The following is a 461,373-nucleotide window of genomic DNA, read 5'->3' as shown; positions in this document are numbered from 1 at the left end:
ACCAATGTTTATATCTACGTTTTGTGCCATATCATTCCCTCTTTTACTTTCCTTCACTTTCTTGTGGGTAAGGAATTGCTAAGCTATCAAATAGTTCTTTCATTAGCCAATACTGACTTGCTCGATAGTAGGATTCCTCCTCAACATTAACCGCACAAAGTTTGTCTTCTTCCATAAAATAAAGCCATTGTGCGAATTCTTCTTCCGTTTGTACTGCATTTGTGTCGAAAACTGCAATGGAAAGAACATTTTCTCCGACCTCTTCTTCTAAAATGGATCTTCTTTCGCGATTTCTGAGTTTTTTCAAGGTAAACTCAGTCTCATCAGATAGAGGTTCTCGTTGAACAATTGGTAGTGAGTCGAACAAATCTTTCAACACAAGGCGTTTATCCATCACCTTTATCTGATAATAGGTTTGATTTTCTACCTCGGTAAGCACAATTAGTTCATCTGGTTCACTTTCACTAAAAGCAATCATTAAATTATTTAGCTGAACATATTTTTTAGAAGTTGCATATTCTTGTAGAGCTTTTATAACAAAGAATCCGCCCTCAGAAATGTGACCTTCTTCATCTAAAATACCTTTTTCTTGAATAGCTTCTATGGCTGTTTCTAAATACTGTGGATCAGTAATAGCATAGACACTTTTGTCAGGTAAGCCAAAAATCACTTCATTTTCCGTGGCTTCAGCCATTAAATATAATTCGTATAAATGAAAAACATCATTTCGTGTTACTTTTGTTTCGGTCATCATAAGCTCTTCACCTTCGATACTTCACCATGACTTTCGTAACCAGAAATTCCTGTAGGAATTGTTTTTAGAGCTTTCGTTTGTTTCTTACTAGCTTTGTGCATATCTGAATGATATTTTTGAACAATACTTAGGTAGGCTATAAAGGAATCTTTCGCTTCACCATCCCATTTAGAGCCCTGTACTTTACTTAGTAAGCTTTTTGCTTTCGCGTTTGAGTCGCCTAGTAGGCGTGTTAAAGTTGTGGCAGAGCTAATTGCCGTATTGACTTCACTTTCAGTGATATCTAATTTGGATAATCCCATCTTTTAAGCACGCTCCCTTTCTTTTCTAGCCTTGTCAGCTTTTTCTTTTGCTTCTCGTCGTTGTGCTTCTTTTGCTTGACGTTCTTGTTCGATCTCTTGATTTACTTTGTTGATATAATAGTTTTTTCTAGTTTCAGCTTGATTTTTTGCAGAAGTAATACTAACGCTTTTTGCTTCTTCTTGACTAATGTACGTACTTAACTTTTCTGTTAATTCTTCTCGCTTTGGGTCAAAATGATTGGATGGAATCTTAGAATTTGAAAAGTTTGACACAGTTCCTTTATAAGTTGAAAAAATTTCTTTTGCGTTGTTCATGTGTTTATCATGGTCACGAATGCGTTTGTCCAATTTATTACACAAGTGTTCATATTGATTTGCTTTTCTTTCGCTTTCTCTGGTTACAAAAAAGTACATATAGTTTCTCCTTGTATATTATATTTAAGGTTTTAATCTTCCGATTTTAGTGGATAACCTTATGAACCATTGTTATTTTTCATTAGGTATTAACTCAATAAATTTGAGATAATATAATTACTGGATTGAGAGGCTATGTCGTTTTCTCCTTGAGTCTATGAGCTCGTCATCGAAAGACTGACACCTCTCTCTGTTTAGCTGTTTACGAATGAGTTAGATGTTGAAAGCCTTCTGGCTTTACTCCGTATCTAGAACAAGGTAGTAACGCTTTTCAGTTGAGTGGATTTCAATCCAAATCCTTATGAAGGCGGTATAATTATGTTCTACATTGGAATTGATATTGGGAAACGTTCCCATGTTGCTTCAATCATGAATGATGAAGGAAAGGTTGTTCTTAAAGGATTTTCTTTTCCGAATACCATTGAAGGTGGAGAAAAATTACTTGGAAAAATTCATGATTTTTCTTCTTCATCAGATGATTTTACTGTAGGTATGGAAGCTACCGGTCATTATTGGTTAACGGTTTTTTCATACTTACATGAAAAAGAGTTTTTAATTCATGTTCTTAACCCCCTCCAAACGGATGGGTGGCGTAAAGGGACAGAAATTCGTAAACGTAAGAATGATATTATTGATTCAGTTTTAATTGCAGATCTGATTCGCTTCGGTTCCTTTGTTGAAACGACACTCTCTGATGAAAATATTTTTTCTCTTAAACAGCTTTCCCGTTATCGTACTTACCTAGTTGGGACAGCGAGTGACTTTAAACGTAAAATCATTGCCGTATTAGACCAAGTTTTCCCTGAGTATGACTCAGTATTCGGTAAATCAGGTGTTTTTGGTAAAGCATCAAAAGAAATTTTACTTGAATTTAGTTCTCCTGAAACACTCCATGATATCTCTGCGAATACTCTTGCGAAACTACTTAAAGAAGCGAGTCACAATCGTTTAGGGATAGATAAAGCCAATGCCTTAAAAAGTGCTGCGAGTCGATCTTTTGGTATTACTTTTGCTCAAGAGACCTTTACTTTCCAATTACGATCAATGATTGAACAACTTAAATTTCTGGAAGCCCAAATTAAAGATACTGAAACTGAAATCAAAAAAATCATGGTTACTCTGCATTCTGTCATTGAAACGATCCCAGGGATCGGACCAATCAATGGCGCTACTATTCTTGGGGAAATTGGAGACATTAGTAAATTTTCCAATCCTACAAAATTAGTCGCATACGCTGGTCTAGACGCGACTGTTTCTCAGTCTGGTCAATATCAAGCAACACATAACGTTATGAGTAAACGTGGTTCCCCTTATCTTAGAAAAGCCTTATTTTCAGCTGCTTTAATTGCAGTACAACATGATCCTGTTCTTAAAGCCTTCTACGAAAAGAAACGTTCTGAAGGGAAACACCACCTCACAGCTCTTGGAGCAGTTTCCAGAAAGTTATGTTACATCGTTCATGCGATTCTCAAAAAGAACGAACCTTACGAAATACGAATGTAACTCAAAAAAATACCTTTGCTTTCTCTTATTTGTTATGCACTTTTTTGTTATTAAATTTTGGACTAATTCTTTTATTCTTTACTTGACTTCTTATAGTTAGTCTTTCAGATTTCTATCTTCCCAATGATATTTTTACTTTCTCAGCAAAATCATTTTCTACGAAGTATCCTTCTGTATCATCAAGTTGAGGCTCACGATAACCTAAGTTTGAGGCTTTTAATTGGTTTTGATCTGCTACTTTTCCTAAAACAATTCCTTTGTTGATAGTCTTCAATAGCTTGCTTGCATCGTCGTAGCCAGTAATTCCATTGAACAATGAACCGAATAGAAGATATATACCCATTTTTGGTCCATTTTGTAGTATTTTTACAAAAGCTAACTCCATTTCCCTTGGCATTTCGGTTAATATATACGGGATATTTGGCATTACTAAGATAAATGGTTTGATTTTTGTTAAATACTCTTTCATATTTGCAACTTCGCCATCTTCTTTCATATCTTCAAAATCATCTTCACGATCTTCCATAAGTTCCACTAATTTTTGGAAAATTTCTGGATATTCCGAGTGGTTTGAAGTATAGTGAGTGGCTCCACCACGATATTTAGCAAAATTTTCTTCTTGATCATCTAAAATTGCATATTGATAGTGACCAGAATCAACAATGAAATTTTGAATACTTGTTAAGCAATAAAGTAATCGTTCTGGTTTTGGTGCAAAAACAGCTAATTGGTTTAAGCTTGCAATGGATCTTGCAACAGGTTCAACAGCTTCAAATTCTAACCCAATTGGAATTTGTTGTTGTTCCAATAATTCTTGCACTTGTTTTTTCTGTTTAAATTCTTCAAAGTACAATATTTCAGGAACCATAGGAATCGGTTCAGGTCTTTCACCAGTCCAATGTTCATCCATTTGGCTAACTTCTTCTTGAATCGATTCAATGATCTGCAACGTATCTTCACCATCAGCTGGAAGGGCAGTTTGGAACAATTCAGGTTCTTCCAACTTGATCAACCCGCGACCAGGTAAGTCATCAATCGTTAATGTCGTCCGTCCAACGATTGCTCTAGGTTCTGAATCATCAATCATCTTCAACACAATTTGTGTCTTGATATTACTTGAAAGCGTCATGCGCATTGAATTCTGACGTCCCGCAGAAAGTAATAGGTGAAGTCCAATCCCAGCACCTTCACGAGCTACTTGCGTAATAACTTTTTAAAGGATCTCCTCAAACTTGGCACCTTTCATTCCTTCAAAACCATCTAGAAGAATAAGGATAATCGGTTCTTCTTTGCCACTAGCACGTTCATACATATCCAAACTAGCCACAGAAAACTCACTCAACAACTTCTTACGGCGTTTCAACTCATCATTTATTCTACGAGCAAATTTCTCGATTTTCTCTTCTTCATCAATACTCATGGTATCTGCGACATGCGGTAATTTCTTCAACGGAAGTAAACCATTCGTCCCAAAATCAAGCAAGTAAACATTCAACCGCTCAGGACTATGCACTCTCGCCAAATCCATCACAACCGTCTGCATAAACGTACTCTTACCATACCCAGGACTACTAAACACGGTCATATGACCTTCTTGCGTCATATTCAAACGCAACGTATTCTGTGCCTGCATACTCGGCACATCCACCACACCAAGCACAGGTTCAAGCGGCTGTTTCTCCGTTAACCATTCTTCTCTAAAGTCCACAGGATGAAGGGTAGAAGAAGCAATTCGTTCTTCCAACGGTGGTAACCAAGGTCTCGGTAGTGGTGTGATATTTTCACGTTCTGCCACTTCATGAATCCCATCAATAATGGCATCGAGTTCTGTCGGAATCTGTTTCACATCATCCGCATTTTCCAAGCCACTTAAATCTTCACTTAAAATCTCATACTGACCAAGATCGTTAACCAAGTAAATCGTATGATCCTCAATCTGTTGGTCATCTTTCTCAGGCTGATAATCCGCACCACTCCACGCACTTTGGAACAATTCATAAATTTCATTATTTCCCACTTGCAAGTAAGCACGCCCAGCTTGGGTGATTTCCGCCGCATCTGGTGTTTTCAACATTTCCATCGAATCGGCTTTATCCGCCACTTTCAACGCTAATTTAAATTTCGAGTTACTCCAAATTTGATCGTTTACCACACCACTTGGTTTTTGCGTCGCAAGAATCAAGTGAATCCCCAATGAACGCCCAATACGAGCAGTGGAAACGAGCTCCTTCATAAACTCAGGCTGTTCTGATTTCAATTCCGCAAACTCATCTGAAATTAAGAAGAGGTGAGGCATGGGCTCTTCAACATCGCCATTTTTATATAATTTTTGATACTGATTGATATGATTCACATTATTCTCCGAGAAAAGGCGCTGACGGCGTTTTAGCTCGGCGTTGATGGAGATTAAGGCACGCATACTTTGAGCGCCATCTAGGTTGGTAATACTCCCTAATAAGTGAGGTAAGTTACGGAACAAGTTCGCCATTCCGCCACCTTTGTAGTCAATCAGTAGGAAAGCCACATCATAAGGATGGAAATTCACCGCTAAACTCAAAATATAACTCTGCACGATCTCCGATTTACCAGAACCTGTCGTCCCAGCGACTAAACCATGAGGTCCGTGGGCTTTTTCATGTAAGTTCAAGTACACGATATCGTCTTTTCCACGTAAACCAAGCGGTACAGCCAAGGTTTTATGTGGCGAATGTTCGGCCCAACGTTGGGGCACATTAAATTCCTCAAATTTCTCGATACCGTACATTTCTAAGAACGTCACGGCTTCAGGAATACTTGATTTCAAGTTTTGTAAGTGATTCAATGGCGCCAATAATCGTGGTAATTGTTCTTTATTAAACGCAGTAGGGAAGTGATCCAATTGGAACGGCGTATTTTTCAATTTCCCTTCTTCCAACAAAAGCACCCCAGTATTGCGATCACGGATATCGATAACCGTTTTGATATTATCCGATAAGCTACTCATAACATCTTCCACGAAAATCACGCTACAACCAAGCTCACTCGGATCTTCATTAAAGAATTCCATAATGACATGATCCAAAATCAACTTCTCATCGGTGATCATTACCACATAATGAGGGGAGAAGATGGTACTATCCCGACTATTGCGGTTTTCTTCCATGGAATTTTTACGGTTTTTCAAAATTTGATTCAAACTATTCAACACTTGGTCACGGCTCCGTTGGTTATAGACAAACCCGCGCACATTCACATCTTGCATCGTTGCATGAGGCAACCAACGCATCCATTCCCACAGGTCTTTTTCAGCTTCTGGAAAAATTGAGATAAATTGTAGATCATGGTAGCTATGGAATACAGATAACTGATTGACTAATAAATGAAGCTGTTCCAACACTAAGTTTCTAGCGCCAATATACCCAACAGGTCCATTCACTAAGTTGGCAACAATCGGCATATCCTCTAGCTCTAAACTCTTCGTATAAAGCTCATACCCACTTTTTTCTAAATCATCCGTTTCTTTGCCACGTTCTTTGTTAGAATAGGTAATTTCACTTGATGAACCAAGCGTTCCCAATCCTAAACGGTAGAAGAGAAAGTCAAAATGCAACGGTGTTTTTTCATAAATTCTTGGGCTATACGTTTTTGTCATCTCCAACAATTCTGAAACCGTTGGATAATGATACAATTGCCCTTGTTTTTGTTCTTGATTTAATTGGTGCAATTCTACCGATTTATCCACTAAATATTTCTTATAGCTGACTTCACGGTCGATCAAGCTTTGTTTGTGCTCTTTTTTCCCTTTAAAGTAATTCGTGATCGAGAAAATAATCGTAATCAAGGTCGTTGCCGCACTGGCTAAGACGAATAAGCCATTCGGTCTGAAAAAGGCCATCGCAACTGTCACCATCAACATCACGATCGGTGGTAAAATCGTTTTGATCAGTTGGTCTTGTTGTTTACTGTTTGGTTCACTTGGGGCATTGATAATCATTTTTTCTTCTGGCTCACGGTAAATGATCCGCGGTGAACGGTGAAAATCTGGGTAATCTTCATACACGTCATAACGAGACGTATAGATTTCGCATAAATCAGATTTGATGATCGTGCCTTCTGTTGCATGGATTTCATGGGTAAAGACCTTCAATGTGTGGTGCAAGAAAGACAGTTCGTCTCCTTTACCAAGTAAATACTCTGTGCCGGTAAATAGCTGATTATTGAGCATCAACTCACTAGAAAGGACTGTCAACAACCATTGATCGTCTTGTTTTTTCAAAATAGCGGAAAGAGGCTCGGCTAAATGATCATTCGGTAATTCAAGGGTTGCGCCTTTATCCGTACTTAAAATGATTTCTTTCTTATCTAATAGATCAAACACATGTAGCTTGGTCACAGGTGTTAAAATAACTGTTGCTTGTTGATCGTCTGATAATGAAAGAGTGAGGGGAGAGCCAAGGGATAAAACATGTTCTTGACCTTGGTGTGTGATTACCCACTCGTCTTGCTTTTCAATCGTCAATTCATCTGCTTCTGTCAATAATGGCAAGTGAAGAGAGGCTTGATTATCCGATCCGATTCGTTGCGTCTTTTCTGCATCAAGGATTAGTTGATAGCGATAGCCTTGAAGGTAGATGATGGCTTGTGTCTGGGTCATCTAATTTCCCTCCTGAGCAGTCGATCCTTGTGTTTGTTCCGCTTCTGCTGCAGCATTCACACTTTCGTCACGTTTTTCTTTGTATTTTTTGTAGTCCGCTTCTAATTTGCCGATCGTTTCTTCTTTTTCAGTACCAGTCATTTTCGTGTCTTTTCTAACTTGTTCGATTTTTTGTGTGATTCCATATAAAATCAAATCAGAATCTTCTAAGTTTTTCGCTACATCTAGCGCTTCATCAAGATTTCCACGACCGTTTTCGATCCAGTAATCTAGGTAATTTTCATCAGAACGTAACGTTACGTTGTTTAAGATGACTTTTTTCTGTTGTTCTTGCAATGCTTCCCCTTGAATGAAACTAAAGGCTAATTCATATTTTTGCGTGAAAGGAATACTTGCTGTTTTTACTGGTTCTAACGTTGTGATCACGGCTTCATAGTCATTTTTCAAGAAAGCTGTGTCCGTATTTTGTATTCGATCTAAGAATGGTAAACGGAAAAACAGTAAATAAACGAGTGGAACCACTAAAATAGCAGATAGGACTGTCATCCAAATCGATAACTGTTTCATCACTTGGAATTTAGTTTTACTGACTTTTTTGATTGTTTTTGCCGCATGTTCTACGGTTTGATCGTACATTTGAACCAAGTATTGTCTGATATCTTCAAAGCTTTCTTGTTTCAGAATCGTTTGGATAAATTCAGAGCCTTTTTTGATTTCTAATTGGCCTTCATAGAGTTTAGTAAAGTCATCTTTTTTCTCGAATAAGGCGATGATCAAGCTTTTGTATTGTCTTAGTAGTAAGTCGTTATTTGTCACTTTCGGCGGCATTTTTCCGTCTAGTCCGCGATAAGCGATTTTTGGCTGTAAGTTATAATCAAACAGCAAGTTTTCTGGATGGATAAAGAAGGTAAGAGGTAAGTCTAATAGTTGTTCAACTGCGGCCATATTTGCCATGGCACGAAGTTTATCTTCTTTTGTTCCAGCTTTTAATTCGGTAAAGGTAATGCGTTCTTTTGGTAATTCATAGGTGAACGTCACCGCATCTTCTTCCCAGTGGATGCTTGTTTCCATCAATAGTGGATGAGCAACTTTTAGTAAAGCCAAATCCTTTTCTTCGTTGACTTGAACTTCTGATTTTCTTAAGGCAAGTTGCCAATTTTCCAGTGTTTTCTTAAATTCATACGTATGTTTTTCAATTAGTATAGCTACAGTTGTTTCCTTCATATTTTCCATCATTATTCTCCCAACACTTCAATTATATCTCCGTCAGTAATCGGAAAATCTTTTAGTTTTTGTTCTTCATCTAAAAGAAGTCCTTTATTCAAAACTTTGATTTGGTATTTTTTTACATCTTTTTCTTTTCCAAAAATTTGGTTCAATTCTCGAATAAACCGAAAAACAGTAATGTTATTTGGGATTCTTAAATCGACCATTTTTTCTTTATTTTTCTGATACAACAACGTTACGTTGATATGCTCTGTATTATCTGCCATGATTCTGTCCTCTTTTTCTGTTGTGATACAAAAGTAAGGTGACAACGGTCACCAACGCTAAGCCTAAAATTAATGGAAATAACGCAGGAGGAGAAGAAACCGTTGATTCAGTTTCTTCTCTTTTTACTGCTGCTTTGTTATTTTCACTTGCTGTAAATAGCTGAGTAGGGTCTAATTCTTTTACTTTTGCTCCTTTTGTTAGGAAGAGCTTAGACATGTCTTCTTGTTTTTGTTTTTCTTCCAATGCTTTTGCATCGGTCGTTTTTTTGATCATTTCAGTTTCAAATAAGCGTTCTTCTGCTACAAAGCTTTTGGTTTTCCCATCGTCCACTTGCTCTTTATTTAAACGATCTGTTTGTAATTCTAAGTTGTTATCAAGTAACGTTTCTTCAGCGTTGGTTACGTCAGAAAAGGAAAGGATACTGATTCCTAGTAAACTTAAGAATAGTAGCTTTTTCATTTCGACATCACTTCCTTCGCTTTCCGTTTGGGTTTCCAGATGAAAATATTGAATACGATCAAGGCTGCAATTGCTAATAGATAAAGAATGATCTGAACAATATTTAAGGCATTATTTGCTAGAATATCTGCTAAGTTATTTTCCCCTATCGATAGTGGATTGATCGAGCGAATAAGGTCGACCATCGGATTGTTTCCTTTGGTTTTACCAATTGCATTAGTGACAAAGACATAACTAATAAATAGGAAGAGACTCAGAGCAAAACCTGCGATATGGAATTGTTTCATGGCATAGTGATTTAATAATGAGAAAATCAGCATAAACAATACGACCATCATGCCCCAAACGATTTGGGATTCTTTGACGATACTTAATTCACTGATACTTAACATACTTAAGATCAAACCAATGCCGATAGCACTTAAGCTGAGCAGTAATGTTTCTAGCATGTTGTCTTTTAGCCATAGTTTTTCTTTTTTGAATTTGTTTTTGACTTTTCTGGCAACGGGTTGTGTTGCAAACAGGTAAGCGACAAACAAACTTAAGGTATACATGATCAAGATCCAAGTGAATGGTTCATTGACTTCCGTTGTTTTGATCGTGGCTTCTGACTTTCCGTTGACAGGATTTGCGATAAATTGTAGCAATGTATTATTTGGTACGCCGTCTTTGTGTGCATTGTTCAATACTTTGATAAATGCTGAGACGAAATCATTGTTGTTAGCGAGTTCTTTGTTTAAATTGTCCATGATGACATCCGCATTAGCAGATAGGTCTTCACCATTTTTTTGTGCGGTTTGTACGTCTTTATCGAATGAGGTAAAGACAGATTTAACACTTTCTGCTTCTTTGACATTCATATCAGATGCTTCTTTAAGCATTTCTGCTTGTTTTTTGATTGAGTCTAGCATGGAATCGATCGCGGATATTTCTGTATCTGTTGCAGTATTGTCTGAAGCAACTTTTGTTTCAGAAGTTGTCGCTTCGGTCATCGTTTTTTGCCAATCAGCAATTTGTGCTAAGTGGGATTTAACGTTTTCGTTCAGGTTCATGGTGTTGCCTTGGATATCTTGCAGTTTTTCTCCGATTCGTTCGGATTGGCGATCGATATCGTCTGCTTGTCGGCGTAAAGCTTCAAGTTTTTCATGTTGGTCTTTGTAATGACCTGTAGCAAACGTTCCGTTAAGAACTTGTTTGAACATTTCTGTCATGTTCATGTCTAGTAAGTTGTTGAAGACATCGAATGGGTATTTGTTGAAGTTTTTTAGTTCTGCGTTGACTGTTTGATATAATTCGATATTTCTACCTAATTGTTCCGCATATTGTCGGTTTGCTTCTAGGTAACTTTCTGATAGAAAGGCTGAAACATCTGCTTTTTGTGTCCATGTGGCGATGTATTCTCCATTACTAGCTCGAGTATTATAGTTTTCAACCTGTGGTGCTTCTTCCACTTGGGAATTTGTTTCAATTTGTGTGTCGGTCGTTTGACCTTCTTCAGTATCAGAAGTTTTTGTTTCTTCTGTTGTTGCTTCTTCTATTTTCGGTGTAACTTTGAATGAAGGTGTTGTTTTTGTAATAGGCGCACTTTCTCCAACAACAGAAGGAACTACAACTTTTGCAGTAATACTGAATTCAGGAACAGGTTGTGTTTCATCAAAATCTGATGTGAAAGTATAATTAAAAGTAATTTTGCTATTACGTTCGATTTGGATAGGAGTTTCAGGTTCAACTATAATCCCTTGATAACCATAAGTAACGCTCTCGATTCCGGTTGGAAATTCTCCAAATGTAATAGATCCAATATCTTTATAATTTGTTGTTTCAATAGTAAAGGACTTAGAGGCAGCATGTGCAAAGTTTCTTCGATTCACTAGCCCGTCATAAGCAGTTCTTAAATCTTTATGGTAGATACTCTCTCTCAGTGTTTCACTATCCACTTTCCACACCAGTTCATCTATTGGTGTATTTTCAGGATACTTTTCATTTGTATCACGAATTTGTTGATTGATTTCCTCTATATATTCAAGTATCCCGCCACTTTTATACATACTAGTTCTGATTTTATCTATGGCTGGATTTTTTATATATGGAGAATAGTCATACATAAAGAGTTCATTAAATTCGTTGATATCCCGAGTATCTTGTTTGAAAGGCAGGCTATCTAAACGTTTTTGCATGTTGTCTAAATAGTTTTTGTTAAAAGTTGAGACAGTTGAGAGTTGCCCAGAGTCATAATCCATTTTTGTAAGGACATCTTTAAACGTAACTTCATCTGGATTGGTTACTCTAAATTGTTTGAAAAATTCTTTACTATAAGTATCAAAATACTTATCTTCAATTCCTTCTAATTCATCAATCTGTTTTTCAACATCGGCTTTAGAAGCAACCAATTGTTCATTTAAGGCATTCATCTGCTCGATATAACGACCGTTACCGTCATCTGAGGCGATAAAATCATCTTGCAATGACTGGTTTAAACTTTCAAGTGTGCTGTACAATTTACTTGTCTCTGAACTTAGCACACTGTCATCCATCGACGTTAAGATTTTTACAAATTCCTCATACGATAGTTTGCCATCTGCACGTTGTTTTAATAACTGTTCCAGTAATGTAGAAAAGTCTTGGTGACTGCTGACAAGTGACTCTGGATTTTTGATAAAATCGACTAAGGTGTTTGTCAGTAGGTCATTTGCTTGCAATGCGCTTTGAGATTGTGAGGTGATACCTGGTAAATAATCTTTAAAGTTAATCGTTGGCTGATAAAGAATATCTTGAAATTTACCAACTGAATCTGTCTGGTTAGTATAAACTTTTTCAATATTTTGTTGTGCAGTATATAAATTATCAACGATACTGACCACATATAAATCCACGAGCTGCTGGTTCAAATCGTTGACGATTCTTCGCCCAACACTCCTAGATTCATTTTCTAAGGTAGCATTCCCATTCGCATTGATTTTATAATTGACTTGCACTTTTTCTGGTGCTTCACTATCTAGCTCTAAAAGTTTGCTTGAAAAATTGCTTGGGATTGTAACAAGTAAATTATAAGTGCCATTTTTTAAACCATTTTCAGCAATCCCTCTACTCACTGTAAACCAGTTGTATGTTGCATCTTTTTCAATTTTCTTTACGTAATCTGAGCCTAGGTTATAGTCTATGTTATTTTTATTGATCCCGTTATCTTCATTTAATAATGCAATATTTAACCGCATATCTTGTTCTTCTTTTGCTTTATTTGCAGAGATATCGGTAAAATCTCGGTTCATAAATATCAACATAATAAGTAATATTACAACCATCCAAACAGACTTCAACATATAATATAGTTTTTTACTGTTCATTTATCATTCTCCTAAAAAAAGAGGAACAGTGAGGAGCAAGTGCCCTCTCTATTCCTCAGATATGTGTTTCTTATAGACCTCTTCCGATTGCTGAAGAGATATTTTGGTCTGTTTCTTCTACAATGTTTGCAACTTCGTTCAATTGTTTGTTGATTTGCTCTAATAATTCAGCAAACTCAGATACTTTTGGTTTTAAAGCAGTGAATTGATCGTTAAAGCTATCAAAACCGCTACCTTCCCAGTTGCCTTGGATTGTATCTTGTTCAGATTGTAACTTCTGTAAGATATCGTTTACTTGGTTTGAACCATCCGTATATTTTGTTGCAGAAGTTCTTAGTTCTTGTGGGGATAATTTAATTCTATCGCCTGCCATTTTTCATTCCTCCAATTGTTTTTTTAGTAAGCATTTATTAATGCCCGCTACTTATATAAACGTTACCATAAAAAAGAGGTATAGAATCACTTAATGTAATAAGTTGCGATTTTTAAGTAAAAAATAACAATAAAAATAGGTTTTATGCTTTCCATTTAGAGTGTTTTTTATCTTAATGAGGTTTTTATAGTTATCTATAAGTTTGAAAAATAAAAAAATCTGTAAGAAAAAACAGATTTTTTATAAAAAATTAGATTTTTTTATGTTTATATTTTATATAAGGATGAAATATAAAATCAAACTTTAATCATGATCTCCTTATTTTAGAATCGCTGTATTTGTTTTTTTGCTTCATCTTTAAAAGTTCTGCTCATAGGCAAAGAAGTTAGCTTCTCTTGTTGTATGTCGTGTTCAAAATACTTAACAAAGACTTCATTTTTAATGATCTTAACAATATAATTTACGTTCACCACATAACTACCATGTATTCTAGTAAATAGATCTTTATCCAACTTATCTAAAATTTCAGCCATTGTTAGATACGTTTTGTAAACTTTTCCTGTTGTGTGGATATAGGCGATGCGTCCACTTTTAGCGACATAGACGATTTCATCCATTGTAAGCACAATAAGTTTTCGGTTAAAAGAAAACTCGAAGTAGGCATGAATAGCAGTAAAATAATTTTTTGCTCGGTCCATTATTTCTAGTAAACAGTCATCAGAAATCGGCTTAACCAAGTAATCGAACGCTTGGACTTTGAATACTTCAGGCATTCGCTGAACATTGTCAGATACAAAAATAATCAATGCTTCTAAATCAAAGGCTCGTATTTTTCGAGCTAATGCAATACCATCCATTTCATTTAGTTCAATAGAAATGAAGTATATAGCGTAATGTACATCTATTTCGTTTAGGTGCCGTACTAATTTTTCTCCGTTACTAAAAAAATCAAATTCGTATTTTTGAGAAGTGTGTAGAGTTATAGATTTTTCAATTTTTCCCATTTCTCTCTGGTTGTTATCACACAATGCAATCTTCAATGGCTCATCTCCCTTGAGTTTAAGATTCAAAATGTAAATATATAGTGTGTTTATCACTTTTATTCTGTTTATTTTTATCAATTCTAATCATATCATATTTTTATTACAGAAATCCTCAAAAATTTTACTCAAATCACTCTTTTTAGAAAATTTGTTACACTCTTTTTGAAATACTAATTATTTTAATGAAAATGCATGAATGCTATATGTATAATTAGCTGCCTTTTTTTGATACACTAAAGATAGTAAATGGGGGGAAGCGAAGTGAAAAAAGGTCAACAATACAATTCATACAACCAACCAATCGGCTATCCAGTAACTAACTGGTCTACAAGAGCATATCCAACAAAATCAACACTAGAAGGAACCAACTGCCGATTAGAAAAAGTAGACCCAAACAAACATTTAGAAGATCTATATCAAGTATACGGACCGCAAAGTAATCCTAAAAATTGGACATATATACCTTTAATGTCATTTAAAAATAAAATAGAATTCTCAGAGTATCTCACAGCAATGAGCCACTCACAAGATCCATTTCACTACGCCATTATTGATAAAACAAGTGGAAAAGCATTAGGAACAGTAGCTTTGATGCGGATAAATCCCGAACATGGAACAATCGAAGTTGGTTTTGTGATTTATTCTGATCAGCTGAAAAAAACGCGAATAGCCACAGAAGCACAATATCTTTTAGCTTGTTATGCGCTAGATGAGTTAGGGTATCGACGCTATGAATGGAAGTGTGATGCGTTAAATGAACCTTCTAAAAACGCAGCACTGCGGTTAGGTTTTGTTTTTGAAGGGATTTTTCGTAACGCTGTAGTTTACAAAGAACGCAACCGGGATACTGCCTGGTTTTCTATCCTTGAAAGTGAATGGCCAAAACAAAAGGCCCGGATGGAATCATGGTTGTCTGACTCCAATTTTACTGCTGATGGAGAGCAAAGAAAGCGTCTGAATGAGTTTTAAAGTGTAAAAATAGCATACTTGAAAGGAAATCGATGAAATGAAAAAGCCAGAAATCCAATTAACAAAAGTTTCTAAGCCAATGATTTTTAACGATGTAGCCCCAACTTTTTTAACAGATGAAACGATGGGTGAAAGAAAGCAAAAAGTATTAGACAATATGAAATCAGAAGGTTTTGACGCACTAGTAATCTATGCAGATAAAGAGCATGGTGGTAATTTTGAATATTTAACGGGTTTTATTCCTCGTTTTGAAGAAGGACTACTTGTTTTAGAGGTTACAGGTGAATGTACGTTGATTCTTGGAAATGAAAACTTGAAAATGGCAAAGGTCGCCCGGATCGAAAACCGATTGATCCACTCGCCATTATTTTCTTTACCAAACCAGCCGATGGATAACGAAGCAAGGTTGGAAGTGATTTTTGAAAATATCGGTTTATCTGAAAAGAGTAAGATAGGTGTTGTTGGCTGGAAGATGTTTACGACAGCTGATTCAGAGAATGATGCTTATTTTGATCTTCCGTATTTTATTATTCAAGCACTTTTGACAAGTAAAAACGAACAAGCGGAGCTAAAAAATGCGGCACATTTATTTATTCGAGGAGACAAAGGCGCCCGTACAACCAATAACGCAAATGAGATCGCGCACTATGAATATGGAGCAAATCTATCTTCCAGTTGTATTTTAAATGCGATGGATGCAGTACAAGTTGGCGTGACTGAAGCCGAATTAGGCAATGAATTGACTGCTGAAGGACAAACCAATACGGTGGTGACCATTGCCGCAACAGGTCAGCGTTTTGAATATGGGAATGTTTACCCAACACACAAACAAGTAAAATTAGGTGATCCATTATCTTTAACAACTGCATTTAAAGGTGGTTTGTCTAGCAGAACTGGTTTTGTGATAGAAAACGCGTCCCAACTTCCAGCAAATCAGCAAGATTATTTAGAGCGAGTGGCTAAGCCTTACTATCAAGCAGTTACTACTTGGTTGGAAACGATAAAAATTGGAATGCCAGGGAATGAGCTCTATCAAACGATCGAAACTGTTTTTCCTCAAGGGGATTATCATTGGCACTTGAATCCTGGCCATTTAGTATCAGACGAAGAATGGATGTCATCTCCGATTTATGCTGGATCTAAGGAAAGATTGAAGAGTGGAATGATTTTACAAATCGATATTATTCCATCTGTGGCAGGGTACACTGGAGTGAGCGCCGAAGAATGTGTTGCACTGGCTGATGAAAATTTACAAAAACAAATCAGAGAAGATTATCCAGAATTATGGCAACGGATAATCACAAGGAAAAGCTATCTCAAAGAAATATTGGCTATCGATTTAAGCGAAGATGTCATCCCATTATCTAATACAGTAGGGTATTTACGACCATTTTACTTGGCAAAAGATCAAGCATTTCGCTGGGTTAAGTAGGTTAATAAGGTAACGAGAATAAGGATCCATAACTCATTTTGAAGTTTGGGTTCTTATTTTATTTTGGAAGCCCATTGTTACACGTGAAACATTTGTTCAATTTCCTTTAAAACAATGTTATTTTTCAAAGTCTCAATATTTTCGATGGATACATATTTAAGAGTATTATTTTTTAGAGACGTTAAAATATCACTACACTCGAAGGGTTGGTAATTTATGAGTAAAAATAAAGTAGTTAGTTTAAGAAGCTCTTCGATTCTTTTTATTTGTATCTGAAACAAGGAGAAAATTTTTGCGTATATAATAGAAAGAAACATTTCATTACAACTGCCATAAATCTCGCTAAAAACATTGCAAGAAATTGCTATTTGCGTTAAAGTAAGAAAAGACAACTGTGAAACATTTTTCTGTTTCACGCAAGGAAGGAAACATATGATACCAGAAGAATTTAAACAACTATTAAGCCAAAAAGAGATTCATTTATCGGATCATCAAATGGAACAATTTGCTCGTTATTTTGAATTACTCGTTGAGTGGAATGAAAAAATGAATCTAACAGCGATTACAGAAGAAAAAGACGTTTATTTAAAACATTTCTACGATTCTATTTCGCTAGCGTTTTTTGAAGATTTTTCAACAAATAAATCAATTTGTGATGTAGGGGCTGGAGCAGGGTTTCCTAGCATTCCGTTGAAAATTGTTTTTCCAACGCTGCAAGTAACGATTGTCGATTCATTAAATAAAAGAATCACATTTTTAACTGAATTGGTAAATGAGTTGAAGTTAGAAGAGGTCTCTTTGTATCATGACCGTGCAGAGACGTTTGGTCAAAAGGAGGAATTCCGTGGCGCTTTTGATTATGTAACAGCTCGTGCAGTTGCCCGTTTAAATGTATTAAGTGAACTGTGCCTACCGTTAGTCAAAAAGGATGGTTTTTTCTTAGCCTTAAAAGCGGCTAAAAGTGAAGAAGAAATTATTGAAGCCAAGCCTGCCATTGCCATTTTAGGTGGTAAATTTCAAAAAGAAGTATCATTTGAATTACCAATCACCGAAGATGAGCGACATATCGTTGTGATCCAAAAGAAAAAAGAAACACCCAAAAAATACCCAAGAAAACCAGGTTTACCAAATAAACAACCAATCAAATAAGATGGAGGGACACAAATGGCACGAATAATTTCTGTAGCGAATCAAAAAGGCGGCGTTGGTAAGACAACGACCACTGTGAATCTAGGTGCTTGCCTTGCTTATTATGGCAAGAAAGTGTTGCTGATCGATATTGATGCTCAAGGAAACGCAACTAGTGGTATCGGTGTACGTAAACCCGATGTTGCAACGGATGTTTATGATGTATTAGTGAATGAAGAACCAATCAAAAATGTGATTCAACAAACCTCTCGTGAAAATTTAGATATCGTTCCCGCAACGATTCAGCTTGCTGGAGCTGAAATTGAATTGACGTCAATGATGGCTAGAGAATCTCGTTTAAAAGCTGCTATAGAGGAAATAAATGATATCTATGACTTTGTTTTGATTGATTGTCCGCCGTCTTTAGGACATTTGACGATTAATGCTTTTACAGCGAGTGATTCGATTTTGATTCCTGTACAATGTGAATACTATGCATTAGAAGGATTGAGCCAGTTGCTAAACACGATTCGTCTCGTTCAAAAACATTTTAATCCAGATTTACGTATTGAAGGTGTATTACTTACGATGTATGATGCACGAACAAATTTAGGCGCTGAGGTTGTGGAAGAAGTTCGCAAATACTTCCGTGAAAAAGTGTACGATACAATTATTCCTAGAAATGTCCGTCTGTCTGAAGCACCTAGTCATGGTTTGTCGATTATTGATTATGATCCCCGTTCACGTGGTGCCGAAGTGTACCAAGCACTAGCAAAGGAAGTGTTGGATAATGAGTAAAGGAAAAGGTTTAGGTAGAGGTATCGATGCATTGTTTCAAGATTTTGCTAGTTTGGAAGATGTAGATGTTCAAAAAGAAGAGGTACTTGAAATTCCTTTAAATGAACTTCGTCCGAATCCTTATCAGCCAAGAAAAACATTTGATGAAGCATCCCTTCAGGAATTGGCAAACTCAATTCAGCAATCAGGTGTTTTTCAACCGATCATTGTTAGAAAATCAGCCGTTAAAGGATACGAAATCATTGCTGGTGAAAGACGTTTTCGCGCATCAAAATTAGCAGATAAAGAAACGATTCCAGCAATCGTTCGCGAATTCGATGAAGAAGCCATGATGCAAGTCGCTGTTTTAGAAAACTTGCAGCGTGAAGATTTAAATCCGCTAGAAGAAGCAGAAGCGTACGATATGCTGATGAAAAATTTGAAATTAACACAAGTAGAAGTCGCAGAACGTCTAGGAAAAAGTCGTCCATATATTGCAAACTACTTACGTCTATTAACATTGCCAACACAAGTCAAAGAGATGGTTCAAGGCGAAACCTTATCAATGGGTCAAGCTAGAACATTACTTGGCTTAAAGGACAAAGACTTGATTTTAACATTGGCAAAACGAGTAGTAGAAGAAAACTTAACGGTTCGTCAGTTAGAACAAATCGTCAACGACTTAAATGAGAACCAAGGCAAAAAAACACCTAAAAAAGAAAAGAAAAATACCAAAGATAAACCGTATTACATTCGTGAAAGCGAAGATCGCTTAATGGATAAATTTGGCACAACTGTTGCAATTCAAGAAAAAGAAGGCAAGGGAAAAATTGAGATAGAGTACCTTTCACAGTCTGATTTAGCTAGAATTTTGGATATTTTAGAAATTCATTTTGACGAAGCTTGATTAACTAGATAAATAAATCAATAAAAGCGTAAAGCGAAACTAAAAATAGTTTTGCTTTACGCTTTTTTGTATGAGAATTTTTAAATCACGAGAATAAACACAACGTACTAAGTGAAAAAGCAGTGATATTGTTGTTTTCTTATTAATTTATATATTTGTATCGCTTAGATATCTATAAAAATACTTATATTCAAAAATAACATATTTTTTCTTGTTTTTATATAAAATAAGAAAAATCTATAATTGTTTAAATTAAACCACATGAATGTTGTTAAATAGATACCTTGGTTAATTAGCCTATACCACGAGTATACAATAAAGAATTTGGACATGTCAATGAGGAATAAAAAAATAACAATATATTTAATTTATGTATATTATAGCTTATAAAGAAGACAAAATCATCATTTATCGATAAAACATTGATAAGTAGCTACATTATTCTATAAAAATTAGGGTAGGCTACTCCTATATTTCTGAAGTTCATAAAAAATAGTAGGGCGTAGTATTTTTACTTATTTTTTTACGCCGTCAAATGAACCGTCAAATATATTATTTTAGACTAACAGTATTTGTTGGTGTAGTTGGATAAAAATAGTTTCCCTCAGTATTAATATACGCAATAAAATAAATAATCACAGAAAAAATAAGAGTGTTACTTAAATGAATAAATTGATTAAAATTGTGACTGGAACAATAAATAGTTGTAAATCACTGTAATTTTCCTTTCTTTTTTTCAAATTCCTTAAAAAAAGTAAACTTCCATTAAAAGTCTGAAAAGAAAATGGCCCAGTGTAATTGTATTTTAAGTGAGACTGAATGAAAATGAATAAAAAGAACCGTTATTATTATTCTTTTTAAATTTATAAAACAATGTAGATTCATTTATTTTTATAAAATCATTATTTTCAAGATATTTTCTTCGATTTTTTTAAAATAGACCGTCGTCCAACCGTCAAAGAGAGGATAGAAATATTTGTATACCAACTTAAAAAGTTGTTTTTTCTTATTTTATATAAGAATAGGAAATTCCTATTATCTAATAGTTACAGTTTTATGTATTACAGTATTTAAAATTATGAGTCACTTTTATCTGTCTAGGGAATTTTTATCAAATAATAAATGGTTGGAATTTACTATATATAAAAATTAAGAGGAGGATTTTCTTTTATGAGGAAAAAAATTATTATATTAACTGACACACTAAGTGCAAACGGGTTATTGCAAAATAGTTTGTTGAATATGGATTATGAAATAATGGTTTCAAAAGATATATTAACTCAACCAAAAGATAAAGAGTTCTATTTTCTGCAAAATTTTGATCTTATTATTTATCAACAATCCATGTATAGCGGGCTAAAAGAGTCATTTTTAGATAACTTGGCATTATTGAACAAACCAATTGTTGTTTTAACATTTGAATCAGAACAGGCTAGCAAATCTAAGTATCTGAATAATGCTAATGTGAGTTTTGTTCGTTATCCAATATCTGTCACGGATCTAGCGAGCAAATTGGCGGCTATTTTTGAAGAGAGTGCCAACCGTACAGGTAAAAATAGTCAAGAAAGAGTAGTAGATTCTTCTATGAATAATGGAGAGGCTTCGCGAATGACATCATCATCTTCAACTTTAGTTAAGGTGAAAAAACAGTATTCTTTCCAATTAAAGGATCGGACATTGATTATTGATAGCTGGCTGATTCCATTGACTAAAAAGGAACATCAGGTATTAGAACATTTTATTGAATCTGATCAAAGAGTTTTTTCAAGTCAGGCACTATGTGAAGCGATTTGGACAAATGCTAAACAAAAAAATAAACAAGCATTGTTGAGCAATCTGATTAATCGTATCAAACAAAAAATAATGGAAAAAACATCGATTTTTGAACCATTCATTTTAAATAAGAAAGGAATAGGCTATTACTTAAATCAGGAGTTTGTCGAACTAGATGAACAAAATGATGAAAAAATAAGAGAACTACTGGTAGGTAGTGTTTAACTTAAAATAGGATATGTAAGAAGGGGAGCGGGAGAATTGGCGATATTTAATAAAAAAAGCAAAAAAAAAAAGAATGATGATGAGTACGAAGAATACTACGATGAGTATGACGAATACGACGAGTATGATGATTACGATGAGTACGACGACGATGACGATGATGAATATGAAGAAGAATCGTATGAGCCTCCTAAAAAGAGTCGTCCGGAAACTTCAACTAAGAGAGAGCGTTTGGAAAACACTATGAGAAAACAAGAGCAAGAAGTACAAGAAGAACAAGCAGCAGTAATTGAACATTTAAACAACGAAAATCAACAATTTCAAAAAGAAATGCAACGTCAAAAAACAATGGCTGAGCGTTTGAAAGCTGAAGTCGAAAATAAACAGCAAGAAATCGATCAATTAACAATGCGTCTGACAACTTCATCTAAGTCTAAAGAAAGAATTCTTTCGCTCGAAGAACAAGTAAGGCAATCTGAAGAGTTGAGAGTCCAATTAGACGAACAATTGCTAGAAGAGCGCAACAGAAGTGTAGAGACCGAAAAACAACTTCGTCAACAAGATCAGATGAAAAACCAAATTGCAGAAGTTTTGATGGAAGCGAAAGAAAAAGCTCAACAAATCATTGAACGTGCAACTATTGAAGCTGATCGAACAGTAGAAGCAGCAAGACATGAAACTAAAAAAGCCGTGTCAGAAGCTTCAATTGAGTTGAAAATGATTAATCAGGAAGCAGCAAATTATCATACGCGAATTCTTCGTTTGCAAAGTGAAACAAGTGTGTTGATGGAGGATTTGTTAAGCAAATCCAGCCGACTAGCTGATCAATCACTAGATTAAGGGAAGGGGATTAAGAAGTGGTTTATCAAAATATTATGGTTGACATTTATCAAGCCGCTTCCCCAGCAGTAGGTGAGCGTCTGTTTGATGACGATATGTTACGGGATATCTATTATATTTGCGAAGAGATCTTTCAAAAGAAAAATAAAAGAATCCCCTATCCTCAAAAAGAAGTAGAAGAATATTTTGAAGAATTTCATACCATAATTTCTTTTTTTAAACATGTAGAAATTACTTTAGATTTTGTAGATCTTGACTGGTCTGCGTTGTTGGATGAGCTGATTCATACCTTTCCTCAAATTGCTTGGATCGGCGGTTCTAAAGAAAAAGAAGATAATCGTATTGTTTACTTTATTGATTTTGTGCCCATTGCTTATCGAGAGACTGGATTTCCTTTCATGGTCAATTTACTGCAGTCGTTAGATCAGCAGCTATTTGATGACAGTGACGATGTGCTAGAATCGTTTGTCTGCGAAATCGAAAGACTTGTAGCTATGTTTATAAAACCTCTTAAAGCATCTAATTCTAGTCCTGCACAAGATGCAGAGGTTGTAGAATACAGTGAAGACGATGATAACGCGAACTATTTGATTAAAATGGAAGAAGCTGTCAGTAGAGAACGATATGCTAAAGAAAGAATGCGGCTTGCAAATAAGAAATTGGAAGTCGTAATCGATCAGATGGAGCGGCAGAATCTCTCTAGAGCGATGAAAGAATTAAGTCAATCAAATAGTGATGAAAATGAAAATTGGGATCACATATTAAAAGTGGACTTACGAGAATATTCCCAACTACTGCAAAAAGCCAAGTTTTTAGAGCAGTCTTGGATGATGAATAAAGAATTAATTACAAAATCAGAAAAAATGACGATTTCGGATAATCAATTGACCTATGAAAGAGAACAGGTAAGAAGTTTCAAAGATTCTGTTTCTACGAATGAAATTTACTTGGTTTTAGATGAGTGTAAGTTAATTGAGTCTAGAGTAAAAATAAAGAAAAAATCTTGGTTTCGTCCGCCACATGTCCGGATTATGAAGATGGATTATGACAGTATACTGAATAAAGCGGCTTATTTTGATCTTATACAGGGAGAAAACTACTTACTTGAACAGATTGTGATAAACGAGGAGTCAATCGTGGACGACTAAAATTGTTTTTCTCTTGAATTTTTAGAGAAGTAACACGATTTTGTTTGAAAAAGCAAAAGGATTGGGAATCGTCGGCTTTTCCCGTCCACCACTACATAAAGCATTTAAATATCTACTTAGGGAAAAATAATGTAAAAAAGAATATCGCTAAAACAGCAGAATTATCAAGGATATAAGAAAGAGGCTTACCGGTACATTAAAAAGAAAATCAATTGAAATATTAGGAGAAAGTAATATTTTTTCGCTACGGTTCATTTGATTTTCACACCTGTTATGTTTTTTTCTTTTTTCAAATCTGTACATATGATTTTACGATGCAGGGAGCTTAAAATTCAATGATTAATAAACGAAAAATACTTCGCCTGATTGTTGTAATGATAGGAGTTTTTCTTTTATCGCTAACATTAATGATTACGAAAGCTCAAGTTGGGCTGGCGGTTTCGGTAAAGCCGATTTTACCAAAAAATCAACATAATTCAGACGCAACCTATTATGATCTTAGAATGAAGCCAGGTCAAAAACAGGACGTGCAGATGGAGTTGACCAATAGTTCTGATAAAGAAGAACAAGTCACTCTAGAAATCAACGATGCTACAACAAATGATGCAGGAGATATAGATTATTCTGATCGATCAAAAATCGTTCCAAGAGACAAAAGCCTAGGCGTTTCTTTTAAGGACATTGCGACTGCTGAGGCAGAACTGACGATTCCAGCTAAAAAAACGATTACAACAACGGTACGTTTAGACATGCCTGAAAAACAATTTGATGGAATGATTTTAGGTGGTATCAAAGTTGTTTCATCAGAAAAAGATATTGAAAATTCTGATTCGAACAATAAGGAAAAACAAGCTAAAAAAACATATATCGTAGCAGTTAAACTAACTGAAACAGATACACCAGTTGTAGCAAAATTGAATTTATTAGACGTCGTTTTTTCAAAAGAAGCAAATAAAAATATTATAAAAGCAACTATTCAAAATGATCAAGCAGTGAACTTAGAAGATATTGACTTTAAAGCAGATGTATATAAAAAAAACTCAGATAAAATTTTTGCTCAGACGAAAGTAACAGGCTATCGAATGGCACCTAATTCAAGTTTCATTTTCGCAATTGATGGTGAGAAACAAGGATTTCAGGCTGGGGAATACCAAATCGATTTAACGGCTAAATCTAAAGCAACTAATCAAGAATGGAAATGGAATAAAGAGCTGGAAATCACAAAATCTGAAAACAAAAAAGTAGAGAACACTGCGATTGATTCAGAGAAGGATAAGATCATGTTTTACACCATTATTTGCGTGATCACATTCGTTTTATTCCTGTTACTCTTATTGTTATTGCTGATTTTAAGAAAGCGAAAAGAGAAACGCTATGAAGAAGCCTTATCTTACAAGAAGAAAAAGCGTGACCGAAATAATAAAAATTCGCAACGAAAGAAAAAACCAAAAGCAAGCAAGGTTGATGGTGGTAGAAAAAAACGTCCTGCAGAATCTAAACGATTAAAAAGATAGAGTTGTAACGCATAAAAAGTAGGGGTCATCATATCGGCCTGAATAAATTTAGGTGCAAAGATTTTAGGAGTTGGAGGATATGAACGTAGTTGAACAAAATACCCAAAAGCAGGGAAAGAAAATAATAAAAAAATATATTCTCCATCGAAAAGTTAATCGAAGACTTTTAGGAGTGGAACTTTTTAACAATCACTTAGTTACGCCGCATGAAGCTTATCTATCCTGTAAATTGATCTTTAAAAAAGATGTTCACTCTTTGATGGAACTTGAGCAGATTTCAAAAAAAATATATAAAACTTGGGCTGAAAAAAATGATGAATTGCTCATAAAAAAAATCAACGTTTTTACATCAACTGCATATATCGTATTGACGTTTACTATAGGTTTTTATGAGGAAACACAAGTAAAGTATCTGCGAGTGTTAAAAGAATTTGCCAAAGAACTCATTGAAACTCATGACAGCATACTCAAGCAGGAAAAAGAACTTGAATATAAGAGAAAAGAAGAAGAAATCTCTGGCGTTTTAGAAAAGTTCAGCCAGCTAACTAAAAAAATAGAGAGCGTAGAAGATCGGCTCGCGAAAAGTGAATCAATCGTTTTAGATTCAGGCGAGTTGCTAAAAACGGAGCTTACTAAAGTAAGTCAAACAATTAAAGCGCAAATGAGTCAAGTAGAGCATAACGTGAAAGATAGCCAAAGTTATTCTGAAAACAAAGAACAAGTAGTGAAGGAAACAAAATCAAATCTCGAAAGTACAAGTTACATAACAAAAAAGGTCGTAAGCAAAAAAAAAGATCGAGTACGTAAGTATAGACTTGATCGGTCCAAACAACATCCAGTAACTTTAAAAGTAAAGAATTGGGCATCAGATTGGTCGCCAAAAAAAAAGATAATTAAAGCAAATCAAAGGCTAAATAAAAAAAATGCTTTAAAAGGCTGTATGTCAAAAATTGAGATGGACGTTTTAACGTGTTTTACCAAAAATGAAGAATTGAATAAAAAACGAATGGTACCAAAAAAACAATTTTTAACTTTAAAAGCGAAAGTAGAATTTATTGATTATTTATGGATGTTGTTGGAGTTGGAAGGAAAAGAAGAAATTATTATTGCGGATAAACTAAGTTGTAGAGAGCTGATTGAAGATTTAGGTCAGTTTATGGAACGTGTAGAAAAAGTTTCTGTTGGCCCGACAATTTTTAATTACTGGGTATACTGTTCGCAAGAAATGCTGGTAAAACTAGAAGGATATGCCGCCTTAAAAGAATTTTTGAGTAGTTCTTTGAGGTTAAGCAACAATACTCTAGTAAATGAAGCATGATGGTTAGGTTGATTTGGAGAAAAAGGGGTGGTGTACAAGAAACTAGAACAGTTTCAGATGTATATGCCTCTTTCTTTTTCTTTGAATATTATATAAATATTATTTGTATAACAAATAAATTTGACATTATACTTCCAAATTTTTTCTTTTTTAGGAAAATATTTGAAACGAATCGAAAAAAATTATAATGCATACTTAGTTAAGAAAACTGAACGTATTGTAAAGTCTCGTGCGGGAGTATATGAAAATTGGAATTAAATAGATTAATTTCAAGTGAATGATTTTATGTTTGATAAAAATAACATAAAAATAATTAAAGGTTGCAGTGATTGCATTTTTTAAAATTAAATTTTAGAAAGGATCTTAATTATGGCAAGAAGAGGAGAAAACATCTATAAAAGAAAAGATGGTCGCTGGGAAGGCCGATACATAAAAGGTAGACAACAAAATGGGAAGATTCATTATGGTTATATCTATGGCTATAAATACTCAGAGGTCAAGCACCAACTTATTTTGATGAAATATGAAAAACAGACAAGCAATAGTAAAAATCTGTTACCTTATGAAGGAAAGTTACTAGACTGGACAAATTACTGGTTGAAGACATTTGTTCGACCGAAAGTAAAAAGTAGTACTTATGCTAGCTATAAAAATAAAATGGAAGTTCATGTATTATCAAGAATTGGTTCAGTTAAGCTGCAAAAACTGAAGCAATCAGATATTGATTCTTTACTAAAAGAGATGGATCAAACGTTGAAAGCAAGTTCTATCAGGTCAATATTTTCAGTATTAAAAAATTGTTTGGGTAAGGCAATATCTTTAAACTTACTTGTAGAAAATCCATGTATGGGATTGGAACTTCCGAAAACAAGAAGAAAAACAGTGCGGGCTTTATCCATTAAAGACCAAGCCAAGTTAGTCAAAGAAATCAATACAAATCAGAAATTCTTTTCTATTATGCTCGCTTTACAGACCGGACTTCGAATTGGAGAAATTTGTGGACTAAAATGGGAAGATATTGATTTTGAAAACAATACATTGGGTGTTAATAGAACAGTGCTTAGAATTCAGTCGCAAGACAAAGCTGGAAGAAAAACAGAAATTGTGGAAGTCACACCTAAAAGCGATAACTCCCAAAGGAAAATTCCTATTACTAAGTCTTTAAAGAAAAATTTGCTAGAACTTCAAAAAGTATCAACTAGTGATTACGTTATTTCAAACAAACAAAAGGCTTTAGAACCTCGCACGATAGCGTATCGTTTTCAAATAATTCGTAAAAAGATTGGGTTGGAAAAATTTTCTTTCCATTCTTTAAGACATACTTTTGCCACTCGCTGTCTAGAGGCTGGCGGAAATATTGCAACAATAAGTTCATTATTAGGACATTCATCAACAAAAATGACGCTAGATTGTTATACAAATTCATTTTTCACAGAAGAACGTCAGCTGGTAGAAAAACTTGAATTTATTTAACACAAAAATTTTAGTTGTTAGGAGTAAGACCTACTCTTATACAGCAGGTCTTTCAGAGAGCGTTGTCAAGAAGAATAAATCTTATATAGTAACTGATCAAGATCTGAGAAGTCCTTTTTTTCATTGTAGTTAGTCAAAAAGAAAAAATATTTTCCTCTTTTCTTTAAGTAAGAACAATCTACGTTACTAATAACCAGGTCATAAAATTGGTTTGGAGCAAGGGGTTCTGCTTCTGCAAAAGTGTTTAATCCAATATATTTGATCCACTGATCTGTAAATTTTTTTTTGCACAGTAAATCACCTTCAATAAATATTCCAACAGAAATTTTAATTTTGACACACTCTTCATAAAAGCTTAAAGCATGAGCGTATTTTGTGATAAGAACAGTGTCATGGTTGGTGTCTACAAAAATTTCTGGGTATTTTTCTTTTAAGTAATTAACAAAATGTTGAATCGACTCAGAGTGTATCGTCTTTTCCTGGTTTGTATAATTTAGTTCCCAATAATAATCAATACATCCTTTAAATATCAAATGGCGGTAGCTAATAGAATTTAGATAATATTGAAGGGTTGATCGGTGAGAATTGTTTAAGCAAGTGTTTGGATAGCAGGTTTTCATAAAATCAAAAAATTCGTTATTCAGAGTTTGTATAAAAAATCTACTGTATCTTTCAATTAGATCAAGTTCTTTTAAGCAATGTGAATTAGCAGGAATGATATCTTCGCCGAGCATGAAGAGAAGCAATAAAATAGTTTCATTAGGAGGCATTTTAAAAGAGTAATAAACTAAAAATGATCCAAGTGTTTCATTGATTTTTTTGAATAAGCGAGAATTTTTAAGTGCATTTATGAACCTTTTTTGACTACAAATATCGGATTTGTTATTGAAAAAGGGTTCCAGTTCACTGAAGTCCTGTATGGTTTTTTGTGCATTTCTTCTTTTTAATAGACTCAAATAAATGACAAGTTTTTTTCGAGCTAAAACTGACATTGGGCTGCCTAATATCTGCTGAATGTGATTGGCTGTTTCGTAAATTCTAGGATCGACATTTGGAACTTTTAATTGGTGTTTAGGATCTGTGACGCTGTAAAGAGATACATAAAAAAAACGAATTTGCAATTCAGAACCGAGTAGAGAACCATTTTGGATAGTCAAATCAAATTCATCTAATAAAATGTTCAATTCGTTGATTTTCCTGAAGTATGTGGAATGGCTGATGCCAATTTTTTCACATAAGCGATTGACATCGATGGTTCCACAAAGCAGTAATTCTTCTAAAATTGTATATTTGGGTGCATGGATGATCAGTTCATTGTACAAAGTATGAAGAGAATAGTCAGGTTTGGTTTGAAATATAATTGTGTGTTTATTTACTTCAATGGAAAAACAGTCATTTGATTTTTTTGCTGAGGTCATCAATTCTTCGAGTAGCTTTGATAAAAAATATTTGCCTATATCTAGATGCCGTAAAAGCTCTTTTTTTGTTGCAGTACCGCCAACATCGCTCAGATATATTAATATGTCAATTTGATAAACTTCCAATTTTTCTAGCAAGTCAAATTTTCTCATAGTAGAACTCCTTTAAATATAAGTATAAGAATAGTGGTTAGGATATAATGTGGTGAGTCATATCAGGATAAACGTTGGGATACTAAGGTATCTCGTTTCAATATCATTCTTGGTGCCAACTTCTGAAATAACTAGTAAGATTTTCAATATTATCCAACATAAATCGAGTAAATACAATTTTATTTAAATTATTTTATTTTCATTATTTTGAGAAATAATATTATTTATTTTTGTGGGTCCTTATTTAATGTATAAAAAAAGTGAATTAATAAAATAGCTTTGCTTGATTGTCCAAAAAATGGTATTGTATCTTTGTATGTTTATGTCTGATTTCATGAATATGGATGACTATTTTTAGAAGGGATATGTCTGTTATGTATGAACTTGGTGATATTGTAGAAATGAAAAAGCCCCATGCTTGTCAGGCAAATCGTTGGGAAATTATCCGAATGGGTGCCGATATTAAAATAAAATGTACGAACTGCGGTCATATCGTTATGATGACACGCCGTGATTTTGAAAAAAAGATGAAGAAAATTTTGGAAAAAAAACTGATAAAGGATAGTGAATAATCAATGGCATTAACAGCTGGAATCGTAGGTTTACCTAACGTAGGGAAATCTACCCTTTTTAACGCAATTACAAAAGCAGGAGCAGAGGCGGCGAATTATCCGTTTGCAACAATTGATCCTAATGTGGGTATGGTTGAAGTACCAGATGAGCGCTTGCTGCGTTTAACAGAGTTAGTGAAACCTAAAAAAACAGTACCTACTACTTTTGAGTTTACAGATATCGCCGGAATTGTAAAAGGCGCAAGCAAAGGTGAAGGTTTAGGGAATCAATTTTTAAGCCATATTCGCCAAGTAGATGCTATTTGTCATGTGGTACGTTGTTTTGATGATGATAATATTACTCACGTTGAAGGACGTGTAGATCCGTTAGCAGATATTGATACGATCAACTTAGAATTAGTATTAGCAGATCTCGACTCTATTACGAAACGCTATGCTCGTGTGGCTAAAATAGCTAAAACAAAAGATAAAGATGCAGTAGCAGAGCTTGCAGTATTAGATAAGCTTAAACCAGTTTTAGAAGAAGGTTTGTCTGCTCGGACAATCGAATTTACTGAAGATGAGCAAAAAATTGTTAAAAGCTTATTCTTATTAACAGCAAAACCTATTTTATATGTAGCAAATGTTTCAGAAGATGAAGTAGCAGATTCTGACAACAATCCATATGTTCAGCAAGTTCGTACTTTTGCTGCAAATGAACAAGCAGAGGTAATTGTTGTTTGCGCACGTGCAGAAGAAGAAATTGCGGAATTAGATGACGAAGATAAAGCTGACTTTTTAGAAGCACTAGGCATCGAAGAATCTGGCTTAGATCAATTGATTCGTGCAGCGTATGATTTATTGGGACTAGCGACATACTTTACTGCTGGAGAACAAGAAGTTCGTGCCTGGACTTTCCGTAAGGGGATCAAAGCACCTCAAGCAGCAGGAATCATTCATACTGATTTTGAACGTGGATTTATTCGCGCAGAGACGGTTTCATTTGATGATTTGAATACGTACGGCAATATGCAGGCAGCCAAAGAAGCGGGCAAAGTTCGTTTAGAAGGAAAAGAATATATTGTTCAAGATGGCGATGTTATGCTTTTCCGTTTCAATGTATAGGAAAAAAATTGCTAAAAACTGTTTTTCTCCCTAAAAAATGTGTTAGAATACTTTTTAGGTAAAGACTGCCCCGTTGGCCACGGGCGAGGAGGACGCAAAAAATGGAATCAGAAACACTTCGAGACATTGTTTCAGAAAATCGTGAACTTGAACAAAAATTGACAAAAAGAAATGAACAATACATCTTTGACTTAAAAAAATCATTAGTTGCTGCTAACCTTTCAGAAGAAGCACAAACACTTGCTTTGCATGAAATTCTACCTCATTTAGTAGAAGGTCAAAAAAGCGGGAAGACTGCGCGTCAGCTTTTCGGAACAGTGGCTGAACGTACGGAGTCTATTTTAAATAAGCCGGAAGAACTGCCAGAGTCAACCCCAACCTTGATGTGGTTGGATAATACATTGTTATTATTTGGGGTAATGTCAATTATGTTTTCTATCACTATGATGTGGTCGAAAGGTAAATCACAACCATTAGGCTTAGTAACACTTATTCTTGCCTCAATGGTTGGTGGGTACGTATTTTATCTAATGTTTAAGTATGTTTGGCAATATGATCGCCCAGGAGTAGACAAAGCAAAACGTCCTAGCTGGATTAGAATTGGTCTGATCTTAGTTAGCGCAATGTTTTTGTGGATTGTGGTGTTTGCAGGATCTGCAATGTTGCCGCCTGTTGTCAATCCTATCTTAGATCCAATTATTGTCATTATTATTGGTGGGATTGACTTAGGAGTCCGTTACCTACTAAAGAAAAAATACAATATGCGCAGCAGTTTGGTGCGCTAAAGAATGCAAGTAGAAGAGTTTTGACCAAAGCTAACGATAGTTTCGGTCAAGGCTCTTTTTTTAACTAATGAATTAAGTAAAAGTTTCACTACCATAAAATCATTAAATATCGATAAATAAATTCAAACTAAAAAGGCTCATGTTTGAAAGAAAAGCCTCAGCACGATACCATAGAAACTAAGAATGAAATTTACAATTAATTTTCATTATGAAGAGGTGGATCAATGAAAACATGGGTCAAACAACATAGTCATTTCCTGATTTTTTTAAGTTTTTTTATATTAAGTGTCTTATCTTTATATATTGTTTATCTTCGAAATGGGCATATCATGATTGGTGACGATTACCATTTTCATCAAAATCGGATCGAAGGTTTGGCTTTATCTTTGCAGCATGGCATATTGTTGCCGAAAGTAAGCTACTTTTTTATTGGAGGATATGGGTATGCATCTAGTTTATTTTATCCAGATTTTTATCTGTATTTTCCAGCAATTATACGTATGGCAGGCTTTTCACTCGCAACTAGTTTTGTCATTTTTTCTATTGGGATCAACTTGGCTACATTTGTTTTAACCTATGTATCTGGAAGATATATGGAATTAACGAAAATTAAAAGCTACTTATTTTCATTATTGTATACTTTATCAATTTACCGGTTACAAGACTTTTTTAATCGCCAGGCTATTGGAGAGCTGTTGGCAATGGGCTTTTTTCCATTAGTTCTAGCAAGTTTATATCTATTGAAAAATGGAAAAGAGAAGAAATGGTTATTGTTAACAGTAGCTATGACAGGAATTGGTTTAGCTCATTTTATTTCATTGGAAATCGTTAGCATTTTTATAGGGATGTATATTCTTTTAAATCTGAAGTACTTTTTGAAAAAAGAGGTCATTGTTGCGATATTAAAGGCCGCAGGAGTTACTAATTTACTGCTAGCTTTCTATTTAGTGCCCGTTTTTGAACAGATGAGTCACGTTACGTTTCAAGTAACGTCTAATCCTTTGACGTTGATTTCAGATAGAAGCTACTCTTTGAGTGAACTAATAACTAACAGCTTTAAAAATAGCGTATTTCATGCTTCTTCAGCGAATATAGGCGTTATCCTGTTATTTGGTTTGGTGATCTACACAGTAATGCTTTTTAAGCGAAATTCACCCAATCGTGAGTTGGTCATTCTTGCTTTGCTATTTATGTTTATGACAACGGATCTTTTTCCTTGGCAGTTCTTTGACAATACGCCACTTAATACGATTCAGTTTCCTTGGCGCTTTTTATCGATCGTGACGTTGTTGCTAGCATTTCTTATTGCAAATGATGATATTGGATTATTTAAAAAATTTCCAAGTAGTCAGATAATCTTGATAATGGTTATTTTAATTGGCGTTGGGTTGTATGAAAAAGAAAGTATTGATACTGAAGGAAAGCGTATTTTATCGCACTACTCATACGATCAAACAAATAGCTATTATATCGGTGCTGGACACGAATATTTACCAAAAGAAGTTGATTATTCTACTATTAAAAAGAATAAAAAGCGAAAAGTCGTTTATGATGATTCTAAAATAGAAATAACAAACGTTAAAATGAACTTTGATTCGGTGGCTTTTGACTATCGCACAAATGATACAAAGAAAACAACTGTTACTGTCCCATTCATCTATTATTATGGTTATCAAGCTAAAATAGTAAGCGACGGCAACGAAAAAATAATTCCAGCCTCATTAAATAAACAAAACGGATTAGTTGATATTGAATTATCTAAAAAAGGCCGTGTTTCTATTTCTTACCAGACAACGTTGGCTCAAAAAATTTCTTTGAGTATTTCTGTTTTGACTCTTTTGACTTGTGTAACATGGAAGGTTGCAACAATGCATTCTACTAAGATGAAAACAAAGAAATAACTATAGTTATCCTTTTATTTCGATAACAAAAAAATGAGAAAACACTCATGTTTCGAGAAACGAAAAGAAAATCTCTGTAAACAGAGAAATGCGGTTGACTTACCTTTTATTATCTGTTATTTTCTTATATAAAATTAAATAGAGGAGTGGTCTAGAAAATGTCTAACTGGGAAACAAAATTCGCGAAAAAAGGTCTTACATTTGATGATGTTTTACTGATTCCAGCAGAAAGTCACGTATTGCCTAACGAAGTGGATATGAGTATCCAACTAGCTAAAAATATTAAGTTGAATATCCCTCTGATCAGTGCAAGTATGGACACCGTAACAGATAGTAAAATGGCCATTTCAATGGCTCGTCAAGGTGGTCTAGGTGTTATTCATAAAAATATGAGCATCGCGCAACAAGCAGATGAAGTTCGTAAAGTAAAACGTTCTGAAAGTGGCGTAATCATTGACCCATTTTTCTTAACACCAACGAATTTAGTAGCAGATGCAGAAAATCTGATGAGTAAATACCGTATCAGTGGAGTGCCGATCGTAGAAACGATGGACAACCGTAAATTGGTTGGTATTATTACGAACCGTGATATGCGATTTGTCACGGATTATCAAATGAAGATCGACGAAGTAATGACGAAAGACAACCTAGTTACAGCCCCAGTTGGTACTTCTCTAAAAGACGCTGAAAAGATTTTACAGAAACATAAAATCGAAAAATTACCGATTGTTGATGAAAACAACCGTTTAAGCGGCTTGATCACGATCAAAGATATTGAAAAAGTAATCGAATTTCCAAATGCAGCAAAAGATGAGCATGGACGTTTACTGGTCGCTGCGGCAGTTGGTGTTACAAGTGATACTTTTGAACGTGCGGAAGCTTTATTAGATGCAGGAGTAGATGCGATCATTATCGATACAGCTCATGGTCATAGTGCTGGCGTGATTCGTAAGATCAAAGAAATTCGTGATACATTCCCGGAAGCGACATTGATTGCTGGAAATATTGCAACAGCGGAAGGTGCTAAAGCACTTTATGATGTAGGTGTGGATGTTGTTAAGGTTGGGATCGGACCTGGTTCTATTTGTACAACGCGTGTCGTTGCAGGTGTAGGTGTTCCTCAATTGACAGCTATCTATGATGCGGCTTCTGTTGCACGTAAATATGGTAAAGCAATTATCGCTGATGGCGGGATCAAGTATTCAGGAGATATCGTAAAGGCTTTAGCTGCTGGCGGACATGCAGTTATGTTAGGTAGTATGCTAGCTGGAACAGATGAATCACCAGGTGAATTTGAAATTTATCAAGGTCGTCGTTTTAAAACATATCGCGGAATGGGTTCACTGGGCGCAATGGAAAAAGGCTCAAGTGATCGTTATTTCCAAGGCGGTGTCAACGAAGCCAATAAATTAGTTCCAGAAGGTATCGAAGGCCGTGTTGCTTATAAAGGCAGTGTGTCGGATCTTGTGTTCCAATTGATTGGTGGATTAAAATCAGGTATGGGTTATGTCGGTGCGGCAAACTTAAAACAACTACGTGAAGAAGCACAGTTTATTCAAATGAGTGGAAATGGGTTGAAAGAATCTCATCCTCATGATGTGCAAATTACAAAAGAAGCCCCTAATTACTCGGTAGAACAATAAATCGAGATAACGATAAAAAAATTCCGATGTCGCATATGACATCGGAATTTTTTTATGTTTATTGAACAGGTCGTTCATCTTTAGAGCCATAATACATATGGAGTGGTTTGGCTTTTTTTCCTAATAATTCTTTAGAAGGTAAAATTTCATAGCCTGCCCCACGTAAGTGATCGATCACAGTTGATACAGCGTCCACTGTTTCTGGATGAATGTCATGCATCAATACAATCGTATCATTATAAGCTGTATCGTCAATACGTTTAATGATCGCCTGAGCATTATGGCTTTGCCAATCTTGTGAATCGACAGACCATTGAATGATTGGTTTACCAATGATAGTTGCCACATCTTTGTTTACAGCACCATAAGGCGGTCTAAAATCAGTTGGAAGTTTGCCAATTGCACGATAGATAGCTTTGTCTGTATTTTGGACTTCATCTTTCACCGTTTGTGCATCAACTCCAGTTAATTGTGGATGTGAATAGGAGTGGCTAGCTACTTCATGGCCTTCTTCAGCCACTCGTTTTACAACGGATTCGTGTTTTACAACATTTTGCCCTAACATAAAGAATGTTGCTTTGACTCCCTTTTCTTTTAGAATATCTAGAAGTCTAGGGGTAGTCTCAGGATTAGGACCATCATCAAATGTTAGTGAAATGTATTTCTTGTCTGGATCTAAAGGTTTAGGTAATGCATCTTTGATAGAAGATACATCAATAAACTCTGGATTTACATAACCAGCAATTTCTTTATAGGACAATGTGATTTCTTTTTTACCCGTAGGATTTTCTGGTAAGCCTAAGCTGATTTTATCGGAATAATAAGTAAAGGCGGTTCCATCTAGAGAAATAATTGGCATGTTGAGTATATCATCAATAATGGCATTGCCATCGGGACTTTCAGAAAGCAATTTTTGTTGAACAACTTGCTGAACGGCTAAGACATTTGCTTCGCTCATGAAAATATCCTGCAAGCTAAGCGGCTGTTTTGTTTTTTGATTGACGAAGGCTGTATTTTTACCTTGTTCCGTTTTTTCAGACCAGTCTTCTTTCTCTTGATCCCAAGTATAGGTTTCAACGACAGGTTGATAGCTGATTACTTGTTCATTGATTTTTACCCTTTTCACATAACCGATGAGCTTGATTGCGGTCTCTTTGGGACTGTTCTTTTGAGTAACGTCGATCAAACCTGTCAATTCAGTTTTGATTGTTGGTAATTGAGGAATAGAGTCAACTGCAACAGGTTCATAAATAAGTGTCTGGATGCTGCCGTCTGTTTTTTCTTGCTCGGTAGTTTTAAATTCTTCTTGGTTTTGATCTTTCCGAATTTTTTCTAACAAGGCGGCTTCTTTTTGCTCATATTGATCATCTTCTTCAAGTTTGCTTGCTTCTTTTGGCTTATGCTGCATGGCATAGGTTGCATAAACAGCACCGCAGACTAAAATGAATGAAATCGCAAAAACGGATAGAAAAGCTATTTTTGTTGAAAAACTGTACTTATTTTTTTTGTGCCGACTATTTCGTGTTCCTGGTGGGTGATTATTTCTGTCCATAACGTTTGATCCCTCTAATTTATAAATTTGATTGTTTACAGTAACATAAATGTATCACGCTTGTTTTGGACTTTCAACAATGACTTTGTTATATGAATGATTCTTTTGATTTATTTAATTAGTTTTAAATTACCCATATATGGGATCAAAACTTCTGGAATGGTTACTGTTCCGTCTTCATTTTGATAATTTTCTAAGATAGCTGCGACTGTCCGGCCAACTGCCAAACCAGATCCATTTAGTGTGTGTGCATATTGAACTTTATCATTTTCATCACGGTAGCGGATCATCGCACGACGAGCTTGGAAATCCTCACAGTTTGAACAAGAACTGATTTCACGATAAGCATTTTGAGCTGGGATCCAGACTTCTAAGTCATATGTTTTCGCAGCTGAGAATCCCATATCACCGGTAGCTAATGACATGACGCGATAAGGTAGATTTAATTTTTGTAAAATATCTTCTGCATTTGCCGTCATTTTCTCTAATTCTTCATAAGAATGTTCTGCATCGCTAAATTTCACCATTTCTACTTTGTTGAATTGATGAAGACGAATCAAGCCTCGTGTATCACGGCCGGCACTTCCAGCTTCAGAACGGAAAGAAGGACTTAGAGCTGTGAAATAGATTGGTAAATCTTTACCGTCTAAAATTTCATTATTATAATAATTTGTTAAAGGAACCTCAGCTGTTGGGATCAATGTCATATCAGTCCCTTCTAATTGAAAAACGTCTTCTTTGAATTTAGGAAATTGACCAGTACCAAACATAGAATTGCTGTTTACAATGTAAGGGGTCATCATTTCAGTATAGCCATGGTCATAAACATGCATATCCAGCATAAAGTTGTACAATGCGCGCTCTAATCTAGCACCTAACCCTTTATAGTAGACAAAGCGACTTCCAGAAACTTTTGCTCCGCGCTCAAAATCAAGAATATCTAATTTTTCTGCTACATCCCAATGTGGTTTCGGTTCAAAAGCAAAATTTCTAGGCTCACTCCAACGGCGTACTTCAACATTATCGTCTTCATCTGCGCCTACGGGTACTGAATCATGAGGAAGATTAGGTAATGTTGTAGATATTTCATGAAGCTTAGCATCGATCGCTTCGATTTCAGTGTCCATTGCTTTGATATTACCGCCAACTTCTTTCATTTCAGCAATTTTGGCTGCGGCATCTTCTTTATTTCGTTTTAATTGTGCGATTTCTGCTGAAACATCATTCCGATATTTTTTTAATTCTTCTGATTTCACTAATAAATTACGACGACTTTCATCTAAGCGCAAGAATTCTATTAATATCTCTTCTTTTACACCACGGTTTTTCAATTTTGCTTGAACATCATCAAAATTTTGACGAATCATTTTTACATCTAACATAATTACTCCTCCTTAAATTTAAAAGCGCAATGGGTTAACCCACGTAGCTAGATAACATTGTAGTAAAATAAAAAGCCACTCCATCCCTAGAAAAAAATTCTTGGGACGAAATGACTTGAATTTCGCGGTACCACCCAAGTTCAGCTGTAACGCTGCCCTTGTAATGCAGATAACGGCTGCAGCCGGTCTGACTTATTTCGTCAAACGCATGTAATAGAGACGGACTTCTTTATAGTAGAATATTTGCTCTCACCACCGCAAACTCTCTTTGATTCAGCACTATAAATACTTTTTCTCTTTGCTTGTCATTAGGATACAAAACTTTTGTTTAGATGTCAACCTTAGCAAATCAATTTCGCTTTAAAGGTAAGTGAATAATGAAAGATGTCCAGTGATTATCGGACGTTGCATAGATATAGCCGCCATGCAAAGCTATAATACTTTGTGCGATAGCCAAACCAAGACCTGTTCCACCTGTTTCTTGGGAACGAGATTCTTCTACGCGATAGAAGCGATCGAATAATTGATCTAAGGATTTTTTAGGAATTGGCGGACCATCATTTCTAACAGCGATTACAGCTTCTGTTCCAACTTTCTCTACATCAATGACGATATTTTTACCGCCCTTACCGTATTTTAGTGCATTTGATAGTAGATTATTGAAGACACGAACTAGTTTCTCAGTATCGCCATCCATTTTTATTGATGCCGGATCAGCATTGACTTGAATCGTCATGTCATTTTTATCTGCTTCCAACTCAAAGTCAGCAGCAAGTTGTTCGATCAATTGTGCCATATCAAAACTAATCGTATTGATCGGGACGGAAGGCTGACGAACTTTTGTATATTCAAAAAGATCATCAACAAGCAGTTTCATTTGTTTCGCTTTTACATAAGCTGTATGTGTGTACTTCAGCAAATCTTCTTCATTATGAAATTGTCGATCCTCAATCAAACCTAAATATCCTATAATAGAAGTTAAAGGTGTTCTAATGTCATGACTAACGTTTGTAATCAGTTCATCTTTTGATTTTTCTATTTTACGTTCATCCTCAATGGCTGCAACAGTGCTATCAACTAGTCCGTTGATACTAGTGACAACTTTTGCTAAATCACCACTTAGCTCAAAAGGAATCCGATGATCGTAATTCCCATCAGCGATATAATGTAGTTCACTGATAATGTGACGTAATTGCATTTGGCGATAACGACGAATCAAACGCCAGTATAGTACAGCAACGTCCACTATAAAAAATATTGGTATAACAAATTTACTCAAACTCCAAAATAAATCTGTATTTAGCTCTGTTGCAAAAGCACCTTTCGTGGCCCAGATGATTCCTTGTAGTGTTTGGTTGCCACTAAGAATAACAGTAATCGAGACATTTAATAGAAGCAACAGGATAATCGTGACGATTCCTTCAGCAAGTAATTCGCTGATTTCCTTTGATGTTAAGGTAATTCGCTTTTGTTTTTCGATTTTCTTTTGTCTAACGAGCATCGATTTTATATCCAACTCCCCAAACTGTTTGAATGACTTTTTCTCCACCAGTTGCTTCTTCTATCTTATCTCTCAAGTGACTTACATGAACCATGACTGTTTTTGCAGAAACAATGCTTTCTTGCTGCCAAACTCGTTCAAAAATTTCATCAGCACTGAAGACACGATTAGGATGACTAGCTAATAGATACAAAATCCCAAATTCCAACGCCGTTAATTGAATTTCTTTTCCTTCAACTGTTTTTACCTCATGGGAATCTTTATTGATGATTAATGATCCTATTTCTAGTACATCAGGTTCATCCGCTTTAAGTTGCATTTGACTCCGTCTTAAAATAGATTTAACACGAGCCATAACTTCTAATGGATTGAATGGTTTTGTAACATAATCATCAGCACCGGCTACCAACCCTTTGATTTTATCCATATCAGTTGTTTTAGCAGTCAACATAATAATCGGAATTTGAGATTCCTTTCGTAATTCCTTAACTACTTGCATACCATCCATAATTGGCATCATGATATCTAAGATAAGTAAATCAATATCTGAAATTGTTCGAATCTTAGATAAGGCTTCTTTCCCATCATAAGCTTTAACGACTTCGTACCCTTCGTTGTGAATATAAATGCTCAGTAGTTCTACAATCTCTTTATCGTCATCAGCAACTAAAATTTTCATATCATTCATTTCCTCCATATATATAGTAGAATCCTTCTTCCTTATTCTAACAAAAAAATAGAAAAATTGACAAAAACAAAGAGAAGTTACGGGAAATTTAGAATATGTTACTAAAAATTAAGAAATAGGTCGAAAATCGCCTTTTTATTAGTTAAAAACGAACAATAAAGAACAAAAGTAATAAAACAATCGGTAACGAAAAAAACTTTAAAAAAAGTACAAATTTTAGTTGACCTAAGCCCATAATCTTGGTATATTATATCTTGTCGCAAGGCACTGATGTAACACGCCGAACGATAAGAATAATATAACAGTCTAAGTTTGAAAAAAACTTTGACAATCAGCGAAATAGTTGTTGACAAATAACAACAGTCCTGATAAACTAGTGAAGTTGTCATCGAAAACAATGACGATTAACTAAAATAGAATAACAATTCAGGTTTGAAAAAACTTGAAAAATCAGTAAGAAAGTTGTTGACAAACAGCGAGTAACCTGATAAACTAATGAAGTTGTCGCGAAATATTCGATAACATCAAGCAGAAAAAAACTTTGAAACTTTTTAAAAAAAGTGTTGACATCAAATCGAAGATTTGATATGATATAAAAGTTGCTGCGAGGTAACACAGTAGACCTTTGAAAACTGAACAAAGTAAGACGAACCAAATGTGTAGGTTGTTTTTACAACGGTAAAAACAAACAACAATTTTTAACAAAAGCGAAGCAATATGCTAGCAACCAAATGAGCTTAACAATCTTCGGATTGTGTTCAACTTTTATTATGAGAGTTTGATCCTGGCTCAGGACGAACGCTGGCGGCGTGCCTAATACATGCAAGTCGAACGCTTCTTTTCTACCGAGTGCTTGCACTCAATTGAAAAGAGGAGTGGCGGACGGGTGAGTAACACGTGGGTAACCTACCCATCAGAGGGGGATAACACTTGGAAACAGGTGCTAATACCGCATAATAGTCGACACCGCATGGTGTTGATTTGAAAGACGCTTTCGGGTGTCACTGATGGATGGACCCGCGGTGCATTAGCTAGTTGGTGAGGTAACGGCTCACCAAGGCCATGATGCATAGCCGACCTGAGAGGGTGATCGGCCACACTGGGACTGAGACACGGCCCAGACTCCTACGGGAGGCAGCAGTAGGGAATCTTCGGCAATGGACGAAAGTCTGACCGAGCAACGCCGCGTGAGTGAAGAAGGTTTTCGGATCGTAAAACTCTGTTGTTAGAGAAGAACAAGTAGGAGAGTAACTGCTCTTACCTTGACGGTATCTAACCAGAAAGCCACGGCTAACTACGTGCCAGCAGCCGCGGTAATACGTAGGTGGCAAGCGTTGTCCGGATTTATTGGGCGTAAAGCGAGCGCAGGCGGTTTCTTAAGTCTGATGTGAAAGCCCCCGGCTCAACCGGGGAGGGTCATTGGAAACTGGGAGACTTGAGTGCAGAAGAGGAGAGTGGAATTCCATGTGTAGCGGTGAAATGCGTAGATATATGGAGGAACACCAGTGGCGAAGGCGACTCTCTGGTCTGTAACTGACGCTGAGGCTCGAAAGCGTGGGGAGCAAACAGGATTAGATACCCTGGTAGTCCACGCCGTAAACGATGAGTGCTAAGTGTTGGAGGGTTTCCGCCCTTCAGTGCTGCAGCTAACGCATTAAGCACTCCGCCTGGGGAGTACGACCGCAAGGTTGAAACTCAAAGGAATTGACGGGGGCCCGCACAAGCGGTGGAGCATGTGGTTTAATTCGAAGCAACGCGAAGAACCTTACCAGGTCTTGACATCCTTTGACCACTCGAGAGATTGAGCTTTCCCTTCGGGGACAAAGTGACAGGTGGTGCATGGTTGTCGTCAGCTCGTGTCGTGAGATGTTGGGTTAAGTCCCGCAACGAGCGCAACCCCTATTGTTAGTTGCCATCATTTAGTTGGGCACTCTAGCGAGACTGCCGGTGACAAACCGGAGGAAGGTGGGGATGACGTCAAATCATCATGCCCCTTATGACCTGGGCTACACACGTGCTACAATGGGAAGTACAACGAGTCGCTAGGCCGCGAGGTCATGCAAATCTCTTAAAGCTTCTCTCAGTTCGGATTGTAGGCTGCAACTCGCCTACATGAAGCCGGAATCGCTAGTAATCGCGGATCAGCACGCCGCGGTGAATACGTTCCCGGGCCTTGTACACACCGCCCGTCACACCACGAAAGTTTGTAACACCCGAAGTCGGTGAGGTAACCCTTGTGGAGCCAGCCGCCTAAGGTGGGATAGATGATTGGGGTGAAGTCGTAACAAGGTAGCCGTATCGGAAGGTGCGGCTGGATCACCTCCTTTCTAAGGAATATTACGGAAACTTACACATTCGTCGATACTTTGTTCAGTTTTGAGAGGTTTACTCTTATAAATAGAAGTTAATCATCGGATTATCTTTCTTCTTATATGATACTCTCAAACGAATTGTTCATTGAAAACTGGATATTGAAGTAAAAAAGTAATCAAAACAAACCGAGAACACCGCGTTGGATAGTAAATTTATTTATTGTTCGAAGCTTATTTTATTGGTAACGTCTCTATCGCTAGAGAAACGAACCAAACAATTGACCGTAAGGTCATAAGGTTAAGTGAATAAGGGCGCACGGTGGATGCCTTGGCATTAGGAGCCGATGAAGGACGGGACTAACACCGATATGCTTTGGGGAGCTGTAAGTGAGCTATGATCCAGAGATTTCCGAATGGGGAAACCCAACATCTTTTATAGGATGTTACTTTCCAGTGAATACATAGCTGGTTAGAGGTAGACGCAGAGAACTGAAACATCTAAGTACCTGCAGGAAGAGAAAGAAAATTCGATTCCCTGAGTAGCGGCGAGCGAAACGGGAAGAGCCCAAACCAACAAGCTTGCTTGTTGGGGTTGTAGGACTCCGATGTGGTAGTCTGTCAAGATAGTCGAAGAACCTGGAAAGGTTCGCCAAAGTGGGTAATAGCCCCGTAGACGAAATGTTGGCAACACCTAGGAGTATCCTGAGTACGGCGGAACACGAGAAATTCCGTCGGAATCCGCGGGGACCATCCCGCAAGGCTAAATACTCCCTAATGACCGATAGTGAACCAGTACCGTGAGGGAAAGGTGAAAAGCACCCCGGAAGGGGAGTGAAATAGATCCTGAAACCGTGTGCCTACAACAAGTCAAAGCCCGTTAATGGGTGATGGCGTGCCTTTTGTAGAATGAACCGGCGAGTTACGATTGCATGCGAGGTTAAGGTGAAGAGCCGGAGCCGCAGCGAAAGCGAGTCTGAATAGGGCGAATGAGTATGTAGTCGTAGACCCGAAACCATGTGATCTACCCATGGCCAGGTTGAAGGTGTGGTAAAACGCACTGGAGGACCGAACCCACGTACGTTGAAAAGTGCGGGGATGAGCTGTGGGTAGCGGAGAAATTCCAAACGAACTTGGAGATAGCTGGTTCTCTCCGAAATAGCTTTAGGGCTAGCCTCGGAATTAAGAATGATGGAGGTAGAGCACTGTTTGGACTAGGGGCCCATCTCGGGTTACCGAATTCAGATAAACTCCGAATGCCATTCATTTATATCCGGGAGTCAGACTGCGAGTGATAAGATCCGTAGTCGAAAGGGAAACAGCCCAGACCACCAGCTAAGGTCCCAAAATATATGTTAAGTGGAAAAGGATGTGGGGTTGCACAGACAACTAGGATGTTGGCTCAGAAGCAGCCACCATTTAAAGAGTGCGTAATAGCTCACTAGTCGAGTGACCCTGCGCCGAAAATGTACCGGGGCTAAACATATTACCGAAGCTGTGGATTACACCTCTGGTGTAATGGTAGGAGAGCGTTCTAAGGGCGTTGAAGGTCGATCGTGAGGACGGCTGGAGCGCTTAGAAGTGAGAATGCCGGTATGAGTAGCGAAAGACGGGTGAGAATCCCGTCCACCGTATGACTAAGGTTTCCTGGGGAAGGCTCGTCCGCCCAGGGTTAGTCGGGACCTAAGCCGAGGCCGAAAGGCGTAGGCGATGGACAACAGGTTGATATTCCTGTACCAGTTGTTTTTGTTTGAGCAATGGAGGGACGCAGGAGGCTAAGAAATGCATGCGACTGGAAGTGCATGTCCAAGCAGTAAGTCTTGAGTAGAGTCAAATGCTTTACTCTATACGGACAAGCTGTGATGGGGAGGGAAATAATAGTACCGAAGTTTCTGATGTCACACTGTCAAGAAAAGCTTCTAGTGAGAAAACAACTGCCCGTACCGTAAACCGACACAGGTAGTCGAGGAGAGTATCCTAAGGTGTGCGAGTGAACTCTCGTTAAGGAACTCGGCAAAATGACCCCGTAACTTCGGGAGAAGGGGTGCTGACTTCGGTCAGCCGCAGTGAATAGGCCCAAGCGACTGTTTATCAAAAACACAGGTCTCTGCAAAATCGAAAGATGAAGTATAGGGGCTGACGCCTGCCCGGTGCTGGAAGGTTAAGAGGATGGGTTAGCTTCGGCGAAGCTCAGAATTGAAGCCCCAGTAAACGGCGGCCGTAACTATAACGGTCCTAAGGTAGCGAAATTCCTTGTCGGGTAAGTTCCGACCCGCACGAAAGGCGTAACGATTTGGGCACTGTCTCAACGAGAGACTCGGTGAAATTTTAGTACCTGTGAAGATGCAGGTTACCCGCGACAGGACGGAAAGACCCCATGGAGCTTTACTGTAGCTTGATATTGAGTGTTTGTACCACATGTACAGGATAGGTAGGAGCCGATGAACCCGGAACGCTAGTTTCGGTGGAGGCGCTGGTGGGATACTACCCTTGTGTTATGAACCCTCTAACCCGCACCACTTATCGTGGTGGGAGACAGTGTCAGGTGGGCAGTTTGACTGGGGCGGTCGCCTCCTAAAGAGTAACGGAGGCGCCCAAAGGTTCCCTCAGAATGGTTGGAAATCATTCGCAGAGTGTAAAGGCAGAAGGGAGCTTGACTGCGAGACTTACAAGTCGAGCAGGGACGAAAGTCGGGCTTAGTGATCCGGTGGTTCCGCATGGAAGGGCCATCGCTCAACGGATAAAAGCTACCCTGGGGATAACAGGCTTATCTCCCCCAAGAGTCCACATCGACGGGGAGGTTTGGCACCTCGATGTCGGCTCGTCGCATCCTGGGGCTGTAGTCGGTCCCAAGGGTTGGGCTGTTCGCCCATTAAAGCGGCACGCGAGCTGGGTTCAGAACGTCGTGAGACAGTTCGGTCCCTATCCGTCGCGGGCGTTGGAAATTTGAGAGGAGCTGTCCTTAGTACGAGAGGACCGGGATGGACTTACCGCTGGTGTACCAGTTGTTCTGCCAAGGGCATTGCTGGGTAGCTATGTAGGGAAGGGATAAACGCTGAAAGCATCTAAGTGTGAAGCCCACCTCAAGATGAGATTTCCCATTTCTTTAAGAAAGTAAGACCCCTGAGAGATGATCAGGTAGATAGGTTGGAAGTGGAAGTGCAGTGATGTACGGAGCGGACCAATACTAATCGGTCGAGGACTTAACCTAAGAAACGAATAAAAAAGTGTTTAACCACGTTTTGATTACGTACTTCAATCCAGTTTTGAGTGAATAATCACTCAACTTAATAGCAACAACACCCAGTGTGGTGGCGATAGCGAGAAGGATACACCTGTTCCCATGCCGAACACAGAAGTTAAGCTTCTTAGCGCCGATTGTAGTGAAGGGTTTCCCTTTGTGAGAGTAGGACGTCGCCACGCTAAAGTGTTGTCTTGGAGGTTTAGCTCAGCTGGGAGAGCACCTGCCTTACAAGCAGGGGGTCGGCGGTTCGATCCCGTCAACCTCCATTTTTTGAGCCGTTAGCTCAGTTGGTAGAGCATCTGACTTTTAATCAGAGGGTCGCAGGTTCGAGCCCTGCACGGCTCATAGGAATATTTTGCGGGTGTGGCGGAATTGGCAGACGCACTAGATTTAGGATCTAGCGCCTTACGGCGTGGGGGTTCAAGTCCCTTCACCCGCATTTTTAGTCTCGTTTTATTACTAGGCGATTATAACGCCGGCTTAGCTCAGTTGGTAGAGCATCTGATTTGTAATCAGAGGGTCGAGGGTTCAAATCCTTTAGCCGGCATCCAGACTGCGGAAATAGCTCAGTGGTAGAGCACCACCTTGCCAAGGTGGGGGTCGCGGGTTCGAACCCCGTTTTCCGCTTAGCCTTTTCAAAACGCCGGGGTGGCGGAACTGGCAGACGCACAGGACTTAAAATCCTGCGGTGAGTGATCACCGTACCGGTTCGATTCCGGTCCTCGGCATTGCTTTGAAACACTATGAATGGCAATTGTAAAATTGACAGAATAGATGTTGAAAGGTACAAAGCAGATGAATATATCTGACTTTGATCCTTGTTTTAGCACCCATAGCTCAACTGGATAGAGTGCTTGACTACGAATCAAGAGGTTAGGGGTTCGACTCCCTTTGGGTGCATAGTTAAAGTGTTTGACTGAGGATTAGAAGGTTCAGAGAATTTAGTTCCTTTTAAGCGTTTAGTCTTTTTTTATTATTATAGCTACGGGAAGTAGCTCAGCTTGGTAGAGCACTTGGTTTGGGACCAAGGGGTCGCAGGTTCGAATCCTGTCTTCCCGATTTAAAGAACAGAGTAATTACTCTGTTCTTTTTTGTTCGATTGAGTAACTAACTATTTCAATATATTTATCTTTTCTTATCAATTTGGGCATTCTTCTTTATTAAACAGTTGAAGTTATGTATAATTAAGGTCAGTATTAGTCAAGGGAAAAGGATGAGTGTGATGAGTAATCAAAATACTTCTGATTTAATAGAAGCATATTTAAAAAAGATTCTTGAAGAAAGCAGTAAAATTGAGATTCGTAGAGCTGAAATGGCTCATTTATTCAATTGTGTTCCCTCCCAGATTAATTATGTTATCAACACACGTTTTACGATTCAACGTGGCTATTCTGTTGAGAGTAAACGTGGCGGCGGTGGTTATATTAGGATCGCCAAAGTTCAAATTTCTGATAGTGATCAATTACTAAAACAAATGGCTCAGTTTACGGGTAATGAGCTTTCAGAAAAAGATGCGCTGATTTTTGTACAAAAATTGTATGAAGAAGACGTAATCACCAAAAGAGAAGGAAATCTGATGTTGTCAGTTCTTGGCAAATCAGTTTTAGGCAAAGCAGGATCGAATGAAGATTATTTACGTGCTCAATTGATGCATTCATTTTTAGAACGTTTGAGTTACGAGGAGGAATGATAGTATGGATGAATTATTTACAGAAAGTGCCAAGGCGGTATTAGCTATTGCACAAGAAGAAGCAAAATATTTTAGGCATCAATCTGTGGGCTCAGAACATTTATTGTTAGCATTAGTTTTAGAGCCAAATGGAATTGCTGGGAAATCACTACGTCAGTTGAATGCAGATAAAAATGATATTCGTGAAGAAATCGAGCATTTAACTGGCTATGGAACGGTTAAAGGATATCCTAAAGGGGCCTATTTACCTTATTCTCCTCGTGCAAAACAAATTTTTGCTTACGCAGGCGACGAAGCGAAACGTTTAGGCGCACCGAATATCGGAACAGAGCATATTTTACTAGGTTTATTAAGAGATGAAGATATTTTGGCTTCACGTATTTTATTGAATTTAGGTTTGAGTTTATCTAAGATGCGTCAGTTGCTAATGAAGAAAATAGGCATTACTGACCCGCAAATGAGTGGGAATGTAGGGCGTCGTCGCAATAATCAGGCTCAAAAAGCTGCACCTAAAGGAACGCCAACGTTGGATTCATTAGCACGTGATTTAACGAAATTAGCGCGCGAAAATGATTTAGATCCTGTTGTCGGACGTTCACAAGAGGTTAGACGATTGATCCAAATTCTAAGTCGTCGTACAAAGAACAATCCAGTATTAGTTGGTGAACCTGGTGTGGGTAAGACAGCGATCGCTGAAGGTTTGGCCCAAAAAATTGTGAACGGTGAAGTTCCTGATGATATGCTGGAAAAACGATTGATGATGTTGGATATGGGCGCTTTAGTTGCCGGTACCAAGTATCGTGGTGAATTTGAAGATCGACTAAAAAAAGTAATTGATGAAATTTATCAAGACGGAGAAGTAATTTTGTTTATTGACGAATTGCATACCTTGATCGGTGCAGGTGGTGCTGAGGGTGCGATTGATGCATCAAATATTTTAAAACCAGCACTTGCAAGAGGCGAATTACAAACAATTGGTGCAACAACATTAGATGAATACCAAAAATATATTGAAAAAGATTCTGCTTTAGAACGTCGTTTTGCTCGTGTGCAAGTTGATGAACCAACGCCAGAAGAAGCAGAAGAAATTTTGAAAGGTTTGCGTTCTCGCTATGAAGAACATCATGGTGTAGAAATCACAGATGAAGCGCTACATGCGGCAGTTCAATTGTCAGTACGTTATATTAACTCTCGTCAGTTACCAGATAAAGCAATCGATTTGATGGACGAGTCTTCAGCTAAAGTTCGTTTAGATTTAGCGGATGAGCCTTCTGAAATCAATAGTTTACGCATAGAGATCGCTCATTTAGTGCAAGAAAAAGAAGAAGCGATTCAATCACAATCTTTTGAAAGTGCAGCAAGACTACGCCAAAAAGAGAAAAAACTAGCCCGCAAATTAGAGAATATCCTACTATTAGAACAAAAAGAAGCTTCTGGATATGCTAACCGTGTGACGGAGCAAGATGTTGCAAATGTTGTTTCACAATGGACAGGCGTACCATTGCAACAGTTAGAGAAAAAAGAAAGCGAACGTTTACTTGAATTAGAAAGCATTCTACATCATCGAGTAGTAGGTCAAAATGAAGCTGTGCAAGCTGTGTCACGTGCGATTCGTAGAGCCCGCAGTGGGTTGAAAGATCCAGACAGACCAATTGGATCGTTTATGTTTTTAGGCCCGACAGGTGTTGGTAAAACGGAATTAGCGAAAGCATTAGCTGAAACAATGTTTGGTAGTGAAGACGCACTTGTTCGAGTGGATATGTCTGAGTTTATGGAGAAATATAGTACTAGCCGTTTGATTGGTTCACCTCCAGGTTATGTTGGATATGAAGAAGGCGGACAGTTAACTGAAAAAATCCGTCAAAAACCATATTCTGTTATTTTGCTAGACGAAGTAGAAAAGGCGCATCCAGATGTATTTAATATTTTATTACAAGTATTGGACGACGGTCATTTAACCGATTCTAAAGGACGTAAGGTGGACTTTAGAAATACGATTTTGATCATGACGTCAAACATAGGTGCAACAGCGATTCGTGAAGAAAAAAATGTCGGGTTTAATGTAAAAGACCTAACAAAAGACTACGATGCAATGCAAAAACGAATCATGGAAGAATTGAAAAAAGCATTCCGTCCAGAGTTTTTGAATCGTGTAGATGAAACAGTTGTCTTCCGTTCATTAGATCAAGCGGAAATCCATGAAATCGTGAAAATTATGAGTAAATCTATTGTTCAGCGTCTGAAAGAGCAAGATGTCAATGTGAAAATCACAGCAGCAGCGATCGAAGTAATCGGGAAAGTCGGGTTTGATCCAGAATATGGCGCACGGCCAATTCGTCGAGCGTTACAAAAAGAGGTGGAAGATCGTTTAAGTGAAGCATTACTTTCTGGTCAAATTCATCTAGGTGATAAAGTAACGATTGGTGCAAGTAAAGGGAAAATAACATTAAATGTTAAGTCACCTAAGCCTGACCAAGTATTACAAACAATTTAATATTTAATTCGAACTTAGGACGTAAGCCTCTAAGAAAAATCCAGATACCAGTCAAATTGATTGGCATCTGGATTTTTTTGCAAAAAAAGATCACTATTGATAGAAAAAATGATATCATATTCGCTATTAATCTATTAATTGAGAGTATTCTTTAGGAACAATTTATTTCGTTTCACTTTCAAATGGATCTTTTTCTTATCACTTGCAAATGATAAGAAAGATGATTTTTTTACTTACATAATCTGTGTTTTCTAGCAGAGAATTGAAGCATCTATGATAGTATCAATGTTGATATCTTAGTGAACGTAACTTTTATAGAGTACTTATTTCAGTTCCGAAGCCAATTAGTCAGAGAACAATTAATAGATGACAAAATTCGTGAAGGGATAAAACTCTTTGAGTGCTAATATCATTGAAAATCTGAATAAACGGTGTAAAAAGTCAATTTCTTCACCAATTTCGTAAACGATTTGTGCTACAACCTCATTTATCGAAAAAAGCATGGGTATGATAATTTTCAAAAAGTTGAGTCTATAGTTAAAAAAAGAACAAAAAAAAAGAACTATGTTGTGTTAACCTTGAAATAGAGTTACCGCTTTCGTAGCATAAAAATACACAAGGGATGGAAATTAATGAATTCGAAAAGAATTGAGGTGGAGTAATCTTAGCTTTAGGATTAAGTCTTTTCATCGGATAATATGGCGATGCTGCTTCAGTATTCACTGGAAATATTAATTTTAAAAGGATAAGATACGACGACACAAAAATGCAAAGGTTCATTCAATTGATATTAAAAAACACTAGAATTAGGAAAGATAGAACTTCACAGAATGAAGGAGGACAAAAAAATGATGAAAAAAAATATCCTGCTGGTAATTAGTTTGCTCGCTCTAACACAGATACTACCAATTGAAACTTTGGCGAACAATGATATTCAATCTAGTGATTCAAATGAAATACTAGAAAAAACTACAAAAACGTTGGAAGATATGCAGTTAAAAAATATTCTTCCAGGAAATTTGGACTATTCTGCAAATAGTACTGAATTTTCTACAGGAGATCAGTATAGGGGCACTCTTCATCTAGTTAATACAGATGGAAACACTATTTCTGCATCAACTAAAATAATCGTAGCTATTCCAGCCGCCGCCGTAGACTATAGCACATGGGATTTTACTGACCCGACCTTATCAAATTTATTTGATGTAGTTATTTCTGCAGATCAAGGAATTATTACTTTTATTCTAAAATCAGATATTATAGGTGTGGCAGATATTAGTGTACCCTTTAGTACAATTATTATTGGCCCTGAAAATACAAGTTACCCTGTTAGCGTTTCTGCACAGAATACCGATGGTAGTTTTACTGATGTAGTGGTAAATAATAATCAAATAATAATTCCTAAAGCTGATATTCCCAATCCTAGTTATGGTATTTTAAATATGTATTGGGGTGTAAAGGATAGCAATCTGTCTAATACATTTTTAGGAAAAAACCCAATAGCAATTGATAATATTAGTACTGGAGTTTTTTCTAGAACAACAAATAATATCCAGAATTTTATTGAAATTAACCCTGAACAAAAAAATATATTGAGTAATGATGAACACTATGAAGTCAACTATGAAATACATTCTACTAGAAACGTAGGGGATATTTATTTAGATGAAATAGAAGTGGTAGATGCAACTGCGAATAAAATTGTCCCAGAGAGTGAATATGAAAGCCTATTCATAAGTGATAGTTCTATTTATATTATAATTAACAGCCCTGAGCAATCAGGAACGCATGAAGATGGCAGTAAAATAATACAAACAAATCACAAATATATTGTTAATTTAACATCATTAGCAACAAATGATGGTGACGTTTATAATTCCAATTCTTCCTTACAAATTAAAAATGACAGCTCAGTAATCAATGAAGAATCCTTTGGTTTAAATAATATTTTTACCACTCAAGGATTCAGTGTTATATTTCCCAATATTACTGCAGATAATAAAATATATGAAGTAGGTGAGTTAACTGTTGCAAATATTTCAGGAAAAGTAACAGCAGGAATTTTTGCAACAGATACAATTGATGGAAATTTAACAGATAATATTAAAACAGATTATAAAGATCTTTTATCTAAAAAAGACACGATAGGTGTTTATCCTGAACAAGTGAGCTATTCTGTAACAAATTCTTTAGGGTACACTTCTATCAAAAATATCATTGTTACTATCACTGATAAACAAAGAGGAAAAGATGTTACCATTAAATACGTTGATACTGACGAAAATACAATCTCTGATGATATAGTAAAGTCAGGTAATGTTGGTGAAGATTATACAACAGAACAAAAAAATATTGATGGCTATACGTTCAAAGAGGTTCAAGGTAATGCAACAGGTCAATTTACAGATCAAGCCCAAACAGTTATTTATGTTTATACAAAGAATAAAGTTGAATCAGAAAAACCGAATAACCATTCAAATCATAAAGTTGATCCTGTAAATTCAGAAAAACCAGATAATAATTCAAATCATAAAGAAAAGAGAAACAATGACAAAGATTTACTATATTTAAATCAGCAGAAATTGCCTAAAACAGGTGAAAATAAAAGAATCTCCTTGGTGGGTATTTTCTTAGGAATTATTCTTTTATTTTCTACTTTAGGCACCTCAATTCATCGATTTATAAAACTTGAAAAATAGTTTTGATAAAAAGTTATAAAGTGCGTGTTTTTTTACTTAATATTGGTAAAGAGAATCAGTAAAATAAAGTTAGGAGCTTGAGGCATAAGTCTCAAGACAAATGAAAAAGAAGCCCGAAAATCTTAAAAAAGGATTTTCAGGCTTCTATTTTTTTTGATTATCCAAATAACCAACCTTGTTTGCTAGCTTATTTAGCTCATATTTCCTTTATCGATGACATCGTCAGTTAGAAACTGAGTGATTAGGTCTATTAGAGAAGACAAATTGGGATTGTGAAGAAAACGTGTATCTACATATTTTGTTGCTTTTACTTTTTTATCGGAAAATATACGAGGATTTAAAGCTGTATGTATAATTAAATCAATGGGTTGAGTTACGTTGTTTACCCCTGAAAAAAATTCGACATTTATAATGTCAGAGAAATAGTCTGTTAAAATACGCAACAATTTGGTTTCAATAGTGGGTTCTAAATCGGTACAAAAGCTAATGATGATTTTTTTTGAAAAAGTAGAAGGTGGATAAATTGTCGATAAAATAGTGCTGTAACGATATGTCAAAAAGGATTTGACTTCTTGATTCAAGGGTACCTCTTCTTCAATTAAATCTATAATATTATTAATGACTGGCACCATATTCTTGTGGTTAGAAAACAGTAATTGTTTATTGTTGATAATATAGTTGTTATTAAATAGAAGCAAGTGCATATGAGTACAAATTAAATAATTGGACACGATACGCGTATTCTCTTTTGACAATGAACCAAGTGTTTCTGTAATGAAGGCTAAAATTCGAATATTTAGTTGTACGTAAGTGTTCATTGCATCAGAACATAGCTTGGTAGTGTTAAAATCTGTGTCAAAATAGGAGTAGTATTTAGATTTAGTCGCTAGCCAAAAGTAAAAATAGTAGAACTCTCCTTCTGTTGGAAACAATGATTTATTTTGTTGCATATGTGTTATGAAAAGGTTCAAAAAAGAACGGTAGCTTGAATCATATTGATTGACTTCAAAGAGTTCTCCACACTTGACTCGTACTTCTTGAATAGCCAAGGAATAGTTGATTCTTCGCTGGTCAATCAATGAGAATGCTCGCGTAGCATTTTGTAATAGTTGTGTCGTTTTGTCCAGGATTGCTTGTTCTTCAACTGTTTTAAAAGGCCAAGAACTTCCTTTGAAAAATTCCCAGAAGAATTCTTCCGACAGGCGCCGAATATTGGCTTCATTGCCTTCTAAGTAGTACATGCTATTGCTAATTTTTAGGGAAATAGAAAAATATGCTAAGACTTGTTTAAAATCTTTGATTTTATTCTTTAAAACCGAATCACTAATAAAAAATTCGATAGGAAAAAAAGCTTTGTTTACTTTATTATGTAAAATTAATTGGTTTAAAAATTGAACAGGCCACATATTAAAGAGGATATCGCGATAATATTGACCGAATTCAAAGGCATTTTTTATTTCTAATAAGTAGCCTAGCTTTTTTTCCGATTTTAAAAAATAGCAATTGTTTTTTGGGGATTCTTTTTCGATTTGATTTAAATATTTTCTTAACGTAGCTCGTGTATACCCTAATGATAAATGCAATTCTTCGAGTGTCATCCATCCATTTTTATACTCTAAGGTCTTCATTACAGCAAGTTTCTTCTTGGTTTCTGGTTCATAAAGAAAGTTTAAAAGTTTCTCTAAGGTAGTAGCCATTTATAAGCTCCTTTCTGCGGAAAGACTTTTTTTTTATTGAAATCGAAAAAAAAAATATCCCTTAAAAGTAAAAAAAAATAATATGATTAGTATACAAAAAAAATATTCTATTATTATTATAATTTAAAAATGGTGAAAATAAAATTTTTTTGATCGAACCTTATAAAAAACTTCTTTCTATAAACTAAGTATCTGCACCGAAATATCATTAAACAAAACAAAATTAAAAATGACGTGAGGAAAACAATGAAAAAATTTTTTATACCATACGATTATAATAGTGGCTTTGCTCAGTAGTGTAGAAAAAAATACTACCGTGTTTGCAAAAGATTATAGTTGATGTGTCAGCATTTTTTATTTTTTTATATTTTTTAATTAAAAAATATAAAAGTATCATTTTTCGAATTATTATAAAATTAAATAGTTGTTTGGTAGTTGTTACAGTTTAACAAATGTGCTTACACAAAATATTTTTTATAGACTGGTATAAAAAAGTTTATCAATCTGGTTTATGTTTTTAACGAAGTCAAGAAAAACCAAGTATTAAGGAATATATTCTATTAGTGAACGTGATGTATGAGTTGTAATTTAATCTAATTGTCTTCATATGTTAAAAAAGGGGGAGCGGCCAATGAATAGGAATATGTTAGTGTCTAAAATACTAAATCAACTATATTCTGTACAATTTACAACAGATTGCCGAACTTTTAATAGAAATTGCATTGTTCCTATGTCGTATGGAATAGATTCGTTGAAATCATATACAGAAAAAGCTACAGGTATTGACAGGGATGCAGTTCGTGTCATTACAAGGGAACAGGTTATTGTTTTTTATGACTTTATTGACCAGAGGCTGCTAATTGATAATGGATTTATAGACACTTATTGGATTGACGTTGCTATATATTTAATAGAAATTCTAGATGAGAACACCATTAGTTACTCTCTTGTAGTGGCTGGGATAGAGAGTGAAGAAGTGATTAAAGCTATATTCCAAAACTGTTATCAGGATGCTGAAATTAATATAATTGATTATGAAAATGGTTGGTTAAAAAGAGCAGAAAAAAGTCGATTATTATGAAAGATGAACTTATTGCCTACACATAACATACTGTTAAAGCTCAAAAAATTAAGAGAAAACAGTATGTTATATGTAGGTGGAAAGTTCCATAAGTTAGTTGAAGGCCAGTCAACTAAGCAATTTTAATAAGGAAGGAGAGAAATATGAGTAAACTTGTAAAAGCTACCATAGGCTTTATGTTTGTTTGTTTGGCGTTTTCGGTATCTTCGAATACGTACGCATTAGAACAAGAATACGAGTCAAACGGGGAAACAAGTTTTTACGGTAAGTATGAGTATAATACCGAAGAAGATAAAGAAGAAAATAAAGACAGCAGTAGTATCAATGTAGGGAAGAATACTGGGGATGCAAGTAATCATGGGACAGAAAACACTGGATCCAATAATTATTCGGCGACTGGTCAAAATATATTGCCGAATACAGGCGATTTTATAAATCCACTTTATTCAATTATGGGGATTTCTACGTTTTTAGGAATGGTAATCTTAATCTATATGTTTAAAAGAAAAGAGGAATTTTAAATAATGAAAAAAGCGATTATGTTAATGTCAACAGCAATACTATTAAGTGTTACAGCAAACGCAACTTCAGCAATGGCAGAAGAAGCATCTAAAGAATATAATACGGATGCAACAATTACCTTTGAAGCAGGCGATGATGAAGTAACACCTCCAGTTGATCCAGAGAATCCGGATCCAGAAATACCAGTTGATCCAATTGATCCTCCAGGACCTGGTACAGGTGGTGCCTTGTCTATTGATTATGGCTCAAAATTTAAGTTTGGTACACAAAAGATTTCAACGACAGATAAAATCTATTATGCTGCCCCAGATGAAATGAGTGATGGATCAAAAAAACCAACATATGTTCAAGTAACAGATAAAAGAGGAACACTAGAAGGTTGGAAATTAAGCCTTTCACAACCAGAACAATTTAAAACATCGACAGGTGAAGAATTAGTAGGGGCACAATTGAAATTTACTAAAGGTGAAGCTGCATCTATTATTGACGAGAAATATGCACCAACAAATGTGTCATCAGAAATTATCATGACACCTGGAGAGAGCAATCTTCTAGCTGTCAATGCTGAAAAAGGTACAGGTGTGGGAACATGGGTTTACCGATTCGGCTCAAATGTAGACGAAAACGCGGATGCTGTTCAACTGTCTGTTCCTGGTAAATCAGTTAAGCTGGCTCAACAATACTCAGCTAAATTAGTCTGGTCATTAGAAAATACACCGGGAAACGAATCAGAAAAAAAATAAATATAAATGAAAGAAGTGTTTTATAAAATGAAGAAAAAACAATTAATCACAATGTTAGCAATTGGCACAGTCGTATTACCTTTTGGAGCTCTTAAAGTAGAAGCGGAAGAAACTAAAGAATATGAGTCGAATGGGGCTGTCGAATTTATTCCAAACCTAGACCCAACAGATCCAGTAGATCCTGAAAACCCAGATCCTGAAAAGCCAGTTGCTCCGATTGATCCAACAGATCCAGAAGGACCAAATCCTGGAACACAAGGACCGCTATCAATTGACTTTGCATCAAGTTTAGATTTTGGTAAAAACCGTATTTCAAATAAAGACCAAACGTATTTTGCAAGAGCGCAAAAATATCAAGGCGAGCAAAAAGATACACCTAATTTTGTTCAAATTTCAGATAATCGCGGAACAAACGGTGGCTGGACACTGACAGTCAAACAAGAGGCACAATTAACAGCAACAACTCAAACTTTGAATGACGTATTAACGGGAGCACAAATAAAATTATCTGCGCCATCCGTTAACAGTAATGCACAAAACGTTGAAAAGCCAGTAGCAGTCGATGAAATTGCATTAACCCCAGGAGTAGAATCAGTTGTTACAACTGCTGCTATAGGAGCTGGATCTGGTACATGGGCGACATATTGGGGAGCGGTAGAAGAAGTAGAAGAACGTGATGAAGAAGGTACTGTTCAAAATGTAAATGTAACAAAAGATGTGCAATTGTCAGTACCTGGAGCAACGCCCAAGGATGCTGTTAAATATCAGACAAAATTAGTGTGGACATTAACAGACGTTCCAGGGGAATAATTGATGGGAGTGAAGAGATATGCACAAAAATAAGTTGTTAGGAGTTGCAGTAATTGCACTAGTAACATTAAGTATCTCTCCTATTATTCACTTTTATAGTATGCCTACCCCTATTAGCGCACAGGAGAATACATCGTCTTCGAGTAGCTTGGATAGTAATCTAAAGTCGTCTACTGATGAGTGGTTGGAGATGCTTCCGAATGACCTAGATACTGTGGAAAGTAGTGAATCAGAGGAGACTATTACACAAAGTTCTTTAGGCAATGAAAATAGCACAGTTACAGACGATGTTATATTGGATGATAATGAAATATCAGAAAATGGAACAAGGTTAGAAGTAACGGTAAGAGATTGGACATCATTCGTCAATGCTGTTAGAAATGAATCTGTAACTAAAATAACGTTATCTAATAGCTTTGAGAATCCCAAAAATACGGATACTTCGTTATCAAATTATTCAAGGATTAATAGTTTAGAAATAGATGGACGAAATAATATGATCAATTTCAAAAGTTCATCAATCCAATTGGGTAAACCGAGTGCAGGCATTGGAACTTTTCATATGCATGACATTATCCTTGATCAAAATTATGGTGGAGCAAACAGTGAAGATATTGTTGGGGCGCGGTTAAACACCGTTAATGGTAAGCGGTGGAAATATCGTTTTGGTAATATAATTACTCAACCAGGTGTCCAACGCTTAGCAAGAGCCTCTCATGCAGAGGTAACGATATATGGGTACATGTATATTGATACTCGTGCTGAAAACTTTTATTTAGGAAGTTTAATAATGGAAGACGAGACTGTTTACACTGGTAATGTTAACTTTTACAATTTTTCTATTTTCTGGTATAACGTTAAAGCAGATGCTGATTCAACAGGTGCGTCGAAAGAATTTACAATCGGAAAGAACTGTACAGTTAATTTATCTCAAAGTCAGACATCGGGCACTACCTATCCAGCTATCTATTCATACTATAATACTCTTACTGTTGGAGAAAATAGCAAATTCAATGTAAACATGCCAGGAAACGCAGTTCGATTTGATTTAAAAGGCTCAGGGATGATAGTTCAAAAGGGCGCTGTAGTTAATTTAACTAGTAAACAAAAATCTGGTGCTGTAATTGCTTATAGCGAAGATGATACCTATCTTATAGTAAATCCAGGCGCATATTTTTATGTTATTGGGGTTAGTACACAACCATTGATAAATTTATCTTCTAATGGAACTGGAACTAATAGTACGAGACGTCAAAATACTTCATTGATATTAAATCAACCTGCTCAATACGACATAAGAAATCTTTCGGATGGAGCTACAGCTGTACAAGTAGCTATGAATAATAATAGTGACAACTTTTTTTCAATAAACAATTCTGACATTGACTTGTGGCGAAAAGAAGTCAACGCTTTAGGACCATCTAGTGAGACATATACAAAAGTTTCTAATTTTTCCGTTCAGGGGAATGGTACTTCTGAAAGGATATCTTCAACAACTACGGGATTGAATTTTTTCTCTCAGAAAAATTACAGAAGAATTTCCGGAATGAATCAGAATCCAGAGATTGAATGGATTCCAGTTACTGACGCGGATAAAACAGCTAAACTGAGAGTCATAGTAGGGTATGTTCCAGATAATAATGGATCTAACTCTTCTGGAGAAGTCAATTATATTCCTGTATATGCTTCGAAAAATCAAGCAAGTGTTACCGTAAGAGATACTTTAGGTAATACTCAAGCTAACTTATCTACAGATGCTAACGGATATGTTTATTATAAGTCAGATGAATTCAATATTGCAGGAAAAGATATGGAAGCAGAGGCAACTAGGGGCCCATGGGTCAATGAAGATGTATTTAGATATACTGTTATTGATGTAACACCCCCAGAACCAGCGATAATTAATGGAGGTAATACTCAATCACCAAGTATAAAAAGTCTTTCTGGGACTGGTGAACCAGGTAGTAGTGTAACTATAACCCTAAATGGTGAAAATCAATCAGATGTTAAAGCAGAAGTAAATGATGCTGGATCTTTTACCATACCATTAGAGACGCTTACTCTTTATAAAGATGATGTCATCCAAATCTTTTTACAAGATAAAAGTGGAAAAGTTACACAGATAACAGATCCACCCAAAACAAATAATTCTGTTGGGAATATTGAACCAGAAAGTGAGTATGCTTATCGAGATGCTATATTTAAAGCCGCCACTAAGGTTTTGATTGCAGGCACATTAGATCTTTCGTCAGTTCCACAAATTTTTGATTTTGGTTTGCATCAGGTCAGCAATGTCACACAAGAATACTTTCCACAGACCACTGGAAGTTTACAAATATCTGATACAAGAGGACCAGATAAAGACTACTGGAGAGTTACGTTACAAGAATTGTCACCAATTTCAGGAGAAAATAACAGTCTATCGGGATTATTTTACTATACTAACTCAAGTGGCACTATAAGCATAGGTGCAGAAAAAGTAATAGTAGAACAAAGAAAGCTAGATGACGCAGAGAAAGTAGATATTTCAAATGAATGGAATGAACAAATGGGGCCAAAACTTGTAGTTCCAGTAGAAAAACAAATTATAGGTAATTATCAGGGAAAACTTGCCTGGACATTAGAAGATGTTCCAAGCAATTAAAATAATTTAATTTGAGGAGAAAACAACATGAAAAAACTATCAACACTATTATTATCTACTGTATTATTAAGCACATTAGCAGGTTCAACTCAAGCTTTTGCAGAAGATGGAGGTGTCTACACATCAAATGGAGTAGTAGAATTCACACCAAGTGAAGATCCAACCGATCCAGTAGACCCAACCGATCCAACAAACCCGGTAGATCCAATTGATCCAACCGATCCAGAAGGACCAAATCCTGGAACAAACGGACCGTTATCAATTGATTATGCATCAAGCTTAGATTTTGGCGTTCAAAAAATTACTTCTAAAAACGAAACTTACTATGCAGCAACACAAAAATACAAAACTTTTGACGAACAAGGTAATGCAACTGAAGAAGTTAAAGAAGGACCTAATTATGTTCAGATTACGGATAACAGAGGAACTGAGGCAGGTTGGACATTAAAAGTCAATCAAGAAAAACAATTTACATCTGTATCAGGAAAAGAATTAACAGGTGCTCAAATTACATTCAATAATGGTAACGTAGTATCTGCATCAGCATCTGAAAAACCTACTGGACAGGAAAAAATCATTCTTAACGCTGATGGGTCTCAATCAGAAGTGATGAGTGCTAAAGCTGGACAAGGAGCTGGGACTTACTTACTTGATTGGGGAACAGATGCTGAAACAGCAGCAGAAAGTATTGAATTAAGCGTTCCAGGTTCAACAACTAAATACGCAGAAAAATATTCAACTAAATTAGTTTGGACTTTAACAGATGTTCCAGGAAATAATGAATAGAGATTCCCAGAGATATAGAGAAATAAAATAAAAAAATAAGAGGGCGAGAGTCCTCTTATTTATAAGATGAATATTAATATAAATAGGAAAAGGAGTCTTGAGATGAAAAGGTTAGTTATTTACATTTATTTGATAGGGCTATTAGCGGTTTGTATACATACATCTCAAGTTTTTGCTGATGAAGTACGTTTTGATGATATAAACATAAATGAAATGAGCAATTTAGAAGAAGGAACTGCTTCATCTCAAGATTTTGCTGACGAAGTACATTTTGACGATATAAACATAAATGAAATGAGCAATTTAGAAGAAGAAACTGCTTCATTTAAGAATTTAGAGAAGTATGTGTCAGAAAAAAAAGCAGAGACTGAAAGCAGAGCGACTGTGAACATAACTGCGTATCCAAAATATAAGTATACGACTTCTCCTAGTGATATTAATTGGCCGAATGACTGGGTTAAGCCAATGGCTACAAAAAAATCGCAAATTAAAGTAAATGGACAAGTAGTTAGCATATATGATCTTTCAAAAGCACCTATTGGAACAGAAATCATATTTACTAAGATGGGATATTTAGATGAGGAAATGGAAAAAGCGTTTTCTGTAAAATGGACTATTAAAAAAAATAACAATCCAACAGACGCTATCATTGTTTCTTTTGATTCCAATAGATCAGTGCAGGTAAACTATAAAGGTAGTGCAGCAGAAGAATTAGAGGTTATCGAAGAAATAATAGATGAAGAAAGTGAAGAAAGTCTAACTCAAAATGTATTAAATAATATAGAAATAAGCAATGGAGAAAACCCAAAATACGGTAGTGCCATTTATTATGATGAATCTGACGTTACTAGTATTGTTCAGACCTCGGGCGGGCAGATAATGTATGAGATGTTAGATAATGATAAGAGAGTAAGATTTGAAAATGTATCTAGTGTTCGAAGTTCAAGTTTAGAGGTATTAAATAAACCTAAGTCTGTTTTAAGTTTTCGAACAGCTTCGCCTGTCAATAGTCAAACATTACTTTATAAAACTGTGACAAGTATAGAAACAGAATATCCAAAACCATATGTAACTGGGTATAAAGAAGATGAGAAATATGTAGCCCAGTATAATGTTAAGCAAGTGCTACCACTACAACCAGCTGCTAAGTATTCGGATTTAGAAATTAAAATGGATATTAACCCAATCTTAGAATTGAATAGTCAAACATTAAATAAAATTAAAATAACTAATCTCGATGACGAAACCGTTACCGCTGCTAAAACGATTAAGGATAATTTATTAACTATAAGAATACTTTCTAGCACATTACAGAAACTACGCCAGAATAAGCTGAATATTGAATTGGAATTTAATGTTGATCTAGCAAATCCTAATTTGAAAGATTATATTGAAGGTTCATACTTAGTAGTGCCATTAACTGCATACAATAATAAAGCAGAAGGAAACTCTACTGATAATGCTTATATAAACATATCAAATACTATATCAGGTGTTCCTATTCCCCAAGAAGTAATTTTAGGTACAAATACTTCAGACTTGGAACTATCTGACCTAGTTGAGGAGCTGAGCAGTCAATTTGAAAATGATGAAGTGTTTGTAGATAGATTTGAAGAAGAAAAAGTTTTTGATTCCATAGGAGATACAACTATCGTAGTAGTTATAAAAAGTAAATTAACTGGTATTGAAAGGGAAATAATAGTCCCAATACATGTTATTTTGGGCGAAGTAAAGTTAGAATCGGTTCCCGATAAACTAGATTTCGGAGTCAATAAAATTAAAAATTATACTCAAACTCTTTTTCCGAAAATAGAAGAAGAACTTATTATTTCAGATAATCGTGGAAATAATAAAAACTATTGGAGGCTAACTTTAAGGGAGAAAGCCCCTTTATCCTCTAATACAAATAATTTATCAGGTTTGATGTACTATACAAATGCAAAAGAAACCGTAAATATTGGGAATAATACAACAGTTGTAGAAGAACGGAAATTAACTGAAAGTGAGACGGTTAATATATCTAGTGAATGGCAAGAAAACAAAGGTATTAGTTTAAAAATACCTGTGGAAAAACAAATTTTTGGAGAATATAATGGCACTTTGTCATGGTCTTTAGAAGATGTGCCCGAATAATAGTGATATTTTTTGAAAATACCCAAAATGAATAAGATAAAGAATAACAGATATTCTATAAAATAAGAAGCCAAAAAACAAGATTAGGAGAAAGAACAGTCTCATAATCTATACATATTATTGAGGAGCGATTCAATTGAAATTGATAAAAAAATTACTAATAATGATTACGTGTGCAGTTAGCTTGCTTGTTCTAAATACAAGTATAGTTGAGGCAAGTGAATTTAATTTTGCCGTTACACCGACTACACCGAAAAGCCAGATTGATAAAGAAAAAACATATTTTGACTTAAAGCTAGAGCCTAATCAAGAAGAAATATTAAATGTCACCTTGAGAAATGATACAGATAAAGAAGTAAAAGTAGAGATTTCTGTAAATAGCGCCACAACTAATTCCAATGTTGTTGTTGAGTACGGAAAGAATGATATAGAAAAAGACGAGAGTTTAGATATTGATGTAGAGGAGTATGTAGATTACCCAGAGACAGTTACTTTAAAGCCCGAAAGTGAACAAGTTGTCCCATTTAAGGTGAAGATGCCTAACGAAAAATTTATTGGGGTACTTGCTGGTGGAATTACGTTTAAAGAAGTTACAGAAGATACTTCACCAGCTAAGGATAACGAAAAAGGTTTATCTATAGAGAACGAGTATTCCTATGTTGTAGCACTTCTTATGCGTCAAAATCTAAACGAAATAGATCCTAACTTACTATTGAAAGATGTAGGACCTGGTCAGATCAATGCTAGAAATGTTATTTTGGCAGGCTTACAAAACGATCAAAAAACTTATATTAATCAAGTTGCGATCAAAGCTGAAATTACAAAAAAAGGTAGTTCTAAAGTTCTTTATTCTGAAGATAAAGACGGCATGCAGATAGCACCAAATTCAAGCTTTACCTTTCCAGTTTCTTTGAATGGCTCACGATTAGAAGCCGGAGAGTACCACCTATCAATGACTGTATTTGGCAATAAAAGTGAAGATGGTCAGTTTATTCAACAAAAAGGAGCGACAACCATCAATTTTAAAAATCAATGGAAACTAGAAAAAGATTTTAAAATAGACGGAAATACAGCGAAAACATTAAATGCTAAAGATGTAACGATCAAAAAAGATAATACATGGATCTATCTATTGATTGGCATTCTACTGATTTTATTAGTGCTGATTTTAATTATTTGGTTGGTTTGGAGAAAAAAGAAAAATGATGAAGAAGAAAAAAAAGCTGAAGAAAGAAAAAATAAATCTAAAAACAAAAAAAGAAAACGAGACAAAAAAAAGGTTTAAGCTAATGCTTATCTTGTTTTTGATTATTGGAACGCTCTTGATTTGTTTTCCAATATTCAAAAATACAATAACAATTATAAAGATTAAAAATACAAAAATTACCCAAGTTGAAAATATGCCAGAACCAAAGCCAAATGAACGAATTGATTTTCCAACAGTTGAAGATTACCTAACAGCATCAACTGATAATCTTGAAGATGCTGTCGGTCAATTGATGATAGAATCTGTTGGGATTTCAGTTCCGATATTTTTGGGCGTACATTACCAAGAGATGCTATTTGGAGTAGGATTTATGCACCCAGACAGACACTTTGAAAAGGACAATATTGTTCTTTTAGGGCACCACTTAGGGATTGAAAATTTATTATTAGGTAAAATAGCTAAAATCGAGGTCAATGATCTTATTAAGGTACAATTTTTAGATAAAATCTATCAATACAAGATAGTAAACAAAAAAATAGTGTTGGAGGATCAACTTGAGGTATTAGATAACACAGCTACCCCTCAACTGACTATCATTACTTGTGATAAACCCTATTTAACTGATAAAAGAATTATTGTTACAGCTGAACCAGTAAAAGAAAAAAGAACTGAAGCTGTTAAAAATGAAGAAAAAAATGAGTTTTACCAAAATATGAAAGCAATCAGAAAGAGTTTTGTAAAATATAGTGTAGTGCCGATAGTAATAAGTTTAATAGCTTTGATACTTAGCGGTTATTGTATATGGAAGTATGTTTGATGGTGAGTAAAGAAGTCCAATCAGAGTTTCAATAGAATCAGTACTCATATTAAAAAATAGAAATAACGGTAAATAATAAAAAGTAGGATGTGAACAAGTTTGAATAAGATAGGTGTAATTAATTTAGACTCTGAAATAAGCAACTCAAGGATAGAGACGCTAGAAGGGTTTAATGAACATATTTTATTGAGGACTACAGAAGAATTATTTGATGAGCTGTATTGCTTAGATGGACTAATTATAGTAGAAAGACAACCTAAATTGAGTACGGTATGCGAATTGATCTTAGAGATTAAAAAATATTCTGATTGCTATATTTGGATAGATTCTTTAAGTAAAAAAGAAACAGAGAAAATAATTTATTTACAATTGGGCGCAGACTACGTCTTTAATGAAAATATTACTAATATTGAAAAAAAACTCATTGTTAGGAATGCTTCACAAAGAGTGCAGGAAGTTATAGATAGGCATCATTCGATTCAGGAACTAAGGTCAGAGCAAACAGAGAATATCCGTTTAATGGCAGATAATATGAGTATTATAATAAACGATACCGTAGAAGTGTTGTTGACTAAATCGGAATTTATAATAATTGAATTATTAGCACAAAACCCTCAAAGAGCTGTCAGTTACCAAAAAATACAAAAACATGTTTATGGGGAAGATCATAACGAAAACTTTCAATATCGACTCGCTAATATCATGCATCATATAAGAAAAAAAATAAATAGTTGTACAGGTGATAAAAGAGAATATATCAAAACGGTTAGATCTAAAGGATATATGTTGGATATGAAAAAAAAGTAGCTATTTTCTAGGTTATCGGAGATAGATGATTATATTTGTTATTGAATGTTCCGGTATTTTTACACACCTAAGAAAGAGTATCAATCTTTTGTAATTTCTTTCTTAGGTGCAATATAATTTGCTAGAAAAAAACTGTTTTCACTTCTCAACATAAGAATAAAAAAACACTTATTGAAAATGATAGAGAGGAATATTGTTAAGATAGCTAGATTCCTAATTTATAGATAATAGGTAGTTTATATTATTTTTTCAGTATTATTTTGTGACAAAAATGAATAAGAATAAGCAGATTGTTTTGTGGAGTAGTATGGTACTTTCAGTTTTACAATTTAATAGTTTAGTATTTGCAGAGGAAGTAAAGATTTATGATCCTACTAACCCTAATCAGCAAGTTAAACCAATTGAAAATACGCATGTGCCTGATTCAACTGATTACAATGAAGAAAGTGAAGTTAAAAAAGTACCTGAAAAACCAGTTAAAACAAAGAATGAAAAAGAAGAAATAAAAAAAAATTTGAATAATAATTATTCTTCAAAAAGAGATAAAGAAAAAATTTATCTTACAGAAGACTTATTTAATGAAAACATAAGTTTAAATTCTCAGAATGAGGTTGGCGGAGATGACTCAGAAGAAGATTCTTTCTATTTAGAATTGATCAATGAATTTGTAGGTACTGTTATATATGGAAGAAAGAGCTGATTGATGGTGAATCATGAATTTTTACTAAATAAGGATGATCGAAGATGTTACAAATTATTGAGATATTTAGAAACTCGAAATGATTTAGTTGAGAAAGTGATAATAATACAAGAAGATTTATCTTTTTCATCTTTTGTACTGAAAAAAACACTAGATAAATTGATAATAGATATTGATAACTGGAAATTAACTAAGCACTTCAAAATCACTATGTTTGGTTCAGAAATATCTCTAGAAATAGACGGAAGTTACTCAAGTAAATTTATTTTTTCAAAATATATGCAGCAATCTATTTCTTTTCATTTGTTACTAGCCTATTTAAAAAAAGAATACAAAACTTTGGAATCTTTCTCAGAGAAATTCCATATTAGTTATTCATCAGTGTATAGCTTATTAACAGATATAAAAAAACACTTGAGAAAGTATCAAATTTATTTTGATAAGAAAAATATCTATGGAAATCAAAAATATATTCTGAGCTTCTTTTACCAGTTATTTTTAGTATCTGATACTCCTTTTAATAAGGTCTGTAAAAAGAGGATTTTAGAAGAAAGTCGTCAGGTAGTAAGGATTTTAGAACATAAATACCATATATCTATATATGAAAAAAAAAAGTTGACTTATTTTTTAATACTTGTTCTTACCATAGAAGATTACCAAACACTAACAATGGAAGCGAATACTCGTTTCTTTTTTAGTGACTATGGATTTAAAGAGTTGAGATCCTTATTACCAGATAATAGTGAAAATTTAATATACAGTGTGATGATATGGTTATATTTAGAGGGAAATATAAATTCGTTGTTTAATTATGATTATTCGGATACTAGTATTGTTCAATTAAATGACTCGTTTATTCACACTTTTGAAGAAAATTTTAAATTATTGAATAAAAAAATTAAAGGCAATATCTATGAAGAACTTACTCGGATACACTTCAATATCCTTTATTATCCAATCAATCGATTTGAAGAATTAGAATTGAATATATACTTTTTCAAAAAAACATATCCTGATTACTATAGCTATCTATTGGAGTATGTCAAAAATATACCTAAGAAATATACTCAGATACCATCAGAAAAAAATACGTTATTTTTCTATTATTTGATGTTACTGATTAATCATGTCCCAATTCAAATTATTTCAGAACCTGTATCTATCTTGCTCGATTTCTCTTACGGATTTTCTTACAATCAATTTATAAAAAAAAACTTAGGTTTGTATGTCAACTTAAATGTGAACATAATAGATACATCTGAGCCATATAACCCAGATGTTATTTTAACTAACGTTAATGATGTGTATAGACAAGCAAATGCACATGTTGTTGTTTGGTTAGATCCGCCAAGAGTAATAGATTGGGGGAATTTAACACGTATTTTACTTGATGTACAAAAAAACAAAAGTGTGAAATAGTGTTAAATATCAATATATAAGTTGACTACTTTATCAGCATAAATGTAATAAAAAAACTTTAGTTCCATAAATTCGAAAGCGTAAAAATGATCAGATGAGTAAAATTTAATAAGCAAGCTATTTACCAAAAGGATGTGAAGAATAGTTTAATGAAAATTTTTGTAAGAATAATAAAACTATCCTTACTAACTTTTGTCATTCAATATAGTTGTGAAAATTGGATTAATACAAATTGGGCTCCTAAAATCGTGTATTGGTCTTTTTGGGGACAGCTGTTATTACTGTTTCTGTACGCCTTTTTCTTAATCTTATATTTAATAGTTTTAAATAAAATTAACAAAAAAAGGAAATTAAGAAGATGAAAGTTTTGGAAATGTATCAGGAAATATCCTGTTTTATAGGAGCAAAAGGTAATCAAGCTAAGGAGGAAATGATGCCAAACATTGATGAACAAAAATCGATTTTGGAAGAGCTGAACAAAATCTATAAACAAAATGAAGATTTTTTGAGTAATGATCGAATCAGCACTTATTTGGAGAAAGATATGATCCAAAAGGTCTCGATACAGAGAAAAAAAGATCCAGTTTACCTGAATTTTACGACCTATTTCCCAATAATAAAAATCAAAGGTAATGCTGAAATCATTGTGTTATTTCCAAGTGAAACTATTAGAAGGAATAAACCACTTCGACAAGCTTTTTTTGATGCAGCATGTATATGTAAGAATGTCAATCGATTGATAGAGTTAAGAAAATAACAATTTGACAATAAAGTATCCTAGTTTTGGTTCACTCACTGTATATTTACTAAATGAAATTTTTTAGTTATGTTCATTTAGTAGAAAATTATCGAGTAGCGAGGATTTGTTATAGAAAAAAGTCAGTTAACTATAACAGAAAAGTAAGCATAACAAAACTAAATTTAAATATAGATTATTACAAATATTAATAGTTTCGGCAGTATCTATATATAGAGTAATGATATATTAGGAAACGGTATTCAAAATCCACTAACAGTATGGGGAGACTTAAGCAAATGGACTTTAGCTGTTACTTTTCAAAAGTCTTTGACCAGTGTTGAAGCTCCAAGTAAACAGCTACCTTCCGTTTTGAAATATAAGGTGAACAATACAGATACAGTAGATTTGCTTGAAGGGATTTCACAACCAATTGAAGAAAGATATCTCTCTGAAAAAGGAGTATTCAACATTAGTGATACATGGGAAAAGAATCAAACAGGTATAGTACTAGAGACAACTAGATTTAATGTGATTAAATCAGGAAAGTATGAAGCAACAATTTTGTGGCAAGTAGAACAAGCACCTTAACTTAGAACATATTGCTTTTCATTTTCGGCACAAAAAAATTATTAGGGGTATTAATTTAAATCGTTGTATAAAAGATTAGCTCCAAAAAAATCCAAGTAGTTTTGGTTTTTACAAGCAATAGTATAAAAAAATTAATTATGATAATTAGGAAGCATAGATGTAGAAACTTCTATGCTTTTTCACTGCATTCAAAACGTATAGCTTTTTCATTCTCTATCTCAATTATTCTATAGTCTTCATAAATTTTAGAGCCTAGTTATGCTGTTTAATTATGATAAAAGCGATATAGACCTGTTATTTATTTGGATACTAGGAATCGATAATCGTTTATCGTGATAGCATCCATAATTGTATTTAAGGCACATTTACTCAATATTACTTTTCTTGAAGTTTATGTTCCTAATATAAATATTTATAGAGTTTTATCTAATAGTTATTTTTCTTTTTTTTGTATAGGTGTTAAAAAAAAAAAAAAGAAGTTGTGAATACTTTATTATACACTTGGTTTATAAATGCAACATAACTGATTGTTATATTTTACTAAATATAGAACCAAGTAATATTGAATCAGATGTACTAGTGGCACCATAACCTAAGTTAGTTTCAAGGTATAACGTTGTCTTATATTAAAGATGCTAAGATACAACTCGTATCAGTATTGTTGGTAAAAAAATATTAAACAAGACTTGAAGGTGAAATTTAAATGAAGGGGATTTTTGAAAAAAACGATTACGAAAAAATCAGGATACTAGCGTTTATGGAAAAATATGGAAATAATTTGATTTCTGTAAGTAAAATTGTAGAAGGACTTTCTCTTAGTTACTTTAAAGTCGTTACGCGATTGGATGAATTAATGAATGATTTAAAGAATGTATATAATGAAGTTATTTGTATAAAAAAGGTAAATGAGAAATACCTATATATAAAAAATGGTACTGATTCCATTGATTTTTTAATTTGTCTTTATGCTAGTAATTCTCCAAGATTTTTGTACGTTGATTATTTTCTTAAAAATGAAAATAAATCAATCGAAGATTTTTCATTTGATCATCATATGAGCTTGTCTAAAGCATATCGCGTTAGTAGGGAAGTAAACAGAATCTTAGATATGTACGGAATAAATTTTTTTGAATCCAATAACTATTCCGAAGAAAAGTTACGCTTTTTCCTTTCAGACCTTTACTTTAATGCTTTTCAAGAATATGAAATGCCATTTGATAGATCTGTAACATATAGAGTAGATCAATTACTTTATTTGTTAGAGAACAAAATGATCATTATCAATAAAAACAAGATAGACAGACTAAAATTGAAATTTTATCTTTGCATTACTTGTTTTAGAAATGAAACTAATTTTTATATTGGAAATGATTCGGAAAAAATTGTTATTTTAAAAGAAAAAGAAAGTGAAGAATTGAAAAAATATATTACTGCTTTTTTAGCTAACATAGATGATTTATCAGGTGCAACAAATTCAATTATTAATTACTTATATGTAAACGATTTTTTTTCAGACAATACAGTTAAAGATGTACTATATAATGTTGAGATGTCTATATTGCAAGAGATTCTTTCTGTTATTATTACAAAAAAAACACTTAATGACTGGGGGAGTTTTTTTAAAGTAGCTTTTGAAACGACCTTTGCTAAGTTGTTGTATTTTGGATCTGTAATATTAGATAGCTACTGTTACAGAGATTTTTCTTTTTTAAAAAAAAATTATTATGAACTTTATACAATTTGTTTAGAAATCTTCATTGAAAATAAAAAAACGTTGGAAAGAATTTTTGGTAAAAACAATTACGATAAATATTTAGCGCTATTTGTAATTAAATTTATAAGTATAGCTCCTACTGAAAAGTTGCAGCCCTGTGTAAAGATAGCAGTAGATTTTTCATTAGGAGAGGGATATAACGCATTTATAGGAACCATGATAAAAAAAATTCCTAGTGTGAATGTTATTATTACTGAAAATTTTTCCCAATATGCAGATATATACTTAACAGATTCACCTGATAGAAGATCGGATGCAAAAGTGATTGTTTGTAGCACTATTCCAACAAATAAAGATTGGGAAGTTTTAGAAAATTTTATTTTTTCATATAACATCAGCTCATTTTAATTATATAAAATACCGAATATTTAAAGTGATTATTTATTCCTTTTTAAACTTGGAAACTTAGGTTTTGTATAGTTCGTTATTTAAGATCACGATTGATTAATACAGAAGATGAAGTAAAATACTTGGTTTATAAGTATATCCAAATGAAAAACTTAAATAAATTGAAAGGCGCAAAAATAAAAAAAGAAAGGAAATGATCATATGAAAATGAATAAAAAAATAATTTTAGCGAGTTTTGCAACACTTGCAATAAGTTCACAAGTTGCTTTAGCTAATCCGAGTATTGTAGGAGCAACTGAAACTAGTAAAGGTTTATTGTCAGAAAGTCTTGTTACAGAAGATAGTGTTGAGGTTAGCACATTTGGAGAGTTTCAACAAGCATTGATGACTCCAGAAGTAAGTCATATTATTCTTACTCAAAGCTTTTCAATGGAGAAAAACATTACTAAAATTCCTCAAAGAAACTTATTAATTGATGGAAACTCTGACAAAGGTGTCGTTTTAAGTTCTGAAATGTACGCATTATATGGTGAAAATAAGTTAAATGAAAATGTTATTTTAGAATTGAACAATATAAATATTCAAGGAGCACAAAAAGATGGTTCTAGATTTTTAGAGCAGGTGTCAGATGGATGGGATGTTAATGTTACAGATACAACATACACTGGTGCTAGATTTTTACTTCTAAGTAATGGTAAAGTGACATTTAGAGGGAATAATAAAATTGACACTATTCATGAAAATGCTTGGGTTCACGAAGTCGTTTTTGCTAAGAATAGTGTATACAATTCAACAGCTGCTAATGGAGCACAAAGATCTGCATTTTATTTTAATGGTAAATTAAATAATGGTAAAGCAGATGGCAAAGTTATCGTTGAAGAGAACGCGGAGGTAAATATAAAAATATCTTCTGAAAATGAGAAGTATTATTATTATCCAGCTTTTTATGACAAAGTGAGTCAAGTAGATGTCAAAGAAAATGCCTCTCTTAATATTGATTCTGCTGGTATAGCAATTCAGTTTATCCCAAGAGCAGACTTTGATGTGGATCCATCATTAAATATTGAATCAGGAGCTGTAGTTAATCTAAATGGACGTGGTGGGGGAAACTATCCAACAGTTCGTTTTGGACAAAAAAATAGTACGATTAATGCCAAACCAGGTTCAACTCTAAACATTACTGGAAATAACTCTAAAGAAGTCATTGAAACTGCTAAAAATGCACAAATTATCTTGAATAATCCAAAAGCTTATGATCTAAAAAATACGAATCCTAAGCAACCAATTTTTGATTCCAAAGATACTAGTTTATCAATTAGTAACGCCAATGTAAATGTATGGGAAAAAATCGGTGGGGACTATGAAACTGATCCTTTATACTCATGGTCATCAGTAGAATCACTAACAACTATTATTAATAAAGATACGTCTTCGGAAACAGTATCTACTAACGCTGACTTACAAGAAAAATTCCAAACTGCAGATTATGGACGCATTTCAGGTGCTGGAGAAACGGAAAAAATAATCGATCCAACTTTTAATCCTGTGACTGATAAAGATGATCAGCTTACAGGTACAGGTCAACCAGGAGCGTTAATTGTTGCTTACGTTGGAGATCAAAAACTAGGGGAAACAGTTGTCGGTGCAGACGGACGATGGACTATTGCTCCAATTGAAAAACAAACGGAAGGTACGGTCATTCATATTATTCAAAACTATGAAGGTCAAAACTCTGATAAAGTTGAACAAACTGTCGTTCATTTAGGTGAAGAAACGATTAATTATTTTAAATTAGGTTACTGGCAAGAATACGGGATGATTTTAGAAGGCTCCGTAGATAATATTGACTGGCCTCTAGAAGATAGCTCTAAAGTAAGAAAAACAGTTAACTTAATTGACACGAATAGTCAACAAGTAAAAGCAGAAATTCCTGTAGCTAATACAGATTGGTATCAAGCTGGTCAATATAATGGTTATCAAGCTATATTAGATAATGAACTATTATCTAGTTTAGAACCTGGCGAGTATAAACTACAAATTGGTGTAACTATAGAAGGTACAGAAATCAATGAGACTAATGATTTAAATGTGAAAAATACCATGAAAAAATCGTTAGAAAATTATCCTGGACCGTATCATCAAGATTATGAAAAAATTGAATCTAGAGTATATGAAGGAAAAGTAGTATATACATTTAAATACGATAATCTTGCACATATCAAAGTGGAAACTAAATAAGGATTAATAGTGAGTGTAAAAAAGTTTATCTATAGAATTGCCAGTATATATGGTGATTCAGTAGTAATCTTATTTCGAGTTGTATTACGATGGTTAAATATAGTGTTCAAATAGGTTGTTTATAAATTCTTATTGTCTTTTTTTGGAAAATGGAAATGGATTCACTATATTAAATATTAACGCTTAGAAAGTGTATCTTCTATGATTCGAGATGCACTTTCTAAATTGATAAGGAGAAAAAATGTTTATTTTGCCAGAGTATTTATTTCTACCAATCCAATTGATTGCACAATTTTTGGTATTCATTGTGTTCACGAATCTAATTTATTTTACGAGCTTAGCTATTTTTGGTTTGAAAAGGCCCAAATGTGATTATAAAATAGTTCCGAATCAAAAGCGCTTTGTATTTATTGTTCCAGCGCATAATGAAGAGGACGTGATAGGACCTACAATCGAGAGTTTGATTAATCAAAACTACAATCCTAACTTGTTCGACATAGTAGTTATTGCAGACAACTGTAAAGATGATACAATGAAAATTATTAATTCTTATGATCGTACAATTGCATTTGAAAATAAGTCTTCCCCAGACGAGCCAAGAGGAAAGCCTCATGCAATTGCTAAATATATTGAAACAAACCACTGGCGTAAATATGATTACGTTGCATTTATTGACGCTGATAATATTGTAGATAAAAACTATTTAACTCAAATGAATTCCCAAGTAGTTGAACATCCAGATTTAACTGTCGTTCAGGGATATTTAGGTATGAAAAATGTACGTTCTTCGATTACTGCTTCAGGATACTCGGCAGTCTATTTTATAACGAATCGAGCGGTTCAAGCTGCGAATTACTTTTTAGGATGGAATGCTGCTATTGGAGGGACTGGATTTATTTTAGATACAGAGTACTTAGCAAAATACGGTTGGAATCCTCGGAGTTATACGGAAGACTTTGAGCTTCAAGTAGAACTATCCATTGAGGGAAAACGTAGTGGTTGGAATCATTTTGCAATTATCCATGATGAGAAGCCTGATTCGTTAGTTGCTAGTCATAACCAACGAACAAGATGGTCTCAAGGACACTGGTTTGTTGCGTTTAGCACAACTAAAAGACAAATCATTTCACTTTTTAAATCCAATTCATTGACAGAATTTTTTAGTAAGATAGAAACGTTGTTTTACTCGTATTCAATGGTTCGACCAGTTGCTATGTTAATCATTTTATTTCTTTGTCTAATAGATATCCGAATTTTAAAGTATTTACCGAATCTTTTTTCTTTAGCAAAATTTTGGCTAGTCATTCAAGTGTTAAATTTTTTAGTTTTACCAACTGTTTATTTCAATCAAGAAGCTAAAATTTATTTTAAAGATGAGCCAAATATCACACGAAAAATACTTTTTTTTCTTCGGTTAGTAGTCGCTTTTATTTACAATTCATTAACATACATGCTTGCGCAAATCGTTGGATTTTTTACTTGGTTTAAGCCGCAAAACAAATGGAACAAAACTGTTCATAAAGCTTCATTTGATAGAGAATAATCAACTAAGGAAGGTTTGAAATGAAAAAAACACTATATAATTTACAATTTATTGCAGTAGTATTAATATTTTTACTCTTTTTTTTATATACATTATAGGAGGATCTATTGATGATTAAAGTGATGACTGTTTTTGGGACCCGACCAGAAGCTATTAAGATGCTACCTATCGTGAAAGAACTGAAAAGAAGGTCATCGAATTTTAAAGATATTACAGTTGTTACGGGTCAGCACAGAGAAATTCTAGATCAAGTACTAGGTATTTTTGATGTTACCCCAGATTATGATTTGGATATTATGGTACCTAACCAAACAATAACAGAAATCACTGTAAATATTTTAATTGAGCTATCTGAAATTATTAATATTGAAAAACCGGACATTGTTTTAGTTCATGGAGATACCACGACAACATTCTCGGCAAGTGTAGCAGCTTTTTATAATAAAATACCTGTAGGGCATGTAGAAGCAGGTTTGCGTACATGGGACAAATATAGTCCATTTCCTGAAGAATTAAATAGACAATTGACAGATGTTTTAAGTGATTTATATTTTGCACCGACTGAGGAAAATAAAGCTAACTTATTAAAAGAAAATCATAAAGAAGAAAATATCTTTGTGACAGGTAATACGGTGATTGATGCTTTAAAGTATTCTATAGATGAAAATTTTTCACATCCGGTTTTGAGACAAATAAATACTGGTAGTCAAATTATTTTATTGACGATGCATCGCAGAGAAAATCAAGGCACCCCTATGATAAATGTTTTTAAAGCTATAGTTGATATTGTTAAAAAAAATCGAAATGTTGAAGTCATTTTTCCCGTACATCCAAGTCCTAATGTTCGCTTATTGGCGAACCAGTATCTTTCAGGTATTTCACGTATTCACCTAATAGATCCTTTAGGCATGCTTGAGTTTCATAATATTGCTGCGAAAAGCTATTTGATTTTATCAGACTCGGGTGGTGTACAAGAAGAAGCAGCAGCTTTAAATAAACCCGTATTAGTTTTACGAAAAGAGACAGAACGGTCTGAAGGGGTGACAGCTGGCGTTCTAAAATTGGTAGGCACAGATACTCATGATGTAATACAGGATACTGAATTACTATTAAATAACAAAGAGGAGTATAGAAAAATGGAGCAAGCAGAAAATCCTTATGGAGATGGTCATTCATCTGCAAGAATTTTGAATATTATTGAGCAACATATCGATTGATTTTAAGAAGTTATTGTATTAAATTTTCTCATAAGGTTTTATTTTTACTAAAGCTATTTGATTTAAGAAACAGTATAAAAAACAATTGTCCACAACTGTAAAAAATTTTGATTATGCAATAAACTCTAACATATGAAGGCTCTTTGTCAACTAATGTTGGTAAAGAATCAGAAAAATCCAGATACCAGTCAAATTGATTGGCCTCTGGATTATTTTTTTATAACCATAAGACTACTTTTGATAGGGCTTGAAAAAAGTTTTGAGTTCTGGAAAATAAATCTGAAGGGCTGTGTGTAAATACTTTATAATCTGTTTTAAGAATATGCAGCTCACTATCGAGTAGTTTTTTTGCTTAAAAGAGGTTTAATAAAAAATAAGATAAGTGGTTGTTTTGCAAAAGGTTTTGATAACTACTGAATAGACGCTGATTGTCTCAACAATAATATCTACAACAACAAAATTAAAAATTCTGTGTTTATTATCGTTTTCGTGAACGCTCTTTTATTGATGCAAAACACAATAAGGTAGGAGTTGATATTGACAGTATTTATTTTGTGAAAAATACGCGTTAAAATAAAGAGAGGCTATTGGAAAGTTTGTGAACCTATGCTACTATAAAACAGTTGTTACAAGATTAAGGAGGATACAAAATGATTGAGCTTATTGCGACTGCTGAGTCTATTGAACAAGCAGAGGCGTTATTAGCAGTAGGAGTTGACACTTTATATATCGGAGAAGAAATGTTTGGGCTACGTTTGCCAACGTCATTTTCTCGTGAAGAACAGCGCATAATTACTAAAATAGCTCATAAAGCTGGCAAAAAAGTGATTGTTGCATTGAACGGAATCATGCATCCTGAAAAAATGAAAAAGGTGCCTGAATATTTGCAGTTTCTACAAGAAATCAACGTAGATCAGGTCGCTGTAGGCGATCCTGGGGTTGTATTTGTGATGCAGCGTGACGCAATTGATATTCCTTATATTTATGACGGAGAGACGTTAGTAACCAGCTCTCGACAAATCAACTTTTGGGCAAAACGCGGCACAGTCGGTGCCGTATTGGCGCGCGAAGTTCCTTTTGAAGAAATGAAAGCGATGAAAGATAATTTAATGGTTCCAGCAGAAGTCCTTGTGTATGGTGCTACATGTATCCATCAATCGAAGCGCCCGTTGCTGCAAAATTACTACAATTTCACTAAAAATGATGAGTCAGCTCGCAAAGAACGTGGCTTGTTTATATCAGAACCTAAAAAAGAAGAGACGCACTATTCAATTTATGAAGACAGCCATGGCACGCATATTTTTGCAGATAATGATGTGAATTTAATTGGTGAATTGGACAAGCTTCATGAACATAATTACACAAAGTGGAAACTTGATGGAATCTATTCGCCAGGAGAAAACTTTGTAGAAGTAGCAAAACTATTCGTAGACGCAAAAGAAAAAATCGAGACAGGTCTTTGGTCGAGTGAACAAGCTCAAAAAGCAATTGATCAAATCGAAGCTTTACATCCAGAAAACCGTGGGTTAGATATCGGATTCTTTGATTTAGATCCAGACGAGATAAAATAAGGAGAAAAAACACATGACAAACGAACGAACACTGAAGCGTCCTGAGGTCTTAGCACCAGCAGGGACGCTAGAAAAACTAAAAACAGCCATTCATTATGGAGCAGACGCGGTATACATTGGCGGAAATGCTTATGGTTTACGTAGCCGTGCAGGTAATTTCACAAAAGAGGATATGATCGAAGGCGTAGCATTTGCCAAAGAACATGGAGCGAAAGTATATGTAGCAGCAAATATGGTTACCCATGAAGGAAATCAAGAAGGAGCAGGAGACTTTTTCAGAGAAATTCGCGATGTTGGTATTTCCGCAGTAATCGTTTCTGATCCGGCCTTGATTGAAATTTGTGCAGCAGAAGCACCTGGCTTGCCGATCCATTTGTCTACACAAGCTTCAGCCACTAATTATGAAACATTGGAATTTTGGAAAAACGAAGGCTTGGAACGTGTTGTTTTAGCACGTGAAGTATCAATGGAAGAAGTAGCAGAAATTCGCAAAAATACGGATGTTGAGATCGAAGCATTCATCCATGGCGCAATGTGTATTTCTTATTCGGGTAGATGTACGTTGTCTAATCATATGTCAATGCGGGATGCTAACCGTGGCGGTTGTTCACAATCTTGCCGCTGGAAATATGAGCTTTATGATATGCCTTTTGGCGCTGAACGTACAAGCTTAACAGACAAAGGTGAAGTTGAAGAAGAATTTTCAATGAGCGCGGTTGATATGGCGATGATCCAGCATATTCCTGAATTGATCCAAAATGGTGTTGATAGTTTTAAAATTGAAGGAAGAATGAAATCCATTCACTATGTTTCTACAGTAGCAAATGTTTATAAAAAAGCAGTTGATACGCATATGGAAGATCCTGAAAATTATGAATGTAAACAAGAATGGATCGATGAACTTTGGAAAGTAGCGCAAAGAGAGCTTTCAACTGGTTTTTATTACCATGTACCAACCGATGAGGAACAACTATTTGGAGAACGTCGTAAAATCCCTCAATATAAGTTTATTGGTGAAGTCATGGCATATGATCCTGAAACAAAAATCGCAACAATCCGTCAAAGAAATCATTTTAGTGTAGGGGATGAAATTGAATTTTATGGTCCTGGGTTCAATCACTTCCATCAAACAGTAGAAGTTATGTATAATGAAGATGGCGAGTCGATCGATCGGGCACCAAATCCAATGATGATTCTAACGATGCCGGTTGAAAAACCTGTGGCAGTTGGCGATATGATTCGTAAGAAGAAATAAGTAATACAAATGAGGGATTGGCTGTCGTAGCCTATCCCTTTCATTACAGGTGGAAGTTCGTTAGCATTTCGGACATAAATTCCTATTATCAGTCTTTAAAATAAGGAGGACAAATAACTATGTCAAAACAATATGATTACATCGTGATCGGCGGTGGTAGTGGCGGGATTGCTTCTGCTAATCGTGCAGGTATGCATGGGGCTAAGGTTTTACTGATTGAAGCTGCAGATATTGGCGGAACGTGTGTCAATGTTGGCTGTGTACCAAAAAAAGTGATGTGGCAAGCTAGTTCAATGATGGAAATGATGAATCGTGATACTGAAGGATATGGATTTGATGTAGATGTAAAAGCATTTAGCTTTAAAAAACTTGTTCAAAATCGTGAAGCCTATATCAATAATTTACATGCAGCTTATCATCGCGGATTAGATAGTAACAAAGTAGAAGTTTTATCTGAATATGCAACATTTGTTGATGATCATACAGTTGAAGCAGGTGGTGAAATCTATACTGCACCTCATATTTTGATTGCTACTGGTGGACGCCCCAAAAAATTAGGGATTCCTGGTGAAGAATATGCGATAGATTCCAATGGTTTCTTTGCTTTAGAAGAATTACCAAAACGAGTAGTATTTATTGGTGCAGGCTATATAGCTGCTGAACTTGCAGGAACAATCCATGGATTAGGTGCTGAAACGCATTGGGCTTTTAGAAAAGAGCGCCCGTTACGAGAATTTGATGAAATGCTTTCTGAAAAAGTAGTTGAGCATTATATTGAAGACGGTATGCATATTTATCCTCATTCAACTCCCCGTTCTATCGAGAAGTTTGAATCTGGAGAATTGATGATCACTTTTGAAAATGGGACTAAGATTACAGCAGATAGTATTGTATTCGGAACGGGTCGTCAACCAAATACGGATACCTTGGGATTAGAAAATACTCATATTGAGCTAACAGATAAAGGCTATTTAAAAGTCGATAAATTTCAAAATACAACGCAGTCTGGTGTGTACGCCGTTGGGGATGTGATCGGTAAAATTGACTTAACACCTGTTGCTATTGCAGCGGGGAGAAGACTTTCAGAACGCTTATTTAATGGGAAAGAAAATGAATATTTAGACTATGAAACGATTCCTACTGTTGTTTTTACTCATCCACCAATTGCTACAGTTGGCTTGACTGAAATAGAAGCAGAAGAAAAATATGGCGATGAGAACATCAAAATTTATCAATCGACGTTTACTCCAATGTATTTTGCGCTAGGAGAATATCGTCAAAAATGCGATATGAAATTGGTGTGTGTTGGCGAAGAGGAAAAAATCGTTGGACTACATGGTATTGGTCTGGGTGTAGATGAGATGCTGCAAGGTTTTGCAGTTGCCATAAAAATGGGAGCTACGAAAAAGGATTTCGATAATACAGTAGCGATTCACCCGACAGGTTCAGAAGAATTTGTGACGATGAGATAAAAAACCAGGATAAAACGGCTAACGTTTTATCCTGGTTTTTAATTTGTTCGTGCAAGAATCGCTTGTGTGATTGTTAACAATTCATTTTTAGCATTAGTGGATGTTTCAGGTAATTTACTAATCCCCTTTAATGCTTGTTGTGTATATTTTTCTGCAAGTTTCTGCGCTTTAGCGACACCGCCAAAAGAATGAACGAGTTCATAGATTTTATTTGTCTCAGTTTCAGTTAATGTTTCACCTTTTTCAAGATAAGGAAGTAAGGTTTCACAACCTTCTTCTAAAGCATATAAGAGCGGTAGTGAATAAACTCCTTGACGAACATCTTCTAGAACGGGTTTGCCGATTTGTTCAGGGCTTTGTGTATAGTCTAAAACGTCATCGATAATTTGAAAAGCAATCCCGATATTTTCCCCGATCTTCCCACAATTTTTAGCAAATCGCTCTGATGTTCCACTTTCATAGGCACCAACAAAACAGCTTAATGAAAAAAGCTCGGCTGTTTTACCAGAAATATTCTCAAGGTATTGATCGATCGTCATGTCAAGATTATAGCGATTATCCATTTGGCCCAATTCGCCGCTCAATATTTTTTCCATACTTCTGGAATTCAATTGGATACTCTTTAAAGAAGAAGAGTAATCAGCTAATAGTTTAAAACAACTGACAAATAAATAATCACCAGCATAAACGGCTGTGCTATTGCCGAATTGAGAACGTATAGTTGGTAAGCCGCGTCTGATATCTGCATCATCTACGATATCATCGTGGATCAGGGTTGCGGTGTGTAGTAACTCGATAGCCGCCGCCAAGGCAACAGCTTTTTTTCCTTCTCTTTTTTCACCAAATTGTGAAAATAAAAGTTGATAGGCTGGTCGCAACAATTTACCACCAGAATGGATCATAGATATGACCGCATTTTCGACCTCTTTGTTTTTTAAATTAACACTATTTTCCATTAGCTTTAGTGTGCTGTTTAAATCTTTTGCTAGTTCAGGATATTTTTTCCACATTGGGTGAATGTTCATAAAATGACTCCTTTGATTGTACTCGATCAGACTAAGATGTTACTGGAAATATTGACTCCATTTATGCTTGGTTATTGATTCATAGTTTAACTGGAATTGCCGTAAGGTTTGAACATGGCGCAACAAGTAGTTTGCTGCAATTCCTATCGCAATCCCGGATAATAAGCCGATAAACGAAAGGAACGGTAGATAAAGCATAGGAGCCCACGATTGAGCAAAGAAACAAGTGGTCAATAGTTGCCCAACATTATGCAAAAAGCCGCCTGCTGCACTGATTCCGATAATACTGACACGTTTTGGTCCTAACTGCATGATAATGAGCATCCCTAAATAACTAAGTAACGCACCACTGGCACTGTAAAAGAAGGTAGAGATCGTTCCTCCAAGTAAAGTCGTTAAAATCAAACGCATACAGACTAAAAAGAAACTGTCTCTTTTTCGCATGGTAAAAATGGCAATGATCGTAATTAAGTTAGCCAATCCTAATTTTGCCCCTGGAGCGAAAGCAAAGGGATAAGGGATCATATTTTCAATCAAACCAATAATCACGCCTTGGGCAACTAACATGGAAATATAGATGTTTTTTTGTAATTTGCTCATAATATACTGGCAACGTTTAGTAAATCAAACTGCCATCCTCACTCCCGTCAGAAGCTTCAACTGTGATGAATAAATTATGTGGTAAACAAGCAATCGGTGTTTCTCCTGATTTTGATATCCATCCTCGTTGTACGCAAATTTGATCTCCGCAGTTTGTTTCAACCATGCGGATTCTGTCTCCGCTGACTTCGATCAAGTTGTAATCACCATCAGCTGCTTCATATTTGTATGTATAAGTAGGGCCGTCTTCTTTTAGCTCGAAAACTTTGATGACTTCACCATCTACTTTCAAGACGGCTTGTTTTGCGGCATCGTCTTGGGCGGTATTTTGTATGCCAAAAACAACAAGGGGCAAGAAAGAACTGATCGTTAAAAGTAAAATAATAACAATATCCCATGGACGTAGATAACTTTTTTGAATAAATTCTTTAAAATCCAACTCTTTCCTCTCCTTTGTAGTTTTTAGTTTAATATATTTTATCATAATGAGAAAAGAAAGTTCTAGGAGTAAACCTAGAACTCTCTTAGATTTTTACTATAAAAAGTAATTATTTACTGCCGTATCTAGATTTAGGTGTACCATACCACCATTTACCTAATGTACGTTGTACCCAAGGGATAACCCAGCGGTCTAAACCAAGTGAGCGTCCAGAACCATTCATCAAAGCGAAGGCTACGAAGATAAACCAAATGTTTACCCAGTAGAACATGCCTGATAGACAGAATGCGATTGTTAAACCAATTGTAGCGGCACTACTTAACCAAGTAAATAATCCAGCGATCAACGCTAAAGCAATCAGCACTTCAACGATTGTCATGAATTTTTGCATAAACAACGCAACTTCTTGGTTTGGCATCATGAATTTCATCACACTTTCAAACCATTTAGGCATATGATCGAACACTTGCATTGGTTCTTCACCGTATGCATAGCTTAAACCAAATTGAGCGGCTTTAGCTGTTGTTTCAGTTGCTTCGGCTCCACCACCTGCAGCAGAAGCCCCAGTTGTTACTTGTTCTTGTAACCATGGGAATGGGAACGCAACTTTATCCGTAAACCATGAACCGTCACCAAACCAAGTGCTTGGTTTTAGGTAATCACCAGTTCCGACAATTTTCTTCATTGCTTCTACTAACCAAACTGTTCCGTAGAATACACGTAAAGGTACACTCCATAAAACATTACCATAACGAGAAGAATGTCCGCGTGTTACATTGCGGTCGTCTTTAATATGGAAGAACTCGTGCATAATATATTGGAACATGTAATAACCAGAACGGATATCAAAGAAATATTTCAAGTTAACGATGTGTTTCATGATGATTGCTAAGAAACCGCTAAGGTGAATTTTATCAAATAAGTTCGCAACACCCCATTTAGCGCCGACAGAAACCATGAATCCTTGATAATTTCCTTTGAATTTGTGTTTTTCGCTACCTTTGATGTCAGCCACGATATTTGCCGCAGCAGTGTGACCAGTTTGTTCAGCAGCTTGAACGATTTGTGGTGTTGGTGTTTCAGGGAACTCTTCGTAGTATACTAAGTCACCAACGATATAAATGTTTTTGTCTTCGTAGCCTTTTGCTTGCATATACTCGTTTGCAATCAAACGATTACCGCGAGCTGATTCTAAACCAAAGTCAGCAGCATCAGAAGTTGCTTTAACACCAGCAGTCCAGATCAATGTGTGTGTTGGAACTGTAGAACCATCTTTTAATTTGATGTGATCTGCAGCTACTTCAACGATTGGTGCGTTAAGCAACAATTTCACATTTTTCTTCTCTAAATAACGTTCAGCTTTGGCTGCGTCATTACGAGATAACATGTTTAAGATTGTCGGCATTGCTTCAACGACCATTAATGTAAATTCATTAGGATCAAGTTTGAAGTCTTTAGCTAGACGATCTTTCCAGTCGATCAGTTCGCCGACCATTTCGATACCAGTAAATCCTGAACCACAGACAACAAATGTCAGCATTGCTTTACGAACTTCTGGATCTGGTTCGATAGCTGCTTTTTCAACTGTTTCCAAGATATGTTCACGAATTTTCAGAGAGTTTTCGAAAGACCATAAAGTAAATCCATGTTCTTTAACTCCAGGGGTACCAAAATCATTTGGCTCGCCGCCCATACCGATGATCAATTGGTCAAATTCATAAGAACCTAACTTTGTTTGAACGACTTTTTTGTCTTTATCGATACCAGTTACAGTGTCTGTTACAAGAGTGACATTCTTTTTACGTGAGAATAAACGTTGTAAATCATATTGGATCGCAGAAGGTTCAACGCGTCCTCCAGCTACTTCATGCAACTCAGTCATCATGGTGTGGTAAGAATGACGATCAATTAAAGTAATCTCAACGTCAGAATCTTTTTTCAATTTTTTGGCTAAAAATTTAGTAGCTGAAACTCCAGCATAACCAGCTCCCACAACGACAATTTTTTGCTTTGTCATTGATAATCCGCTCCTTAAAAAAATAAAATAGAAAATGATAATAATTACACAATCGAATTCATTATATAGCGATAATCAGGTTTTGTCTAATAACAATTCTAAATATAGGAAATAAATTTTTATTATTAAAAAAGTGTGAAAAACGGGTAAAATTTTGTCTTTCTTTTATAACTTTAATTGACATAATTGAAATTTTCTATAGAATGTAAATTATATCACAAACTTAATTTGTGAACGTTTAAGAAAAGGAAAAGGTGAACAAAAATGAAAATGAACAAAATTGTAAAGGGCTTCACAGCTATCGCACTTTCATCTCTTTTATTAGCAGCATGTGGATCAGATCAAAAGAAAGATACAGCAAAATCATCTGACTCAAGCACTGCAACATCAAAAACAGCTGAATCTTCTAAAACAACAGAAAAAGAAGCTGGTGCAGATTTACAAGATGGTACGTATAAATTAGAAGAAAAGAACGAATCTAATGGTTATCGTGCAACATTTGAAATGACTGTTAAAGACGGCAAAATCACTGAATCTAAATATGACAATATCAACGCTGATGGTAAATCAAAAGCGGATGATAAAGACTACGAAAAAAATATGAAAGACAAATCAGGCGTAGGCCCAGCTGAATACATCAAAGAATTAAACGAATCTTTTGTAAAAGCACAAAGCGCTGATGGTGTAGAAGTAGTAACTGGTGCGACTCACTCTAGTGAATCATTCCAAAACTATGCACAACAATTGATCCAAGCTGCTCAAGCAGGAGATACTAAAACAATCGAAATCGACAATGGTGCTGATCTTAAAGACGGTACGTATTCATTGAAAGAAAAAAATAATTCAAATGGCTACCACACAGAATTTTCAATCGTTGTTAAAGATGGCAAAGTAACTGAATCTAACTACGATAATGTTAATGATGAAGGCAAATCTAAAAAAGATGACGCTGACTACAACAAAAACATGAAAGACAAATCAGGTGTAGGTCCAGCTGAATACATCAAAACTTTAAACGAAGAATTAGTAAAAACAATGGGTGAAGAAGGTAAATCAGCTGCAGACGTAGAAGTAGTAACTGGTGCAACTCACAGCTCTCACTCATTTGTAACGTACGCAGAACAATTAATCAATGCTGCTGAAAAAGGCGACACTAACGAAATCGTTGTAGACAACATCGTAATGAAAAAATAATTTTTTACACAAGTGAGCCAAAAAATATATATGTGGCAGAATTCAGGTATTACTCTGAATTCTGCTTTTATTTTTATCAAAATACATAAATGGCAGATAGAAAATCCTTCCCATTCACGAAAAAAAGCGCTACTATAAATAAGACAATTTTCTATTTAGAAAGAGGGATACGATGAAGAACAAAAAAACATTAATCACTATAGCAATGGCATTATTTTTAGTTGTTTTAGCAGGATGTAACTCGAAAGATGCGCAGTCAAAAATCAATAAAGAACCTTATTCAGATCAGCAATCATTGTTAGGAACATATGTCCAAGTAAGAATCTATGATGATGGAAAAGAAGATGTTTTGAAAAAAGCATTTGACCGAGTAAAAGAACTCGGTGATAAAATCACTGTAAATGAAAAAGGCTCCGAAATAGATGCAATCAATGAACAAGCTGGTATCAAACCGGTTAAAGTTTCGGATGATATTTATCCATTGTTGAAACGAGCGTATGAATATAGTGAAGATTCTTCAGGCGGTTTTGATATGGCAATTGGTCCGATCACGCAATTATGGCATATTGGCTTCGATGATGCGCGTAAACCTTCACAAGAAGAGATCGATCAAGCGTTAAAATTAGTTGATTACCATAAAGTGAAATTAAATGATGAAGATAAGACAGTCTACCTTGAAGAAAAAGGTATGCAGCTCGATTTAGGTGCAATCGCAAAAGGATTTATTACAGATGAAGTTGTGAAAGTCTTAAAAGACAATGGCGTAACAACTGCGATAGTGGATTTAGGCGGAAATGTTTATGTATTGGGCCATAGTCCTCGCGGTAAGGATATGGATTGGAATGTTGGTATTCAAGATCCTAACAAAGCACGTAATACCGTGATCGGAACAGTTCAAGAAAGCAATAAAACGTTAGTAACTTCTGGTATTTATGAGCGCTTTTTAGAAGTAGATGGTAAAAATTATCATCATTTATTTGATCCTAAAACGGGTTATCCGTTTGATAATGATATTGCTGGTGTGACAGTGATTACAAATGAATCGATCGATGGTGACGGATTATCAACTGCGGTATTTTCTATGGGTGTCAAAAAAGGCTTGGAGTATGCTGAAGGGTTGAAAGATGTCGATGTGATTTTTGTTACAAAAGAAGATAAAGTCTTTGTAAGTAAGGATATTGAAAAAGATTTTGAGTTAGGAAAAGATTCAGGTTATACAATGGGTGATCGTAAAGACCTGAAATAAGGAGAATGGATATGTCGTTGAAAGTATTTTTGCAAGTAGTGGAAATCCAGACGAAATTAGCAAGTCTATTTCCCTTTGCAGTTGGGGTACTATTTTCTATTGCTTATTTTAATCAGTTTCAATTAGGGTATACAGTTCTGTTTTTCATTGGGATGGTCGTCTTTGATATGGCGACGACTGCAATCAATAATTATATGGACTTTAAGAAAGCAAAGTCTGAAGTATACAAATATGAAGAGAATATTATTGGCAGTTCGGGAATTGCCCCGGTTCTTGTGCGAAATATGATCTTTGGAATGATTGCTTTTTCAGCGGTCATTGGGCTCTTTTTGACAGTCCAAACAGGTTGGTTATTCTTGGTGATGGGCGGTGTGTGCTGTTTTATTGGTATTTTTTACACATTTGGTCCGATCCCGCTTTCTCGAATGCCTTTAGGTGAGGTATTTAGCGGATTTACTATGGGTCTTGGTATTTTTGCGATGACGATTTATTTGAATGTTCAGGAGAGCCGACCGTTTTATCTGCTGCTTGATTGGAGCTTGGGAACATTCGCTTTGACTGGTAATCTGTGGGCAGTATTTGCAATTATTTGGGCGTCGTTACCGATGGTCTTTACGATTGCGAATATTATGCTGGCCAATAATTTGAGGGATTTAGATACGGATATTGAGAATCATCGGTATACATTGGTTTATTATATTGGTCGGAAGCAGGGTGTGATTTTATTTCAATTGTTGATGTTGGCTTGTTACGTGGTTGTTTTGATTGGATTGCCATTTGGCGTGTATCGTTGGCCGATTTTGACTGTATTTTTATCGTTACCGGTTGTTTGGAAAAATCTTCAGCTATTCAAAAAAGAATTACCGCATCCTAAAAGCTTTGGTTATTCGATAAAAAATTTGATGGCATTTAACGGAAGTTATTTAGTAGGTTTATTGTTGACGATTGTTTTAGAAAAAATATAAATAAAAAAGAAGGAAGCAGGAACGACTCAGCTTTCTTCTTTTTTTATTCATATTTTAGCAACTCTTTTTCAAAACTACTCTTTATTTTTTTTACTCTTAATGAATAGAAATAGTATAGCTAGTAAAATAATGGCAATACCGGCAATTGAAAAGTAAACAGTTTTCTTTTCCCCTGTATTTGGAAATAGACCTTTTTTCTTTTCTTCTTTTTTCTCAGAAGAGGACTGTGTACTTTCCGCAGGGGTAGATGTGTCTGTAGTTGCAGATGCACCAGCGAAGGTTTTATCGTTCAATGTGTAGACAGGTGAATAGTCGTTAGTTTCACTGTTGAAAGCAAAGAAACTGTAATTGTCTTGGTAAGAAAGTGTAAAGTAACCTTCGGTATCTGTTGAAACAGGATTATTTAGATCAACAAATGGATAAAATCCTGTTATGTTTGCAGGTGCTGAATCATAGTTAGCAGTATTGTCTCCGTATATATGAACGTTACTTGCTGCTACGCCATCTACTGATGATACTTTTCCTTTAACGTGTTTGTTATCAGAATCGTAAGAGATAAACTGTATATTGTAAGTTGGGGCAGTTTTTACTACTGTATACGCCATATTTAGGATAACTTCTTGTTTTTTTCCTTGATCCTCTTCCCAAGGATAAAGCATGAAGCTAACTTTGACTAGATTTTTTCCTAGTTTATCTGTTGGAGCTTCGTCTAAAAGTTTAAGATCTCTAAATGCAGCACCATGAAAACCTCCATCTTGGTAGAGCATTTCAGCCGTCACTTTTTCTCCTTGAAAGACAACGAGTGTTGTGGAGATAAGATCACCGTACAGATTTTCAATAGTGTTGGATGTTTCGGAGGAACTTGAATCTACTGTGGAAGAAGAACTGCTCTCCACAATTTTCTCATCATTTTTTTCTGTGTCTTGTGTTGAGGCTGAAGAGCTTTCAACTTTTGAATCCTCAGTGGTAGATAATGTTTCCTCTGCAAAACTTGTGATTGGAAGAGCAAGCGATAATGCAACCAAACAAAAAACTATTTTTTTCATAATCATTCTCCCTTTGTAATATTCGTATCATTCGCAATACAAATGTAACATAAGTGAAATATATAGCAAATGGTTGTAAGAAAATACTTGCGTTTCTTAAGGTATTCTTAATAGTTTTGTTTGGTGTAAAGCTTAAAGTGTTGGGTTTATACTACTTAGGCTAATTTCTCCAGAAGAAAGCACTTTTTCTGTTTTATCTTGGAGTTTTACAACTAATTCACCATGATCGTTGATTGCTGTGGCAATTCCTTCATAGTCAACTCCTGCTTGTGTAAAGGAAACAGTTTTACCAATGACAAAGGATTTTTGGCGATATTCTTCTAGAAAAGCTTGTTCAGGTAGTTGAGTCAATATGCGATAAAATTGATTCCAGATCGCTCCAATCAGTTGGTTACGTGTAATCGTCGGTTCTGTTTCTGGAAATAAAGAGGTTGCTTTTTCTCTTAGATCTTCTGGAAATTCATTTTGCTTTAAAGAAAAATTGATCCCCATACCGATAATGACATTTGAAATTTGTCCGGATTCTACATCGCTCATGGCTTCTGATAAAATACCGCAGACTTTTTTTCCATTAATATAAATATCATTGACCCATTTTATTTCAGTTTGTACTTGGGTCAGATCATCCATTGCACGAGCGATCGCTACCGCCATGATCACGGTATATTGCGCCATTTCTTCAAAGTTTTGGTTAGGTCTTAATAGCATACTCATATAGATACCGCTACCTGCTTTTGAGAAGAAAGGTCGGCCAAATCGTCCTTTGGGTGCTTCTTGGATATCTGCTACGATCAATGTATTAGCAGGCTCTCCGTTGATTGCGGCTAATTTAGCATCTTTCATTGTAGACTCTGAGGCGTTTAAAACTGTGATTGAAAGTTTAGGTGTTTCTGAATCTAGTGATAAACGAATCCCTTCTGCAGATAGAACATCAGAGTTATCATAACGGTAGCCTTTATTTCGACTGCTGGAAATAAGATGTCCTTCTTTTTTTAATTCATTGATTGCTTTCCAAATCGCCGTTCGAGATAAGGAAAGTTGTTGCGCCATTTCTTCACCTGAGATAAATGCGGGTGCTTGTTTCATTAATAAAGTTAACACCTGACTTTTCGTAGACATAGACATCGCTCCTTTATAGTAGTTTTATTGTATCTGATAGGAGGAAGGCGGGTCAACCGCAATACGCCTGAAAGCGGAGAGAAAAATCCATCTAAGGATGTATGATTTCTCGTTGAAAGCTTGCTATACTTATTAGGTAGGAACGAAAAACAATGTATAGAATTATAGAGGTGGAGTGGGGAAGAATGGAAAAGCAACAGTATATTTGTGATAAGTGTGGAAATGAGCATTATGTTTCGGATCAGTTTCAAGCAACAGGAGGAAACTTTGCGAAAATATTTGATGTACAAAACAAAAAATTTATCACAGTCAGTTGTACAAGATGTGGCTTTACGGAATTATACCGTGGACAAACATCAGACGGCTGGAATGTTTTAGACTTTTTAATGGGTGGTTAATAACTGCCATAGTAACACAAAAAATGCACCCAATTGCATTATGCGATTGGGTGCATTTTTCTATTTAAACTAATAATAATTGATCGTCTTTTAATTCAGTGCCGCTATTTTTATGGAACATTTCCATTAGTTCGTTAACCGTTAAATCTTTTTTCTGCTCGGTAGGTACATCTACCACGACTTGTCCTTGGTGCAGCATAATTAGACGATTGCCATAACGAATGGCGTCTTCCATATCGTGTGTCACCATAAATGCCGTTAAATTTTGCTCTTGGATCAACTTTTCAGTCAGTTCCATGACGGTGATCGACGTTTTAGGATCAAGTGCTGCAGTATGTTCGTCTAGCAAAATCAATTCTGGGCGAATCAAGGTAGCCATCAGTAAAGTAATCGCTTGACGCTGTCCGCCAGATAATAAACCAATTTCTGCGCTTAAACGATTTTCTAGCCCTAGATTCAAGCTGGCTAATTGTTCTTTGAAGAAATTGCGGTCATTTTTGCGAACACCATTTCCCAAACCGCGTTTTTTCCCACGTTTCATAGCAAGTGCCATATTTTCTTCTACCGTTAAACGAACAGCGGTCCCCATCTTAGGATCTTGGAAAACACGGCTGATTTGTTTTGAGCGAGCAACGACACGTTGTTTTGTAATGTCTTTGCCGTTTAAAGCTAACTGACCTTCTTCAATCGGTAGCGTTCCAGCAATGCTGTTTAATAGAGTAGATTTACCAGCGCCGTTTCCGCCGATAATTGTAATAAATTCGCCTTGATTGATAGTCAAGTCAATTCCTTTTAGTACGTGGTTTTCATTAACTGTTCCACGTTCAAAATATTGGTGTAAGTTTTTAATTGTTAATACAGGCTGCATTAATTTGTGCCTCCTTTGCGTTGTCCAAGTTTAGAAAAACCTAATTTTTTTTGAATCAAAGGTGAAGAGAGACAGATGACCAGAATGATCGCTGAGAATAATTTCAAATCAGCAGGGTCAACACGGAGCTCTAAAACACAAGCTAAGATAAATCGGTACAAAATAGCACCAATCACAATCGTGATCAAACGCAAACCTAATGATTTGTTTTTAAAGAGTACTTCAGCAATGATGATCGACGCAAGTCCGATAACGATTGTTCCAATACCGGAATTCAAATCAGCAAAGTTATTATTTTGTACGAGTAAAGCACCTGCTAAAGCGATACAACCATTTGAAAGCATATAGCCGATGATTTTCATATTATCTGTTTTGATTCCGTTGGCTTCGCTCATGTCGATGTTGTCACCAGTTGCTCTAGTGGCCAAGCCGATTTCAGTTTTAAAGAATAGAACAAGTAAAATAATGACCAAAAGTACAATGATCGAGCCAACAACTATTGCACTGTTGACTTTAGTGAAACCTAATGACTGAGCATGAGAGAAAATGGAATCTGTTCCAATCAATGAAATATTTGGAGCACCCATAATGCGTGAGTTGATACTGTAAAGTCCAGTCATTGTGATGATTCCTGCTAACAAAGCCGGGATTTTTAATTTTGTATGGAGAAGTCCTGAAACAAGACCAGCTAACATACCAGCGATAAAGGCAAAAAGTAATGCGAAAACCGGCGCTATCATATAATGAATATCAAATAAGGACTGGATCGGCTCCGGCCAAGTAGTAGAATCTTTTGCTAAAATAACTGCGGCTACAGCGCCACCTAAAGGAAAACTTCCTTCTGTTGTTAAATCAGCAATATCTAAAATACGGTAAGTTAGAAAGACTCCAATGGCGAGTAAAGACCAAAGAAGACCTTGAGAGGTTGAGGAAAGTAGTATGTCTAACAATAAAATCAGCTTCTTTCAATAGTATTTATGTATTCCCCGCAGCTCTTAATTGTAATGCGGGGAAAATTCAATTACGGTGCTTTGATAGTTTCTGGATCGATGTCTAAGGCTTTTGCCATATCTTTGTTTACGAAAAGTTCTAAGTCTTTCGCTTTTTCAACAGGCATGTCAGCAGGTTTTGCTTCACCTTTTAGAATTTTCGCTGCCATAACACCTGTTTGTTTGCCGAGTGATTTATAATCGATTCCCACAGTTGCCAAACCACCTTCTTCTACTTGCTCGATCGAGCCTGCAATAACAGGAATCTTGTGTTCTTTGGCTACTTCACCGATAACAGCAGCGGCTGAAGCGAAGGTGTTGTCAGTTGGGATATAAATTGCATCAACATCTTTTGCTAAGCTTGTGGTTACTTGTTGTACGTCATTGGTTGAATTTGCCGTTAAAACTTTGACCTTGATTCCCGAATCTTTTAGAGCTTTTTCCGCCATATCAGCTTGGATTTTAGAGTTAGCTTCCCCTGCATTGTACATAATTCCGACAGTTTTAGCGTCAGGCACAATAGACAATAATAAGGCGATTTGTTTGTCGATCGGAACGATATCGGTAGTTCCAGTAACATTCCCGCCAGGTTTTTCATCTGATTTGACTAATTTTGCGCTGACTAAGTCAGTAACCGCTGTGACTAGAATCGGGATATCTGTTGTTTCGTTCAATAATGATTGTGCGGCAGGTGTTGCAATTCCTAAAAGTAGGTCTGGTTTTCCTTTGACTAATTTTTCACTCATGCTTTTTAATTGAGCCTGATCGTTTTGGGCATTGCTGTATTCGATCGTTAGATTTTCACCATCTTTAAATCCGTTATCAGCTAAACCTTCTTTGAATCCTTCAAACGCAGCATCAAGTGAGCCGTGTTCAACAGGTTGTAAAACACCGATTTTTTTATTGTCACTATTTGTTCCGTTACCTGCTTTTTTGCCATCGCCGCATGCACCAAGAGCTAATAATGCTACTGCTGATACGATGCTTAGTCCTACTAGTTTCTTTTTCATCTTGATTCCTCCAATTATAGTTGATAAAACAAAAAATCCATTCAGACAATATGCCTAAATGGATTGATAAAAGTCGTAGGTAAACACTTCTTCTTTCGCCACTTAGGAATGTCTAGGTGGCTGTTTGTTCAGTACAAAGCGCTCTAGCCATCATAGATACAAAAACAGGTTTTTGCTGTTTGTACCCACGATTACATGAATACAAAACTATCTAAAGTAGCTAAAGTAAGCTTTATTCAGTTGTGCGTTGATTGAGTATGTCATAAAAAATCCCTCCGCAAATTGAATTGTGTTTAGTATAAAGGAAAAGTAGGTATGCTGTCAACATATTAGTTGAAATTTTCTGAACATTCACGTAATGATCAGAAATAGAAAAAAGAAGATAAAACTAAATAAAAGAAACTTGTGAAGTTTTTAAATTAATCGTAATAAATCAAATGAAAATGGATATCTTTGTGAATTTAAACGATTTCATGCTACTATTTAACTGAATAAATAGTAAAAAATTAGGAGGATGTATATGATTTCAAAAAAATTAATCACATTAGGAACATTAGCAGCAACAGTATTGGTATTGGGTGCATGTAACAGTGACAACAAAGATTCTAAAGATAGTTCTTCTGATAGCAAAACTGAAACATCAATGAGCTCAAGTGTAGATGCAGTGAGTGGTGCTTCAATCAGTGACAAACCAGAAGTAATCGAAAAAGCTTTAGGCAAAGATGGTAACTGGATCGTTGCAGCAACAGCAGATCTTACTTTTGATAAAGATGTGACTGTTTCAGGAGAATTCCACGATAAAGGCGAAAAAACAGGCGATATTTATAGAAAATTAGCGTTATACGCACAAGATTCAGATAAAAAAGTTACGGCTGAATATACAGTAACGGTTCCTCAATTAATTGTTGAAACAGAAAACTTCAACATCGTTAACGGAACAATCAAAGGGGATATCTTGGTTAAAGCGAATGGCTTTGTTTTAAACGGCACAAAAGTTGACGGTAAAGTGACGTTTGAAAAAGAAGAATATAAAACTTCTGCAACTCTAGATAAAGAAGGCGCTGAAGTAACTGGTGATGTGACTGTTCAGTAAACTAGTTTCATAGAAAAAAAGAAGGCACTCGATTGTTTATCGAGTGTCTTTTTTTGAAGAGTTTGGGTCCTTTTGAGCTTTCGAAAACCCTTGACTTTTACTATAGAAGGAAGTACAATGTATAGATGCAAAAACTATCTGAAAAATGACAAAGCAGGAGCGAAATATTGTCCGCTCCGGTTTTTAATAGGGAAACAAAAGTAGAAACGCACGAGAATTTTTTAAGAGCACATTCTATTTTTGGTTTTTTTTTGCCTGAAAACTGCAAAAAATGCTCAATATTACAGAGATTTAATATTTGTAATATTCATGAAATGTTTTCGGTTAGTGTTTTGATAGACTTTTAATTAGAGGAGTGAAGAGCTTGGCTGGACACGTAGTAAAATACGGAAAACACCGCGAACGTAGAAGTTTCGCCCGGATCAGTGAAGTGTTGGAATTACCCAACTTGATCGAGATTCAAACAGACTCTTACCAATGGTTTTTAGATGAAGGACTAAGAGAAATGTTTGAGGACATTTTACCGATCGATGATTTTCAAGGTAATTTATCTTTGGAATTTGTGGATTATGAATTAAAAGAACCTAAGTATACGGTGGAAGAAGCGCGCGCACACGATGCAAACTACTCTGCACCGTTACATGTTACTCTACGATTGACAAACCGTGAATCTGGAGAAATCAAATCACAAGAAGTATTCTTCGGTGATTTCCCTCTAATGACTGAAATGGGAACATTTATCATCAATGGAGCAGAACGTGTTATCGTTTCTCAATTAGTACGTTCACCAGGTGTTTATTTCCATGGAAAAGTAGATAAAAATGGTAAAGAAGGCTTTGGCTCAACAGTAATCCCTAACCGTGGCGCATGGTTAGAGATGGAAACTGATGCTAAAGACATTTCTTACGTACGTATCGACCGTACACGTAAAATTCCTTTGACTGTATTAGTTCGTGCTTTAGGTTTTGGCTCTGATGATACGATTTTTGAAATTTTCGGTGAAACATTAAGCTTACGTAATACGATCGAAAAAGATTTGCACAAAAATGCGAGCGATTCTCGTACTGAAGAAGGCTTGAAAGACATCTATGAGCGTCTTCGACCTGGCGAACCGAAAACAGCAGACAGTTCTCGTAACTTACTGAATGCTCGTTTCTTCGATCCGAAACGTTATGATTTAGCTAACGTTGGTCGTTACAAAGTCAACAAAAAATTAGATTTAAAAACACGTCTATTGAACCTAACTTTAGGTGAAACATTGATCGATGCTGAAACTGGCGAAATCATTGTTGAAAAAGGGACAGTATTGACTCACCAAGTAATGGAAACATTAGGTGAACATATCGATAACGGCTTAAACAGCGTAACCTATTATCCAAGTGAAGATGGTGTGGTTACTGAACCAATGACTGTTCAAGTAATCAAAGTTCTTTCTCCAAAAGATCCAGAACGCATCGTTAACGTAATTGGTAATGGTTATCCTGATACAAGTGTGAAAACTGTTCGTCCAGCAGATATCGTAGCTTCAATGAGTTATTTCTTTAACTTACAAGAAGACATCGGTAATGTAGATGATATCGATCACTTAGGTAATCGTCGTATTCGTTCAGTTGGTGAATTACTGCAAAACCAATTCCGTATTGGTTTAGCTCGTATGGAGCGTGTGGTTCGTGAAAGAATGTCGATTCAAGATACTGAAACATTAACGCCACAACAATTGATCAATATTCGTCCAGTTGTTGCAAGTATCAAAGAATTCTTTGGTTCTTCTCAGTTATCACAATTCATGGATCAAACAAATCCTCTAGGTGAGTTGACACACAAACGTCGTCTGTCTGCCTTAGGACCTGGTGGTTTGACTCGTGATCGTGCCGGCTATGAAGTTCGAGACGTTCACTATTCCCATTATGGCCGTATGTGTCCGATCGAAACACCTGAGGGACCAAATATCGGGTTGATCAATAGCTTGTCAAGTTATGCCAAAGTCAATAAATTTGGTTTTATCGAAACACCATATCGTCGTGTTGATCGTGCAACAGGAAAAGTAACCGATCAAGTGGATTACTTAACTGCTGACACAGAGGATCACTACATTGTAGCGCAAGCAAACTCACGCTTAAATGAAGATGGAACATTCGCTGAAGAATTAGTAATGGCCCGTCTGCAAAGTGAAAACCTTGAAGTAACGATCGATAGAGTCGATTACATGGATGTTTCACCTAAACAGGTAGTAGCAGTTGCGACAGCATGTATTCCTTTCTTGGAAAACGATGACTCCAACCGTGCCTTGATGGGTGCCAACATGCAACGTCAAGCAGTGCCTTTGATCCAACCTCGTTCACCACTTGTGGGAACTGGTATGGAATACAAATCAGCACATGACTCAGGTGCCGCTTTACTATGTAAACATGATGGTGTCGTTGAATATGTGGATGCATCAGAAGTACGCGTTCGCCGTGATAATGGCGCATTAGATAAATATATGGTAACAAAATTCCGTCGTTCAAACTCAGGAACAAGTTACAACCAACGTCCAATCGTTCTTTTAGGCGAAAAAGTTGAAAAAGGCGATACATTAGCTGATGGACCTTCTATGGAAGAAGGCGAAATGGCTTTAGGACAAAATGTCCTTGTCGGATTCATGACTTGGGAAGGGTACAACTACGAGGATGCGATCATCATGAGCCGTCGTTTGGTGAAAGATGATGTCTATACTTCTATTCATATTGAAGAATACGAATCAGAAGCTCGCGATACAAAATTAGGACCTGAAGAAATCACGCGTGAAATTCCAAACGTCGGGGAAGATGCTTTGAAAGATCTTGACGAAATGGGAATTATCCGTATCGGTGCCGAAGTCAAAGATGGTGACCTATTAGTAGGTAAAGTAACGCCTAAAGGGGTAACAGAGTTATCTGCTGAAGAACGTTTACTACATGCAATCTTTGGTGAAAAAGCCCGTGAAGTTCGTGATACATCTCTACGTGTGCCTCACGGTGGCGGCGGGATCGTTCATGATGTGAAAATCTTTACTCGTGAAGCCGGAGACGAATTATCTCCAGGCGTAAACATGTTAGTTCGTGTGTATATCGTTCAAAAACGTAAAATCAACGAAGGCGATAAAATGGCCGGACGTCACGGTAATAAAGGGGTTGTATCCCGCATTATGCCGGAAGAAGATATGCCATTCTTACCAGACGGCACACCAATCGATGTCATGTTGAACCCACTAGGGGTACCATCACGTATGAATATCGGACAAGTACTAGAATTGCACTTGGGTATGGCTGCTCGTCAGTTAGGTATCCACATTGCAACACCAGTATTTGATGGCGCCAATGATGATGACGTTTGGGAAACTGTTCGTGAAGCGGGTATGGCTCGTGATGCGAAAACAGTTCTTTATGACGGACGTACTGGTGAACCATTTGATAACCGTATCTCTGTTGGTGTGATGTACATGATTAAATTGGCCCACATGGTCGATGATAAATTACATGCCCGTTCTATTGGACCATACTCACTTGTTACCCAACAACCACTTGGAGGTAAAGCTCAATTTGGTGGACAACGTTTTGGGGAAATGGAAGTATGGGCTCTTGAAGCATATGGTGCAGCTTACACATTACAAGAAATCTTAACGTACAAATCTGATGACGTAGTTGGTCGTGTGAAAACATACGAAGCAATCGTTAAGGGTGAACCAATTCCAAAACCAGGCGTACCAGAATCATTCCGCGTATTGGTAAAAGAATTACAATCACTTGGATTAGATATGCGCGTATTGGACATTGAAGAACAAGAAATCGAATTACGTGATATGGATGACGATGATGATGACTTGATCACAGTTGATGCCCTAACAAAATTTGCCGAACAACAATCAGCGAAACAATTAGAAAAAGAAGCAGCTGAAGCAAAAGAAGCTGCTGATGCAGTTCTTGAACAAGAAATTGAAACTGCTGAAGATACAAAAGACTAATTGTTAAAAGTCTTATTAAAATTGTCAAGTTAGTTGTGTTTTGCTATCTCATTTTAAAGAGATAACAGATACAGTTGTTGGAAGAAAATAAGTACTTTAAGAAAAAGTGCAGTATTTTTCTTCCAGCTCTAACTTTTCCTATCAAGAAATGGAGGGAATCCCTTTTGATCGATGTAAATAAATTCGAAAGTATGCAAATAGGTTTAGCTTCTCCAGAAAAGATCAGAAGCTGGTCTTACGGTGAAGTAAAGAAACCCGAAACGATTAACTACCGTACGTTAAAACCTGAACGTGAAGGTTTGTTCTGTGAACGCATTTTCGGCCCAACTAAAGACTGGGAATGTGCATGTGGAAAATATAAACGTATTCGTTATAAAGGTATCGTTTGTGATCGTTGTGGTGTAGAAGTAACTCGTTCTAAAGTTCGTCGTGAACGTATGGGACACATCGAGTTAGCAGCACCTGTTTCACATATCTGGTATTTCAAAGGTATTCCATCTCGTATGGGTCTTGTATTAGACATGAGTCCTCGTGCCTTAGAAGAAATCATTTACTTTGCATCTTATGTGGTAATTGATGCTGGAGATACATCTTTAGAGAAAAAACAATTATTAACAGAGCGCGAATATCGCGATAAACGTGATCAATATGGTCAAGGTTTTACTGCAGCAATGGGTGCAGAAGCTGTTAAACAATTATTGGATAACGTTGATTTAGATGGCGAAGTTGCTGGTTTGAAAGAAGATTTGAAAACAGCACAAGGTCAAAAAAGAACACGTGCGATCCGTCGTTTAGATATTTTAGAAGCATTCCGTGCTTCTGGAAACTTACCAAGCTGGATGGTTATGGATGTTATTCCTGTAATTCCACCAGATTTGCGCCCAATGGTTCAATTAGAAGGTGGACGTTTTGCGACAAGTGATTTGAATGACTTATACCGTCGTGTAATCAACCGTAACAACCGTTTGAAACGTTTATTAGATTTAAATGCGCCAAACATCATTGTTCAAAATGAAAAACGTATGCTGCAAGAAGCGGTCGATGCGTTGATCGATAATGGTCGTCGTGGCCGTCCTGTTACAGGACCAGGTAACCGTCCATTAAAATCTCTATCTCATATGTTGAAAGGGAAACAAGGTCGTTTCCGTCAAAACTTATTGGGTAAACGTGTAGATTACTCTGGTCGTTCAGTTATCGTCGTAGGACCTAACCTTAAAATGTACCAATGTGGTTTACCAAAAGAAATGGCGATTGAATTATTCAAACCATTTGTAATGCGTGAATTAGTTCAACGCGAAATCGCAACAAACATCAAAAACGCAAAACGTAAAATCGAACGCGGAGAAGATGAAGTTTGGGATATCTTAGAAGAAGTTATTCAAGAGCATCCAGTATTGCTTAACCGAGCACCTACGCTACACAGACTTGGTATCCAAGCCTTTGAACCAGTATTAGTTGAAGGTCGTGCAATCCGTCTTCACCCATTAGTCTGTGAAGCTTATAATGCCGATTTTGATGGAGACCAAATGGCCGTTCACGTTCCGTTGAATGAAGAAGCACAAGCAGAAGCACGTATGCTGATGTTAGCTGCTCAAAACATTTTGAATCCAAAAGATGGTAAACCAGTTGTAACACCTTCTCAAGATATGGTCTTAGGTAACTATTACCTAACGATGGAAGAAGATGGACGTGAAGGGGAAGGCATGATCTTCCGCGACATGAACGAAGCTGTTTTAGCATGGCGTAATGGATATGTGCATTTACACTCACGTATCGGTGTTCAAACAACTTTACTTGGCGACAAACCGTTTACGGATTGGCAAAAAGAACGTATTTTGATCACAACTGTAGGTAAGATCATCTTTAATGAAATCATGCCTATAGAATTCCCTTACTTGAATGAGCCGACAGATTACAACTTAACTGTGCAAACACCTGACAAGTATTTTGTAGAAGCTGGTACAGACATTCCTGCTCACATTAAAGAACAAGAATTAGTCTTACCGTTCAAGAAGAAAAACTTAGGGAACATCATCGCTGAAGTCTTCAAGAGATTCCATATCACTGAAACTTCTAAGATGCTTGATAGAATGAAAGACTTAGGTTATAAACATTCTACTCATGCTGGTATGACCGTTGGTATCGCTGATATCATGGTATTGCATGAGAAACAAGAAATCATTGATGATGCGCACAAACAAGTAGAAAATATTACGAAACAATTCCGTCGTGGTCTGATTACAGATGACGAACGTTATGAACGTGTTATTGCTGTTTGGAACAAAGCCAAAGATGAGATCCAACAAAAACTGATTGAAAGTATGGATGCTAAAAATCCAATCTTCATGATGTCAGATTCAGGAGCCCGTGGTAACATCTCCAACTTTACTCAGCTTGCTGGTATGCGTGGACTTATGGCCGCACCGAATGGACGTATCATGGAACTGCCGATCATCTCTAACTTCCGTGAAGGACTTTCTGTTTTGGAAATGTTTATCTCTACCCATGGAGCTCGTAAAGGGATGACCGATACAGCCTTGAAGACAGCCGATTCAGGTTACTTGACTCGTCGTTTAGTTGACGTTGCCCAAGATGTTATCATTCGTGAAGACGATTGTGGTACAGACCGTGGTCTAGTTATCCAATCTATTCGTGAAGGTAATGAAATCATTGAACCTTTAGAAGAACGTTTACTAGGACGTTACACTCGTAAATCAGTGATGCATCCTGAAACTGGCAAAATGATTATCGGCGAAGATCAACTGATTTCAGAAGATCTTGCAAGAGAAATCGTAGATGCTGGTGTTGAAACAGTAACGATCCGTTCCGTATTTACATGTAACACGAAACATGGTGTATGTAAACACTGTTACGGCCGTAACTTAGCAACTGGTTCTGGTGTTGAAGTTGGTGAAGCCGTTGGTACAATTGCTGCTCAATCAATCGGTGAACCTGGTACTCAGTTAACAATGCGTACGTTTCATACAGGTGGGGTTGCCGGAGATGATATTACACAAGGTCTACCTCGTGTCCAAGAAATCTTTGAAGCACGTAATCCTAAAGGACAAGCAGTCATCACAGAAGTTACCGGTGAAGTTATCGATATTTCTGAAGATCCTGCAACACGCCAAAAAGAAGTAACGATCAAAGGGAAAACTGATACACGTACGTATACAGTTCCTTATACAGCTCGTATGAAAGTCGCTGAAGGCGATACGATCCGTCGTGGTGAGCCATTGACAGAAGGTTCGATCGATCCTAAACAATTGCTACAAGTTCGTGATGTTTTATCAGTTGAAAACTACCTATTGCGTGAAGTACAACGTGTTTACCGTATGCAAGGCGTAGAAATTGGTGATAAACATATTGAGGTAATGGTTCGTCAAATGCTTCGTAAAGTTCGTGTCATGGATCCAGGTGATACTGAAATCTTACCAGGTACATTACTAGATATCGCTGAATTTAAAGATCGTAACTATGACACATTAGTAGCTGGTGGCGTTCCTGCAACAAGCCGTCCAGTCTTACTAGGAATCACAAAAGCATCATTGGAAACGAATAGTTTCTTATCTGCTGCGTCATTCCAAGAAACGACTCGTGTGTTAACAGATGCTGCGATTCGCGGTAAAAAAGACCCATTACTTGGTTTGAAAGAAAATGTTATCATCGGTAAGATCATCCCAGCTGGTACTGGTATGGCCCGTTACCGTAACATGGAACCAAAAGAAGTTGGCGTAGCGAGCGAAAATGTCTACAGTATCTCTGATATTGAAGCGCAAATGGCTGCTGAAGATGCTTTGAATGAGTTGAATAAATAGTTAAATAGAAAAAGGCTTGAAATCGATTGATTTCAAGCCTTTTTTTAATTAGTAAAGCTCTGATGCAGCGTCTTGATCTAAAACAATTGTTAAGTTAGGATGGGTTTGTAATAAGGAAGCTGGGACTTCGTTTGTAATTGGACCAAAGAATGCACGCTGTATGATTGCCGCTTTTTTCTTACCCGTAGCAAATAACACAATTTCTTTTGCCTGCATCACGCTTTTTGGTCCCATCGTCACATAAAAGTTTGGACGTTCATGCTCATCTCCGCCGACTTCACTTAATAAGATATCTTTCATGTTTTCAGTAGCATCTTCTCTTACATGAGAGGTTAAATCTTCAAATTTGGTTGTTCCTGGAAGATTTCCACAATAATGTCCATCTGATCCAATACCTAATAAAATCAAATCTAATCCGCCATCTTGTTCAATTCTTTTATCTTGAGTTTTGTAGTTATTTTCGTCTAAAGGATGGATTTGGCTTTCAGGAATTTCTGCTGGTTTAAAGAAGAGATTATTGAGGTTTGTCATGGTTACGCCATATCCTCTTCTCTGTTTAAACGGGATCTCATCGAAGTTGTAATAATGAACATTGTCAAAATAGGCTTTATTCTTTGTGTCAGTAACCAAGTATTCATACATTTTGACAGGTGTTGAACCAGCAGTTATCGCTAAGTTAACTCGTTTTTGTTGACGCATTTTACCAATTAGAATGTTTGCAGTGACTCGACTCATTTTTTCGTAGTTTTCTTCAATGATGATTTTCATTTTTTTTACAGCTCCTTCTTTTTGTTTAACTTATCATATGGGAACCATCCCAGGTCAATGATTTTTTTTGCTACAGGCAAATCAATATCATTATTTTTTTATTCAGCTTATGATAAGGAAAAAGAAGAGGTGAAGTAATCATGGAACACAATTACGAAAAAGCAATTTTTGCTGGCGGCTGTTTCTGGTGCATGGTCAAACCTTTTGATACTCAGCCAGGGATCATTTCAGTTGTCGCTGGATATACGGGAGGTCATGTTGAAAATCCAACATATGAACAAGTTACGACTGGTTTGACGGGACACACAGAAGCCGTTGAAATTACTTATGACCCAACGATTATCCCATATGAAAAACTGGTGGAAACTTATTGGCAACAAACAGACCCAACTGATGCGCTAGGACAATTTGCTGATCGGGGCGATTCCTATCGTCCAGTCATTTTTTATGCAGATGAGACTCAAAAAGAAATCGCAGAAAAATCGAAAGCTGCATTACAGGCAAGCGGCCGATTTACACAACCGATCGTGACCAAAATAGAGCCAGCCCAAAGGTTTTATCCTGCAGAAGACTATCATCAAGATTATTATAAGAAACATAGCATACACTATAACCTGTATAAAGAAGGCTCCGGACGTGCTGGATTTATTCGGAAAAATTGGAAAGATTAATAACTTATAAAACGAGACAGAAGCAGATGTTACTTTTGTCTCGTTATTTATTTACATAAAAACACAAAAAATAGTCCGATAGTTAAAAAAGGTACAAATGGAAGTTGTCGTATTTTTTTCTTTAAAATATATCGGGAAACTAAAAGAAAAAGTAAGCCACTACTGCTGGCAATGAACAATAAAAAGATAAGGGATTCACTGCCTAAAAGTGCTCCCCAGACCGTTAACAGGAGAATATCTCCGCCTCCCATGGAATCAGGCAGGATATAGTTTAAAGCATGCAAGCTAAAGAAAATAATAATGCTTGTGAAAGGAAAAATCGGTAAAGCTAAATAAATGTGTCCGAGACATAATAAAATGGATAACGGATAGAAAATTTTAGGCTCAACGATTAAATAGAAAATGTCTGTTAAAGATAACGTAACTGCTGTAAATAAAAAGCAAAGAGAATACAACGGAGAAATAGATTTAAAAGCTACAAAAAAACAAAGCAATCCGCAAATTATTTCGCTGTAAAAATAAATTGATGATAATTTGAACCCGCAATAGCGACAACGAAAACGTAGAAAAATAATAGAAATAATCGGAATTAATTCAAGAACTGCTAACCTAGTCTGGCAATGAGAACAATGAGAAGCAGGATATAAGATAGATTTTCTGATGGGAATTCGCTCGGCTACTAGACAAAGAAACGAACCAATAACACTACCAAAAATAAAATAAATGATCAACATAAAAATCTCCTTTCATAAACAAATACGCAATTAAACGCTTTTTTAACTAGACAATTCTTTTTTTATTAGGAATAATGAAAGTGAGAAATGAGGCGAGAAGATGGAAAAAATAGCAATTGGTGTGGATATTGGCACAACGCAGACAAAGGCTGTCGCTTTTAGTGAGGATGGAAAGGTTCAGACATCGGCATACGTTCGGTATTCACTCATTCAGGAAACAGAAGGTATGGCAGAACAAGATGTGGAGCAGATTTTTCAAGCAGTTATTACGTGTATCAAGCAAGTGGTAAGTGCAGTGCATCCGCTTGAAATTTCGCTGATATCTTTTTCTACGGCGATGCATGGGTTGATTGTCATGGATAAAAATAATCAACCACTGACTCGGGTTATCACTTGGGCGGATAACCGTGCAGAAAAATATGCGGAAGAGTTAAAGGATACAGCTTTAGGAAAAACGATGTATCAAAATACAGGATTACCGATGCATCCTATGACGCCTTTTCATAAGATTCGTTGGCTAAAAGAAGAATTTCCGGAAATTTACAAGCAAGCAGAGAAATTCATTGGGATGAAAGAGTATGTATATTATCGATTATTCGACCAATATATCACGGATATCAGCACAGCTTCTGGGACTGGATTTTTAAATATTCATGATCTTATTTGGGATCAGCAGGCTTTATCGGAGATGGGGATCACAACTGAACAGTTGCCATTGTTGGTTAAACCGACTCACCAATTAATAGGTTTAAGAGCTGAATGGTTAGAGCAATTGGGCTTGTCTACAAAAACAGTTTTTGTGTTGGGCGGAGCAGATGGGCCATTATCCAATTTAGGATTGGGTGCAATGGCAAAAGGAACGGCTACACTGACTGTTGGAACAAGTGGAGCTTTACGTTATATTGTTGATCGGCCTTGTACTCATCCACAAGCAGAAACCTTCTGCTGTGTTCTAGATGAAAATCATTGGGTTATTGGGGGCGCGACAAGTAATGGAGCTGGAATTTTTGATTGGGCTTGTGAAAATTTATTGAAAGAAGTTCAAAACGAAGCACGTAAAGCTGGGGAAAATCCTTATGATAAGGTAATGGAGCTAGTAAAAGGAACGCCAGCTGGAGCTAAGGGGTTGCTGTTTCATCCGTATTTACTTGGAGAGCGCGCACCATTGTGGAATGCAGAAGCAGCAGGTAGCTTCATTGGTTTAAAGAGAAATCATGATGACAAAATAATGATGCGTGCTGTGGTTGAAGGAATTTGTTTGAACATGAAGCGCATTTTAACAGAATTAGAAGAGTTAGGCGGAACAGTGAAAGAAATTCGAGCGACAGGCGGTTTTGCTGATTCAGAGGTTTTTAAAAAAGTGATGGCGGATGTTTTTGGTTATAAGCTTTCGTTAACTGAAAGTATTGAGGCTTCAGCTTTAGGGGCTGTCTTATTAGGCTGGCAAAGTCTAGGGATAATTTCAGACTTGAAAACAGCTTGTGAACAAGTTGAGATTTATGAAATAGTAGAACCTAATAATGAGAACTATGAAGTTTATCAACAGATTTATCCACTATTTATAACAACTCAGCAGCAAATATCTGCCAGTTATCACCAGCTAGCGAAATTAAGAGCAGATTTAGAATAAATTTTTTTGACAAATAAGGCTGAACTTGCTTTACTAGTAGTAAGAGAACGGAGGAAAGGAAATGAAGAAGTCATGGATCATCTCTTTGCTTTTAGCGGGAATTTTTCTGACAAGTTGTGGATCTAAAGGGATCTCAGCAGAAGATGCTGGAATGTTGTTCGTTGATCGTTTAGTTTATCAAAAAGAAGAGAGTAAGTTTGCCAAAGAGTTTCGTGATGGTAAACGAGTTGGAAAAGAACTAGATGAAAATAGTAAAACTTTTGAAGAAAATTTTGCCAAAGGATTATCCTCTACAGGAGCAAAGGTTCCGGAAAAAGAAGCAGATCAGTTAACAAACGAACTTTTACAGCAAGCAAGAGAAAAAGCAACCTATAAAATCGTTCAAATAGATGAAACAAAAACTGGTGCAACAATTTCTTATTATGTAACTGGATTGGACTTAGTGAGTGCGATGCAGGAGATGACAAGGCAGCTGGTAAAAGAGACCTTAGCTGAACCTGAAATAGCCAAGGATGAGCAAAAAACATTGGATGCGACGTTTTCTATTTTAGAAGAGCGGGTCAAATCGATTAAAATCAAAACAGATCCAGTTGAAATGAAATTACATTTAGAGAAAGAAAAAGGAAAGTGGTTTGTGCCGGATAATCAAAAAACTGCTGTATCTAATTTGTTTATGGCGTTCATTTCTGGTTCAAAAGATACAGATACGATGAATAAAGAATTGCAAGAAGCATTAAATGAAGTTGCTAAAGAGATTATCGATTCATTGGACACGGTATCAATACCTAATAGTAATTAATGATCTAGTTTATAATTATTATTAAATGAGAAATGTTTTAAAAATGAAGATTTTAGTGTACTTTTTTACCGTTTCGTACTACAATTAAGTGTAGATAAAAATTTAGGAGGATGATGTATAATGAAATTTGAACAAACTAAAGAAGTATTAAACCAACTAGTTGCGGATCTAAGCCAGTTTTCAGTGGTGATCCACCAAACACACTGGTATATGCGTGGCGCAGAATTCTTGACATTGCACCCTAAAATGGACGAATATATGGACCAAATCAATGACCAATTAGACGTTATTTCTGAACGTTTGATTACGCTAGATGGCGCACCTTACTCAACATTACAAGAATTTGCTGACCATACTGGTATTGAAGATGAAATCGGCACATATGAACGTACAATTCCTGAACGTATGGAAAAATTAGTAGAAGGCTACCGCTATTTAGCAGATTTATATCAAAAAGGAATTGAAGTGTCTGGTGAAGAAGGCGACGATTCTACACAAGATATCTTTATTGCAAACAAAACAGATATCGAGAAAAATATTTGGATGTTGCAAGCAAAATTAGGTAAAGCACCTGGTATTGATGCAGATTCACGTGCAAAAACTCGTTAACCAACAGAATTTGAAAGCTTATGGAAGATAGTTTACTATCTTCCATAAGCTTTTTTTAGTTTTCTTTGCTTTCTAGTTTTAGTTTACTACGCTCAATTGCTGCTTTCACTTGATCAAATCCGGTCCCACCATACGAATGTCGCCGTTCGATTGCTGTTTTTGAGGCTAGGGTTTGATAGATGTCTGCTTCGATCAACGGTGTAATAGCTTGGTAGTCTTCTAATGGGACATCTTGCAAATAAATCCCTTGTTTCGTACATTGTAATACTAATTTTCCAACAATTTCGTGCGCTTGTCTGAAGGGCATTCCCTTGCTTGCAAGGTAGTCTGCTAGCTCCGTTGCATTTGAAAAATCTTTTTCTGTTGATTTTTCCATGATTTCTTGATTTAGTGTCATTGTTTCAATCATACCTGCCATGATCTCTAAACTAGTTAATATCGTATGAGAAGTATCAAACATGCCCTCTTTGTCTTCTTGCAGGTCTTTGTTATAAGCTAACGGTAAACCTTTTAAAACGGTTAAGAGGCTGAATAAATTGCCATATACGCGACCAGACTTCCCACGAATCAATTCTGCCATATCCGGGTTCTTTTTTTGAGGCATGATTGAGCTGCCGGTAGAAAAAGTATCGGTCAATTCAATAAATTGAAATTCGTGGCTGCACCATAAGATGATTTCTTCACAAAAACGAGAAAGATGCATCATTAAAATAGAACTATTGCTAAGGAATTCTAGAATGAAGTCTCGATCACTCACACCGTCTAGACTATTTTCATAGATTGAAGAAAAGCCTAGCAGCTCAGCTGAATAGGCACGATCTATTGGAAAAGTAGTGCCAGCAAGGGCCGCACAGCCTAATGGGGAAATATCGATTCGCTTCAAACTTTCTGAAAATCGTTCTTGATCCCGTGTCAGCATACCGTAATAAGCCATCATATGATGAGCAAAGGAAATAGGTTGCGCATGTTGTAAGTGAGTGTAGCCAGGCATAATAGTCTCAATATTTTCTTCAGCTTTATGAACTAAGACTTGGCGAAATAAGTGGATCTTTTCGATAACTTCTTGAACGATTTCCTTTAAGTAGAGATGCATGTCTGTAGCAACTTGATCATTTCTACTACGGCCTGTATGCAATTTTCCAGCAACTGGGCCAATTTCATCATGTAGGTGTTTTTCAATATTTAGATGGATATCTTCATTTTCTATACTAAATTCAAGCTCACCAGCGATTAACTTTTTCTGAATGGTATTAAGCCCGATAGTGATTTTATCAGCTTCTTTTTCCGTTAAAATTCCTGTCTTAGCTAACATTTTTACATGAGCTAAGCTTCCAATAATATCTTGTTTGGCTAACTTTTGATCGAAGAGAATCGAAGCCCCAAAGGCATCTATCCATGCTTCGGTTTTCCCTTCAAAACGTCCGCCCCATAATTTTTCCATTATGCACACCTCATTTATGTATTATTATTCATTGTGATAAGAAAGAGGTCATCTACTTCTCGATGTAGATAACCTGTTTACTTATCAGTTGTTTATGGGAGATAGCTATAGCTGACAAGGATTAATTTTTAGTGAAAATTCTTGCTCTCCGTCGTAACGAGCATAGCTATCAGATGAACACCTATCGATTTCTTTATTTCGATCCATAGCTCGAAAAGAAGTTCTCTTAGGATAGGTCGATTGGAATAGCTGAATTGGATAACCTTATTTACAACAAAAGTAAAAGTTACCTCGCTTTAAAATTCAGCCTAGATAAAAATAAAATCAATACTAACTACTTTTTGTTTAATGTAGCTTGAACTTCTGCATTGACTTTGGTAGGAAGTCCCCAGAGTTTGATGAAACCTACGGCTGCATCTTGATCAAAAGTATCAGCAGACGTGTAAGTCGCTAAGTTTTCGTTATATAGACTATTCGCTGATTTACGTCCTTCAACAATGGCATGACCTTTAAAGAGTTTTACCCGAACCACACCATTTACATATTTTTGCGTAGATTTTAAGAAAGCAATCAACGCGTCAGTTAACGGATTGAACCATAGGCCATCATAAATAATTTGAGATAGTTGATTTTCGATGATTGGTTTGAAGTGTGCTACTTCCCGAACGAAAGTTAAATCCTCTAGTTCTTTATGAGCGGTCATCAACGTGATTGCTGCTGGACATTCATAAACTTCTCGCGACTTGATCCCCACTAAACGGTTTTCTACATGATCGATTCGACCAATACCATGTTTACCAGCTAAATCATTCAAATCCAAAATTAAATCAGATAACAGCGTTTCTTTGCCATTGATGGCTGTAGGTACACCCTCAACGAAAGTCAACTCAATAGTATCTGCTTCATCAGGTGCGTTCTCTAAGCTAGCTGTTAATTCATAAGCACCTTCTGGTGGAGTTGCCCAAGGATCTTCTAAAATGCCGCATTCATTGGCACGTCCCCAAAGATTTTGGTCGACAGAATAAGGATTATCTAAATCGGCAGGGACTGGTACGCCTTTTTCTTTTGCATAATTGATTTCTTCTTCACGTGACCATTTCCATTCACGAACTGGAGCAATCACGCTGAGCTCGGGTGCAAGGGCATTGATCGCTACTTCAAAACGTACTTGATCATTCCCTTTTCCTGTACACCCGTGGGCAATCGTTGTCGCTCCAGTCTCGTGTGCTAATTCTACTAATTTTTTAGCAATCAGAGGGCGAGATAAAGCGGAAACTAACGGATAAGATTGTTCATAGAAGGTATGGCCTTGTAAAGCAATCAAGGCAAATTCTTGTGCAAATTCCTCTTTAGCATCAATGGTATATGAAGCAGAGGCTCCAACTTCTAATGCTTTATTTTTGATGAAATCTAAATCTTTCTTTTCACCGACATCTAAGCAGCAAGCAATCACATCATATCCTTCGTCAACTAACCATTTAACAGCAACGGAGGTATCCAATCCTCCAGAGTAGGCTAAAACAACTTTTTCTTTCATGAGTAACACTCCTTATTTTCTAATTGTCTTTTTTGATTGTTCTCATCATATCACTTGAAAATACAAAAATCAACACTTTTTGTAAATAAATATACATAAAAATAAATATTTTGGGAATAATATACATTTTTAGTTTTTGGAATCACGTAATATACATTACGCATATTTTGGTCTTTTCCATTTTTATAGTAGAAGTTATTTTTTTGAATCAGAAAAAATAAGAAGAAAAATAGCGGAAAACCTCAGAAATCCATTGACTTTACTAGCGATAGAAGGTATCATGTTAAATGGTATTGTTTGCCCCACAATGAGCCCCGGAAACTCAAGTGAATGTCAAACATCGAATAGAAAATTGGAGGAAAGAATCGTGCGTACAACATATATGGCCAAATCTGGCGAAGTAGAACGTAAATGGTATGTAGTAGATGCAACAGATATCCCAATGGGACGTCTATCAACTGTAGTTGCTTCTATCTTACGTGGAAAAAATAAACCAACATTCACACCACATGTGGATACTGGAGATTTCGTAATTGTAATTAATGCTGATAAAATCAAATTAACTGGTAACAAAGCAAGTGATAAAATTTACTACCGTCACAGCCAATACCCAGGTGGGTTGAAATCTGTTACTGCTGGTGAATTACGCGATAAAAACTCTCGTCGTTTAATCGAAACTTCTGTAAAAGGTATGCTTCCTAAAAACACTTTAGGCCGTAAACAATTTACTAAGTTGAACGTATACGGTGGAGCTGAGCATCCACATGCTGCACAACAACCAGAAGTATTAGATATTACTAACCTAATTTAAGGAGGGAAATTCATTGGCTCAAGTACAATATATCGGCACTGGCCGTCGTAAAAATGCAGTTGCCCGCGTACGTTTAGTACCTGGTACTGGTAAAATTACTGTAAATAAAAAAGATGTTGAAGAATATATTCCACACGCTGACTTGCGTGAAGTTATCAACCAACCATTTGGTGTAACTGAAACTAAAGGCGCTTATGATGTAATGGTAAACGTTAATGGTGGAGGCTACTCTGGTCAATCAGGTGCGATCCGTCACGGAATCGCTCGTGCATTATTAGAAGTAGATCCTGATTTCCGTGCTGCTTTAAAACGCGCTGGACTTCTTACTCGTGATGCCCGTATGGTTGAACGTAAAAAACCAGGTCTTAAAAAAGCCCGTAAAGCTTCACAATTCTCTAAGCGTTAATATTCGCTTTATATCAACAATCAAGACGTTTCGCAACTTAGTTTGTGAAGCGTCTTTTTTCATTGTTGGCACCACTATTGACACCATTCAGGACACTACCGTTTTGGGCTAGTTTGCGATAAACAATCTCACCAACGGGCATTTTTATGACGTTAGGTGTGTTTACGTAAGTTTTTGTAATTGTGGTATCGCTATGGGTGAGTGCCTCTGAAATCTGTTCTAAAGAAGTACCAGACTGCCTAGCTAAAGTTGCTCCAGTATGCCTCAATTTGTGAGGTGTTGCATGAGCTAAATGTTTATGTCTGCGTTCAATAGATTTCATTCGATAGTTTAGATAGTCTGTATGAAGCGGTTGATTGATATTGCCTTTACGATCAGTATATGTGAAAACAAGCTGTTCATTTGTTTGCTCGATATCAAATTGAGTTAGTTCGGATTGCTGTTGATTTTTCCATTCAAGTAATAATTCTTTCAGCTCAACAGGGATATGGAAAATTGTTGTCTTATTTCCTTTTGTGTTTTTCTCATTACCGAATTTATCTAATGCTTTGCCAATAGAGATTTGTGATTTTGGAAAATCAATATGCTTCCATTTCAAGGCATAAGTTTCAGATTTGCGATCAGATAAGAAAAAGGTTGTCTGGAAAAGAATGTAGTCTTGAAAGGATAGAAGTTCGTTCTGCCAATCTTCATGAACAGTGATAAGCCACTCCTGTAACTGTTCAAATGACAAATATAAATCTTCCTCGTTCCTAGCTTGCTTTAATTGGTTCTTTTTAGTCGCTTTAATGCGCTTTAAGGACTTTTCAAGCTTGTTCCGCTCAATGTATTCTAGTTCCTCAGCCCAATCAAAAATCGAGTTTACATAGCTTCTTAACGTTTTGAAGTTAGCGTATTCGAAAGCCTTTTTTGTCATTAGTTGCAAAACTAACGCTTTATTTTGGTTGAGGTAATTCAGTGTGTATTTACCGAACATTGGTAGTATGTGAAGTCTAAACACATCTTTTGTATTGCTAACTGTTACAATTGTTGGCGGATTCGTAGTTGTTGAAGTAAGCCCTGACGTATAAGCATCTAGCCAAATATCTTTATAAAAATCTTTGAATAGTGCTTCTCCACCTAATTCAAAAGCATTCTTGTCTTTATTCTCACGTACTTCTTTGATTTTGGCATAGAAATCAATCTGTGCTTCATTTGCCTCTTTTTTTGTTTTGAACGTTTTTGAGTAAAGCTTTTCTACCCCCAGTAATTCTTGAATATCTTGAGGGTAATAAAGTCTTAATCTATAAGTATTATTTGCAGTTTTTGAAATTGCCATAGTATTTACCTCCGAGTTATGCGAGCCGAAACCAAATACTATAATTTGATTATACAAACTCTAGGATGATTTTTCTAGATGATTTAGCCATTTATCAATGGCGATTCTATCGAAACGAATGGAGCCGTTGATTTTTATAACAGGTAAACCCTGTTTTATCCACGAATCTAGCGTATTGTTGGATATTTGTAGATATTGAGAGGCTTGCTTTTTATTCATGTATCTGTAATTAAGATTGACTTGTTTTCTTGTGTTTTCAATTTCAGTGAGAATCAATGTGGAAAGCTGATGCTTAATGTTGAGTAACTGATTTTCGCTTAGTAGAATTTTAAGTTCGTTCATTAGATATCCTTCTTTCTGGTTAGATGTAATAAAAAGTAGCAGGTATGAATCCGCTACTTTTTAACTTTTTTTCTGTTCTTGTTTTTCTGTTTTTGAGGGGAAGGGTGTACCTTGTGCAAGGTAGTCATTTTTGTTTTTCTTTAGCCAAATATTTACATCATCATTTGGCTTATATAATGTGTAGCATTTATCTAGAAAAATCCAAAAATCTTTCAAACCGTCAATTCCCCAAATATCTTGTATCTTATATAAGGTAGGAAACAAGCCAGAACCTTTAATTATATGGTTGATAGAACTAAATAAGCTATTGTTTCTGGGAGAAGGAGTATTGAATTCAAAGGATTTCGCAGATAATGCAGATATCATTTCAGTGGAATAAAAGGTTAATTCATTTGTTTTTGCATTTAAAAATCTATATCTATCAGTGATAGCAGATAAGATCAATGTTTTAAAGTCTTGCTCGTTTTCGATTTTCATAATAGCTTTTGTTAACTCGTGACTATACTTCCCTTTTACGACCATTTCAAATCTAATCCATGATTCTGAATTGATAGCTATTTCGTGATATATTCCCCAATTTTGAATTTGCTCTAAGCGCTTATCGTATATTCTTAAAAGTGATTTTACATTTCTACCTCTGCTACCGATGTAGATGGTTGAAGCTGTGTTATCAACGACGATAGCACCTATTTTAGAATTGTTTTTTCTCTCTTTAGAATTTTTGATGATGACTTTTTCTGTTGTTAATGTTTTATAAACTTCATTTGCATCGAGATCATAGTTAATGAAATCCACAGTCAAATCAATTCTAGATAATCTGGTTTCGTATAGGTTCGACTGGATGGAACTCAAAAACAGGTAAACATCTGTTTCGTCATTAAGATTTTCGTTATACCATAATCTATAGTATCTCCAAGAAGTAGCAGAAAATTTAACTGCTATCCCCATTCTAGGATGGGCGGAATGAAAGGATATTGAAAAGTAGAAGTTGTTCTCTCCATACTCATAGGAGGTATCATATCCTGAAATTCTGTTGTAGGATTCTTTGCGGTCACCAAAAAGAAATGGGATTCTAGAAAGAGTTTCAAATTCGGCAATAATTTTGTTAGCTTCTTTAGTCCAAATCTGTCCGATATCGGATTCGTTAAGTATTAATATAAGTGTGAACTCATCAACATCTACTAAAAATTGTTTTCTTTTCATGTTGTGCCTCCATTTACAAAAGTGGAACTGGCGTATTACAATACGCCAGTCCATATATATTTAGGAGATTAGACGGCTCTCTGTCTTCGACAGCGCCGTCTAATCTCCTATTTTTTAATTTTTTTAGCTGTAGATTGATATTTTCGTCTTTTTTTTCGTGTAATATCACTAAATAAGAAGTTTTCGTCTAATTCATTTAATTCAGCTCTTATGTTGGGGAAATTGTCTTTAATCAACTTTATGCTTTCATTATTAAACGGTAATTTTGAGATCATGGTTGCCGTGTCATTTTTGAAATTGATTACGAGAGTATTAATAGAGCGATTTGTTTTACGAATAGTTTTATCTTTTCTGTTTTTTGAGTTTTGTGATTGATAGCTTTCATTTTCATCAATATAGGCAAATTTTCGAATTAAATAAGTTGCTTCATAAGATTTGTAGATATTTTTTACTGAATCATGAATGATTATCCTAAAGATGATTTCCATTGTAATGAAAAGAATAGTTAATAAAATAAACAACAAATCAAATTTCAAAATGAAATATAAAATTTTTGTGTTTAAAATATTATTTGCTGGGTTTTCAGTAAGGTATACGATCATTAATTGCAGTAAAAATAATATACTGCAAATAGCAATTAAAAAAAGTAAGAGTTTATAAATGTTGAATTTGTTTATCATGAGCGTGAGTCCGCCTTTCTATATGTCGGTGTCAGTAGCGGCATAATCTGATTATTATGTTTTCCGTCGTTAAACTTGATAATTCCTGTTCCGATTCCACTAGGAACTACGATATTATCAATGTGTGCATTTGGAAGTAAGAATTGTGTGGTATTTGTATTGATTTCTCCCAGTATAATAGAGCAATTGATTTGTTCCCGAACCGCAGTATTTCCACCAAAGGCAATGGCATCAAATCTCTGGGAAACGAGGACTAGTGAGACGTTAGTAGCACGACCTAATAATGCGATTGTTCCTAAGAGTTGAGCAAAAGTATCTCGAGCTTGTTTTGAACTTCCTTGAACAAGAGCAAGTAGTTCATCTATTACGACATAGCATCTTTCAAAGTTCATTGTTGGGGTAGCTAGTAAGACTTGTTGTCGCTTGTATATCTTATCTATCACTTGCCCCAAGACCTCGTTAACTTCAGTAATAAAGCTATTCAAATTTGAACCGTGATAAGGAGAATGAACCTCTAAATTAAGTTCTTTGCCTAGAACATAAATATCTGCCATTTTAGGATCAATCAAAATAACATCGTTTGTAAAAGAATGAATAGTTCTGATAAGGTACTCGACAAAAACAGACTTGCCCGAACCGCTGGAACCACTAACCGCTAAATGAACGACATCATCCATATTAAGAGAAACATTATTTTTCATGATAGGAATATTTTGTTGTTTTACATTTTCTTGGATAAATTGCTCAATGTTATCAATAACCAATCGTGTCGGTATACCATCTAGCCACGGAAAAAACAAAGCACGAGCAGTATTAGGATCATCGGTATTAAATGGTACAAAGTAAGCGTTGTTTTGTAGTAATAGCGTTTTGTAAGGATACAAGATACCAGAAGCAATGGAAGCAACTTGAAAGTACAAGTTGCTATCCAATGGATAGGAGACTGGGAGGTTTGGAATAAAGAAAAAACCTAAATCATCTTTTGCTAGGCGGATTAAAAACGAATTTGTATAGCTCGTTTCGCCATTGATATCTAAAGAGTTGTTTAGGTTCTGTAGTAAAAACTTGTCCAGTTGAACTGGACAAGTTAGATTTGTGTGACTATTCATTTTTTTTACTTCGCTTTCTTAATTTTTTTTGCACGGAAGTAAATATTTCCGTTCACGTCAATTGCTTCCAATTTCTCAAAATCTACAATATCACCAATATGAAATTCTTCTAGTGACGGTTTATCTTCAGCGGAAAACTTTACTTTAAATGGATTGTTTGTGTCAGTGGCACACCATATTTGATAGCCTGTGATCTCATCAGTGGGGCTATTGTCCACATATTTCCGTTGAGCAGTTAGGTCACGTCCGACAATATAGATTTTTTGACCGTCAATTGCTTCATTTGCTAGTGATTAGTTATAATTAGATTTTTTCATTTTAAACATAGTAGATTCCAACTTTCGTTTTTTTTTTTGAGTTTCCGTAAAATTTTTTGAAGTGTAACATTGCCTAGAGCATAAAGCATCATCCTTTCTTTACCTCTAAAAGGTTTATCTTGTAAAGTGAAATCTTGTGATTTTCTAAAAAAAGTGTAAATAACTTGACAAACCACCTGAATTTCACTAAAATAAGCCCGAAGAGGCGTAATTGGTTGAAGTTGAATAAAGATTATTATTCATGAATGAGATGGGGTTCGGGGCATCCCCGATTGGTCTTTTTGCGTATGCAAAAAGGGCGGAGTGTAGATATTTATGAATTACTGTACATATAAATAAAAAACTGGCTTGCCAAATTTTGGCAAGCCAGTTTTTTTAATCTTTTAATATGTTTGTATAGAGCTGTTTATCTTGATACTAGCTATTTTTCTTCTTTAGTGTATTCCAATCCTTCACCTATTCCTCCAAGAACATCTGAAGATTTAATAATAAAAGATTTTTTATCATCAGATAATTCAGCGCTTAAGTTATACTCACCTAGTTTTATTTCAAGTTGATTATCCGAAATCGTATAGGTACCATCATTAGTAATCTCACCATTTTGTTTCTCTGTAACAGTATTTCCTTTAAAAACCATTGTATTTGTTGTCTTTGTAAATATCAAATTTACTTCTGTCGTATAATCACCATTCAAAGTATTTGAACTACATGCTGAAAATACAATCAACCCTAGTATACTAATTATCCCAATAGTTATTCTCTTATGCATTTCTCTCTCCCTATTTCCATACATCATTTGTATTTTTATCAACAAACAATGTTTTGTTATATTTTAGAGCCGTTCTCCATGTTTTAATTCCACTGTATGGCGCTATAAAGGCAATCCAAATGAGAATAATAACATTTTGTACAATAATTTTCCAAATTAAGCTCCAAATAGAGCCAAAATAGATAATGCTTTTTGAAAAATTGTCTATAATGCCACCTTGATAACTCCAAAATGCATAATGCCAAAAAACAAAAGCAATAACGGAATAAATTAATGGTATGACACTATTGATACTGATTAGGTTATCGTTGTAGGTTGATTGGGAATATCGAAGAATTATGAACAACAACATGCAACTGATAGATCGCCGTACATTGTATTGCTTGCGATACTCGGGCTTTAAATGCTCTCGAATAGATGTATAAATATTCTTTACCTTTACAATATGGATATTTTCTTTACTCCCCGTACTCTCAGTCGTTTCTTTCTTTTCCATTGTTTTCTTCTCCTATTTTTATAATTGTTAGTTTAAATAATACTTTATATAGATAATACTAACATAAATTCCTATTTTTATCAATATTACATGTATTTAATACAGTTAATACTGTTATATATTTTTGATATCCTTAGTTGAGAAGGTGAAAATTTATGACTCTAGATTTTTTTGGCGAAAAATTAAAAGCGATTCGCAAATCAAAACGCCTTACGCAATTAGATCTATCGAAAAGGTTAAATGTCAGTAAAGGCACTGTATCGGCATATGAGCAAGGACTATCCTATCCTTCAATTGAGACTCTTGTGAAAATTTGCGAGATATTAGATACATCTTCAGACTATTTGCTTGGAATATCTGATGATTTACCATTTAAATTAGGTGGCTTGACAGATGAACAGATGGAAAGTGTTTTGCAATTTGTTTCGTTGATTGAACGAGCAAATGGTATTTTAGATAAGCAATAAAAAAGGGAGAATTTTCCCTTTTTTATATTTATTATCAATCATGAAGTTGTTAACAAGTGACTGTAAAAAACCATGAAACGTATTGCGATTTGCAATGCATTTTTCATTTGCAAAATGAATTACAATTAATTAGGTCAGGAGGTAATGCTAATTGAGTGATTTCAAAATTAAACCTAACCGAAAAGAAACAGAAAATAAGACGATTAGATTTCCTGTACCACTTATCGAAAAAATTGAAGAAGTTATTGTAGAAAATGATGCAACATTTTCGAGTTTTGTTATTCAAGCATGTGAATATGCTTTAGAGAATATGGAGACAAATAAAACAAAGTCTCAATAAAATAATTCATTAAGTTAGACTATTAAAATGGGAATGTAGAGGCGAAACGTAAATGGCTATATTATTAGATATTTTGAGATCAACAGATTATAGTTTAGATCAGTTTTCAGATGCTGATGTTCTTGATTTAGAACAGCGTATTTTTATAAAAAATGTTCGTGGAAAGGATCAATATTTTGTAACATGTCTAATTCGTAATAAAGATATTCAATTAAAACCTGAAGAAGTAGTCCGTCAGTTATATATAAAACAATTGTTAGACCAATATAGATATTCTTCAGATAGAATACATGTTGAATATATTGTTAATTTTGGTCGTCAAAAAAAACGTGCTGATATAGTAGTTATGGATAGCCAAAAACTAACGGCTCCATATATAATCATCGAGGTTAAGAAACCCAAGTTAAAAGATGGGAAGGAACAATTAAAATCTTATTGTAATGCAACTGGTGCTCCACTAGGAGTATGGACAAATGGTGGAAGTATATCTTTTTACAATAGAAAAGATCCTAATTACTTTGAAGATATACCGGAGTTACCGAAGGCTACACAAAGTTTATCAGAAATATTAACAGAAAGATGGACGATCGATGATTTAATCTTAAAAGATAAACTGTTAACTGAAAGAAAATCTTTAAAAGACCTTATTTTGGAAATGGAAGATGAGGTTCTAGCTAACGCCGGTGTTGATGTTTTTGAAGAAGTTTTTAAACTTATATTTGCAAAACTGTTTGATGAAATGGAAAGTGGACGTAACAAGACAAGAAATTTAGAATTTCGTAATTATGGCTATAGTGATACTGAACTAAAAGGGAAAATTCAAGACCTATTTAATAGTGCTAAGAAAAAATGGGAAGGAGTATTTAGCGATGATGCTAAGATCGGTTTAACTCCTTCCCATTTAGCAATATGTGTTTCTAGTCTACAAGATGTTAAATTGTTTAACTCAAATTTAGATGTTGTAGATGATGCATTTGAATACTTGATGAATAAAAGTCAAAAAGGAGAAAAAGGTCAATATTTTACTCCACGATATGTTATTGATATGTGCGTGAAGATGCTTAATCCTAATCAAGAAGAAAATATGATTGATACAGCCGCTGGTAGTTGTGGATTTCCTGTTCATACTATTTTTTATGTTTGGGAAAAAATCTTGCGACAAAAAGGATTAGATAGGTCTCATTTATTTACTTCCGAGGTTAAGCCTCCCGAATGTACAGATTATGTAAATGATCATGTCTTTGCTATCGATTTTGATGAAAAGGCAGTTCGAGTAGCTAGAACTTTGAATTTAATTGCTGGCGATGGTCAAACCAATGTTTTACATTTGAATACACTGGATTATGATGGTTGGGATGAAAATGAAGAAGATGAAGATTGGAGAGATACTTACTACCTAGGGTGGAAAAGGCTGAAACGTTTAAGAAAAACAAGAGGATCAAATAGAGATTTCAATTTTGATGTATTAATGGCTAATCCTCCGTTTGCTGGAGATATTAAGGAAAGTAGACTTATTAGTAAATATGAACTTGGAACTAAAGAAAACGGCAAAGCAGAGTCAAAAGTAAGTAGAGACATATTATTTATTGAACGTAACTTAGATTTTCTTAAACCTGGGGGAAGAATGGCAGTAGTATTGCCTCAAGGTCGATTTAATAATGCTAATGATAAAAGAATAAGAGATTATATTGCTGAAAGATGTAGAATCCTTGGTGTTGTTGGTTTGCATGGCAATGTATTTAAGCCACACACCGGTACTAAAACAAGTGTTTTATTAGTACAAAAATGGGATGAAAAACTGTGTCCAAGAGTAGCAGACTATCCAATATTTTTTGCTACTATGCAAAAACCAAGTAAAGACAGTTCAGGTGATAAGATATATCTTAAGAATGATGATGGTACTGCTGTTCTTGATGAACACAATCATTTAATAGTTGATCATGATCTATATAATCATAATGGATATACTAGCGATGGGATTGCAGAAGCTTTTTCGGAGTTTGCAAAGAAGGAAAAACTAAGTTTTTTCTAGACAGCCCTTTTAATAAAAGAAAATATGAAACTTTATTAAAAGGGTTAGAGATAAGCGAGGTAAAATTATCTTATTGCAAAAAATTTATCGACTTTAGAATAGATTCAAATACCTATAAAAAACTATTTCTAGATATGGAAAAAATGCTAGATCAGAAAGATGCAATAAAGTTAGAAAAGTATTCAAAATCAATCAAAAATTTTGGTGCATATTCTTTAACAAGCAAAATAAATTTTATTGAAGAGGGTTTGCCATTTCTTAGAGCGCAGAATGTCAAAGATAATTATATTGATTGGAGTAACTTAGTTTATATAGATGAATCGAGTCACGAAATACTTGATAAATCATATATTCAAAGGGGCCAAGTTTTACTGACAATGGCTGGAGAATATTTAGGTAAATCTGCAGTTTATGATAATAATCAGATTATTAGCTCTAATCAAGCAATTGCAAAAATAACTCTAAATGATGGAGCGCCGAATCCATATTACATTTCTACTTTTCTCAATTCATATTTTGGTCAAGTGCAAATTAATAGGTTAAAAACTATTACTGGACAACCTAATATAAATATGATGCAAATTAGAGAAATACGTTTTCCAGAGATGAGTGTAGATTTTCAAAATCAAATTGCAAGAATAGTAAGTCGAGCTCATGAATTAAGAAAAAGAAGCAGAGAACTTAATAATGCAGCTGAGGAAAAAATATTAAAAAAATTGAATATCTATAATTTTGTCAAAGAAATAGATAGTTTTTCTTCAGTTAATATTAAAAATTATTCTGAGACTCAATTAGCTAGTAGGCTCGATGCAGAATATTACCAACCAAAGTATGAAAAATTATTAGAAAAGATTATATCTTATAAAGGTAGTTGGGCGAGAGTAAGAGATCATTTTGATCTGGTTGTCGATAAGAGCAGTAAGATGAATGAAGAGTACAACTATGTGGAGATTAGCGATGTTGATGTATCAACAGGTATGTACACATATAAAACACTTAGTTCTAGCGACTTACCCACAAATGCAAAGATAGAACCTAAATCGGGAGACATACTCATATCTAAAGTTCGACCTAATCGTGGAGCTATCACAATTATTGATGATGATATTTTTAATTTAATTGTAAGTGGAGCTTTTACAGTTTTAAGATCAAAGTCAAGCTACTCTACAGAATTATTAAAAATGCTATTCAGAAGTAAAATATATCGGGAGTTACTATTAAAAAACAACGTTGGTACATCATATCCTGTAATAAAGGATATAGATGTATTAAACATTCCGATTCCATTATTTGACAAACAAACGGAGGAGGAAATATTAATTATAGCATTAGATGCGCAAGATATGCTAAATGAATCAAATTATTTCTTGTCTCTTGCTAAAATTATAGTAGAAAAGGCAGTAGAAAAGGGAGAAGAGATAGCATTAAACTATATGGATGATGTTAATAGTTTTACAACAATATGATAAATTATTCTATTTGACAGATATACTATGATGAAAGCTTATATGTATTTTTATTTTTTGCTTAGTGATATAGTATTTTTTCGGCTCGCATATTATTATTTAAAAGTTGACACCATTGATTTCAAATCATTTGAAATTCAATAAAATTTTTTGAATATGAGTTACGCTCTATCTATTGCTATTAAAGGCTTTTGAACCTTATTCAAAAACTAAGCAATCGAACCAGGTCTTAAGAAAGCCCGTAAAGCATCACAATTCTCAAAACGTTAATCTTTGTTATATCAAGGATTTCAAGACACTTTCCAGTTTTAGGAAGGTGTCTTTTTTCGATTTGGTTACGAGTTTGGTTACGACTTTTTCATACCTCGTAACTAATTACTCTTGATTCGCTTGTCTATATTCTTCCAAACGTTTAATTGTTTCAATTTTTGTTTGTTCATTTGTGTGTCCATAAACGTCTCGAATCATATTAGAAGTTTCTGCATGACCGACAAGAGATGTAATAATTAAACCGTCTACTCCTTGATTGAGTAAATCTGAAACAAAGGTGTGTCTTAAACCATGAGGGATGATATGATGTGGTTGGCAGTCGCTAAGTATTTCATAGATAATGGAACGTATGGAAAAAAAGTAGGACACTTAGTCTATACTGCAATGTTGGGGATGCCTAATTTATATGCTGGACGATATAAAAATGAATTTATTGAACAGAGTGAAAGCTTTAATCAATTAGAAATCATGTATTATATTTATGCAGAAGTTGAAAAAAACAGATTACATGTCATTCCTTTTTCATTGAATGAGAAGAATAGCAAGTTATTTTTTGAATTTCCAATGTATCTTGAAAACGAGGGAGAACATCAAGTGTTTACAGAAAATTTTAGTGAAATAGGATTAACTTTGGAAGGTTCTTCTATCATTTATTATGGAATAGATAAGGAAAAAGGTATGAAAGATATTCGATCATTTCAGTATAAAAATGAAGGAAATAATTATGTGTTAAAGGAAATGGATGATTCTGTTTGTTTAGAAATGTTCATAGATGAGCTTGAAAAGGAAATTGTAAAGTTATAAAAGTAGTATTGTCAATATAAATACTTATTGATAGATTATTATAAAGAAAAAGGTCAAAGAGAAAATTCTGTGACCTTTTTCTTTATTTTTAACATCTGAATAGTATGGTTTCTAAAACATATTGACGATTGATACTATTGAGTGTTAACATAAATATAATGATTTTATCATTCTATTTTAATAGTTAACGGAAGGATGGAACAATGTGCGAGAAATTCTAGATGAATTAAAAAAAATAAAACTCAATCCTGATATTCAACAAGTATTATTCGAAGTGCTCGATATTTCCACTGAAATCACGAAACTGGATGCAGCTTTAGTGATTGGATCAATTGCAAAAAATCTTTATATAGACGGAATCTCTGATATAGATATATTACTTCTTACGTCTGGATTAGAAAAAGAAATTATTGATACCTATAAGGAAAGAGGCATTAATTTTATTAAAAACGATGATATTTATACTTGTGAAAAAGTTTCATCTTTGAATATTTGTGTAAGAAACACAAATGATTTTATAGGACATATCAGTAGCATAATACTAGGTGAATATATAGAAAGTATACAAAAAGATTGGGCTATAGGTGGTGCGAATGAAGAAGTCTTATTGTGTGATTTATCTCAAGCATTAGTCTGTATGGATAAAAGTGGTCAAGTTAAAAATCTAATTAAAAATTTAAATGGTAGCTATTTTATCAAATATAAAAAAAATGTATTAGACAAACTAAAAAAAGGATTTAATCAAAAAAGAGAATTAACTATGATGAATTATCAAAATCAAATATTATTTCTACAAGGTTTTTTAGAATGTATAGTGTTATTATCAAGGATAGATTGTTTAGAATCTAACAACTATAATCCTGGATTTAAACATTTAGTTAGAGATGATAGTTCATTTCTTGAAAAGTACAATATTGAAGAATGCAATAAGACAAAATGGGATAATGAATTTTTAATAGATAGGTTAAAAAAAATTACTGTGTAACTTATTAAGGAGTGGGAAAATTTGTGTAAAAAAGAGAAAATAAAAATAGCTAATAATAAACCTGTTTGTGAAATTATTGGTGATAAGACAGGCCGTAAGTTTGAATTAACGAAGTACATGTATGGTTGCTTGGATCCTAACCCTGATGCTAAGCTTTCTTCTGTAAGCATAACAGGAAATTCTATGAGTATAGACATATGGACTGGTTGTGCCTTTCAATGTGCTTATTGTCATGTACAAGGAGTGTTTGAGGATTTAAATTCTACTGATCAAAAAATGCGTTATATTCCAATTAGAAGAACAAAATTTTCTATAGACGAAATATTGAATGAGTTAGCCTTGCATCCTTTATTTGAAGCAAATACAGGAATTATCAGTATTGGTACTTCTAGTACTGAGCCTTTTGTTCAAGGGGAGGTATTAGAATCAACATTACAGATCATGGAGTGGTTTGTTAACCGAGGCTTAAAAAATCCGTTTTGGATAGTTACGAAGGCTGGAATTCCTAAAGGAGCAGTTGAGAGATTAAAAAATATTTCATTGACAAATCCAATAATTATATCTTTATGTTGGGCAAATAATGAGCAAGAAGTTGAGCCTATGAAAAATAACAGATTTAAAAATATAGAGTTATTTCGAAAGTGTCCTAATATTCATTTTAATTGGTACCTAAGACCGCTAGTGCGAGATTGGAGTAATGATTTTAAAGATTTGGAATCTATGTTTAAGAAAGTATCGTCTGAATATTCTGATGATATAACTTCTATTATTCCTGGAGGGTTAAGGTGGACAGAGGGAATAGAGTATGGGATGACAGAAGTAAGAGATATGACCCTGCCTAACAATGTTTCAAGTGCTTCTAGGCACACAAAGACTTTAACCGAAACTGATTTTCAATATATAGAAAAATTATCCGAAAAATACTTTGGAAGAAATATGCCTGTTTATAAACATTCTGCCTGTGCAATAAGTAATTTGCTAGAGATAAACAATATAGCATTGACAAATTTTTTTAAGAGGAAAGATCGTGAATGTTCAATTTGTCCAAAAGAGCAAAGGACTAGATGTGTTAAATCAAATAAATTGGATTTGGCAAAAATCAATAAAATACTGGTTGATAAAGGAATCGGTATTCAGATTCTTGAGTTTAGTCCCGAAAATGGGCAGGAACCTATAGTTACTCAACCTGATTATAAAAAATTTGCACCAGCTATTAAGCAGCAATTAATAAGTATTATTTCGAGAAACCTTTATGGAGAGGGAGTATAAATGAAATGGCAGAACTTTGCTTGGGAACATGGGAACTGGATTTTATATCAAAAAAGCAACAATTGGAATTTTTTTATACAGCCAACAAGATTGGAGTATATAATATCGATACAGCACTAGCTTATGAAAATGGAAAGATACATCAATTTTTGAAAAAAAATTTTGAGAAAGGGAATATTTTTAGTAAAATTCCTTTGAAAAAGTATCCATTAGAACAGGAAAAACTGTCAATGAATTATACAAGAGAATATATTGAGCAATCTTATGAGACGATAAAAAACGATCTTAATGATAGTTTAAGTGTTGTAATGTTACACTATTGGATTTTTGAATGGAATACTAGTGAAGGTGAAGAGCTTTTAAAAAACTTAAAAAAGAAATCACAAAATGATAATGTAAAAATGGGTGTTTCTATGTCTAAAGATGTTTGTGAGAATGCTGAACTAAATAATTTTATGTGGTTATTTGAGAAGATTGATTTTATTGAGTTGCCTTATATGAATAACTACAAATTATTTATAGAGTTGGGCATGTTGGCTAAAAAATACAATGTAGAAATAGCCATTCGTAGCATATTTAGAAATAATAGCTTTTCTGAAACTAGTTATACAGAAAAGCTAGAAAGAGTATTTTCAGAACTATTTTTAGTAGTTAATTACATGATAATTGGAACTAGTGATGTTGAGCATCTATTAGAGCTCAACAGGATGTTTGACTTGGAGAAGAGAAGTTTAAAAAGGATGTTTGATTGTCTCGGTAAAGTATTTCAAGAAAGCTATTTAGAAGAACTTAAAGGTAATTATTTTAGGTATAAAGATGTAGATTTTTTGGAATTAGATATTGATTCTTTAGACTATATGAATTTAGTCGTTCAGCTAGAAGATTATGGTATAAATGATTTAGACAAAGTAAATAATATGACTGAGCTAAAAGGATATTTCAGAGGTGAGATTTTTGAACAAGATGTTAGAAGATTTCTATAATGACAATTATACATTTATTGAGAAAGTGCTAGAGCCTTCTCCAGTAGCTAGAAAATATTTAGACTATCAAGATTCAAATTTATTTTATGTACCTATATTGGAAAAAATTCCTACAGAATATTCTGAAGAAGATATCAATTCCTATATGTGTAATCTTTACTCAAATAATTCATTGTTAAGATGTAAATATATTAATGATGAATTTTGTATGTATAATGTAAAAAATGTAGAGTTTATGGAGATTGCAGTACCATCAAATGAGACCCAAACTTCATTTTTTAGTAGAATTATAAACTCAATAGACTTTAAAGACATGATGGGAAAGGGATTTTTACACTTTTTTATTATCGTTCATGGCAATGACGGGAAATATTTATTTGGAATGCTCCACCATGCTATTTATGATGGAGATTACCAATTTTTTTCTAAAAAAAATGAAGAAATAGCTAATACAGACATAAACGACTATTTGGACATTAGCAAAAAGTACTTTGTTGACTATTCTAATTATAAACCTTCTCAAGTTAATTTTAAAGATTACGAGAAAAATAAATTTATTTTAATAAATAAGTATAAAGATATTGAAAATGGTTTTATTCAAGTAAAAAAATACTACTCATTTGATTTTAAAACTATTGACATGTCTTTAGAACTTTTCTGGACTATTAAGATATACAAAGTTTTATCTGAATTTTTTTCAGAAGACTTGATTGAAGAAATTCCCATTAGTTTGATTGCTGGTAGATCAGCTATAGAGTCAAAACGTTATAAAGGAATTGCAGATTTTCATGATGAATATATATATTCTTTTAAAAGAGGATTAGATAAAGCAGCAATAAGAGATATCTATGAACATGAAAAAGAAATTCCCTATTTAAATAGTTTAAGATATAACAACAATAAGGATAGTAAGTCTAGAAAACAAGAAATTGAGCCGATAATATTATTAATTATTTTTAATAATGAGGAAAATGATAACCATCAAGAATTAAAAAAAGCAATTCTTCCTAACAAAAAAAATTATGTTCTGACATTTAAAATAGGAATATCAAGAGATTTAAAAACAATAGATATCACTTATAGATACTCAAATAAATTGATGAATAGAATAGATTCTTTATTTGAACTTATGACAAGTAAATATATTGTGGAGAAGGAGTGATTATTTGGAAATTCTAGTAAGTGATTTTTTTATTATGATGGAGAATTCGAAATTTGTTTCCGAAATTAAAAAAAATATTTCAAAAGGGGATGTACTCATAGTTCCAACCTCAGATGATGAAACTCTAACAAAGTACTATACAAAAAATATAGTAAGTAGCTTTAATAAAAATGATATAGTGTTTGATAATATTAAAATTTATCAATCTGATTTTAAGTTAATAAAATCTGAGAATGTTTCATTAGTTTTTTTAATGGGAGGATCATTTGTTTATCAAAATTCTCTCATATGGTCAGATTTAGAATTTGTGGAATTTTTAAAAGAATTTACTGGACTTATGATAGGTTACAGCGCAGGTGCATTAAATTTGGGAACAGAGGTCTACTTAAACCCCATACATGGAGAAAAAATAGAGGCAAGAGCTCAGGGATTAGGGAGGTACACCTTTTATTTAGATGTTCATAGTACACCAGAAGTGTTAGAAAAGACTAACTATCTGTTATTAGAGAATGATATATACCTACTTGATGATAATTCAGCAATAATATGTTCTAGAGATGAGTATATCTTTATAGGGAATGTGAAATATATAAATAATTTAAACACCCATGACAAAAAACAGGAGTTTTGAGTATGAGAACTATAATTTTTTTAACCACTGAAATATATTTATTAGAAGAATTTGAACAAAGCGCACTAAAAAGGGGAAATAAATTAATTGTCTTCTATATTGGGAAGTTTCATGATGTAAACCTAAACCTTTTTAATTGTCATTTTGAGATGTTTAACCGGTTAAATATAAAAGAAATTGTTGAATGTTTGAAAAATAAGTATAGTTTTGCCGATATTATATTTACTAATGATGAAAAGTTAATTGATAAAGTGTATGAGATAAGCGAACTATCCAATATAAAAACATATAATTTCTTTGAGAATAACTATAGCAGAAGTAAGTATAATACAAAAAAAGTGCAAAATGGGAAAAATGTTCCTAAAATTTCATACTTAGAGGAGTTTTTGAGTGGAGAATCAAATTTAGAATATCCATTAGTTATAAAGCCAAACTGTGGTTATGGCAGTAGTGGTGTTTATTTACTAAAAAATGAATTGGAGCTTGAAACTAGTATAAGAAAAGTGACAAAAGCTATTAGAATAATGAAGTTATGGGCAAATGGATATAACTTTGATTCCAAAATAGTATTGGAAGAATATATTGAAGGTAAAGAATATGCGATTGATATGTTGTGGTACAAGGGAGAAGTTGTTTTTTCAGGGATTTGCGAGCGTTTGCACGGATTAGAAGGACATCATTTCGAAGATTTTGTTTACTATTCTAAAAAATTAGAGCTTGAGATTGAACAAAAAATTAGTAAAGCAGCACAAGATTTTTGTAGAGCGTTCAATTTTGAAACTGGAGCAACTCATACAGAAATGAAGATAACTAGAGAAGGGAAAGTATATATACTGGACAATGCGTTAAGACCTGGTGGTGGAGGGTGTTTCTATTATATTTATTCATTAAAATATGGTAGGAATTTTTTTTAAAATTTATTATGACATAATGACAGATCAATTTGTGAGAAGCGAATTATTAACAAAAGCGCCTAATGAAGGCTTATATTTTCTTTATTGTAACCTTCTGGAAAACGGAGGGAAAATTAAAAACATTTTTTTCAATAGTTCAGAAATTCCAAGGACATTAGTTAATACGCGGACAGATATCTTTTTTAAAAAGGGAGATATTATTCCTGATTTGCAATTCGGAAATACGTACAATATTTTTATTTTTGGAAAATTGAAAGATAATTTTCCAGAGGTTCAAGGATTAAACGATATTGTAAAATTGAATAAATGTTGTCATATTGAATTTGAAAATTCTTAAAGGGGGGAAGCCAGTTGGGAAAAAATAGAATTGTTTATTTAAGTTCTTCTGCTTTAGCGATAATATCAAATATTTTATTAGTATTTGTATTTAATTATAATATTGTGAAAGTTGAAGGAAATTCATTATTGTTAGGGAAAATTAGTTCAATTATTTTTGGCATTACATTACTAGTTAATATACCAGCAGGAGTAGTGCTAGATAAACTGAACAAAAAAAAAATTTTAATGGGTATTAATTTTTTTAGTTTTTTAGTATGTTTTATTGGATTAGTTTTGATAGAAAAAGACAATCGAAACTATCTTTATGCTATTTTAATATTATTGCGGATTTTATATGCTTTTTTTGCGTTAAGCGATAAAGCTGTTATTCCTCAAGCTTTTTTTAAAGAAAATATTAAGCAAATAAATGGAGAACAAACTTTTATAAAAAAGATCATAGAAATTTCTATTCCAATTTTTACTTCAGTATTCCCTTTGCTATTTGAAATGAGCGTTTCCTTATTGGTTTGTTCCATTTTTTACTTTATTTCTAGTGTGTTATTGTTTATGTTGAAAGAAATAAACGTTGATGGTCAGATTAATGAGAAAGAAAAATTTTTATCTGTGTTCAAAGAAATGTATAAAGATAAAAAATTACGTGCCATTCTGTTGATTTCAATGGTAAGCAACTTTTTCTTGCTAGGAGTGGAGATTTGTTTACCTAATATACTAGTGAATTTTTTGGATGGAAACGCTTATAGTATTGTGAATTTTTTCCAAGTTGTAGGGAGTTTAAGCGCCCCTATATTTTTTAAATATAAAAAGACTAAGAATTTATTTAAGAGTTTGATTGCTTACACAATGTTGTTACCTCTAATTTTACTTATGGCTATTCCGAATCTTTTTGTTTTGAGTATTATAATGTTTTCTTTCTCATTCTGTTTAGTATTATATAATATACAGTTATATACATATATACAGATGGAAACAAATCTTTTTAATATAGGGAAGACACTTAGCATACTTTTTGTTGTTTCAAATATATTAAATCCTATTAGCAGTTTAGTCTTTGGATATTTATCTATATATTGGAAAGGATATGCACTAGTTGTTATAGGAGCAATATATTCTCTTTCAGTACTTGTGCTTTTTGTTGGTAATAAAAAGCTTAGGAAGGATATGTGAATGCAATGAAAAAATTAAAAAGAGGTCTTTTCATTGTTATAGAAGGAGTGGATGGAGTGGGTAAAACCTCCGTCTGTAACGACTTGAAAAAAGTAATTGAGAAAAAAACAGACAAAAAGGTAATGATAACTAAAGAAACCGCATATAATTATCTGTCGTCTAAGATAGTTGATTTAATTTTGAATAAAAAAATGGATAAAGTAACAGAGTTATTTCTTTTTTTATCATGTAGAAGACAGCACTATCTTGATGTTATAGCACCTGAGCTATTTAAAGGTACAATTCTTATCTGTGATAGGTTTACACTGAGCACCTATGTTTATCAAGGAGGAATTATTGAGGAAAATGTTATTACAGATTTGAATAGTCTTGCGATTGAAAATTTTATCCCAGATATTACTTTTTTTCTTGATGCGTCAACATATAATTTGAAAAAAAGAATTTCTAAGAAACAAAAAGATAGGTTTGAACGTAAGATAGATGTTCAGCTTTACGTCAAAGAATACAAAAGATTACTAAAGAAATATGATGATAATACGATTGTTATTGACTCTAACAAATCACTTAATGAAGTGGTCGATAGTTGTTGGGCATATATGCAGATGAGTTATCCTGAAAATTTTAGTGAAACATAGTATAGTAATTTAGGAGGTAGCGTGATGCGATATTCAAATATGTTTAAAATGCTGGGAGTAAGTTTTAAAAGATTTGGGGAAAATATTGCTATTACAGATGGAATTACAAGTTTAACATATTCTCAATTAAAACGGAAATCGGATAGATACAGTGCTTTTTTAATAAATGAAGGGATATCCAAAAATGAAGTTGTTGGTATTCAAATGGAAAGAAGTATAGAGGCAATAGCAGCAATGATAGGGGTAATAAGCTCTGGTGCAACATATACAGTAATAAATCCTGATTATCCGCGAAATCGAAAAGAGTTATTGATGAGTGAGTTGAATATAAAGATAGTCCTTGATGCTTTTTGCATACTACCTGAAGAGTATAACGATTTAATTTATCAAGATAAAATACGAAGCGCTAATACCTTGAGCTATATTGCATTTACTTCTGGTACAACTGGAATTCCTAAAGCTGTTGGGATTTCTGATAAAGCAATATTACGCTTGATAAAGGAGCCCAGACTATCATTTGAAGAAGGTAAAATAATGTCGCATATAAGTCCTTTGGAGTTCGATGCTTCACTCATAGAGATTTGGTGCCCTTTGTTAAAAGGTATGACCATTTCAATATTAAGTAAAAAGGAAGTACTAAATATATTTAAAGTAGAAGAAAGAATACGTCAAGGAATTAATATCATGTGGATAACATCTTCGCTATTCAATTTTTGGATAGATAAAAATCCTGAACTGCTTGTTAATGTAGATTGTGTAATCGTTGGTGGAGAACAATTAAGTTTAGAACATGTACAAATTGCTTTAAATTACACTACTGTAATAAACGGATATGGACCAACTGAAGGTACAGTATTTACTACCTTAGATGTTATAGGGAAATTGACCAATATCAATGAGATATCCATCGAAACCCCTGTCTATGGAACAAGTGTATATATTATTGGGGAAAACGGAAAAGAAGCACAACAAGGGGAACTTTATATAGCAGGTGATGGGCTTTCAATAGGATATATTAATTCTAAAGCTGAGACTAAAAAAAAATTTATTTATTGGAATGATCAAAAAGTATATAAAACGGGGGACATGGTCAAAAAGAAAAAAAATGGGAAAATTATTTATCTTGGTAGGATAGATAGAACAGTAAAAATAAAAGGTTTTAGAGTAGATTTAGGGGAGATTGAATACAATGTTAACCGATTGAATAAAGTAAATTGCCACGCATTTGTGTATAAGAAAAAAATTATAGTTGTTGTTTCGAAAAATGCTAAAGAAGTAAAACAAACATTAATAGATAATTTACCAGAATTTATGAGACCTTCGCAAATCATTGAATTATCGACTTTTCCGTTGAAAAAAAATGGAAAAGTTGATACTCAACTTTTAGAAGAAAAAAGTATTGGTTTGTTAGACTGTCAGTAGTTTTGAGAGTATTTTTCTTAGTGTGTAAAAATAGTAAGCAAGCCTGCTTATAATTTATGGTTATAAAAAAGTAGCCTTATTCTGATTTATGTGTGTTTTTGGATAAAATTATTGTGTTAAGTATGAATATATACTCTGACGTGCAAGCTATTTTGTTTGGTTACGAATTTTAGTTACGAGTAATTGAAATTTATTCAAATATAGTGACACTTTCTTTAGCTGATTTTAATAGAAACTGTTGATATTACTATATTTTGAAGCTGAATGTTATCTGAGTTTAGCCAACCAGGTCTTAAGAAAGCTCGTAAAGCTTCACAGTTCTCAAAACGTTAATCAACTCCTTGTTTTATCAGCATTTACAAGAGTTTTTTGGTTCAAATTAGCAATTCGACAAAGAATTTAAAAGACTTTAAGCATCAGCATCTTGCGGGTGCTTTTTTGCTAACATCAATTCAATATAGATAGAAGTGAAACATGACTACGGCAGAATTAATGAAATATTGTGCTGAGAACATTTAATTTTTGTAGCCCAGTCCATACCTCATTAATTTATCGCTCTTTTTTTATTTATAGGAGAGTATATATTCAGATGTACGATAAACATATTAACAATGACTACCTTATTTAAACAAAAAAGTGTATTATATCGATATAGTAAAGTAAAAGAAATGTCTTTATCGGTTTTTAAACGATATGTACGTATAAAAAGAGAGGGGTTTCAGATGAAGCGAATTTTATTTGTGGATGATGATCAGGATTATTGCCTGTTTATGGAAGAACTATTATCACTTAAAGGCTACCATGTGACGAGTGCGAATAATGCAATTTTAGGTTTAAAGTTTTTCAAAGAAAAAATTTTTGACTTAGTAATCAGTGATTTGCAGATGGTCTCAGTAGATGGACTACAATTTCTTTCATTACTACGTGAGATTAGTCCAGATATAAAGGTCATTATTTTAACCAATTCAGACAATGAAGATGATGAATATCGTGGGTTAGACTTAAATGTCAATGAATACATAAAAAAAACAGTCTCTGTCAAAATCATTTCTAAACGGATTGAAAAAGTTTTAGAAGAAGATTTTGTACCAGTGACAGAAGAGCTATTCAGTAAAAACGAATATATTCGAGTTAATGTGAAGACCAGAAAAATTTATAAGAATAATGAGTTGGTGGAAGTAACGCTAAAAGAATTTGATTTGTTAGTACTATTATTAAAAAATAAAAATAAGGTTTTATCTAGGGAAAAAATCATCAAAGATATATGGAGAGAAGATTTTCAGATTGCAGATACAAGAGTGATTGATACACACATTAAGAATTTACGTTCGAAACTATATTTAACAAGTGTTTACTCAATTAGGGGTATTGGTTATGAATGGGCAGAATAAAAAAAGACTGAATAACTCTAAATTTTCGGTGTTAGCAGTAACATATATTATAGTGATGCTGTTTTTGGGCATGGTAGTATTTTTTTTGCCAGAAATCTATAACAAAATCGATGAAAAAAGAATAAATACTATTACCATAGATATCAAGGAAAGTGTCGAAGTAACGGACTCTGCTACCAGAACAAAGCGCTTAAAAGAAATTTCTGAAATGAACCAAATAGATGTTGTTGTTCTGAGTCAATCAGGTTATGTTTTCCAGACTCTTCCTAGTATTGAGTTCAAAGAACTAGATAAAATAGTAAAAAAGGTTCCTTTGAGTTATCATGCCAGTTACGTAATCACTGTGGAAGGGACGGATTATCAAGTTTGGTTAGCCATTTATACGGTTAACCCACAAAAATTCTTTGAAGTAACATTAATCGGCTTGGTAATTTTAATCTTGATTCTATTTACAGTGATCATGTTGCTCTTATTAAAAATGTTTTATGATACAGTGAGACCGTTAAAAAGATTGAAAAATACTATCATAAAAATGAAAAAGTTTGATTTAGCTGGTGTGTCAAGTTCAGAAAATCTATCAAAGTACGATGGACTTTTGGAAGATTTAACTGAATTCACTGGAGATTTGCAAGGGAAAATGGATAACTTTGGGATGAGGTATACAGAGTTAGAAAAGGAATTACAAGCCAAAAGAGAAGCTATGATCTACAAGGATCAATTAGTAGCATCGGTCATTCATGATTTGAAGACACCTCTAACAATGCAGTCCATGCAGTTCGAAAATTTAATAGAACAACATCAAGATGATTTAGAACTTATAGCAGTTTTGAAAAGAATGCAAGAAAAGAATCATAAAACGTTAAAAGAAATTCAAAGTGCAATTTACTTAGTCCATAAAAATGATGTGAAAGTAGAACCTGTTAAAGTGGATATTATTAAAGTTATTCAAGAAACGCTTCAGCGATTTAAACCAATACTACAATCTAGAAAAATTTATGCGGAATTGGACTTTCCGAAAAGAGCGATGATTAAAATCGACGAGATAGAAGCTAAACAACTAATCCATAATATTCTGTCGAATGTAGCTCAATATACAAAAGAAAATGGGATGTTTGAATTAAAAATCGAGGAAAGGTCAAATGAAATGATCATTTCTGCATATAATGAAAGTGATGACGCTGAAATGATTGATTTTGATCATGTATTTGAATTGTTTTATCATACAGCTTTAGAAGTTAATCAATATAGCACAGGAATCGGGATGTATACTGTTCGAGTAATGGTTGAGAAGTATGGTGGGAAATACTATTTCGAACCAAAGAATGAGGGTGTTTTATTAAAAATTATCCTTCCAAAAGAGGTGGATAATGCATAAAAAATTGAAATTATTTGTTTCTTTTTTCTTTCTTTTTATGAGTCTGATTTCCACCGCTACTGCAACGGCTACGACAACAGACGAACAAAGTTTAAAAAAATTAGAGAATGTGAAAGAGCCTGGGAGTTACCCTGTTAAAGTTTATTATGAAGAAGAAGGTAAAAAACTGGAAAAAAACGTCTATATGCTTGTAACAGGAACATATACTACTATTGGCGATAATGGAATTGCAATTGATGCTAGTCCTTTATCGGTGACAATTCAAGATGTATTACAGTTTGATCAAGCTGATTGGATACGAGCAGGAAAAGCGAAGGCATGGAATACTAAGTATGGCGCAATAGAACAAATAGTTGCGGTTAATACAAATCGAATACAAGCGACTGTCGGAAGTTATTCTATAACCTACACAACAATTGGAGGCGTCCAAACGAGCGTTGGAGTAAAGGTGAAAGGTGAACGTAAGGACATTGAAATCATGTTTTTGAAGAATCAACAACAGGAGCTTATGGGCAGAAATACTACAAAAGATACTTTAAGAGGGCTTAATTTTAACTGGATTCAAAAAATTAGTTTAACTATGATGTTTTTATTTTTAATATTGATACCAGTAATCATCTTAATTACCCAGTATCAATACGCGATGAAACTAATCAAAGAGGTTTTAGAAATACTTCGAATAAAATAGGAGCTTGGGACATAAGTCCCAACGAAAAATCCAGATACCAGTCAACTTGATTGGCGTCTGGATTATTTTTTTGTACAAAAATAAGAACACCTTTGCTAAAATAAAAGTACTACACAAATAAACTAGCGAGGTGTTCTTATGTTTAAAAATTATACCACAAATCAAGTTGTTCTTCCTCTAGATTTTAGCTTTCAGTTAGAAAAAAATGATATCGCGTTCGCGATTGATCAATTAGTTGAAAGTATTCCTGATGAACGTTTTCTTCCTTTCAACCATCAAATGGGGCCTTCTTCTTATCATCCAAAAATGATGATGAAGATGATTTTATGTGCCTACACGCAATCTGTATTTTCTGGTCGCAAGATTGAAGCGTTAACGAAAGACAGTATTCGCATGATGTGGCTCACTCAAAGTTATCAACCTAGCTATCGAACCATTAATCGTTTTCGAGTGAATCCTTTAGTGAATGCACTCCTTCGGGAGTGCTTCGTCCAGTTCCGTAGCCAATTAGTCAAGGAACAATTGATTGAAGAAGAAGCGATTTTTATTGATGGCACAAAGCTTGAAGCCAATGCCAATAAATATACTTTTGTCTGGAAAAAATCCGTTGACAACTTTGATAAAAAGCTCACTGAAAAATCAAATTTTCTCTACGATGAATTGCTAAAAAATAAAATTATCCCTGAAATTGAACGAGAGTCCTCAAAAGAATTATCTGTCACTGAATTAGGCAAGATTGAAGAAAATCTCGCGCATGTTGTAGAAAAGTTTACAGAAAAAATCGAACAAGCAGAGGATGGAATTACGCGCAAATCAATCCGTTCTAAACGAAAAGTTCCTAAAAAATTAAGGAAACTTTTCAAGGACTTTAAAGAGCGAAAACTCGCTTATCAAAAACATAGACAGATTCTAGAACAATGCAACAGCTATTCTAGAACTGATCTAGATGCCACTTTTATGCGCATGAAAGACGATCACATGAAAAATGGTCAGTTGAAAGCAGGCTATAATCTCCAAATTGCCACAAACAGTCAGTATATTTTAGGTTACGACCTTTTCTCAAATCCAACAGATACACGGACATTGCGCCCTTTTTTAAGCACTTTAAAAGAGCGTTTCTTTGAACTGCCAACCTATATTGTCGCAGATGCTGGCTACGGAGGAGAAGAAAACTATCAAGCGGTTTTAGAGGATCATGAGCGAACACCACTCATCACTTACGCCATGTATCATAAAGAACAAAAGAAAAAATTCAAACAAAACCCGTTCCTTCCCGCAAACTGGTCGTATCAGGAATTAGATGATACGTTTCTTTGTCCCGATGGACGGAAAATGAATTTTCGAAATTATTCTATTCGTACAGATAAGTATGGGTTTAAACGGTATTTAAAACGATATGAATGTGAAGACTGCTCGGATTGTCCTGTTCGAAGCCAATGTACAAAAGCGAAGAGTGGTAAGAATCGCGAGATTCAAAAGAACATGAACTGGGAATACTTTAAAGCAAGGGTTCAACAACTGCTTTCAGAAAAAGAAACAGGTAAAATCTATCGCCAACGAAAAATTGACGTTGAGCCAGCTTTCGGACATCTGAAGGCTTGTTTAGGCTTCACTCGTTTCTCTGTTCGTGGGAAACAGCAGACACACAATGAAATTGAATTCGCGCTAATGGCGGTAAATTTAAGGAAATATAGGCTAAGTAAGCTAGAAAACAAGGAGGATTCTCCCAATAATCTAAAAAATAGAAGACTGAAAATCATTTTTTACGATTTTCGGTCTTCTATTTTAGGGTTCTTGGGACTTACGTCCCAAGCTCTTGTTTTTTTTATTAAAATATGGTTATAAAAACAAATAAAAATCAAATATTTTATTGAATTTTTTCACAAATGATAGTATTATGATATTTCTTCGATATAAATAGGATTACTTTATAAGAAAAAACACAAAAAAAACACAAAAGTACATCGTTTCAACTTTGAAACGTACCTATATACATTGTAAATTATAAAGTAGAGAGTGAATATATTTTAAAGTACAGGAGTGAAGTAGGATAGAGAGAAACAAATGGACAATTTTTGGAAAACGATTTAGTAAAACTACGTTATGTTGCATAGTTGCCGTTATCTTGGGGACAGGATTTATTATAATTAGTGGGTTAGTTCAAAAATCAGAAGTTGATTTTGAGCAAGTACATATGGGAGCCGATTCGGATAAAGTAATCGATTTACTAGGACAGCCAAGTGAAAAAATTCACAGCAAAATCGAAATCGATAAATTATTTAATGAGGATTTGAAAGAATTTAATGAAGATTTGAATGTGAAAAAACTAGATAAATATTTAGAGTTTTATGGCACTACTAATCAAACTGAAATGATTCATCAGCTTCAATTAATTGATAATCCAACAAAAAAATTGAGTGTATATCAGTATAATTTAGAAGATAAACAAAAGAAAATAATTTCAAAAAATATTTACTTTTTTGATGATAAAGTATTTTTCCAAGTGTTAAATTAAAATCTATGAAGCGAGGAAATAGGATGAAGTTTAAAAATAGAGTAACTATTTGTATGGCGGTACTGATGTTAATGTCTCAAACGACAGTTCCAGGAATTGTATCAGCGGAGGGAATCCGTGAAACATACACAACAGATTCGACAGTCGAATCAAACGAGACACTAGAGAGCAGTGGAGAACAAGGATCACTGAAACAAAACACAGATATCGTGCCTAAGGTACGCTCAATTACAACTGAGAGTTCGAATAAGGAGCATCAACCAGAGAATAAAGGAGTAGAACAACGCTTTTCTTTAGCATTAGAGGAGCAATCGACACCAATTACTATGGAATCTGATTTTAACTTAAAGATCAAAGGAACAATCAGTACGGGTGTCCTTGAATTGCCAGAAGGGATTTCATTTAACACTGAGAAGAATAAAAATGCTGATGGAGGCTTGAATCAGAATTTAGCTTACAATCAAGAAAAACGTGAATTAACGATAAAAAATATTTCTGAAGCCCAAGATTTCAAATTAAACTTAATAGCAGATCAAGTAGGGACGTATAAGTTAATATTACAAGACATTGATAAAACAGTTAAAAGTAATGAATTGGAAGTGGCTGTTAGTGAAAAAGCACCTTCAACAAATCAAGAAGCTTCTAAAAAGACAAATGAGCGTTCAGAAATAAATCCAAACGAAACAGTTGTGGCACCAACGCTTACAGCTACAACTAGTAAAGAAGAAACAAGTGATGTTGATGAGCGTCTTCAATTTTCTGGAAGTTTGACTTATACAGATGCAACAACAAATTTAAATAATACAACAATAACGGTCGAAGTTGAGAATGGTACGATTCAAACGTATACAAAAATAGCAGATAGTACTTGGTTTAAAACGGTTAAGTATGATCGTGATGCAAATACAGTGACGTATACTTTGAAAAATGGATATACATCGGGTAATTTCGTTAATATGGCTGTAACAGTATTGCCAAAAGTAGGAATTGGCTTAGACGAAAATATTAAAACGAGCTATACAATTAATGGTACAAATAGTAATGGTGATCCATTTGAAACTGTTGTGAATAGCGCAAGTACTAAGTTTACGGGAGATCCTTTTGCTTTAGTAACACCGAATAGTAAGAGTTGGGATTTTAGTGGCGTTGGCGTTAATGTGACGGCCTATCAAGGTGAGACGCAAGAAATATATCCAAGATTGACACGAAGCAAGACTCTGAAAGAATCGTTTAAAAATGCTCGAATTATCTTAACAGTGAGTGATCCAGAATTTAAAGATATGCTCACTTTCAAGGAAGGTCGAGGCACTACTTACGATAATAACGGAACTATACAGAATGCTTCTAAAAAACTTACCGAATTAAGTGATACCCAGACAGAGATGGCATTTGGTGAAATAAATGCTAATCAAGTAAGTGTCTTTTATTGGGGCGGCGGTTTACGAATCAGTAACGATGCTGAAATCGATAAAACTTATAGCTATAGTTATGAGATTTATGACGGAGACGAATTGATTTATTCGACAGCACCTAGCACGGTTAAGATAGTACCAGCAGGAAACCAAGTTAAATTTACTCAAGCATCACCAAAGGAATCTCAAATTACTTCAGAATTCAACTACGCATTAGGTTATACTAGCCAAGGTTCAGGTGAAGTGTCGAATTTTGAAACAGTTTATCAAATACCAGATGGAGTTGATGTTACACGTGTTTCATCAGGTCGAATAGATCTTACTCAAAACGCTATTCAAAAAGTAGAATATCTTCTTGGAAATCAATGGATTGAAGTGACTGAGAAGTCAGATGAAGCAACGTATAGCTTTGAAAATATTTCTGGAGAGATAAAAAAAGTCAAGATTACTCAAGCCAATAATGCAACTGCTAGAAATATTCAACCTGATCGAATATATATGAAAAATCGTGATAATAAAATTGGTGATACAATTCAATTAAAAGTTGAAAGCATAAGTTTCACAGATGCATTATCAGAAAATATTTCATTAGACACAGCAAATTATACAGCAAATTATACTATCATTGGAAATGATGAGCAATTAACTGGCGGAGCTTTATTTGAACAAGCGACTACTGCCGCTTTTGATGCGATCACAGTTTTAAATGGTGATATATTTAAATACAATTATCGTCTTGGTTTAAGCCAAGGAAAGTTAGAACAACCGTATATTTTTGTTAAAGTTCCTAAAGGAATGTCTGTAAAAAATACGGATAATACTATTCAGATTCCAAACGGAGGTAGTGTAACTTATCGTCAAGCACCTGTCTCTGGAACAACGGTTCAACCTATCTCCCAAGCTGAAAATACTGGAAGTTTTGAAACTTCAGATAAAAAAAGCGTGATCTATTATTATAAAGCGGACAATACAACGCTTAGATATTTTGATAAAACAGAGATGCTATTTATCGCAAATCAGTATAAAGCTGAGAATTTAAGTTCTGGATTATATGAAGTAGAAGTTGGGATGGGTTCATTAACACAAGAGATAGACACGATGAATGTGAACGGTACAGGTTATGGCAAAAAAACATTGTCAGCAGAATTAAAACAAGGTTTAGGTGTTAATATCTCTTCGTACTACTCAAAGACAACAGCTTTTACAGTTGGTGAAGTAGATAAAATCGAAACAGACGTCAAAGTCAAAGGCAGCGCAGATGCCGATTATGTGAATGCGACAAAAGGCGAGATCGCTAATGTCGTTCCAGGACAAAAAATTGACTATGATATCACTTTGACAAACAAAGGAACAAATGAATATAAGAACTTTGAGGTTGTCAATATCTTGCCCTACGTAGGTGATACATTGGTTGGTTCAAATGTTCCAAGAGGTTCACAGTTCCAAGTGAATCCAGATGCTTCGGGAATCCACGTTTTTTATAATGGAGAACAAACGAATGATACGACGTTACTGACATCAACATCGTCCACTCCTGAAAGATTTTCTGTTCCATCAGGTAGTTATGTGAGCGGGGACCCTTTCCAAAGTTCTAATGAAATTACGAGAGTTCGTTCATTAAACTTAACTTTGCCGGGAATTACGGTTAAACCAGGTGATACAGTTCAGTTGAAATATACAACGAATGTACCGTTAGATGCAAAACGTCCACCTAAAGGTAGTTCAGAAGTGATTTCTGCTAACAATAGTTTAGCGTATAAAGTAACAAAGACAACTCAAGCTGGAGATGTCACACTTGCTGGTGAACCAGTGGTTGCAGTCGCTAAAACTACTCCAGCAGCAGAAGATGGTATACTTTCTGGTCAAATATATTTAGATTTAAATAAAGATGGTTCATTATCAGCGAGTGAACCAGAGTTAAATAAAGTTCAATTAGAATTATTTAAAAAAGAAGGAACAGATTTTATTTCTACAGGAGCTAAAAGTGAGTCAGCTGCTGATGGAACAGGTAAAGCAGGAACATTTGGCTTTGTTGATTTAGCACACAATACGTATAAAATCAAAGTGAGTTTGCCAGATGTTGAAGGCGCAGAATTTATTACTACAGGAGATAATGGTTTAGAAAAGATTGATGATAAAACGGCGTGGTTGAAGCAAAGTGGTCAAACGGAGTTAATTATCAGTCCAACGACTAATATCATAACGGATTTGAAGGTGGCACTTTATATACCAACTCCTTTATCAGGAAAAATTATTTTTACTGATAAAAATGATGTTATTAAAACAACTGAGTATGGCTCAGGATATACAGTGGCATTAAGAGATGCCACAGCAAAAGTTATTGAAACAACAATTGCAGGTGCTGAAGGTTCTTATTCATTTGAAGGTTTAGATATAAGTAAACCTGGAGATTATACCTTGGAATTTACTGCACCGAGTGGTAAAAAGTTTGTATTCAATGAAAAGATGAATGGTCAAGCTGGTGGAACATTAGCCATCAATTTGACACCAGGAATTGGGAAAGATGCTACGGATATTTCAGATATCTATATCACAGATGCAGATACGCCAATAGGTTCTGTTGATTTAGAAGGTGCTATTGGGACAAAAGGGAATGTTAATCCCAGTGGTGCGAAGATTACAGCAACAGATGATACAACAGAGGCAACGTTTGTTTGGACAATTTTAGATCGTCTTGGAAAAGTAAGCTATTCAGGAAGTTCTATGGGTGAATTAGATAGAGCAATTGGTCTTCTAATTTCAGATGGAAACTATGGAAAATATACCATTGACTTGGTTGTTACAGATGATGCGGGAAATGGAAATGCCTCACCAATTAAAACGGATTTTATCGTAGCAAGCAAACCAACAATTGCTATTACAAATCCAACAATTACATTCACAACAATAGACACAGTTGATGAAGCTACAGTTTTAGCGAAAGCTGTTGCAACTACAACAACATATCCAGCGGGATTAACTACAACACTGACAAGTAATACGGCTACGGTTATTCCAGATAGCAAAGTTCAGGGAAGCTATGCGGTCATGGTTACCGCAACGGATGAACTTGGTTTAGTCTCGTTTCCGAGCGTAATCACAGTGGAAATTGAAGATGCAAAAGTTAATGTTTCTTATATGGTTGAAGGAACAGAGCGTTCAAAATCAGAAGTTGTTTACAATAAAACTATTACCAAACCAAAAGATCCTGTGAAAAATGGGTATAAATTTACAGGTTGGGCTAAAGAAGACAATAGCATCTGGAATTTTGCCACAGATGTAGCACCAGCCACAGATTTTACGTTAACAGCTCAATTTAAGGCTGAAGATCAAACTATCAGCTTTGATATGGATGGCGGTTCTCCAAAACAAGAAGATATTGTAGCTGCCACGGATAGTGTAGTTGATCTAGATGGACTAGCTAAGCCAACAAAAGCAGGATATCAATTTATTGGTTGGTTTAATGGTGAGACACAAGTGTCAGGAACAATTGCAATGCCAGTAGGCGGTCTATCATTGGTTGCGAAATGGACAGGTGAAGATCAAGTGATTATATTTGATTCAGATAAAGGTACTGGAGTGGACTCAATCGTATTACCAACAGGTGCCGAATTAGACCTAAATGACGCAGTCACAACACGTGTAGGATATACATTTAAAGGTTGGTATGTGGGGAATGAAAAATACGAAGGTATAATAACTGTCCCAGCCAGCGGTCTATCATTGGTTGCAAAATGGTCTGCTGAAAATCAAGTGATTACATTTGATTCAAGCAAAGGTACAGCATTAGAGCCGATTGTATTGCCGACAGATAGCGAATTAAATCTAAATGACGCAGTCACAACACGTGCAGGCTATACCTTTGAAGGGTGGTATGTAGGCAATAAACAATACGAAGGTACAATAACTGTTCCAGCTGGCGGTCTATCATTAGTTGCAAAATGGACGGCAGAAGACCAAGAAATTACATTTGATTCAGGCAAAGGTACAGCATTAGAGCCGATTGTATTGCCAACAGATAGCGAAGTAAATCTGAATGACGCAGTTTCAACACGTGAAGGCTATACATTTGCAGGCTGGTATGTAGGCGATAAACAATACGAAGGCACAATAACAATGCCAGCCGGTGGTCTATCATTAGTCGCAAAATGGACAGGTGAAGATCAAGAAATTACATTTGATTCAGGTGAAGGGACACCTGTAGAGCCAATTGTATTGCCAGCTGGTGCTGAATTAAATATGAGTGAAGTAATCACAACACGTGCAGGGTATGCATTTGCAGGTTGGTATGCAAACGATAAAAAATATGAAGGTGTAATAACTGTGCCAGTAGGCGGTCTATCATTAGTTGCGGAATGGGCGGTCGAAGATCAAACGATTCGTTTTGATGTTAATGGCGGAGATCCAGAGACAAAACCAACCGATATCATTCAACCAACGGATAGTCAAGTTACCTTAAAAGGAATTACGACTCCTGTTCGCGAGGCATTTGCATTTGCTGGTTGGCTAGATGAGAATGGTAAAGTTATGGAAGAATCATTCATAATGCCAGCTTGTGGTATGGTGCTAAAAGCTCAGTGGATTGATTTGATTGCAGATGGAACTTGGAAATTAGAAGCAGACAATTTTAAGATTGCTTTATCGGATTTGAAAAAATTAGATACAGCGAACAAATTAAATACGGCAATTTTAGCGGCCTCTAAAGCTCAAGTTGTTAATGCAAATAAAGAAGTTGTTGTAGCTGGGAAGGATCTATTAGTGGATACTTCAGCTGTTAAAGCAAATGTTGGTGGGGAACAAAAAGTAACTATCAGCTATGCACCAAAAACTTACGAAGAAACGGAAGCATCCCTAAGTACGAAGGCAACTTCCGCTCAAACAACAAGCGATGAAGTGCCTGAAGCCTCTACGGTGACTAAAACAATTGTAATGTCTGTGGATGACGACGTTACAAAATCGAACGATGACGAAAATCAAGACGGAACTAATATAGATGAAAATAGTAAAGATAACAACAAAAAAAGCGATGTTATTTCCAATGATAAAAAATCAACAAAGAGAAGTGATAAACAAAGTAAATTACCAAAAGCTGGTGAGACAAAGTCGTTCCTAACTTGGTTAGTCGGTTTAACTATGGTTATGAGTGGATCCGTTTTACTATGGTTTAGAAAAAGAAATATTCAAGACTAGAGTATAATCTGAAATAAAAGCCTTAAACGTTAGAATAATGAACGTTTAAGGCTTTTTTATTATAGAAGACCTAAAAGACAAACAAATAGATTTTAATATCTCCATCTTACTGTTAAAGACTCATTTCATAAAATTCTCTCAAAATCTCTCGAACTTCATCCGTCGATTTCGTTCCCATCAATTTAACTCGCAAATCACTCGCTCCAGGAAATCCCTTAACATAAATCTTAAAAAAACGATGCAGACCAACAATCGAGCGTGGCACCATTTCAGCATAATGATCTTGTAAATCAAGTTGCATCTCCAATAATCCAAGCAACTCTTTTGGAGAATGTTCTCTGGGTTCTTTTTCAAACGCATAAGGATTTTTAAAAATCCCTCGACCGATCATGATTCCATCTACACCATATTGTTCCGCAAGTTCCATTCCTTTTTGTCGATCAGGAATATCGCCATTGATCGTAATCAGTGTTTGAGGTGCAACACGATCACGAATTTCCATAATTTGAGGAATCAAATCCCAATGGGCGTCAACTTTACTCATTTCATTTCGCGTCCTTAAATGAACAGAAAGATTGGCAATATCTTGTTTCAGTAGGTGTGTGATCCAGTTTCCTAACTCAGCGGTTTCTGCATACCCGATCCGTGTTTTAACACTAACAGGTAAACCACCAGCTTTAGCCGCTTCAATCAATTCGGCGGCCACTTCCGGCCGTAAAATAAGACCGCTTCCTTTTCCGCGCCCTGCTACATTGGGAACGGGACACCCCATATTGATATCTACGCCTTTAAAGCCCATTTCTGCTAATCCAAGACTCATCTCTCTGAAGAATTCAGGTTTGTCGCCCCAAATATGCGCGACCACTGGCTGTTCATCCTCGGTAAATACTAAACGTCCTCGTACACTTTCTTTCCCATCTGGATGGCAATAACTATCTGAATTCGTAAATTCAGTAAAGAAAACATCAGGTGCGCCTGCTTTTTTGACAACATGGCGGAAGACAACGTCCGTCACATCTTCCATCGGTGCTAAAATAAAAAAAGGCTTTGGTAATTCTGCCCAAAAATTATTCATCATTCTATAGTCTCCACTCTATTACTTTCGATTATGTTCTGAAAAACATTATCATTATACTAATAATACTTGGAAGAATCAAAGAGAAGATTTAACTAGTGAAATGATCTTCAAGATAAATCGATGATTATTAGTAACAGCGAGTAGCTGCAGTTTGCTTATTTTTAGTAAGTATATTATACTAGCTTCATCAGTTTAGTTCTAAACTAAAGAGGAGGTTTAATCAATGGAAAAATTATCACTTTCAGAAAAAGTAAAATTAAGTTGTTGGATGTCTATTTTGCAGTTTGTTCAAAAAAGCAATATTCAGTCCAATGAATTTTTAAAACAATATGACTTGAACGTTTCAAAATTTGATATGCTTCATCGGATTCATGAAAATCAGCCAATCACACAAAAGGAACTTGGGGAGAAATTACTTCTTTCCAAAGGTGGCGTTTCGCAAATGATTAAGCAATTTGAAGCAGATGGTTGGATTACTCGCCAGCAAGAATGGAAGGAAAAATACATCTCTTTGACGGATGTTGGGCAAGAACAACTAGATACTTGCTTCTTTAAACAAAGTAAACAGCAGGCCTCTGCTTTTGATACTTTAACGAAACAAGAAGTGCTTCAACTCGCTAAAATCAGTAAAAAATTGATGCAGTAAGACCTATGTAATAGATTACGAGAAAGAGGTGCAGAGAAATGAACAAAAAAATGAATGAAAAATTCGGCATTGATCCATCAAAAGGCATGGAAATTGGCTTATATTCTTTAGGAGATCACATTAAAAATCCAATGACAGGAAATATAATCAGCGAACAACAACGAATCAATGACATTATCGAAGCGGCAAAATTTGCCGATGAAGCAGGAATCGATGTTTTCGGTGTAGGTGAAAGCCACCAAAGTCATTTTATCGGACAAGCTAACCAAGTGATTCTATCTGCAATTGCAGCACAAACAAAAGATATCAAAATTTCCAGCTCAGTCACAGTTCTAAGTACCAATGATCCAGTTCGAGTTTATGAAGAGTACGCCACCTTAGATTTAATTTCAAATGGTCGTGCAGAAATCGTTGCAGGTCGAGGTTCTCGTGTCGGTGTTTATGAACTACTTGGGTTTGATTTAAAAGATTATGAAGAATTGTTCGAAGAAAAAATACATTTGTTAAAACTATTGAATGAAGCAACACCAAATGAACGAATGAATTGGAAAGGTGCCTTTCGTGCGCCATTGCAAAATGCAGAAATCTTACCACAACCAGTGCGTGGATATTTACCTATTTGGCGAGCAGTAGGCGGACCAGCAGATAGTGCAATCAAAGCTGGATTAGATGGGATTCCAATGATGCTAACGACTTTAGCAGGACCAGCCCCTATTTTCAAACGTGCTGTGGATGCGTATCGTTTATCTTTAACAGAAGCAGGTTATGATGAGAAAGAATTCCCGCTTGCCACGACGAGTTTGTTTTATGTTGCAGAAACGGGTAGTCAAGCACGTAAAGAAATGTATCCATTTTTAAATGCTGGTTGGTCAGCGATTCGTGGCGGAACGTATCCTAAACAACATTTTGCTCAATCGCAAGATACACGAGATACGCTAATGGTCGGAGGCGTCAATGAAATTATCGAGAAGATGCTTTACCAATACGAATTATATGGACACCAACGTTTTATGGCTCAAATCGATTTTGGGGGTGTGCCGCTGAATCTGGTGAAGAAAAACATTGAACTAATTGCGACAAAAGTGATGCCGGAAGTTAAAAAATACACCAAAGAATAGGCGGAATGTTTATGAAAATCGTAGCAATAATCGGCTCAGCTTTTGGCAGTAAATCAAGAGTAGCCGTAAATTATACAATCAATAAAATAAAAGAAGTAAAAGAAGGCGCCGAAGTAGAGATTATTGATTTTGCCGAAATACAATTTCCATTTGTAGATGGGCGAGAATATCTTCAGCATGAAGGTGAAGTTGGCACAGCATTGAAAAAAATTATGGATGCAGACGGCTTGATTATTGGAACGCCGATTTTTCAAGCATCGATGCCAGGGACCTTGAAGAATTTATTTGATATGTTACCAGTCAATGCTTTTCGGAATAAAGTAGCAGGAATGATCGTTACGGCCGGATCAGAAAAACACTTTTTGATCCCTGAACAACAAATCCGTCCTGTTTTGAGTTATATGAAGGCTAATTTAGTGCCGAACTATGTGTTTATTACGGATCAGGATATTATTCGGCAAGAAATCAAGAACCCAGATATCGAATTCCGATTGGATCGATTCGTGGATGACTTTTTCTTATTGCTGGATACGTATCAAACGATTATTCAACAAAAAGAAGCGGAATATGATTTTTAAAAGTTACTGATTGAGCTTGTACACTCTTCTTTTTGAGAAGAGTGTACTTTTTATACCGTAAAAAGTAAAGGCTAATGTTTAATTAAAGTGATATCATAAGAGTAACTTTTAAAATAATGATAAATCATAGATTAAGGAGACTCGAGATATGGAAACGTTCGATCAGAATAGTTTGAAAAATGTAGTAAAAAAATTTCTTGTTGAGCAAAATTGCCTAAAAACGTATGATCACTGTATTTCAGTAGGAGACTATGCTTATGAGTTAGGTAAGGATTATTTGGATGAACCTGAGAAAGCTCGAATTGCAGGTTATTTGCATGATATTTCAGCAATTTATCCAAATGATCAAAGAATCGATGCAGCTAAGAGGATGGGAATCGAGTTATATAAAGAAGAAATGGCGCTCCCGATGATCATTCACCAAAAAATATCAAAGGCGATAGCATTAAATGAATTCAAGGTGACTGATCCAGTGATTCTGTCTGCTATAGAATGTCATACCACTTTAAAAGGGGACTATTCGGATTTGGATTTAGTTGTATTTATCGCAGATAAAATAAAGTGGGATCAAGAAGGAGAACCACCTTATATTGCAGGTCTTATGACGGCATTGGAGAATTCGTTAGAAGAAGCTGCTTATTATTATATTGAGTATTTATTAAATCATGATATCCAGGTGATTCATCCGTGGTTGAATGAAGCACATGTGAAATTGAAAAAACAGTTAACCTCTGTTTAGCTTTTATTTTTAGAAAGATATAATGAAAACCTACTTGGTTCTTTTATTAAAAGAACCAAGTAGGTTTTTGTATATTATGATAGTTTCAATTTGCTTTACAATAAATCAGCATCTTTCAAAATATCTCCAATATAGGTATCTTTTGTTTTCTCAACAAATTTCTCAACGATTTTACGTTCTACAAAAGGTAATTCCATTTCAGTCAGTTTTTTCTTATCTGATAAGTAGTAAACGGAATTCGCCAATGTCCGCAAATCATAAGCTGAAGCAAATACTTCTGGTACACCGCGTTCAACATCAAGTAATTGATAAACAGCTTCCATCGCAGTTCTAACTGAGTATTCAGTAGTGAACACTGTATCTCGTTCTGTTTCTGCAAAGTTACCAATAAAGGCCAAGTTTTTAGAACCTTCTGGAATGACCAATGGACGATCACCAGGTTCACGCAGCATAAAGTAAGAGGTGATAAACGGCATATAAACGGGAATTGCTGTACATGAATTTTGCGCAAATTTAATGATGTCTTCTTCAGGAACGCCTAAGTGATACATCAATTCTTGGGCAATTTCTTCACCAGAACATTGTTCGATCGGTTTTTTAATATAATTTCCTGGAGTATTTGACAACAAGCCGTAGACCCAAGTGATTGATTGTTGCTCATTTTGTTCTTTGAAATGGGGTTGGCGGTGCATTGCAAAACTCATCAACCAGTTAGAATCCTTGATGGTAATGATTCCACCCGTTACGATTTTTCCTGTTCTCATTTTACGATGTGTCAATCTAGAAATATAAGGTTCGATATCGAAATTTTCCCAGGTTACAGTAGCGGAAACAAACCAACTTTCAGCTGGTAAGTTCTCACAAAAGACATCGGGGTTTCCGAACTCTGGTGATTGTTTCGCTAAATTTTTCCAAAGGTTCCAGCTACCGCCTAAATCATGTGTGATCGGTGCAGGTGTATGATGATCGCCTTCTGTCGAACTTTCAGTGATCGAGCCATTTGTGACAAAGACTAAATCATTTTCTGTTAAGTGAATTTCTTCTGTTTTTCCAGCTCTTGTTAGTAAGATGCTTTTAGCGATTTTTGCGTCTTCGGTGATATCGACTTTGATATCATTGATTTTTGTTTCATATTGGAAGTCTACGCCATTGTCTTTTAAAAAGCTCAACAATGGTTTAACTAAAGATTCAAATTGATTGTAGCGTGTAAATTTAAGTGCAGTAAAATCTGGTAATCCTTTGATATGATGGATAAAACGCATTACATAGCGTCTCATTTCAATAGCTGAGTGCCATTTTTCAAAAGCGAACATCGTACACCAATATAACCAGAAATTAGATTCAAAGAATTCTTCAGTGAACACATCTTCGATCTTTTTCCCGATAAGCTTATCCTCTGATGTCATAAATAAATCGACTAATTCTTTTTGGGCTTTTTTAGATAAAGTAAATTCACCGTCATCAGCTGCACGTTCGCCGCGATTGTAAATGATTCGGCAATTTGAAGAGTTAGGGTCATCATGATCCAGCCAGTAAAATTCGTCTAAGACTGAGGCATCGTCTACTTCTAATGAAGGAACAGAACGGAAAAGATCCCATAAACATTCAAAGTGATTTTCCATTTCACGACCGCCACGCGTAACAAAACCATCATGGGGTATGAATTTTCCATCCAAAGAGCCTCCAGATAAGGATAGTTCTTCAAAAATATGGATATGTTCACCTTTCATGTGTCCGTCTCGAATCAAAAAGACTGCTGCTGCTAAACCGGCTAAGCCTGCGCCCACGATATAGGCATTTTTATCATCCACGCCTTCTGGTTTTCTGCTTCTTGCAAATGCTTCATAGTTTCCACTTACGTACTTCATAAATATCCCTCCTGATTTTTGATTTGTTACACCGTCATTGTAACAAGAATCATTTTTACTAACAAAGGATAGCTGTAGTGTTTTAGACAATTAATAGAGAGTGTCTGGATTTTTATTTTAATGAGATAAATTCACCATCGACAGCAGTTGATAAAGATCTTTACGAAGGGAGAAAAAGCTATTTTTGGAATACTTAAATGTTTAGCAGGGAAGCTGTTCAGATAGTTAGCCCAAAAAAAATTATCTTTTTTCAAAATGAAAAAAATTAAGATAAAAAACATGTTGATGTAAGTGGTAGAGCTAGTTCTCAAAATGGAGTGGTTTACAAGTTTGATTGAACGATTAATTAATCAAACTATGTATTGCTAGTTTTTATTTGAAAAACAATTTAATAGCATCTTTTAGAGAAAGAATCCATCTTAAAGGGAGATATTTTTCTTTGTAATCGATAAATATATTTTTTCTTTGGCTTGTATTATATGGTAAATTTCGTTTATTTTGATTTATATAACGATGTAATATTTATCTTTTTTTATGATATATTTGCATTATCATTTATCTTCTTCTATTCAAAAAAAAATGAGAAAAAAACAAGAAAATCCGTGTTATATTGAGTGCTGTCTTGAAACTAAAAAAGACTAAATAAATTAAAGAAGGAGATTAAAGTTAATGAACATGACTAAAAAAACTATTGGGTATTTATTTTTTGTGATGATCGCATTTTTATTGGTATTTACAGGAGGACAAAAAGCTTTTGCTGCGCCAGTTTTGACGGTGGATACTGACTTGAAAGGCTACGATGCAACTATTACAACAAAAGCAGATGGGACAAATGTTTTGACAACTAAAAAAGGTGAATATTTGTTAGACGAGACGGCAACTCTATATAGCTCACGAACAATCACAATCAACTTGAATAACACGAAACCAGTAAATATGGGTGCAATTAATGTGAAAAGTACCCTTGAATTTAGAGGGAATGGCGAGTTGAACGTAACTACTACTGAAGATACAGGTATTTCTGTTGGCATGCATTTACGTGCATTCAAGATGTCAAAATATGGTAAAGGACATGTAACAGCAACAGCTGCTGGGACAGGTTTGTTCGTTCATAATGAGATCCAAATGGATGGCGGTACGGTAGAAGGTTTTGGTGCAAATTACGGAATTTATAGTGAAAATGATATTAAACCGTATCATGACGCTGTTTTAAAAGGTACGAGTAGTGAAGGGACAGGGATCTACGCTTATCGCGATATTTATGCATGGAAAGGTGCCACTGTTATAGGCGAAGGGAAAATTGCTGGAGCTCGTTCAATCATTGCGCATATCCAAGCCGAAGACGCAGGTAGCTCAATTACTGGTATCTCTACAGATATCAACAGTCCATATTCAGCGCTTCATGCAGATAAACAAATGTTACGTGCTTACTCAGGTGCTGTAGTTCGTGAAGAGTATAAAAAACCAACATTTGAAATTACAGATGATGTACCTGTATTTGTAACAGACTTTACAAGTGTTGCCCGTAATATGAAAGATATGAAAAATTATACGTGGGTTTCAGAACCTGATAACGTCTTTTTAGATGCGCAAGGTGGTTTACTAGGAGACCTTTCTAAAGGAACACCTAAAGAACTTAAAATCATCGGTTCGCGTCAAGAAAATAAACTGTGCTTTAACAAAAATGAAGTGAGTCAATTAAAAACGAATGGCAAACATGAAGTGATTTTTTCGGAAACACCAACTAGATTTGTTGTACCGGTAACGGTTAAACATTGGATTTATGATACTAATATAAAAGAGTATGTAGTTTATCAAGAGTCTGTTCACGATATAGAAATTGGAAGTGAGTTCAAAGTAAATGACTATATTTTTGACTTCTCAAGTGTAGGTGGCGAAGGTCAACTTGAAAAAATCGATCATAGTGATTTTATCGTTGAAAAAACTGGTAAAGATTTAGTAGTAAATTATTATTATGATGTTGAATTTTAGTTATAATAATGAAATACACTTCAACGGCTAGATAAAGATAAAAGCGTGGTATTCTCCGAAATGGATGAATACTACGCTTTTTATTATTCTATTTGTAAGGCTAGCTTTCTTTTCTTAATCAACGACTGTCCACTCATTCAGAGTCTTCCCGTTAGCATCGATTAATTCCAACCAGCTATTTGTTCCTCCAAAGTATAAAAATAAGCCGACCTCATTGACACTTTTTAAAATGATATCTTCAGTTGTGACAAAATTTTTTACTTTATCTTTATGATCTTCTCTGATTCTTTGCCCCATTTTGGCAGAAAATCCTAGTGACCCATCTTTGTTAAGTGACGGTTCAGGCATCATTGTAGCACCAGCTTTTAGGAGCATTTCGTTTCGTTTGTGCCAAAGAGCAGTGGCTCTGCATCCTCTTGCATCTATAAAAAATTCTATTTGGCTGACTTCTTTTGTCCATTTATGACGTGCTTTGGCCGGTTTTGCTTTTTTAGGTTCCTCATGGTGTTTTAAATGGTAGCCAAATTTTTCAAGAACGAATAGAACTTCATTGTTATAAGATGTGACTGTTTTTTTATAGCTTGCTGGAATCTTTGTTTTTATCTCAGGTATATTAGCAAGTTTGATGTCGTTTTCAACAGCTTCTGTGATAAACTGTTGGACTAAATAGTCCAGTTCGATGTCCCAAGATGGAGCAACTGTGATTATTTTGTTAAAATCTAGTTCATTTTGGAAAGTCCCTGCTTCTGATTTTCCTATTGAAATTATTGTATGGTCTTTGAGTAAAATATAGACTGCTGGTTGATCTAGGGTGATTTCTTTTGCCGCGTCAAGTATGTTGATGACTCCTTGGTGGTCGTTAAATTCAATCGTTGTTTTGGTTTCTGAGATATGGACAGATAGTTTGATTTCCATGTTAAGCTCCTTTAGAAAATGAATGTATGTTTAGTGTCTATTCTTTGAATTGAGGTACTACGCATCCTTGATTTTATCATGAAAGTAAAAATAAATCTTTTAATATAAGTCTATCTGTTGACATTTCCAAGTAATCGCAGTAAAATTTAAATGTAACTTAGATTGTTACTAAGAGTTGGAGTGATAGACATGGCCATGTCGACGAAATTAAGTGTCGCGATCCACATCCTCAGTTTGATCGAAATCGGGCCGCCCGATCGTGTTAATTCTGAATTGATCGCATCAAGTGTAAATACCAATCCAGTTGTTGTTAGAAGACTGATGAGCAAGTTGAAAAAAGCTGGACTCATTCATACAAGTAGAGGCGCGACTCAGACCTATTTACTGAAAAAACCAGAAGATATTTCTCTTTATGATATTTATGAGGCAGTTGAATTAGATCACGAAGTATTCAATATTCACCAAAATCCTAATCCAAACTGTCTAGTAGGAGCAAATATCCAAACGGCTTTAGAAGAACAATATACGAAGGTTAAGCAAAGTATGGAAACAGAATTAAAAGAGATTGCTTTATCTGATGTAATCCATCAAATCAAGCAGCAAGAGACTTGAACAGGTCTCTTCTCTTTTTAGATTTAAATGTAACAGAAAAAGTTTCATTAAAAGAAAGGAAGATAAATATGAAAGTAGCAATTTTAGGAGCAAACGGTAAAGCAGGTTCAGCCATTTTGAAAGAAGCAAAAAAACGAGGACTAGATGTAACAGCAATCGTTCGTGATGCAGCCAAAATCACAGATGGCACACCTGTGATCGAAAAAGATGTATACAGCTTAACAACCGACGATGTAAAAGACTTTGATGTTTTGGTTAGTGCGTTAGGTTTCTGGGGTGATGTGAGTGAATTTACTGGTTCAACGCAACATTTAATCGATATTTTGACAAATACAAAAACACGTTTGCTAGTAGTCGGTGGCGCTGGAAGTTTATTTGTAAACCCAGAACACACTGTACGCTTAAGTGAAACACCAGATTTTCCTGAAGCTTTTAAACCATTAGCAACTGCAATGGGTAAAGGTTTGGACTTGTTAGAAGCCGCTAAAGGTCTTGATTGGACATATATTAGTCCAGCAGCAGATTTTGATGCAGAAGGTCCAGCAACAGGCAGTTATGTTGCAGCTGGCGAAGAATTAGAAGTAGATAAAGATGGCAAGAGCTATATCTCATACGCTGATTATGCAATTGCGATGGTCGATGAGATTAAGAAAAATGCGCATCCGAACCAACGTTTTAGTGTGCATCAATAGAAAAATATTTGAGGCGTTAAAACAAAGCTGTGAAACGTTTTGTTTTAACGCCTTGTTTATTTTGAACCGAAATTCTTTGCATTACAAAATTGATAGGCTCTTGCAAGATGATTATAAGGCAAAAAATCAGTCTTTATTTTATAATACGTTAGGTTAATAAGTGAGGAGCAGATCATAATGGATAATTTAACAACGAGTAGGTTTAAGGGGCTTACGACATTTGATTTAAAAACAATTGGGATCGTTTTAATGTTTATTGATCATATTCACCAAATGTTTGTTCCGATGGGGGCACCGAATTGGTTGGATTGGTTTGGGCGACCTGTTGCGACACTTTTTTTCTTTGTCAGTGTGGTTGGGTTTAGTCATACAAGAAGCAAAGAAAAGTATATGATGCGTTTGTATTTAGGCATGGTTATCATTACATTAGGCAGTTTTGTTTTACAGAAGGTTGTCGGGTATGAAGAAGTTCAGTTGATGAATAATATTTTTCGTGATCTTTTAGTAGGAACATTAATGATGTACGGAATCGATAAGATTTCTGAAGGCCGCTCAAGTAAAAAAGTCGGGAAAATTTTATTAGGGATTGCTATTATACTATTTCCAATTATCTCTTCTGCAATTTTGGTTTCACTTATGTCAAATCCAAGCACGATCATGGTAACCGTTTGGGGTGTTAATTTTATTCCAGCATTACTGTTTACGGAAAATAGTGTGATGGTCTTGTTGATTCCGTTGATGTATTTAGCAAGAAATCAGCGTTGGTTGCAATGTGTGCTGATTGCTTTAGTAGCAGTGCTGTTCTTTTTCCAAGGTTCGACACAGTGGATGATGATTTTTGCTGTGATTCCTATTATGTTGTTTAATGGCGAAAAGGGACGAGGAATGAAGAATTTCTTTTATTTCTTCTATCCATTGCATATTTGGATTTTGTATTTGATTTCAGCGTATATGTTTATGCATTGATTTATTGGTGAAAAAATGAGGTTGGGACAGAAGTGTTTAACTCCGGGAAATAAGAAGGAATTGCTTCTTATTTCCCGGAGTTTATTCGGATTCCTTGAGGCTGAGATGTGACTCGTAAAGTTATGTCTCAGCCTCATTTTTTCTATATATTAGTACTAATAGCATTTAGAGCAAGGTGTTAGACCTCTGGCTTGAGCCTCTTCTAGTGTTGCTGGAGTGTAGGTTCCGTTGCCGCACTTGCGATTATGATATTTGGATCCAGTTGCTGTAACTAAGACTGTTTGTCCAGTTCCCTGTGTATCTGGTGCAGGAGTTTCTGGTGTTTGAGCTGCGAGTGTTTGTTTTACACCATTTGCTCGGTTTGTTAATTCAGTATTGCCATTTGGTAGTTCTTTGATTCTAGCAATTGCTTGGTTGTAATGATCATCTGTTGGTTCCTGTTCGGCTTTTTCTACGGCTTCACGAGCTGAGGCGATTTGCTTTTCTGTCTTTTCTTTTTCAGTAATTTTTTGCTGAACAGTTGTTAAACGCTTTAGTAAAGAGTCTTTATTTAGAGTTGCTTTTGCTACTAAAGCAGTTGCTGAATCGACCTGTTCTTTTGTTTGTTTTGTTTCCGCCAGTTCAACAGCTTCGTAAATCGGTACATTCTCTTTTACGATCTCTAAACGTTTTGTAAAGTCGTCTTTTTCCTTTGTTAATGAAGTAATACGAGTTGCGGCTTCATCATAATTTTTTTTCGTGGGTTTATTTTCGGCTAAAACTAGGGCAGTTTCGGCTTTTTTCAGTGTATCTTGATCTTGTTTTTCTTCATTTAAAAAAGCAACGAAGGCTTTTGATGGTTTAACTTCGATTGTTTCCGCTTTGTCGTTGTCACCGATTGAAGCGACGAAAGTCAGTTTTTGCGGCTGATCATCTTTTAACGTAACTTTGTAAGAAAATTCTCCGTTGTTTGTTTTGATTTTCTCCCCATCAAGTGTGATTTTACTTTGGTCATTCGTTTTTCCTTCTATTATTGCGGTTCCTTGATCGTTTGTTTCTATTGATTTGTCCGCAATGTCAATGCGTGGTGATGTGGGTGTTAAGGCTAGTGCACCAATCATTACGACAAAACTAGCTCCGGTAAAAATTAAAGCCTTCTTTTTCGGTTGTTTTTTGAAAATAGTCTTTAATGAGAGAAAACCTCCAACTCCTATCCCTAAAAAACTTAATAATCCAATAATTGCTGTCATTTTTATGCTGTTCCTCCTTTTAACTCAATATACAAATTGTATCATATTATTATATAAATGATACTAATATCACTGTTTTAAATTATAAAGTAGACAAAGCCGTTTGATAGTAATAAAAAAATTTCCTGTGATAAAATGAAATAAGAATCGTTTACGTATCTTATTAGAGAAGGGGAGAAAAATGAAAGCAGAGATCATTGCAGTTGGTACAGAGTTGTTATTAGGGCAAGTCGTCAATACAAATGCGACTTTTCTATCAGAAGAATTAGCAGATTTAGGAATCGAGGTGTATTATCATACCGTTGTAGGAGACAATCCGCAGCGTTTAGAACAATTGCTGATTGAAGCTGAGGGACGTAGTGATCTAATCGTTTTATGCGGCGGCTTAGGGCCGACAGATGATGATTTAACCAAAGATACTGTAGCTGAACATATCGATCGTTCTTTAGTCCAAGATAAGCAGGCGCTTACTCGTCTTCATGAATTTTTCAAGTTTTCAAAAAATAAAATGACTGAAAATAATTTAAGACAGACCTTGATGATCGATGGGGGAATTGCTGTTCAAAATCCTACAGGGTTAGCAGTAGGAACCTTGATCACCGAAAATGAGACGACTTATTTATTATTACCAGGACCTCCCAATGAGTTAAAACCGATGTTTCAACAAAATGCTCGTCCATTATTAGAAGAACTTTTCCCGCAAGCAGAGCAGCTGATCTCTAGAGTTTTGAGATTTTATGGGATTGGAGAATCGCAATTAGTGACAGAATTAAAAGAATTGATCGACACTCAGACCAATCCAACAATCGCCCCATATGCTAAGCCGAATGAAGTAACATTACGCTTAACAGCTAAGATCGCTGATGAAATAGCAGGTCAGCAGTTGTTAGATAGTCTGGAAGCGAAAGTCATGAATAAAGTCGGTGAGTATTTCTATGGATATGGTGACGAGAATAGTTTAGTAAAAGTCACAGTAGAGGCACTAAAAAAATACGGAAAAACCGTAACAGCCGCAGAAAGTCTGACAGCAGGTCTTTTTCAAAGTACCTTAGGAGATATCTCAGGTGTTTCAGAAGTATTTAAGGGTGGTTTTGTTACCTATTCTGCTGAGACAAAAGAACTTTTTTTAGGGATCGATCCGGCATTGCTTGAAAAAGAAGGAACAGTCAGCGAAGCTTGTGCAATCGCAATGGCAGAACAAGCAAGAAAATTAGCAGATGCAGACTTTGCAGTATCGTTTACAGGTGTAGCGGGCCCAGATGAATTAGAGGGTCAGCCAGCAGGAACTGTCTGGATCGGTTTAGCGCAAAAAGGTCAGCCGACTATAGCTATACTCCAACATTTTAATCGTGATCGAAAGTACATTCGTCAAAGCGCTGTAATGAAAGGCTTAGACCTGATTCGAAGAGCGTTATATAAGAAAAAATAAAAAGGCGAATGTTTGTTCGTTTTTCTCTTGCTTTTTTTAAATAAACCAGTTATGATATATTTATTGAAAAGGAATTTAAATCGTTTATATATAAGGAGGATTATCGATTGGCAGATGATCGTAAAGTGGCCTTAGATGCCGCATTAAAAAAAATTGAAAAGAACTTTGGTAAAGGTTCAGTAATGAAATTAGGGGAAAAGATCGATCAACAAATTTCGACTATTCCCAGTGGTTCACTAGCATTGGATGTGGCATTAGGTGTAGGCGGTTATCCTCGTGGACGAATCGTTGAAGTTTATGGACCAGAAAGTTCTGGTAAAACGACTGTTGCATTGCATGCGATCGCATCTGTACAACAACAAGGCGGAACTGCTGCATTTATTGATGCAGAACATGCCTTAGATCCTCAATATGCACAAGCATTAGGTGTAAATATCGATGAACTACTTCTTTCACAACCAGATACTGGTGAACAAGGATTAGAAATCGCAGATGCATTAGTTTCCAGTGGTGCAATCGACATCGTTGTTATTGACTCTGTAGCAGCCCTAGTACCTCGTGCAGAGATCGATGGGGAAATGGGTGCAAGTCACGTTGGTTTGCAAGCGCGTTTGATGTCACAGGCATTACGCAAGCTTTCAGGTTCGATCAATAAGACGAAGACAATTGCGATCTTTATTAACCAAATTCGTGAGAAAGTCGGCGTTATGTTCGGTAATCCTGAAACGACACCTGGTGGTCGTGCCTTGAAATTCTACGCAACTGTTCGTTTAGAAGTAAGACGTGCAGAACAATTGAAGCAAGGAACGGACATTATCGGTAACCGTACAAAAATCAAAGTTGTTAAAAACAAAGTAGCGCCACCATTTAAAGTCGCTGAAGTAGATATCATGTATGGCCAAGGGATCTCTCAAGAAGGAGAATTACTTGATATGGCTGTAGAAAAAGATATTGTTGATAAGAGCGGAGCATGGTATAGCTATAAAGAAGAACGAATCGGTCAAGGACGTGAAAATGTTAAAGTTTACATGACTGAACATCCAGAAATGGTCGAAGAAGTTTCTAAACGTGTTCGTGATGCATTCGGTATTGGTGATGGAACAGCTATCGTTGAAGAAGAACAAGCGCAAGAAGAACTTCCTCTTGACGAAGAATAATACAGATGGAGAGGCAAACCAATAAGAGCTTTCAAAAGCTTTTTGTTGGTTTGTTTTTTTGTGTAGTGGAAATTCTTTTCACCACCAGAGCTCTTTCGTCGGGAAAGGGCTTTTTTAAGTTGACACACTGGTGTACAAACATTAGAATAAAGTTGTATACAAATATTAGTATATAACTTTTACGTGTATGCAAGTAGACATATTGATAATTGATTATAGTTTATCAGAAAACTACATGAATATTGAAAATTTGAAGATAGTACGGAGGTGGAAACAATGGGTTTAGAAATTCTCCTCGCTATCATCGGTGTAATTGTCGGTCTTGGTTTAGGGTTAGTCGTTGCAAAATCACGTCATGAAAAGGCTATAGATGGTGCAAAGTCCTCTGCAGAAGGCATAATTGAAAGTGCTAAGAAAGAAGCAGAGACTCTGAAAAAAGAAGCTTTATTAAAAGCTATGGAAGAAAACCAGAAGTATCGGTCAGAAATTGAAAGTGAGTTGAAAGAAAGCAAAGTAGAACTTAAATCTCAAGAAAATCGTTTATTACAAAGAGAACAAACGTTAGATCGTAAGGATGATTCTCTTGAAAAACGCGAAAACTCACTGGAAGAAAAAGAAGAGAAACTTGGTGCTAGACAGCAATTAATTGATGAGCGAGAAAAAGATGTAGAAGAACTAGTTGAAAAGCAACACCAAGAAATAGAACGTATTGCTTCACTATCTAAAGACGAAGCAAAAGATATCATTATGAAATCAACAGAAGAAGAATTAAGTCACGAGTTGACAGTAATGGTTAAAGAATCTGAGCAACGTGCCAAAGAAGAATCAGATCGTAAAGCCAAAAACTTACTTTCTCTAGCGATTCAACGATGTGCAGCTGATTCAGTTTCTGAAACGACTGTCTCTGTTGTTAGTTTACCAAATGATGAGATGAAAGGAAGAATCATCGGCCGTGAGGGACGTAACATTCGTACATTAGAGACCTTAACAGGAATCGATTTGATTATTGATGATACGCCGGAAGCTGTTGTACTTTCTGGATTTGATCCAATTCGTAGAGAAATCGCTCGTATGACACTTGAAAAATTGATTCAAGATGGTCGGATTCACCCAGCTCGTATTGAAGAAATGGTTGAAAAGTCGCGTAAAGAAATGGATGAACGTATTCGTGAATACGGTGAACAAGCTGCCTTTGAAGTTGGTGCTCACACATTACATCCAGATTTGATCAAGATTTTAGGTCGTTTACGTTTCCGTACAAGTTATGGTCAAAACGTATTGAACCACTCAATCGAAGTTGCGAAATTGACAGGTGTCTTAGCCGCAGAAATTGGCGAAGATATTCAATTAGCAAAACGTGCAGGTTTATTGCATGATATTGGTAAAGCGCTAGATCATGAAATCGAAGGTTCTCACGTTGAGATCGGTGCTGAATTAGCTGCTAAATACAAAGAAAATTCAACAGTCATCAACGCAATTGCATCCCATCATGGCGATGTAGAAGCAACCTCTGTTATTTCTGTATTAGTTGCTGCAGCAGATGCTTTATCAGCTGCTAGACCAGGTGCACGTAGCGAATCAATGGAAAATTATATTCGACGCTTAGAAAACTTAGAAAATATTTCTAATGGTTTTGAAGGAGTTGAATCTAGTTTTGCTGTACAAGCTGGACGTGAAGTCCGCGTTATGGTCAAACCAGATGAAATCACAGATTTAGAAGCGGTTCGTTTAGTTAGAGATATTCGTAAGAAAATCGAAGACGACCTAGATTATCCAGGACACATCAAAGTGACCGTTATCCGGGAAACGCGTGCAGTAGATTACGCTAAATAAGTAAAGTCAAAAGAAGCAACGCCCTTGGGTAAGTTGCTTCTTTTTTTATCGTTTAAATTAGAAAAAATTCAGAATATTTTTACTAAACCCGTTGTAGTGTTTTAATTGTGATAAGCTTAGAACTTTGTTATATTCTTTATAGCTTTTATTAAAATTGGGGGTTTTTTATATGAAATTAAAGAAAAGTGCCTTACTAGGTTTAATTACAGTATCAAGCATTGCCCTAGTTGCATGTGGTGGAAACGCTAAAAATGCCGATGGCGGTTCAGGCAGCGATGGAAAAGTATTTAGATTTATTGAAAGACAAGAAATGCCAAGTGCAGACCCTTCACTTGCAACGGATGAAGTAAGTTTTGTTGCGTTGAACAATGTTTATGAAGGAATTTACCGCTTAGATAAAGATAGTAAACCTCAACCATCTGGAGCCGCAGAAATGGCTGAAGTCAGTGAAGATGGTTTAACGTATAAAATCAAATTAAGAGAAGATGCAAAATGGACAGATGATAAACCGGTAACGGCAGCAGACTATGTTTATGGCTGGCAGAGAACGGTTGATCCAGCAACTGGGTCAGAATATGCTTACATGTTCAATTCTGTAAAAAATGCTGAAAAGATTTCTAAAGGTGAAATGAAAAAAGAAGAACTAGGCATAAAAGCAATTAGCGATTATGAGTTAGAAATCAATTTAGAAAAAGCAACACCGTACTTTGATTACCTATTAGCATTCCCTTCATTTTTACCACAAAGACAAGATATAGCTGAAAAATATGGTAAAGACTATACAACAGCTAGTGATAAAGCTGTTTATAATGGTCCATTTACATTAACTGATTTTGATGGACCTGGAACAGATACAAGCTGGTCTTACACAAAAAATGATAAATATTGGGATAAAGATACAGTGAAATTGGATAAAGTTGCAATCGATGTTGTAAAAGAAGCACCAACTTCTTTGAACCTATTCCAAGACGGTCAAGCAGATGAAGTGCCACTATCTGGTGAACTAGCACAACAAATGAAAAATGAACCAGATTACATCGTCTTAAAAGGCGCGTCAACTTTCTATCTTGAACCAAATCAAAGAGAAGAAAACTCGCCTTACCGCAATGTGAATTTACGTAAAGCAATCTCATATGCAATTGACCGCAAAGCGTTAGTTGACCAAATCTTAGCCAATGGTTCTGCAGTTCCAACAGGTCTTGTTCCAGAAGGCTTAGCGACTGATCCAAAAACAGATGAAGACTTCGCTAAAGAGTCAGGCGACGAAGTTGTTTATGATGTTGATAAAGCAAAAGAATCATGGAAGAAAGCAAAAGATGAATTAGGTGTTTCTACATTATCAGTTGATTTATTGATCGATGATACTGACAATGCGAAGAAAATGGCTGAATATCTTCAAGGTTCATTATCTGATACACTAGATGGACTAAAAGTATCGGTTAGTCCAGTACCATTCTCTGTTCGTTTAGATCGCTCAAATAAAGGTGATTTCCAAATCGCAGTTAGCGCTTGGGGTGCAGATTATGCTGATCCAAGTAGTTTCTTAGATCTATTTACAACAAATAATTCTTATAACAGAGGTCACTATTCAAATCCAGAATATGACAAATTAGTAGAAGCTGCGGCAACAACTAACGCAAATAATCCAGAGGCACGCTGGAAAGATATGCTAGATGCAGAAAAAGTGATAATGGGTGACATGGGTGTTATTCCGTTGTATCAAAAAGCTGAAGCGCATCTTCGCTCTGACAAAGTCAAAGATGTTGTTTACCACTCAACTGGTGCAAAATATGACTTTAAATGGACATACATTGAAGATTAATTAGCATCATTAGTTAAAAACAAACTAAATTTTAACAGATTTAAAAGAGAAGAAAACAACTGGATAAGTTTTTTATCTTCTTTTTTTGTTATTTATATCCTTGAAAAACACTTGGAAAATTGATAGAATTAGAAGTAAGGTTACCTATCCCAAAAAACAAAAAGGTAGAACAAAACGAATAAAAGTTTTGTTCTACCTTTTGTTTCTTATTCAAAAAAACGTAAAAATTTCCAAAAAACATCTGGAAACAAATAATATTGTAATTTAAATGAGTTAAAATGGATGCTAAAGGTAAAGAATCAATCTCAAAAAAAAAAATATTTGCGATATTTTCTAAAAAAATTCTTTATTGTTTGACAATATAGAATAGAGTATAAATAGAAAACCCATTTTCTATTACAGTTACAATTTTAATGTTAAAACGTATGTAAGTCAATGGGTGGATAAATTTATTATTTTCATGTTTTTTAAAATGAAGTAAAAAATTAGAGAATTATTAATTATTATTTTTGTGATTTGTATGGGAATTCATTGATATGACAGGCTTTAAAGAGGGTTATGAGAATAAGCTGTCAAAAATACCGTCAAAAAATCTGGAGGAAATCATTATGTCTAAAAAAGGAGAAAATATTTATAAACGAAAAGACGGACGTTGGGAAGGGCGTTATGTTAAAAATCGCACTCCTGACGGAAAAATTAAATACGGTTATGTGTATGGAAAAAAATATGCTGAAGTCAAAGAACGTTTGATTATATTAAAGGCGAAATATGCAGGGAAACAAAATTTTCAAAATATTTATTATGGGGATTTTCCAGATTAGGTATTATTTTGGAGAGAAAAATATTTAAAAAAAATGGTTAAACCGACGACCTTTTCTGTTTATTCTGGTGTTATTAATAATTATTTATTATTTTATTTTAATAAAAAAAGATTAAATAAAATCAATTCTGCTGACATTCAAGAATTTATTGAATATCTCGAAAACTTACAATTATCTTCCGGGTATATAAGAAACATTTTCCATATTTTGAAAATTTGCTTTCGTGAAGCTGAGAAAAAAGGATATATTAATCAAAATCCATGCATAGGAGTTACGTTACCAAAAACAAAAATAAAACCTGTTCGATCATTAACGATTAAAGAGCAACGTAAATTGGAACTAGTCGCATTTCAATCGAAAAGCTGTTCACCAATAATTTTAGCATTGTATTCTGGAATGAGAATCGGTGAAATCAGTGGACTAAAGTGGGATGATATTGATTTTGACAAAGAAATTATCCACGTTGAGCGAACAGTCTATAGAATAAGTAAAACGACTGATGAAAAAAAGAAAACCCAACTTATTGAAGGATCACCAAAAACCGAGAGTTCTCGGAGAATCATCCCATTATCACAAAATCTAAAAAAATATTTATTAGCTAAGAAAAAAGAAAGAAGTTGTGACTATGTTGTTGCCGAAAAAGGGAAGGTTACGGAACCGAGGCTGATTAACTATCGTTTTAAGCGATTGCTTCGCATCGCTGGACTGGAGAATGTACATTTTCATTCGTTGAGGCATACATTTGCTACACGTTGCTTAGAGAATGGCGCTGATATCGCAAGCTTAAGTCACTTACTTGGACATACATCCGTAAAAATGAAGTTGGATACATATACAGATTCTATGTTGGAAAATAGAAGAGCGGCTATTTCAGCTGTTGATTATTTGCTCTCTTCTTCTTCTCAACAATTCATTGAAATAGAAAAAATAGAAAAAAACGCGGGATGATTCCCGCGTTTTTTTTGGTTTCATGAGCCGTCAATAAAGTCGTCAAAAAGCATATATAATCAGTGTTTTCAAGCTTATTTAGCCTTGTTCTTTATTGTCAAACAATAAAGATAAAGAAAATAGATTTAAGAATTATACAATATGAAGATATTGTCTTCATATGAAGAAATGAGTCACAAAGTAAATGCCAACTAAATACACAGTAAAAGCATGAGCAAGGCAGCAGAGGAGGAAGAAATATGTACCACATAGGCTATGTAAAATTGTCAGAAATTAATGAAGAAGAGTACGTACATTCAATCAAAAAAGAGTGTTCCGTAGAAGAAATCAATCAAAACATAAGTTCACAGCAGTTAAAAACAAAAGATGGCATCATTATTTTTAGTAAAAATGATGAAATGATTTGCGCTGCTAGTGAAGTAATCTTAAAGATAAGGGAACAATCTAATGCATTTATTTGGATCATTGCTCCACAAATGAATAACATAAGCAAAGTTGTGTTTCTCCAATTAGGTGCAGATGGAACTTTTGATGATGAGCAATCATTAGATATCTTGCGGCTAACAATAATAAATGCATTGAAAAGAAGAATGGTAGAGCAACAGGAGAAACCAGAAAGATCAAATGAAGAACCTCCTTCGTTCATCTTAGATAACCGAAACCAAGCAATGAAAATTGAAGGAAAGCCAACAGCGCCGTTAACCAATTTAGAATATAGAACCTTACAGCTTCTTGCAGATAATTTGGGTAACACTGTAACATATGAAGAAATTTACGAGGCTATCTGGCATCAAAAATATACAGACGAAAAATACAAGATTGCCAATGTTATGTTTCATATTAGAGGGAAAATAGAGGAAGACACTTCAAATCCTGTCTACATAAAAACTGTGAGGTCAAAAGGCTATTTACTTTGTGAAGTGTAAAAAGAAATGTCTGACTTCATTTTTGAAAGGGGACAACTAAAAAAATGAAAAAAAGAAGAAGCATAGCAATTATTTGGTTAGCGGCATTTCTTTCAATAATGAGTATTCTATTCATGGTGAAATCATTCTCTCCAATCAAAGCAGCTGATGAACCAGGGAATCAAATCAAAATCGATGTACGCAATGAAACTGATATTTATCAAACAACAGTTGTTTTAACCATCGAAAATACTGAAAAACAAGAATTGATGATACAAACGGAAGGTATCAAGGAAATAGATAATAAAATAATAAACAATGGAATTGACTCAACATTTGACGGAAAAGTTGTAGTAGAGGAAACAGAAAATCCGAATCGCAAAAAGGTATTCATTGAAAATGGCACGAAACCACTTGTCTTGTCTTTTTCTGTAGAAAAAGAAGGAACAGCGAAACTAGGAAAAATCAACTTATTGGGAAATCATCAAAAAAGCTTAATTGAAAAAAGTATTGATTTCGAAGAGGTTTCCACAGAGACACAATCGGTAGATTCTGAAACGCATGATACAGAACTGTCAAAGCAGTCCAGAGCATTAACAAGGGATGCGACAACACCGCCAGTCAATGATAGCTTACCATTGCTAGATGTTTTTCGAACGCCGATTGGAACGGGGCCAGAATTGATCAATGATGGAAAAGTCTTAAGAGTTACGCAAAATAGGGGGAGTCAAATTGGAGCAATTTGGTCCAAACGAAAACTAAATTTGAAAAAAGATTTTCATCTGAAATCTTTTTTGTATTTAGGAGATCGAGGAGCAAGTGCAGGTGACGGTATGACGTTTACTTTGCAGAATGATCCTAGAATGGCAACATCACCTGAATTGGTTATTGGTTCTGCTGGCATGGGATTAGGCGCTTATTATAGCGGTCGTTCTGGAAATCCTTATATCCAAAGAGGGCTATCAATCGAGTTTGATACGTATTTTAATAATGGATCGGGCGATCGTATGGATCGGGAAGTTGGTCAAAATGGTAGAAGAGGGCACGTTGCCTTCGTTACGCCTAGTTTACAAAATAATAACTATACTGGTCAGCATCACAGCTGGATCTTAGCACAAGAATATTTATCTAATGGCAAGTGGAGGACCCTCGACGTTTTATGGGATTCTGTTACCCAAACATTGTCTTATACTCTTTCTGGTGTAGGGACGGATTCTTATCGAATTACAGATTTGAATGCAAAATTTGGTGGAACGGATGTCTATTGGGGATTTACTGGATCGACAGGTGGATCTTATGAAGAAAATGCAATAGCAATCACTCAATTACCTGGAGACATTGAACAAACGGCACAAATAGAAAACCTTACACAAAACATCGCACCACAAGAAACCGTACAGGCTAGAAAAAATGATACGTTAAAACTAAAAGATACGATCAAGTTTGATGGAAATAGCATTATGAGTACAGATGGCACAAAAATGAGAGTTAATTTAGCGGAAGGTTTGACCTATAAAACAGATACTTTGGCGTTAAACGGTGAGAAAATACCAGAATCATCGATTCAAAAGAATAATAATCAACTAATTATTTCTAATTTATCCTTTTCCCGTGCCGATTTCCCTTATGATCTGAGCTTAGAAGCAGCTGTCACAGGGAATGAAAATGATGTCCAACTGAAATCTTCGTTTGACTATCTTTCTTCTGTGGATGCGGTCGTCTCAACATCTAACGCCGTGTTTGTAAAAATTCCATTAGTAAAAGGAACAGTAACGATTCATTATGTCGATGAAAATAAAGTGGATTTAGCGTCATCTAAAACGTTAAATCAAAAAGTTGGAACAACATATAATGAAACGCCTATTTCTGTCACTGATTATCTCTATGATCGAACGGAAGGAAATGCATCAGGCATAGTTCAGGAAACCCCGCAAGATGTGTACTTCTATTATAAAAAAGCAAAGGCCGATTTGACTGTTCAATTTGTAGATGAATCTGGTGGGAAACTTCATGAAGCGGTTGTAAAAGAAAAAACGATCGGTGAAAAAGTCGATTTAACAAAAGAAAAAGAAGTAAAAGATGCAATTGCAGAAGTTCTTACAAAACGATATTTACTAGAAAATTCAGGACATCCTACAAATGAAAAAGCTGTTTTGATCAACGCAAATGGAACGAAAGTAACATACACGTTTCAAGGGACATTATCGATTTATTCAGGACCGAAAGAAATCAATTTTGGTAGCCATGAGGTCAGTTGGAAAGGGACAAAAGATGCCAATCCTTCTTATGATCAGCCATTGATCATTTGGGATAATCGTAAAACCTTAGACAATTGGAAACTTTCGGTCAAGCTAGAGGATGAATTAAGTATTCCAGATAGCCCTGATCATGTGCTGAACGGCGTTTTGAGTTATCAAACAGCAACAGATAAAAAAACACTATCTGTTGATGCCCAAGAAGTATTACGTACAAAACATGAAGCATCTGGTCAATACAATGTTTCAAATAAAACTTGGGGACCAGACAAACAAGGGCTTCGTTTGGATGTACCTCCTGGCGCAGTAAAATTGATTGGTGATTATGAAACAACACTGATCTGGCGTGTGGAAGAAGCGTATTAAATAATGGAAGGAAAATCAATGAAGAAAAAAAGCATAAATTGTTTCCTATTGACCTTTGTTGTCTGCTTCGGTCTTGGTTTAAGTAGTTTTTTGACGGTGGATGCTGAAGAAATAGGGCAGGTACAGACAAGTGCGGGTGTTGGCTTTTATGAGGACAGTACACAAAGCAGCAGCTCAATAGAGCCTACAGCGACAACTTCTCAATCAGATGTTTCTGAAAAACCTAAAGGTAGATACCCATCTACAGGAGAATTAGTGAAAAAAAGTTTAGCTCTTAGCAGTATTATCCTTATTCTTTTTGTTGTGTTATTTATTTTATGGAAACGTAAAAAGAATAACCAAACGAAAAATGGAAAGGAAGAGTGATCAGATCATGTTGAGAACAAACCGCGTAAACCTTCAAGTAACAGCTATGATTGTGATTTTTTTCTTTGCACAGCCGATGCGTTAACGCTGAGCCCATTGTTCATTCAGATGATGGCGCAATCAAATTTAATGGTGAGTATCCCAAAGGCGTTGTAGATCCGGAACATCCAGATAAAGGTGTTAATGCAGGTCCGAGTCCTTCAACAGATGGTGCATTAAGATTCGATTTTGTTCCTCAGTTGAATTTTTGGAACAACGTAATTTCAGAAAAGGATCAAGTATACCATGCAAATGCACAACTATTTTTAGACGGAACAGGTGCAAGAGGAAATTTTGTGCAACTTTCTGATTATCGGGAAAAAGGCAGCGGATGGAATTTACAAGTTCGTCAAGAAACACAATTGACTAAAGAGGCTACACAAAACAAAGAATTGAAAGGTGCCGTGATTTCATTTGATCAATCCTGGACGAATTCAATCAATAGTACCGCATATGCTCCAAGTGTCTCCAAAGAAGTGATTCATATCAATAACATTGGTGAGACATATGATTTAGCACAAGCAAAGCCAGGGACAGGTGAAGGGACATGGTCGATCATCTTCGGTGCTTCAATCGATAATGGTCAGGGGAAAAAAGATACTTTAAGTCCCAGGATCGATCAATACGGTCAGCCATTTTTAGATTCGAACTTTAACAATCAGCCAATCTATCAAAATAGTGCCGTTTCTTTATTCATACCAGGGAAAACTAAAAAGGACCCAGTCCACTATCAAACGATGTTAACTTGGATATTATCTGAGTTGCCATAAATAAAAAACATTTTGGGAGGAAACAAAAATGAAATTGACACACAAATTATGCGGGGCAGCGTTATTAACAGCAGTCGGAATTGGACTTGCTTTACCATCAGCAACAAAAGCGGACGGAGGAGATGAAAAAGTTCACTCTTCAACGGGCAAAATAAAATTTACCCAAGAAGGTACGGAAACAGATACAATCACACCGCCAGAAACAGATGGTCCTGAAATCACTGAACCAACTGGTAACACCGATAATGGTCCATTGAAAGTAATCGCTATTTCACCACTTGATTTTGGAACAAATGAAATCACTTCAGCAACTGCAGGTGGTTGGGAGTACTTTGCAAAAACGTTTAAAACAACTGAAAAAGACAATGAATCAAATGAAGTTGAAATGCCGAACTTCGTTACATTCAAGGACGAGCGTGCAGATGATAAAGCAAATAAATACACATTGACTGCCAAAGCAACAACATTTACGAATACAGCTGGTAAAGAATTGAAAGCTGCCACAATCACATATGATAACATTCGTCTAACAACAACAGGCGATGCTGGTCAAATCAATTCAGCAGCGGCACCAACAACAAAAGTTTTAGCGACAGATGGAACAACACCGTCAGAATTTGTCAATCAAGATGCGGATGATAAAGGATTTGGTCGTTTTGATTTAGTCTTCGGTAAAATTGCGGATGACAATGCTGATAAATCTATAAAACTTTGGATTCCAGCTGCCAATAATAAATTATCAACAGCAAGTGAATATACTTCAACAATTACTTGGACGATTGTAGATACACGCGCCTCTGAGAGTCCTGAAGAAGGCGAATAATTTAAACAATAGAAAATAAACGTAGGTTTGGAACAGACTCATCAGGTTTATCTCTATGATGAGTCATGTTCTCTTTGAAAGAAGGCAAGTAAATGAAGAAAAAAGCAATTATTTGGTTAACAAGCATCATGTACATAGCGATAGCACTTTTTGTAATGCCTAACAATGTATCAGCAGATAAAGAAAGTGACAAAGCTACGGCTGGCGGATTTACCTATAAAGTAATCTATCCAGAGAATCAACATAAAGAAGTGAGCTATTTTGATTTGAGAATGAAACCAGGTCAAAAACAAACCACCGTTATACAAATGAGCAATAATTCGGATCAAGAAATTACGGTCGATGTCAGCTTGAACAGCACAAAAACAAACAGTAATGGTGTCTTAGAAAATGGACCTTCAAGTTTAGAGAAAGATCCTTCTTTAAAATACGACTTCGCTGAAATCGTAAAAGGTAAAGAATCAGTTGTGATCCCAGCAAAGCAAACGGTCGATTATTCGATTGATATCACAATGCCTGAAACTACATTTGACGGTGTTATTTCTGGTGGTATTTATATGATTCAAAGAGATCAAGAATCTGAAAAACAAGCAGGCATGATCAAAAATAAATATGCTTATTTAGTGGGCATGTTATTGACAGAAACAGATAAGAAAATTAAACCTGACTTAGAATTAAACAAAGTATATGCGGATCTAAAAAATTACCGCAATACAATCATCGTTGATTTTTCAAATACACAGTCGGCCTATCTGGATAATATGGCGGTAGATGTTCAAGTGATGAGTGAAAAATCTGATGAAGTCCTTTATGAAACGAAGCAGACAAAAATGCGTATGGCACCTAACTCTAAAATTAATTTTCCAATATCGATGAATGGCGAAAAAATGGTACCAGGAAATTATCGCGCCCATATTTTAGTGAGTGCCAAGACAGGTGAAAAATGGGAATGGGAAGAGAAATTTACCATTACAAATGAAGAAGCCGATAAATTTAACCAAGAAGACGTTAGTTTACTTCAGGAAAATCGGATCAATTGGCAATTGATCATCATGATTATTTTAGGTGTTCTAGTAGTGATCGTGATTATATTTGTTATTGTTCGACTTATAAATAAAAAGAAAAAAAAGAAGAAAAGAAAAGTTGCGGGACGTAAAAAGCGTTGATGTTGAAAAGTATAAGATGAAGTGTAGCAGGACGTGGGTACTATATGTTATCTAGCTCCTCGGAAAAAAGTCAAATGATGAATGAGGTAAAAAATACCACAGTCATCATTTCCTATTTTTCACTCGGAGCTAAGCGATCCCGCTACACTTTTATATTAGGAGGATAGAAGTATGTCATTACTGGATTGGGTATTTATCGGAACATTATCAAGTGCTATCCTCTTTGCGCTATTTTCTTTACTAAGCATTATTTTCCTTTTCAGCACTCGAAAGCAAGTCCGGCAATTTGCAAGAATCAGGACAAAAAACGCGCGAAAGCGCAAAAAAATCAAACGAGCATTGAAAAAAGCCAAAGCAAAACATAAGAAACAAGGTTGGAATCTGGTGATATGTATTATGTTTGCCTGCATTATGAGTGGGACGGCATTTTATGCACGTTACTACCAAGCGACGAATCTGGGAGAACGAGATTCAGAAGGAATTGTTCAAGGGTATTATTTACTCAATGAAACAAAGAATCAAATCAATACCTTGAGTGAGAGCGATAATCCAGAGAAAGCTGGGAATAATTTACGTGAATTAGCAGCGAAACTATCAAGCTTTGGGATGCGGGGACCCGATGGCCGATTAACAGCAGAAGGTCAAAGATCATTGACTCGTTATTATAATCAAGTCAAAGAGTTAGGATTAAATTTAAATAATCAAAGTGCTGAGATGATGGAGAATGCCCAAACGCGTGAAACGTACATCAACGATCTGCAAAAAGCGCAAAAAATCCAAGCAAAGATCATTACCTATTTTAAAATCAATGAAAATGCATTGAAACAAAAAAAATAAGCAGATGAAAATAATGAATGAAAAACAAAAGGGAAATCCCCGTAACAACACGAAGAAAAAACGTCCAAAAGCCCAAATAAACAAGGCACAACAAAACAGAAAACGAGTAAACAACACTTCTTTCAAAAAGAAAAAAAAGCTACGGAAACGAAGAAAACAAATAAAATCGACGAGAGAGCTTTGGAAAGAAATAGGAGTGACTATTTTTATCGTGCTCTTTCTTTTTATTATCATGGCGGCAACCATCTTTGCTTTGCCCAAAAGTGAAGGATATGGCATGGCGCCAATAGTCAACGATGGTGAGCGAGTTTTTGTGAACCGTTTTGGGACCGTTAGACGATTTGATTTGATCTATTTTAAAATACCAGATAGTGAAGAAAAATCGATTCGTCGCGTGATTGGGCTGCCAGGTGAGAGTGTTCAATACAAAAATGATCAACTTTTTATCAATCAACAAGAGACGATTGAGCGTTTTTTACAAAGCCAACTAAAACGAGCAGAACAAAATGAAGAGTTGTTGACAGATGATTTTCGTTTATCGCAAATTCCTAATACCAAATTAGATCGAATACCAAAAGGTAAATACTTAGTATTGGGAGATAATCGACCTTATTCGACAGACTCACGCTACTATGGATTAGTGGATGAAAAAGAGATCATTGGAACAGTCGAAATGAGAATTTGGCCCATACATAAGCTGACAAGCTACTAAAAATCAGAGGATAAACAGATGGATAAGAAAATAAAACATAAAAATCAACGAGCTAAAAAGAAGCGTAAACATAAACAATTATTAAATTTAGTATCAAATAGCGTATTTTTCCTTTGTGTCTGCCTATGCGTATTATTCTTATTCAAAGTGAAACCACATATTGTGGAAGGTTCCTCGATGTTTCCAACTTTAGAAAATGGCGATCGGATTTTTGTAAACAAAGGAGAAGTACCAAAACGATATTCGATCATAACACTCGACCCTCTGAAAAAGAAGAAAGAATCATATGTAAAGCGTGTAATCGGTTTGCCAGGTGATTCTATTTGGCTGGAGGGAACGAATTTATTTTTAAATCAGGAGAGGTCTAGTTTTGATTCGAAAAATAACAAGTCTACTCAACTTCCAGATGGCACGATCAAGATTACGGTAAATAAAGCTGTTGCACAAGAAATGAAAGGGATGAAACAGATTCCTAAAGATAATTACTTTGTGTTAGGGGACAATCGCAATCATTCAAATGACAGCCGCTCTTTTGGATTCGTTTCAACAAAACAAATTGAAGGAGTTGCAATGTATCGTTATTATCCATTAGATCGTTTAGGAAGACTTCACTAAAAATCGAATAGCAATAGAAAGGAATCTTATGAAAAAACAACTAGCACTATTTTTTTCAGGAAGAGTCAGATATGCCGCAGCAAGCTTTGTATTGCCTGTGCTGATAGTAGTCAGTATCTATCTTTCCATCGGTATTTATCCAGGAAGTAAAACGAGTATATTGGCTAGTGATGGATTTGGTCAGTATGTAAACTTTTTTGCTAGTTTTAACAATATGATGAAAAGTGATCAGAGTATTTTTTATACCTGGTCAGGTTCATTGGGGTTAAATTATCTGTCACTGGTTAGTTATTATTTAGGCGGGATTTTTACACCGCTCGTTTATTTTTTTGATAATCAGAATATGCCTGATTTTATTTATTATTTAACAGTGATGAAAATTGGTTTGATGAGTCTAGCCTTTTGGTTTTTTTCAACAAAGACGTTTCACCTACCTAAGTGGGGCGATTTGTTATTGGGTGTCAGCTATGCATTGATGGGATTTACGATTGCAAATTCGGAAATGGTCATGTGGTTGGATGGATTGATTTATTTCCCGTTAGTAATTCTAGGGATAAATCTTATCATGGACAAGCGCAGTCCAGGACTTTTATTTATCAGTTATTTTCTTTTGTTTATTTCCAATTTTTATATTGGTTTTATGATCGGTGTGTATTCGGTTCTTTATTTTATTGTCCGTTTATTTACGGATCAAAAGCGTTACGTAAAATGTTTGCCAAGTTATTTGTTTACCTCGCTACTAGCAGGAGGGGCTTCAATGATTTTACTTTTGCCGACGTTGATCGATTTACATACAAATGGAGAAGTGTTGACTGCAGTAAAAAGTTGGAAAACGGCTGCTACAGGACCTTGGGATTTGATCATAAAAAATATGGTTGGGGTTTATGATACAACGCGTTATAGTTCGATTCCGTTTATATATGTGGGCTTGTTGCCGCTCGTTTTTTGTGTATTTTTCTTTCTGAGTAAAAAAATAATCATACGCGATAAAATCTGTTATGGGATTTTACTGATCATATTGATCGTCAGCTTTTATGTGGAACCATTGAATTTATTTTGGCACGGATTACATGCACCGAATATGTTTCTTTTTAGGTTTAGTTTCTTATTTTCTTTCACAATTTTACTGTTGGCTGGACATGGTTGGTCGGTGTACAAAAAAGAAAATTTTGAGCAGCTAGTCAATATTTTTATTGGATTGATGGTGCTGTTTACAGTTGTTCGTATAGTTACAGCCAAAAGTCGTGATTACGAGTACTTGACCTATACGTCATTTATTCTAACCTTGGTTTTTCTAGCGGCATATTTGATTTTCTTCTTTTTCATCTATAAAGGCAGAGGGCAAACGAAGATGTTTATTTGTCTGTTTATGGGCATTTATTTCTTAGAATTAGGGATGAATACGCAATTGTTAGTGAAAGGGATCGAAAACGACTGGGGCTATGCACAGCGTTCAAATTATGACGAAGATTATCAAGATATTCAAAAGTTAGTAAAACAAACAAAAGATGAAAACAAGGACTTTTATCGTATGGAAAATATCACGGATAGTTCGCCTAATGAAAGTTTTCGTTATGGGTATAGCGGTATCGGAATGTTTTCCTCAATCAGAAATAGGCATTCTTCTTTTTATATGAATACACTAGGTTTTCGCTCGTATGATACAAATCTCTCTATTCGTTATCAAAATAATACCCTTTTGATGGATGCACTGATGGGTGTCAGATACAATCTGTCAAAAGCTGATATATCTAAAGCTGGTTTTGAGAAGATTAACACGAGCGGGGCGTATCAACTGTATAAAAACCAATATGCATTGCCAATGGGAATATTGACGGATGAGGCGATTTATGATGAAGATATCGCTAATGATCCGGCCAGTCTATTGTCTGAACTTGCTGGCGTCAAAGAAGCGCTTTATACAACAGCTTTTCCAGAAATAATTGAAACTGAAAATACGACGTTAAGCGAAGGGGTTAAATATGATCGTAACACATTGATTTTAAAGGCCGAGGATAAGGATAAACCAATGAAAATCAAGTGGAAAGTCAATGTAAATCCTCATTCCCAACTATATCTAGATTTATTTCCAGCCAATTTTGCGGGTCAGGATCGGACAAAAGTAGAGGTACGATCAGCTAAACAGAAAACAAATACTCAATTAGCAAAGACAGGGCAATTTTATTCCTTAGGCGACTATGAAAAAGCACAGGAAATCACAGTGGAAACAACATTTTCTTATACGGAGCAGCTAGAATTGTTTGAACCGACTGTGATGTTGTTGAATACCGTCAAATTTGAAGAGGCAATGCAAAAAGCTAAAGAGAAAGGAGTCGATTTTCAAGTTAGCGGACGTAGGGCAACGGCTGAGATTACAACTGAAAAAGAGCGCGTTCTATTCACAACGATTCCAGCTGATAAAGGCTGGCAAGTGAAAATAGATGGGAAACTAGTGCCAATCCGTACAATCAATGATGGACTGCTGAGTATTTCGGTCCCAGCAGGTAAACATCAAGTGGGATTTATCTATTTACCGCAAGGCGTATTAACGGGAACTGTTTTGTTTATCTTTTGCGTGACCGCTTTTAGTGTGTATCAATACTATCTGATTCGCCACGGAAAAGATCCATTTTACGAATAAAGGGCGGTGTAAAATAGATGAAAAAAGCAAGAATTTTAATTTTTTGTTGCTGTTTACTTCTTGTAGGCTGTACAAATGGAATCGAAAAAAATAATTCTGAACAGAAGAATGATGGAGCGAACTGGTCAAAAAAACGGACCAATTTATTTAGTTCGATGGACTATCCAGAACTTTCTAAAAAGGATGCTGGAAAGTTGATGGAAGACAAGTTCGATTTGATGATACCACCCTTTTTTGAACAGTCATTAGCATTAATGCAAAAAATATTGATGACAGAGGATGAGTCGGAGTTTACGATAAAAAGTGATGCAGAAATTCTGACGATCCAAGGAAAGCTTAAAGCGGGAAAAGAGAATACTTCTCCCAACTATGCTGTATCAGCCGAAGCTCAGTTTCAAGTAAATCAGCAAAAGCAACAAGTTTATTTGACGAAGCAGTGGATACTGATTCAAAATAGTTCTGCAGACAGTGAGCTGCCGGGAGAATCTGTTTTGTTGTTATTGAGGAAACTAGGTAAAGTGATGGAATTGCCGGATTTAGATCAGGTAATCAAAAATGCTGAGAAAAAAATCGCAGAAGTGAACGACAAGAATTCCAATCAGCTGATTGAAATATACAATGACAGTCAAATGGAACAACAGCATACTAGTCGTATCCTGACTATATCCTATGATAAGAAGAATTGTTTTAAAGAAATATATGGATTGATTTCTATTGAGTAATCATTAAAATAAAGCGAGACGATGATACAAAGCAAAATGTTGTATCATCGTCTCGCTTTTTGTGCGGATTAAGTTACTTTGTCTAATATAGAGAAAACGGTGAGGTATAGATGTCAGATGATTTCAAATAAGTTAGATGGAAAAAACGAGTTAATATAAAATAAAGATAGTTATAATGTGTTTTTCATTAAATTTTCTTACGGTAATTAAGTTTTTGATAAGTAAACCGAAATAAAATGTATTTATTTTTCTTTTATTATGTGAAAGTATGTTTTATAAAGAGGAGCTTAATCATGAAAAAAATGATCGTTAGCATATTTATTTTAATAACGGCATTATTCTTATTGCCACTATCAAGCGAAGCAGCACAACTCAATTTTTATGATATCGACACGCTTAGTCCCAAAGAACAAGCTGAACTTATTAAAGATAAGCCTTCAATAAGTTCAGAGCATGAACAATACAATCTCGTTTATCAAAAGTCTTTGGATGGTGTTGGAACGGATAGTCCTACTGATTCAGAATCTCAACTGGGTCAGAATAATGCTGGAACAACGTCAAAACCAATGAATCAATCTAGTTTACCAAAAGCTGGAGAGCTGGATCATGCTAGTTTACTATTATGCGGCAGTGGGTTTATTGTCATTAGTCTATTTGTCTTATATAAACGAAAAAAATATAGTAAATTGTTATTGAGCATTATTGTTCCAGCAGCGATAGGAACGACTTCGATGACGGCTCTAGCAGTAGGAGTGCCGCTGATTCCCGCAGAGAATATCTCGATTTCTGAGGGTGAAGTGAAAAGTATTAAGCCTACTGTAATTGAAGGATATACTTACGTAGGTTACTACCCAGTTTCACAAACGAATCCGCCAAAAGTTGAGTCAACGATTCTAGTCCGTTATGTTGATGGCAATAACAATGAGCTCCATGATTCGCAAACCATTACTGGCACAATTGGTGAGAACTATGACGTATCTACAGAACAATATAAATTACCGATTCAAGGTTATATTTTGAATGAAGCCAAGTTACCAGGGAATGCTAGGGGTATGTTTGAAGAAAAAGAACAAACAGTTGTTTATGAATATGAAAAAGAGATTGATAATTTAAGTACTGTGACCGTTCAATATTTAGATCAAAATGGCACTGAAATTATGGATTCTGATATTTTGAAAGGTGAAATAGGTCAGGCATTTCATGTAGAAAAAAAAAATATCGCAAATTTTTTGTTTGAACATACAGAAGATGATCTTGACGGAGTATTTTCGGCAAATAAAAAGGTAATTAAATTATATTACACAGATGAAGTGAAGATAAACATTCACTATGTTGATAAATATACAAAAGCGCCACTTACGTTGAATTCTCTTACCCCGTATATAGAGTACTTACGTCCTGATGTAAGCGATATTGATGGCTATTATTACACGAGCTCGTACAATGGGAAAGCATATACGCTAAATAGTATTGTAGATCCGGATCAATTGACTGTAAAAGTTGGGACGGATTATGAATTTCCGAAAGAAATGAAGTTTTTAATAACGAAACCAGACGGACAAGTAATGAATCAGTTTTACTTTCCCAAATTTATTGAAATGCCTAACGGTTCGCTGATCGCCGCTGTGGCCAGTTATTCAAACTTCCCATATTTCAGTGAAAAACCAGAATATATACCAATAAATTATAAAGGAACTGCAGATCAACTTGAGATTGATGTTACCTATGAAATAAGCTTTATATCAACTCAGATTCCAGAACCGTAATTTTTTACTAAATACAAATAAGCATGAGATGAACTTTTCAAAGTTTTTATCTCATGCTTATTTTTTTGATTTGATAATCATTTATTTGTTATGAACGGGTCGAACCAAATAGAAAAATTCCAGAAAGTTTGCCTAACAATTCTCCATATTGAGTTGTTTGATTACTTCCAGGTGGCTCGACTGCCATTGGATACTTAACATTGAGCATTTTTGAAGGAAGAGGGATCGTTTTTTTTCGGTAAACAAACACAATTTCTTGGGGCTCATCTGTAAATTTCCCCTCTTGAAGAGCAGACTCATTTACTAATTCCCAGAATTGACGTTCTTCTTCTTTTGCATAATACACAATTGTTGCGGGTTGGCTAATGAGCAAAATAATCAGAAAGGTTGTTAACAAACAAACACTAAAAAACATGATTCTTTTCATTTTCGACCTCCCTTAATTCAATCACTAGGTCAGCGAATTTAGCCCAATCAGACGAAGTAGGCGGTTGTTTCCAAATAATTTGACGACAACTCGCTTCATGTAGGCGATAATCAGATAAAAAGACATGGGTTTCGTTATTAAATTTTTCTTGAATCCTGACATTTAAATCACGAAAACGCCGTAAACTCTGACAGATATATTCTGTATATGCTATGCCATGTGAAAAATCGATATAAATATTGATTGGTTGTCCTAATTGTGAAGGCTCTAAGAGAGACAACACGGAAAACATTATGTCGTAGTAAAGTTTTGCTTGATCATTTTTGGAAAGTTCTAAAGATAATAGAAAATGATTTTTTCGGATGAATCGCAATATTAATTTATGTATTGGATAATAAACCTCAGCAAAATAGCTGTATGCGGCGGTTTCTACAAATGTAGTATAACCTTGTTTAAAAATGGATAGACTGAGTAGTTTTTTTAAGAATGAATTATACAACTGTTCTTTTTGCCTGTCCGTGACTTGAAATTGACTTGCTAAACGCTCAGTTAGTTCCTGTGCGGCATTTTGGTTTTGTATAAATAATTCTTGGTTAAACGTTAATTCGGTTGTAAACATATCTGAAACAAATAGAAAGGCTAATAAGTAGTTACTTTCCTTGAAATTTTCAGGTCTAGCTTCCTTTGTTGAATAAAGGGCTTGCTCAATCATAATCATTTGCTGTTCCATTGATTGTTGCATCTTTTCATTGATAGAACAAAGGTTTTCTCTCAATTCATGGTATTTTTTTATTCTCACGTATATGATGTGAATAAATAAGGCTAACTTCTTTTTCTGAAAAAAAGTTAAGTCTAAACGGAAATGGGTAGTCAACAGCTGTAATAGTTGTTGAACAGCTTGATCACTTTCTTTAGAAAAAGGATACTCTTCTCCAAAAAAGAAATAAGAAACAAGATCAAAAATGATCGATCGGACTTTCATCTCATCGCCAGTCAGTCTATTTTTTTGAACAGCGATCCGTTCTTTCTTTAAATAAGATAAAACTTTGTTGCGTATTTGATAAAGAGTTGTTTTGGCTATATGCTGTTCCTCTTGAAATTTTTTTATCGTTTTTTCTTCCACTAACACCTCAATAAAAAAGCGGAACTTTAAGGAACGCTGCGCATAATCATGTTGGACTTTTTGGATTATATCATTTGAGATGGGTGGATAGAACAATTCATCGTAAATTTCTTCAGAAATGCTTAACTCTGGGCATTCCACATTTAATTCTGTTATATATTTTTCCAATAAAAACTTTGATAAACCTGTCAATTCTATTAATCTTTTTTGTGTTAAATATTGGTCATTATAGAGTTGTAAGGTCATAAGCAATTTTAATTTATCGTGGTCTTCGTCATCTAAAAAATCTAGGTATTCCATTACTTTCTCCCTGATCTTGGTGTAAAAGTGCTCTAACAATCGCTGTGTGTCAGTCCCACAACGATTGCTGGAGCAGAGGTTTCACCATCGTTTATTTTAATTTCTTTGCAGTTACTGTATAAGATTCCCCAATTTTTCCTGTTATTGTATTTGGCGCGGCTAATTCATTTCCCTGTTCATCTACAAATTTTATAGTCACTGATCCTGTACCTCGGCCATTTCCCTGTTTTTTCTTCGGCAGTTCTTCAGAGACAGCCTTTTTTTCAGAGAATGAAAATGTTTTTGGAAGTAAACTGGGGATCAACGATTGTTCGTTCGTTTTTTTGGAATTCTCAGACTGAGTTGTAAGTGGTTGAGTAAGTCTCCTATTACTAGAGGTAGTTCCAAGGTTAAGATATTCTATTGGTGAAACAAGTCGTAGACGAGAAGCTTCACCTGCCAAAGGGATTAACGGCCTCTCATTTTTTTTATAAATATAGCGTATGGTTTGCGGGTGACTAGTAAAGAATCCCTTGTTATTTTCGGGCATTTCGTCAAGTTGCCAACTAGGTATTTGTTTATTTGTTGACTCAAAAGGCGTATCAAGCTTTCCACTCAGTACCTCTGTTTCTGCAAGTTTATTGTTATCTGTATCTAGATATTGAACTGTTACAGGTGCACCAAGTGCCTTTTCATAGATAAACCTGATTTCCTGTGTGTTTGGTGTAAAAGATCCGCTGGAATTCTCCGATGTAGTCTTTAGAACCCAGCTACTGATTTCTTTTGGCACAGCATTGAAAGGCGCGTCGATTTTTCCATTTAAAACAGTTGGTTCATCTATATCATGTAATGTCTCGTCCAGATAGCGGACTGTTACGGGCGCACCAAGTTTTTTTTCATAGATAAAAATAAATTCTTGCGGGTTCTGTGTAAAGGTTCCTTCTGTATTCTCCGGTGTAGATTTCACTATCCAATTGTCGAGTTCTTTTGGTAAAACACTAAAAGCTGCATCGATTTTTCCGTTTAAAACAGTAGGCTCACTAATTGGGTTCCCAGCGTCATCCAGATAGCTGACAGTCACAGGCGCACCATCTTGAGGTTCGTCGGTCACATTGAATTGTTGTAGATAAGTGCCAGCGGAAATGGAATAAAAACCATAATTTTCTGGTTGTACATAACTTCCTGCTGGATTATTCATTCGGGTGTTGTATGTAAAACTAGTTAGAGCGTCAAATTCCTCTTCCGTAATAGCTAAAACGGTGACTCCTTGATCTGTGATTTGCAATTGCTCCTCTGGTAATTGTGAGCCATTAAATCCAAGCTTCGTTTCATTAGCAGAAGTCGATGTTGTAAAAGGAGGTACATAACCATCAAAATTCGTTAGTCGATTAGGCATTACCGAAAATGGGATAAAAACTGTTTGTTGCGCACGATCATAGGTCAATGCGGTTCGACTGATTGTTGCAGGCATGTTTGTTCGCCCAATATTTTGTCCAAATGCTGCTAAGTCGTTAAGCGCTGGAAAGTCATTAATAACTGTAAAATCTACGATGCCACAAAACTGAACAGAGATCGAACGCAATTTCGGTAGTTCTTTCAATGGTTCAAGCGTTGTGATATTGATATTTGAATCTAAATAGAGTCGTTCAAGATTCATCAAGTGGGCAAACATAGGCAATATATCATCACTTAATCGTCTGGAATTCACAGAGATATGGGTAATTCCAGTACTTTTGCTTAAATCTGGGAAATTAGCTGATGTTAAATAGTTGCCATCTATATTTATATAAGTAAGAGATGATAGTTGTTCTAAAGGACTAAAATCAGTCACATTATTTGTATTTAGAAAGAGAGAACTTAAATTCGTTGCATATTCTAATCCTGATAAACTGCTGATTTGTGTAGAAAATTCGTTCGATAGTGTTAAGGAAGTTATCGATTCCATATCTTGATTTGTAAGTTCGCTGTTGGCAGGTTTTCCTAATTTCGACAAAAGAGCTTCCTTTAGGGCTTTATCAGGAACGGGTACTATCATTAAATCAGTTTTCTTAGGAGTCAGATCAGGATTGGAAGATTGAATAGAAGAATTATACGTAGAGAAGTCGGAAGAATTCATGTGTTCAATTGCTGTCATACCCTGTTTGTTGATTGCGATCGCTTCAATGGACATGCTTGCTGAAGCATAAACTCCAAAGCAGAGCACCGAAGATAAAAGTACTTTTTTTAAATTGTTCAATGTTATTACACCTCAGTAAATATAGTAGTGAAATAAAAATCAGTTTATTTATATATATGTAATTTAAGTGTTTTTACACATTTGTTGAATAGGAATTTAAAAAAATATATAAAATGATAAACCGTTCTTTTGAAATCACTTTTTTTATATTGAAAAGATTGCTTTTAAGAAAAAAGAAATCCACTAATATAGTACACTTTTTCACTAGTAACATCTATAAGGAATGTTGCTTTTTTTCTTTATTTTTTGGTGATTTCGTAAAAAACATGAACTTTCTAAAATAAACTGAAAAAAATTTTATTTAGAGTGATTGTATTTTAGTTGGAACTGAAAGAATATTAAGTAAGAGAAATACAAATAATTATGATTTGTTTTTGATATTATTTTTATGAAAAATGAATAGGAGAGAAATACTATGATGGTTGGGATACTTAACAAAAATAGCAGTGAGAGCTTTATGGACCGTCAAACCTCTGCTTATTTACCAGAAAGTAAAAAAGTGGTTGATGAGAGTGACTTAAAAGATATAGATGCATTGCTTATTTTTAAAAATCAGACATTTAGTATCGTTGAGATTTGTGAATGGGTTATCAAAACCAAAACGTATCGATCCATTCCAATATGGATAGCGACTTCTGAGAAAAAGCTAGAAGAGAAAAGTATTTATTTACAATTAGGTGTTTGTGGGATATTTGAAGAAAGCTACACGATTGAAGAGATAGATCTGTCGATCCGTAATAGTTTAAATACAATGAAATCCAATCAGCAGATGAGAACCAAAGAAGAGTTGGGCTTTCAATTAGATCCTTTAAAATTATGTTTATCTTTAGAAAATACAAGTGTTTCACTGACAAAGCTCGAATTTTTTCTAGTCTCTCTTCTTTATGAAAACAAGGAGGAAGTTTGCACGTATGAAATGCTTACAGAATCTCTTTTGGGAGAAAAGTTTGAATTATTTGGTGAAATCGGACAAAGCAGAGTCGCCAACATTGTTTGTAAAATCCGAGCAAAAATAGCACAAGCAACGGATGGGAAATCAGAGCTGATCAAAACGATACGATCAAGAGGCTATATGCTGACTTTATCTGCATAAGACAAGGTATTTTATAGTAGAGAGGGGGTGAGTGAGGTAGTCTGTCGATCAAATAAAAAAGGCAAATCTCCCTACAAATAGAGTGGCTGCTGGGGAACAAAAGAGTATCGTAAAAAAAGATCGTTCATTTAAAACAGAGGGGAGGCAACTATGAAAAAATTAATCCAATCTAGTATTTGTTTACTGCTCTTATTCGTCCCGTTTACCGGAACAATTGCAGAAGCCTCTGGGAAAACGCAATCTGATATTACTTTTATTCAAGGTGATCAGCCAAAAAAGCCAATTATTGATACTATTTTTTCTGGGAATAAAAAAGGAATACTCCCACATACTGGGGAGCAACTAAGCTTATATTTACTTATCATTGGAATTTGTCTTTTGATCTTCATTTACTTAGGGTTTCATTTTAAAAATAAAAACACACGAAAGAAGGAACAAGAATGAAAAAGAAATTTGTTGCAAGTTTATTATTAAGCGGGTTGGTATTAAGTTACTCAACGACAGGAGTTTATGCAGAAGAAACAACAGCTTCAGGGAAAACGAAAGCTGAAACAGAATTTACAGCCGGAGATCGTCCAGATCCATCAAAACCAGAAGAAGGACCAAAAGACCCTAATCCATTAGATCCTGATCCAGACCCGACAGATCCAACGAAACCTAAACCATTACCAGAAGCAAATAATGTTTATGTAACGCACCTACCAGACATCTCATTTGGATCGAATAAAACAGAGTTGAAGACAACGGAATACGAAGCATTAACGGAAAAAAGAACGAAGGGGCAAGGTACAGAAACATTTTATATGCCTCACTCAGTTCAAGTAGCTGATTTATCTGGGAATAGTGAAACAAAATGGAAATTAAGCGTCCAACAAGATGACGTATTCCAAACAAGTGATAGCACTCCGAAAAAATTAGACAATTCTCGTATCCGCATTTATGGTAATACGTTAACAAGTACAGCGTATGCAGCAGCAGATTTAGCAGATAAAGTTTCTGGCGTCGCGTTAGATAAAACAGATGAGTTTGGCGCATTTTCTACGATTCCAGTCAAAAGTGACACGCCAGACGAATTAGTAGTGTTAGAAAACAAAACAGCTGGTTTTACCTTGAATTCTTATACTTCTTCTGTTTTTAGAAATAGCTATGTAGAAGAAGATTATGATGCAACTAAATCACCTGCTGCGAATCGATATGAAGGGGTCAAATTAAATGTACCAGCAAGTGACCAATCACAAGCTAAAGCCTATTCGACTAATTTGACATGGACACTGACAGTAGAACCATAAAAATTGGAAACTTTAAGTAGAAAAAAGTAGCAAAGACAAGGAGCGAAAAAATGAATACAACAATAAAAAGAATTTTAGGATTAAGTTTAGTAACAATGGGGACATTAAGCTTAGCGACACCTGCTTTTGCCGAAACAGGAGCAGTAAAAACAGACGGGAAAGCGTCATTTGTCCCTCAAACTGGTGATATCAACACAATTAAACCAGGTACAGATGAGAAAATAGACATCGTGGATGGAAACAATGAACGTGTAAACGTAGAAAATATTCAATTGATGCATGTACCAGATTTTGATTTTGGCAGCAACGAAACCAGTGTCGATACTAAAAATTATGATGCTATTTATGAACATTATCAAAAATCAGGTGACACAACAAAATATGCAATTCCACACTTTGTACAAGTAGGGGATGTTTCCGGTGTCCAAGGAACGGCTTGGGCTGTGATGGTTGAGCAAGATGCTTTATTTAAAGAAACAGGTGGGCACTCATTAAAAGCCTCTAGGGTCAATTTTTATAACCAAACATTGACAAACAATGTTCAAACTGGAAATGTGGCGGATGTCATCACAGGATTGACGATTCCAAGTGATAGTTCTGTTCAAGTTCCTGTAAAAGGTGTTGATACAACAGGAAGTGTTGCTGTACTAACATCTAAAGTTGGAAAAACAGACCAAACAACAACAAACGGAACGATCAGTTCTGTTGTTTTCCAAAAAGATTATGATGAAGCGAATTATGGAAAAGCAGGCTCACCAGCGTTAACAGATAAAAATACAGATGTAAAACTAAACGTTCCACAAAGCGATGGGGTACAAGCCAAAGCTTACGGAGCTAAATTAAATTGGACCTTAACAGTTGGACCATAAAGTCTAAGATTTTATTGGTAGAAAGTTCCATTTCTAGGAACTTTTTACCAATTTTGTTAGAAAGGAAAAATGTATGAGTGTACTAAAACGAGCAATAGCTTGGAAATGGCAACTACTTTTCTTCTTGAGTGTACTGATAGTGGGGCCGTTTTCTACAGCATATGGGGAAAAAATCCCTATATCAGTTAAAGCCATTTTACCAGACAACCAAGTCACAAAAGACGCCGGTTATTATGATTTGAAAGTCAATCCGGGAGAAAAACAGGAACTCTCTTTTCAGCTTTATAATCAAGGAGATAAAGACGCAACAGTCAATATAAACATCAATCCAGCTTACACAGGCGATGGCGGTTCATTTGTTTATACAGAAGACGAAACCAACAAAGATTCTTCTTTAAAATTTCCCTTATCAAGTATTGCGACATCAGAACAAACGGTCAGTATCCCAGCTAAAGGAACAACTGTGACGAAAGTAACACTAGATATTCCAAGCGAGCCTTTTGAAGGCCTGATTTTGGGCGCTATTCGTGTTACAAGTGCAGATGCAGGGGAAAAGAAAAAGGAAGAGACGAAAAAAGGCTTTAATATTTCGAATAATTTTGCCTATTCAGTCGCGATTCGTTTAAGAGAATCAGATGATCTACCCAAATCAGATTTAGCACTCAAAAAAGTCTTCGCCTCACAAGTTGCAGGGCGCAATACCGTAAAAGTGAATCTGCAAAATCCAACAGCGACAATCATCGACACTGTTTCCTATGATGCTGCAGTCAGTAAAAAAGGAGAAAATGCACCTTTACATGAGACAAAAGTAAAGGGCTACCGAGTGGCGCCAAATACCAATTACAATGTCCCAATCAGTTGGGAAAACCAACCTTTTACAGCTGGTACCTATGTTGCCAAAGTCAAAGCCAAATCAGAAGATACAGGACAAGAATGGACATTTGATCAAGAGTTTGTAATCAGTGCCAAAGAAGCAAAAGAGCTAAACGAACAAGCAGTAGATCTTGAAAAAGACTATATGACCTATGTTCTGATCGGTGCAGGGATCTTTGCTATACTAGTCATTTTTCTAATTATTTTATTGATTGTTTTATCCAAAAGGAAGAAAAAACGAAAAGAACAAGCAAGACGAGCGCGCCAAAAAAAGCAAAAAAAAGGAAAAGAACATGACAAACGAAAACAACGACCAACTGATAAGCGAACTTCCCCAAGTTCAGGAAAAAATAGACGAAGATAAACAAAAATCACTTTCTTTTTACATTACGTTATCATTACTTGTATTTGTTCTAATAAGCGGCGGGATTGCTGGATATATCTGTTATCCATTTGTTGTGAAATTAAATGGAAATTGGTTATCGACTGATAACACGATTCATTTAAAAAGCCATGGCAAAAACTGGGAATTGGCAATTGCTGATTACCAAAAAACAAAAGGTTTTACGCTCGTCTATACAGGAACGTGGAAAGCCGCGGGAGTCAATAAGTACGATGGGAAACAAGTGAAATTATTAGCCAAAATAGAAAAAGGAGTCTTTTCTGAAGAAAATATCAGTACTTTAGAAAAAAAGTCAGACTTGTATACGATTCTTGATCAGAATGAAGAAGAACTGACGTTGCAGTACACAAAAAAAGGAATCCAACAAATTCAATCAGGTTCTAATTTGAATACAGTCGTACATATGACGCTAGAAAATATTCATTGGAATAAGCAAAAAGAAAAACTATATCTAAATAGTCGTTACTTTTCTAATGAACGGATTGAATTTACGCATAAAAATGAAAAATAAACATAGGGTGTTGTTGAACATTGGACGAAACGAGAGGAGTGAACAGTTGAAATAGTTCTCTATTTCACAGCTTATGAAAAGAAAAAAGTATATTCTCTCTTTGATTATTTTAGGAATTAGTTTAGTGATAGGAATATTCATTGCCACTTCTTTAAGCTCTAAAAACAAGCTCCAGGCACAAGAAGTACAGCCGACCAGAGTGATAACAGATAATATTTTTCAAGAAGTGAAAATCATAGTGCCTGGTGAAAAAAGCCGGGTATTAGAGCAAGAAGATTATCTTAAAAATGATTCAGAAGTTAAAGCCACAATTACGTTTAAATTCACGAATAAAAATTATAAAATTGGTGATACATTTGAAACAACGTTGCCGGAAGGTTTCACCTATTCACAGGTTATTGAAGGCCAATTAAGCGACACAGCGGCTTATCGCATTGATCCAGCAACAAGAAAATTAGCCTTAACGATGATAAAAGATGTCCAATCAGCAGAATATAAGTTGAATTTAGTGACACGAATCAAGTTTGATAGCACATTGAATTCTAAACAAACAATGCCTTTTGAAACACAAACTCCAACGAATTATATCTTTCACTTATATGAGAAAACCAACCCTCAATATCTGTATGGAAAGACTTTTGATAAGGATAAAAACGAAACAAAATTAATGCCTGCAAGTGGCGGTGAATATGACGCAATGGACGTCAATTACGCCCATGTAGATTTATCAAAAAATAATTTGGAAGTTGGGTTCTCCAAACAAGTGATGCCCAGTGATTGGAGCGACGGTTATGTTAAGACAATACAAGATCTTGCATCCTTTAAATTCTATACCTATGAAACAATGATTGATGGAACACGCATAGGCGAGAAAAAAGAATTAAAGGTCAACGAAGATTTTGTCGTGATTGAGAAATCAGATTGGCAGAGCCAAATTAAATTTAAAGAGAAATTTCATGAAGCTTTAGAAATTTCAGGCGGCGAAGTAACTTTTGACTATACAGGTTTTAATCCTATTTCAAATGGAAAAAGAGGGTCGATCACATCTGCAATGACATTTATTGTTTATCCTGGAACAACTTCTGATAGCTTTATCAGTTATAGTAGATTTTCTGTTAACTTCTTTGTTATCGAACTCGGCTACTTAGGCTTAGGGACAATAATCGCCGATACGAATGTAAAAGAAAGTGAAATGATCGTTAAAACACCGATTTATATCAATGGAACTAATCAGCAACTAAAAACAGGTGACACTTTTACCCTGACGAATGATAAAGATCCCGCCTTGGTGGCAATCGATACAAAGTTGGCTCAAGAATATAACGTTACATTCAATGCCAACGGCTCAATTGTTGAAGGGGCTAAAAAAGCAATCAGTAACTGGAAAATCACGAGTGATGCATTCGGCGAGATAACGCTAACTTACTCAGGTGAAGATACAACGGACACATTTGGTTTGGATATCTATACTGGAATAGATGAGACGGTTACAACACCGTATAATAGTAAATATGTTCTTTCAGGAAATGGTTACGAAACAAACGGAAAAACAACAGTCAAAGGTCAAGTCAACAACGTGAAAAGTGGGACATTCAACACGGAGAAAAATATCATCACTTGGACGGCGACAATCAATTCTCTTTATCAAAAAGTTATGAAAATAACGGATACTTTTGGTGATGGTGTCAAAGCTGGAACCTTAAAAAATGTGAAAATCAGTTCTGTGGAATTCGGAAGATATGGTGTGAAAAAAGAATTAGTCGAAGGAACCGATTATGAAGTGTTTGATTCATCTAATCATTTTGAAATCAAGTTCTTAAAAGAAGTCAAAGAAAAGCTCACGATTACTTACGAAACGGGTGTTGATCTTCAGACAGTCGACCAAAAATACTCACGGGCTACAAATACAATTACGCCTAAACTAGCCTTTTCTTCTAAAACTGAAAAAGAATTTCCAACGATAGGATATGCTTATGTTCCGAGTTATATCTTTACTAACTCGCCGTTTTTTCTTGGCAAAAATGGGACATATGACCAAACTGAAAAAATCAAAGAACAACCTGTAAACCAAGTGAAATTATTGATAAATCCATCTGGAGCCGACCTGAATAACAATGAGATCGTTATAAACTACAAAAGCTTGGATGTGTCGATTTTAGACAAAAAGTTTACAGTAAATAAGGTTCAACAGTTTTCTACAACGGTCTATTCAAGCCTACTTCCGGGTGAAGAAATTACTTCAAGTAGTGAAGAGTATCCGGAAATAAGTGTTGAAGAGAATCAAATACGTGTGAAAAGTAAAAAATTGACGCAATCGATTATCGTCAGTTTTACTTTAGCTAAAAATAACTATTATAATGCTGCTGGTGATTATGCAAAAATCAGTCAGATAAATGATGATTTTGAACCGGTCAATTCAACATCACAATCTCTTTATTTTAACAATGTATTGGCAAAAGATTTTACATTAAAGACTAGCGAAACCTATACAAACATTGCTGAAGGAACCTTGGTAGTCGACAAAAATAACGGTTTTCCATTAATCAAAGGAACAAAAATTAATCTTGCCAGCATTGTGCCGGCAAATGATTCTAGCGAACTTTCAAGCTTAAGAGAAATTACAGATAGAGAAGGAAATCCTTTACCAACCTCAACGATTTCAGTGAGTGGCGGTGGTTTTTCAGTTTGGGCTATCACTATTAATGATGATCAGCTGAAAAATGGTTTAATTGTAAAATTAAAATGGAACTTTGCTACGAGTGGCTCAAAAAGTTATTCAGGGGGCGGTTCAAGTCATCCATTTACAAATTATGGAGGCAACATCGCAACACAAGGCTATTCAAGTAGTTATTGGTCAGGGAAATTTGATATCGACAACTCTGGTGCGGGTGGCGGAGGAAATCTGATTTTAAAAGATATGATGATCAATATGATCGATTCTGTTACGAATAAACCATTAGCTGGAGCAACCTACGAGATCATCGACAAAGATGGCAAAGTAAAGGATACCTTAACGTCAAATGCAAATGGTCAGATATTATTGAAAGAATACGTCGTTACAAACTATACGTTAAAAGAAATAAAAGCACCCGATGGTTATCTATCTAATGAAGAATACAATAATTCAGGAAAAGAGATCACCCTAACGCCGACTGGCGAAAATAAACTCACGATTCCTTATATCAAAGAAGGAAAAATCGTCATTCATTTTGCCTACCAAGACGGAACAGATATCGAAAACATCGAGCCAATAACGATCAAAGGTGGAAACGGCTCAACCGTTAATTTAAAAGAACAAAAAGCTGTGTCAGATCAATTGGATCAAATGAACGCAGTGAATTCAGATTATCGGTTTGTAAAATTTGATCCAGGAAAAATGCAAGGGTCAGATGAAGCATTAGTTTTTCCATATGAAAGTGAAACGGTCTACTACAAATATGAAGGCTTACTTTCATTAAAAGTACCGGAACGGTTAACTTTTGAAACTGGCTTTGTGACACCATTTGAGCAAGTGCTTTCATATAATAATACAGATGATTTTGAAGTTGCATTGAGAGATAACCGTCAAATCACCACGTCAACCACAACAAAACATGGTAAAACACGAGGCAACATTCGATTAAATGCCAACTTGTCAAAAGAATTCACAACACAAGGAAACAAAGTGTTGAAAGATGCACGATTGATTTATCGGAATGGTACCACAGACATTGTCTTGAATGGAACTGGTGGAGAATTGGTGAACAATAAACAAGATGCTGATGACAAAGCGAAAAAAGATTTTAATTTTATTTTAGACACAGCAGAAAGTAAAAACCAAGGCTTTAAACTGGAAGTTCCAGCTAAAGGGACATTGGCAGATGAATATACAGGAGAAGTTACCTGGGAGATTATTCAAGAGCCGTAAATTTTTTGAATCAATATAATGAAAAACAGACTAAAATCGTAGTTTACGATTTTAGTCTGTTTTTTGTCGTTTTTGAAATAGCCGACTCTTAGATAATAGAAAAAGTAACTCATCTTTCAGACACCTTGTATTGTGCATCATCGAATCATATTGTTCTTCGTGCTTCACAGCAATTTCCAACAATGTTTTTTCTTAGATCCTAAAGGCCTAAGAAAAAATGTCACTGACTTCTTTATTCAGTGAATTGGCGATATTTAATGCTAAAGAATCGGAAGGCTTGTATTTTCCTTTTTCTATACTTTGGATTGTTTGGATAGAAACATTTACTTTCTCTGCAAGTTCTTCTTGAGTGAGGTTATTGCTACTGCGAGTTTCTTGTAACGTGTTGTTGCTCTTTTTTTTCATATAGATGATATCCTCTTTCTTTTATTATTTATACTAGTAAGAAAATAGGTAATTAAGTATTTACTAGCAATTTCAATCAAAAAACACATACTAAATTGGCTTTTATATTTTATACGTTACCGATTAAAAGAAAATTCTTCCTCTATAAAAATCAATTAGTATTGTTTAATGTATTAAAAGTATTTCTTTTCTTTGTTAAAAGTTTTTATAATTACCAAAGTATCAAAAATATATTATCTTTACTCATAATAATACCAAATATTAAGAAAATTATAAACCCATTATTAAATGAATTTTTAAAAAATGCATAACTTAATAGTAGTCAGATGAATAATAATTATGTTCATGTGAATAATTATTGTAAGGAAATCCTGTTTGGACAAGTTAAATTAGCAGGGATGTGTTGAGGAATATGTTGCTGGAGAAGATTTTTCAATCAATCTTAGGATATGCAAAATCATTACAATAGTAATAAAATCGACAACCCTTCCCTTCCACCCCAAAAACCTCTATAATAAATAAAGAAATCAAAAGAGAAGAGGAAGTTTTTTGCGTATATTATTTATAGGAGACGTAGTTGGATCACTAGGTCGCGATACAATAACTACTTATTTACCAAAGCTGAAGAAAAAATACCGTCCCCAAGTCACGATTCTTAATGGTGAAAATGCTGCAGCTGGTCGAGGAATCACTGGTAAGATTTACAAGAAGTTTTTACAAGACGGTGTAGATGTGGTCACATTAGGGAATCACACTTGGGATAATAAAGAAATCTTCGAATTTATCGACGATGCTAAAAAAATGATCCGACCGGCTAATTTTCCAGAAGGCACCCCTGGACAAGGGATGGTTTTTGTCAAAGTCAATCAACTTGAACTTGCCGTTATTAACATGCAAGCACGTGTTTTTATGGCGGATATCGATGATCCGTTTCGTAAAGCAGAAGAATTGATCACAGAAGCACGCAAGCGTACACCGTTGATTTTTGTCGATTTTCATGGTGAAACAACTAGCGAAAAGCAAGCAATGGGCTGGTTTTTAGATGGACACGTTAGCGCAGTTGTCGGCACGCACACGCATGTGCAAACCAACGACGCTCGGATTTTACCAGCTGGGACAGCATTTCTTAGTGATGTCGGCATGACAGGTCCTTACGATGGTATCTTAGGCATGAAACGCGGACCCATTATTGAGAAATTCAGGACAGCGTTACCAAAACGTTTTGAAGTCGTAGACGAAGGTCGGAGCTTATTATCAGCTTGTGTGATTGATATCGATGATCAGACTGGACAAGCGAAAAAAATCGAGCCAATTCAAATCAGTGAAGATCGTCCGTTTGAGGAATAACTAAGTTTAACTTAACCAAATACAAAATAAAAAAGGGACAGAAGTATCCAACTCCAAGCAACATGAGAAGGAGCATCTGATGCTTTTTTATTTTGCCAAAAAAGATGGTTGAGCATTTGTGAACAAGTGAACTGAAATTTGTTCTATAATAGGAAAAGAATCAGAGTACAGTGACTAAAAGTAACTAAATTAGGAGGCGTCTATGCGAAATTCTTTTATGGGAAAAAAAGAGCGGATGAAGTTTGAATTATTTAAATCGATCATTTTCTCAAAAAACGGGTTAAGCTTTAATGAATTGATGCAAAAGCATGATCTTACGAAAAGTACATTAAGCAGATATATCAATGATTTGGCGCAAGAAGTGGGAGAGACATTTGATGAGAAGGTCCATTTAGCACAGAATGCTCAGACAGGGACCTATCAAATCCAAACGGAAGAAGCATACGGCATAGGGTATTTGATCGATTATAGTCATTTGTTTTACGTAAAGCAAAGTGGGATTTTTTTCATTTTAGATGCACTACTAAAAAATCATTATAGTTCGATCGAGGCGATGGCACTTGATTTACATATGAGCAGTTCGTCTGTTTACAAACAACTGCGAGCACTAAAAGAAATGTTAGTTCCATTTGGAGGAAAAATTTCATTTGAACAACTTGCTAGCCCTTTGACTGGGAATGAGCTTGGTATTCGTCTTTTTGCTTTTTATTCTTACTGGTCAGTTTTTAAGTCAACGGAATATGGTAATAGACATTATCCAGAAGAATGGTGGAACATAAAAGAAATCGAGGAATACTTTGATCATACGACCTCATTGTCAGAATCACAACGGGCAAAATTACGGTTTATCCAGTTGATTACCCTAAAAAGAGTCCTTTGGCAAAAAAATTATCTAGAACTTTCCGAAGAGTTTTTAGCAGATGTTGCCTACTTTGATACCAAAGAGACAGAGTTATTACCGTTACTTAAACAACGATTGGCAAAGGACGTCTATCATAAAGAGCGAGCGTTATTGGTGTATGCAACTAGAGGGCTGATTTACAATCTAGACTCACTGGAAACGAAAAAGAATATCGTTCGACATTATCAGCAATCGTCACTAGAAATTGCAGCGTACACGACCAAATTGATGGAAGAAATTCAACAAGAATTTGATTTAGATTATACGGAGGAAGGGTATGTAAATTTTTATTTTAATCTGATTATTTTACTGATCTATATCAAGCATATCAACATTGATATTTCTGGCTATTATAAAAATGAGCTATCGTTTCATTCGATGATCGATTACGATGAAGGAAATGTAGAGATTTTTCAAAAAATCAACAAGATTATTGAGCAACAGGAATTTTATTCTATAATCAATAAAAAATCGTTGAAAGGCGTCATGTCGATTCTCTCATTAACGATTTACTCAGGCATTTATCTGAATAAAAAAGCGGGAAGCATGTCGATCTGTGTCATTTTCAATAATAATTTGATTTTGGCAGACGGCATCAAAAAGATTATTCTAGATGTTTATAATCGGGATCGAATCGTTTTTACGAATGATGTATTGACAGCAGATTTGGTTATTTCAGATTCTTATGAAGTAGCAAACCCGCATACGGAATATTTCTACTTTGATGAGCAGCTGAACCCGGAACAATGGGGAAAAATGATCGAAGCAATTAATCAAATTTTTTATAAAACTGTTTTTTTAGGAATGTAGTGAAGAAGAATCGAATTTGTCAAAAGTTTAAAAATATCTATTTTATCACTAAATTATCTCTGAAACTCATCTGAAAAAAGGTTGAGACAAAACAATTATTTGTTTTGTTTCAGCCTTTTTTCGCTTGTTAATAGTGGGTTTTCATAAAATGAACTGTTGTTTTTTAATTTTTGGAACAAATCGTTTCAGAAATATATAAATTTTTTCTGAAAAAAATTGTATTATTTCATTGTAATAAAAAAAGCGACTTGGGTTAGATTTACCAAATGAAGTAAGCAGATAGGAGAAATCGATGAAAAAGAATGTGTTTCGTTTACTCGTTTTATTTTTCTGTCTTTTACATATCGTTGATTCGTCAGACACAGTTTTTGCTGAATCGGTTTTACCACCTGGAAACTATCCACTGGGGGTTTCTACAAAAACGAATTTAACAGCTGGCGGCACACTTTATTTTAATACCGATCAATTGCAAGACAAACAGCTGGTAGGGCAATTTTTAGCAAAAAATATAACGTCTAATGGTTCTTCTGGATTATCCAAAGGCGGGTTTCAAAATTATCAAAATACAACTCGTCAGTGGGAGTTGGATCAAATCGATCCAGCAGTTGTTTCTGAAACAATTACGGGCAGTGACATCATTCGTTTATATGCAAATGCGATGAGCTTCAAGTATGTGAATGGTGAAGATCTACATTATTATTTAGGAACAGCACCAACAGAAAAAGAAATGAACGATGCATTGCAATATTATCCTAAATTACGTGAAAATTTCTCTAATAGAAAATATAATGATTCACTCGAATCATTTCCTTCATTTGTCGATAATGGTATTTCTGATTTTTCTCAAGTGACAGGCAATATTCAAAACGTCAGTGATTACTACGCATCATTGACCGATAGCGAGCAGTCAGTCGTCTATAATTCAGCGGTTCAATCGGCAGAAGTAAATACAGAGAAAAAAGTAGTGAATCCAAACGACTGGGGCGGACAATCGTCGATCCAAATTAATATTGCATTAAAAAAAGGGACGACGGAACAAGCAGTCGCAGTCGTCAATGTTGATGGTCAGATGGATCATTTCAAAAATGTGCAGGATATTTCGATCAATTATACAAATTATGATCCAGATACAATGTTGCCACCCTACCTGTTCATTAACTATAAACACTTTCCAACATTTAATTTCAGTGGTAGTACATTCTTCCATGCGACCGCTTATCCGAGCTTGCCAGGCGATGAAGAATACAAATTCGAAGGAAACAACGGTATTTTTTTTGAAGGGAAATATGCGGATAAAGCAGTACCGTTAATAAAATCGGATAGTCATACAATCTCTGACGAGTTAAAAGATAAAACCTATAAGATGGCGACGCATCTAGTTCATAATTTTAATGATGAAGACCAAGAGATCCAATTTAGAAGTAATGCGTCATTATTTATAGGAAGTGTTTTGGCGCCAAGGGCATCTGTCATACTTGATGATACGCAAGGTCGAGTGTTAGGAAGTGTCTATTCTGGTTATGATATTCATACGAACATGCCGATCAGTCCTGAAGAAAGCACCGCTATGTTTGATTATGACGACTTCCCAGGATTAGGTAATATTGTTGGTGGGGAAGAACTTGAAGCACCAATCAAAGTTGGAGAACAGTTTACATACACTGGAAATGAGAACAGGCGATTATATACAATCACCCAAAAAATCCCAGCGTATTCTTCACGATTTCCGATCCAAACAGTAAAAATCACAGATCCATTGGCAGATTCATTAGCGATTTCGGCAGAAGATGTCGTGATCAAAGATGAGACTGGAGGGAATGCTACTGATTATTTTACACGCAACAAAAATGCAGAGAATGAATTATTGATCGAAGCAAAGCCGGAAAGCTTAGCCGATGAATCATTTTATGGAAAGACCTATACGATCGAATTGAATGGCAGTTTACAACTGAGCCAAGAAGAATTAACCGATCCCGAACTCAATCAAATCACGATTCCTAACACAGCCGTTACAACTGTAAATGAGGAATCAAAAGCCAGCAATGAAGCTGAGCTTAAAGCCGAGTTTGTTCAAGGAAAGTCAGTTGTTGTAAATTATCTAAACGAAGATGGACAAGAAATTGCCCCAACGGAAATTTTAGATGGTAAGGTCAGCCAACCTTATCAGGCAAAAGCCAAAGAAATTCCAGGTTACACGTTAACGACAGTACTAGAAAATGAGTCAGGAACTTTTTCAAATGAAACACAAACTGTGATCTATAAGTACCAAGGACACTTGAGTTTTTCAGCTGTACCAACACAAATCAGCTTTGGAACGCATGCATTATCTAGCAAGGATGAAGAATATAAGATCGAAGCAAAAGATCGAGACATTGTTGTAAAAGATACACGCACGTTAGGGTCAAATTGGCAGTTAAGAGCAACATTGAGTAAGCCTTTGACTGGAAACAAAACGCAGCATGTACTATCCGATGCACTATTTTATGTAAAGGATGGTCAGTCAGTTCCAATTCCTGCACATTCATCAGCGATCATTGAATCAGCAGTGTCAACGACCCACGATGATTACAATATAACCCATGATTGGGCAACTTCTGATGACGGGCTGAAAGTCGCTGTAAAATCAGGTGATGCGTTAGCGGATCAATACTCTGGCGAAATCAGCTGGGAATTATACGATGTTGTAGCCAATGATTGAAAGGTGGCGAGCGGTGAAAAATAAAAAAAGAAAATGGCTTCAATTGCTACTAGTTTCCAGTTATTTTATCTATTTGATTGGAATGAATGAAAGCCACGCCGCAGAAAACAATAAAGTAACAGTCGGTTTTTACGAAGAAAAGCAAAAGGCCTCACATAAAACGCACAAATTACCACAAACGGGTGAGGATTCACCTAGTCATGTTTTACAAATAAGTGGAATATCCATTCTGTTAGTTATAACTGGAATGATATCATATAGAATTTTAAATAATGAGGAGAGAATTTAAATGAAAACAAGTAAAATTTTAGTAGTATTAGCAGTAGTAACAATGAGTTTAAGCACAAGTATGGTCGTAAATGCAGAGGAAATCGCAGATCAAGCGTCAAAAAGTGATATTGGGTTTACAGCCCCAACAGAAGGCGCTTTGACATTATTGAATGTAGCTGATTTTGATTTCGGTTCTAATCCAATTTCTGCTAATGATGAAGTATATAAAAGCAAAACTGAAACAGCGACAACCGTTCAAGATATCCGCGGAACAGAAGCTGGTTGGACTGTCCAAGTTGCTCAAAATGGACAATTTAAAGCAGATAAAAAGGAATTAACAAGCGCTCAAATCACATTGAAAACACCAACTATTTCAGAAAAATCAACAGGTTCAGCTACTGCCAAAACGGAAGTTGTCCTAAATACAGATGGTTCAAGCGAAACGATTTTAGATGCTGAAGCCGGACTAGGTAATGGTGTAACAATTGAAAGTTTCGGTAAAGATGCTGCTGTTTTATCAGTACCAGGTGAAACTGTCAAAGTAGCAAAACAATACGAAACAACATTGACATGGACATTGTTGGACCAACCAGCAAATAGCTAGTATAAAAAAGGGAATGGCATGGGACTAAATCTACTTTTATCCCGTGCCGCTAACATACATAGTAAATTAAAAAATGGAGGAATTCACATGTTAAAACGTACGTTTAAAGTTTTAGTACCGCTGATCGCTGTTATATTCGGGTGTCTGGTAGGAACACTGAATGTTTGGGCTCAAGAGGCAGATTATGAAGTAAAAGCAATTCCTTCAACCAAGCAAGTTGACACAACTAAAACCTATTTTGATTTACGACTTACCCCAGAAGAAACGCAAGCAATCACGGTTAAAGTAACCAATAAATCTGATCAAGAACAAACCATAGATACAAAAGTCAAAACAGCTACGACCAATACTAACGGCATAGTCGAATATATGAATAGTGACAAGAACAAATCGATCGATTTACCATATGATATAAGCAAACTCGTTAAAACCAACACACCTAAAATTACACTAGCACCTCATGAATCAAAAGAGGTCGACTACGCAATTACGATGCCTAAAAAAGAGTTTTCTGGCATTTTATCAGGTGGTATTATTTTTACAAGTGAAAATACAGATGAAAAGTCAACAGATTCTACAGCGGATGTTGCAATTAAAAACCAATTTGGGTATGTGATTGCCCTTGTTTTACATGGGGAAAAGGAAGTCTCACCTGATTTAAAACTAGCCAAAGTAAGCTTAGGACAAGTCAACAATCGGAACACAGTTTTTGCCCATTTAGAAAATCCTAAAGCAGCTTATCTCAACAAATTGAACGTAAATGTTAAAATCAGAAAGAAAAATTCAGATAACATTCTTTACGAAACAAAAAAAACTGATTTGCAAATGGCACCGAATTCTGTCTTTAACTATCCAGTAAGCCTGCAAGAAACAGAATTTAAACCAGGAAAATATCTTTTAGCTGTTCACGCAGAATCAAAAGGGAAAACATGGGATTTTGAAGAAGAGTTTGAAATCAAAGCAAATGAAGCAGATAAATTAAATGATCAAGCGTATATTCATCATGATAAAAATAACTATCTGCTTTATATAATCCTATTCTTAGTTCTGTTATTGTTGATTCTTTTATTTATTCTATATAGAAAAAGACAACAAAAAATCAAAGCGTTAGAAGAACAAGTAGCGGAATTGACGAAAAAGTAAATGTATAGAAACATGCTAAACAGAGTAACCTTATCAAAAGGCTGCTCTGTTTTTTTGACTGCTGTTTCTAATGTTGCACAATAAACTTCAAAATATTCGCTACTGTTTTTCCCGACAAACTGTTGATTCTGCTGGAATTATGTTAAAATAAGTAGACCTGTTTTACAACAAAATCTTACCCAGAATAAAGGTGTGAAATCATGGAGCCATCCATTACAGATAAAAAAGTCAACGAAGAATTAACGAAATTATTGACCTTGCTTGGTGAGGATGAATTGATTCAGCGTTATAAAGAACTAGAAGAAAAAGTTCAAAACAACGAGAAACTCACCGATTTAGTCGAACAAATCAAAGCAGCCCAAAAAGATGCCGTTCAATTTGCACATTACGACAAACCAGAAGCAGAAAAAGCGGCAATCAAGCATGCGGACGAACTAACCAAAGAATTCGATGAACATCCTTTAGTTGTGGCATATAGAGAACAACTGATGGAAGCCAATGACCTCTTGCAGCACGTCACAGATATGATCCAATATAGAATCAACGAAGAATTAGAGAAGGAAGGGTAACAATGCCGCAAAAAACAAAACACACACCCATGATGGAACAATACTTAGCAATCAAAGACCAATACCAAGATGCTTTTCTATTTTATAGACTAGGTGACTTTTATGAAATGTTTTATGAAGATGCCATCAATGCGTCACAGGTGCTGGAATTAACGTTAACGAGTCGTAACCGCAATGCAGATGACCCGATTCCGATGTGCGGAATTCCTCATCACGCAGCCCAAGGCTATATCGATACATTGATCGAAAAAGGCTATAAAGTCGCAATTTGTGAACAAGTAGAAGATCCTAAGACAACGAAAGGCATGGTCAAGCGGGAAGTGGTTCAGCTGATTACGCCTGGAACGGTCATGACCAGTAAAGGCCTAGATGCTAAAGACAATAACTATTTAACGGCGATTGTTGAAGCGAACGGCATGTTTGGATTAGCCTATGTTGATTTAAGCACAGGGGAACTAAAAACAGCCGTTTTAAGTGACGAAGATGCGGTGATCAATGAAGCATCAGCACTGCAAACCAAAGAAATCGTATTAGGTAGTGCATTATCAGAAACGTTGCAGCGAACCTTAAAAGATCGTTTAAACATCATTTTCTCTGAACAAAACCAAGCAGAAGAAAATGCTGAATTTAGCTTTTTGACAAGTGAACTGACAGATCCGCTAGAAGTCGAAGTTACAGGTAAGCTTTTAACCTATTTAAGTGTGACACAAAAGCGTGGCTTATCTCATATTCAAAAAGCAGTAGAATATCAACCAAATCACTTTTTAAAAATGGATCACTATTCTAAATTTAACTTAGAACTGACTCAATCGATTCGAACTGGCTTGAAAAAAGGCACCTTATTATGGTTACTAGACGAAACAAAAACCGCAATGGGTGGTCGCTTACTAAAACAATGGCTCGATCGTCCGTTGATCCAAGAAAAACAAATCCAAACCAGGCAAGAAATGGTTCAATCATTATTGAATGCCTATTTTGAACGTGTCGACTTACAATCTACTTTGACGAAAGTCTATGATTTAGAACGTTTAGCTGGTCGCGTTGCTTTCGGGAACGTGAACGGACGTGACTTGATTCAATTGAAGACGTCGTTAGAACAAGTGCCGTTGGTTCGTGAGTTGATCGTTGGTATCAATCAAGGTGAGTGGAATGACTTATTATTAGATTTAAATCCAGCTGAAGATATCGTTGAACTAATCAATACAGCTATCAACGAAGAAGCGCCGCTTGCAATCACAGAAGGAAATATCATCAAAGACAATTACAATGAAAAATTAGATGAATACCGCGATGCGATGCGTCACGGCAAACAATGGTTAGCGGAATTAGAGGCAAAAGAACGCCAAGAAACAGGCATTAAGACCTTAAAAGTCGGGTTTAATCGAGTATTTGGTTACTATATTGAAGTGACGAAATCCAACTTAGCCAACCTAGAAGAAGGCAAATATGAACGCAAACAAACCCTAGCAAACGCGGAACGTTTTATCACCCCTGAACTAAAAGAAATGGAAACCTTGATTTTAGAAGCAGAAGAAAAATCAGTAGATCTAGAATATCAATTATTCCTAGAAGTTCGCGAACAAGTCAAAGCCAATATCGAACGACTACAAAAACTAGCGAAAACAATCAGCGCAGTGGATGTTTTACAAGCTTTTGCAACGGTTAGCGAAAGATACCAATACGTTCGACCAACCTTAAAAAGCAACAGTAAAGAACTGCATATTGTTGAAGGTCGTCACCCTGTAGTGGAAAAAGTTTTAGGTCATCAAGAATATATTCCAAACAGTGTCCATATGAGCAAAGACAATATCATTTTGCTAATCACAGGACCAAATATGTCCGGTAAAAGCACCTACATGCGCCAATTAGCGTTAACAGTCGTGATGGCTCAAATCGGTTGTTTTGTTCCAGCTGAATCTGCGGAACTACCGATTTTTGACCAAATTTTCACAAGAATCGGTGCATCAGATGATTTGATTGCAGGGCAAAGTACCTTCATGGTGGAAATGATGGAAGCCAATCAAGCTTTGCGTCATGCTACGCCGAATAGTTTGATTTTATTCGATGAACTTGGCCGAGGAACTGCAACGTATGATGGAATGGCATTAGCGCAAGCAATCATTGAATATATCCACCGAGAAGTCAAAGCAAAAACACTATTCTCGACCCATTATCATGAATTGACGGTCTTAGATGAAAACTTGACTGGCCTGAAAAATATTCATGTCGGTGCAGTAGAAAAAAATGGCGAAGTTGTCTTCTTGCATAAAATGATGGATGGACCAGCTGATAAAAGTTATGGGATCCATGTAGCTAAAATTGCTGGTTTGCCAAGTGCGTTATTAGAACGTGCCGCTACGATTCTGACTGCTTTAGAATCAGATGAACAACCCCTTAAGGCCGTTGAATATAAAGACGAGATCAAAGAAGATACAGAACAATTATCACTATTTAAAGAAGTATCGACAGATGAGTTAGGCGTGATCGATACCTTGAAGAAAATCAATTTATTGGAAATAACGCCAATGGATGCCTTAAATAAATTGCACGAACTGCAAAAAAGAATTTAGCTGAAAAAACTGAGCAAGGAAAGGATCGTATAGATGGGGAAAATACAAGAATTATCAGAACAGCTTGCCAATCAGATCGCTGCTGGTGAAGTAGTAGAACGTCCTGCATCAGTTGTCAAAGAACTTGTGGAAAATGCGATCGATGCAGGAAGCACGCAAATCGATATTTTTATTGAAGAAGCAGGACTTAAAACGATCCAAGTGATCGATAATGGAGAAGGAATCGCAAAAGAAGATATTCTTAGTGCATTCAAACGCCATGCGACCAGTAAAATCCATACAAGAGACGATTTATTCCGCATCCGTAGTCTAGGATTCCGTGGAGAAGCCCTGCCCAGTATCGCATCCGTTTCAGAAATCGTTGTAGAAACAGCTGTCACTGAAGAAGAGGAAGGCAGTTATGTTCAAATGAAAGGTGGCAAGGTGGAAGAACATCGCCCAGCTGCCTTAAGAAAAGGAACGAAAATCACTGTTTCAAACCTGTTTTTCAACACACCAGCTCGTCTAAAATATGTTAAAACGATTCAAACTGAATTAGCCAATGTCGGTGATATCGTCAATCGGTTGGCGTTAAGCCATCCTAAAATTGCTTTTCGCTTGGTTCATGATGGCAATAAAATGATGAACACAGCTGGCAATGGTGATTTGAAACAAACAATCGCTGGCATTTACGGTATTGGTACGGCGAAAAAAATGCTGAAGATCGAAGCCGAAGATCTAGACTTTAAATTAACAGGCTATGTTTCGCTACCGGAAGTGACTAGAGCAAGTCGAAATTATTTGTCCACGATCATCAATGGCCGCTATATCAAAAACTTTGCGCTGAATAAAGCCATCGTAGATGGATACGGTTCGAAACTTATGGTTGGTCGTTTTCCGCTCGCGGTATTAGAGATCGAGATTGATCCCTTGCTCGTTGACGTTAACGTTCATCCGACAAAACAAGAAGTTCGTTTAAGTAAAGAAAAAGAATTGATGGCCTTGATAAGTGAAGCAATTCGTGAAGTATTAAGTCATGAGCAGCTGATCCCAAATGCGGCAGATAATCTGCGTTTTAAAAAGAAAGTCGAACAACAGCCCAAAGTTGAACAAATGGAAATTCCTTTGACTGAACAAGAAGAAGTAGCAAAACCGATTCGTAAACCGGGAAGTCTAGGCTACGATTCAACGAGCGGTAATTTCTTTGTCAAAGAAACGACAGCAGGATTTTCACCCAAACCGCCTACAAACAATGAGGCAAAAGAATCGGAACCTCAGAGTAAAGAGGAGCTTGAAAAAGAAGCATTGATGGCTCATGCGTTTAGTTCACCAACTGAAAATGAGGAACAACAAGCACCTGATAACAGCCAAATAGTAGAACCAACAGAAGTAGAGGAAATCCCTCAGCAAAATGAAGCAGCAACAGTAGATGAACAGGTTTATGAAGAAGAATTAAGTCATCATCCGGAATTTGATTTTTCAGCAACAGGTGCTCAAAATGATTTAAATAAGGTGTTGAACAAGCTATCTGACGAACGACCGAAAGAACGTTTCCCAGAATTAGAATATTTTGGTCAGATGCACGGCACTTATCTGTTTGCTCAAAGCAAAGACGGCTTATATATCATCGATCAACATGCAGCGCAAGAACGAATCAAATATGAGTACTTTAGAGATAAAATCGGAGAAGTAACGAATGACCTACAAGAGTTATTAGTACCGATCGTGATCGATTACCCAAACAGTGATGCGTTAAAAATCAAAGAACAAAAAGAAACCTTAGCGGAAGTAGGCATTCATTTAGAAGACTTCGGTCAAAACAGTTTCATTGTTCGGGCGCACCCAACTTGGTATCCAGCCGGTGAAGAAGAAACAATTATCCGTGAGATGATCGATATGTTTTTGACAACAGGTGCTGTCAGTGTGAAAAAATTCCGAGAAGCAACAGCAATCATGATGAGTTGTAAACGTTCGATCAAAGCCAATCATTATTTAAATGAACAGCAAGCTCGAGTGTTATTGAAGGATCTCGAAACCTGTGAGAATCCCTTTAATTGCCCCCATGGTCGACCTGTTTTGATTCATTTTACAAATTCAGACATGGAAAAAATGTTTAAACGAATCCAAGATCCGCACTAAAAAATAGAGGAAGAAGGTTTTATCCTAATGGCAGTTATCCTAGCCTCCCAATCACCTCGCAGACGTGAGCTGTTGAGCCGAATCATTTCTGATTTTGACGTTGTGCCAGCTGATATCAATGAAGAAGTCAAAGGTTATTTTACTCCGATGGACTATGTCTTGACGATGGCAGCCCAAAAAGCAGCACATATTGCAAAAAAATATCCAAATGATTTAGTGATCGGTTCCGATACAATTGTAACGATCGATAATGAAATATTAGGAAAACCCACTTCCAGAGACGATGCTTTTCGGATGTTACGGCAACTAAGCGGCAGAACACATAAAGTCTACACTAGTGTTGTCATAATGAAAGACGATCAGGAATCTTCGGCCACTGTTCCGGCCACAGTAGAATTTTACGATTTGACAGATGAAGAAATCAATCGCTACTTAGATACAAAAGAGTACGAAGACAAAGCTGGAGCATATGGCATTCAAGAGCAAGGTGCTTTGTTGGTAAAAAGTATTCAAGGTGATTACTATTCGATCATGGGCTTACCCATTGCGACATTGTACCGAATGTTGCCATCATTTGATTAGTAACTGAACGATGAAAGAAGGAAACAATGAATGAAATGTTCACAAACAAGAGCCATCCAAACACATATGATCACGTATCCTCATTTAAATTTTCATAAGACGTTATTTGGTGGCCAACTAATGGCGTGGCTGGATGAAACGGCTGGTATTTCAGCTGTTCGCGTTTCAAGAGCGGCAATTGTCACAGCCTCAGTCGATCATTTAGATTTTTTAGCACCTTTAAAAGCGGATCATTCAGTTTGTATCGATGCCTATGTATCAGGTGTGGGCACACGCTCGATGGAAATATTCGCCAAAGTGATCGGTGAAGATTTATTTACAGGCGAACGTTATCTAGCTGGTACTTGTTTTATGACCTTTGTCGTACCTAAAGGAGCAAGTCTGCCAAAAACAATCGAGCCTGAAACAAAAGAAGAACGCTTTATCTGTGAAGGCTATGAAGCGAGAAAACAGTTTAGACAAGCTAAGCGTCAAGAAAGTATTGATCTAGCTAGAAATGTCGACTTAGATATTCCTTGGAACTAGTAATAGACGTGAACACTCATTTTCTAAACAGAAAGTGAGTGTTTTTTTCACAATGATGCTATGATAAGACTAATAAAAAAGTAAGGGTGTGATTTGTCATGGAAAAACCATCAAAAGAAGAGTTGAAAGAAAAGCTATCCGATATTGAATATGCTGTAACACAGGAAAATGCGACGGAACGACCTTTTACTGGTAAATATGATGACTTTTACCAAGAGGGAATTTATGTGGATGTGGTGAGTGGCGAACCACTTTTTAGCTCAAAAGATAAATATGATGCAGGCTGTGGCTGGCCAGCTTTTACTAAACCTATTGAAAAGCAAGGCGTTAAAGAAAATTCAGATTTTTCTTTAGGAATGCGCCGAGTTGAGGTTCGCAGTAAAGAAGCGGATTCTCATTTAGGACATGTTTTTACGGATGGACCACAAGATCAAGGTGGTTTACGTTATTGTATCAATGCGGCAGCGTTACGGTTTATTCCAGTGGAAGAGCTAGAAAAAGAAGGATACGGAGAATACAAAAGCTTATTTGAGTAATATAAAAGCTGATCTAGACAGTTAAAATCTGTTTAGATGGGCTTTTTTTATTTACGTATAAAAATGATTGCTATTTACTTTAATTTTTAGTATTATAAGAATATTCAGAAAATTAAAATTACGTAAGAAAATAATTGTTTATCGAGGAGAAAAAAATGAAAAAAACAAACATAACGAAATTAATCAGTGTGATGATGCTATCTACACTAGTGTTAGCAGCCTGCGGCGGTGGCGGCAAGACTGATTCTACAGATAGTAGCAATGACAGTAAAAAAGCGAGTGGGGAACAGCTTTTTAAACTAGTCGTTCAACAAGAAATGCCAAGTGCAGATTTATCAGTAGCAACAAATACGATCAGCTTTTCAGCATTGAACAATATCTATGAAGGGTTATATCGTTTGGATGATAAGAGTAAACCACAGCCTGCCGGTGCAGTAGAATTGGCAAAGAAAAGCGATGACGGGTTGACATACACATTTAAACTTAGAGAAGATGCTAAATGGTCAAATGGCGATCCTGTAGTGGCGTCAGATTATGTCTATGGCTGGCAACGTACAGCAGATCCTAAAACAGCAGCAGAGTATGCGTATATGTTTGAATTAGTTAAAAACGGCGCAGATGTTTCTGCAGAAAAAAAAGGACTGGATGAATTAGGGATCAAAGCAATCAACGATTATGAATTAGAAGTAACCTTAGAACAAGAAACGCCGTACTTTGATTACTTGTTGGCTTTCCCATCATTTTTCCCGCAAAATAAAAAAATAGTCGAAGAAAAAGGCAAAGACTATGCAACAACGAGTGATGCATCAGTTTATAACGGACCATTTACATTGACTGATTTTGACGGACCTGGAACAGATACCGAATGGTCTTACACAAAAAATGATCAATATTGGGATAAAGACGCAGTTCAATTAGATAAAATCGAAGTGAAAGTTGTTAAAGAAGCACCGACATCATTGAATCTTTTCCAAGATGGACAAGCAGATGATGTGATCTTAAGCGGTGAATTAGCCAAACAAATGGCCGATGATCCAGAACTTGTAATCGAAAAAGATGCGCGTACTTCTTATCTTGAATTCAATCAAAGGGATGAAAAATCGCCATACCACAATGCGAATCTACGTAAAGCAATCTCTTATTCAATCGACCGTGATGCATTAGTTGACCGAATCTTAGGAGACGGCTCGGTTGCGTCTACTGGTCTCGTGCCAGCAGGAATGTCATTTTCACCAGAAGGCAATAAAGACTTTGCTGACGAAAATAAAAATGTACTGACACATGATACCAAAAAAGCCAAAGAATACTGGGCAAAAGCGAAACAAGAATTAGGAATCGATTCATTTAAATTTGATATCGTAGGCGATGATACTGATTCTACAAAAAAAGTACTAGAATATATCCAAGGCGCAGTGAAAGAGACCCTTGATGGTGTGGATGTTACCGTCACAAATGTACCGTTTACTGTTCGTTTAGACCGTGGTAAGAATGGTGACTTTGAAGTGATCATGGGCGGCTGGGGTGCTGATTATGCAGATCCAAGTAGTTTCACTGATCTATTCCTAACTGGCGGATCTTACAATAGAGGTCGCTACTCAAATGAAAAATATGACCAATTAGTCAAAGATTCTGGCAGTAAAAATGCGTCAAATCCAGAAAAACGCTGGACAGACATGGTAGATGCTGAAAAACTATTGATGGACGATATGGGTGTTGCACCAGTTTATCAAAAAGCAGAAGCCCACATGCGTAGTAAAAAAGTCAAAGGTGTAGTAGCTCACGGAGCAGGCGCACGATATGACTATAAATGGACATACATTTCTGAATAAAAAAATAAGCCAATACGAATTGAATCCTAATTCGTATTGGCTTTCTTTCATATCAAGCTACTGATTTTCTTGGATTTGTGCTAAAATAGAAACGTATGTGCGTGTAAAGCATAAGCGACGGTATCAAGAAAGGTGAAATTATGTACGAGTATATCATTGGTAAAGTGACATTTATCAGTCCTTATTATATTGTAATAGAAACAAATGGCATTGGCTTTCAGATTTCTGTGGGGAATCCCTACCGTTATTCTGGAAAAACCGACCAGCAAATCAAAATCTATGTCCATCAAGTCATTCGTGAAGATGCCCATTCTTTATACGGATTTGGTGATTTAGATGAAAAACAACTTTTCTTAAAACTGATCAGCGTTTCAGGAATCGGACCTAAAAGTGGTTTAGCAATCATGGCTTCAGAAGATCACGGTGGGTTGATTAATGCAATCGAAAGTGAAGATGCGGCGTATCTAACGAAATTCCCTGGTGTAGGCAAAAAAACGGCACAACAAATGGTACTTGACCTCAAAGGGAAACTAGGCGAACTGGAAACATCAGAAGCAGCTGTTGAAGCAATGGCCAAAACACCGAGTACCCAATCAACAAATCAGTCTCTAACAGAAGCATTAGAAGCTCTAAGCGCATTAGGTTATAGTGAAAAAGAAATCAAACGAATTACGCCAAAACTAGAAGAATTAGGGACACAAGCCACAGACGAATACTTGCGCAATGCATTGAAATTCATGATGAAACGCTAAGGAGGAATCGCTATGACAGAAGATGAAAGACTACTCTCCGCTCAAACAAGCGAAGGGGAAGAGTCAATTGAAAAGTCGCTACGTCCGCAATTTCTCGCACAATATATCGGTCAAGACAAAGTCAAACAAGAACTTACGATCTACATTGAAGCGGCCCGTAATCGGGAAGAAGCGTTAGACCATACACTTTTATATGGCCCGCCAGGATTAGGTAAGACAACGATGGCGATGGTGATCGCCAATGAAATGCATGTTAATATCCGCACGACCAGCGGACCTGCGATCGAACGAGCTGGAGATTTAGTCGCAATTTTAAATGAGCTTGAACCAGGCGATGTTTTATTTATCGATGAAATCCATCGCTTGCCTCGAATTGTGGAAGAAATGCTGTATTCGGCAATGGAAGATTTTTATGTGGATATCATGGTAGGACAGGGAACCACTGCTAATCCCGTTCATTTTCCCTTACCACCATTTACCTTGATTGGTGCGACGACCAGAGCTGGAATGCTGTCTGCACCGCTTCGAGATCGTTTCGGGATCATTTCTCATATGGAATATTATGAAACACAAGATTTAAAAGAGATCGTTCTGCGTTCGGCTGATATTTTTCAAACAGAAATCGTAGAAGAAGGCGCCTTTGAAATTGCACGTCGTTCTCGCGGCACCCCTCGAATCGCCAATCGTTTACTAAAACGTGTGCGTGACTTTGCCCAAGTACAGTCAAATGGTACGATCGATCGCAGTATCGCTGATCAGGCGCTGACATTGTTACAAGTCGATCACCAAGGATTAGATTATGTCGATCAAAAATTATTGAAAACAATGATTGAATTATACGGCGGTGGTCCTGTAGGTTTAAGCACATTAGCGGTAAATATCAGTGAAGAAACTGAAACGGTTGAAGATATGTACGAACCTTATTTGATTCAAAAAGGGTTTATCAAGCGGACGCCAAGAGGACGAATTGCGACAGCTTTAGCTTATGAACATTTTGGCTATGAAACTTATTATCAAGAATAATGCCTAGGAATTTTATCAAGTTAATAGGAAAAGGATGAGACAAAACTACATTTAGTTTATCTCATCCTTTTTATTATTTTCTGTAAATCTGGTTAGTCTATATCCAAAGGCGCAATCTCTTTACATATAGATATTATTAAGTGAGTATTCGATTAGAGAAAAAATCGTATCATTTGCACTAAATATTATCTCCTTTTATAGTTGATAATGTACCAATTAATAAAAATAACGGACGAAAGGATGAAAATTATGGAAAAGAATACGAGAAAAAAAGGATTTGTATCGTACTTAACAACGCAAGACGAAGCAGGGGTAAATATCTCTTGGGGGGCAATTATAGCGGGATTAGTTTCCTTCTTTGCCATTTTCTTTACCTTAAGTTTGATTGGATCTGCAATTGGTTTTGGTATAGTCAAACCAACGTCGGACAATCCTTTAGATGGTATAGGCACAGGACTTATTATTTGGACAGTTGTAACATTTGTCCTTTCATTATTTTGTAGTGGATTTATCGCAGGGGTAGCAGCGCGCAGAGTGGGCTTAGTTCATGGTTTTCTAACATGGGCAACAAGTGTTTTGGTATTATTGGCTATCCTTTCTTATACAGCAATCGGTGCATTTTCAGCAATTGGCTCTTTATTTGGCAATATTGCGTCAGCAACTGGTAGCAGTGTGGAAACTGTAGCTTCGGGCACATCTGATGCAATCAGTAAAGGGTTTGATAAAGTGACGGACAATGTTCAATCAGTAGATACAACAGAACTACAAGGACAAGTCAAAAAAGTTTTATCTGATACTGATGTCAAAGAGTTACAACCTGATTATTTAAAAGATCAAATGAAAGAAGCAACCGATGAAATCACAGAGGCTGGAAAAGAAATCCTAAAAAATCCAGACAACTCAGATGAAATTTTCAAAGACACAGCAGATTCTTTAGCAGCGAAAGCGAAAAAAATCGGTGATTCAATTGATCGTCCAGCAATCGCAAACGCAGTAGCAAAGAATACGGATTTATCACAAGAAGAAGCACAACAAGCGACAGATAATATCTACAACGAATTACAAACAGCATCGAAAGAAACACAAACACAAATCGAAAACGCAAAATCAAGTCTTGAAGATGCGAAAAAAGAATTAGATAAAGACATCAAAGAAGCCAGACAAAAAGCAGAAGATGCTTCAAACACAGTAGCTAAAGCATCTATTTGGGGCTTTATCGCAATGATTCTCGGCATGATCATTACCTCTTTAGCAGGTTTATGGGGTGCTAATTTAGTGAAAAATCCTGTGACTGAAAGTAAATTATAAGAAAACGTAACTGAAAATGCCGCAATGGATTCGAATACAAAAAAAGGTGTAGCTTCGGCTATACCTTTTTTATGCTCTATAAAGCCAATAACAAAAATAATATTTTTTGAACTTTTCCCTACTATTATAGTCCTTAAAATAGCACGCATTTACGTAAGTAAAATCACGCAATAAATAAATTATTTCATTGACGAACAAACATTTTTAAATTAGAATATAAGAAATAGAACGAAAATAAAAAGGCACTCTGCAAGAAGATTGGACGTCCTCTCACAGAGCCTTATACAATCAGCCACACTGACTGTACAAGTTGCCCTTAGTCAATTTTCATTGACTGTTTTTATTTTACTCAATTTGTTAGAAAATAGCTAGTCTTTTTTCTAATTTCTTAGAGTTTAATAGCGACAGATCGATGCTTCTTAATTGTACTTAGCGCGGTATTGGCAGGTGTCCGATACCGTTTTTTTTCGTTCTATTTTTCTCACTGTTTCAAAAAATCTGCTGTAAACGTCTGTCTGTGTTTAATTTTGCGAATGTTTGACGAGGTAAGCCATTTATGTTGTGGCAGAGGAATACAGTAGTGAGAATAGCAGGGGATCAGCCACACCTCGTAAGAAAGAGCGGCCACTCGACTTATGTAGCCAAGGATGATCAGCACGGAGCCTCAAATTAAGTTGCCTAAGTCAATATTGATCATATAATGGGATGCTATCTACCAGAACAACATAGCATTCAAGTGAAGAAGATGATCCAAGGCGGCTGGGTCTCTGTTATTATTTTAGTGAGTTATTTATGAAAGGTCAAGTTATATTTAAGCGATTAAAAGTAATTTTTTTATTTTTTGTCAATGTTAATTAAGCTATGATACATTAATAGTGCGAACGAAATAAGTTTTTCCATTGCAAACACGAAGATACTCTATCGTTAGTAGGATGTTTTCCTTTTCAACGATTGGAATAAATGACCAACGGGAAAGTTATCTTCACGTGCCAACCATTAACAATCCCTAAAAATCTCTCAAAACCTTATATTTCCTCCCAATTTTTTGGTATGATGTACCTAACTAAAAAAAGCGAGGCAAAAACCATGAGCGAATCACAAATAACCAAAAAAGCCATCTCATCCGCATTAATCGAATTATGCGATCGAAAGCTTTTCAATAAAATCAGCGTCCAAGATATCACAAAAGAAGTTGGCTTAAATCGCCAAACCTTCTACTATCACTTTACCGACAAACAAGATCTCTTACGCTGGATCTACTCCCATGATGCATTGATTTACCTGGACTCACCAGATGTCAGCATCGATAATTGGGAAGAACAAGCCCTAAAAATGCTAAAAGCGATCCAAGCCAAAAGTGATTTCTACTATAATACAGTCACTTCAGATTCAGACATCTTAAGGAAATGTTTTTCAGCGATCACCAATAAACTCTTCATCAATCTATTCGATCAAATGGACAAAGAAAACCAACTACTTCCAGAAGATAAAGTATTTTATGCACGTTTTTTTTCATACGGATGCAGTGGTGTCTTGATTGATTGGATTCTCGGAGGCTATAAAGAATCACCATTAGAAATCGCCACACAGCTATTTCGTCTGGCTAAAGACACTGAATTTTTCTCGTATCGGCTATATACAAAAGAAAATGAACTATTGTGACAAATTGTCCATAGTGTCTAAAAAGAAGACGGAATAATAATGCTATCACAAGACTTTTACATGAAATCATTGTACGCTAGGTTCATAAATTGAATCGGGGGGATTTTCATGAAAAAAAGACATATCGGATTAGCCGCAGCAGGAGCATTAGGTGCAGCGTACCTTGCTAAAAAAGTATCTGCTGAAAAGAAAGTAGAAAAAGTTGCTGAAATAGAAGAAGAAATCAACAGCCGATATTATGGAGACAAACAGGTCTACCTGATCGGCGGAGGTATTGCAACTATGGCAGCAGCAGCATACTTGATTCGTGATGCAAATTTCAGTGGTAAAAATATCCATGTGATCGAAGGTATGAAAATTCTCGGTGGAAGCAATGACGGAATCGGTACAAATGAAAAAGGCTTTGTCGCACGTGGCGGCCGAATGCTAAATGAAGAAACCTATGAAAATTTCTGGGAACTATTTGATAGCATCCCTTCTCTTGAATGGCCGAATCACAGCGTAACAGAAGAAATTCTGAATTTTGATCATTTACATCCTACGCATGCGCAAGCACGTTTAGTCACAAAAGACCAAGAAATCCTTGATGCACATACAATGGGCTTTGATAATGAAGACCGTCTAGCGATGACAAAATTATTAGCCGCTTCTGAAGAAAGCTTGGATGATGTAACGATCGAAGAATGGTTTGGTCCGCATTTCTTTGAAACAAACTTCTGGTACATGTGGCAAACAACCTTTGCTTTCCAAAAATGGAGTAGCGTGTTTGAATTACGCCGTTACATGAACCGAATGATTCTAGAATTTTCTCGCATCGACACCTTAGAAGGGGTAACACGAACAGCCTTGAATCAGTACGATAGTGTGATTCTACCGTTGAAATCATTCTTAGAAAAACATGGAGTAGATTTCACTTTAAATGAGGATGTCGTCGATTTAGATTTCAAATCAGGATCTGAAATCACTGTAACGGCATTGAAACTTGGCAATGGTGAAACAATCGAGTTGAGTGAAGAAGATATCGTGATCATGACCAATGGAACGATGACCGACAGCTCTACAGAAGGTGACTGGAGCACTCCTGCACCGGCGGTTACAGAAGAATCACGTTCTGCTAGACTTTGGCGTAATATTGCAAAGAAAAAAGTTGGACTAGGGAATCCCGAACCATTCTTTGGCAATGAAACGCAAACCAATTGGGAAAGTTTCACAGTAACGTGCCACGGCGATAAATTGTTAAAACGAATCGAAGAATTTTCAGGTAATATTCCAGGTTCAGGTGCGTTGATGACCTTAAAAGATTCAAGCTGGCTGATGAGTACTGTTGTTGCAGCACAACCTCATTTTAAAAATCAAGATCCGGATACCACTATTTTCTGGGGCTACGGTATTTATACAGATAAAGTCGGTGATTATGTGAAAAAACCAATGCGTGATTGTACAGGTGAAGAAATTTTATATGAATGGATCTGTCAGATGGGATGGCAAGCGGATTGGGATGAAATAATTAAAGATGTTGTGAATGTGATCCCTGCTTATATGCCTTATATCGATGCTCAGTTCCAACCGCGTAAAATGACGGATCGTCCTCAAGTTGTTCCTGAAAACAGTACTAATTTTGCGATGGTCAGCCAATTTGTGGAAATACCTAAAGATATGGTTTTTACAGAAGAGTACTCTGTACGTGCCGCTAGAATTGCTGTTTATAAACTATTCGACATTAATAAAGAAATTGCTCCTGTGACACCATATAATCGTGATCCAAAAGTTTTAGCAAAAGCTGCGCAAACCATGTTTAGGTAAGAATTATTGTCATAGGAAAGCTAAGAAAAGTTAATAGAAAAACAAGACCCTCGGGGATTTCATAAAAACCGCACAATACGTATTGTGCGGTTTTTAGTTTTTTCAAAATAGTTCTTATAATAAGTAAAAAATGGTGTTAGAGTGTCTATGTTATTGAAAAAATTACTATATAATTAAAATAGATTGTATGCATACAAATGCAAAAAATATATTGATTACAGTAAATAAAAATTGAAATGGGAGTATTATGATATGAAGAATAAAATAAGAATAATTTTTACTGGATGTATAATTTTATCAGGATTTTTATATACATACTCACAAAGTACTGCTATAAAAGCTAAAGAAAAAATAAATCAAGATGTCAGCGTAAAAGAGATACCAAAAGAGACGAATTCTACAACAAAAAAAGTGCAAGGACCTAAAAATAAAGCAAGCTCAAGTTATAGAAGAGATGTATTTACTGAACAATTAGACAGTCTTGATTGGGTAGGAAGGTCTAAAAAAGATATAGTACGTAGTATTTCCGACAAAGCGATCTTAACTGGTGGATATGGAAGAGTAGCAGAACAGTTGGACAGGTTCCATACAGCAAACTCAGCTCCCGACAAACCATATTACGCAACATATCGCAGTTATAAGCCTTATGTGAGTCTGATAATGAGTAAAGTCGGAATTGGCTTTAATAAAAATCCTCAAGGTCCCTTATACAGAGGGGTTGAACAGAATGAAGGTCCGGAATGGCAAAGAGATGACTTTGAAACAATGTCGCCGCTCATTATTTCTCAGACATCTGAGTCAGGCACTAAAGTAATTGATGTTCTTAACATGTATGGGCTAGGAGGGGAAAAAGATCCTGAAACGCCACCATCACTTATAGAACCGGGTGCAAGCTGGTATGGCATAATGGCTCCAAATGAAATTCCTGTTAGATTTCTTTGGTCAAAAATCGTATACAATGTAAGAAATAATCCTGATGCGCATTCTGAAAATGCATTTGATTACTATTTGAGAGTAGAATATCTAATAGGAATGGACTCAAACACTGCTGGTAGCGTAATCACTGGAATTCGAGTAACGAATATCGGAGAAGAGACATTGACTGGATTTTCTATAGGTGGTCGATATAGTATTGCTTTTAAAAATATTCCTGAAAGTATGTACCCAACGAACAAGCGCCCTGTAAAATATATTGGTGGGAATAGAGGGCTAATTTTTTATAGTCAAAATCAGGATCCAGACTCGGATGTCGCAACACGATTTTCTTTTGACTCACCATCTAGGCCTGATAACTGGTCGGCAGGACAAATTACTGAATTGGGACACCCAGAACAATTTTTCGCTCCCAAATATACCAGCTTCAGTGGTCCCAATTCTAGTGGACAAGAAAAAAATAATGCTGCGTACGGAGAAATAGCCTATTCAGAAGACAGTTATAAAGAAAACGGATTTACTAAGCCATATACCACGGGTTTATATGTTAAAAATACACCAAAAGACTTAGCACCAAACGAATCCACTGTATATAGTTTCAATCTAGGACCTTCTGGGGTGATATCACTTAGACCAGAAATAATGTTGGATGAAAACGAAGTTTCTTATGAAGGAGGCCCTCATACTGTTACAGGGCATGTCTTGCAATATAGTGAAAATAGTAAAGAATTTAGCCTCCAGTATTCGTTTAAAGAATCAGGTCCCTATACTGATGCTACGAAGGTTTTAAATAAACCGGGGGAAGAAGTCCCATGGTCATTCGAAATACCTGAAGATAAACTTCAGCAAGGCGTTACGCAGGATATCTATGTTAGAGCAAGAGATACGGGTACTGATGCTATTTCAGTACCGCTACGTCAAACGTTGATCTACAATTTGAAACCAGTAATCACAGTTGAAAAGCCTAGTTGGTTCTTTACGGGTTCAGGATATACAATAAATGGGACTTGGAAGGAATCAGAAGGTGAGACCGTCTCCCTGTACTATTCACTTGATAACGGACCTCGAAAACTAATCGGGAAGGATTTAGCGAATACGCCAGTAAATACAGAGATAAACTTTAGTAAAGAAATTCCTGCAACGGAGCTAGGAAGTGCCAGTCATGAACTAGCAGTTTGGGCAGAAGATGTGCGTGGTGGATTATCTAAAGAGGAGATTTGGTCTATAGGTCCCCATAATAAACCAGTTATATCAGCTGACTTAACCATTGATAAACCAGAAATTGATGAAGGAGGAACCGTTTTATTTACCTCCACATTCAAGAATAATTCAACACATTCATTATGGGATAAGGTTATTTATGAGACAACAAATGCATTTCCAGAGAATGTGTCAGTAGATACTAGTTCAGTGAAGCTAGTCGCTGATGGTGTTGCTGTTATACCTGATAAGGTTGAGTTTGGCGTAGACAGGAAGCTTAAAATAGAATTGGGAACGGTGAAAGAACAAACTGAAATGAAACTAACGTATAATGTTGTTTCAGAAAATGGGACACCACCAATCAAAACACCAGTAAATGTGGACCAATCCTATAAATTAAGTGGGCAAACTGCGGATACAATTCTAGTAGAAAGTAAGTCAAATCTTCAGTCATTTACAATTAAACCAAGAATTGCTTCTGTAGAAATTCTCTTTTTGGAGGCTGGAACAGAACTACCGCTAAGAGAAAAAGTGACACTTCCATTGGGATTAATTGGGGATTTAACACCAGATGTTTCAATTGAAGTAATCGAAGGTTACGAGCTGACTCAACTTTACTTTGATTCTGTTCAGCAGACACCTCTTCCGACAAAACCATTCCAAGTGGAGTATGGCAAGGTGGAACAAGTAAAATTCTACTATAATGGAAGATTAAGTTTCAAGACAGTTCCGACTTCATTTGACTTTGGTATTCAAGACGCCGGAGTAGAAAGGAAACGTTTCAAACCAGAAATCAAAGGTTCTAATTTAGTAGTTTCTGATATGCGTAATGAAAAATCTGGATGGTCTTTGAAGGTTAAAGTCACCAATCCCTTGAAAAATGCCGATGGGATAATTGTACCTGATGTTATCAAATATAATAATGGCAGCGATGAATTAGTTTTAAATGAAATGGATACAATGATCTTCCAACGTAAAGATAACACCAAAAATGAGTATGATCTGACAAAGGAAAAATGGAATAAAAACGAAGAAGGATTTATGCTTGATTTTCCTTCAGGTTCTTTAAAAGCCTTAGGAAAATATCATGGAGAATTAGAGTTTACACTGGAAGATGCTAAGTAAATATAAAAATCATTTTTTCGGTCGAACTCCAAGTGACTAGTATATGACTATTTGAGTCGTGTATTAGTTACTTTTTTTTTTTAAAATTAAAGTAATTTGATTTGTCAAATTAAGCTAGACAATTGTCTTTCATTTATGTAACTCAAAAATACTTCTAATGGTGTTCGATAATTTAAAGATTTCCTTGGTATGTGATTTCTTTTAGAGGCGACAGCCGCAACAAAAGCTTGGTCAACTTGATTAAAATCCATTGTTTTAGGCAGCCCATCTTTACGTAATAACCCATTCGAATGCTCATTTAATCCGCGTTGTGAGGGGGTTCCAGGGTCTGCAAAATAGATAGAACTATCATTGACATTACTCATGTTTTTCCAATTTGAAAATTCTTTTCCACAATCAAAGGTCACGGATTTGAACAAATTTCTGGGAATCTTTTGTAGCCAATCAGTTGTCGCTTTTTCAATATCCAATGCTTTCCGACCATTTGGTTTTAATGTAATAATCACTTTTGAAAGGCGTTCAACTAGAGTGATGATGGCACTTTTATGATAAACGCCAACAATTGTGTCCCCTTCTAAATGCCCAAATTCCTGTTGGAAATCAGGGTAGTCAGTGGATCGTTCTGAAATATTGCGTTTAAATGCTTGCTTTCCGCGACGTTCTTTATGCCCGTTGGGCTTTCGTTTCCCTTTCATTGGTAGTTTTGAGCAATCAAATTGATTTGCTTTAAACTGACGATAAAGTGTTCTAACAGAGCATGAAATAGGAAACTCAGCTCGACCAATAATCACATCAGGTGTCCACCCTTGAGCCACCATAGTTTGAAGGTAATCATGCTGTTCTGTAGGCAAACTAATGGGTTGTCGACCACAACGCGTTTTATTTTCTTTATATTGTTGGTAATAGTCACAGATAGATTTTCCTTGTTTTAGGAAGTTGTAAACATTGTAGATTGTCTGTCTAGAACGATTTAAAGTCTTAGAAACCATCGTAACAGGTTGGCTCATATTGAAATAAGCTTCTATCATCACGAGTTCATTTGATGTAAGATGAGTATAGGTCATTTGTCTTCACTCCTTATAATTCTTTGGTCGGAACTATTTTGAGTGTAGCACAAATGACTTATTTAGTTGTCTAGCTTAATTTTACTATCGGCGAAATAAAAACTCTACAATAGAAAAGTAGAGAACAACGACAAAGAGAAAAAATCTATTAGATAAGTCAAAAGAGATTGGGGAAATGAATCATGAAGCGTTTATATAAATCAGTAGTATTTGAGATGAGTTTGTATTATGGGTTATTGGCAATCGTTCTGCCATTGATTTATGCTGTTACTTATCATCTATCTTTTATGTCTGTATTTAGTGTTGAATGGTTCGCTGTGACATTGTTCATGTATCCAATCGTATTGATTTTATCAATGATTCGTTATGGTTATCATAGGATGAGAAAAACGAGTCATTTATAAATGACTCGTTTAGAAAAAGCTGACACACAAATGAAAAATTTTGTGCGTCAGCTTTTTTATTTTACAACGTCAACTGTTCCATCTGGAATGCATCCGTCATTGCTTGTGTGGCATCTTTCATCGGTGTCACAGATTCTAGTTCTCCTTGAACCGCAATCCGAGTCGTAGCATACATATCCCCACAAGTGATCAATGTAATCATCTTCTTACCGGGGACATCATCGATCAACTCCACACGAGAAGGATCGATTTTTTCAACATAAGTGATTTTATATGTATAAACATTATTTAAATCAGTTGTATAGATTAATTCTCCAGGTTTGGAATATTCCAATGGTGAAAATAAAGAAATCATATCCTGTACACGGTGACTTGCTAGAGCGTAATTGCCTTTACCCATTTCTTGGTCAGGTTTCATCGTTCCAGCGCCCGTTAGTAACACAACATTATCCAATCCTCTAAAAATTGGTAAGTTGATTTTTACATCAGGAAGTGCAACTGCCCCAATAACAGGCAAATTTTTATTTGCAAGTTGGGCTTTGAGAACAGCTTCTGTACTAAGAGATTCAACTGCAGCGAAGTCAAAAGAAGTATCTGTCTGATTATTCTTTTCAACGATTTCAGGCGTTAATTTGTCTACCGCATAGGCTTTACCATTTTGCTGGATCAGCATATTTCTAATTTGTGTATTGAAGATTAAAGCTAAACCAACAATAAGTAATAAGAATAGGAAGATATTGATCAGCCAATTTCTTTTTCTTGATTTTTTCTTTTTAGGGCGTTCTTTTCTTGAGGCCATAAGCTTCCTCCTTTTTTCTTTAAGTGTATCATAAATCATTTTGAAACCCTAGTTTAAAATATTTATTTTTTTATAAATATGACTATTTAAAAGGAACCTTAAAGATACGAAAACTGCCTATTATTTTTTAGTGGATATTTGCTATCTTATATAGGATGTGTCTCCTTTTTAACTCTTTGTAACTGAATCTTAAAATAAAAGACACAAGCTTTTCTTACAGAAATATTGTAGAATGTAATAGAAGACATATGAGAGGGGTGATGGAACAAATGTTGGACTTGATTTATGTACATATTGATATGACAAGTAATGCAGTATTATCAAAAGGAATTACACATACAGACTTTACGCGCTCCATTGTTCATCACCCTAAAAATCTGTTGTTACTGAATCCTTCTACTGAAGAAGGAGAGTATGATATGCACAGCGGACTGAAGATTATTCGCGGACAAGAGAATGTAGACCAATATTTTTCTACAGCTCATCGCCGAAAAATGAACGAAGAAATTAAATGGATCGATTTCTCAGATGTTACGATGCTCAAAGAATTAACGCCTTTGGAGATTTCAGAGTTGCTTTATTTTGGACATATGAAAACCAGTCTGCATTCACCGTTCTTTTATAAATTACAGAATGATTTTGTTTTTTTTGAATTCGTTGATCATATGACTAGGGTTTATTATCGTTATATTGATGAGTTTTATCGAATTCTAGCAGATAAAATCACTCGAGTGATCTTGGAGAAAGTCAATGATCGGAAAACGTTTTTTAAACGTGGCGTTTCAGTTGAGAAACTGGATGTAGAATTGTTGAAAGAAATGAAGTCGATTTTACAAGAAGGTGTCGTTTTCTGTTTTGATCAGATGGATATCAAAGGCAAAGAATATCATATTCCCATTCATGTAGTGGAAGATTCTTTATGGAAAACAAAAAACTTCGCTTATCGTAACGAACCAGTAATAGCAATATTGATTTACAATACAGCAAAGCGCACGTGGCGTTTAATGCAAGAAGATGAATTTGGATTTACTGAATTGCCAAGACAGGCATGATATATAATAGAAGAAAACAAGCAGAAGAAAGTGCAACCCTTTTTCCTGCTTGTTTTTTTATGTTAAATATTTTTTTGTAATCTTAGTCGTTTTGCAATTTTTTCAATTAGAAAAAGTGCTGGTAGCTGAGAGGTTAGTTCGATCGTTTTATCATGATTATCACTGGTTTTATAAATGGTTTCCCGATTGATCGTATAAGGAATATTCAAATCAGACATGCGGCTGATCGTGGAACTGTCACTATTCGTGATGGAAATGATCGGGCATTTTTTTGTATTCAGGCGTTTGATATAGTGAATGATTTCTTTGGTTTCACCAGTGACGGACAACGCAATCACACAGGTACGCGCCAGTATGTCATCTGGAAACCATTCGATTGGATAATTAGAAGGATCTTCGATCCGTAAGGCGGTTTGAGATAAGTTTGTAAAATAAAGTGAACCGTAAGCAGCAATTGGTTCAGAAGAACCGGATCCGAGAAAAAGGACCAAACCTTTATCCGCTAAAAGAGTAACTGCTTGCTCGATTTTGATATCAAGAAAAGGCTCGTTGACACGTTCTAAAAAATGGATGTGCTGAGTCTCGTCGACATCGGCAATTTGGGCTTGGTTGATGGATTCATAATATAACTGAAGTTTCACCTTGAATTCAGAAAAACCGTTGCATTCAAATTTGTGACAAAAGCGTAAAATACTAGCAGTACTTGTGTGTGTTTCATCTGCTAAATCCCTTATCCGCATATAAGTGACGATTTTTAAATGATTCGCGATGTAGTGATAAATTTCATATTCTAAAGGGTTTAAATCAGGAATATAATCTAAAAAAAGCATAGCGTCCTCCTTGTGGTTACAAACTGTGACAAAATTGTGATAAATGACAAAAGCTGATACTTATCACAAAGGAATGAGAGCGCATAACCAAACATTATAATCAATGCTATACTCCAATTATAGAGTGTGAAAGCGCAATCTGCAAGAGAATTAAAATTGTTTGATACACGAGTTTAGTTTAAAAATTGGAGGAATAAATAATGAAAGTAGAATTTCCAAAAACGTTTTTCTGGGGAGCGGCATCAAGTGCGACGCAAGCGGAAGGACGTGTCGTAGGAGACGGAAAAGGGGAGAATATCTGGGACTATGCGTCAAAAGAATATAATCATCGTTTTTATGAGGGTGTCACGACAGAAAATACTTCTTTATTTTATCGCGACCATCAACAAGATATTCAAAAAATGCAGGATATTGCATTTAATTCATTTCGTACATCGATTTCATGGTCTCGTTTGATACCGAATGGTACAGGGGAAGTCAATCCAGAAGCGGTGACTTTTTACAATAATGTGATCGATGAATTGATCGCTAATAAAGTGGAACCATTTATTAACTTATACCATTTTGATATGCCGATGGCGCTTCAAGAAAAAGGGGGATTTGAAAATAAAGCAGTGATCGAAGCGTATAAGCAGTATGCTAAAACGTGTTTTGAGTTATTTGGTGATAGGGTGAAGTATTGGTTTACCTTTAATGAACCGATGATTCCAGCAGAAGCAGGCTATCTGCATGATCGTCATTATCCTAATGTTGTTGAGTTTAAACGAGCGGCAACTGTTTTACACACTATTATTTTAGCCCATTGCGAAGCGGTCAAGGTGTACCGTGAAATGGAATTGACAGGTAAGATTGGGATCATCATGGACGTGATTCCCGTTTATCCACGTAGTCAAAATCCAGCCGATCTATATGCTGCTGAAATGGCAGATTTATTTTATACGAAAAGCGTCAATGATGCGATTTTAAAAGGGAAGTATCCAGAAAGGCTAAAAGAAGTTTTAGAAGAATACGATCAACTACCAGAAGTGACGGAAGCGGATATTCAGTTAATCGCATCCACGAGTATTGATTTGTTAGGGATTAATTACTACCGTCCCAGAAGAGTGAAGGCAAAAGAGTGTGTGCCGAATCCTCAAGGTGTTTTTTCGCCAGAATGGTTCTTTGATGACTATGTGATGCCAGGCAGACGAATGAACACGTCGCGTGGGATCGAGATTTATCCAAAAGGGATTTATGACATAGCTAAAAAAATTCAGACAGAGTATGGAAACATTGATTGGTTTGTTTCTGAAAATGGAATCGGGATAGAAGGCGAAGAAGCGTTTATTAATGAAGGGATCGTCCAAGATGATTACCGTATCGATTTTTTGAAAGAACACTTGACGTACTTAAATCAAGCGATGGAGGAAGGCAGCAATTGTTTAGGGTATCATATGTGGACGTTTGTAGACTGCTGGTCTTGGGGGAATGCGTATAAAAATCGTTATGGTTTTTATCGGTTGGATCTAGAGACTGGCGCAAAAACAGTGAAAAAATCTGGTTTATGGTTTAAAGAGATGGTTGAAAACAACGGGTTTGATTAAAGAAAGGAAGGTAGATTGTTATGATGAAAACTCTTGATAATTTAGCGATGAAACTGCTGCCAATCGCAAATGCGATCGGTAATCAGCGGCATTTACAAGCAATTAGAAATGGCTTGATATCGATCTTGCCGTTAACAATTGTGGGTTCGTTTTTTACGATTTTATTGAACTTGCCGATTCCTGGCTATTCTGAAATGATTGCGCCGTATTTAGCAGCGTTAGATGTTCCGTTTCGTTTTACTGTTGGTTTGATGTCTTTATATGCGGCTTTTACGATTGGCTCATATCTAGGGAATACGTATAAATTAGATAAAATCACCAGCGGCTTTCTTTCGATGCTAGCAACGCTTTTGATGGTTATGCCGGTCAATCTTCAAGAAGGTGTGGATATCGCTGGGAATGCGGTCGCAGGCGGTCGATACATCCCGATTACACCACTCGGCTCACAAGGATTATTTGGAGCAATCGTGGCAGCATTGATTTCTGTTGAAATTTATCGTTTTACAAAGGAGAAAAAGCTAGAGATCAAGATGCCTGAGGGTGTTCCGCCAGTGGTAGGAGAATCATTTGCAGCACTATTACCGACTTTGTTAGTCATTTTAGTTTTCTGGATTCCACGTCACTTTTTTAATTTCAATTTAAATGATTTATTGAGTGTGGCGATTTCACCTTTGAAAGTCTTTTTGACGGGTAATAATCTTTTTGGCGGTATTATTACACAATTTATGATTTGTTTGTTTTGGGCTTTAGGGATTCATGGACACGCTGTGTTAGGACCGATCATTCGTCCGTTTTGGGATCAAGCGATTATTGAAAATGCGGAGTTGTTTCAAAATGGGACCAGTGCTTTCCAATTGCCGAATATTTTTACGGAGCAATTTTATCAATGGTATGCGCAAATGGGCGAAACTGGAGCAACGTTAGCATTTGTTTTCTTATTCTTATTCTCTAAATCAAAGTATTTGAAGCAATTAGGGAAATTATCGATTTTACCAGGGATTTTTAATATTAATGAACCAGTGATTTTTGGGACACCGATCGTGATGAACCCGCTGCTTGCGATTCCTTTTATCCTCGTTCCAATCGTCAATACGATTTTGGTTTATATTGTGACTGCACTAGGTTGGATGCCGAAAATGATGGTTAAACCACCGTTTTCGATCCCTGCACCTTTGGGGGCGTTGATTACTTCTAATTGGAACTGGGTGGCTTGTGTGATGGTTTTTGTTTGTTTTGCGGTTTCGTTAGCAATTTACTATCCATTCTTTAAAATGTTTGAAAAAATCCAAGTGGAGCAAGAGCAACAAGTTGAGCAAGATGAATCTGTTACGGCAAGCGAAGGGATGTAACATAATTTTAGGAGGGCGAAGAGATGGTTTACTTTATTAGCGGATGTATTATATTCGGCACGCATTATTTATTGAAAGAAAATCAGTGGTTGTTTGGGAAAAAGTTGTGGCAATTGATTTTGGGCGCTATTCTTTTTGTGGGGGTTACGGCTATAATAAGCACGTGGATTGGGTCGTTGTTTCCAGTTATTGGTGTAACGTTAGTTTGTGCTACGATGCTTCAAATCAAGTATACACATCAATTGGCTACTCAACGATTAGGATAGAAAAAAGACGAGCTGAATCGTGATCAGTTCGTCTTTTTTTCTGCTGTCTCGTTTTCTTTATCTTTCAAGGCATCTTCAATTTCTTTATGCAAGAAGTAAGAGATCACCGTTCTGATCACGACTAAAATGGCTAATTTTAAAATATCTTGAAAGGTTGGTTTGATGATTGATTCAATGATGTCAGCAGCAATCAATATTTCTAAACTAAGTAGAATGTAGCTACCTAGAAAACTTTTAATAAAATTATTTTGTCGAGCCATGACGATCCGATTCCGATCGTTTTTTTCACTTTTTAGAAAATCGATCCCAGCCATGATTACACCCCAAATCAAGACAATGATTGAAAAAATATTCAATGCTAAAATGAATAAATCAAAAAATGGAATTAAGTTGTCCATGATATTTTGAGCTAAATCGTGCATTCGATATTCCTCCTTTTTCTAGATTTTAATAAGACTATCGAAATGATTTAGTCTCGTTGAGAAATTTTTTTAGCAGAAACTAGCAACATCATAGGCCTACGTAGTTCATTACGCATTTCTGCGCTTGCTTCAAGCATTTCAGGTGCAGGCATAGGTTCAACTAAACGAGTAATTTGGAAACCATTTGTTAGTAGTCCATCTAAATAGGTAGTCAAGGTTTTGTGGTATTTCATTACAGTTTCCCCTAAAAAGGTTGTTTCGCGAATACTTTCATCAAAATAGCGGTCAACCGGCCAATAAATCGGTTGTCCATTCTGATCGTAGATCCAATCTTCTGTTCCTTGTGCTGTGAAAATCGGATGTTCCGCAGAAAAGATAAAGTCCCCGCCAGTTTTTAAACAGTGATGGACCTTCTTTGCGATCTCGTCAAATGACGGCACGTAATGAAGTGCTAATGAGCTGATGATAATATCAAAGGTTTCGTTTAATCCATCAATTTCTTCCATACCCATTAAATGATAATTGATTTTTGGAGAATCCGTCATTTCATTTGCTTTTTCGATCATCCGTTCAGATAGATCAATGCCAATGACTTTTTCAGCCCCATTTTCAACGGCATACCGGCAATGCCAGCCGTAACCGCACCCAAGATCCAAAACATTTTTTCCAGTAAAGTCAGGTAGTAGTTTTTTTAACTCATGCCATTCACCGGCACCTTCCAGCCCTTTTTTTGAGCGATCCATTTGGCTGTAAGCCTCGAAAAAGTTGGGATTGTCATATTCATTTTTCATTGTATATCTCCTTTATACGAGTGTAGATTCTGTCTTTTTTATTGTATCAGATTGCTAGGAGAATACCCATAAAAGAGAATGGACTAATACATTTTTAAATCATTGAAAAGTATGACCGCAATCACGTAATACATGAATGGTTTTATCTTTATCTTTGTTTTTGATTAAAAGGTAATCCGTATTATAAGTAGATAAAGCAAAAATAGAAATCTGGTTTTCGGCTAATGGATTCGCCAATTGAGTCAAAATACCGACTAAGGAAAAATCCAATTCACCAACGATCTGAATAATAAACCAATCATTATCGACAGAAAGTGCTTGGTCGGTCTCAAGTGTATCAGAAGGGACAATAATAGAACATTCATCTTCTGTATAGGTAATACTTTTGAATGCGTTTATCTTATGAAATGAAGTAGGAATTTCGGTATAAATAGGAAATTTCATGATGGTGTAGTTTAGTTTATCTAGTAGTTTTAACTGCATCGGGTTTCCTCCAGGTCTCTTTCTTAAATAGGGATCTCTAAACGTGCTTGTGAACCGTAAACATTAGGAGGCTGCTGACTGATATCTTTGAAGCCTGCCTCCAAACATAATGCTTGAGTGAAAGTTTTATCTTCATTGACGATGATTGTAAGTTGATCGATGTCTGAAAAATATTGGTGAATGAATATTGGTAGTAATTGAACAGCTTGTTTGACATAGCCATTTCTTAAATGCCGAAAGTCAGTTGAAAGGTCTTGCACTAATAGACTGTTTTCGTTATCAGAGTAAGCACTGCTGCCTTTTGCTTCGAAAAGGGTGAAAAAGGCTACCAAATGCTCATTTTCAAAAGCGAGGACAGCATGACGCTGTGGGTCTTTTTTCGTTAAAGCGATAGCGATTTTTGGTTCGCGGACATAGCGTAGCTTTATTTCTGATAAGCAGTAATTATCGATGAGTGTTTGATGTGTATCATCATACATTTTTAGGTACATGATTTTTCCCCCAGTCTCTTTTAATCTACTTATTTATCCAATCAGTAAGAACTATTGTTTTATATGTATAGTATAACTTGTTTAGAAGTTCTTGTGCAGTACTTTGTCGAAAAAAAGAAACAGTCAGAGGGTGAAACATGATCGTTTCGCTCTAACTGTTTTGCTTATTTTTTTGAAATAAAAGGATTCTTACTCTTGAGTAGTATCATATTTAGTCCTTTCTGTATTCTTTTTTCAAAAAATAAAAAAATTATAAAATTCAAATTGCAAATATTTTTTTTATATGTGAATCAATATAAGCTCTATATTCGGCGGTTTGAAGGGATAGACAGATAATAGTCTTTTTTTTTTACAAAAATATACAGTAATAAAATAATGAATATCAAATAAATAATGCATAATAAATTCAAGGGAAATATATTTATAGTGGAAAAATATAGTTTAAACATATGTATATCATACAATTAAGTTATAAAGTTGTTCAACTATTTTGCCTAAAAAATTAATGGAGGGGAAATTGTATGACAAATAGATTAGGTGTGATCGAAATCAACAATTATGATGAAAAGAAGTCGTTTGTCAATGAAATTGTTGAGAATTACGAACATGAATTAGTAACAATTAAAAATGAAAATCAATTAGAGGAAATTGATGGATTGATCATTTCTACAAATAAAATGGAGGACTACATTGAAGTTTGTCACTGGTTGGTAGTACTGCGCGATAGAAAACCATTATTCGTTTGGATTATTTCCAAAGAATATGACGATGATATGAAAAAACTTTACTCTAAATTAGCGACAAATTCAATTGTTGAAGTTGTTAAATCTGACATTGATAATCAATACCTACTGATTCAAATAAAAAAAGCAATTGATTTTCAAACAAAAATACTAACTTATAAAAGAGACAAACCTCAAGGAAATATTTTTAGTTTGGATAGTCAAAACTTGAAATGTGTTGTTGGTGACAATGAAATACATCTAACAAGAACGGAATTCAAACTGTTTACTATTTTATACGACAATATAGGTGATGCTGTCAGCTATAAAAGATTAATAGAGATTATTTGGCCTGATGCTGATGAAATGAATTATAAATATAGACTTGCAAATATAGTTTTTCAACTAAGAAAAAAACTAAGCAGACAAACATATTTAGAGCTTCAAATTGTTAGAACAAGAGGCTACCTATTGAGCTACAAATAGTTTGATTAAATTAATCTGAAAACTAACTACATGAAGGAATGGATGGTACATCAAGTGAACTTTATCAAAGAGAAATTCAGAAAAAATAAATTCTATTTTTTGAATCTATTATTTATAACAATTGCATGGTCAGCATATTTTCTTCTGTTTTCTAATTTTTACAAAGAAGCCGCTTTTTACACAGACAAAAATGCAAATATTATCCTACAAGTACTTTTTCTAACTACCTATCATTTAGATGAAATATTGTTGTATCTTGCGCTAGCATTTGTACTGTTAACAATTCATCAATTGATCGTGTTGTACTTTTTTATAAAAGAACAGAAAAATCTAGACGTGAAAAATAAAAACCAACTAATTATAGTGGGCTATTTACTCCTATTAGTTAGTTGTGTGATTGGACTATTATACAACCTATTGTGGCCATTGTTTTTGCTTGTGGTTATTTTTTCCGGCACAGCTGTTTATACAATACATGCAATAACGAAATATCTGTATGAAGATGATCAAAATATGTATTTACACAACGAAAATATAAAAATGGAAGGTCCGTTTGCAACAGAAGAAGAAGTACAGAACTTTATAAATGAATTTAATAAATACTGGGAAAGTTATTTTTATAAAAAAGGATTCGAAATACATAGTAAAGTTGAGCTGGATGACAGTAATGGCTATTTTGTTTATTTATATGCAATCAGTAAACAAAATTAACAAAATATGGACAAGGAGATAGATTATTGGAAAAGAAAATTAGACTATTATTTATAACAATCGCTTGTTTTATCACTACCCTCATTGGATGTGAGACAGCATTGGCTGTACCAGAAGACAATAATCTAGGTTATGTCGTACAATTAGTCCAACCTAAAAGTCAAATTGACCCGAATCAAAGTTATTTTTATGTTCAAACTGAACCTGGAGTAGAACAAGAATTAGAAGTAAGAATTAAAAGTACAAAGAAAGAAAGTGTCAAAATTAAAATAAGTGCAGCAGATGCATTTACTGGAGACAATGGAACAATTGAATACACAGCTGATAAAAAAAAGTTAGATGAATCGCTAAAAAATCCTATTAGTTCATTAATTAAAATCGATACTCCTGAGATTACCATAGGTAATTATGAAGAAAAAAAAGTGACGGTTCGTTTGAATCCATCTGAAGAACATTATAAAGGGATAAAAATGGGTGCTTTAGTTTTCAAATTAGATTTGGGCGAGCAAAGCTCTGGAGTTGCGACAGAATTTTCTTATAGAACTGGTTTTCTTATGTCAGAATCTGGAGATGAATTCACTGATGGACAAACCTTAGAAATGACCTCAGTGAAAGCTTCAATAAAACGCGGGAAAAAAATGGTACTAGCAAGCTTGAGAAATCCAGAACCGAAAGTATTAGAAGATATGGATATCACTGCAACAATGGTGAAACAAGGCACAGATGATGTGGTGAAACAAAAAACGGTTCAGAATTATTCAATGGCGCCAAATAGTCATTTTGATTTTGAAATGGATTGGGGAATTGATAGTCTTCCATCTGGTACTTATACACTGAAATTAGATGCGAAAAATGCAAATAAAGAATGGCATTTAAGTGAAAATTTTACTATCACGAATAAAGAAGCAAAAGAAATGAACGAACAGAGTGCGTTCAAAATCGTTACACCAACATGGATCAAGGTAATGAGTATTACCATGGCTATTTTGACTGTGATGCTAGCGATTATCATAATAGTTAGACGTAAAAAATGGGAAAAACTTTGGAAAAAAATGCGCTTAAAAAAGAAAAAGAAAAAGAAAAAGAAAAAAATATAGTTTGCTAAATGAGGAGAATTATATATGGGAAAAAAAAGTGTATTTTTAGTTAAGATAATCATGATTCAAGTATTACTGTTTCTTATTTTGTGCTCTAATAGTCTGTTTGTTCAAGCAGAAAAAACAGATGCAGGTATCGGTTTTGAAGAATCAAAAGTTGTGGACCCTGTAACACCACCTGCGGAGATAAAACCTGTTGGTCCCGACCGAGACAAGCAATTGCCTCATTTAGGTCAGATGGTCACGTCCATTATTCTATTGTTGATAGGTTTAGGAATGTTAGTAATATTTATTGGGGTTCTTTCGTTGAAAAAATTATGCTACACGACTCTAAAGGAGGTATAAACAGTGAGAGATTATTTCTGGGTATTCGTATTGTCTGGAATATCAGTTACAGCACTACTATTTTTTATTACGACGTTGTCTAGAGATGCATTCTTAAGCAGACGTCTTAAATTAAACAAAAGTTACTTAATCTTAAATTTTAGTTTCATCATAATCTCACTAGGAAGTTTATCATTGATTATCTATTTGTTTATTCTATTAAAAGAACAAATCGGATTAATTGCATGATCGTTGATTTAGTGAACGGTTTAAATCAGTAATTGTCTCCATTCTAGTTGACAGCTTGAGAAGGAGATAAAATTTTGAAAAAACTAATTTTAACAACACTTTTAGCATCATCAGCTTTGATGGTTTTCGCTAAACCAGCAAATGCTGAGGAAGTAAGTAAAGATAGTACAGACGTAGGAATTCGTTTTGATACTGATGGACCTGTTAAACCTGGACCTGGACCGTATAAAGACAACTTAGCGCTAATTTGGACACCATCTAGATTTGATTTTGGTAAACAAAAAGCGACAGCAAACATTGCAACTTTCAGTAATAAAGTTGTAGGAGACCAATATCTTGTAGTCAATGATGATAGAGCATCAGAAGCTGAAAAAACAACAAGTGCTTGGAAATTATCTGCGACGATGTCTGAATTAGTATCTAAAGATTCAACTAAAGCTGAATTACCAGCTAAATTGACATTTTCTCTAGGCGATATTGAATCGTACGATATTGGTGATGTGGATGAAGAAACAAATGATTACTATCCTAACCCAATTGAAGGTAACCTAGGTAAATTACCAGAAGGTAGTGATACTAAGCTAAACAAAGCCGTTTCTTTAGAAGCTGGAAACACAACTGCTGTTGAGCTTATGGGGAAAACAAAAGCTAACGCTGTCGTAGATGGTTTTGCCACAAAATTATCTGATACAAAATTAGTCGTTACAACTGGTACTGGCGCTGAGGGTAAAAACTTCAGTGGTCAAGTTAACTGGAGCTTAGATAACACATACTAAAATTAAAGTATCTAAATTAAAAATTAAAAGATAAAGTTGTTTCTGGATGGGAATGACAGTTACTGATTTAAGCTGTTCACTAAAAATAAGTAAAAAAACAAGAAAAGAGGCATACCATTGAAAGGACTAAAATTAGCTTGTTTAAGTATTATTCTACTCCTTTTTTTTCCTCTTAAAACGTATGCACAAGAGGAAAATAATCAGTTAATGAGCGGTTTTTCCTATGAAGTGGTGCAGCCGGCTAATCAGCTGAATAAGAATGTAGGATACTATGATCTGTTAATGCAAAAAGGACAAAAGCAAAAAGTGGAACTAATTTTGCATAATACAAATCAAAAAGCACTCGATGTATCCATAAAATTGAACAGTGCTAAAACCAATGGCAATGGTGTTATAGATTACGGACCAAACGATTTAAAAGAAGATGTGTCACTAAAACATAAGTTTACAGATATTGTTAAAGCACCTGAAAGAGTCACTGTTCCAGCAAGAAGTGATAAGAAAGTTGTAATTGAGATAGCAATGCCTGAAGATACGGTTGAAGGTCTAATTGCAGGTGGTATACAACTGCAGATCATAGATGAAAAAGATGAAAAAAAAGCAACAGAAAAAGAAGTCGTACAAAATAAATTCGCTTATCTGATAGGCTTTTTATTGAGTGAGTCAGATACCCAAACGATTAAACCAGAGCTCAAATTTAATAGAGCGTATGCAAAAGTCTATGATGGACAGTATACACTTTTTTTAAACTATTCTAATACCCGCCCGATTTATGTGGAAAATATGGGGGTAGAAATCAAAGTATTTAAAAAAAATTCAAACAAAGAATTGTTTCAAATGAAAAAAAACGATTTAAGAATGGCCCCCAATTCAATGATCGATTTCCCTATCTCTTTGGCAGATAAAAACTTTGTTAAAGGGGAATATACATTAAAAGCGGATGTCAAACTAGCGACTGGTGAAAATTGGAAGTGGGAGAAAAATTTCAAAGTAACACAAGATGATTTATCGACACTGGCTGTCCAGAAAAAACAAATGAGACCTGAAAGTTCAAATTCATGGTACAAGTGGCTGTTTAGTGGTATTTTTATCGTATTTTTAATTACAACTCCAGTAGCATTTTTTATAATAAAACGGAGAAAGTAGCGTTATTTAAATTTTGTAAATACGAAAATAATAATTTTATAAGGGGTGGCAACTTGAAGAATATACGACAAACACGTAATAAGTCTATAATGGCTATTGTAGCATTACTATTTACCGTTTTAGCATTTTATGCGATCAAGGCACCAACAAAAATAAAAGCGGATGAAGAAACAAGGGTTTCTTCAACGAGTGCTGAAACTCAAGATAGTGCTATTCATGCTTTAACTACAGAAACAGAGCGGAAAAAAACAGAAGTTGAGACTAGCGAAACTGTTAATTCTGCTGAAGTGCCAAAGGACACATCAATTAAGAGCAATGACGCTAGCCAATTTTCTTTTTATACTGCTAACGTTGACTCAGACCAGCCATTTGGTGCCACTGCAATTCCTCAGGTAATTCGCGTTGGGGAGACCTTTACAAAAAAACCAGAAGAATTATTAAAAAATATCCTGTTGCCGGAAGGGCATACAGCTTCGTATTCATATGTTGGGGGGCAGCTACCATACATAGATACTACTGGTCCAAATTCGTTAATTCTTAAAATCAATATGGTGGATAATAACGAACCAGAGAATAAATTAGTGATTAAAGTACCATTAGCAATACTAGAAACAAATCAGTCGCTAAACAGTTACATAATTGCACAAGAGCCAGACCATATAATTAGGATTGATTACGCCGATTATAGTGCTAAAGTTTCTAATACAAAGGAGATGAATGAGTATATACTTGAAAAATCAGGATTGGTTGTTTTTAATGGACAAACTGGTAAGTCAGGAAAAATGACCGCCGGATATCAACCCGGCATATTACCAAGTGAAAATCCAACTATGGGCGTTACGTACGAATTGAATTATTATTATAGTTCTAGTGGTCCTAACATATATGGTAATGTTAAAATATCTTTTAGAAATGAGGTAAACCCAATTGAGGAAAAAATAGAAAAGGAGTTCTCTTCAGGATATACTGATATTCCTTACGGTAGTAAATCAGCTTTATTGACAAATAATCAGAACGGATCAAAAATTGGGATGATACATCGTGGTATTCATTTTAATCTTGCTAATCCTCAAGGTGGGGAAATTGGCTATAATTCAAGAGATAAAAATGGTAGAAGTATGTTTGAGCTGTATGGAGTAACTGCTTATTTCCCTTATATAGATGGTAAGAAGCAAACTGAGATCACTAAAATATATAATTCGGAATTTGCTAATGTCAGGTTTTTGAAAAAAGATAATAGGTTACGTCAGATAGTAATTGACCAAAACAAGCAGGTTGTATATGTACTAGATGCCTATATAGAAAAAAATGGTTCTTTCATAGAAGAGGCTTCCATATATAATACGTCGGCTAATAAACGAACACTTGGGTTAGTATCAGCAAATGAGATGGATTACTTAACTTATGGCAGCACTACCTATTTATATAGTAACAGTTCTGGCTTTTATATGCTTGAAAATAACACGGGGAAAGATCGCAAACGTTTTTACATGAAAGTTAAAAATAGTCGTGGTCAATTTTTAGGAGACCAATCTATGTGGGTTGTCGGCAAGCGAGGTCAAGGGGATCTCAATTTAACGCCACCCAAATTTGGAGATATGCTAAAAAGGTATAACTTTTTTTATGATGATTTTTCTAGATCTGGTTTTGAAAATAAATTCTATGCTAACGGTACTAAAGTCATGGCTTGGTCGATTCTTCCTTCGGTGGATGAAAATCAACAATATCAGGTAGGTGTCAAACACAGACCGATAGAGTCAGGTGAGAAACTCAGATATAAAGTAGAATATGGGTTAGGTGAAGTACCTCCTTACATTTTAATAGACACGGATCCAAAAGAATACAATGTTTATAGTGATTATGATAAAGATTCTGACTTTAGCTACGAGTTAAGTCAAATTCCGGAAGTTGGCAATACTGGAACGGTTACGTTTACTTTTCCTGATGAGACAACAAAACAAGTATCTTATAAAGCGGATAAAGATAAAAAAAGCAAAGGAGACTTCACGGTTCCTAGAAAGACATTACCTAACGTATTGAATGACTCTCCTGGGACAATAAAAAGTTATTACACGGATATCTTTGCTGAAAATGATTCTCTGGGTATTACGTCGGAGGAAAATACAGCGGCGATCAATGTCTATCGTGTAGGTGCAAAGCCCATCCCACAAATTATTCAAAAAGGCAAACCATTTACTAAAAAACCGCAAGAAATAATCAGGGATCCGATTATTTTGCCAGGAAATACAGCTGTGTATGAATACGAAGGCGAACTGCCGGATACATCCACCTTGGGGCTAAAAAGCGTCCTCGTCCGTATGACAGACAAAGAAAGACCGGATGAAACAGCACTCATCAAAGTACCCGTCCAAGTTGTGGAAGGCCCGCCACCAACCAGCGGACTATTTTTAGCAGCAAATGATTATTCGAGTCCAGTACAAGAACTACAAGGGATTACAGAAGATCAAGTAAATGAACTTATATTAAAGAATTCAGAAGCTATTGCGTGGGACGTCGGCACAGGATCAACAGAAGACATCCAAATGTCCGTGACAGATACAACATTGAAACCAAATGCCCAAGTTGGCACATACAAAGCAAGCATAAAAGCGGTCAAAGGAACACTCACTGCTAAAAAGGATATTACGATTAACATAATAGATAAACAAACAGTTAAGGTAGAATTTTTAGATGAAGCAGGTGAGCCGATGCATGAACCTGTGTCATTGCTGAGAACGGTTGGAACAAAAATTGATCTGACGAAAGAAGAAGAAGTTCAAGCGGCAATCAACGAGATTCAAAAGGAACGCTACCAAATTTATGAAAGACCTGAAAACGAGACTGCATTGGTCGTTCCGAATCAGGATACAACGGTTACCTATCGATTTGAAGGGACATTATTTGTCAGCTCCTATCCGAACTATATGAATTTTGGTGTGAAAATACTACAAGCTAGTACGCCGTTCATCAGAGTAGAAAAGGCAAGATATGACAGACCACTAAAAATTTGGGATAACCGTAAAGGGACGAAACCTTGGACACTGATGGCAACGTTAGAAAAACCGTTGACGAGTCAAGAGGATGAAAGTAAAAATCTCCCAGAAGCTATTCGCTATAAGAAAAATAACTCGACGACTGTAGTTTTGAGGACAGGAACTGCGGAAACGATTGAAACGAAAAAAATAAAAGAACCTGGTGATGTAAACATCAGTGAAGAATGGGACTCTGGAAAGTCAGGATTACAATTGGAAGTCCCTGTAGGCAAGGTTGTTCAGGTCGGAAAATATCAGGCAACTATTTTATGGCAACTAGCAGAAACACCTTAACATCAGTTATATTGATGAAAATAAAAGAAGTAGCGGCACTAAGGCTTTAGGGTGATCACCAAGTACTATCACTTAAAGCAACAAAGCAAGTTGTTGAATTAGCTAAATTTACACCATTTAACTTATTCTAATACTTTTTATTTTAAAATGAACTAACCATTTTTTCTGAATTACCTCCAAAAATCCAACTTTTTTAAGTGGTAATTCAGAAAATTATACATAGTTAAATCAACATCAATAGGTTACATAACTAAGCATCTAGAAATTGGGAACGATGAAGAGAGGCTAAGGAGGTAAATCAATTGAAAACATACACAATAAAAGAAGTCTCAGAGATAATGGGGATTTCACCTTATACATTACGTTTTTATGATAAAAAGGGATTATTTCCTTTTATAAAAAGAAATAGCCAAAATATTAGAGAATTTAGTGAGGATGATTTAGAGCTGGTCTACATACTAATGTGTTTAAGAGCGACAGGGTTATCTGTTAGTAAAATGCAGTATTACATAGAATTATTTTGTCAAGGGGATAATACCTTAAAAAAACGCTTAGATTTATTGATAGAGCAACGGCATACAATAAAAAAACAGTTAGTAGAACTTAATCAAAAAAGTGAAATGTTAGAGTATACGATTGCAGTATATCAAGGGATAATCGAGAGGAAAGAGGATAGTTTGCACAGTCCAATTTCTGAAAAAATATAAAGAAATCAGAAAGTGATGCGCTTTAATTTTTTATCATGCAAGCAATTTTGATTTTTAAGACCTGAATAAGAAGTGAAAGTAATTGATACTGCTTATTTTCTTGAGTTTCAATGAGTAAAAATTATTTAAAGAGAATAAATCAGAAGACGTATACTTGCTTTATAAGTATATTTATAAATTTGATGAACTAAAAAAATAATTAGGAGGTAACTATGAAATTTCAAAGCCAAAGGAGTCGAGAAATAAAAGAACTATTAGAAAAAAAAATTGTCAAACACAATGACAAATTTGTTTCTAAAGAAACGAAGAATGCACCTACAGGTGAAGTTTGCTATGTGAAAAAAGAGGCTTTATACTTTCTGATGTTGGTGAAATTCACCGACATCTTTTTTAATGCAAATAGTAGAAAAGACACCCTGATATCCTTTAGAATTAAGTCGACGAAAACCAATCAAAAGGGGAAATCAAGATGTCCTATACAAATCTTATCAAAAATACCTTAGATATTCTAGACTTAAACATTACTTTTAATGAAAATTCTTAAAAAAAAGAACGCATCAAAGGACGGATCTGCCAAGTATTTTCTGGTACATTGGATTATTCAGCTCACTCTTGTCCTCATTGTGATACCAAAAAAGACGGATCGATTATTCGTTGGGACTTTACAACCTGTCTGATTTTACTGAATGATGTTTCTGAATACCAAACTTATTTACGCTTGAAGAAACGTCGTTTCTTCTGCCATTCTTGTGATAGAACTTTTGTCGCTGAAACAAGTCTTATCGAAAAGTGTTGCTCGATCTCAACTAAAGTGAAGCTTTCTATTGCCGATCGTTTAAGGAAAATCATGTTTATGAGCGAATTTCCCCGTCAAAAGAAGGTCTCTGTTTCGTCTGTTTATCGCGTATTAAAACAGTTTTATGAACCCAAAAAAGTCAATCGACTCACCCTGCTTGAAGTCCTCTGCTTCGATGAATTCAAATCAGTTAAGCAAGTCGCGGCTTCTATGAGTTTCATCATGATGGACGGTCAAACAAAGCAGTTAATTGATGTCGTTGAAAACCGTCAGCTTCCTTTTCTAGAGCGGTATTTTCCATGATTTTCTTTGTCCGTTCGTAAAACAGTAAAATATATTGTTTGCGATATGTATGCGCCTTATTTCTCTTTAGTCAAAAAGCTGTTCCAACAGCTCAGATTGTTCTTGATCGCTTTCATATTGTGCAACACATTGGGCGAACGTTCTTAAAACACCGCATTCAACGAATGAATACCTTTCTCCATCCAGGATTTGTAGAGGCAAAAAAATACCGTCACTTGAAGAAATACTGGAAGCTACTTCAAAAGAATCAATCGAAGCTCAATTTTGAAAAACGCCAATGGCGCCCTTCTTTCCGTGCCTATTTAATAGAAACAGAACTCGTGGATCGGTTACTTGCCTATGATGAAGAATTGACAGCTGGCTATGCCTGTTATCAGGATTTTCTCTATGCCATACAAACAAGAGATTACACACGGTTTCACGCGTTATTAGAACAAGATTATTCTAGTCTTCCGTAACTTCTATAATTTTAAATTGAGAATTACTTTATGTTTTGGCATGGTTCTTTTTCAACCAACTAAAAAATCCTAGAGAAAAAGACCTCTAGGACTCATAATACATGATTTAATTCTTTGGATTTTCTTCACCAACATTAGTTGACAAAGAGCCCTTATTTGATGAGTCGTTTGTCATTTTTAGACAAGGTACTCACTTTCTTTATATGTTCAACCGTAATCATCCGGATTTGTTGACTGTCTTCTTGTAATCGTAACATGATCGAATCACCAATATTTTTAGAAACGATCCAACCAGAAACTGTTTCGAATTTTTGAGAAGTCGGCACCTCTTTTAATTGTAAAACAACCAAACTTTTCTGAGCAGAAGCAACTTGTAATTTCTTAAGAATTTCCTCACGCTCTTTATTCTTGCTCTGTTTATCTTTAGAGTCGTCTAAAAACGCCGAAAAGAAACTTTGGGAAGATTGGCTGATCAATTTTGAAATGCTTTTCATTGTTGATTTGTGGTTATTGTCCATTCTTCTACCTCCTTTACGAATTTACTGCTAGTATCAGACTCTGAGGAATCAGATACTACCATTCTACCTAAAAAAGTCAAATAGTTCAAGAAAATATGTTCGTAATAATTTTATAGCCGATTATTCCTACTTGCTTTTTTCGATATATTCAGTAATATTAGAAGTACTGATTACAATTTATGTAATTCGTTTGAAGGTGAGGATTAGCTTAAAGCTTTCAACTTAAAAGAGGGAGATACTAATGAAACAAAAACAGACAGCGAAATCAAAAGTTTATATCATAGCATTACTAGTAGTGACTATATTTGCAGGAGCGATTTTAGCAAAAGTTGCACCAATGGAAGAAGGACACGGCTTTTCGGCGCTATTTAATGATGGGAAAGCTAATGAGATAAAAACGACTGAGACAAGTGAAACGAAAAAAGAACCAGAAAAAGTTAAAAAACTGACCTATACCGAACAAATCAATCAGGATCTGAGTGAAGGGAAATTTGCTAATCGAATACCAATCAATTTATTATTACAGACGGATGATAAATGGAAGGCAACACCATATGGTACAGGCAACCCTGATGGAAACACCTTAGAAATCAATGGTTGCGCGATTCTTTCGTTAGCAATGGTCTCTTCTTATTTGGATAACAAAGCGTATACGCCCCAAGATATTCTGAACTGGTCACAAAATAATTATTTTGTAGAAGGTGAAGGCACGGCTTGGTCGGTTTTCTCTGATTTTGCCATGGTAAAAGGTTATCAGTTTGAAGATCTTGAAACGGATATTACTTCTGTAGAAGAGCATTTAAAACAAAAACATCCTGTGATTATCTCAGTAAAACCAGGTTTATTTACAGAAACAGGTCATATCATGGTGCTTAGCGGCACAAATAACGGGAAATTCTGGGTGAACGATCCCAATGATTCTGAAACAAAAGGACATTCGAAAAAAGAATTTACAGCGGATGAATTGCTGAACGAAGCGTTGAATTTTTGGGCGGTTTATAAGTAGGAGTGAATTCTTATTGTCTTGCTTGTTCGATTTAGAGTGCAGAGCAAAACTATTTTTTTAGTTTTGCTCTGCACTCTTTTTAGTTTGGAAGAAAACGCTTTATTATTTTCCAGAAAACTATTGACATGGGATGGTTCCCACATTATACAATTAAAGTATAAAAAGGAAACGGAGTGAACCAAATGGAGATCATTATTGAGAAAGATTTTGAAGCAATGAGTGAAACAACTAAAAACATTTTATTCGGCCATATGAGCGAGGATAAACGTGTCAACTTATCAATCACAGCAGGTAACACTCCTGTTAATGTCTATAAAAAAATGGTGGAGATTGTAAAAAATTCACCAGATTATGCCAATGTTCACTATTATAACTTTGATGAAATTCCTGTAGCAGGTCAGACAGAAGGCGTAACAATCACTGATTTACGAAAACTATATTTGACACCTGCCAATATCAGCGAAGCAAATATTCACCCGCTAACTCTTGAAAATTATGCGGAGCAAGATAAACGCTTGGCAATGGACGGCGGATTAGATGCGATGTTGATCGGATTAGGCGGAGATGGACATTTTTGTGGCAATATGCCGACAACGACAAGTTTTGAAAATTTGACTTACAAGATCAAGGTAACTGGGGAAGAACCGTGGTTTGTGCCAGATATGATGGAAAAAGGCTTGGAATTCGTTACGATGGGGCCTGTTAGCGTAATGCGGGTAAAACATTTGATTTTGATCGTGAATGGCGAGAAAAAAGCTGAAATGGTAAAAAATGTGTTGCAAGGTCCTGTAACAGAGGAATTTCCAGCTTCTGTTTTACAACTACATCCGAATCTTACCGTTATTTTAGATGAAGAGGCAGCAAGTAAACTTGATAAATAGTTTAAAAAGATTAAGGTAGTAAATTGCCTTGATCTTTTTTAAAACTTGATTTACAAACGTATGTTCTCGTGGTATTCTTAGGTAAACGAAACAAGAATGGAGCTAGCTATGGAAAAGATTAGATGTGATTGGGCGCAGGGAAATGAATTAGAAGAGAAGTACCATGATGAAGAGTGGGGTACAGCAGAATATGAAGATCAAAAGCTTTTTGAAATGCTGATCTTGGAAAGCATGCAGGCTGGATTAAGTTGGTCGACGATCCTAAAAAAGAGAGAGACTCTAACGAGTGCGTATGATCAGTTTGACTATGTAAAAATCGCTGAGTATACCCAAGAGAAGATTGATTCTTTACTAGAAGATCCAGGAATCATTAGAAATAAGTTGAAAATCAATGCAACGATCAATAATGCAAAGGTCTTTATGAAGATTCAAGAGGAATATGGCAGTTTTGATCAATTTATATGGGCTTATGTGGATGGAAAGCCGATAAAAAATGGTTGGAAAGATGTCAAAGAAGTCCCCGCATCAACGGAATTGTCGGACAAACTCAGCAAAGATTTGAAGAAAAAAGGATTTAAGTTCTTAGGAACGACGACAGTCTATGCTTTTATGCAGGCGACTGGTATGGTAGATGACCATTTGGCGCATTGTTTTAAAAGTCATGAAGAAGCAAAATAGCCAGCTTTAAAGTTACAGCACTAAACGAGTGTGAAACAAAACTAAAAATCAGTTTTGTTTCACACTCTAAATCCGAATAAACGGCGAGAAAAAAGCAGCTATTACACTACACTTCGTTTCGATCACATTCACTTCTACCCATGAAATATGCTAAAGCCAAAGGCCTTCGTTTCGATCACATCAAATTCTAAGTGCTAAAGCACTAAGATTTGAAGGCTTCGGAAATAAGTTGAAATTGTTGTGAAACACAGTGAATGTAATGAGCTGATGTTGCACAATACCTACTTGGTCAAAACATTTGAAGAGCAGCAATTAGGAATCATTCAACATCGAAATTAAAAATTTCGTGTTTCTTGTCATCTCCGTGAATTCCCTCTTATTTCTAATTTGCAGAAACATGAAGTATTTCATAAAGAACGGCTTCGCCTTGTAGCGGTTTTTCAGTATAAAATCCAAAAATGACAGCTTTCCATTTGTCTGGATTATAGACGATAAGTTTTCCTACATTATGTTTGGGTAAGGTTTCTTGAATTTTCAATAGCTCGTTTGGTAGGTCGGTCAACGATTGCGGTTCAGGTATCGCAATTGTTTGTTCTAGTAAGTAAGTTGCATTTGAAAAGTTGTCTTTTAAGTCTACTGTTAAAGGAACGCCGATTTGAACGGTTTGCCAACCAAAATCGTGAATAATATTGTCATAAAATCCTCCAAAAATAAATTGATTCATCCCATCAGTATTTTCCCAGACATATAAAGGAGAGTATGAATTAGAAATTGCCCCTTGTACTTTTTCTGAAATAAGATAAGCTTTAAAGAGTAGACCTTGTAAATGGTCTGTTTTAGCCCCGTTTTCTTCAACTCGTTTTCTAATCAGTGACATGTCGTAATCATCTGGCAAAATTATTTTATATTGCATAGCATTCATCTAAATCAGCTCCTATTCTTGATAAATTCATTATAATGTTTTTAAAAAGTATTGCATAATACGGAAAAATGATATACGGTATCAGTATGAGTGATAGCAAGGAATGGTGGGAAGATGGAACTGAATGATTTAAGAATCTTTCAATGTGTAGCAGCTGCTGGTTCAATGTCAGAAGCCGCCAGAATAATGGGCTATGCGCAATCCAATATAACGGAGCGTGTTAGACTGTTGGAGCAAGAAGTGACAGTGAAGCTCTTTGAGCGGACGAACCGAGGTGTTAAACTACTTCCAGAAGGCGAAAAATTACTAGCATATGCAACTATAATTTTAGCCCAAATCGATGAAATTGACATACACTATAAGAAATTGCCAATAAAAATCGGTTGCACACAAACAATCGCATCTAATTACTTTGAAATGACAGCTGTCATCAATTACCAGCCCGCAATCGAGTTGTTTGTTGATACAACTGATCGATTAGAAGCAATGTATAGAAAACAAGAATTGGATGTATTGATTACAAACAAAATGACTTACTTTAAAAACAACGTTTTGCTTAGAGAAATGGTTGGCTGGCTATCTGCAACAGGTGCGCAAGATATTTACCTGATGAGCCGAGATAAGGAATGTCCATATAGAAAGATGATGCTGTCTTTAATCAATCCGCAGACATGTAAAATTGTCGAAGTTGACTCTATTTACTTGATGATCGACCTAATAAAAAAAGGAGCAGGCCGATCGATTTTACCAAAGCGTTTCTACCAAGAGAAACAAAATCAAACGTTGTGCTTTACTAAAATAGAGCAACAAGTTCCTATCTATATCGTTGGAAATGAAAGGAACAGCCACCATGTTCGTTTGTTTTTAGAGCATAACAACGGTTTGAGATAGAGAGGATTTGATTTGTGTGAGTGATATTTATAAAGATATCAATTCAAACTATGAGAGATTGTCAGAAACTGAGAGGGAAGTTGTCAATTTTATTTTAAAATTTGAAGATATCGAAGAATTAAAATTAAGATATATCAAAGATGCATTGTATATATCCAATGCTACGGTTATCAGAGCGTGCAAAAAGTTGAATTACGATACGTTTAGTGAATTGAAAGCAGCATTCATTCAATCAAGAGAAGAAAAACAAAGTATGTATCCAGTAGAATCAAATTTTTCACATGAATTAGACTGTATAAAAAAAGATACTTTGACAACTTTAGAATTAGTAGATGAAAAAGATATCGACCAAATATGTAATTGCCTGATCAATGCAAGAAGAATTTTTTGTGTTGGAACGGGTTCGAGTTCCAAAGTCGCATCTGAATTTAATTATAAGCTAAAATCAATCAATCTTTGGACGAATGATTTTTCAGATAGACTGTTGATTGAACGCATTCCTCAAATCAGCACAGTTCAAGATGTGATTGTTATTTTTTCGTTGAGTGGTGAAGCAGAAGAAATCGATGAGATCATGATCAAAGCAAAAAGCAATAGAACAAAAATTATTACCGTTACTAATATGGCAGCAATCAAACTAAAGTCAATCAGCACACACTGCTTAGTGACGAGTAACCCTAGTGATCAGAAAAAATTTTGTTCAAGATTGATGCTGTATATGATGAGCACTCTGATTTATGAAAAGTTGATAACGAAAGTACCTAGTTTTGAGTGAAAATTACTCAACTAAGTTTTTTCTAACGAAGGACGAGCCAAAACTAATTTCCAGTTTTGGCTCGTCCCGTTTTTATTATGTAACTGTAATGAATAAAATATAGAAATAAACGCCTAATTCTTATCAAAATAATCTTCATAAACCAGCATCAATTTATCAAAACTCTTAGCATCAGGAATCAAAGGGATGACAATGATTGGAATAGTATTGATATAGATTTCAGGGATATTGGTGATGATGCAGTCATATGCTGAAGCCTCTTTTTCAAGTTCATCTAATGATGTGACCTTTAGAGGTGTACAAGAGAACCGACCGCGTAAATAGTAGTTGATTCGTTCAGATAGCATGTTCATATAGTCCAATCCAGAGTTAAATAAAAGACAGGCTTTCATTGTGGGCGTTGAATACTCTAAACGATCTAGTAAGTTTGGCCAATTAGTGAATAAAATCGAAATAGCTTCGTATACCATGTATTCTTTATAAGGATTTGAATAGAAAATGGCTTGCAGCGAGTGGATCAACTCCATTGGGAAATGACCATATAAGTTTTTGATACTTGTAAGAAATTCTTTGTTTTTGTTGTGCAAAATATATGCTCGTCCGTGAATCTGATAATCTAGGTTATAGAGACGCATAAAAATATCATCAAAATTGTCACATTTGCAGTCCATCTTCTTTTCGATTTCTTGTAGAAGATTGTCGATTTTTTGATACTTTAAGAGAGCATTACGATCGACTTTTATCAGCTCACGTAGAGTAGCTAACGAATCAATATATTGATCACTAAATATTAGATAGAAAAAAATATTTAAATTAGTAGGAGACAAAGGTAGATGAAATTGGCTGTAGAATTCATCGCAAGCATAAGAATCAGTAAGAATTGCAAACTTTTTTTCTGGTAGATCGTGAAGTTGATTTTCACTATTATGTTTTAGAAGATTAATGACGGTATAGGTGTAAAAACGTAGACGATTCAATAAAGAAAAATCTAAGTTCTGTGATGATTCGTTTGGTATGGCTTGTTTAATGATCTGAAGTCCAACTTGGTCTAAAATAACTAATTGAGCAGGAGTCAACAAGCTTTCAGCTACGCCATATTTTTCATAAAAATAATGCTGCATAAAATTACAAATACTATGTGGATCGCCGACAAGCTGCATTTTTTTTAAGTTAATCGTAAAACCTTCTATTTGAAGCAGTTGGTTTACTCGGAGAACGATTCGTTTGATTGTCGAGACGCTGGTATAAAGATCGTCAGCTAAATCAACGATAGTAGAGAAATTATGTAAGAAAATTTTTTCGATTAGCTGAAATTCAACGCTACTTTTTATAAATTTTTGATAAATACTTGTTTTACAGAAGCCAAAACTTGTTGCAAAGCGAATGCCATATTTTTTTGAAGACTCGATTGTGGCAGGTGCAAGTAATGCTTCTAATTCAATAATATCCGATTTCAGCGTTTTAACAGGAACATTTAAAGATTCTGATGCTGCAGTGAAGGGGACCCAGTCGTTATCAACTAAAAGTTCCACTAGCTCTAATTGACGTTTTGATCGTGAGGAGAGGATTTCTTTCATCGTATCAACACTTTCTATTCTTTATGTTATTTTTTAAATTTGTTCAGCTTATAATGAAATAAATTTCAAGACTTTTCTTATTTTAACTTGAAACTATCTGTTTTGTCTATATAACAGTAGGGAAACTTATATTTTTTTTATAATAATTAAAAATATAAAGCTCATATTTTTCTTTTTAATAGAAAAATTTGACCTTTAAGAACACTATTTTTGAATAACGTTTGTAATATTTATTGATTTTTGTTTTGAATTTCTTTTTATATCCGTATAAGAGTGAAATTTAATCAAGTATTCCTTTTTTATGCCGATAAATGACCTCTTTTTTTCTTACAAAACGTTTAAACTGATGTTAAGCCAGTTGAAGGCGAAACAATAGATGGGGGACAAATATGAATAAAAAATTTTTAGGATTAGCATTAATGTCAACAATTATTTTAAGTGGAGCAGGTCTGTTAAATGCAGATGAAGCAAATGCCCATGGATATGTAGAAAAACCAGCAGCTCGTGGTTACCAAGGTTCATTAGATAAAAATACTATGGGCTGGACAGCAGCGATGGAGAAATATGGAAATGTTATTACAAATCCACAATCTTTAGAAGCGCCAAAAGGATTTCCACAAGCGGGTCCAGCAGATGGCCGTATTGCTTCTGCAAATGGTGGATTAGGACAAATTTCTGACTTCGTTTTAGATAATACTGGCGCTGACCGTTGGGTGAAGCAAGATGTTCAGACTGGTGAGAATACATTCTCTTGGCATTACACAGCACCTCACAGCACAACGAAATGGCACTACTATATTACTAAAAATGGTTGGAACCCAGAAAAACCAATCGCTAGAAAAGATTTACAATTGATTGGTGAAGTAAAACATGATGGATCAGCTGCATCAAATAATAAATCGCATCAAGTGACTATTCCAGCAGATCACTCTGGCTACCATGTTGTTTTAGCTGTTTGGGATGTAGAGGATACGCCAAATGCTTTTTATAACGTAATTGATGTAAATGTAAAAGGAAATGGAGAAATCACTCCTCCAGTTGAAGAAGCTCCCGCAACACCGACAAACGTTAAAACATCCGAAGTAACGACTTCTTCACTTAAATTAACATGGAACACTGTTTCAAATGCTAAAGAATACAACGTATACCGTGATGGCAAAAAAGTTGCCACAGTTGGCGGAACTCAATTTAACGATGCAAACTTAGCAGAAAACACAACATACTCTTACCAAGTAGAAGCAGTGGGAACAAACGATAAAATCTCTGAAAAGAGTGCAGCAGTAAAAGCAACAACACAATCATCAGAAGTAGAAGATAATCAAAAACCAACAGCTCCAACGAACGTTCACTCTATGGGAACAACTGAGAATACAGTTGACTTAATGTGGACAAAATCAACACATTTCTTAGGCGTTAAAAACTATGAAGTTTACCGTGATGGCAAAAAAGTTGCAACGACAGAAAAAACAAGCTTTAAAGATACTGGCTTAAAAGCTGATACAACATACAAATACACAGTTAAAGCAATCAGTGTCGGTGGAAACGTATCAGAGAATAGTGCTGTATTTTCTGTGAAAACAAAAGAAGCACCAAGTGGCAACACAACATGGGAAGCTGACAAAATTTATAATACTGGCGATAAAGTGATCTTTGATGATTTAGAGTATGAAGCAAAATGGTGGGTTAAAGGCGATCGTCCAGACCAATCAGATGCTTGGAAACTTCTTTCTGACAAAGTAATGAACTGGGAAACAAGTAAAGCATACAATGGTGGCGATAAAGTAACATTCCAAGGCCAAACATACAAAGCGAAATGGTGGACACAAGGCAATCAGCCAGGAACTGAATCAGTTTGGGAATTAATTTAATTAGTTAATACCTTTATGACATAGTACTAAACAAACAATCTCCACGACATAGCACTGAAAAAGAAACACTAGATAGGATGCCTCGCATCTTATCTAGTGTTTCTTTTTTCATAAATTTTGAATATGTGTATGGTTGAATGCACCAGGATATTTAAGACCATAGCCTAATGTTCGATCCATAAAAATATGTGCGCACCACACGATCGCAATCGGTAGCAAAAAAGACATATGTGTGAACAGATAAATAAAAATCAGCACGACTGGAAAAACTAAAGTATGCCCTAAGTTGTAGATTCCAGCACCAAGGGCTGGACTTCTTAAATAACCGATCATCATCATATCCGGTAATAAAAGGAAAATAAAAAAGTAAAAAAATGGATATCCAAAGTAAACGAAAAGAGTGAATGCTAAAAGAAAAAGTATACCATTTTCTAATTTTAAAATTTTTTATTTGTCATGTTCATCCCTCCTGTAATTCGTATTCGGATAATTGATTAATCAAAGCGAATAATTCACCTTGATTTTCTGCGTATTTATTGTCTGTAATCGTCGTTTTTAGTTTGAGCAAAAGTTCATACGCTACTTCATATGCGCGGAGCATCAGCTAGACAGAAGATCATTTGACCATCGAGAAATTTATCTCTCTGACCCTAGAAAAGTAGTGCCTGAAAAGATGAAGACGGTGTTGCGTTATTTTGTTGAATAGAATGTAAACAGAAGAGGAGACAAAAGTACTATTTACTTTTATCTCCTCCATTTTTATATTTACTTAAACAATTATTTTACGGTAAATATGCGCCTCAAAATCGGAAAGGCTCATTTGTTGTTTTAATGGTTGAGCTTGTGCGGTTGTTATTATCTCTTCCCAGTTAGAACAATCCAAAGAATCTGAGAAGGAAACGGTCGTTTGTTTTCGATCTAACTGAACTAAAATCAACCAGTGTTCTGTTTCAGTCGTGTGTGTATAACAAAAGACAGTTGGATGTTCAGACAAAAGTAACTCGAATCTCCCATAAATAAGCGCATCTGTCTGTTTTCTTAAGCGAATCAAGGCTTGATAATGGTGAAAAATACTGCTGCTTTCAAGATCTTTTTGCGCTGCATTGATCATTCGATAATTCTCGTTGACATTCAGCCAAGGCTCGGTTGTTGAAAAACCGCCATGTAGGGCATCTTCCCATTGGAAAGGCGTCCTACTATGATCTCTGGACCAATTCACTGCAATCGCTAAAGCTTCTGTAGTCATCCTTCCTTGTTCCAGTAGTGTTTGATAAAAATGAATCGTATCCGCCGCGTTGATTTCTTCGATTGAGCTAAAGGGATAATTGGTCATGCCGACTTCTTGTCCTTGGTAAATGAATGGTGTTCCTTTCAATAACAAAAGAACCGTCGCTAATGCTTTCGCGGCTTCTGGAGAATCATCACCATACACAGATACACTGCGATGTGTATCGTGATTCTCTAAATACAACGCATTCCAGCCGTTATCGGCTAAACTTGTTTGCCATTGAGTTAAGGAATATTTTAAGTGTGGAATGGAGCCCTTTTGTTGGCCGATTTCACCGATTCGTTCACAATGTTCTAACTCAAAAATCATATTAAAATACCCGTGATCACCAGTCCATGATGCCGCTTCTTGATGTGGCACACCGCTTGCTTCTCCTACAGTCATAACATTGTATTCATTAAAAATAGCTTTTAGTTCTTTTAAATAAGTTTCGATGCCAGCGACATTCATAAACGGAGCCCATTGATTATCGGTGATCTTAAAATCCCAAGGTTCTTTTTGAATATGGCTGATTGCATCTATACGGAAACCATCAATCCCAAGATCCAACCACCAACGAATCATCTGATAAAGTTCATGGCGAACCTTTGGATTTTTCCAATTAAGATCGGGTTGTTCTTTGGCGAAAACATGGAAATAAGATTGCTTTGTTGTTTCATCGTACGTCCAAGTGGAACCGCCGAAAAAAGATTGCCAGTCGTTAGGTGGAAGATTTTTTGTAGTGTCAGCCCAATGATAATAATCGCGATATGGATTATCCAATGATTTTTTAGATTCTAGAAACCAAGGATGTTGATCGCTTGTATGGTTGACGACTAAATCCATAATGACTTTTAAATCCAGCGCATGTGCTTCTTTAAGCAAAGCTTGGAAATCGTCCATTGTACCGAAATCTTCATGAATAGCTTGGTAATCCGAAATATCATAGCCGTTATCGACATTTGGTGAAGCGTAGATTGGATTTATCCAAATAAAATCAATCCCCAGTTCTTTTAAATAAGGTAATTTTTGTCGAATCCCGTTAAGATCACCGATGCCGTCGTGGTTGCTATCTTTAAAGCTGCGTGGATAAATTTGATACCCTATAGCATTTTTCCACCAACTTCTTTTTTCTGTTTGGCTTATTTCTTGTGCTTGGATTGCTAGATTAGACATGTTTATTTCCTCCAAGAGTTGAATTGGTATAACTGTGCCGATAGACAAATAGTAGTTAGTCCGTGAAACTCGATAATTTGACTACAAAAGCTTCATAAGGCCCTAGTGCTTTGTCGGAAAGTTGGTTATACGTTTTTTCGGTATTTGCGATGATTGTTTCTGTTGCTGTTTTATCCAATGAAAATCGTTGCGCTCGATCTGAAAAATTACATACGATCAACCAGCTTTCTCCTTGGTAATGGCGATAATAAGCAAACACGTCTATTGCGGTATCTTCTATTAATTCAAAACTGCCCCAAACGATCAATGGATAGGTTTTACGAAGTTCAATCAGTTTTTGGTACGTGTAAAAGATCGAGTTTTTATCTGTCAAAGCTTGAGTAACGTTGATTTCATGATAGTTTTCATTAACGGCAAGCCAAGGTTCTCCTGTTGTAAAACCGGCATTTTCGGTATTATCCCACTGCATAGGGGTGCGGGCGTTATCTCGTCCTTTGACGTTGATCGATGCAAGGATTTCTGGTTTTGGATAGCCTTTTTCGAGTCGATCAGCGTACATATTCTTACTTTCAATATCTTCAACTTCTGCGATGTCGTGGATTGTCCGATTGGTCATCCCGATTTCTTCTCCTTGATAAATATAAGGAGTTCCTTTTAGCATATGCAGCAAAATTGCCAGCATTTTGGCACTTTCTACACGGTATTGGCTGTCGTTGCCCCATCTAGAAACGATGCGAGGCAGGTCATGATTGTTCCAGAACAGTGAATTCCAACCTTGATCGCCAAGCTCTGTCTGCCATTTTGAAAAGACTTTTTTTAGTTCCGTTATCTGTAAAGGGCGCAGATCCCATTTGCTTTTTCCAGGTTGCTCATCTAAGCCGACATGCTCGAATTGAAAGACCATTGATAGTTCGTTTCGTTTTGGATCAGAATATAATTTGGCGATTTCTGGTGTGGCGCCCCAAGTTTCGCCAACTGTTAGTAAGTCTTTACCACCGAAGGTTTGCGTATTCATTTCTTTTAAATAGTCATGTAATTTTGGGCCATTACCAGTGATTTTTTGATCTGGAATTTTGCCGACAAGATCGATCACATCCATTCGGAAACCGCCGATGCCTTTATCGATCCAGAAATTCATCATGTCGTAGATTGCATTTCGTACAGCTGGATTTTCCCAATTTAAATCTGGTTGTTTTTGACTAAATAAATGCAGATAATATTCACCGGTCGATTCATCCAATTGCCAAGCAGATCCTAAAAAGGTTGATTCTAAGCCATTTGGTGGACCGTCATTGATGCCTTTACGCCAAACATAAAAGTCACGATAAGGATTGTCTTTAGAAGAGCGGGATTCGATAAACCAAGGATGTTCGTCGCTAGTATGGTTGACCACAAGATCCATAATGATTTTTATCTCTCGTAGCTTGGCTTCTTGGATCAGTTGCTCCATATCATCCATAGTGCCGAATTCCGCCATGATTTGTTCGTAATCACTGATATCATAGCCATTATCGTCGTTTGGTGAACGGTAAACGGGACTTAGCCAGATGGCGTTGATGCCTAGCTCCTGCAGATAATCTAAACGCTGGATAATACCAGCTAAATCACCGATCCCGTCGCCGTTGCTATCTTGAAAACTCCGTGGATAAACTTGATAAACGACGGCTTCCTGCCACCAATGGTTGTTCGTTTCGTGTTGAGTCATTCTTTTCAATCCTTTCTGTTGAGTCTACTGATACAGCAAATCCGTATGGTGCAAGTTCAATGATATTTTTATCTAATGCCTGCATTTGAGTTGAGAATAAAACATGTTCTTTTTCAATATAAACAGGAGACTGACCTGTATTGAAAATACTGCGGATCATTTTTCCTTCATGTTCGTAAGCGAAGTCGATGATTCCTGTTTGTTCATCAATTTCGTTCCAACGTAGTTTGCCCTCTGATAGAAGTGGTTGGTGTTCTTTTCTAAACGCAATCAATGCTTTAGTGAACTCGTACATGTCTAAATCTTGTTTTTCGGGTTCCCAAATCATACATTTTCGGCAATCTGGATCGCCTGCACCGTCCATTGCATATTCATCTCCATAATAAAGGCAAGGTACACCTTTTTGTAAGTAGGTAAAGGCTAAAACTTGTTTCATCAGCTCTTTGTTATTTTGAGCAATCGTTAATAAGCGTGGTGTATCGTGGGAATCGAGCACATTGAACATGATTTGATTGGTTTGTTCACGATAAAGCATCAATTGATGATTTAGTTCAGAAACTAGCTTGCTTAATGAAATCGTTTGATAGACAAAATAAGAAAGAATGGCATCTGTAAAAGCATAATTCATGACTCCGTGAAATTCATCTCCTTGTAGCCACGCTTGAGAAGAATGCCAAATTTCACCTAGAATATAAATATCTGGTTTGGCTTCTGTACAAACATCGTGAAATTTACGCCAAAAACGATGGTCTACTTCATTCGCTACGTCTAAACGCCACGCATCGATATCAAATTCTGTGATCCAGTAACGGGCAATTTCTAATAAAAAGTCCTGTACTTCTTTGTTGGCCGTGTTCAATTTAGGCATGTGTGGAGTGAATGCAAAAGTATCGTACGTAATATTATCTGAGAATTCAAAGTCGGCTGTCGGAGTGTAGTCAACTGGAAATTTATGGATGTGGAACCATTTTGCATAAGGTGAAGTTTCACCATTTTTGACGACGTCCTGCCACTGAGGTGAAAAGTCACCCATATGATTGAAAACGGCGTCCAACATAACACGGATCCCTCGTTTATGACATTCGTCTACGACCTTCTTAAAGAGCTTTTTATCTCCGAAAGCAGAATCAATCTCAAAATAATCAATTGTGTCATATTTGTGATTGCTAGCGGCTTGGAAAATCGGACAGAAATAAATTCCGTTGATCCCAAGGTCTACGAAGTGGTCTAAATGATCTAAAACACCTTGCAAATCCCCGCCAAAAAAGTCTTTTCGTCCAGGATGTTCTTTGCTGCCCCAAGGTAAAGTGCTTTCTGGATCGTTTGAGATATCGCCGTTGGCAAAACGTTCGGGGAAAATTTGATACCAAATGGTTTCCTTCGCCCGTTGAGGTGCTTTGAAACGGTCTGCTTCGTGAAAATAAGGTAGTTTAAAATAATTGCTAGCTGATTTTAATGTAGAATCTTGATAAGGAAAGAAGCCGTGATCACCGTAAAATAACACTGTTCCATCCATGCCTTCTATTTTGAAAGCGTAACTTAGACGTCTAAACGGTGCAGAAGTTTCGATTATCCAATAGTCATGTGTTGTAGTAGATAGGTATTTTTCCATAGGAATCGTTAATTTGAACCACTCGCTGTGTTCGAATTGATACGGATCGCCATTTAATAGTTCGACGCTTTTGATATCTCCTCTACCTGTTTTTAGCCGGATGTGCATTTTATCTGATGTGTATAAATAAGCATATTCGCTTTCTGGTTGATGGTGGATCGCTGCAGTATTCATCTAATTTCTCCCCCTGTAATCGACTCGGTATCTTTTATTGTCATACTTTTCTAAAAACCACCCATATTATGACACATAAGAAAAACGTTTTCAATGTATTTTTTCGCAATCGATTGCATTTTGTTTTATCTGCTGGATGATTTACTTGATAAATAAAGTAAATCACTTTTAAAAATCACTATTTAGGCTATATATAAATATTATCTTTGTTTAATCAGTGTTGTTCTATTTGAATAGTATGATTTCTAAAGGCTTTTTTATTGATATAAAGGAAAAAAAATAAATTTATTTATATTTCTCTTGACAATTTACGCAAACGATTGCACAATATAAGAGAACAGAACAGTAAAAAATTCCTAGGAGGAACAAAAGATGAGAAGAAACACAAAAAAGCTTTTGACATTAGGGGTAACAATGACAGCGGCAGCGTTTTTACTTGCAGCTTGTGGCGGAGGATCATCAGAAGAAAAAACTTCTGCCAAAAATGAAAACGCTTCTATAAAATTATGGGTAGACGTAGCATTTGTTGATACGTATAAACCATTAGTAGAAGAATTTGAAAAAGAACATAAAGATTGGAAAGTAACCATCAAGCCAAGTGAATCTGCAACAGCACAAGAAAATCTGAAAAAAGATCCTAGTGCCGCAGCCGATGTTTTCATGATGCCTCATGATCAATTAGGTCAAATGGTGGATGCTGGAATTATTTATGCTAATACAAAATATGAAGATAGTGTGAAAGAAAATAGTACTGAAAGTGCAGTAGAAGCTGTAACATATGATGGTAAATTATACGGCTATCCATATGGTGTTGAATCTCAATTTGTATACTATAACAAAGAAAAACTAACTGAAGAAGATGTGAAGAGCTGGGAAAGTTTAACTGCTAAAGGCAAATTGGGTGCAAACTTTGGAGAAGCAGGTGCCAACTATATCTTCACGCCGTTATTTATGTCGAATGGCGATGAATTATATGGCAAAAATGGTGAAGATATCAACGGAACGAACTTTAATAATGATAAAGGAGTCCAAGTTTTAAAATGGATTCACTCGCAAAAAGATAATTCTGGTGTTGTTCAATCAAATGCTGACGCTCTTTCTAATCTAAGTAATGGTAAAATCGATGCCTTCTTATCGGGTCCGTGGTCTAAGTTAGATGTGGAAAAAGCATTAGGGGATAAATTAGCAGTAGCACCATATCCTACAGTTGATTTGGGCAATGGGCCTGTTCAACAAAAAGCATTTTTAGGCGTGAAATTATTCGGCGTTAATGCATCTACCAAAAGTCCAGTTGCGGCAATGGCTTTAGCAGACTTCTTAACAAACAAAGAAAATCAATTAACTGTTTTTGAGAAAAATGGTACAGTACCTGCAAACAAAGACGCACAAGCAGACAGCAAAGTGACGTCTGACAAAGTAGCTGAAGCTGTAATGAAGATGAGTGATGCAGATCATTCCGTTGTGATGCCGAAACTTCCAGAAATGGTTTCTTTCTGGGGACCAGCTGATGCGGTGATCAATGATACGTATAATGGCAAAATATCAGAAGATCAATATTTACCGAAATTGGATAAATTAGTGAAAGATACAAGTAAATCAGAAAAATAATTCTTCACCATTTTCAAGGTGACCTTGAGGCTGGAACGAAACTCTATGAGCTTTGTCTCAGCCTTATTTTTTATTTTAAGAACAGGAAGTGAAATGCAATGAAACAAAAGGCAAAAGCCGATGGACCAATTTCTTTTAGAGAGCTATTTAAAAAAGGGGATAAATCAATCAAGCTTTCTTATCTATTTATGGGAACAGCGAATATCATGAACGGGCAAATCGTCAAAGGTTTAGCATTTTTAGCGCTGCAAGTTGGGTTTGTAGCGTGGTTGGTGGTTAATGGATTTCATGCATTATCAATGCTGCAAACCTTGGGAACGAAATCTCAAGGTTGGATCATGGATGAGTCACTAGGAATCGAGGTTCAGCAGCCAGGGGATAACTCGATGTTGCTATTATTGTTTGGGATTGCTGCAATTATTCTTATTTTTCTTTTTATTTTTCTATACATCGTAAATCTAAGAAGTGCGCGTAAAATTTTTATATTGAAACAAGCTGACCAATCTTTACCGACGTTAAAAGAAGACTTAAATAGTTTGTTGAATGAAAAATTTTATATAACGTTGATGAGCATTCCCTTGCTCGGAGTTTTGGCATTTACGATTTTGCCACTGCTTTATATGATTTCTATTGCATTTACGAACTATGATCATAATCATTTGCCGCCGAAAAATTTATTCCATTGGGTTGGTTTTTCTAATTTTGGGAATGTGCTGACGGGAGATATTGCTGGAACCTTCTTCCCTGTACTTACTTGGACCTTGATTTGGGCAGTTTTAGCAACAGCTACGACATTTTTCTTTGGGATTTTGTTAGCGTTGTTGATCAATGCTAAAGGAGTGAAAGGGAAAAAAGTTTGGCGGACGATTTTTGTAATCACGATGGCGGTGCCGCAGTTTGTCAGCTTGTTATTGATGGCGAATTTGTTTAACGGTTCAGGGCCCGTCAATGCGATGCTACAAAATTGGGGATTGATCGATCAGCCGATTCCTTTTTTGACAGATGCATTACTCGCAAAGGTCACGGTTATCTTCGTGAATATGTGGGTTGGGATTCCAGTGACGATGTTAGTTGCGACAGGGATCATTACGAATTTACCGACAGATCAAATCGAAGCAGCTGAAATCGATGGTGCAAATAAATTTCAAGTTTTTAGAAATATTACGTTTCCACAGATTTTGTTTGTTATGGCGCCTAGTTTGATCCAACAGTTTATTGGAAACATCAACAACTTCAATGTGATTTTCTTGTTGACTGGCGGACAACCGGCGAATAGTAATTTTCACTCTGCCGGTGAGACGGATTTGCTCGTTACGTGGTTGTATAAACTGACAGTGACAGCGGCTGATTATAATCTCGCATCCGTAATCGGGATCATTATCTTTGTTCTTTCAGCAGTCTTCTCATTATTTGCTTATACAAGAAGTAGTTCATTCAAAACGGAAGGGGCGTAAGCGGACTTATGAAATCGAAAAAAAGAAAAAATCTATTCTTGCACTATACGTTATTGACGATTTTGTCGATCGTTTGGATCTTTCCGATTGTTTGGATTGTGTTGACTAGCTTTAGAAGTGAAGGTGGCGCTTTTGTAACGTACTTTATTCCTAAGCAGTTTACTTTTGAAAATTATAAGATGTTACTGACGAGTTCGACGTATCCTTTTGTGCAATGGTTTTTGAATACGCTGTTTGTGGCGATTTGTAGTTGTATTTTATCGACGTTGATCACGATTGCGATGGCATACTCTTTGAGTCGTTTACGTTTTAGAGCACGTAAACCGTTCTTGAAATTAGCATTGGTGTTGAACATGTTTCCAGGATTTATGAGTATGATCGCTGTGTATTATATTTTAAAAGCGATGAACTTGACGGGGAGTTTATTGGCGTTGATTTTAGTTTATTCATCTGGTGCAGCGTTAGGTTTTTATATTGCGAAGGGATTCTTCGATACGATTCCGATGGCCTTGGATGAATCTGCGATGATTGATGGAGCGAGTAAGTTTGAGATTTTTACGAAAATCACGTTGCCATTGAGTAAACCGATTATTGTTTATACAGCATTGATGGCATTTATGGCACCGTGGATGGATTTCATTTTTGCGAAAATCATTTTAGGGGATAACGTGAACAAATATACGGTTGCGATTGGGTTATTTACGATGCAGACAAAAGATAAAATCGATCAGTATTTCATGGCGTTTACCGCAGGCTGCGTGCTGATTGCGGTTCCGATCACGTTGTTGTTTATCTTTATGCAGAAATATTATGTAGAAGGAATTACGAGTGGTTCGGTGAAAGGATAACGTTTAAAAAAGCATTTCCGTATTGGAGATGCTTTTTTTATGTTCGTCTGTGGGTGTAGGGAGAAGTTTTTCCTTCGATCACGTTGGCGATTTCTACTGCTAAATGTTCTCTTGAAATAGGATCATATCCTGTGGTCAATTTGTTGAATCCAGGTATTTTTTTTAATAAGTTGATGAAAAACGCGCTGATAACAGACGAAAAACGCTTTTTATCTACAACTAAACTAGGGTAAATAATCACACTTTTAATCGCTTGCTCTTTAATCAACTGTTCAGCCTGAAGTTTGGCATTCATATACTTTCTTAAAGGGAAAGGTGCGTTGTTGGCTGATAGAAACAAAAGTTTAGATTGAGTTTCCTGTGTGTTTAAATATGCTAAAATGATTCGGACAGGTTCTAGAATAAAACGCTCATAAGTGATATTTTTAGAAGAATTTTCTTTAAGAATCCCGATTGCATCAATGACCCAATCTGCTTTCTGAACGGCTGGATGCCAATGATCATCTGCTAAAACGTCAGAACGAAGCCAGTGAACTTTTTGTGACCAAGCAGTTGTTAAATCGCTTGGTTTTCCGCTACGGGAAATGGACGTCACATTATGACCTCGGTGGATTAGTTCTTCTGAAAGTCTTTGTCCGATAAAGCCACTACCGCCGAAAATAGTTATCTGCATCTTCTCTTCCTACTTTCCTGAAATTATCATGATACATCTGTCTTATAGCTAGTTTAGCATTATCTGGCGAAAAAAAGGTTAAGGGATGCTTGAGGGGGAGAATTAATATTTATTGTATTTAGCGTTTTTATGTTCTTAGCAGCCTTTTCTTTGAATGATGAATTTTGTCTTTTGATTGTGATTGTTGGCATAGTTTTATTGACTTCAAAAAAATGAGTTGTTGAATTGATAATTTTTAGAATTCTCAAAAAAGACGGTTTTTGTAAGTTGTTAAATGCTTCATACTATTTTAATGACAAAAAAGAGATAAAGGAAGTTCCTGTAACGTTGCTGGGAGATATTATAGGCTAAGTGATTTTAGCCTATAGATGAAACTAGTTTGAGTCAATGAGTTAGATAGTGATGGGAGTTATCGTGGCAATTGAGCATTTAGGGTAGGGAGCAATTCTACCCTTTTTGCCTATCCCAAAAACATTCTTTCTTGAGACGAACAAAAAACACCTACGAATTATAGGTGTTTTTGTCTATTTTTAATTATTGTACAATTAACATTAAACTTGTCCTTAATTCACGTAAATCCTATTAAAAAAAGTTAGAAAAGTCAATAAAATTAAAATACTCAAATGATGAAAGTGTCTACTTCCTCTTTAACAATTTTATATAAAGGATCATCATTTAAAAGTTTTAATATTTTCAATCCATCATTAATTTTTCCTTTTTGATTAGACAGAAGTCCATACCTTATTAATGATATGGAAATATAATCAATTCTTTTACTCTGGAAGGATCTATCTAGTGCTTTTTCAGAAAAAAACAGAGCAGATTTTTTATCGTTTTGTAGTGAAAAAAGGAGTGTTAAATTTAGATATATAGATGTTTCTAACAATATAATATTAGAAAAATTCTTGTACTTATCTAACGATTTAATTAGTTGTTTGCTTATAAGGGGATAGGTATTTGGATCAAAAAAGTGTAGACAGCAATTAATTATTTTTATATCTAAAATAGTCCAAGAATCAACTTTAGATAGTTCATCCCAAACATCTGCAGCGTATAGTTTAGATTGACAATTTAATTTACTGTTGGTTGAATCTGCAATGTGTTTTAACATATACAATGTACTACGGATACACTTAATTGACTTACTGAAATTGTCATCTAGGTAGTTATCACAAAGTGTAATTAAGTTATCAAGATATTTTAAGTCGCTATTAGAGAAAATCTTATTAAATAAATATATAATTTGTTCTTTATCCTTATAAGAGTATCCGTTTTCAATAAAATTAAACTCTTCAAATGAAACATCAATAGAATTAAGTAAATAATTAAAATGAGCCATAGACAACATTATTTTATTATTTTCAAACTTTGATAAAGTTGTCCTAGAGATTTTTTGTTTACAAATATCTTTTTGTGTTATATTTCTTGACTGTCTAATATTTTTAAATGAACTTCCCTCGTTAATCATAATATAGCCTCCTTTTAAATATAAGATGTGATTATAGTTTACATCATAAGTTATGATATTCACAATAGGGTATTCTTTGTAAGAAGGAGGATAAAAAATCATGAGAAAATTATTTAGAATTGTTTTATTTGCATCAATTTTTTGGATAGTTGGTGGTTAGTTTATCCTCTAAAAAAATAATGGAGGTTTTTCTATGAAAAAGAAAAAAGAATTTAAAAAGATTCGTTTTGCTAATGTTGCTGCTTGGGGTAAACATTAATTTTTAGCAAAAGGAAAGATGAGAAATTTAAATTTTCATCTTTCTTTTTTTAAAGGAGGAATAAAAATGAGGAAATATTATTATAAACCTATATTAGTAGATGTATGTGTGACTAATAGGTGTAATTTAAATTGTGATTATTGTTCAGCCGAATCTGGCCCATTTGCTAGTAAAAAAGGAGAATTAACAATACAAAAATTGTCTGAGTTATTTCAAGAAATGGATAAAATTAAAGTTCCGAGGGTTGCTTTAACAGGTGGAGAACCATTTATAAGAGAAGATATTATTGAAATTTTGTATGAATTCGATAAATACAATTTCACAAAAGTTTTGAACACTAACGGAAATTTAATTAGAGATAAACAGGCATTAGCGTTATCAAAGTTAAATCTGGATAGAATTTGTGTTACATTAGATGGAAGCAATCCCGAAGTACATGATAGCTCTAGAGGTAAAGGTTCATTTAAAAAAGCAATTGAAGGTATAAGACAATTACAAAAATACAATCTACCAGTATCAACGCTATTTACCCTAGGTAAACATAATGTTAATGATTTAATTAATACCATAAAATTAAATGATAAACTAAATATAAATTTTATGTCTGTCATGGTTATTTGTCCAACTGGTAGGGCTAATGATGGAAGTGTGTTAGCAGACAAAGAAAATTGGTATCCTGTATTTTTAGAATTATCAGAAAGAATAAAAAATAAAGAATTTAAAGTTAATTTTAAAATAGTACCTCCGAATGAAAGTGATATATTTTGGACGCATTATTTTCCTTTGGAATACTATAATCGATTAGATTTATTGCAAGTTTGGGGTGTGGAACTAGAGTCATACAAAAATAGAGTAGATAGAGATATTTCTTGTCAAGCTGGAATCAAAGCATGCTCCATTTCTCATAAAGGAGATGTTTATGGATGTGATTTGATGAATGGTATTGATGAATTAGTTGCAGGAAATATAAATGAAAGCAATTTAATGGAGATATGGAATAACTCATCTGTATTTAGAAAATTTAGAGAAATGAATTTTAAGGATTTATCTGGTAAATGTTCTATCTGTCCTCATACATGGTGTGGTGGTGGTTGCAGATGTAGTGCATTAGAGTTAGATGGTTCTTTATTAGGGTCTGACTTATCATGCTTTTATGAGCCGATGGAGGAAATGAAATGTTAGTTAAAAACTTTTATATTGATGGTAAGAAAAAACTGTATTTTGAAAAAGATGAAGAAATGAATTTCTTAACTTTTGATCCAATAAGATTGTCCTATTTTGAAGTTAGCAATATTGGTGCAGAAATATTATATTGTATTTCTAAAAAAATGAAATTAGAACATATAGTAGAGTTAATAACAGAGGAATATGAAATTAGTAAAGAGGGGTGCATTTCGGAAGTGATAGAATTTTTAAATTATATACCTATTCAAGATATAATTTATACTAATTTAATTCAATCAGATGTGTATTTATATTTAGAACCTTTTAATAAGGAAGTTAGATAACATGAGAAAAAGAATTTTTATAGATATTAATAAATTCTCATTACCATTAATATTTTCACAACTAATAACGACTACTATAGGGCAGAAAGCGTTCTCTATAGCTGCGAGATTAGGAACTGATAATTTAATTGCTATGAATACAATTGATAACTTAATTTATTCTGTAACAGGAGTTTTAGGGGTCATTAGTGTAGCATTTAGTATGCTAAGTTCAAAATCTTTAGGAGAAAAAGATACAGATAAGTTCAAAAAATTAGTTAGTTCTGTAATGCATGCAAATGCAATCATAGGTTCGTTATTTTTTTTCATAATTCTATTTTTTTCAAAAATCTTTATTAGTGCAATATATAAATTTTCTGATGAACTACTGAGTGTGGCAACTACATATCTATATTCAATGAGTTTCTATGTTTTATTAACATTAATCACATTTACTCTTACGAATTTATTAAAAGTCGAAAAGAAAACGAATTATATATTAACGATATCTATAATATCTTCACTGATTCAAGTGCTTTTGAGTTATATATTTATTAATGGCATAGGAAATTTTTCGGGTTTAGGTGTGTTTGGTGCAGGGATAGCATTAAATATTACATTACTAATAACAATCTTGTGCTATCTGATAATTGTAAGAACTACCTTTTTTTCATGTTTAAAGTTAAAGCCAATATATATAAAAGATATATTGATAAGGAGTATTCCTTTAGGGATTCAAGAATTACTAGAAGGAATAATATTTTTGATTTTTTTTGATGCAATGATTGCAAGATTAGATACAATGTCTTTGAGTGTGTATTCTATTATCAGTCAAGCATTAGTATATTTAAAATTACCAATGTTTATGTATGGTAATGCAGTTACAATATTTGCAAGTGAATACTTTGGAGAGAAGAATAAAAATAAAATCATAGTGGTAAAAAGGATATCAACATACATGTCTATCTTTTTTTATGTGTTAATAGGAATAGGTATATACTTAATGATAGTTCCGTTTTCTAATTTATTCACTTTTGATGATAAGCTGATAAACGAAACAACTAAAATAATACTACCGCTATTTTTTTTAGTTAGCCCAATAATACTATATGAAATAAATAAGTATATATTACAGGTTATAGAAAATGGGAAATTTGTTGTGAAATGGACTCTTATAATAAATATAATTAGTATGGGGATTATATTTATGTTGTATCTTTATAAAATATTAGATCTGTATTTTATATATGCAGTATACTTTGGGAATTATCTGATTTTGTCTGCATTATTTGAATTTAAATTTAAAAAAGTTTGTATTAAATAATGGTTATTAGTTATTTAAATCCTTAGTTAACATAATCCTGATATAAAAAAGTGCCTACCGTTCCATTTATTGGTAGGTATTTGTTGTGAAATGTAATTGGTCTATTTTTACCCCTAGGGAACTCATTCACTTTTAAACTTAATAAATTTGTTGAAAATAAAAAAGTAACCTTTGGAAAAGTTATTATATTTGATTCTGTTACAAAGTTTGATTTAAACGCATTCCACCTCTCATGAATTTAGTCAGGAAAGGTGGAAAAAATGAGCTGTCATTATAAAGGGAACAAATTGATTTTACGTATAACAAAAGCATTGGTTTTTGGTGAAGGAAAGAATGATGCTTTTGTATCAAATTAGTGAGTAGTTAAAAGTGATCTTGCGCAGATGCAGCGAGATCACTTTTTTTATTGTAAATTATACGATAAATAATTAGGCTCTGGCATAAGCACGTTGAGTTATCTTTGGCGTACATTTTTATTTTATTGGATAATAGCTGACACGCCGAAATGATCGCTGATTACCGGTGTACTTTTCCCATCAAAAACGATTTGGTAGCTGGAAACAGATATTTTTTTTGAAGTGAAAATATAGTCGATTCTCAATTTCTCTTGATTTTCTCCCCAACCATCAATGGCTTTTTCAACGGTATGTTCACCGATTTTTTCACAAGCTATCAAAAAACTATCTTGCAATTGTAACGGGCTATCAAGAACAAGAGCATGCCCCGTTTTAGCTGAAGCTGGGTTATTGAAGTCGCCCATCATCAGTAAAGGGGAAATGTGTTCTTGTAAGGCAATCTCAGTTTGCTGCCATTCATATGAAAATCCGCCAGTTTCAGACCACCAAGAATAATGACAGCTTAAAGCGGTGATGCAGTGGTCTCCTAGTTTTGTCTGCCCTATAAGTAAAACTCTTCTGCGATAGTCACGGGGGTCTTTTTCGGCAGAAACTACAACAGCTTGTGGCTGGATCGGTTGTTTTGAAAGGAGTGCAACGCCCTCGTGATAGATCGAGTACCCAATGTGATTGTATGCCCAACTCCAATGGTAGTTATAGCCTTGCTCTTTTAGAAGCTGAACTAAAAGATATGCGAAATTGTCTTCATGGATTGGCAGCTGGTCTTCCGTGGGATGGAAGTTATGAGTAGTAATGGCTGGTAAGCTGTCAATCCGTTGATTGACTTCTTGTAGGGCAATCAGTGCATAATCCTCTTTAATGATTTGATCTGCTAGTTGTTGTAATTTTTCTAACGGCTGATTCTCTAACCAACTGTGGGTGTTCAATGTTAAAACCTTCATGTTGTTCCTCCTTGTTTAAAAGCGTAGCGTAGTGGCTAGCTCGTGAAGCTATATAATGATAGGTAGAAAACAGGGTCAGGATAAAACTCTGTGAGCTTTAAGCCAACCCTGTTTAAACGTGTTTTTAATTATGATCAGATCTCTAAACATCCAATAGCTGTTCCAGGATCTTGTTTACCAGTTTTCTCTAAATGAAAAGCATTGATCTTCTCGCCGTTTGTAAAGACAACGATCATGGTTGTTTGTTTACCTGCAGATTTGATTTTATCTAAATCGGCTGTTGCAATTATTTCACCTGCGGTAATCTTTTGTCCTTCGACCACATGAATCGTAAAGGCAGATTCTTTCATTTCAATCGTATCAAGTCCCATATGGATCAAGACTTCGATTCCCTCAGTAGTTGTAATACCTAACGCATGTTTAGAGGGGAAAATACTGGTGATCGTTCCGTCGATCGGCGCGTAAATCGTCGTGTCGGTTGGAATGACTGCGAATCCATCGCCCATCATTTTTTGTGAGAAGACAGGGTCATCAACTTGATCGATGGCGATCACTTCGCCATTTGCGACAGGCACAATCGTTTTTGTGACGCCTAGATAATCTGGCGTATCAATCGTTGTATCAGCTGTGGTTGCCCGTGATGAGTCTGGAATAGCAACGCCAGAGTCCAATAAATCTTGAATATCTGATTTTAGCACATCCGCTTTTGGACCGTAAACAGCCTGAACCCCGTTGTCTTTAACAATCAAGCCCATCGCGCCAGCTTTTTTCCAAGCCTCTACTGTTCCGACCTTGTTTTTATCTGAAACGCTAACGCGTAAGCGAGTCATGCAGGCGTCTACATCAACGATGTTTTCTTTTCCGCCTAACAAATGAACGATTGCGATGATTTGAGGGTCAATACCGTCAGCGTTCTGAGCATTTGCTTGCGTTGAATCGGTTTGTGTTTCGTTATTATCGTAATTTCCGTTCCTACCAGGTGTAGCAAAATTGAATTTTTTGATCATAAAGTTGGCGATAAAATAAGTGAGAACACCGAATACGATGACGAAAAGAACGAAATTCAGTAAATCGCCACCTAAGCCAGCTTTTATTGCTAATGGTGTCCGAGTCAAAAGTTCAATGTTACCAAAAGAATGAACTCTTAAATTGACGATATCCGCCATAGCAAATGCAGCGCCTTGGATGATGGCGTACACAACATACAATGGGACAGCTGCAAACATAAACATGAACTCCAACGGTTCAGTAACCCCTGTGAGAAATACCGCTAACGCTGCTGAAAGATACATTGATTTGTAGCTTGCACGTTTATCGGGATCAACATTGCGGTACATTGCAAGTGTCATTCCCATCAAAATACCAGATGCACCAATCATCTGTCCGACTTTAAAACGAGCTGGTGTCCAGTTTGCAAGAACATAATTGTATTGAGAGGTATCACCGGCGCCTTTTAAATTAACCAAATCAGTAGCCCAAGCTAACCACAATGGATCTTGCCCGAAAACCTGAGTTCCTGCCTGTGCACCAGATAAAATCTCATAGGTTCCTCCTAGTTGCGTATAGTTGATAGGAATCGTCAACATATGGTGCAAACCAAACGGCAATAGTAAGCGTTCTAATGCTCCGTATAAAAAGGGGGCTAAAATCGGCGCAGTATCTTGAGATTGAGCGATCCAAAGGCCGAAATTATTAATACCAGCTTGAACATAAGGCCAAATAATGGCTAAAAGAATCGAAACGATCGTCGACCAAAGAATGACAACGAATGGGACGAAACGTTTGCCATTGAAAAAAGAAAGTGCATCGGGCAATTTCCGATAATTATAATATTTATTGAAAGCCATCGCACCGACAAAACCAGCAATGATACCAACAAAAACCCCCATATTTAAAGCTGGAGCTTCTAAAACACTAGTGAAAAATCCTTTGACCATGATTTTTGTGCCGAATAATGTGTGAGTAAATGCTTTGTCATCAGCTAACATTTCACTCGTCACACCGAAGATCGAACCTGTGATCCGATTGATCAAAATGAAAGAAAGTCCTGCAGCGAAAGCTCCGCCTGCTCGTTCTTTCGCCCAACTTCCGCCAATCGCAAGTGCAAATAAAATATGCAAGTTGCTAATGACACCCCAACCGATGTTTTCAATTACACCGCCTGTTGTAGCGAGTGCTGTCCAATCTGGATTGATCAAAGGAATTGTTTTACCGATACTGATCATTAATCCTGCTGCAGGCATCACGGCAATCACGACCATCAATGCTTTACCGAACTTTTGCCAAAACTCAAAACTGAATAACTTTTTCATCTTTTTTCTCTCCTTTGCAATAATAGCGCAATCGTTTTCGTTGATTGTAGTATAAAATAGTTTTTTATTTTTGTAAACCCTTAAATAAAATCATTTCTCTATCATTGTCTATAAAACGATAGTATCATTATAGATGAAGTTTTTTCAAATAATAAGCAGTTCCAAATAAATAAATGTTTGACAATGCAATCGGTTGCGTTTATTATGATGTTAAGAAGCAAACCATTTACAGGAGGAGAGAGAATGAATCACTTATTTGAAATAGACCCGTGGAAGATTGCTACACATCAGTTAGAGCGGAATAAACGTCGTTTACAAGAATCGTTGACTTCAATGGGAAACGGTTATATGGGTATGAGAGGGAATTTTGAAGAACAATATACAGGAGATCATCATCAAGGTACCTATTTAGCAGGTGTTTGGTATCCTGATAAGACAAGAGTTGGCTGGTGGAAAAACGGGTACCCTGAGTATTTCGGGAAAGTCATCAATGCGATTGATTTCATCGCGATGGATATTTTTGTGAATGGGGAAGCACTTGATTTAGGTATTCAAGATCCGAAAGACTTTTATTTAGAACTAGATATGCGTAATGGTTTGTTGACACGTACATTCACATTTGAACAAGGAGAGACAAGTGTTAAATTCAGTTTTGAACGTTTCTTGAGTATTGTGCAACAAGAATTAGCGGTGATTCGTGTAACGGTAGAAGTTCTTAAAGGAATAGCCGCTATTGAAATCGTCTCAAAAATAGATGGTGATGTGCGTAATGAAGATAGTAATTATGATGAAATGTTCTGGGAAGCACAGCAATCAGGCTTTGAAGAAGCAATCGGCTTTTTAACGACGCGTACAATTCCCAACCCATTCGGGATCGAACAGTTTACTGTAACAGCGGCAATGAAACATGTGACAGATGCTAAAGCAGGTATCGCTGAAACAGAACCGTTAAAAGTACAACAAGCATTTCAAGCAACGCTACAACCGAACGAGATTATGTCACTAGGAAAGCAAGTAATTATTTTGACTAGCCGTGATCTTCCAGAGACAGAACAACAAGAAAAATCTGTTCAATTATTGAAAGAGAATACTAAGACGTTTGATGAATTACTAAAGGAACAAAACGAAGCCTGGGCTGCGCGTTGGGCACTTGCAGATGTTGTGATCGAAGGAGACGATGCGGCGCAACAAGGGATTCGATTTAATTTATTCCAATTATTTACCACGTATTATGGTGAAGATGAACGCTTGAATATCGGACCTAAAGGCTTTACGGGTGAAAAATATGGAGGTGCCACTTATTGGGATACAGAAGCGTACGCTGTCCCTCTTTATCTAGCTTTGGCCAAACCAGAAGTGACCAAAAATCTATTGAAATATCGTTACAACCAATTGGAACAAGCAAAATATAATGCCCGTCAGCAAGGTCTAGCCGGTGCTTTATATCCGATGGTTACGTTTACCGGTATTGAGTGCCATAATGAGTGGGAAATCACATTTGAAGAAATTCATCGGAATGGTGCGATAGCCTACGCCATCTACAATTACGTGAATTACACAGGTGACAATGACTATTTGAAAAATGAAGGCTTACAAGTCTTAACTGAAATCGCACGTTTTTGGGCAGATCGAGTTCATTTTTCTAAGCGAGCTCAAAAATATATGATCCATGGTGTCACAGGACCAAATGAGTATGAAAATAATAGCAACAATAACTGGTACACGAATACGATTGCTACATGGGTGCTACAATATACCTTAGATAATTATCGTAAATATCAAGAGGAAACACCCGTCGAGATTACGAAAGAAGAACAAGCGCATTGGCAAGAAATCGTTGAAAATATGTATTATCCATTTGATGAAGAGTTAGGTGTTTTTGTTCAGCATGATACCTTTTTAGATAAAGACTTGATGCCAAGAACCGCTTTGACACCAGCGGATTTACCTTTAAATCAGCATTGGTCTTGGGATCGTATTTTACGCTCTTGCTTCATTAAACAAGCGGATGTGTTGCAAGGGATTTATTTCTTTGGCGAACGTTTTTCACGAGCAGAGAAAGAGCGGAATTTCTTGTTTTATGAGCCAATGACCGTTCATGAATCCTCTTTATCGCCAAGTGTTCATGCGATTTTAGCGGCTGAACTCGGGATGGAAGAAAAAGCGGTAGAAATGTATCAACGGACAGCTCGTTTAGATTTAGATAACTACAATAATGATACAGAAGATGGTCTGCATATCACGTCTATGACTGGTAGCTGGCTTGCGATCGTTCAAGGGTTTGCTCAAATGAAGACGGCTGATGAAAAATTAAGCTTTGCGCCGTTTTTACCTAGTACGTGGACAAGTTATGCCTTTCATGTAAATTACCGAGGTCGTTTGTTGTATGTAACAGTGGATAAAGAGAATGTTCGCATACAGCTTGTGTCAGGATCGGAGTTACCTCTTACTTTATACGGAAACAAAATGGTTTTGGTAGATGAATTAGTGTGTGCGATGGAAAAGGTGAATGAACATGTTTAAAGGTGTTTTATTTGATTTAGATGGTGTGTTAACCGATACGGCGGAGTATCATTATCAAGCATGGCAGCGTTTAGGAAAAGAAATCGAAATCACGATCGATCGTGCATTCAATGAAGAATTAAAAGGGGTTAGCCGCGAAGATTCGTTGAAATTATTACTGGCTCACGGAGGTCGTACACAAGATTTCGACTCAAAACAGTTTGCTGAACTGGCGCAACGGAAAAATGAGTATTACGTAGAGATGATTCAAGAAGTCAGCCCAGCTGATGTGTACCCAGGTATTTTAGATTTGTTAAAGCATTTAAAAAAACATGGAATCAAAATTTCGTTGGCTTCTGCTAGTAAAAATGGTCCGTTTTTACTTGAAAAGATGTCTTTACTGCCCTATTTTGATGGTATTGTTGATCCAGCGGACGTGGCAAAGGGGAAACCAGACCCAGAAATTTTCCAATTAGCAGCCGAAAAAGTTGGCTTGACAGCTGTAGACTGTATTGGAATCGAAGATGCTAAGGCGGGGATTCAAGCGATTTTAGCAAGTGGTGCACTACCAATTGGTGTCGGACGTCCAGAAGATCTGGGAACAGATATCGTTTTAGTTTCTTCCACGGAAGAATTAACAGTCGATTTTTTAACTTCTGCATGGCAAACAGCAAGAAATAATGTTTGATTTAAAGGTTATTTTCCTCGAATCAAAATGACGATAGCAACAAGGCATCAATCTATGGTATTATTTTCTACGATAGAATAATTTTTGACAGATTTATAATAAACCGTGAAAGGAGTGGAAACGATGACGATTACAGTGAAAGATGTTGCTAAGAAGGCTGGAGTTGCGACTTCTACCGTTTCCAGAGTGATCAACGATCATTCCAGCATTTCGGACGCTACGAAGAAAAAAGTCTATAAAGTAATGGAAGAAATGGGGTATGTCCCCAACATTGCTGCCCGAAATCTTGGGAAACGTTCTTCAGGAGCTGTTGGTGTAATATTGCCACCGCTAGATTCTCGCGAGCGGATGGGGAATCCGTTTTATTTAGAAATCATTGAGTCGATCAATGACGAAGCGCGTAAACATAGTATGACAACGGCGATTGCTACGGCACAAACCTTTGAGACTTTGCTGGAAAACGTACAACTAATGCATCGACAAAAACAAGTTGACGGATTTATCCTGCTGTATTCTGATAAAGAGGATCCAGTCATCGATTACTTATTCGAAAATCAAGTTCCCTTCTCATTGATCGGTCAACCTTATACAAATGAGGATAAAGTTATTTATGTGGATAATGACAATCAGTTGCTAGGAAAACATGCAACAGATTATTTGATTGAAAATGGGCACAAAACTATTTTATTTATCACAAATACAACGCATGAAAATGTTTATTATGAGCGTTATTTTGGCTATCAAAAAGCGATGATGTTAGCGAATTTAACGGTGCTTCCTTCTGTTGATATGGAAAAACCAGAAGATTATGTAGCATTTGAAGAGCTTTTAAAAGCAACAAAAGCAACAGCGGCTGTCGTGATCGATGATATCTTTGCGATGCGAATGATTCAGTTAGCGCAAATGTATGGCTATCGGGTGCCAGATGATTTTTCGGTGATTAGTTTTAATAATTCGATTTATGCGACGTTAGTCCATCCTTATCTGACAAGTATCGATATTGATATTGCAGAACTTGGTAGAATGGGCATGCAAAAACTGATTGAGTCACTGCAGGAAAAAGAAGCAACAGGGGTTCGGATGGTGATTCCTCATAAGTTGATTAAGCGGGAGACGGTACTTTCTTTGAAGGGATAGATTACGGCATCTAAAACATACTAATATTAGAGTAGTATGGGACTACAGTCAAAAAAATCTGATTAATTGTCCCGCATTTTTTAAATTTAGGGTACACAAAAAGTACGCAAACCTGTAAGATTAAAGGGCTCTATACTTTCTGATGCCGGTGATTTTCACCAACATCAGAAAGTATAGAGCCTTACTTTATTCACAGTCAATCATGCAAACGAAATCCTTATAACAATGCAGTAATGGAATCTTGTTACAAATCTATAAAATGACAGGATCTTCAACTAAAACATTATCAAACTATGGATCAATTCCGATTAGAATCAACGGATTATTTAGGTAATTATTATAAGCACAAACGCATTAGTTCAAATTTACACTATCAGACACCTGTATATTTTGAAATAAATCACTAATTTTCTTAATTTAAAATGTCTTACTTTTCTATAGACACTCCAGTCTAAAGCTGCTTTGATTAATCTACGCTAATGGAGTACAGTGTAATGTTTGATGGGAAACCTGGTTTTAATAAATTCGTAGAAATTACTAACGGTTATTAAAGAAATCTTCATAAAAGATCAATAATTTATCAAAACTCTTAGCATCCGGAATTAGTGGAATAACAATTATTGGAACAGTATCAATAGAAATTTGAGGAATATTTGTAATAATACAATCATAAGCAGAAGCTTCTCTTTCAAGTTCTTCTAATGTTCTAACCTTTATAGGTGTACAGGAGAAGCGACCACGCAAATAGTAGTCGATTCGTTCAGAAAGCATATTCATGTAGTCAAAGCTAGAGTTAAATAAAAGACAGGCTTTCAATTTAGGCGTTGAATATTCTAAACAGTCAAGTATTTGTGGCCAATGCATAAACAAAATAGAAAGAGCTTCGTAGACTATGTATTCTTTATAAGGATTTGCATAGAAAATTGCCTGTAAAGAATGGATTAGGTCTATTTGAAGCGTCCCGTATAATTTTTCGATATTTTTAAAAAATTCCTTTTCTTTATTATACAAAATAAATGTTCTTCCATGGATCTGATAATCTAAGTTATAAAGGCGAATAAAAATATTATCAAAATCGTTATCGCTACAATGACAATCCATTTGTTTTTCGATTTTTTGTATAAGAATTTCGATTTTTTGATATTTTAAAAGAGCATTGCGATCTAATCTTGTCAATTTGCGTATCGTTTCAATCGAATTAACCGACTGTTCACTAAAAATTAAATAGAAAAAAATATTTAAATTTTTTGAAGACAAAGATAGCGTAAATTGGCTATAAAATTCATCGCGAGCATGGGAATCATTGATAATGTCAAACTCTCTTTTTGGGAGACCATTAAGTTGATTTTCACTGTTATATTTTAACAAATTTATAATGGTATAAGTGTAAATCCGTAGACGATTTAATAAAAAAAAATCTATATCTTGGAATTCTTCTTTTGGCATGAATTGACTGATAATCTGTTGATTAACTAAATCTAAAATAGCTAACTGATTGGAACTCAACAAGCTTTCAGATATTCCATATCTCTCTTGGAAATAAAGTTGCATAAAATTACAGATACTGTAAGGGTCACCGACGAGTTGTATTTTTTTTAAGTCGATAATAAAGCCTTCTGTTTGAAGGTATTTATTAACTCTATAAGCGATTCTTTTTACAGTTGAGGTGCTGATATAAATATAGTTAGCTAAATCAGGGAGGGTGGAAAAAGTATTATTAAAAATTGTTTCGATTAGTTGGAATTCGACACTGTTTTCTATGAAATATTTATAAATAGTGCTTTTGCATATTGAAATATCTGGTGCAATACGTATTCCATATATTTTTGAAGATTCAACTGTTACAGGTGAAATTATTGTTTCTAGTTCTATAATATCTGATTTTAGTGTTTTTACTGAAATATTTAGAAATTCGGTTGCTTTAGCAAAAGAGACCCAATCGTTGTCAAGTAATAGTTCTACTAACTCCAATTTTCGCTTTGTTCGTGAGCAAAGAATTTTTTTCATTAGGATCACCACTTTCTTTATTTTTTACAGTTTGTTCAAACATGAAACGGGAAATATTAACCATTTATCAACTATGATAACACACGTGTTAATAATTTTATTTTAAAACAAAGTGCAGTCGAGTATTTACAATGGAAATAGTTGAGCTTTAGTTGTTATATTTATTGAAACTATTGGAACACATATGTATTTCTTTGTTTAATGTAATCATAATTTTCGTTTACAGAACGCAAAAAGATTTTTTTTTGTCTTTAAAATATTTACACTGGAGTTAACCCAACAGGAGGTGAAATAAATGGACTTGACAATCATGAGGAAAAATTTAGTCAGATGTATGAGCATAATTGTTTTAGGCAGAACTGAGTAACATTTCTTGTTTACTAAGTAAGTTATGTGAAGGTTTGACAATCAAAAGTTAGAGGTATTCAGTTTAAAGTTAGTATAATTAAAAAAATTTAGGAGGAACAGTTATGAAAATCAAATTATTAGGAGTTATTGCTTTATCTATGCTATGCACTGCATCTTTAGGGAATCAGGTTTTAGCTGATGAGGTAGCCGATTCACAATTAAATATAAAAATTGATCCAGTTGAGGAAAAGAAAACACCATCACTGAAGTCCATTGATGCAATTGATTTTGGTAATATTAAGCCAACTATTGAAGAGCAAACAGTCACGTCTATCGGAAATCCTCAAATTGTAATTGGCGATGCCCATTCTGCAGTAGGATTTAAAGTTGTAGTTAAAATGAGTCATGAGCTAGTTCCTGGAAGTGTATTAAAGATGGGACAGGAGACATCAAGCCACGATGGAATTTTGACAAATGAAATCGATGTGAACGAAGATTACCAGACGTTTCTTTTAGGTCGATCGGAAATAGAGGGTGATCGTACATTCTCAATTAATCCAAGGCTTGTATTGCCTCCAAATGTAGCTAGTGGAAATTATGAAGGAACACTAAATTGGAATATAGTAATTGCTGTTTAATCGGATAAAAGTTTAAGCCCGGATGTTTTCAATTTTTTCGTGGAATAGGAGATGACTTACTAACAATTGAAAAAAAAAATAGCTGTCGTATTTCTATTTTGTGTCCTGTTTTTTTCCTCTTTGTTTTTTTCAAGGGCACTAGCGTATGAGAAGAATAAATTTGAGGAAAAAATAATATTAACCCCAGTGCTTCCAGAGAATCAAATAGGACCTGATTTGGGATATTACAATCTACGTGTGAAGCCCAATTTAAATCAAGTAATAGAGCTTAAAATAAAGAACAAGTCTTCTGAAAATACTGAAGTCAAAGTTAAAGTAAATGGAGCAGGTACTAATTCTAATGGTTTAATTGATTATCAACTTTTTACAGAGGAACAGGGCATACGAGATTTCAATAATGTAATGAAAGTAACTGATTCTGTTGTAATTCTAAAACCTGGTGAGGAAAAATTGGTAAAATTCGAAATATCATTACCTTACAAAGAATTTGATGGAATACTTTTAGGAGCTATTCTAATAGATCTTGGTGGGACAGATAAGAAAAAAAATTCGATAAAAAACAAGATTAGCTACACAATAGGAGTAGTTTTGTCAGAAAATGATAATTATACAGAACCCATTTTAGATTTCTTATCAGTAAATGTAAAAGAAAGATCTAACAGAACCTATGTAGAAACTAAAATTGGCAATGCAACTCCAACAATTATAGAAAATGTACACATCAATAGTGTATTACGCAAAGAGAGCAAAGTAATAGTATCAAAAGATTTGGGTGCTGTACGTATTGCTCCTAAATCAACTTTTAATTACAGAATAGAGATACCGAGAAATGAAAATTTGCAACCAGGGTTATACGAGCTAGATATGGTTGCAACATCGGATGATCACACTTGGAAGTGGACGGAGTCTTTTTCTATAAGTGAAAAACAAATAGAAAGGCTCCGACCTGTTTCAATTAAAAAATTTCAAGTACAACCCAAACAAGTTGTTCTGATTTCAGCTTTAAGTTTAATTATAGGTGTATTTATTACAAAAGTTTTTTTGAGATGGAGATATCGTAATGGCAGCTGAAGAAATAGATACAAATATTCAGATTAAAGTAATTGAATCCTATTCTATAGATAAGAACAACGAGCATATAAATTTACCAAAGAATAATGAAGTCGGTTCCAACTTTTTTGTAGGTTTGGGATTTGTGGTCATAATTTTCTTCGTGTTCATGTTCTCTGTTAAAATAATTCCCGACGAACATAAAAATCTTTAATTTGGGAATACTTCAAAAGTTATTTTAGAATAGAAAATGCACAAGTCAACTTAACAGTTATATTTTTGATTGCTATTAAATTACTCAGCAATATCGTTGAGTAATTTAATAGCAATCAAAAATATAATTTTCTCAAGAAAGCTGCAGTATCTAGAGACATTAATGACAGACTATTGGGGGGAAGTTAGACATATTTTTTTGTGCTATTATACTAAACGCTGTGTATTAATAAGATATTAAAACAGTTAGAACAGAAGATTTTATGTAATTAAAACTCAAATTAAAGCAATTAGAGAATCAAGAAAAATATTATAGAGATATGCTAGAAAAAAGGAAGATCTACGCAGAGTCATTAGAAATCATTATTCCATCTGAATGATTGAAGCGATACAAAGGTACTAATGCAGATAGTTTGATAAAAAAGTGGTCCGGCACATAAAACTTGTGCTGTTTGTCTTACGAACGGAAAGTACTTAACATTGTGTTATTGATGGAGAAATAGAACTTACTAATCAAGAAGAAGCAACGTATATTTATATTAATGACATACCCTAATAAGGAGTGCTGTATATGAGAGAAACAAAAATCAAATTTACGTCGGTCGTGTCACTAATCGTTGGAATGTTATTTACAATGTTTACTTTAGGAGCTAGCTCAGCTTCGGCATTCTTTTACAGTAGTGATGGATGGAACACGAATGACTTGAATTCTACTATAATTCAAGGTGATAAAAACATCACAGATAGAACGTACGAAGTATATCCATTCAGCGAAATTGAAGTATCTGGTTCACTTCAAGTATCAGTGTCTAGCGATTACTCAAATGATATTCAGGTTAAGACTGATGATAATATCCAAGATCATATCATAGTAAAAGTAGAAAGTGGTATATTGAAACTAAAAATAAAAGGAAGTATTGCACCAACACAACCAGTGCAAATTAAAGTGCCTTACTATTTTGGATTGTTATCAAAGGTTAATGCAAATAGTTCTTCAAGAGTGTCATTTGAAACAGATGTAGAAGCAGAAAACTTCTATGCTATATGTTCATCGAGCTCCACAATTACCTTCAATAGCATAAAGGTGAATAATGATGTGCTACTTTATGCAGCATCTTATGGCTCAATCATTATGAATAATCTGGATGCTCTCAATACAATTAAGGCCACTTGTAATTCTTTAGGTGTACTTCACGTATTGAATCCAGGGCAAGCAGATTCTGCAATATTGAAAGCCAGTTCAAATGGAAAAATAAAAATGGATGTTATCGATTTTAATACAGTAAATGCAGAGGGCTCAAGCTCTTCTTATATTTCATTTACAGCTAATAAAGTGATAACTATAAAATCAATATCTTTCGCAGAAATTGAGTATAAAGGCGAAAGTAAACAAAATGATATAACAAAATATTCTTTTGGAAAAGTTAGGAAGATAGGTTGAGTTTATAAAGTTTTTGAGGGGAAAACGGGGTAAAGATACTAGGCTAATCAATATTATGAAGTTGGAATAGGTTAGCTAAGGTTGAAATTCACTCTAATTAAATAGACTATAATCAAGATAAGGCAGATATTAAGGAGTGATAAGCATGACTTTTTTGTAAACTCACCGTTCTTTGGATAAATGTCAATAAAGTAGACACAAAAAGAGCAGATACTTAGTGAAAATAAAAGTAGTTATCCTCCATTTCATTTGGTGAAAGCATATCTAAGGTTCCGTTAGAGCGCTGCGAGTTGTAGAATCCCTCGATATACTCAAAGCAAGCAAGTTGGACTTTTTGAAAAGAAAAAAATTTCTTATGGTGATTTTTTCTTTCTTAATATACTTGAAGAAAGCTTCTGTTACAGCGTTGTCACAAGGATAACCAGATTTCGATAAGGATTGAACAATAGAATGATTTTCTAAAAACTTTCTGAATTCAAATGAAGTATATTGAGACCCTTGATCAGTGTGAAAAAGAACAGAAGCCTTAGGCTTTCTGACTTGGATGGACCTTTCTATTGTTGAGATAGCCAAAGAAGTATCAATTTTTTACTGCCAGTCCAAGCAATGACTTTTTTAGGAAATAAATCTAAAATCACACTAAGATAAACAAATTATTTTTTCCCAACAGGAATACAAGAAAAACACTCGTCCATACTTGGTTGGGTGCAGCAGTGTTAAACGCTTGCTTTAAATGATTTGGGCGCTTCAAAGAAATCTGACCTGTGGTCGGTTTAAAAATAGGTTTTACTGTAGACATTCTAGGTAAATTCATGGTGCTCATTAGACGATAAACTCGGCCGATACTAATAGAAATGCCATAGTCACGTAGAAGCATACGTCGTACTTTTGCAGGTCCTACTCGTTTTTTAGAGGTTGTATAGATTTCTAAAATAGTTTTTCTCAATTGTTGATTTTCTACAGTCCGAGGAGCTATTTTCCCGGAAAAGCGTTTGTAGTAAGTCGAACGATTGACCTTAAGAACCCTGTAAAGTGTAACAACAGAATGTTCAGGTCGTAAAATACGAATCGCATTTAGTCGTACGTTGAGTGTGACGTGAATATGGCAATCGCTTTTTTTAAGATTAAATTTTCTTCTTCCAATTGGAGATTTCTTTTCTAAAGTTGTTTAATCTGACGAGCCGTAAGGATCGTATCGTCATCGATTTTACCTTCAGAATATTGTGTCACCCATCGAGCGACAGAAGACAGGGCGATACCATATTCGTTGGCTAATGCGTTTTTTGATTTTCCACTTTCATAAAGTTTTACGATTGATTTTTTAAATTCTTCGTCAAGCTTTCGCTTTGTTTTCGTTTGTCTACCATAATCAAAAGTCTTTTCTTAAATAGTGTCTAATTTATTAATAGTATAGCAAAACAGTTCTACTTTATTAGCATACATGCAAGTATGGATGACACCAACGAAAAGAGAAGTGGGGTCCATACTTGATTCCACGAAATTAGAAAGTGAAGTAACTATTTTATTTAAAAATGTGGAGGGAATTCCGAATGTACAATATAGGATATATAGATTTATCTGGAACTAACTCAGATCAGTACATAAACGTTTTGTCTAGAGAATGTAAGTTGACACGTTATGATTCATCAGTATTTGAAGAATTCCCTGTAGACTTAGATGGTTTTCTAATAGTAGATAAAAATTGTGAATCATTATTTCAAGTTAGTGATTATGTTTTAAAAATTAGAAAACAATCTAATACTTTTATTTGGATTGTTTCGCGGCAGTTAGATAGTATTGCAAAAGTTGTTTTTTTAAAAATGGGAGCGGACGACAATTTTTGTAGTGAACAAACTATTGAAGAAGTAAAACTGAAAATCCTTCATTCATTAAAGAGAAAACAAGAAATAATAAAAGAAAGCAGGATTGATTTAGAGACATATCTCCAAAAAAAAAGAAACACACAAGACCAATTATACTTAGATGATCAAAAGCTTATATTGATGTTCAATGATCATGAAATCGAATTTACCAATATCGAATTTAAAGTTATAAAGATTCTATTCGACAAACAAGAACAAGTAGTGACCTATGAACAATTGCATGAGGCAATTTGGAAAGCACCATATGAAAAAGAAAATTATAGAATAGCTACCGTTATTTTTCATATTAGAGAAAAAATAGGAAAAGTTGAATTGAATGCGATTCTTATAAAAACGATACGATCAAAAGGGTATCTTCTAACGCTTAAAACTAATTGATTTGACAGGATTCAACGATTTAATTCAAATTTACTTTAAATCGCATTCTTCAATTATACAAAAGTAAAAATACTTTTTCTAAAAGGTTATTTCTAAAGAATAACTATGCTTAAGGAGGTGAGAGAGAAACATGCAAGAAAAAAAGGCTCTATACTTTCTGATGTTGGTGAAAAATCACCGACATCTTTTTTAATGCAAAATACTAGAAAAGACACCCTGATATCCTTTGGAATTAAGTCGACGAAAACCAATCAAAAGGGGAAATCAAGATGTCCTATACAAATCTTATCAAAAATACCTTAGATATTCTAGACTTAAACATTACTTTTAATGAATATTCTTTAAAAAAGGAACGCATCAAAGGACGGATCTGCCAAGTATTTTCTGGTACATTGGATTATTCAGCTCACTCTTGTCCTCATTGTGATGCCAAAGAAGACGGATCGATTATTCGTTGGGGCTTTACAACCTGTCTGATTTTACTGAATGATGTTTCTGAATACCAAACTTATTTACGCTTATAGAAACAACCTTTCTTCCGCCATTCTTGTGATAGAACTTTTGTCGCTGAAACAAGTCTTATCGAAAAGTGTTGCTCGATCTCGAAGAAAGTCAAGCTTTCGATTGCCGAGCGTTTAAGAAACACCACCTCTATGAGTGGAATTGCCCGTCAAAAGAAGGTCTCTGTTTCCTCTATTTATCGCGTATTGAGACAGTTTTACGAACCAAAAAAAAATCAATCGGCTCACCTTGCCAGAAGTTCTGTGTTTTGATGAATTTAAATCAGTGAAACAAGTCGCAGCCTCTATGAATTTCATTATGATGGATGGACAAACAAAGCAATTACTCGATGTCGTTGAAAACCGCCAGTTGCCCTTTTTAGAACGCTATTTCTCACGATTTTCTTTATCTGTTCGTGAAGGGGTAAAATACATTGTTTGCGATATGTATGCGCCTTATTTTTCTTTAATGATGAAACTATTTCCCAAGGCTCAGATTGTTCTTGATCGCTTTCATATTGTGCAACACATTGGGCGAACGTTCTTAAAACAACGCATTCAACGAATGAATACCTTTCTCCATCAAGGATCTGTAGAGGCAAAAAAATACCGTCACTTGAATAAATACTGGAAACTACTTCAAAAAAATCAATCGAAGCTCAATTTTGAAAAATGCCAATGGCGCCCTTCTTTCCGTGCCTATTTAACAGAAACAGAACTCGTGAATCGGTTACTTGCCTATGACGAAGAATTGAAAGCTGGCTATATCTGTTATCAGGATTTTCTCTATACCATACAAACAAGAGATTACACACAGTTTCACGCGTTATTAGAACAAGATTATTCTAGGCTTCCAGCTTATTATCAAACAACAATTACTACCTTTAAAAAAGTTAAAACGGGCATTAAAAATGCGTTGGATTTGCCGTATTCCAACGGACTGTTAAAATGCTTGAATAACCATATCAAAGTATTAAAGAGAAATGCCTACGACTTCCGTAACTTCTATAATTTTAAATTGAGAATCACTTTATGTTTTGGATCTGTTCTTTTTCAACCACATAGAAAAACCTAGAGGAATTTCCCTCTAGGCTTCATCATTGATTTAATTCTTTGGATTTTCTTCACCAACATTAGTTGACAAAGAGCTTAGTAAAACACCCCTTAATTCGGATATTAGTCCAGATTATGAGGTGCACTACATAACCTAGACTAACTTTTGGTGGACGACTCGAACAACACAATTAAGAAAAACTGACACAATTTTTGTGTGAACTCTATTATTGTTCAATTTATAATCGTAATATTTGATAGCCTACTGTCCTGATTATTAATGCTCAATTTCATTAGATCAACACAACCCAATGCATCTACCAATTTTTTATACTTTAGTATTACTCATCCAATTCCAATTGAATGAAATTTACCATAAGTTTTCCATCTAATTCTAATATCATTATGTCTTCTATATTAAGAGTACCATTGTCTGCCAATATTTTAGTTAGCTCATTCTCTGTCAGTTTCAATCTATTAGTCTCTTCTTCATTTACTTTACCATCAGAAATGATCAAGTAGTTTTTTTCTGTAGATTCTTTCAAAATAACTGATAAGCTCCCATTTTTCTCAATTGTTCCTATTTCAACTTGTGTTATAGATCCTACTCCTTGGGTTCTCAACATTGAATATAATTGATCGATTGTTAAGCTGGCTTCTGTTAAAGAGTCTTTAACGATTGAACCCTTTTCCAAAACACGAATGGTTCTGCCATCGAGTAATTCTGAAATTTTCGGAAATTCTTTTCTTACATAATAAAATGAAATAGATATTAGTGCCCATATAAGCATTACTACGACAAACATTCCAATTGTAATATCTTGAGAATAGATAGTACCTCCTATTATCCCTCCCAAAATATAGTTTTGAATTTGATCGATAGGTGATTGGGGTGCTAATGTAGTTTTGCCAGTTACTTTTATAATAGCTGTAGCCATCAATAAACCTAATAATAATTTTATAAATGTTTCTAGATAGAACATGATACTTCTCCTCTATATTGTATTATAAGAAGTGTGGGACAAAACTGATAATCAATTTTATCCCACACTCTAAATCCGAATGAACTAAATACTTTTTGTCTCGGTCTCTTAAATTGATAGTTTATTGAACTCTGGACTCTGTTGCATCTTTTGCTTTGGATACACCATTACTTGCCATTTTTTTTGCTTTTTCTGTTTGTTCACTTGTAAAGTTGCTTACTGATTCTGTTGCATCACTTAAACGGTCTTGAACTGTCATTGAATCTTCTTCATATTGTTCTTTTGATTTTACGTCGGTTACAGTTACATTAACTTCCACTACTTTAAGAGAAGTCATTTTTTCAACTTCTTTAGAAATAACTTCTTTAATTTTTTCATACAACGCTGCGATATCCCTACCATATTCAGTCACAACATCTAAATCAACTGCAACTTGTTCTTTCCCTACTTCAACATCGATTCCAGTAGTCACATCTTCTCTATTAACAAGCTTATTAGCAACGTTTGAGAAAAAACCGCCTTCCACTGTTAGTAATCCATCGACTGATTCTAACGCAATTCCGATAATTTTTTGGATCACTTTATCATCATAAGTAAGTTCCCCCTTAATTCCATTTACATTTGCTTCTTCTTTTTTAGATACATTCTTGTTGTCCATATCTTCAAATCCCTTCTTTTAGTTAATTATTTATAGTTTTACTTTCTTTTATTAGAAAGAAAGATATCTATCCATCCATGCGCAGTAGCATACCATCCAATAAAACCGCCGATAATAACAAACACGATAATTAGAACAGTTTTAAAAAAACCTAAGGTCAACATCAACAGTGCAATAAACAAACCTGCTAGTGCACCAATAATAGGCCCTCGATATGTTTCCCATATTTCATTCATACGTTTCCTCCTATGTCACACGGTTATTATTTTCTGGTCGAGGCTTTTCGAATTTAATTTTGATTGAAATTTTTACATCTGGTCCAATCAACTCGTGTAGTTGAGTTTCTAAAGTTTTGCTCCATTGGTCAGTTTTGCCAAATAAATCTGAAACTATTTGATAATCACCTTTGACTTTTATCTTTATCTTTCTTTGACTCATTGTTGCTTTCACATTTGGATTTTTCATTAATTTCTCTGCTATCAATGACTCAGCAACAAATCCTTCGACCGCTTTTTTGCTAATTCGTAAAACGCCATCTGTTTCTCTGAATTTAAATTGGCTCAATTTCTTTGGATAAAATATCGTAAACAGCATTAGAATAAATAAAACAATGAAGACACTTCCTGCAAGATAGAATGTGATTGCAGGGAGCCATTCCCCAACTAATGGGTACTCATTCAGATTTAAAAAATAAAATGGTATAGATACATAAGCTTGATTAGATACTATCGCTGAAAAACACAGATACATAAATAACAAAAGAAAAATAGCAACAATTGTTTTTTTTAATTTACTCAAAGTGAACCTCCTATCAGTTATTGTCTTAATTTACATCTATCTACTAAAATAACAATGAGTTGCTATTTCTGTCAAAAGGTATGCTCAGGAGTAACTAGTTAATTAATGAACACAATAAACAAAAATAGAGCTCAATAACAGAAAGTATAAAAAAATATTTTCTAACTTCAAAATTATATTTATATATATAAAACAACTGCTTTTGGGGAAAGTACGTTTAAGAGAATCTAACTCAATCCATTTGTGTCGGACTCTGGCATTTATTAACTTAAAAATTCTTAAAGAACAAAATAAGATAGAGAGTTGTTTTGTTCTGACTATTTATTTTCTTGAAGAGAATCCCCAGAATAAATCTCTATACATTCCCTCTTTGTACTCAATAAACGGAATACGTCCGTGACCAGTTGATACATATTTAGGCATTAATTCATCCATAATCTTAGCACTATCAATCGCCATGTCCATATCCTCTGTATATCTTAATGCTGGTGGTAATAAAATAGTCTCCGTATTAGAAATCATATCCCCTGCCAACAATACACAATCTTTTTCGTGGTAATATACTGTGTTTCCTTTACTGTGTCCAGGTACGCGGATTGCTTTTAATCCCGCTTTTTCTAACATCGCTTTATTTAATGGCTCATAATAATCTGCCATCTTTTCGTCAACCGATGGATAAGGGGGTACCCCTGCTTTCAATGCTTTAATTTCCTCACTATCAATGAATGCCGGAATATCCCAAATTTCTTTATACACTTTCACTCCTAGTACGTGATCTAGATGTCCATGTGTTGCAAAAACAGCTTTGGGCGAACCTAGAGCTTCTATATACTTCACAACATCCTCTGCTAACTCATTAAACCCAGTATCTACAATAAAAACTTCTTTATTGTTATTTACAACTGCCCAAAAGTTAATCGGCACAACTGTTCCTGGAACATCTGCATTTACATCGCCTTCTGGGTTTGAAAATATATATACTGATTCCGTTACTTGAATAATATCCATAAATTTTCTTGCCATAAATATCTCTCCTTAATTAGAATATCTGAAGTATACAGGATTAGAGTTACTATCAAGCAATAGTTTTTTAGATAGAATCTATTTGGTTAGATAAGCAAAACCTCTTGAAGAATAAAGTTTGGTAGGTTATGATATTATTCATAATTCTTAAATATGAAATTATCTAAAGCGTTAGGAAATTAATTTTTAAAATTTTCGCCAAATTGTTTCGTGTTTTTTTAGAAAATAAGATCGTTCAGTATAATAAATCAAGGGTTGCACTATCTACATTTGATAAATATAGTGATAAAGTATGCTACGTATATGAAGAAAATTCTGAATAAAATGCAGGCATATTTATTGAGTGCTACATGGGTATTATGTACATTAATTTCCTTTGGGTAGATGAACATTTGCGCGGGAAAAAACAGGAGAAGCTTTTCTTTATTTTACTGAGAAGTTTGTTTTAGAAAATGATTGCGTTTTGATCGATCTTGAGGCTTTTACTTTTCACCCCCCCTGAATTTTATCAAAAGTATGGCTTTAAAGAATTTGAAAAACTTGAAAATATTCCGGATGAAAACGCACATCTGTATTTTATGAAAAAATTTTGAAAGGATGACTAATTGCGTGGAAATTGTTGAATACGAAAAAAAATATAACAAAGATTTTACGGAGATGAACTTTAATTGGATAGAAAAATTTTTTTCAATTGAAGCTGAAGATTTATAAACTATAAAAAATATTGAATCTCTTATTGAAGAAGGAGCCATGGTTCTTTTCGCTGTGAAAAACAACCTAGTTTTATCAACATGCATGATTCGCCCTTTAAAAGAAGGCACTTGGGAAATCGGAAAGCTTTCCACAAATGAAAATTATCTTGGTAATGGTGCAGGTAGCAAAGTATTTGAAGCTTGTATTAGTTACGCTAAAGAACACGGTGCAAAAAAAATAGTACTTTTTTCCCATACATCTTTACAGCCAGCGATTCATATATATGAAAAATTTAACTTTAAAGAAGTTCTGGTCACTAATACAGAATATTCACGTTGTAATTATCAAGCAGAATTATTACTTTGACAAATTATTGTAGTTTTATTCAACTAATTTTTCTATCAAAAGTTTTTTCATCTACACCTTTTTGTAATAACGCTCATCCGTAAAACGAATGTTTTTAGGGTATCTATAAATTATCAAATGGTTAGTTATTTTTTGTTTAATGTCGGAAATTGTATCAGTGTTGGTTTAAGTCTTTATTTCGTTTCTTCATACTTTACATAGTAATCTTCTAATTGCAATTTGTTGACTTTTATACAAGTAAATATTTCTTTCAAAAAGACCGCATACTTTATTTCTAAATTAAAAATAAAAACTGAGTCTCGTGGATTTTCTTTTAAACAAGAGGCAAGTAAATTTTCCTCATTAGTGAAAAATAGCACCGAATAGTTATTCAGATTGCGACAGAGCTCACAAAAAGCTTGAACCTTTATAAATCTCATCACATTTATTGACATGACAACGACTAGTTCATTGCAGGTATTTTCTTTTTTTCTTCTGTTTGACATAGTAACCTCTCCTTCCACTATCCATTCTAATCAAGAGTGGCATTACCAAAATCAACAATACGTCAGACAATTGAAGCGAGCAAAGTTATACCAGAGTATGTCACGAAAAGGAAAGTGTTTGGACAATGCATAAATTGAAAATTTCTTTGGACTAATGAAACAAGAAATGTATTATGGTCGTCATTTTCTAGCTTTGAGGAATTAAAACAAGCCGATACAGATTACATTGATTATTACAATCATCATTGAATAAAAGCAAAATTGACTGGTATGAATCAGGTTCAATACCGAATCCATACCAGTCAAATGATAGATTCATCTACGTACAACTTTTAGGTCGCACATCATTTTTAAATACTCAACCCCGATTCGCAAACGTTCATTCTCACGCTCTAATTCTTTTTCACGAGATAGTTTACTTGTTTCATGTTGTTTTTTTTGGTTTATTCATTCTTTTTTTGTCTCCCTTTTTGATTAGACAGAGCAGTTTGACCACCAGCGATGTATTTCTTTTGCTAACAAGAAATCATCGACCCTTTAGGCAGCTCGAATTGTCTTACTGCTTCACCGAAAGAAGCACCTGTCGTTTCTATAAAGTGTAATACATCTCGCTTAAATTCACTAGTATATTTTGTCAGTGAACGGTGCCTTTTGAGCCCTTCTTTCCAAAAAAATTATAAGAGTGTTTCCAATTTTAAATTAAGGCATTTGACGGGAGTCCGTATTTTTTAGCCAGGGTACGTCTACCCAGTGGCCCTTGTAAATACTCTTTTAATAGCTTTAAATTTGAATTCCATCTCGTAATAACTCATAAAAAATAACCTCCAAAAATTGTATTTTTCACGTACAACTTTTTGGGGGCACATCATTTTGTCCCATACCCGTTATTTTGATTATACTTATCATAAAAAAAATATTTATCTTAATAAGTAGAGCATCCTCTTAAAAAAAAGAAATATAATTATAAAAGCTTGACTGATACATACTCTAATACTTTATTATAAAATTATATAGTGTTAAATGTATTAAATTTTTCAATGTATTTAGTTTGATAATGCCTTAAAATTATAGTATTCGCTATAAAGCGGAGAAGTGCTTTGAAATTAAACATTAAAGGAGTAAAGTAGATGCGAAGAAAGAATATTTTTTTAGTTTCAATGTTACTAGTAGGAATACATTACTGTACTATTAATGTAGAAGTCTGTGCTCAGGAAACGCTAGGAGAAAAGATTGTAAAAAATAAGGAAGAAGAGTTATTGGAACTTATACCTGAAAATGATGGAGAAGCAATTAAAGATTGTTTGCAAGACGATGAACAATTTTCAGAAGAAAGTAATAATAATCCAAATCATGAAGAAATGAATGTCGAAGTAATTTCTCCTATATATAGAGTTCATAATCAGGCATATGGACGGTTTGTAGAGAACGCTTTCCCCTATAGTAGCGACATGGGATTAGATGTACCAATCTATGACTATGGCCAGTCAGCTCAATATTTACCTAGAGTATATATCATTATACCAGATGGGACGAAACTTAGTGGAGGGTTAGATAGTTTGCAAATAGAACTGGATAAATATCTAATTGTAAACAAAAGTATAATGGGAGGGCAATTGATTGCTTCTCGATTAGCTAATGCTCAAAATGGGAGAGAAGTTTATCAAATTACACCAACAGAAGGTACCTATATAGGTGGAGAGTTACAAGATAGAAATTTACATTTAAAAGTCGAAGCACCCGGAAAAAAATCTGATATTGATAAAATAAGCATCAACGCAAATAAGACTGGTGAAGTAGCAGATTTCAATATTTTGTTCTTTGGTTATGATAAAAAAAATCTTAGTAATATCAATGGGTTAAATCCAATTTTAAATGCTGCTTCATGTGGGATTGTGGGAAGTGACGAGGAAGTTGCAACTAGCGTTTCAGCTAACTATCGCCAAGAAGTTTCTTTTTACATTCAAAAAATTAAAGATAGTTATAGTTTATGGAATCGAATAACTGGAAATTTCATTGCAGAAAAATCGATAGATGGTGATTTTGGAGACGTCTATAATAGAGATGGGTTTATCAATAGTATGGAGTTATGGGGACTGCAACCTAATGAATACGCACAAGAGACTTTAGCTATGGAAGTAGGAGATATTAATGGATTAGCAGTATTTTCTACTGAAGCTAGAAATCCCAAAGAAATAGTTGAAGGAAATAACTATTCTTTATTAGTAAATAAATATGCAGGAGATATTGAAATAAGATTCGTGGATCTTGAAGGTGAAAACATCGTGCCGAAGGAATTTATAAAAGGTTTTGTTGGTCAAGAATATGCAACACAAGCAAAAGAAGTTCCAGGATGGCTTTTAGAAACAGAATTACCTGAAAATCAGCATGGGGTATTTAGTGATGAAAGTGTGATTGTTACGTATAAATATGATCGTAAAAATGGGGAAGCAGTTACAGTTAGATATCTTGACGAAGAGAATAATGATTTAATAAATGAGGAAGTATTGCATGGGAAAGTTGGATTGGACTATATCACGAAGGCAAAGTCGATAGAAGGGTGGGAAATAAAGCAATCCCCTTTAAATGCTATTGGAAAATTTATGGAAGTTTCACAAGAGGTGATCTATGTATATACTGCTAAAACAACCTCACCACACAAAGAAAATAAAGAGAAGAATTCTGTAACAAAAGATACAAATCTAAATAAAGCAAAGCCTTCAGAAAAAAATAATGGGATATTGCCAAGGACAGGTGAACAGAATGCCAATCAATCCAAATTAATAGGTGTAAGCTTGATTTTTATTCTGGTATCAAGTATCTGTTTTTTCAAGAAATTAAAAGTAAGATAAAAAGAATATGCAAAAATAGGTTGGAACAGAAATAGTTGATAGAGTCCTCTTATTAGTAAACAGATTTTGGACTTTTTAAGAAAAAGTAAGAATTATTTGCCTAGAAAGGCATAGAGATAGACAACTTAAAACAAGGGGGGCGTATTATAATAGGTTTCTATATAGAAACCATGCTTTTTGCATTTAATCAATTGATGTTAAATTGGCTCTTTGTAAACTGATGATGGTGAAAAATCCAAAGAATTAAATTAATTCTTTGGATTCCTAGAAGAAATTTTCTCTGGTCTATTAGAGTAAGGCAATTCTAGCGAATTTTTAATTTCATTTTGGTTTTTCTTAAAAGTACCGACTGATGTGTTGCACGTTATGAAAGCGGTCAAGAATAATCTGAGCCATCGGAAATAACTTTTTGACGAGAGAAAAATGAGGCGCATACCTATCGCAAACAGTATACTTCACTGTTTTACGAATAGACAAAGAAAATTGTGGAAAATATAACACTCTAGAAAAAAGAAGCTGAAAGTTTTCAAAGACTTCAATTAACTGCTTTGCTTGACTGATTTTAATTTATTGAAACAAAGAACTTAAGATAAGGTGAGCCGATCGACAATGGAGAGCCTCACTTTAGTTGAAATCGAACAACATTTATCAGAAAGTATGGAACCAGAAGTTCGACAGAGCAGCACAAAAGCTCTCTTACAGCGAATAGGAGGACTTTTCGTAGATTACAGGATACAGAGCGACCAGCGCGTGGGTTATTAGGCAACTACTTTTAATTCTCATCTCAATTAGATAAGCAATAATCAACTAGTGTTGTCGCTAAAGCCGCAAAAAGTAGTTAGATAATCAATATAAGAATTTCATAAACTAGAGCAGTCATACCCTTTTTTGCAGTTGTCACATGTAATTTTAATATTATATCTCATTAAGAATTAGACTTAATAGTTAAAACGAATAACAGACATCTAAGGTGGCTAGAGAGAATTGTGAATAACACTGATCCGTATATACCTGTTTTTAGTATACTCAAAATAGACCAAACTTTTTTTAAAAAAGATGCTGGTGGACTATATTTAAAGTTAATAGTTATTTTTATAGGTTACTTTTATGACCAAGGATGTTCGAAATTTTTGAAATAGCAAGTCATGAGCAATAGACACCAAGATGAAATAAAATTATAGATGTTATTTTTTATTTCTGTAATAAAAAAGCATACAATTTGAACTACTAAAATCTCTTTGGTATTATGTGAATAGAAGGAGGTGTTTAAATGGACAATATCAAAAAAATAGTCACACCTAAACGTGTGATAGCCCTAATTGTTGTTATACTTATTATGTTGTTTGCGTTTCAGAATTTTCAAAACGTTGAACTATCACTTATATTTATTTCTGTAGAAATACCCTTGCTTATTTTGATTCTGAGTCTTTATATATTAGGTATCATCACTGGTTGGGCAATTAAAAGAAATGACGTTAAAAAGATTGTCAATGATGTATAAAAAGAAACAACCGAAGAGATATCTGATTTACAAAATCAACTTAAAAGTAAGTGATTGAATCTTAATTAATAAAATTGGAGGAATTAACATGTCAGATAAAGGAACGATGGATCAAGTTAAAGGGAAAACGAAAGAAGTAGCTGGAGATGTTTCTGGAGACAACAAACAAAAAGCAGAGGGTTTTTTAGATCAAACAGTTGGTAAAGTAAAAGAAGTAGCCAGTGATGCGAAAGAAAAAATGGACTCTACTGTTAAAGACATTAAAGACAAGTTAGATAACTAGGCTTAATAATTTAGAAGAATTGAATAAAAAAAGTACAAAAGAGTCTGGGGTAGGATACGCCCCGGACTCTTTTTTAGGAGCCATTTTTCTAATCTAATTTTTAATCTTGTATTGGACATTAAAAAGAGGGCCCCTTTTTACAAGGAAACCCATTTCTTAACTTCTGGAATGCAATAATAGATACGATAGACATAAATAGCTAGTTTTCAACTAAATTCTTTTACATAAGAAAAATCCTTTTAACTATGTGGAATCGGCCAGTTTATTTTTAATAGATGACGTTGAATCGCCTTTCCAAGCTCTTCCCAATTAGTTTTGGAATTAATATCAGTGAAAAAGAAGAGCTCTTTATCTGTTACATCTGCTGAGATAACATTGGTAATGATTAAGTCCGATTCTTGTGGATTATCTGTAAATAGGAGCACTTCGTTGCTATAACTGTGCTTTAAGATATTTTCGATAAACACTCGAATACTAGAATATTCTAATAAGTCGACATGTATTTTAAGCGGAATTAGCAAATTTAAATATGAATAAGTTAATTCTGAAAGCTCATCAATATATTGATCAGTAGATAAAGGAGGCAAAATACCTTTTAACTGAACCATGCTAATTGCCGAAATCTGATCAATGAATTTATTTTTGCTTCTCTTTATTTCAATAATATTTTTATACTTCCAGCATTTAAAATAGCGATAGACGATAAATCGTGCATAGTATTCCCACATCAATAAATACATAGTGTCTTTTGAACAGCCAAACTCTTTTTTGAGTGATTGAATAAACGATTTAAAAAGAGTGGCCGTCCCAGAATCGTTTTGCCATAATTCTTCACCAATTTTTTTTTTCTCATCAGTTGTAATAATATCAGGAGCAACATAAACCAGCCATAACAACATACAAGAAGATTCGTTATTGTCAAATGAAGACAGTGCGTAAGTGGGGCATATTCGCTTAATTAGACTGACGAAATCTGATTCTTCTTGACGAAGTTCAGCTACATACATTAATTGTTGTTGTCTCAATATGAAAATTTTTTCTACTATAGTAATAAGTTGATTTGTTGTAGGAGCATACTTGCTACTATTAACAAAACTGATGGATGGGTGTGCAGCAGTTAGTTTGAGTTTAGAACTCATCGTATTAAAAACTAAAGAAAAAATGTAATAGGCAATACAACGAATCTCTGATTCATCACCGATAAGCGAAACTTTATAAGCTTGAATGTCTATCTGAACATCAACAGCCCAACTTTTTAATAGCATAGATAGATTTTTTATTAATTTATAAAGATAGGATTGACTAACACCGAGTTTTTCCACTAGATCATATACAGAGATAGATTTAGATTTATATAATAAGATAAATAGTTGGAAAGAGATAGAATTTTCGTAATAAGTGAGTTGCAACGTTTTGTATACTTTCAAATAAACTTTAGATTTAAAGTTGTTTCCAAATTTTAGTGTATTTCCAATGAGAGAAATATCTAAAGAACGATCTACACTAGTAATGTCTTCAAGTAATTCTATCACTAAATTTCTTGCAGTCCTTTGAGAGGTGTTATATAAGTCAATTAGATCATCTAAGTTGACAGATCCGTTTTCCAATAAATAATTCAATAAATGAAGTTTCGTAACCTCTTTTTTTGTAATAAAAGGATTCTTACTCTTGAGTAGTATCATATTTACTCCTTTCTGTATTCTTTTTTCAAAAAATAAAAAATTATAAAATTCAAATTGCAAATATTTTTTTTATATGTGAATCAATATAAGCTCTATATTCGGCGGTTTGAAGGGATAGACAGATAATAGTCTTTTTTTTTTACAAAAATATACAGTAATAAAATAATGAATATCAAATAAATAATGCATAATAAATTCAAGGGAACTATATTTATAGTGGGAAAATATAGTTTAAACATATGTATATCATACAATTAAGTTATAAAGTTGTTCAACTATTTTGCCTAAAAAATTAATGGAGGGGAAATTGTATGACAAATAGATTAGGTGTGATCGAAATCAACAATTATGATGAAAAGAAGTCGTTTGTCAATGAAATTGTTGAGAATTACGAACATGAATTAGTAACAATTAAAAATGAAAATCAATTAGAGGAAATTGATGGATTGATCATTTCTACAAATAAAATGGAGGACTACATTGAAGTTTGTCACTGGTTGGTAGTACTGCGCGATAGAAAACCATTATTCGTTTGGATTATTTCCAAAGAATATGACGATGATATGAAAAAACTTTACTCTAAATTAGCGACAAATTCAATTGTTGAAGTTGTTAAATCTGACATTGATAATCAATACCTACTGATTCAAATAAAAAAAGCAATTGATTTTCAAACAAAAATACTAACTTATAAAAGAGACAAACCTCAAGAAAATATTTTTAGTTTGGATAGTCAAAACTTGAAATGTGTTGTTGGTGACAATGAGATACATCTAACAAGAACGGAATTCAAACTGTTTACTATTTTATACGACAATATAGGTGATGCTGTCAGCTATAAAAGATTAATAGAGATTATTTGGCCTGATGCTGATGAAATGAATTATAAATATAGACTTGCAAATGTAGTTTTTCAACTAAGAAAAAAACTAAGCAGACAAACATATTTAGAGCTTCAAATCGTTAGAACAAGAGGCTACCTATTGAGCTACAAATAGTTTGATTAAATTAATCTGAAAACTAACTACATGAAGGAATGGATGGTACATCAAGTGAACTTTATCAAAGAGAAATTCAGAAAAAATAAATTCTATTTTTTGAATCTATTATTTATAACAATTGCATGGTCAGCATATTTTCTTCTGTTTTCTAATTTTTACAAAGAAGCCGCTTTTTACACAGACAAAAATGCAAATATTATCCTACAAGTACTTTTTCTAACTACCTATCATTTAGATGAAATATTGTTGTATCTTGCGCTAGCATTTGTACTGTTAACAATTCATCAATTGATCGTGTTGTACTTTTTTATAAAAGAACAGAAAAATCTAGACGTGAAAAATAAAAACCAACTAATTATAGTGGGCTATTTACTCCTATTAGTTAGTTGTGTGATTGGACTATTATACAACCTATTGTGGCCATTGTTTTTGCTTGTGGTTATTTTTTCCGGCACAGCTGTTTATACAATACATGCAATAACGAAATATCTGTATGAAGATGATCAAAATATGTATTTACACAACGAAAATATAAAAATGGAAGGTCCGTTTGCAACAGAAGAAGAAGTACAGAACTTTATAAATGAATTTAATAAATACTGGGAAAGTTATTTTTATAAAAAAGGATTCGAAATACATAGTAAAGTTGAGCTGGATGACAGTAATGGCTATTTTGTTTATTTATATGCAATCAGTAAACAAAATTAACAAAATATGGACAAGGAGATAGATTATTGGAAAAGAAAATTAGACTATTATTTATAACAATCGCTTGTTTTATCACTACCCTCATTGGATGTGAGACAGCATTGGCTGTACCAGAAGACAATAATCTAGGTTATGTCGTACAATTAGTCCAACCTAAAAGTCAAATTGACCCGAATCAAAGTTATTTTTATGTTCAAACTGAACCTGGAGTAGAACAAGAATTAGAAGTAAGAATTAAAAGTACAAAGAAAGAAAGTGTCAAAATTAAAATAAGTGCAGCAGATGCATTTACTGGAGACAATGGAACAATTGAATACACAGCTGATAAAAAAAAGTTAGATGAATCGCTAAAAAATCCTATTAGTTCATTAATTAAAATCGATACTCCTGAGATTACCATAGGTAATTATGAAGAAAAAAAAGTGACGGTTCGTTTGAATCCATCTGAAGAACATTATAAAGGGATAAAAATGGGTGCTTTAGTTTTCAAATTAGATCTGGGCGAGCAAAGCTCTGGAGTTGCGACAGAATTTTCTTATAGAACTGGTTTTCTTATGTCAGAATCTGGAGATGAATTCACTGATGGACAAACCTTAGAAATGACCTCAGTGAAAGCTTCAATAAAACGCGGGAAAAAAATGGTACTAGCAAGCTTGAGAAATCCAGAACCGAAAGTATTAGAAGATATGGATATCACTGCAACAATGGTGAAACAAGGCACAGATGATGTGGTGAAACAAAAAACGGTTCAGAATTATTCAATGGCGCCAAATAGTCATTTTGATTTTGAAATGGATTGGGGAATTGATAGTCTTCCATCTGGTACTTATACACTGAAATTAGATGCGAAAAATGCAAATAAAGAATGGCATTTAAGTGAAAATTTTACTATCACGAATAAAGAAGCAAAAGAAATGAACGAACAGAGTGCGTTCAAAATCGTTACACCAACATGGATCAAGGTAATGAGTATTACCATGGCTATTTTGACTGTGATGCTAGCGATTATCATAATAGTTAGACGTAAAAAATGGGAAAAACTTTGGAAAAAAATGCGCTTAAAAAAGAAAAAGAAAAAGAAAAAGAAAAAAATATAGTTTGCTAAATGAGGAGAATTATATATGGGAAAAAAAAGTGTATTTTTAGTTAAGATAATCATGATTCAAGTATTACTGTTTCTTATTTTGTGCTCTAATAGTCTGTTTGTTCAAGCAGAAAAAACAGATGCAGGTATCGGTTTTGAAGAATCAAAAGTTGTGGACCCTGTAACACCACCTGCGGAGATAAAACCTGTTGGTCCCGACCGAGACAAGCAATTGCCTCATTTAGGTCAGATGGTCACGTCCATTATTCTATTGTTGATAGGTTTAGGAATGTTAGTAATATTTATTGGGGTTCTTTCGTTGAAAAAATTATGCTACACGACTCTAAAGGAGGTATAAACAGTGAGAGATTATTTCTGGGTATTCGTATTGTCTGGAATATCAGTTACAGCACTACTATTTTTTATTACGACGTTGTCTAGAGATGCATTCTTAAGCAGACGTCTTAAATTAAACAAAAGTTACTTAATCTTAAATTTTAGTTTCATCATAATCTCACTAGGAAGTTTATCATTGATTATCTATTTGTTTATTCTATTAAAAGAACAAATCGGATTAATTGCATGATCGTTGATTTAGTGAACGGTTTAAATCAGTAATTGTCTCCATTCTAGTTGACAGCTTGAGAAGGAGATAAAATTTTGAAAAAACTAATTTTAACAACACTTTTAGCATCATCAGCTTTGATGGTTTTCGCTAAACCAGCAAATGCTGAGGAAGTAAGTAAAGATAGTACAGACGTAGGAATTCGTTTTGATACTGATGGACCTGTTAAACCTGGACCTGGACCGTATAAAGACAACTTAGCGCTAATTTGGACACCATCTAGATTTGATTTTGGTAAACAAAAAGCGACAGCAAACATTGCAACTTTCAGTAATAAAGTTGTAGGAGACCAATATCTTGTAGTCAATGATGATAGAGCATCAGAAGCTGAAAAAACAACAAGTGCTTGGAAATTATCTGCGACGATGTCTGAATTAGTATCTAAAGATTCAACTAAAGCTGAATTACCAGCTAAATTGACATTTTCTCTAGGCGATATTGAATCGTACGATATTGGTGATGTGGATGAAGAAACAAATGATTACTATCCTAACCCAATTGAAGGTAACCTAGGTAAATTACCAGAAGGTAGTGATACTAAGCTAAACAAAGCCGTTTCTTTAGAAGCTGGAAATACAACTGCTGTTGAGCTTATGGGGAAAACAAAAGCTAACGCTGTCGTAGATGGTTTTGCCACAAAATTATCTGATACAAAATTAGTCGTTACAACTGGTACTGGCGCTGAGGGTAAAAACTTCAGTGGTCAAGTTAACTGGAGCTTAGATAACACATACTAAAATTAAAGTATCTAAATTAAAAATTAAAAGATAAAGTTGTTTCTGGATGGGAATGACAGTTACTGATTTAAGCTGTTCACTAAAAATAAGTAAAAAAACAAGAAAAGAGGCATACCATTGAAAGGACTAAAATTAGCTTGTTTAAGTATTATTCTACTCCTTTTTTTTCCTCTTAAAACGTATGCACAAGAGGAAAATAATCAGTTAATGAGCGGTTTTTCCTATGAAGTGGTGCAGCCGGCTAATCAGCTGAATAAGAATGTAGGATACTATGATCTGTTAATGCAAAAAGGACAAAAGCAAAAAGTGGAACTAATTTTGCATAATACAAATCAAAAAGCACTCGATGTATCCATAAAATTGAACAGTGCTAAAACCAATGGCAATGGTGTTATAGATTACGGACCAAACGATTTAAAAGAAGATGTGTCACTAAAACATAAGTTTACAGATATTGTTAAAGCACCTGAAAGAGTCACTGTTCCAGCAAGAAGTGATAAGAAAGTTGTAATTGAGATAGCAATGCCTGAAGATACGGTTGAAGGTCTAATTGCAGGTGGTATACAACTGCAGATCATAGATGAAAAAGATGAAAAAAAAGCAACAGAAAAAGAAGTCGTACAAAATAAATTCGCTTATCTGATAGGCTTTTTATTGAGTGAGTCAGATACCCAAACGATTAAACCAGAGCTCAAATTTAATAGAGCGTATGCAAAAGTCTATGATGGACAGTATACACTTTTTTTAAACTATTCTAATACCCGCCCGATTTATGTGGAAAATATGGGGGTAGAAATCAAAGTATTTAAAAAAAATTCAAACAAAGAATTGTTTCAAATGAAAAAAAACGATTTAAGAATGGCCCCCAATTCAATGATCGATTTCCCTATCTCTTTGGCAGATAAAAACTTTGTTAAAGGGGAATATACATTAAAAGCGGATGTCAAACTAGCGACTGGTGAAAATTGGAAGTGGGAGAAAAATTTCAAAGTAACACAAGATGATTTATCGACACTGGCTGTCCAGAAAAAACAAATGAGACCTGAAAGTTCGAATTCATGGTATAAGTGGGTGTTTAGTGGTATTTTTATCTTATTTTTAATTACAACTCCAGTAGCATTTTTTATAATAAAACGGAGAAAGTAGCGTTATTTAAATTTTGTAAATACGAAAATAATAATTTTATAAGGGGTGGCAACTTGAAGAATATACGACAAACACGTAATAAGTCTATAATGGCTATTGTAGCATTACTATTTACCGTTTTAGCATTTTATGCGATCAAGGCACCAACAAAAATAAAAGCGGATGAAGAAACTAAAGATAGTGCTATTCATGCTTTAACTAAAGAAACAGAGCGGAAAAAAACAAAAGTTGAGACTAGCGAAACTGTTAATTCTGCTGAAGTGCCAAAGGACACATCAATTAAGGGCAATGACGCTAGCCAATTTTCTTTTTATACGGCTAACGTTGACTCAGACCAGCCATTTGGTGCCACTGCAATTCCTCAGGTAATTCGCGTTGGGGAGACCTTTACAAAAAAACCAGAAGAATTATTAAAAGATATCCTGTTGCCGGGAGGGCATACAGCTTCGTATTCATATGTTGGGGGGCAGCTACCATACATAGATACTACTGGTCCAAATTCGTTAATTCTTAAAATCAATATGGTGGATAATAACGAACCAGAGAATAAATTAGTCATTAAAGTACCATTAATAATACTAAACTCATATGAGAATCCAAACAGTAGCATGACTGCACAAGAGCCAGACCATATAATTAGGATTGATTACTCCGATTATAGTGCTAAAGTTTCTAATACAAAGGAGTTGAAAGCGTATATACTTGAAAAATCAGGATTGGTTGCTTGGAATGGACAAAATGGTAAGTCACTAGAAATGGACTTGAACGCACCTGTTCCCGCCATATTACCAAGTGAAAATCCAACTATGGGTGTTACGTACACATTGGATTTTTCTCTTAGTGGGAGTCCTAATATCTTGAATAGACCTGTTAGAATATCTTTTAGAGATGAGGTAAACCCAATTGAGGAAAAACTAGAAAAGGAGTTCTCTTCAGGATATACTGATATTCCTTACGGTAGTAACTCAGCTTTTTTGGTGACTGGTCAGAACGGTTCAAAAATTGGGATGCTATATCGTGGTTGGAGTCCTAAGTGGGGTAATCCTAAAGGTGGGGAAATTGGCTATAGTTCTAGAGATAAATCTAATGATGTTTTATTTGATCTAGAGGGAGTAACTTCTTATACCCCTTATATAGATGGGAAGAAACAAACTGAGCTCACTAAAATAGGTAATTCGGAATTTGCTAATGTCAGGTTTTTGAAAAAAGATAATAGGTTACGTCAGATAGTAATTGACCAAAAAAAACAGGTTATATATGTACTAGATGCCTATGTGCAAAAAAATGGTTCTTTCATAGAAGAGTTTTCCATATATAATACGTCGGCTAATAAACAAACATTTGGTTTATTATCAGCAAATGACCCTTATTACATAAATGGTGGCTCCTTCACCTATTTATACGGTAACAGTTCTGGTTTTTATATGCTTATACGTTCTCAGAATCAGAATCCTGATCGTCGTTTTTACCTGAAAGTTAAAAATAGTCGTGGCCAATTTTTAGGAGACCAATCTATGTGGGTTGTCGGCAAGGAGCTTGAAGGGAATCTCAATTTATCGCCACCCAAATTTGGAGGTATTTTCAGAGACATTAACTTTTTTAATGATGATTTTTCTAGACCTGGTTTTGAAAATAAATTCTATGCTGACGGCACTGAAGTCATGCATTGGGGTGGTGGAAATACGGGTGATATAAGACAAAAATATCAGGTAGGTGTCAAACACAGACCGATAGAGTCAGGTGAGAAACTCAGATATAAAGTAGAATATGGGTTAGGTGAAATCCCCCCTTACATTTTAATAGACACGGATCCAAAAGAATACAATGTTTATAATGATTATGATAAAGATTCTGACTTTAGCTACGAGTTAAGTCAAATTCCGGAAGTTGGTAATACTGGAACGGTTACGTTTACTTTTCCTGATGAGACAACAAAACAAGTGACTTATAAAGCGGATAAAGATAAAAAAAGCAAAGGAGACTTCACGGTTCCTAGAAAGACATTACCTAACGTATTGAATGACTCTCCTGGGACAATAAAAAGTTATTACACGGATATCTATGCAGAAAATGATACTCTGGGTATTACGTCGGAGGAAAATACAGCGGCGATCAATGTCTATCGTGTAGGTGCAAAGCCCATCCCACAAATTATTCAAAAAGGCAAACCATTTACTAAAAAACCGCAAGAAATAATCAGGGATCCGATTATTTTGCCAGGAAATACAGCTGTGTATGAATACGAAGGCGAACTGCCGGATACATCCACCTTGGGGCTAAAAAGCGTCCTCGTCCGTATGACAGACAAAGAAAGACCGGATGAAACAGCACTCATCAAAGTACCCGTCCAAGTTGTGGAAGGCCCGCCACCAACCAGCGGACTATTTTTAATAGCAAATGATTATTCGAGTCCAGTACAAGAACTACAAGGGATTACAGAAGATCAAGTAAATGAACTTATATTAAAGAATTCAGAAGCTATTGCGTGGGACGTTGGCACAGGATCAACAGAAGACATCCAAATGTCCGTGACAGATACAACATTGAAACCAAATGCCCAAGTTGGCACATACAAAGCAAGCATAAAAGCGGTCAAAGGAACACTCACTGCTAAAAAGGATATTACGATTAACATAATAGATAAACAAACAGTTAAGGTAGAATTTTTAGATGAAGCAGGTGAGCCGATGCATGAACCTGTGTCATTGCTGAGAACGGTTGGAACAAAAATTGATCTGACGAAAGAAGAAGAAGTTCAAGCGGCAATCAACGAGATTCAAAAGGAACGCTACCAAATTTATGAAAGACCTGAAAACGAGACTGCATTGGTCGTTCCGAATCAGGATACAACGGTTACCTATCGATTTGAAGGGACATTATTTGTCAGCTCCTATCCGAACTATATGAATTTTGGTGTGAAAATACTACAAGCTAGTACGCCGTTCATCAGAGTAGAAAAGGCAAGATATGACAGACCACTAAAAATTTGGGATAACCGTAAAGGGACGAAACCTTGGACACTGATGGCAACGTTAGAAAAACCGTTGACGAGTCAAGAGGATGAAAGTAAAAATCTCCCAGAAGCTATTCGCTATAAGAAAAATAACTCGACGACTGTAGTTTTGAGGACAGGAACTGCGGAAACGATTGAAACGAAAAAAATAAAAGAACCTGGTGATGTAAACATCAGTGAAGAATGGGACTCTGGAAAGTCAGGATTACAATTGGAAGTCCCCGTAGGCAAGGTTGTTCAGGTCGGAAAATATCAGGCAACTATTTTATGGCAACTAGCAGAAACACCTTAACATCAGTTATATTGATGAAAATAAAAGAAGTAGCGGCACTAAGGCTTTAGGGTGATCACCAAGTACTATCACTTAAAGCAACAAAGCAAGTTGTTGAATTAGCTAAATTTACACCATTTAACTTATTCTAATACTTTTTATTTTAAAATGAACTAACCATTTTTTCTGAATTACCTCCAAAAATCCAACTTTTTTAAGTGGTAATTCAGAAAATTATACATAGTTAAATCCACATCAATAGGTTACATAACTAAGCATCTAGAAATTGGAAACGATGAAGAGAGGCTAAGGAGGTAAATCAATTGAAAACATACACAATAAAAGAAGTCTCAGAGATAATGGGGATTTCACCTTATACATTACGTTTTTATGATAAAAAGGGATTATTTCCTTTTATAAAAAGAAATAGCCAAAATATTAGAGAATTTAGTGAGGATGATTTAGAGCTGGTATACATAATAATGTGTTTAAGAGCGACAGGGTTATCTGTTAGTAAAATGCAGTATTACATAGAATTATTTTGTCAAGGGGATAATACCTTAAAAAAACGCTTAGATTTATTGATAGAGCAACGGCATACAATAAAAAAACAGTTAGTAGAACTTAATCAAAAAAGTGAAATGTTAGAGTATACGATTGCAGTATATCAAGGGATAATCGAGAGGAAAGAGGATAGTTTGCACAGTCCAATTTCTGAAAAAATATAAAGAAATCAGAAAGTGATGCGCTTTAATTTTTTATCATGCAAGCAATTTTGATTTTTAAGACCTGAATAAGAAGTGAAAGTAATTGATACTGCTGATTTTCTTGAGTTTCAATGAGTAAGAATTATTTAAAGAGAATAAATCAGAAGACGTATACTTGCTTTATAAGTATATTTATAAATTTGATGAACTAAAAAAATAATTAGGAGGTAACTATGAAATTTCAAAGCCAAAGGAGTCAAGAAATAAAAGAACTATTAGAAAAAAAAATTGTCAAACACAATGACAAATTTGTTTCTAAAGAAACGAAGAATGCACCTACAGGTGAAGTTTGCTATGTGAATAAAGATGAGGAAGGTGCGATTCAAGCAGGTCTTTCTATGCAATGGTACTGGGGAATTATGCATATTGATTATTTATGGGTCAATGAATCATTAAGAGGCAAACGGATAGGAGAACAATTATTGAAATTGGCAGAAGAAAAAGCGATCGCCTTGGGATGTACAGTCATTCATTTAGAAACCTATAGCTTTCAAGCGCCAAACTATTATAAGAAATTCTCTTATCAAGTATTTGGAACATTAGAAAATACACCGGAAGACGGAATTTCATTATTTTATTTGAGAAAAAATTTACAAACAAATCTGGATGACTGATCTATCAAGGCGCATAATCACTATTGCTGAACAATATCAGGTGAACAAAAATCTATATAATTAAAGAGTAACAAATAGGAAAGGATGTCAGAAAATGAGCGGAAAATTATATGTTGTATTTATTTTACTTGTTTTATTTAGACTGTTAGCTCTTTATATATCTAAAGAAAACGAAAAAAAATTGCTTGCTAGTGGTGCTGTAGAATATGGAAAAACGACATCTAAATATTTAGCGATTCTACACACGATGATTTATTTCTCATCATTTTTTGAAGGAATTATTACTCATGTGAAATCAGACATGTTAAGTTTTGTTGGGATTATAATGATGATGATATCGTACAGTGTGTTATTGTTTGTCATCAAAACATTAAATCGTTATTGGACAGTAAAACTAATATTTGAAGAAAATCACAAAATTAACAGCACTTGGATATTTAAAAAAATCAAACATCCTAATTATTTCTTTAATATCATTCCTGAATTGATTGGCATCACTTTTATATTCCATGCATGGGTGACATTTGCGATAGGATGTATTCCTTATGGTGTTTGTTTATATTTAAGAATCAGGCAAGAAAATAGCTTGCTTACTAGATATAATGGGTCGTAAAGTATGACGAAAAATACTACTGTTTTATAATGTTTATTTGCTATTAAATGTGATATTCTTTCTCATCGTATTGTCGAAAAAAGAGAGTGTACTTTAACTTGAAGTGAAAATTTATAAATAGATTGGAGTGGATTTAAGAGTATGTTTAAGAACATTAAAAACTACTTAGTAATCGTTTGCTTTAGTATAGTGTTGGTTGGTTTTTACCAATTAGATAAGTCTGATGCTTCTGAACTAATTGAACAAGATAGCAGTGCAAGTTTTTCTAGTGAAACTGCCACAACGCAAACCGAAGCTATTGCCTCTACGGAGAGTAATGAAGAAATCAATTCTAGTAGTGCATCAGAAGAAGTTGACTCAGGTCTAGAAGAAATCAATTCTAGTAGTACATCAGAAGAAGTTGACTCAGGTCTAAATGGGTCATCATCAGATCAGTCGTCTGATTTTACAACGAGTATTGAAAAAACAGATTCAGTTATCAGACGTAACTTAATACAAAATGCAACATTTGTTAGAAAACCTAATGAGGAAATAAGCAATTGGAAGACTACTCGAGCATCATATGGTTTGAATTACCATAAGGAATTATATGGTCTTTCAAGAAATAGCAACTGGGATGGAGAGTGGTATGAGTCTACTGGATACAAGTATGTTTGGTTCTCCGCCTTTGAAACTTTTCCTGGGTTGGGTATGTTAGCTCTTAAAGATTATTATGGGGATGGTCCAGGAGTAGCTGTTGTGGCTTCTCAAACAATTAAAACAGAAGCTGGGCAGAAATATAGAGTTTCAGCAAGCTTTAATACACTTGTAACTAATCGTATAAAAATTTCTAGCCCGGAAGCTCGAATGACAGTATATAATGGGACAGCTTTTGCAGGAGGAGGCGCACTCGTGAACGTGAGTCAACAACTTCCAAGCGGAAACCAAGTTATAAAACTCCAACAGGACTTTATAGCTAAAAGTGAAATAACGACAATTGGATTAAGAATGATGTACAACAGTTTGGAAGACGATGTTGGAATGATTGTTAAAGACCCCTTTGTGTTAGAACACATGAAAGTAGAAACAACTCCAACGGATTTTAATGTCTATTCGAATTACAATGAAGATGTAAAGGGAAGCTATCTTATTAAAAACATACCTGCTCAGGAAGATACGGGCACTATCACCTATACATTTCCAGATAAAAGTCAAAGTGTACAAAAATATACCGCAGATAGTAAGAGAGAGTATAGAGGCACGTACAGTATTCCTAGATCAAGTTTACCTGATAACTTAAAAACTGAAACAGGCTCAATTAAGTCTTATCTAACGGATGTTTTAGCAATAAACGAACATGAAGGCTTGCCTTCTGAGGAATATAAAATTCCAATCAATGTATACAATATAGGTGCAAAAGCAATCCCGCAACTGATAAAAAAAGGGACAAATTTTACAAAAAAACCGCAAGATATTGTCAGGGATGAAGTAATCCTTCCAGGTAATACAGCGAGCTATGAATACGATAGTGAATTACCAGATACATCGACTGTTGGTTTAAAGAGTGTGTTGGTTCGCATGACAGATAAAAATCAACCGGAACAAACAACGGTGATTAAAGTTCCTGTACAAGTTGTTGACGATCCTCCGACCAGCGGATTATATCTTGCTGCAAATGACTTTGTAAGAGATTGTCGAGAGGTTGCGAATAGTTCAGAAGTTGAACTTGAGCAATTTATTTTAAAAAATTCAGAAGCTGTTGGATGGGATATAGCTTCTGGCTCAACCGATGATATTTCATTAACTGTTTCTGCAACAACGTTAAAGCCTAATGCAAAGCCTGGGAAGTACAAGGCGACAATTAAAGCTACAAAAGGTAGCGTTACAAAAGAAAAAGATATTACGATAACACTGATACAAAAGCAATACATTGATATTGTTTTTCTAGACGAAACAGGAGAAGAACTAGATGAGTCAGTTTCTCTATTTGGAGAGGTCGGCTCGACTATTGATTTGACAAAAGAAGCAGAAGTCCAAAATGTCATTACAGAGATAACGGATAAAAACTATCAAGTTACTGCAAGACCAGAAAATGAAATGGCATTTATCGTACCCGAGGACAGAATAACGTTAGAATATCATTTTAAAGGAATACTATTTATTTCTTCACATCCAAATTCACTGAATTTTGGAACAAAATTGGTACAGGGGAGCATACCATTTATTCAAGTAGAACAGGCGAGATACGATGTACCTCTCGTCATTTGGGATAATCGTAAAAGTCCAAATAAATGGTCGTTATCAGCGACTTTAGCAAAGCCGTTAACTAGTGTCGAAAATCCGCAGATTGTCTTATCAGATGCGATTCGATACAAAAAAAATGAAGAGAACACTGTGGTACTTAACAAAGGAAACAAAGAAATAATTGACTCACAAAAAATTAGAAATGCTGATGAATATAATGTTAGTAAAGGATGGGATTCTGGAAAATCTGGTCTGCAATTAAAGGTACCCACAAGGAGTGTTGTTCAAAAAGGGAAATATAAAGCGACAATTCTATGGCAACTTGAAGAAGTGCCATAATCAATGAACGAACAACTTAGATAACTAACTTTAATAAAATCATCAATAAACGGCATGAGGTATCCTAAATTTCCTTATGCGGTTTATTGATGATTTTTTTTGTATTTAGCAGTCAAAGAATAAATAAAAAGCGACTATTACTTATTTCTAAAGGAACTATTTTTTCTCAGCAGCAGTTATTCGGTTTTAGAATGTGAAGCAAACTAGACCTTACTTTTATAGGCAATCCTGAACAGTTAGTTCCGCTTTGCTGGCGCTTATACCATCTTTTTCTCTAGTCTAGGAAGGCTTATATTAGCATGAGTTTACAAAGTAAAGAGGCTAATCGTTTCAACATGTTGAATAAACATATTTATGATTATTATGAGCTATTTAGGTTGACAATTTAAATAGCATATCCTAATATAAAGAAGGGATAAATCGATTACGCTTGTAGTCTTTTCGTTCAGAAATAAAAGCTAGCAAACAAAGGAGCTGGAAAAAAATGCAAGCAAAAACATTCGATATAGAAGGTATGACCTGTGCATCATGTGCGCAAACAGTAGAAAAAGCCACCGCAAAACTAACCGGCGTGTCAAAAGCCACTGTCAATCTAGCAACAGAAAAGCTAAATGTTGAATACGATGAAAGTAAGTTATCAGAAAGTGATATTCAAAAAGCTGTATCAGATGCAGGGTATGAAGCGTTAAGCAATGTACAACAAAAAACATTTGATATAGAAGGTATGACGTGTGCATCATGTGCGCAAACAATCGAAAAAGCGACAAGCAAATTAACAGGTGTATCAAAAGCCTCTGTCAATTTGGCAACAGAAAAAATGGTCGTTGATTTTGATCCATCGGTAATAAACGTTTCTGATATTACCAAAACAGTTTCAGATGCTGGTTATGGCGCAGTTGAACAAGTTGATTCAGCAGATACGGTAGACAAAGACCGCGAGAAAAAACAAAAGCATATCAAAGACATGTGGCAACGTTTTTGGCTGTCAGCCGTATTTACGGTTCCATTATTATATATCGCAATGGGTCATATGGTTGGTTTACCTTTGCCCACATTCTTAGATCCAATGATGCATGCTGAAACATTTGCGATGGTTCAATTGGTTTTAACGATTCCAGTATTGTATTTAGGTAGAAGTTTCTTTACAGTTGGGTTTAAAGCGTTATTCAAGGGTCATCCTAATATGGATTCTTTAGTTGCCCTAGGAACGAGTGCGGCCGTTGCCTATAGTTTATATGGGACGATAATGATTTTTGCAGGGGATCCACAATTTACGATGGCACTTTACTATGAGTCAGCAGGTGTAATCTTAACTCTGATCACATTGGGTAAATACTTCGAAGCTGTTTCAAAAGGAAAAACGTCAGAAGCAATCAAAAAATTGATGGGCTTAGCGCCAAAAAATGCCCGTGTTTTCCGTAATGGGCAAGAAATGGAAATTCCAGTTGATAGCGTTCAATTAGAAGATATTATTGTTGTTCGTCCTGGTGAAAAAATTCCAGTCGATGGTGTGGTGATCGAAGGATCATCTGCAATCGACGAATCAATGCTAACAGGTGAAAGTATGCCCGTTGAGAAAAAAATTGGGGATAATGTCATCGGTGCAAGTATCAACAAAAACGGTAGTTTCCGCTTTAAAGCAACTAAAGTTGGTAAAGATACGGCACTATCTCAAATCATTAAACTTGTAGAAGATGCCCAAGGCTCAAAAGCACCGATCGCAAAAATGGCGGATAAAATTTCCGGTGTCTTTGTACCGATCGTAATGGTTTTAGCTGTTTTAGCTGGTCTTGCTTGGTACTTTTTAGGTCAAGAATCTTGGGTCTTTGCTTTAACGATCACTATCTCCGTTTTAGTCATTGCGTGTCCATGTGCTTTAGGTTTAGCAACACCGACAGCCATTATGGTTGGAACAGGAAAAGGCGCTGAAAATGGCGTATTGATCAAAAGTGGTGATGCACTTGAAACGACACATAAAATCCAAACGATCGTTTTTGATAAAACAGGAACCATCACAGAAGGAAAACCAAAAGTTACGGATATTGTTACTGCAAATGATCTGACACAAGATGAGTTACTCCGTTTAGCGGCGTCCGCTGAAAAAGGCTCAGAGCATCCGCTTGGTGAAGCCACTGTTAATGGAGCACAGGAGAAGAATCTGAATTTGGCAGAGACAGAAGACTTTGTGGCAATTCCAGGTCATGGGATCGAAGTAACGATCGAAGAGAGTCGTTTATTATTAGGAAATAAAAAATTGATGGATGACCGCAACATTTCTTTAGGAAATTTAGGCGCTATGTCAGATCAATTAGCAGAGCAAGGAAAAACACCGATGTATATTGCAAAAGATGGCAGCATTGCTGGAATTATCGCAGTTGCGGATACAATCAAGCCAAACAGTATTCCAGCAATCAAAAAACTACATCAAATGGGCATCGAAGTGGCGATGATCACAGGGGATAACAAACGAACAGCCCAAGCAATCGCGAAACAAGTAGGAATCGATCGTGTCTTAAGTGAGGTCTTACCAGAAGATAAAGCAAACGAGGTAATGAAACTTCAAAAAGAAGGCAAGAAAGTTGCCATGGTCGGAGATGGAATCAATGATGCACCAGCGTTATCGCAAGCAGATATCGGGATCGCGATTGGTTCTGGGACAGACGTTGCTATGGAATCAGCGGATATCGTATTGATGCGCAGTGATTTGATGGATGTACCGACAGCCGTAGAGTTGAGTAAAGCCACAATCAAGAATATCAAAGAAAACTTATTCTGGGCATTTGCTTATAATACGTTAGGAATTCCAGTTGCGATGGGTGTCTTGTATCTATTCGGTGGGCCGTTGCTGAATCCAATGATTGCAGGAGCTGCGATGAGTTTTAGTTCAGTGTCTGTATTGTTGAATGCGTTGAGATTGAAAGGGTTTAAGCCTTCAGTGTTGAAGAAATAAATAGATAAACTTAAGATAAAAAAATCGACTAATTTCTTAGTGAGCAGTAAAAAATACTGTTTCTAAGGTGAGTAGTCGATTTTTTTGCTGTTCAAGTAAAGATGTGGAAACGAGTTTTTTTATTCGACAGCTGTCAGAATTTCATTAGTAGTTTGACGTTTTTTCAGTGGTATTTCTTTTGTACGATAACCTAATCCAAGCATATAAGAAACACCAAATTCACTAGTATCTAAAAGTCCTTTTTTACTCAAATAAGTTTCTACTTCAATGCGATTAAATCCTTCAATCGGACAACTTTCGATTTCTAGTAAGGCTGCTGTTGTCATCATATTAGCTAATGCGATATATGTTTGTTTAGAAGCCCAATCGAACAAGGAACGTTCACTATTTAAGTCAAAATCTTTTACCTGAAATTGTTTGAACATTTGAGTTTGTGGAGCGTCTGGCGAGAATGGTAGGCCAAATACATCTTCTACCATATGTTTTACATGTGCGCTTTCGGCTGTAACATTTTTACGTGCCAAGGCTATGATAAAATGACTTGCTCCATTTAAACTGTTGACAGCGCCCCAAGAAAATTCTTTCAAGTCTTCTTTTACTTGAGTATTTTCTATTAGTAAAAACGACCAAGGCTCGTATCCAAATGAGCTTGGAGATAGACGTGCGGTTTCTAAAATGGTTTCCCAATCTTCTGTTGAAATTTTTTTAGTTGAATCAAAAGCTTTTGTAGCATGGCGGTGTTCAAAAGCTGTTAAAATTTCTTTTCGTTTGTCTTCATTCGTTTTATTCATTTCATCTTCCTGCCTTTACCTAATAGTTTATTGCACTAAGCAACAAGTGACTTTAGTGTAAAGGAAGAAATGATCAGTGTAAATCGGGGTAATTTTTTATACCACTATTTAAATGATTATTGTGTATTTAATTGATGCAAATTAAATGAATTGCCCCAAGCATACATCGATTCAATGACAGGGGCCAGTGTTCTTCCGTAATCAGTTACTGAATAGCTTACAGCTATAGGCTTTTCCTGTAAGACTGTCCGACTGATTAGTCCATCCGATTCTAAATCCTTTAATTGTAAAGACAACATTCTTTTGGTAATTCCAGGTACAAAACGTTGTAATTCACTGTAACGATAAGCACCTTCAAAGATCAAATGGTACAACAACACGCTTTTCCATTTACCTGAAATTAGCTGTAAAGTTGATTCTACCGAACAGCCATCTAAACAATTATGAATTTTTCGTTTTGCCATTGAATTACCCCCTAGTCTTTATTTTGTTGAAACTGTCAGTGATAGATTATGTATTATAATAGCATAATCAATATTTTTATATGATGTATATTGTCTTGCAATAGATTCAATCCTTTGAGGAATCATCCTTTTTAGCCAAACAAGCAGAAAGATCTTTATGCATCGCCCAAACATTTTGCCCTAAATTGCTCATAATAGTAATCGTAAGATTTAAGGATCGATCATAAGAAGAGATAAACGAAATACCAGGATCTTGCCCTTGCATATAGGGAAAAGGTTGTTCATTGTTTTGAGCGATCCAAAAGCCATAGCCGTAATAATCAGAAGCTTGTATCGTTTGCATCAAATTTACCGCATGTGTAGAAATGATCTTTCCACTAAACAATGTTGGCCAAAAACGTTCAAGGTCTTTTAAAGTAGTGAAACAACCGCCAGCACCAGTTCCTTTGACGTCTATACTGTAAATGTTGCTGTAATATTCCTTTGATTCTTTATCGTAAATATAAGCATTCGCAACATTAGCGGGCAGCCGATCTAAAGCGAAGTAACCAGTCGAAGTCATACCAGCTGGGTCAAAAATGGCGTGCTTCAAATAGCAATCAAAATCTTGGCGTGTAAGTTATTCGATGATTGCTACTAAAAGAACGTACCCTGTATTGTTATATTGAAATTTTCCCCCAGGAACATCCATCATTTTTTTATCAATAAACAGTGGCAAAAGATCGCTATTTTTGCGTATTTTATAATTAGGGAAATCTTCCCATAATTCAGCATAGTCAGTAAGTTCTTCTTCATCAAAATAATCCCCGACCCCAGAGGTATGATTTAGTAGCTGATGTACCGTGACATTAGGATCGATATTAGGCATTTTCTTTGAGAGAATTTGGTCGATCGGTTGATCGATCCCGATTTTCTTTTCTTCGATCAGTTTCATGATGGCGACTGCAATGAAGGCTTTGCCGCCGGATGCTGTACCGAAAATCGTATCAACAGTATTTTCTATTTTGTTAGGAAGATCTCGATATCCGAAAGCCTCGAATAATAATGATTCATCATTTGATGTGATATTAACAAAACCACTGAAGTCTGCTGGGATAGATTGTTTCAAGTTCATGAGCGAAGCTCCTTTATAAGAATGTTTATTTGCTTGTTATGTATTTAGGATAAGTTTATCATTAATTGGCTGAAAGATGTTTTATTTTTTTACTTTTAGAAATAGTTTGACTTGAGAGGAAAGTTAAACGCTTGAGTTAGGTTGCGTTTGAAATTGAAAACAGAGTAGGACTTGTGCTACTATGAGGAAGATGGGAAATGGCCATATAAATAAATGAAAAGGAAGTGATCAGCAGATGAATACCTATAAATTAATATTGATTATGCTCCCGCCGCTTCCCGGAGATAGATGTTTTTTTTCAACCCTTTAATTTAATGAACTGGGGAAGTGGGCTAGTGCTGCGCTCTGCTTCGAGCTCGACAATTCCTAAGAGATAAAGCTCTAAGGATTGAAGGCTTCGGAAAAAAGATAAAAGTTGAATGAGGCAAAAAGCACCTCAGGCAATTTTTCCTATTTTTCAGTCAGAGCTGGACGAGCCCATTCCGCTTTTAATTTAGGAGGAATTTTCTTGAAAAAAAGCATCGAAACTCGTATACCATCGTTATTATTACTGATTGTTTTAGTTGGGTTTCCACAGATCAGTGAAACGATTTTTACTCCGTCACTGCCAGATATTGCGCATGATTTTCAAACATCGATGGCAATGGTTCAGTTAACGTTGAGTATTTATTTTCTGGCCTTTGCGCTAGGTGTGTTCTTTTGGGGCTGGCTGTCTGATTTTATTGGACGGCGTAAGGCTATGCTTTATGGCTTGTTGTTTTATGGAATTGGCAGCTTTCTTTGTTTTCGTTCAGAGACGATCGAAGTATTGTTGCTAGCTCGATTTGTTCAAGCTTTTGGTGCTAGCACAGGATCGGTTGTCACTCAAACGATATTGCGTGAAAGTTATTCTGGTAATCAGCGTCATGCATTATTTGCGCAAATTTCTGCAGCACTTGCCTTTACCCCGGCAATTGGTCCACTGATTGGCGGTATTGTTGATCAGTATTGGGGCTTTAGGGCAGTTTTTCTTGTGTTAGTATTCATGAGTGTGTTGATTTTTTGTTATGCGTTTTTGCGTTTGCCGGAAACGTTTGAAGTAAGTAAGCGAGTACCAGTAAAATTAGTGCCTATCGTTAAACGGCTGTTAATGAATCCGAAAGTTTTGACTTATGGATTTTTGATAGGGGCGATCAATGGCGTGTTGTTCAGTTATTATGCGGAAGCGCCATTTATCTTTATTGAACAATTTCATTTATCAACCGCGATGTATGGATTTTTAGGCATTGGTGTGGCTGGGGCTTCAATTCTAGGTTCTTTATTGTCCAAGCGGTTATTGCCGATTTATCAGCCGGAGAAAATCATTCTGATTGGCATCAGATGTATGTTGTTTGGAGCGGTTTTTCTGTTTTTTGCCAGTGCGGCAAATGTTCTACCGGAAATGGTTCAGTTTTGGTTGATGTTGATAGGGATTTTCATTTTGCTGACTGGGACAGGAACGGCTTTACCTAATTGCCTTAGTTTAGCATTAACTGATTTTCAAGATGTGATCGGAACCGCTGGAGCTTTCTTTAGTTTAGGTTATTATCTGCTGGTTAGTTTATTCACGTTTGGAATGAGTAAACTTCACAACGGAACTTTGCTTATAATGCCATTGTATTTTCTAGTTATCGGTAGCTTGATGTTATTTTTAACAAGAAAATATCTATTGTCTGGGAATAAAAAGTGATAATAATGCTATTTTAAGGTTATGAAAATGAACAAACATCTGCGTAAGAAAGTTTACGTGGATGTTTTTTTGTTAAAATCGATGAGGAATAGGATTTTTTTGCTATACTTTATGTTAGTGATAGAAGTAGATAAGTGAGGAGCGAGTTGGTTGAGAGAAATCTTAGTGCAAGCAATTGGGTTTTGTTTTGTCATATTTTTGGGTTATCTAATGAAGCGAATCGGTTTATTGAGTAAAGCGGATGGAGGAATGTTATCCGTTATTATTGTAAATATAACGTTGCCCGCAACGGTTATCGTTAGTTTAGCCAGTGTCGTTGTTTCGGGAACGTTGTTTTTCTTGTTGATAATGGGGATATTTTTGAATATTTTGGTGATTTTGATTGGTGGGCGAGTAAGTAAAAAACGTCCCATTCTAGAACAGAAATTTCAAATGTATTCGATGTCAGGATATAATATCGGTAATTTTAGTTTACCGTTTATTCAAGGTTTTTATCCTTTAGCGGTGCCATTTCTCTTGATGTTTGATATTGGAAATAGTGTGATGCTGACAGGTGGAAGTACCTTGTTGATTGATAAAGTAGTGGGAGCTAAAGAAGAGACAACACTTAAGAGAATTGTTTTGTCTTTGTTTAAATCAGCGCCTTTTACAGCCTATATGGTGATGTTGTTACTGAGGATCTGTCAAGTTGGACTGCCTGTAGAATTGTTGGGGATCTTAGAAATGATCGCCAAAGCAAATGGTTTTTTATCGATGTTTATGATTGGGTTATATTTTGAGTTGAGGTTACCTAAAAAAGCCTTACATTTAGTGAAAGAAGTTCTGGCTTGGCGTTATCTATGTGGGGCAGCGTTTGCGCTGTTATTTGCTTTTGTAATTCCATTGTCTCCATTGTTGAGAATCGTTTTAGTTGTGTTGAGTGTCGCGCCGATGCCGACATTTTCAGTGATCAATAGTGTCAAAGCTGGAATGCCGGAAGAAACAGTTGGGTTTACGTCTTCAGCGAGTATTTTGATTAGTTTGGTATTGATGACGCTGATAATGATGCTGATGGGTTGAAAATAGGAAAAAAAGTAGAGATAAAAGTGTTTCGCTTTTTTCGCTATTTATTCAAATTTAAAGCGCAAACCAAAGCGAATTATTCGTTTTGGTTTGCGCTTTTTCTTTTTTTATCCAAGGATTAAACGTTCGGCGATAGAAAAGTCACCCTCATAAGGTGTATCTTCTCCACCAACTTTTTGATATAAGTCAGCACCTTTACCGGCTAAGACGACGGCGTCAGCGGGTTTGCTCAAAGACAAGGCCTCTTTGATTGCTTCACCACGATCAAGTACGGTTTCGATTTGAATATCTGTCGTGATATGACCTGCAATCTCAGCGCAGATATCTGCTGGGTTTTCATCAGCCGGATCATCTGTCGTTAAAATAGCAATATCAGCTAGTTCAGATAAAACAGTTCCGAAATCTTTTCGTCTAGAAATTGCTTTGTTTCCAGTGCTGCCGATTACGACAATTAAGCGACCACTAGGATGTTCTTCTTTGACAAACGTTAAAAGATTCTTTAAACTATCGTAATTGTGTGCATAATCTACATAGACTTTTGCGCCATTTTTATTTGTTAATAATTCCATTCGACCAGGAACAGTGGTTTCTTTGATCCCTTGCTGACAATCTTTGCGGGTAGCACCAACCAGAGCACTAGCAAGAACAGCACTTAGCGCATTCCCTTTATTGAAATCACCGCCTAAACGTAAGTGATACTCACCAGAAACGGCTAATGTATCGTTCTCTGTGCTTATAGAAAAGGCAAGTGAGTCATCAGGGTTCGTTTGATAGATATAATCTGCATCTGTTGATGATTGATCGCCGTAAACGAGATAAGGGACTTTATGAAGCTCTGCTGTTTCTTTCAATAATTGGAAATGATCAGATTCATGATTTAAAATCATCGTTTTTGAATGTTTGATCAACTGACGTTTACAATAAAAATAATCATCGAATGTAGGATGTTCGATCGGGCTGATATGGTCAGGCGTGATATTCAGAAAAATCCCTACATCGAAAAATAAACCATATACTCGATTGGTTTTATAGGCTTGTGAGGATACTTCCATGATGAAGTGGGTCATGTTGTTTTTAACCGCTTCTGCCATCATTTGATAAAGATCAAGTGATTCAGGTGTTGTTAAATGTGATTTGAAAAAAGTTTGCCCATCTAAAGTAGAATTCATGGTGGACAACATCGCCGTTTTTTTATTGGTGGCCTGATCTATAATAAATTTAGTAAAGTAAGCTGCAGTTGTTTTGCCTTTTGTGCCGGTGAAGCCGATCAGCTTTAATTTATTTTGCGGGTAATCATAAAAGGCCATACTTAAAACAGCCATTGCTTTTTTGATATCTGTTACAATGATTCCTAATGCTGCAGATACATCATACGGTTGCTCTGCTACATAAACGTCAAGTCCTGAGTTGACGGCTTTTTCTAAATATTCTGATTTGAAATTCAATCCCTTGCAGAAAAAAAGTGTATCAGCATTTACTTTACGGGAGTCATAGGAAACGGTATTAAATGTTTTATGATTCAACGAGGTAGGTAAGGTCAAAGACCAGCCTTCTGCTGAAATGAATTCTTTTAAAAGATGTTCTTTGAGTAAACATTCACGGATTTTTTCTAAAGAAATAGTCATCATTATGCCTCCAAGCGGTATCTAAAATCTGAATGTAAGATTTTTGGGATAGAAAACTTTAGAAATTCATCATACAATTTAAACGTCAAAACTTCAAGGCGCTTGCTAGGAGCGGAAGAAAAATCTTTGGAAAACATTAAGTTAGGAAGAACTAATTCTACTATCAAAGCTCTATTTAAAATAACAAACACATAATAAATATATTTTGGTAAAATACAAAAAATAAATAAGGATTTAAAGCGATATTGAGGTGTTTTTACTCGGAATATAAATAAAAAAGAAATAGTTATAAACGGAGTGTTTATTTGCTTTTTAGATATTTTAAAATTGAAAACGACTGTTTTTTTACAAAATCTGTGAGGAAAATACAAATAAGTTAATTTATTCAAGAAAGTCGTTGCATATACTTGATTTAACAATTAAAATAAAGAAAGCATGTTCAAAGAAAGTTGGAGGAGTTAAATGATAAATCAACCAAATCCTGCTGATCAACCGATCTTGACCAATCAAGAGAAAATGGTTAAAGGATCGGCTTGGATGACAGCTAGTAATATAATTTCTCGTTTGTTGGGTGCGGTATATATTATCCCATGGTATGCATGGATGGGAGAACACGCCAATGAAGCGAATAGTTTATCTTCAATGGGGTATACCGTATACGCTCTCTTTTTATTAATATCTACAGCAGGAATTCCTGCCGCTATTGCTAAGCAGACTTCTTATTACAATTCATTGAATGAATATAAGATCAGCCGGCAGCTTTTTTATAAAGCTCTTCAATTGATGGCCATTTTAGGGGGCATTTTTGCGATCGTTATGTATCTGGCCTCGCCACTTTTGGCAAAATGGTCTGGTGGGGGAGAAGAACTGATCCCGACAATGAGATCGTTGAGTTTAGCTGTTTTGATTTTCCCATGTATGAGTGTAGTGCGAGGCTATTTCCAAGGGAATCAAGATATGATGCCTTATGCTTTGTCGCAAATCGTTGAACAAGTTGCACGTGTTTTTTATATGTTGTTAACAGCGTTTATCATTATGAAGGTGATCGATGGTAATTATGTTGATGCAGTAACACAATCAACGTTGGCAGCATTTGTGGGGATGTTGGCAAGTCTTATTGTTTTGTTTTACTATTTCCAAAAACAAAAACCAATGTTTGACTATCTTGCAGAACATAGTGCGAATGAGCATGAAGCGTCAACACGCGATTTATTGATTGAGACATTAAAAGAAGCACTTCCTTTTATTGTTGTTGGTTCAGGTGTAACAGTCTTTAAATTAGTCGATCAATTTACGTTTTCTAATTTTATGAATACATTTACGACTTATTCTGGTAGTCAGCTACGAACACTATTTGCGATTTTTAATGCAAATCCAGATAAATTGACAATGGTCGTGATTGCTTTAGCAACATCTATCTCAGCTACGGGATTACCGTTGATCACTGAAGCGATTACCTTGAAAAAATATAGAGATTTATCAAAATTAATCAGTAACAACTTACAGTTATTTATGTTTGTGATGTTGCCGGCGACATTTGGTATGATCGTTTTGGCAAAACCACTGTATACAATGTTTTATGCACCAGATGCTTTAGGTGTATCGGTCTTGATTCAAGCGTGTTTTGCAGGTTTGTTTATGGGACTTTACATGTTATCGTCAACAATGTTGATGGGGATGTATGAGAACAAAGCTGCGATCAAGTACTTTGGCTTAGGTTTAGCATTGAAATTGATTGTTCAATATCCAAGTGTGCGTTTGTTTGAAGTATATGGTCCATTGATTGCGACGATGATTGGTTTTACGCTATCATGTGTACTGATCATGAGAAAAATCAAAAAAGTCAGCCATTTTAATTATGGTTTGACATTACGACGCGGTTTATTGATTTTCTTGATCACGTTAGTTATGATGGTTGCTGCGATCATCATGAGACAATTCTTGTACCTATTCTTAGACCCCACCCGTAAGTTCCAATCTTTTGTGATCATTTTATTTGTGGCATCATTTGGTGGAGCGGTATACGGCTATATCACACTTAAACTGCGCTTAGCAGATAAATTATTAGGAGCAGGTGTGGGCAAAATTCGTCGTAAGTTGAAAATGAAATAGAACGAAACCAGTAGCGGAACGAAATGTTCCGCTATTGTTATATCTAGCTTTTCAGGCTAGCCTTTAGGGAAAAAGAAAAAATAGATTGCGGCAAAAAGCGCCATCCTCAATTTTTCCTATTTTTCTGTCAAGGCAGAACGAGCCTGTTCAGTTTTTAGTCATATCTAGCTTCTCGGGCTTGCTCCTCGGAAAAAAGATGAAATAGGAATGAGGTAAAAAGCACCTCAGTCCTATTTCCCTATTTTTCAGTCGTAGCAGGACGAGCCCGCTACGCTTTTAAATTAGGAGGATCATATGCGTTTAGATAAATTTCTTGCAGAAACTGGAGTCGGTAGTCGTAAAGAATCAAAGCAATTGCTGAAAAAAGGTTTGGTAACTGTAAATCAAGAGGTCATTAAAGATGGGAAAACACAGATTGATGAAAAGCAAGATGTTATTAAGTTTCTTGGAGAACAATTGACCTATCAAAAATATTATTATTATATGCTGCATAAACCGCAAGGCGTGATTTCAGCAACAGAAGACAAATGGGATCAAACAGTGATCGACTTATTGAAAAATGAAGATTATCGCGAAGATTTATTTCCTGTTGGTCGTTTAGATAAAGATACAGAGGGGTTACTTTTGTTAACAAATGACGGTCAGCTTGCCCATCAATTATTATCACCCAAAAAGCACGTTGATAAAGAATATTTTGCACAAGTTCAAGGAATCGTGACAGAAGAAGATGTTCGCCATTTTGCGGCGGGATTTGCATTAACAAATAAGGAACAAGTCAAACCCAGTCAGTTAATGATTGAATCGGTGGATGAAACGAATGAAACCTCAGAAATCCGCCTGATTATTCAAGAAGGAAAATTTCATCAAGTCAAGCGCATGTTTGAAGCAGTCGACAAAAAAGTTGTCTATCTGAAACGATTGCGGATGGGAAGTCTATGGCTAGATGAAGAACTGGCTTTAGGAGAATATCGTATTTTGACTGAGGAAGAGCTTGAAAAATTGAAGATAAACCAATAAAAAAATGTGATAGAAGCGATTATTTTGTTTTAAAACAAGGTTTCCATCACATTTTCTTTGCCCTTCAGTCAAGATAGAGATATACTTCAATTGACTAGTTAGTCAATGAGGAGGAATAATAAAATGCATGCCATTGAACTTAAAGGATTGACCAAATTATATAAAAAACAACCAGCCATCGATCAAGTAGAGCTATCAGTAGAAAAAGGCGAAATCTACGGTTTTATCGGTCCCAATGGAGCTGGAAAATCAACAACGATCAAGGCCATGTTGAATTTCATTTACCCAGATCAAGGAACGGCTACTTTACTTGGTTTGGACAGTATTAAAGACGCGAAAGAAATTCGCAAGCGAACGGGTTATGTATCAAGTGATGTCCGCTTTTATCCAAATATGACAACGGTTGAAGTGCTTAAATATGTGGCGGAGTTTCATCAGCTAAAGGATAGTAAAAAGCAAATCGATTATTTTATTGAGTTATTCGATATCGATGCTCAGAAAAAAATGTCTGATCTGTCTTTGGGAAACAAAAAGAAAATCGCCATCACTGCAGGAATTTTACCTAATCCAGAGTTACTGATTTTAGATGAACCGACGAATGGGTTGGATCCACTAATGCAGCATCGTTTGTTTGAAGAGTTAGAAAAGTACAATCAAAAGGGCATGACGATCTTTTTATCCAGCAATGATTTAAATGAAGTCCAACAACATGCGCACCGAGCAGCGTTTATTCGACAAGGAAAAATTATTACCGTTCAAGATATTACAAAAGAAAAATCATTAGGTAAAGTCATTACATTGATTGGGGATCATATCCCGTTATCTATATTTGAAAAAATGGGCGCAGCTATTTTAAAACACCAAGGAAACGAAACTCGTTTATTGTATGAGGGAGATCTACATGAAATCTTACCGTTATTAGCGGATTCTTCAATTAAAGATTTTACGATCACAAATCCTGAATTGGAAGATCAGTTTATGGCGTTGTACGAAGGAGGAGATGGAAAATGATTACAGCTAAAATCGAAAGTAAGTCTTTAGTAAAAGGGTTGATCATTTGGACTATTTTATTTGCTGTTATTATTTTTGGCTTTAGTGCAGTCTACCCTCAAATGCATAGTTCAGCTATGGAGGATCTTCTAGGTGCAAAACTAGATGGGCTGTCTCCGTCATTGTTAAAAACTTTCAATATCAGCGTAAACGGACAAACAAGCTTTTTAGTCGCAACGGGTTTCTTCGGTTATTATTTTCAATATATGTTTTTGGCAGCGTCCATTTATGCCATGATGCTAGGAAGCCAAGCGCTGATCAAAGAAGAAACCGATGGCACAATTGAGTTTTTATATGCGCAACCTGTGACACGCAAAGGAATCGTTACAAGCAAATTTGTAGGGAATCTATTTATTTTAGCGGTTTTCTGGTTGATGTCACTGGGTGTTTCTTTAGTTTCCACATTACTCTATCGTCAATCGACTGATTCGGTTGCGACGATCACTAGAGAAATTAGTAAGATCTTTATGCAAGAAAGTTTGATTTTACTATTTTTCCTAACGCTAGGCTTCTTTGTTTCAACCTTTTTAAAATCCAGCAAACAAAGTACCAGTATTTCGTTAGGTATTGTTTTTGGTTTTTACTTAATTGGAATTTTTTCCGATTTGAATGACTCATTTAGTTGGGCAAAAAATCTCTCTCCCACACATATGGGGATTCCAGGTAACTTGTTGGATAAGGGGTTATCTGCTGGAAATGTCATTTTATTGAGTCTTCTGATTGTTTTATTCCTAGGTGCAACATATAGGGTTTATCAACGGAAGGATCTGAAAGTCTAGTGAAAGAAATCAATATCGATCAGCAAAAATACGAGCGAATTTTACAAGCGGCATTAAAGCAGTTCGCAACGTATGGCTACCAAAAAGCAAATACAGATGAAATAGCACGTGATGCTGGGGTGTCTAAAGGCTTGATTTTTCATTATTTTGGAAAAAAACAAGTATTGTATGAACGTACGATCAGCCGTGTGATTGATTTTCTAATTGAACAATCAAGCGATTTATTTACAAAGCAATATACGGACTTGGTAGAAGTGGTTGTCGTATCGACGCGGTATAAAATAAAATTAGAACAGGAATATCCTGATTACATTCATTTATTGATTGCAGCGTATGCACAAAAGTATAGTTTACCTAATGAAATTCAAGAAAAGTTAGCACAATACATGGATGAGAATATGGAAATCGTACATCAACTTTTGACCGGCATCATCGAACAGTTGCCTATAAAAAAGGAAATTGTACAGCAAGATGTTATTCAGCTAGTATTAGGTATTTTTAACCAAGTCTCGGTGGAGAGTTTGCAGTTTTTAAAAGCTCATCCAGAAGTAACCGAGGTCAAACAAATGCAATTTCTAGCAGAACGAGCAGAGATTTACATGGGGATTTTACAAACAGGATTTCTAGAAAATAAAGAAGAGGAAAAATGATTATCGTTTTTCCTCTGCTTTTTTCATGTAATAAGGTAATTTTTTACTGATTTCAGTTGGTAATACTACGCATCTTTCTTTTCCCAACTCTTCTCCAATCAAACTATGAAGATAAACAGCAGCGCAAATAGCTGCTTCTTTTTCTTGAAACTGTGCCAGAAAGCCAGTGATCATCCCAGCCAGTGTATCGCCCATTCCACCAGTTGCCATAGCTGGAGTTCCTAATGGATTTCTATACTGTGAAGAGGCAGTATAAATTTCTGTTCGGTGGCTTTTTAAAATAATTGTTGCATCTAATTGCTTTTGTACAGCTTGGTTGTTTGCAGCAGTTTGATCAATAATTTTAAGTCCGCTTAGCCGTTCCCACTCCATTTGATGAGGTGTGAACACCACTTGTTTTGGGTAGTTTAATGAATAATGATTTTGGGCAAATAACGTAATGGCTGATCCGTCGATCACGAGCCACTGTTCTGATTTTTGGTGTTGTAAGACTTTTTCTAACATTTGCCGACTATGAGTGTCTAAACCTAAACCAGGTCCAATCAAAATGACATCCGCTGTCTCGATTAAATCACTGAATTCTTGAGTGAACGTCCAATCTAGCACCATTGCTTCAGGTAAACGAGCGTGAAGGGCTGTGTGATTTTTTTCTGCTGTAATGACTGAAACTAAGCCAGAACCCGAATTGATACAAGCTTCCGCACTCATGATGATCGCCCCGCCGTACATGTTATTTCCGCCGATCAAAACAGAACGGCCAAAGTTTCCTTTGTGAGAATTTTGTGGACGAGTCTTGATTACAGTCGTCAAATCTTCTTGTGATAGTTCTTCCATCTGAGCATTCTCCTTTAATGATTTACCTTCAGTATAAATCTGTTTCGAATGAAGAGCAAAATATTACGGAAAAAAACTGTTCCCGCCTTTTTCTTTTAAGCGAGTTAGTGGTATGATGAGAAGGTAGAATAATGAATTGGAGTGACTAAAAAATGACAATTGATTGGCAAAAAGAAGTAGACGCACGTAAAGATGCACTATTAGAAGATTTACAAAATTTATTACGCATCAACAGTGAGCGTGATGACTCTAAAGTAACACCAGATGCACCATTTGGACCTGGTCCTGTAGCTGGCTTAAAACATATGTTAGCGTATGGCGAACGTGATGGTTTTGTTGTGAAAAACGTTGATAACTATGCCGGACATATCGAATATGGCGAAGGCGACGAAACACTAGGGATTTTCGGACATATGGACGTTGTACCTGCTGGTGACGGCTGGGATACAGATCCTTATGAGCCAGTAATTAAAGACGGCAAAATCTTTGCCCGTGGTTCGAGTGATGATAAAGGCCCAAGTATGGCCGCCTATTATGCATTAAGAATCATCAAAGATTTAGGTTTACCATTATCTAAAAAAGTTCGCTTTGTCGTTGGTAGTGACGAAGAAAGCGGCTGGGGCGATATGGATTATTACTTCAAACACGAAGAAAAACCAGACTTTGGTTTCTCTCCAGATGCAGAATTTCCGATCATCAATGGTGAAAAAGGGAATGTCTCTTTATATGCTCGTTTTGGCGGATCAAGCGAAGGCGAATATGGTTTAGAAAGTTTTAATGCTGGTTTGCGTGAAAACATGGTTCCAGGTACAGCGACTGCTGTGATTACTGTTCCAACTGCCGAAGCTGCTGGAAAAATGCAAGGCGCATTTAGCGTTTTTGTCGATGAAGAACCGATTTCTGGTACGTTAGAAGCCAATGGCACAACGGTTACGATCAAAGTTGTAGGAAAAGGTGCACACGGTGCTAGCCCGCAATCTGGGATCAATGCAGCGACATTCTTAGCATTATTCTTAAACAGCTACGGATTTGCTGGTGCAGCGAAAGAATTTATCCAAGTTGCAGCAACACTTGTTCACGAAGATTTTTATGGTGAAAAATTAGGCGTAGCCTTTGAAGATGCTAAAATGGGTAAACTGACAATGAACGCTGGTTTATTCGTCTTCAAGAAAGATGCTGAAGAAGGCAACTTTATGAGCTTGAATTTCCGTTACCCTAAAGGCATAACTGCAGCAGATTTACAATCTGGCGTAAAAGCGACAGCAGGCGCGATCGGTGCAGAAATCGTTCAAGGTGGACGCAACCAAGAACCACATTATGTGCCAGCAGATGATCCATTGGTTGAAACGTTATTACAAGTTTATGAAGATCATACTGGTCAAAAAGGCCATGAACAAATCATCGGCGGCGGAACTTACGGACGTTTACTAAAACGTGGTGTGGCGTACGGCGCAATGTTCCCTGGTTATACCGATACAATGCATCAAGCTAATGAATTTATGGCATTGGATGATTTATTCCGTGCAACAGCAATTTATGCGGATGCGATTAATCGTTTGGCGAAATAAGCTGTGCTACTATAATTTGAAAACAAATTTGAAAACCTGACAGACAGTTGTCAGGTTTTTTTCTGTACAATAGAAACAAGTCGTTAGAAACATCGGACATTTTCAAGTATACTTATAAACATACTTAAAATAGTGAAAGATTACCTAAAGATAAATAGTACGTGCATACAAGAAAAAATGAGGTGAACAAATGATTAATTTTCAAAACGTATCAAAAAAATACAACGACCAATTAGTATTAGAAGACTTCGATGTCTCAATTGAAGATGGAGAATTTTTTGTCTTAGTCGGTCCAAGTGGAAGTGGAAAAACAACCACGTTAAAAATGATCAATCGCTTGATTGAACCAACAGACGGCGATATCTATTTTAACGATCAAAGACTGATTGATTACAATCTAAAAGAATTACGCTTAACAATAGGATACGTTCTTCAACAAATCGCGCTTTTCCCGAATCTGACAGTTGCTGAAAATATCGAATTGATTCCAGAAATGAAACACTGGAGCAAAGCCAAACGACGAGAAAGAACAGAAGAATTACTAAGAAAAGTTAGCTTACCACCAGAAGAATATCTTCACCGAAAACCAGCTGAACTATCTGGTGGGGAACAACAGCGTATTGGAATTTTACGTGCGATTGCAGCCAAACCAGATATTATTTTAATGGATGAGCCCTTTAGTGCATTAGATCCGATTTCAAGAGGGCAATTACAATTGTTGATCAAAGAACTGCATAAAGAGTTAGCCAGCACTGTTGTTTTCGTCACCCATGATATGAATGAAGCCTTACTTTTAGGCGATCGAATTTGTGTGATGAAAGAGGGTAAAATCGTTCAAACAGATACACCAGAAGCAATCAAAAGCCACCCAGCTAATGAATTTGTGGCACAGTTTTTCCAAAATGAACACGCCAACTTGGAAAATTATTGTGCAGAAGACTTATTAGCATCTGGTTTTATAGAAGATGGACAAGTAGATAGTGAAACAACCGTGAATTTAGGTACAGATTTACCAACAGTGATTCGCTTACTGGTAGATGGAAAAACGGTTGTACTAGTTGACGAGAAAGGACCTATCGGTGAAATCACAGATCGAACGATTTTACGCTTCTTAGAGACGAAGATAGAAAAAGGTGATCAATAATATGGGAAAACTGATTGAAACATTCGTTGCTCGTAAAGAAGACTTTATTCAAGCCGTCGTCGAGCATATCCAACTATCCTTACTGTCATTACTGATTGCAATTCTTATCGCAATTCCATTAGCAATTTTATTGACGAATTATAAAAAAGTCGCTGAATTTGTTTTACAAATTACGGGTATTTTCCAAACCATTCCTTCATTGGCTTTACTTGGTTTATTGATTCCGGTTATCGGCATCGGCAGTCCACCAGCAATTGTTGCATTAGTGATTTATGCGCTATTTCCGATTTTGCAAAATACCTATACAGGTCTGACAGAAATCGATCCTTCCTTAGAAGAAGCGGCCGAAGCTTTTGGAATGAATAAACGAGAAAAACTAATCAAATTTGAGCTGCAATTAGCCTTGCCGTATATCATTTCAGGGATTCGTACGGCGACAGTGATGATTATTGGTACCGCAACGCTTGCGGCACTGATTGGCGCAGGAGGACTAGGAACGTTCATCTTACTAGGAATCGACCGAAATAATGTGTACCTGATCTTGATCGGTGCCATTTCTTCTGCTGTCTTGGCGGTCTTGTTTAACTTTGGGATTCATTTATTAGAGAAAGCAACAGTAAAACGCATCGTAGCGGCATTTATGGTCTTACTTGCGTTATTAGTTGGCTCGTTTGTCTACACCCATCAAGAAGCAGAACAAAAAGAAATCACAGTAGCAGGAAAATTAGGTGCAGAGCCAGATATCTTGATCAACATGTATAAAGAATTGATCGAAGCAAACAGCGATATCCACGTAAACCTAAAATCAAACTTCGGGAAAACCAGTTTCCTATTTAACGCACTAAAATCTGGTGAAATCGATGTCTATCCTGAATTTACTGGAACAGTTCTTGAAACCTTTTTGAAGGACAATAAGAACACTTCTAATGATCCAAGAGAAGTATACGAATATGCACGAGATCAAATCAAAAAACAAGAAAATATGGATTATCTAGAACCAATGCGTTATGAAAATACCTATGCTGTTGCGGTTAAACGTTCATTTGCAGAAGAAAATGGATTGAAAACAATCGAAGATTTGAAAAAAGTTGAAAGTCAGCTAAAAGCTGGTTTTACGCTAGAATTTATCGATCGTGAAGATGGCTATAAAGGGTTGCAAAAACTGTATAACTTGAATTTCGATGTGAAGTCGATGGAGCCATCGTTACGTTACCAAGCAATTAATAATGGCGATGTCAACGTGGTGGATGCTTATTCGACTGATAGCGAATTGAAGCAGTATGATTTGGTGATTTTAAAAGATAATAAACAGCTATTTCCACCCTATCAAGGTGCACCATTGCTGAAAGCTGAAACGCTTGAGAAGTATTTAGAATTAAAAGAACTATTGCAGCCTTTGGTTGGTAAGATCACAGAAGAAGAAATGAGTGAGATGAACTACCTTGTCAATGTGGAACAAAAAGATCCAGCGACGGTTGCGCATGATTATTTGTCGAAACAAGGGATGCTAGAGAACCATTAATACATTCTTCAAAGACATAGAATCTTTTATTTTGATGTGCTACTATTTATATTATTAGGAAAAAGGAGAATTTAACTGAAAAAAGGAGGATACTGGTATGTATGAAGAAAATATGGAACAAAAGCTAAACTGTATTCAACAAAATCATTTTGGGAATACTATAACATCTTGAATAGGAAATGGCGCACGATTTTATTGCCAGTGCTGGTGATAGTACTGGATCTAATTATGACATTATTTGGTTCACCATTCCCGAAAAGTAGTTTACTTCTAGTTCAGGTACTTGTAGTGATAGTAGCAGAAACCTTTGTCATTTACATGGAGTACCGTTTTTATAAAGATGTCTTTATTACAAAAGTGAAAAAATATAATGGAACATTATTTTTTATAATAGCTGTCGGATTAACGACTATGTTGTGGTTATCAATGATCGTTCCTATTATGAGTAAAGGTGAGCTGCTTTCATGGGCAATCGGCGGAGTGATTTTTAGTCTGAATATGGTAGGGATCGTGTTGCCAAGTATGAACGGGTTTGCAAGGAAATATGCTGTTCAGGCTTAGAGTAAAAATAAAACAAAGTACACAAGGTGAATAATCGTCTTGTTGTACTTTGTTTTTTATTTATATTGGCAGACCTTGAAAGGGAGAGCCGTTTGATTTTTTTAGTGAAATCGTATTCTTTCCAAAAGTCAATTCAAGTTTATCGAGTAGTACATTTTTGCTAAGAGTCTAAGTCAGGGTGCCTTTGTTTTTCTTACCATTAAAATATTTCCAGACACCTAGTTTGTGTAATTTGTTTTGTTTGGAAGAGTTTTGGCAATCAACACTAGAATCGATAATAATTGTATAAACTACTCCAGTGGACAAAATAGTCGCTATTTTTCTTTCTTGTTCAGATAGTTTTAGCCCCATGGAAATCTCCTCCTCTAAATTATTCGTTGTAAGAATAGTATAGCTTTTTGAGAATGCGTTTTCAATTCTTCTGATTAAAATTTTTATTTGCAGCATCGAAATTGACTTGAAATCTTTTGTGGAATAACTAGGATAAGTTGTTTTTTGTATGCTTTATAAGGTATAATAAACAAGAAGGTAATCATTATTTATTATGATTACAAAAAAAGCCAGTGCTGATACACTGACTCTTTAGTTGAGTTCTGACTAAAGCCCGATTGTTTAATGTTGCCACTATCTTACTTTAGTCGAGCAGATAGTGGTCTTTTTTTACTCAAAAATAGAAGTGATAAAAAGTTTAATCACTTCAACAATATAGTAAGCCACAAGCGTGACGACTATTTTCGAAGCGATATCTTTTAACAAATCTTTCAAGGACCGCTTTTCCAATGTATTAAAGCAGGACAAAAGCGATAAAGACATATCTTTATGGCATCAACTCCTTTTTCAGAGCTTCAGCCGTTATTCAACTAGTTATAGTATAACAAAAATTGCTTCGTTAGTGTATTAAATATTTTACAAAATAGTAACGAGCAAACAGTCAGCCGTGGAGAATGTTTATTTAATCGAATGCTACGTATTCTGGTAGATAGCATTCTTTCTTACTATACGCATTATTGACCTAGGCAACTTGATTTATCAGTTCGTGCTGATTGTTTTTGGCTTCAAAATACTAAGTGACCGCTTACTATTTTGAGGTGTCGGCTGTTTCCTCGTTACTATCATGGCTGCAAGGATCTGTCATAAAAAAGGCTTGCTCCGTCAAAAGTTAGCACAAAATCGACAGATCATTACAGCAGGTGATGCATGGTGAGAGAAGTTAGATTTGCGGTAACTTCCTCGAAAACGATTGTTCAAATCTAAAAAAAGAGTTGCACAACCGTAAAATAGAACGAAAAAAAACGGTTCCGGACACCTGCCGAAACCGCGCTAAGTACAATTAAGAAGCATTGACCTGTTTTTGTCGTTAAACTCAGAACATCAGAAAAAACACTAGTAATTTCATGAAATATTGAGTAAAATAAAAACAGTCAATGAAAATTGACTAGGGCAACTTGTACGATCAGGTGATGCTGATTGTATAAGGCTCTGTGGGATGACGACCAATCTTCCTGCAGAGTGCCTTTTTATTTTGTCTAGCTGAACGAAGTTCGTTTGGCTAGATTTTTTTCGTTCTATCTCATTCCATTTTAATTTAAGTGAGGTGGAGAGTCAATGGGGGAATGTAAGTTTGTGTGAAAAAATATTTTTATAGATTTATTTTTCTGATTAATTAAATGCAATATATAACTTTTTGTTTTTATCTGATACAATGGAATTATTGGAACAAAGTGGAACTTTGGGAGGACATAATGAATATCACATTTTTGATAGGTAATGGATTTGATGTTAGTCTAGGTATGGAATCTTCATACAGCTCTTTCTATAAATATATACAAGAAAATGAGTTATTACCTAATAATATATTTACTAAGCTAATAAATAAGGATATAGATAAATGGTCTGATTTTGAGCGAATGTTGGGAATTTTAACTGCTTATAGCGATTGGGAGAGTACCATAAAAGAAAGTCTGAAAAAACTAGCTTTTGATATCTCAGATAGTGAAATTGAAGAGATTATTACAATGATTTCTGATGAGGGCGAGATCAGGAAAGATTTGTAAGCGATTTAGATAAATTTCAGGAAGAATTTAGACTATATCTACTAGAGAAGCAAAAATCTGTTCTAGAAAATCTATCTTTAGAAACTGATTGTAGTAGTATCATTGCAGATACAATAGAAGAGATATATGCTGATTTTCATGGATTTGAGAAACATTACTTTCAAAAAAATATTGAAGACAGTATTAAGTTTAGCAACAAAAATAATATTTTCAATACTTTAGAAGTTAATATAAACTTTTTAAATTTTAATTATACCGATACTCTCTCGTATCTTATTGAGAATACAGATATAAGTACTATTGTTAAATTTTTCGATGAGTGTATTGAGTCTCAATACCAAACTGCAAATATAAGGATTAGCATTCAGGAAGAACATGTACATGCAACTTTGGAAGATGGAATGTATCTAGGTATTAACTCAGAAAATCAATGTATAAATGAGTTTTTCAATGATGTATCTGATATGGAAGAATTAATAAAACCTTTGACTAAGGATTATTTTTTTGATGATTCTACTAAGAACACTCAAGAGATTATTTTATCTACAGATTTACTCATAGTTTTTGGTATGTCGTTTGGAGAAACAGACCAGATTTATTGGGATACAATTAAGGATACGCTCCAGAGTAGAAGCGAAACATTTCAACTTATTCTAAATATTTACAATAAAAACTATACTAATAATTTCATTTCAGCTCATCAACGAAGCTATAGAAGAAATCAGAATATCTTAAAGAACCTCTTTTTTGAAAAAGTAGAGTTTAGCAGTGATAATAAAAAACAATCAGCGATGAGAAGAACGCATCCTATTTTAAATTCAAATAAAATTTTTAACTTCAATAAAAAATTGACAAAAGTAGCTAGCTCAAATGACACTAAGTAGCATAATGTTACTTGGAAACTGTTAATAAGATTCGTTCCATCCCGAACGAAATTGGAAAAACATGGAAAATAAAAAATGCTTCTACTGGTAATGAGCAAGATCTGGGCGATTATTTAAAAAATGAGCTAGGAATCGAAATACAAGAAAATTAATTTAAAGAGGACCCAAAGCTTTTTTACGATAACCTCCCCAATCTTCTTTATAAAAATATCAATCATTAATAAAAAAAAGTAGACTTTATGTTATGTATATGATAATGTGATTAGTATTAAATTAGAAAAGGAAGTGTTTTTGGTGAAAAAGATGTTTTTAAGTATTTTATGTAGTGGTTTTTTATTAGGCGTTGTTGGGTTTGGAGCTGTCTCAGAAGCTTCAGAGCTAGAAAAGAATGCTGAAATCCCTGTTAATGTAGTATCAGAGGATGATGAATTTTATTATGTTATTGATGACAATAATGCTATTCAATCCAGAACATGGTCAAAAACACAAAGTTATAAAATAAAAAAAGGAGCAAGAACCTATTTAGGCACTTATACAACCAATCGTAAATCCACTGTGCAAATTAAATTTATGGTAGGTCCTGCTGAAGTAAAATTAGGAAGTTCTTATTCTGAAAGTGGTAAATTTAAAAAATACAAACAAAATGTTACTGTAACAGTAACTTACAAGAGATATAGAAAAATAGATAATAAGTACGTTGATACTAAGACAGTAACGTCTAACACATCCTATACTGATTACGTAGCGATTTAATAAAGCATAATGAATTGAGTGAGAAAAGTGATTCTTAAAGTTATCTACATTTTAATCTATTTTTTAATAATGGAAGTAATTCCATCTGTCGGAGTCAGCTGGGATTTATCTAATCCAATAATTATACTCAGTCAAAAGGTATTTTTCGTATTATTAGCGATGCTCTTATTTAAAAATGATTTATGGCTTAGATTGAAAGAAGTGAGACTGAAGCAAACGATTATTCCAATTTTCGCTACATTTTTATTAATGTGTTTAACATATCTACTTGTAGTTAAAATCTTAGGTACAGGTTTAGCTATCGGTAAATACAATGTGAGTTTCATACTGATTTTAGAAGGAGTTCTTATTACACCATTTGTTGAAGAGATAGTTTTTCGATATTGCTTTATTAACGCTCATAAAATTTATGTGATGATTGTTCAAATGCTAATATCTAGTATTTGGTTTATGTATGGTCATGCAGCAGCTGCGAATTACAATTATATATTATTAATCCCTTACTTTGTATTGGGTATTCTTTTAAGTTTAATTTATATAAGAAAAAATAATATTTGGTACAGTATTTTGGTACACTCTAGCTATAACTTTGTGGTAATAGTAATTTCCGCAATTATGAACTAGTAAAATAGTACGGGACGATTATTAGAAAAAAGTTTCAAATTCTTTTGTCATAAAGAATTTGAAACTTTTTTCGTGCTAGCCATACAGACAAAGAGCTTCAATTTTTTAAACAAACCTATCACAACAGATAAAAGAAACCCCTTCAACCCAAACCATCAAGTTGTCTGCCCCTGAATTAATTTTACAGGCAACAGATAATTCTTCTCCAATTTTTTTTCAGGATTTTGTATCCTCTGCAATAAAAGATCAACTAAAATATCTGCATAATCAGCCATTGGTTGAGCAATCGTCGATAATTGGGGAAAATAGTTCTGAACAAATTTTGTCCCATCATAGCCAATGATCTTCAGCTGTTCAGGAACATTTATCTTTAATTGCTGACATTGATTATAGGCAAGAATAGCCGTTAAATCATCTGTACAAAATAAACTATCAATATCTTCCGTCTCTAAAATATGCTTGATCTCTAAGTTTTTTAGCGTCGTTGAGCGAGCCGTCGTTTGAATATGAAAAATTTTAGGTTCTAATTCATGTTCTTCTAAAAAGTTTAAATACCCGTTTAATCGAAAATTTGTTGGGGAGTTTGATTCTTGTGAACCTGTCAGGATCGCGATTTTTCTGGCTCCTCTAACGTATAAGGTCTCAGTCGCTAAATATCCGCCTTGGAAATTGTCACTGCCGATAATCGGAATAGTATTCCCTAAAAAGCGGTCAAAAGAAACAATTGGAAGTTCAACGTCCTCATATTCTGTGATTCCTAAGTTGTGCGCACCAGCAATAATGCCATCAACTTTATTTGCTGCAAGCATATTTATATAATGACGTTCTTTTTCCTTATTATTGGCACTATCACACAAAATGACGCGATACCCTAAATCAAAGAGTTTTTGTTCGATTCTTTCCACCAATTCCCCAAAAAAGGGATTCGCAACAGTTGGAAAAATAAGCCCGATTAATTGTGTGTTTTTTCCTTGTAGTGAACGAGCTAAAGAGTTTGGTTGATAATTAAGCTCTTTCATCGCCTGATTTACCTTATCAATTGTTTTTTTGCTTAATGAGCCGTAATTATTAATAACACGGGAAACAGTCGTAGGAGAGACACCAGCTTTTTTTGCTACATCTGTTAATTTGACGACCATACAATTCCATCCTTTATTGGTTAGTTTTCCGCAGTTGCCAAAATTGTCCTTGATAATCTCCGTCACACGTTAAATGAAATCCTGTGTGACCTGTTTCTGGGAATGCTCGCATGGTTGCTACTTTTTCACCATCGTTGATAAAAAGTTCAACAACGGAAGAATCGACAAAAATTTGTACATTCAATGGTTTTTGTTCGATAGAAAATGATCGTACAACGCCATAATCTTCTCCAAAAGGAACACCAGCATGACTGCGGTCTATTGTCATTTTACCACGTTGGGAATCAAAATGAATCGTTAATCCTTGATTCTGTGCTTTATCAGCATATAAGGTAAGGGTTCCAGTGGCTAGAGAATCAAATGATAGGGCTAATTCATAATGATTTGTTGCAGTCTCATGATAAGAATCTTTGCTGTTATCAAAATGTATTCCTTCGCCTATATGTAGTTGTTTCATCTCTGCAACAGGACGTTGGTACAATTTTTTATCCTCTACAATCAATTCCTTCACGATGCTCAAACAATGTGCCCATTCTTCTTGGTCAGTGGGATAATCAATTTCCGGCAATCCGATCCAGCTGATCGATAATAAGCGCTCGTCGGGTGCTTTAAATGCTTGTGTAGCGTAAACGTCAAAGCCTTCATCTAAGTTTTTCAAGCTAGAAGGGTTTGTTAAGCGGTTTGATTCAGGCTGATAAGAGTCGCCAATGACATACATATTTGGGTAGATATTTTGGTAAGGGCAAACGTCAGGGTCTAACCCTTGCGGACAAAAAATAAGTAGAGCGAATTCGTCCGTTAAAAGTAAATTTGGGCATTCGATCATAAATCCCATGTCCTGATCAGTAAACCCTAATTCACCGATACAATGCCAAGAAAGTAAGTCAGAACTTTGATAGGTTAGAATTTTGCCTTTTTCTGCTTCATCTTGCGCTCCGATCGTCATTAGATAGCCAGATTTATAACGAAAGACTTGAGGGTCTCTGAATTCAGACGTATAACCAGCTGGAGGTGCAGCGATCAGCGGCTCTTCGATTTTTTTTATGCTACCTGATTGATCCATCCAGGCACCTAATTGATACGAATGACGAGTCCAATCATCATCACGAACGTTACCTGTATAAGCAAGAAATAACTGATCAGACATCGGCAGAGCAGTTCCTGAATAAACGCCATGGCTGTCGTATAAGCTATCTGGGAATACTTTTATTCCCTCTTCTTTCCAATCAATCAAATTATCTGATGTCATGTGATACCAAGATTTTATACCGTGAACGGGGCCCATCGGATAAGATTGATAAAAAACATGCCATTGATTATTGAAAAATGAAAAACCATTTGGGTCGTTTAATAAACCTGTAGCAGGTTGAATATGATAACCTAAACGCCAGGTTGACGCGTCTATTTTTTGTTTTAGTGAGGCAAGGTGTTCTGGCTCCCATTCTTCATAGGGCTGATAACGTTCTTCTCTAGGCCAAACTTTTTTTTCGGACATATATATTCTCCTCGTAAGCGTATTCTCACATATAGTGTAACTATTTAGTATTTAAATGTCAAACGTATAACAATGTATTCGTTTGTTAATATAAGTATCTTTTATTCTGTTTGTCGAATTTGATAAACGTTTGACAATTCGTTGGAATCGTGGCATACTTTGTATGTGAAAAAGCGATTACATTTTTGAAACACAAGATAGTTTCTTCTATTTCAGTAGCGCTTAAATGACAATTAGGGGGAAAGAAGATGGATTACAAAAAAGTAGCAAAGGAAATCAATGAAGCACTTGGAAAAGACAATATTCAGGCTGCCGCACACTGCGCAACTCGTCTAAGGCTTGTTCTAAAGGATTCAAGTAAAGTGGATCAGAAAGCTTTAGATAATAATGATGCTGTGAAAGGAACGTTTGAAGCTAACGACCAATTCCAAATTATCATAGGTGCTGGCGATGTAAATAATGTATACGATGAACTTATAAAAATCACCAATGTGAAAGAAGCGTCTACTGCTGACTTAAAAGCAGTCGCATCGAATGGTAAAAAAAATAATCCTATTATGGCATTTATTAAGGTATTATCTGATATTTTTGTTCCGATTGTCCCGGCATTAGTCGCCGGTGGATTATTAATGGCATTAAACAATGTCTTGACTGCTCAGGATTTATTTGGTCCTCAATCAGTCGTAGAACTATTTCCGAATGTAAAAGACTTTGCGAGTATCATCAATCTACTGGCGTCCGCCCCGTTTGCATTCCTACCGATCTTAGTCGGTTTTTCTGCTACTAAGCGCTTTGGTGGAAATCCTTATTTGGGAGCTGCGATGGCAATGGCGATGGTTATGCCAGATTTAGTTAATGGCTATGGTGTAGCAAATGCAATCGCAGATGGAAGTATGCCCTATTGGCATATTTTTGGAATGGATGTTGCGCAAGCAGGCTATCAAGGTTCTGTGTTACCAGTATTAGCGGTTTCGTGGATTTTAGCATCTTTAGAAAAATTTTTCCACAAACGTATTCCCAACGCGTTTGATTTTACATTTACACCAATGCTAGCCATTATTATTACTGGTTTTTTAACATTTATCGTTGTGGGTCCGATGATGAGAATTGTATCAGACGGTCTGACGAATGGACTTGTTTGGTTATATGATACAACAGGAGCACTCGGCTTAGGTGTCTTCGGTCTATTTTACTCACCGATTGTCATCACAGGATTGCATCAAAGTTTCCCAGCCATTGAAACGACACTATTAGCAGACGTAGCACGAACTGGCGGATCATTTATTTTTCCAGTCGCTTCTATGGCCAATGTAGGGCAAGGGGCAGCAACGCTTGCCATCATGTTATTAACGAAAAATAAAAAACAAAAAAGCTTAGCAACGTCAGCCAGTATTTCTGCTATGTTAGGTATTACTGAACCAGCGATTTTCGGGGTCAATTTAAAGCTTAAATTCCCATTTATTTGTGGCATGATTGCCTCAGCTGTGGCCTGTCTATTTATCGGCGCTTTCCATGTGCTTTCAGTAGCGATGGGACCAGCAAGTGTGATCGGATTTATTTCAATCGCACCAAAATCAATTTCCTATTTCATGATCGGTATCGTTATCAGTATCTGTGTAGGATTCGTGACAACGTATGCATACGGAAAACGTCATATGGAGGTTTTTATAGGTGATGATGGAACAGCTGGAGAAGTTGCCGTTGAAATCAATGAAGATCCTGAAGCAAGTGTAGCGGCTGTTCAAGATGAGGTATTAGCATCGCCCGTAAGTGGTACTCCTATTTCACTAAAAAAAGTAAATGATCCTGTATTTGCACAAGAAATGATGGGAAAAGGGATTGCAGTGATTCCGGAAGAAGGCACTATTTATGCACCTGCTGATGGAGAATTAACCGTTGTTTATGATTCAAAACATGCGTATGGACTTAGAACAACGAATGGTGCAGAGGTATTGATTCATATCGGAATCGACACAGTTGGATTAAAAGGCGAAGGCTTTGAAACCAATAGAAAATACGGTGAATTAGTAAAAAAAGGAGATATTTTAGGGACAGTTGATTTAGAGAAGCTTAAACAAGCTGGTTTAGATAGCACCGTAATGATGATTATTACAAATACGGATGCCTATGCTGCTGTCGAAGCGATTAATCTACCGAAAGTGGATGGAGGCCAAGATCTATTGGCGTTAAGTGCGCATTATGAAAACTAATTGGTGGAAGAAAGCCACGATCTATCAAATTTATCCACGCAGTTTTCAAGATACAAACGCTGATGGCATTGGGGACATAAAAGGGATTATCCAGCGTTTAGATTATCTGGCATTACTAGGAATAGAGGCGATTTGGCTCAGCCCTGTTTACCAATCGCCCAATGAAGATAATGGCTACGATATCAGTGATTACGAAGCGATTGGTTCAGAGTATGGCACCATGGAAGATATGGATAAGTTAATCGCTGAAGCACAGAAAAGAAACATCAAGATTATTATGGATCTGGTCGTGAATCATACGTCATCAGAACATCCGTGGTTTCAGTCCGCACTGCAAAATCCTGCGAGTGAGTATCATGATTTTTATATTTGGAGAAAAGGAAACGAAAGCGAAAAACCCAATGAACTTCAATCAAATTTTGGTGGTTCTGCGTGGACTTTTGTCCCGACGCTCGGGGAATATTATTTTCATTTACATGCGAAAGAACAGCCTGATTTGAATTGGGAAAATCCTGTGATGCGTCAAGAAATTTATCGTATGATGAATTATTGGATTGAAAAAGGCGTTGGCGGTTTTCGTTTAGACGTTATTGATTTGATAGGAAAAGAACCAGATCAGTTGATTACTAAAAACGGACCAAAGCTTCATGAACTTTTACAAGAAATGAATCGAAATACATTTGGAGACTATGACTTAGTTACAGTCGGTGAAACGTGGGGCGCAACGCCAGAAATCGCTCAGCTTTATTCTGATGAGAGCCGAGAAGAGTTATCAATGGTTTTTCAATTTGAACACATCAATTTAGATAAGCAAACAGGCAAAAGAAAATGGGATATCAAAAAATTAAATCCTAAAGAATTGCATCAAGTGTTTTCTAAATGGCAAACGGAGTTAGCTGGAAAAGGGTGGAACTCGCTGTTCTGGAATAATCATGATTTACCTCGGATTATCTCTCGTTGGGGCGATGATCAGAAGTATCGCGTGATTAGTGGGAAAATGCTAGCCATCTACCTTTATTTTCTTCAAGGAACACCTTATATTTATCAAGGAGAAGAAATCGGCATGATCAATTATCCGATTAAAACGATTGATGAAGTTGATGATATAGAAAGTCGCAGAATGTATGATGAACGTATCAATTCTGGTTATACGGAAGAAGTGATTATAGCATCAATCAATGCAAAAGGACGGGATAATGCACGTCACCCGATGCAGTGGGATAATTCTGAACAAGCAGGTTTCACAAAAGGGCTTCCTTGGCTTCCAGTAGGGAATTCAAATGAAATCAATGTGGAAGCAGCGTTAAATGATCCAAACTCTTTATTTTATACGTATCAAAAACTGATTCAGCTTCGTAAAGAAATGCCGATTATTATAGAAGGAACATTTGAAAGCATTCCGACTGCGGATGCAACAGTTTTAGCTTATATTCGCGAGTATCAAAGTGAAAGGGTACTCGTTGTCGTCAATTTCTCTGATCAACCAGCACATTTTGCGCTAGGAAGAACACGAGTACTAAAAGAAACGATCATCCATAACTATGAAAAAGAGATTACAGACGAGTTGCTAGCTTATGAAGCGTATGCAGTATCTCTAAAATAAGCAAGAGAGAAAAAGTATATAGCTCAGAAAAATAGACCAACGTCTGCAAAGATAGTAAAAACGTTCTTGTAGATGAAGGCTTATTTTTCTGAGCTATTTGGACTCTGAAACATTATTAGAGACTATTTAGTTAGTTCATCAAGCACAGTCCAATGTTTGTAAAAGCATTGGAAATCGCCTTTTATTCTTGGAACCAGTATGCCGGCATGATTTAATTCACTACCGCTGTATATATTTCCTGTTTCCGTGTCTTTGTAGTGTGCAGATGCGTCTAAATAGTTTGTCTTTACATATTGAACAGGTTGTGCAGGTTGTGTAAGACCATTGGAGTAAACAAGTAATGCCTCTGTTTCATTTTTAAATAACCACGCTGTAGCATAAGTGGAATCAATTTCTTTGACCCGGTAGAATTGCCCAAATTGCAATAATCTTCGATGCTTTTTATAAAAAGTAATTTGCTCCTTTATTTCTGCCAATGCTTGTGGAGACTGTTTTTCTATTGCTAGTTCATAACCGAAATTCCCACTCATTGCAATTAGGAATCGGCTTTCTAATGGTGTATTTCTGCCAACTTGATGGTTAGGGCTATCAGAAACATGCGCACCCATCATGATAGGTGGGTAAAGATAGCTATATCCGTATTGGATTTGTGTCCGACATAACGCATCTGTATTGTCACTTGTCCATGTTTGAGGCATATAGGCGACCATACCAGGATCAAATCGTCCACCACCGCTTGAGCAATTTTCGAATAATACATGTGGAAATTGTTTTGTTACTTCGGATAAAATATGATACAGCCCTAAAACATATCGATGACTTACTTCTTTTTGTTGATCATTCGGCAAAATAAAACTGCCAACTTCAGTTAAGTGTCGATTCATATCCCATTTTATATAATCGATTTTATTTGAAGAAAGATAATTGCTTAATACCTGAATAAGATAATCTTGAACTTGGGGTAAACTTAAATTTAAAACAAGTTGTTGTCTTCCTTGTGTTTGAGGATAGTCAGGTACTTGTAAACTCCACTCAGGATGCACTTCAAACAGATGACTTTTCACAGAAATCATTTCTGGTTCAAACCACAAACCAAATTTCATGTTTTGTTGATGTAGAATATCTGCAACATGTTCAATGCCATTGGGCAGTTTGGTTTTATTGACAACCCAATCGCCTAAAGACGTGGTATCATCTTCTCGTTGACCAAACCAACCATCATCTAAAACAAACAATTCAATCCCTAAATCATGTGCCTGTTTTGCTTGGCTAATTAAGTCCTCTTCTGTAAAGTCAAAATAATTTCCTTCCCATGAATTAAGTAAAATTGGTCGTTCCTGTTCTTGCCAATATTCAGGTATTAAATAATTTTGGTACAGTTTATGAAATGTTTGAGACAGTTGGTTAAATCCCTGCTCACTAAAATTTAGCACGACTTCTGGTGTTTGAAAACTAGATTCAGGAATCAATTTCCACTCGAAAGTTTCGGGATTGATTCCCATCTGAATGCGTGTGTTACCATATTGCTCTACCTCGGCTTGGGCAACAAAATTCCCGCTGTAAATAAAATGAAATCCATAAACCTGTCCTTGATCTTCATTTGTATAGCGATCGGCAAGTCCTAAAAACGGATGATGCTGCGGACTGCTCGTTCCTCTGGTCGAACTTATTTTTTGGATACCTGGATGAAGTGGCTGCCGATGAATCGTCGCTTCATTGGTATGTGAACCATTAAGTGTTAATAGATCAAAATCAGAACGTGGCAAGTCTAGCAACATGGAGCCTGCATTTTCCAAATAAATAGGCTGTACTCCATTATTTTGATACTCAACATTGCGCGTAATGACTGGGAGATCATCATATATTGTATAACGAAGAACCATTTCAAGGGATTGGACAGGATCTATAAGGTAGATTTCTAACGTCTGCTGTGTTTCTCCTCGTAATGAAGGTAACTCTTTTAAAGGAGACTTCCCTTGTAAAATTTCAAAACGATCATACACAAAATCTGTGATTCGAAACCCCTCTGAATTTCGGAACTGATAATTACTCACCCGATAATCCAAACTTCCTTGTGTGCTCGTTTCAAGAGGCAATGTGTTTAAAGAAAATGTTCGTTCTTCACTGATCGGATTTGTAGCAAAACCGCGATCGATATGTTGTAACTGGTTGACTTGATGATAGCTGTTTAAATACGGACCAAAATATCTATGGGTAAGATATTTTTCTTTTTCGATACCTATAATATAACTTATTGTATTGTTGCTTAGATGGAAAATATTTTGCGAATCATCAAAAAAGATAGTCATATAAGTCATTCCTTTTCATTTATTATATACATAGTATCGAGTATAATAGGAATCAACAAGACGAAATAATTTTAAGGAGGGTAATAAATTGCAGAATTTTGTTCGTCAATTCCATTATACAGATGATCACCATTTGCCGATTATTCGTGGAGTTGGTATAGGTGAGGGCAGTAGTACTTATAATTGGGATGCTCGTATTCGAAAAGAACAGCTGATTGTTTTGCAGGTGACATTAACGGGTGAAGGTTTCTTAGAAATGGGCGGGAGAAAAATTGCTCTCAGGGAAAACAACGCTTTTTTTGCTAAAATACCTGGGAACTATCGCTATTTTGGTGAGAAGTGGCGTTTTTTATTTATCGAATTTTCCACTATAATGACGCATTGGCTGGATACATCGATTTCTGTTATAGAATTATCAATGGATTTGATTGAAAGACTTAGAAGTGTTGTGATCGATTTAAAAGATTGTGAGTTGAGTGCAGTACAAAATGCTAAAGTAGCATTTGCTCTTTTTTTGGATATTAAGGAAGCAATCCAGAAAGAAATTCAACAAAAAACGGATAGAATTCAGGCAGTAAAAAAATATATTGATACCCATTATTTTGAAGATATAAGTTTAGATTTACTATCTGAAAGGTACATGTTGTCAAAGTATACATTAATTCGTCAGTTTGAAGAAGCCTATAAATCATCACCTATTAACTATTTAAAACAAGTACGAATTATTCAGTCTCTGTCTTTATTATGGGAAGAAGAAACAATTGGTCAAGTCGCAAAAAAAGTTGGGTTTTCAACAGGGAATTATTTTAGTAAAGTGTTTAAAAAGGAGATGGGGATGACTCCAAGTGAGTACAGAAATCAAAAAGAAATTTATTTTCCACGATAATCAGCGAACCGGGAAGTGACTGCTGTAAAATTAAGTTGTAGTGAACGATTTCCTTATTTTTTTATAAATAAAGTAATTTTTACCAAAAAGAAATGCAAATTCCACCAACTTTGCGCTATAATAAAGAAAATAACCAAAACAGGAAGTGTAAACGAAACATGAAAAAAGCAGACCGACAACGGTTGATCAAGCAATTGATCACAGAAAATGAAATAGAAACTCAAGACGATCTGATTGCTCGTCTTGAACAATCAGGCGTCAAAGCAACGCAAGCGACTGTTTCAAGAGATGTACGCGAGATGAGTATCGTTAAAACCCACGGCTCTGATGGTCGAGTGAAGTATGCTTTATTCTCTCAACAACAAGCATCCAGCAGTGAAGATAAGCTAAAAGAATCCGTAAAAGATTCAGTGATTCGCATGGAACGTGTCCAATTTATGGTAATCGTTCATACCGATATGGGCGCAGCTGATGTGGTAACTAACTTTTTAGATGAAGTCAGTTATGAAGAAATTGCAGGGACAGTCGCAGGAGTCGATACAATCATTATCATTGCTCGTTCAGAAGATGACGCAATCGCTGTTGTTGAACGCTTTGAAGCGATGATGGATTAAACCTAACCAATCAAAAAATGAAGGGAGATTTGGTTACATGGAATTGAAAGCGTTACAAAATGGGTCGGATATAAGAGGAATAGCAGTAGATCATGAAGAAAAAACAGCGAACTTAACACCAACGCAAGTCGGGAAAATTGCAGTAGGATTGGTTCATTGGCTTCGTAATAAAAAAAAATTAGCTGAAAAACATCAAGCAGGAAAATTAAAAATCGGCATCGGCCACGACAGTCGTATTTCAGCCGATAGTCTAAAACAAGCATTGATCGACAGTTTCGTTGAGCAAAACATAGAAGTTTTAGATTTTGGTTTAGCGACAACGCCAGCAATGTTTATGGCAACTCAATTTCCGCAATATGACTGCGATGCAGCGATTATGATCACCGCTAGCCATTTGCCTTATTATTTTAATGGGTTGAAGTTGTTCACTAAATCTGGTGGAGCTGAAAAAGCGGATATTGCCTATATCTTGGCACATGCTGAAAAACCTGCACTTGTAGCCAAAGGAACAGTTACAAAAACCTCGATTTTAGATGATTACTCCGCTGATTTAACAGATAAAATTCGGAAAGGCATGAAAACGACAGCAGAAAAACCTCTAGCTGGTTTTCATATTATAGTAGATGCCGGGAATGGAGCAGGTGGTTTTTTTGCTGGAAAAGTCTTAGCCAAACTTGGAGCAGACATCACAGGTTCACAATTTTTAGAACCTGACGGCATGTTCCCAAACCATATTCCAAACCCTGATAATAAAGAAGCGATGGCAAGTATTCAACAAGCTGTTTTGAAAAATAAAGCGGATTTAGGTGTGATTTTTGATACAGATGTGGATCGCTCGGCGGTGGTGGATGCATCTGGTGAAGTGATCAATCGAAATAATTTGATTGCTGTCTTAGCAACGATTGTTTTGGAGGAATATCCAGACAGTAGCATCGTGACAAACTCGCCGACGTCAAGCCATTTGAAATCATTCATTGAATCAAAAGGTGGCAAACAAGTGCGCTATATTTCTGGTTACCGTAACGTAATCAATAAAATGATTGAACTTAATGAAGAAGGTGTGGGTACCCAATTAGCAATCGAAACAAGTGGACACGCAGCATTTAAAGAAAACTACTATTTAGATGACGGAGCCTATGTTATTGCTAAAATTCTGATGTTGTTGCCTAAGCTAAAAAAAGACGGATCAACATTAGGTGATTTGATCAGCTCATTAAAACAACCAGCAGAAACCCAAGAATTACGTTTTGAAATTCTAGCAGGAAATGTCCGTGATTACGGTGAACAAGTGATTCGGGATTTAAGCGGTTTTGTTTTGTGTCAACGAGGTATGAAAATCGATCCTGAAAATCATGAAGGAATTAGAGTGAATGTTTATGATGAGTATGGTAGTGGCTGGTTTTTGTTGCGGATGAGTTTGCATGAGCCCTTGTTAGTCTTACAAGTGGAAAATGATATAATAGAGATGAATCAAAAAGTCTTAGCTGAACTTGCTGGATTTTTTGAAGGATATAAACAGTTAGATTTAGCTATACTTGATGAAGCATTGAAAAAATAATAAAAGCTAGGAAAGAACAAAAAGTTCTCTCCTAGCTTTTTTGCTTACCATAAACTTGGTTCAGCAATAGCCACAATCACTTCTCCAGTAAATGGATGTGTCAGATGCAGTTCGTAAGCATGAAGCATCAAGCGCCCAACAGGTTTTGGGTGATATAAAGGATCACCAACGATTGGATGCCCGATGCTTGCCAAATGAACGCGGATTTGATGGGTTCTCCCAGTTTCCAAAACGCAATAAACGGTTGCATGATTTGCCTTTTTCAGATAAGACGCAACATCAACATGAGTAATTGCGGCATCACCACGACGCTCATCAATCACTCGTTTTCGGCGGTCATGTCGATCACGTCCAATTTTTTTATGAATGGTCAAAGACTCTTTTAGGTGACCGGAAACTACCGCTTGATAGCGTCGATAAATTTGCTTACTTTCTAGTAATCGACCTAAAATCGGTAATACAAAAGGGTTTTTAGCAAATAAAATCGCACCACTTGTTTCTTTGTCTAACCGATGAACTACATACGGGATTTGATTTTTAGGTGCCAAGTAAGCTGCTAAATGATTAAGTAGGGTATCAGTTTCATCCGGTTGATTAGGATGGGTTTTCATTCCAATTGGTTTATTCAAGATAATAAAATGTTCATCTTCAAATAATACATTAACGTTAGACTCGTCGCCTAAAAGAATCGTAGGTGTCGGATAATCTTCTGGTTCAAACTGTAAAGTAATAACGTCACCACTTTTTACAGAAAAATGGAATAAAGCATTCTCTCCATTGATCGAAACATTTTTTCGAGTTCGCAAAAAATGTCGTACTTTGCGAGGAACTAACCATTCTTGTTCGATTAATTCTCGGACGGTTTGTTCTTTAAAATTCTTAGGTAATTGGATGGATAATTCCATTTGTTTTCCACCTTTTCAATAGCGTTCTATCTTAGTTTAACAAATGGAAGAATAAGTTCAAGTAGTTAGTTGGAATTAAAGTAGGAGTGCCAAATATAGTGGTGTTGATTTTTTGCTCAGCACTTTTTAGAAAAGTATAAAAAAACATAGCCAAAATAAAATTGGCTATGCTCTAAATCAATGACACATTTTTTCTTATTGTTCAGTGATTTTAACTGCAAAACTTACATCTACAGTTTTATTGTCTTTATCCAAAATAGTAATATTCGTCATGCGGAAGTCTTTTGTTTGGTTGCGAATGAATCCTTGCATTTTCTCTACATCTTGACGATCTTTTATAGCATGAACACGGAAGCCATAAACTTCAGAGATTTTACCATAAATATCGTTATAGTGCCATGTTGCTCCTTTAGGTATAGTGACAGAAACAGCATAGTCTTCTTCAATGATAGAGATTTTAATATCTACGGTTTTAACTTTTTGATCGTTTGTTTTAACCTTGATATTTTTCAATGTAAAATTCTTCACTTGATATGTTTCAGCTATATTAAGTTTTTCGAATTCAGCAGCTGGCATATCTAAAATTGAAAAACCTAATGTACTTTGAATGTTATTAAATAAGTCATCACGTGTCCATTTTGTTTTAGTTTTGAATTCTAAAGAGTGTTCTAGCTGTGCAGAATTTGAATTTATTTTTACAGCTAGATTGATTCGTTGTTTTTTGTTTTGACGATCTGTAACGTCGATGTTTTCAAGGGTAAATTCACTTGCTTGTGCGTTTAACAAGCTATGCATTTTTTTGACTTCTTCACTACTTGAAATCCCAGCAATTGTTAAACCATGAGATTCAGACATTGCATTATAGATATCATTAAATGTCCATTTTGCACCATCTTCTAGGGTAATAGTCACTTTTTTAGTTGTTACATTCCCTACTAGCTTAGTCGAGATACCTAAATCATTTTTTCTTTGGCTGATGCATCTTGAGGGGCAACTGATACAAGTAGGCTCAAACTTAACATTACCAATCCAACACTAATTTTTTTCATTTTTTCCTACAGTTAAACTTATTTTTTAAAAAATTGTTTTTATGTTACCTTTTGATTGTAGTATTGTTCTTTTTAGATTGCAAGGTGTTTTGAGGGGAAAAAGAAATAAAAATGATTTATGTTCAATATATATATATGTGATAAATACAAACTATTTTTGAACAAAAAAAGACCCACTCTTTGGGGAAGAGTGGGAAAAGGAGTTAAAAATGAAAAAGTGTTTTGTTAGGGTTGTTTGTTGGTATACATATATAATACAAAACAAATATGAATTTTTTGTGTATTAATTTATCCAAAACTGTAAAGCTTTTCTAAAGAAGTGTTTAAGTTTCACACAAAATTCTCTAACTAGTTGTTCTTCATCGAATTGCTTAAGCGATTCGTCCAACTAAAATCGGTTTTTGTGATCGTATCATCACCAAATTGTTTACCATCCCGATCAATTGCATAAACGAACATACCGCCTTTTTGGCCATCTTTTGGATTCCATTTCGCATAAGAGTATGCGCGACTTGTTTCATAGGGTTCTACAGTATCGTTCCAACGATTATTATCTTGTTCTTCTGGGAAAGAGATACCTGGAAGAAACTGTTGTGGCGTAACCGAAGTCTTGTACGTATTCCATGTATTATCTAAAGAACTAGCTGATCGTCCGTATGCTTGGATAAATAGATAGTCAACGTAAGAAGCAACTTTTTTGAATAAGGAATGATTATCTTTATTTGTATCATAAATCAACAACTTCCCAGTATTAGAATTCGGACCTAATTTTTTAGATAACGCTTTGAACGTACCTGCAGCCATTTCTTCTTGTTTAGCAGTCAAACTAGACTCCATATCAACATCCAATCCATCCAAATTCCATGGAGTCAGATAAGTATCAATCAGTTGTTGTGCGTATTTATCATATTCTGCTGTGGTTGGTGTTGTCCCTGTATGAGGAACATTCCAAACTTCTCTAATATCGATCGTCCGAATGACACGAGTTCCTCTAGCATGTAATGTTGGAACGTAAGTGTCTTTCAAGGTATCCCAAAATTTCTGTTGATCTGTCCCAGGATTGACATAATGGAAAACAGAGACAATGTCCACGCTATCTGGGATATCGGTCATCGCAGTGACGTTTTGATCAGGTAATGTAGAATTTGCATCGTGAGGCATCGTAACATCTCGCCATGTACGGTAATAAGCCATCATGATTGGATCTTTTGGGTTTGTTTGTGCTGCATTTGACAGATTGGGCAGCAGACTAAAACTTAGTAAAAAGAAAATCGGAATAAGTAAAAATTTTAACTTTTTAGACATAAAAATTCTCCTCTTCTATTTTTTTGTAAAACGGTTACATTTAAGAGCAAGTGTAGCATAAAAAAATCTATAATAACAATTAGAGCGGCTCTAACAAATGATCTAGGTAGAGGTTTCATATCTGGAAGCTTTAGTTGAAAATTTTCTCAGAACAAAAAGAGACCCACTCTTTGGGGAAGAGTGGGAAAAAGGAGTTAAAAAATGAAAAAGTGTTTTGTTAGGGTTGTTTGTTGGTATACATATATAATAAAGGAAAACTATGAATTTTTTATGATCAATTTCATGTCAAATTAGCATTTTTTTGTAATGAAAATAAGAATTTATTACTCGGATCATTATTTAAACCTTTAAAATCGTCTATTTCTTGACAGATTCTTAAACTTTTCTACATAAAAATAAAAGAAAAGCATGGTAAAATGAGCAAAACAAAATCTATGCCCATTATTCATGCTAAAGCCGTATGAATAAGAGCAGCAATTTATGTTAAAATGACTTAGAAACTTTTATATAAAGAGGGAGCACTATGGACTTTAAAACAATTATGGGAAAAATAAAATCTGGTTTCCAAAGTTTCTGGACTTGGATCAAACCATATCTTATTCGTTTTCATCACTGGAGAAAGCGAATTTGGAAGAAATATCAAATCAATAAGATTATTTTGCTCTTAGGGATGGTAGTTGTACTAGTGACCAGCATCTATCTATTCACCTTAGCAAAATCAGCGAATGTTGGCGCCTTGAAAAAAGGGTTAGAAGAATCAACAGTCATTTATGATAAAAATGGAGAAGAAGCAGGAAAGCTGTTTGGGCAAAAAGGAACATTTGTCACAATAGATCAAATTTCTCCACACGTCAAAGATGCCCTGATCTCAACTGAGGATAGAAATTTTGAAACCCATCATGGTTATGATATCAAAGGACTTTTACGAGCAGTGGTTGGGAAATTGAGTCTCGGTATGATTGGTGGAGGTGGTGGAGGTAGCACGATTACACAACAACTAGCTAAAAATGCCTATCTTACCCAAGAACAAACAATGACTCGTAAAGCAAGAGAGTTATTTTTAGCCATTGAAATTGAGAAAAAATACGACAAACAGCAGATTCTAGAAATGTATCTCAATAATTCATACTTCGGTAACGGGGTTTGGGGAATTGAAGATGCGTCACATAAATACTTTGGGGTCAGTGCCAGTGAATTATCAGTGGGTGAAGCAGCAACGTTAGTCGGTATGCTAAAAGGACCTGGTATCTATAATCCGCTAGACTATGTTGAAAATGCAGTCAATCGCCGTAATACGGTTTTACAGTTAATGGTGGATAACGGCAAATTATCTCAAGGAGAAGCCGATGCTCAAGCAGGTGTCGATATGAATAGTCTATTGGCGGACAATTATTCTGACCAAAATTCGGATTACCGATATCCTTATTATTTTGATGCGGTCATCGATGAAGCGGTTAATAAATATGGCTTAAAAGAAGAAGATTTACTGAATAAAGGGTATAAGATCTACACAGCATTAGATCAAAATTATCAAAAAGCGATGGAACAAACCTATGCCAATGATGCTTTATTCCCGCCAAATGCAGAAGATGGTGCAATGGTTCAAAGTGGTTCCGTTGCACTTGATCCAAAGACTGGTGGAGTTCAGGGTGTTGTAGGAGGACGTGGCGAACACGTGTATCGTGGCTTTAACTTTGCGACTCAAACCAAACGCTCACCAGGTTCATCATTGAAACCAATTTCGGTGTATACACCGGCATTAGAATCAGGAATGAAACCAAATAGTATATTAGAAGATAAACCGCAAAATTATTATCCAGCTGAAAACTATAGTCGGACAAACAGTGGTGAAGTACCGATGTACCAAGCCTTAGGTGAAAGTTTGAATTTACCTGCTGTTTGGACATTGCATAAAATAGGTTTGGATAAAGGCTTTGAGAAAACAGAGAAATTCGGTATTCCTCTGGCAAAAGAAGACAAGTATTATGGATTAGCACTTGGTGGCTTGAAAACAGGTGTTTCTCCAATGACGATGGCGAATGCGTATAGCCCATTTGCGACAGGTGGCTCCCAGTCAGAAGCACATTTGATTACAAAAATCGTTGATTCTACAGGGGCAGTGATTGTAGATAATACCAATGCTAAAACGAAACAAATTATTACAAAAGATACCGCAGATCAAATGACAAGCATGCTTTTAGGCGTATTTAGCTCAGGAACTGGAATCAATGCCGATCCAGCAGGCTATGTCATGGCTGGGAAAACCGGAACGACAGAAACCAACTTTGATACAGATAAAACCAATGACCAATGGGTTGTTGGGTATACGCCAGATGTGGTGGTTGCAACATGGTTAGGCTTTGAACAAACGAGTGAAAGCCATTATCTACAAGGTAGTAGTGCTACACATGCTTCGACCGTTTTCAGTAGCCAAACCCAAGGAATTTTACCTTACACAGCGCAAACACCGTTTACAGTAGCAGATGCCTATGCGACAGGTGGCGTCGTACAACCAGCAAGTGAAGTGCCAACGACTGAAAATGATGATGCCTGGAAAGACAGCGTCAAAGATATCGGTGGTCAAGTCAAAGAAGGCGCTAAAGATATCGGCGGTAAAATCAAAGAAGGCTGGGACAAAACGAAAAATGGACTGAAAGACTTCTTTGGCGGTTTGACAGGAGAATAATCGGTTTGAAAACGAATCAAAGAATGGTACAATCAAAGAGAAGAATTTATAGAAACGAGGGAGATTGAATGAGCAATATTTATGATACAGCCAATCAAGTAGAACGCGAAATACGTGAAATGGAAGAATTTAAAGCCTTGGAGCAAGCCTATGCTGAAGTAAAAGCAGACGAAGAAGCGTACAAATTATTTAAAGAATTCCAAACGTTCCAACAAGGATTACAAGAAAAACAAATGCGTGGCGAAGAATTTTCAGAAGAAGATGCTGAAAAAGCGCAAGCTTTAGCAACTGAAGTTCAACAAGCAGAAGTGATCAACCAATTGATGCAAAAAGAACAAGCATTTAGCATGATCGTGAATGATTTGAACCGTATTATCATGACACCGATTCGTGATTTGTATAACGATTAAGAACTCTAAAATATAATGAATATAAAAGTCTTTAGAGATAGCTGAGAAGAAATATCTTCCACTATTTTTAAAGACTTTTTGCATAAGTATATTAATTATATGAAATGGAAACGATTTTCAGTGTTAAAAAACACATGGAATCTTAAAAAATATCCCAAATTCTCTTACTTTAATGATATAGTAATATTAAAAGAAAAAAAGGATTGGGGAACAAAAGGTATGATTGGTATTTATGATTACACAGTTATTCTAACGTATGGAAACGCAGTTTTTTCTATAGTCGGAATGTATTTAGCAATGACTCAGCATGTTGTTGAAGCGATTTTTTGTTTGGTGCTTTCTGGCATTTGTGATATGTTTGATGGTTTTGTTGCGAACATGAAAGAACGCACAAAAAGTGAGATGTGCTACGGTATTCAAATCGATTCACTTGCTGATTTGATTAGTTTTGGGGTTTTCCCAACAGTTTTAGGCTATGCCTCTGGACTTACACAAGGAATTTATGTGCCATTATTTGTCTTTTATATTTTAGCAGCGTTGATCCGTTTAGCGCACTATAATGTGACGGAAATGGAACGAAAAAAACACACAGAAGGATGTCGTGAATATTATGAAGGATTGCCGGTAACGAGTAGTGCAGCATTGATTCCGTTGTTGTTCTTCATTGCAGGGCGTTTCCATATTGCAATTACACTTGTTTATCCAGCAGCATTATTGATCATTGGATTCTTGTTTATTTCAAAGGTGAAAATCAAAAAGGTCGATCCTAGAAAATTAGCTTTTGGAGCCTTTGTAGGCGCGGTCGTTGCTTTTTTTGTTCGGTAAATTTCTCAAAGGGGTAAATAGATGGAGACGCGTTTTAGAACAAAGCTTATCACAGAAAATGATAGCTGCTCATTAAATTTTTTATATAAAAATCCGATTGGACGTTTTATTTTAAAGGGACTTATCCAACCACCACTTACAAAACTGGCTGGAGCTTATTTAAATAGCTCTCTTTCAAAAGGAATGATCAATCGATTCATTAAGCAAAATAAACTTCAAATGGACGAATATGAACCTATGACTTATCGTTCTTTCAACCATTTTTTTATGCGGGAAATCAAACCGGAAGCGCGCACAGTCTCTGAAGACAAAACATTGTTGAGTGCGCCTTGTGATGGCAAAGTTACAGTCTATCCAATCAGCGCAAATCAAACGTTTAAAGTGAAGCATTCAGAATATGCTCTTTCAGAGTTACTTGATAGCACAAGCCTTGCAAAAGAATGGCAAGGCGGCTGTGCTGTCATTTTTCGTTTAACACCAGATGATTATCATCATTACTATTTTATTGATGAAGGAACTATTCTAGCGCATCAGAAAATAGTAGGGGTGTTTCACACTGTACAGCCGATTGCGATTCATAACGAACCCGTTTTTTCAAGAAATTCAAGAGAAGTAACAGTCATTGAAACGGAAAATTTCGGGAAAATAGCTCAAATCGAAATCGGTGCCCTAATGGTAGGGAAAATCAAAAATCTAAAAAATTCGGGAAACTGTGAGCGTTTTGAAAAAAAAGGTTGGTTTGAATTTGGTGGTTCAACAGTGATACTACTATTCCAAGAAAATCAAGTCACGATCGACCCAGAAATTTGGCTGAATACCGAAAATAATCTCGAAACAATCGTGAAATTTGGACAAATCGTTGGCGAAAAAATGGAGGGAAGGCATGAATAAAGTAGCATTTTTAATAGTTGGCTTATTATTCCTTTTGAGCAATTTTTACATCGGTAGAAAATTCCTTTCTATACTAGAACAGTTTTCGTTCTTTAAACACCCGCTTATTTTGTGGGGGATCATTGGCTTATTTGCGATTACATCGATGCTGACGATGTTAATGTTTGATGCGAATGTGGGCGGTTTTGTCGGGAAAATAGGTAGCTACTGGTTATCATTTTGGTTTTTATCTCTGGTTATTTTTGGGTCGACAGATTTGATCTTGAAAATTACAGGTAAAATCACGATACTTCAATCAAAGACAGAACTATTCGTTTGGTTAGGTTCAACGATATTGATTGTTGTGTTATTCTGCTATGGTTCATGGCAAGCACAGCAAATCAGAACGGTGAATTATCAAGTGACGATCGATAAATCAGCTGATAATAAACAGAAAAAGCTAAAGGCAGTATTGATCAGCGATTTACATTTAGGTTATGTAAATGATGTGAAGAAGCTAGAAAAGATCGTGACTAAAATCAATCAAATGCATCCAGATATTGTGTTTATTTCAGGTGATTTGTTTGATGGGAATTATAAAGCTTTGCAAGATACGTTGGGCATGGAAAAACAATTCAAACGACTTTCCTCTACTTATGGAACGTATATGAGTTGGGGCAATCATGACGCTGGAGAAACTTTTGAAAAGATGAAGGCACTTGTTGAAGCATCAAATATTACGTTGTTGGAAGACCAGATGACGGTTATTGGTGAAGAGATTCTAGTAGTCGGCAGAAAAGACAGCCGACCGATTGGGTCGCAAGATGGCAGTAGAAAAAGCATGAAAGAGCAATTCAAAAAAGTGGGCAACAAACTTCCCAAAATCATCCTAGATCATCAGCCATCAAATATTGATGAATATGAGCAGGCGAATGAATTGATTCTTTCAGGACATACGCATCAAGGTCAAATTTTTCCATTTAATTTAGTTACAAAAGCTTATTTCACTGTGGATTACGGTTATTATCGTAAAAATGAAAATAGCCCTCAAGTAATTGTTTCTTCTGGCGTTGGCACATGGGGACCACCGATGCGAATCGGAACTCAAAGTGAGATTGTTCAAATTGAAATCTCCACAGAATAAAGTTTAGCGAATAGAGGCTGGAATGAAACTCATAGAGTTGAATTTTGGTTTCTTTCTTTTTATATCGTCAAAAAAAATGAAAAACGAACAAATTTTCGTATGTTTTTACTGACCGTTTCTAAATAAAATGATATGATTAAAGAAAACAATTAGGGCGAATAGGAGGATCTAATGAAAGTATTGCATACGGCAGATTTACATCTGGATCGGTCTTTTGAAGGCCTCAAAAATAGTCCGAAACAAATCGTTGAAAAACTACAGCAAGCCAATCAAAAAGTTGTCACAGCGATTGTTGATATAGCACTAAAAAATCAGGTAGATGTAGTTATTTTTGCAGGAGATACCTTCCACCAAAGTCGGACATCGATCAAAACGCAAGCATATTTTATCGACGAAATGAAGCGTTTAGATCAAGCTGGAATTCCTGTGATCATGACATTTGGTAACCATGATTATTATCTAGCCGAGCGCTATTGGTTTGATTTTCCTGAAAATATGTTTCTTTTTCAGAAAGAACAAGTTGAAACGCATTATTTTATGACGAAGAATCAAGAAAAAGTAGCAGTCACAGGTTTTAGTTATGAGCATCCTTGGATCAATGAGGATAAACTGTCAGATTTTCCAACAAAAGATCAGGCGGCGGACTTACATATTGGAATTTATCATGGAGATACGACGAATAATGGTCAGCAGAATTATGCACCATTTTCGTTCAGCCAGATGAAAAACAAAGGCTATGATTATTGGGCATTAGGGCATATTCATCAGCCGCAAGTAGTGAGTGCATCGCCTTTGATCGTATACCCAGGAACGCCGCAAGGGCATACGAAAAAAGAACGGACGGTTCAAGGTGTGGCGATCGTTTCGATAGAATCAGGGCATGCGACAGTTCGATTTGAACCAGTAGCTCAAATTAATTGGCAAGTGGAGAAGTATTCATTGCGCCAAGCGTTAAGTCTACAAGAAGCATTAACTATTCTTACAGGGCATCTTTTAGACGGTGAAGCAAATGAAAGACAAGTGGTTTTAAAGGAGATACAGTTAACTGATACACAACATCTGGGTGAAGAATTTCGCCTATCCTATGAAAACGGTGAATTACTTCAATATTTGCAAACAACCATATTGCAACAATCGAATCAATCGCTGTTTCTATTCCAAGTAGAGGTGTTGAACGATAGTCTTGACAAGAAAGTGATGATTACCGCTGCACCAGAATTATTAAATCAATTAGAAAAAAACTATTTGCAATCAGATATATTTTTGAATACCTTGCAGGAACTTGTTCAAAATCCATTATTTTCTTCAGTTGTACAGATCAATGAAGAGTGGCGTGAGCGCAGTGTTGAACAGGCAGATCAAAAGATCAAAGAAGATTTTGTCATTCAGGAGGATCAATCATGAAACTCATTGCAATAGAACTTGTTGGATTTGGCAAATGGCAGCAACACAAAATTGAATTTTTACCAAAAAACCAATTATTATTTGGCGCAAATGAAGCGGGTAAATCAACGATTTATCAATTTATTCAAGCAATGCTTTTTGGTTTTCCAGCCAAAGGTAAACGGAAAAAAGATTATCAGCCGAAAAATGGTGCAGCCTATGGGGGACGTTTGTGGTTTGCACATCCAGTTTATGGAGAAGTGCAGGTAGAACGTTTCAAAGGTCAAAATAAAGGACGAGCGAAAGTTTATTTTAATGATCAAATTGGGGATGAAGCGCTGTTGGAAAAGATGATCCATCCACTAACCAAAGAGCTATTTCAGTCAGTATTCACTTTCCAGCAGGAACAACTTAGCCAGTTAGAAAAATTAAACGAAGAAGAATTGCAAACCTCTCTGCTTTCTTTGGGGTTATCGGGGAGTCAACAGCTATTATTAAGCAGAGAAGACTATTTTAAAAGCGCTCAGACCATTTACAAAGGCAAAGGAAGTCAGCCGCCATTAAATCAAAAATTAAACGCATATCAAAGCTTACAACAGCGTATCAACGAAAAAGAACAACAAGAACGTCCTTTCCAACAATTAGTTGTAGAATTAACAGACACGGAGAGTTTGATTGCAGAAAAACGCCAAACAGCGCAAGAAATCAAGAATCAGCTGGCACTCGTAGAAAAACAAGTGATGAACTTACCTTTATATGAAGAGCTGCAATCTATCGAACAATCAAAAACGACTGCAGTGATACAGCCAGAAGAGCAAGAGACCTTACTTTCTATTTACCAACAGCACCGTTTTTTGAGCGAAGAACTGACGCGTTTAAATCAAAGTATTGCAGCCCAAAGTGAGACAGAAGATCAAACAGATGACTATCAGTTTTATTTAAAAGAAGAAGAGCACATCAAACAATTACTCAATCAACGGTATGATATCGACAAGTTACTTTCTGAAATTAGCTGGATGACCCAATCTTTAGAGCAAAATCAACAAGAAATGTTTCCTTTAGAAAAAAAATGGGGCTGGAATTCCGAGACGCCACCGCAACTGTCTTTTGAAGAGCAAGCGGTCAACGAGATGAGAGATGAGATCGTTTCTCGGACGGTCAAATTGCAAACGACTCAGACTGATTTGCAGTTATTAGAAGAAGAAATAGCGACTCGGGAAGAAAATTTAAGTACCTTTGAAACGATTAATAAAGAAATGTTTCGGAAAAACCATCGGCAAACGAAAAAAACAGTCAATTTGGTTTTTTGCGGATTTGCAGGAATCATTCTATTACTGAGTTTCTTTTTACCGGTACCGATTCGGTATGGAACCTTCGTTTTAAGTGCAGGATTCTTGGTTGCAGCTTTATTACCGCTATTTTATCAACCAAAAGACACCTATGAAAATGAAAAACGGCAATGGCAGGAAAAGTTATCTCAATTGGATTACTTGAATGACCAATTATTAAAAATAAAGGCAGAAATCAAAAAAATCCATGAAGAAGAAAATGAAATGGCACGTTTTATTGCCCAAAAAGTGAAGGAAAACCATTTAGGACGCATGGATCAAGTCGAATTTTGGCTGACTCATCGTTCAGATATTACCCGCTATTTGATTTTACTTAATACGAATCAAGAGCTTGAGCATCAACTGAAAGAAGATCAAAAACGTGTGACTAAATTAGCTGAACAGACTGAACGTTATACAGCAAGGTTGCCGATCGCTGGAACGACCTTAGCTCAAAGAATCCGTGTGATCAGTAGTTTTGCTGACAAAATGGAGAAAGTTCGTTTTGCACAAGAATATCAGGCGGATGCTTACTCACGTCAGACGATTCGTGAAGTCAAAGAAAAGCAGCAACAAGTGATTGATCAAGCCAGACCACTGTTGCAACGGTTTCAGATGAACTCTATCAATGAGATACCAGATAAGGTCCAAAGTTATCAAGAAGGTAAAGCTAAGCACAAACGAAAACAGGAACTACAAACAATGTTAGTAGGTTTATACCCTGAATCAAGTGATCCAAAACAACTGCCATCTAAACAAAAAGAACTATCCCAAGCGCTCAATGAGATAGAAGAGAGTATCCAACAATTGCAGGAAAAAGAACAAAAAATCCTTTACCAACGTCAACAAATGTTGTCAGATGGTACACTAGATGAGCTTTATCAAGAACAGGCTGAGCTGAAAACAGAGATCGAAGAACTTGCTTTAGAGTGGTCAGCTCATCAATTAGCGGGTCAATTGTTGATGGATCTCTTAACAGAACTATCAGAAAAACAATTGCCTAATTTATTGAAAAAAGCGACGGATTATTTTAAACTTTTGACTCAAAACACGTATCGAGGAATCCAGTTACATGAAGACCAATTGATCGTTATTCGTGAAGATCAGCAGCGTTTTATGCTGCATGAGCTATCAACAGGGACAAGAGATCAAGTCATCATGGCAGTTCGTTTTGCTTTTCTTTATTTACAAGAGCAACGTAGTTTATGCCCAATCATAATTGATGACGGCTGGCTTCATTACGATAGTCAAAGAAAAGAGCAATTAGCACAACTATTTGCCGTTTTTTCTGAACATCAACAAGTGATTTGTTTTTCTTCTGACCAAGAAATGGTAAGCTATTATAAAGAGTTAAAACAACCGATTATTGAACTAGAAGGAGCATAAGTATGAAAAAAATCCGTGAGTTAACTGTAGATGAAACGTTTGAATTATTTCTTTTGATCAAAAATGCTGATGTACGCATGGCAAAAAATGGTAAAAAATTTATTGCATTTACTTTTCAAGATACATCAGGCACGATCGATGGGAAATATTGGGATGCTTCAGAAGAAGAAATTAGCCGGTATACAGCTGGAAATGTTATTCTTTTAAATGGAAAAAGGGAAGTATATCAAGGAAATCCTCAAGTGAAAATTATTCATATGCGTGTTGCACGACCAGATGAACCTAGTCAGCCAAACTTGTATATGGAACGGGCGCCATTGAAACGAGAAGATATGGTTGAAGAAATCAATCAAACGGTGTTTGAAATCACGAATGCGCATTGGCAACGGATCGTTCGTTATTTATTAACACAATACCAAAAAGAATTTTTTGATTATCCAGCGGCGAAAAGAAACCATCATGCATTTGCAAATGGCTTAGCGTATCATACGGTTTCTATGCTTCGTTTAGGGAAAGCCATCTGTAAAGAATACAATGAACTGAATGCAGCATTACTTTATTCAGGAATTATTTTACACGATTTAGGGAAAGTCAAAGAACTGTCAGGTGCCATGACCACTGAATATACACTTTCAGGAAATCTGATTGGGCATTTAGTTCTTGTAGATGAAGAAATCACAAAGGCTTGTATTGCGTTGAAAATCGATGAGAATGATGAAGATGTGATCGTTTTACGCCATATGGTTCTAGCACATCACGGCTTATTAGAATATGGATCACCTGTTAGACCACGCATCATGGAAGCGGAAGTGTTGCATCAAATCGACAATATCGATGCGTCGATCCAAATGATGTTAGGCTCAGTTCGTCAAACAGAACCAGGACAATATACTGATCGTATCTTTGGGTTAGATAATCGTAGTTTTTATGTACCGAAAGATATTTAAGTGAACTAGGTAGGAGATAAAAATGAATCAATCAGTGATCGATTTATGGACACAATTTCAAAATCAACATGGGATCATGCATGATGAATATGAGGCTTGGGCCTTTGGGAATTCACCAGAGATGGCGGATGAATTGCTAGTTCATGTTATTAAAGGAGAAAAGACTGGTACGTCTTCGTTACATCTTTTATATGAATTAGGTTTAGAAGAGGAGAAATTGCCAGAAGTTGGAAATTATAGTGTACTTTTGGATGGCAATGACCAAGCACAAGCGATTATTTGTACAAAAGTAGTTGACATTATTCCCTATTCTCAAACCTCTGAAGTTCATGGTTATCTCGAAGGAGAAGGGGATCGGACATTAAAGTATTGGCGTAGTGTTCACCAACCTTTTTTTGAGCAAGAGTTAGAGGCGTATGGGCTTACTTTTTCTGAGGATATGTTGATTGTATATGAGCTTTTTGAATTAGTTTTTCAAAAATAATGCACAAAAAAAGAGATGATATTCATCTCTTTTTTTGTTGTGCTTATTTAGAAGACTCTTCAGTCTTGCTTGATGATTCTTCTGTTTTACTAGATGAATCTTTAGATTTTTCAGAGTCACTTGATTTAGATTCTTTTTCTTTAGAAGATTTTTCTTCTTTCTTAGAAGAATCGCTTGATTTAGCTGAATCTTTTGTTTCAACTAAGCCAGCCAATACATCTTTGAAGGCGTCATCTTTGATTTTAACATTTGCTTCAGTTAAAACTTCTGATGTCACTTTTTGAGTGAAGGCTTGGTCACTTTGTTTTGTTGTTTCAGCAATTTTCTTCAACTCTTTTTTGTAAGGAGTCATGTCGTTGCCTTTTTCTTTATTTTTCACCATTTTTACAATAGTGAATGTTGATTGGTAACCAGTTGCATCAGTTGCTTGAATCGGTTCAGAAACTTCACCGTCTTTTAATTTGAATGCAGCTTCTTTTACTGCTGGAGCAACTGTTTCTGTCTGAGAGTCAAATTTCACTTTGCCACCATCTTTTTTGGTAGCTGTATCAGTTGATTTTTCTTTAGCGATTTTTGCAAAGTCGCCGCCATCATCTAATTGTTTTTTGATTTCTTTTGCTTCGTCTTCAGTAGCAACTTGAATCATTTGTGCTTCTACTTCTGGGTGGAATGATTCCCAAGCAGTTTTTAAATCTTCATCTGTAATTTTGATGTGGGCTTTGATTCCAGCTTGATAAGCTAAGCTTTGTTTGATTTGTTCTTTATAGCTTTTCTCTGTAAGACCAGCTTGTTTCAATTGATCAGTAAAGTTTCCGCCTTGAGCTTCAATTGATTTTTTAGATTCATCAAATTTAGCTTGAACATCTTTGTCTGAAACATCTTTGCCGTATTTTTGATCAAATACTTTAAAAACGATCATTTGTTGAACGAGTTGTTGGCTTTGTTGACTTGATTTAGTTTGGTTGTAAAAATCGTCAACAGTGATTGTTCCACCCTTCATTGTTGCGATGTCTTGTGAACCGCCTGAACAAGCAGCTAATGCAAAAATACTGAATACGCCTGCTGCAGCTAAGATTAGTTTTTTCTTCATTTTCGTAAGCACTCCTAAGTTTGTTTTATTTTTTATTATGTAGAAATTAATTCTCACGGTTATAACTATACCACACTATGTTTGATAAAAGAAATACGTAATCAATAGTTTCAAAGAATTTTCGAATTTAGGACACAATTTCATCTATAAAAACGGAGGGTTTTAAGAAATTTAGTCTAAATTACGAGTTTGATTGATGAATTAAACGAGATAATGAAGTTGAAAAACGTAATTAATTGAATTAAAACAGAAAAAAGAGGATAAAATGCAATAAAATAGTATTTTATCCTCAAAAATCATTAGTCTTCTGAAGGCATCTCAGGTAATTCAGAGTGGATTTTTTCAACTTGTTCTTGGATTTGATCTAAACGTGGTTCTGCTTGAAACATGAAATTTTCAACGTCTTGGTTGATGCCATCAATAAAAGGCTCAATATACATATCAGCAGCAGCTTGCAATGCTTGTGCTGATTCTTTAAACTGATCTAATTTTTCAGTAAAATCCTCTTTTAAATCAGACCAATCTTCTAGTTCATCGACAAATTTTTGACGAGTGGCTTTACCACTTCTTGGAGCAAAAAGTAAACCGCTAGCCGCACCGACGACTGCGCCAAATAAAATTCCTTTAGAAAATTTTCCCATTATTGTTCCACCTGCTTCATGATTTTTTCAGCTATTTCCTGCATTTCTTCAGGAGAATAGCTTCCCTGATTATTTCCAAAATGAATAGAGAAGTCATCTGTTTTCCCATAACGTGGGATTAGATGGATATGAGAGTGGAAAACAGATTGGTAGGCTAATTCTTTATTATTATTGATAATATTTAATCCTTGCATCTGCGGAAATGCTTTTTCTAACGCTCTTGCTACTTTAGGAACACGCGCGAAGACTTCGCCTGCAAGTGCAGGTTCGTACTCAAAAATATCCGTTACATGTTCTTTAGGAACAAGTAGTGTATGGCCTTTTGTCACTTGAGTAATGTCTAAAAAGGCATAAACCTTGTCGTCTTCATAAACTTTATAGCTTGGAATTTCTTGATTGATAATTTTACAAAAAATACAATCTGTCATGGTTTCCCTTCTTTCTTTTTGTTGTTTCTTTTACTTTACCATACCTTGAAATTTATTTGGGAGGAAAAGTTCATGAAACCTTCAAAAAGTTCGTGGTATAATAGATTCATGATAAAATAAGTTGGAGGAAATAAAATGAGTTTAGTAATCGAACATTTAACAGGAGGCTACGGCCATGTTCCTGTATTAAAAGATATTAATTTTGAAGTGAAATCAGGCGAAATGGTTGGTTTAATCGGTTTGAACGGTGCTGGTAAAAGTACGACGATCAAAAACGTAATCGGATTATTAACGCCGCAAAAAGGTAAAATCTCGATTGATGGCGAGACGTTAAAACAGCAGCCGGAAAGTTATCGAAAAAAAATCGGTTATATTCCAGAAACGCCTTCTTTATATGAAGAGTTAACCTTGCGAGAACATATTGAAATTACAGCGATGGCGTATGATATCCCAATTGAAGAAGCATTTAAGCGCGCAGATACGCTATTAAAAACATTCCGTCTAGAAAATAAATTAGACTGGTTTCCTGCTAATTTTTCAAAAGGAATGAAACAAAAAGTGATGGTTTTATGTGCCTTTTTGATCGAGCCGAGTTTATATATCATTGATGAACCCTTTTTGGGTCTGGATCCCTTGGCAATTCATGCATTACTAGAATTAATGGATGAAATGCGTAATCAAGGAGCGGCAATCTTGATGTCGACGCATATTTTAGCTACAGCCGAGCGATACTGTGATCGTTTTGTCGTTTTACATGATGGAGAAGTTCGGGCCGTGGGTTCAATGGAAGAGCTGCGTGAAGAGTTTAGTTTACCAGGTTCTTCTTTGGATGATATTTATATCGCATTAACAAAAGAAGAAAAGGTGGGTTAATATGTCTGGATTTTTTGGCATTCGTTTAGCGCGCCATTTGAAAAAAATGATGAAGTATATGCGTTATGTGTTTAATGACCATTTTATTTTGGTTTGTGTCTTTTTGTTAGGCGGGTTGGGTTTCTATTATTCCCAAGTGTTAAAAACATTACCAGCAAGTTTTGTTTGGGGTAGACCAATCATTTTAGTTCTTTGGCTAGCGTTGTTGCAAATTGGCCGTATTGCTACATTGGCTGAGGAGGCAGATAAGGTCTTTATTTTACCGAAAGAACCTGTTATGAATAGTTATTTAAATCGCGCTATTCGCTACTCTTTTTGGTTACCGCTAGTTGCGTTATTCTTGATGGGTGGTATGTCGATGCCTTTGGTAGTAGTCTCAACAGGCTGGGCCTTTTCAACATTTTTCTATTTTATTGTGATGTTGGGAATTTTAAAGGCGAGTCATTTGCGTTTACAAAAATATGAGCTATATCAAATTTCTTCAAAAGAGCATTATTTGTGGTTTGCATTGTGGTTCGTTACAAGTTTTGTAGCGATTGTTCTTAGTTTATATGTTGCACCTTTAGTTGGTCCTCTTGTCGCCGCGGTACAAGCAGTATTTTTCTATATAGCATTAAATAAAAAAGAACAAACTGTATCGTTAGACTGGGAAGGAATGGTTCAAAAAGAAAAAAATCGGATGCATCGAATTTATCAGTTCATTCATTTATTTACAGATGTACCGGAAATTTCCAGCAGTGTGAAACGTCGGAAATTCCTTGATCCCTTGTTGGGCAAAATCAAGAAAACAAGTCAAAACACTTACTTATATCTGTATGCTCGCAGTTTTTTAAGAGGCTCTGAGTATAGCGGTTTATTCATTCGTTTAGTATTGGTTGCTGGAGTGATCTTATTTTTCTTAAAAGAATTCTGGATCTCGATGGCTGTCTCCGTTTTGTTTGTTTACTTGATCGGCTTTCAATTGATCCCGATTTATACACAGTTTGATTATATGGTGATGACACATCTTTATCCTGTGCCAAATGGACAAAAGAAACAGGCTGTGAGTAAGCTTGTAACGGTGTTATTACTTGTAGCAGCAGTTTTGTTCAGTATCTTTGTTTTGATTGCATTACCTGATCTTAAAGAAGGGCTAATGGTTGTCGCTGCCCTGATTGTTGAAGTTTTGTTGTTTGCTAAGTTTTATGTCCCTTATCGTTTGAAGAAAATGGAGGCTTAATCATGCATATTTTGTGGAATGATCAAATCGTTGAACGTGAAGAAGTAAAAATCGATATCGAAGATCGCGGCTATCAATATGGGGACGGTTTGTATGAAGTCGTTCGAGTGTATAACGGTCACTTGTATATGGTGGAAGAACATTTAAATCGTTTATGGAGCGGTGCTGAAAAAATCAGAATGCACTTGCCTTTTACAAAAGAAGCGTTGACTGCTAATTTGAAGAGATTAGTTGATATTGAAGGAATCAAAGAAGGAAAACTTTATTTTCAAGTAACGAGAGGAATCGATTCACCAAGAAATCATGCCTTGCCAGATCCAGAAAAAGTCAAAGGAGTTTTAACGGCCAATATCAGACCGTATGAGCGTCCTGTGAAAAAAATGGAAGAAGGGATCAGCGTTGCTGTAGTTCCTGATACACGTTGGTTGCATTGCGATATCAAGTCGTTGAGTTTAATGGGCAATGTGTTGTCATTGGATGAAGCACGCCGTCAAGGTTTTGATGATGCGGTGCTTGTCCGTGATGACAAAGTAACAGAAGCATCCGCAGCGAATTTCTGGGTAGTCAAAGAGGGCACTGTTTATACCCATCCAGATGGGAATTTGATTTTACCAGGAATCACTAAAAAGAAAATTATCGAGTTAGCAGGAGAGCTGGGGATTCCAGTGAAAGAAGAAGCTGTTTATGAAGAAGAATTATTTACAGCAGATGAATGTTTTGTTTCTGGATCATTAACTGAAATCGTACCCGTTGTAAAAGTAAAGGATCATGTCATCGGAACAGGAAAACCAGGAAAAATTACTGAACAGTTGCGAAATGCTTATATTGCCAGTGTTGATGCAGTATGCAGAACACCAGAAAACTAGTTTGAATATGAAAAGAACAAGAGAGATGCTTGACGTTGAACGCTATGGAAGCTAAAATGATACTTACTGTAATTAATTATTAGAAGTTGTTAGGATAGGAGATAATTTCCATGGCATTTCAGTTGGATAAGGAATGGCGCTTGCAGCCAATAAAAGGCGCAACTGGCCAAACTTTCATGGGTATACGTGCGACTGAAAGAGTATTTATTAAACGAAATACTTCTCCTCTTTTGGCTGCATTGTCTAAAGAAGGAATTGCCCCTAAGCTAGTTTGGACGAAACGAACAGTAACAGGCGATATTTTAACAGCACAAGAATGGCTAGACGGTCAAGTACTTAAAGCCCAAGAAATCGGTCAAAGAAATGACGTTGTGGATGTACTTTATCATTTGCACCATTCACATATGCTGAAAAGCATGCTGGGGAAAATTGGCGGTCAGATCCATTCGCCTGCGATGATGCTTCAAGCATATGGCGAGAGATTGCCTCAGGAACTTCAAAATAATTCGTATCTTGCCAGAGTGTATCACTATCTGCAGGAAAATATACCAAATTATTCTATTCATAATTATATGGTCGTTCATGGCGATGTGAATCATCGTAATTGGATCGTATCGAATAATTATTTGTATTTAGTTGACTGGGATTCCGTAATGATTGCCGATCCTGCTTTAGATTTAGGCATGTTGCTTGGTCATTATGTTCCTAGGGAAAGCTGGAATAAATGGCTGTTATCTTATGGTATGAGGCCTAGTGAAGAAGCATTGACGCGAATCAAGTGGTATGCATTATTCAATTTCTTGCAAGAAATTCTCCGACACTATCAATCCGGAGAAAAAAGAGAAATGAATGCAGAGATTTTGAAGCTGAAACAAGCTTTTGGGTATTAAAGTTGTTGAGTATTTGAGTCTCACCGCTTACTTGAATAATAGAGGGCAGCACAAGACGTTGATCGTTTTGTCCTACCCTCTTAAAATTTGTTATAAAGAAAGGAAACATAAAACATGCGAATGAGAAAAAGACCAGGAGCAGCTGAACTTTTGGCTAGTCATCCTGAATTAGTCGTTGATGAACCAGCTAAGTGGCAAGGACGCTGGGCTGAACGTTTTGGGAACAATCACCCCATTCATATCGAAATCGGCTCTGGTAAGGGACAATTTGTAGTCGGAATGGCAAAAGCTAATCCAGAAATCAATTACATTGGGATCGACATGCAATTAAGCGTTCTTTCGATTGCGTTAGAAAAAGCGTTGGAAGAAGAATTGCCTAACTTGCAATTACTTCATGTCAATGGCGAAGAATTGACGCAATATTTCGGAGAAAATGAAGTGGATCAAATCTACTTGAACTTTTCTGATCCTTGGCCGAAAACCAGACATGAGAAACGTCGTTTGACGTTTAAAACTTTTTTAGCGACAGATGAAAAAATTCTAAAACCGAATGGCGAGATTCATTTTAAAACAGATAATCGTGGCTTATTTGAATATTCATTAAGTAGTTTTTCAAAATATGGTATGATTCTAGAACAAGTTTGGCTGGATTTACATGCTAGTGATTATCAAGGCAATGTTATGACGGAATACGAAGAAAAATTTTCTGCCAAAGGTCAGCCTATTTACCGTGTTGAAGCAAGGTTTCAAGCTGAAAAGTAAATACACTTTTTTTGATAGGGTTACAAATTTGATTACACTAAGATGACTACTTTTTGGTGAGATAAAAAGGAGGGGCTATATATTCTGACATTTTTGTTAGGATGTATAGCCTTTTTTTATTTTATGAAAATCTGACAGGTACCTACATATTATTGTTGACATTTAACGCAGGTACCTTTATAATTCTTTTTTGTAAGGTACCTGTATTAAAGCCGAATAATGTATAAAAAATATAGTAGGAGATGATTTTTATGTTAGCTTGTTTATTTTTGATCTATGAATTTTGTAAAGAATATCAAATGAGACATACCCACAAAGAAGCGTTTTGACTAAAGTAGAAAACTTAAAAGGAAGTGAATAAAATGACATTAGTGGATGGAAAATTAAGAATAGAATTATTTAGCGATGCTGTTATTGCTATCGTGATTACAATTGCAGCTTTAGAGATCCCAATTCCTCATAACGGCGTCTCTAACCAATTTATCGAAAGTTTGATTACATTTGCAATCAGTTTTTTTATAGTAGCAGGCTATTGGAACGACCATCGGAAACTGTTTGAACAAGTAGGGAAAATCAATGAGCGGTTTGTCCTAAGAAATACGTGTTTTCTCTTTTCACTGGTTTTGATTCCAGTATTTACGAAATGGTCGATGGAAGCCGTAGATAAACAAGTACCGATGTTAGCGTATGGTGTATTGTTGATGTTCATCAACGCAACATTCAGCGGATTATTCTTGGCGGGTATCCCTTTAGCAAAAGAGCAGACAGAAGATGTGGATCACTTTAAACAGCTCTATAAAAATCGCGATCATGTCTATTATGTCGCTATACTTTTAGCGATGGGGATCGGTTATTTTATTCCGCAGCTAGCGTTGCTGTTATTTATCGGTTTACCAATCATTAGTTACTTTTTAAAAACGAATTTTGAAGAAAAATTTGAGGAGCAGCATCGGTTAGAACATCGAAGAAATAATAGACAGAAGAGGAAATCATAAATCTCTGCAAAAAAGAACGGTTGAAATCACATGTTTGTCCTGTGGCTTCAACCGTTCTTTTTATTTTAATCTTTGATTCGTTTTACATCGATCACAGTTCCTGTAAAAGCGTCCGCAGTAAACTCATACTGAACCATAACGCCATCTTCTAAACGTGAAATTCCACCGTTATAAGTCTTTGAATGTACCGCAAATTTCCGTAATGGTTTTTTCTCAAACTCGATCCAAGATCCTTCGATCGGTCCTTCTTTTAAAAAGGCTTCTTTCACGTTTTCTAAAACCAAATCAGCGTCCAACGTACGTTTTTTCTGATACCATAAAGTTGAAGCGATCCCGCTTAAGATGCCCAGACTCACGCCAAGCGCTAGGCCGCCTTTAAAATAGCTTAATTCATTTTCTTCATTCATGGGGAATAACCTCCGAGTATTTTCAAATGTTTGCCAAAATTCTTCAGCTTTAACTCTATTCTAACACATTGAATGAAAATATCGAAAAACAAAAAACGTGGGCAATTGAAAAAATTTGCGTTATAATGAATGTGAAATCATATGAAAGGAGTATCTGCCGTTTTTGTTTGAAAAGAGTGTTATTTTTTAACAAAAAAGAATGGTTGATCCTAAGCAGGATCGCTGGCAGATAATACAACGATGGAAGAAAAAACATTTCAACGCATCAAAGAACTAACAGAATTACAAGGGACAAGCGGATTTGAAGATGATATTCGTGCGTATATGAAAAAAAATATGGCACCATTAGTAGACGAGATTCAATATGATGGTTTAGGTGGGATTTTTGGACTTAAAAGAGCCAAAGAACAAGATGCACCGCGTGTTATGGTAGCTGCTCACATGGATGAAGTTGGTTTCATGCTGACACAAATCAAAGATAATGGATTGTTCCAAGTGGTTCCTTTAGGCGGCTGGAATCCATATGTGGTATCAGCACAACGCTTCACGTTAAAAACAAGTAAAGGCAATTATCCATGTATCTCTTCTTCCGTTCCTCCACACTTATTACGTGGAACAGGCGGTCAAAAGCAATTAGAAGTGACAGATGTATTATTCGATGCTGGTTTTGAATCAAAAGAAGAAGCCGAAAGCTATGGCGTTCGCCCAGGTGATTCGATCGTCCCACAAACTGAAACAATCAAGACAGCTAATGGTAAAAATATCATCAGTAAATCATGGGATAACCGTTATGGTTGTACATTAGTGTTAGAAGCATTAGAAGCATTGCAAAATGAACAATTAGGCCACACGCTGATCGCGGGTGCTAACGTTCAAGAAGAAGTCGGTTTACGTGGTTCTAAACCTTCTGTTCATAAATTTAATCCAGATTTATTCTTTGCAGTTGATTGCTCAGCCGCAGATGATATCCAAACGAAAAAAGGAACATATGGACATCTTGGTGAAGGGACATTGTTGCGTATTTATGATCCAGGTATGATCACATTGCCTCGTGTACGTGAATATTTATTAGATACAGCCTCAACACATAACATTCCGTACCAATACTTTGTGTCAAAAGGTGGAACCGATGCAGGTGCAGCACATACAACAAATAATGGCGTACCAAGTACTGTGATCGGTGTTTGTGGACGTTATATCCATACACATCAAACAATGTTCAATATCAAAGACTTTGAAGCAGCCCGTGAAATGTTGATCCAAGTCTTAAAAGGGTTAGATAAAACAACTGTTAATACGATCATTTACGGAAAGTAGAGGATAGCTTATGATTATTCCAACATCTTATGAAGAGTTGGCAGGTTACGTTTCAAAAGGAAAAAGTGTTTTCTTTTTCACGGCAGATTGGTGTGGTGATTGCCGTTTTATTAAACCAGTGATGCCTGAAATCGAAGCAACATTCCCAGAGTTTCGTTTTATTGAAGTGGATCGAGATAAGTTTATGGATCTTGCTTCTGAATGGACTATTTTCGGTATTCCAAGTTTTGTTGTGACGGATCAAGGGAAAGAATTAGGTCGTTTGGTCAACAAGGACCGCAAAACCAAAGAAGAAATCACAACATTTTTAAAAAGCATCAGTTGAGGTTTTAATCGACATTAGCTAGCCGATTCAAGAGAGCAAATAAAACAATCGGGAGATGAGTACTGTGTTAACACAAACCTATAAAAACATTTTAGTTGGTGTAGATGGCAGTGATCAAGGAAATTTAGCCTATCAACAAGCAATTGAAGTTGCTAAAAGAAATAATGGCCGTGTGATTGTCGCTCATGTGATAGAAAATAAAGTCTATATGATGATGGAATATTCCTCTTTGAATGATGGGTTATTAGATCAAGAGACAGAGAGTGCTAAAGAAATATTGGAAGACTGTAAAGTGTATGCCAAAAGTGCTGATTTTACTCAAGTAGAAACCGTGATAACGTATGGTGTGGCAAAAGAAGTGATGTGTAAAGAGTTGCCAGAAAAATATGATGTTGATTTGATCCTGGTTGGTCAATCAGGATTAAATGCGGTAGAGCGTTTAATGATGGGCAGTGTTAGTAGTTATATCATTCGTCATGCACCTTGTGATGTTTTGATCGTCCATCCAGAAACAAAAAAGTAAATAAATAGCACGTGTAAAATAGGTGAAGCAAGGCGTAACCGTTTTGTTTCACTTATTTTTTCTGGTGCAAGTGCTAAAAAATAGATGAAATTCCATGCAGTGACCCTATTTTTTTGTTAAGATGAGACAGGTGATAGAGGAACTGTATGCTTTTAAAAAGCCAGTATAATAGAAAAAAGATAAAAATGGAGTGGGAAAAAATGATTTTTGCTTATAATAAGGAACATGTCGGTGATGTCTTGATGGTCATCACAGCAGATGATAAAGGTCAAGAAAATCGTGTAGAACGTAAAGGAAATGTGGCGCGAGTAAGTGTAGTGGAAGAGGGTCAAGTTGTAGCTTGGAATATTTTTGAGGCATCAACTATTTTAGGAGACATTAAAGGGAATGGCCAAGTAGAGTTGACCGAAGAGCAATTAACGAAAGTGAATGAAGAACTTGCTAAAGTAGGTTTTTCCGAAACCTTGGTTAAAGAGAGTGAACCAAAAATCGTCATCGGTTTTGTAAAATCTTGTAAAAAACATCCTGATTCAGATCATTTATCGATCACGCAAACAGAAGTGGATAATGGCGAAGTATTACAAATCGTTTGTGGTGCGCCAAATATCAAAGCTGGACAAAAAGTCGTTGTAGCAAAACCAGGAGCAATGATGCCGGATGGTCTGATGATTTGGCCAGGTGTTTTACGTGGGGTAGAAAGTTTTGGCATGATTTGTTCGGCAGGAGAATTACGTTTGCCTGATGCACCAGCGAAAAAAGGTATTTTAGAATTACCTTTTGATGCTGGTGTGGGTGAAGCATTTCCTGTTGGAAAATAAGATTTAAAGCCAGCAACCAAACTGATTCTTAGTTTGGTTGCTGGCTTATTTGTATTATTAATCACCGTTATATTCAGCAAAACTGGGGCCATCTGAACGGACTTTATTCTGTTCTTCTTCTTCTAACGCCGTAAATAAAGTACTGTCATTTAAAAAAGAATTCCAGTCAGCATACATCATTGCATTTAAAGAATCTACAGAACTGTGCCCTAGAACATCGGTATTTAACCCGTCATCTGTAATGAAATTTCCATTTTCATCGTGCTTTGCTTTTTTCAGTTCTTCTAAATCATGTTTCTTGCCAAATAATTTATCCCATTCTTCACGCAATTTATGAGCCATAGTGAAATCCTTCTTTCTAATTTTTTATTTGTCTTTATTCTACAGTATTAATTGATTTATTGCTTATATGAAGGTGTGTCATTAGAGTAAAAAACTAGGTTGTACTCTCCTCATCTAATTGAAAGGTAAGTAAACAACCTAGTTCTTTGATTCACTGAAATTATGGATTTTGTGAATTGTTTGAGTTAGATGAGTTTTGTTTAAGTGCGGATTGATCGATCGTTAAATCAACATCTACACTTTGCTCTTTCCCATCACGATAGAAGGTAACCTTCATTTTATCGCCGACTTTTTTCTTGTAAAGAGCACTTTGTAAATCTGTTACAGAGCTGATATCTTCCCCATCAATTTTAGTGATGACATCATATTTTTCAAGTCCTGCTTTATCAGCTGGAGTGGCAGTTTGAACAGTACGAACGAGCACACCCATTTGAACTGACTCAGGAAGCTTCAAGATTTCTTTTCGTTGTTGTGTGGAAACATTTGTTAATTCTTCCATTGAAATTCCTAAAGCTGGACGAGTCACTTTACCATCTTTTTCTAGTTGATTGATGATATTGACTACATCGTTACTTGGAATCGCAAAGCCCATTCCTTCAACATTTACTTGGCTTTGAGCTTGAACGATTTTAACAGAGTTGATCCCGATTACTTGACCTTCGATGTTGACTAAAGGGCCACCAGAGTTACCTGGGTTGATCGCAGCATCAGTTTGGATCGCATTGATATTGATCGCTTGCCCATTGTTTTCATTTTGGATATTTCTGTTTAATGAAGAAATGATCCCTTGTGTTACTGAGTTAGCATAAGCTGAACCTAATGGAGAACCGATTGCTAATGCTGGTTCGCCGATTTTTAGTTTATCAGAGTTCCCAAATTCGGCAATTGAATCTACTTTATCAGAAGAAATTTTGATTACAGCAAGGTCAGTATAAGAATCAGTACCGACTAATTCTCCTTGAACTTTTGTGCCGTCGTGTAAAATAACTTCCAACCCTTTTGCTTGGTCTACTACGTGATTATTGGTCACGACATAGGCTGTTTTACCATCTTTTTTATAAATTACCCCACTACCTTCACTTGCAGCTTGTAAATCACTGCCGTCAGATTTTGAGCTGTCCTCTTCGCTGCCATCATTTCCACCAAAAATACTACCAAAACCTCCGTCATCAGCATTTTGAGTAGGGCTTTGTAGATTAATGACTGAAACAACAGAATCTTTCACTTTATCAACCGCTTTAGTAACGTCACTGGTTACGTCTAAATTAACATTTGTTACTTTCGTATCGCCTTTGTTATCTTTGACTGAGTTTGTGGTCGTTGGTGAATTAGATGAAGACGGGCTTTGACCCATGATGGCATAAGCACCACCAAAAACAAGCGCACCTCCAAGTAATCCTCCTGCTAAACCAATTCCAAATTTTTTAAATAACCCATTTTGCTTTTTATCTGAATCAGGTGTAACGTCTTTCTTTTGCATACAAGCAACCTCCTAATTAATTATCATTATTTATTATATTTAGTATAGTCTTTCAAGACACCTTTAGTCTACCCAAGAGCTTTGAATTTTTTATGAACAAGTTGGGGAGAAAAACAGATACAAATAATGAAAAAAACATTTCAAGAAATACTTATGCACAATAAAGTGTGAAAAACTTTTGAAAAATAGAGGAAAACCCCTGTGAAAAAGTTATCCACAAAATGTGGATAATGTGGATAAATAAATGGGAATATGTGTTTGTATCTCAAAATACTGTGAAATAAAGGATAATCCGACATGGTTCTGTGGATAAGTCTGTGCATATGTGTATAACTTTGTGGGAAAGTATGTGGAAGAGTCAAAACATTCATGATAAAATTGTTAATAAGTGAAAGAAACAAAATAGGAAGAGACGTGAAATCGATGAAAATAAAAATCATTACTGTGGGGAAGTTGAAAGAGAAATATTTAGTTCAAGGTATCAATGAGTATTTAAAACGTCTGCAAAGCTATGCGAAAGTCGAAATTATTGAAGTAGCGGATGAAAAAGCGCCGGAAAATTTAAGTGAAGCAGAGATGCTTCAGGTTAAAGGTAAAGAAGGCGAGCGGATTTTAGCTAAAATCGGGGATCAGGATTACGTTTTTGTGTTGGCAATCAATGGGAAGCAGTTTAGTAGTGAAGAGTTTTCAAAAGAAATTGAGCAGTTGGGTATTAATGGGAAGAGTCAGTTGGCATTTGTGATTGGCGGATCACTTGGATTGAGTGATGAGGTGTTGAAGAGAAGTCAGCAGCAGATGTCGTTTGGGAAGTTGACTTATCCACATCAGTTGATGCGGTTGGTTTTGCTGGAGCAGATTTATCGCGGGTTTCGGATTATGCGGGGGGAACCGTATCATAAATAGGGATATTTTTTTGCTTATTAACAAAAAGTATAGAAAATAGATATGCTCTTTGGTAAAATTAAATAGACACAAAGTTAATGACTTGTTAGAAAAAGGAGAGTACAGCATGTCGATTAATAGTAATTCTAGTATTGCCAGTGGGGTTTCAGCCTCATTTAGTCAATCAGCTAGTGCATTAAATAGAATATCCGTTTCTGTCAGCTCTGGACAAATCAACGTGGCTGGTAATAGCACTGCAATTGAAAGTTTTTCAACCTTTCAATCTAGTCTAAAAAGTGTCTATAACAGCATTGTAAAAGCAGGGGACAATATAAATTCTGTTGCGAAAGAATTTGAGCGCATTGACCAAAAAATTGCGCAGTTACCTACTCTTTCAATTGGAGGGATAAGGTAATGACGTTAACTTCGCAACAACGTTTTGACGATCAAAACTACCAGTTTCGAAATCAACTGGAAGAACTTCAAGAAGCACAACGAGACAATAAGAAAAACCAACAGTTTATTGAACAACTGCAAGAACGGTTCTATGCGTTACAACAACAAGAACAACGAATCTATCAGGAATCTCTAAATGAAGTAGAATCAGAAGAGAGAGCTTTTTTCGAGGAACGACAAGATGATAGTTTTCACTTATCACGACAAGCATTACAAGAATTTGAAGAGGAACAAGAACAGCTAGCGCAAGACCGTAAAACCTTGTTAGAAAAAGAAGACTCGGTCCGTTCAGCACATCGAAACTTCTTAAAAACAGAAGAGAAGGAGATGTCGAATGGGACTTAAATTTATTGTGTCAGAAGCACAAGCTAGAAGTTCACAAGCAACACAAGTTAGTAGCCAAGCACAACAAGCTGTGTCTTCCTTACAACAAAGCATCCAACTGTTCTTATCTGCGCCTTTATCCAGTAAAGCCTATGATTCGGCTAAAAATTATTTTATGGTGGCGTATACGCCTATTGGGCAGTCCATTATCATGACTGCGGAAGCTTTTACCAATGCGCATAAGAAATTTGTAAGTGAATATCAAGCTACTGTAGGTGGAGAAGATATAGATGAGGACAAAATTCAAGCAGAGATTGATCAATATCAAGAGTTATTACACACGATTGACGACTTGATTCGGGATGCGAAAAGACCTCGACCAGACTTAGAAAGACGTTCTATGAACGCTTATGAGGCCATGCAAAAGAGAAAAGAAAAACTGGAGAAATTACGGACATACAGCGCTCAGTCAACAAGCTTTTTTAGTGAATATAATTCTTCTCAACAAGAATTGAACACAGCGATTAATCAAGTAAAGGATTGTAAAGCGTGGAATGCCTCTACAGGGACATTTGACCTCAAGAAATTGGATATGAGCTGGGCGAAACCAATCAATGAACGTTGGAAACGAAGTCCAATTTATCTAGATAAACAAATTGAAGCTATTCTAAATAGTTCTGATTCAGATGCTGTTAAAACAGCAAAAATAGTTAAAGCATATGAAGATTATTTGTTTAACATGAATAAGGGTGCTTTTGACGAATATAACAATGCTAGGAAAAAATATGGTGATGATTGGTTTCTTGAAAATGAAAGTATAAATCGAATTAAAGAGAAGCTTGAACGAGAACTATCAAATTATCTTAGACAATCGGAAATTGATATCAAATCTATAGTTAGGGACATGGGAGATGATATATTAAAAGCAAATGGTACAAAAGATGGTATGTCACCGTTAGATTATCTCTATTTTGCAAGTATTGTTGATACTGGTGCTCCTTTGGATTTAAAAACAAGAGCATACAATGAAGATTATGATTTTTCTATATGGTCACGAAACTGGACAGGTGATATGTCAGGAGATTATCTAGGTAATTATCTTTTTGGCTATTTTGGTCAAGGCTTTTTAATGTTTGATGATGCTGTACTGAAATTAAGTGCAGGTGCCGCACAAGCTTGGTCTGATAAAGATATAGCTAAATGGTTAGAAAACATGAAAAAAGGTAATTTTGGGGACAATCCAAACGATGCACAATACATTGAAGATGGGATAAAAGATTATAAAAACCGAAAGGGGAGTAATTAATGTACCCCTATAGAAAGAGGCTATATACATACTTACTCATAGTATTTGCGATAGTAGCTTTACTTTTTAGTTTTTTAGTTTTTATAAACTACACCAAAATATTCGCAGGATTGGGCTATAAAACACTCAATCCAGGACAAGAGATAGTGCTAAAAGTTGAACCGAAAGTAAAGCAAGTGGATTACGATTCCGTACTTAGAATTGAGAATAAAGATGGCATTAAGTTAAAGTTTAGTACAGAATACGATAAAGAACTCTGGCATGATTTAACAACAGATATATTTTATGATACAGTAACAAAACAAAAAACAGAATTTGTTACTGTTGACGGTGAGGTTGTTGAAAAAAAAGCTCCCATAAACAAAAACGATGGTGTAAGTTTCGACAATAATCACTTTGTAATTGAGTTTAAAGGGGAAAAAACGTTTGATGTCACTAACAATAAGAATTACACTATAAAAATAGAAAATGTATCAAACTATTCTGGAAAAGTATATGTATCTGTAGAAAACACTTAGCTAGTTATTTAACCTGTCGATTTAGATAACTAAAGCATTTTACCAATTTTACGATTGGTGAGCTAGATTTGTGAAATTAAAATAGTCTAGATAAAGATGGATTATAGATGCGTGTTTTCTTATCATAACAGCAGTTGATACTTTCTAGGGCCGATTTACTTATTAATATGATGAGGTTATACTAGCGTATTCATCTCAAAAACAATTATATATTATATCTATGAAGATCAATCATCGTAAGTGGTGATTGGTCTATTTTTGTGTTTTAAGGAGGGAATAAAATGTTTGATAACAAAGAAAATCGTTACATCACGATGGGAGTGAACGAACAAGTACCAAAAGAAATCCAATTATATTGCTGGAAATTAATCGACAAAAAAAGAAGTGAAGCAGAAACAGAATTAGACTACTTGCAAATCTTTGAGTTCAATCCAGATAACCAACGCCAAGCAATTGAAGTGATTCATCGACAAGAAGAACCATTTTTCATTGATCATCATATCTATACCATAAAGGGAAAGATGCTTGATTTTCAAATTGAAAAATTATGGGTGATAGATGATAGTAGTCATCAAACCATGTTATTACCAGAAGACTATTAATTGGCATTTTTCTAAGAACCAACTACAACAATCATAAAGGAGAAAACATGAAAACAAATCAACCAAGAAAACGTGTAGCTATTGTCAGCCTTGAACTGGTGAAAGAAGCCTCAACTTTTTGCGCCGCTAGAACTTGTACTAACCCTCAAGCTGTCTATGAATTATTCGCCCCGTTTATTGAAACAAAAGATCGAGAACATTTGGTGGTCGCTGGTTTAAACATAAAAAATGAACCAACAGCTATTCAAGTTGTTCATATAGGAACCATCAATCAGTCATTAGCTTTTCTTAGAGATATCTTAAAGATGGCGCTGTTGTCAAATAGCGTGTCTATTTGTGTCGGGCACAATCATCCTTCAGGTAGTGTGACCGCTTCATTAGCGGATATTGAATTTACTGCGAAGTTAGAAAAAGCCTGTCGATTGCTTCAAATCAATTTACAAGATCATCTGATAATTGGTAGTGGAAGGAAATATCTGTCTATGAAAGCAGAAGGCCATATAACCGATAGTAAGTAATGAAGCCTCATGTGGGAAGCACATAAGGTTATTTGTATACCTTAGAAAGGATGTAAGCGATGTTAAATGAAGCAATAACGATTTTACAAAAACAAACGCATCTTGTAACAGTACACGAGGAATGGAGCTATGAATCTGTCACATTGGAGCGAGAAGAACTAGATGAGGCTACCCTTCCAGAAGGAGCCAAAAAACAATTACCCAAACTAGTAATGACCCATTTATATTTATATGTAGATGATCAAGACAATGAATATGTTGTGTATTTTCTTACTGACGTTACGAGCCAAACCACGTTTATCAAAGGTTTGTTAAAGAATAATACACGACTCTATTCCAAACTTTTACCAATGAAGGATGAAGCTGAATGACAAAAGAGAAATTTTTAGAATTGGTTTGTCACTGTATGATGCAAATAGTAGAGGCAATAAGAGAGGGGCGAGAGTAAATGGGTTTATGGATTCGTTTAGCGTGTGTAGTCATTATTAGGAGTTAGTGGTTCAGAAAAAGTAGAAAATATAGAAAAAGTTACATTGATTGAACATTTATTAATCATTATTAATTTTAGGGGACCGATAGCATAGTTTTTAATTATGATCGAATATCATCATATTATAAATTGGAAAACGTGAAGGAATCCTATGTAGTATATAGGAGTTACTTCACGTTCTATTTTGCCTATTCAACTAAACTAAGGTGCTACGATAATAACAAATGGAACTACTACAGCCAATAATAAAATAGACATACTAATCTCTCCTATCTTAAATTCTGTTACTACCTTAGTTCAAGAAATTCATGAGTATTTGAAGGAGGTCAATATATGATAACAACGAATAAAGTCCATAAAGAAAACATACTGATAGGATTAGAAGCAAAAAATAAGACAGAAGTGATTGAAGAAATGGCGGCAATACTTTATCAAAACGGCTATATCTCTGATCTTGCTACATTTATCAACGACGTATTTATTCGGGAGGAACATATGACGACAGGTATTGGAAAAGGTCTAGCTATTCCTCACGGTAAAAGTGATGCAGTTGTTCACTCAACAGTTGGATGCCCAAGCAGATATTCCAACATTTGTAAAAAGTAAATTAGATCCAGCTATTCATTTTCTTAAAGATCATGGGGCGAATGAAGATATCTTGATTCCATCGGGGATTGATCAAAAAAATATCGTTCGGTCATTTGATCGAGTGATTGAACAAATCAATAAAGTAAGTGAATACGAAAATATGCTTAGTGATTATCCAGCATATGTAAATGTGTTAAAGGGGAAAAAGGGGCTGCCTGAATATAAAGGAGAACTAAGAGAGCCGGTTTATTCAAGAGTTCATCGATCAATTGGGTCTGTTCGAAGTCAAATGAAGGTGGAAAATTTTAAGTTAGAGCAAATAATTTTAAGACGAATTGAACCATTGATGATTATCGTTAAAAAAAATAAGATTACCATCAGCCAAGGATTGCTACAAAGACTATGGAAAAAAGTGCTTGAGAATCAGGCCCATGACAGTATTGGTGGTTGCGTATCTGATAATGTTGCAGAAGATATTTTTCATCGAATCAAAGAAGCCAAAGAGATAGTAGCCGGTTTGGAAAATTTTATTGCTAAACGAATTGCAGACTCACTTGGGTTGACACAGAACCAAGTCTTGGTATTTAATACGGACCCAACACCCTATACTGGTGAAAAAAAGGTTCATATTGTATCTAGAACAAAAAATATTTATTTTAAAGAAAGTGAACAGGCTGTTGTTGTGAAGGAAGTCTTTTATCCAGAGCGCAAAAATATAATGAAATTGGTAGCAACGGGCTATGACTATTTTGATGAACCGTCATACTATGAATTGGATATACGAGTGAATGTTGACCTACCGGCTTTTGGCTATAAAATCATAGAATTTTCTGAATCTAATCAGCCATTAGAACAAGCAAGCATAAGCAAACTCAAATTAGCAACAGTTGCTATACTCTTTCGTTTGAAAGTCAGGAATTACTCTTGGAAACAAGTGAATGGATAAAAATAGCAGATTTTTTAACCTTTGTCGATGAAGCTAATGATGGGGATACCTATGACTATTCTCCTTTAGTTGGAGAAAGGGAACAACAATTATCATTCACTTTCTCATCGATTAAGAATGAAGATTCAAGTAGATGATTCAAAAGAAATGTCCATTGCACAAGTACAAAATGGTTTTTCTTGCAATCATCCAGATGATATACCAGCTAATTGGGAAGAAAGCTATGTAGAAAAACCTGTGAATCTAGAAATATTTGATAAAAGTGTTACTGTTGAAAATAATTTTGGACATGTCACTATTTTTGCAGATGGGGTGAAGGAGTATGAACGAATCAACGATAAATACTCATTACTTTGATGGCAACGACAGGTGAGCTAGGGAAACTCAAATTAGCTTGGCGGCCAGGGAGAGCATCAGGTGATACAACAAATGAAGGGCACATCATGATGCCAACACCACTGGCACAAGAGCTTGGAGAAAACGAATGGACATTTGCATTTAAGATATCTACTGGTACTTTTGATGAAATGAAGACGGCTAAGTATGCGTATGAACGATTGACACCGTCCATTTCTTATCAAAAACAGGCGTTAAATGTATTTATTAATCGTTTGGACAATAAGATTTGGCCTTTAGAAGAGAAGATTGACTTAGAAAAAGAGTTTTCTATGTTAGGCTTACCAAGAGAGCTACTAGTCTCTGCTATTTATCCATCTTATCGTAAAAAGGATGCTTTTGTTGTCAGGTTGGCTAATCTGACAAAGAAAAGTGTTACGATTGATAAAAAAATCTTGACCGATGTGAAAATCGTCAATGCATTAGAAGAAGAAATTGTTTATACAGAAGAAATCCAACCATATGACTATATCACGCTTCAAATGACTCTTTAATAAATGGAGCGACTGGACAAAGGAGAATTAGGTTTCTAATTCAAACGATCCGCAAAAACAAAGACTGAAAATCGGGAAAAAGATTTTCAGTCTTTGTTTTTTTAAAATTTTGATATAAAACCAAAGCACAATCTTGTTTTTCTTTAATCGATGGTCGAAATAACGATAGAACCGTTGAATCTATTTAGCTTCAAGGACGGTTTGATTTCAAAAGAAAGTCCAACTATGTATAAGAAACAGCTTTCTTGCAAATGAAATATATCGAAAAGTATGTGATTTGTTTTAAAATTTGGGATATACAAATTAATAATAGGATTAACATGAACGTTGAAAGATAAATAGGAACGAATCATACCCTGATACTGATTTTATTACTCTTGTCATATATTAAGAGAAATTAAAGAAGCGTTTATAAGAAGACTTTTAGTGCTCTTATATCTTAGCTAAATACAATATTTTTTCAAATTTTTGTTAAAATAAACGATTGTTTGATCAAATGAAATTTTTATTGATAAAAAAATGAGAATTTTTTAGAGTAAAGTGGTTTATTTCAGCGAAAAACTAATCATAATCTTATTTAAAAATATTTTCTAAGAAAGATAATTTACCTGAAAAAATTTTCATGACGTATTTACTTATTGAATAATATAGAATATACATTATTGAAATGCCGGTTTGACAATGTTTTTTTGTGATTTAGAACAATGAGCGAAGTTATACATCAAATGAAATAGTATCTAGATAAGTGAATTTTTTCAATAAAAACAAAAAAACTTTTTATTTTTGAAAAATTACGACTTTCTTTGGATATTTAAAAACGGAAAACACTTTTTTTATATAGATTTTGTTTAATTTTTATACTATCCTTAGAAAACAGCAAGAGCGCTATTGAATAAATAAGCTGATAGATACTAATTGTTCTCTTATTTCTTAGATGACACTTTTCTTATAAAAGTTTAATTAAAGATTGAAAGAAAATGATAAAAAAGAAATAGTTGTATTTTTTGATTTAATGTATGTTGAATAAAAAAAGCAATTATTTGATTACTGTACATATAGAAAAAGATGTTAATCATTTGTTCACAGTTTATCTATTTAAAGAGCTTTGCTGAAAGAATAGTTTTCTGTTTCTACTATTAGATAGTAAAAATAGACCTTATCAAAATGGATAAGGTGATCAAGTTGTATCAATTAGACTGATATCGCTTGTCAAAAAATCAAAAGTCCCCATGCCTATTCTTGACTTTAGTGTTGATTTAAGACACGAGTCAAAGGAGGTGATGTTAAAAGTAGTACTGAGAGTACTTATAGTGGAAATATAAAATAAGGAGGCTGTGGAGTGTTGCGGGATTAATTTTTATAATGACTCTTGCATTAGGCGTAACATTAAGTCGCACAGCGCCGATCCAAGCTTAACTTGGGACAGCTGATGCTCTAGAAATGGGAAGTAAAACAATTTCTATAAAAACTGTTGGTACTTACAAAGCAACGCTTGAAGCTGATTTAGGCATAGGAAAAGCAACAGCAGAAAAAGCGTTAGTAGTTTTTGGTGCTGATCTGTTAGCTTTTGTAACAATCGTACGAAACGGAACATTAGCACTAAGTAAAACGCTAACGAATCTATTCACTAAAATTTCAAACAGTTACGAATACAATTACTATCGATGCAACAGAATCAAAATCTAATTTAAGTGCTCGGAATATGGATAGAGGAGAAGTACTTCTAACTTCGGATACAAGCACAAGTACAGTCGATAATTCTGAAGGATCATATACTTCAGCGATTACTGTAGATTTCAATGGAGCAAAAGCATCAACCAATCGAGCAGCTACTGTATTTGGTGCCGATTTAAGAGCTCCTTTTTATTTTACCATTGAAAAAAATAAAAAATTTGCACTGGGAACTAATGATGCAACGGTCTTTTCAAAATATCAAACAACGGTATCTACTGTCGCAACGAGTGTAGCCTATCAATGGGTAACCGATGAAACAAGAAAGTAGACGATGAGTAAGTTTGTTTCTGATAAAGTTGGTTTTCAATATAGGTATATCAAAATGACCGACAAAAACAATACGGCTATTTCAAGGGTTTTGGAAATACCAATGAATATTTTTGCAAATAATCGAACAGTAGATTTAGGGTGTATGACAGGATTAAATTATCAATCATTTATTCCTAATTACGATTGTTCCTGTTTCTTATGCAAATGTGAAATAGGTGAATGGAGGAAAATGATGAAAAAAAGAGTTAGTTTAATAAAAATCGCGCTTTCTTCTATCTTAGCACTCGCTTTTCTAGGGCTATACGCAGGAAATGTCATTGCTGAAGAAAATCCAGAAGTTTCTGTCAAAGGTGAAATTACACTGTTTGAAGAAGCGCCTATAGATAGCAGTGAACCACCAATTACCAAACCTTCGGATACTACACCAGATGAGACGGTAAAGCCAAAAGGCAAACTTCCTTCAACTGGTGAGTTGGTCAAATATGGTTCTATGATAAGCGGTGGTTTATTACTGATCGTAGTCACACTCTTTTACTTCATAAAAAGAAGCAAAGAGCGGACTGAAGCAAAAGAAGGGAGCGATGAATAAGTGAAAACAATTCATTGGATTTCTTCACTGTGTCTGCTTTCTACTGGAATGCTAGGTATTTCTATCCCGGCTGAAGCACAAGAATCAATACAAGCAAACGGAGAGATGGGGATTACTTTTGACGGACTGGTCGATCCAAACTTTGGCATTCGAGATCCAGAAGCACCAGAAAATGAATTGACGACAGATGAGATGTACGGCAAAACGAACGGTCCTTTACGAATTGATTTCGTTTCGAATCTTAACTTTAATAGTAACAAAATCGTAAAAGGAGATATGGATTTCTCTGCAAATGCTTTACTATTCAAAGACGTCATTGCGCCTAGAGGTTATTTTATTCAAGTCTCAGACTATAGAGAAGACCGAACAGGTTGGGGCTTACAAGTTCGACAAGAAACACAATTTACCAATCAAAGTAAAGCAAACAGTGAGCTAAAAGGTGCTGTCCTTTCATTTGACAAATCGTGGACCAACACACCAAATGGCGGCAGCAAACATCCAGTTGTTTCAAAAGAAGTCATACGCTTAAACAATATAGGTGAAACCAACACACTGGCGAAAGCGGACAAAGGAACTGGCGGTGGCACATGGAGCATTAGTTTTGGCGCATCACAAGATAATCAGAAAGATATCACGCCAACATTCAGCCCACGATTAGATGGAAATGCGAAACCAATTATTGATCCTACTAACGGTAACCAAGCGGTTTATATGAATGATGCAGTTCGCTTATCCATACCAGGAGGAACGGAGAAAGAACCAGGCACCTATTCAACCGTGTTGACTTGGATTATTTCAGAATTACCCTAAAAACACGAATTAATAAAGAGGAAACACAAATGAAATTCACACACACAATTTATGCAGTGAAGCAGCCTGATTTTTCTAAAAGACAGATCAAAAAACAAGTGTCTTCTTTGGAGAGGACAGATTACTTTTATAGTGGAAGGAGGTATAGTCGTGACAAAGAAAATGAAAAATTTTATAGGGATAGTCCTGTTTGTTGCTTTTAGTTGGTTTTTTGTATTCACGAAAGCTGAAGTCGTTGAAGCATACTCTTGGAGTAAAACGCTTGGCAACTCTCCTAGAGTCGTTCAAATAGATCCTGAAAATCCCAATATAGGTGATATAGACCCAAATGCAATTAATATAGGGCTAGTTGGGACAGATAATACTGTATCGATTTATAACACAAGTGGGAAATTAACTAAAACCATTCCTATGTACCCAACTTCAACTGTTTATCACAATGATTTCATGCCGAATGAAACGGCTAGGGTGTCAAAAGCTGGAATTTACAAAGGTCGATATGTAGATCTAATGTTTAAAAATACTGGAGTGTATAGCGGCGATATAAACATAAGTTCAAACGGTACAGTAACCTTTTATCGTACCAATACCTATGTAGCATATGCAAAATACTTGACGATGAAGATAGTTGATCATGAAACGAGTGAAGAATTCAAGGATAACACTTTTTATATGCCAACATATATCACAAGTATTGGCTATTCGCTTGGGCAGTACGTTAAAGGCTATGATAAAAGTTTGACTAAGGCTTACTATATCCCATCGGCAGATGCGTTTTTAAAGAGCAGTGCATACCTTGATACTACATCTAATTCAGCGTTTGATTTCATGTCAGCTCAAGGAAACAGTAAAACTGGTGAAGGCTATTTTACAATTTATGGACAAACTAGCGCAGCTGGTTATTCATTTGGAAGTATTACCAGTGGTGGCTCTGCAACGGCACTTCCTTTTTTCTCACCAGGGCTGAAATCTCCTTTACCAGTGGACTATCTTCCATTAGCGATTCCAAAGACGGCAAGTCCATCTGCGGATCAAAAGAAAATGGAACTGACGATGAAACAAGAGTTAAGCAAACAAACTATAGATAAGTATGTTCCCGATAATGATAGTTTTAAATTAACTATTACCGAAGAAAATACCACTTTTCTAGATATCCAAAAAAATGATTTCTCACTCTTTATGAATAATCAAGAGGTTGTAAATGATGGCACAGCCTATACATTAGATGTAGGTAAGTCAGGAGATAAGACAACGATCACGGTTAATTTAAAAACGAGTTATCTTAAAGAGCAAAATGGAATTGCACAAGCCAAAGCAATAGAAATCAGACAAAGTTCAGCAATAAAACAGAATGAATCTGACATGAAAGCGGCTATGAATGAACAAAAATTTACAGTACCAATAGCTGCGAAACTTTCATATGATCTGAAGTTTGATGAGGCAAGTACGCTTAAGAAAGAGATAGATACGCCAAATCAAGATGTTACGTTGGCGTTGACACCACCATTGACTGCAGATGTTACTACAGGCTATATGGTTACCTCAGGAACAAAAGTAAGTGATATTCCGATAGATAACTTAGTTAAAAATTTTAGAAATACGATGTACGATTGGGATCAAGTCACAGCTTCATACGCTAGTCCAACAACGACCTTGAGTGGTACTGGAAATCAAATTATTGTGGTCAATCTGATTAGTGACACATTTGGAAACACAGTACCAGTGAATGTGACAGTCAGAATTCAGAATAACTATATTTTGAGCTACAATCTCAATGGTGGACAAGGGACGCTACCTGCACAAGCAGTATTTACTTCATCAACTAGTGTGATAGTAGCTAGTGGAGCAACCTTATCTAAAGAAGGTGCAACGTTTATGGGGTGGAGCTTAGCAGCAGAGCCAAAAGATCAAGATAAAATTTACAAGCCAGGAGACAGCTATGGAAACATAGCCGCTGAAAAAAAGAGTGCAACACTCTATGCGGTTTGGAAATTAGATGCTGTCTTGTATACCTCTTGGGATGATAAAACTCCAACTAAAGAGTTAAGTAAAACCATTTATAGGAATACGACTGAAACTGTGCTTCCGTTTTATTGGAAAACCACAGATAAAGTAAAGTATAAAGTCGTTGTGAAATCAGGTAGCGAAATTATCCTAACTAAAATGATTGAAAATCAAGAAGATGGTCAAGAGTTAACAGAAGCAGAACTAGCTATTTTATTAGAAAAAGTACCAGATAATGGCAGCAATGCTGTAACTGTAGACTTTTATGAGCTAGACAGTGACGATGACGTGATTAATCCGTCGAAACCAAGTGATACGTTGAATCTGACGCTTATCATAGAGGTACCACCAACAGCGGAATATACGGTGAACTTTGTTGATGAAAAAGGCAACGCATTACATGAGCCCTATGTTGGATCAGGATTAACCGGTTCAAAGGTGAAACTTAGTGATTTACTAGAAATCGAAACGATTGTTGAAGGATTGAAAGCTGATAATTATGACTTAATTGAAAGTCCCGCAGATGAATTTCTAATCAAGCCGACTGGAAATAATATGAACTATAAATTTACTGGTCTACTAACACTAGTTTCAGCACCAAGCTCTTTAGATTTTGATATCAAAAAAGTAGCCATTAAAGCTGAGAAATTCACGAATCCAGAAATTAAGGGGAATCCATTAGTCGTTTCTGATACAAGAGCCGACAAGGTGAAATGGAATCTTAAAGCAAAAGTAGATCAGCCGTTAACTAGTTTAGACAACAGCAGTGTGATTATTCCTGATTCGATCAAGTACAGTAATCAAGAAGAAGAAATCGCATTAACAGATGAAGATGTCGTGATCTTTAGTCACACAAATACAGAATCTGGGCAATATAATGTTACCCAAGAACGTTGGTCTAAAGGGGAGGGGTTCTTATTGGACTTAGAACCTGGAGCAATTAAAGTACTTGGCAAATATCAAGCAAAAATGACGATTACGTTGGAAAATGCCAAGTAATCAGAAAAAAACAGGGGTCAATTCAGCCTATGGAGCTGGGGTACTTAGCATGTGATTTTCAATGTAGCACAAAATGCAAAGGAAATATCATCATGCCTAAACTTATGAATGCTCTGGTGAGTTGACCCGCCCGACGAGATTGCTGTTTCATATTGGAGAAGCAGTTCGTCAATCCTTATCTGGAGGGATTTAAAACAACCAGAAACATATTCAACGGTGCTAACTTGGATTAACTCCAAGCTAACATAAATAAAAAAAACACACATCATAGGAGGAAACACAAATGAAATTAACACACAAATTAACTGGAGCAGTATTATTGGCAACTTTAGGCGTAGCGGTAGCAGTACCAGGGATTACAAAGGCAGAAGACGCGTCTCACTCTAAAAAAGGTGACATGGATATCCAATTCACTCGTAATACAGATGACGATACAAATACAACTCGTCCAGTTTTCACTGACTCAGATGGTGAATCAGATACAAGCGTTATCTCAGGAACTATTACTCGTCCTTTAGAATCAGTTATCTTCGGTGTTCAAGATGTAACGCCACTATCTTTTGGCGGACATGCAGTAGTCAATGACGGAAGCGATCGTACATTCTTTGCTAAAAACTATGTTGAAGAAGATGGTGTAGCAGCAAACCACGTGATGATTAAAGATACACGTAGTACATTAGATCACACGTACAAAGTAGAAGCGAAAATCACAAAACCAATGACTGCAACAATTGCGGGTGAAGGTGATTATGAACTTTCAGGTGCGACATTAACATACACAAATATTGGTATTAAATCAAACCAAGCAGCAAACTTAGCTTTGAGCGCAGATTCAATCGCAAGTCCTTCTATTGACGTAACAGAAGAGGGTGTAACCTTCATTGACAACCAAGAAGCAACTAAAGGAATCGGGCAATCAATGATCTACTTTGGTACATTAACAGATGCAGACACTGAAAAGAAATCAGATAAATCAGTGAAATTAACTGTTGGAAGTGACAAAGAAATCGTTGAAGGTAACTATAAAGGCGAAATTACTTGGACGATGTCTAACACTCTATAATTAAAATTTTTAATACCTATCAGTATTAATCGCGAGTACCGATCCAGGTGGATCGGTACCGCACTTAAAAAAATGACTTGAAAGGAATCGACGATGAAACAATATTTTAAACAAGCACTATTTTTATTACTATACATAAGCTGTCTGTTATTAATAATCCCACAAACTACATATGCACAAGACGGAGACGGGGAAATTGGCTACAGCTATAAAATCATAAAGCCAGAAAATCAAATTGGTAATGCTGGTTATTTTGATCTACGAATGACACCAGAGCAAAAACAAACCGTCGAAATCGAGCTATATAACATGACAGATGGTGAATTAAGTGTTGATTTATCTGTTCATAGCGCGAAAACAAATAGTAACGGTGTAATTGAATATGGTCCTACTAAAATTGAACAGGATCCATCATTGAAATATGACATAGGAGATATTGTAAAAGTCCCTGAAACCGTTACTCTTGCACCGAAAGAAACCAAAAAAGTCCCTGTTGACATTTCTATGCCAAAAGAGAGCTTTGATGGTCAATTGTCTGGTGGAATCTATCTGCAAAAATCTGAAACAGAGGCAGAGAAAAAAGCAAGTGAATCAGCTAATGGTGTAGTAAACAAATATGCCTTCATAATAGGGATGTTACTAAGCGAAACAGATACAAAAATCCAACCAGAACTAGCATTAAACAAAGTGTATGCAGGTTCTTCAAACTATCGTAATGCCTTTTTGATAAACTTCTCCAATCTGGAGCCGACTTATGTAGAAGGTATGACTGTAGATGCAAGAATCTTCAAAAAAGGATCAGATGAAATTTTATACGATTCAAAAAAAGAAAATTATCGAATGGCACCAAATACTCAGATGACCTTCCCTGTTAATTTAAATGGCGAACAATTCGCTCCAGGTGATTATGATAGCCATATCGTCGTTACTGCTGGGGATAAAAAATGGGAATGGAAAGAAAGCTTCTCCATTACACAAAAAGACGCAGATAAATACAATGCTCAAGACGTTTCACTTATCCAAGACCGAGGAATAAACTGGGTCATGATAGCGATGATCGCTGGCGGCGTTTTAGTTCTCTTACTGGTTATTTTCATTATAGTTCGTACCATATCAAAGAAGAAAAAGAAAAAAGCAACTAAGAGAAAAAAAACTAACTAAAGAAAGGAGGTAGAATATGACTATATTAGATTGGCTGTTTATCGGTTGCTGTTCTGCCTTCCTTATAGCTTTTGCTATTGGGTTGTTTTCATTTGCTCTTTCTTTTGTAACAACTAAGAAATTCAATGAGCTAAAGAGGAAACGACCTAAAAATAAACAAAAGAGAAAACGGTGGCAGCGTAAAAGGCAGCAACTGAAAAAGAAGAAAACAGCACAAATAAAACGAGGAATTATTTTTATCGTTTTAAGTATCCTCTTTCTTAGTGGTGGTTTGTATGCCCGTTATTATCAATTAACAAACTTATCTAAAACAGATGGGAATATCATTGTTCAAAGCTATTTTGTCACAGAAGAAGTCAACAAAACCTTAACGAGTCTTCAGAATGGTTCTGATGTGGGCGAATCAAAACAGAAATTGATGGAACTGACCTCACTATTGGCATCTTATGGTAGTGCTACCCCTTCAAATGGACTTTCAAAAGAAGGTCAACAACTATTGAAACGATACTATGTTCAACTGCGTGAATATGGATCCAATACATATTCGCTATCAGAAGAGCAATTGAACAATCAAGAAACAGTTTTAACCTATATCAACGATTTGAAACGAGTGGAGCAAACACAAAAAAAAGTTTTTAAAGAATTTAGCGTCAATGAAGCCGCATTAAAGCAAAAAAAATAAAGTGAATCAAAGGGGATTTATGATGAGTGCCAAAAAGAGAACGACTTCTCACTCACGCCCTAAAAACAGGTTGGATGAACACATTGGGAAACCTGCAAAAAAAAGCAACGCCCGAAAAAGTGATCCGACATACATAAAAAAGAAGAGACAACGATCAAAACAGGCTAATAAAAAGAAACAACGAAAAAAGCAGACCTGGCAGACATCAATTAAACGGATCGTAATTGAATTTGGTCTGAGTTTGATTCTGTTAGGAACTGTGTTGTATCTGTTATCCTTCTTTACATTTACTTTCGCGAAGGTAGAAGGCTATTCAATGGTTCCTACATTGAATAATGATGAATGGGTTTTTGTCAGTAAATTAGCTAAGCCGAAGCGATTTAAGTTAGTTTTACATAGAGATCCAAACAGTAAAGAAACGTCAGTGAGAAGAGTGATTGGTTTACCAGGAGAAACGATCAGCTATAAAGATGACCAGCTATACGTTAATGATCGGGATGTATTTGAGCGCTTTTTAGAAGATGAAACGAAGCGAGCCCAAAGCAGTGGAGGTGTATATACCGAAGATTGGTCAACTAAAGCAGAACAGGTTCCTAAAGGAAAGTATCTGGTTTTAGGTGACAATCGGCCCTATGCCTCAGATAGTCGGGAATATGGTTATGTGGATGAACAAGACCTTGTTGGCCTTGTGGAAATGAGAGTTTTACCTCTACATCAAGTGCAACAATTTTAGCAGAGTAGTATTCCAAAGAAAGGATGGTTCCTATAAAAAATAAGAATCAAAAGAAAATAAATAAGCGCATTATGAACGGCGAAATAAAAAAAAGAAACCCAGAGTACAAAAGAAAAATGCTGATTTATTTAAAAAATACATGCTTCTTGCTGCTTTTATTTTTAGGCGTTCTTTTCTTAGTGAAGGTAAAAGCTCATCAAGTTAGCGGTGAATCCATGATGCCGACATTAGAGGACGGAGATCGCCTATTTATTTTAAGAAATGAAGATCCACAGCGTTATTCTCTGATTACTTTCGAACCGAAGGAAAAGAAAGACGAATCTTACATAAAAAGAGTGGTCGGAATGCCAGGTGACCGTATTTGGCTGGATCAAAATACTGTTTATTTAAATAGTCAAATGGCTGAAACAAATCCCACACCGCCAAACGAAGAGCATCTTTCTGGTGTTGACTTGCCCGACGGAACAGTAAAAGTCCGCGTAGACTGGGCGGTTGCTGCAAAATTAGAGGGCTTATCCATAATTCCAAAGGATCACTATTTTGTTTTGGGAGATAACCGAAGACATTCAACAGATAGTCGAGCATTGGGATTAATCGATAAGGATCAGATTGAAGGTGTCGTAAAATTTAGATATTTTCCATTTAACCGAATTGGCATGATTGATTAAAGAAAAGCGAGGATAAACATGAAACAACAAGATAAAAAAACATTTTTCAAAAAAAATAGCGTAGCAATCGTTCTTAGCTTTCTTTTACCGGTTGCAATTATGGCAATCAGTTATTATCGACTAGGAATCTATCCGACGAGTGAGCGTACGATTTTAGCCAGTGATGCATTTGGTCAGCTCGTCAATTTTTATTCAGGATTTAATAATATGCTTCATGGCGATCAGTCGTTCTTTTATACTTGGACTGGTTCTTTGGGACTGAATTTTGTTTCGTTAATGAGTTATTATACGAATAGTTTATTCAGTTTTCTCGTATTTTTCTTTGATAATTTACATATGCCGGATGCGATGTACCTCATACTATTAACTAAAATTGGTGCAATGGGTGTAACTTTTTGGGTATTTGCTCGTCAAACATTTAGAATACCGCAGTGGGCGAACGTTGCTTTGAGCGTGTCATATGCCTTAATGAGCTTTACGATGGCGTATTCCATTATGCTCATGTGGATGGATGCAATGGTGTATCTCCCATTAATCTTATTAGGAATTCATCGCATTATGGATAGACAACGACCGGTTCTATTATTTAGTACGTACTTTTTATTATTTATCACAAATTACTATATGGCTTTTATGGTCGGTTTGTTTAGTTTTCTCTATTTTTTCATTCGTGTGTTGACACAATGGACGATCTATAAGCGTTCGATCCTACCTTACTTGATTACATCAGTATTGGCAGGACTTGCTTCTATGGTGATCATCTTGCCGTCGGTACTTGATTTAAGAACGAACGGAGAAAAACTTGACTCGATCAATAGCTTTATGACAAATGATGTTGGACCTTGGGATTTTGTCGTGAAAAGCATGAGTGGTGTGTACGATACCTCGAAGTTTGGGAGTAGTCCCTTCATATATGTTGGCCTATTTCCGCTACTGTTTTTCATCTTTTACTTTGTGACGAAAAAAATCCCATTAAAAAACAAATTATTATTCGGTGGTTTACTGTTACTCATGGTTGCCAGTGTCTACATCCAGCCATTGAATCTATTTTGGCAGGGAATGCATTCACCGAACATGTTTTTATTCCGTTATAGTTTCCTATATTCAGCTTTAGTTTTGATATTAGCTGGTTTTGGCTTGGAGAAATTCGAGAAAAAAGATCTTAATATCCTCGGGAATATTATGTTGTCATTGGTCACTATTTTTATCGGCGTTGCCATTATTTCCAACAAAAAAAGATATGGCTACATTACGCAGGAATCCTTGATTGTCACGGTAGTTTTATTAGTGGTCTATGTGCTGTTATTGATCCTTAAAAGCAAAGTGACAAAATATAATTGGTTGATGCCGGTTTTACTGTTGACTGTACTATGTGGGGAAATGTTCTTTAATACCCAACAGATATTGCTAGGAATCGATAAAGAATGGGGCTATACAAGCAAGGAACGCTATACACAAGGACATAAAGATATTGAGCCATTAGTGAAAAAAGCTCAATCAATGAATGATACCTTCTATCGACTTGAAAACTTAGATCCAATCAGCCGAACAGATAGTTTTAATTACAATTATTCTGGTGTAACAATGTTTTCATCCATACGTAATCGTAATTCTTCTCAATATCTGGATCGTTTAGGCTACCGTTCAGAAGGAACCAATCTAACGATTCAGTATGAAAATAATACAATTTTGATGGATGATTTATTGGGCGTAAAATATAATTTAGCCAAAAATGATCCTCAAAAATATGGCTTTAAAAAAATTGAGACACATGGCGAGTACAGTCTTTATGAAAACGAACATGCCTTGCCATTAGGAATATTAACAGATAAAGGCATTTATGAAACTAAAAACAATAACAATCAAACAGCGTTGATTCAATATTTGTCAGAAATAAAGGAACCACTTTTCCAATTTACTGGTTTAACAGAAGTTTCCCGAACCAACATGTATGTGCAGGAATCTGGCGATTTCACCCTCTTTTCTGAAGAAAGCAACACAGGAGAAGAAAAAAGTATTACCTGGGAAGTCAATGTACCAGCACAGACGCAAGCGTATTTATCTTTAGATACTAGAGCATCGAGAGGAATCGATAATGGCTCGGTAGAAGTAAGTGTCGATGGACATAAAAAAACCAGCGGACTCTCTTCAACAGGTACGTATTTTAATTTAGGTCATTATGATCAAGCAACGAAAGTCAAAGTTACAGCTAAATTTATTGGCAGCTCCGTTGTACAAGTTGTTCGTCCGTCTGTATTAGTTCTAAAAACGGATATACTAGATCAAGCAATAACTGATATCAGAGAAAAAGAGGTCGCTTTTCAGGTTAAAGGCAATCATGTGAAAGCCGAAGTTTCGACAGAAGAAGAACAGGTTATTTTTACGACAATTCCTTATGATTCAGGCTGGAAAGCATCTGTTGATGGAAAACCAGCAGAAATTAAAGCGGTTCAAGATGCCTTGATTACAGTTAAGGTACCTAAAGGAAAGCATACAGTTGAACTCACTTATTACCCAGAAGGAATGAAACTTGGCGGATTATTATTTATCAGTAGTCTACTGTTATTTATCGTTTATGTTTATTGGTACCAGAAAAAAATAAAAAAATAAACCAAAAGGAGTTAATCCATTGAAAATAAACGGAACAATTATTTTGTCTTTAGTAGCCGTATTGCTTTTTTTTACCGGATGTTCAAAAGAGCTGGAAGATACCGAGCAAAAATTTAGTGCTAGGGGAACTTCCTATGAAATGCAACTACCAGTTGGCTGGAAAGCAGATAAAGAAGTTAGAAGTGATTATGGACTTCAAACAACTTTTAGTGCAGAAGATACAAAAAGTAATTCCTATCTATTCATTACAACGACACCAGCAACAGAAGTAGCGCAAGAAGGATTTGGAGAAAAGACAAGAGAAAAATTAAAAGAGCGTTATAATTATAAAAACCTTGAGGGGATTTATATGAAAAAAATAAAGGTAGGAGAGTATCCAGCTTATAAATATACCTTGAACACTGTCTATAAAGAAAAAAGTGTCTGGGCACATTTCTACTATATTTGGACAGAGAACAGTTTTGTCCAGATGACCTTTTACTCGGCAGACGATAATTCCTATGAGAAGCGTTCAGAGAGAATCGATGCCGCGGTAGCGACTCTTAAAGAAGTCAGTTTTGATGAGAAAGAAGCTGAAAAATCGGAAGAATCACAAGAAAAAGCAGAAGGTGATATCATTACGATTGAAAATGACGAGTTAAAAATGGAAACGACAGGTGTAAGACAAGTGAGAGGAACAGACCAACAGAAACTACTAGCCATTCGCTATAATTTTACGAACCTAGGTGCAGATCCTGTTCAGCCCTCTATTTGGCAAGAGCTTGTTACAGCTTCGCAAAATGGGCGAGCGCTGCCAGTAGCAAAACTGCCAGAAGATTCAGCTTTTCTGGATGTAAAAGATCTTGCGGACGCTCAGACTAAAATGGTTTCTCAAGGAGAAACAGTTGAATGCGTTGTTCTTTATGATCTTTATGATCAAAGCACGATTGAATTGAGTTTCTCACAAGAAGCTTTTCCAGGTCGCCAAGCAGCACGGGTGGTGATTCCTAAATGAGTAAAAGAAAATCAATGATGGGAATTCTCACGTTAATGCTCCTATTTGTTTTTTCTGGATGTAGCAAAGCAGGCAGATACGATGATTTTACCAAGGAAGAACAGGCGCTGAGCTTTCAGACCAAACGCAAGCAAACCTTTGGTAATTCTGATTATTCAAAGATAGCAACGGAAAAAGAGGCTTTTCAGCTTGTCGAAGAAAAATATAAGCTAGGTATTCCAGCTTATTATGAAGAAACGAAAGAACTTATTGCCAATGAAATACCCTCAGATACAGTAAAAGCAGGGGAAACGTTATATGCCGTTTTCGCTAGAAATAAAGAGCTGAACTTTCAAACCAGATATACTTTTTATAAGGAAGAGGAGTTACAGGTTGTTTCAGAAGTAAGCTTGAATTATGAGTATTCAGAAGAAAACAACCTAGCATATTTACGTTCACAGACTGTTTCGATTAAAATTGCGCCAGTCAATGGTGGACTGCCTAATGATAATCTTAATAGACTTGTCGAAAAAATAGGCACAAATATGAATATTTCTAATGAAAAAATCATGTCTGGCTTAGCTGGCTATGAGAAACAAGTAAAAGAATCAACTAGTCCAATTACAGAAGAGTTCTTACCAATCATAACAAGTCAGAAGCGTGCGAATAAAAATGAGGAATTCAACAAACTAATAGCTGTTGGCTATGATACGAATGGAACCGTAAGAGAGCTCTACGCAGAAATATCGGAATAAGTTGAGCTACTTTTTCCAGCATTTATTCAAAAAAAGGTGGGACAAAAGCATATTCCTGATGGGAGTGTTTCTGGTTTTACCATCTATTCACTCTTAGGCTATGAGACAAAAGTAATTTTTACTTTTGTCTCATAGCCTTTTTTATATTCTTTCGTTTCATACGACATGATGTGAAAATATCAACGTCTGTTTATCTTTTATACTATGTATATCAAGTTGATACATATCAACCAAAATTAAAATTACGGAGGAATGACCGTTATGACAACAGAAAGAAAATTCAAGGGCAAGTATTTTATCATCGGACTATTATTTACATGGGCTGCTATTATCGCATTTCAAAATCCAGCAGATGATATAGCTGCACTGGTAATGTTCGCATCAGTTTTAGCAATAGTAAAAGGATCACTTGGTTTTTTTGACCGAAATAAAGATACGGACATAAAAAATAAACCAGCCCATATGTTTATCAGTATCATCGATCTTCTTATCGGAATTTTCTTTTTATTCCATTTAGCATTAGGAATGATTGTTTCACCGTTTATCTTCGCAATTTGGTTTATCTGTGATTCGGTGGGACACCTAATAAATCAAGATGTAGCAAAAAAAATTAGCGAAAGTTATTACAGATTTTCACTTGTTATCAATATTTTAGGAGTCATTATTGGTGTGATACTATTTTTCAACCCATTGGTATCAGCTTTAACGCTAGCTTTTCTAATCGGTTTTTATCTTTTGTTAACAGGGATCAATTATCTAATAGCTGCATTTTAGAATAGAAGCAAGCGAATTGAAACAAAAGTTTAAACGAAGAAAATCATAAAATCAAAACACAATGAAAATTAAAAAATGAAGGGAAGAAAATCATGTCAGAAACTAAAAAGAAATTATCATTATTCAGCTTTTTCGCAATGACCGCTTCACTATTTATTACAGTTTACGAATATCCAACCTTTGCTATGTCGGGAATGACCCTTATCTTTTTCTTGCTTGTCTGTGGTCTATTCTGGTTTTTACCAGTCGCTTTATGTTCAGCTGAAATGGCAACGATCAAAGGCTATCAGGAAGGAGGCATCTTCGGTTGGGTTGGGAAAACACTTGGAGAGAAATATGGGTTTGCTGCTATTTTCTTCCAGTGGTTTCAAATTACCGTTGGCTTTGTCACAATGATTTACTTTATTATCGGTTCCTTGTCCTACGCAGTTGGAATTCCAGCGTTGAACAATAATCCAATGTTGAAATTTGCTAGCGTTGTACTAATATTTTGGATCGCTACGCTCCTACAATTTAAAGGAACAGAAACAACTGCCAAAGTAGCAAAAGCAGGTTTTGTCTTAGGAATTATTGTACCGGTCGGTTTAATGCTGATTTTGACAATCAAATATATTGTCATTGGCGGACATCCAATCGCCCCTTCCTTTACAGATAAAGGCTTTATACCAAAAGGAAAAGATTTTGCGGCCCTTGCGTCATTTATGTTGGCTTACATGGGTGTCGAAGCTTCAGCTCCTCATATCAATGAATTAGAGAACCCTAAGAAAAATTACCCTTTAATTATGTTTATTTTAGTCATTGTCGGTATTATTCTAAGTACCATCGGTGGAAGCGCGGTTTCAATGGTGATTCCAGCAGATAAACTATCTTTAAACTCAGGCGTTGTTCAAACGTTTCAAACATTAATCTTAGCTGAAAATGGTCAGCTGACGTGGGTGGTAAAACTGGTTGCAGTATTGGTGGCCTTTGGTGTCTTAGCTCAAGTTTGTTCATGGATTGTTGGACCGACTGAAGGGTTAAGAACAGTGGCGGAAAAAGGACTCATTCCAGCTCGTTTCAAAAAAGTGAACAACTCTAAAGTACCAGTTCCGTTATTGATACTTCAGGGGATTGTGGTAACAATTTGGGCCGCAGTATTGACCCTTGGTGGCGGCGGTAGTAATGTCTCATTTTTAACGGCGATTTCATTAACGGTCATTATCTACTTAAGTGCGTATGCTTTATTCTTCGTAGCATACTTCGTTTTAATCTTTAAACGTTCAAACCAAAAATTAGAAAGAACGTACAATGTGCCAGGCGGAAAAATTGGAAAAGCATTGATTGGTGGTTCAGGATTGCTATTATCACTTCTAGCTATTGCTTCTTCCATGATTGCCCCAAGCGAATTAAAAGGAGCAGAAATTCATACCTATCTGATTACATTAGGAATCAGCTACCTTGTTACACTGGCTATTCCATTTGTATTTTACCACTTTTATAGTCGTCATCAATCAAACAAAACTATCATTGAAAATGAAAAGGAGAAACTATCATGAAAATGGTCAAACAAGAGTTCGTTAATATATTAAAGAATAAAGTATTACTGATTTCAGTTATAGCAATCACGTTTATTCCAATTCTTTATGCAGGTTTCTTCTCAAAATCTGTTTGGGATCCTTATGGTCGCGCCAAAGATTTACCAGTTGCAGTAGTAAACGAAGATAAACCTGTTGAAATGATGGGACAAGATATTAATGTAGGTGAACAAGTTGTTGATCAATTAAAGAAAAATCATGATTTAAAGTGGGAATTTGTCTCGGCAGAAGAAGCTAAAAAAGGAATGGAAGATCTCTACTATTATATGATTGTTACGATTCCTAAGGACTTTTCAAAAGATGCAACCACACTTCTCGATAAAGATCCCAAAAAAATGGAGCTAACATATACAACAAACGGGTCGCTAAATTACATAGGTGAGGAAATTTCTCAAATAGGTGCAACCACTTTAGAAGCTCAAGTTAGAGAAAGTGTAACAGAGTCTTATGTTGAAGCTTTAAATGAAGTTGGAAAAGAAGCGGCTAAGGGAATGGATCAAGCATCAGACGGTGCTAATCAGTTAGCCAGCGGTACTGTTCAATTAGAAAATGGCTTACTTCAATATACAGACGGTGTCTCACAAGCAGCAAGTGGTTCAAGTCAATTAGCAGACGGAACCAGTGAATTAGCAAGTAATATCGGACCATTAAGCTCAGGAGTTGGACAACTGGACTCGGGAGCGTCAGAACTTAGCACAGCATTAAATACTGTCAATGGTAAAGCACAGCCATTAAACAGCAAAGTTACAGCCTTAAGTGCTGGTCTAAATGAGTTATCAAGAGGTAGCAAAGAGCTAGAGCAAGCATTGCAAAATGTCGAAAATAACTTAGATGCAACCTCAAAAGAAACGATTCAGCATAACCTAGATCAAGCTAAAGCAGACTTGGATAAGGTAATGACAGATTCAAAAATAATGGAAAATACAGCAATTGAATCTGGTCAAATATCAAATGATTTACAACAAGTCAGTACCCAATTAAACGAATTAAATGCGAAATTAGTCATTGATTCAAGCAGTCTTCAAAGCCAAATTACCGCAAGTGTCAACCAGCATGAAGGCATCGAAGCTGCAACAAAAAGTCAACTGATCGCTGATATTAACGGTCAAATCGCTGCTTTTGAAGCTGCTCAAAATGCTAAAATCCAATCTGAAACAGCAGCATTGTCAGCAAACATTCAACAAGCAACAGCTTCAGCAGAAAAATTAGCAATTCAAGCTAAAGCATTAAGTGAATTGGCCGCAGGAATTTCAGCAAATACGAACAATCTAAAAAATGGTTTAAATGAAATTGAAGTAGGAACAAATGGTTTACTGTCAGTATTCGATTTACCCCCATTGTCAATTAAAGCTTCTACTATCGTAAGAGATTTAGATCAAGCATCTGCTGATTTAACCCTTGTAAGTATGGAATTACCAACAGCTTTAACAGATGTTAACCAATTAGCACAAGGTGGCAATCAACTATCTGACGGCTTAGGTCAACTATCTGCTCAAATGCCGACATTATCATCAGGTGTAACGCAATTAAACAGTGGTGCAGCACAGCTGAATAGTGGTTTGACTGAATTAACCGATAACTCACCGCAACTAATGAGTGGGGTAAATCAACTAGAAGATGGTTCAACACAATTAGCCACAGCTTTAGGTGAAGCGGCAGCAATGGCCGGAAAAGCAAATTTAGGTGAAAAGAACATCGAAATGTTTGCAGCTCCAACAGATTTAGAGCTAAAAGAATACAGTCATGTATCAAATTATGGTGAAGCATTATCTCCATATATTATGTCACTTGCCTTATTTGTTGGCTGTCTAGTTTTTAACTTCGTCTTCCCAATCCGTAAAGTTTCACTAGCGGGACAATCTGCGCGTAATTGGTGGCTAAGTAAAGTTGCTATTGGATTTACTGTTTCAACAGCGATGGCTGTGATAGAAGCCACATTAATGTTAGCAATAGGTTTACATGTTGACAATATTGGTCAATTTTATCTAATGAGCTTTATCAGTGCCTGGGCATATATGTTCTTAGTAATGTTCTTTGCGATGACCTTCGACAATCCAGGACGTTTTGTATCAATGATCCTATTAGTATTACAACTAGGCGGAGCAGGGGGAACTTTCCCTATGCCATTGACCAATGGATTTTTCAATGCGATTCATCCATATCTACCAATGTCATATTCCATTTATGGATTCCGAGAAGCTATTTCCGGCGGAATCGGTGCACCAATGTTTAATAAGAGTGTCTTGATTTTAGGTATCATCTTTGTGGTTTTCGTCATACTTCTAGGTTGCTCAATGAAATGGTTACAAAAGCATCATTTAGCAGGGAAATCAGAATTAGATAATAATCAAAAATTGCTTGCAGTAGAGAATCAATAAAGAGAGAAAGAACGATTTAATTTTGCGGTTTTGTCGAGAGAATCAACAGAATCGCAAAATAAAATAACTGAAATATCATTATAATAAGAAGTGTAAAGAAGAGAAAAAGGATGTGATATGAATCAGATTATAAAAGCGATAGAGGGAAACGTTTTTTAACAGGAGTTAACAAAACATAGTTTGCGAAATTGTCGAAAGAACCGACAGTATCACAAAATAAAAAAGTAAAATAATCAGTATAATAGGTAGTATAAGGAAGAACAAGAAAACGAAAATAAAAAGGATGTGGGTGAAACGTTCAAAAAAGTGACAAACGGAAACATCTTTTAATAAGAACTAATGAAAAACTTTAAAGAGATAATAGACACGAAAGACAGTTTGCAAAATTGTCGAAAGAACTGACAAAATCGAAAAATTAAATAACTGAAATGTTTAGTAGAATAAGAAGTGTAAAGAAAATAAAAAAAGAAAAGGACGTGACACATTATGTGTACAAGTATTTTTACAAAAACGATGGATGGAAAATATCTTTTATCAAGAACAATGGATTTCTCATTCCCATTAGATCCTAGCCCGATCTATATGCCTAGAAATTACACATGGACTTCACAGGCTGAAAATGTAACAAATGAAAATCAATACGGTTTTGTAGGAGCTGGACGTTTACTAGGAAGTTCATATTTTGTAGCTGACGGCGTGAATGAAAAAGGTTTATCGATCGCAGAGCTATATCTACCTGGAGAAGTTCAGTATCAAAAAGAGGCTGAAGCAGGGAAAGTCAATTTAGCGCCTCATGAATTAATCTTATTGCTTTTAGGATACTGTGCCACAATCGAAGAGGTTGCACAAAAAATTGAAACAATTAATCTTGTAGATCTTAAAGTACCTATGTTAAATATCGTGACACCTTTACACTGGATTATCACAGATGAAACAGGTCGTTGTGTCATCATCGAACCAACTGAAAAAGAATTGAGCATCAAAGAAAATCCAATCGGCGTAATGACAAATTCACCTTGCTTTGAATGGCATGTACAGAATTTACGTAACTATTTAAATGTACGACCAAAACAATATGAGCCAGCTAAATTTGGCGAATTCACAGCACTACCGTTCTCACAAGGAACTGGAACAATGGGCTTACCAGGAGGCTATACACCGCCAGAACGCTTTGTTCGTGCAGCTTTCTTTAAAGAACATATTGACCAAGCACAAGATGAAGCCGTAGGTGTGACCAATAACTACCATATTTTAGCAACTGTGCGCATCCCTAAAGGAATTGTTGTAACAGATGAAGGGACGCAAGATTACTCTCAATATGTTAGTACAATGTGTAATCAAACACGATCATACTACTTTAATCATTACGAAAATAATCAAATTGCTAAAGTAACGATTACTAAAGAATTATTAGAATCTGATGTACCTATCAAACTTGCAGCAGATAGAAACGAAACGTTTAAAGAGTTGAATTGATTTTAATCAGCTCGATTCGAAATAAGTAAGGCACACATAGTAAGAATCAAAAATAGCACATACAAAAAATATAAAAAATAAAACCCAACGGAGGCAATAAATTATGATGAATCAAAGTGATCTAGCAACCCCAATTTTTGGAACAAAAGTATCAAGTGAAGATGTGATTATGACCAGTCTACATAAAAATCCAGTAGCGCCGGAAGTGGCCTATCGTTTGATTAAAGATCAACTAATCGATGAAGGGAACGCCCGCCAAAATTTAGCGACGTTTTGTCAAACTTATATGGATCCGGAAGTGACACAATTAATGGCTGAAACAATGGAGAAAAATGCGATTGACAAATCAGAATACCCTCAAACAGCAGAATTAGAAACCAGCTGTGTCAATGTCTTGGCAGATTTATGGAATGCACCAGATCTAAAGCGCATCATGGGGACATCTACTGTGGGTTCAAGCGAAGCGTGTATGCTAGGTGGTATGGCAATGAAATTCCGTTGGCGTAACCAAGCAATCAAACGTGGGCTGGATATTAATGCTCAAAAACCAAATTTGATTATTTCTTCTGGGTATCAAGTTTGTTGGGAAAAATTCTGTGTCTATTGGGATATCGAAATGCGTGAAGTACCGATGGATAATGGACAATTAAGTATGAATATCGATAAAGTAATGGATTATGTAGATGATTATACGATTGGTGTTGTAGGCATTTTAGGTATCACTTACACTGGGAAATTTGATGATATCAAAGCATTAGACGCTTTAGCAGAAGCATACAATCAAACGCATGAACATGAACTGGTAATTCATATAGATGGCGCTAGTGGTGCGATGTTTGTCCCATTTGTAGATCCGGAATTAGAATGGGATTTCCGTTTGAAAAATGTTGTTTCAATTAATACATCAGGTCATAAATACGGGTTAGTTTACCCAGGTGTGGGTTGGGTTTTATGGCGTGATAAAGAGTATTTACCAGAAGAACTAGTCTTTGATGTTAGCTATTTGGGTGGTCATATGCCAACAATGGCGATCAACTTTTCAAGAAGTGCCAGCCAAATTATTGGACAGTATTACAATTTCTACCGTTATGGATTTGATGGCTACAAAGAGATTCATACTCGTACTAAAGAAGCTGCCGTAAGTATTGCAAATGCAGTGGAAGCAACAGGTCTGTTTGATATTTATAATGATGGTGAGAATTTACCAATCGTTTGTTATACATTGAAGGAAAGTGTGGATGTAGAATGGACACTATATGATTTAGCAGATCGTCTTCAAATGAAAGGCTGGCAAGTACCGGCTTATCCATTACCGAAAGATTTAGGCAATCAAGTGATTCAACGATTTGTTTGTCGCGCAGATTTGGGTCAAAACATGGCAGATGCTTTGATTAGAGATTTTGCTCAATGTGTTCAAGACTTAAACAACGCTCGCATTTTGTATCATGACAAAACAGAAGCACATGTTCAAGGCTTTACGCATTAATACTATGTTGAAAGGTGAAAGAGAAAATGACAAATGCTGAAGTGATTGAACTGATTGTAAAAACAATGGAGCTACTTGATGTAGAAATTGATTATTTAAAAGTTAACGTAAAAAATTGTAAACATCAAAGTATGAAGCTTTGGTTTGAAGAAAAAAAAGCAATTTATGAAGTGAAACGGCTTCTACATGAAATCGGTCAGTACGACAAATACAATGAAGCAGAGACTGATCAGATCATTCAAGGTTATTTAGCTCAAAGCGCAACAATTAGTGTGTGATTACCGACTTTGCACTTTACCTTTAGACAAATGTACAGGATAAGAACGCCAAGGCTGGGACAGAAGTATTTAGCTTCGAGAAATAAGAGGGAATTCACGAAATTGCTTTTCAAATTTTTGTAAATTTTAATTTTATTTCCAAAGGGGTGCTTCTGATTCCACCATTTATTCGGAGGTAGTGTGTGAAAAAAAGTAAATATTAAAGTGAATGTCTAGTAGAAAAATCTATAAATTGATTAGCGCCATTAGAATAAGAATGCAATTAATTTTAGTGGTAGCTGCATCAAGTACATATGCTACAACGATTCTTCATAATGAGAATGATGAAGAAATCGATACATAAACAACTATCCATTTTAATTAAATGATTGTTAACAACAAACCTAACTCGTAACTACTTCTTAAAAGATTGTCATATATATTGAACAAAAATTTTGATTTTAACTCAATTTTTGTGGAATTCTTTCAGGTTTTCTATAAACTAGTGACTTAAATCTTATACAATTGATGCCAGTTCTGCGTTCAGCAGAGCAGTACTTTACTTCTTACCGTTCAACTGGATACTCATTATATTTTTCTCCAAATGAGTAAAGATATCGTTGTCTAAATCATATTTAACTGCAACCTCAAAAGACTCACTCTGGGTCCTTGTTAATTCATAAAAACAATTTCAAACAATTACAATAAAACTTTATTATGATTTTAAATAATTTCTAAATATTCTCTAAAACGAAGTACATATTTCTTATCTATATTAGAAAATGATGTGAGATGGAATGTTTTAAATTTATCATTATTAATCAAAAAAGTATAATTATTTGAATAATGTTAAATAATTAAATGCCATAACTAATGATAAATCAAGAAAAGAATAAGAGCTTTTTTATTTGACAAACCTTTTTTTAAAAGAAATGTTCCTGTTTTTTAGCTCGGATATTCTTGTGGTCAACTATTTGAAAAAGATTGTAATCGCTTATTTAGAAAGGCGTTCCGTTGATTAAGCAAAAGATATCTATCCTTACTTGATGATATAAAAATAAGAAAAAAAACTATAATTTAAATTTAAAAAGTTTGAATTTTTGGGAATTTTAAAACTTTAATTGGTTGAAAAAATTTTTTTTTGAATTAGAATTTATATTCTAGGGTAAACAAAATCAAAAAATAAAAACAAAAAAATATAAAATGGTTTATATGTAAATATGAATAATAAAAAATGTCGATTTGAATAAGTAACATAACAGAAAAGAGGGAGGAGCATGATTAATATATTAGATAAAATGTCATCTAGAAAAATAGAATTAGTGAAGATATTAAGTTCTGAAACAAGATACTTCAGTGTGAAGGAATTGTCGGAACAATTAAATATCAGTAATAAAACATTGGTTAGAACTGTGGAATTACTGAAAGAAGATATGCAATCTTGGACAAGCAATGTCGAAATTCAAGATAAAAATATTTTGGGCTACTGTTTATGCCAATTGGACGGTTTCTCAATTAAAGAGATCGAGGTTTATTACTACAAAGATTCAATTATCTACCAAGTTATTGATGAATTATTTCATAACAAGTTTGTAGATATCAAAACATTTGCAAACGAGCGCTACCTTAGCTATACAGTCGTTTACACTAATATTGTTGAAATCAGAGAATTGATCAGTGATTTTTCGCTAGAGCTGGAACTGAACAAGAAGATTCACATCAAAGGTACTGAAATGCAGATCAGATATTTTTACTTTAGCTTTTACTGGAATATTCTAGGTGGTGTTGAATGGCCATTTAGATTTTATGATAAGCAAAACGCATTTGAATATATCGAAATTATTGAAACCTTCTATTCGAGAAAATTAAGTGTTTCAGAAACAGAGTTCTTTCTTTATTGGATCGGTACGATTTTCAACAGAGTTCACTTAATGAAAAAGAGTGTTGATTGTAGCCAATTTCATCTATACAAAGGAGCCTATAACGAATTGGAAAAAATGTTGAGGCCTAAATTGCTAAGTAAAAATTTTGCTGCAGATAGCGTAGATGAAGAAGTATTGTTCATTTATCTGATACTGTTTGGGTTTCAACCTAGAAGGACATATGGAGAACAAGATCAGACTCAAATTAGAACAGAGCTTAATAAAAACATAGAAAGCATCGTTGCAAGTTATTGGATGCGGGAATTTTATGGGAATTTTTCAGTAAATTTGACTATTTCAGAACAAATCACTTTGTACACCAACTTAGTTATTCAACACTTTAGGTTGATGGTTTTCAGAGGAGGAGGAGACTTTTTTGAAAATCAAAATCTCTTTATACCAGAATGTGATCCTTCTATGGAACTGCTGCTGAAAAATGCTGTAAAAACCATTGCAAGTGAATTGTTTCAAATCGATCAGATTAAAAATCTAAACTTAGATAGAAAACTTATAGAATCATACTATAAACAAGAACTTTACGATCTATTAACATCGGATTATCGTATGGGAAGTATCAAAGTAGCGATTATTTCTCAATTTGGAGAGAAAATAAATCAACACTTAAAGAATATCGTTATTTCCAAGACTAATGTGAAAATTGAGTTTTGTTCATTCACAGACGCAGATGTCGATTTGATTATATCTAATCGGTCATATTCTGAGATTATTCAGAAAAAAAATAGTCAAGCAGAATTAATTATTTGGAATGATACTCCAACAGAATTAGATAAGAAAAAGGTAACAGAGGTTTTGAAAAAAATTTCGAACCAAAGACAATATAGCGTTTTTTTAGAAGCACTAAATACGACTGTTGAAGAAGCGATCAATTAATACTACATAGGAGATTTGCCGTTGGTGGGACATAACTCTTAGGGTTATATATCAACCATACAAAATCATTAATCTATCGGATTAAAAATAGGTTATAGCTTGAATAAGCTGCATTAAAATTGTTAAAAAATTATCGTAAATATATAAACGATAAAAATCGATATTTTATTATTTGTTCTTTTGTCCCTTAAAAACAAGAGTCTAGATGTTACAAAGAAACTTGTAGGCAATTGGACTATCGGATCAGTATGAAAGGAAATGTAATTAGAAGCATTACATTTATATAATGAAATAAGTGATTTTGTTAGGGAAGTATCCAAGTTAAATGGTTGAATTGTAAGTGAGCCAATTTCATAATTCACTTTTAAAAAAAGTAAACACTCATCCAATTTTAAATAAATCATTTTTAAAATGACATGACTGCTTCTTTTTTAGCTAATAATTGTGCGCAAAATGTTTTTAAATTGTAAGCCAGTTGGATTAATTGGTGTTCGACTACCACTCGTGTGGCGATAAAATAGTTCGTGCTATTAAGGCTATAATTGTCTTTAAGATAGGCATTAACGCGTTCGACTGATGTTCGCTCTTTGTAATGTTTCCGCCATGCCCGTGTACCTCGGGCTGGCTGTGAGTACTTGCGAAAGTTGTCAGATTGTTTGATTTTAATGACGGTTTGACAGAGGCCTTCATTTCTTAACGGACAATCGCGACAATGGGTTTCAGGTTTCGTAAATTTTAATGCACTGTAACGCTTATCAAAACTATCATACTTGTAACTATATTCTAGTAAGCACGTTGGGGCGTAAAAACGATCAATTTCGCCATCATTTTTAGGCACACGTTTTAAATCAATAATCGGTTCAAGTTTTAACTCATGGGCTTTTTCATAGATGGAGTGAGCGTCATAGCCTTTGTCCATTAGAACCATGGTATCTTCGATACCTAAATCGGCTACTTTCATCATTAAGGGGATCGCAACACTGACATCTGCGACAAAGGCAGACGTTGTGATGCCAGCTAAGATATATTGGCTATGGGCCGTGACGGCATAATGGGTCTTATAACCGAACCAATAATTATGTTTGCCTTGACTGTTTGCTTTCACACCCCACGAAGGATAAATCGGTAATTCTTGGCGGATCTCTTTAAGTGTCATTTCTTTTTGAACAGTTGTCGATGAGACTTTTTCGTTCTCTGTTTTTTTAGGCTTGGAATGACCGTCAACAGAGGTTGCATCGATGGCAACGATTTCCGTATAAATTTGAAATTCTTGATTGATTTTGGCCAGTAACTCGTCGTTTAATTGAACTAAAACTGTTGGGTTATCACTTAAGATTTTCATGATTCGACAGAAACTCGCTTCTGAAGGCACCCGTTCAGAATAAAGAAAGCCCAAACTTAGTTTGAAGGCGACATCTTCGTTTAATCGTTGAACAAGGGCTTTAATCGATGGAATCCCCTCAATATAGCGGGTAATCATCGCTCTAATAGCCGCCTCATAGTTGAGAGTAATGGGAGCACCGACGTGGGTTTCTTTTTGAAAGAGCAATACCATTGGATAAAAATCGATTGGGGAGAAAATATGGGCATGTCGTTCTTTGACATCAAGTTGTATTAAAATTTCTATGTCAATGAAAGTAGGTTGTTGTATAATGGTCATAAGGGAACACTCCTTTTTGATTATGCTTGTGTCGTAACTACATTATATCAAAAATGGGGAGGTTCCCTCTTTTATTTAATTTTAACTCTTGCGCCTCAAGGGGTTGGAATTATGAAATTAGTTCAAGTATCATTTATCAGAAGATAAAATATAAGGAGGAATTTTAAAAATGTATAATGTAGCAATTCTGGCATCTGAAGAGTACCCTTTGGATGGATACATAGAAGCGTTTACGCGTGAGAAATGTAAGGTCGTATTTTTTAACATAGAAACGGTTGTGGAGGAAGAAATCAAAGGGATGGACGCTGTTATTATAGAAGAAGTGAATTCTGAGAATATTGGGCGAACATGTGAGTTGATTATTCAGGTAAGAAATAATGCTAAAGGGCTGATCTGGATTGTATCAAAAGATTCTAGAAAAAATAATCGAATTATTTATTTACAACTAGGAGCAACTGGTATTTTTGATGCAGGAATAGATCTCGATGAATTTTCATTAGTGATCAGAACGACGCTTGATCGTAGTGGAGCTAAAAATGAAGCTATTTTGATGAATAAACATGCAAAGCATTCAGTTATGAAAACAGAATCAGAAAAGCCGTCAATTGTATTACAACCAAATATTATGGGCGTTAGCATTGCTGGTAAAACGGCGGTTTTATTGACGCGCTTGGAATACAAAGTGTTGTTGGTATTGAGTGAGCAACCAAACCAGGTAGTCCCTTATGATGAAATACTTCGTCGTGTTTGGAAAAGTGAAATAAACTACAGCACGTTCCGCCTCGCAAATTTAATCTCTCATCTAAGAAAGAAAGTTGAGGAATATCCTGATAAGCCCCAATATATTAAGACTATTCGTTCCAAGGGATATATGCTGACGATTTAACTTTTCTAGAATACCTATTTAGACTATAAGCGTATTTTTAGAATAATATAAAATACTTTGGAGCGAACAATCCCGAAGATCAGTTATCTTAATTGGTGATTGGTCTATTTTTGTGTTTTAAGTAGGAAATGGAAAGCTGATATCAAAGAGACATGAATATCACGAGATGAGTGGATGAACAAGTACCAAAATAGCTGTAATATAATAGTTAGAATTTGATTGATAAAAATGAAGGAAAGAAAACTGCTGAATCTGGATTTTCATAATTTCAAGAACAAAGAAGCAGATTTTTGAAGAAGACAAAAATGCTAAAGAAGATAGACTTTTTGCCAATAACTAATAAAATTCAGTTTTATTTATCGTCAGAAACTCAAAAGATTGTTGAATTAATAGGAAGAAAATTCAACAAAGTAAAGTAATTAAAATGATATCAGTATATGATACGTTCTGATATCTTTTTTTGTATCAAAAAATGAAACAATGGCAAGAAGTTCATTTTCTAACAGCGTAAATAGTGAAGGGGCCGCAACACCTAAAACATCGGTTTGTAGATTGAATGATTTTTTCTGAATTGAATTTTTGAATTATAAAAAGTGATCTTGTGCCTATGCAACGAGATCACTCTTTTTGTTTAGCTATATGTGTAAATGATCAGGACCAGAGGTAAGCAAAAAGTTGTTTTGACAAAGCAAAAGGGATCTAGAAATTCTACGAGCTTATTTCTGTTATAAACATTTAATTTCTATTTTCTTAACATAAACCATATGATGCTAAGTTAAATTATTTAAACTAAATAGCTTCTAGTTCTTCCTAAATCAGAAAAATTGTTCTTCAAATAATATCGTTGTGCTCTAAAATTAGAATCTGCTGTATCAGTATGAAGCTAGGTACAATTTTTTTGATAGAGATATTTACAAAGTAATTTCATAGATTGACTGCCATATCCTTTATTTTGAAACTCATCTGCTAGAAAAATCCGTCGAAGATATACACGTTTTCCATCAGGAAGATAGAAAATATTACATTTGCCAATGGGCTCGGTCTCTAAGAGAAATGTAATGTTATCTGTACATTCATTGAGGTTACAATCGTGTTTTAATATTAATTTATTTTTTGTTACAAACTCATTTTGTAGAATTTTTCTGTAATATACGTTTTCATGTTCAATTTTAAAGCCATTATTCAAAAGTAAATTTTCTATACAGTCAAAATTTTTAGATAACTTTCCGTGTGATGAAGTAAAACTCATTCCTAATGCATGAAAAAAGGCATAATATTGAGAAAAATTATTTTGCTTAAAATAATTCAATGCTTCATTAATCAACTTTTGACCAATAGTTTCTTTTCTTTCTGAAAAATAAATTTGGCGAATAACAGCAATTGGTTTTAAAAAATCTTTCTCACCATTTTCGTCATAACCATAACTAGATAAGCCAAATTGTATAAAACCTTCAATTTGCTCATCCTCTCGAGCAACTACCGTAAACAACTCTTTAAATTTTTGTTTTCCTTCAAAATCAGTATCTTCAAAACAAGATTTCTTCCAAGTTTGTTTAGTTGTTAAATGAAAATAAGGTGCCAATTCTGCCAAATTGTTTATATAATAATCGAATAAATTTTTTTTGTCGTTTGTTAGTTTTATCATTTATTTCCTCCATATTTTTTTAGAATGAAATATAAGATACTCTATTCATTGGAAAGCTCCTTTCTTAAAATTATTAAAACAATTGTACCATATTTAATTAACTTCTTGCTTAACAAAATCTAGAATTAATAGAAGTTAACACTATTAATACCGTAAAGATGAACTTAATGTATTCAGCCCAAAAACAACTATATATAGCTTCTTTGTCAATGAATGTTGCTGAAGAAAATCTGAAGAATTGGATCAATTAGTTTGCTTTCTACAGGAAAATTCCTCCGTGATTTTTGGGCAAATCCAATCAGCGAAGAATGTATTTTTTATTCGATACGTACAAGATGGTGAGGGATCTATTTTTGGCATTTCAAGAAGGGAATAAAATTAGACTACCTATAAATCTTCGAATTTGATCACTATCCCTTATTAGAAGAACAGCCTTTTTTTCAGAGAAAGCTAAACAAAAATTGGGAGTATTTCGAAAGTAATTTAAAAGGTTGAAGGTCTCGTTCATATTTTGTTTCGTTTCATACGACAACATATGAAAATATAAACACCAAGGTATCTTTTATACTACGTTTACCACGTTGATACACATCAACTGAAATTAAAATAACGGAGGAATAAAAGTTATGACAACAGAAAGAAAATTTAGGGCCAAGTATTTTATCATCGGACTATTATTTACAGGAATTTCTATCATCGCATTTCAAAATCCCGCAGATGATATAGCTGCATTGGTCCTATTCGCTTCAATTTTGACCATAGGGAAAGGACTATTTGGCTTATTTGCCCGTAATCAAAATACGGAAATAAAAAACAAATCTGCTCACATGCTGATTAGTATCATCGATCTTCTTATCGGAATCTTCTTTTTATTCCATCTCGCACTAGGTATGGCTGTTTCACCATTTGTTTTCGCAATTTGGTTTATCTGTGATTCAGTAGGACATTTAGCAAATAAAGACGTTGCAAAACAAATCAGCGAAAGCTACTATTGGTTTTCACTTGTTATCAATATTTTAGGAATCATTATTGGTATTATGCTATTCTTTAACCCATTAGTTTCAGCTTTGACATTAGCTTTTTTAGTTGGTTTTTACCTTTTGTTAGCAGGAATCAATTATTTAATTGCTGCATTTTAAAGAGAGAACAGGCTGATTGAAACAGTAAAGTTTGGAAAATTTGATGTTACATAACCACTGTAGTAAAGTGTTTAGTAGATACCTAGTATATGACAGGCTGTTTCTATCTCAAACACAAAAGGAGAGATCTACGATGAAAGTTACACAATTTTCTTTGGATACTTTAAAACGAGCGCAGGAACGTTTTGAAGAGACACTTGATCAAATGAAGGTAGACGAAGCAAATACTATGCCGGCACCCTTGATCAAATCAGTTACTTGGCTGATTTGGCACACCGCTCGAGAACTTGATTATCAAATTTCAGAACTTAACAATACAAAACCACTATGGCTGGAGTCTGGTTGGAGTACTAAATTTGCTCTGGATTTGCCAGATGATACGCAAGATTGGTGTCATACGCCTGAACAAGCAGCTAAAGTCATAGTAAAAGATAAAGAATTATTACGTGATTATTTAACAGCTAGCGTTGATTTTACGAATACCTATTTAGAAACGCTTGATGAAGCTACTCTTAGTGATGTGATAGATACAAACTGGACACCAGTTGTTACACGTCAGGATCGATTAGTTTCTGCTATTGATGATGCAGTGATGCATTCGGGGCAAGCTGTTTATACAAGAAGATTGGTTATTGGGAAATAGTATCTATGCTAAAAATAAAAAAGAGAAACGGTATTCTAAGTAAAGGTACTTAGATACCGTTTCTCTTTTTTTAGACCTCAGCATTACTTACTAGATTCTCTTAAAACCAACGAAACAGGCACAACGATTTGTCTTCCTAATGCCCCTTTTTTATTAATCAACTCTAGCAATGTTTCCACTGCATGATTGGCAATTAAATCCGTATTTTGTTTCACCGATGACAGGGTAGGAGTGGTGTATTTCCCCGATGGAGTATCATCAAAGCCAATCAATTTTATTTTTTGTGGTACCGCAATATGATTTTTTTTCAAGCGAAGCATTAATTCTAAAGCAATTAAATCATTGATTGAAAAAATACCATCTGTCTCCGGATTTTTTTTGAGAAAATTCAGGAGATCATGCTCAAAATCTTCACTTTCAATATCAATAGAAAGTAAATGCTGTTTTGGATTGAAGGAGATACTATTTTTCTTTAAAGCATCTTTAAATCCTTTCAACCGTTCTTTGGCACTGGTCGATTTTTGATTATGCATCGCAATAACAGGATGTTGACAGCCTTCGCGAATCAATTCTTCTGCACTTTCAAACGCTCCTTGATAATGATTGGAGGAGATAAAAACAGTGTCTTCCTTCTTTTTCGGCTCCCGATCGATACAGATATAAGGGATTTTCTTTTCAGCACTAGATGAATCAAATTGAAACGCCTCAGCACCTGAGATAACGATCAACCCATCCACACCTTTTCCTTCTAAAATACGTAAATAAGCCAGCTCTTTTTCTGAACTTCTAGAAGTATTGCAGATGATGGTTGAATAGCCCTTAGCAAATAAAATTTCTTCCAATTGTTGAACTACATCAGAAAAGAAATAGTTACTGATATCCGGCACCAATATGCCAATTGTGAATGATTTATTCATTCGTAAGTTTTTAGCACTGTAATTCATTTTGTAGCCTGTTTCTTCAATGACCTTCAGCACTTTTTTTCTTGTTTCTTCAGAAAAGCGCCCATTATCATTGATGACTCTAGAAACAGTTGCCACGGAAACACCAGCTATTTCAGCGATGTCTTTGATCGAATAGTTTTTCATAGATAGTTTCCTCATGAGTAATCGTTCTCTTTTTTGTTTGATATTTACTAGTATTTTCGCATAAAAAACAACTGAATACAAATTTTTAAGGTAAATTATGGTTGACAGTTCAAAATATTGGTGATATATTGTCCGTAAATAAAGGTAAACGATTACTCAATTATTTTTTTCGGGGTTTGGGTAATCGATATCTCAAGAAGGAGGGAATCGATATGACTAAATTATTATGCCCATCCATGATGTGTGCTGATTTTTCTAATCTAAAAAAGGCTACACAAGAGCTTGATCAAGCTGGAATCGATATTTTTCATATTGATTTTATGGATGGTCGTTTTGTGCCGAACTTTGGCATGGGGCTACAAGATTTTGAATTAGTCCGTTCTGTTACGGATAAACTAGTCGATGTTCATTTAATGATTCAAGAACCAAGTAAGTATGTGGAGAAATTTGCAGATCTTGGGGCAGATATTATCTATATTCATCCAGAAGCAGATCAACAGCCAGCCCGAACATTGGATATGATTCGGCAAAAAGGAAAAAAAGCAGGAATTGCAATTAATCCAGGTACATCAGTTGAAATGATTCAAGGGTTGCTGCCATTAGTAGATTATGTGATGGTAATGACGGTCAATCCGGGATTTGCGGGTCAAAAATATTTGGAGTATACAGATCCAAAGATAGAAAAGTTAGTAGCATTATCAAAAGAGTATAAGTTTGAAGTGATGGTCGATGGGGCGATTTCTCCAGAGAAAGTTGAGCAACTGAGCAAAGTAGGTGTAACGGGCTTCGTATTAGGAACATCGGCTTTATTTGGAAAAACAGGCACATACAAAGAAATACTTATGAAATTAAGAGTCTAAGACAATCTGTCGATCGGATCTATTCTGGCATTTTAAAAATAGGAGGAATCATTTTATGAAATTAGCAATTGGCAGCGATCATGTTGGCTTTGAGTTAAAACCAATCATTATCGACTATATAACAGAGTTAGGACATGAGATCGAAGATTTTGGCGCAGACTCATCAGAGCGAACGGATTATCCTCAATATGGTAAGAAAGTAGCAGAAGAGGTCGCTTCAGGAAATTTTGATGGAGGAATTTTGATTTGCGGAACAGGAGTGGGTATCTCGATTTCTGCTAATAAAGTAAAGGGAATCCGAGCGGTGGTTTGTAGTGAACCTTATTCAGCTAAGCTTTCTAAAGAACATAATAATACCAATATCTTGGCATTTGGTTCTCGCGTTGTTGGTAGTGAACTGGCTAAAATGATTGTAAAAGAATGGCTGGATGCAACATTTGAGGGTGGAAGACACGCTAAAAGAGTAGAGATGATTCGTCAGATGGAGAATTAATCGGGTCGAATTTTAGTTATTTTTGAATATTTTTGGATAAAAATGGAATAAAATGAAAAATAATGGTTGATAATGAAAAAAAGAGATGCTATTATGGGGGTGTAGAAAAGAAGGGGAGGAACAAAAATGAAGTTAGCAACAAGAATCAATTCATTTTTACCCAAGTTCAATAATGATGTAGAAGAAGTCTTACAAGAATTTAGTCGTCTGGGGCTTACTCATGTGGACTTTAATTATCCAGAACATGTGGAAAATATTTCAGCTGAAAAGATGAAAGAGGTTTTACAAAAAAACAAGTTACAAGCAAATGGTGTGGCACTACGTTTCAGAAGTGAATTCATCAATGGAGAATTAGGAAATGCTGATCAGAATATTTCAAAAAACGCAGTACAATTATGCAAAGAAGCATGCGATTATTGTCGTGACGTAGGCGGAGAAGTAGTTACGATCTGGTTAGGTTTTGATGGTTTTGATTACTCATTTCAAATCGACTATGAAAAAGTTTGGAACCAGATCAAGGCGTGTATGATCGAAATCACAGATTATGCGCCAGATCTTAAAATCAGTATTGAGTATAAACCTTTCCAACCAAGAGCGTATGCTTTTCTAGATAGTTTTGGGGTAGCATTATCGATGGTTCATGAAGTGGGTCGCGATAATCTAGGAATTACCTTAGACTATTGCCATATGTTAATGAAACATGAAAATCCAGCTTATGGGGCAAGTATTTTAGGCAGTCGGAAAAAGTTGTTTGGGGTTCATTTAAATGATGGTTATGGGCTAAATGATGATGGATTAATGATCGGTACAAGTACGTTGATCAAGACAATCGAATTTATCTACTATACAAAGTTACACAATTACGAGCATGCATTTTATTTTGATACATTCCCGATCATTGAGGATCCTGTAGAGGAGTGCGAAAGAAATATCAACATGATCAAAAAGATCGACTCAATAATCGATCGATTAGGGATGGACTATATTGCAGATGTGATTAAACAAAATAGTGCAGTGAAAGTCAGTGATTTAGTATTAGAAATCTTAGTCTAAGATTTCTAATACTGTATTTCAACAATAAAAAGAATAAGGGGAGTGGATGACTATGGATTTCAAATTAGCAGCAAAAGAAATTTTAGAAAATGTTGGCGGTCCTGATAATGTGGCGAATATGACCCATTGTGCGACACGATTGAGATTAACTCTGAAAGATCCTTCTAAGGCAAATGATGTGGCCGTGAAAGAAATCGATGGTGTGGTCAATATTGTCAATAAAGCAGGACAATATCAAATCTTGATTGGTACAGAGGTTCCGAAATTATATGATGAATTTGAAGCATTAGTTACCGGTGAAGATGGAAATGTTCAAGTGAATAATAGTGGAGAACACTCTGGCAACATTATCAGCAATATCTTTTCAGCGATTTCAGCTATTTTTGCGCCATTATTACCTGCATTAGCTGGTTCAGGGATTTTACGAGGGTTACTGATTTTAGCCGTACAAACGGGTCTTTTATCAGAAACTAGTGGAACATACAGTATTTTAAATGTTGCCTCAATGAGTGTCTTTTATTTTTTACCAGTATTGTTAGCGTTTACTTCTGCTAGAAGATTTGGAGCGAGTCCTTATCTATCTGCTTTGATCGGTGCAGCTTTATTAAATCCAGAATTTATTGCCTTGATGGGAGATACTGGGAATGGCGCAACGACTAGCTTTTTGAAAATACCTGTAGTTTTGATGAATTATAATTCGACGGTTGTTCCAATTATTCTTTCGATCTGGGCTTTTTCTTATCTTTATAAGTTTTTAGATAGAAAAGTTCCTGAGACATTGAAATTGGTTGTAGTTCCTTTAGTTTCTTTAGCAGTGATGATTCCGTTGACCATTATTGTGATTGGTCCGATCGGTGTTTATAGTGGGGAAGCTGTTGCGCAAGTTGTAAATTGGTTGATCGAACGTAGCAGTATTTTGACAGGAATATTGATTGGTGGCGGTTGGAGTGTTCTGGTAAGTTTAGGGATTCACTGGGCAGTTAATCCAATCATGATCAATAATGTTTCGACTTATGGCTTTGATTATATTGTCCCGTTTACCTTTGCTTGTAACTTCGCCGTTATTGGTACGACGATCGGTGTGTATTTTAAAGCAAGAAATAAAAAATTGCGTAGTTTTGCAGTAACTGGTTTAGTAACAATCGCTCTTTCAGCAATTATTGAACCGACTCTATTTGGATTATTGGTAAAAAATAAAAAATTATTTTTAGCACAAATCATTGGTGGAGCTTTAGGTGGTGCGTATTTAGGACTGATGAAAGTCGTGACGAATGCCTTTGTTTTTGGTAGTGTGACAACTTTTCCAGCTTTTGTGACAGATAATGCCTCCAACTTTATTCAAGCAATGATCGGGCTAGCTATATCACTCGCTACGTCAGCCATTTTAGCGTATATGTTTACAGATAAAGAAGAAACATTATCTTAAAAACTAAAAATAACTTCTTTCAAATTCGTTGATTTCGTTACTATTTATCCAGATTTATGGTATTTTAAGAATGGGTATTCTTCTTGAACGTATTAGTAATGAAAAGATGAAAGGAGTTTCTTATGATTCCATACATTCGACAAGAGAAAATTATTGAGATTCTAGAAAGTAGAGAGTTGATCAGAATCGAGGAATTACAAAAGTTAATACCGGAAGTATCGATTTCTACTCTTAGACGTGATTTAAAAGAATTAGAAGGTTTAAATAAGGTCCAGACTTTGTCAGGAGGAGCTGTTAAGATTTCTTCAAGTGTGTCAGAGCTTCCGATGTCAATGAAAGCTAGTTTGCAAACCAAAGAAAAACTCTATATAGCGGAGCTAGCTGCCCGTGAAGTTATTGATGGAGAAACAGTTTACTTAGATTCAGGTTCAACATGTACGGTATTGTTAAAGGAACTACTTAAAAAGAAGATACGAATCATTACTACCAATACAGATGTTCTTAGATTGACAGGTGAATTTGAGGCGGAAATCACGATTTTAGGTGGAACGTATGATCCGACAATTTCATCACTAAGCGGTCCGCTAGCTGAAGCGAACATAAAAAAATATGTTTTTGATAAGGCATTTCTAGGTGCAAATGGTATTGATTTAAAATTCGGTGTAACAACGCCTAACTTAGTTGAAGCAATCAAAAAAAAGACTGTAATAGAACATGCCAAAAAAGCATTTTTATTATGTGATAGTTCTAAATTTCATAAGACATCTGCAGTGAAATCTTTTGATTTAAATGAAGTTGTTTTGATTACGGATAAGTTCGATTCAGATTTAAGCAAAGAAATGACAATCATTTCTAAATAAAGAGATAAATAATGAAGCACGTCTATATTTTTTTATAGATGTGCTTCATTATATTCCAATATTATTCAAAAATACGCATATCAATCAGAATCAACTTCTCAAGCCGCGTCCTCTATCAATCAGATACCAGCAAACAGTATAAAGTACTGCGATAAAAAGTATCAGAATAATCATAGACAGCATGATCGGCACATCGATCGTACCAAGAAAACCATATCTAAATCCTGAAATCATATATACGATCGGATTGATTTTTGAAATAGCTTGCCAGATCGGCGGCAACATTGAAATCGCATAAAATACTCCGCCAAGATAAGTTAATGGCTGTAAAACGAACGTCGGTACAATTGATACATCGTCAAAAGATTGTGCAAAAATCCCGTTTAGCAAACCTGCCAATGAAAATAAAATAGCAGTCATAAGAAGGGTAATAATAACAATGGACCATGAGAAAACGTGAAGTGGTACAAAAAATAAAGAAATAATAGTGACTAATGTGCCGACTAGAACACTTCTACCAAGTCCTCCAATGACAAATCCCCAGATAATGATATGTGTAGGCACTGGGGCAACTAGTAACTCTTCAATATTCTTTTGGAATTTTTGTGAAAAGAACGAGGAAGAGACATTAGCATAAGAACTAGTGATGACCGACATCATGATTAGTCCAGGCACGATAAATTCCATATAGGAGAATCCGTCCATTTGACCGATTCGTCCACCAATCAGGTTTCCGAATATCACAAAATATAATGATGTGGTAATAACAGGTGGTACCAAGGTTTGAACCCAAATCCGCAAATAGCGGTTAGTTTCTTTTACTGCAAGGCTTCTTAAGGCCGTGAAATATAGCTTAAACATTTTTTCCCCCCACTTGACGTTTTTCTTCAGTAATTTTTAGGAACAGTTCTTCTAATCGATTCGATTTGTTACGAAGGGAAAGAACTTTAATCCCTTGTTTAGTGAGCTGGTCAAATAATTCGTTGATTCCTTGATCACGTTCAACTTCGACAACAAGTGTCCGCTCATCTTCAAAACTATGTGTATACCCTATAATTTCAGGTTTCTTATCAAAATCCTCTAAATCAAAAATAAATGTTTCAAACTGTAGTTTAGCTAGAAGAGTTTTCATGCTGGTATTTTCAATCAGTTCCCCTGACTGAATGATCCCAATATTGCGGCAGAGCATTTCTGCTTCTTCAAGATAATGGGTTGTTAGGATGATCGTTGTTCCGTTTTCGTTCAACTCTCTCAAAAAATCCCACATTTCCCGTCTTAATTCAATATCCACACCGGCTGTAGGTTCATCTAAGATGAGCAGTTTTGGCTCGTGCATCAAGGCGCGGGCAATCATTAACCTGCGTTTCATCCCACCGGAAAGCATCCGTGCACGTACATTGCGTTTCTCCCATAGATTGGATTGCTTTAAGTATTTTTCACTCCGTTTTAAGGCTTCTTTTCTTGAAACGCCATAGTATCCAGCTTGGTTGATAACGATTTGTTCAACTGTTTCAAATGGATTAAAGTTGAATTCTTGTGGAACTAATCCAATTTGTTGTTTTGCGAGAACTAAATCTTTATCAAGATCGTAGCCAAAAACATTTACTTTTCCTGATGTTTTGTTGACAAGGGAGGTGATGATACCAATTGTCGTTGATTTTCCAGCACCATTGGGGCCTAATAAGGCATAAAAATCGCCTTCTTCTACGATTAAATTGATTCCTTTTAAAGCCTCAACGCCCGTTGCGTATACTTTTTTTAAGTCTGTTATCTCAAGTGCATAAGTCATTTACTAACGATCTCCTTAGTTGGTCTGATTTATTGGTTTATCCTTATTTTGGCAAAGGCAATCTGTACTGCTATCCGAAAGTAATTGCGCCATGGAGTCCATGAATTCTCTTACGAACTCTTCTTTTAACGTGTAGTAGTGCCATTGCTTTTGCTTATTGACCGAAACGATCCCTGCTGTTTCCAATACTTTCATATGATGAGAAAGAGTTGGCTGAGTAAAGTCAAAGTGCTTTAAAACATCGCATGCACACATACTGCTGAAAGAAAGAAGATCAATTATTTTCATTCTATTTGGATCAGCCATAGCTTTTAGGACCAATGATAATCTTTCGTAATTCATGCGTACCCCTCCTTTATATAGATGGTTGCCTATGTTTAATATAGATCAGTATCAATGTTGTGTCAATAGAACGTCTAAAAAAAAGGAAGGTTTGCAAAAGGATTTTTAAAATGCTTCATCCTAGAGTATACTAGAAAGGATAAAACGATATAAATTTAATTGAAACACCTGTCTAAGCGGGATGTTTTCAACAGAGCTATCAATGAACGCACATAAATGTGTTATACGAGGAGAATGATATGAGAAATATTAAACTAACAATTGAGTATGAAGGAACCAGATACTCAGGATGGCAACGATTGGGTGACTCAGATAAAACGATTCAAGGGAAAATTGAAAATATCTTAACACAAATGACGCGTTCAAAAATTGAAATCATTGGTTCTGGCCGAACGGATGCTGGCACACATGCAAGAGGCCAGATTGCTAATTTCAAAACGGATAGTAAAATGGACTTATCAGAGATGATCGAATTTCTAAATCGTTATCTTCCACAAGATATCGTTGTAAAAAAAGCAGAAGAAGTACCGGAAAGATTTCATGCTCGATATAATGCCAAAGGGAAAAAATATAGTTATTATATCTGGAACGATCTGATTCCTTCGGCCTTTGAGCGCAATTATAGTTTCCATTATTCTGAAAAACTTGATTTTGAGTTAATGAATGAGGCTTGTCGTAAACTGACGGGAACCCATGATTTTATTGGTTTTTCTTCTCTTAAAAAGACGAAAAAATCTACTACTCGGACAATCAATGAAATATCGATTCAAAAAGAGGGGAACCTTATCCATTTTACTTTTGTTGGAGATGGTTTCTTGCATAAAATGATTAGGATCCTTATGGGAACACTCTTAGAAATCGGCTCTGGAACAATGAAATTAGAAGCTATCGATGAAGTATTTGAACGTAAAATCAGAAGTGATGCTGGAATGACTGTGCCAGCACAAGGATTGTTTTTAGATGAGGTTTATTATCGAGACTAAGAGTAGAAGATTAGTAATAATTTCCGTTTGATAGTTGAATAACCTGAGGCATAACTTACAGAGTTATACCTCAGGTTATTTAGTTTTTTTATTCAATATTTGTATCATCAAGCTCAACAAATAATTGATATAAAGCTCCTAATAAATTAGAAGAATTACGGAAGGCACAAGCTTCAATAGCAAGTGGTACAAATGTTTGTCCCAGCATTGTTTCTTCTTGTCTAATATTGGAATATTGTATTTGAATCATTTCAATTAACTGATCTTGCGCACTGATTCCACCGCCAATCACGATTTTTTCTAGATCCAATAAGACTTGCATATCAATCAAAAGAATCGCAATATCACGGCAGTAATTTTCAAATAAAGCAGTCAAATCGACTGATGATCGTTCAGATATTGTTCTAAAAACAGCTTCATGATCGTCTTTTGAAACGTTTAGAAGAGTTGTAGCTTCGTTCATGAATTTTACAGCTGAGCCATAAAAACCAAAAATTTGTGGTTGTTTTGGGTTCGGAGATTGACGAATCAGAAAGCTTAGTTCGCCAGCTTGGAAATTAGGACCTTGATGCAAATGATTATCCAAAATCAACCCACCACCGATGCCAGTTCCTAAAACAACTGCAGCCCCGTTTTCAATACCTTTAAGATTACCGATCCACCACTCAGCTAAAGCTGCTGCTTTTCCATCATTTATCACGGCAAAGGGTAAATCAGTAAGGCTAGCAATCCAATCTTTCATCGGAAAATCATAGAGAAATAATAAGGCACCACCTGTGTGGATGTAGCCTTTACTTGAATCGACTCTCCCAGGACAGCTCATGGCGATCCCTTTGACGTGCCCTTTTTGCGTGTTTAATTCTGAAATGATCATTTCTTTGAACGTTTCCAAAGTTTTTGGGGTTGGTTGCCGCCATGTTTGGATAAAGTTGCCAGCCCGATCAATCAAGCCGAATTTGATGTACGTTCCACCAATATCAATACTTAAATAGTCCATCTTTCAATCCTCCCGATTACCTAAAAATAGCATTTATTACATCTTAAAGAAAACGTTTGAAAAAGGCAATCTCTTCATCATTGCACTTTTTAGCAATATCAGTTTTTTGATTGAGGTGAAAAACATGACCAAGATCAGAATTATCTGAATTGCTGTAAAGATGATACTCGGATTCAATTCCTTTTTCTTTCAACAAATCTGCTAACGGCTGAGCAATATCTTTTAGAAAATCTTGAGTTGCGGTCGCAACAAAAGCTGGTGGGAACTCAGCAGTGATGTAATTTTCAACCGGAAATTGATTTTTAAGCGTCGGCGTCACTGTTTCGCCAAAATAAAATGGGAAGTCTTGATTGATAGCACCGCTTTGACCAATAAAATAGGCACCGCAATTCATAGCAACGGCTTTAAAATGGACTGTCGCAAGCTTAAACGGAAATGTCTGCGCATAAGTCAAATTACTGATCATCGTGGCATATTGTTCCACTAGTTGACCGCCAGCGCTGTCACCGATTAAAAATAGTTGATCTAGATCAACATGATATTCCTTCCCGTGTTTAATCAACCAATTCATCAAAGCATTCGTATCTTCTAAGGGGGCTGGATATTGATGCTCTGGGGCTAAACGGTAATTGAAGTTTACCACAGTAACTCCTTGCGTTGCTAAATACATCGTATAAAAACGATAAAGCTCTTTGTCTCCATAAAAGAACCCGCCACCATGAATATTGATGATCGTTGGAAGACACTTGTCGGTACCTTTGGGATAATAGATGTCAAATGTATTTTCAATGCCATAAGGTCCGTAAGACAAATCCTTGAATATTTCCAGAGTATCTGGTTCGGTCAAACCGGCATCACGTTTTTCATCATTTTCACGCATTTGAATCCGCATTGTCGGGATATCGATAGTTGCCATAGTTGTTGCCTCCTAATGAAGTATATTCATATTTTTATCGCTACTTGTATTATAAATGCAAGCGGTTACTATTGGAAGTGGAAAAAGGTTATTATTTAAAAAGGATACATTATCGTAAAATCTACTTAATCAGCAAAGTTTTTTGAAGTATCTACCCTCTCTTATTCTACAGAATTATGATTAGGAAATTATCGTGTAATTGCGTATAATTGGAATGACAGAACTACCGGAAGCATTATTTTAGGAGGCTCAAAATGAATGTTCTTAAAAAATATGGATATTATTTTCTGTTGTTAGGTGCAATAAGCGATTTTTTAACACCTTACATTCTAGGTATTTTTTATCCGAAAATGAATCAAATGACGATGGTGATCAGCGTATTCGGTGATGTAGACAGTCCAGTCAGGCAAGCATTTTTGATTTGGTCTGTAGTATCCGGATTATTATTCGTTTTGGCAATTCCAGTTTTATATCAAACATTTAGCACTACTTCGCAAAAATTGGCTACCTTACTGGCATTAGTGATTGGATTTTATGGTGTGGGAGATTGTATTTTCACTGGACTCTTCAGCATCAATACAGAACAAGCAAACTGGAATTTATCTACTTGGATCCATAATATTGGCTCGGGTTTAGGGTATGCAGGATTTTTTCTTTTCCCGCTGTTTTTGTATTTTCTTTATCAAAAGCAAGAGAAAGCAACCTATAGCAGACTGTATTTGATTTTATTTCTGATCAGTATTTTTTTTGCAGGGATATATGGTTTGGCGCGGATTCCCGCAATCAACCAGCTGCCTGTATTGAATCAACTTGGTTTTTGTCAGCGAGTAAGTTTCATATTTAATTATTTACCGATAATGATATTTGCCGTAGATCAAATCAAAAACTTGGAGAAAGTTAAGAGTTCAAATAGAAAAAATTTCCGCTCTTAAAACTTGATAGGATCATCGTTTTGGAGTAAATCAAAAAATGGATGTTAGTTGGATTGTAGAGAAAAAAAGAGCTTCATTCGTGAATTTGATCGAATGAAGTTCTTTTTGATTCTCTATTTTAAACCGATTTAAGTAGTTTTAATAGTTCATTAGAAGCATTAGAAAATACCTGATTTTTTTTCCATACAATATTGATAGTAGCCGTTAATGACGGTGAAAAAGGGATAAAGGTTAAGTTGGTTTCGGTAGTATTAATAATTCCATCGATGCAAAGAGCACTTGCTACATTCTGTTTTACTAATAAAGAAGCATTGTACAACAAATTATAAGTTCCGATCACATTGAAATTATCAATATTTCCACCAAGCCATTCTGCTAGTTGATTGTCGACGAGTGATTGACTTGAGATCAATAACGGAGTATGTTGAATATCTTTTGGTGTAACGGTTTTTAGTGAGTGTAACGGGCTGGTATCATTCACTAATATTCCCCAGAGATCAGCTAGCGGCAGGCGTAAATACTCATATTTTTGCTTTTCCACAGGATCAAGCACTAAACCAAAATCTAATAACCCTTTATCAATCTTCCCAAGTACATCATCAGCATTACCACTATATAGGTGAACTTTAATATCAGGATGTTTGCTCCTTAATTCGTGTAAATGAGCAGCAAAGAATTCAAAAGCTTGTGTTTCTCCGCCACCTATTGAGATTTCTCCACTGATCATTTCGTCTTTTATTAAGTTAGTTGTTGTTGTTTCAACTAAAGCAAGAATTTCTTTCCCTCTATTTTCTAAATAAATACCAGCTTCAGTTAAGGTGATAAATCGATTTCCACGTTCAAATAAACGTATTCCTAATTCTTCTTCTAACTCTTTTAACTGTTTTGAAAGAGTTGGTTGTGAAATATGAAGTACCTCTGCGGCTTTACTGATTGTTTTTTCCCTAGCTACTGTTAAAAAGTAGTTTATGATACGAAGGTCCATACGATTTCTCCTTGTATATTATATTTAAGGTTTTAATCTTCCGATTTTAGTGGATAACCTTATGAACCATTGTTATTTTTCATTAGGTATTAACTCAATAAATTTGAGATAATATAATTACTGGATTGAGAGGCTATGTCGTTTTCTCCTTGAGTCTATGAGCTCGTCATCGAAAGACTGACACCTCTCTCTGTTTAGCTGTTTACGAATGAGTTAGATGTTGAAAGCCTTCTGGCTTTACTCCGTATCTAGAACAAGGTAGTAACGCTTTTCAGTTGAGTGGATTTCAATCCAAATCCTTATGAAGGCGGTATAATTATGTTCTACATTGGAATTGATATTGGGAAACGTTCCCATGTTGCTTCAATCATGAATGATGAAGGAAAGGTTGTTCTTAAAGGATTTTCTTTTCCGAATACCATTGAAGGTGGAGAAAAATTACTTGGAAAAATTCATGATTTTTCTTCTTCATCAGATGATTTTACTGTAGGTATGGAAGCTACCGGTCATTATTGGTTAACGGTTTTTTCATACTTACATGAAAAAGAGTTTTTAATTCATGTTCTTAACCCCCTCCAAACGGATGGGTGGCGTAAAGGGACAGAAATTCGTAAACGTAAGAATGATATTATTGATTCAGTTTTAATTGCAGATCTGATTCGCTTCGGTTCCTTTGTTGAAACGACACTCTCTGATGAAAATATTTTTTCTCTTAAACAGCTTTCCCGTTATCGTACTTACCTAGTTGGGACAGCGAGTGACTTTAAACGTAAAATCATTGCCGTATTAGACCAAGTTTTCCCTGAGTATGACTCAGTATTCGGTAAATCAGGTGTTTTTGGTAAAGCATCAAAAGAAATTTTACTTGAATTTAGTTCTCCTGAAACACTCCATGATATCTCTGCGAATACTCTTGCGAAACTACTTAAAGAAGCGAGTCACAATCGTTTAGGGATAGATAAAGCCAATGCCTTAAAAAGTGCTGCGAGTCGATCTTTTGGTATTACTTTTGCTCAAGAGACCTTTACTTTCCAATTACGATCAATGATTGAACAACTTAAATTTCTGGAAGCCCAAATTAAAGATACTGAAACTGAAATCAAAAAAATCATGGTTACTCTGCATTCTGTCATTGAAACGATCCCAGGGATCGGACCAATCAATGGCGCTACTATTCTTGGGGAAATTGGAGACATTAGTAAATTTTCCAATCCTACAAAATTAGTCGCATACGCTGGTCTAGACGCGACTGTTTCTCAGTCTGGTCAATATCAAGCAACACATAACGTTATGAGTAAACGTGGTTCCCCTTATCTTAGAAAAGCCTTATTTTCAGCTGCTTTAATTGCAGTACAACATGATCCTGTTCTTAAAGCCTTCTACGAAAAGAAACGTTCTGAAGGGAAACACCACCTCACAGCTCTTGGAGCAGTTTCCAGAAAGTTATGTTACATCGTTCATGCGATTCTCAAAAAGAACGAACCTTACGAAATACGAATGTAACTCAAAAAAATACCTTTGCTTTCTCTTATTTGTTATGCACTTTTTTGTTATTAAATTTTGGACTAATTCTTTTATTCTTTACTTGACTTCTTATAGTTAGTCTTTCTATAGATGTAAGTTATATCTGTATATGTTATATAGGTATTAGTTAAGTATAATACATTCAAGTAGAATAAGAATAGTAAAGATGACTATTTTATTGGGAGGGATTTAGGTGTCAAACGAGGATTTGCAAAAAAAACTAATGGGTGAAACTATATTGAAAGATTCTGAGCTTTTTAAAGAAATCCACTTAATTAAACAAAATAATGAACGTCTGTTAATGGAACTTAATACGCAGTACCATACAAAAGAGAAAGTTTTAGAGTACATGGAAAAAATTACTGGGAAAAGCTTAGATAAATCTGTCACGATTTCACAGCCATTCTATAGTGATTTTGGAAAACATATTACTTTTGGAAAAAATATTTTTATTAATCAGAATGTAACTTTTGTGGATTTGGGTGGCATTACGATTGAAGATGACGTATTGATTGGGCCAAGTTCAAGATTGATTACAGTGAATCATTTGATTGATCCAAAAGCAAGACGAGGATTGAACGTGGCGCCAATTCTTGTTAAAAAGAATGCTTGGATCGGGGCAAATGCAACAATTTTACCAGGCATTACAGTGGGTGAAAATGCAATCGTAGCAGCTGATTCAACGGTCACTAGAAATGTTCCAGATAATGTTATTGTGGCGGGAAGTCCTGCTAAAGAAATTCGCGAAATTTTGAAAGATACTGAAAGTGATGTATAGGTAGAATGTAATATGCTAAAAGAGTAGCAACGAAAAAAGTATAGCGATTAAAGACAAAGTAGTCATTATTACAGATGCTTGATCAGATAATGTTGCACCTGTAATCGATCAGCCTGAAGGCATAATTGTAGTAGGCCTAACTAGCCAATCTTGGTAAGTAAAAAAGAACATAAGGATAGCCTGTTTTAGTGAGTCAATTACTTTATTGTAATTGATTTTTTTTGTTGTAAAAATAATCAATGCTTATAATTTTACTTTTTTTACAAAACGAAAGGAACTTTCTGAAATTTAATATAAAATTTTCGGAGCTGTTTGTATTATCCTTCTAAGTGTAAATAGTTGAATTTGAATTCAACAAAAATTTATCATTAGGAGGTTTTAGTTTATGAAGATGAAATCAGTTAAATTGTTGAGTGTAATGGGATTAGTAGCTGGAATGGGACTATTAGTAAGTACTATTAGCGGCAGTCAGTCAACGAATGCTTCTATGGACGCTTCTACACAAAAAGTAGATTGTGAAAAACCGATGATTTTATTTCCTAATACCTTTGAATTAACGATGGACCAAGTAAAAGAGTTTGATCCCTTAAATGGTGTAAAGGGCTACGATAACTATGATGGAAATATAACAAATAAAATTAAAGTGGAAGGGCCTAGCGTTATTGCTGAGCCTGGAACCTATACGTTTACTTATACATTAAAGGACAGCAGCGGAAATGTAGATAAAAAGGTCAGAACGTACACAGTGGTGGAAAATCAGCCAAAACAACCAGTTACTGAGCAAAAAACAACTGAGCCAATAGCTGAAGTTATGGAAGAAAACAATCAGTTCCAACCAATCGAAGTGGCCGAAAGTGAAGTAGGACAAGTTACAACTGAATCGCAAGAAGCAGTCACAGAACTTGAAACAACAGCTGTACCACAAGAGCCTAGCAGTTCAATTGTCAGCAATCAAGAATCAATTGCTCCGGCAACAATCAGCTTCTTAGGACAAACCATTCCATTTATTCAATGTAATGGTGCACCAGAAGCGCCTAATGTAGGGGCTGGAACTTGGACAGGTACAGGTGCTGTAAACGATCAATTACCAACCCATTTTATCGGACACAATCCTGGCGATTTTGCAGGTGTTATGAATATAACGGTTGGAACACCAATAACTGTAGTTGATGGAAATGGAAATGCTAAGACATACGTTGTTTATGAAGTATTGGATGTAGCGGATGATGGTATCAACGCAAACGATCCATCCGATGACACTTGGGCAAGAGTGATAGAAGATGGCGGAGAACGGATTTCGCTTCAAACCTGTATTACAGATACTGTAAATCGGATCGTATTGGCAAGGTAGTTATATAAAAAAAGGCTATTTATTTCAGCGATATTTTCTGAAATAAATAGCCTTTTTAGTGTTTATCATCAAGAATTATCATAAGCGTACATTAGAATATTTCTAAGATCCAAAGAAAGGGTGCTTCTTGAAACAGGAAAAATCGTGCTGTCAGGTGAAATCTCATGATCAGCAAGTAATGCTCGCTCACATAGAATAACGTGAGACCAGGATTTAGCATAGACTGGTAATTCATCTATAGCATAATACATTCGATCGTCAATAAATTTATCAGAATGATTGATCCACTTCTCCAAGTGCTCTCGATATAAAATATGTGAGAATTCATCTTCTGCAACGACGAAAAAGATTTGTTTTTGCTGGTTTTTCTGTAAGAGTGTAGTCGAAACTTGTGAGGTGAACTTATCAATGATCGTATCCGTAAAATCTAGATCCGAATCAATATATTGTTTTTGCCACTCTTCAAGAATTTTTCGAACCGATAGAATCAAGGATAATTGTTCATCATTTAAATAATAATGCTGTTCAACTAAAAAGGATTGAATATTTTGCCACGTAGAAAGTACAAGATTAATAAATGGCTTTTCAAACAAGATATTGTCGACTAAATTAACAGAAAAGTATTTTTCAAAATCACGTATGAGTGCACGGATTTTCGGTGAATTCTCAATAATTGTGTGACGCTCATAATCATGATCCATTTTTACGATTAAATAATTGGGCGTATTCAAGGAAATTAAGCGATAGGCAGCAGTAAGATAACCGATTTCATCATCAGAAAAAGTTGTCTCTACTTCACTTGGAAAAAAATGAACGATCGTCTTTTTTAGCTCCTTAAAAATGACGCTTTGACGAATCATGTTCAATTCATTTTCTGGATACTTTAGCGGATGGTCAGATGAGCGAGTCAATGACAAATAAACGTTCACTACTAAGAAGATGTACTCTCGCTTATTGATTTTTATATTGTTGGAAAAACGTTCTAACAGTTCATCAACAAATTGCTCTGCTATTTGCCAAAGCTCAGCTTTTGACCATAATTCTTTGAAATTGACCCTCATCAAGATTGACAACACAACACTGCGATAACGTAATTCATCATGAATAAAATGGTTATTTTCATCCATGATTTTAGCGTGCTTAAAAAAGTCTTCCACATTCTTTTTTATTTGAAATGCTTTTGCGACAGAGACAAATTCATTTTCAACGATGGATAAATAATCAGTATCGCCAGATAAATATCTTAAACAAACGTTTAAAAATTTCGATTCTTCATAGATTTTAATAACCAAGGTATACCGAGTCAAATCACTTAAAAATACGGCAGATATCTTTTGACTAGTGCTAGTTGAATAAAGAATCCAATCGTCAAAATAAACTAAGATTTTGTCGAAATCGCGTTTGATGGTGTTGGGTGTCACGTTTAATCGCTTGGCGGTATCTTTGATGGAAAGTTCCCGCATTTCAAATAGAAATTCAACTAGTTTTACCCTTCTCATAATATCTTTTTCGATATACTCTTCGATCATGTGTTCACTCCTCCCAGGGCTGTGGTTTCAAAATGAAAATAGTTCTAAATTATTTACAAATTTCCGGCTGTTTTTTTCAAAAAATTAGAATATCTTCACTATTATCTTAATTCTATTTCGCTGTATTTACAAGGAAGTTCTTAAAACGTGTAGCTGAAAACCAAAGAAATTAGAGGAGGAAGGTAAAGATATGTTTTTTTGAGTGCTAAAAGAAATATGTCGGGATTAATGTCTTTTTATTTATAATGAAACTGACAAAATGTACGATATTTTATATTAAGCAGTGATAAACTATTACTTGTGAGTGAATAAGAATGTTTAGCTTCGTGGGCTAGCTCTTCGGGAAAAAGATAAATTAAGAATGAGGCAAAAAGCACCTCAGTCATAGTTTTCTATTTTCCTGTCAGAGCTAAACGAGCTCGCTACGCTTTTAATGTTATCTAGCTTCGCGGGCTAGCTCTTCGGGAAAAAGATAAATTAAGAATGAGGCAAAAAGCACCTCAGTCGTAATTTTCTATTTTCCTGTCAGAGCTAAACGAGCCCGCTACGCTTTTAAATTTAGGAGGAATAAAAATGTTAAAAAGAATGTCAGATAGTAGAAGAATTGCAATTGTTATCTCAATTTTTGTTGTTTTACTAGGGATTGGTACGTTTGGAGATTTGGCTATTTCCAATGCTGTGATGAGTCAAAATTCGTATATTGCGACCTTTTTACAAAATTATGCCTGTTTTCCAGTAGGTGTTGTGATTATGATGAGTGGAGAAATTATTATTCATTATGCGGTTCGATCGAGCCAACCGTTGATTGCAAAAGTGTTGATCGTTGTTGCAGGGGTAGGGCTATCTTTGTATGGGATATGGTATTACTTAAAATTTGCTATCCAATATACATTATCATCAATCCAAAATGTAGAACACAATCGTCCGATCGGACAAGCAAATAATGATGGCGGTGTTACTCCTACGTTACCAACGTTTATCAATATCATTATTTGAATCGTGGTTTTTGCCATAGCAACATTGATTGTTCAAAAATGGTTAAGTCGTAAAACGTCGGAAGAGCTTGACCGTTTGATGCGAGTAGCTATTTAGGCGTTGCAGTGGCGTTTGTTTATCTAATGTGTGTAGAGGAAATCAAAATTTTGTGGGGGCGTGTTCGGCCGTATGAATTAAATGCTGTTCAAGATAATTTTACGCCTTGGTACAAAATGAATGGGCCAACTGGACATAAATCATTTCCATCAGGTCACTCTTGTGAAAGTATGTTTGCTATTTTCTTCCCTTTATATGCTAGTCCAAAAAATAGGAAGCTTCGTAAACATTTATTGATTTTTGGTATAGCTTGGGGCGCTATTACAGCAATCAGCAGAGTGCTTCTAGGGTGTCATTTCTTTAGTGATGCAACGATGGGTGCATTTATTATTATTTTCCTTGTCTTTGTTGGGACGAGATGCGCACAGTTGAAATTGGTAGACTAAAAAAGCAGAGCAGTGTGACGTTAAGGAATAAAATCAACTAATCTCTAGAACAAAATTTAACGAATTTTGTTCTAGAGATTTTTTGTAGTCTAAAATAGGCGGTCAAAAAATTTACCTATTGTTAACGGAATCTATACGAAGAACATACAAGAACACAACACTTCTCATTTACAATTTAGTGTAGAGAGGAGGTTCATTAATGAACTTTATAAAAGAAAAAAGAGAACTAGTCATACTTGTAAGTTTAGGGATTTTGTTGTTGATTGGTGGGATATGGGATAAACAAATCAGTCAGGGAGTGATGAATCAAGGATCATTATTCGGCACTTTTTTTCAAAATTATGGATTGATTTTTCCAGGAATCATTATTTTTATGTCTACTCAAATATTTATTTATTATGCTAAAGAAAGCAATTTACCACACTTCAGTAAGGGGAGTATCTATTTTATCGCTATTATTGCTGGTTTATATCAAATTTGGCAAATGATCAAAATCATGCTTTTTTATACGGTCACTTCATTGAATAATAGTCAAAAGAATCAACCAATAGGAGCTGCAAATAACGACGGTGGTGGAGCAATGAGTTTTCCAAATTGGTTCTTTCCAGCACTGGTTATTCTTTCTTTGCTTACTTTTGTGGTAGGGTCTATGTTGTGTAATCGATGGCTAAAAGGAAAAAATCAAGAGGAGTTAAATAAATTGGTTTTGGTTGGTTTAGGCGCAATAGTGGCGGTCTATGCTAGTAATACCATCATAGATGTGATGAAAAGTCTTTGGGGCAGATTTCGTCCTTATGAATTGCAAAATAGCTGGGCCGATTATACAAATTGGTGGCGTATCAATGGAGCCGATGGTCATAAGTCATTTCCTTCAGGACATTCAGAACAAGCATGGTTAGCCTTATACTTACCACTTTTTGTTGATCCTTTGAAGAAAAATAAACGGCAGAAAATTGTGATTTTGACAAGTGTATTCGGCTGTTTTGTCGCTTGGTCAAGAGTTCGAATCGGGGCGCATTTTTTGAGCGATGTAGCGGTTGGTTCTGCGATTGCTATTTTCGTGATTTATGTGGTTTCTCGTCTTTTAAATCAACGATTGGATGGAGAAGCTTTATCGGAATAATTTAGTTATTAATGCTGAAATGACGGGTTTTCTTAGTGAAGAAAGCTTGTCATTTTTTGTTTTGGGAAACAGTTTTAGATAAATTGCAGTTAGTAAGCTTTGTATTTACTTATTCTATTCTTTATTATATGATTGAACACGTTGTTTAAGTAATACATCGCAATTTTACGAACAGTTTATTGTTCGGATTTTAGGAGGATATCAAGTGAAAGAAAAAATTATTTCCTATTTTGAGATCGACAAATTAAATACGACTGTGAAGCGTGAATTTCTAGCTGGGTTTACGACATTTATTTCAATGGCGTATATTCTATTTGTTAATCCAACTGTTTTAGGGGCTTCAGGAATGGATGAAGGTGCAGTTTTTACTGCAACAGCTTTAGCCAGTGCATTAGGCTGTATATTGATGGGGATTTTTGCTAAGTATCCGATCGCAACGGCGCCAGCACTAGGAATCAATGCTTTTTTTGCTTATTCTGTTTGTGTCGGGATGGGTGTTCCTTGGGAAACAGCTTTAGCAGGTGTTTTTGTCGCATCTCTAATTTTTATTTTGATCACGATTTTTAAGTTACGTGAATTGATCATTGATGCTATACCAGCAGATTTAAAATTTGCTATCTCTGGCGGGATCGGTCTGTTCATCGCTTTTCTAGGTCTAAGTGAAGGTGGGATCATTGTTTCTAATGAATCGACACTAGTTGCTTTAGGGCCACTGAACGTTGGGTCGACTTGGCTGACTATTTTTGGTCTAGTAATTACGGCGATAATGATGGTGCGTCGTGTTCCTGGCGGTATTTTTATTGGGATGACCGCAACGACTATTTTGGGATTAGTAACTGGTTTGATTGACGTACCCACTAAAATCATTTCAGGTGCTCCTAGTCTTAAGCCAACTTTTTTAGTTGCTTTAAAACATGTGGGAGATATCAATTCTCTACAGCTATGGGTTGTAGTGTTAACCTTTTTATTAGTGACCTTCTTTGATACGGCTGGAACATTAGTTGGTTTGGCGAATCAAGCAGGTTTTATGAAAGACAATAAAATGCCTCGAGTTGGAAAAGCACTCGCTGCAGATTCAACAGCAATGTTGGCGGGGTCACTGTTAGGAACTTCTCCTGTTGGTGCTTATGTAGAATCTTCTGCTGGAATCGCAGTTGGTGGACGTTCTGGACTGACAGCTGTGACGACGGGTCTGTTCTTCATCGTTGGGCTATTTTTCTCGCCATTACTTTCAGTAGTAACGTCTCAAGTAACGGCCCCAGCGCTAATTGTTGTGGGTGTTTTAATGGCTCAATCGCTTAGCCAAATCAAATGGAAAGAGATGGAAATCGCAATTCCTTCTTTCTTGATTCTTTTAGGAATGCCTTTGACATACAGTATTTCTGACGGAATTGCACTTGGATTTATTTTCTATCCAATTACCATGATCGCTGCAAAACGAGGCAAAGAAGTGTCACCGATCATGTACGCTTTATTCTTTGTTTTTGTAGGATTTATGTGGATTTTGAATGCTAGTTAAGTGACGAGTACAATAAAAAAAGTCGTGCGACTAGGGTCCATGGCTTTTCTTTTATTGGTAAGGTTCTTAAAATTTTGACTTTTTTACTAAAAACAAGCAAACTATAACTAGTTGAAAAGAATAATCAGGGAGGGATGATCAAATGGAAGCACCTCTTATATCACAATGGCTGGATTATACAAAAAAACAGTCCATAGTTGAAAAAAAATTAGAAGAAATGTTAAAGAAAAATAATCAACTTACAACAAGTGAGTATTATGCTTTATATCAACTCAAACAAAATGGACGCTGTATGAGGTTGAATGATTTAGGGAATCATCTATGTTTGAGCCAAAGTGCATTGTCTCGTCTGATCAATAGATTGGAAGATCGAAATCCTTCAGTGATCGAAAGAAGGATTTGTGCGGATGATAAACGGGGCGTATACGTAGATTTGACCAATGATGGAGCAAATCTAGTGTCGTCTGTTGAGCAAGAAGTAAATGCTATTTTGAAAGAATACTTTATTTAAAAGACTAAAGAGTTGCTTTTTAGTCTTTTATTCTTTATTATGTAATTAGTTGCATGCGCATGCATGTATGGTAGAGGAGGAAGATTGATGAATAACGTAGATACAGGTTTGACCTTTAAAAGAGGATTACATTTAAAAAATAGACTTGTTGTTGCGCCAATGACAACCAAAATGTCTTTTTTTGATGGTGTTGTAACGAATGATGAAATTGAGTATTATGCATTACGTTCAGGCGAAGTAGGTGCATTTATCACGGCAGCTGCTAATGTTCATGAAGGGGGCAAAGGCTGGGACGGAGAATTAGGTGTGTATGATGACCGTTTTATTCCAGGACTGGCTAAATTGGCCGCAGCGATTAAGAAGAATCATACAAAAGCAATTCTTCAAATTTTCCATGCGGGAAGAATGACAGATTCTAAAGTATTACATGGGGTTCAACCTGTTGCGCCAAGTGCGGTTGCAGCTGAAAGACCCGATGCGCAAACACCAAGAGAATTAACAGAAACAGAAATTTTAGAAATTTTAGAAAGTTTTAAACAGGCGACAGAAAGAGCCATAAAAGCAGGTTTTGATGGCGTAGAAATTCATGGGGCGAATACGTATTTGAGTCAACAATTCTTCTCGCCGCATTCTAATCGACGTACCGATGATTGGGGTGGCACACTAGAAAAAAGGTTTAAATTTATCAATGATTTGGTTGATGGTGTTACAGAAGTTGTCGATCAGTCAGGTGTGAAGGATTTTGTTGTGGGCTATCGTTTTTCACCCGAAGAGTATGAAGAGCCTGGTATTCGGTTGAGTGATACGCTATTTTTAGTAGACCAACTGTCTAATAAGCCTTTAGATTACTTACATTTATCAATCGGTAATTATAGAAATCATTCAGTTAGTGAGTCGTATAAAGAAAAACCAATCCTAGCGTATATAAAAGAAACGATCAACGGTCGTCTTCCATTGATCGGTGTAGGCGATATCAGAAATGGAGCAGATGCAAAAGAGGTTTTAGCGACTGCTGACTTAGCTGCTGTCGGACGGGCTATTTTAATTGATCCACATTGGGCGCAAAAAGTGCTAGATGATCAAGATCATTTGATTAAAACTGAACTTTCTCACTATGATCGGGATGAATTACGAATCAGCAATGGTGTTTGGAGTTTCTTAGAAGGCATGATGCCAGAGCGACTTAAATAAAAGAATACGAATGAAAAACTAGAAATAGTAGATAAAGTTGTAATGACTTATCTGACTTTTCTGGTTTTTTATTTATATTTATTTTAAACTATATAAATAGGTACGATTGAATCAAAGCGGGAAGGGAAATAAAGCTTTAAAAAATGGAGGGACATAATGACAATTAAAATAGAGCGAGTTGCAACAACAAATTCAGATTTACTAAATTTAATCCAGGAATTAAATTATTTTTTCAATGAAGAATGGGGCACAGAGGTAGCGCAAAGCTATCAAAATCATCATAATTTGGCAGAAATGGCTTGTGCAGTTGTCGCGTATGAGGAAGGAAAAGCTGTTGGTTGCGGCTGTTGGAAGCTTCTAGATGAACAAACACCAGAAATAAAACGAATGTATGTAAAACAAACAAACCGCGGTAATGGCGCTGCTGGAAAAATCATGCAGGCGTTGGAAAGCGATATGCTGGAAAAAGGGTACCAACAAGCGGTTCTGGAAACGGGTAAAGAAATGGTAGGCGCTATTCGCTTTTATGAAAGACATGGATATCGAATCATTCCAAATTATGGGGAGTTTGTTGGAGATGAGTTGTGTATTTGCATGAAAAAAATACTCGAAAAGGCTTAAGTAAGGAGCAAATTCTCTATATAGCAAATAACAGCGAAGAAAAAAGTAGCTCCTCTGAAAATAAGTGAGCTACTTTTTTAGATAGTATTCGTATTTATATCGGTAATAGACTAAGAATCACGAATGCTAAGCAGGCTAAAATCATAGACAATGTAAACCATTTATATTGCGTTAATAAGGCAATATATTCTCGAATAAGTGCAGTCGGAAGAAAATACAGAGCAGTTGGAGCACCAATTCCCTCAGCTTTTAAGTGCGCTTTTCGTGCGTATAAAGCGCCTCGTAACACATGGTAATTATTTGTTGAGAATAAAATGATAGGAGCAGAGTCTTTACTTTTCCAGTCCTGAAAAATAACCTTTTTTGAAAAGACCATATTTTCAAAAGTTGTCGTCGATTGATCTTCCACTAGAATGTGAGTTTCCGGGATGTTCTGTGATAATAAGTACTTTTTCATAGCAAATGCTTCTGAAACAGGCTCATCTGCTCCTTGTCCGCCGCTAACAACAATTTTGGCATTTGGATTTTTATGATAATACTCAATCGCTTTATCTAATCGACTTTTAAGTAATGGAGGAACTTCTTCACTTCTGATACCAGAACCTAAAGTAATGATGTAGTCTACCTTTTTTTTGATCGGAATCATTTGGTACATCCATGAATAAAATAAATAGCAAGCAAATAGAAAAGAAAAAAGTAAATCACTTAATAAGGCAAAAATCAAAATTGAAAATAGCCACGTAGGAACTTTACCAGCTCCTACAGACAATAAATAGAAAAAAGCAGGCACGGTGATGAGTAAATTGATCCCCAATAATGCGGAAAGCTTTGCTGTAACGCTACGACCTTCTCTTGTCTGCATCGTATGCGTATTAAAAATGAAGAAAGCGCAAATGCCCAAAAAAATGAGTGGAAATAATGCATAGACAATAATAATGACGAATGTGGAAATGTTTGTAGAAATTTCCCCGATCTTAAACAACCCCATCATCAATAAAGTCAACGTAAGGAACAAGCCGCCAAAAGCAAAAATCATCCCGCCAAAGAAGCTTCGACGTTCCTTTAGTAAAACTAAGATACCAATAATAATAAAAACACAAGATACAATAACCAGTGGCATTATATTTAACTCCTTTTCACCAAATAAATAGGATGAAACAAAAGCAGCTACTTTTGTTTCATCTCTTATGCAAATTTAACGAGAGTGAAGCTGATTGTAAAGTTTATGTTCCACTCTCATCATATAGTTGATTCATTTCGACTTTATTATAATTGATTAAGACCTTTGATGCATCTGATTTGACTTTTAAGACGCCTAAACTAATAGGTGAACCAGTAAAGGCATTGTATTGCTTATCTGGAAGGATTAACAAATTATTGACATGAGCAGAGGACTCACCTAACGTAACGTACTCATTAATAGGAGATGGAAAGGCTTTGTATGCTTCGTCAGTAACCATAGATGTACTTTCTTTTGAAAACAAGGATACTTCATTCGGAGAAATTTTTTTAATAGGTTCAAATTTATAATTATCTTTTGAACCAGTTACTTTTTTGAAGCCATTAAACGCAATTATTTTTTGAGCATCTGTTACGTTCAAAGCAAGGGTTTTTGTCGGTTCGACCCATTTACCTTCAACAACTACATGTTTCTCGATATCTTTTTTTTGTGCGTTGATGGAATTATTGACTTTTGTTCCATCCTTGTCTAAAAGAATGATTCCGTATACAGGTTTATGTTTAAAATTATTATAAAGAAAGAGTCCCCCTATCGATAGAACAATTAAACTTAAAATAGAAATTAAAAATTTTTTTAACATGAAAAATCTCCTTTTATCATTATTTGACATTAGTATATAAAAAAAAGAAAAAATCAAACATCGATTAACGAACATTAAAACGAACAATAGTGAAAGGTAATAAAAACTCTTATACATGGGACTTTTCTAAATTCGTATCTATAACTTGCTTTTATATCAAAGCAATCTATACTATTTATGAGATGTTAAATTCAGGGGGAATGGGTATGGAAGAAAAAAAACTTAGTATCACACTGCCGGAAAAGATAGTAGAAGAGTTTCATTTAGAAAATGAAGATGACGTGACTGTAAGTATCAAAGATCAAAAAATAGTGATTGAACCCAAAAAGAAAATAGCAGGCAACCAGACGCTTTCGTTAAGATGGTTTTTGATTCCGACAACTGTGATCAGTATCCTATTTTTAGCTTATTTATTTTATACAGACAAAAGTCAAATTGCGTTGGTAGGGGCGTATTCAATTGCGAATTTTGTCCTTTCGTTGGGTGTATTAAGTGGGGTTTTCAGTTTTTTACTCTTTTTTATTAAAGGAAAAAGAAATCAAGTTACAACGCAATCGAAAGATATTTATTGGCGGAATTTCCCAACGATCTTACTTTCATTCATTGTTATTTTAGTTTTTGCATTGTTAGTTTTTTTCAAAGTAATCGGGTTGGTTTTTATAGGTGCGACGTTTGATCGTTATACCGCGACCTTATTATTTTTTGTGTTTGTTGGATTCGTCAATTATTTTATGATTTATTCAGCATTGTCGATCACACCGGTAAAATTGACTAATTTACTGATTTTTGTGATTATCGGTGGCGTTTTGCTGGCCATGATCACAAATAAAGATTACCAATGGTGGCAATTCAACTTTAGCTTTTTAGGAACGATCGAGGCAAAAAGCCGCTGGCAATTTAATTTAACGTTGATGTTTTCATCATTACTGATGGTGGCATTGATCGATGGGCTGTTTGTAGAGTTGCAAAAAGCGATTCCGCATAGTAAACGACTAACGATTTTGCGTATTCTTTTAACCTTAACAGCACTAGATCTCGGTGCTGTGGGATTATTTCCTTATACAGAAACAGGTCCGTTTCAAGGTGTCCATAATCAAGTCGCTGGTTATTTAGTTTATTTGATCGTGATTTTGATTGTTGGAATCAAGTGGTTATTACCTAATGTAACCAAAGAATTTTTGTCGATTTCTTATATGATCGCAGCAACATTAGTTGTAGTCGTGGTGTTATTTCAATGGACAAGTTACCTTTCGCTCACGGCATTTGAGCTGTTATCTTTCATGTTGGCATGTAGCTGGATTGTTTTGCTGCTTCAAAATCTGCAGAAAATGGCGCAAAATATCACTAATACATTTCAGGTGAAAGTCAAACTGGATCCTGAAAAACAAGAAGAATAATAAAAGTAAAATAAGGGTAGAGCAAGGCTTTCTAGTTTTGCTCTACCCTTATTTTATTATACAAGCGATTTTTATTTGTCTAGATAACGGGACATCAGTTCTATATGATGCATGACAGCCGCTTTTCTCATAACGCTCATACCAGGGAATTTATCGTTTGAAACGGCCGTAAGCAGCAACTCAATTCCTAAAGTGAGGTTCTCACCGCACAATTTATTTTTCCAGTCGCTGATCTCATCCATGAGTTCAAAAAATTTATCTTTTTGTGTGGGAGCCTCTTCAGTTGAAAGAAAATGATGGATTCGCAACGAATCGTCCTCAAAATAAACCAGATGCAAACTTAGGATTTTTGACGGATAACTGTGTTCATAGTAAATTCGGCTGTCGATAGAAAAATCACTAAATCCGATAAAACCACTTTTTTTAAAGGTCAAATGAGTATCTGAAAAAAATTCATCTGGGCATTCTTGATAAAAACTCGTTTTAGGTAATCTGGTAAAAACGTCTTGAGACAGAATCTTTTCGCCTTTGATTTTTTGCAGTAAACGGAATTCTTTTGGTATCAAAACTTTCGTCTGATTGGCTTGCCAATCACTTTGTAATGCAGGTGTGGAGTTGCCAATCACAAATAATTGAGGTTCTTCGCTCAAGGTTTCGATAGGTTGCTCCACGATCACTGCTTTTTCCAAGGATAACGAGTTTAGATAAAGAATTCCTTCTTTAGTCATAAAGTCACCCGTTTGAGGGTTTTGGATAAGGTAAAATGGTTGGTTTTCTCTTTGGAACAAGTCAATAAATTTTTTTAATGCATTAGAATTTTTGACTGGCTCAATGATTGGCAGAATGTGTGCAGATAAGCGTTTTTTTTCTACTAAGGTTGTTAAAGCGAGCAAATCAAACTGCTTACCTCGAAAGTAAGGATAATACATTATTTCTCCTCCAACAGACGCTGTTCCAATTCAAAATAAGCCTCACGCGTGGCGTCCAATTCAATTTTTAAGGCCTCGACTGCTTGATCACAAATATCTTCAGCGAAACGATCATAGAAATTCACTCCACCACCAAACAAGTCATAATCCGGTTGTCTTTTTTTTAACTCTTTGTATAGCTGATCCGTCGAAAATACCCGTAACCCACGAGATGTCTGCTTGGCTTTACCGACTTCGCGAGCTTGGGCTGTGATCAAACGAAAAAGCAGTTCTTGCTCATTGACCAAAAGCTCTTGTCTTTGCGGTTTCTTCTCTATTGTAAAGTAGCCCGGCAACATTTGCTCTTCCTCCGAAAGGTATTGATGATAAACCATAACTCCGATATGACTAGGAATTTCTTCTTTGATTTTTTCAAAAAGAGCAACGGGTAAGACAAAATAATTATAGTTTCCAATAAAAGAAAGTTTTGCTTTTGAACGGAAATCAGCTTTACTAGCCTTTAATTCATAGCAACGCCATTCAAATTGTTTCTCAGCAGTCAAACGGCAACTCAGCGTATCAACAATGCCTTGTTCGGCGGGCATCGTTACCTCCTCTACCACTATATCTCCATTTTCCCGACAATAATAATATAGAACTTCTTCCATTTGGGTCGTTAATGATGTTTTCATTCTTGACTCCTTTTTCTTTTCTTCTACTATAAAACGTACGTTCGTAAAAATAAAGCTTTTTTTCTTGTTTCGGTTATAAATAAAAATTAACATTAATTTATTAACTAGTAATATGTTAGTTCGAAAATCAAGGTGATTATTTATAGAAAATTATTTATATATATAATTAATATTCGTAAATAGTCCGATTTTTAGTGAAGTAGATCATCAACATCTGGAACGAATTTACGTGTGGTTATTGAATAATATAGCTTCTTCGCTAACTATAACAGCGTATATGTTTTTATTTTTCGTTAAAATATAAAAAAATAATCATAATAAAGTTTAAAAAAGTATATTATATAATTGTATTAAAATATTAAGAATAAGGAGTTCGTTCATGAAAAAAAGAAAATTACATATATTGATGCTTACAGTATTACTCACTCAAAGCTTTGGATCGACTGTAAGTGCATTTGCAACAACTACGAATAATATAGATGACCTTTCCCAACACAAAGATTCTACTGACACATCGTCAGAGATAAATTCTGAAACTAATTTGGAGAATGAGGCATTAGAATCATCAACAGAAAATCAAAATACTGAGACTAGCGGAACGAGTGAAACAGCAGCTAGTAATCTGCCGACTGAAGTAGAGAACAATACGGCCGCTGAAATCAACGCAGATTCCATTACAGACAATACACAAATTCCTAAAACGAAAAACGCAGATAAAAATGTCGCGATTGAAGATGAGATATTGGCAAATATGACGCTTACCAATATGGACGGTGTTGAATACAGTCAAAGTACGTTAAACAGATTATTGAATACAACACCAGTAACAGCAAAATTGAACTTTGTGATCGAAGATAAAGATTATGCACCAGGTTCAGTTTATACGATGACGTTACCTGACCATTTAGGCTATTCAGATATCAGTGGCGAAGTAGCGAATGTTGGGGCTCATTGGGCAGTCGATGCCAAAAGCAAAACATTGACGATTACGTTTAATCAACGAATCACTGAAACACAATTTAAATTAGAGTTAAAAAGTTATGTATACGCAGATACAACCCCTTTAGTTACGATTGAAACACCAGGTCAAACAACGAATCGGTATAACTTTGACTTGTATGAAGACGTCGCTCCTATAAAATATGAAGAAACGACTAGCCAATACGGACTCAAAGGGAATGTTTATTATAACTTGGATAGAACATTATCTGGCAAGCAGACATTAGAATTAGTGATGTCAGAAGCACCAGGAGCAAAATTTTATAATACCTCTAAAGAAGAAATTGGTGTTTTCTCATATGATGTAGATATCAACGGCAATGTGATTCCAGATTCAAAACAACTCTTAGAAAAAGATAAAGACTATACGATCGATGAAGACACTGTTTACAGAGGAGCAGTCACAATTACAACTATGGATCAACAAAAAGCATATGCCTTATCTGTTGATCGTGCCTCAGCGTTAGAGAGTGTTTCCAATTATTCTTACAGTTTTTACAATCAATATCCGACGACTAAATTAGGATCAGTCATTTTAAATCGTTCCTCTGCCCAATATGGCGGACTTGAATTTACAGCCAAAACAAGTAAAGATCAAAAATCTTTAAAAGAAGTCGGTCTAGGATCACTTCAAAGTGCTGGTTTCCAAGAAAAAGGAAATTACTATGTCTATATTTACAATCTCCCTACACAAACTAAAGTCGGCGAACAAATCATTTTGGAAAGTAAAAATGGACAAAAAATCACGGACGCTCAACTTTCTGCTTCTGATATGGAGTACAAAACAGTTCCAATTACGGATTATTTTGATGTGAAAAAAGAAGAGAACAAAGTAATTTTAACTGCAACGAAAGATAGTGTATTAAGAATAAAAGCAGATAAACTAATTATTCCTTTTGATCAAAAAGACATTGATATTGCAATTAGCACACCTGTTGTCAATGGCGGAAAAGAAATAATGCTAGTATCGGACCAGTACCTTCAGCCAATTTCTATCATCAATCCCAACAATGTAGAAACAGCTTGGGGGAACTATGATCGAAATGGCGCCTACTTTGGTGATACAACAATTGCAATCGAGGGAAGCGATAAAAATCCTGTAAAGAACGCAACAATCAAAATTGAACACCCAAACTATTTACAGTTAAGAGCACCTAAAGGGGAGTACGACTATTACAAACTAGACAAAGATTACACGATAACGGCAGTTGAAGGGGGCTCTCTTATTAAGTTTACAACGCCTGTTACTCGTTCTTTCAATCTAGATTTAGGTTTTAATTATATCCCAGATAGTCTTGAAAAAAGTAAGAGTATCCCTGTTGATACCCTTGCTGTGACACTAAGTGCAGATGACTATGAAGCAGTGGAAACAACCGTTAGAACAGGTAGAAAACAGTACTCAGAGCGAACGCTCCAAGCTAGTAAAAATCAATTTTTAGTAAACGCAAGAAATGATTCTTTCGATTCCTTGAGCGTAACAACGAAAATTCCAACTGGTGTAGATGTGGCTTTTGATATTTATGATGTTTCAAATGACCAAGTGGAATCAATTTATCCGCAATATTGGGATCGAGGGCAATATTTTGATAAACCTTTAGCACCGACTAGCGCAGCGTATCCAAAAATTACGTTTGATGAAGCGACGAATAGTTATACATTCGATTTTGGTAAAACCTCAAAACGGTACATTATTGAATACAAATACGCAAATGGCTGGATCGATACCAAAACAATCAATGTGGCTGGAAGTGCTGCGGAACCATTGTACGGAAATCAGATAATGTCAACGGGTGTTTCTGTAAACAATGAAGGAACAGAGATCCTATCTGCCAGTCAAACAAGCCATGAATCATTGAAAAATGTAACGAAAAATGAAGTGAAGACTAAAAATATTAATAACGGAACCCGCAAAGTCAAAAATCCAACTTTTGATATTGCGACTAAAGGAACAACGAACGCTGGAATCGACTTAAATTCGATTATAGTAACGAATGTCCCTCAAGATGCGTACACAGTTAAACAAACAGCGAACGGTGCTCAAATTGTTTTTGATCATTATACGCTAACGGAAGATATTACGATTACGTACAATACAATTTCTAAAAATGCTGGACAAATTTCTACTGAAACGACTATTAGTGCGGATAATTTAGCACAAATGTCAGAAACGCGCAGAAAGGTTGCGACAACACCTCTTGTTTTGAGATTCTCTGATGGTGATGCTGAAGGAGTCGTTTATTTGGCTCAAGCGCAATTTCACACGTATAATGAAAAAGATCAAGCAATAAATATTCCAAATGTTCCATTTGAACTGATCGACAATGTGACCAATAATAAAACAGAGTTTACGACAGATGAGGATGGCCAATATAAATTTGACGCAATCATGTCTGGAGAATACACGCTAAAAGCAAACGACATACCAACAGGTTATACGATCGATGAGGAATACATGAATGGCAAAGAAATCAAATTGACGAAAGACGCGAATTCAATTGAAATTCCACTTAAAGAAAAAGTAGATCAAACAAGTGTCAGTGCAAAAGATTCAATCATTTATGTAGGAACAAATTGGCAGCCAGAAGATAACTTTACAGAAGCTACTGATCAAGATGGAAACCCAATTATGTTTGATCAAATCACGGTAAGTGGAACGGTAGACACTACAAAAGTCGGAGATTATGAGATTACCTATCACAATCAAGGCAAAGAAGCGAAAGCAATCGTTTCTGTGGTTGCTAATCAGGAGACATTAGTAGTCAAAGACTCAACACTTTATGTAGGTGATGCATGGCAGGCTTCAGATAATTTTGTTTCAGCAACGGATGAAAATGGAAAAACTATTCCGTTTGAAGAGGTAACGTCTTCTGGAACTGCTGATACAACAAAACCAGGTAGCTATAATGTAACTTATCATTACGGAAATCAAACCGAATTGGCTAAAATCACTGTATTACCCAATCAAACCACAGTTCGTGGAAAAGATTCAACCATTTCTGTCGGTACAAATTGGACACCAGCCGATAATTTTGTTGAAGCAACAGATAAAACAGGAAAACCAGTTGCCTTTGATCAAATTACTGTAACTGGAACTGTCGATACAAGTAAAGTTGGCGATTATGAAGTCACCTACGAAAATCAAGGCCAAAAAGATTCGATAATGGTTCATGTTGTGGCTACACAAGAAACGATTGCTGTTAGAGACTCTATCATCTATGTAGGAGATACTTGGCAAGCCGCAGATAACTTTGTATCAGCGACAGACAAAACGGGTAAAAATACCCCAATTCAAAACATAAAAGTAACGGGCACTGTAGATACAACAAAAGCTGGCGTTTATGAAGTTGTTTATGAAACGAGCACGTTAAAAGAAACAGCAAAAATAACAGTAAAAGCTGATCAATCAACATTAGTCGTAAAAGACTCAACTATTTATGTCGGTGATGACTGGAAGAGTGCAGATAACTTCGTGTCAGCAACTGACCGCGACGGTAAAGCCATTTCTTTTGAAGAAGTAGAAGTCGCAGGAACCGTTGAGACTAAAGAAAAAGGCGAACACAAAGTATCTTATACGGTTCAAACAACGAAAAAAGCTGAGCCAAATAAAGCCAGAAAAACTGTAGAAGCAGAGAAAAAACTGACTGTCACAGCGAAAATCACAGTACTGGAAAAAAATGCACCTAAACCAAACGAAACAAATAAGAATCAAACCCATATTGCGAAACCAGACAAACAAGGGAATTACCCTAAAACAGGTGAAACAGTCAATCATTATTTCAGTTTGATTGGACTCTTGGCGGTATCGATCACCATAGTTGGGATGATCCGATTAAGGAAAAGAAGAACAGATTAACTGAATGATACGTAAGAATGGGGCTGGGACAGAAGGAAAGTTACAATTGCTTCTGTTCGGGCCTTTATTCGATTGATCCAACCTTTGGAGGCGCAGGAATAAGTGAAAAATAAACCATTGATAATAGGGACGACCTTACTAGTTTCATCCGCACTTTTTACTCATATTGAAACGTTTTATGGAGAAGAAGCAACAACACCCGGGAAATATAAACTGACCTACGAGGTAGATGGGAAAGTTGAAACAGCTGTAATTGAAGTCAAAGAGAATCAGACGGAGCTAATCTTGAAAGATATCGTCATCAAACAAAACGAGAAATGGTCTCCGTTAGACAACGTAGTTTCACTAAAAGATAAAGCTGGCGAGCCGCTGAATATAAACCAAGTGACGATTAAAAATAACGTCAATACACAAGAAACTGGCATTTATTTTGTAAAGTTTTCCTATAAAAATTACGAATCTATTGCTAAAGTATCCGTCAATCAATTTAGCCGTTCTGAACATAAAAAAAGAGTAATGAATCACTATTCCCCAAGTGACTCTCAAACCAAAATCATGCTGAATGATGATCTATTGCAAAATGAACCAACTAAACCAAAGGGAAACTTAGAAACTTCTGGCGGAGCAGGTCTGCCAGGTTCCTCGAGTTTTGGTAATATGTTGAGTTTTCTATCTGGATCACTTCTGTATGGAACAAGGAGAGTATAAATGGATTTCTTGTTATTAGACGAACGAACGAATTTAAAACTATCCATTATCCGAAAATTAGAGCAGCACTATTCGTTTTCTGAACGTAAAGATAGTTTATGTGCGCAATTAGATATTTCCCAATACCTTCTGGAACGAAGCGTTTTAGAAATAAATGAGGATTTGAAACGGTTTGAGCTGATCGATGAAATGGAATTGATCGAGCAAAATAATGAGATCATCCTTTTTCAAGGTTCTCATGTATCATCAAGTATTGTGGAGGAGAGATATTTAAAACATTCGTTAGAATTTACATTGCTGCAAACGATCTTTTTTAACCAATTTTCTTCGATCAAAAAATACGGGGAAAAACATGGTATGAGCCGCACAGTTGTTTATAAAATTGTTGACAGAATCCGGAAAGAGTTAATGCAATATGATATAAAATTAACCAAAACATTTCAATTAGTTGGAGATGAAATGAAGATTCGTCAGTATTTTAACATGCTCTATTATCGAATCTATAAGGATTCAGACGAGTTATATAATCAATCGGATATCTTATTAGTGAATGAGCTACTTTCTGCTATGAAACTGCATTGTAAAGAAGTAAAAACGTTTTATCTGTTTAAGCATTACTTGTTTGTTATGCTAGAAAGAGTGAATAAAAAGCATAACTATTATTTACCTAGTCATTTTCAATCAGTCGATTTTGATAAAAAGAACGCGTTATATCAAACGCTGGATCAATGGGTGAAGCAGACCTTAAATGGAACAAACCGAGAAAAAGAAGCCGAAATAAGCGGGATTCTTAGCGAATTATCGATGTATCAAAGTGAATTTTGCGACCTTGAAAATGAGGTGATCGAAAAGTATCAACAGCAGTTGGCACAACAAATTCGCCTATATCCACAGCTAACATTAACAGGAGCTGATTTCTGGAATAATGTGAATAGAACGATCTATCAGCACAAATTCGTTACGCCTTTGATTGATCTTACGTTACGTGTGATGGACTTGGAATTTTTTCACGAGCGCTATCCAATCATCTTTGAAGTCTGCCATACATTTATTTATCAATTGGACAAAGAAGAATTTAAATTTAGTAGGAAATCGCTTTTTTTCAATTTATTGCTCGTACTTTCTCAACAATACGATCAGGAAAATGAGAATAATACGATTAATATCCATGTGAACTTCACACAAGGCGAAAAATATAACCAATTTATCAAAGCGCAAATCAAGATTTTCGATTCTTTTAGCATAAACTTTCAGCCAGTCGTACGTCCAGACACAGATTTAATCGTCTCTGACTATCTTCCCCAGATAACTTTTTCAGCACGTAGTCTGATCTGGCTGGCTCCGCCTAGAGCAAGCGACTGGCGTAATTTCGGTAATGAAATCGTACAAATCAATAAGAATTTACAATTGAATAAGAATCGGATCTAGTTTCGATTGTTAAGTGAGTAAGAGAAAATGTAATAAATTTTCTTTCACTCACTTTTTTTATGTAAATGTAAACACTCTTATTATTTAGACTGACCTTGAGGAAGAAACTGGCGTAATTTTGGAAATGAAAAGTTCTTGATAAGAGGGACTCAGATTTTTATTGAATCAAAAAAGAAGTAATTTCAGAAATCTGTGCATCTTTTTGATTGCTTTTAAATCGTATAATAATTGAAAAATAAATTTTAGCACCTGCTTTAGTTGTGATGATCCCATGAGCTGACCCTTCGTTTCCATGGGTTAAAATAGATTGAATCTCAAGGAAGCCAATCTCTATTGTTTCTTTGAGTATCAATTCGATAAACGTATTTTTATCTTCAATGGCTTTCTTATTAGGAATGATACAACGAAATGAGTCAGATAGCATAGATTCTAGTAAATATTGATTTCTAGAAGCTGCAGCAACAATGCAATCGCGAATCATTCTTCGTTTTGGGGCATTGTCGCAATTCAAAGAACAAAGGACTGTAAAATCAGACTTTGGCAATGATACATCCTTTGGGGAATCTTGAAAGAATAACTTGTGCTCAGCCAAGGATTTTTCTAAAATGCTGATTGCTTTAGATCCTATACCATGTAGTTTTGAAAGATTCGCTCTATCTAGTAAGCTAATTTGTTCAAGCGTTGTAATACCAATCGAATGAAGTGCATTAGTAGCAGGTTTGCCGATGTTGGGTAATTTGGTCATATTTGCCTCCTTATGTAATTTATTCTTTGTCCCTATTATATATCTAGTAGGATTTGATTGAAAATAAATAAGAAACGCAAAATCGTTATCGAAAGGAGTCTGGTATCTTAAAAATAATCTTTTTCCATTTAAGTCGTATGAACAGACAGCATCGAAGAAAAATTAAAAATAATCAGAGGTAAAATAGGGTTAACAAAAGAAAGGGAGGACAATAACTACATAGGAAAAAATTAAATAGAAACCATTACACAATAAAGAGTCAAAAAACGTTTTACCCAAGCAATACAAACAGGAAAATTGCTTTGATCCATCTTATAAAAATATAGAAGAGGTGCAAATTATGAACAAGATTAAATTAACAGGATTAGTGTTAGCTTCAGCGGCTGTTTTATTCAGTTTGGGCGCATGTTCTAAACAAGAAGGAAAAATTATCAACGAGGACTTGGTAAGCTCATCAGAAACAGCTGATGGTTCGATCAAAGAAGATACATACGCTTTAAGTGAAGACGGTGAGTTTAAGCAAATTGAATTCGGAAATAAGGACGCACTGGTCATTGATAAAGCAACCTTTGACACGGATTGGTCAGATGATAGCTGGTCGGGTGTTAAATTATCGATCGATAAAGCGAAAATTGTAGAAGTTGAAAAATACAAAGATAACGAAGGCCATGAATACAAAGGACTACTAGCCTTGGACTTTAAACTTCACAACAATGAAGACAACAAAGATCTTCATATCCATCCAGGAAAAGCAACCTTAGTGCTGGAAAATGGTGAAGAAATCGACGGAGAACATTTTTCTGATTACTGGGATGACTTCTTTGCAAAGGGTGAAGAAAAAGACGGGCATGTCTTTTTCAAATTTGAAGAAATGGACAAAATCGACGAAATCAAAGAAATTCACTTAACATTTGATGGAACATATGGTGGAAAAGACAAGGATCTAGGTACTGTTGATCATGAATATGATGTGAAATTACCACTCACTCTAAAAAAATAAATACTCGTTTATCCCTGTCGACTCTGGTTGAATCAAACCAAATAAATTCTTTGACAGGGATTTTTTTAGCAAATTAGGTTAATTATTGGAGGAATAATATGAACACGATTACGAATTTTAGAGATATTGGTGGCAATCCGGCTTTTAATGATAAAAAAGTGAATAAACAACAATTGTTTCGAAGTGGCAGTTTAACTGAATTAACTCAAACAGAACAACTCTTTTTAACGAAAGATTGTAAACTAAAAGTGATTGTTGATTTTCGCAGTGAAGAGGAGAAAAAAAGTCAGCCTGACACTGTTATGGAGAGGGTCAAATACGTCCCAATCAACGTATTGGCTGATAGTATGGACAAGAATGGGAGTATCGAAAGTATGATGACAGCAACGATTCCAGCAGACGAAATGATGGAGGCTATCTATAAAAATCTTGTTTTGTTGGATTCGGCACAGAAAGGCTATCAAACATTTTTAGAGCTATTGCTTGAGATACAAGGAGAGCCGTTGGTTTTTCACTGTTCTGCAGGAAAAGATCGAACGGGTTTTGCGGCAGCGTTAGTGTTAAGCGTGTTAGGGGTATCGAAAGAGGCTATTTACCAAGATTATTTACTAACGAATAAAATGCGTAAAGAGGCTAATAACAAGCTACAGGAACAAATAGAAACATCCTATCAACTTTCTGATGTACAAATGGATCAACTCAAGCAGATGTTAGAAGTGAAAAAAACATATTTAGACATAGCTTTTGCAACAATCGACCAAGAATATGGCAGTTTTCATACATATGTAACGCAAGTGTTACATTTTTCAGATGAAAAAATCGCTCAGTTACGTAAGATTTATCTTAAGTGATTTGTTAAATGTCTAAAGCGGAATAGAGAAAAAATTTAGAAGGTGAAAGTAACGTGAGATTTGCCAAAATACATATTGAACAGAGAACAATTAAAATGGCAGCCGTTGTGTTTATGTGCATTGCCTTTTATAGCGTTGTTGGGACTCCAGATAATACAAGTTTAATGATGATTTCGTCAAGTACAGCAGCTTTTGGAATTTACCCAAAAACAGTTGATGTATGGATCTTTGCAAGGTATCGTATGCTCGGTACTGCGATTGGTTGTTTTTTTGGAACGGTTTATTTATTGATCCAAAATCATTTAACGGATGAAGGATTATCCAGACTTATTTTTATCCCATTCCTCATTTTTATTACTGTGACGATTTCTGGTGGTGTAAAAAGTCCGATTACAGTGAGAGGCTCTGTGATGACACTGATCGCAATGACGCTCGTTACACCTGTAAATGATAAAAACTATGTTTTGCAGCGAATACTTGCAACACTTGTCGGGACATTAATGGCTGTTTTGGTGAATTTCTTATTTGAACCTAAAAAATCACATATTTTGAAAGACTTAAGAAAGAGTATCGATGTGGATAAAAGGAAGGAAAAGGATGACTTATAACAAAAGAAGGATAGGAAACGACTCATGGCGTTTCCTATACTTTCTTTCATCTTTCGTTTGACTGAATGGTTATTGAGTAGAGGTCATTAATTCGGTGTAATATTTAGGATCACCTGTCGCATGATAATTATACCAAGCTTCAAGCATTGGTTTTGGTAAGACATCTAAATAGTCCATAATTTGCTTAGCCCATAATAAGGAACCAGCAGAACTGGCTGTAATTAAGTGACTATCTGTAACTGCTAATGTATTTTGGTAGAAAGTTCCACCTGTGTAGTGACTAGAAAAAGTAGTTAGAAATTCTTTTGAATTACTTGTATGCAGACGGGTATTCAGTAAGCCTAAGTCAGCAAGGGCAAGTGTTGCACCACAAATGGCAGCGACTAGGATTCCAGCATTTAGATAATCTTCTGCTTTGTGCAAAATCGTTTGATGTTTTGCTTCGTTCCAAGTATTTGCTCCAGGCAATAATAATGCTGCTAGGGCACGTTCATTGATCTCATCAATAGAACAATCCGGAATGATCGTTAAATCTCCTAATGTGAGGATAGGCTCTTTTGTAAGGCTGACTGTCTGAATAGAATAAACTGGAGTTGTTTGATTATAACTAGCTGCTGTGTTGATTGCCGCTGTGATATAACCTAGTTCCCAGTCTGCCATAGTATCTAAAATATAAACATAAACAATTGATTTCATTTGAAACATCCTTTCTTTACACCGTTGCTACTTCATAAAGTGCGGTGGTTTAAATGTATTGTAACAATAAAACAGTGACAACTATCTGTCACTGTTTGGGTAATTGTTTTGTAAGGTTGCTTCTAAATGAGTTTTTATTTTTTCAGCAAATGAAGCAGGAGCTAAGACCTTGATCTGATCACCAAAACCTAAGAGCAGAGAAAATAACATAAAGTTGTTTTCTCTTATTTTTAGTTCAATTGTCCGCGTTGTGGGTGACTCATTGAGCGTTTCGCCTTGAAAATATTCTTCTATAAGGATTTGGCTTTCTTTTTGGTATTCAAGAATTACGGATTGTACATCCGTGTGTTGCTGTTCAACATGTTTTTGCATTAAATCAGCCACATCATAGTCGTTTTGCCACTGTTCAGATTGAACATTTAAGTTTCTGAGTCGGATGATTTTATACATACGGCATTCTTGTTTTTCCTGATTATAGCCTAAAAGGTACCAAGCATACCATTTATAAAAGACATGAAGTGCATCGATGGTGACGTGACGTTTTTCTTTTTTGAGATTGACATAATCGAAAGAAACAGCCTTTTTTTCTTGAACGGCATTTTTTAATAGCGCGATATTTTCTATTACAGAACTATTTTCATTTACGACTGAAAAATCGATTTCTAATAGTGTCTGATCATCTGGAAGAGCATAGACCGCTTTGATTTTTTCATAAGTATCATTGACTTTTTTAGTGCCGTAGACACTTTTTAAACTTTCTAAAGCAAGTAACAGATAATCAGCATTGGTCTGGTCAATTATTTTATTACTGACTTGATAGTCTGGATTGATCGCGTAACCGCCATTTACACCGACCTCAGCATAGATCGGGACACCCGCTAAAGAAAGTGTATCGATATCTCGAATGATCGTTCAGCGTGAAACGTTGAATTCTTTTGCAAGTATGGTTGCACTAACACGGTCACGATTAAGAATGTAAAATAAGATTCCTAGTAAGCGTTCGATTTTCATAATGAGACTCCTTTGTTTTTTCTTAGTGTATAGTGTTCTTAAATGAATAGCAACAACGATAATTTAGCCTTATTTTATCTGGATTTGACTATTTTTTTCCAAAATGGTAGAGTAACACCTGAGGAAGGTGTTTCAAATGTACGTATTATTTATTTCAACTCTTAGCTCCCTACAACTTATTTTTGATGAAGTGTTGTATGGAGCTTAATCGAAAAGCTTAAGAGCTTTTCTTATTCATCAGTAAATTTAGTATACTAAAGAAATAGCAGATTTTTGCTATGCTTTTTGTATGCTCATTTACTGAAGGATATATAGATTAAAAAGGCCCTAGACATTTTGTCTATGGGTCTTTTTTGTATGTTCTTTAGTAAAAATCAGGGAAACTACACGAAAGAGGAAAATATAATGGAATTATTACAAGTCAAAGATTTAACTTATGCAGTACCAGATAAACAGCTTTATGAAAACAGCTCATTTACCCTAAGAAGCAATGAACATATGGGCATCGTCGGTAAAAATGGTGCAGGTAAAAGTACCTTATTAAAGATGCTTTTAGGCACTGTTTTGCCAGATGCAGGTGCGATCTCATGGAATCCTGCGGCTACTTTAGGCTATTTAGACCAGTATGCAGATATGGAGCAATCACTTACGATCAACGAATTTTTAACCTCAGCCTATCAAGACTTATTTAACACAGAAAAAGAGATGTTGAAACTTTACGAAAAATATGGTGAAACAGGCGACGATCAATTATTGACAAGAGCCGCAACCTATCAAGAACAATTAGAAATCAAAGGATTTTATCAAGTCGAAAACGATATCAATAAAGCAATCACAGGGCTTGGTATCAGCGATGGTGATGCTGATCAAACACTAAGCTCATTAAATCGTGGGGATCAAATAAAAGTCATTTTAGCTAAACTTTTATTGGAAAAACCATCTGTTTTGATCTTAGATGAACCAACGAACTATTTAGATCAAGAACATATCGAATGGCTGACAGAGTATTTAAATGCTTTCGAGAATGCTTTTATCATCGTTTCTCATGATACAGATTTTTTAAGTAACATCGCTACATGTATCTGTGATATCGATTTTGGTTCGATCAAAAAATACCACAGTAATTACCCCGATTTCTTAAAACAAAAAGCGCATTTATCAGAAGCTTACCAAAGTCAATTTGAAGCGCAACAACGAAAAATAAAAGAAACCGAAGCCTTTATACAAAAAAATATTGCGGGGATCAAAACCAAAATGGCCCAAGGTAGAAGAAAACATTTAGAAAAGATGGATCGCCTGAAAGAGCCTGAGAAGAAAATCAAATCGAATTTCTCTTTTAAATTAATGCCTCAAAGTTCGCCAAATGTCATGATGATCGATGAATTGAGCGCTGGCTACAAAGAATCACTGCTTACTGTGCGTGACTTGCAAGTAAAAAAAGGAGAGAAAATAGTGATCACTGGTGCAGATGGTTTAGGTAAATCTACATTAGTGAAAACACTCCTATCAATAGTACCGGCGATTTCTGGAAAAGCTCAATTTTCACCTCAAGTTGTTGTGGGCTACCATTCACAAGAAATCGAATGGGAAAATACAGAATGGACACCGATCGAAGCGTTAGCAAACAAATACACGAAGCTGACCTATGAAGATGTACGCCGAGAACTGGCTAAATGTGGTTTGAAACGAGAAATTGCTTCAAAAAATCTTTACATGTTGAGTGGTGGGGAACAATCAAAAGTGAAGTTGTGCGATTTAACGATGCAACCAAGTAATTTCTTGATCTTAGACGAACCAACCAATCATTTAGATGTCGATTCAAGAAAAGCGCTACAAGAGGCGTTAAAATCGTTTAGAGGCAGTGTCTTGTTGATTTCAAATGATGAACAGTTTTATTCTCCTGTAGCAGATCATGTTTATGTCGTTGCTGATAAACATCTTATTAAGCAATGAGGTGAGCTGAGATGAGTTTTACAGGATTTAAAGAATGGCATTTGTACCAGCTTTCATCGGGGGAACAAGAAATACAGGAAGTATCAGAAAATCAGTTGGATGAACGCATTTTGATTATGGGTAGTGGCGTATTGGAATGTCTGATTGCAATCGATTTAGCTGAGCGGGGTAAAGAAGTCGTGCTTGTAGAAAAATCAGATGAGCTACTTTTAGAGTGTCTAGCATCTCCAAAAAGAGCGGAACTTATGCGAAAGCTGGAACAACTTGTTGTGACGATTTTCTTGGAAACACCTTATATCGAAGTTTTGAAGAATCAAGTTTGTCTCCGTAATCAAGAAGGTTTTGAAACCTATTTCAAAATGGATAACATTATTGTTTCTAAAAAACGATGAATCGTTTAAAATTTGTTTATAGTTAAATAGACAAAGTAAAAAACTAAAGGAGAACCATTATGTTTATAACGATAGACGAAGCCGATTTTCAAAAAGTTGTAGAAACATGGAATCAAGGATTCAGCGACTACCTGTTACCGATCCATGTAGACCAAAAGGCATTAGACCATAGAATCCAGTCGCTAAACCTTTCAAAAAAACTCTCCGCTGTTTTTTCTGTTGATGGAGAATTTGTAGGGATCATTCTTTTAGGGATCCAAACCTTTCAGCAAACCAAAGTGATGTGGGTTGGCGGCATGGCTGTGATTCCAAAATATCGTAGAAGTAAAGTTGCGTCCAAATTAATGGACTATGCAGAAAATAGAGCAAAGGAAAATCATTGCGATCAATTGATTCTTGAAGTGATTGCAGCCAACGAGCGTGCAAGGAAATTATACGAAGCGAAAGGGTTTCACACAGTGAATGAACTGGCAGTTGGAACAATCACGTTACCAACTACGTCTAAAACTCAAAGGAGCATTCACTTTAAACCAGCTTCAGTAAAAGAATTAGCGTTGCTTGAAAAACAATGGACACCGTGGCAGAACCGCTGTATTTTTTCAGATAAAAATTATGATATTTATCAAGAAGAAACAAAACTTGGCGCAATTAGTTTTAATTTGGCAGAAGAATCTGGTGATAAGGCTCTGATTATTAAACAATTTCATGTACTTGAGCAAAGAAATAAAAATGTAATAACGGATATTTTACTTACGTTAAAGGAACAAGAAAATGTTGATAGCGTCAAAGTAGCTAATTTTGATATGGAGATTCCTGAATACAAGGAGTTGGGAAAAATCGGTATTACGTGGCAGTTGACACAATTTCAATTAGTAAAAAAGTTGTAAGAAGAATAATTGTCACTTAATTATAGAAAAGAATCTCTGCTGCATTTATTGATAAAATGAATGTAGTGGAGATTTTTTTACCGCGCTAAACGTGATTAATTCAATAAGCAACGTATTGTTGCGCAGGTCTTTATTGTATAATGAATGAAAGCAACATATTTGTGCGGCAAAAACGATGGACGTTAAGAATGGAGTGACTTATAGTGACGGTAGAAATTGGTAAACAAATCAAAAAATTTCGTCATGAACAACAAATCTCACAACAGGAATTAGCTGACTATTTAAATATCTCACGCCAAACAATTTCTAAATGGGAGCTAGGAAAAAGTCTTCCGGATTTAGAAAATGTCATTAGGCTTTCTGATTATTTCAACATCAGTGTAGATATTCTTTTAGGACGTAAAAAGCCTAGTTTCTTTAGAGGATTGTTTGATGGAAAAGAAAGAAGGCAAAGTCATATGGATCAAAACCAAGAAAAAAAGAATAATGCTGCATTTTACAGTGCTTATGTACAAGATATTCAGCCGCTGTTTCTAGAAGGCCGACGAGTGAACACCTTTATAAAAATTGAAGAAATAATTTTTCCTCAAGCGACTTTTTCCAAAATGATGGGCTATGCTAACTGTTTATGTAGCTTTAATGGTGAACGTGTTTCTATCGATCAGATTGGGAAATTTAAACTGGCTATAAATTTCCCTGTGGAAAAGCCAATAACCACATTTTCTCTAAGCGATATATCAGAAATAAATCTAAAATTTGGTAAGTATTTTCGGAATGTAGGCGGTAATTTTGTGACATTGATCGATATCGTAACGAAAGATCAAAGCTATTATTTATGGGTAGAATCTTTAAACGTTGCGCATCAGATCTGGCACCATGAAAAATTTAGTACAATACAGATCAACGTAGATAAAGCATTCCAAGAATCTTTAGATCTGCCAAATGAGGAAGAAGCTGTTGAGGCAATTCGCAGCAATGCAGAAACCATCCCACTGTTTTATGGAAGTAATCGATCATTGTAATGTATTAAGGTACTATAATCTTATTAGGGCTATTAGACGAGGGAGAGAACGATAGAAGTTGTTCTCTTTTTTGCTATTAAAATGCTCCTTCAGCAGAGGGCTAAACTTAAGCAGTACTAAAAAATCAGTCTCAGTACCGATAAATTATAAAATATGCTTTGTTATACTTAAATATAGGAAAACGAAGTAGGTTGAAAGTTATTGGGGTGGGGTGAAAAAAATCAAAAGGGCAGTAAAAGAAAAGCAGATGAATACCAAGGGAATTGATTTGGTCAAATACATAGCCGCGATTTTAGTTATTTGTTTCCATTGTGAAAGTATTTTTCAAGATCCGGCAATCAATCATTTATTTAAGAATGTTTTATGTCGATTTGCGGTTCCATATTTTTTGATTTCAACGAGTTATTTTGTTAGAAGAGGACAGAGTCAGTCGTCCGATTATACAAAGCAGTATATCAAATCGTTAGCGAAATCTTATTTTTTTTGGAGCCTGATTTATTTACCTATTGGGTTCATGTGGATTCAGCAAAATTATTCACTGACCCCCACGTTGTATCCAGTAGCTTTAGTGGCCGGTTTGTTTTATACAGGAACGTACTATCATCTTTGGTACATTCCAGCGGCGATTTTTGGAATCATTTGTGTTCAGTGGTTACTAAAAAAAGCAGGATATATCGCGTTGTTCAGTCTGGCAACTCTAATGTACGGATTCGGTACATTAGAAACCTATTATGCGTATATTGGAAACGATCAATTGAAGGTGTTTTTTGATCAGTATATGAGCTTATTTATTACAACGCGCAATGGTTTGTTTTTTGCCTTGATCTTTGTGGCGATGGGATTCTGTTTATGGGATCATCGAGAAAAAATTATCAGCTCTCAGAAGTATATGGGCGTACTTGTGGTGCTCACTGGGCTTCTTTTAATAGGTGAAGGAATCATCGTGTATTCAAATGTTGGGATTGATAAGAATTTTATGTGGATGCTCATTCCATTTACTAGCTGCCTTTTTTGTTGGAGTTTGTTTGTAAATGTGGAGGAGAAAATAGATGTAAAACGGTTGAGAGATTTAGGAAAATACTATTTTTTCATCCATCCGCTATGTATTTTGTGGACAGCTAATTTGGTGAATAGCTATGATTTTTTTGCCAATAGTTGGTTACAGCTGATCGTAACGCTGATTGCGACACATTTACTAAGCTCACTTGTGATCACATTAACACAGCAACTGCCGTATTATTATTTCGATCTACAACTGATGCTGCAAGTAAATCGTGGTTATTTGCAAAAACTTATTTAGAAATTAGGATTTACATGAAAAGATGAGGCTGAGATAAACTTCTTTAGTTGTATCTCAGCTTCATTTTTTTAAGTAAGGTGAACCCCTTTATCTACATAAATAATATCTCCTACGATACCAGCTGCTAGTTCACTGACTAAAAATGCACAAGTATTACCAACTTCTTCAATCGTAACACCTGCTTTGTCTGGTGTACGGCCTTCTGAAATTTTGATCAATTGATCATAATCTTTTACACCCGTTACGGCGAGTGTTTTGATTGCGCCTGCTGAAATCCCGTTCACACGGATTTTGTCTGCTGCAAATTCATAAGCTAGATATTTTACGGCCGTCTCTAAAGATGCTTTGGCAATCCCCATCATATTGTAATTTGGGATCGCTCTTTCAGAACCAAGATACGTCATTGTCACAATGCCTGAGCCAGGATTTAACATTGGTTTAGCATAATGTGCAACAGCTAAAAGTGAGTAACTGCTGATATCTTGAGCCAATAAGAAACCCGAGCGGCTGATATCACTAACATTTCCATCTAATTCTTCCTTGTTAGCAAAAGCAATGGCATGTACTAATCCATCGATCTTATCGTATTTTTCTTGGATTGTTTGGAAAGCTTGAGCGATCGACTGGTCAGAAGCCACATCACATTCAACAAGCAAATCTGTTGGTTCAGCTAATTTTAACAATTGTTTTTTCATGCGTTCATTTTGGTACGTGTAAATAATATCAGCGCCTTGCTCTTTTAATGCCTTGGCACAACCCCAAGCAATACTTCGTTTGTTTGCGACGCCCATCACGACGACTTTTTTATTTTTTAGAAACATATGGTTTTTCCCCTTTTAAAATTATTTTTAGTGTGTGAAAAGGTCTCACATCTTAACAAAATCGAACGATTTGATTTTATTTAAGTTGACGGATAAAATTGCAACTGGTATTATCTGTGTTGAGAATGATAAAAAAATTCTCTAACGAATAAACAACACCTGTACAGACATTTTATCGGATGTCTGAATTATTAACTAAAATACTTTGAAAGTCAAACTATTTTACTTAAATTTAAACAAAAAAGTGTTGTTTAAGCAAGTTTTTTTTAATTTGATAGTCAAAACAATAGTGGAGGTGCACGATGAAACGAGTTGTAATAACAGGAATGGGAGCAGTGACTCCTTTGGGAAATACGGTAAAAGAGTATTGGCAAAATCTAGTCAATGGAAAATTAGGAATCGCTAAAATCACTAAGTTTGATTCTGAAGATACAGGTGTGGCACTTGCGGGTGAGGTGAAAGACTTTGATTCAAGTGAGGTTCTTGATCGTAAAGAGCAAAAGCGAATGGATGTATTTTCACAATATGGTTTAGTCGCTGCGATGGAAGCATGGAATATGAGTGGCCTGACAAAAGAAACGATCGATCCAAAACGTTTTGGTGTGATCGTGGGCAGTGGTATTGGTGGCATGACGACGTTACAAGATCAAGTCAGAGTCATGGATAAAAAAGGGGCTAAACGAGTGACACCTTTCTTTGTACCAATGGTGATCGCAAATATGGCTTCAGGGAATATCTCTATCAAATTAGGGGCAAAAGGACCTTCTCAAACAATCGTCACAGCCTGTGCATCCGCGACCAATGCAATCGGTGAAGCGTTCCGTACAATCAAATATGGCTTAGCAGATATGATGATCACGGGTGGAACAGAAGCGACGATTTGTGAAATCGGGATTGCTGGTTTTGCAGCGTTGAGTGCGTTAAATACAACAGAGGATCCAACAAGAGCATCGATTCCGTTTGATAAAGAAAGACATGGTTTTGTGATGGGCGAAGGTGCTGGCATGTTGATGTTAGAAGAACTGGAGCACGCTCAAAAACGTGGTGCGACAATTTTAGGTGAAATCGTAGGTTATGGTAGTAATTGTGATGCTAGCCATATGACAGCGCCGTTAAAAGATGGTAGTGGAGCGGCAGATGCGATCGAATTAGCTTTAGCTGAAGCTGAGATCAAGGCGACTGATGTCGGTTATGTCAACGCTCATGGCACCTCAACACCAGCCAATGATGCAGCTGAAACGGCAGCTTTGAAACGTGTATTTGGCGAACGCGCCTACGATATTCCAATTTCAAGCACGAAAAGTATGACAGGTCACCTTTTAGGAGCGGCTGGAGGAATTGAAGCAATTGCTTGTGTGAAGACGTTACAAGAAGGCATTGCGCATCCGACAGTAGGCTATGAAGTAGCAGATCCAGAATGTGATTTAGATTATGTAACAGATGGTTCACGCCCCGTACAAGCAGAATATGCAATTAGTAATTCGTTTGGCTTTGGCGGTCATAATGGCGTTATTTGTATGAAAAAATGGGAGGAAAACTAACAATGACAAGATTAATGAATGCAACAGAAATTATGGAAATGATTCCAAACCGTTACCCAATTTGCTTTATCGACTATGTGGATGAAATCATCACGGATAAAAAAATTATTGCGACAAAAAATGTGACGATCAATGAAGAATTCTTCCAAGGACATTTCCCAGGAAATCCAACAATGCCAGGTGTTTTGATTATTGAAGCATTAGCACAAGTTGGTTCGATCTTGATTTTGAAAATGGATCAATTTAAAGGTGAAACAGCGTATATCGGAGGAATCAACAAAGCGAAATTCCGTCAAAAAGTAGTTCCAGGAGATGTATTAAAATTACACTTTGAAATCGTAAAAATCAGAGATTTTGTAGGAATCGGGAAAGCGACTGCTTTTGTTGAAGATAAAAAAGTTTGTGAATGTGAATTGACTTTTATCGTCGGTAGATAATTAAACGAATAGTAAAAGTGCTTGGGATTTACGTCCTAAGAACTATAAAATAAAAGACCGAAAATCTTAAAAAGGATTTTCGGTCTTTTACTTTTATATTATTGGGAAAATCATGTTTATTTATCCTGACCAAAGAACCGATAGAAACGTAAACAATTCTTCAGATAACCTAAAGCTGGTTGGACATCAATTTTTCGTTGAGGGTAAATTTTCTCCGTCTCTTTTTCTAAAACAACTGTTGAATCGTAGTGTTAGAGTATTTCCAGTTTAGATTCTTTTAAATCCCACGATTTTTTATTAAAGAAAAATGAGGATATAACACAAGCAAATCATATTTTTTTGTTTATTTAAGAACTTCTTACCCCTTCATTTCTACTGGATAAACAGAGGGCATTGCAAAAAAAACTCAAATTAGGGGAAAAAATGAAATATATAATGAAATAGAAACGTTCTTTTGTTTATTTATTTAATATGTCGTTTTTATCTACTTATTATTTCGCTACAAGAGTAATTCTAATAGATATAAATTAAAATTACAAGGTTTTTTTGTGATAAATTTTAATTTTTCCTTTTTTGAAACAATATTTATCTAAAAAATGACAATTTTTTAATAGCGTTGCTTCTATTGTAAAACAACATCATTAGGTGGAGAAAATAGCTCGTTTTTTTTAGCCGTCAATTCCGCCGTCAATAAAATTTGAAAGGATGAGTTATTTTGGCAAGAGGCGAAAATATTTACAAAAGAAAAGATGTTCGCTGGGAAGGACGATACCCTAAAGCACGAAAAGCAGATGGTTCCATCTATTATGGCTATATTTATGGACGATCTTATCGAACAGTTCGTGAACAACTTCTGGAAAAAAGACTATTTCATTCTCTTGAACAAAGGTCTTATCAAGAGCGATTTCAAGGAACTTTTGAGACTTGGTCAATTATTTGGCTGAACCAATTAATGAAAGAAAACATCAAAGAAAGCACGTATTCAAGCTACCAAAATAAACTGTCTTTACACATATTACCTGCCATTGGTAAAACTCCC

General features: G+C 35.4%; 392 protein-coding genes, 8 tRNA genes, 3 rRNA genes, 14 pseudogenes and 1 other annotated feature (2 of these 418 cut by a window edge). Of the genes and pseudogenes, 303 read left to right on the top strand and 114 right to left on the bottom strand.

Going from position 1 to position 461,373, the window contains the following annotated elements:
* The 4 genes in view from IGL98_RS17280 to IGL98_RS17265 are tightly spaced (at most 13 nt apart) and all read right to left on the bottom strand, a layout consistent with a single transcriptional unit that may run on beyond the window.
* On the bottom strand, positions 1-30 hold the start of the coding sequence (locus tag IGL98_RS17280; protein ID WP_206913531.1) for a hypothetical protein. Its footprint begins 267 nt before the window's first position; only the first 30 of its 297 coding nucleotides appear in the window; its start codon is at positions 28-30; the stop codon falls past the left edge of the window.
* Between the two features lie 13 nt (positions 31-43).
* The gene (locus IGL98_RS17275; protein ID WP_206913533.1) at positions 44-754 is read right to left on the bottom strand and encodes a DUF5081 family protein; all 711 of its coding nucleotides are present in this window, start codon (positions 752-754) and stop codon (positions 44-46) included.
* Positions 751-1,056 carry a hypothetical protein gene (locus IGL98_RS17270; RefSeq protein ID WP_086345700.1) on the bottom strand — a complete coding sequence of 102 codons (306 nt, stop codon included), beginning with the start codon at positions 1,054-1,056 and terminating at the stop codon, positions 751-753. The genes IGL98_RS17275 and IGL98_RS17270 overlap by 4 nt, the downstream gene beginning before the upstream one ends.
* A 3-nt stretch (positions 1,057-1,059) precedes the next feature.
* Positions 1,060-1,470 (bottom strand): hypothetical protein, encoded by a 411-nt coding sequence (locus tag IGL98_RS17265; protein ID WP_206913535.1) that lies wholly within the window; start codon positions 1,468-1,470, stop codon positions 1,060-1,062.
* Positions 1,471-1,788: 318 nt separating this feature from the next.
* On the opposite strand from IGL98_RS17265, the gene IGL98_RS17260 reads away from it, so the two are divergent.
* The gene (locus IGL98_RS17260) at positions 1,789-2,973 is read left to right on the top strand and encodes an IS110 family transposase (protein ID WP_206912427.1); all 1,185 of its coding nucleotides are present in this window, start codon (positions 1,789-1,791) and stop codon (positions 2,971-2,973) included.
* 112 nt (positions 2,974-3,085) lie between these two features.
* Here IGL98_RS17260 and essC read toward each other — a convergent pair.
* The 7 genes and pseudogenes from essC to IGL98_RS17225 form a co-directional block, all read right to left on the bottom strand.
* Positions 3,086-7,606: pseudogene (gene essC, locus IGL98_RS17255) on the bottom strand (type VII secretion protein EssC).
* Positions 7,607-8,839, bottom strand: coding sequence for a type VII secretion protein EssB (essB, locus tag IGL98_RS17250; RefSeq protein WP_206911954.1), 1,233 nt, complete (start codon positions 8,837-8,839; stop codon positions 7,607-7,609). It lies immediately after the preceding pseudogene.
* Between the two features lie 2 nt (positions 8,840-8,841).
* The gene (locus tag IGL98_RS17245; protein WP_069647108.1) at positions 8,842-9,099 is read right to left on the bottom strand and encodes an EsaB/YukD family protein; all 258 of its coding nucleotides are present in this window, start codon (positions 9,097-9,099) and stop codon (positions 8,842-8,844) included.
* Positions 9,089-9,559, bottom strand: a complete 471-nt coding sequence (locus tag IGL98_RS17240) for a type VII secretion EssA family protein (protein ID WP_206911955.1) — start codon at positions 9,557-9,559, stop codon at positions 9,089-9,091. Before IGL98_RS17240 ends, IGL98_RS17245 begins: the two co-directional genes overlap by 11 nt.
* Entirely contained in the window at positions 9,556-12,903 is a 3,348-nt protein-coding gene (gene esaA, locus IGL98_RS17235) for a type VII secretion protein EsaA (RefSeq protein WP_206911956.1), read from the bottom strand. Before esaA ends, IGL98_RS17240 begins: the two co-directional genes overlap by 4 nt.
* Before the next feature lie 70 nt (positions 12,904-12,973).
* Entirely contained in the window at positions 12,974-13,276 is a 303-nt protein-coding gene (locus tag IGL98_RS17230) for a WXG100 family type VII secretion target (protein ID WP_010766560.1), read from the bottom strand.
* A gap of 323 nt (positions 13,277-13,599) precedes the next feature.
* Positions 13,600-14,316, bottom strand: coding sequence for a LytR/AlgR family response regulator transcription factor (locus IGL98_RS17225; protein WP_206843874.1), 717 nt, complete (start codon positions 14,314-14,316; stop codon positions 13,600-13,602).
* A 264-nt stretch (positions 14,317-14,580) separates the two neighbouring features.
* On the opposite strand from IGL98_RS17225, the gene IGL98_RS17220 reads away from it, so the two are divergent.
* The 11 genes from IGL98_RS17220 (at position 14,581) to IGL98_RS17170 (ending at position 27,823) form a co-directional block, all read left to right on the top strand.
* Positions 14,581-15,288, top strand: a complete 708-nt coding sequence (locus IGL98_RS17220) for a GNAT family N-acetyltransferase (RefSeq protein ID WP_339099435.1) — start codon at positions 14,581-14,583, stop codon at positions 15,286-15,288.
* A gap of 37 nt (positions 15,289-15,325) precedes the next feature.
* The gene (locus IGL98_RS17215; protein WP_206843878.1) at positions 15,326-16,720 is read left to right on the top strand and encodes a M24 family metallopeptidase; all 1,395 of its coding nucleotides are present in this window, start codon (positions 15,326-15,328) and stop codon (positions 16,718-16,720) included.
* 432 nt (positions 16,721-17,152) lie between these two features.
* Complete coding sequence (gene rsmG, locus IGL98_RS17210) at positions 17,153-17,869, top strand: 16S rRNA (guanine(527)-N(7))-methyltransferase RsmG (protein WP_069647114.1); 717 nt, start codon at positions 17,153-17,155, stop codon at positions 17,867-17,869.
* Positions 17,870-17,884: 15 nt separating this feature from the next.
* Positions 17,885-18,646: a ParA family protein gene (locus tag IGL98_RS17205; RefSeq protein ID WP_010766686.1), complete on the top strand. Its 762-nt coding sequence runs from the start codon at positions 17,885-17,887 to the stop codon at positions 18,644-18,646.
* Positions 18,639-19,532: a ParB/RepB/Spo0J family partition protein gene (locus tag IGL98_RS17200; RefSeq protein WP_069647115.1), complete on the top strand. Its 894-nt coding sequence runs from the start codon at positions 18,639-18,641 to the stop codon at positions 19,530-19,532. The genes IGL98_RS17205 and IGL98_RS17200 overlap by 8 nt, the downstream gene beginning before the upstream one ends.
* 1,170 nt (positions 19,533-20,702) lie before the next feature.
* Positions 20,703-21,530 (top strand): helix-turn-helix domain-containing protein, encoded by an 828-nt coding sequence (locus IGL98_RS17195; protein WP_206843880.1) that lies wholly within the window; start codon positions 20,703-20,705, stop codon positions 21,528-21,530.
* 36 nt (positions 21,531-21,566) lie between these two features.
* Positions 21,567-22,370: a hypothetical protein gene (locus IGL98_RS17190; RefSeq protein WP_206843883.1), complete on the top strand. Its 804-nt coding sequence runs from the start codon at positions 21,567-21,569 to the stop codon at positions 22,368-22,370.
* A gap of 17 nt (positions 22,371-22,387) precedes the next feature.
* The gene (locus IGL98_RS17185) at positions 22,388-23,518 is read left to right on the top strand and encodes a hypothetical protein (RefSeq protein ID WP_206843885.1); all 1,131 of its coding nucleotides are present in this window, start codon (positions 22,388-22,390) and stop codon (positions 23,516-23,518) included.
* Positions 23,519-23,853: 335 nt separating this feature from the next.
* Positions 23,854-25,032, top strand: coding sequence for a DUF916 and DUF3324 domain-containing protein (locus IGL98_RS17180; protein WP_206843887.1), 1,179 nt, complete (start codon positions 23,854-23,856; stop codon positions 25,030-25,032).
* Between the two features lie 79 nt (positions 25,033-25,111).
* The gene (locus IGL98_RS17175) at positions 25,112-26,350 is read left to right on the top strand and encodes a hypothetical protein (protein WP_206843888.1); all 1,239 of its coding nucleotides are present in this window, start codon (positions 25,112-25,114) and stop codon (positions 26,348-26,350) included.
* Between the two features lie 369 nt (positions 26,351-26,719).
* Positions 26,720-27,823, top strand: a complete 1,104-nt coding sequence (locus tag IGL98_RS17170) for a tyrosine-type recombinase/integrase (protein ID WP_206843890.1) — start codon at positions 26,720-26,722, stop codon at positions 27,821-27,823.
* A 65-nt stretch (positions 27,824-27,888) separates the two neighbouring features.
* Here the strand turns inward: IGL98_RS17170 and IGL98_RS17165 are convergent, their stop codons facing one another.
* Positions 27,889-29,394 (bottom strand): helix-turn-helix domain-containing protein, encoded by a 1,506-nt coding sequence (locus IGL98_RS17165; RefSeq protein ID WP_206843893.1) that lies wholly within the window; start codon positions 29,392-29,394, stop codon positions 27,889-27,891.
* Positions 29,395-29,768: 374 nt separating this feature from the next.
* Here IGL98_RS17165 and IGL98_RS17160 point away from each other — a divergent pair, with 374 nt between their 5' ends.
* The 5 genes from IGL98_RS17160 (at position 29,769) to guaB (ending at position 35,399) form a co-directional block, all read left to right on the top strand.
* Positions 29,769-29,966 carry a DUF951 domain-containing protein gene (locus IGL98_RS17160; protein WP_010770224.1) on the top strand — a complete coding sequence of 66 codons (198 nt, stop codon included), beginning with the start codon at positions 29,769-29,771 and terminating at the stop codon, positions 29,964-29,966.
* A gap of 3 nt (positions 29,967-29,969) precedes the next feature.
* On the top strand, positions 29,970-31,070 hold the full coding sequence (ychF, locus tag IGL98_RS17155; RefSeq protein WP_069647123.1) for a redox-regulated ATPase YchF: 1,101 nt from the start codon (positions 29,970-29,972) through the stop codon (positions 31,068-31,070).
* A 101-nt stretch (positions 31,071-31,171) separates the two neighbouring features.
* On the top strand, positions 31,172-31,855 hold the full coding sequence (locus tag IGL98_RS17150) for a DUF1129 domain-containing protein (RefSeq protein WP_206912711.1): 684 nt from the start codon (positions 31,172-31,174) through the stop codon (positions 31,853-31,855).
* A 224-nt stretch (positions 31,856-32,079) separates the two neighbouring features.
* A complete protein-coding gene (locus tag IGL98_RS17145; protein WP_206912708.1) occupies positions 32,080-33,756 on the top strand; it encodes a 6-pyruvoyl-tetrahydropterin synthase-related protein in 1,677 nt (558 codons plus the stop codon).
* 158 nt (positions 33,757-33,914) lie between these two features.
* Positions 33,915-35,399 (top strand): IMP dehydrogenase, encoded by a 1,485-nt coding sequence (gene guaB / locus IGL98_RS17140; protein ID WP_206912705.1) that lies wholly within the window; start codon positions 33,915-33,917, stop codon positions 35,397-35,399.
* Positions 35,400-35,457: 58 nt separating this feature from the next.
* Here guaB and IGL98_RS17135 read toward each other — a convergent pair whose 3' ends face one another.
* The 4 genes from IGL98_RS17135 to IGL98_RS17120 form a co-directional block, all read right to left on the bottom strand.
* The gene (locus tag IGL98_RS17135; protein WP_206912679.1) at positions 35,458-36,951 is read right to left on the bottom strand and encodes a polysaccharide deacetylase family protein; all 1,494 of its coding nucleotides are present in this window, start codon (positions 36,949-36,951) and stop codon (positions 35,458-35,460) included.
* Between the two features lie 110 nt (positions 36,952-37,061).
* Positions 37,062-38,333, bottom strand: coding sequence for a serine--tRNA ligase (gene serS, locus IGL98_RS17130; protein WP_069647128.1), 1,272 nt, complete (start codon positions 38,331-38,333; stop codon positions 37,062-37,064).
* A gap of 98 nt (positions 38,334-38,431) precedes the next feature.
* Positions 38,432-38,644, bottom strand: a binding site (T-box leader).
* Between the two features lie 38 nt (positions 38,645-38,682).
* A complete protein-coding gene (locus IGL98_RS17125; protein WP_069647129.1) occupies positions 38,683-39,834 on the bottom strand; it encodes a sensor histidine kinase in 1,152 nt (383 codons plus the stop codon).
* Complete coding sequence (locus tag IGL98_RS17120) at positions 39,824-40,522, bottom strand: response regulator transcription factor (protein WP_069647139.1); 699 nt, start codon at positions 40,520-40,522, stop codon at positions 39,824-39,826. The genes IGL98_RS17125 and IGL98_RS17120 overlap by 11 nt, the downstream gene beginning before the upstream one ends.
* A 766-nt stretch (positions 40,523-41,288) precedes the next feature.
* Here IGL98_RS17120 and IGL98_RS17115 point away from each other — a divergent pair.
* From IGL98_RS17115 to IGL98_RS17050, 14 genes are all read left to right on the top strand, one after another.
* Positions 41,289-42,849, top strand: a 16S ribosomal RNA gene (locus IGL98_RS17115).
* A 281-nt stretch (positions 42,850-43,130) separates the two neighbouring features.
* Positions 43,131-46,042: ribosomal RNA gene (locus tag IGL98_RS17110) — 23S ribosomal RNA — on the top strand.
* A 96-nt stretch (positions 46,043-46,138) separates the two neighbouring features.
* A 5S ribosomal RNA gene (gene rrf, locus IGL98_RS17105) occupies positions 46,139-46,254 on the top strand.
* Together the 16S, 23S and 5S rRNA genes with 8 tRNA genes alongside form the textbook arrangement of a ribosomal RNA operon.
* A gap of 14 nt (positions 46,255-46,268) precedes the next feature.
* Positions 46,269-46,341: transfer RNA gene (locus IGL98_RS17100), tRNA-Val, on the top strand.
* A gap of 6 nt (positions 46,342-46,347) precedes the next feature.
* Positions 46,348-46,420: transfer RNA gene (locus tag IGL98_RS17095), tRNA-Lys, on the top strand.
* 12 nt (positions 46,421-46,432) lie between these two features.
* A tRNA-Leu gene (locus tag IGL98_RS17090) sits at positions 46,433-46,514 on the top strand.
* Between the two features lie 35 nt (positions 46,515-46,549).
* Positions 46,550-46,622: transfer RNA gene (locus IGL98_RS17085), tRNA-Thr, on the top strand.
* An 8-nt stretch (positions 46,623-46,630) separates the two neighbouring features.
* Positions 46,631-46,702, top strand: a tRNA-Gly gene (locus IGL98_RS17080).
* 15 nt (positions 46,703-46,717) lie between these two features.
* Positions 46,718-46,803, top strand: a tRNA-Leu gene (locus tag IGL98_RS17075).
* A 98-nt stretch (positions 46,804-46,901) separates the two neighbouring features.
* Positions 46,902-46,975, top strand: a tRNA-Arg gene (locus tag IGL98_RS17070).
* A gap of 85 nt (positions 46,976-47,060) precedes the next feature.
* Positions 47,061-47,134 (top strand) — tRNA-Pro (locus IGL98_RS17065).
* A 163-nt stretch (positions 47,135-47,297) separates the two neighbouring features.
* Positions 47,298-47,765: a CtsR family transcriptional regulator gene (locus IGL98_RS17060; RefSeq protein ID WP_206847204.1), complete on the top strand. Its 468-nt coding sequence runs from the start codon at positions 47,298-47,300 to the stop codon at positions 47,763-47,765.
* 4 nt (positions 47,766-47,769) lie between these two features.
* The gene (locus tag IGL98_RS17055) at positions 47,770-50,259 is read left to right on the top strand and encodes an ATP-dependent Clp protease ATP-binding subunit (protein ID WP_206913463.1); all 2,490 of its coding nucleotides are present in this window, start codon (positions 47,770-47,772) and stop codon (positions 50,257-50,259) included.
* A gap of 848 nt (positions 50,260-51,107) precedes the next feature.
* Complete coding sequence (locus tag IGL98_RS17050; protein WP_242590320.1) at positions 51,108-52,958, top strand: MucBP domain-containing protein; 1,851 nt, start codon at positions 51,108-51,110, stop codon at positions 52,956-52,958.
* A gap of 191 nt (positions 52,959-53,149) precedes the next feature.
* Here the strand turns inward: IGL98_RS17050 and IGL98_RS17045 are convergent, their stop codons facing one another.
* Positions 53,150-54,655 (bottom strand): helix-turn-helix domain-containing protein, encoded by a 1,506-nt coding sequence (locus IGL98_RS17045; RefSeq protein WP_206913472.1) that lies wholly within the window; start codon positions 54,653-54,655, stop codon positions 53,150-53,152.
* Positions 54,656-55,406: 751 nt separating this feature from the next.
* Between IGL98_RS17045 and IGL98_RS17040 the strand changes: the two genes are divergently transcribed.
* The 21 genes from IGL98_RS17040 to gor all read left to right on the top strand — a co-directional run bounded on the left by IGL98_RS17040 (position 55,407) and on the right by gor (position 81,069).
* On the top strand, positions 55,407-55,736 hold the full coding sequence (locus IGL98_RS17040) for a hypothetical protein (protein WP_206844064.1): 330 nt from the start codon (positions 55,407-55,409) through the stop codon (positions 55,734-55,736).
* A 143-nt stretch (positions 55,737-55,879) separates the two neighbouring features.
* Positions 55,880-56,257, top strand: coding sequence for an LPXTG cell wall anchor domain-containing protein (locus IGL98_RS17035; protein ID WP_206844066.1), 378 nt, complete (start codon positions 55,880-55,882; stop codon positions 56,255-56,257).
* Positions 56,258-56,260: 3 nt separating this feature from the next.
* Positions 56,261-57,001 carry a WxL domain-containing protein gene (locus IGL98_RS17030; protein WP_206844068.1) on the top strand — a complete coding sequence of 247 codons (741 nt, stop codon included), beginning with the start codon at positions 56,261-56,263 and terminating at the stop codon, positions 56,999-57,001.
* A 51-nt stretch (positions 57,002-57,052) separates the two neighbouring features.
* Positions 57,053-57,811 carry a WxL domain-containing protein gene (locus IGL98_RS17025; RefSeq protein WP_422851620.1) on the top strand — a complete coding sequence of 253 codons (759 nt, stop codon included), beginning with the start codon at positions 57,053-57,055 and terminating at the stop codon, positions 57,809-57,811.
* A 19-nt stretch (positions 57,812-57,830) separates the two neighbouring features.
* Positions 57,831-60,455 carry a pectate lyase-like adhesive domain-containing protein gene (locus tag IGL98_RS17020; RefSeq protein ID WP_339099443.1) on the top strand — a complete coding sequence of 875 codons (2,625 nt, stop codon included), beginning with the start codon at positions 57,831-57,833 and terminating at the stop codon, positions 60,453-60,455.
* 27 nt (positions 60,456-60,482) lie between these two features.
* Complete coding sequence (locus IGL98_RS17015) at positions 60,483-61,241, top strand: WxL domain-containing protein (RefSeq protein ID WP_206844075.1); 759 nt, start codon at positions 60,483-60,485, stop codon at positions 61,239-61,241.
* Positions 61,242-61,343: 102 nt separating this feature from the next.
* The gene (locus IGL98_RS17010) at positions 61,344-63,374 is read left to right on the top strand and encodes a WxL domain-containing protein (protein WP_206911417.1); all 2,031 of its coding nucleotides are present in this window, start codon (positions 61,344-61,346) and stop codon (positions 63,372-63,374) included.
* Positions 63,375-63,510: 136 nt separating this feature from the next.
* Positions 63,511-64,659 carry a DUF916 and DUF3324 domain-containing protein gene (locus tag IGL98_RS17005; protein ID WP_422851618.1) on the top strand — a complete coding sequence of 383 codons (1,149 nt, stop codon included), beginning with the start codon at positions 63,511-63,513 and terminating at the stop codon, positions 64,657-64,659.
* Positions 64,577-65,398 carry a class A sortase gene (locus IGL98_RS17000; protein ID WP_206844079.1) on the top strand — a complete coding sequence of 274 codons (822 nt, stop codon included), beginning with the start codon at positions 64,577-64,579 and terminating at the stop codon, positions 65,396-65,398. The genes IGL98_RS17005 and IGL98_RS17000 overlap by 83 nt, the downstream gene beginning before the upstream one ends.
* 99 nt (positions 65,399-65,497) lie before the next feature.
* The gene (locus IGL98_RS16995; protein WP_206911416.1) at positions 65,498-66,205 is read left to right on the top strand and encodes a winged helix-turn-helix domain-containing protein; all 708 of its coding nucleotides are present in this window, start codon (positions 65,498-65,500) and stop codon (positions 66,203-66,205) included.
* A gap of 307 nt (positions 66,206-66,512) precedes the next feature.
* Positions 66,513-66,905 (top strand): hypothetical protein, encoded by a 393-nt coding sequence (locus tag IGL98_RS16990; protein ID WP_206844084.1) that lies wholly within the window; start codon positions 66,513-66,515, stop codon positions 66,903-66,905.
* A gap of 3 nt (positions 66,906-66,908) precedes the next feature.
* On the top strand, positions 66,909-68,324 hold the full coding sequence (locus tag IGL98_RS16985; RefSeq protein ID WP_206911415.1) for a helix-turn-helix domain-containing protein: 1,416 nt from the start codon (positions 66,909-66,911) through the stop codon (positions 68,322-68,324).
* Positions 68,325-68,757: 433 nt separating this feature from the next.
* Entirely contained in the window at positions 68,758-69,081 is a 324-nt protein-coding gene (locus tag IGL98_RS16980; protein ID WP_206844088.1) for a hypothetical protein, read from the top strand.
* A 363-nt stretch (positions 69,082-69,444) separates the two neighbouring features.
* Complete coding sequence (locus IGL98_RS16975; protein ID WP_206844089.1) at positions 69,445-69,651, top strand: hypothetical protein; 207 nt, start codon at positions 69,445-69,447, stop codon at positions 69,649-69,651.
* Between the two features lie 703 nt (positions 69,652-70,354).
* Positions 70,355-71,773: a helix-turn-helix domain-containing protein gene (locus IGL98_RS16970; RefSeq protein ID WP_206911414.1), complete on the top strand. Its 1,419-nt coding sequence runs from the start codon at positions 70,355-70,357 to the stop codon at positions 71,771-71,773.
* A 201-nt stretch (positions 71,774-71,974) separates the two neighbouring features.
* Positions 71,975-74,011: a pectate lyase-like adhesive domain-containing protein gene (locus IGL98_RS16965; protein WP_206844093.1), complete on the top strand. Its 2,037-nt coding sequence runs from the start codon at positions 71,975-71,977 to the stop codon at positions 74,009-74,011.
* Between the two features lie 241 nt (positions 74,012-74,252).
* Positions 74,253-75,554, top strand: coding sequence for a glycosyltransferase family 2 protein (locus IGL98_RS16960; RefSeq protein WP_206911413.1), 1,302 nt, complete (start codon positions 74,253-74,255; stop codon positions 75,552-75,554).
* A gap of 110 nt (positions 75,555-75,664) precedes the next feature.
* Positions 75,665-76,771 carry a non-hydrolyzing UDP-N-acetylglucosamine 2-epimerase gene (gene wecB, locus IGL98_RS16955; RefSeq protein ID WP_206844097.1) on the top strand — a complete coding sequence of 369 codons (1,107 nt, stop codon included), beginning with the start codon at positions 75,665-75,667 and terminating at the stop codon, positions 76,769-76,771.
* A 650-nt stretch (positions 76,772-77,421) separates the two neighbouring features.
* Complete coding sequence (locus IGL98_RS16950; RefSeq protein WP_206844100.1) at positions 77,422-78,342, top strand: peptidase U32 family protein; 921 nt, start codon at positions 77,422-77,424, stop codon at positions 78,340-78,342.
* A 13-nt stretch (positions 78,343-78,355) separates the two neighbouring features.
* Positions 78,356-79,597 carry a peptidase U32 family protein gene (locus IGL98_RS16945; RefSeq protein WP_206911412.1) on the top strand — a complete coding sequence of 414 codons (1,242 nt, stop codon included), beginning with the start codon at positions 78,356-78,358 and terminating at the stop codon, positions 79,595-79,597.
* 119 nt (positions 79,598-79,716) lie between these two features.
* Positions 79,717-81,069, top strand: a complete 1,353-nt coding sequence (gene gor, locus IGL98_RS16940) for a glutathione-disulfide reductase (protein WP_206911411.1) — start codon at positions 79,717-79,719, stop codon at positions 81,067-81,069.
* Between the two features lie 38 nt (positions 81,070-81,107).
* Here gor and IGL98_RS16935 read toward each other — a convergent pair whose 3' ends face one another.
* The 4 genes from IGL98_RS16935 to IGL98_RS16920 form a co-directional block, all read right to left on the bottom strand.
* Positions 81,108-82,094: a polyprenyl synthetase family protein gene (locus IGL98_RS16935; RefSeq protein WP_206911410.1), complete on the bottom strand. Its 987-nt coding sequence runs from the start codon at positions 82,092-82,094 to the stop codon at positions 81,108-81,110.
* A gap of 39 nt (positions 82,095-82,133) precedes the next feature.
* A complete protein-coding gene (locus tag IGL98_RS16930; RefSeq protein ID WP_206911409.1) occupies positions 82,134-82,694 on the bottom strand; it encodes a Gx transporter family protein in 561 nt (186 codons plus the stop codon).
* Between the two features lie 16 nt (positions 82,695-82,710).
* On the bottom strand, positions 82,711-83,133 hold the full coding sequence (locus IGL98_RS16925; protein WP_206911408.1) for a NusG domain II-containing protein: 423 nt from the start codon (positions 83,131-83,133) through the stop codon (positions 82,711-82,713).
* Positions 83,134-83,242: 109 nt separating this feature from the next.
* Positions 83,243-85,150, bottom strand: a complete 1,908-nt coding sequence (locus IGL98_RS16920; protein ID WP_206911407.1) for an NAD(P)/FAD-dependent oxidoreductase — start codon at positions 85,148-85,150, stop codon at positions 83,243-83,245.
* A gap of 264 nt (positions 85,151-85,414) precedes the next feature.
* On the opposite strand from IGL98_RS16920, the gene pplA reads away from it, so the two are divergent.
* The 3 genes from pplA (at position 85,415) to menA (ending at position 88,555) form a co-directional block, all read left to right on the top strand.
* On the top strand, positions 85,415-86,344 hold the full coding sequence (gene pplA / locus IGL98_RS16915; RefSeq protein WP_206844113.1) for an extracellular electron transfer flavoprotein PplA: 930 nt from the start codon (positions 85,415-85,417) through the stop codon (positions 86,342-86,344).
* Positions 86,345-86,549: 205 nt separating this feature from the next.
* The gene (locus IGL98_RS16910; protein ID WP_242590046.1) at positions 86,550-87,590 is read left to right on the top strand and encodes an FAD:protein FMN transferase; all 1,041 of its coding nucleotides are present in this window, start codon (positions 86,550-86,552) and stop codon (positions 87,588-87,590) included.
* 11 nt (positions 87,591-87,601) lie between these two features.
* The gene (gene menA / locus IGL98_RS16905; RefSeq protein ID WP_206844117.1) at positions 87,602-88,555 is read left to right on the top strand and encodes a 1,4-dihydroxy-2-naphthoate polyprenyltransferase; all 954 of its coding nucleotides are present in this window, start codon (positions 87,602-87,604) and stop codon (positions 88,553-88,555) included.
* Between the two features lie 74 nt (positions 88,556-88,629).
* On the opposite strand, the gene IGL98_RS16900 is transcribed toward menA, so the two are convergent.
* Together IGL98_RS16900 and IGL98_RS16895 are read right to left on the bottom strand one after the other, a co-directional pair.
* On the bottom strand, positions 88,630-89,601 hold the full coding sequence (locus IGL98_RS16900; protein ID WP_206911406.1) for an LPXTG cell wall anchor domain-containing protein: 972 nt from the start codon (positions 89,599-89,601) through the stop codon (positions 88,630-88,632).
* A 132-nt stretch (positions 89,602-89,733) separates the two neighbouring features.
* Complete coding sequence (locus IGL98_RS16895) at positions 89,734-90,720, bottom strand: biotin--[acetyl-CoA-carboxylase] ligase (RefSeq protein ID WP_206844120.1); 987 nt, start codon at positions 90,718-90,720, stop codon at positions 89,734-89,736.
* A 185-nt stretch (positions 90,721-90,905) separates the two neighbouring features.
* On the opposite strand from IGL98_RS16895, the gene IGL98_RS16890 reads away from it, so the two are divergent.
* Complete coding sequence (locus IGL98_RS16890) at positions 90,906-91,118, top strand: zinc ribbon domain-containing protein (protein ID WP_206844121.1); 213 nt, start codon at positions 90,906-90,908, stop codon at positions 91,116-91,118.
* 64 nt (positions 91,119-91,182) lie between these two features.
* Here the strand turns inward: IGL98_RS16890 and IGL98_RS16885 are convergent, their stop codons facing one another.
* From IGL98_RS16885 to IGL98_RS16875, 3 genes are all read right to left on the bottom strand, one after another.
* The gene (locus tag IGL98_RS16885) at positions 91,183-91,986 is read right to left on the bottom strand and encodes an ABC transporter ATP-binding protein (RefSeq protein WP_206911405.1); all 804 of its coding nucleotides are present in this window, start codon (positions 91,984-91,986) and stop codon (positions 91,183-91,185) included.
* The gene (locus IGL98_RS16880; RefSeq protein WP_206844128.1) at positions 91,986-92,936 is read right to left on the bottom strand and encodes an ABC transporter permease; all 951 of its coding nucleotides are present in this window, start codon (positions 92,934-92,936) and stop codon (positions 91,986-91,988) included. Before IGL98_RS16880 ends, IGL98_RS16885 begins: the two co-directional genes overlap by 1 nt.
* A 71-nt stretch (positions 92,937-93,007) precedes the next feature.
* Positions 93,008-93,985 carry an ABC transporter substrate-binding protein gene (locus IGL98_RS16875; protein ID WP_206844133.1) on the bottom strand — a complete coding sequence of 326 codons (978 nt, stop codon included), beginning with the start codon at positions 93,983-93,985 and terminating at the stop codon, positions 93,008-93,010.
* Positions 93,986-94,505: 520 nt separating this feature from the next.
* Between IGL98_RS16875 and IGL98_RS16870 the strand changes: the two genes are divergently transcribed.
* The 3 genes from IGL98_RS16870 (at position 94,506) to rpoC (ending at position 102,878) form a co-directional block, all read left to right on the top strand.
* Entirely contained in the window at positions 94,506-95,078 is a 573-nt protein-coding gene (locus tag IGL98_RS16870; protein ID WP_206844136.1) for a polymer-forming cytoskeletal protein, read from the top strand.
* A gap of 364 nt (positions 95,079-95,442) precedes the next feature.
* Entirely contained in the window at positions 95,443-99,060 is a 3,618-nt protein-coding gene (rpoB, locus tag IGL98_RS16865) for a DNA-directed RNA polymerase subunit beta (protein ID WP_069653464.1), read from the top strand.
* A 164-nt stretch (positions 99,061-99,224) separates the two neighbouring features.
* Positions 99,225-102,878, top strand: a complete 3,654-nt coding sequence (gene rpoC / locus IGL98_RS16860) for a DNA-directed RNA polymerase subunit beta' (RefSeq protein ID WP_277989039.1) — start codon at positions 99,225-99,227, stop codon at positions 102,876-102,878.
* Between the two features lie 48 nt (positions 102,879-102,926).
* On the opposite strand, the gene IGL98_RS16855 is transcribed toward rpoC, so the two are convergent.
* On the bottom strand, positions 102,927-103,646 hold the full coding sequence (locus IGL98_RS16855) for a glucosamine-6-phosphate deaminase (protein ID WP_206911404.1): 720 nt from the start codon (positions 103,644-103,646) through the stop codon (positions 102,927-102,929).
* A 140-nt stretch (positions 103,647-103,786) separates the two neighbouring features.
* On the opposite strand from IGL98_RS16855, the gene msrA reads away from it, so the two are divergent.
* Entirely contained in the window at positions 103,787-104,317 is a 531-nt protein-coding gene (gene msrA, locus IGL98_RS16850) for a peptide-methionine (S)-S-oxide reductase MsrA (RefSeq protein WP_206844142.1), read from the top strand.
* Between the two features lie 47 nt (positions 104,318-104,364).
* Here the strand turns inward: msrA and IGL98_RS16845 are convergent, their stop codons facing one another.
* Positions 104,365-105,051 carry a prepilin peptidase gene (locus IGL98_RS16845; RefSeq protein WP_206844145.1) on the bottom strand — a complete coding sequence of 229 codons (687 nt, stop codon included), beginning with the start codon at positions 105,049-105,051 and terminating at the stop codon, positions 104,365-104,367.
* Positions 105,052-105,151: 100 nt separating this feature from the next.
* Here IGL98_RS16845 and IGL98_RS16840 point away from each other — a divergent pair, with 100 nt between their 5' ends.
* The 3 genes from IGL98_RS16840 (at position 105,152) to IGL98_RS16830 (ending at position 108,089) form a co-directional block, all read left to right on the top strand.
* Positions 105,152-106,681, top strand: a complete 1,530-nt coding sequence (locus IGL98_RS16840) for a gluconokinase (RefSeq protein ID WP_206844148.1) — start codon at positions 105,152-105,154, stop codon at positions 106,679-106,681.
* Between the two features lie 61 nt (positions 106,682-106,742).
* Positions 106,743-107,480: a DUF5105 domain-containing protein gene (locus IGL98_RS16835; protein WP_206844151.1), complete on the top strand. Its 738-nt coding sequence runs from the start codon at positions 106,743-106,745 to the stop codon at positions 107,478-107,480.
* A 120-nt stretch (positions 107,481-107,600) separates the two neighbouring features.
* A complete protein-coding gene (locus IGL98_RS16830; RefSeq protein WP_206911403.1) occupies positions 107,601-108,089 on the top strand; it encodes a Dps family protein in 489 nt (162 codons plus the stop codon).
* Positions 108,090-108,144: 55 nt separating this feature from the next.
* On the opposite strand, the gene argH is transcribed toward IGL98_RS16830, so the two are convergent.
* The gene (argH, locus tag IGL98_RS16825; RefSeq protein WP_206911402.1) at positions 108,145-109,530 is read right to left on the bottom strand and encodes an argininosuccinate lyase; all 1,386 of its coding nucleotides are present in this window, start codon (positions 109,528-109,530) and stop codon (positions 108,145-108,147) included.
* Between the two features lie 334 nt (positions 109,531-109,864).
* The gene (locus IGL98_RS16820; RefSeq protein ID WP_206844157.1) at positions 109,865-111,067 is read right to left on the bottom strand and encodes an argininosuccinate synthase; all 1,203 of its coding nucleotides are present in this window, start codon (positions 111,065-111,067) and stop codon (positions 109,865-109,867) included.
* Between the two features lie 364 nt (positions 111,068-111,431).
* Here IGL98_RS16820 and rplM point away from each other — a divergent pair, with 364 nt between their 5' ends.
* Together rplM and rpsI are read left to right on the top strand one after the other, a co-directional pair.
* Positions 111,432-111,878, top strand: a complete 447-nt coding sequence (rplM, locus tag IGL98_RS16815) for a 50S ribosomal protein L13 (RefSeq protein WP_303393681.1) — start codon at positions 111,432-111,434, stop codon at positions 111,876-111,878.
* Positions 111,879-111,891: 13 nt separating this feature from the next.
* Complete coding sequence (gene rpsI / locus IGL98_RS16810) at positions 111,892-112,284, top strand: 30S ribosomal protein S9 (RefSeq protein ID WP_010762225.1); 393 nt, start codon at positions 111,892-111,894, stop codon at positions 112,282-112,284.
* Positions 112,285-112,321: 37 nt separating this feature from the next.
* On the opposite strand, the gene IGL98_RS16805 is transcribed toward rpsI, so the two are convergent.
* From IGL98_RS16805 to IGL98_RS16775, 7 genes are all read right to left on the bottom strand, one after another.
* The gene (locus IGL98_RS16805; protein ID WP_242590044.1) at positions 112,322-113,602 is read right to left on the bottom strand and encodes a site-specific integrase; all 1,281 of its coding nucleotides are present in this window, start codon (positions 113,600-113,602) and stop codon (positions 112,322-112,324) included.
* 60 nt (positions 113,603-113,662) lie between these two features.
* On the bottom strand, positions 113,663-113,944 hold the full coding sequence (locus IGL98_RS16800) for a helix-turn-helix domain-containing protein (RefSeq protein WP_206911401.1): 282 nt from the start codon (positions 113,942-113,944) through the stop codon (positions 113,663-113,665).
* A 60-nt stretch (positions 113,945-114,004) separates the two neighbouring features.
* Complete coding sequence (locus IGL98_RS16795; protein ID WP_206911400.1) at positions 114,005-115,147, bottom strand: replication initiation factor domain-containing protein; 1,143 nt, start codon at positions 115,145-115,147, stop codon at positions 114,005-114,007.
* Positions 115,148-115,254: 107 nt separating this feature from the next.
* Entirely contained in the window at positions 115,255-115,827 is a 573-nt protein-coding gene (locus IGL98_RS16790) for a hypothetical protein (protein ID WP_206911399.1), read from the bottom strand.
* A complete protein-coding gene (locus tag IGL98_RS16785) occupies positions 115,824-116,936 on the bottom strand; it encodes an ATPase/DNA packaging protein (protein WP_206911398.1) in 1,113 nt (370 codons plus the stop codon). Before IGL98_RS16785 ends, IGL98_RS16790 begins: the two co-directional genes overlap by 4 nt.
* A gap of 738 nt (positions 116,937-117,674) precedes the next feature.
* A complete protein-coding gene (locus tag IGL98_RS16780; RefSeq protein WP_206911397.1) occupies positions 117,675-118,022 on the bottom strand; it encodes a hypothetical protein in 348 nt (115 codons plus the stop codon).
* 10 nt (positions 118,023-118,032) lie between these two features.
* Positions 118,033-118,518 carry a hypothetical protein gene (locus IGL98_RS16775; RefSeq protein WP_206911396.1) on the bottom strand — a complete coding sequence of 162 codons (486 nt, stop codon included), beginning with the start codon at positions 118,516-118,518 and terminating at the stop codon, positions 118,033-118,035.
* 155 nt (positions 118,519-118,673) lie between these two features.
* Here IGL98_RS16775 and IGL98_RS16770 point away from each other — a divergent pair, with 155 nt between their 5' ends.
* From IGL98_RS16770 to IGL98_RS16755, 4 genes are all read left to right on the top strand, one after another.
* Positions 118,674-118,985, top strand: coding sequence for a helix-turn-helix domain-containing protein (locus IGL98_RS16770; protein ID WP_206911395.1), 312 nt, complete (start codon positions 118,674-118,676; stop codon positions 118,983-118,985).
* 151 nt (positions 118,986-119,136) lie between these two features.
* Positions 119,137-119,325, top strand: coding sequence for a YlcI/YnfO family protein (locus IGL98_RS16765; RefSeq protein WP_206911394.1), 189 nt, complete (start codon positions 119,137-119,139; stop codon positions 119,323-119,325).
* A 52-nt stretch (positions 119,326-119,377) separates the two neighbouring features.
* Positions 119,378-121,357, top strand: a complete 1,980-nt coding sequence (locus IGL98_RS16760) for an N-6 DNA methylase (protein ID WP_206911393.1) — start codon at positions 119,378-119,380, stop codon at positions 121,355-121,357.
* Between the two features lie 143 nt (positions 121,358-121,500).
* Entirely contained in the window at positions 121,501-122,823 is a 1,323-nt protein-coding gene (locus IGL98_RS16755; protein WP_206911392.1) for a restriction endonuclease subunit S, read from the top strand.
* Between the two features lie 495 nt (positions 122,824-123,318).
* Here IGL98_RS16755 and IGL98_RS16750 read toward each other — a convergent pair.
* Positions 123,319-123,462, bottom strand: a pseudogene (locus IGL98_RS16750) (hypothetical protein); the annotation flags it as partial.
* Here IGL98_RS16750 and IGL98_RS16745 point away from each other — a divergent pair.
* The 16 genes from IGL98_RS16745 to IGL98_RS16670 all read left to right on the top strand — a co-directional run bounded on the left by IGL98_RS16745 (position 123,397) and on the right by IGL98_RS16670 (position 145,972).
* On the top strand, positions 123,397-123,897 hold the full coding sequence (locus tag IGL98_RS16745; RefSeq protein WP_206844210.1) for a hypothetical protein: 501 nt from the start codon (positions 123,397-123,399) through the stop codon (positions 123,895-123,897). The pseudogene IGL98_RS16750 and the gene IGL98_RS16745 sit on opposite strands and share 66 nt — an antisense overlap.
* A 205-nt stretch (positions 123,898-124,102) precedes the next feature.
* On the top strand, positions 124,103-124,882 hold the full coding sequence (locus tag IGL98_RS16740; protein ID WP_206911391.1) for a hypothetical protein: 780 nt from the start codon (positions 124,103-124,105) through the stop codon (positions 124,880-124,882).
* Positions 124,883-124,903: 21 nt separating this feature from the next.
* Positions 124,904-126,151 carry a hypothetical protein gene (locus IGL98_RS16735; protein ID WP_206911390.1) on the top strand — a complete coding sequence of 416 codons (1,248 nt, stop codon included), beginning with the start codon at positions 124,904-124,906 and terminating at the stop codon, positions 126,149-126,151.
* A 5-nt stretch (positions 126,152-126,156) separates the two neighbouring features.
* Positions 126,157-127,134, top strand: a complete 978-nt coding sequence (locus IGL98_RS16730; protein ID WP_206844165.1) for an aldo/keto reductase — start codon at positions 126,157-126,159, stop codon at positions 127,132-127,134.
* Complete coding sequence (locus IGL98_RS16725) at positions 127,106-128,296, top strand: hypothetical protein (protein WP_206844167.1); 1,191 nt, start codon at positions 127,106-127,108, stop codon at positions 128,294-128,296. The genes IGL98_RS16730 and IGL98_RS16725 overlap by 29 nt, the downstream gene beginning before the upstream one ends.
* A 4-nt stretch (positions 128,297-128,300) precedes the next feature.
* A complete protein-coding gene (locus tag IGL98_RS16720; RefSeq protein ID WP_206911389.1) occupies positions 128,301-128,927 on the top strand; it encodes a Type 1 glutamine amidotransferase-like domain-containing protein in 627 nt (208 codons plus the stop codon).
* Positions 128,928-128,929: 2 nt separating this feature from the next.
* Complete coding sequence (locus IGL98_RS16715; RefSeq protein WP_206911388.1) at positions 128,930-129,841, top strand: ATP-grasp domain-containing protein; 912 nt, start codon at positions 128,930-128,932, stop codon at positions 129,839-129,841.
* Positions 129,842-130,192: 351 nt separating this feature from the next.
* Positions 130,193-131,344, top strand: coding sequence for an MFS transporter (locus IGL98_RS16710; protein ID WP_206844178.1), 1,152 nt, complete (start codon positions 130,193-130,195; stop codon positions 131,342-131,344).
* Between the two features lie 5 nt (positions 131,345-131,349).
* Entirely contained in the window at positions 131,350-131,979 is a 630-nt protein-coding gene (gene tmk / locus IGL98_RS16705) for a dTMP kinase (RefSeq protein WP_242590045.1), read from the top strand.
* A gap of 24 nt (positions 131,980-132,003) precedes the next feature.
* Positions 132,004-133,401, top strand: coding sequence for an AMP-binding protein (locus IGL98_RS16700; RefSeq protein ID WP_206911385.1), 1,398 nt, complete (start codon positions 132,004-132,006; stop codon positions 133,399-133,401).
* Positions 133,402-134,123: 722 nt separating this feature from the next.
* The gene (locus IGL98_RS16695) at positions 134,124-134,792 is read left to right on the top strand and encodes a response regulator transcription factor (protein WP_206911384.1); all 669 of its coding nucleotides are present in this window, start codon (positions 134,124-134,126) and stop codon (positions 134,790-134,792) included.
* Positions 134,776-136,167 carry a sensor histidine kinase gene (locus tag IGL98_RS16690; protein ID WP_206911383.1) on the top strand — a complete coding sequence of 464 codons (1,392 nt, stop codon included), beginning with the start codon at positions 134,776-134,778 and terminating at the stop codon, positions 136,165-136,167. The genes IGL98_RS16695 and IGL98_RS16690 overlap by 17 nt, the downstream gene beginning before the upstream one ends.
* The gene (locus IGL98_RS16685) at positions 136,160-136,855 is read left to right on the top strand and encodes a hypothetical protein (protein ID WP_206844191.1); all 696 of its coding nucleotides are present in this window, start codon (positions 136,160-136,162) and stop codon (positions 136,853-136,855) included. The genes IGL98_RS16690 and IGL98_RS16685 overlap by 8 nt, the downstream gene beginning before the upstream one ends.
* Before the next feature lie 138 nt (positions 136,856-136,993).
* The gene (locus IGL98_RS16680) at positions 136,994-138,700 is read left to right on the top strand and encodes an IS1182 family transposase (RefSeq protein ID WP_430604876.1); all 1,707 of its coding nucleotides are present in this window, start codon (positions 136,994-136,996) and stop codon (positions 138,698-138,700) included.
* A gap of 280 nt (positions 138,701-138,980) precedes the next feature.
* A complete protein-coding gene (locus tag IGL98_RS16675; RefSeq protein WP_206844193.1) occupies positions 138,981-139,370 on the top strand; it encodes a hypothetical protein in 390 nt (129 codons plus the stop codon).
* Between the two features lie 23 nt (positions 139,371-139,393).
* Positions 139,394-145,972, top strand: a complete 6,579-nt coding sequence (locus IGL98_RS16670) for an InlB B-repeat-containing protein (RefSeq protein WP_206911382.1) — start codon at positions 139,394-139,396, stop codon at positions 145,970-145,972.
* 112 nt (positions 145,973-146,084) lie between these two features.
* Here IGL98_RS16670 and IGL98_RS16665 read toward each other — a convergent pair whose 3' ends face one another.
* Positions 146,085-147,050: a tRNA dihydrouridine synthase gene (locus IGL98_RS16665; protein WP_206844197.1), complete on the bottom strand. Its 966-nt coding sequence runs from the start codon at positions 147,048-147,050 to the stop codon at positions 146,085-146,087.
* Between the two features lie 223 nt (positions 147,051-147,273).
* On the opposite strand from IGL98_RS16665, the gene IGL98_RS16660 reads away from it, so the two are divergent.
* The 4 genes from IGL98_RS16660 to yqeK all read left to right on the top strand — a co-directional run bounded on the left by IGL98_RS16660 (position 147,274) and on the right by yqeK (position 150,131).
* On the top strand, positions 147,274-147,696 hold the full coding sequence (locus IGL98_RS16660; protein ID WP_206844200.1) for a MarR family winged helix-turn-helix transcriptional regulator: 423 nt from the start codon (positions 147,274-147,276) through the stop codon (positions 147,694-147,696).
* A gap of 38 nt (positions 147,697-147,734) precedes the next feature.
* Positions 147,735-148,814, top strand: a complete 1,080-nt coding sequence (locus IGL98_RS16655; protein WP_206911381.1) for an LLM class flavin-dependent oxidoreductase — start codon at positions 147,735-147,737, stop codon at positions 148,812-148,814.
* A gap of 11 nt (positions 148,815-148,825) precedes the next feature.
* Positions 148,826-149,392 carry an NADPH-dependent FMN reductase gene (locus IGL98_RS16650; protein WP_206844203.1) on the top strand — a complete coding sequence of 189 codons (567 nt, stop codon included), beginning with the start codon at positions 148,826-148,828 and terminating at the stop codon, positions 149,390-149,392.
* Positions 149,393-149,540: 148 nt separating this feature from the next.
* Positions 149,541-150,131 (top strand): bis(5'-nucleosyl)-tetraphosphatase (symmetrical) YqeK, encoded by a 591-nt coding sequence (yqeK, locus tag IGL98_RS16645; RefSeq protein ID WP_206844205.1) that lies wholly within the window; start codon positions 149,541-149,543, stop codon positions 150,129-150,131.
* A gap of 95 nt (positions 150,132-150,226) precedes the next feature.
* Here yqeK and IGL98_RS16640 read toward each other — a convergent pair whose 3' ends face one another.
* Complete coding sequence (locus IGL98_RS16640; protein ID WP_069647457.1) at positions 150,227-151,999, bottom strand: oleate hydratase; 1,773 nt, start codon at positions 151,997-151,999, stop codon at positions 150,227-150,229.
* A 669-nt stretch (positions 152,000-152,668) separates the two neighbouring features.
* Between IGL98_RS16640 and IGL98_RS16635 the strand changes: the two genes are divergently transcribed.
* Positions 152,669-153,991: a hypothetical protein gene (locus tag IGL98_RS16635; protein ID WP_206912518.1), complete on the top strand. Its 1,323-nt coding sequence runs from the start codon at positions 152,669-152,671 to the stop codon at positions 153,989-153,991.
* Positions 153,992-154,105: 114 nt separating this feature from the next.
* Here the strand turns inward: IGL98_RS16635 and IGL98_RS16630 are convergent, their stop codons facing one another.
* Positions 154,106-154,906, bottom strand: a complete 801-nt coding sequence (locus IGL98_RS16630; protein ID WP_206912516.1) for a hypothetical protein — start codon at positions 154,904-154,906, stop codon at positions 154,106-154,108.
* A 189-nt stretch (positions 154,907-155,095) separates the two neighbouring features.
* On the opposite strand from IGL98_RS16630, the gene IGL98_RS16625 reads away from it, so the two are divergent.
* The 3 genes from IGL98_RS16625 to IGL98_RS16615 all read left to right on the top strand — a co-directional run bounded on the left by IGL98_RS16625 (position 155,096) and on the right by IGL98_RS16615 (position 157,176).
* On the top strand, positions 155,096-155,518 hold the full coding sequence (locus IGL98_RS16625) for an Rrf2 family transcriptional regulator (RefSeq protein WP_206847184.1): 423 nt from the start codon (positions 155,096-155,098) through the stop codon (positions 155,516-155,518).
* A gap of 68 nt (positions 155,519-155,586) precedes the next feature.
* Entirely contained in the window at positions 155,587-156,210 is a 624-nt protein-coding gene (locus IGL98_RS16620; RefSeq protein WP_206847186.1) for an NAD(P)-dependent oxidoreductase, read from the top strand.
* 177 nt (positions 156,211-156,387) lie between these two features.
* The gene (locus tag IGL98_RS16615) at positions 156,388-157,176 is read left to right on the top strand and encodes a TraX family protein (RefSeq protein ID WP_206912514.1); all 789 of its coding nucleotides are present in this window, start codon (positions 156,388-156,390) and stop codon (positions 157,174-157,176) included.
* Between the two features lie 155 nt (positions 157,177-157,331).
* Here the strand turns inward: IGL98_RS16615 and IGL98_RS16610 are convergent, their stop codons facing one another.
* A complete protein-coding gene (locus IGL98_RS16610) occupies positions 157,332-158,405 on the bottom strand; it encodes a hypothetical protein (protein ID WP_206912512.1) in 1,074 nt (357 codons plus the stop codon).
* Positions 158,406-158,586: 181 nt separating this feature from the next.
* Here IGL98_RS16610 and IGL98_RS16605 point away from each other — a divergent pair, with 181 nt between their 5' ends.
* From IGL98_RS16605 to IGL98_RS16515, 19 genes and pseudogenes are all read left to right on the top strand, one after another.
* On the top strand, positions 158,587-159,834 hold the full coding sequence (locus IGL98_RS16605; RefSeq protein WP_206912510.1) for a competence/damage-inducible protein A: 1,248 nt from the start codon (positions 158,587-158,589) through the stop codon (positions 159,832-159,834).
* 107 nt (positions 159,835-159,941) lie between these two features.
* Positions 159,942-160,991, top strand: a complete 1,050-nt coding sequence (gene recA, locus IGL98_RS16600) for a recombinase RecA (protein ID WP_010762249.1) — start codon at positions 159,942-159,944, stop codon at positions 160,989-160,991.
* A 276-nt stretch (positions 160,992-161,267) separates the two neighbouring features.
* Positions 161,268-162,824 (top strand): ribonuclease Y, encoded by a 1,557-nt coding sequence (gene rny, locus IGL98_RS16595; RefSeq protein ID WP_069647451.1) that lies wholly within the window; start codon positions 161,268-161,270, stop codon positions 162,822-162,824.
* 169 nt (positions 162,825-162,993) lie between these two features.
* Positions 162,994-164,646 (top strand): peptide ABC transporter substrate-binding protein, encoded by a 1,653-nt coding sequence (locus IGL98_RS16590; protein ID WP_206912509.1) that lies wholly within the window; start codon positions 162,994-162,996, stop codon positions 164,644-164,646.
* A 608-nt stretch (positions 164,647-165,254) separates the two neighbouring features.
* Positions 165,255-165,467 carry a hypothetical protein gene (locus IGL98_RS16585; RefSeq protein ID WP_242590249.1) on the top strand — a complete coding sequence of 71 codons (213 nt, stop codon included), beginning with the start codon at positions 165,255-165,257 and terminating at the stop codon, positions 165,465-165,467.
* Between the two features lie 21 nt (positions 165,468-165,488).
* Positions 165,489-165,719 (top strand): annotated as a pseudogene (locus IGL98_RS16580) (phage integrase N-terminal SAM-like domain-containing protein); the annotation flags it as partial.
* A gap of 81 nt (positions 165,720-165,800) precedes the next feature.
* Positions 165,801-166,415: a site-specific integrase gene (locus tag IGL98_RS16575; protein WP_277989063.1), complete on the top strand. Its 615-nt coding sequence runs from the start codon at positions 165,801-165,803 to the stop codon at positions 166,413-166,415.
* Between the two features lie 239 nt (positions 166,416-166,654).
* A complete protein-coding gene (locus IGL98_RS16570) occupies positions 166,655-167,341 on the top strand; it encodes a winged helix-turn-helix domain-containing protein (RefSeq protein WP_206912507.1) in 687 nt (228 codons plus the stop codon).
* 44 nt (positions 167,342-167,385) lie between these two features.
* On the top strand, positions 167,386-169,941 hold the full coding sequence (locus IGL98_RS16565) for a lectin-like domain-containing protein (protein ID WP_206912505.1): 2,556 nt from the start codon (positions 167,386-167,388) through the stop codon (positions 169,939-169,941).
* Positions 169,942-169,959: 18 nt separating this feature from the next.
* Positions 169,960-170,307 (top strand): LPXTG cell wall anchor domain-containing protein, encoded by a 348-nt coding sequence (locus IGL98_RS16560; RefSeq protein WP_206843237.1) that lies wholly within the window; start codon positions 169,960-169,962, stop codon positions 170,305-170,307.
* A gap of 65 nt (positions 170,308-170,372) precedes the next feature.
* The gene (locus tag IGL98_RS16555) at positions 170,373-171,116 is read left to right on the top strand and encodes a WxL domain-containing protein (protein WP_242590247.1); all 744 of its coding nucleotides are present in this window, start codon (positions 170,373-170,375) and stop codon (positions 171,114-171,116) included.
* 28 nt (positions 171,117-171,144) lie between these two features.
* A complete protein-coding gene (locus IGL98_RS16550) occupies positions 171,145-171,939 on the top strand; it encodes a WxL domain-containing protein (protein WP_206912503.1) in 795 nt (264 codons plus the stop codon).
* Positions 171,940-172,031: 92 nt separating this feature from the next.
* Positions 172,032-173,105, top strand: coding sequence for a DUF916 and DUF3324 domain-containing protein (locus IGL98_RS16545; RefSeq protein WP_206912501.1), 1,074 nt, complete (start codon positions 172,032-172,034; stop codon positions 173,103-173,105).
* 171 nt (positions 173,106-173,276) lie between these two features.
* Positions 173,277-173,942 (top strand): hypothetical protein, encoded by a 666-nt coding sequence (locus tag IGL98_RS16540; protein WP_206843230.1) that lies wholly within the window; start codon positions 173,277-173,279, stop codon positions 173,940-173,942.
* A gap of 13 nt (positions 173,943-173,955) precedes the next feature.
* Complete coding sequence (lepB, locus tag IGL98_RS16535) at positions 173,956-174,654, top strand: signal peptidase I (protein WP_206843229.1); 699 nt, start codon at positions 173,956-173,958, stop codon at positions 174,652-174,654.
* 18 nt (positions 174,655-174,672) lie between these two features.
* A complete protein-coding gene (lepB, locus tag IGL98_RS16530; RefSeq protein ID WP_206843227.1) occupies positions 174,673-175,269 on the top strand; it encodes a signal peptidase I in 597 nt (198 codons plus the stop codon).
* 28 nt (positions 175,270-175,297) lie between these two features.
* Positions 175,298-177,910 carry a YfhO family protein gene (locus IGL98_RS16525; protein WP_206912499.1) on the top strand — a complete coding sequence of 871 codons (2,613 nt, stop codon included), beginning with the start codon at positions 175,298-175,300 and terminating at the stop codon, positions 177,908-177,910.
* Between the two features lie 17 nt (positions 177,911-177,927).
* The gene (locus IGL98_RS16520; protein ID WP_206843224.1) at positions 177,928-178,632 is read left to right on the top strand and encodes a hypothetical protein; all 705 of its coding nucleotides are present in this window, start codon (positions 177,928-177,930) and stop codon (positions 178,630-178,632) included.
* A gap of 293 nt (positions 178,633-178,925) precedes the next feature.
* Positions 178,926-180,398: a MucBP domain-containing protein gene (locus tag IGL98_RS16515; protein ID WP_206843223.1), complete on the top strand. Its 1,473-nt coding sequence runs from the start codon at positions 178,926-178,928 to the stop codon at positions 180,396-180,398.
* An 88-nt stretch (positions 180,399-180,486) separates the two neighbouring features.
* Here IGL98_RS16515 and IGL98_RS16510 read toward each other — a convergent pair whose 3' ends face one another.
* From IGL98_RS16510 to IGL98_RS16500, 3 genes are all read right to left on the bottom strand, one after another.
* Positions 180,487-180,825 carry a MucBP domain-containing protein gene (locus IGL98_RS16510; RefSeq protein WP_206912497.1) on the bottom strand — a complete coding sequence of 113 codons (339 nt, stop codon included), beginning with the start codon at positions 180,823-180,825 and terminating at the stop codon, positions 180,487-180,489.
* The gene (locus IGL98_RS16505; protein ID WP_206912489.1) at positions 180,803-182,248 is read right to left on the bottom strand and encodes a helix-turn-helix domain-containing protein; all 1,446 of its coding nucleotides are present in this window, start codon (positions 182,246-182,248) and stop codon (positions 180,803-180,805) included. The genes IGL98_RS16510 and IGL98_RS16505 overlap by 23 nt, the downstream gene beginning before the upstream one ends.
* Positions 182,249-182,339: 91 nt before the next feature.
* Positions 182,340-184,463, bottom strand: coding sequence for a MucBP domain-containing protein (locus IGL98_RS16500; protein WP_206912480.1), 2,124 nt, complete (start codon positions 184,461-184,463; stop codon positions 182,340-182,342).
* 415 nt (positions 184,464-184,878) lie between these two features.
* Here IGL98_RS16500 and IGL98_RS16495 point away from each other — a divergent pair, with 415 nt between their 5' ends.
* From IGL98_RS16495 to IGL98_RS16465, 7 genes are all read left to right on the top strand, one after another.
* The gene (locus IGL98_RS16495; protein WP_206912478.1) at positions 184,879-185,556 is read left to right on the top strand and encodes a winged helix-turn-helix domain-containing protein; all 678 of its coding nucleotides are present in this window, start codon (positions 184,879-184,881) and stop codon (positions 185,554-185,556) included.
* Positions 185,557-185,706: 150 nt separating this feature from the next.
* Positions 185,707-186,000, top strand: a complete 294-nt coding sequence (locus tag IGL98_RS16490) for an LPXTG cell wall anchor domain-containing protein (RefSeq protein ID WP_206843217.1) — start codon at positions 185,707-185,709, stop codon at positions 185,998-186,000.
* Positions 185,997-186,845: a WxL domain-containing protein gene (locus tag IGL98_RS16485; protein WP_206912476.1), complete on the top strand. Its 849-nt coding sequence runs from the start codon at positions 185,997-185,999 to the stop codon at positions 186,843-186,845. The genes IGL98_RS16490 and IGL98_RS16485 overlap by 4 nt, the downstream gene beginning before the upstream one ends.
* A 50-nt stretch (positions 186,846-186,895) precedes the next feature.
* The gene (locus tag IGL98_RS16480; protein ID WP_206843215.1) at positions 186,896-187,714 is read left to right on the top strand and encodes a WxL domain-containing protein; all 819 of its coding nucleotides are present in this window, start codon (positions 186,896-186,898) and stop codon (positions 187,712-187,714) included.
* 73 nt (positions 187,715-187,787) lie between these two features.
* Entirely contained in the window at positions 187,788-188,951 is a 1,164-nt protein-coding gene (locus tag IGL98_RS16475) for a DUF916 and DUF3324 domain-containing protein (protein WP_206843214.1), read from the top strand.
* Complete coding sequence (locus tag IGL98_RS16470) at positions 188,881-189,501, top strand: hypothetical protein (protein ID WP_206843213.1); 621 nt, start codon at positions 188,881-188,883, stop codon at positions 189,499-189,501. The genes IGL98_RS16475 and IGL98_RS16470 overlap by 71 nt, the downstream gene beginning before the upstream one ends.
* Positions 189,502-189,625: 124 nt before the next feature.
* The gene (locus IGL98_RS16465; protein WP_206912474.1) at positions 189,626-193,408 is read left to right on the top strand and encodes a SpaA isopeptide-forming pilin-related protein; all 3,783 of its coding nucleotides are present in this window, start codon (positions 189,626-189,628) and stop codon (positions 193,406-193,408) included.
* A gap of 207 nt (positions 193,409-193,615) precedes the next feature.
* Here the strand turns inward: IGL98_RS16465 and IGL98_RS16460 are convergent, their stop codons facing one another.
* Positions 193,616-193,813, bottom strand: coding sequence for a helix-turn-helix transcriptional regulator (locus IGL98_RS16460; protein WP_206843211.1), 198 nt, complete (start codon positions 193,811-193,813; stop codon positions 193,616-193,618).
* A gap of 549 nt (positions 193,814-194,362) precedes the next feature.
* Here IGL98_RS16460 and IGL98_RS16455 point away from each other — a divergent pair.
* The 19 genes from IGL98_RS16455 (at position 194,363) to IGL98_RS16365 (ending at position 220,121) form a co-directional block, all read left to right on the top strand.
* Positions 194,363-195,160, top strand: a complete 798-nt coding sequence (locus IGL98_RS16455; RefSeq protein WP_069647447.1) for a TIGR00282 family metallophosphoesterase — start codon at positions 194,363-194,365, stop codon at positions 195,158-195,160.
* Positions 195,161-195,362: 202 nt separating this feature from the next.
* Positions 195,363-196,871, top strand: a complete 1,509-nt coding sequence (locus IGL98_RS16450; protein ID WP_206843209.1) for a helix-turn-helix domain-containing protein — start codon at positions 195,363-195,365, stop codon at positions 196,869-196,871.
* 292 nt (positions 196,872-197,163) lie between these two features.
* A complete protein-coding gene (locus tag IGL98_RS16445; RefSeq protein ID WP_206912472.1) occupies positions 197,164-199,569 on the top strand; it encodes a MucBP domain-containing protein in 2,406 nt (801 codons plus the stop codon).
* 13 nt (positions 199,570-199,582) lie between these two features.
* The gene (locus IGL98_RS16440) at positions 199,583-199,858 is read left to right on the top strand and encodes an LPXTG cell wall anchor domain-containing protein (protein ID WP_206912464.1); all 276 of its coding nucleotides are present in this window, start codon (positions 199,583-199,585) and stop codon (positions 199,856-199,858) included.
* Positions 199,859-200,443, top strand: coding sequence for a WxL domain-containing protein (locus tag IGL98_RS16435; protein WP_206843202.1), 585 nt, complete (start codon positions 199,859-199,861; stop codon positions 200,441-200,443).
* An 87-nt stretch (positions 200,444-200,530) separates the two neighbouring features.
* Positions 200,531-201,586: a DUF916 and DUF3324 domain-containing protein gene (locus tag IGL98_RS16430; protein ID WP_206912462.1), complete on the top strand. Its 1,056-nt coding sequence runs from the start codon at positions 200,531-200,533 to the stop codon at positions 201,584-201,586.
* A gap of 200 nt (positions 201,587-201,786) precedes the next feature.
* Positions 201,787-202,155 (top strand): YlbF family regulator, encoded by a 369-nt coding sequence (locus tag IGL98_RS16425; protein ID WP_206912461.1) that lies wholly within the window; start codon positions 201,787-201,789, stop codon positions 202,153-202,155.
* A 2-nt stretch (positions 202,156-202,157) separates the two neighbouring features.
* On the top strand, positions 202,158-204,725 hold the full coding sequence (gene mutS / locus IGL98_RS16420) for a DNA mismatch repair protein MutS (RefSeq protein WP_206912452.1): 2,568 nt from the start codon (positions 202,158-202,160) through the stop codon (positions 204,723-204,725).
* 33 nt (positions 204,726-204,758) lie between these two features.
* Positions 204,759-206,843 carry a DNA mismatch repair endonuclease MutL gene (mutL, locus tag IGL98_RS16415; protein ID WP_206843194.1) on the top strand — a complete coding sequence of 695 codons (2,085 nt, stop codon included), beginning with the start codon at positions 204,759-204,761 and terminating at the stop codon, positions 206,841-206,843.
* 27 nt (positions 206,844-206,870) lie between these two features.
* Complete coding sequence (locus tag IGL98_RS16410) at positions 206,871-207,425, top strand: Maf family protein (protein ID WP_206843193.1); 555 nt, start codon at positions 206,871-206,873, stop codon at positions 207,423-207,425.
* Positions 207,426-207,455: 30 nt separating this feature from the next.
* Complete coding sequence (locus IGL98_RS16405; RefSeq protein ID WP_206843192.1) at positions 207,456-207,950, top strand: acyl-CoA thioesterase; 495 nt, start codon at positions 207,456-207,458, stop codon at positions 207,948-207,950.
* Between the two features lie 98 nt (positions 207,951-208,048).
* The gene (gene msrB, locus IGL98_RS16400) at positions 208,049-208,486 is read left to right on the top strand and encodes a peptide-methionine (R)-S-oxide reductase MsrB (protein WP_206843191.1); all 438 of its coding nucleotides are present in this window, start codon (positions 208,049-208,051) and stop codon (positions 208,484-208,486) included.
* A 155-nt stretch (positions 208,487-208,641) separates the two neighbouring features.
* A complete protein-coding gene (locus tag IGL98_RS16395) occupies positions 208,642-210,315 on the top strand; it encodes a peptide ABC transporter substrate-binding protein (protein WP_206843190.1) in 1,674 nt (557 codons plus the stop codon).
* 140 nt (positions 210,316-210,455) lie between these two features.
* Positions 210,456-211,067, top strand: coding sequence for a Holliday junction branch migration protein RuvA (ruvA, locus tag IGL98_RS16390; protein WP_206843189.1), 612 nt, complete (start codon positions 210,456-210,458; stop codon positions 211,065-211,067).
* Between the two features lie 12 nt (positions 211,068-211,079).
* Complete coding sequence (ruvB, locus tag IGL98_RS16385) at positions 211,080-212,090, top strand: Holliday junction branch migration DNA helicase RuvB (RefSeq protein WP_206843188.1); 1,011 nt, start codon at positions 211,080-211,082, stop codon at positions 212,088-212,090.
* Positions 212,091-212,339: 249 nt separating this feature from the next.
* Positions 212,340-213,398 (top strand): hypothetical protein, encoded by a 1,059-nt coding sequence (locus IGL98_RS16380; RefSeq protein ID WP_206843186.1) that lies wholly within the window; start codon positions 212,340-212,342, stop codon positions 213,396-213,398.
* A gap of 1,086 nt (positions 213,399-214,484) precedes the next feature.
* Positions 214,485-215,060 carry a TetR/AcrR family transcriptional regulator gene (locus IGL98_RS16375; RefSeq protein ID WP_206843184.1) on the top strand — a complete coding sequence of 192 codons (576 nt, stop codon included), beginning with the start codon at positions 214,485-214,487 and terminating at the stop codon, positions 215,058-215,060.
* 108 nt (positions 215,061-215,168) lie between these two features.
* On the top strand, positions 215,169-216,863 hold the full coding sequence (locus tag IGL98_RS16370; protein ID WP_206912441.1) for an oleate hydratase: 1,695 nt from the start codon (positions 215,169-215,171) through the stop codon (positions 216,861-216,863).
* A gap of 252 nt (positions 216,864-217,115) precedes the next feature.
* A complete protein-coding gene (locus IGL98_RS16365; protein WP_206912438.1) occupies positions 217,116-220,121 on the top strand; it encodes a hypothetical protein in 3,006 nt (1,001 codons plus the stop codon).
* Between the two features lie 104 nt (positions 220,122-220,225).
* On the opposite strand, the gene IGL98_RS16360 is transcribed toward IGL98_RS16365, so the two are convergent.
* Entirely contained in the window at positions 220,226-221,185 is a 960-nt protein-coding gene (locus IGL98_RS16360; RefSeq protein ID WP_339099472.1) for an IS30 family transposase, read from the bottom strand.
* A 182-nt stretch (positions 221,186-221,367) separates the two neighbouring features.
* Between IGL98_RS16360 and IGL98_RS16355 the strand changes: the two genes are divergently transcribed.
* On the top strand, positions 221,368-221,589 hold the full coding sequence (locus tag IGL98_RS16355) for a hypothetical protein (protein WP_206847274.1): 222 nt from the start codon (positions 221,368-221,370) through the stop codon (positions 221,587-221,589).
* A gap of 61 nt (positions 221,590-221,650) precedes the next feature.
* On the opposite strand, the gene IGL98_RS16350 is transcribed toward IGL98_RS16355, so the two are convergent.
* Positions 221,651-222,388, bottom strand: coding sequence for a class A sortase (locus tag IGL98_RS16350; RefSeq protein WP_206847276.1), 738 nt, complete (start codon positions 222,386-222,388; stop codon positions 221,651-221,653).
* 269 nt (positions 222,389-222,657) lie between these two features.
* Here IGL98_RS16350 and IGL98_RS16345 point away from each other — a divergent pair, with 269 nt between their 5' ends.
* Complete coding sequence (locus IGL98_RS16345) at positions 222,658-223,440, top strand: hypothetical protein (protein WP_206847290.1); 783 nt, start codon at positions 222,658-222,660, stop codon at positions 223,438-223,440.
* 62 nt (positions 223,441-223,502) lie between these two features.
* Here IGL98_RS16345 and IGL98_RS16340 read toward each other — a convergent pair whose 3' ends face one another.
* Entirely contained in the window at positions 223,503-224,270 is a 768-nt protein-coding gene (locus tag IGL98_RS16340; protein ID WP_206913358.1) for a MurR/RpiR family transcriptional regulator, read from the bottom strand.
* A gap of 200 nt (positions 224,271-224,470) precedes the next feature.
* Between IGL98_RS16340 and IGL98_RS16335 the strand changes: the two genes are divergently transcribed.
* From IGL98_RS16335 to IGL98_RS16325, 3 genes are read left to right on the top strand one after another with little or no spacing between them, the layout of a single operon-like run.
* Positions 224,471-225,853 carry a glycoside hydrolase family 1 protein gene (locus tag IGL98_RS16335; RefSeq protein ID WP_206847278.1) on the top strand — a complete coding sequence of 461 codons (1,383 nt, stop codon included), beginning with the start codon at positions 224,471-224,473 and terminating at the stop codon, positions 225,851-225,853.
* 23 nt (positions 225,854-225,876) lie between these two features.
* A complete protein-coding gene (locus IGL98_RS16330) occupies positions 225,877-227,202 on the top strand; it encodes a PTS sugar transporter subunit IIC (RefSeq protein WP_206913365.1) in 1,326 nt (441 codons plus the stop codon).
* A 23-nt stretch (positions 227,203-227,225) separates the two neighbouring features.
* Positions 227,226-227,468, top strand: coding sequence for a hypothetical protein (locus tag IGL98_RS16325; protein WP_206847280.1), 243 nt, complete (start codon positions 227,226-227,228; stop codon positions 227,466-227,468).
* Between the two features lie 23 nt (positions 227,469-227,491).
* Here IGL98_RS16325 and IGL98_RS16320 read toward each other — a convergent pair whose 3' ends face one another.
* The 4 genes from IGL98_RS16320 to IGL98_RS16305 form a co-directional block, all read right to left on the bottom strand.
* Positions 227,492-227,890, bottom strand: coding sequence for a DUF1622 domain-containing protein (locus IGL98_RS16320; RefSeq protein ID WP_206913360.1), 399 nt, complete (start codon positions 227,888-227,890; stop codon positions 227,492-227,494).
* A gap of 47 nt (positions 227,891-227,937) precedes the next feature.
* Positions 227,938-228,681 carry a class I SAM-dependent methyltransferase gene (locus IGL98_RS16315; protein WP_206847283.1) on the bottom strand — a complete coding sequence of 248 codons (744 nt, stop codon included), beginning with the start codon at positions 228,679-228,681 and terminating at the stop codon, positions 227,938-227,940.
* 99 nt (positions 228,682-228,780) lie between these two features.
* Positions 228,781-229,164 carry an ACT domain-containing protein gene (locus IGL98_RS16310; protein ID WP_206847285.1) on the bottom strand — a complete coding sequence of 128 codons (384 nt, stop codon included), beginning with the start codon at positions 229,162-229,164 and terminating at the stop codon, positions 228,781-228,783.
* Between the two features lie 23 nt (positions 229,165-229,187).
* Complete coding sequence (locus IGL98_RS16305) at positions 229,188-229,655, bottom strand: GNAT family N-acetyltransferase (RefSeq protein ID WP_206913363.1); 468 nt, start codon at positions 229,653-229,655, stop codon at positions 229,188-229,190.
* 521 nt (positions 229,656-230,176) lie between these two features.
* Here IGL98_RS16305 and IGL98_RS16300 point away from each other — a divergent pair.
* The 11 genes and pseudogenes from IGL98_RS16300 (at position 230,177) to IGL98_RS16250 (ending at position 240,829) form a co-directional block, all read left to right on the top strand.
* Positions 230,177-230,863 (top strand): helix-turn-helix domain-containing protein, encoded by a 687-nt coding sequence (locus tag IGL98_RS16300; RefSeq protein ID WP_206913257.1) that lies wholly within the window; start codon positions 230,177-230,179, stop codon positions 230,861-230,863.
* Between the two features lie 42 nt (positions 230,864-230,905).
* On the top strand, positions 230,906-231,574 hold the full coding sequence (locus IGL98_RS16295; RefSeq protein ID WP_206847287.1) for a hypothetical protein: 669 nt from the start codon (positions 230,906-230,908) through the stop codon (positions 231,572-231,574).
* Positions 231,575-231,600: 26 nt separating this feature from the next.
* Positions 231,601-232,671 (top strand): DUF916 and DUF3324 domain-containing protein, encoded by a 1,071-nt coding sequence (locus IGL98_RS16290; protein WP_242590308.1) that lies wholly within the window; start codon positions 231,601-231,603, stop codon positions 232,669-232,671.
* Between the two features lie 24 nt (positions 232,672-232,695).
* Complete coding sequence (locus tag IGL98_RS16285; RefSeq protein WP_206847288.1) at positions 232,696-233,016, top strand: hypothetical protein; 321 nt, start codon at positions 232,696-232,698, stop codon at positions 233,014-233,016.
* Positions 233,017-233,019: 3 nt separating this feature from the next.
* Positions 233,020-233,244: a hypothetical protein gene (locus tag IGL98_RS16280; protein ID WP_206847289.1), complete on the top strand. Its 225-nt coding sequence runs from the start codon at positions 233,020-233,022 to the stop codon at positions 233,242-233,244.
* Positions 233,245-233,318: 74 nt separating this feature from the next.
* Positions 233,319-234,020, top strand: coding sequence for a WxL domain-containing protein (locus tag IGL98_RS16275; RefSeq protein ID WP_206913255.1), 702 nt, complete (start codon positions 233,319-233,321; stop codon positions 234,018-234,020).
* Between the two features lie 117 nt (positions 234,021-234,137).
* Complete coding sequence (locus tag IGL98_RS16270; RefSeq protein ID WP_339099484.1) at positions 234,138-235,166, top strand: DUF916 and DUF3324 domain-containing protein; 1,029 nt, start codon at positions 234,138-234,140, stop codon at positions 235,164-235,166.
* A 53-nt stretch (positions 235,167-235,219) separates the two neighbouring features.
* Positions 235,220-238,492, top strand: coding sequence for a hypothetical protein (locus IGL98_RS16265; RefSeq protein ID WP_339099486.1), 3,273 nt, complete (start codon positions 235,220-235,222; stop codon positions 238,490-238,492).
* A gap of 302 nt (positions 238,493-238,794) precedes the next feature.
* On the top strand, positions 238,795-239,199 hold the full coding sequence (locus tag IGL98_RS16260; protein ID WP_206913233.1) for a MerR family transcriptional regulator: 405 nt from the start codon (positions 238,795-238,797) through the stop codon (positions 239,197-239,199).
* Positions 239,200-239,411: 212 nt separating this feature from the next.
* A complete protein-coding gene (locus IGL98_RS16255) occupies positions 239,412-239,702 on the top strand; it encodes a hypothetical protein (protein ID WP_206847147.1) in 291 nt (96 codons plus the stop codon).
* Positions 239,669-240,829 (top strand): annotated as a pseudogene (locus IGL98_RS16250) (ISL3 family transposase). Before IGL98_RS16255 ends, IGL98_RS16250 begins: the two are co-directional and overlap by 34 nt.
* 79 nt (positions 240,830-240,908) lie before the next feature.
* On the opposite strand, the gene IGL98_RS16245 reads toward IGL98_RS16250, so the two are convergent.
* The gene (locus IGL98_RS16245) at positions 240,909-241,274 is read right to left on the bottom strand and encodes a hypothetical protein (RefSeq protein WP_206847146.1); all 366 of its coding nucleotides are present in this window, start codon (positions 241,272-241,274) and stop codon (positions 240,909-240,911) included.
* 241 nt (positions 241,275-241,515) lie between these two features.
* On the opposite strand from IGL98_RS16245, the gene IGL98_RS16240 reads away from it, so the two are divergent.
* The 3 genes from IGL98_RS16240 (at position 241,516) to IGL98_RS16230 (ending at position 243,839) form a co-directional block, all read left to right on the top strand.
* Positions 241,516-242,280 (top strand): C39 family peptidase, encoded by a 765-nt coding sequence (locus IGL98_RS16240; protein WP_206847145.1) that lies wholly within the window; start codon positions 241,516-241,518, stop codon positions 242,278-242,280.
* A 182-nt stretch (positions 242,281-242,462) separates the two neighbouring features.
* Positions 242,463-243,161 carry a glucosamine-6-phosphate deaminase gene (locus IGL98_RS16235; RefSeq protein ID WP_206847144.1) on the top strand — a complete coding sequence of 233 codons (699 nt, stop codon included), beginning with the start codon at positions 242,463-242,465 and terminating at the stop codon, positions 243,159-243,161.
* Between the two features lie 108 nt (positions 243,162-243,269).
* Positions 243,270-243,839 (top strand): DNA-3-methyladenine glycosylase I, encoded by a 570-nt coding sequence (locus tag IGL98_RS16230; RefSeq protein ID WP_206847143.1) that lies wholly within the window; start codon positions 243,270-243,272, stop codon positions 243,837-243,839.
* Between the two features lie 382 nt (positions 243,840-244,221).
* Here IGL98_RS16230 and IGL98_RS16225 read toward each other — a convergent pair whose 3' ends face one another.
* Positions 244,222-244,761: a DUF4865 family protein gene (locus tag IGL98_RS16225; protein ID WP_206847142.1), complete on the bottom strand. Its 540-nt coding sequence runs from the start codon at positions 244,759-244,761 to the stop codon at positions 244,222-244,224.
* 114 nt (positions 244,762-244,875) lie between these two features.
* Between IGL98_RS16225 and IGL98_RS16220 the strand changes: the two genes are divergently transcribed.
* Together IGL98_RS16220 and IGL98_RS16215 are read left to right on the top strand one after the other, a co-directional pair.
* The gene (locus tag IGL98_RS16220; RefSeq protein WP_206912056.1) at positions 244,876-245,652 is read left to right on the top strand and encodes a LysR family transcriptional regulator; all 777 of its coding nucleotides are present in this window, start codon (positions 244,876-244,878) and stop codon (positions 245,650-245,652) included.
* A 16-nt stretch (positions 245,653-245,668) separates the two neighbouring features.
* Complete coding sequence (locus IGL98_RS16215) at positions 245,669-246,427, top strand: SIS domain-containing protein (RefSeq protein ID WP_206912055.1); 759 nt, start codon at positions 245,669-245,671, stop codon at positions 246,425-246,427.
* A gap of 113 nt (positions 246,428-246,540) precedes the next feature.
* Here the strand turns inward: IGL98_RS16215 and IGL98_RS16210 are convergent, their stop codons facing one another.
* Entirely contained in the window at positions 246,541-248,004 is a 1,464-nt protein-coding gene (locus IGL98_RS16210; RefSeq protein ID WP_206912054.1) for a helix-turn-helix domain-containing protein, read from the bottom strand.
* 389 nt (positions 248,005-248,393) lie between these two features.
* Here IGL98_RS16210 and IGL98_RS16205 point away from each other — a divergent pair, with 389 nt between their 5' ends.
* Positions 248,394-249,872 (top strand): lytic polysaccharide monooxygenase, encoded by a 1,479-nt coding sequence (locus IGL98_RS16205; protein ID WP_206912053.1) that lies wholly within the window; start codon positions 248,394-248,396, stop codon positions 249,870-249,872.
* Positions 249,873-249,980: 108 nt separating this feature from the next.
* On the opposite strand, the gene IGL98_RS16200 is transcribed toward IGL98_RS16205, so the two are convergent.
* Positions 249,981-250,295: a DUF4260 family protein gene (locus IGL98_RS16200; protein WP_430605070.1), complete on the bottom strand. Its 315-nt coding sequence runs from the start codon at positions 250,293-250,295 to the stop codon at positions 249,981-249,983.
* Positions 250,296-250,488: 193 nt separating this feature from the next.
* On the opposite strand from IGL98_RS16200, the pseudogene IGL98_RS16195 reads away from it, so the two are divergent.
* A pseudogene (locus tag IGL98_RS16195) lies at positions 250,489-250,578 on the top strand (GyrI-like domain-containing protein); the annotation flags it as partial.
* 63 nt (positions 250,579-250,641) lie between these two features.
* Here IGL98_RS16195 and IGL98_RS16190 read toward each other — a convergent pair.
* Genes IGL98_RS16190 through IGL98_RS16180 form a run of 3 tightly spaced genes read right to left on the bottom strand, consistent with a single transcriptional unit; the run spans position 250,642 to position 255,806 of the window.
* Positions 250,642-252,315: an alpha-glucosidase gene (locus tag IGL98_RS16190; protein WP_206912052.1), complete on the bottom strand. Its 1,674-nt coding sequence runs from the start codon at positions 252,313-252,315 to the stop codon at positions 250,642-250,644.
* 55 nt (positions 252,316-252,370) lie between these two features.
* Complete coding sequence (locus tag IGL98_RS16185) at positions 252,371-254,020, bottom strand: glycoside hydrolase family 13 protein (RefSeq protein ID WP_206847136.1); 1,650 nt, start codon at positions 254,018-254,020, stop codon at positions 252,371-252,373.
* Complete coding sequence (locus IGL98_RS16180) at positions 253,941-255,806, bottom strand: glycoside hydrolase family 13 protein (protein ID WP_206912051.1); 1,866 nt, start codon at positions 255,804-255,806, stop codon at positions 253,941-253,943. The genes IGL98_RS16185 and IGL98_RS16180 overlap by 80 nt, the downstream gene beginning before the upstream one ends.
* Positions 255,807-256,178: 372 nt before the next feature.
* On the opposite strand from IGL98_RS16180, the gene IGL98_RS16175 reads away from it, so the two are divergent.
* The 3 genes from IGL98_RS16175 (at position 256,179) to IGL98_RS16165 (ending at position 259,716) form a co-directional block, all read left to right on the top strand.
* On the top strand, positions 256,179-257,414 hold the full coding sequence (locus IGL98_RS16175) for an extracellular solute-binding protein (RefSeq protein ID WP_206912050.1): 1,236 nt from the start codon (positions 256,179-256,181) through the stop codon (positions 257,412-257,414).
* A gap of 98 nt (positions 257,415-257,512) precedes the next feature.
* Complete coding sequence (locus IGL98_RS16170; RefSeq protein ID WP_206912049.1) at positions 257,513-258,868, top strand: carbohydrate ABC transporter permease; 1,356 nt, start codon at positions 257,513-257,515, stop codon at positions 258,866-258,868.
* 8 nt (positions 258,869-258,876) lie between these two features.
* The gene (locus IGL98_RS16165; protein ID WP_069647362.1) at positions 258,877-259,716 is read left to right on the top strand and encodes a sugar ABC transporter permease; all 840 of its coding nucleotides are present in this window, start codon (positions 258,877-258,879) and stop codon (positions 259,714-259,716) included.
* Positions 259,717-259,753: 37 nt separating this feature from the next.
* Here IGL98_RS16165 and IGL98_RS16160 read toward each other — a convergent pair whose 3' ends face one another.
* Both IGL98_RS16160 and IGL98_RS16155 read right to left on the bottom strand, forming a co-directional pair.
* Positions 259,754-260,389 (bottom strand): NAD(P)H-binding protein, encoded by a 636-nt coding sequence (locus IGL98_RS16160; protein ID WP_206912048.1) that lies wholly within the window; start codon positions 260,387-260,389, stop codon positions 259,754-259,756.
* Between the two features lie 619 nt (positions 260,390-261,008).
* A complete protein-coding gene (locus IGL98_RS16155) occupies positions 261,009-261,857 on the bottom strand; it encodes a helix-turn-helix domain-containing protein (protein ID WP_206847129.1) in 849 nt (282 codons plus the stop codon).
* Between the two features lie 325 nt (positions 261,858-262,182).
* On the opposite strand from IGL98_RS16155, the gene IGL98_RS16150 reads away from it, so the two are divergent.
* From IGL98_RS16150 to IGL98_RS16140, 3 genes are read left to right on the top strand one after another with little or no spacing between them, the layout of a single operon-like run.
* Complete coding sequence (locus IGL98_RS16150) at positions 262,183-263,298, top strand: radical SAM/SPASM domain-containing protein (protein WP_206847127.1); 1,116 nt, start codon at positions 262,183-262,185, stop codon at positions 263,296-263,298.
* Positions 263,292-263,624 carry a PqqD family peptide maturation chaperone WgkC gene (gene wgkC / locus IGL98_RS16145; protein ID WP_206847126.1) on the top strand — a complete coding sequence of 111 codons (333 nt, stop codon included), beginning with the start codon at positions 263,292-263,294 and terminating at the stop codon, positions 263,622-263,624. Before IGL98_RS16150 ends, wgkC begins: the two co-directional genes overlap by 7 nt.
* A 1-nt stretch (position 263,625) precedes the next feature.
* The gene (locus IGL98_RS16140; RefSeq protein WP_206847125.1) at positions 263,626-264,927 is read left to right on the top strand and encodes an MATE family efflux transporter; all 1,302 of its coding nucleotides are present in this window, start codon (positions 263,626-263,628) and stop codon (positions 264,925-264,927) included.
* 478 nt (positions 264,928-265,405) lie between these two features.
* Here IGL98_RS16140 and IGL98_RS16135 read toward each other — a convergent pair whose 3' ends face one another.
* The 3 genes and pseudogenes from IGL98_RS16135 to IGL98_RS16125 all read right to left on the bottom strand — a co-directional run.
* The gene (locus IGL98_RS16135) at positions 265,406-266,224 is read right to left on the bottom strand and encodes an endonuclease/exonuclease/phosphatase family protein (RefSeq protein ID WP_206847124.1); all 819 of its coding nucleotides are present in this window, start codon (positions 266,222-266,224) and stop codon (positions 265,406-265,408) included.
* Between the two features lie 134 nt (positions 266,225-266,358).
* The gene (locus IGL98_RS16130) at positions 266,359-266,778 is read right to left on the bottom strand and encodes a PTS sugar transporter subunit IIA (RefSeq protein ID WP_422851629.1); all 420 of its coding nucleotides are present in this window, start codon (positions 266,776-266,778) and stop codon (positions 266,359-266,361) included.
* A gap of 92 nt (positions 266,779-266,870) precedes the next feature.
* Positions 266,871-268,536 (bottom strand): annotated as a pseudogene (locus tag IGL98_RS16125) (PTS transporter subunit IIBC); the annotation flags it as partial.
* Between the two features lie 183 nt (positions 268,537-268,719).
* On the opposite strand from IGL98_RS16125, the gene IGL98_RS16120 reads away from it, so the two are divergent.
* From IGL98_RS16120 to IGL98_RS16105, 4 genes and pseudogenes are all read left to right on the top strand, one after another.
* Positions 268,720-271,059, top strand: coding sequence for a glycoside hydrolase family 65 protein (locus tag IGL98_RS16120; protein WP_277989058.1), 2,340 nt, complete (start codon positions 268,720-268,722; stop codon positions 271,057-271,059).
* Positions 271,052-271,726, top strand: a complete 675-nt coding sequence (pgmB, locus tag IGL98_RS16115) for a beta-phosphoglucomutase (RefSeq protein ID WP_206847148.1) — start codon at positions 271,052-271,054, stop codon at positions 271,724-271,726. Before IGL98_RS16120 ends, pgmB begins: the two co-directional genes overlap by 8 nt.
* A 123-nt stretch (positions 271,727-271,849) precedes the next feature.
* Complete coding sequence (locus tag IGL98_RS16110; RefSeq protein ID WP_206847121.1) at positions 271,850-272,863, top strand: LacI family DNA-binding transcriptional regulator; 1,014 nt, start codon at positions 271,850-271,852, stop codon at positions 272,861-272,863.
* 290 nt (positions 272,864-273,153) lie between these two features.
* Positions 273,154-273,270, top strand: a pseudogene (locus IGL98_RS16105) (IS3 family transposase); the annotation flags it as partial.
* A gap of 130 nt (positions 273,271-273,400) precedes the next feature.
* Here IGL98_RS16105 and IGL98_RS16100 read toward each other — a convergent pair.
* On the bottom strand, positions 273,401-274,870 hold the full coding sequence (locus tag IGL98_RS16100) for a helix-turn-helix domain-containing protein (RefSeq protein WP_206847119.1): 1,470 nt from the start codon (positions 274,868-274,870) through the stop codon (positions 273,401-273,403).
* Between the two features lie 470 nt (positions 274,871-275,340).
* On the opposite strand from IGL98_RS16100, the gene IGL98_RS16095 reads away from it, so the two are divergent.
* From IGL98_RS16095 to IGL98_RS16080, 4 genes are all read left to right on the top strand, one after another.
* Positions 275,341-275,856, top strand: coding sequence for a hypothetical protein (locus IGL98_RS16095; protein ID WP_206847118.1), 516 nt, complete (start codon positions 275,341-275,343; stop codon positions 275,854-275,856).
* 66 nt (positions 275,857-275,922) lie between these two features.
* The gene (locus IGL98_RS16090; protein ID WP_206847116.1) at positions 275,923-276,927 is read left to right on the top strand and encodes a DUF916 and DUF3324 domain-containing protein; all 1,005 of its coding nucleotides are present in this window, start codon (positions 275,923-275,925) and stop codon (positions 276,925-276,927) included.
* Positions 276,917-277,120 (top strand): hypothetical protein, encoded by a 204-nt coding sequence (locus IGL98_RS16085; protein WP_206847114.1) that lies wholly within the window; start codon positions 276,917-276,919, stop codon positions 277,118-277,120. The genes IGL98_RS16090 and IGL98_RS16085 overlap by 11 nt, the downstream gene beginning before the upstream one ends.
* Before the next feature lie 570 nt (positions 277,121-277,690).
* Positions 277,691-278,560 carry a GIN domain-containing protein gene (locus IGL98_RS16080; RefSeq protein ID WP_206847168.1) on the top strand — a complete coding sequence of 290 codons (870 nt, stop codon included), beginning with the start codon at positions 277,691-277,693 and terminating at the stop codon, positions 278,558-278,560.
* 214 nt (positions 278,561-278,774) lie between these two features.
* Here IGL98_RS16080 and IGL98_RS16075 read toward each other — a convergent pair.
* From IGL98_RS16075 to IGL98_RS16060, 4 genes and pseudogenes are all read right to left on the bottom strand, one after another.
* A pseudogene (locus tag IGL98_RS16075) lies at positions 278,775-278,909 on the bottom strand (IS3 family transposase); the annotation flags it as partial.
* Between the two features lie 77 nt (positions 278,910-278,986).
* Positions 278,987-279,133, bottom strand: a pseudogene (locus IGL98_RS16070) (DDE-type integrase/transposase/recombinase); the annotation flags it as partial.
* Positions 279,134-279,194: 61 nt separating this feature from the next.
* Positions 279,195-279,506: an IS3 family transposase gene (locus tag IGL98_RS16065; protein ID WP_422851631.1), complete on the bottom strand. Its 312-nt coding sequence runs from the start codon at positions 279,504-279,506 to the stop codon at positions 279,195-279,197.
* Between the two features lie 212 nt (positions 279,507-279,718).
* Positions 279,719-279,901, bottom strand: a pseudogene (locus IGL98_RS16060) (transposase); the annotation flags it as partial.
* Positions 279,902-280,110: 209 nt separating this feature from the next.
* On the opposite strand from IGL98_RS16060, the gene IGL98_RS16055 reads away from it, so the two are divergent.
* On the top strand, positions 280,111-280,821 hold the full coding sequence (locus IGL98_RS16055; protein WP_206847167.1) for a winged helix-turn-helix domain-containing protein: 711 nt from the start codon (positions 280,111-280,113) through the stop codon (positions 280,819-280,821).
* Positions 280,822-281,090: 269 nt separating this feature from the next.
* Positions 281,091-282,396, top strand: a pseudogene (locus IGL98_RS16050) (ISL3 family transposase).
* A 319-nt stretch (positions 282,397-282,715) separates the two neighbouring features.
* Here the strand turns inward: IGL98_RS16050 and IGL98_RS16045 are convergent.
* The 5 genes from IGL98_RS16045 to IGL98_RS16025 form a co-directional block, all read right to left on the bottom strand.
* On the bottom strand, positions 282,716-283,357 hold the full coding sequence (locus IGL98_RS16045) for a DUF421 domain-containing protein (RefSeq protein WP_242590321.1): 642 nt from the start codon (positions 283,355-283,357) through the stop codon (positions 282,716-282,718).
* A gap of 121 nt (positions 283,358-283,478) precedes the next feature.
* A complete protein-coding gene (locus IGL98_RS16040; protein ID WP_206847166.1) occupies positions 283,479-284,015 on the bottom strand; it encodes an Asp23/Gls24 family envelope stress response protein in 537 nt (178 codons plus the stop codon).
* A gap of 38 nt (positions 284,016-284,053) precedes the next feature.
* The gene (locus tag IGL98_RS16035; RefSeq protein WP_206847164.1) at positions 284,054-284,251 is read right to left on the bottom strand and encodes a DUF2273 domain-containing protein; all 198 of its coding nucleotides are present in this window, start codon (positions 284,249-284,251) and stop codon (positions 284,054-284,056) included.
* Positions 284,252-284,261: 10 nt separating this feature from the next.
* Positions 284,262-284,813: an alkaline shock response membrane anchor protein AmaP gene (amaP, locus tag IGL98_RS16030; RefSeq protein ID WP_206913489.1), complete on the bottom strand. Its 552-nt coding sequence runs from the start codon at positions 284,811-284,813 to the stop codon at positions 284,262-284,264.
* 321 nt (positions 284,814-285,134) lie between these two features.
* Positions 285,135-285,836, bottom strand: coding sequence for an MBL fold metallo-hydrolase (locus IGL98_RS16025; RefSeq protein WP_206847161.1), 702 nt, complete (start codon positions 285,834-285,836; stop codon positions 285,135-285,137).
* 714 nt (positions 285,837-286,550) lie between these two features.
* On the opposite strand from IGL98_RS16025, the gene IGL98_RS16020 reads away from it, so the two are divergent.
* Entirely contained in the window at positions 286,551-286,895 is a 345-nt protein-coding gene (locus IGL98_RS16020; RefSeq protein WP_340689556.1) for a GNAT family N-acetyltransferase, read from the top strand.
* Between the two features lie 173 nt (positions 286,896-287,068).
* On the opposite strand, the gene IGL98_RS16015 is transcribed toward IGL98_RS16020, so the two are convergent.
* Positions 287,069-287,380, bottom strand: coding sequence for a hypothetical protein (locus tag IGL98_RS16015; RefSeq protein ID WP_206913491.1), 312 nt, complete (start codon positions 287,378-287,380; stop codon positions 287,069-287,071).
* Positions 287,381-287,513: 133 nt separating this feature from the next.
* Between IGL98_RS16015 and IGL98_RS16010 the strand changes: the two genes are divergently transcribed.
* The 3 genes and pseudogenes from IGL98_RS16010 to IGL98_RS16000 all read left to right on the top strand — a co-directional run bounded on the left by IGL98_RS16010 (position 287,514) and on the right by IGL98_RS16000 (position 290,229).
* On the top strand, positions 287,514-287,585 hold the full coding sequence (locus IGL98_RS16010) for an IS3 family transposase (protein ID WP_430605069.1): 72 nt from the start codon (positions 287,514-287,516) through the stop codon (positions 287,583-287,585).
* A pseudogene (locus IGL98_RS16005) lies at positions 287,580-287,629 on the top strand (hypothetical protein); the annotation flags it as partial. The gene IGL98_RS16010 and the pseudogene IGL98_RS16005, both read left to right, overlap by 6 nt.
* 878 nt (positions 287,630-288,507) lie before the next feature.
* Complete coding sequence (locus tag IGL98_RS16000; RefSeq protein ID WP_206847159.1) at positions 288,508-290,229, top strand: MucBP domain-containing protein; 1,722 nt, start codon at positions 288,508-288,510, stop codon at positions 290,227-290,229.
* A 336-nt stretch (positions 290,230-290,565) separates the two neighbouring features.
* Here the strand turns inward: IGL98_RS16000 and IGL98_RS15995 are convergent, their stop codons facing one another.
* The gene (locus IGL98_RS15995) at positions 290,566-290,688 is read right to left on the bottom strand and encodes a transposase (RefSeq protein ID WP_206913498.1); all 123 of its coding nucleotides are present in this window, start codon (positions 290,686-290,688) and stop codon (positions 290,566-290,568) included.
* Positions 290,689-291,499: 811 nt separating this feature from the next.
* On the opposite strand from IGL98_RS15995, the gene IGL98_RS15990 reads away from it, so the two are divergent.
* A complete protein-coding gene (locus tag IGL98_RS15990; RefSeq protein WP_206847157.1) occupies positions 291,500-291,730 on the top strand; it encodes a DUF1049 domain-containing protein in 231 nt (76 codons plus the stop codon).
* Between the two features lie 88 nt (positions 291,731-291,818).
* Entirely contained in the window at positions 291,819-292,013 is a 195-nt protein-coding gene (locus IGL98_RS15985) for a CsbD family protein (RefSeq protein ID WP_206847156.1), read from the top strand.
* 239 nt (positions 292,014-292,252) lie between these two features.
* Here IGL98_RS15985 and IGL98_RS15980 read toward each other — a convergent pair whose 3' ends face one another.
* Positions 292,253-293,695: a helix-turn-helix domain-containing protein gene (locus IGL98_RS15980; RefSeq protein WP_206847153.1), complete on the bottom strand. Its 1,443-nt coding sequence runs from the start codon at positions 293,693-293,695 to the stop codon at positions 292,253-292,255.
* A gap of 311 nt (positions 293,696-294,006) precedes the next feature.
* On the opposite strand from IGL98_RS15980, the gene IGL98_RS15975 reads away from it, so the two are divergent.
* The 13 genes from IGL98_RS15975 to IGL98_RS15915 all read left to right on the top strand — a co-directional run bounded on the left by IGL98_RS15975 (position 294,007) and on the right by IGL98_RS15915 (position 309,786).
* Positions 294,007-294,693, top strand: coding sequence for a helix-turn-helix domain-containing protein (locus IGL98_RS15975; protein WP_206847286.1), 687 nt, complete (start codon positions 294,007-294,009; stop codon positions 294,691-294,693).
* Between the two features lie 42 nt (positions 294,694-294,735).
* A complete protein-coding gene (locus tag IGL98_RS15970) occupies positions 294,736-295,404 on the top strand; it encodes a hypothetical protein (RefSeq protein WP_206847287.1) in 669 nt (222 codons plus the stop codon).
* A 26-nt stretch (positions 295,405-295,430) separates the two neighbouring features.
* Positions 295,431-296,501, top strand: coding sequence for a DUF916 and DUF3324 domain-containing protein (locus IGL98_RS15965; protein ID WP_242590308.1), 1,071 nt, complete (start codon positions 295,431-295,433; stop codon positions 296,499-296,501).
* A gap of 24 nt (positions 296,502-296,525) precedes the next feature.
* The gene (locus tag IGL98_RS15960) at positions 296,526-296,846 is read left to right on the top strand and encodes a hypothetical protein (protein WP_206847288.1); all 321 of its coding nucleotides are present in this window, start codon (positions 296,526-296,528) and stop codon (positions 296,844-296,846) included.
* A 3-nt stretch (positions 296,847-296,849) separates the two neighbouring features.
* Positions 296,850-297,074, top strand: a complete 225-nt coding sequence (locus IGL98_RS15955; RefSeq protein ID WP_206847289.1) for a hypothetical protein — start codon at positions 296,850-296,852, stop codon at positions 297,072-297,074.
* A 74-nt stretch (positions 297,075-297,148) separates the two neighbouring features.
* Complete coding sequence (locus IGL98_RS15950; protein ID WP_206913255.1) at positions 297,149-297,850, top strand: WxL domain-containing protein; 702 nt, start codon at positions 297,149-297,151, stop codon at positions 297,848-297,850.
* A 117-nt stretch (positions 297,851-297,967) separates the two neighbouring features.
* Positions 297,968-298,996, top strand: coding sequence for a DUF916 and DUF3324 domain-containing protein (locus IGL98_RS15945; RefSeq protein ID WP_206913243.1), 1,029 nt, complete (start codon positions 297,968-297,970; stop codon positions 298,994-298,996).
* A 53-nt stretch (positions 298,997-299,049) separates the two neighbouring features.
* Positions 299,050-302,301 carry a hypothetical protein gene (locus IGL98_RS15940; protein ID WP_339099505.1) on the top strand — a complete coding sequence of 1,084 codons (3,252 nt, stop codon included), beginning with the start codon at positions 299,050-299,052 and terminating at the stop codon, positions 302,299-302,301.
* A gap of 302 nt (positions 302,302-302,603) precedes the next feature.
* On the top strand, positions 302,604-303,008 hold the full coding sequence (locus IGL98_RS15935; RefSeq protein ID WP_339099506.1) for a MerR family transcriptional regulator: 405 nt from the start codon (positions 302,604-302,606) through the stop codon (positions 303,006-303,008).
* Positions 303,009-303,220: 212 nt separating this feature from the next.
* Entirely contained in the window at positions 303,221-303,661 is a 441-nt protein-coding gene (locus tag IGL98_RS15930; protein ID WP_206841526.1) for a GNAT family N-acetyltransferase, read from the top strand.
* A 94-nt stretch (positions 303,662-303,755) separates the two neighbouring features.
* On the top strand, positions 303,756-304,274 hold the full coding sequence (locus IGL98_RS15925; RefSeq protein ID WP_206841528.1) for an isoprenylcysteine carboxylmethyltransferase family protein: 519 nt from the start codon (positions 303,756-303,758) through the stop codon (positions 304,272-304,274).
* A gap of 141 nt (positions 304,275-304,415) precedes the next feature.
* A complete protein-coding gene (locus tag IGL98_RS15920; protein WP_206841531.1) occupies positions 304,416-306,836 on the top strand; it encodes a WxL domain-containing protein in 2,421 nt (806 codons plus the stop codon).
* Positions 306,837-307,320: 484 nt separating this feature from the next.
* Positions 307,321-309,786 carry a heavy metal translocating P-type ATPase gene (locus IGL98_RS15915; protein WP_206913021.1) on the top strand — a complete coding sequence of 822 codons (2,466 nt, stop codon included), beginning with the start codon at positions 307,321-307,323 and terminating at the stop codon, positions 309,784-309,786.
* A gap of 119 nt (positions 309,787-309,905) precedes the next feature.
* On the opposite strand, the gene IGL98_RS15910 is transcribed toward IGL98_RS15915, so the two are convergent.
* From IGL98_RS15910 to IGL98_RS15900, 3 genes and pseudogenes are all read right to left on the bottom strand, one after another.
* Positions 309,906-310,577, bottom strand: coding sequence for an NAD(P)H-dependent oxidoreductase (locus tag IGL98_RS15910; protein ID WP_206913019.1), 672 nt, complete (start codon positions 310,575-310,577; stop codon positions 309,906-309,908).
* Positions 310,578-310,693: 116 nt separating this feature from the next.
* Complete coding sequence (locus IGL98_RS15905; protein WP_206841543.1) at positions 310,694-311,041, bottom strand: winged helix-turn-helix transcriptional regulator; 348 nt, start codon at positions 311,039-311,041, stop codon at positions 310,694-310,696.
* A 106-nt stretch (positions 311,042-311,147) separates the two neighbouring features.
* Positions 311,148-312,155 (bottom strand): annotated as a pseudogene (locus IGL98_RS15900) (serine hydrolase domain-containing protein).
* Between the two features lie 508 nt (positions 312,156-312,663).
* Between IGL98_RS15900 and IGL98_RS15895 the strand changes: the two are divergent.
* Together IGL98_RS15895 and IGL98_RS15890 are read left to right on the top strand one after the other, a co-directional pair.
* On the top strand, positions 312,664-313,863 hold the full coding sequence (locus IGL98_RS15895; protein WP_206913017.1) for a multidrug effflux MFS transporter: 1,200 nt from the start codon (positions 312,664-312,666) through the stop codon (positions 313,861-313,863).
* A 150-nt stretch (positions 313,864-314,013) separates the two neighbouring features.
* Positions 314,014-314,922 (top strand): AEC family transporter, encoded by a 909-nt coding sequence (locus IGL98_RS15890; RefSeq protein WP_206913008.1) that lies wholly within the window; start codon positions 314,014-314,016, stop codon positions 314,920-314,922.
* 110 nt (positions 314,923-315,032) lie between these two features.
* Here the strand turns inward: IGL98_RS15890 and IGL98_RS15885 are convergent, their stop codons facing one another.
* A complete protein-coding gene (locus IGL98_RS15885) occupies positions 315,033-316,550 on the bottom strand; it encodes a UDP-N-acetylmuramoyl-L-alanyl-D-glutamate--L-lysine ligase (protein ID WP_206913006.1) in 1,518 nt (505 codons plus the stop codon).
* A gap of 462 nt (positions 316,551-317,012) precedes the next feature.
* Here IGL98_RS15885 and IGL98_RS15880 point away from each other — a divergent pair, with 462 nt between their 5' ends.
* The 5 genes from IGL98_RS15880 to IGL98_RS15860 all read left to right on the top strand — a co-directional run bounded on the left by IGL98_RS15880 (position 317,013) and on the right by IGL98_RS15860 (position 322,158).
* The gene (locus IGL98_RS15880) at positions 317,013-318,662 is read left to right on the top strand and encodes a putative polysaccharide biosynthesis protein (RefSeq protein ID WP_206841554.1); all 1,650 of its coding nucleotides are present in this window, start codon (positions 317,013-317,015) and stop codon (positions 318,660-318,662) included.
* A 294-nt stretch (positions 318,663-318,956) separates the two neighbouring features.
* Entirely contained in the window at positions 318,957-319,679 is a 723-nt protein-coding gene (locus tag IGL98_RS15875) for a pseudouridine synthase (RefSeq protein WP_206841556.1), read from the top strand.
* Positions 319,680-319,802: 123 nt separating this feature from the next.
* On the top strand, positions 319,803-320,690 hold the full coding sequence (locus tag IGL98_RS15870) for an ABC transporter ATP-binding protein (RefSeq protein ID WP_206841558.1): 888 nt from the start codon (positions 319,803-319,805) through the stop codon (positions 320,688-320,690).
* Entirely contained in the window at positions 320,687-321,508 is an 822-nt protein-coding gene (locus IGL98_RS15865) for an ABC transporter permease subunit (RefSeq protein WP_206841559.1), read from the top strand. The genes IGL98_RS15870 and IGL98_RS15865 overlap by 4 nt, the downstream gene beginning before the upstream one ends.
* Positions 321,508-322,158, top strand: coding sequence for a TetR family transcriptional regulator (locus IGL98_RS15860; RefSeq protein WP_206912997.1), 651 nt, complete (start codon positions 321,508-321,510; stop codon positions 322,156-322,158). The genes IGL98_RS15865 and IGL98_RS15860 overlap by 1 nt, the downstream gene beginning before the upstream one ends.
* Here the strand turns inward: IGL98_RS15860 and IGL98_RS15855 are convergent, their stop codons facing one another.
* A complete protein-coding gene (locus IGL98_RS15855) occupies positions 322,159-322,992 on the bottom strand; it encodes an NAD(P)H-hydrate dehydratase (protein WP_206841562.1) in 834 nt (277 codons plus the stop codon).
* Between the two features lie 152 nt (positions 322,993-323,144).
* On the opposite strand from IGL98_RS15855, the gene pepV reads away from it, so the two are divergent.
* From pepV to IGL98_RS15835, 4 genes are all read left to right on the top strand, one after another.
* Entirely contained in the window at positions 323,145-324,560 is a 1,416-nt protein-coding gene (pepV, locus tag IGL98_RS15850; RefSeq protein WP_206841565.1) for a dipeptidase PepV, read from the top strand.
* A gap of 190 nt (positions 324,561-324,750) precedes the next feature.
* A complete protein-coding gene (locus tag IGL98_RS15845) occupies positions 324,751-325,704 on the top strand; it encodes an ABC transporter ATP-binding protein (protein ID WP_206841567.1) in 954 nt (317 codons plus the stop codon).
* A 1-nt stretch (position 325,705) separates the two neighbouring features.
* Positions 325,706-327,226, top strand: a complete 1,521-nt coding sequence (locus IGL98_RS15840; RefSeq protein WP_206912994.1) for an ABC transporter permease/substrate-binding protein — start codon at positions 325,706-325,708, stop codon at positions 327,224-327,226.
* A gap of 168 nt (positions 327,227-327,394) precedes the next feature.
* Positions 327,395-327,787: a hypothetical protein gene (locus IGL98_RS15835; RefSeq protein ID WP_206912986.1), complete on the top strand. Its 393-nt coding sequence runs from the start codon at positions 327,395-327,397 to the stop codon at positions 327,785-327,787.
* A gap of 168 nt (positions 327,788-327,955) precedes the next feature.
* On the opposite strand, the gene IGL98_RS15830 is transcribed toward IGL98_RS15835, so the two are convergent.
* Positions 327,956-328,138, bottom strand: a complete 183-nt coding sequence (locus IGL98_RS15830) for a hypothetical protein (protein WP_206841575.1) — start codon at positions 328,136-328,138, stop codon at positions 327,956-327,958.
* Between the two features lie 1,391 nt (positions 328,139-329,529).
* Between IGL98_RS15830 and IGL98_RS15825 the strand changes: the two genes are divergently transcribed.
* From IGL98_RS15825 to IGL98_RS15805, 5 genes are all read left to right on the top strand, one after another.
* Complete coding sequence (locus IGL98_RS15825) at positions 329,530-329,841, top strand: AbiH family protein (RefSeq protein WP_206912984.1); 312 nt, start codon at positions 329,530-329,532, stop codon at positions 329,839-329,841.
* A gap of 98 nt (positions 329,842-329,939) precedes the next feature.
* On the top strand, positions 329,940-330,725 hold the full coding sequence (locus IGL98_RS15820) for an AbiH family protein (protein ID WP_430605068.1): 786 nt from the start codon (positions 329,940-329,942) through the stop codon (positions 330,723-330,725).
* A gap of 11 nt (positions 330,726-330,736) precedes the next feature.
* Positions 330,737-330,877, top strand: coding sequence for a hypothetical protein (locus IGL98_RS15815; protein WP_206841583.1), 141 nt, complete (start codon positions 330,737-330,739; stop codon positions 330,875-330,877).
* A 151-nt stretch (positions 330,878-331,028) separates the two neighbouring features.
* A complete protein-coding gene (locus IGL98_RS15810; RefSeq protein WP_430605067.1) occupies positions 331,029-331,478 on the top strand; it encodes an LMxysn_1693 family intestinal colonization protein in 450 nt (149 codons plus the stop codon).
* A 27-nt stretch (positions 331,479-331,505) separates the two neighbouring features.
* On the top strand, positions 331,506-332,102 hold the full coding sequence (locus tag IGL98_RS15805; protein ID WP_206841582.1) for a CPBP family glutamic-type intramembrane protease: 597 nt from the start codon (positions 331,506-331,508) through the stop codon (positions 332,100-332,102).
* A gap of 155 nt (positions 332,103-332,257) precedes the next feature.
* Here the strand turns inward: IGL98_RS15805 and IGL98_RS15800 are convergent, their stop codons facing one another.
* A complete protein-coding gene (locus IGL98_RS15800; RefSeq protein WP_206846068.1) occupies positions 332,258-333,241 on the bottom strand; it encodes a LacI family DNA-binding transcriptional regulator in 984 nt (327 codons plus the stop codon).
* 13 nt (positions 333,242-333,254) lie between these two features.
* A complete protein-coding gene (locus tag IGL98_RS15795; RefSeq protein WP_206912980.1) occupies positions 333,255-334,736 on the bottom strand; it encodes a sucrose-6-phosphate hydrolase in 1,482 nt (493 codons plus the stop codon).
* 248 nt (positions 334,737-334,984) lie between these two features.
* On the opposite strand from IGL98_RS15795, the gene IGL98_RS15790 reads away from it, so the two are divergent.
* Entirely contained in the window at positions 334,985-336,946 is a 1,962-nt protein-coding gene (locus IGL98_RS15790) for a sucrose-specific PTS transporter subunit IIBC (protein ID WP_206846064.1), read from the top strand.
* Entirely contained in the window at positions 336,936-338,549 is a 1,614-nt protein-coding gene (locus IGL98_RS15785) for a glycoside hydrolase family 13 protein (RefSeq protein ID WP_206846053.1), read from the top strand. The genes IGL98_RS15790 and IGL98_RS15785 overlap by 11 nt, the downstream gene beginning before the upstream one ends.
* Positions 338,550-338,671: 122 nt before the next feature.
* Here IGL98_RS15785 and IGL98_RS15780 read toward each other — a convergent pair whose 3' ends face one another.
* On the bottom strand, positions 338,672-340,858 hold the full coding sequence (locus tag IGL98_RS15780) for an alpha-galactosidase (RefSeq protein ID WP_206912978.1): 2,187 nt from the start codon (positions 340,856-340,858) through the stop codon (positions 338,672-338,674).
* Positions 340,859-340,946: 88 nt separating this feature from the next.
* On the opposite strand from IGL98_RS15780, the gene IGL98_RS15775 reads away from it, so the two are divergent.
* The 3 genes from IGL98_RS15775 to IGL98_RS15765 all read left to right on the top strand — a co-directional run bounded on the left by IGL98_RS15775 (position 340,947) and on the right by IGL98_RS15765 (position 343,916).
* The gene (locus IGL98_RS15775) at positions 340,947-341,744 is read left to right on the top strand and encodes a helix-turn-helix domain-containing protein (protein ID WP_206846048.1); all 798 of its coding nucleotides are present in this window, start codon (positions 340,947-340,949) and stop codon (positions 341,742-341,744) included.
* A gap of 158 nt (positions 341,745-341,902) precedes the next feature.
* The gene (argR, locus tag IGL98_RS15770; RefSeq protein WP_086314480.1) at positions 341,903-342,358 is read left to right on the top strand and encodes an arginine repressor; all 456 of its coding nucleotides are present in this window, start codon (positions 341,903-341,905) and stop codon (positions 342,356-342,358) included.
* 37 nt (positions 342,359-342,395) lie between these two features.
* Positions 342,396-343,916 carry a phosphomannomutase/phosphoglucomutase gene (locus IGL98_RS15765; protein WP_206912976.1) on the top strand — a complete coding sequence of 507 codons (1,521 nt, stop codon included), beginning with the start codon at positions 342,396-342,398 and terminating at the stop codon, positions 343,914-343,916.
* Between the two features lie 44 nt (positions 343,917-343,960).
* On the opposite strand, the gene IGL98_RS15760 is transcribed toward IGL98_RS15765, so the two are convergent.
* From IGL98_RS15760 to IGL98_RS15750, 3 genes are all read right to left on the bottom strand, one after another.
* The gene (locus IGL98_RS15760) at positions 343,961-344,821 is read right to left on the bottom strand and encodes an RluA family pseudouridine synthase (RefSeq protein WP_206912974.1); all 861 of its coding nucleotides are present in this window, start codon (positions 344,819-344,821) and stop codon (positions 343,961-343,963) included.
* A 195-nt stretch (positions 344,822-345,016) separates the two neighbouring features.
* On the bottom strand, positions 345,017-345,733 hold the full coding sequence (locus IGL98_RS15755; protein ID WP_206846029.1) for a hypothetical protein: 717 nt from the start codon (positions 345,731-345,733) through the stop codon (positions 345,017-345,019).
* Positions 345,734-346,218: 485 nt separating this feature from the next.
* Complete coding sequence (locus tag IGL98_RS15750) at positions 346,219-347,175, bottom strand: endo-beta-N-acetylglucosaminidase family protein (RefSeq protein ID WP_206846026.1); 957 nt, start codon at positions 347,173-347,175, stop codon at positions 346,219-346,221.
* A gap of 523 nt (positions 347,176-347,698) precedes the next feature.
* Between IGL98_RS15750 and IGL98_RS15745 the strand changes: the two genes are divergently transcribed.
* The 9 genes from IGL98_RS15745 to IGL98_RS15705 all read left to right on the top strand — a co-directional run bounded on the left by IGL98_RS15745 (position 347,699) and on the right by IGL98_RS15705 (position 358,638).
* Positions 347,699-349,861, top strand: a complete 2,163-nt coding sequence (locus IGL98_RS15745; protein ID WP_206846024.1) for a PBP1A family penicillin-binding protein — start codon at positions 347,699-347,701, stop codon at positions 349,859-349,861.
* A 68-nt stretch (positions 349,862-349,929) separates the two neighbouring features.
* Complete coding sequence (locus IGL98_RS15740; RefSeq protein WP_069647312.1) at positions 349,930-350,271, top strand: YlbF family regulator; 342 nt, start codon at positions 349,930-349,932, stop codon at positions 350,269-350,271.
* A 219-nt stretch (positions 350,272-350,490) separates the two neighbouring features.
* Positions 350,491-351,096: a CDP-alcohol phosphatidyltransferase family protein gene (locus IGL98_RS15735; protein ID WP_206846021.1), complete on the top strand. Its 606-nt coding sequence runs from the start codon at positions 350,491-350,493 to the stop codon at positions 351,094-351,096.
* A 21-nt stretch (positions 351,097-351,117) separates the two neighbouring features.
* Positions 351,118-351,987, top strand: coding sequence for a phosphatidylserine decarboxylase (locus IGL98_RS15730; RefSeq protein ID WP_206912965.1), 870 nt, complete (start codon positions 351,118-351,120; stop codon positions 351,985-351,987).
* Entirely contained in the window at positions 351,980-353,110 is a 1,131-nt protein-coding gene (locus tag IGL98_RS15725) for a metallophosphoesterase (protein WP_206845998.1), read from the top strand. Before IGL98_RS15730 ends, IGL98_RS15725 begins: the two co-directional genes overlap by 8 nt.
* Positions 353,111-353,281: 171 nt before the next feature.
* Positions 353,282-354,514 carry a metallophosphoesterase family protein gene (locus IGL98_RS15720; protein ID WP_206912950.1) on the top strand — a complete coding sequence of 411 codons (1,233 nt, stop codon included), beginning with the start codon at positions 353,282-353,284 and terminating at the stop codon, positions 354,512-354,514.
* The gene (locus IGL98_RS15715) at positions 354,511-357,207 is read left to right on the top strand and encodes an ATP-binding protein (protein WP_206912948.1); all 2,697 of its coding nucleotides are present in this window, start codon (positions 354,511-354,513) and stop codon (positions 357,205-357,207) included. Before IGL98_RS15720 ends, IGL98_RS15715 begins: the two co-directional genes overlap by 4 nt.
* Positions 357,208-357,209: 2 nt before the next feature.
* Positions 357,210-358,154, top strand: coding sequence for a 3'-5' exoribonuclease YhaM family protein (locus IGL98_RS15710; protein WP_206845980.1), 945 nt, complete (start codon positions 357,210-357,212; stop codon positions 358,152-358,154).
* A 22-nt stretch (positions 358,155-358,176) separates the two neighbouring features.
* Complete coding sequence (locus IGL98_RS15705) at positions 358,177-358,638, top strand: ASCH domain-containing protein (RefSeq protein ID WP_206845978.1); 462 nt, start codon at positions 358,177-358,179, stop codon at positions 358,636-358,638.
* 43 nt (positions 358,639-358,681) lie between these two features.
* On the opposite strand, the gene IGL98_RS15700 is transcribed toward IGL98_RS15705, so the two are convergent.
* The 3 genes and pseudogenes from IGL98_RS15700 to IGL98_RS15690 form a co-directional block, all read right to left on the bottom strand.
* On the bottom strand, positions 358,682-359,728 hold the full coding sequence (locus IGL98_RS15700; protein ID WP_206845976.1) for a peptidylprolyl isomerase: 1,047 nt from the start codon (positions 359,726-359,728) through the stop codon (positions 358,682-358,684).
* Between the two features lie 299 nt (positions 359,729-360,027).
* On the bottom strand, positions 360,028-360,369 hold the full coding sequence (locus tag IGL98_RS15695; protein ID WP_206845974.1) for a YtxH domain-containing protein: 342 nt from the start codon (positions 360,367-360,369) through the stop codon (positions 360,028-360,030).
* Positions 360,369-360,812, bottom strand: a pseudogene (locus tag IGL98_RS15690) (HIT family protein); the annotation flags it as partial. The pseudogene IGL98_RS15690 and the gene IGL98_RS15695, both read right to left, overlap by 1 nt.
* Before the next feature lie 120 nt (positions 360,813-360,932).
* Between IGL98_RS15690 and IGL98_RS15685 the strand changes: the two are divergent.
* From IGL98_RS15685 to IGL98_RS15660, 6 genes are all read left to right on the top strand, one after another.
* Positions 360,933-361,670 (top strand): ABC transporter ATP-binding protein, encoded by a 738-nt coding sequence (locus tag IGL98_RS15685; protein ID WP_206912946.1) that lies wholly within the window; start codon positions 360,933-360,935, stop codon positions 361,668-361,670.
* A gap of 1 nt (position 361,671) precedes the next feature.
* Positions 361,672-362,889 (top strand): ABC transporter permease, encoded by a 1,218-nt coding sequence (locus tag IGL98_RS15680; protein WP_206912945.1) that lies wholly within the window; start codon positions 361,672-361,674, stop codon positions 362,887-362,889.
* Between the two features lie 2 nt (positions 362,890-362,891).
* Positions 362,892-363,755, top strand: a complete 864-nt coding sequence (gene dat / locus IGL98_RS15675) for a D-amino-acid transaminase (protein WP_206912943.1) — start codon at positions 362,892-362,894, stop codon at positions 363,753-363,755.
* Positions 363,756-363,865: 110 nt separating this feature from the next.
* A complete protein-coding gene (locus IGL98_RS15670) occupies positions 363,866-364,645 on the top strand; it encodes a phosphotransferase family protein (protein WP_206845968.1) in 780 nt (259 codons plus the stop codon).
* A 114-nt stretch (positions 364,646-364,759) separates the two neighbouring features.
* Positions 364,760-365,407, top strand: coding sequence for a tRNA (guanosine(46)-N7)-methyltransferase TrmB (gene trmB / locus IGL98_RS15665; protein ID WP_206845966.1), 648 nt, complete (start codon positions 364,760-364,762; stop codon positions 365,405-365,407).
* Positions 365,408-365,769: 362 nt separating this feature from the next.
* A complete protein-coding gene (locus IGL98_RS15660; RefSeq protein WP_206845964.1) occupies positions 365,770-366,402 on the top strand; it encodes a TMEM175 family protein in 633 nt (210 codons plus the stop codon).
* A 65-nt stretch (positions 366,403-366,467) separates the two neighbouring features.
* Here IGL98_RS15660 and IGL98_RS15655 read toward each other — a convergent pair whose 3' ends face one another.
* Positions 366,468-366,809 carry a PepSY domain-containing protein gene (locus IGL98_RS15655; protein ID WP_206845961.1) on the bottom strand — a complete coding sequence of 114 codons (342 nt, stop codon included), beginning with the start codon at positions 366,807-366,809 and terminating at the stop codon, positions 366,468-366,470.
* Positions 366,810-367,049: 240 nt separating this feature from the next.
* Here IGL98_RS15655 and pepA point away from each other — a divergent pair, with 240 nt between their 5' ends.
* The 4 genes from pepA (at position 367,050) to ytpR (ending at position 369,792) form a co-directional block, all read left to right on the top strand.
* Positions 367,050-368,126, top strand: coding sequence for a glutamyl aminopeptidase (gene pepA, locus IGL98_RS15650; RefSeq protein ID WP_206845958.1), 1,077 nt, complete (start codon positions 367,050-367,052; stop codon positions 368,124-368,126).
* 10 nt (positions 368,127-368,136) lie between these two features.
* Positions 368,137-368,451, top strand: coding sequence for a thioredoxin family protein (locus IGL98_RS15645; protein ID WP_206845955.1), 315 nt, complete (start codon positions 368,137-368,139; stop codon positions 368,449-368,451).
* Between the two features lie 64 nt (positions 368,452-368,515).
* Positions 368,516-368,974, top strand: coding sequence for a universal stress protein (locus tag IGL98_RS15640; RefSeq protein ID WP_206845953.1), 459 nt, complete (start codon positions 368,516-368,518; stop codon positions 368,972-368,974).
* Positions 368,975-369,174: 200 nt separating this feature from the next.
* Positions 369,175-369,792, top strand: coding sequence for a YtpR family tRNA-binding protein (gene ytpR / locus IGL98_RS15635; protein WP_206845950.1), 618 nt, complete (start codon positions 369,175-369,177; stop codon positions 369,790-369,792).
* 57 nt (positions 369,793-369,849) lie between these two features.
* On the opposite strand, the gene IGL98_RS15630 is transcribed toward ytpR, so the two are convergent.
* Both IGL98_RS15630 and IGL98_RS15625 read right to left on the bottom strand, forming a co-directional pair.
* The gene (locus IGL98_RS15630) at positions 369,850-370,134 is read right to left on the bottom strand and encodes a hypothetical protein (protein WP_206845948.1); all 285 of its coding nucleotides are present in this window, start codon (positions 370,132-370,134) and stop codon (positions 369,850-369,852) included.
* A 160-nt stretch (positions 370,135-370,294) separates the two neighbouring features.
* Positions 370,295-371,614 carry a S1C family serine protease gene (locus tag IGL98_RS15625; RefSeq protein WP_206845946.1) on the bottom strand — a complete coding sequence of 440 codons (1,320 nt, stop codon included), beginning with the start codon at positions 371,612-371,614 and terminating at the stop codon, positions 370,295-370,297.
* Positions 371,615-372,037: 423 nt separating this feature from the next.
* Here IGL98_RS15625 and rlmH point away from each other — a divergent pair, with 423 nt between their 5' ends.
* The 32 genes from rlmH to IGL98_RS15465 all read left to right on the top strand — a co-directional run bounded on the left by rlmH (position 372,038) and on the right by IGL98_RS15465 (position 404,943).
* The gene (rlmH, locus tag IGL98_RS15620) at positions 372,038-372,517 is read left to right on the top strand and encodes a 23S rRNA (pseudouridine(1915)-N(3))-methyltransferase RlmH (RefSeq protein ID WP_206846074.1); all 480 of its coding nucleotides are present in this window, start codon (positions 372,038-372,040) and stop codon (positions 372,515-372,517) included.
* 106 nt (positions 372,518-372,623) lie between these two features.
* Entirely contained in the window at positions 372,624-372,911 is a 288-nt protein-coding gene (locus IGL98_RS15615; RefSeq protein WP_206912941.1) for a TIGR04197 family type VII secretion effector, read from the top strand.
* On the top strand, positions 372,911-373,297 hold the full coding sequence (locus IGL98_RS15610; protein WP_206912939.1) for a DUF3958 family protein: 387 nt from the start codon (positions 372,911-372,913) through the stop codon (positions 373,295-373,297). Before IGL98_RS15615 ends, IGL98_RS15610 begins: the two co-directional genes overlap by 1 nt.
* The gene (locus IGL98_RS15605; RefSeq protein ID WP_206912937.1) at positions 373,287-374,582 is read left to right on the top strand and encodes a polymorphic toxin type 44 domain-containing protein; all 1,296 of its coding nucleotides are present in this window, start codon (positions 373,287-373,289) and stop codon (positions 374,580-374,582) included. Before IGL98_RS15610 ends, IGL98_RS15605 begins: the two co-directional genes overlap by 11 nt.
* Complete coding sequence (locus IGL98_RS15600) at positions 374,582-375,100, top strand: hypothetical protein (protein WP_069640247.1); 519 nt, start codon at positions 374,582-374,584, stop codon at positions 375,098-375,100. Before IGL98_RS15605 ends, IGL98_RS15600 begins: the two co-directional genes overlap by 1 nt.
* A 281-nt stretch (positions 375,101-375,381) precedes the next feature.
* A complete protein-coding gene (locus IGL98_RS15595; protein ID WP_206912935.1) occupies positions 375,382-375,702 on the top strand; it encodes a DUF960 family protein in 321 nt (106 codons plus the stop codon).
* Between the two features lie 47 nt (positions 375,703-375,749).
* Complete coding sequence (locus tag IGL98_RS15590) at positions 375,750-376,220, top strand: JAB domain-containing protein (RefSeq protein WP_206912933.1); 471 nt, start codon at positions 375,750-375,752, stop codon at positions 376,218-376,220.
* A 59-nt stretch (positions 376,221-376,279) separates the two neighbouring features.
* A complete protein-coding gene (locus IGL98_RS15585; RefSeq protein ID WP_206845931.1) occupies positions 376,280-376,591 on the top strand; it encodes a 4'-phosphopantetheinyl transferase in 312 nt (103 codons plus the stop codon).
* A 452-nt stretch (positions 376,592-377,043) separates the two neighbouring features.
* A complete protein-coding gene (locus tag IGL98_RS15580) occupies positions 377,044-377,316 on the top strand; it encodes a PTS sugar transporter subunit IIA (protein ID WP_206912931.1) in 273 nt (90 codons plus the stop codon).
* Positions 377,255-378,244 carry a hypothetical protein gene (locus IGL98_RS15575; RefSeq protein ID WP_206912928.1) on the top strand — a complete coding sequence of 330 codons (990 nt, stop codon included), beginning with the start codon at positions 377,255-377,257 and terminating at the stop codon, positions 378,242-378,244. The genes IGL98_RS15580 and IGL98_RS15575 overlap by 62 nt, the downstream gene beginning before the upstream one ends.
* A gap of 117 nt (positions 378,245-378,361) precedes the next feature.
* Positions 378,362-378,601, top strand: a complete 240-nt coding sequence (locus IGL98_RS15570) for a hypothetical protein (protein ID WP_242590288.1) — start codon at positions 378,362-378,364, stop codon at positions 378,599-378,601.
* Positions 378,601-379,134 (top strand): hypothetical protein, encoded by a 534-nt coding sequence (locus IGL98_RS15565; protein WP_242590287.1) that lies wholly within the window; start codon positions 378,601-378,603, stop codon positions 379,132-379,134. Before IGL98_RS15570 ends, IGL98_RS15565 begins: the two co-directional genes overlap by 1 nt.
* Positions 379,135-380,574: 1,440 nt before the next feature.
* Positions 380,575-380,820 (top strand): hypothetical protein, encoded by a 246-nt coding sequence (locus IGL98_RS15560; protein WP_206845927.1) that lies wholly within the window; start codon positions 380,575-380,577, stop codon positions 380,818-380,820.
* 16 nt (positions 380,821-380,836) lie between these two features.
* The gene (locus tag IGL98_RS15555; protein WP_206845924.1) at positions 380,837-381,136 is read left to right on the top strand and encodes a hypothetical protein; all 300 of its coding nucleotides are present in this window, start codon (positions 380,837-380,839) and stop codon (positions 381,134-381,136) included.
* 3 nt (positions 381,137-381,139) lie between these two features.
* Positions 381,140-381,727, top strand: a complete 588-nt coding sequence (locus IGL98_RS15550; protein WP_339099516.1) for an LPXTG cell wall anchor domain-containing protein — start codon at positions 381,140-381,142, stop codon at positions 381,725-381,727.
* Positions 381,728-382,537 (top strand): WxL domain-containing protein, encoded by an 810-nt coding sequence (locus IGL98_RS15545; protein WP_206912926.1) that lies wholly within the window; start codon positions 381,728-381,730, stop codon positions 382,535-382,537. It begins immediately after the preceding gene.
* Positions 382,538-382,687: 150 nt separating this feature from the next.
* The gene (locus IGL98_RS15540) at positions 382,688-385,540 is read left to right on the top strand and encodes a hypothetical protein (protein ID WP_206912924.1); all 2,853 of its coding nucleotides are present in this window, start codon (positions 382,688-382,690) and stop codon (positions 385,538-385,540) included.
* A 283-nt stretch (positions 385,541-385,823) separates the two neighbouring features.
* Positions 385,824-386,603, top strand: a complete 780-nt coding sequence (locus IGL98_RS15535; RefSeq protein WP_069647220.1) for a WxL domain-containing protein — start codon at positions 385,824-385,826, stop codon at positions 386,601-386,603.
* A 93-nt stretch (positions 386,604-386,696) separates the two neighbouring features.
* Positions 386,697-387,764, top strand: coding sequence for a DUF916 and DUF3324 domain-containing protein (locus IGL98_RS15530; protein WP_206845911.1), 1,068 nt, complete (start codon positions 386,697-386,699; stop codon positions 387,762-387,764).
* A gap of 16 nt (positions 387,765-387,780) precedes the next feature.
* Positions 387,781-388,446: a YccF domain-containing protein gene (locus tag IGL98_RS15525; protein ID WP_206845908.1), complete on the top strand. Its 666-nt coding sequence runs from the start codon at positions 387,781-387,783 to the stop codon at positions 388,444-388,446.
* A gap of 22 nt (positions 388,447-388,468) precedes the next feature.
* On the top strand, positions 388,469-389,179 hold the full coding sequence (gene lepB, locus IGL98_RS15520) for a signal peptidase I (protein ID WP_206912922.1): 711 nt from the start codon (positions 388,469-388,471) through the stop codon (positions 389,177-389,179).
* A gap of 116 nt (positions 389,180-389,295) precedes the next feature.
* Positions 389,296-389,847 (top strand): signal peptidase I, encoded by a 552-nt coding sequence (lepB, locus tag IGL98_RS15515; protein ID WP_242590286.1) that lies wholly within the window; start codon positions 389,296-389,298, stop codon positions 389,845-389,847.
* A gap of 18 nt (positions 389,848-389,865) precedes the next feature.
* Positions 389,866-392,457, top strand: a complete 2,592-nt coding sequence (locus IGL98_RS15510; protein WP_206845902.1) for a YfhO family protein — start codon at positions 389,866-389,868, stop codon at positions 392,455-392,457.
* 19 nt (positions 392,458-392,476) lie between these two features.
* Positions 392,477-393,451, top strand: a complete 975-nt coding sequence (locus tag IGL98_RS15505) for a DUF5067 domain-containing protein (protein ID WP_242590285.1) — start codon at positions 392,477-392,479, stop codon at positions 393,449-393,451.
* Positions 393,448-394,185: a hypothetical protein gene (locus tag IGL98_RS15500; protein ID WP_206845900.1), complete on the top strand. Its 738-nt coding sequence runs from the start codon at positions 393,448-393,450 to the stop codon at positions 394,183-394,185. The genes IGL98_RS15505 and IGL98_RS15500 overlap by 4 nt, the downstream gene beginning before the upstream one ends.
* Positions 394,186-394,446: 261 nt before the next feature.
* On the top strand, positions 394,447-394,959 hold the full coding sequence (locus IGL98_RS15495) for an HdeD family acid-resistance protein (protein WP_206845899.1): 513 nt from the start codon (positions 394,447-394,449) through the stop codon (positions 394,957-394,959).
* Positions 394,960-395,051: 92 nt separating this feature from the next.
* Complete coding sequence (locus tag IGL98_RS15490; protein WP_206845897.1) at positions 395,052-396,494, top strand: amino acid permease; 1,443 nt, start codon at positions 395,052-395,054, stop codon at positions 396,492-396,494.
* Positions 396,491-398,911, top strand: a complete 2,421-nt coding sequence (locus tag IGL98_RS15485; RefSeq protein ID WP_206845895.1) for a YhgE/Pip domain-containing protein — start codon at positions 396,491-396,493, stop codon at positions 398,909-398,911. The genes IGL98_RS15490 and IGL98_RS15485 overlap by 4 nt, the downstream gene beginning before the upstream one ends.
* A 486-nt stretch (positions 398,912-399,397) precedes the next feature.
* Entirely contained in the window at positions 399,398-400,387 is a 990-nt protein-coding gene (locus tag IGL98_RS15480; protein WP_206845894.1) for a choloylglycine hydrolase family protein, read from the top strand.
* Positions 400,388-400,493: 106 nt separating this feature from the next.
* Positions 400,494-401,873 (top strand): glutamate decarboxylase, encoded by a 1,380-nt coding sequence (locus IGL98_RS15475; RefSeq protein ID WP_206846070.1) that lies wholly within the window; start codon positions 400,494-400,496, stop codon positions 401,871-401,873.
* 26 nt (positions 401,874-401,899) lie between these two features.
* Entirely contained in the window at positions 401,900-402,151 is a 252-nt protein-coding gene (locus IGL98_RS15470) for a hypothetical protein (RefSeq protein ID WP_206845891.1), read from the top strand.
* 1,256 nt (positions 402,152-403,407) lie between these two features.
* On the top strand, positions 403,408-404,943 hold the full coding sequence (locus IGL98_RS15465) for a helix-turn-helix domain-containing protein (protein WP_206845889.1): 1,536 nt from the start codon (positions 403,408-403,410) through the stop codon (positions 404,941-404,943).
* 406 nt (positions 404,944-405,349) lie between these two features.
* Here the strand turns inward: IGL98_RS15465 and IGL98_RS15460 are convergent, their stop codons facing one another.
* Positions 405,350-406,603, bottom strand: coding sequence for a transposase (locus IGL98_RS15460; protein ID WP_206847206.1), 1,254 nt, complete (start codon positions 406,601-406,603; stop codon positions 405,350-405,352).
* Positions 406,604-406,772: 169 nt separating this feature from the next.
* Here IGL98_RS15460 and IGL98_RS15455 point away from each other — a divergent pair, with 169 nt between their 5' ends.
* The gene (locus IGL98_RS15455) at positions 406,773-407,489 is read left to right on the top strand and encodes a winged helix-turn-helix domain-containing protein (RefSeq protein WP_206847112.1); all 717 of its coding nucleotides are present in this window, start codon (positions 406,773-406,775) and stop codon (positions 407,487-407,489) included.
* A gap of 883 nt (positions 407,490-408,372) precedes the next feature.
* Here the strand turns inward: IGL98_RS15455 and IGL98_RS15450 are convergent.
* The gene (locus tag IGL98_RS15450; protein WP_206913116.1) at positions 408,373-409,134 is read right to left on the bottom strand and encodes a GNAT family N-acetyltransferase; all 762 of its coding nucleotides are present in this window, start codon (positions 409,132-409,134) and stop codon (positions 408,373-408,375) included.
* Positions 409,135-409,760: 626 nt separating this feature from the next.
* Between IGL98_RS15450 and IGL98_RS15445 the strand changes: the two genes are divergently transcribed.
* Both IGL98_RS15445 and IGL98_RS15440 read left to right on the top strand, forming a co-directional pair.
* Positions 409,761-410,273, top strand: a complete 513-nt coding sequence (locus IGL98_RS15445; protein WP_206847110.1) for an HdeD family acid-resistance protein — start codon at positions 409,761-409,763, stop codon at positions 410,271-410,273.
* Between the two features lie 133 nt (positions 410,274-410,406).
* A complete protein-coding gene (locus IGL98_RS15440; protein WP_206913119.1) occupies positions 410,407-410,916 on the top strand; it encodes a DinB family protein in 510 nt (169 codons plus the stop codon).
* An 83-nt stretch (positions 410,917-410,999) separates the two neighbouring features.
* On the opposite strand, the gene IGL98_RS15435 is transcribed toward IGL98_RS15440, so the two are convergent.
* Complete coding sequence (locus IGL98_RS15435) at positions 411,000-412,004, bottom strand: LacI family DNA-binding transcriptional regulator (protein WP_206847108.1); 1,005 nt, start codon at positions 412,002-412,004, stop codon at positions 411,000-411,002.
* A 212-nt stretch (positions 412,005-412,216) separates the two neighbouring features.
* Here IGL98_RS15435 and rpe point away from each other — a divergent pair, with 212 nt between their 5' ends.
* From rpe to IGL98_RS15410, 5 genes are all read left to right on the top strand, one after another.
* Positions 412,217-412,864 carry a ribulose-phosphate 3-epimerase gene (gene rpe / locus IGL98_RS15430; protein WP_206847107.1) on the top strand — a complete coding sequence of 216 codons (648 nt, stop codon included), beginning with the start codon at positions 412,217-412,219 and terminating at the stop codon, positions 412,862-412,864.
* Between the two features lie 55 nt (positions 412,865-412,919).
* Positions 412,920-413,357, top strand: coding sequence for a ribose 5-phosphate isomerase B (gene rpiB / locus IGL98_RS15425; protein WP_206847106.1), 438 nt, complete (start codon positions 412,920-412,922; stop codon positions 413,355-413,357).
* 126 nt (positions 413,358-413,483) lie between these two features.
* Positions 413,484-414,410 carry a sugar phosphate isomerase/epimerase family protein gene (locus IGL98_RS15420; protein ID WP_206913122.1) on the top strand — a complete coding sequence of 309 codons (927 nt, stop codon included), beginning with the start codon at positions 413,484-413,486 and terminating at the stop codon, positions 414,408-414,410.
* A gap of 52 nt (positions 414,411-414,462) precedes the next feature.
* On the top strand, positions 414,463-415,836 hold the full coding sequence (locus IGL98_RS15415) for a PTS transporter subunit EIIC (RefSeq protein ID WP_206913124.1): 1,374 nt from the start codon (positions 414,463-414,465) through the stop codon (positions 415,834-415,836).
* 122 nt (positions 415,837-415,958) lie between these two features.
* The gene (locus tag IGL98_RS15410) at positions 415,959-416,696 is read left to right on the top strand and encodes a DeoR/GlpR family DNA-binding transcription regulator (RefSeq protein ID WP_206847102.1); all 738 of its coding nucleotides are present in this window, start codon (positions 415,959-415,961) and stop codon (positions 416,694-416,696) included.
* A 90-nt stretch (positions 416,697-416,786) separates the two neighbouring features.
* On the opposite strand, the gene IGL98_RS15405 is transcribed toward IGL98_RS15410, so the two are convergent.
* The 3 genes from IGL98_RS15405 to IGL98_RS15395 are packed head-to-tail and all read right to left on the bottom strand — an operon-like array spanning position 416,787 to position 418,827.
* Positions 416,787-417,557, bottom strand: coding sequence for an ABC transporter permease (locus tag IGL98_RS15405; protein ID WP_069647178.1), 771 nt, complete (start codon positions 417,555-417,557; stop codon positions 416,787-416,789).
* Entirely contained in the window at positions 417,550-418,485 is a 936-nt protein-coding gene (locus IGL98_RS15400) for an ABC transporter ATP-binding protein (protein ID WP_206913126.1), read from the bottom strand. Before IGL98_RS15400 ends, IGL98_RS15405 begins: the two co-directional genes overlap by 8 nt.
* Before the next feature lie 15 nt (positions 418,486-418,500).
* Positions 418,501-418,827 carry an ArsR/SmtB family transcription factor gene (locus tag IGL98_RS15395; RefSeq protein WP_206847098.1) on the bottom strand — a complete coding sequence of 109 codons (327 nt, stop codon included), beginning with the start codon at positions 418,825-418,827 and terminating at the stop codon, positions 418,501-418,503.
* A gap of 239 nt (positions 418,828-419,066) precedes the next feature.
* Between IGL98_RS15395 and truA the strand changes: the two genes are divergently transcribed.
* Positions 419,067-419,810: a tRNA pseudouridine(38-40) synthase TruA gene (truA, locus tag IGL98_RS15390; protein WP_206847097.1), complete on the top strand. Its 744-nt coding sequence runs from the start codon at positions 419,067-419,069 to the stop codon at positions 419,808-419,810.
* A gap of 88 nt (positions 419,811-419,898) precedes the next feature.
* On the opposite strand, the gene IGL98_RS15385 is transcribed toward truA, so the two are convergent.
* Positions 419,899-420,807 carry an ROK family protein gene (locus tag IGL98_RS15385; protein ID WP_206847096.1) on the bottom strand — a complete coding sequence of 303 codons (909 nt, stop codon included), beginning with the start codon at positions 420,805-420,807 and terminating at the stop codon, positions 419,899-419,901.
* Between the two features lie 43 nt (positions 420,808-420,850).
* A complete protein-coding gene (locus IGL98_RS15380; RefSeq protein ID WP_206913128.1) occupies positions 420,851-421,723 on the bottom strand; it encodes an alpha/beta hydrolase in 873 nt (290 codons plus the stop codon).
* A gap of 254 nt (positions 421,724-421,977) precedes the next feature.
* On the opposite strand from IGL98_RS15380, the gene IGL98_RS15375 reads away from it, so the two are divergent.
* Positions 421,978-422,655 carry a DUF998 domain-containing protein gene (locus IGL98_RS15375; protein WP_206913130.1) on the top strand — a complete coding sequence of 226 codons (678 nt, stop codon included), beginning with the start codon at positions 421,978-421,980 and terminating at the stop codon, positions 422,653-422,655.
* A gap of 118 nt (positions 422,656-422,773) precedes the next feature.
* Here the strand turns inward: IGL98_RS15375 and IGL98_RS15370 are convergent, their stop codons facing one another.
* On the bottom strand, positions 422,774-423,640 hold the full coding sequence (locus IGL98_RS15370) for a LysR family transcriptional regulator (protein WP_206913132.1): 867 nt from the start codon (positions 423,638-423,640) through the stop codon (positions 422,774-422,776).
* Between the two features lie 318 nt (positions 423,641-423,958).
* Here IGL98_RS15370 and IGL98_RS15365 point away from each other — a divergent pair, with 318 nt between their 5' ends.
* The 3 genes from IGL98_RS15365 (at position 423,959) to IGL98_RS15355 (ending at position 427,293) form a co-directional block, all read left to right on the top strand.
* Positions 423,959-425,143, top strand: a complete 1,185-nt coding sequence (locus IGL98_RS15365) for an IS110 family transposase (RefSeq protein WP_206912427.1) — start codon at positions 423,959-423,961, stop codon at positions 425,141-425,143.
* A gap of 214 nt (positions 425,144-425,357) precedes the next feature.
* On the top strand, positions 425,358-425,942 hold the full coding sequence (locus tag IGL98_RS15360; protein ID WP_206913169.1) for a DapH/DapD/GlmU-related protein: 585 nt from the start codon (positions 425,358-425,360) through the stop codon (positions 425,940-425,942).
* 385 nt (positions 425,943-426,327) lie between these two features.
* Positions 426,328-427,293 (top strand): immunoglobulin-like domain-containing protein, encoded by a 966-nt coding sequence (locus IGL98_RS15355; protein ID WP_206842834.1) that lies wholly within the window; start codon positions 426,328-426,330, stop codon positions 427,291-427,293.
* 68 nt (positions 427,294-427,361) lie between these two features.
* Here the strand turns inward: IGL98_RS15355 and IGL98_RS15350 are convergent, their stop codons facing one another.
* Positions 427,362-428,822: a helix-turn-helix domain-containing protein gene (locus IGL98_RS15350; protein ID WP_206913167.1), complete on the bottom strand. Its 1,461-nt coding sequence runs from the start codon at positions 428,820-428,822 to the stop codon at positions 427,362-427,364.
* A 573-nt stretch (positions 428,823-429,395) separates the two neighbouring features.
* Here IGL98_RS15350 and IGL98_RS15345 point away from each other — a divergent pair.
* From IGL98_RS15345 to IGL98_RS15315, 7 genes are all read left to right on the top strand, one after another.
* A complete protein-coding gene (locus IGL98_RS15345) occupies positions 429,396-429,818 on the top strand; it encodes a hypothetical protein (RefSeq protein WP_242590302.1) in 423 nt (140 codons plus the stop codon).
* Positions 429,819-429,940: 122 nt separating this feature from the next.
* Positions 429,941-430,300, top strand: coding sequence for a phosphatase PAP2 family protein (locus IGL98_RS15340; protein ID WP_242590301.1), 360 nt, complete (start codon positions 429,941-429,943; stop codon positions 430,298-430,300).
* Positions 430,301-430,499: 199 nt separating this feature from the next.
* Positions 430,500-431,423: a phosphatase PAP2 family protein gene (locus IGL98_RS15335; RefSeq protein WP_206913160.1), complete on the top strand. Its 924-nt coding sequence runs from the start codon at positions 430,500-430,502 to the stop codon at positions 431,421-431,423.
* A 205-nt stretch (positions 431,424-431,628) separates the two neighbouring features.
* Complete coding sequence (locus tag IGL98_RS15330) at positions 431,629-432,942, top strand: NCS2 family permease (RefSeq protein WP_069647165.1); 1,314 nt, start codon at positions 431,629-431,631, stop codon at positions 432,940-432,942.
* 142 nt (positions 432,943-433,084) lie between these two features.
* Positions 433,085-433,453: a MarR family winged helix-turn-helix transcriptional regulator gene (locus IGL98_RS15325; protein WP_069647164.1), complete on the top strand. Its 369-nt coding sequence runs from the start codon at positions 433,085-433,087 to the stop codon at positions 433,451-433,453.
* Positions 433,454-433,540: 87 nt separating this feature from the next.
* Positions 433,541-434,644, top strand: coding sequence for an NADH-dependent flavin oxidoreductase (locus IGL98_RS15320; protein ID WP_206842830.1), 1,104 nt, complete (start codon positions 433,541-433,543; stop codon positions 434,642-434,644).
* A gap of 156 nt (positions 434,645-434,800) precedes the next feature.
* Positions 434,801-435,265 carry a GNAT family N-acetyltransferase gene (locus IGL98_RS15315; RefSeq protein WP_206913152.1) on the top strand — a complete coding sequence of 155 codons (465 nt, stop codon included), beginning with the start codon at positions 434,801-434,803 and terminating at the stop codon, positions 435,263-435,265.
* A gap of 94 nt (positions 435,266-435,359) precedes the next feature.
* Here the strand turns inward: IGL98_RS15315 and IGL98_RS15310 are convergent, their stop codons facing one another.
* Positions 435,360-436,385: a YdcF family protein gene (locus IGL98_RS15310; RefSeq protein ID WP_206913150.1), complete on the bottom strand. Its 1,026-nt coding sequence runs from the start codon at positions 436,383-436,385 to the stop codon at positions 435,360-435,362.
* A gap of 103 nt (positions 436,386-436,488) precedes the next feature.
* Positions 436,489-437,085: a lipoprotein BA_5634 family protein gene (locus IGL98_RS15305; RefSeq protein ID WP_206913149.1), complete on the bottom strand. Its 597-nt coding sequence runs from the start codon at positions 437,083-437,085 to the stop codon at positions 436,489-436,491.
* A gap of 206 nt (positions 437,086-437,291) precedes the next feature.
* Between IGL98_RS15305 and IGL98_RS15300 the strand changes: the two genes are divergently transcribed.
* Positions 437,292-438,482, top strand: a complete 1,191-nt coding sequence (locus tag IGL98_RS15300) for an AbrB/MazE/SpoVT family DNA-binding domain-containing protein (protein WP_206842824.1) — start codon at positions 437,292-437,294, stop codon at positions 438,480-438,482.
* Positions 438,483-438,553: 71 nt separating this feature from the next.
* On the opposite strand, the gene IGL98_RS15295 is transcribed toward IGL98_RS15300, so the two are convergent.
* Positions 438,554-439,411: a sce7725 family protein gene (locus IGL98_RS15295; protein ID WP_206913148.1), complete on the bottom strand. Its 858-nt coding sequence runs from the start codon at positions 439,409-439,411 to the stop codon at positions 438,554-438,556.
* A complete protein-coding gene (locus IGL98_RS15290) occupies positions 439,411-440,082 on the bottom strand; it encodes a hypothetical protein (protein WP_206913146.1) in 672 nt (223 codons plus the stop codon). The genes IGL98_RS15295 and IGL98_RS15290 overlap by 1 nt, the downstream gene beginning before the upstream one ends.
* Before the next feature lie 379 nt (positions 440,083-440,461).
* Between IGL98_RS15290 and IGL98_RS15285 the strand changes: the two genes are divergently transcribed.
* From IGL98_RS15285 to IGL98_RS15275, 3 genes are all read left to right on the top strand, one after another.
* Positions 440,462-444,934 (top strand): bacterial Ig-like domain-containing protein, encoded by a 4,473-nt coding sequence (locus IGL98_RS15285; RefSeq protein WP_206913144.1) that lies wholly within the window; start codon positions 440,462-440,464, stop codon positions 444,932-444,934.
* Positions 444,935-445,036: 102 nt separating this feature from the next.
* Positions 445,037-445,642 carry a bacterial Ig-like domain-containing protein gene (locus IGL98_RS15280; RefSeq protein ID WP_206842820.1) on the top strand — a complete coding sequence of 202 codons (606 nt, stop codon included), beginning with the start codon at positions 445,037-445,039 and terminating at the stop codon, positions 445,640-445,642.
* On the top strand, positions 445,643-447,070 hold the full coding sequence (locus IGL98_RS15275) for a helix-turn-helix domain-containing protein (protein ID WP_206842818.1): 1,428 nt from the start codon (positions 445,643-445,645) through the stop codon (positions 447,068-447,070).
* 157 nt (positions 447,071-447,227) lie between these two features.
* Here IGL98_RS15275 and IGL98_RS15270 read toward each other — a convergent pair whose 3' ends face one another.
* Entirely contained in the window at positions 447,228-447,815 is a 588-nt protein-coding gene (locus IGL98_RS15270) for a DNA-binding protein (protein WP_206842817.1), read from the bottom strand.
* Between the two features lie 340 nt (positions 447,816-448,155).
* On the opposite strand from IGL98_RS15270, the gene IGL98_RS15265 reads away from it, so the two are divergent.
* The 3 genes from IGL98_RS15265 (at position 448,156) to IGL98_RS15255 (ending at position 450,274) form a co-directional block, all read left to right on the top strand.
* On the top strand, positions 448,156-448,815 hold the full coding sequence (locus IGL98_RS15265; RefSeq protein WP_206842815.1) for a hypothetical protein: 660 nt from the start codon (positions 448,156-448,158) through the stop codon (positions 448,813-448,815).
* A gap of 98 nt (positions 448,816-448,913) precedes the next feature.
* Positions 448,914-449,666, top strand: coding sequence for a tyrosine-protein phosphatase (locus IGL98_RS15260; protein WP_206842814.1), 753 nt, complete (start codon positions 448,914-448,916; stop codon positions 449,664-449,666).
* A gap of 53 nt (positions 449,667-449,719) precedes the next feature.
* Complete coding sequence (locus tag IGL98_RS15255; RefSeq protein ID WP_339099530.1) at positions 449,720-450,274, top strand: FUSC family protein; 555 nt, start codon at positions 449,720-449,722, stop codon at positions 450,272-450,274.
* Positions 450,275-450,343: 69 nt separating this feature from the next.
* On the opposite strand, the gene IGL98_RS15250 is transcribed toward IGL98_RS15255, so the two are convergent.
* A complete protein-coding gene (locus IGL98_RS15250; protein WP_206913142.1) occupies positions 450,344-450,970 on the bottom strand; it encodes a DJ-1/PfpI family protein in 627 nt (208 codons plus the stop codon).
* Between the two features lie 81 nt (positions 450,971-451,051).
* Entirely contained in the window at positions 451,052-451,585 is a 534-nt protein-coding gene (locus tag IGL98_RS15245; RefSeq protein WP_340689539.1) for a WYL domain-containing protein, read from the bottom strand.
* 801 nt (positions 451,586-452,386) lie between these two features.
* On the opposite strand from IGL98_RS15245, the gene IGL98_RS15240 reads away from it, so the two are divergent.
* The 5 genes from IGL98_RS15240 to IGL98_RS15220 all read left to right on the top strand — a co-directional run bounded on the left by IGL98_RS15240 (position 452,387) and on the right by IGL98_RS15220 (position 457,535).
* Positions 452,387-453,934: an ABC-F family ATP-binding cassette domain-containing protein gene (locus IGL98_RS15240; protein WP_206842811.1), complete on the top strand. Its 1,548-nt coding sequence runs from the start codon at positions 452,387-452,389 to the stop codon at positions 453,932-453,934.
* Positions 453,935-453,945: 11 nt separating this feature from the next.
* Positions 453,946-454,326 (top strand): NAD(P)/FAD-dependent oxidoreductase, encoded by a 381-nt coding sequence (locus tag IGL98_RS15235; protein ID WP_206842810.1) that lies wholly within the window; start codon positions 453,946-453,948, stop codon positions 454,324-454,326.
* Between the two features lie 59 nt (positions 454,327-454,385).
* The gene (locus tag IGL98_RS15230) at positions 454,386-455,213 is read left to right on the top strand and encodes a GNAT family N-acetyltransferase (protein ID WP_206842809.1); all 828 of its coding nucleotides are present in this window, start codon (positions 454,386-454,388) and stop codon (positions 455,211-455,213) included.
* 203 nt (positions 455,214-455,416) lie between these two features.
* Complete coding sequence (locus tag IGL98_RS15225; protein WP_206842806.1) at positions 455,417-456,235, top strand: helix-turn-helix domain-containing protein; 819 nt, start codon at positions 455,417-455,419, stop codon at positions 456,233-456,235.
* A 211-nt stretch (positions 456,236-456,446) separates the two neighbouring features.
* A complete protein-coding gene (locus tag IGL98_RS15220; RefSeq protein WP_339099533.1) occupies positions 456,447-457,535 on the top strand; it encodes an acyltransferase in 1,089 nt (362 codons plus the stop codon).
* Between the two features lie 68 nt (positions 457,536-457,603).
* Here IGL98_RS15220 and fabI read toward each other — a convergent pair whose 3' ends face one another.
* Positions 457,604-458,356, bottom strand: a complete 753-nt coding sequence (gene fabI / locus IGL98_RS15215; RefSeq protein ID WP_206913134.1) for an enoyl-ACP reductase FabI — start codon at positions 458,354-458,356, stop codon at positions 457,604-457,606.
* Between the two features lie 302 nt (positions 458,357-458,658).
* Between fabI and fabF the strand changes: the two genes are divergently transcribed.
* The 3 genes from fabF to IGL98_RS15200 form a co-directional block, all read left to right on the top strand.
* Positions 458,659-459,897: a beta-ketoacyl-ACP synthase II gene (fabF, locus tag IGL98_RS15210; protein WP_206842802.1), complete on the top strand. Its 1,239-nt coding sequence runs from the start codon at positions 458,659-458,661 to the stop codon at positions 459,895-459,897.
* Positions 459,898-459,899: 2 nt separating this feature from the next.
* Positions 459,900-460,334: a 3-hydroxyacyl-ACP dehydratase FabZ gene (gene fabZ, locus IGL98_RS15205; RefSeq protein WP_069647141.1), complete on the top strand. Its 435-nt coding sequence runs from the start codon at positions 459,900-459,902 to the stop codon at positions 460,332-460,334.
* Between the two features lie 715 nt (positions 460,335-461,049).
* Positions 461,050-461,373, top strand: partial view of a tyrosine-type recombinase/integrase gene (locus tag IGL98_RS15200; protein ID WP_206842800.1) — the beginning only. The gene runs 783 nt beyond the window's last position; only the first 324 of its 1,107 coding nucleotides appear in the window; the start codon lies at positions 461,050-461,052; its stop codon lies beyond the right edge, outside the window.

The sequence above is a fragment of the Enterococcus sp. DIV0840 genome (assembly GCF_050527835.1).
Classification (GTDB): domain Bacteria; phylum Bacillota; class Bacilli; order Lactobacillales; family Enterococcaceae; genus Enterococcus_L; species Enterococcus_L ureasiticus.
Note: the sequence above shows the minus strand (reverse complement) of the source record. Positions and strands in the feature narration are given on the sequence as shown.

Excerpts from the sequence above, each read along its gene's own strand:
- IGL98_RS16230 (WP_206847143.1), top strand. The coding sequence starts at position 243,270 with ATGGAAAAGATTAGATGTGATTGGGCGCAGGGAAATGAATTAGAAGAG.
- IGL98_RS17275 (WP_206913533.1), bottom strand. The coding sequence starts at position 754 with ATGATGACCGAAACAAAAGTAACACGAAATGATGTTTTTCATTTATAC.
- IGL98_RS16110 (WP_206847121.1), top strand. The coding sequence starts at position 271,850 with ATGACGATTACAGTGAAAGATGTTGCTAAGAAGGCTGGAGTTGCGACT.
- rpe (WP_206847107.1), top strand. The coding sequence starts at position 412,217 with ATGACTAAATTATTATGCCCATCCATGATGTGTGCTGATTTTTCTAAT.
- IGL98_RS16015 (WP_206913491.1), bottom strand. The coding sequence starts at position 287,380 with ATGTCAAACAGAAGAAAAAAAGAAAATACCTGCAATGAACTAGTCGTT.
- IGL98_RS16820 (WP_206844157.1), bottom strand. The coding sequence starts at position 111,067 with ATGAAAGAAAAAGTTGTTTTAGCCTACTCTGGAGGATTGGATACCTCC.
- IGL98_RS15300 (WP_206842824.1), top strand. The coding sequence starts at position 437,292 with ATGGAAGAAAAAAAACTTAGTATCACACTGCCGGAAAAGATAGTAGAA.
- pepA (WP_206845958.1), top strand. The coding sequence starts at position 367,050 with ATGGAAGAAAAAACATTTCAACGCATCAAAGAACTAACAGAATTACAA.
- IGL98_RS15625 (WP_206845946.1), bottom strand. The coding sequence starts at position 371,614 with ATGCAAAAGAAAGACGTTACACCTGATTCAGATAAAAAGCAAAATGGG.
- IGL98_RS15765 (WP_206912976.1), top strand. The coding sequence starts at position 342,396 with ATGGAATTGAAAGCGTTACAAAATGGGTCGGATATAAGAGGAATAGCA.
- guaB (WP_206912705.1), top strand. The coding sequence starts at position 33,915 with ATGTCTAACTGGGAAACAAAATTCGCGAAAAAAGGTCTTACATTTGAT.
- IGL98_RS17050 (WP_242590320.1), top strand. The coding sequence starts at position 51,108 with ATGATGAAAAAAAATATCCTGCTGGTAATTAGTTTGCTCGCTCTAACA.
- IGL98_RS16140 (WP_206847125.1), top strand. The coding sequence starts at position 263,626 with ATGAGAAAAAGAATTTTTATAGATATTAATAAATTCTCATTACCATTA.
- IGL98_RS15725 (WP_206845998.1), top strand. The coding sequence starts at position 351,980 with ATGAATAAAGTAGCATTTTTAATAGTTGGCTTATTATTCCTTTTGAGC.
- IGL98_RS16425 (WP_206912461.1), top strand. The coding sequence starts at position 201,787 with ATGGAGCCATCCATTACAGATAAAAAAGTCAACGAAGAATTAACGAAA.
- IGL98_RS15235 (WP_206842810.1), top strand. The coding sequence starts at position 453,946 with ATGAGTTTTACAGGATTTAAAGAATGGCATTTGTACCAGCTTTCATCG.
- IGL98_RS16970 (WP_206911414.1), top strand. The coding sequence starts at position 70,355 with ATGAAGGGGATTTTTGAAAAAAACGATTACGAAAAAATCAGGATACTA.
- IGL98_RS15830 (WP_206841575.1), bottom strand. The coding sequence starts at position 328,138 with ATGGGGCTAAAACTATCTGAACAAGAAAGAAAAATAGCGACTATTTTG.
- IGL98_RS16175 (WP_206912050.1), top strand. The coding sequence starts at position 256,179 with ATGAGAAGAAACACAAAAAAGCTTTTGACATTAGGGGTAACAATGACA.
- IGL98_RS15825 (WP_206912984.1), top strand. The coding sequence starts at position 329,530 with ATGAATATCACATTTTTGATAGGTAATGGATTTGATGTTAGTCTAGGT.
- IGL98_RS16585 (WP_242590249.1), top strand. The coding sequence starts at position 165,255 with ATGTCTAAAAAAGGAGAAAATATTTATAAACGAAAAGACGGACGTTGG.
- IGL98_RS15905 (WP_206841543.1), bottom strand. The coding sequence starts at position 311,041 with ATGGCAAAACGAAAAATTCATAATTGTTTAGATGGCTGTTCGGTAGAA.
- IGL98_RS15930 (WP_206841526.1), top strand. The coding sequence starts at position 303,221 with ATGAAATTTCAAAGCCAAAGGAGTCAAGAAATAAAAGAACTATTAGAA.
- IGL98_RS15230 (WP_206842809.1), top strand. The coding sequence starts at position 454,386 with ATGTTTATAACGATAGACGAAGCCGATTTTCAAAAAGTTGTAGAAACA.
- IGL98_RS15735 (WP_206846021.1), top strand. The coding sequence starts at position 350,491 with ATGATTGGTATTTATGATTACACAGTTATTCTAACGTATGGAAACGCA.
- IGL98_RS15590 (WP_206912933.1), top strand. The coding sequence starts at position 375,750 with ATGAAAACAAATCAACCAAGAAAACGTGTAGCTATTGTCAGCCTTGAA.
- IGL98_RS16255 (WP_206847147.1), top strand. The coding sequence starts at position 239,412 with ATGAAATTTCAAAGCCAAAGGAGTCGAGAAATAAAAGAACTATTAGAA.
- IGL98_RS16690 (WP_206911383.1), top strand. The coding sequence starts at position 134,776 with ATGAATGGGCAGAATAAAAAAAGACTGAATAACTCTAAATTTTCGGTG.
- IGL98_RS16220 (WP_206912056.1), top strand. The coding sequence starts at position 244,876 with ATGGAACTGAATGATTTAAGAATCTTTCAATGTGTAGCAGCTGCTGGT.
- IGL98_RS15350 (WP_206913167.1), bottom strand. The coding sequence starts at position 428,822 with ATGATCGAAGAGTATATCGAAAAAGATATTATGAGAAGGGTAAAACTA.
- IGL98_RS17035 (WP_206844066.1), top strand. The coding sequence starts at position 55,880 with ATGAGTAAACTTGTAAAAGCTACCATAGGCTTTATGTTTGTTTGTTTG.
- IGL98_RS16445 (WP_206912472.1), top strand. The coding sequence starts at position 197,164 with ATGAAAAAGAATGTGTTTCGTTTACTCGTTTTATTTTTCTGTCTTTTA.
- IGL98_RS15925 (WP_206841528.1), top strand. The coding sequence starts at position 303,756 with ATGAGCGGAAAATTATATGTTGTATTTATTTTACTTGTTTTATTTAGA.
- IGL98_RS17240 (WP_206911955.1), bottom strand. The coding sequence starts at position 9,559 with ATGAAAAAGCTACTATTCTTAAGTTTACTAGGAATCAGTATCCTTTCC.
- IGL98_RS16730 (WP_206844165.1), top strand. The coding sequence starts at position 126,157 with ATGGCAGAACTTTGCTTGGGAACATGGGAACTGGATTTTATATCAAAA.
- IGL98_RS15440 (WP_206913119.1), top strand. The coding sequence starts at position 410,407 with ATGAAAGTTACACAATTTTCTTTGGATACTTTAAAACGAGCGCAGGAA.
- IGL98_RS16800 (WP_206911401.1), bottom strand. The coding sequence starts at position 113,944 with ATGAACGAACTTAAAATTCTACTAAGCGAAAATCAGTTACTCAACATT.
- lepB (WP_206843227.1), top strand. The coding sequence starts at position 174,673 with ATGGATAAGAAAATAAAACATAAAAATCAACGAGCTAAAAAGAAGCGT.
- IGL98_RS15525 (WP_206845908.1), top strand. The coding sequence starts at position 387,781 with ATGACTATATTAGATTGGCTGTTTATCGGTTGCTGTTCTGCCTTCCTT.
- IGL98_RS16805 (WP_242590044.1), bottom strand. The coding sequence starts at position 113,602 with ATGGCAATTTCAAAAACTGCAAATAATACTTATAGATTAAGACTTTAT.
- IGL98_RS16655 (WP_206911381.1), top strand. The coding sequence starts at position 147,735 with ATGAACAAAAAAATGAATGAAAAATTCGGCATTGATCCATCAAAAGGC.
- IGL98_RS16370 (WP_206912441.1), top strand. The coding sequence starts at position 215,169 with ATGAAAAAAAGACATATCGGATTAGCCGCAGCAGGAGCATTAGGTGCA.
- IGL98_RS16120 (WP_277989058.1), top strand. The coding sequence starts at position 268,720 with ATGCAATCGGTTGCGTTTATTATGATGTTAAGAAGCAAACCATTTACA.
- IGL98_RS16515 (WP_206843223.1), top strand. The coding sequence starts at position 178,926 with ATGAAAAAAATGATCGTTAGCATATTTATTTTAATAACGGCATTATTC.
- IGL98_RS17000 (WP_206844079.1), top strand. The coding sequence starts at position 64,577 with ATGATGAAGAAGAAAAAAAAGCTGAAGAAAGAAAAAATAAATCTAAAA.
- IGL98_RS16235 (WP_206847144.1), top strand. The coding sequence starts at position 242,463 with ATGGAGATCATTATTGAGAAAGATTTTGAAGCAATGAGTGAAACAACT.
- IGL98_RS16365 (WP_206912438.1), top strand. The coding sequence starts at position 217,116 with ATGAAGAATAAAATAAGAATAATTTTTACTGGATGTATAATTTTATCA.
- IGL98_RS15335 (WP_206913160.1), top strand. The coding sequence starts at position 430,500 with ATGAACTTTATAAAAGAAAAAAGAGAACTAGTCATACTTGTAAGTTTA.
- IGL98_RS17060 (WP_206847204.1), top strand. The coding sequence starts at position 47,298 with ATGAGTAATCAAAATACTTCTGATTTAATAGAAGCATATTTAAAAAAG.
- IGL98_RS15260 (WP_206842814.1), top strand. The coding sequence starts at position 448,914 with ATGAACACGATTACGAATTTTAGAGATATTGGTGGCAATCCGGCTTTT.
- IGL98_RS17205 (WP_010766686.1), top strand. The coding sequence starts at position 17,885 with ATGGCACGAATAATTTCTGTAGCGAATCAAAAAGGCGGCGTTGGTAAG.
- IGL98_RS15615 (WP_206912941.1), top strand. The coding sequence starts at position 372,624 with ATGTCGATTAATAGTAATTCTAGTATTGCCAGTGGGGTTTCAGCCTCA.
- IGL98_RS16475 (WP_206843214.1), top strand. The coding sequence starts at position 187,788 with ATGAGTGTACTAAAACGAGCAATAGCTTGGAAATGGCAACTACTTTTC.
- IGL98_RS16245 (WP_206847146.1), bottom strand. The coding sequence starts at position 241,274 with ATGGACAATAACCACAAATCAACAATGAAAAGCATTTCAAAATTGATC.
- IGL98_RS15720 (WP_206912950.1), top strand. The coding sequence starts at position 353,282 with ATGAAAGTATTGCATACGGCAGATTTACATCTGGATCGGTCTTTTGAA.
- rny (WP_069647451.1), top strand. The coding sequence starts at position 161,268 with ATGGGTTTAGAAATTCTCCTCGCTATCATCGGTGTAATTGTCGGTCTT.
- pepV (WP_206841565.1), top strand. The coding sequence starts at position 323,145 with ATGACAATTGATTGGCAAAAAGAAGTAGACGCACGTAAAGATGCACTA.
- IGL98_RS15480 (WP_206845894.1), top strand. The coding sequence starts at position 399,398 with ATGTGTACAAGTATTTTTACAAAAACGATGGATGGAAAATATCTTTTA.
- IGL98_RS16795 (WP_206911400.1), bottom strand. The coding sequence starts at position 115,147 with ATGAAAAGAAAACAATTTTTAGTAGATGTTGATGAGTTCACACTTATA.
- IGL98_RS16520 (WP_206843224.1), top strand. The coding sequence starts at position 177,928 with ATGAAAAAAGCAAGAATTTTAATTTTTTGTTGCTGTTTACTTCTTGTA.
- IGL98_RS17055 (WP_206913463.1), top strand. The coding sequence starts at position 47,770 with ATGGATGAATTATTTACAGAAAGTGCCAAGGCGGTATTAGCTATTGCA.
- fabF (WP_206842802.1), top strand. The coding sequence starts at position 458,659 with ATGAAACGAGTTGTAATAACAGGAATGGGAGCAGTGACTCCTTTGGGA.
- trmB (WP_206845966.1), top strand. The coding sequence starts at position 364,760 with ATGCGAATGAGAAAAAGACCAGGAGCAGCTGAACTTTTGGCTAGTCAT.
- IGL98_RS16095 (WP_206847118.1), top strand. The coding sequence starts at position 275,341 with ATGAAAATCAAATTATTAGGAGTTATTGCTTTATCTATGCTATGCACT.
- IGL98_RS16460 (WP_206843211.1), bottom strand. The coding sequence starts at position 193,813 with ATGAAAAAAAAGAGCAACAACACGTTACAAGAAACTCGCAGTAGCAAT.
- IGL98_RS15415 (WP_206913124.1), top strand. The coding sequence starts at position 414,463 with ATGGATTTCAAATTAGCAGCAAAAGAAATTTTAGAAAATGTTGGCGGT.
- essB (WP_206911954.1), bottom strand. The coding sequence starts at position 8,839 with ATGGAAAATATGAAGGAAACAACTGTAGCTATACTAATTGAAAAACAT.
- IGL98_RS15435 (WP_206847108.1), bottom strand. The coding sequence starts at position 412,004 with ATGAAAAACTATTCGATCAAAGACATCGCTGAAATAGCTGGTGTTTCC.
- IGL98_RS17165 (WP_206843893.1), bottom strand. The coding sequence starts at position 29,394 with ATGAGAAAATTTGACTTGCTAGAAAAATTGGAAGTTTATCAAATTGAC.
- IGL98_RS15305 (WP_206913149.1), bottom strand. The coding sequence starts at position 437,085 with ATGTTAAAAAAATTTTTAATTTCTATTTTAAGTTTAATTGTTCTATCG.
- IGL98_RS15855 (WP_206841562.1), bottom strand. The coding sequence starts at position 322,992 with ATGGAAGAACTATCACAAGAAGATTTGACGACTGTAATCAAGACTCGT.
- IGL98_RS15870 (WP_206841558.1), top strand. The coding sequence starts at position 319,803 with ATGCATGCCATTGAACTTAAAGGATTGACCAAATTATATAAAAAACAA.
- lepB (WP_206912922.1), top strand. The coding sequence starts at position 388,469 with ATGAGTGCCAAAAAGAGAACGACTTCTCACTCACGCCCTAAAAACAGG.
- IGL98_RS16670 (WP_206911382.1), top strand. The coding sequence starts at position 139,394 with ATGAAGTTTAAAAATAGAGTAACTATTTGTATGGCGGTACTGATGTTA.
- IGL98_RS17145 (WP_206912708.1), top strand. The coding sequence starts at position 32,080 with ATGAAAACATGGGTCAAACAACATAGTCATTTCCTGATTTTTTTAAGT.
- IGL98_RS15760 (WP_206912974.1), bottom strand. The coding sequence starts at position 344,821 with ATGGAATTATCCATCCAATTACCTAAGAATTTTAAAGAACAAACCGTC.
- IGL98_RS15695 (WP_206845974.1), bottom strand. The coding sequence starts at position 360,369 with ATGGGAAAATTTTCTAAAGGAATTTTATTTGGCGCAGTCGTCGGTGCG.
- IGL98_RS16375 (WP_206843184.1), top strand. The coding sequence starts at position 214,485 with ATGAGCGAATCACAAATAACCAAAAAAGCCATCTCATCCGCATTAATC.
- IGL98_RS15410 (WP_206847102.1), top strand. The coding sequence starts at position 415,959 with ATGATTCCATACATTCGACAAGAGAAAATTATTGAGATTCTAGAAAGT.
- IGL98_RS16790 (WP_206911399.1), bottom strand. The coding sequence starts at position 115,827 with ATGATAAACAAATTCAACATTTATAAACTCTTACTTTTTTTAATTGCT.
- IGL98_RS15645 (WP_206845955.1), top strand. The coding sequence starts at position 368,137 with ATGATTATTCCAACATCTTATGAAGAGTTGGCAGGTTACGTTTCAAAA.
- IGL98_RS15910 (WP_206913019.1), bottom strand. The coding sequence starts at position 310,577 with ATGAATAAAACGAATGAAGACAAACGAAAAGAAATTTTAACAGCTTTT.
- IGL98_RS16410 (WP_206843193.1), top strand. The coding sequence starts at position 206,871 with ATGGCAGTTATCCTAGCCTCCCAATCACCTCGCAGACGTGAGCTGTTG.
- IGL98_RS16355 (WP_206847274.1), top strand. The coding sequence starts at position 221,368 with ATGAAGCGTTTATATAAATCAGTAGTATTTGAGATGAGTTTGTATTAT.
- IGL98_RS15265 (WP_206842815.1), top strand. The coding sequence starts at position 448,156 with ATGAACAAGATTAAATTAACAGGATTAGTGTTAGCTTCAGCGGCTGTT.
- IGL98_RS16910 (WP_242590046.1), top strand. The coding sequence starts at position 86,550 with ATGGCATTATTTTTAGTTGTTTTAGCAGGATGTAACTCGAAAGATGCG.
- IGL98_RS16025 (WP_206847161.1), bottom strand. The coding sequence starts at position 285,836 with ATGGCAAGAAAATTTATGGATATTATTCAAGTAACGGAATCAGTATAT.
- IGL98_RS15750 (WP_206846026.1), bottom strand. The coding sequence starts at position 347,175 with ATGTCTAAAAAGTTAAAATTTTTACTTATTCCGATTTTCTTTTTACTA.
- IGL98_RS17175 (WP_206843888.1), top strand. The coding sequence starts at position 25,112 with ATGAACGTAGTTGAACAAAATACCCAAAAGCAGGGAAAGAAAATAATA.
- IGL98_RS17265 (WP_206913535.1), bottom strand. The coding sequence starts at position 1,470 with ATGTACTTTTTTGTAACCAGAGAAAGCGAAAGAAAAGCAAATCAATAT.
- IGL98_RS16960 (WP_206911413.1), top strand. The coding sequence starts at position 74,253 with ATGTTTATTTTGCCAGAGTATTTATTTCTACCAATCCAATTGATTGCA.
- IGL98_RS16185 (WP_206847136.1), bottom strand. The coding sequence starts at position 254,020 with ATGACTCAACACGAAACGAACAACCATTGGTGGCAGGAAGCCGTCGTT.
- IGL98_RS16625 (WP_206847184.1), top strand. The coding sequence starts at position 155,096 with ATGGCCATGTCGACGAAATTAAGTGTCGCGATCCACATCCTCAGTTTG.
- mutL (WP_206843194.1), top strand. The coding sequence starts at position 204,759 with ATGGGGAAAATACAAGAATTATCAGAACAGCTTGCCAATCAGATCGCT.
- IGL98_RS17120 (WP_069647139.1), bottom strand. The coding sequence starts at position 40,522 with ATGAATGATATGAAAATTTTAGTTGCTGATGACGATAAAGAGATTGTA.
- truA (WP_206847097.1), top strand. The coding sequence starts at position 419,067 with ATGAGAAATATTAAACTAACAATTGAGTATGAAGGAACCAGATACTCA.
- IGL98_RS15715 (WP_206912948.1), top strand. The coding sequence starts at position 354,511 with ATGAAACTCATTGCAATAGAACTTGTTGGATTTGGCAAATGGCAGCAA.
- ychF (WP_069647123.1), top strand. The coding sequence starts at position 29,970 with ATGGCATTAACAGCTGGAATCGTAGGTTTACCTAACGTAGGGAAATCT.
- IGL98_RS15800 (WP_206846068.1), bottom strand. The coding sequence starts at position 333,241 with ATGGTCGTCAAATTAACAGATGTAGCAAAAAAAGCTGGTGTCTCTCCT.
- IGL98_RS15655 (WP_206845961.1), bottom strand. The coding sequence starts at position 366,809 with ATGAATGAAGAAAATGAATTAAGCTATTTTAAAGGCGGCCTAGCGCTT.
- IGL98_RS15875 (WP_206841556.1), top strand. The coding sequence starts at position 318,957 with ATGCGTTTAGATAAATTTCTTGCAGAAACTGGAGTCGGTAGTCGTAAA.
- IGL98_RS16635 (WP_206912518.1), top strand. The coding sequence starts at position 152,669 with ATGAACATGACTAAAAAAACTATTGGGTATTTATTTTTTGTGATGATC.
- IGL98_RS15600 (WP_069640247.1), top strand. The coding sequence starts at position 374,582 with ATGTACCCCTATAGAAAGAGGCTATATACATACTTACTCATAGTATTT.
- IGL98_RS16525 (WP_206912499.1), top strand. The coding sequence starts at position 175,298 with ATGAAAAAACAACTAGCACTATTTTTTTCAGGAAGAGTCAGATATGCC.
- IGL98_RS16605 (WP_206912510.1), top strand. The coding sequence starts at position 158,587 with ATGAAAGCAGAGATCATTGCAGTTGGTACAGAGTTGTTATTAGGGCAA.
- IGL98_RS15780 (WP_206912978.1), bottom strand. The coding sequence starts at position 340,858 with ATGACTATCTTTTTTGATGATTCGCAAAATATTTTCCATCTAAGCAAC.
- IGL98_RS15730 (WP_206912965.1), top strand. The coding sequence starts at position 351,118 with ATGGAGACGCGTTTTAGAACAAAGCTTATCACAGAAAATGATAGCTGC.
- lepB (WP_242590286.1), top strand. The coding sequence starts at position 389,296 with ATGCTGATTTATTTAAAAAATACATGCTTCTTGCTGCTTTTATTTTTA.
- IGL98_RS15605 (WP_206912937.1), top strand. The coding sequence starts at position 373,287 with ATGGGACTTAAATTTATTGTGTCAGAAGCACAAGCTAGAAGTTCACAA.
- IGL98_RS16350 (WP_206847276.1), bottom strand. The coding sequence starts at position 222,388 with ATGGCCTCAAGAAAAGAACGCCCTAAAAAGAAAAAATCAAGAAAAAGA.
- dat (WP_206912943.1), top strand. The coding sequence starts at position 362,892 with ATGCATATTTTGTGGAATGATCAAATCGTTGAACGTGAAGAAGTAAAA.
- rlmH (WP_206846074.1), top strand. The coding sequence starts at position 372,038 with ATGAAAATAAAAATCATTACTGTGGGGAAGTTGAAAGAGAAATATTTA.
- IGL98_RS15295 (WP_206913148.1), bottom strand. The coding sequence starts at position 439,411 with ATGTATTATCCTTACTTTCGAGGTAAGCAGTTTGATTTGCTCGCTTTA.
- IGL98_RS16540 (WP_206843230.1), top strand. The coding sequence starts at position 173,277 with ATGTCATTACTGGATTGGGTATTTATCGGAACATTATCAAGTGCTATC.
- rsmG (WP_069647114.1), top strand. The coding sequence starts at position 17,153 with ATGATACCAGAAGAATTTAAACAACTATTAAGCCAAAAAGAGATTCAT.
- IGL98_RS16345 (WP_206847290.1), top strand. The coding sequence starts at position 222,658 with ATGTTGGACTTGATTTATGTACATATTGATATGACAAGTAATGCAGTA.
- IGL98_RS15310 (WP_206913150.1), bottom strand. The coding sequence starts at position 436,385 with ATGCCACTGGTTATTGTATCTTGTGTTTTTATTATTATTGGTATCTTA.
- IGL98_RS15795 (WP_206912980.1), bottom strand. The coding sequence starts at position 334,736 with ATGTCCGAAAAAAAAGTTTGGCCTAGAGAAGAACGTTATCAGCCCTAT.
- IGL98_RS16315 (WP_206847283.1), bottom strand. The coding sequence starts at position 228,681 with ATGAAAAATGAATATGACAATCCCAACTTTTTCGAGGCTTACAGCCAA.
- IGL98_RS15740 (WP_069647312.1), top strand. The coding sequence starts at position 349,930 with ATGAGCAATATTTATGATACAGCCAATCAAGTAGAACGCGAAATACGT.
- IGL98_RS17020 (WP_339099443.1), top strand. The coding sequence starts at position 57,831 with ATGCACAAAAATAAGTTGTTAGGAGTTGCAGTAATTGCACTAGTAACA.
- IGL98_RS15290 (WP_206913146.1), bottom strand. The coding sequence starts at position 440,082 with ATGAAAACATCATTAACGACCCAAATGGAAGAAGTTCTATATTATTAT.
- IGL98_RS17015 (WP_206844075.1), top strand. The coding sequence starts at position 60,483 with ATGAAAAAACTATCAACACTATTATTATCTACTGTATTATTAAGCACA.
- IGL98_RS16340 (WP_206913358.1), bottom strand. The coding sequence starts at position 224,270 with ATGCTTTTTTTAGATTATATTCCTGATTTAAACCCTTTAGAATATGAA.
- IGL98_RS15325 (WP_069647164.1), top strand. The coding sequence starts at position 433,085 with ATGGAAGCACCTCTTATATCACAATGGCTGGATTATACAAAAAAACAG.
- IGL98_RS16180 (WP_206912051.1), bottom strand. The coding sequence starts at position 255,806 with ATGAATACTGCAGCGATCCACCATCAACCAGAAAGCGAATATGCTTAT.
- IGL98_RS16165 (WP_069647362.1), top strand. The coding sequence starts at position 258,877 with ATGAAATCGAAAAAAAGAAAAAATCTATTCTTGCACTATACGTTATTG.
- IGL98_RS16835 (WP_206844151.1), top strand. The coding sequence starts at position 106,743 with ATGAAGAAGTCATGGATCATCTCTTTGCTTTTAGCGGGAATTTTTCTG.
- IGL98_RS15660 (WP_206845964.1), top strand. The coding sequence starts at position 365,770 with ATGACATTAGTGGATGGAAAATTAAGAATAGAATTATTTAGCGATGCT.
- msrB (WP_206843191.1), top strand. The coding sequence starts at position 208,049 with ATGGAAAAACCATCAAAAGAAGAGTTGAAAGAAAAGCTATCCGATATT.
- IGL98_RS16935 (WP_206911410.1), bottom strand. The coding sequence starts at position 82,094 with ATGAACATTCACCCAATGTGGAAAAAATATCCTGAACTAGCAAAAGAT.
- IGL98_RS15630 (WP_206845948.1), bottom strand. The coding sequence starts at position 370,134 with ATGGCTCATAAATTGCGTGAAGAATGGGATAAATTATTTGGCAAGAAA.
- IGL98_RS16895 (WP_206844120.1), bottom strand. The coding sequence starts at position 90,720 with ATGTCTACGAAAAGTCAGGTGTTAACTTTATTAATGAAACAAGCACCC.
- fabI (WP_206913134.1), bottom strand. The coding sequence starts at position 458,356 with ATGTTTCTAAAAAATAAAAAAGTCGTCGTGATGGGCGTCGCAAACAAA.
- IGL98_RS16545 (WP_206912501.1), top strand. The coding sequence starts at position 172,032 with ATGAAGAAAAAAGCAATTATTTGGTTAACAAGCATCATGTACATAGCG.
- IGL98_RS15450 (WP_206913116.1), bottom strand. The coding sequence starts at position 409,134 with ATGATAAAACTAACAAACGACAAAAAAAATTTATTCGATTATTATATA.
- IGL98_RS16435 (WP_206843202.1), top strand. The coding sequence starts at position 199,859 with ATGAAAACAAGTAAAATTTTAGTAGTATTAGCAGTAGTAACAATGAGT.
- IGL98_RS16890 (WP_206844121.1), top strand. The coding sequence starts at position 90,906 with ATGGAAAAGCAACAGTATATTTGTGATAAGTGTGGAAATGAGCATTAT.
- IGL98_RS16945 (WP_206911412.1), top strand. The coding sequence starts at position 78,356 with ATGACAAACGAACGAACACTGAAGCGTCCTGAGGTCTTAGCACCAGCA.
- IGL98_RS15510 (WP_206845902.1), top strand. The coding sequence starts at position 389,866 with ATGAAACAACAAGATAAAAAAACATTTTTCAAAAAAAATAGCGTAGCA.
- IGL98_RS15975 (WP_206847286.1), top strand. The coding sequence starts at position 294,007 with ATGACAAATAGATTAGGTGTGATCGAAATCAACAATTATGATGAAAAG.
- IGL98_RS16170 (WP_206912049.1), top strand. The coding sequence starts at position 257,513 with ATGAAACAAAAGGCAAAAGCCGATGGACCAATTTCTTTTAGAGAGCTA.
- IGL98_RS16495 (WP_206912478.1), top strand. The coding sequence starts at position 184,879 with ATGATGGTTGGGATACTTAACAAAAATAGCAGTGAGAGCTTTATGGAC.
- IGL98_RS16845 (WP_206844145.1), bottom strand. The coding sequence starts at position 105,051 with ATGTTGATCATTTATTTTATTTTTGGTAGTGTTATTGGTTCGTTTCTT.
- rpiB (WP_206847106.1), top strand. The coding sequence starts at position 412,920 with ATGAAATTAGCAATTGGCAGCGATCATGTTGGCTTTGAGTTAAAACCA.
- IGL98_RS15920 (WP_206841531.1), top strand. The coding sequence starts at position 304,416 with ATGTTTAAGAACATTAAAAACTACTTAGTAATCGTTTGCTTTAGTATA.
- IGL98_RS17195 (WP_206843880.1), top strand. The coding sequence starts at position 20,703 with ATGAGGAAAAAAATTATTATATTAACTGACACACTAAGTGCAAACGGG.
- IGL98_RS15475 (WP_206846070.1), top strand. The coding sequence starts at position 400,494 with ATGAATCAAAGTGATCTAGCAACCCCAATTTTTGGAACAAAAGTATCA.
- IGL98_RS16045 (WP_242590321.1), bottom strand. The coding sequence starts at position 283,357 with ATGTTCTATCTAGAAACATTTATAAAATTATTATTAGGTTTATTGATG.
- IGL98_RS16560 (WP_206843237.1), top strand. The coding sequence starts at position 169,960 with ATGAAGAAAAAAAGCATAAATTGTTTCCTATTGACCTTTGTTGTCTGC.
- IGL98_RS17200 (WP_069647115.1), top strand. The coding sequence starts at position 18,639 with ATGAGTAAAGGAAAAGGTTTAGGTAGAGGTATCGATGCATTGTTTCAA.
- IGL98_RS15785 (WP_206846053.1), top strand. The coding sequence starts at position 336,936 with ATGAAAACTAATTGGTGGAAGAAAGCCACGATCTATCAAATTTATCCA.
- IGL98_RS16990 (WP_206844084.1), top strand. The coding sequence starts at position 66,513 with ATGGTACTTTCAGTTTTACAATTTAATAGTTTAGTATTTGCAGAGGAA.
- IGL98_RS16085 (WP_206847114.1), top strand. The coding sequence starts at position 276,917 with ATGGCAGCTGAAGAAATAGATACAAATATTCAGATTAAAGTAATTGAA.
- IGL98_RS16640 (WP_069647457.1), bottom strand. The coding sequence starts at position 151,999 with ATGAAGTACGTAAGTGGAAACTATGAAGCATTTGCAAGAAGCAGAAAA.
- IGL98_RS15315 (WP_206913152.1), top strand. The coding sequence starts at position 434,801 with ATGACAATTAAAATAGAGCGAGTTGCAACAACAAATTCAGATTTACTA.
- IGL98_RS16885 (WP_206911405.1), bottom strand. The coding sequence starts at position 91,986 with ATGCAGCCTGTATTAACAATTAAAAACTTACACCAATATTTTGAACGT.
- IGL98_RS16325 (WP_206847280.1), top strand. The coding sequence starts at position 227,226 with ATGGTTTACTTTATTAGCGGATGTATTATATTCGGCACGCATTATTTA.
- IGL98_RS15560 (WP_206845927.1), top strand. The coding sequence starts at position 380,575 with ATGGGAAGTAAAACAATTTCTATAAAAACTGTTGGTACTTACAAAGCA.
- IGL98_RS16480 (WP_206843215.1), top strand. The coding sequence starts at position 186,896 with ATGAATACAACAATAAAAAGAATTTTAGGATTAAGTTTAGTAACAATG.
- IGL98_RS15530 (WP_206845911.1), top strand. The coding sequence starts at position 386,697 with ATGAAACAATATTTTAAACAAGCACTATTTTTATTACTATACATAAGC.
- IGL98_RS15580 (WP_206912931.1), top strand. The coding sequence starts at position 377,044 with ATGATAACAACGAATAAAGTCCATAAAGAAAACATACTGATAGGATTA.
- IGL98_RS16160 (WP_206912048.1), bottom strand. The coding sequence starts at position 260,389 with ATGCAGATAACTATTTTCGGCGGTAGTGGCTTTATCGGACAAAGACTT.
- IGL98_RS15555 (WP_206845924.1), top strand. The coding sequence starts at position 380,837 with ATGGATAGAGGAGAAGTACTTCTAACTTCGGATACAAGCACAAGTACA.
- IGL98_RS16700 (WP_206911385.1), top strand. The coding sequence starts at position 132,004 with ATGCGATATTCAAATATGTTTAAAATGCTGGGAGTAAGTTTTAAAAGA.
- IGL98_RS16615 (WP_206912514.1), top strand. The coding sequence starts at position 156,388 with ATGGATAATTTAACAACGAGTAGGTTTAAGGGGCTTACGACATTTGAT.
- mutS (WP_206912452.1), top strand. The coding sequence starts at position 202,158 with ATGCCGCAAAAAACAAAACACACACCCATGATGGAACAATACTTAGCA.
- IGL98_RS16040 (WP_206847166.1), bottom strand. The coding sequence starts at position 284,015 with ATGGACAACAAGAATGTATCTAAAAAAGAAGAAGCAAATGTAAATGGA.
- IGL98_RS16470 (WP_206843213.1), top strand. The coding sequence starts at position 188,881 with ATGACAAACGAAAACAACGACCAACTGATAAGCGAACTTCCCCAAGTT.
- IGL98_RS16745 (WP_206844210.1), top strand. The coding sequence starts at position 123,397 with ATGATGTGGTTGGCAGTCGCTAAGTATTTCATAGATAATGGAACGTAT.
- IGL98_RS15670 (WP_206845968.1), top strand. The coding sequence starts at position 363,866 with ATGGCATTTCAGTTGGATAAGGAATGGCGCTTGCAGCCAATAAAAGGC.
- IGL98_RS15585 (WP_206845931.1), top strand. The coding sequence starts at position 376,280 with ATGTTAAATGAAGCAATAACGATTTTACAAAAACAAACGCATCTTGTA.
- argH (WP_206911402.1), bottom strand. The coding sequence starts at position 109,530 with ATGGAAAAATTATGGGGCGGACGTTTTGAAGGGAAAACCGAAGCATGG.
- IGL98_RS16565 (WP_206912505.1), top strand. The coding sequence starts at position 167,386 with ATGAAAAAAAGAAGAAGCATAGCAATTATTTGGTTAGCGGCATTTCTT.
- IGL98_RS16405 (WP_206843192.1), top strand. The coding sequence starts at position 207,456 with ATGAAATGTTCACAAACAAGAGCCATCCAAACACATATGATCACGTAT.
- IGL98_RS16310 (WP_206847285.1), bottom strand. The coding sequence starts at position 229,164 with ATGCAGTTAAAACTACTAGATAAACTAAACTACACCATCATGAAATTT.
- IGL98_RS15270 (WP_206842817.1), bottom strand. The coding sequence starts at position 447,815 with ATGACCAAATTACCCAACATCGGCAAACCTGCTACTAATGCACTTCAT.
- IGL98_RS16775 (WP_206911396.1), bottom strand. The coding sequence starts at position 118,518 with ATGGAAAAGAAAGAAACGACTGAGAGTACGGGGAGTAAAGAAAATATC.
- IGL98_RS15340 (WP_242590301.1), top strand. The coding sequence starts at position 429,941 with ATGTGTGTAGAGGAAATCAAAATTTTGTGGGGGCGTGTTCGGCCGTAT.
- IGL98_RS16760 (WP_206911393.1), top strand. The coding sequence starts at position 119,378 with ATGGCTATATTATTAGATATTTTGAGATCAACAGATTATAGTTTAGAT.
- IGL98_RS15465 (WP_206845889.1), top strand. The coding sequence starts at position 403,408 with ATGATTAATATATTAGATAAAATGTCATCTAGAAAAATAGAATTAGTG.
- IGL98_RS16485 (WP_206912476.1), top strand. The coding sequence starts at position 185,997 with ATGAAAAAGAAATTTGTTGCAAGTTTATTATTAAGCGGGTTGGTATTA.
- serS (WP_069647128.1), bottom strand. The coding sequence starts at position 38,333 with ATGTTAGATGTAAAAATGATTCGTCAAAATTTTGATGATGTTCAAGCA.
- IGL98_RS15395 (WP_206847098.1), bottom strand. The coding sequence starts at position 418,827 with ATGAATTACGAAAGATTATCATTGGTCCTAAAAGCTATGGCTGATCCA.
- IGL98_RS15240 (WP_206842811.1), top strand. The coding sequence starts at position 452,387 with ATGGAATTATTACAAGTCAAAGATTTAACTTATGCAGTACCAGATAAA.
- IGL98_RS15610 (WP_206912939.1), top strand. The coding sequence starts at position 372,911 with ATGACGTTAACTTCGCAACAACGTTTTGACGATCAAAACTACCAGTTT.
- IGL98_RS16620 (WP_206847186.1), top strand. The coding sequence starts at position 155,587 with ATGAAAGTAGCAATTTTAGGAGCAAACGGTAAAGCAGGTTCAGCCATT.
- IGL98_RS16295 (WP_206847287.1), top strand. The coding sequence starts at position 230,906 with ATGGTACATCAAGTGAACTTTATCAAAGAGAAATTCAGAAAAAATAAA.
- IGL98_RS16150 (WP_206847127.1), top strand. The coding sequence starts at position 262,183 with ATGAGGAAATATTATTATAAACCTATATTAGTAGATGTATGTGTGACT.
- IGL98_RS16055 (WP_206847167.1), top strand. The coding sequence starts at position 280,111 with ATGTACAATATAGGATATATAGATTTATCTGGAACTAACTCAGATCAG.
- argR (WP_086314480.1), top strand. The coding sequence starts at position 341,903 with ATGAAAAAAGCAGACCGACAACGGTTGATCAAGCAATTGATCACAGAA.
- IGL98_RS15490 (WP_206845897.1), top strand. The coding sequence starts at position 395,052 with ATGTCAGAAACTAAAAAGAAATTATCATTATTCAGCTTTTTCGCAATG.
- msrA (WP_206844142.1), top strand. The coding sequence starts at position 103,787 with ATGGAACACAATTACGAAAAAGCAATTTTTGCTGGCGGCTGTTTCTGG.
- IGL98_RS16300 (WP_206913257.1), top strand. The coding sequence starts at position 230,177 with ATGACAAATAGATTAGGTGTGATCGAAATCAACAATTATGATGAAAAG.
- IGL98_RS16590 (WP_206912509.1), top strand. The coding sequence starts at position 162,994 with ATGAAATTAAAGAAAAGTGCCTTACTAGGTTTAATTACAGTATCAAGC.
- IGL98_RS16570 (WP_206912507.1), top strand. The coding sequence starts at position 166,655 with ATGTACCACATAGGCTATGTAAAATTGTCAGAAATTAATGAAGAAGAG.
- IGL98_RS15500 (WP_206845900.1), top strand. The coding sequence starts at position 393,448 with ATGAGTAAAAGAAAATCAATGATGGGAATTCTCACGTTAATGCTCCTA.
- IGL98_RS15880 (WP_206841554.1), top strand. The coding sequence starts at position 317,013 with ATGATAAATCAACCAAATCCTGCTGATCAACCGATCTTGACCAATCAA.
- IGL98_RS15550 (WP_339099516.1), top strand. The coding sequence starts at position 381,140 with ATGAGTAAGTTTGTTTCTGATAAAGTTGGTTTTCAATATAGGTATATC.
- IGL98_RS15535 (WP_069647220.1), top strand. The coding sequence starts at position 385,824 with ATGAAATTAACACACAAATTAACTGGAGCAGTATTATTGGCAACTTTA.
- IGL98_RS16695 (WP_206911384.1), top strand. The coding sequence starts at position 134,124 with ATGAAGCGAATTTTATTTGTGGATGATGATCAGGATTATTGCCTGTTT.
- IGL98_RS15960 (WP_206847288.1), top strand. The coding sequence starts at position 296,526 with ATGGGAAAAAAAAGTGTATTTTTAGTTAAGATAATCATGATTCAAGTA.
- IGL98_RS15710 (WP_206845980.1), top strand. The coding sequence starts at position 357,210 with ATGAAAAAAATCCGTGAGTTAACTGTAGATGAAACGTTTGAATTATTT.
- ruvB (WP_206843188.1), top strand. The coding sequence starts at position 211,080 with ATGACAGAAGATGAAAGACTACTCTCCGCTCAAACAAGCGAAGGGGAA.
- gor (WP_206911411.1), top strand. The coding sequence starts at position 79,717 with ATGTCAAAACAATATGATTACATCGTGATCGGCGGTGGTAGTGGCGGG.
- IGL98_RS15365 (WP_206912427.1), top strand. The coding sequence starts at position 423,959 with ATGTTCTACATTGGAATTGATATTGGGAAACGTTCCCATGTTGCTTCA.
- fabZ (WP_069647141.1), top strand. The coding sequence starts at position 459,900 with ATGACAAGATTAATGAATGCAACAGAAATTATGGAAATGATTCCAAAC.
- IGL98_RS17245 (WP_069647108.1), bottom strand. The coding sequence starts at position 9,099 with ATGGCAGATAATACAGAGCATATCAACGTAACGTTGTTGTATCAGAAA.
- IGL98_RS16715 (WP_206911388.1), top strand. The coding sequence starts at position 128,930 with ATGAGAACTATAATTTTTTTAACCACTGAAATATATTTATTAGAAGAA.
- IGL98_RS16155 (WP_206847129.1), bottom strand. The coding sequence starts at position 261,857 with ATGATTAACGAGGGAAGTTCATTTAAAAATATTAGACAGTCAAGAAAT.
- IGL98_RS16035 (WP_206847164.1), bottom strand. The coding sequence starts at position 284,251 with ATGAATGAAATATGGGAAACATATCGAGGGCCTATTATTGGTGCACTA.
- IGL98_RS17160 (WP_010770224.1), top strand. The coding sequence starts at position 29,769 with ATGTATGAACTTGGTGATATTGTAGAAATGAAAAAGCCCCATGCTTGT.
- IGL98_RS16190 (WP_206912052.1), bottom strand. The coding sequence starts at position 252,315 with ATGTCTAATCTAGCAATCCAAGCACAAGAAATAAGCCAAACAGAAAAA.
- IGL98_RS16510 (WP_206912497.1), bottom strand. The coding sequence starts at position 180,825 with ATGAAAAGAATCATGTTTTTTAGTGTTTGTTTGTTAACAACCTTTCTG.
- IGL98_RS16285 (WP_206847288.1), top strand. The coding sequence starts at position 232,696 with ATGGGAAAAAAAAGTGTATTTTTAGTTAAGATAATCATGATTCAAGTA.
- IGL98_RS15275 (WP_206842818.1), top strand. The coding sequence starts at position 445,643 with ATGGATTTCTTGTTATTAGACGAACGAACGAATTTAAAACTATCCATT.
- IGL98_RS16830 (WP_206911403.1), top strand. The coding sequence starts at position 107,601 with ATGAAATTTGAACAAACTAAAGAAGTATTAAACCAACTAGTTGCGGAT.
- tmk (WP_242590045.1), top strand. The coding sequence starts at position 131,350 with ATGAAAAAATTAAAAAGAGGTCTTTTCATTGTTATAGAAGGAGTGGAT.
- IGL98_RS15745 (WP_206846024.1), top strand. The coding sequence starts at position 347,699 with ATGGACTTTAAAACAATTATGGGAAAAATAAAATCTGGTTTCCAAAGT.
- IGL98_RS15865 (WP_206841559.1), top strand. The coding sequence starts at position 320,687 with ATGATTACAGCTAAAATCGAAAGTAAGTCTTTAGTAAAAGGGTTGATC.
- IGL98_RS16780 (WP_206911397.1), bottom strand. The coding sequence starts at position 118,022 with ATGCATAAGAGAATAACTATTGGGATAATTAGTATACTAGGGTTGATT.
- IGL98_RS15810 (WP_430605067.1), top strand. The coding sequence starts at position 331,029 with ATGTTTTTAAGTATTTTATGTAGTGGTTTTTTATTAGGCGTTGTTGGG.
- IGL98_RS16240 (WP_206847145.1), top strand. The coding sequence starts at position 241,516 with ATGAAACAAAAACAGACAGCGAAATCAAAAGTTTATATCATAGCATTA.
- yqeK (WP_206844205.1), top strand. The coding sequence starts at position 149,541 with ATGGAAACGTTCGATCAGAATAGTTTGAAAAATGTAGTAAAAAAATTT.
- IGL98_RS16665 (WP_206844197.1), bottom strand. The coding sequence starts at position 147,050 with ATGATGAATAATTTTTGGGCAGAATTACCAAAGCCTTTTTTTATTTTA.
- IGL98_RS15355 (WP_206842834.1), top strand. The coding sequence starts at position 426,328 with ATGAAGATGAAATCAGTTAAATTGTTGAGTGTAATGGGATTAGTAGCT.
- IGL98_RS16505 (WP_206912489.1), bottom strand. The coding sequence starts at position 182,248 with ATGGAATACCTAGATTTTTTAGATGACGAAGACCACGATAAATTAAAA.
- IGL98_RS15565 (WP_242590287.1), top strand. The coding sequence starts at position 378,601 with ATGGCAACGACAGGTGAGCTAGGGAAACTCAAATTAGCTTGGCGGCCA.
- IGL98_RS15700 (WP_206845976.1), bottom strand. The coding sequence starts at position 359,728 with ATGAAGAAAAAACTAATCTTAGCTGCAGCAGGCGTATTCAGTATTTTT.
- IGL98_RS17170 (WP_206843890.1), top strand. The coding sequence starts at position 26,720 with ATGGCAAGAAGAGGAGAAAACATCTATAAAAGAAAAGATGGTCGCTGG.
- IGL98_RS15250 (WP_206913142.1), bottom strand. The coding sequence starts at position 450,970 with ATGAAATCAATTGTTTATGTTTATATTTTAGATACTATGGCAGACTGG.
- IGL98_RS17270 (WP_086345700.1), bottom strand. The coding sequence starts at position 1,056 with ATGGGATTATCCAAATTAGATATCACTGAAAGTGAAGTCAATACGGCA.
- IGL98_RS16840 (WP_206844148.1), top strand. The coding sequence starts at position 105,152 with ATGGAAAAAATAGCAATTGGTGTGGATATTGGCACAACGCAGACAAAG.
- IGL98_RS15370 (WP_206913132.1), bottom strand. The coding sequence starts at position 423,640 with ATGGACCTTCGTATCATAAACTACTTTTTAACAGTAGCTAGGGAAAAA.
- IGL98_RS16205 (WP_206912053.1), top strand. The coding sequence starts at position 248,394 with ATGAATAAAAAATTTTTAGGATTAGCATTAATGTCAACAATTATTTTA.
- IGL98_RS17025 (WP_422851620.1), top strand. The coding sequence starts at position 57,053 with ATGTTAGCAATTGGCACAGTCGTATTACCTTTTGGAGCTCTTAAAGTA.
- IGL98_RS15400 (WP_206913126.1), bottom strand. The coding sequence starts at position 418,485 with ATGACTTATGCACTTGAGATAACAGACTTAAAAAAAGTATACGCAACG.
- IGL98_RS16610 (WP_206912512.1), bottom strand. The coding sequence starts at position 158,405 with ATGACAGCAATTATTGGATTATTAAGTTTTTTAGGGATAGGAGTTGGA.
- IGL98_RS16980 (WP_206844088.1), top strand. The coding sequence starts at position 68,758 with ATGCCAAACATTGATGAACAAAAATCGATTTTGGAAGAGCTGAACAAA.
- IGL98_RS16920 (WP_206911407.1), bottom strand. The coding sequence starts at position 85,150 with ATGACAAAGCAAAAAATTGTCGTTGTGGGAGCTGGTTATGCTGGAGTT.
- IGL98_RS15570 (WP_242590288.1), top strand. The coding sequence starts at position 378,362 with ATGAAGATTCAAGTAGATGATTCAAAAGAAATGTCCATTGCACAAGTA.
- IGL98_RS17150 (WP_206912711.1), top strand. The coding sequence starts at position 31,172 with ATGGAATCAGAAACACTTCGAGACATTGTTTCAGAAAATCGTGAACTT.
- IGL98_RS16490 (WP_206843217.1), top strand. The coding sequence starts at position 185,707 with ATGAAAAAATTAATCCAATCTAGTATTTGTTTACTGCTCTTATTCGTC.
- IGL98_RS16660 (WP_206844200.1), top strand. The coding sequence starts at position 147,274 with ATGGAAAAATTATCACTTTCAGAAAAAGTAAAATTAAGTTGTTGGATG.
- IGL98_RS15840 (WP_206912994.1), top strand. The coding sequence starts at position 325,706 with ATGGGAAAACTGATTGAAACATTCGTTGCTCGTAAAGAAGACTTTATT.
- IGL98_RS15285 (WP_206913144.1), top strand. The coding sequence starts at position 440,462 with ATGAAAAAAAGAAAATTACATATATTGATGCTTACAGTATTACTCACT.
- IGL98_RS15595 (WP_206912935.1), top strand. The coding sequence starts at position 375,382 with ATGTTTGATAACAAAGAAAATCGTTACATCACGATGGGAGTGAACGAA.
- IGL98_RS15495 (WP_206845899.1), top strand. The coding sequence starts at position 394,447 with ATGACAACAGAAAGAAAATTCAAGGGCAAGTATTTTATCATCGGACTA.
- IGL98_RS15485 (WP_206845895.1), top strand. The coding sequence starts at position 396,491 with ATGAAAATGGTCAAACAAGAGTTCGTTAATATATTAAAGAATAAAGTA.
- IGL98_RS15375 (WP_206913130.1), top strand. The coding sequence starts at position 421,978 with ATGAATGTTCTTAAAAAATATGGATATTATTTTCTGTTGTTAGGTGCA.
- IGL98_RS16650 (WP_206844203.1), top strand. The coding sequence starts at position 148,826 with ATGAAAATCGTAGCAATAATCGGCTCAGCTTTTGGCAGTAAATCAAGA.
- IGL98_RS16450 (WP_206843209.1), top strand. The coding sequence starts at position 195,363 with ATGCGAAATTCTTTTATGGGAAAAAAAGAGCGGATGAAGTTTGAATTA.
- IGL98_RS16330 (WP_206913365.1), top strand. The coding sequence starts at position 225,877 with ATGAAAACTCTTGATAATTTAGCGATGAAACTGCTGCCAATCGCAAAT.
- IGL98_RS16225 (WP_206847142.1), bottom strand. The coding sequence starts at position 244,761 with ATGAATGCTATGCAATATAAAATAATTTTGCCAGATGATTACGACATG.
- IGL98_RS15320 (WP_206842830.1), top strand. The coding sequence starts at position 433,541 with ATGAATAACGTAGATACAGGTTTGACCTTTAAAAGAGGATTACATTTA.
- IGL98_RS15460 (WP_206847206.1), bottom strand. The coding sequence starts at position 406,603 with ATGACCATTATACAACAACCTACTTTCATTGACATAGAAATTTTAATA.
- pplA (WP_206844113.1), top strand. The coding sequence starts at position 85,415 with ATGAAAATGAACAAAATTGTAAAGGGCTTCACAGCTATCGCACTTTCA.
- esaA (WP_206911956.1), bottom strand. The coding sequence starts at position 12,903 with ATGAACAGTAAAAAACTATATTATATGTTGAAGTCTGTTTGGATGGTT.
- IGL98_RS16685 (WP_206844191.1), top strand. The coding sequence starts at position 136,160 with ATGCATAAAAAATTGAAATTATTTGTTTCTTTTTTCTTTCTTTTTATG.
- IGL98_RS15915 (WP_206913021.1), top strand. The coding sequence starts at position 307,321 with ATGCAAGCAAAAACATTCGATATAGAAGGTATGACCTGTGCATCATGT.
- IGL98_RS16100 (WP_206847119.1), bottom strand. The coding sequence starts at position 274,870 with ATGAAAAAAATTCTTTGCTCACGAACAAAGCGAAAATTGGAGTTAGTA.
- IGL98_RS15405 (WP_069647178.1), bottom strand. The coding sequence starts at position 417,557 with ATGTTTAAGCTATATTTCACGGCCTTAAGAAGCCTTGCAGTAAAAGAA.
- IGL98_RS15680 (WP_206912945.1), top strand. The coding sequence starts at position 361,672 with ATGTCTGGATTTTTTGGCATTCGTTTAGCGCGCCATTTGAAAAAAATG.
- IGL98_RS15970 (WP_206847287.1), top strand. The coding sequence starts at position 294,736 with ATGGTACATCAAGTGAACTTTATCAAAGAGAAATTCAGAAAAAATAAA.
- IGL98_RS16630 (WP_206912516.1), bottom strand. The coding sequence starts at position 154,906 with ATGGAAATCAAACTATCTGTCCATATCTCAGAAACCAAAACAACGATT.
- IGL98_RS15985 (WP_206847156.1), top strand. The coding sequence starts at position 291,819 with ATGTCAGATAAAGGAACGATGGATCAAGTTAAAGGGAAAACGAAAGAA.
- IGL98_RS16380 (WP_206843186.1), top strand. The coding sequence starts at position 212,340 with ATGGAAAAGAATACGAGAAAAAAAGGATTTGTATCGTACTTAACAACG.
- IGL98_RS16985 (WP_206911415.1), top strand. The coding sequence starts at position 66,909 with ATGGTGAATCATGAATTTTTACTAAATAAGGATGATCGAAGATGTTAC.
- IGL98_RS16550 (WP_206912503.1), top strand. The coding sequence starts at position 171,145 with ATGAAATTGACACACAAATTATGCGGGGCAGCGTTATTAACAGCAGTC.
- IGL98_RS16080 (WP_206847168.1), top strand. The coding sequence starts at position 277,691 with ATGAGAGAAACAAAAATCAAATTTACGTCGGTCGTGTCACTAATCGTT.
- IGL98_RS16210 (WP_206912054.1), bottom strand. The coding sequence starts at position 248,004 with ATGAAAGAAATCCTCTCCTCACGATCAAAACGTCAATTAGAGCTAGTG.
- IGL98_RS15885 (WP_206913006.1), bottom strand. The coding sequence starts at position 316,550 with ATGACTATTTCTTTAGAAAAAATCCGTGAATGTTTACTCAAAGAACAT.
- IGL98_RS16870 (WP_206844136.1), top strand. The coding sequence starts at position 94,506 with ATGATTTCAAAAAAATTAATCACATTAGGAACATTAGCAGCAACAGTA.
- IGL98_RS15845 (WP_206841567.1), top strand. The coding sequence starts at position 324,751 with ATGATTAATTTTCAAAACGTATCAAAAAAATACAACGACCAATTAGTA.
- IGL98_RS17260 (WP_206912427.1), top strand. The coding sequence starts at position 1,789 with ATGTTCTACATTGGAATTGATATTGGGAAACGTTCCCATGTTGCTTCA.
- IGL98_RS16855 (WP_206911404.1), bottom strand. The coding sequence starts at position 103,646 with ATGAAAATCATCATTGAAGAAAACTACGAAAAAATGAGTCGAGTCACT.
- IGL98_RS17045 (WP_206913472.1), bottom strand. The coding sequence starts at position 54,655 with ATGGCTACTACCTTAGAGAAACTTTTAAACTTTCTTTATGAACCAGAA.
- IGL98_RS16965 (WP_206844093.1), top strand. The coding sequence starts at position 71,975 with ATGAAAATGAATAAAAAAATAATTTTAGCGAGTTTTGCAACACTTGCA.
- IGL98_RS16950 (WP_206844100.1), top strand. The coding sequence starts at position 77,422 with ATGATTGAGCTTATTGCGACTGCTGAGTCTATTGAACAAGCAGAGGCG.
- IGL98_RS16430 (WP_206912462.1), top strand. The coding sequence starts at position 200,531 with ATGTTAAAACGTACGTTTAAAGTTTTAGTACCGCTGATCGCTGTTATA.
- IGL98_RS16680 (WP_430604876.1), top strand. The coding sequence starts at position 136,994 with ATGTTTAAAAATTATACCACAAATCAAGTTGTTCTTCCTCTAGATTTT.
- pgmB (WP_206847148.1), top strand. The coding sequence starts at position 271,052 with ATGTTTAAAGGTGTTTTATTTGATTTAGATGGTGTGTTAACCGATACG.
- IGL98_RS15385 (WP_206847096.1), bottom strand. The coding sequence starts at position 420,807 with ATGGACTATTTAAGTATTGATATTGGTGGAACGTACATCAAATTCGGC.
- ytpR (WP_206845950.1), top strand. The coding sequence starts at position 369,175 with ATGATTTTTGCTTATAATAAGGAACATGTCGGTGATGTCTTGATGGTC.
- IGL98_RS16755 (WP_206911392.1), top strand. The coding sequence starts at position 121,501 with ATGCTAGATCAGAAAGATGCAATAAAGTTAGAAAAGTATTCAAAATCA.
- menA (WP_206844117.1), top strand. The coding sequence starts at position 87,602 with ATGTCGTTGAAAGTATTTTTGCAAGTAGTGGAAATCCAGACGAAATTA.
- IGL98_RS16320 (WP_206913360.1), bottom strand. The coding sequence starts at position 227,890 with ATGCACGATTTAGCTCAAAATATCATGGACAACTTAATTCCATTTTTT.
- IGL98_RS15685 (WP_206912946.1), top strand. The coding sequence starts at position 360,933 with ATGAGTTTAGTAATCGAACATTTAACAGGAGGCTACGGCCATGTTCCT.
- IGL98_RS16335 (WP_206847278.1), top strand. The coding sequence starts at position 224,471 with ATGAAAGTAGAATTTCCAAAAACGTTTTTCTGGGGAGCGGCATCAAGT.
- IGL98_RS16360 (WP_339099472.1), bottom strand. The coding sequence starts at position 221,185 with ATGACCTATACTCATCTTACATCAAATGAACTCGTGATGATAGAAGCT.
- IGL98_RS15575 (WP_206912928.1), top strand. The coding sequence starts at position 377,255 with ATGCAGTTGTTCACTCAACAGTTGGATGCCCAAGCAGATATTCCAACA.
- IGL98_RS17125 (WP_069647129.1), bottom strand. The coding sequence starts at position 39,834 with ATGCTCGTTAGACAAAAGAAAATCGAAAAACAAAAGCGAATTACCTTA.
- IGL98_RS15990 (WP_206847157.1), top strand. The coding sequence starts at position 291,500 with ATGGACAATATCAAAAAAATAGTCACACCTAAACGTGTGATAGCCCTA.
- IGL98_RS15470 (WP_206845891.1), top strand. The coding sequence starts at position 401,900 with ATGACAAATGCTGAAGTGATTGAACTGATTGTAAAAACAATGGAGCTA.
- IGL98_RS16395 (WP_206843190.1), top strand. The coding sequence starts at position 208,642 with ATGAAAAAAACAAACATAACGAAATTAATCAGTGTGATGATGCTATCT.
- IGL98_RS15455 (WP_206847112.1), top strand. The coding sequence starts at position 406,773 with ATGTATAATGTAGCAATTCTGGCATCTGAAGAGTACCCTTTGGATGGA.
- IGL98_RS15705 (WP_206845978.1), top strand. The coding sequence starts at position 358,177 with ATGAATCAATCAGTGATCGATTTATGGACACAATTTCAAAATCAACAT.
- IGL98_RS15445 (WP_206847110.1), top strand. The coding sequence starts at position 409,761 with ATGACAACAGAAAGAAAATTTAGGGCCAAGTATTTTATCATCGGACTA.
- wgkC (WP_206847126.1), top strand. The coding sequence starts at position 263,292 with ATGTTAGTTAAAAACTTTTATATTGATGGTAAGAAAAAACTGTATTTT.
- IGL98_RS16875 (WP_206844133.1), bottom strand. The coding sequence starts at position 93,985 with ATGAAAAAGAAACTAGTAGGACTAAGCATCGTATCAGCAGTAGCATTA.
- IGL98_RS17010 (WP_206911417.1), top strand. The coding sequence starts at position 61,344 with ATGAAAAGGTTAGTTATTTACATTTATTTGATAGGGCTATTAGCGGTT.
- IGL98_RS16930 (WP_206911409.1), bottom strand. The coding sequence starts at position 82,694 with ATGAGCAAATTACAAAAAAACATCTATATTTCCATGTTAGTTGCCCAA.
- wecB (WP_206844097.1), top strand. The coding sequence starts at position 75,665 with ATGATTAAAGTGATGACTGTTTTTGGGACCCGACCAGAAGCTATTAAG.
- IGL98_RS17230 (WP_010766560.1), bottom strand. The coding sequence starts at position 13,276 with ATGGCAGGCGATAGAATTAAATTATCCCCACAAGAACTAAGAACTTCT.
- IGL98_RS16900 (WP_206911406.1), bottom strand. The coding sequence starts at position 89,601 with ATGAAAAAAATAGTTTTTTGTTTGGTTGCATTATCGCTTGCTCTTCCA.
- IGL98_RS16305 (WP_206913363.1), bottom strand. The coding sequence starts at position 229,655 with ATGTACCTAAAAATGTATGATGATACACATCAAACACTCATCGATAAT.
- IGL98_RS15420 (WP_206913122.1), top strand. The coding sequence starts at position 413,484 with ATGAAGTTAGCAACAAGAATCAATTCATTTTTACCCAAGTTCAATAAT.
- ruvA (WP_206843189.1), top strand. The coding sequence starts at position 210,456 with ATGTACGAGTATATCATTGGTAAAGTGACATTTATCAGTCCTTATTAT.
- IGL98_RS16000 (WP_206847159.1), top strand. The coding sequence starts at position 288,508 with ATGCGAAGAAAGAATATTTTTTTAGTTTCAATGTTACTAGTAGGAATA.
- IGL98_RS15980 (WP_206847153.1), bottom strand. The coding sequence starts at position 293,695 with ATGATACTACTCAAGAGTAAGAATCCTTTTATTACAAAAAAAGAGGTT.
- IGL98_RS17135 (WP_206912679.1), bottom strand. The coding sequence starts at position 36,951 with ATGGACAGAAATAATCACCCACCAGGAACACGAAATAGTCGGCACAAA.
- IGL98_RS15790 (WP_206846064.1), top strand. The coding sequence starts at position 334,985 with ATGGATTACAAAAAAGTAGCAAAGGAAATCAATGAAGCACTTGGAAAA.
- lepB (WP_206843229.1), top strand. The coding sequence starts at position 173,956 with ATGAATGAAAAACAAAAGGGAAATCCCCGTAACAACACGAAGAAAAAA.
- IGL98_RS16135 (WP_206847124.1), bottom strand. The coding sequence starts at position 266,224 with ATGAAGGTTTTAACATTGAACACCCACAGTTGGTTAGAGAATCAGCCG.
- IGL98_RS17030 (WP_206844068.1), top strand. The coding sequence starts at position 56,261 with ATGAAAAAAGCGATTATGTTAATGTCAACAGCAATACTATTAAGTGTT.
- IGL98_RS17215 (WP_206843878.1), top strand. The coding sequence starts at position 15,326 with ATGAAAAAGCCAGAAATCCAATTAACAAAAGTTTCTAAGCCAATGATT.
- IGL98_RS17180 (WP_206843887.1), top strand. The coding sequence starts at position 23,854 with ATGATTAATAAACGAAAAATACTTCGCCTGATTGTTGTAATGATAGGA.
- IGL98_RS16770 (WP_206911395.1), top strand. The coding sequence starts at position 118,674 with ATGACTCTAGATTTTTTTGGCGAAAAATTAAAAGCGATTCGCAAATCA.
- IGL98_RS16785 (WP_206911398.1), bottom strand. The coding sequence starts at position 116,936 with ATGAATAGTCACACAAATCTAACTTGTCCAGTTCAACTGGACAAGTTT.
- IGL98_RS15380 (WP_206913128.1), bottom strand. The coding sequence starts at position 421,723 with ATGGCAACTATCGATATCCCGACAATGCGGATTCAAATGCGTGAAAAT.
- IGL98_RS15345 (WP_242590302.1), top strand. The coding sequence starts at position 429,396 with ATGTTAAAAAGAATGTCAGATAGTAGAAGAATTGCAATTGTTATCTCA.